This window comes from Halomonas mongoliensis (genome assembly GCF_052496345.1).
Genome location: NZ_CP199288.1, coordinates 1,071,397 through 1,516,882, shown reverse-complemented (window position 1 = coordinate 1,516,882; position 445,486 = coordinate 1,071,397). Strand labels below are relative to the sequence as shown.

General features: G+C 67.7%; 409 protein-coding genes, 20 tRNA genes and 6 rRNA genes (2 of these 435 running past the window's edge). 260 read left to right on the top strand and 175 right to left on the bottom strand.

Going from position 1 to position 445,486, the window contains the following annotated elements; genetic code table 11:
* Positions 1-610, bottom strand: partial view of an anhydro-N-acetylmuramic acid kinase gene (locus ACRYRV_RS07090; protein ID WP_444985541.1) — the 5' portion only. The gene continues 530 nt to the left of window position 1, outside the view; only the first 610 of its 1,140 coding nucleotides appear in the window; the start codon lies at positions 608-610; its stop codon lies beyond the left edge, outside the window.
* 115 nt (positions 611-725) lie between these two features.
* Between ACRYRV_RS07090 and tyrS the strand changes: the two genes are divergently transcribed.
* The 6 genes from tyrS to rrf (ACRYRV_RS07060) all read left to right on the top strand — a co-directional run bounded on the left by tyrS (position 726) and on the right by rrf (ACRYRV_RS07060) (position 8,010).
* Positions 726-1,925, top strand: coding sequence for a tyrosine--tRNA ligase (tyrS, locus tag ACRYRV_RS07085; RefSeq protein WP_444985542.1), 1,200 nt, complete (start codon positions 726-728; stop codon positions 1,923-1,925).
* A 778-nt stretch (positions 1,926-2,703) separates the two neighbouring features.
* Positions 2,704-4,242 (top strand): 16S ribosomal RNA (locus ACRYRV_RS07080).
* A 95-nt stretch (positions 4,243-4,337) separates the two neighbouring features.
* A tRNA-Ile gene (locus tag ACRYRV_RS07075) sits at positions 4,338-4,414 on the top strand.
* Positions 4,415-4,625: 211 nt separating this feature from the next.
* A tRNA-Ala gene (locus tag ACRYRV_RS07070) sits at positions 4,626-4,701 on the top strand.
* A 225-nt stretch (positions 4,702-4,926) separates the two neighbouring features.
* A 23S ribosomal RNA gene (locus tag ACRYRV_RS07065) occupies positions 4,927-7,815 on the top strand.
* Positions 7,816-7,894: 79 nt separating this feature from the next.
* Positions 7,895-8,010 (top strand): 5S ribosomal RNA (gene rrf / locus ACRYRV_RS07060).
* Together the 16S, 23S and 5S rRNA genes with 2 tRNA genes alongside form the textbook arrangement of a ribosomal RNA operon.
* Before the next feature lie 138 nt (positions 8,011-8,148).
* Here the strand turns inward: rrf (ACRYRV_RS07060) and hisC are convergent.
* Entirely contained in the window at positions 8,149-9,204 is a 1,056-nt protein-coding gene (gene hisC, locus ACRYRV_RS07055; RefSeq protein WP_444985543.1) for a histidinol-phosphate transaminase, read from the bottom strand.
* A 125-nt stretch (positions 9,205-9,329) separates the two neighbouring features.
* Between hisC and ACRYRV_RS07050 the strand changes: the two genes are divergently transcribed.
* The 5 genes from ACRYRV_RS07050 (at position 9,330) to mnmH (ending at position 14,515) form a co-directional block, all read left to right on the top strand.
* Positions 9,330-10,226 (top strand): AEC family transporter, encoded by an 897-nt coding sequence (locus tag ACRYRV_RS07050; RefSeq protein ID WP_444985544.1) that lies wholly within the window; start codon positions 9,330-9,332, stop codon positions 10,224-10,226.
* 98 nt (positions 10,227-10,324) lie between these two features.
* Positions 10,325-10,774 carry a copper resistance protein NlpE N-terminal domain-containing protein gene (locus ACRYRV_RS07045; protein ID WP_444985545.1) on the top strand — a complete coding sequence of 150 codons (450 nt, stop codon included), beginning with the start codon at positions 10,325-10,327 and terminating at the stop codon, positions 10,772-10,774.
* A 105-nt stretch (positions 10,775-10,879) separates the two neighbouring features.
* The gene (gene radA / locus ACRYRV_RS07040) at positions 10,880-12,259 is read left to right on the top strand and encodes a DNA repair protein RadA (RefSeq protein ID WP_444985546.1); all 1,380 of its coding nucleotides are present in this window, start codon (positions 10,880-10,882) and stop codon (positions 12,257-12,259) included.
* An 85-nt stretch (positions 12,260-12,344) separates the two neighbouring features.
* On the top strand, positions 12,345-13,382 hold the full coding sequence (gene selD, locus ACRYRV_RS07035; RefSeq protein WP_444985547.1) for a selenide, water dikinase SelD: 1,038 nt from the start codon (positions 12,345-12,347) through the stop codon (positions 13,380-13,382).
* A complete protein-coding gene (gene mnmH / locus ACRYRV_RS07030) occupies positions 13,379-14,515 on the top strand; it encodes a tRNA 2-selenouridine(34) synthase MnmH (RefSeq protein ID WP_309636739.1) in 1,137 nt (378 codons plus the stop codon). Before selD ends, mnmH begins: the two co-directional genes overlap by 4 nt.
* A 13-nt stretch (positions 14,516-14,528) precedes the next feature.
* On the opposite strand, the gene ACRYRV_RS07025 is transcribed toward mnmH, so the two are convergent.
* Positions 14,529-15,224 carry a type 1 glutamine amidotransferase gene (locus ACRYRV_RS07025; RefSeq protein ID WP_444985548.1) on the bottom strand — a complete coding sequence of 232 codons (696 nt, stop codon included), beginning with the start codon at positions 15,222-15,224 and terminating at the stop codon, positions 14,529-14,531.
* 45 nt (positions 15,225-15,269) lie between these two features.
* Here ACRYRV_RS07025 and ACRYRV_RS07020 point away from each other — a divergent pair, with 45 nt between their 5' ends.
* Complete coding sequence (locus ACRYRV_RS07020) at positions 15,270-15,563, top strand: MGMT family protein (protein ID WP_253447899.1); 294 nt, start codon at positions 15,270-15,272, stop codon at positions 15,561-15,563.
* Positions 15,564-15,588: 25 nt separating this feature from the next.
* Positions 15,589-16,167, top strand: coding sequence for a YjaG family protein (locus ACRYRV_RS07015; RefSeq protein WP_253447902.1), 579 nt, complete (start codon positions 15,589-15,591; stop codon positions 16,165-16,167).
* A gap of 6 nt (positions 16,168-16,173) precedes the next feature.
* On the opposite strand, the gene ACRYRV_RS07010 is transcribed toward ACRYRV_RS07015, so the two are convergent.
* The 5 genes from ACRYRV_RS07010 to hisB form a co-directional block, all read right to left on the bottom strand.
* On the bottom strand, positions 16,174-16,701 hold the full coding sequence (locus ACRYRV_RS07010; protein WP_444985549.1) for a hypothetical protein: 528 nt from the start codon (positions 16,699-16,701) through the stop codon (positions 16,174-16,176).
* Between the two features lie 20 nt (positions 16,702-16,721).
* Complete coding sequence (gene hisF, locus ACRYRV_RS07005; protein ID WP_309636743.1) at positions 16,722-17,495, bottom strand: imidazole glycerol phosphate synthase subunit HisF; 774 nt, start codon at positions 17,493-17,495, stop codon at positions 16,722-16,724.
* Between the two features lies 1 nt (position 17,496).
* Complete coding sequence (hisA, locus tag ACRYRV_RS07000; protein ID WP_444985550.1) at positions 17,497-18,246, bottom strand: 1-(5-phosphoribosyl)-5-[(5-phosphoribosylamino)methylideneamino]imidazole-4-carboxamide isomerase; 750 nt, start codon at positions 18,244-18,246, stop codon at positions 17,497-17,499.
* A gap of 82 nt (positions 18,247-18,328) precedes the next feature.
* A complete protein-coding gene (hisH, locus tag ACRYRV_RS06995; protein WP_444985551.1) occupies positions 18,329-18,970 on the bottom strand; it encodes an imidazole glycerol phosphate synthase subunit HisH in 642 nt (213 codons plus the stop codon).
* Positions 18,971-19,010: 40 nt separating this feature from the next.
* Positions 19,011-19,604, bottom strand: coding sequence for an imidazoleglycerol-phosphate dehydratase HisB (hisB, locus tag ACRYRV_RS06990; protein ID WP_253447917.1), 594 nt, complete (start codon positions 19,602-19,604; stop codon positions 19,011-19,013).
* A gap of 191 nt (positions 19,605-19,795) precedes the next feature.
* On the opposite strand from hisB, the gene ACRYRV_RS06985 reads away from it, so the two are divergent.
* The 9 genes from ACRYRV_RS06985 to ACRYRV_RS06945 all read left to right on the top strand — a co-directional run bounded on the left by ACRYRV_RS06985 (position 19,796) and on the right by ACRYRV_RS06945 (position 26,478).
* The gene (locus ACRYRV_RS06985) at positions 19,796-20,245 is read left to right on the top strand and encodes an acetyl-CoA sensor PanZ family protein (protein WP_444985552.1); all 450 of its coding nucleotides are present in this window, start codon (positions 19,796-19,798) and stop codon (positions 20,243-20,245) included.
* On the top strand, positions 20,242-22,593 hold the full coding sequence (locus ACRYRV_RS06980) for an AsmA family protein (RefSeq protein WP_444985553.1): 2,352 nt from the start codon (positions 20,242-20,244) through the stop codon (positions 22,591-22,593). The genes ACRYRV_RS06985 and ACRYRV_RS06980 overlap by 4 nt, the downstream gene beginning before the upstream one ends.
* A 79-nt stretch (positions 22,594-22,672) precedes the next feature.
* On the top strand, positions 22,673-23,761 hold the full coding sequence (mutY, locus tag ACRYRV_RS06975; RefSeq protein ID WP_444985554.1) for an A/G-specific adenine glycosylase: 1,089 nt from the start codon (positions 22,673-22,675) through the stop codon (positions 23,759-23,761).
* A 50-nt stretch (positions 23,762-23,811) separates the two neighbouring features.
* Positions 23,812-24,087: an oxidative damage protection protein gene (locus ACRYRV_RS06970; RefSeq protein ID WP_299312393.1), complete on the top strand. Its 276-nt coding sequence runs from the start codon at positions 23,812-23,814 to the stop codon at positions 24,085-24,087.
* A gap of 87 nt (positions 24,088-24,174) precedes the next feature.
* Positions 24,175-24,250, top strand: a tRNA-Phe gene (locus tag ACRYRV_RS06965).
* Positions 24,251-24,256: 6 nt separating this feature from the next.
* Positions 24,257-24,331, top strand: a tRNA-Gln gene (locus tag ACRYRV_RS06960).
* Between the two features lie 89 nt (positions 24,332-24,420).
* Positions 24,421-24,496: transfer RNA gene (locus ACRYRV_RS06955), tRNA-Thr, on the top strand.
* A 212-nt stretch (positions 24,497-24,708) separates the two neighbouring features.
* Positions 24,709-25,707: an ectoine hydroxylase gene (gene thpD, locus ACRYRV_RS06950; RefSeq protein ID WP_309636824.1), complete on the top strand. Its 999-nt coding sequence runs from the start codon at positions 24,709-24,711 to the stop codon at positions 25,705-25,707.
* A gap of 105 nt (positions 25,708-25,812) precedes the next feature.
* On the top strand, positions 25,813-26,478 hold the full coding sequence (locus ACRYRV_RS06945; RefSeq protein ID WP_309636825.1) for a fumarylacetoacetate hydrolase family protein: 666 nt from the start codon (positions 25,813-25,815) through the stop codon (positions 26,476-26,478).
* 68 nt (positions 26,479-26,546) lie between these two features.
* Here the strand turns inward: ACRYRV_RS06945 and speA are convergent, their stop codons facing one another.
* From speA to ACRYRV_RS06930, 3 genes are all read right to left on the bottom strand, one after another.
* Entirely contained in the window at positions 26,547-28,457 is a 1,911-nt protein-coding gene (speA, locus tag ACRYRV_RS06940; RefSeq protein ID WP_374711058.1) for a biosynthetic arginine decarboxylase, read from the bottom strand.
* An 8-nt stretch (positions 28,458-28,465) separates the two neighbouring features.
* A complete protein-coding gene (locus tag ACRYRV_RS06935) occupies positions 28,466-29,425 on the bottom strand; it encodes a homoserine kinase (RefSeq protein WP_444985555.1) in 960 nt (319 codons plus the stop codon).
* 114 nt (positions 29,426-29,539) lie between these two features.
* A complete protein-coding gene (locus tag ACRYRV_RS06930) occupies positions 29,540-29,824 on the bottom strand; it encodes a DUF2782 domain-containing protein (RefSeq protein ID WP_253448134.1) in 285 nt (94 codons plus the stop codon).
* A 170-nt stretch (positions 29,825-29,994) separates the two neighbouring features.
* Between ACRYRV_RS06930 and polA the strand changes: the two genes are divergently transcribed.
* A complete protein-coding gene (gene polA / locus ACRYRV_RS06925; protein ID WP_253448137.1) occupies positions 29,995-32,760 on the top strand; it encodes a DNA polymerase I in 2,766 nt (921 codons plus the stop codon).
* Positions 32,761-32,911: 151 nt separating this feature from the next.
* On the opposite strand, the gene ACRYRV_RS06920 is transcribed toward polA, so the two are convergent.
* The 6 genes from ACRYRV_RS06920 to dctP (ACRYRV_RS06895) form a co-directional block, all read right to left on the bottom strand.
* Positions 32,912-33,982, bottom strand: a complete 1,071-nt coding sequence (locus ACRYRV_RS06920; protein WP_253448140.1) for an ABC transporter ATP-binding protein — start codon at positions 33,980-33,982, stop codon at positions 32,912-32,914.
* Positions 33,982-35,589 (bottom strand): ABC transporter permease, encoded by a 1,608-nt coding sequence (locus tag ACRYRV_RS06915; RefSeq protein WP_253448143.1) that lies wholly within the window; start codon positions 35,587-35,589, stop codon positions 33,982-33,984. The genes ACRYRV_RS06920 and ACRYRV_RS06915 overlap by 1 nt, the downstream gene beginning before the upstream one ends.
* Positions 35,590-35,642: 53 nt before the next feature.
* Positions 35,643-36,641 (bottom strand): iron ABC transporter substrate-binding protein, encoded by a 999-nt coding sequence (locus ACRYRV_RS06910; protein ID WP_253448146.1) that lies wholly within the window; start codon positions 36,639-36,641, stop codon positions 35,643-35,645.
* Between the two features lie 238 nt (positions 36,642-36,879).
* The gene (locus tag ACRYRV_RS06905) at positions 36,880-38,214 is read right to left on the bottom strand and encodes a TRAP transporter large permease (protein WP_444985557.1); all 1,335 of its coding nucleotides are present in this window, start codon (positions 38,212-38,214) and stop codon (positions 36,880-36,882) included.
* Entirely contained in the window at positions 38,211-38,711 is a 501-nt protein-coding gene (locus tag ACRYRV_RS06900) for a TRAP transporter small permease subunit (RefSeq protein WP_444985558.1), read from the bottom strand. The genes ACRYRV_RS06905 and ACRYRV_RS06900 overlap by 4 nt, the downstream gene beginning before the upstream one ends.
* Before the next feature lie 64 nt (positions 38,712-38,775).
* Positions 38,776-39,879 carry a TRAP transporter substrate-binding protein DctP gene (gene dctP, locus ACRYRV_RS06895; RefSeq protein WP_444985559.1) on the bottom strand — a complete coding sequence of 368 codons (1,104 nt, stop codon included), beginning with the start codon at positions 39,877-39,879 and terminating at the stop codon, positions 38,776-38,778.
* Positions 39,880-40,227: 348 nt separating this feature from the next.
* Here dctP (ACRYRV_RS06895) and ACRYRV_RS06890 point away from each other — a divergent pair, with 348 nt between their 5' ends.
* Both ACRYRV_RS06890 and ACRYRV_RS06885 read left to right on the top strand, forming a co-directional pair.
* Positions 40,228-42,420 (top strand): tRNA(Met) cytidine acetyltransferase TmcA, encoded by a 2,193-nt coding sequence (locus ACRYRV_RS06890; protein WP_444985560.1) that lies wholly within the window; start codon positions 40,228-40,230, stop codon positions 42,418-42,420.
* 35 nt (positions 42,421-42,455) lie between these two features.
* Positions 42,456-43,925 carry an aminoacyl-histidine dipeptidase gene (locus ACRYRV_RS06885; protein WP_444985561.1) on the top strand — a complete coding sequence of 490 codons (1,470 nt, stop codon included), beginning with the start codon at positions 42,456-42,458 and terminating at the stop codon, positions 43,923-43,925.
* A gap of 4 nt (positions 43,926-43,929) precedes the next feature.
* On the opposite strand, the gene ACRYRV_RS06880 is transcribed toward ACRYRV_RS06885, so the two are convergent.
* From ACRYRV_RS06880 to ACRYRV_RS06870, 3 genes are all read right to left on the bottom strand, one after another.
* A complete protein-coding gene (locus ACRYRV_RS06880) occupies positions 43,930-44,289 on the bottom strand; it encodes a hypothetical protein (protein ID WP_309636831.1) in 360 nt (119 codons plus the stop codon).
* Between the two features lie 188 nt (positions 44,290-44,477).
* On the bottom strand, positions 44,478-44,951 hold the full coding sequence (locus ACRYRV_RS06875; RefSeq protein WP_253448165.1) for a Dps family protein: 474 nt from the start codon (positions 44,949-44,951) through the stop codon (positions 44,478-44,480).
* Between the two features lie 135 nt (positions 44,952-45,086).
* Entirely contained in the window at positions 45,087-46,223 is a 1,137-nt protein-coding gene (locus ACRYRV_RS06870; protein WP_444985562.1) for a glycerate kinase, read from the bottom strand.
* Between the two features lie 125 nt (positions 46,224-46,348).
* Here ACRYRV_RS06870 and ACRYRV_RS06865 point away from each other — a divergent pair, with 125 nt between their 5' ends.
* Genes ACRYRV_RS06865 through ACRYRV_RS06850 form a run of 4 tightly spaced genes read left to right on the top strand, consistent with a single transcriptional unit; the run spans position 46,349 to position 49,082 of the window.
* A complete protein-coding gene (locus tag ACRYRV_RS06865; RefSeq protein WP_253448171.1) occupies positions 46,349-46,933 on the top strand; it encodes a hypothetical protein in 585 nt (194 codons plus the stop codon).
* Positions 46,930-47,289: a hypothetical protein gene (locus tag ACRYRV_RS06860; RefSeq protein WP_253448173.1), complete on the top strand. Its 360-nt coding sequence runs from the start codon at positions 46,930-46,932 to the stop codon at positions 47,287-47,289. Before ACRYRV_RS06865 ends, ACRYRV_RS06860 begins: the two co-directional genes overlap by 4 nt.
* Before the next feature lie 30 nt (positions 47,290-47,319).
* A complete protein-coding gene (locus ACRYRV_RS06855) occupies positions 47,320-48,003 on the top strand; it encodes a DUF1007 family protein (protein WP_253448175.1) in 684 nt (227 codons plus the stop codon).
* Positions 47,994-49,082, top strand: coding sequence for a nickel/cobalt transporter (locus ACRYRV_RS06850; protein WP_444985563.1), 1,089 nt, complete (start codon positions 47,994-47,996; stop codon positions 49,080-49,082). Before ACRYRV_RS06855 ends, ACRYRV_RS06850 begins: the two co-directional genes overlap by 10 nt.
* On the opposite strand, the gene ACRYRV_RS06845 is transcribed toward ACRYRV_RS06850, so the two are convergent.
* The gene (locus ACRYRV_RS06845) at positions 49,079-49,501 is read right to left on the bottom strand and encodes an HIT domain-containing protein (RefSeq protein ID WP_444985564.1); all 423 of its coding nucleotides are present in this window, start codon (positions 49,499-49,501) and stop codon (positions 49,079-49,081) included. The genes ACRYRV_RS06850 and ACRYRV_RS06845 overlap by 4 nt on opposite strands.
* A gap of 117 nt (positions 49,502-49,618) precedes the next feature.
* Between ACRYRV_RS06845 and ACRYRV_RS06840 the strand changes: the two genes are divergently transcribed.
* The 3 genes from ACRYRV_RS06840 (at position 49,619) to ACRYRV_RS06830 (ending at position 50,972) form a co-directional block, all read left to right on the top strand.
* Complete coding sequence (locus ACRYRV_RS06840; RefSeq protein ID WP_444985565.1) at positions 49,619-50,365, top strand: sulfite exporter TauE/SafE family protein; 747 nt, start codon at positions 49,619-49,621, stop codon at positions 50,363-50,365.
* Positions 50,366-50,437: 72 nt separating this feature from the next.
* Positions 50,438-50,569 carry an entericidin A/B family lipoprotein gene (locus ACRYRV_RS06835; protein WP_309636834.1) on the top strand — a complete coding sequence of 44 codons (132 nt, stop codon included), beginning with the start codon at positions 50,438-50,440 and terminating at the stop codon, positions 50,567-50,569.
* Between the two features lie 82 nt (positions 50,570-50,651).
* Entirely contained in the window at positions 50,652-50,972 is a 321-nt protein-coding gene (locus ACRYRV_RS06830) for an I78 family peptidase inhibitor (RefSeq protein WP_444985566.1), read from the top strand.
* 5 nt (positions 50,973-50,977) lie between these two features.
* On the opposite strand, the gene ACRYRV_RS06825 is transcribed toward ACRYRV_RS06830, so the two are convergent.
* The 5 genes from ACRYRV_RS06825 to ACRYRV_RS06805 form a co-directional block, all read right to left on the bottom strand.
* Complete coding sequence (locus ACRYRV_RS06825) at positions 50,978-51,478, bottom strand: acyl-CoA thioesterase (RefSeq protein WP_253448240.1); 501 nt, start codon at positions 51,476-51,478, stop codon at positions 50,978-50,980.
* 1 nt (position 51,479) lies between these two features.
* Positions 51,480-51,890, bottom strand: coding sequence for a DUF1622 domain-containing protein (locus tag ACRYRV_RS06820; protein WP_444985567.1), 411 nt, complete (start codon positions 51,888-51,890; stop codon positions 51,480-51,482).
* Between the two features lie 67 nt (positions 51,891-51,957).
* Positions 51,958-53,268, bottom strand: coding sequence for a short-chain fatty acid transporter (locus tag ACRYRV_RS06815; protein WP_444985568.1), 1,311 nt, complete (start codon positions 53,266-53,268; stop codon positions 51,958-51,960).
* 104 nt (positions 53,269-53,372) lie between these two features.
* Entirely contained in the window at positions 53,373-54,746 is a 1,374-nt protein-coding gene (locus ACRYRV_RS06810) for an MATE family efflux transporter (RefSeq protein ID WP_309636839.1), read from the bottom strand.
* Positions 54,747-54,849: 103 nt separating this feature from the next.
* A complete protein-coding gene (locus tag ACRYRV_RS06805; protein WP_444985569.1) occupies positions 54,850-55,452 on the bottom strand; it encodes an outer membrane beta-barrel protein in 603 nt (200 codons plus the stop codon).
* Positions 55,453-55,663: 211 nt separating this feature from the next.
* On the opposite strand from ACRYRV_RS06805, the gene ACRYRV_RS06800 reads away from it, so the two are divergent.
* Positions 55,664-55,978 carry a hypothetical protein gene (locus tag ACRYRV_RS06800; RefSeq protein ID WP_444985570.1) on the top strand — a complete coding sequence of 105 codons (315 nt, stop codon included), beginning with the start codon at positions 55,664-55,666 and terminating at the stop codon, positions 55,976-55,978.
* 79 nt (positions 55,979-56,057) lie between these two features.
* Here ACRYRV_RS06800 and ACRYRV_RS06795 read toward each other — a convergent pair whose 3' ends face one another.
* The 3 genes from ACRYRV_RS06795 to ACRYRV_RS06785 all read right to left on the bottom strand — a co-directional run bounded on the left by ACRYRV_RS06795 (position 56,058) and on the right by ACRYRV_RS06785 (position 58,741).
* Positions 56,058-56,306, bottom strand: coding sequence for a YfhL family 4Fe-4S dicluster ferredoxin (locus ACRYRV_RS06795; protein ID WP_309636842.1), 249 nt, complete (start codon positions 56,304-56,306; stop codon positions 56,058-56,060).
* 69 nt (positions 56,307-56,375) lie between these two features.
* Complete coding sequence (gene coaD / locus ACRYRV_RS06790; protein ID WP_309636843.1) at positions 56,376-56,855, bottom strand: pantetheine-phosphate adenylyltransferase; 480 nt, start codon at positions 56,853-56,855, stop codon at positions 56,376-56,378.
* Positions 56,855-58,741, bottom strand: a complete 1,887-nt coding sequence (locus ACRYRV_RS06785; protein WP_444986198.1) for a beta-ketoacyl synthase — start codon at positions 58,739-58,741, stop codon at positions 56,855-56,857. The genes coaD and ACRYRV_RS06785 overlap by 1 nt, the downstream gene beginning before the upstream one ends.
* A 397-nt stretch (positions 58,742-59,138) precedes the next feature.
* Here ACRYRV_RS06785 and ACRYRV_RS06780 point away from each other — a divergent pair, with 397 nt between their 5' ends.
* Positions 59,139-59,333, top strand: coding sequence for a hypothetical protein (locus ACRYRV_RS06780; protein ID WP_444985571.1), 195 nt, complete (start codon positions 59,139-59,141; stop codon positions 59,331-59,333).
* A 66-nt stretch (positions 59,334-59,399) separates the two neighbouring features.
* Here ACRYRV_RS06780 and ACRYRV_RS06775 read toward each other — a convergent pair whose 3' ends face one another.
* Positions 59,400-60,263: a Tim44 domain-containing protein gene (locus ACRYRV_RS06775; protein WP_444985572.1), complete on the bottom strand. Its 864-nt coding sequence runs from the start codon at positions 60,261-60,263 to the stop codon at positions 59,400-59,402.
* A gap of 145 nt (positions 60,264-60,408) precedes the next feature.
* Here ACRYRV_RS06775 and ACRYRV_RS06770 point away from each other — a divergent pair, with 145 nt between their 5' ends.
* Complete coding sequence (locus tag ACRYRV_RS06770) at positions 60,409-60,984, top strand: isochorismatase family protein (protein ID WP_444985573.1); 576 nt, start codon at positions 60,409-60,411, stop codon at positions 60,982-60,984.
* 121 nt (positions 60,985-61,105) lie between these two features.
* On the opposite strand, the gene yaaA is transcribed toward ACRYRV_RS06770, so the two are convergent.
* Positions 61,106-61,885 carry a peroxide stress protein YaaA gene (yaaA, locus tag ACRYRV_RS06765; protein ID WP_309636846.1) on the bottom strand — a complete coding sequence of 260 codons (780 nt, stop codon included), beginning with the start codon at positions 61,883-61,885 and terminating at the stop codon, positions 61,106-61,108.
* Between the two features lie 100 nt (positions 61,886-61,985).
* Positions 61,986-63,017 (bottom strand): NADP(H)-dependent aldo-keto reductase, encoded by a 1,032-nt coding sequence (locus ACRYRV_RS06760; protein ID WP_444985574.1) that lies wholly within the window; start codon positions 63,015-63,017, stop codon positions 61,986-61,988.
* A gap of 253 nt (positions 63,018-63,270) precedes the next feature.
* On the opposite strand from ACRYRV_RS06760, the gene ACRYRV_RS06755 reads away from it, so the two are divergent.
* Both ACRYRV_RS06755 and ACRYRV_RS06750 read left to right on the top strand, forming a co-directional pair.
* Complete coding sequence (locus ACRYRV_RS06755) at positions 63,271-63,786, top strand: tetratricopeptide repeat protein (protein ID WP_309636848.1); 516 nt, start codon at positions 63,271-63,273, stop codon at positions 63,784-63,786.
* A 62-nt stretch (positions 63,787-63,848) separates the two neighbouring features.
* Positions 63,849-64,349 (top strand): hypothetical protein, encoded by a 501-nt coding sequence (locus ACRYRV_RS06750; RefSeq protein ID WP_309636849.1) that lies wholly within the window; start codon positions 63,849-63,851, stop codon positions 64,347-64,349.
* A 1-nt stretch (position 64,350) separates the two neighbouring features.
* Here the strand turns inward: ACRYRV_RS06750 and ACRYRV_RS06745 are convergent, their stop codons facing one another.
* From ACRYRV_RS06745 to ACRYRV_RS06710, 8 genes are all read right to left on the bottom strand, one after another.
* Positions 64,351-64,899 (bottom strand): LOG family protein, encoded by a 549-nt coding sequence (locus tag ACRYRV_RS06745; protein WP_253448336.1) that lies wholly within the window; start codon positions 64,897-64,899, stop codon positions 64,351-64,353.
* A gap of 124 nt (positions 64,900-65,023) precedes the next feature.
* Positions 65,024-65,146 carry a hypothetical protein gene (locus ACRYRV_RS06740; protein ID WP_301271085.1) on the bottom strand — a complete coding sequence of 41 codons (123 nt, stop codon included), beginning with the start codon at positions 65,144-65,146 and terminating at the stop codon, positions 65,024-65,026.
* 29 nt (positions 65,147-65,175) lie between these two features.
* Positions 65,176-65,724 (bottom strand): DUF501 domain-containing protein, encoded by a 549-nt coding sequence (locus ACRYRV_RS06735; protein WP_444985575.1) that lies wholly within the window; start codon positions 65,722-65,724, stop codon positions 65,176-65,178.
* On the bottom strand, positions 65,696-66,022 hold the full coding sequence (locus ACRYRV_RS06730; RefSeq protein ID WP_444985576.1) for a hypothetical protein: 327 nt from the start codon (positions 66,020-66,022) through the stop codon (positions 65,696-65,698). The genes ACRYRV_RS06735 and ACRYRV_RS06730 overlap by 29 nt, the downstream gene beginning before the upstream one ends.
* An 82-nt stretch (positions 66,023-66,104) precedes the next feature.
* On the bottom strand, positions 66,105-66,575 hold the full coding sequence (gene ybaK, locus ACRYRV_RS06725; RefSeq protein ID WP_444985577.1) for a Cys-tRNA(Pro) deacylase: 471 nt from the start codon (positions 66,573-66,575) through the stop codon (positions 66,105-66,107).
* Positions 66,572-66,979: an acyl-CoA thioesterase gene (locus tag ACRYRV_RS06720; protein WP_444985578.1), complete on the bottom strand. Its 408-nt coding sequence runs from the start codon at positions 66,977-66,979 to the stop codon at positions 66,572-66,574. Before ACRYRV_RS06720 ends, ybaK begins: the two co-directional genes overlap by 4 nt.
* A gap of 89 nt (positions 66,980-67,068) precedes the next feature.
* Positions 67,069-67,881: a hypothetical protein gene (locus ACRYRV_RS06715; RefSeq protein WP_444985579.1), complete on the bottom strand. Its 813-nt coding sequence runs from the start codon at positions 67,879-67,881 to the stop codon at positions 67,069-67,071.
* Between the two features lie 35 nt (positions 67,882-67,916).
* Positions 67,917-68,351 carry a hypothetical protein gene (locus ACRYRV_RS06710; protein WP_253451941.1) on the bottom strand — a complete coding sequence of 145 codons (435 nt, stop codon included), beginning with the start codon at positions 68,349-68,351 and terminating at the stop codon, positions 67,917-67,919.
* A gap of 42 nt (positions 68,352-68,393) precedes the next feature.
* On the opposite strand from ACRYRV_RS06710, the gene ACRYRV_RS06705 reads away from it, so the two are divergent.
* A complete protein-coding gene (locus tag ACRYRV_RS06705) occupies positions 68,394-69,602 on the top strand; it encodes a MalY/PatB family protein (protein ID WP_444985580.1) in 1,209 nt (402 codons plus the stop codon).
* 1 nt (position 69,603) lies between these two features.
* Here the strand turns inward: ACRYRV_RS06705 and ACRYRV_RS06700 are convergent, their stop codons facing one another.
* Together ACRYRV_RS06700 and ACRYRV_RS06695 are read right to left on the bottom strand one after the other, a co-directional pair.
* Positions 69,604-70,536: a tetratricopeptide repeat protein gene (locus ACRYRV_RS06700; protein ID WP_444985581.1), complete on the bottom strand. Its 933-nt coding sequence runs from the start codon at positions 70,534-70,536 to the stop codon at positions 69,604-69,606.
* A 152-nt stretch (positions 70,537-70,688) separates the two neighbouring features.
* Positions 70,689-70,765, bottom strand: a tRNA-Met gene (locus tag ACRYRV_RS06695).
* Positions 70,766-70,951: 186 nt separating this feature from the next.
* On the opposite strand from ACRYRV_RS06695, the gene phbB reads away from it, so the two are divergent.
* Positions 70,952-71,698 carry an acetoacetyl-CoA reductase gene (phbB, locus tag ACRYRV_RS06690; protein WP_253448361.1) on the top strand — a complete coding sequence of 249 codons (747 nt, stop codon included), beginning with the start codon at positions 70,952-70,954 and terminating at the stop codon, positions 71,696-71,698.
* Between the two features lie 111 nt (positions 71,699-71,809).
* On the opposite strand, the gene ACRYRV_RS06685 is transcribed toward phbB, so the two are convergent.
* Positions 71,810-74,590, bottom strand: a complete 2,781-nt coding sequence (locus ACRYRV_RS06685) for a DUF349 domain-containing protein (protein WP_444985582.1) — start codon at positions 74,588-74,590, stop codon at positions 71,810-71,812.
* A gap of 268 nt (positions 74,591-74,858) precedes the next feature.
* Here ACRYRV_RS06685 and minC point away from each other — a divergent pair, with 268 nt between their 5' ends.
* The 4 genes from minC (at position 74,859) to sbcB (ending at position 78,289) form a co-directional block, all read left to right on the top strand.
* The gene (gene minC, locus ACRYRV_RS06680; protein WP_444985583.1) at positions 74,859-75,605 is read left to right on the top strand and encodes a septum site-determining protein MinC; all 747 of its coding nucleotides are present in this window, start codon (positions 74,859-74,861) and stop codon (positions 75,603-75,605) included.
* 58 nt (positions 75,606-75,663) lie between these two features.
* Complete coding sequence (gene minD / locus ACRYRV_RS06675) at positions 75,664-76,482, top strand: septum site-determining protein MinD (protein WP_309636859.1); 819 nt, start codon at positions 75,664-75,666, stop codon at positions 76,480-76,482.
* On the top strand, positions 76,479-76,739 hold the full coding sequence (gene minE / locus ACRYRV_RS06670; protein ID WP_253448374.1) for a cell division topological specificity factor MinE: 261 nt from the start codon (positions 76,479-76,481) through the stop codon (positions 76,737-76,739). The genes minD and minE overlap by 4 nt, the downstream gene beginning before the upstream one ends.
* 62 nt (positions 76,740-76,801) lie before the next feature.
* On the top strand, positions 76,802-78,289 hold the full coding sequence (gene sbcB / locus ACRYRV_RS06665) for an exodeoxyribonuclease I (RefSeq protein WP_444985584.1): 1,488 nt from the start codon (positions 76,802-76,804) through the stop codon (positions 78,287-78,289).
* 100 nt (positions 78,290-78,389) lie between these two features.
* On the opposite strand, the gene ACRYRV_RS06660 is transcribed toward sbcB, so the two are convergent.
* On the bottom strand, positions 78,390-81,242 hold the full coding sequence (locus ACRYRV_RS06660) for an insulinase family protein (protein WP_444989315.1): 2,853 nt from the start codon (positions 81,240-81,242) through the stop codon (positions 78,390-78,392).
* Positions 81,243-81,285: 43 nt separating this feature from the next.
* On the bottom strand, positions 81,286-81,960 hold the full coding sequence (locus ACRYRV_RS06655; protein ID WP_253448380.1) for an SOS response-associated peptidase: 675 nt from the start codon (positions 81,958-81,960) through the stop codon (positions 81,286-81,288).
* Between the two features lie 171 nt (positions 81,961-82,131).
* Between ACRYRV_RS06655 and ACRYRV_RS06650 the strand changes: the two genes are divergently transcribed.
* On the top strand, positions 82,132-82,749 hold the full coding sequence (locus tag ACRYRV_RS06650; RefSeq protein ID WP_253448383.1) for a TetR/AcrR family transcriptional regulator: 618 nt from the start codon (positions 82,132-82,134) through the stop codon (positions 82,747-82,749).
* Positions 82,746-83,468 (top strand): 1-acyl-sn-glycerol-3-phosphate acyltransferase, encoded by a 723-nt coding sequence (locus ACRYRV_RS06645; protein WP_444985586.1) that lies wholly within the window; start codon positions 82,746-82,748, stop codon positions 83,466-83,468. The genes ACRYRV_RS06650 and ACRYRV_RS06645 overlap by 4 nt, the downstream gene beginning before the upstream one ends.
* Positions 83,469-83,471: 3 nt before the next feature.
* On the opposite strand, the gene ACRYRV_RS06640 is transcribed toward ACRYRV_RS06645, so the two are convergent.
* Together ACRYRV_RS06640 and ACRYRV_RS06635 are read right to left on the bottom strand one after the other, a co-directional pair.
* Positions 83,472-84,743 (bottom strand): HlyC/CorC family transporter, encoded by a 1,272-nt coding sequence (locus tag ACRYRV_RS06640; protein ID WP_253448388.1) that lies wholly within the window; start codon positions 84,741-84,743, stop codon positions 83,472-83,474.
* An 80-nt stretch (positions 84,744-84,823) separates the two neighbouring features.
* Positions 84,824-85,624: a cytochrome C assembly family protein gene (locus tag ACRYRV_RS06635; protein ID WP_444985587.1), complete on the bottom strand. Its 801-nt coding sequence runs from the start codon at positions 85,622-85,624 to the stop codon at positions 84,824-84,826.
* Between the two features lie 178 nt (positions 85,625-85,802).
* Here ACRYRV_RS06635 and ffh point away from each other — a divergent pair, with 178 nt between their 5' ends.
* From ffh to thiO, 12 genes are all read left to right on the top strand, one after another.
* Positions 85,803-87,203: a signal recognition particle protein gene (gene ffh / locus ACRYRV_RS06630; RefSeq protein ID WP_299316618.1), complete on the top strand. Its 1,401-nt coding sequence runs from the start codon at positions 85,803-85,805 to the stop codon at positions 87,201-87,203.
* 123 nt (positions 87,204-87,326) lie between these two features.
* A complete protein-coding gene (rpsP, locus tag ACRYRV_RS06625; RefSeq protein WP_253448397.1) occupies positions 87,327-87,575 on the top strand; it encodes a 30S ribosomal protein S16 in 249 nt (82 codons plus the stop codon).
* A 39-nt stretch (positions 87,576-87,614) separates the two neighbouring features.
* Positions 87,615-88,166, top strand: a complete 552-nt coding sequence (rimM, locus tag ACRYRV_RS06620; protein ID WP_253448400.1) for a ribosome maturation factor RimM — start codon at positions 87,615-87,617, stop codon at positions 88,164-88,166.
* Between the two features lie 50 nt (positions 88,167-88,216).
* Positions 88,217-88,978, top strand: coding sequence for a tRNA (guanosine(37)-N1)-methyltransferase TrmD (gene trmD, locus ACRYRV_RS06615; protein ID WP_309636882.1), 762 nt, complete (start codon positions 88,217-88,219; stop codon positions 88,976-88,978).
* Positions 88,979-89,123: 145 nt separating this feature from the next.
* Positions 89,124-89,480, top strand: a complete 357-nt coding sequence (rplS, locus tag ACRYRV_RS06610; protein ID WP_253448403.1) for a 50S ribosomal protein L19 — start codon at positions 89,124-89,126, stop codon at positions 89,478-89,480.
* 115 nt (positions 89,481-89,595) lie between these two features.
* On the top strand, positions 89,596-90,495 hold the full coding sequence (xerD, locus tag ACRYRV_RS06605; RefSeq protein ID WP_253448408.1) for a site-specific tyrosine recombinase XerD: 900 nt from the start codon (positions 89,596-89,598) through the stop codon (positions 90,493-90,495).
* A gap of 8 nt (positions 90,496-90,503) precedes the next feature.
* Positions 90,504-91,256, top strand: a complete 753-nt coding sequence (locus ACRYRV_RS06600) for a DsbC family protein (protein ID WP_444985588.1) — start codon at positions 90,504-90,506, stop codon at positions 91,254-91,256.
* A 130-nt stretch (positions 91,257-91,386) separates the two neighbouring features.
* On the top strand, positions 91,387-92,703 hold the full coding sequence (locus tag ACRYRV_RS06595) for a homoserine dehydrogenase (RefSeq protein ID WP_444985589.1): 1,317 nt from the start codon (positions 91,387-91,389) through the stop codon (positions 92,701-92,703).
* A gap of 3 nt (positions 92,704-92,706) precedes the next feature.
* A complete protein-coding gene (thrC, locus tag ACRYRV_RS06590; RefSeq protein WP_444985590.1) occupies positions 92,707-94,095 on the top strand; it encodes a threonine synthase in 1,389 nt (462 codons plus the stop codon).
* An 11-nt stretch (positions 94,096-94,106) separates the two neighbouring features.
* Positions 94,107-95,918 carry a single-stranded-DNA-specific exonuclease RecJ gene (locus ACRYRV_RS06585; RefSeq protein WP_444985591.1) on the top strand — a complete coding sequence of 604 codons (1,812 nt, stop codon included), beginning with the start codon at positions 94,107-94,109 and terminating at the stop codon, positions 95,916-95,918.
* A 4-nt stretch (positions 95,919-95,922) separates the two neighbouring features.
* Positions 95,923-96,540: a YitT family protein gene (locus ACRYRV_RS06580; RefSeq protein WP_253448422.1), complete on the top strand. Its 618-nt coding sequence runs from the start codon at positions 95,923-95,925 to the stop codon at positions 96,538-96,540.
* 54 nt (positions 96,541-96,594) lie between these two features.
* A complete protein-coding gene (gene thiO / locus ACRYRV_RS06575) occupies positions 96,595-97,692 on the top strand; it encodes a glycine oxidase ThiO (RefSeq protein WP_444985592.1) in 1,098 nt (365 codons plus the stop codon).
* Positions 97,693-97,698: 6 nt separating this feature from the next.
* On the opposite strand, the gene ACRYRV_RS06570 is transcribed toward thiO, so the two are convergent.
* Positions 97,699-97,980, bottom strand: a complete 282-nt coding sequence (locus ACRYRV_RS06570) for a PP0621 family protein (RefSeq protein WP_253448426.1) — start codon at positions 97,978-97,980, stop codon at positions 97,699-97,701.
* Between the two features lie 101 nt (positions 97,981-98,081).
* Between ACRYRV_RS06570 and ACRYRV_RS06565 the strand changes: the two genes are divergently transcribed.
* Positions 98,082-99,713, top strand: a complete 1,632-nt coding sequence (locus ACRYRV_RS06565; protein WP_444985593.1) for an NAD+ synthase — start codon at positions 98,082-98,084, stop codon at positions 99,711-99,713.
* A 113-nt stretch (positions 99,714-99,826) separates the two neighbouring features.
* On the opposite strand, the gene ACRYRV_RS06560 is transcribed toward ACRYRV_RS06565, so the two are convergent.
* Entirely contained in the window at positions 99,827-101,689 is a 1,863-nt protein-coding gene (locus tag ACRYRV_RS06560) for a sensor domain-containing diguanylate cyclase (protein ID WP_309636871.1), read from the bottom strand.
* A 52-nt stretch (positions 101,690-101,741) separates the two neighbouring features.
* A complete protein-coding gene (locus ACRYRV_RS06555; protein WP_309636872.1) occupies positions 101,742-102,566 on the bottom strand; it encodes an outer membrane protein assembly factor BamD in 825 nt (274 codons plus the stop codon).
* A gap of 139 nt (positions 102,567-102,705) precedes the next feature.
* Here ACRYRV_RS06555 and rluD point away from each other — a divergent pair, with 139 nt between their 5' ends.
* The 5 genes from rluD to ilvN all read left to right on the top strand — a co-directional run bounded on the left by rluD (position 102,706) and on the right by ilvN (position 109,949).
* Entirely contained in the window at positions 102,706-103,665 is a 960-nt protein-coding gene (gene rluD / locus ACRYRV_RS06550; protein ID WP_444985594.1) for a 23S rRNA pseudouridine(1911/1915/1917) synthase RluD, read from the top strand.
* 24 nt (positions 103,666-103,689) lie between these two features.
* A complete protein-coding gene (gene pgeF, locus ACRYRV_RS06545; RefSeq protein WP_253448438.1) occupies positions 103,690-104,445 on the top strand; it encodes a peptidoglycan editing factor PgeF in 756 nt (251 codons plus the stop codon).
* Positions 104,446-104,597: 152 nt separating this feature from the next.
* The gene (clpB, locus tag ACRYRV_RS06540; protein WP_444985595.1) at positions 104,598-107,180 is read left to right on the top strand and encodes an ATP-dependent chaperone ClpB; all 2,583 of its coding nucleotides are present in this window, start codon (positions 104,598-104,600) and stop codon (positions 107,178-107,180) included.
* A 553-nt stretch (positions 107,181-107,733) separates the two neighbouring features.
* Positions 107,734-109,458 (top strand): acetolactate synthase 3 large subunit, encoded by a 1,725-nt coding sequence (locus ACRYRV_RS06535; RefSeq protein WP_309636876.1) that lies wholly within the window; start codon positions 107,734-107,736, stop codon positions 109,456-109,458.
* Positions 109,458-109,949 (top strand): acetolactate synthase small subunit, encoded by a 492-nt coding sequence (gene ilvN, locus ACRYRV_RS06530; RefSeq protein WP_253448446.1) that lies wholly within the window; start codon positions 109,458-109,460, stop codon positions 109,947-109,949. Before ACRYRV_RS06535 ends, ilvN begins: the two co-directional genes overlap by 1 nt.
* Before the next feature lie 91 nt (positions 109,950-110,040).
* Here ilvN and ilvY read toward each other — a convergent pair whose 3' ends face one another.
* Positions 110,041-110,928: an HTH-type transcriptional activator IlvY gene (gene ilvY / locus ACRYRV_RS06525; RefSeq protein WP_444985596.1), complete on the bottom strand. Its 888-nt coding sequence runs from the start codon at positions 110,926-110,928 to the stop codon at positions 110,041-110,043.
* A gap of 174 nt (positions 110,929-111,102) precedes the next feature.
* On the opposite strand from ilvY, the gene ilvC reads away from it, so the two are divergent.
* The 12 genes from ilvC (at position 111,103) to aroQ (ending at position 125,692) form a co-directional block, all read left to right on the top strand.
* Positions 111,103-112,119, top strand: coding sequence for a ketol-acid reductoisomerase (gene ilvC, locus ACRYRV_RS06520; RefSeq protein WP_253448452.1), 1,017 nt, complete (start codon positions 111,103-111,105; stop codon positions 112,117-112,119).
* A gap of 161 nt (positions 112,120-112,280) precedes the next feature.
* Positions 112,281-113,162, top strand: coding sequence for a CDP-diacylglycerol--serine O-phosphatidyltransferase (gene pssA, locus ACRYRV_RS06515; RefSeq protein WP_444985597.1), 882 nt, complete (start codon positions 112,281-112,283; stop codon positions 113,160-113,162).
* A 698-nt stretch (positions 113,163-113,860) separates the two neighbouring features.
* Positions 113,861-115,399, top strand: a 16S ribosomal RNA gene (locus tag ACRYRV_RS06510).
* Positions 115,400-115,494: 95 nt separating this feature from the next.
* Positions 115,495-115,571, top strand: a tRNA-Ile gene (locus ACRYRV_RS06505).
* Between the two features lie 211 nt (positions 115,572-115,782).
* Positions 115,783-115,858: transfer RNA gene (locus tag ACRYRV_RS06500), tRNA-Ala, on the top strand.
* 225 nt (positions 115,859-116,083) lie between these two features.
* A 23S ribosomal RNA gene (locus ACRYRV_RS06495) occupies positions 116,084-119,072 on the top strand.
* Positions 119,073-119,151: 79 nt separating this feature from the next.
* A 5S ribosomal RNA gene (gene rrf / locus ACRYRV_RS06490) occupies positions 119,152-119,267 on the top strand.
* A 311-nt stretch (positions 119,268-119,578) separates the two neighbouring features.
* On the top strand, positions 119,579-120,286 hold the full coding sequence (trmB, locus tag ACRYRV_RS06485) for a tRNA (guanine(46)-N(7))-methyltransferase TrmB (RefSeq protein ID WP_444985598.1): 708 nt from the start codon (positions 119,579-119,581) through the stop codon (positions 120,284-120,286).
* A 35-nt stretch (positions 120,287-120,321) separates the two neighbouring features.
* A complete protein-coding gene (gene dacB / locus ACRYRV_RS06480) occupies positions 120,322-121,761 on the top strand; it encodes a D-alanyl-D-alanine carboxypeptidase/D-alanyl-D-alanine endopeptidase (RefSeq protein WP_444985599.1) in 1,440 nt (479 codons plus the stop codon).
* 28 nt (positions 121,762-121,789) lie between these two features.
* Positions 121,790-122,161, top strand: coding sequence for a diacylglycerol kinase (locus ACRYRV_RS06475; protein ID WP_380957353.1), 372 nt, complete (start codon positions 121,790-121,792; stop codon positions 122,159-122,161).
* Between the two features lie 79 nt (positions 122,162-122,240).
* A complete protein-coding gene (gene glnE / locus ACRYRV_RS06470; RefSeq protein ID WP_444985600.1) occupies positions 122,241-125,237 on the top strand; it encodes a bifunctional [glutamate--ammonia ligase]-adenylyl-L-tyrosine phosphorylase/[glutamate--ammonia-ligase] adenylyltransferase in 2,997 nt (998 codons plus the stop codon).
* Positions 125,238-125,254: 17 nt separating this feature from the next.
* Positions 125,255-125,692 carry a type II 3-dehydroquinate dehydratase gene (aroQ, locus tag ACRYRV_RS06465; RefSeq protein ID WP_444985601.1) on the top strand — a complete coding sequence of 146 codons (438 nt, stop codon included), beginning with the start codon at positions 125,255-125,257 and terminating at the stop codon, positions 125,690-125,692.
* 16 nt (positions 125,693-125,708) lie between these two features.
* Here aroQ and ACRYRV_RS06460 read toward each other — a convergent pair whose 3' ends face one another.
* Positions 125,709-126,656 carry an AEC family transporter gene (locus tag ACRYRV_RS06460; protein ID WP_444985602.1) on the bottom strand — a complete coding sequence of 316 codons (948 nt, stop codon included), beginning with the start codon at positions 126,654-126,656 and terminating at the stop codon, positions 125,709-125,711.
* 31 nt (positions 126,657-126,687) lie between these two features.
* The gene (locus ACRYRV_RS06455) at positions 126,688-127,479 is read right to left on the bottom strand and encodes an IclR family transcriptional regulator domain-containing protein (RefSeq protein ID WP_444985603.1); all 792 of its coding nucleotides are present in this window, start codon (positions 127,477-127,479) and stop codon (positions 126,688-126,690) included.
* A 143-nt stretch (positions 127,480-127,622) separates the two neighbouring features.
* On the opposite strand from ACRYRV_RS06455, the gene ACRYRV_RS06450 reads away from it, so the two are divergent.
* The 10 genes from ACRYRV_RS06450 (at position 127,623) to ACRYRV_RS06405 (ending at position 137,144) form a co-directional block, all read left to right on the top strand.
* Positions 127,623-128,966, top strand: a complete 1,344-nt coding sequence (locus ACRYRV_RS06450; RefSeq protein ID WP_444985604.1) for a class-II fumarase/aspartase family protein — start codon at positions 127,623-127,625, stop codon at positions 128,964-128,966.
* 173 nt (positions 128,967-129,139) lie between these two features.
* Positions 129,140-129,970 (top strand): CoA transferase subunit A, encoded by an 831-nt coding sequence (locus ACRYRV_RS06445; RefSeq protein WP_309637616.1) that lies wholly within the window; start codon positions 129,140-129,142, stop codon positions 129,968-129,970.
* Positions 129,970-130,743 (top strand): CoA-transferase subunit beta, encoded by a 774-nt coding sequence (locus ACRYRV_RS06440; RefSeq protein WP_253448483.1) that lies wholly within the window; start codon positions 129,970-129,972, stop codon positions 130,741-130,743. Before ACRYRV_RS06445 ends, ACRYRV_RS06440 begins: the two co-directional genes overlap by 1 nt.
* Positions 130,744-130,778: 35 nt before the next feature.
* Positions 130,779-131,981 (top strand): 3-oxoadipyl-CoA thiolase, encoded by a 1,203-nt coding sequence (gene pcaF, locus ACRYRV_RS06435; RefSeq protein ID WP_444985605.1) that lies wholly within the window; start codon positions 130,779-130,781, stop codon positions 131,979-131,981.
* Between the two features lie 13 nt (positions 131,982-131,994).
* Positions 131,995-133,173: a bifunctional 3-oxoadipate enol-lactonase/4-carboxymuconolactone decarboxylase PcaDC gene (gene pcaDC / locus ACRYRV_RS06430; RefSeq protein ID WP_444985606.1), complete on the top strand. Its 1,179-nt coding sequence runs from the start codon at positions 131,995-131,997 to the stop codon at positions 133,171-133,173.
* A gap of 68 nt (positions 133,174-133,241) precedes the next feature.
* Positions 133,242-134,180: a pca operon transcription factor PcaQ gene (gene pcaQ / locus ACRYRV_RS06425; RefSeq protein ID WP_444985607.1), complete on the top strand. Its 939-nt coding sequence runs from the start codon at positions 133,242-133,244 to the stop codon at positions 134,178-134,180.
* A gap of 100 nt (positions 134,181-134,280) precedes the next feature.
* Positions 134,281-135,003, top strand: a complete 723-nt coding sequence (gene pcaH, locus ACRYRV_RS06420) for a protocatechuate 3,4-dioxygenase subunit beta (RefSeq protein WP_253448494.1) — start codon at positions 134,281-134,283, stop codon at positions 135,001-135,003.
* A gap of 39 nt (positions 135,004-135,042) precedes the next feature.
* Positions 135,043-135,675: a protocatechuate 3,4-dioxygenase subunit alpha gene (gene pcaG, locus ACRYRV_RS06415; protein ID WP_253448496.1), complete on the top strand. Its 633-nt coding sequence runs from the start codon at positions 135,043-135,045 to the stop codon at positions 135,673-135,675.
* A gap of 146 nt (positions 135,676-135,821) precedes the next feature.
* Positions 135,822-136,655, top strand: coding sequence for a 3-keto-5-aminohexanoate cleavage protein (locus ACRYRV_RS06410; protein WP_444985608.1), 834 nt, complete (start codon positions 135,822-135,824; stop codon positions 136,653-136,655).
* Positions 136,656-136,736: 81 nt separating this feature from the next.
* Positions 136,737-137,144: a nuclear transport factor 2 family protein gene (locus ACRYRV_RS06405; protein ID WP_444985609.1), complete on the top strand. Its 408-nt coding sequence runs from the start codon at positions 136,737-136,739 to the stop codon at positions 137,142-137,144.
* Between the two features lie 38 nt (positions 137,145-137,182).
* Here ACRYRV_RS06405 and ACRYRV_RS06400 read toward each other — a convergent pair whose 3' ends face one another.
* Positions 137,183-138,889 (bottom strand): sigma 54-interacting transcriptional regulator, encoded by a 1,707-nt coding sequence (locus ACRYRV_RS06400; protein WP_444989313.1) that lies wholly within the window; start codon positions 138,887-138,889, stop codon positions 137,183-137,185.
* Between the two features lie 410 nt (positions 138,890-139,299).
* Here ACRYRV_RS06400 and ACRYRV_RS06395 point away from each other — a divergent pair, with 410 nt between their 5' ends.
* The 6 genes from ACRYRV_RS06395 (at position 139,300) to ACRYRV_RS06370 (ending at position 145,420) form a co-directional block, all read left to right on the top strand.
* Positions 139,300-139,614, top strand: coding sequence for a c-type cytochrome (locus tag ACRYRV_RS06395; protein ID WP_444985611.1), 315 nt, complete (start codon positions 139,300-139,302; stop codon positions 139,612-139,614).
* Between the two features lie 4 nt (positions 139,615-139,618).
* Positions 139,619-140,158, top strand: a complete 540-nt coding sequence (locus ACRYRV_RS06390) for a hypothetical protein (RefSeq protein WP_444985612.1) — start codon at positions 139,619-139,621, stop codon at positions 140,156-140,158.
* A 31-nt stretch (positions 140,159-140,189) separates the two neighbouring features.
* The gene (locus tag ACRYRV_RS06385) at positions 140,190-141,740 is read left to right on the top strand and encodes an FAD-binding oxidoreductase (RefSeq protein ID WP_444985613.1); all 1,551 of its coding nucleotides are present in this window, start codon (positions 140,190-140,192) and stop codon (positions 141,738-141,740) included.
* 37 nt (positions 141,741-141,777) lie between these two features.
* Positions 141,778-143,244 carry an aldehyde dehydrogenase family protein gene (locus ACRYRV_RS06380; RefSeq protein ID WP_444985614.1) on the top strand — a complete coding sequence of 489 codons (1,467 nt, stop codon included), beginning with the start codon at positions 141,778-141,780 and terminating at the stop codon, positions 143,242-143,244.
* Between the two features lie 69 nt (positions 143,245-143,313).
* The gene (locus ACRYRV_RS06375; RefSeq protein WP_309637604.1) at positions 143,314-144,225 is read left to right on the top strand and encodes a SphA family protein; all 912 of its coding nucleotides are present in this window, start codon (positions 143,314-143,316) and stop codon (positions 144,223-144,225) included.
* A 103-nt stretch (positions 144,226-144,328) separates the two neighbouring features.
* Positions 144,329-145,420, top strand: a complete 1,092-nt coding sequence (locus ACRYRV_RS06370; protein WP_444985615.1) for an NAD(P)-dependent alcohol dehydrogenase — start codon at positions 144,329-144,331, stop codon at positions 145,418-145,420.
* Between the two features lie 56 nt (positions 145,421-145,476).
* Here the strand turns inward: ACRYRV_RS06370 and ACRYRV_RS06365 are convergent, their stop codons facing one another.
* A complete protein-coding gene (locus tag ACRYRV_RS06365; RefSeq protein WP_444985616.1) occupies positions 145,477-146,382 on the bottom strand; it encodes a LysR family transcriptional regulator in 906 nt (301 codons plus the stop codon).
* A 174-nt stretch (positions 146,383-146,556) separates the two neighbouring features.
* Here ACRYRV_RS06365 and salA point away from each other — a divergent pair, with 174 nt between their 5' ends.
* On the top strand, positions 146,557-147,861 hold the full coding sequence (gene salA, locus ACRYRV_RS06360; protein WP_444985617.1) for a salicylate 1-monooxygenase: 1,305 nt from the start codon (positions 146,557-146,559) through the stop codon (positions 147,859-147,861).
* A gap of 139 nt (positions 147,862-148,000) precedes the next feature.
* Here salA and ACRYRV_RS06355 read toward each other — a convergent pair whose 3' ends face one another.
* A complete protein-coding gene (locus tag ACRYRV_RS06355) occupies positions 148,001-148,759 on the bottom strand; it encodes a sulfite exporter TauE/SafE family protein (protein WP_444985618.1) in 759 nt (252 codons plus the stop codon).
* 168 nt (positions 148,760-148,927) lie between these two features.
* Here ACRYRV_RS06355 and ACRYRV_RS06350 point away from each other — a divergent pair, with 168 nt between their 5' ends.
* Positions 148,928-149,845, top strand: a complete 918-nt coding sequence (locus ACRYRV_RS06350; protein ID WP_444985619.1) for a LysR substrate-binding domain-containing protein — start codon at positions 148,928-148,930, stop codon at positions 149,843-149,845.
* Positions 149,846-149,912: 67 nt separating this feature from the next.
* Here the strand turns inward: ACRYRV_RS06350 and ACRYRV_RS06345 are convergent, their stop codons facing one another.
* Both ACRYRV_RS06345 and ACRYRV_RS06340 read right to left on the bottom strand, forming a co-directional pair.
* Positions 149,913-150,911, bottom strand: a complete 999-nt coding sequence (locus tag ACRYRV_RS06345) for a porin (protein WP_444985620.1) — start codon at positions 150,909-150,911, stop codon at positions 149,913-149,915.
* Positions 150,912-151,156: 245 nt separating this feature from the next.
* Positions 151,157-151,951, bottom strand: a complete 795-nt coding sequence (locus ACRYRV_RS06340; protein WP_444985621.1) for a helix-turn-helix domain-containing protein — start codon at positions 151,949-151,951, stop codon at positions 151,157-151,159.
* A 142-nt stretch (positions 151,952-152,093) separates the two neighbouring features.
* Here ACRYRV_RS06340 and ACRYRV_RS06335 point away from each other — a divergent pair, with 142 nt between their 5' ends.
* On the top strand, positions 152,094-153,674 hold the full coding sequence (locus tag ACRYRV_RS06335; protein WP_444989311.1) for a sulfatase-like hydrolase/transferase: 1,581 nt from the start codon (positions 152,094-152,096) through the stop codon (positions 153,672-153,674).
* A 55-nt stretch (positions 153,675-153,729) separates the two neighbouring features.
* Here ACRYRV_RS06335 and ACRYRV_RS06330 read toward each other — a convergent pair whose 3' ends face one another.
* A complete protein-coding gene (locus ACRYRV_RS06330) occupies positions 153,730-154,617 on the bottom strand; it encodes a LysR substrate-binding domain-containing protein (protein ID WP_444989310.1) in 888 nt (295 codons plus the stop codon).
* Positions 154,618-154,757: 140 nt separating this feature from the next.
* Between ACRYRV_RS06330 and dctP (ACRYRV_RS06325) the strand changes: the two genes are divergently transcribed.
* From dctP (ACRYRV_RS06325) to ACRYRV_RS06290, 8 genes are all read left to right on the top strand, one after another.
* Positions 154,758-155,804, top strand: coding sequence for a TRAP transporter substrate-binding protein DctP (gene dctP / locus ACRYRV_RS06325; protein WP_444985626.1), 1,047 nt, complete (start codon positions 154,758-154,760; stop codon positions 155,802-155,804).
* A 94-nt stretch (positions 155,805-155,898) separates the two neighbouring features.
* On the top strand, positions 155,899-156,360 hold the full coding sequence (locus ACRYRV_RS06320; RefSeq protein WP_444985627.1) for a TRAP transporter small permease: 462 nt from the start codon (positions 155,899-155,901) through the stop codon (positions 156,358-156,360).
* Entirely contained in the window at positions 156,353-157,660 is a 1,308-nt protein-coding gene (locus ACRYRV_RS06315; RefSeq protein ID WP_444985628.1) for a TRAP transporter large permease, read from the top strand. Before ACRYRV_RS06320 ends, ACRYRV_RS06315 begins: the two co-directional genes overlap by 8 nt.
* 153 nt (positions 157,661-157,813) lie before the next feature.
* Entirely contained in the window at positions 157,814-158,587 is a 774-nt protein-coding gene (locus ACRYRV_RS06310) for an SDR family oxidoreductase (RefSeq protein ID WP_444985629.1), read from the top strand.
* A 56-nt stretch (positions 158,588-158,643) separates the two neighbouring features.
* The gene (locus ACRYRV_RS06305) at positions 158,644-160,818 is read left to right on the top strand and encodes a cytochrome P450/oxidoreductase (protein ID WP_444985630.1); all 2,175 of its coding nucleotides are present in this window, start codon (positions 158,644-158,646) and stop codon (positions 160,816-160,818) included.
* Between the two features lie 56 nt (positions 160,819-160,874).
* On the top strand, positions 160,875-162,371 hold the full coding sequence (locus ACRYRV_RS06300) for an aldehyde dehydrogenase family protein (RefSeq protein ID WP_444985631.1): 1,497 nt from the start codon (positions 160,875-160,877) through the stop codon (positions 162,369-162,371).
* Between the two features lie 113 nt (positions 162,372-162,484).
* The gene (locus ACRYRV_RS06295) at positions 162,485-163,723 is read left to right on the top strand and encodes an MFS transporter (RefSeq protein WP_444985632.1); all 1,239 of its coding nucleotides are present in this window, start codon (positions 162,485-162,487) and stop codon (positions 163,721-163,723) included.
* 84 nt (positions 163,724-163,807) lie between these two features.
* On the top strand, positions 163,808-165,226 hold the full coding sequence (locus tag ACRYRV_RS06290) for an IS1380 family transposase (protein ID WP_444986195.1): 1,419 nt from the start codon (positions 163,808-163,810) through the stop codon (positions 165,224-165,226).
* Positions 165,227-165,559: 333 nt separating this feature from the next.
* On the opposite strand, the gene ACRYRV_RS06285 is transcribed toward ACRYRV_RS06290, so the two are convergent.
* The 4 genes from ACRYRV_RS06285 to ACRYRV_RS06270 form a co-directional block, all read right to left on the bottom strand.
* Positions 165,560-166,030: a MarR family winged helix-turn-helix transcriptional regulator gene (locus tag ACRYRV_RS06285; protein ID WP_444985633.1), complete on the bottom strand. Its 471-nt coding sequence runs from the start codon at positions 166,028-166,030 to the stop codon at positions 165,560-165,562.
* An 88-nt stretch (positions 166,031-166,118) separates the two neighbouring features.
* Positions 166,119-167,378 carry a TRAP transporter large permease gene (locus ACRYRV_RS06280; protein WP_227407229.1) on the bottom strand — a complete coding sequence of 420 codons (1,260 nt, stop codon included), beginning with the start codon at positions 167,376-167,378 and terminating at the stop codon, positions 166,119-166,121.
* 4 nt (positions 167,379-167,382) lie between these two features.
* The gene (locus ACRYRV_RS06275) at positions 167,383-167,901 is read right to left on the bottom strand and encodes a TRAP transporter small permease (RefSeq protein ID WP_444985634.1); all 519 of its coding nucleotides are present in this window, start codon (positions 167,899-167,901) and stop codon (positions 167,383-167,385) included.
* Positions 167,902-167,959: 58 nt separating this feature from the next.
* Complete coding sequence (locus ACRYRV_RS06270; protein WP_444985635.1) at positions 167,960-168,967, bottom strand: TRAP transporter substrate-binding protein; 1,008 nt, start codon at positions 168,965-168,967, stop codon at positions 167,960-167,962.
* 239 nt (positions 168,968-169,206) lie between these two features.
* Between ACRYRV_RS06270 and ACRYRV_RS06265 the strand changes: the two genes are divergently transcribed.
* The 5 genes from ACRYRV_RS06265 (at position 169,207) to ACRYRV_RS06245 (ending at position 174,898) form a co-directional block, all read left to right on the top strand.
* The gene (locus ACRYRV_RS06265) at positions 169,207-171,096 is read left to right on the top strand and encodes an FAD-dependent monooxygenase (RefSeq protein ID WP_444985636.1); all 1,890 of its coding nucleotides are present in this window, start codon (positions 169,207-169,209) and stop codon (positions 171,094-171,096) included.
* A 299-nt stretch (positions 171,097-171,395) separates the two neighbouring features.
* Entirely contained in the window at positions 171,396-172,430 is a 1,035-nt protein-coding gene (locus tag ACRYRV_RS06260) for a TRAP transporter substrate-binding protein (RefSeq protein WP_444985637.1), read from the top strand.
* 14 nt (positions 172,431-172,444) lie between these two features.
* Positions 172,445-172,969: a TRAP transporter small permease gene (locus ACRYRV_RS06255; protein WP_253448698.1), complete on the top strand. Its 525-nt coding sequence runs from the start codon at positions 172,445-172,447 to the stop codon at positions 172,967-172,969.
* The gene (locus tag ACRYRV_RS06250) at positions 172,962-174,248 is read left to right on the top strand and encodes a TRAP transporter large permease (RefSeq protein WP_444985638.1); all 1,287 of its coding nucleotides are present in this window, start codon (positions 172,962-172,964) and stop codon (positions 174,246-174,248) included. Before ACRYRV_RS06255 ends, ACRYRV_RS06250 begins: the two co-directional genes overlap by 8 nt.
* A gap of 200 nt (positions 174,249-174,448) precedes the next feature.
* On the top strand, positions 174,449-174,898 hold the full coding sequence (locus tag ACRYRV_RS06245) for a hypothetical protein (RefSeq protein WP_444985639.1): 450 nt from the start codon (positions 174,449-174,451) through the stop codon (positions 174,896-174,898).
* Between the two features lie 29 nt (positions 174,899-174,927).
* Here ACRYRV_RS06245 and ACRYRV_RS06240 read toward each other — a convergent pair whose 3' ends face one another.
* On the bottom strand, positions 174,928-175,851 hold the full coding sequence (locus tag ACRYRV_RS06240) for a helix-turn-helix domain-containing protein (protein ID WP_253448701.1): 924 nt from the start codon (positions 175,849-175,851) through the stop codon (positions 174,928-174,930).
* A gap of 159 nt (positions 175,852-176,010) precedes the next feature.
* Here ACRYRV_RS06240 and pobA point away from each other — a divergent pair, with 159 nt between their 5' ends.
* Positions 176,011-177,195, top strand: a complete 1,185-nt coding sequence (gene pobA, locus ACRYRV_RS06235) for a 4-hydroxybenzoate 3-monooxygenase (RefSeq protein WP_444985640.1) — start codon at positions 176,011-176,013, stop codon at positions 177,193-177,195.
* Between the two features lie 111 nt (positions 177,196-177,306).
* On the opposite strand, the gene ACRYRV_RS06230 is transcribed toward pobA, so the two are convergent.
* Positions 177,307-178,209: a LysR family transcriptional regulator gene (locus tag ACRYRV_RS06230; RefSeq protein WP_253448705.1), complete on the bottom strand. Its 903-nt coding sequence runs from the start codon at positions 178,207-178,209 to the stop codon at positions 177,307-177,309.
* A 104-nt stretch (positions 178,210-178,313) separates the two neighbouring features.
* On the opposite strand from ACRYRV_RS06230, the gene ACRYRV_RS06225 reads away from it, so the two are divergent.
* The 10 genes from ACRYRV_RS06225 to ACRYRV_RS06180 all read left to right on the top strand — a co-directional run bounded on the left by ACRYRV_RS06225 (position 178,314) and on the right by ACRYRV_RS06180 (position 187,100).
* On the top strand, positions 178,314-179,432 hold the full coding sequence (locus ACRYRV_RS06225) for a muconate/chloromuconate family cycloisomerase (protein WP_444985641.1): 1,119 nt from the start codon (positions 178,314-178,316) through the stop codon (positions 179,430-179,432).
* Positions 179,433-179,462: 30 nt separating this feature from the next.
* The gene (gene catC / locus ACRYRV_RS06220) at positions 179,463-179,753 is read left to right on the top strand and encodes a muconolactone Delta-isomerase (RefSeq protein WP_119023067.1); all 291 of its coding nucleotides are present in this window, start codon (positions 179,463-179,465) and stop codon (positions 179,751-179,753) included.
* 63 nt (positions 179,754-179,816) lie between these two features.
* Positions 179,817-180,791: a catechol 1,2-dioxygenase gene (gene catA / locus ACRYRV_RS06215; RefSeq protein ID WP_253448709.1), complete on the top strand. Its 975-nt coding sequence runs from the start codon at positions 179,817-179,819 to the stop codon at positions 180,789-180,791.
* 97 nt (positions 180,792-180,888) lie between these two features.
* Entirely contained in the window at positions 180,889-182,256 is a 1,368-nt protein-coding gene (locus ACRYRV_RS06210) for a Rieske 2Fe-2S domain-containing protein (protein WP_444985642.1), read from the top strand.
* Positions 182,257-182,288: 32 nt separating this feature from the next.
* On the top strand, positions 182,289-182,777 hold the full coding sequence (gene benB, locus ACRYRV_RS06205) for a benzoate 1,2-dioxygenase small subunit (RefSeq protein ID WP_444985643.1): 489 nt from the start codon (positions 182,289-182,291) through the stop codon (positions 182,775-182,777).
* Positions 182,778-182,800: 23 nt separating this feature from the next.
* Positions 182,801-183,826, top strand: coding sequence for a benzoate 1,2-dioxygenase electron transfer component BenC (gene benC / locus ACRYRV_RS06200; RefSeq protein WP_301271087.1), 1,026 nt, complete (start codon positions 182,801-182,803; stop codon positions 183,824-183,826).
* Entirely contained in the window at positions 183,823-184,605 is a 783-nt protein-coding gene (gene benD, locus ACRYRV_RS06195) for a benzoate diol dehydrogenase BenD (RefSeq protein ID WP_444985644.1), read from the top strand. Before benC ends, benD begins: the two co-directional genes overlap by 4 nt.
* Positions 184,606-184,700: 95 nt before the next feature.
* Positions 184,701-185,951: a benzoate/H(+) symporter BenE family transporter gene (locus ACRYRV_RS06190; protein WP_253448719.1), complete on the top strand. Its 1,251-nt coding sequence runs from the start codon at positions 184,701-184,703 to the stop codon at positions 185,949-185,951.
* A 259-nt stretch (positions 185,952-186,210) separates the two neighbouring features.
* On the top strand, positions 186,211-186,660 hold the full coding sequence (locus ACRYRV_RS06185; protein WP_444985645.1) for an Hsp20/alpha crystallin family protein: 450 nt from the start codon (positions 186,211-186,213) through the stop codon (positions 186,658-186,660).
* A 47-nt stretch (positions 186,661-186,707) separates the two neighbouring features.
* The gene (locus ACRYRV_RS06180; RefSeq protein ID WP_444985646.1) at positions 186,708-187,100 is read left to right on the top strand and encodes an Hsp20/alpha crystallin family protein; all 393 of its coding nucleotides are present in this window, start codon (positions 186,708-186,710) and stop codon (positions 187,098-187,100) included.
* A gap of 66 nt (positions 187,101-187,166) precedes the next feature.
* Here ACRYRV_RS06180 and ACRYRV_RS06175 read toward each other — a convergent pair whose 3' ends face one another.
* From ACRYRV_RS06175 to ACRYRV_RS06150, 6 genes are all read right to left on the bottom strand, one after another.
* Entirely contained in the window at positions 187,167-188,396 is a 1,230-nt protein-coding gene (locus ACRYRV_RS06175; RefSeq protein ID WP_444985647.1) for an ABC transporter substrate-binding protein, read from the bottom strand.
* Positions 188,397-188,487: 91 nt separating this feature from the next.
* Positions 188,488-188,985, bottom strand: coding sequence for a MarR family winged helix-turn-helix transcriptional regulator (locus ACRYRV_RS06170; protein WP_444985648.1), 498 nt, complete (start codon positions 188,983-188,985; stop codon positions 188,488-188,490).
* Positions 188,986-189,056: 71 nt separating this feature from the next.
* Positions 189,057-190,196 (bottom strand): cyclohexanecarboxyl-CoA dehydrogenase, encoded by a 1,140-nt coding sequence (gene aliB, locus ACRYRV_RS06165; RefSeq protein WP_444985649.1) that lies wholly within the window; start codon positions 190,194-190,196, stop codon positions 189,057-189,059.
* Positions 190,197-190,301: 105 nt separating this feature from the next.
* Positions 190,302-191,084, bottom strand: coding sequence for a 2-ketocyclohexanecarboxyl-CoA hydrolase (badI, locus tag ACRYRV_RS06160; RefSeq protein WP_299313399.1), 783 nt, complete (start codon positions 191,082-191,084; stop codon positions 190,302-190,304).
* A gap of 46 nt (positions 191,085-191,130) precedes the next feature.
* Complete coding sequence (locus tag ACRYRV_RS06155; RefSeq protein WP_444985650.1) at positions 191,131-191,898, bottom strand: SDR family NAD(P)-dependent oxidoreductase; 768 nt, start codon at positions 191,896-191,898, stop codon at positions 191,131-191,133.
* A gap of 42 nt (positions 191,899-191,940) precedes the next feature.
* A complete protein-coding gene (locus tag ACRYRV_RS06150; protein ID WP_444985651.1) occupies positions 191,941-193,584 on the bottom strand; it encodes a cyclohexanecarboxylate-CoA ligase in 1,644 nt (547 codons plus the stop codon).
* A 240-nt stretch (positions 193,585-193,824) separates the two neighbouring features.
* Here ACRYRV_RS06150 and ACRYRV_RS06145 point away from each other — a divergent pair, with 240 nt between their 5' ends.
* The 25 genes from ACRYRV_RS06145 to ACRYRV_RS06025 all read left to right on the top strand — a co-directional run bounded on the left by ACRYRV_RS06145 (position 193,825) and on the right by ACRYRV_RS06025 (position 219,199).
* The gene (locus tag ACRYRV_RS06145; RefSeq protein ID WP_444985652.1) at positions 193,825-194,598 is read left to right on the top strand and encodes an enoyl-CoA hydratase; all 774 of its coding nucleotides are present in this window, start codon (positions 193,825-193,827) and stop codon (positions 194,596-194,598) included.
* A gap of 44 nt (positions 194,599-194,642) precedes the next feature.
* Positions 194,643-195,533, top strand: a complete 891-nt coding sequence (locus ACRYRV_RS06140; protein ID WP_253448739.1) for an enoyl-CoA hydratase/isomerase family protein — start codon at positions 194,643-194,645, stop codon at positions 195,531-195,533.
* Positions 195,530-196,726 carry an acyl-CoA dehydrogenase family protein gene (locus ACRYRV_RS06135; RefSeq protein ID WP_253448741.1) on the top strand — a complete coding sequence of 399 codons (1,197 nt, stop codon included), beginning with the start codon at positions 195,530-195,532 and terminating at the stop codon, positions 196,724-196,726. Before ACRYRV_RS06140 ends, ACRYRV_RS06135 begins: the two co-directional genes overlap by 4 nt.
* A gap of 9 nt (positions 196,727-196,735) precedes the next feature.
* A complete protein-coding gene (locus tag ACRYRV_RS06130; protein ID WP_444985653.1) occupies positions 196,736-197,878 on the top strand; it encodes an acyl-CoA dehydrogenase family protein in 1,143 nt (380 codons plus the stop codon).
* Between the two features lie 42 nt (positions 197,879-197,920).
* A complete protein-coding gene (locus tag ACRYRV_RS06125) occupies positions 197,921-199,102 on the top strand; it encodes an acyl-CoA dehydrogenase (RefSeq protein ID WP_444985654.1) in 1,182 nt (393 codons plus the stop codon).
* 44 nt (positions 199,103-199,146) lie between these two features.
* Entirely contained in the window at positions 199,147-199,896 is a 750-nt protein-coding gene (locus ACRYRV_RS06120) for an electron transfer flavoprotein subunit beta/FixA family protein (RefSeq protein WP_444985655.1), read from the top strand.
* A 14-nt stretch (positions 199,897-199,910) separates the two neighbouring features.
* Positions 199,911-200,873 (top strand): electron transfer flavoprotein subunit alpha/FixB family protein, encoded by a 963-nt coding sequence (locus ACRYRV_RS06115; protein WP_253448748.1) that lies wholly within the window; start codon positions 199,911-199,913, stop codon positions 200,871-200,873.
* 11 nt (positions 200,874-200,884) lie between these two features.
* Positions 200,885-202,402 (top strand): 3-hydroxyacyl-CoA dehydrogenase, encoded by a 1,518-nt coding sequence (locus ACRYRV_RS06110; protein ID WP_301271088.1) that lies wholly within the window; start codon positions 200,885-200,887, stop codon positions 202,400-202,402.
* Between the two features lie 67 nt (positions 202,403-202,469).
* Positions 202,470-203,243, top strand: coding sequence for an ABC transporter ATP-binding protein (locus tag ACRYRV_RS06105; RefSeq protein ID WP_253448750.1), 774 nt, complete (start codon positions 202,470-202,472; stop codon positions 203,241-203,243).
* A 17-nt stretch (positions 203,244-203,260) separates the two neighbouring features.
* A complete protein-coding gene (locus tag ACRYRV_RS06100) occupies positions 203,261-203,998 on the top strand; it encodes an ABC transporter ATP-binding protein (RefSeq protein WP_444986203.1) in 738 nt (245 codons plus the stop codon).
* 26 nt (positions 203,999-204,024) lie between these two features.
* Complete coding sequence (locus ACRYRV_RS06095; protein WP_253448753.1) at positions 204,025-204,912, top strand: branched-chain amino acid ABC transporter permease; 888 nt, start codon at positions 204,025-204,027, stop codon at positions 204,910-204,912.
* 2 nt (positions 204,913-204,914) lie between these two features.
* Positions 204,915-205,904 (top strand): branched-chain amino acid ABC transporter permease, encoded by a 990-nt coding sequence (locus tag ACRYRV_RS06090; protein WP_253448755.1) that lies wholly within the window; start codon positions 204,915-204,917, stop codon positions 205,902-205,904.
* A 27-nt stretch (positions 205,905-205,931) separates the two neighbouring features.
* A complete protein-coding gene (gene pcaF / locus ACRYRV_RS06085; RefSeq protein WP_253448758.1) occupies positions 205,932-207,134 on the top strand; it encodes a 3-oxoadipyl-CoA thiolase in 1,203 nt (400 codons plus the stop codon).
* A gap of 2 nt (positions 207,135-207,136) precedes the next feature.
* Complete coding sequence (locus ACRYRV_RS06080) at positions 207,137-208,189, top strand: zinc-binding dehydrogenase (RefSeq protein WP_253448761.1); 1,053 nt, start codon at positions 207,137-207,139, stop codon at positions 208,187-208,189.
* A 534-nt stretch (positions 208,190-208,723) separates the two neighbouring features.
* Positions 208,724-209,698, top strand: coding sequence for a catechol 1,2-dioxygenase (catA, locus tag ACRYRV_RS06075; protein WP_444985656.1), 975 nt, complete (start codon positions 208,724-208,726; stop codon positions 209,696-209,698).
* 173 nt (positions 209,699-209,871) lie between these two features.
* On the top strand, positions 209,872-211,239 hold the full coding sequence (locus ACRYRV_RS06070; RefSeq protein ID WP_444985657.1) for a Rieske 2Fe-2S domain-containing protein: 1,368 nt from the start codon (positions 209,872-209,874) through the stop codon (positions 211,237-211,239).
* Between the two features lie 32 nt (positions 211,240-211,271).
* Positions 211,272-211,760 (top strand): benzoate 1,2-dioxygenase small subunit, encoded by a 489-nt coding sequence (gene benB, locus ACRYRV_RS06065; protein WP_444985658.1) that lies wholly within the window; start codon positions 211,272-211,274, stop codon positions 211,758-211,760.
* Positions 211,761-211,880: 120 nt separating this feature from the next.
* Positions 211,881-213,056, top strand: a complete 1,176-nt coding sequence (locus ACRYRV_RS06060) for an ABC transporter substrate-binding protein (RefSeq protein WP_309637042.1) — start codon at positions 211,881-211,883, stop codon at positions 213,054-213,056.
* 66 nt (positions 213,057-213,122) lie between these two features.
* Complete coding sequence (locus ACRYRV_RS06055) at positions 213,123-213,983, top strand: branched-chain amino acid ABC transporter permease (protein ID WP_086511520.1); 861 nt, start codon at positions 213,123-213,125, stop codon at positions 213,981-213,983.
* A 12-nt stretch (positions 213,984-213,995) separates the two neighbouring features.
* Complete coding sequence (locus ACRYRV_RS06050; protein WP_444985659.1) at positions 213,996-215,075, top strand: branched-chain amino acid ABC transporter permease; 1,080 nt, start codon at positions 213,996-213,998, stop codon at positions 215,073-215,075.
* A 3-nt stretch (positions 215,076-215,078) separates the two neighbouring features.
* On the top strand, positions 215,079-215,858 hold the full coding sequence (locus ACRYRV_RS06045; RefSeq protein WP_444985660.1) for an ABC transporter ATP-binding protein: 780 nt from the start codon (positions 215,079-215,081) through the stop codon (positions 215,856-215,858).
* Positions 215,855-216,616 (top strand): ABC transporter ATP-binding protein, encoded by a 762-nt coding sequence (locus ACRYRV_RS06040; protein WP_444985661.1) that lies wholly within the window; start codon positions 215,855-215,857, stop codon positions 216,614-216,616. The genes ACRYRV_RS06045 and ACRYRV_RS06040 overlap by 4 nt, the downstream gene beginning before the upstream one ends.
* 32 nt (positions 216,617-216,648) lie before the next feature.
* The gene (locus tag ACRYRV_RS06035) at positions 216,649-217,860 is read left to right on the top strand and encodes a benzoate/H(+) symporter BenE family transporter (RefSeq protein ID WP_309637046.1); all 1,212 of its coding nucleotides are present in this window, start codon (positions 216,649-216,651) and stop codon (positions 217,858-217,860) included.
* Positions 217,861-217,926: 66 nt separating this feature from the next.
* Positions 217,927-218,748 carry a universal stress protein gene (locus ACRYRV_RS06030; protein WP_444985662.1) on the top strand — a complete coding sequence of 274 codons (822 nt, stop codon included), beginning with the start codon at positions 217,927-217,929 and terminating at the stop codon, positions 218,746-218,748.
* Between the two features lie 70 nt (positions 218,749-218,818).
* Positions 218,819-219,199 carry a DUF6455 family protein gene (locus ACRYRV_RS06025; RefSeq protein WP_444985663.1) on the top strand — a complete coding sequence of 127 codons (381 nt, stop codon included), beginning with the start codon at positions 218,819-218,821 and terminating at the stop codon, positions 219,197-219,199.
* A gap of 82 nt (positions 219,200-219,281) precedes the next feature.
* On the opposite strand, the gene ACRYRV_RS06020 is transcribed toward ACRYRV_RS06025, so the two are convergent.
* A complete protein-coding gene (locus tag ACRYRV_RS06020) occupies positions 219,282-219,701 on the bottom strand; it encodes a hypothetical protein (RefSeq protein WP_444985664.1) in 420 nt (139 codons plus the stop codon).
* 96 nt (positions 219,702-219,797) lie between these two features.
* Positions 219,798-220,793 carry an LLM class flavin-dependent oxidoreductase gene (locus ACRYRV_RS06015; RefSeq protein WP_444985665.1) on the bottom strand — a complete coding sequence of 332 codons (996 nt, stop codon included), beginning with the start codon at positions 220,791-220,793 and terminating at the stop codon, positions 219,798-219,800.
* Between the two features lie 186 nt (positions 220,794-220,979).
* Here ACRYRV_RS06015 and ACRYRV_RS06010 point away from each other — a divergent pair, with 186 nt between their 5' ends.
* From ACRYRV_RS06010 to ACRYRV_RS06000, 3 genes are all read left to right on the top strand, one after another.
* Entirely contained in the window at positions 220,980-222,614 is a 1,635-nt protein-coding gene (locus ACRYRV_RS06010; RefSeq protein WP_309637051.1) for a BCCT family transporter, read from the top strand.
* A gap of 105 nt (positions 222,615-222,719) precedes the next feature.
* A complete protein-coding gene (locus tag ACRYRV_RS06005) occupies positions 222,720-222,908 on the top strand; it encodes a hypothetical protein (protein WP_253448803.1) in 189 nt (62 codons plus the stop codon).
* Between the two features lie 24 nt (positions 222,909-222,932).
* Positions 222,933-224,288 carry an MFS transporter gene (locus ACRYRV_RS06000; protein WP_444985666.1) on the top strand — a complete coding sequence of 452 codons (1,356 nt, stop codon included), beginning with the start codon at positions 222,933-222,935 and terminating at the stop codon, positions 224,286-224,288.
* Between the two features lie 45 nt (positions 224,289-224,333).
* Here the strand turns inward: ACRYRV_RS06000 and ACRYRV_RS05995 are convergent, their stop codons facing one another.
* Positions 224,334-225,497 carry an E22 family MetX-like putative esterase gene (locus tag ACRYRV_RS05995; protein WP_444985667.1) on the bottom strand — a complete coding sequence of 388 codons (1,164 nt, stop codon included), beginning with the start codon at positions 225,495-225,497 and terminating at the stop codon, positions 224,334-224,336.
* A gap of 247 nt (positions 225,498-225,744) precedes the next feature.
* Here ACRYRV_RS05995 and ACRYRV_RS05990 point away from each other — a divergent pair, with 247 nt between their 5' ends.
* The 7 genes from ACRYRV_RS05990 (at position 225,745) to ACRYRV_RS05960 (ending at position 233,459) form a co-directional block, all read left to right on the top strand.
* Positions 225,745-226,272 carry a retropepsin-like aspartic protease family protein gene (locus ACRYRV_RS05990; protein ID WP_444985668.1) on the top strand — a complete coding sequence of 176 codons (528 nt, stop codon included), beginning with the start codon at positions 225,745-225,747 and terminating at the stop codon, positions 226,270-226,272.
* 7 nt (positions 226,273-226,279) lie between these two features.
* Positions 226,280-227,296, top strand: coding sequence for a YihY/virulence factor BrkB family protein (locus ACRYRV_RS05985; RefSeq protein WP_253448815.1), 1,017 nt, complete (start codon positions 226,280-226,282; stop codon positions 227,294-227,296).
* A complete protein-coding gene (locus ACRYRV_RS05980) occupies positions 227,293-228,330 on the top strand; it encodes an NAD(P)H-dependent flavin oxidoreductase (RefSeq protein WP_444985669.1) in 1,038 nt (345 codons plus the stop codon). Before ACRYRV_RS05985 ends, ACRYRV_RS05980 begins: the two co-directional genes overlap by 4 nt.
* Positions 228,331-228,334: 4 nt before the next feature.
* Complete coding sequence (locus ACRYRV_RS05975) at positions 228,335-230,095, top strand: VRR-NUC domain-containing protein (RefSeq protein WP_444985670.1); 1,761 nt, start codon at positions 228,335-228,337, stop codon at positions 230,093-230,095.
* Positions 230,092-232,494 carry an ATP-dependent DNA helicase gene (locus tag ACRYRV_RS05970; RefSeq protein WP_444985671.1) on the top strand — a complete coding sequence of 801 codons (2,403 nt, stop codon included), beginning with the start codon at positions 230,092-230,094 and terminating at the stop codon, positions 232,492-232,494. The genes ACRYRV_RS05975 and ACRYRV_RS05970 overlap by 4 nt, the downstream gene beginning before the upstream one ends.
* A gap of 10 nt (positions 232,495-232,504) precedes the next feature.
* Positions 232,505-233,170 (top strand): cupin domain-containing protein, encoded by a 666-nt coding sequence (locus tag ACRYRV_RS05965; protein WP_253448826.1) that lies wholly within the window; start codon positions 232,505-232,507, stop codon positions 233,168-233,170.
* A gap of 109 nt (positions 233,171-233,279) precedes the next feature.
* Positions 233,280-233,459, top strand: coding sequence for a PLDc N-terminal domain-containing protein (locus tag ACRYRV_RS05960; RefSeq protein WP_444985672.1), 180 nt, complete (start codon positions 233,280-233,282; stop codon positions 233,457-233,459).
* 73 nt (positions 233,460-233,532) lie between these two features.
* Here ACRYRV_RS05960 and ACRYRV_RS05955 read toward each other — a convergent pair whose 3' ends face one another.
* The 3 genes from ACRYRV_RS05955 to ACRYRV_RS05945 form a co-directional block, all read right to left on the bottom strand.
* Positions 233,533-234,870 carry a TIGR04086 family membrane protein gene (locus ACRYRV_RS05955; RefSeq protein WP_444985673.1) on the bottom strand — a complete coding sequence of 446 codons (1,338 nt, stop codon included), beginning with the start codon at positions 234,868-234,870 and terminating at the stop codon, positions 233,533-233,535.
* Positions 234,871-235,191: 321 nt separating this feature from the next.
* Positions 235,192-236,451 (bottom strand): ribonucleotide-diphosphate reductase subunit beta, encoded by a 1,260-nt coding sequence (locus ACRYRV_RS05950; protein WP_309637059.1) that lies wholly within the window; start codon positions 236,449-236,451, stop codon positions 235,192-235,194.
* Positions 236,452-236,606: 155 nt separating this feature from the next.
* Positions 236,607-239,492 carry a ribonucleoside-diphosphate reductase subunit alpha gene (locus ACRYRV_RS05945; RefSeq protein WP_444985674.1) on the bottom strand — a complete coding sequence of 962 codons (2,886 nt, stop codon included), beginning with the start codon at positions 239,490-239,492 and terminating at the stop codon, positions 236,607-236,609.
* A 314-nt stretch (positions 239,493-239,806) separates the two neighbouring features.
* Here ACRYRV_RS05945 and ACRYRV_RS05940 point away from each other — a divergent pair, with 314 nt between their 5' ends.
* Together ACRYRV_RS05940 and ACRYRV_RS05935 are read left to right on the top strand one after the other, a co-directional pair.
* Positions 239,807-240,520: a winged helix-turn-helix domain-containing protein gene (locus tag ACRYRV_RS05940; protein WP_309637061.1), complete on the top strand. Its 714-nt coding sequence runs from the start codon at positions 239,807-239,809 to the stop codon at positions 240,518-240,520.
* A 3-nt stretch (positions 240,521-240,523) separates the two neighbouring features.
* A complete protein-coding gene (locus ACRYRV_RS05935) occupies positions 240,524-242,149 on the top strand; it encodes an ATP-binding protein (protein ID WP_309637062.1) in 1,626 nt (541 codons plus the stop codon).
* Here ACRYRV_RS05935 and ACRYRV_RS05930 read toward each other — a convergent pair.
* The gene (locus tag ACRYRV_RS05930) at positions 242,136-243,050 is read right to left on the bottom strand and encodes a LysR family transcriptional regulator (protein ID WP_253451965.1); all 915 of its coding nucleotides are present in this window, start codon (positions 243,048-243,050) and stop codon (positions 242,136-242,138) included. The two genes, ACRYRV_RS05935 and ACRYRV_RS05930, sit on opposite strands and share 14 nt — an antisense overlap.
* Before the next feature lie 102 nt (positions 243,051-243,152).
* Here ACRYRV_RS05930 and metE point away from each other — a divergent pair, with 102 nt between their 5' ends.
* The 3 genes from metE to ACRYRV_RS05915 all read left to right on the top strand — a co-directional run bounded on the left by metE (position 243,153) and on the right by ACRYRV_RS05915 (position 247,080).
* On the top strand, positions 243,153-245,453 hold the full coding sequence (gene metE, locus ACRYRV_RS05925) for a 5-methyltetrahydropteroyltriglutamate--homocysteine S-methyltransferase (protein ID WP_444985675.1): 2,301 nt from the start codon (positions 243,153-243,155) through the stop codon (positions 245,451-245,453).
* Positions 245,454-245,587: 134 nt separating this feature from the next.
* Entirely contained in the window at positions 245,588-246,298 is a 711-nt protein-coding gene (locus tag ACRYRV_RS05920; RefSeq protein ID WP_309637064.1) for a COG3650 family protein, read from the top strand.
* Positions 246,299-246,471: 173 nt separating this feature from the next.
* On the top strand, positions 246,472-247,080 hold the full coding sequence (locus tag ACRYRV_RS05915) for an FMN-dependent NADH-azoreductase (RefSeq protein ID WP_444985676.1): 609 nt from the start codon (positions 246,472-246,474) through the stop codon (positions 247,078-247,080).
* A 96-nt stretch (positions 247,081-247,176) separates the two neighbouring features.
* Here ACRYRV_RS05915 and ACRYRV_RS05910 read toward each other — a convergent pair whose 3' ends face one another.
* Together ACRYRV_RS05910 and ACRYRV_RS05905 are read right to left on the bottom strand one after the other, a co-directional pair.
* Positions 247,177-248,244 (bottom strand): metal-dependent hydrolase, encoded by a 1,068-nt coding sequence (locus ACRYRV_RS05910; RefSeq protein WP_309637066.1) that lies wholly within the window; start codon positions 248,242-248,244, stop codon positions 247,177-247,179.
* A gap of 61 nt (positions 248,245-248,305) precedes the next feature.
* The gene (locus ACRYRV_RS05905; RefSeq protein ID WP_444985677.1) at positions 248,306-248,842 is read right to left on the bottom strand and encodes a DNA-3-methyladenine glycosylase I; all 537 of its coding nucleotides are present in this window, start codon (positions 248,840-248,842) and stop codon (positions 248,306-248,308) included.
* A 101-nt stretch (positions 248,843-248,943) separates the two neighbouring features.
* Between ACRYRV_RS05905 and ACRYRV_RS05900 the strand changes: the two genes are divergently transcribed.
* From ACRYRV_RS05900 to ACRYRV_RS05890, 3 genes are all read left to right on the top strand, one after another.
* Entirely contained in the window at positions 248,944-249,420 is a 477-nt protein-coding gene (locus ACRYRV_RS05900) for a DUF411 domain-containing protein (RefSeq protein ID WP_309637068.1), read from the top strand.
* A gap of 75 nt (positions 249,421-249,495) precedes the next feature.
* Entirely contained in the window at positions 249,496-249,936 is a 441-nt protein-coding gene (gene gloA / locus ACRYRV_RS05895) for a lactoylglutathione lyase (protein ID WP_253448853.1), read from the top strand.
* Between the two features lie 34 nt (positions 249,937-249,970).
* Positions 249,971-250,417 (top strand): META domain-containing protein, encoded by a 447-nt coding sequence (locus tag ACRYRV_RS05890; RefSeq protein WP_309637070.1) that lies wholly within the window; start codon positions 249,971-249,973, stop codon positions 250,415-250,417.
* On the opposite strand, the gene ACRYRV_RS05885 is transcribed toward ACRYRV_RS05890, so the two are convergent.
* The 5 genes from ACRYRV_RS05885 to ACRYRV_RS05865 all read right to left on the bottom strand — a co-directional run bounded on the left by ACRYRV_RS05885 (position 250,414) and on the right by ACRYRV_RS05865 (position 257,779).
* A complete protein-coding gene (locus ACRYRV_RS05885; RefSeq protein ID WP_309637071.1) occupies positions 250,414-251,148 on the bottom strand; it encodes a phosphatase PAP2 family protein in 735 nt (244 codons plus the stop codon). The two genes, ACRYRV_RS05890 and ACRYRV_RS05885, sit on opposite strands and share 4 nt — an antisense overlap.
* A 179-nt stretch (positions 251,149-251,327) precedes the next feature.
* Positions 251,328-254,300, bottom strand: coding sequence for a valine--tRNA ligase (locus ACRYRV_RS05880; RefSeq protein ID WP_444985678.1), 2,973 nt, complete (start codon positions 254,298-254,300; stop codon positions 251,328-251,330).
* 102 nt (positions 254,301-254,402) lie between these two features.
* The gene (locus ACRYRV_RS05875) at positions 254,403-254,870 is read right to left on the bottom strand and encodes a DNA polymerase III subunit chi (protein ID WP_444985679.1); all 468 of its coding nucleotides are present in this window, start codon (positions 254,868-254,870) and stop codon (positions 254,403-254,405) included.
* A gap of 131 nt (positions 254,871-255,001) precedes the next feature.
* Positions 255,002-256,102: a branched-chain amino acid aminotransferase gene (locus ACRYRV_RS05870; RefSeq protein ID WP_253448865.1), complete on the bottom strand. Its 1,101-nt coding sequence runs from the start codon at positions 256,100-256,102 to the stop codon at positions 255,002-255,004.
* Positions 256,103-256,246: 144 nt separating this feature from the next.
* Positions 256,247-257,779: a leucyl aminopeptidase gene (locus ACRYRV_RS05865; RefSeq protein ID WP_444985680.1), complete on the bottom strand. Its 1,533-nt coding sequence runs from the start codon at positions 257,777-257,779 to the stop codon at positions 256,247-256,249.
* Positions 257,780-257,929: 150 nt separating this feature from the next.
* On the opposite strand from ACRYRV_RS05865, the gene lptF reads away from it, so the two are divergent.
* From lptF to bfr, 5 genes are all read left to right on the top strand, one after another.
* The gene (gene lptF, locus ACRYRV_RS05860; protein ID WP_309637075.1) at positions 257,930-259,012 is read left to right on the top strand and encodes an LPS export ABC transporter permease LptF; all 1,083 of its coding nucleotides are present in this window, start codon (positions 257,930-257,932) and stop codon (positions 259,010-259,012) included.
* Positions 259,009-260,073: an LPS export ABC transporter permease LptG gene (gene lptG / locus ACRYRV_RS05855; RefSeq protein ID WP_444985681.1), complete on the top strand. Its 1,065-nt coding sequence runs from the start codon at positions 259,009-259,011 to the stop codon at positions 260,071-260,073. Before lptF ends, lptG begins: the two co-directional genes overlap by 4 nt.
* Positions 260,074-260,087: 14 nt before the next feature.
* On the top strand, positions 260,088-260,564 hold the full coding sequence (locus ACRYRV_RS05850) for an RDD family protein (protein ID WP_253448878.1): 477 nt from the start codon (positions 260,088-260,090) through the stop codon (positions 260,562-260,564).
* A gap of 136 nt (positions 260,565-260,700) precedes the next feature.
* Positions 260,701-260,907 (top strand): (2Fe-2S)-binding protein, encoded by a 207-nt coding sequence (locus ACRYRV_RS05845; protein ID WP_253448881.1) that lies wholly within the window; start codon positions 260,701-260,703, stop codon positions 260,905-260,907.
* Positions 260,908-261,058: 151 nt separating this feature from the next.
* Entirely contained in the window at positions 261,059-261,541 is a 483-nt protein-coding gene (gene bfr / locus ACRYRV_RS05840; protein WP_253448884.1) for a bacterioferritin, read from the top strand.
* Between the two features lie 76 nt (positions 261,542-261,617).
* On the opposite strand, the gene ACRYRV_RS05835 is transcribed toward bfr, so the two are convergent.
* From ACRYRV_RS05835 to ACRYRV_RS05820, 4 genes are all read right to left on the bottom strand, one after another.
* A complete protein-coding gene (locus tag ACRYRV_RS05835) occupies positions 261,618-261,845 on the bottom strand; it encodes a DUF1653 domain-containing protein (protein ID WP_253448887.1) in 228 nt (75 codons plus the stop codon).
* 25 nt (positions 261,846-261,870) lie between these two features.
* Positions 261,871-262,716 carry a tRNA cyclic N6-threonylcarbamoyladenosine(37) synthase TcdA gene (gene tcdA / locus ACRYRV_RS05830; protein ID WP_444985682.1) on the bottom strand — a complete coding sequence of 282 codons (846 nt, stop codon included), beginning with the start codon at positions 262,714-262,716 and terminating at the stop codon, positions 261,871-261,873.
* Positions 262,717-262,728: 12 nt separating this feature from the next.
* Positions 262,729-263,502 (bottom strand): pseudouridine synthase, encoded by a 774-nt coding sequence (locus ACRYRV_RS05825; RefSeq protein ID WP_253448893.1) that lies wholly within the window; start codon positions 263,500-263,502, stop codon positions 262,729-262,731.
* Between the two features lie 78 nt (positions 263,503-263,580).
* Complete coding sequence (locus tag ACRYRV_RS05820) at positions 263,581-264,735, bottom strand: cation diffusion facilitator family transporter (RefSeq protein WP_444985683.1); 1,155 nt, start codon at positions 264,733-264,735, stop codon at positions 263,581-263,583.
* A 158-nt stretch (positions 264,736-264,893) separates the two neighbouring features.
* Here ACRYRV_RS05820 and ACRYRV_RS05815 point away from each other — a divergent pair, with 158 nt between their 5' ends.
* The 4 genes from ACRYRV_RS05815 (at position 264,894) to ACRYRV_RS05800 (ending at position 268,262) form a co-directional block, all read left to right on the top strand.
* On the top strand, positions 264,894-265,568 hold the full coding sequence (locus ACRYRV_RS05815) for an SDR family oxidoreductase (RefSeq protein ID WP_444985684.1): 675 nt from the start codon (positions 264,894-264,896) through the stop codon (positions 265,566-265,568).
* Between the two features lie 207 nt (positions 265,569-265,775).
* A complete protein-coding gene (locus tag ACRYRV_RS05810) occupies positions 265,776-267,374 on the top strand; it encodes a flavin monoamine oxidase family protein (RefSeq protein WP_110070179.1) in 1,599 nt (532 codons plus the stop codon).
* The gene (locus ACRYRV_RS05805; protein WP_110070178.1) at positions 267,371-267,787 is read left to right on the top strand and encodes a c-type cytochrome; all 417 of its coding nucleotides are present in this window, start codon (positions 267,371-267,373) and stop codon (positions 267,785-267,787) included. Before ACRYRV_RS05810 ends, ACRYRV_RS05805 begins: the two co-directional genes overlap by 4 nt.
* 1 nt (position 267,788) lies before the next feature.
* The gene (locus ACRYRV_RS05800; protein ID WP_110070177.1) at positions 267,789-268,262 is read left to right on the top strand and encodes a Rid family hydrolase; all 474 of its coding nucleotides are present in this window, start codon (positions 267,789-267,791) and stop codon (positions 268,260-268,262) included.
* A 42-nt stretch (positions 268,263-268,304) separates the two neighbouring features.
* On the opposite strand, the gene ACRYRV_RS05795 is transcribed toward ACRYRV_RS05800, so the two are convergent.
* Complete coding sequence (locus ACRYRV_RS05795; protein WP_444985685.1) at positions 268,305-269,624, bottom strand: glycosyltransferase; 1,320 nt, start codon at positions 269,622-269,624, stop codon at positions 268,305-268,307.
* A gap of 155 nt (positions 269,625-269,779) precedes the next feature.
* On the opposite strand from ACRYRV_RS05795, the gene ACRYRV_RS05790 reads away from it, so the two are divergent.
* Complete coding sequence (locus tag ACRYRV_RS05790) at positions 269,780-270,199, top strand: STAS/SEC14 domain-containing protein (RefSeq protein ID WP_444985686.1); 420 nt, start codon at positions 269,780-269,782, stop codon at positions 270,197-270,199.
* Between the two features lie 180 nt (positions 270,200-270,379).
* The gene (locus tag ACRYRV_RS05785) at positions 270,380-271,387 is read left to right on the top strand and encodes an OmpA family protein (RefSeq protein WP_444985687.1); all 1,008 of its coding nucleotides are present in this window, start codon (positions 270,380-270,382) and stop codon (positions 271,385-271,387) included.
* Between the two features lie 269 nt (positions 271,388-271,656).
* Here ACRYRV_RS05785 and ACRYRV_RS05780 read toward each other — a convergent pair whose 3' ends face one another.
* The 5 genes from ACRYRV_RS05780 to ugpB form a co-directional block, all read right to left on the bottom strand.
* The gene (locus ACRYRV_RS05780; protein ID WP_444985688.1) at positions 271,657-272,457 is read right to left on the bottom strand and encodes an inositol monophosphatase family protein; all 801 of its coding nucleotides are present in this window, start codon (positions 272,455-272,457) and stop codon (positions 271,657-271,659) included.
* Complete coding sequence (locus ACRYRV_RS05775) at positions 272,454-273,548, bottom strand: sn-glycerol-3-phosphate import ATP-binding protein UgpC (RefSeq protein ID WP_444986205.1); 1,095 nt, start codon at positions 273,546-273,548, stop codon at positions 272,454-272,456. Before ACRYRV_RS05775 ends, ACRYRV_RS05780 begins: the two co-directional genes overlap by 4 nt.
* Positions 273,549-273,550: 2 nt before the next feature.
* A complete protein-coding gene (gene ugpE / locus ACRYRV_RS05770) occupies positions 273,551-274,399 on the bottom strand; it encodes a sn-glycerol-3-phosphate ABC transporter permease UgpE (RefSeq protein ID WP_444985689.1) in 849 nt (282 codons plus the stop codon).
* A 15-nt stretch (positions 274,400-274,414) separates the two neighbouring features.
* Positions 274,415-275,299, bottom strand: coding sequence for a sn-glycerol-3-phosphate ABC transporter permease UgpA (gene ugpA, locus ACRYRV_RS05765; protein ID WP_444985690.1), 885 nt, complete (start codon positions 275,297-275,299; stop codon positions 274,415-274,417).
* Positions 275,300-275,362: 63 nt separating this feature from the next.
* Entirely contained in the window at positions 275,363-276,682 is a 1,320-nt protein-coding gene (ugpB, locus tag ACRYRV_RS05760; RefSeq protein WP_444985691.1) for a sn-glycerol-3-phosphate ABC transporter substrate-binding protein UgpB, read from the bottom strand.
* 238 nt (positions 276,683-276,920) lie between these two features.
* Between ugpB and ACRYRV_RS05755 the strand changes: the two genes are divergently transcribed.
* Positions 276,921-277,631 (top strand): HAD family hydrolase, encoded by a 711-nt coding sequence (locus tag ACRYRV_RS05755; RefSeq protein ID WP_444985692.1) that lies wholly within the window; start codon positions 276,921-276,923, stop codon positions 277,629-277,631.
* Here the strand turns inward: ACRYRV_RS05755 and ACRYRV_RS05750 are convergent.
* From ACRYRV_RS05750 to ACRYRV_RS05740, 3 genes are read right to left on the bottom strand one after another with little or no spacing between them, the layout of a single operon-like run.
* Complete coding sequence (locus ACRYRV_RS05750; protein ID WP_444985693.1) at positions 277,600-279,297, bottom strand: ABC transporter permease; 1,698 nt, start codon at positions 279,295-279,297, stop codon at positions 277,600-277,602. The genes ACRYRV_RS05755 and ACRYRV_RS05750 overlap by 32 nt on opposite strands.
* Positions 279,297-280,262 (bottom strand): ABC transporter substrate-binding protein, encoded by a 966-nt coding sequence (locus ACRYRV_RS05745; protein WP_444985694.1) that lies wholly within the window; start codon positions 280,260-280,262, stop codon positions 279,297-279,299. The genes ACRYRV_RS05750 and ACRYRV_RS05745 overlap by 1 nt, the downstream gene beginning before the upstream one ends.
* 40 nt (positions 280,263-280,302) lie before the next feature.
* Positions 280,303-281,400: an ABC transporter ATP-binding protein gene (locus ACRYRV_RS05740; protein WP_444985695.1), complete on the bottom strand. Its 1,098-nt coding sequence runs from the start codon at positions 281,398-281,400 to the stop codon at positions 280,303-280,305.
* 235 nt (positions 281,401-281,635) lie between these two features.
* Between ACRYRV_RS05740 and ACRYRV_RS05735 the strand changes: the two genes are divergently transcribed.
* Positions 281,636-282,688 carry a porin gene (locus ACRYRV_RS05735; RefSeq protein ID WP_444985696.1) on the top strand — a complete coding sequence of 351 codons (1,053 nt, stop codon included), beginning with the start codon at positions 281,636-281,638 and terminating at the stop codon, positions 282,686-282,688.
* A gap of 254 nt (positions 282,689-282,942) precedes the next feature.
* Here the strand turns inward: ACRYRV_RS05735 and phnE are convergent, their stop codons facing one another.
* From phnE to phnD, 3 genes are read right to left on the bottom strand one after another with little or no spacing between them, the layout of a single operon-like run.
* Positions 282,943-283,743: a phosphonate ABC transporter, permease protein PhnE gene (phnE, locus tag ACRYRV_RS05730; RefSeq protein WP_444985697.1), complete on the bottom strand. Its 801-nt coding sequence runs from the start codon at positions 283,741-283,743 to the stop codon at positions 282,943-282,945.
* Positions 283,700-284,503, bottom strand: a complete 804-nt coding sequence (gene phnC / locus ACRYRV_RS05725; RefSeq protein WP_299314427.1) for a phosphonate ABC transporter ATP-binding protein — start codon at positions 284,501-284,503, stop codon at positions 283,700-283,702. The genes phnE and phnC overlap by 44 nt, the downstream gene beginning before the upstream one ends.
* 10 nt (positions 284,504-284,513) lie before the next feature.
* Positions 284,514-285,368 carry a phosphate/phosphite/phosphonate ABC transporter substrate-binding protein gene (gene phnD / locus ACRYRV_RS05720; RefSeq protein WP_309637103.1) on the bottom strand — a complete coding sequence of 285 codons (855 nt, stop codon included), beginning with the start codon at positions 285,366-285,368 and terminating at the stop codon, positions 284,514-284,516.
* Between the two features lie 205 nt (positions 285,369-285,573).
* On the opposite strand from phnD, the gene ACRYRV_RS05715 reads away from it, so the two are divergent.
* A complete protein-coding gene (locus ACRYRV_RS05715; RefSeq protein WP_309637104.1) occupies positions 285,574-286,311 on the top strand; it encodes an SIR2 family NAD-dependent protein deacylase in 738 nt (245 codons plus the stop codon).
* A 54-nt stretch (positions 286,312-286,365) separates the two neighbouring features.
* The gene (locus ACRYRV_RS05710; RefSeq protein ID WP_444985698.1) at positions 286,366-287,142 is read left to right on the top strand and encodes a tRNA-uridine aminocarboxypropyltransferase; all 777 of its coding nucleotides are present in this window, start codon (positions 286,366-286,368) and stop codon (positions 287,140-287,142) included.
* Here the strand turns inward: ACRYRV_RS05710 and ACRYRV_RS05705 are convergent, their stop codons facing one another.
* From ACRYRV_RS05705 to def, 7 genes are all read right to left on the bottom strand, one after another.
* The gene (locus tag ACRYRV_RS05705) at positions 287,143-288,390 is read right to left on the bottom strand and encodes a TraB/GumN family protein (protein ID WP_444985699.1); all 1,248 of its coding nucleotides are present in this window, start codon (positions 288,388-288,390) and stop codon (positions 287,143-287,145) included.
* 65 nt (positions 288,391-288,455) lie between these two features.
* A complete protein-coding gene (locus ACRYRV_RS05700; RefSeq protein WP_444985700.1) occupies positions 288,456-289,904 on the bottom strand; it encodes a TrkH family potassium uptake protein in 1,449 nt (482 codons plus the stop codon).
* A gap of 40 nt (positions 289,905-289,944) precedes the next feature.
* A complete protein-coding gene (gene trkA / locus ACRYRV_RS05695) occupies positions 289,945-291,318 on the bottom strand; it encodes a Trk system potassium transporter TrkA (RefSeq protein WP_253449015.1) in 1,374 nt (457 codons plus the stop codon).
* A 100-nt stretch (positions 291,319-291,418) separates the two neighbouring features.
* A complete protein-coding gene (locus ACRYRV_RS05690; protein WP_253449018.1) occupies positions 291,419-291,625 on the bottom strand; it encodes a dodecin in 207 nt (68 codons plus the stop codon).
* 29 nt (positions 291,626-291,654) lie between these two features.
* Positions 291,655-293,040: a 16S rRNA (cytosine(967)-C(5))-methyltransferase RsmB gene (rsmB, locus tag ACRYRV_RS05685; RefSeq protein WP_444985701.1), complete on the bottom strand. Its 1,386-nt coding sequence runs from the start codon at positions 293,038-293,040 to the stop codon at positions 291,655-291,657.
* On the bottom strand, positions 293,037-294,026 hold the full coding sequence (gene fmt / locus ACRYRV_RS05680) for a methionyl-tRNA formyltransferase (protein ID WP_444985702.1): 990 nt from the start codon (positions 294,024-294,026) through the stop codon (positions 293,037-293,039). The genes rsmB and fmt overlap by 4 nt, the downstream gene beginning before the upstream one ends.
* Positions 294,027-294,136: 110 nt before the next feature.
* The gene (def, locus tag ACRYRV_RS05675; RefSeq protein ID WP_253449027.1) at positions 294,137-294,649 is read right to left on the bottom strand and encodes a peptide deformylase; all 513 of its coding nucleotides are present in this window, start codon (positions 294,647-294,649) and stop codon (positions 294,137-294,139) included.
* Positions 294,650-294,896: 247 nt separating this feature from the next.
* On the opposite strand from def, the gene ACRYRV_RS05670 reads away from it, so the two are divergent.
* Genes ACRYRV_RS05670 through aroE form a run of 5 tightly spaced genes read left to right on the top strand, consistent with a single transcriptional unit; the run spans position 294,897 to position 299,460 of the window.
* Complete coding sequence (locus tag ACRYRV_RS05670; protein ID WP_444986207.1) at positions 294,897-295,952, top strand: LysM peptidoglycan-binding domain-containing protein; 1,056 nt, start codon at positions 294,897-294,899, stop codon at positions 295,950-295,952.
* Between the two features lie 7 nt (positions 295,953-295,959).
* Positions 295,960-297,072, top strand: coding sequence for a DNA-processing protein DprA (gene dprA, locus ACRYRV_RS05665; RefSeq protein WP_374711064.1), 1,113 nt, complete (start codon positions 295,960-295,962; stop codon positions 297,070-297,072).
* Between the two features lie 45 nt (positions 297,073-297,117).
* Positions 297,118-297,675 (top strand): L-threonylcarbamoyladenylate synthase, encoded by a 558-nt coding sequence (locus ACRYRV_RS05660; RefSeq protein ID WP_253449034.1) that lies wholly within the window; start codon positions 297,118-297,120, stop codon positions 297,673-297,675.
* Positions 297,676-297,704: 29 nt separating this feature from the next.
* Positions 297,705-298,634, top strand: a complete 930-nt coding sequence (gene hemF, locus ACRYRV_RS05655) for an oxygen-dependent coproporphyrinogen oxidase (RefSeq protein WP_444985703.1) — start codon at positions 297,705-297,707, stop codon at positions 298,632-298,634.
* A gap of 13 nt (positions 298,635-298,647) precedes the next feature.
* Complete coding sequence (gene aroE, locus ACRYRV_RS05650) at positions 298,648-299,460, top strand: shikimate dehydrogenase (RefSeq protein WP_444985704.1); 813 nt, start codon at positions 298,648-298,650, stop codon at positions 299,458-299,460.
* 14 nt (positions 299,461-299,474) lie between these two features.
* Here aroE and ACRYRV_RS05645 read toward each other — a convergent pair whose 3' ends face one another.
* Together ACRYRV_RS05645 and ACRYRV_RS05640 are read right to left on the bottom strand one after the other, a co-directional pair.
* Complete coding sequence (locus ACRYRV_RS05645; protein WP_253449038.1) at positions 299,475-299,732, bottom strand: hypothetical protein; 258 nt, start codon at positions 299,730-299,732, stop codon at positions 299,475-299,477.
* Positions 299,733-299,768: 36 nt separating this feature from the next.
* A complete protein-coding gene (locus ACRYRV_RS05640; RefSeq protein WP_299310900.1) occupies positions 299,769-300,575 on the bottom strand; it encodes a M48 family metallopeptidase in 807 nt (268 codons plus the stop codon).
* Between the two features lie 126 nt (positions 300,576-300,701).
* On the opposite strand from ACRYRV_RS05640, the gene ACRYRV_RS05635 reads away from it, so the two are divergent.
* Positions 300,702-301,568 carry an ATP-binding protein gene (locus tag ACRYRV_RS05635; RefSeq protein WP_444985705.1) on the top strand — a complete coding sequence of 289 codons (867 nt, stop codon included), beginning with the start codon at positions 300,702-300,704 and terminating at the stop codon, positions 301,566-301,568.
* A gap of 149 nt (positions 301,569-301,717) precedes the next feature.
* Here the strand turns inward: ACRYRV_RS05635 and ACRYRV_RS05630 are convergent, their stop codons facing one another.
* From ACRYRV_RS05630 to trmJ, 15 genes are all read right to left on the bottom strand, one after another.
* Positions 301,718-302,344 (bottom strand): hypothetical protein, encoded by a 627-nt coding sequence (locus ACRYRV_RS05630; protein WP_444985706.1) that lies wholly within the window; start codon positions 302,342-302,344, stop codon positions 301,718-301,720.
* A 261-nt stretch (positions 302,345-302,605) separates the two neighbouring features.
* Positions 302,606-304,012 (bottom strand): ribosome biogenesis GTPase Der, encoded by a 1,407-nt coding sequence (gene der, locus ACRYRV_RS05625; RefSeq protein WP_309637116.1) that lies wholly within the window; start codon positions 304,010-304,012, stop codon positions 302,606-302,608.
* Positions 304,009-305,160, bottom strand: a complete 1,152-nt coding sequence (bamB, locus tag ACRYRV_RS05620) for an outer membrane protein assembly factor BamB (RefSeq protein WP_444985707.1) — start codon at positions 305,158-305,160, stop codon at positions 304,009-304,011. Before bamB ends, der begins: the two co-directional genes overlap by 4 nt.
* Positions 305,157-305,813 carry a YfgM family protein gene (locus ACRYRV_RS05615; protein ID WP_253449085.1) on the bottom strand — a complete coding sequence of 219 codons (657 nt, stop codon included), beginning with the start codon at positions 305,811-305,813 and terminating at the stop codon, positions 305,157-305,159. Before ACRYRV_RS05615 ends, bamB begins: the two co-directional genes overlap by 4 nt.
* Positions 305,814-305,870: 57 nt before the next feature.
* The gene (gene hisS / locus ACRYRV_RS05610; protein WP_444985708.1) at positions 305,871-307,181 is read right to left on the bottom strand and encodes a histidine--tRNA ligase; all 1,311 of its coding nucleotides are present in this window, start codon (positions 307,179-307,181) and stop codon (positions 305,871-305,873) included.
* Between the two features lie 44 nt (positions 307,182-307,225).
* On the bottom strand, positions 307,226-308,338 hold the full coding sequence (ispG, locus tag ACRYRV_RS05605; protein ID WP_309637119.1) for a flavodoxin-dependent (E)-4-hydroxy-3-methylbut-2-enyl-diphosphate synthase: 1,113 nt from the start codon (positions 308,336-308,338) through the stop codon (positions 307,226-307,228).
* A 9-nt stretch (positions 308,339-308,347) separates the two neighbouring features.
* Positions 308,348-309,313 carry a RodZ domain-containing protein gene (locus tag ACRYRV_RS05600; protein WP_309637120.1) on the bottom strand — a complete coding sequence of 322 codons (966 nt, stop codon included), beginning with the start codon at positions 309,311-309,313 and terminating at the stop codon, positions 308,348-308,350.
* Between the two features lie 30 nt (positions 309,314-309,343).
* The gene (gene pilW / locus ACRYRV_RS05595; RefSeq protein WP_444985709.1) at positions 309,344-310,096 is read right to left on the bottom strand and encodes a type IV pilus biogenesis/stability protein PilW; all 753 of its coding nucleotides are present in this window, start codon (positions 310,094-310,096) and stop codon (positions 309,344-309,346) included.
* 124 nt (positions 310,097-310,220) lie between these two features.
* Positions 310,221-311,348 carry a 23S rRNA (adenine(2503)-C(2))-methyltransferase RlmN gene (gene rlmN / locus ACRYRV_RS05590; RefSeq protein ID WP_299310890.1) on the bottom strand — a complete coding sequence of 376 codons (1,128 nt, stop codon included), beginning with the start codon at positions 311,346-311,348 and terminating at the stop codon, positions 310,221-310,223.
* 69 nt (positions 311,349-311,417) lie between these two features.
* Positions 311,418-311,843: a nucleoside-diphosphate kinase gene (gene ndk / locus ACRYRV_RS05585; RefSeq protein ID WP_253449099.1), complete on the bottom strand. Its 426-nt coding sequence runs from the start codon at positions 311,841-311,843 to the stop codon at positions 311,418-311,420.
* Positions 311,844-312,028: 185 nt separating this feature from the next.
* The gene (locus ACRYRV_RS05580; RefSeq protein ID WP_444985710.1) at positions 312,029-312,355 is read right to left on the bottom strand and encodes a HesB/IscA family protein; all 327 of its coding nucleotides are present in this window, start codon (positions 312,353-312,355) and stop codon (positions 312,029-312,031) included.
* Between the two features lie 46 nt (positions 312,356-312,401).
* Complete coding sequence (locus ACRYRV_RS05575) at positions 312,402-313,571, bottom strand: aminotransferase class V-fold PLP-dependent enzyme (protein WP_444985711.1); 1,170 nt, start codon at positions 313,569-313,571, stop codon at positions 312,402-312,404.
* A 42-nt stretch (positions 313,572-313,613) separates the two neighbouring features.
* Entirely contained in the window at positions 313,614-314,087 is a 474-nt protein-coding gene (iscR, locus tag ACRYRV_RS05570) for a Fe-S cluster assembly transcriptional regulator IscR (protein WP_253449108.1), read from the bottom strand.
* Between the two features lie 97 nt (positions 314,088-314,184).
* Entirely contained in the window at positions 314,185-315,045 is an 861-nt protein-coding gene (gene cysE / locus ACRYRV_RS05565) for a serine O-acetyltransferase (protein WP_309637123.1), read from the bottom strand.
* 121 nt (positions 315,046-315,166) lie between these two features.
* Positions 315,167-315,910 carry a tRNA (cytosine(32)/uridine(32)-2'-O)-methyltransferase TrmJ gene (trmJ, locus tag ACRYRV_RS05560; protein WP_253449114.1) on the bottom strand — a complete coding sequence of 248 codons (744 nt, stop codon included), beginning with the start codon at positions 315,908-315,910 and terminating at the stop codon, positions 315,167-315,169.
* A 209-nt stretch (positions 315,911-316,119) separates the two neighbouring features.
* Here trmJ and ACRYRV_RS05555 point away from each other — a divergent pair, with 209 nt between their 5' ends.
* Positions 316,120-316,914, top strand: coding sequence for an inositol monophosphatase family protein (locus ACRYRV_RS05555; protein WP_253449117.1), 795 nt, complete (start codon positions 316,120-316,122; stop codon positions 316,912-316,914).
* A 97-nt stretch (positions 316,915-317,011) separates the two neighbouring features.
* On the opposite strand, the gene secF is transcribed toward ACRYRV_RS05555, so the two are convergent.
* The 5 genes from secF to queA all read right to left on the bottom strand — a co-directional run bounded on the left by secF (position 317,012) and on the right by queA (position 322,560).
* On the bottom strand, positions 317,012-317,938 hold the full coding sequence (gene secF, locus ACRYRV_RS05550; RefSeq protein ID WP_253449120.1) for a protein translocase subunit SecF: 927 nt from the start codon (positions 317,936-317,938) through the stop codon (positions 317,012-317,014).
* Between the two features lie 9 nt (positions 317,939-317,947).
* Entirely contained in the window at positions 317,948-319,798 is a 1,851-nt protein-coding gene (gene secD / locus ACRYRV_RS05545) for a protein translocase subunit SecD (RefSeq protein ID WP_253449123.1), read from the bottom strand.
* A gap of 119 nt (positions 319,799-319,917) precedes the next feature.
* Positions 319,918-320,250, bottom strand: coding sequence for a preprotein translocase subunit YajC (yajC, locus tag ACRYRV_RS05540; protein ID WP_253449126.1), 333 nt, complete (start codon positions 320,248-320,250; stop codon positions 319,918-319,920).
* Positions 320,251-320,370: 120 nt separating this feature from the next.
* Positions 320,371-321,489, bottom strand: coding sequence for a tRNA guanosine(34) transglycosylase Tgt (gene tgt, locus ACRYRV_RS05535; RefSeq protein WP_253451982.1), 1,119 nt, complete (start codon positions 321,487-321,489; stop codon positions 320,371-320,373).
* Between the two features lie 30 nt (positions 321,490-321,519).
* Positions 321,520-322,560 (bottom strand): tRNA preQ1(34) S-adenosylmethionine ribosyltransferase-isomerase QueA, encoded by a 1,041-nt coding sequence (gene queA / locus ACRYRV_RS05530; protein WP_444985712.1) that lies wholly within the window; start codon positions 322,558-322,560, stop codon positions 321,520-321,522.
* Positions 322,561-322,674: 114 nt separating this feature from the next.
* On the opposite strand from queA, the gene ACRYRV_RS05525 reads away from it, so the two are divergent.
* The 3 genes from ACRYRV_RS05525 (at position 322,675) to ACRYRV_RS05515 (ending at position 324,549) form a co-directional block, all read left to right on the top strand.
* A tRNA-Leu gene (locus tag ACRYRV_RS05525) sits at positions 322,675-322,761 on the top strand.
* A gap of 142 nt (positions 322,762-322,903) precedes the next feature.
* Positions 322,904-323,776 (top strand): glutathione-dependent disulfide-bond oxidoreductase, encoded by an 873-nt coding sequence (gene yghU, locus ACRYRV_RS05520; RefSeq protein ID WP_444985713.1) that lies wholly within the window; start codon positions 322,904-322,906, stop codon positions 323,774-323,776.
* A 128-nt stretch (positions 323,777-323,904) separates the two neighbouring features.
* Positions 323,905-324,549, top strand: coding sequence for an alternative oxidase (locus ACRYRV_RS05515; RefSeq protein WP_110068414.1), 645 nt, complete (start codon positions 323,905-323,907; stop codon positions 324,547-324,549).
* A gap of 22 nt (positions 324,550-324,571) precedes the next feature.
* Here the strand turns inward: ACRYRV_RS05515 and ACRYRV_RS05510 are convergent, their stop codons facing one another.
* The 3 genes from ACRYRV_RS05510 to ACRYRV_RS05500 all read right to left on the bottom strand — a co-directional run bounded on the left by ACRYRV_RS05510 (position 324,572) and on the right by ACRYRV_RS05500 (position 326,486).
* On the bottom strand, positions 324,572-324,955 hold the full coding sequence (locus ACRYRV_RS05510) for a septal ring lytic transglycosylase RlpA family protein (RefSeq protein ID WP_253449134.1): 384 nt from the start codon (positions 324,953-324,955) through the stop codon (positions 324,572-324,574).
* 200 nt (positions 324,956-325,155) lie between these two features.
* Positions 325,156-326,043, bottom strand: coding sequence for a S66 peptidase family protein (locus ACRYRV_RS05505; protein ID WP_110068416.1), 888 nt, complete (start codon positions 326,041-326,043; stop codon positions 325,156-325,158).
* A 125-nt stretch (positions 326,044-326,168) separates the two neighbouring features.
* Positions 326,169-326,486 carry a hypothetical protein gene (locus tag ACRYRV_RS05500; protein WP_110068417.1) on the bottom strand — a complete coding sequence of 106 codons (318 nt, stop codon included), beginning with the start codon at positions 326,484-326,486 and terminating at the stop codon, positions 326,169-326,171.
* Between the two features lie 144 nt (positions 326,487-326,630).
* Between ACRYRV_RS05500 and ACRYRV_RS05495 the strand changes: the two genes are divergently transcribed.
* Positions 326,631-327,026: an HIT family protein gene (locus ACRYRV_RS05495; protein WP_110068418.1), complete on the top strand. Its 396-nt coding sequence runs from the start codon at positions 326,631-326,633 to the stop codon at positions 327,024-327,026.
* A gap of 22 nt (positions 327,027-327,048) precedes the next feature.
* Entirely contained in the window at positions 327,049-327,672 is a 624-nt protein-coding gene (locus tag ACRYRV_RS05490; RefSeq protein ID WP_253451985.1) for a transglycosylase SLT domain-containing protein, read from the top strand.
* Positions 327,673-327,684: 12 nt separating this feature from the next.
* Here the strand turns inward: ACRYRV_RS05490 and ACRYRV_RS05485 are convergent, their stop codons facing one another.
* Both ACRYRV_RS05485 and ACRYRV_RS05480 read right to left on the bottom strand, forming a co-directional pair.
* Positions 327,685-328,017 (bottom strand): hypothetical protein, encoded by a 333-nt coding sequence (locus ACRYRV_RS05485; RefSeq protein WP_253449137.1) that lies wholly within the window; start codon positions 328,015-328,017, stop codon positions 327,685-327,687.
* 74 nt (positions 328,018-328,091) lie between these two features.
* Positions 328,092-329,036, bottom strand: coding sequence for a patatin-like phospholipase family protein (locus tag ACRYRV_RS05480; protein ID WP_444985714.1), 945 nt, complete (start codon positions 329,034-329,036; stop codon positions 328,092-328,094).
* A gap of 160 nt (positions 329,037-329,196) precedes the next feature.
* On the opposite strand from ACRYRV_RS05480, the gene ftsH reads away from it, so the two are divergent.
* Positions 329,197-331,161, top strand: coding sequence for an ATP-dependent zinc metalloprotease FtsH (gene ftsH, locus ACRYRV_RS05475; protein WP_444985715.1), 1,965 nt, complete (start codon positions 329,197-329,199; stop codon positions 331,159-331,161).
* A gap of 75 nt (positions 331,162-331,236) precedes the next feature.
* Here the strand turns inward: ftsH and ACRYRV_RS05470 are convergent, their stop codons facing one another.
* Positions 331,237-332,703, bottom strand: a complete 1,467-nt coding sequence (locus tag ACRYRV_RS05470; protein ID WP_444985716.1) for a dihydrolipoyl dehydrogenase — start codon at positions 332,701-332,703, stop codon at positions 331,237-331,239.
* Between the two features lie 107 nt (positions 332,704-332,810).
* A complete protein-coding gene (locus tag ACRYRV_RS05465; RefSeq protein WP_444985717.1) occupies positions 332,811-333,965 on the bottom strand; it encodes a diguanylate cyclase in 1,155 nt (384 codons plus the stop codon).
* Positions 333,966-334,304: 339 nt separating this feature from the next.
* Here ACRYRV_RS05465 and dbpA point away from each other — a divergent pair, with 339 nt between their 5' ends.
* The 6 genes from dbpA (at position 334,305) to ACRYRV_RS05435 (ending at position 338,575) form a co-directional block, all read left to right on the top strand.
* On the top strand, positions 334,305-335,708 hold the full coding sequence (gene dbpA / locus ACRYRV_RS05460; RefSeq protein ID WP_444985718.1) for an ATP-dependent RNA helicase DbpA: 1,404 nt from the start codon (positions 334,305-334,307) through the stop codon (positions 335,706-335,708).
* A 28-nt stretch (positions 335,709-335,736) separates the two neighbouring features.
* On the top strand, positions 335,737-336,639 hold the full coding sequence (locus ACRYRV_RS05455) for a PA4780 family RIO1-like protein kinase (RefSeq protein ID WP_253449156.1): 903 nt from the start codon (positions 335,737-335,739) through the stop codon (positions 336,637-336,639).
* 63 nt (positions 336,640-336,702) lie between these two features.
* A complete protein-coding gene (locus ACRYRV_RS05450) occupies positions 336,703-337,449 on the top strand; it encodes a creatininase family protein (RefSeq protein WP_444985719.1) in 747 nt (248 codons plus the stop codon).
* 87 nt (positions 337,450-337,536) lie between these two features.
* Positions 337,537-337,728, top strand: coding sequence for a tautomerase family protein (locus ACRYRV_RS05445; RefSeq protein ID WP_253449162.1), 192 nt, complete (start codon positions 337,537-337,539; stop codon positions 337,726-337,728).
* Between the two features lie 49 nt (positions 337,729-337,777).
* The gene (locus ACRYRV_RS05440; protein WP_253449165.1) at positions 337,778-338,017 is read left to right on the top strand and encodes a hypothetical protein; all 240 of its coding nucleotides are present in this window, start codon (positions 337,778-337,780) and stop codon (positions 338,015-338,017) included.
* A 117-nt stretch (positions 338,018-338,134) separates the two neighbouring features.
* Positions 338,135-338,575: a DUF4399 domain-containing protein gene (locus ACRYRV_RS05435; RefSeq protein ID WP_444985720.1), complete on the top strand. Its 441-nt coding sequence runs from the start codon at positions 338,135-338,137 to the stop codon at positions 338,573-338,575.
* A gap of 12 nt (positions 338,576-338,587) precedes the next feature.
* Here ACRYRV_RS05435 and ACRYRV_RS05430 read toward each other — a convergent pair whose 3' ends face one another.
* On the bottom strand, positions 338,588-339,835 hold the full coding sequence (locus ACRYRV_RS05430) for a hypothetical protein (protein ID WP_444985721.1): 1,248 nt from the start codon (positions 339,833-339,835) through the stop codon (positions 338,588-338,590).
* Between the two features lie 86 nt (positions 339,836-339,921).
* Here ACRYRV_RS05430 and ACRYRV_RS05425 point away from each other — a divergent pair, with 86 nt between their 5' ends.
* Both ACRYRV_RS05425 and ACRYRV_RS05420 read left to right on the top strand, forming a co-directional pair.
* The gene (locus tag ACRYRV_RS05425; protein ID WP_444985722.1) at positions 339,922-340,770 is read left to right on the top strand and encodes an alpha/beta hydrolase; all 849 of its coding nucleotides are present in this window, start codon (positions 339,922-339,924) and stop codon (positions 340,768-340,770) included.
* Between the two features lie 11 nt (positions 340,771-340,781).
* Positions 340,782-341,630 (top strand): DUF2279 domain-containing protein, encoded by an 849-nt coding sequence (locus tag ACRYRV_RS05420; protein WP_444985723.1) that lies wholly within the window; start codon positions 340,782-340,784, stop codon positions 341,628-341,630.
* 21 nt (positions 341,631-341,651) lie between these two features.
* Here the strand turns inward: ACRYRV_RS05420 and ACRYRV_RS05415 are convergent, their stop codons facing one another.
* Positions 341,652-342,374, bottom strand: coding sequence for a YebC/PmpR family DNA-binding transcriptional regulator (locus tag ACRYRV_RS05415; RefSeq protein WP_253449175.1), 723 nt, complete (start codon positions 342,372-342,374; stop codon positions 341,652-341,654).
* Positions 342,375-342,552: 178 nt separating this feature from the next.
* On the opposite strand from ACRYRV_RS05415, the gene ACRYRV_RS05410 reads away from it, so the two are divergent.
* From ACRYRV_RS05410 to ACRYRV_RS05400, 3 genes are all read left to right on the top strand, one after another.
* Entirely contained in the window at positions 342,553-343,743 is a 1,191-nt protein-coding gene (locus ACRYRV_RS05410) for a M24 family metallopeptidase (protein ID WP_444985724.1), read from the top strand.
* 116 nt (positions 343,744-343,859) lie between these two features.
* Positions 343,860-345,257 carry a uracil-xanthine permease family protein gene (locus tag ACRYRV_RS05405; protein ID WP_253449181.1) on the top strand — a complete coding sequence of 466 codons (1,398 nt, stop codon included), beginning with the start codon at positions 343,860-343,862 and terminating at the stop codon, positions 345,255-345,257.
* Between the two features lie 138 nt (positions 345,258-345,395).
* On the top strand, positions 345,396-346,016 hold the full coding sequence (locus tag ACRYRV_RS05400; protein ID WP_253449184.1) for a rhomboid family intramembrane serine protease: 621 nt from the start codon (positions 345,396-345,398) through the stop codon (positions 346,014-346,016).
* Here ACRYRV_RS05400 and ACRYRV_RS05395 read toward each other — a convergent pair.
* A complete protein-coding gene (locus ACRYRV_RS05395; protein WP_444985725.1) occupies positions 346,013-347,386 on the bottom strand; it encodes a PhoPQ-activated pathogenicity-related family protein in 1,374 nt (457 codons plus the stop codon). The genes ACRYRV_RS05400 and ACRYRV_RS05395 overlap by 4 nt on opposite strands.
* A 671-nt stretch (positions 347,387-348,057) precedes the next feature.
* Between ACRYRV_RS05395 and ACRYRV_RS05390 the strand changes: the two genes are divergently transcribed.
* The 6 genes from ACRYRV_RS05390 to ACRYRV_RS05365 all read left to right on the top strand — a co-directional run bounded on the left by ACRYRV_RS05390 (position 348,058) and on the right by ACRYRV_RS05365 (position 355,208).
* Positions 348,058-351,144, top strand: a complete 3,087-nt coding sequence (locus ACRYRV_RS05390) for an EAL domain-containing protein (RefSeq protein WP_444985726.1) — start codon at positions 348,058-348,060, stop codon at positions 351,142-351,144.
* Between the two features lie 87 nt (positions 351,145-351,231).
* Positions 351,232-351,690, top strand: a complete 459-nt coding sequence (locus tag ACRYRV_RS05385; protein ID WP_309637145.1) for a LexA family protein — start codon at positions 351,232-351,234, stop codon at positions 351,688-351,690.
* Positions 351,687-352,964, top strand: coding sequence for a Y-family DNA polymerase (locus tag ACRYRV_RS05380; RefSeq protein WP_444985727.1), 1,278 nt, complete (start codon positions 351,687-351,689; stop codon positions 352,962-352,964). Before ACRYRV_RS05385 ends, ACRYRV_RS05380 begins: the two co-directional genes overlap by 4 nt.
* Before the next feature lie 112 nt (positions 352,965-353,076).
* Positions 353,077-353,829, top strand: a complete 753-nt coding sequence (locus tag ACRYRV_RS05375) for an SDR family NAD(P)-dependent oxidoreductase (protein ID WP_444985728.1) — start codon at positions 353,077-353,079, stop codon at positions 353,827-353,829.
* Positions 353,830-353,913: 84 nt separating this feature from the next.
* Positions 353,914-354,765 (top strand): bifunctional nuclease domain-containing protein, encoded by an 852-nt coding sequence (locus tag ACRYRV_RS05370; RefSeq protein ID WP_444985729.1) that lies wholly within the window; start codon positions 353,914-353,916, stop codon positions 354,763-354,765.
* Positions 354,766-354,821: 56 nt separating this feature from the next.
* Positions 354,822-355,208, top strand: coding sequence for a hypothetical protein (locus tag ACRYRV_RS05365; protein WP_253449199.1), 387 nt, complete (start codon positions 354,822-354,824; stop codon positions 355,206-355,208).
* Positions 355,209-355,293: 85 nt separating this feature from the next.
* Here the strand turns inward: ACRYRV_RS05365 and ACRYRV_RS05360 are convergent.
* Positions 355,294-355,369: transfer RNA gene (locus tag ACRYRV_RS05360), tRNA-Thr, on the bottom strand.
* A gap of 37 nt (positions 355,370-355,406) precedes the next feature.
* Positions 355,407-356,231, bottom strand: coding sequence for an acyl-CoA thioesterase (locus tag ACRYRV_RS05355; protein WP_444985730.1), 825 nt, complete (start codon positions 356,229-356,231; stop codon positions 355,407-355,409).
* 82 nt (positions 356,232-356,313) lie between these two features.
* On the opposite strand from ACRYRV_RS05355, the gene tadA reads away from it, so the two are divergent.
* A complete protein-coding gene (tadA, locus tag ACRYRV_RS05350; protein ID WP_444985731.1) occupies positions 356,314-356,793 on the top strand; it encodes a tRNA adenosine(34) deaminase TadA in 480 nt (159 codons plus the stop codon).
* On the opposite strand, the gene mltF is transcribed toward tadA, so the two are convergent.
* Positions 356,769-358,229: a membrane-bound lytic murein transglycosylase MltF gene (mltF, locus tag ACRYRV_RS05345; RefSeq protein WP_444985732.1), complete on the bottom strand. Its 1,461-nt coding sequence runs from the start codon at positions 358,227-358,229 to the stop codon at positions 356,769-356,771. The two genes, tadA and mltF, sit on opposite strands and share 25 nt — an antisense overlap.
* A gap of 169 nt (positions 358,230-358,398) precedes the next feature.
* On the opposite strand from mltF, the gene purL reads away from it, so the two are divergent.
* From purL to nadA, 10 genes are all read left to right on the top strand, one after another.
* The gene (purL, locus tag ACRYRV_RS05340; RefSeq protein ID WP_444985733.1) at positions 358,399-362,373 is read left to right on the top strand and encodes a phosphoribosylformylglycinamidine synthase; all 3,975 of its coding nucleotides are present in this window, start codon (positions 358,399-358,401) and stop codon (positions 362,371-362,373) included.
* A 190-nt stretch (positions 362,374-362,563) separates the two neighbouring features.
* Positions 362,564-363,379 carry an enoyl-CoA hydratase-related protein gene (locus tag ACRYRV_RS05335; RefSeq protein WP_444985734.1) on the top strand — a complete coding sequence of 272 codons (816 nt, stop codon included), beginning with the start codon at positions 362,564-362,566 and terminating at the stop codon, positions 363,377-363,379.
* Between the two features lie 27 nt (positions 363,380-363,406).
* Positions 363,407-365,209 carry a DEAD/DEAH box helicase gene (locus ACRYRV_RS05330; RefSeq protein WP_444985735.1) on the top strand — a complete coding sequence of 601 codons (1,803 nt, stop codon included), beginning with the start codon at positions 363,407-363,409 and terminating at the stop codon, positions 365,207-365,209.
* A gap of 94 nt (positions 365,210-365,303) precedes the next feature.
* Complete coding sequence (locus ACRYRV_RS05325) at positions 365,304-367,001, top strand: sensor domain-containing diguanylate cyclase (RefSeq protein ID WP_444985736.1); 1,698 nt, start codon at positions 365,304-365,306, stop codon at positions 366,999-367,001.
* Between the two features lie 73 nt (positions 367,002-367,074).
* Complete coding sequence (locus tag ACRYRV_RS05320) at positions 367,075-367,989, top strand: segregation and condensation protein A (protein WP_444985737.1); 915 nt, start codon at positions 367,075-367,077, stop codon at positions 367,987-367,989.
* On the top strand, positions 367,986-368,852 hold the full coding sequence (scpB, locus tag ACRYRV_RS05315) for an SMC-Scp complex subunit ScpB (protein ID WP_444985738.1): 867 nt from the start codon (positions 367,986-367,988) through the stop codon (positions 368,850-368,852). The genes ACRYRV_RS05320 and scpB overlap by 4 nt, the downstream gene beginning before the upstream one ends.
* Positions 368,849-369,706 (top strand): 23S rRNA pseudouridine(2605) synthase RluB, encoded by an 858-nt coding sequence (gene rluB / locus ACRYRV_RS05310; RefSeq protein WP_253449229.1) that lies wholly within the window; start codon positions 368,849-368,851, stop codon positions 369,704-369,706. Before scpB ends, rluB begins: the two co-directional genes overlap by 4 nt.
* 75 nt (positions 369,707-369,781) lie before the next feature.
* Positions 369,782-369,857, top strand: a tRNA-Lys gene (locus ACRYRV_RS05305).
* 30 nt (positions 369,858-369,887) lie between these two features.
* Positions 369,888-369,963, top strand: a tRNA-Lys gene (locus tag ACRYRV_RS05300).
* 280 nt (positions 369,964-370,243) lie between these two features.
* On the top strand, positions 370,244-371,272 hold the full coding sequence (nadA, locus tag ACRYRV_RS05295) for a quinolinate synthase NadA (RefSeq protein WP_444985739.1): 1,029 nt from the start codon (positions 370,244-370,246) through the stop codon (positions 371,270-371,272).
* Between the two features lie 33 nt (positions 371,273-371,305).
* Here nadA and ACRYRV_RS05290 read toward each other — a convergent pair whose 3' ends face one another.
* On the bottom strand, positions 371,306-372,769 hold the full coding sequence (locus ACRYRV_RS05290; protein WP_444985740.1) for a M48 family metalloprotease: 1,464 nt from the start codon (positions 372,767-372,769) through the stop codon (positions 371,306-371,308).
* Positions 372,770-372,910: 141 nt separating this feature from the next.
* On the opposite strand from ACRYRV_RS05290, the gene ACRYRV_RS05285 reads away from it, so the two are divergent.
* Together ACRYRV_RS05285 and ACRYRV_RS05280 are read left to right on the top strand one after the other, a co-directional pair.
* Positions 372,911-373,159, top strand: a complete 249-nt coding sequence (locus ACRYRV_RS05285) for a sulfurtransferase TusA family protein (protein WP_253449271.1) — start codon at positions 372,911-372,913, stop codon at positions 373,157-373,159.
* A complete protein-coding gene (locus ACRYRV_RS05280; RefSeq protein ID WP_253449274.1) occupies positions 373,156-374,256 on the top strand; it encodes an AI-2E family transporter in 1,101 nt (366 codons plus the stop codon). The genes ACRYRV_RS05285 and ACRYRV_RS05280 overlap by 4 nt, the downstream gene beginning before the upstream one ends.
* Before the next feature lie 48 nt (positions 374,257-374,304).
* On the opposite strand, the gene ACRYRV_RS05275 is transcribed toward ACRYRV_RS05280, so the two are convergent.
* Entirely contained in the window at positions 374,305-374,793 is a 489-nt protein-coding gene (locus tag ACRYRV_RS05275) for a peroxiredoxin (RefSeq protein ID WP_444985741.1), read from the bottom strand.
* A 196-nt stretch (positions 374,794-374,989) separates the two neighbouring features.
* Here ACRYRV_RS05275 and dapA point away from each other — a divergent pair, with 196 nt between their 5' ends.
* The 4 genes from dapA (at position 374,990) to purC (ending at position 378,444) form a co-directional block, all read left to right on the top strand.
* Entirely contained in the window at positions 374,990-375,874 is an 885-nt protein-coding gene (gene dapA, locus ACRYRV_RS05270) for a 4-hydroxy-tetrahydrodipicolinate synthase (protein ID WP_253449280.1), read from the top strand.
* Positions 375,875-375,935: 61 nt separating this feature from the next.
* The gene (locus ACRYRV_RS05265; protein ID WP_444985742.1) at positions 375,936-376,901 is read left to right on the top strand and encodes a lipoprotein, NlpB; all 966 of its coding nucleotides are present in this window, start codon (positions 375,936-375,938) and stop codon (positions 376,899-376,901) included.
* A complete protein-coding gene (locus tag ACRYRV_RS05260) occupies positions 376,901-377,689 on the top strand; it encodes an MBL fold metallo-hydrolase (RefSeq protein WP_253449286.1) in 789 nt (262 codons plus the stop codon). The genes ACRYRV_RS05265 and ACRYRV_RS05260 overlap by 1 nt, the downstream gene beginning before the upstream one ends.
* A gap of 41 nt (positions 377,690-377,730) precedes the next feature.
* Positions 377,731-378,444, top strand: a complete 714-nt coding sequence (gene purC / locus ACRYRV_RS05255; protein ID WP_253449289.1) for a phosphoribosylaminoimidazolesuccinocarboxamide synthase — start codon at positions 377,731-377,733, stop codon at positions 378,442-378,444.
* Positions 378,445-378,517: 73 nt separating this feature from the next.
* On the opposite strand, the gene tsaA is transcribed toward purC, so the two are convergent.
* A complete protein-coding gene (gene tsaA, locus ACRYRV_RS05250; RefSeq protein WP_444985743.1) occupies positions 378,518-379,240 on the bottom strand; it encodes a tRNA (N6-threonylcarbamoyladenosine(37)-N6)-methyltransferase TrmO in 723 nt (240 codons plus the stop codon).
* A gap of 101 nt (positions 379,241-379,341) precedes the next feature.
* On the opposite strand from tsaA, the gene ACRYRV_RS05245 reads away from it, so the two are divergent.
* Positions 379,342-379,881, top strand: coding sequence for a GNAT family N-acetyltransferase (locus tag ACRYRV_RS05245; RefSeq protein WP_253449295.1), 540 nt, complete (start codon positions 379,342-379,344; stop codon positions 379,879-379,881).
* An 18-nt stretch (positions 379,882-379,899) separates the two neighbouring features.
* Here ACRYRV_RS05245 and nadC read toward each other — a convergent pair whose 3' ends face one another.
* Positions 379,900-380,769, bottom strand: a complete 870-nt coding sequence (nadC, locus tag ACRYRV_RS05240) for a carboxylating nicotinate-nucleotide diphosphorylase (RefSeq protein ID WP_444985744.1) — start codon at positions 380,767-380,769, stop codon at positions 379,900-379,902.
* A 97-nt stretch (positions 380,770-380,866) separates the two neighbouring features.
* On the opposite strand from nadC, the gene ampD reads away from it, so the two are divergent.
* The 6 genes from ampD to ACRYRV_RS05210 all read left to right on the top strand — a co-directional run bounded on the left by ampD (position 380,867) and on the right by ACRYRV_RS05210 (position 389,043).
* The gene (ampD, locus tag ACRYRV_RS05235; RefSeq protein WP_309637506.1) at positions 380,867-381,421 is read left to right on the top strand and encodes a 1,6-anhydro-N-acetylmuramyl-L-alanine amidase AmpD; all 555 of its coding nucleotides are present in this window, start codon (positions 380,867-380,869) and stop codon (positions 381,419-381,421) included.
* 374 nt (positions 381,422-381,795) lie between these two features.
* Complete coding sequence (aceE, locus tag ACRYRV_RS05230; protein WP_253449301.1) at positions 381,796-384,468, top strand: pyruvate dehydrogenase (acetyl-transferring), homodimeric type; 2,673 nt, start codon at positions 381,796-381,798, stop codon at positions 384,466-384,468.
* A gap of 60 nt (positions 384,469-384,528) precedes the next feature.
* Positions 384,529-386,517, top strand: a complete 1,989-nt coding sequence (aceF, locus tag ACRYRV_RS05225) for a pyruvate dehydrogenase complex dihydrolipoyllysine-residue acetyltransferase (protein WP_444985745.1) — start codon at positions 384,529-384,531, stop codon at positions 386,515-386,517.
* A gap of 246 nt (positions 386,518-386,763) precedes the next feature.
* Positions 386,764-387,420: an adenylate kinase gene (gene adk, locus ACRYRV_RS05220; RefSeq protein WP_253449307.1), complete on the top strand. Its 657-nt coding sequence runs from the start codon at positions 386,764-386,766 to the stop codon at positions 387,418-387,420.
* 163 nt (positions 387,421-387,583) lie between these two features.
* Entirely contained in the window at positions 387,584-388,288 is a 705-nt protein-coding gene (gene tsaB, locus ACRYRV_RS05215; RefSeq protein ID WP_253449310.1) for a tRNA (adenosine(37)-N6)-threonylcarbamoyltransferase complex dimerization subunit type 1 TsaB, read from the top strand.
* Complete coding sequence (locus ACRYRV_RS05210; RefSeq protein ID WP_444985746.1) at positions 388,285-389,043, top strand: class I SAM-dependent methyltransferase; 759 nt, start codon at positions 388,285-388,287, stop codon at positions 389,041-389,043. The genes tsaB and ACRYRV_RS05210 overlap by 4 nt, the downstream gene beginning before the upstream one ends.
* Here ACRYRV_RS05210 and plsB read toward each other — a convergent pair whose 3' ends face one another.
* On the bottom strand, positions 389,044-391,500 hold the full coding sequence (gene plsB / locus ACRYRV_RS05205) for a glycerol-3-phosphate 1-O-acyltransferase PlsB (protein ID WP_444985747.1): 2,457 nt from the start codon (positions 391,498-391,500) through the stop codon (positions 389,044-389,046). It lies immediately after the preceding gene.
* Between the two features lie 95 nt (positions 391,501-391,595).
* Here plsB and ACRYRV_RS05200 point away from each other — a divergent pair, with 95 nt between their 5' ends.
* Complete coding sequence (locus tag ACRYRV_RS05200; protein ID WP_444985748.1) at positions 391,596-392,717, top strand: phospholipase D-like domain-containing protein; 1,122 nt, start codon at positions 391,596-391,598, stop codon at positions 392,715-392,717.
* 110 nt (positions 392,718-392,827) lie between these two features.
* Here the strand turns inward: ACRYRV_RS05200 and ACRYRV_RS05195 are convergent, their stop codons facing one another.
* Positions 392,828-393,466, bottom strand: a complete 639-nt coding sequence (locus ACRYRV_RS05195; protein ID WP_309637512.1) for a YecA/YgfB family protein — start codon at positions 393,464-393,466, stop codon at positions 392,828-392,830.
* 60 nt (positions 393,467-393,526) lie between these two features.
* On the opposite strand from ACRYRV_RS05195, the gene ACRYRV_RS05190 reads away from it, so the two are divergent.
* The 3 genes from ACRYRV_RS05190 to ACRYRV_RS05180 all read left to right on the top strand — a co-directional run bounded on the left by ACRYRV_RS05190 (position 393,527) and on the right by ACRYRV_RS05180 (position 397,065).
* Complete coding sequence (locus tag ACRYRV_RS05190; RefSeq protein ID WP_444985749.1) at positions 393,527-394,087, top strand: SprT family zinc-dependent metalloprotease; 561 nt, start codon at positions 393,527-393,529, stop codon at positions 394,085-394,087.
* A gap of 175 nt (positions 394,088-394,262) precedes the next feature.
* Positions 394,263-396,212 carry an acetate--CoA ligase gene (gene acs, locus ACRYRV_RS05185; RefSeq protein ID WP_253449325.1) on the top strand — a complete coding sequence of 650 codons (1,950 nt, stop codon included), beginning with the start codon at positions 394,263-394,265 and terminating at the stop codon, positions 396,210-396,212.
* A 190-nt stretch (positions 396,213-396,402) separates the two neighbouring features.
* On the top strand, positions 396,403-397,065 hold the full coding sequence (locus ACRYRV_RS05180; protein ID WP_253449327.1) for a LuxR C-terminal-related transcriptional regulator: 663 nt from the start codon (positions 396,403-396,405) through the stop codon (positions 397,063-397,065).
* 180 nt (positions 397,066-397,245) lie between these two features.
* On the opposite strand, the gene ACRYRV_RS05175 is transcribed toward ACRYRV_RS05180, so the two are convergent.
* The 4 genes from ACRYRV_RS05175 to ACRYRV_RS05160 form a co-directional block, all read right to left on the bottom strand.
* Entirely contained in the window at positions 397,246-401,190 is a 3,945-nt protein-coding gene (locus ACRYRV_RS05175; RefSeq protein ID WP_309637514.1) for a hybrid sensor histidine kinase/response regulator, read from the bottom strand.
* Between the two features lie 67 nt (positions 401,191-401,257).
* Positions 401,258-401,773 (bottom strand): hypothetical protein, encoded by a 516-nt coding sequence (locus tag ACRYRV_RS05170; RefSeq protein WP_253449329.1) that lies wholly within the window; start codon positions 401,771-401,773, stop codon positions 401,258-401,260.
* Between the two features lie 114 nt (positions 401,774-401,887).
* Positions 401,888-403,729, bottom strand: coding sequence for a sodium:solute symporter family protein (locus ACRYRV_RS05165; protein ID WP_309637515.1), 1,842 nt, complete (start codon positions 403,727-403,729; stop codon positions 401,888-401,890).
* Between the two features lie 6 nt (positions 403,730-403,735).
* Entirely contained in the window at positions 403,736-403,996 is a 261-nt protein-coding gene (locus tag ACRYRV_RS05160; RefSeq protein WP_253449332.1) for a DUF4212 domain-containing protein, read from the bottom strand.
* A 655-nt stretch (positions 403,997-404,651) separates the two neighbouring features.
* On the opposite strand from ACRYRV_RS05160, the gene ACRYRV_RS05155 reads away from it, so the two are divergent.
* From ACRYRV_RS05155 to ttcA, 3 genes are all read left to right on the top strand, one after another.
* Positions 404,652-406,472, top strand: a complete 1,821-nt coding sequence (locus ACRYRV_RS05155; RefSeq protein ID WP_444986210.1) for a putative nucleotidyltransferase substrate binding domain-containing protein — start codon at positions 404,652-404,654, stop codon at positions 406,470-406,472.
* A gap of 38 nt (positions 406,473-406,510) precedes the next feature.
* Positions 406,511-407,137, top strand: coding sequence for a 3'-5' exonuclease (locus ACRYRV_RS05150; RefSeq protein ID WP_309637517.1), 627 nt, complete (start codon positions 406,511-406,513; stop codon positions 407,135-407,137).
* Between the two features lie 92 nt (positions 407,138-407,229).
* Complete coding sequence (gene ttcA / locus ACRYRV_RS05145; RefSeq protein WP_444985750.1) at positions 407,230-408,159, top strand: tRNA 2-thiocytidine(32) synthetase TtcA; 930 nt, start codon at positions 407,230-407,232, stop codon at positions 408,157-408,159.
* A 114-nt stretch (positions 408,160-408,273) separates the two neighbouring features.
* On the opposite strand, the gene fnr is transcribed toward ttcA, so the two are convergent.
* From fnr to ccoN, 11 genes are all read right to left on the bottom strand, one after another.
* Positions 408,274-409,017: a fumarate/nitrate reduction transcriptional regulator Fnr gene (gene fnr / locus ACRYRV_RS05140; protein ID WP_253449340.1), complete on the bottom strand. Its 744-nt coding sequence runs from the start codon at positions 409,015-409,017 to the stop codon at positions 408,274-408,276.
* Positions 409,018-409,113: 96 nt separating this feature from the next.
* A complete protein-coding gene (gene hemN, locus ACRYRV_RS05135) occupies positions 409,114-410,439 on the bottom strand; it encodes an oxygen-independent coproporphyrinogen III oxidase (protein WP_444985751.1) in 1,326 nt (441 codons plus the stop codon).
* Between the two features lie 158 nt (positions 410,440-410,597).
* A complete protein-coding gene (locus ACRYRV_RS05130) occupies positions 410,598-411,296 on the bottom strand; it encodes a sulfite exporter TauE/SafE family protein (protein WP_444985752.1) in 699 nt (232 codons plus the stop codon).
* Positions 411,296-411,544: a cbb3-type cytochrome oxidase assembly protein CcoS gene (gene ccoS, locus ACRYRV_RS05125; RefSeq protein ID WP_444985753.1), complete on the bottom strand. Its 249-nt coding sequence runs from the start codon at positions 411,542-411,544 to the stop codon at positions 411,296-411,298. Before ccoS ends, ACRYRV_RS05130 begins: the two co-directional genes overlap by 1 nt.
* Positions 411,541-414,027 carry a heavy metal translocating P-type ATPase gene (locus ACRYRV_RS05120; protein WP_444985754.1) on the bottom strand — a complete coding sequence of 829 codons (2,487 nt, stop codon included), beginning with the start codon at positions 414,025-414,027 and terminating at the stop codon, positions 411,541-411,543. Before ACRYRV_RS05120 ends, ccoS begins: the two co-directional genes overlap by 4 nt.
* A 31-nt stretch (positions 414,028-414,058) precedes the next feature.
* Positions 414,059-414,583: a FixH family protein gene (locus ACRYRV_RS05115; RefSeq protein ID WP_309637522.1), complete on the bottom strand. Its 525-nt coding sequence runs from the start codon at positions 414,581-414,583 to the stop codon at positions 414,059-414,061.
* A 1-nt stretch (position 414,584) separates the two neighbouring features.
* Positions 414,585-416,039, bottom strand: coding sequence for a cytochrome c oxidase accessory protein CcoG (ccoG, locus tag ACRYRV_RS05110; protein ID WP_253449352.1), 1,455 nt, complete (start codon positions 416,037-416,039; stop codon positions 414,585-414,587).
* A 132-nt stretch (positions 416,040-416,171) separates the two neighbouring features.
* Positions 416,172-417,101: a cytochrome-c oxidase, cbb3-type subunit III gene (ccoP, locus tag ACRYRV_RS05105; RefSeq protein WP_299311720.1), complete on the bottom strand. Its 930-nt coding sequence runs from the start codon at positions 417,099-417,101 to the stop codon at positions 416,172-416,174.
* Positions 417,098-417,316 (bottom strand): cbb3-type cytochrome oxidase subunit 3, encoded by a 219-nt coding sequence (locus ACRYRV_RS05100; protein ID WP_309637523.1) that lies wholly within the window; start codon positions 417,314-417,316, stop codon positions 417,098-417,100. The genes ccoP and ACRYRV_RS05100 overlap by 4 nt, the downstream gene beginning before the upstream one ends.
* A gap of 2 nt (positions 417,317-417,318) precedes the next feature.
* Complete coding sequence (gene ccoO, locus ACRYRV_RS05095) at positions 417,319-417,927, bottom strand: cytochrome-c oxidase, cbb3-type subunit II (protein ID WP_309637524.1); 609 nt, start codon at positions 417,925-417,927, stop codon at positions 417,319-417,321.
* Between the two features lie 23 nt (positions 417,928-417,950).
* Positions 417,951-419,375 carry a cytochrome-c oxidase, cbb3-type subunit I gene (ccoN, locus tag ACRYRV_RS05090; RefSeq protein ID WP_299311726.1) on the bottom strand — a complete coding sequence of 475 codons (1,425 nt, stop codon included), beginning with the start codon at positions 419,373-419,375 and terminating at the stop codon, positions 417,951-417,953.
* Positions 419,376-419,542: 167 nt separating this feature from the next.
* On the opposite strand from ccoN, the gene ACRYRV_RS05085 reads away from it, so the two are divergent.
* From ACRYRV_RS05085 to ACRYRV_RS05040, 10 genes are all read left to right on the top strand, one after another.
* Positions 419,543-420,259, top strand: a complete 717-nt coding sequence (locus tag ACRYRV_RS05085; protein ID WP_445005983.1) for an alpha/beta family hydrolase — start codon at positions 419,543-419,545, stop codon at positions 420,257-420,259.
* Positions 420,260-420,375: 116 nt separating this feature from the next.
* Positions 420,376-420,451 (top strand) — tRNA-Val (locus ACRYRV_RS05080).
* A 41-nt stretch (positions 420,452-420,492) separates the two neighbouring features.
* Positions 420,493-420,569: transfer RNA gene (locus ACRYRV_RS05075), tRNA-Asp, on the top strand.
* 27 nt (positions 420,570-420,596) lie between these two features.
* A tRNA-Asp gene (locus ACRYRV_RS05070) sits at positions 420,597-420,673 on the top strand.
* A gap of 75 nt (positions 420,674-420,748) precedes the next feature.
* Positions 420,749-420,825 (top strand) — tRNA-Val (locus tag ACRYRV_RS05065).
* A gap of 3 nt (positions 420,826-420,828) precedes the next feature.
* A tRNA-Asp gene (locus ACRYRV_RS05060) sits at positions 420,829-420,905 on the top strand.
* A 261-nt stretch (positions 420,906-421,166) separates the two neighbouring features.
* Positions 421,167-423,179 carry an FAD-dependent oxidoreductase gene (locus ACRYRV_RS05055; protein ID WP_444985755.1) on the top strand — a complete coding sequence of 671 codons (2,013 nt, stop codon included), beginning with the start codon at positions 421,167-421,169 and terminating at the stop codon, positions 423,177-423,179.
* Positions 423,180-423,431: 252 nt separating this feature from the next.
* On the top strand, positions 423,432-425,354 hold the full coding sequence (locus tag ACRYRV_RS05050) for a PrkA family serine protein kinase (protein WP_253449364.1): 1,923 nt from the start codon (positions 423,432-423,434) through the stop codon (positions 425,352-425,354).
* A gap of 15 nt (positions 425,355-425,369) precedes the next feature.
* On the top strand, positions 425,370-426,650 hold the full coding sequence (locus ACRYRV_RS05045; protein ID WP_309637527.1) for a YeaH/YhbH family protein: 1,281 nt from the start codon (positions 425,370-425,372) through the stop codon (positions 426,648-426,650).
* A gap of 29 nt (positions 426,651-426,679) precedes the next feature.
* A complete protein-coding gene (locus ACRYRV_RS05040; RefSeq protein ID WP_299316746.1) occupies positions 426,680-428,233 on the top strand; it encodes a SpoVR family protein in 1,554 nt (517 codons plus the stop codon).
* A 105-nt stretch (positions 428,234-428,338) separates the two neighbouring features.
* Here the strand turns inward: ACRYRV_RS05040 and ACRYRV_RS05035 are convergent, their stop codons facing one another.
* Complete coding sequence (locus ACRYRV_RS05035; protein WP_253449370.1) at positions 428,339-428,653, bottom strand: high-potential iron-sulfur protein; 315 nt, start codon at positions 428,651-428,653, stop codon at positions 428,339-428,341.
* A gap of 193 nt (positions 428,654-428,846) precedes the next feature.
* On the opposite strand from ACRYRV_RS05035, the gene ACRYRV_RS05030 reads away from it, so the two are divergent.
* The 3 genes from ACRYRV_RS05030 (at position 428,847) to ACRYRV_RS05020 (ending at position 430,640) form a co-directional block, all read left to right on the top strand.
* Positions 428,847-429,314 carry a methylated-DNA--[protein]-cysteine S-methyltransferase gene (locus ACRYRV_RS05030; RefSeq protein WP_253449372.1) on the top strand — a complete coding sequence of 156 codons (468 nt, stop codon included), beginning with the start codon at positions 428,847-428,849 and terminating at the stop codon, positions 429,312-429,314.
* Between the two features lie 107 nt (positions 429,315-429,421).
* Positions 429,422-429,697, top strand: coding sequence for an Lrp/AsnC family transcriptional regulator (locus tag ACRYRV_RS05025; protein ID WP_253449375.1), 276 nt, complete (start codon positions 429,422-429,424; stop codon positions 429,695-429,697).
* A gap of 79 nt (positions 429,698-429,776) precedes the next feature.
* Positions 429,777-430,640 carry a DNA/RNA non-specific endonuclease gene (locus tag ACRYRV_RS05020; RefSeq protein WP_444985756.1) on the top strand — a complete coding sequence of 288 codons (864 nt, stop codon included), beginning with the start codon at positions 429,777-429,779 and terminating at the stop codon, positions 430,638-430,640.
* Between the two features lie 109 nt (positions 430,641-430,749).
* Here the strand turns inward: ACRYRV_RS05020 and ACRYRV_RS05015 are convergent.
* The 3 genes from ACRYRV_RS05015 to ACRYRV_RS05005 all read right to left on the bottom strand — a co-directional run bounded on the left by ACRYRV_RS05015 (position 430,750) and on the right by ACRYRV_RS05005 (position 431,082).
* A tRNA-Leu gene (locus ACRYRV_RS05015) sits at positions 430,750-430,836 on the bottom strand.
* 39 nt (positions 430,837-430,875) lie between these two features.
* Positions 430,876-430,962 (bottom strand) — tRNA-Leu (locus ACRYRV_RS05010).
* Positions 430,963-430,995: 33 nt separating this feature from the next.
* Positions 430,996-431,082, bottom strand: a tRNA-Leu gene (locus ACRYRV_RS05005).
* Between the two features lie 233 nt (positions 431,083-431,315).
* Between ACRYRV_RS05005 and rnr the strand changes: the two genes are divergently transcribed.
* Both rnr and rlmB read left to right on the top strand, forming a co-directional pair.
* Positions 431,316-433,718, top strand: a complete 2,403-nt coding sequence (gene rnr, locus ACRYRV_RS05000) for a ribonuclease R (RefSeq protein WP_444985757.1) — start codon at positions 431,316-431,318, stop codon at positions 433,716-433,718.
* Between the two features lie 79 nt (positions 433,719-433,797).
* A complete protein-coding gene (gene rlmB / locus ACRYRV_RS04995; RefSeq protein WP_253449382.1) occupies positions 433,798-434,607 on the top strand; it encodes a 23S rRNA (guanosine(2251)-2'-O)-methyltransferase RlmB in 810 nt (269 codons plus the stop codon).
* Positions 434,608-434,682: 75 nt separating this feature from the next.
* On the opposite strand, the gene ACRYRV_RS04990 is transcribed toward rlmB, so the two are convergent.
* A complete protein-coding gene (locus ACRYRV_RS04990) occupies positions 434,683-436,080 on the bottom strand; it encodes an NAD(P)-binding domain-containing protein (protein WP_444985758.1) in 1,398 nt (465 codons plus the stop codon).
* 495 nt (positions 436,081-436,575) lie between these two features.
* Here ACRYRV_RS04990 and rpsF point away from each other — a divergent pair, with 495 nt between their 5' ends.
* The 7 genes from rpsF (at position 436,576) to ACRYRV_RS04955 (ending at position 440,913) form a co-directional block, all read left to right on the top strand.
* Positions 436,576-436,944 (top strand): 30S ribosomal protein S6, encoded by a 369-nt coding sequence (rpsF, locus tag ACRYRV_RS04985; RefSeq protein WP_253449386.1) that lies wholly within the window; start codon positions 436,576-436,578, stop codon positions 436,942-436,944.
* Between the two features lie 33 nt (positions 436,945-436,977).
* On the top strand, positions 436,978-437,205 hold the full coding sequence (rpsR, locus tag ACRYRV_RS04980; RefSeq protein ID WP_023004506.1) for a 30S ribosomal protein S18: 228 nt from the start codon (positions 436,978-436,980) through the stop codon (positions 437,203-437,205).
* A gap of 12 nt (positions 437,206-437,217) precedes the next feature.
* Entirely contained in the window at positions 437,218-438,069 is an 852-nt protein-coding gene (locus ACRYRV_RS04975) for a hypothetical protein (protein WP_253449388.1), read from the top strand.
* 15 nt (positions 438,070-438,084) lie between these two features.
* Entirely contained in the window at positions 438,085-438,531 is a 447-nt protein-coding gene (gene rplI, locus ACRYRV_RS04970; protein ID WP_253449390.1) for a 50S ribosomal protein L9, read from the top strand.
* A gap of 167 nt (positions 438,532-438,698) precedes the next feature.
* The gene (dnaB, locus tag ACRYRV_RS04965) at positions 438,699-440,087 is read left to right on the top strand and encodes a replicative DNA helicase (RefSeq protein WP_444985759.1); all 1,389 of its coding nucleotides are present in this window, start codon (positions 438,699-438,701) and stop codon (positions 440,085-440,087) included.
* Between the two features lie 110 nt (positions 440,088-440,197).
* Complete coding sequence (locus tag ACRYRV_RS04960; RefSeq protein WP_253449393.1) at positions 440,198-440,491, top strand: hypothetical protein; 294 nt, start codon at positions 440,198-440,200, stop codon at positions 440,489-440,491.
* Positions 440,492-440,610: 119 nt separating this feature from the next.
* Entirely contained in the window at positions 440,611-440,913 is a 303-nt protein-coding gene (locus ACRYRV_RS04955; protein WP_253449395.1) for a DUF6482 family protein, read from the top strand.
* 41 nt (positions 440,914-440,954) lie between these two features.
* On the opposite strand, the gene ACRYRV_RS04950 is transcribed toward ACRYRV_RS04955, so the two are convergent.
* Together ACRYRV_RS04950 and ACRYRV_RS04945 are read right to left on the bottom strand one after the other, a co-directional pair.
* Positions 440,955-441,353, bottom strand: a complete 399-nt coding sequence (locus tag ACRYRV_RS04950; protein WP_309637535.1) for a thiol-disulfide oxidoreductase DCC family protein — start codon at positions 441,351-441,353, stop codon at positions 440,955-440,957.
* A complete protein-coding gene (locus tag ACRYRV_RS04945; RefSeq protein ID WP_444985760.1) occupies positions 441,350-442,978 on the bottom strand; it encodes a cryptochrome/photolyase family protein in 1,629 nt (542 codons plus the stop codon). Before ACRYRV_RS04945 ends, ACRYRV_RS04950 begins: the two co-directional genes overlap by 4 nt.
* Positions 442,979-443,100: 122 nt before the next feature.
* Here ACRYRV_RS04945 and hemH point away from each other — a divergent pair, with 122 nt between their 5' ends.
* A complete protein-coding gene (gene hemH, locus ACRYRV_RS04940) occupies positions 443,101-444,201 on the top strand; it encodes a ferrochelatase (RefSeq protein WP_444985761.1) in 1,101 nt (366 codons plus the stop codon).
* A gap of 18 nt (positions 444,202-444,219) precedes the next feature.
* Here hemH and ACRYRV_RS04935 read toward each other — a convergent pair whose 3' ends face one another.
* The 4 genes in view from ACRYRV_RS04935 to ACRYRV_RS04920 are tightly spaced (at most 10 nt apart) and all read right to left on the bottom strand, a layout consistent with a single transcriptional unit that may run on beyond the window.
* Entirely contained in the window at positions 444,220-444,657 is a 438-nt protein-coding gene (locus ACRYRV_RS04935) for a Na+/H+ antiporter subunit G (protein WP_299316557.1), read from the bottom strand.
* Positions 444,658-444,667: 10 nt separating this feature from the next.
* Positions 444,668-444,937 (bottom strand): K+/H+ antiporter subunit F, encoded by a 270-nt coding sequence (locus tag ACRYRV_RS04930; RefSeq protein ID WP_299316558.1) that lies wholly within the window; start codon positions 444,935-444,937, stop codon positions 444,668-444,670.
* Positions 444,931-445,428, bottom strand: a complete 498-nt coding sequence (locus tag ACRYRV_RS04925; protein ID WP_444985762.1) for a Na+/H+ antiporter subunit E — start codon at positions 445,426-445,428, stop codon at positions 444,931-444,933. Before ACRYRV_RS04925 ends, ACRYRV_RS04930 begins: the two co-directional genes overlap by 7 nt.
* Positions 445,425-445,486, bottom strand: the 3' portion of a protein-coding gene (locus tag ACRYRV_RS04920) for a monovalent cation/H+ antiporter subunit D (RefSeq protein WP_444985763.1). Its footprint extends 1,477 nt past the window's final position; only the last 62 of its 1,539 coding nucleotides appear in the window; the start codon falls outside the window, past its right edge; its stop codon occupies positions 445,425-445,427. Before ACRYRV_RS04920 ends, ACRYRV_RS04925 begins: the two co-directional genes overlap by 4 nt.

Here is a 445,486-nt window from a genome sequence, read left to right as displayed (position 1 = left end):
CCAGCAGGGCGTTGGCGGGTCCGGAGTCGAAACCCAGCGGTGGCCGCGGGTCCTCGCACGGCGGCAGCAGGGTCAGGTTGGCGAAGCCGCCCAGGTTGAGCACCAGCTGCCACTCTCCCTCCGCGCGGAAGAGCGCCTGGTGGAAGGCCGGCGCCAGGGGTGCCGCCTGCCCCCCCGCGGCCAGGTCCCGTCGCCGGAAGTCGGCCACCACGCAGAGCCCGGTGAGCTCGGCCAGCAGGCTGGGGTTGTCCAGCTGCAGGGTGTAGGCGGGGCCGCCGGCGTGCCCCAGCGGGGCGTGTTCGATGGTCTGGCCGTGGCTGGCGATGGCCTCCACCGTCTCCCGGGGCGTGCCGCTGACTTCCAGCAGGGCCGCCACGGCATCTGCCTGCAGACGGCAGAAGAGATCCTCGGCGGCGGCGAGCTCCGCAAAGCTCGGACGCTCGGTGTGGCACAGCGCCCAAAGGGAATCGCGCAGGGCGGCGGGCATGGGTTCTGCGTGGGAGGCGAGCAGACGCGGGCGGCCGCTCTCCGAGGTGTCGTCCATTTCCACCAGGGCTGCGTCGATACCGTCCAGGCTGGTGCCGGACATCAGGCCGATATAAAGGGGCATGGCACTCTCTCGGGTCGTTGGGGCGTCACTGCAAGGCGTCGACTCATGCTACCATTCCGCCCCATTCGATGGTCCCGGCCGGGGCCCGGCAACCGTACACGTGGAGTAGGAGACGATGAGCGACGTGGCTAGCGCACTGGCGCTGCTCAAGCGAGGCACCCAGGAGATCCTGCTGGAAGAGGAGCTGATCAAGAAGCTGGAGTCCGGGCGCAAGCTGCGGATCAAGGCGGGTTTCGACCCCACCGCCCCCGACCTGCACCTGGGCCACAGCGTGCTGCTGACCAAGATGCGTCAGTTCCAGGACCTCGGCCACCAGATCATCTTCCTGATCGGCGACTTCACCGGGCGCATCGGTGACCCCACCGGCAAGAACGTCACCCGCAAGCCGCTCACCGAGGAGGAGGTCCGTGCCAACGCCCAGACCTACAAGGAGCAGGTGTTCAAGATCCTGGACCCCGAGAAGACCGAGGTGCGCTTCAACTCCGAGTGGTTCGGCGAGCTCAACGCCGCCCGCATGATCGAACTGGCCGCCCAGAGCACGGTGGCGCGCATGCTCGAGCGGGACGACTTCGACAAGCGCTACAAGTCCGGGCAGCCGATCTCCATCCACGAGTTCCTCTATCCGCTGGTGCAGGGGTACGACTCCGTAGCGCTTGAAGCCGACATCGAGATGGGCGGCACCGACCAGAAGTTCAACCTGCTGATGGGGCGCGAAATCCAGAAGCATTACGGCATGGAGCCCCAGGTAGTCATTACCATGCCGCTGCTCGAGGGGCTGGACGGCGTGCAGAAGATGTCCAAGTCGCTGGGCAACTATGTGGGAGTGGATGAGGCCCCGGGCGCCATGTTCAACAAGCTGGTCTCCATGCCTGACAGCCTGATGTGGCGCTACTTCGAGCTGCTCTCGCTGAAGTCCAACGAGGAGATCGAGTCGCTCAAGCGCGACGTTGAGACCGGCGCCAACCCCCGCGACATCAAGATGGTCCTGGCTCGCGAGCTGATCGGCCGCTACCACGGCGAGGAGGCCGCGGCCAATGCGCATCGCTCTGCGGGCAACCAGCTGGCCGAGGGTGAGCTCCCCGAGGACCTGCCCGAGGTGGAAGTGGACTTCGAAGGCAGCGAGCAGGTGCCCATCGCCGCGGTGCTCAACCGCTCCGGCCTGGCCAACAACAGCGCCCAGGCCAAGGACATGCTGGGCAACGGCCGGGTCAAGGTAGACGGCGAGGTGGTCGAGCGGGACCATATGTTGGCGACCGGCAAGAGCTACGTGATCCAGGCGGGCAAGAAGCGCTACGCCCGGGTGACCCTCAAGTAGCGAGCCGCCGGCCGCCCGGCTCAGGTTGGCAGATGCTGCGCCCGCTACGTGCGGGCGCAGCCGTTTCCGGGCTCCGCGTTTATTGCCTGGTGCTAATCGGCGCTGGCTGTCACTTATCTCTTGCCAGGCTATCCACAGCCCGGGGCGCCAAGGCGCTGTGGATAGCCGGGGCTGGCGCGCCGGATTCGCCCTTCGATCACCCTCCTGAAACTTTTTTACCGGAAGGGCTTGCAGGGCCCCGGGGAAAACCGTAAAGTACACATCCGCTGCCGGTGACCAGCAAGGTTGCAGGCGGTAATAAGTGGCAGAAGTGATTGATCTGTCTGAGTTTTTTGAAACGCTTCGAAAAACTTTCAGTTGACAATCACCGCAGATTCGCTAGAATGTGCGCCACTGGGTTCGCAGTCGCCTCGGCAGGATGAGGCGGGCAGTCAGCGGAAATCGGTCGGGATGCAGCGCGTCGCCAACCGCCGCTTGACACGCTGAAGCGAATCGGTAGAATACGCCTTCCTCGCAGGGCGCTGACGACAGGCGGAGAGCTCAAGAGAGCCTGCTCCGGTCGACAGTACAGCGAGACGCTTCACTCCACAGGGTTCGCCCGAGAGTTCGAAGCCGCTCTTTAACAATCGATCAGGTAATTCATGTGGGCGCTTGTCGATGAGTTCGGTGACCAGTCACAGAACCATCAAGGCAAGCGACTCGTCTAGACCTTCGGGTCTTTTGAGAAACGTTTGAACCTTGAGCCAAGTTTGGTGCACTTAATGCACTATATGATCTTAAACTGAAGAGTTTGATCATGGCTCAGATTGAACGCTGGCGGCAGGCCTAACACATGCAAGTCGAGCGGAAACGATGGAAGCTTGCTTCCAGGCGTCGAGCGGCGGACGGGTGAGTAATGCATGGGAATCTGCCCGATAGTGGGGGATAACCTGGGGAAACCCAGGCTAATACCGCATACGTCCTACGGGAGAAAGCAGGGGATCTTCGGACCTTGCGCTATCGGATGAGCCCATGTCGGATTAGCTTGTTGGTGAGGTAATGGCTCACCAAGGCGACGATCCGTAGCTGGTCTGAGAGGATGATCAGCCACATCGGGACTGAGACACGGCCCGAACTCCTACGGGAGGCAGCAGTGGGGAATATTGGACAATGGGCGAAAGCCTGATCCAGCCATGCCGCGTGTGTGAAGAAGGCCCTCGGGTTGTAAAGCACTTTCAGTGGGGAAGAAAGCCTTGGGATTAATACTCCCGAGGAAGGACATCACCCACAGAAGAAGCACCGGCTAACTCCGTGCCAGCAGCCGCGGTAATACGGAGGGTGCGAGCGTTAATCGGAATTACTGGGCGTAAAGCGCGCGTAGGCGGTCTGATAAGCCGGTTGTGAAAGCCCCGGGCTCAACCTGGGAACGGCATCCGGAACTGTCAGGCTAGAGTGCAGGAGAGGAAGGTAGAATTCCCGGTGTAGCGGTGAAATGCGTAGAGATCGGGAGGAATACCAGTGGCGAAGGCGGCCTTCTGGACTGACACTGACGCTGAGGTGCGAAAGCGTGGGTAGCAAACAGGATTAGATACCCTGGTAGTCCACGCCGTAAACGATGTCGACTAGCCGTTGGGGTCCTTGAGACCTTTGTGGCGCAGTTAACGCGATAAGTCGACCGCCTGGGGAGTACGGCCGCAAGGTTAAAACTCAAATGAATTGACGGGGGCCCGCACAAGCGGTGGAGCATGTGGTTTAATTCGATGCAACGCGAAGAACCTTACCTACCCTTGACATCGAGAGAACTTGGCAGAGATGCCTTGGTGCCTTCGGGAACTCTCAGACAGGTGCTGCATGGCTGTCGTCAGCTCGTGTTGTGAAATGTTGGGTTAAGTCCCGTAACGAGCGCAACCCTTGTCCTTATTTGCCAGCGCGTAATGGCGGGAACTCTAAGGAGACTGCCGGTGACAAACCGGAGGAAGGTGGGGACGACGTCAAGTCATCATGGCCCTTACGGGTAGGGCTACACACGTGCTACAATGGACGGTACAAAGGGTTGCAAAGCCGCGAGGTGGAGCTAATCCCATAAAGCTGTTCTCAGTCCGGATCGGAGTCTGCAACTCGACTCCGTGAAGTCGGAATCGCTAGTAATCGTGAATCAGAATGTCACGGTGAATACGTTCCCGGGCCTTGTACACACCGCCCGTCACACCATGGGAGTGGACTGCACCAGAAGTGGTTAGCCTAACTTCGGAGGGCGATCACCACGGTGTGGTTCATGACTGGGGTGAAGTCGTAACAAGGTAGCCGTAGGGGAACCTGCGGCTGGATCACCTCCTTATCGACGACGTCACCGACTCGCGACAAGTGCTCACAATGAATTACCTGATCGACCAGAGCAAAAGACTGTTTGGGTATAGGCCCAGCGTGACCAATGGGTCTGTAGCTCAGTTGGTTAGAGCGCACCCCTGATAAGGGTGAGGTCGGCAGTTCAAATCTGCCCAGACCCACCATTCTCTGAACGGCCGGGTAGCTCAGTTGGTTAGAGCACACCCCCAGAAGTTCTGTAAAGAGAAGGGTGAGGTCGCGGGGTTTATTCAAATCTGCCCAGACCCACCAAATTTTATCCAGTCCTGCGTTATTTTGTGACTCGCATAGCAGGCTATGCGTCGCCACAAAATGCCTTGGCCTGAATAAAATTACCCAGAAGTATCGGGTATCAGTGGGGCCATAGCTCAGCTGGGAGAGCGCCTGCCTTGCACGCAGGAGGTCAGCGGTTCGATCCCGCTTGGCTCCACCATCGTCTCCTCTGCAACAGTCTTACCTGATCGGATCCGCAGTCATAAGCCAGCATCGCAGCAAAAGATGTCAGGTTTATGACTGTCGATTGACAGTCGCTCTTTAACAATGTGAATCATGCTGACAAACGTTCCTTCTGGAGTGATCCAGAAGAAACAAGTGATACGTCTCAAGCGTATCCGGCAATGTCGTACGTTATCGCAGACCAGACCCTTTGGGGTTATATGGTCAAGCGATTAAGCGCACACGGTGGATGCCTAGGCAGCCAGAGGCGATGAAAGACGTGGAAGCCTGCGATAAGGCTCGGCGAGGTGGCAAACAACCTGTGACCCGGGCATCTCTGAATGGGGAAACCCACCCAGCATAAGCTGGGTATCCCGCACTGAATACATAGGTGTCGGGAGGCGAACCAGGGGAACTGAAACATCTAAGTACCCTGAGGAAAAGAAATCAACCGAGATTCCCCCAGTAGCGGCGAGCGAACGGGGACCAGCCCTTAAGCATGTGACTGATTAGGCGAACGCGCTGGGAAGCGCGGCCATAGTGGGTGATAGCCCCGTAGTCGAAAATCTGATCATGTGAAATCGAGTAGGTCGGGGCACGTGAAACCTTGACTGAACATGGGGGGACCATCCTCCAAGGCTAAATACTCCTGGCTGACCGATAGTGAACCAGTACCGTGAGGGAAAGGCGAAAAGAACCCCGGAGAGGGGAGTGAAATAGATCCTGAAACCGTGTGCGTACAAGCAGTGGGAGCAGACTCGTTCTGTGACCGCGTACCTTTTGTATAATGGGTCAGCGACTTATTTTCAGTGGCGAGCTTAACCGTATAGGGGAGGCGTAGGGAAACCGAGTCTTAACTGGGCGACCAGTCGCTGGGAATAGACCCGAAACCGGGCGATCTATCCATGAGCAGGTTGAAGGTTGAGTAACATCAACTGGAGGACCGAACCAGGATCTGTTGAAAAAGATTTGGATGACTTGTGGATCGGAGTGAAAGGCTAATCAAGCCCGGAGATAGCTGGTTCTCCTCGAAAGCTATTTAGGTAGCGCCTCACGTATCACCGCCGGGGGTAGAGCACTGTTTCGGCTAGGGGGTCATCCCGACTTACCAACCCGAGGCAAACTCCGAATACCGGTGAGTGCAAGCGTGGGAGACACACAGCGGGTGCTAACGTCCGTTGTGAAAAGGGAAACAACCCAGACCGTCAGCTAAGGTCCCCAAATCCTGGTTAAGTGGGAAACGATGTGGGAAGGCTCAGACAGCTAGGAGGTTGGCTTAGAAGCAGCCATCCTTTAAAGAAAGCGTAATAGCTCACTAGTCGAGTCGGCCTGCGCGGAAGATGTAACGGGGCTCAAACCAGGTACCGAAGCTACGGGTTCGTCGAATGACGAGCGGTAGAGGAGCGTCGTGTAAGCCGATGAAGGTGAGTCGAGAGGCTTGCTGGAGGTATCACGAGTGCGAATGCTGACATGAGTAACGACAAGGGGAGTGAAAAACTCCCCCGCCGGAAGACCAAGGGTTTCTGTTCGACGCTAATCGGAGCAGAGTGAGTCGGCCCCTAAGGCGAGGCCGAAAGGCGTAGTCGATGGGAAACGGGTCAATATTCCCGTACCTCACTGTATTGCGATGGGGGGACGAAGAAGGCTAGGTGAGCCAGGCGTTGGTTGTCCTGGTGAAAGCCAGTAGGCTGGGATCTCAGGCAAATCCGGGATCCTAAGGCCGAGAGGCGAGACGAACTGACTACGGTCAGGAAGTCATCGATGCCACGCTTCCAGGAAAAGCCTCTAAGCTTCAGATACAGTGAGACCGTACCCCAAACCGACACAGGTGGTCAGGTAGAGAATACCAAGGCGCTTGAGAGAACTCGGGTGAAGGAACTAGGCAAAATGGTGCCGTAACTTCGGGAGAAGGCACGCCGCACTAGTGTGAAGGCCCTTGCGGCCGGAGCACGAAGCGGTCGAAGATACCAGGTGGCTGCAACTGTTTATTAAAAACACAGCACTCTGCAAACGCGTAAGCGGACGTATAGGGTGTGACGCCTGCCCGGTGCCGGAAGGTTAATTGATGGTGTTAGCGCAAGCGAAGCTCCTGATCGAAGCCCCGGTAAACGGCGGCCGTAACTATAACGGTCCTAAGGTAGCGAAATTCCTTGTCGGGTAAGTTCCGACCTGCACGAATGGCGTAATGATGGCCACGCTGTCTCCACCCGAGACTCAGTGAAATTGAAATCGCAGTGAAGATGCTGTGTACCCGCGGCTAGACGGAAAGACCCCGTGAACCTTTACTATAGCTTCACACTGGACGCTGATGTTGCTTGTGTAGGATAGCTGGGAGGCTTTGAAACCCGGACGCCAGTTCGGGTGGAGCCAACCTTGAAATACCAGCCTGGCATCATTGGCGTTCTAACTCAGGTCCGTTATCCGGATCGAGGACCGTGTGTGGTGGGTAGTTTGACTGGGGCGGTCTCCTCCCAAAGCGTAACGGAGGAGCACGAAGGTACCCTCAGCACGGTTGGAAATCGTGCATTGAGTGCAAGAGCATAAGGGTGCTTGACTGCGAGACAGACACGTCGAGCAGGTACGAAAGTAGGTTCTAGTGATCCGGTGGTTCTGTATGGAAGGGCCATCGCTCAACGGATAAAAGGTACTCCGGGGATAACAGGCTGATACCGCCCAAGAGTTCACATCGACGGCGGTGTTTGGCACCTCGATGTCGGCTCATCACATCCTGGGGCTGAAGTCGGTCCCAAGGGTATGGCTGTTCGCCATTTAAAGTGGTACGCGAGCTGGGTTTAGAACGTCGTGAGACAGTTCGGTCCCTATCTGCCGTGGGCGTTGGAAGTTTGAGAAGAGCTGCTCCTAGTACGAGAGGACCGGAGTGGACGCACCTCTGGTGTTCCGGTTGTCACGCCAGTGGCATTGCCGGGTAGCTATGTGCGGACAGGATAACCGCTGAAAGCATCTAAGCGGGAAGCCCCCTTCAAGATGAGACTTCCCTGAGGCCTCGAGCCTCCTGAAGGGCCCAGCGAGACCAGCTGGTTGATAGGTCGGATGTGGAAGCGCTGCAAGGCGTTGAGCTAACCGATACTAATGGCCCGTGAGGCTTGACCATATAACACCCAAGGGGTCTGTCGATAACAGACGACGCCGGGTACGCGAGACGTATCGCAGCATGATTCACACCCTTTTCGCCTGACGACCATAGCGTGCGTGAACCACCTGATCCCATGCCGAACTCAGCAGTGAAACCGCTCAGCGCCGATGGTAGTGTGGGGTCTCCCCATGTGAGAGTAGGTCATCGTCAGGCACTTATACAGAAAAGCCCCGATCATCGTGAGATGGTCGGGGTTTTTTCATGGCCATTCGGCGGGTACCTATTCAGAAAAGCCCCGATCATCGTGAGGTGGTCGGGGCTTTTTGCGTCTGGCGACGCGGTCGCTGTCGGTCAGCGGCAGATTGCCTCCAGGGCCTCCATCAGGCTGTCCATCTCATCCTCGGTGCCGATCGTGATGCGCAGGTAGTCGCGCAGGGCCTCGGTGTTGAAGTGGCGTACCAGGATGCCGCGCTCGCGCAGGCCGACAAACAGCTGGGCCGCATCGTGTTCCGGGTGGCTGACCAGCACGAAATTGGTCCGAGAGGGCAGTACCTTAAAGCCCAGCTTCTCAAGCCTGCCGCGGGTGCGTTCGCGGGTGGTGATCACTTTCTCGCGACACGCCTCGAAGTGCTCCCTGTCCTCCAGGGCGGCGATGGCCACGGCGCTGGCCAGGCTGTCGATAGGGTAGGAGTTGAAGGAGTCCTTGACCCGGTTCAGCCCCTCGATCAGCTCCCGGGAGCCCACTGCATAGCCCAGTCGCAGGCCGGCCAGGCTGCGGGACTTGGAGAAGGTGCCGGTCACCAGAAGGTTGGGGAAGCGAGCCACCAGGGGAGTGGCGCTTTCACCGCCGAAGTCCACGTAGGCCTCGTCCACCAGCACCACGGACTCCGTGACGCGACCCAGCAGCGCCTCGATGGCGTCGCGGCCATGGCCGTGCCCGGTGGGGGCGTTGGGGTTAGCGAAGATCGCCCCGCCGCTGCCGGCCGAGAAGGCGTTCAGGTCCACCTCATGGCTAGCCGTGAGGGGGAGGGCGCGGCGCTCGATGCCATAGAGCCGGCAGTAGACGGGATAGAAGCTGTAGGTGATCTCGGGCATCTCCAGCGGCTTCTCCTGACAGAAGAAGGCCTGGAAGGCCAGCGCCAGCACCTCGTCGGAGCCGTTGCCGACGAATACCTGCTCGGCCTCGACGCCGAACTCCAGGGCCAGGGCCTCGCGCAGGGCGCGGGATTCCGGGTCCGGATAGAGGCGCAGGTGGTCGGTGCGGAATTCGCGCAGTACGGCACCCACGCCGGGGGCCGGCGGGTAGGGGTTCTCGTTGGTATTCAGCTTGATCAGGCGCTCGCGGGGCTGCTCACCGGGGACATAGGGCGTCAGCTCGCGCACCCTGGGGCTCCAGAACTTGCTCATGTTGGCTCGCTTCGTTGGCAAGGGACAGGACTCGGCTCATGTTGACCTGCCCGCGGCAGCCGTGCAAGCCGGCACCGTGCTAGTCTGTGGAGCGCTTGCATAGATTCGAATCCACTGGAATCCCCATGACCGCCCAGATTCTTGCCACCCTGCTGCCGGTATTCCTGATCGCCGGCTGCGGCACCCTCTACGGCCGCTTCCGGACGCCGGATATTCGCAGCATCAATACGCTCAATATGGAGCTGTTCGTGCCGATGCTGGTGTTTGCCGTGCTGGCCGACGGCGAGGCGCCCCTGGAGGAGTATGTGGGCCTGGCGCTCGGCGGCGCGGTGATCGTGGTGGGCTCCGGCGTGCTGCTCTGGCCGCTGGTGAAGTGGCTGAAGCTCAACCCGAAGACCTTCCTGCCGCCGATGATGTTCAACAACTCCGGCAACATGGGGATACCGCTGCTGCTGCTGGCCTTCGGCGAGGCCGCGCTGCCCGCCGCTGTGGTCCTCTTCATCGTCGAGATGCTGCTGCACTTCTCGCTGGGGCTCTGGATGCTCAGTCCTGGCACGCCGCTGTGGCGCATCCTGCGCATGCCCATCGTGCTGGCCAGCATCGCCGGCCTGGCCGTCAACCTGGCCGGTGTCGGCCTGCCGGGCTGGCTGCTGGAGGCGCTGCATATGCTGGGCGGCGTCTGTATCCCGCTGCTGCTCTTTGCTCTCGGGGTGCGGATGCTTGACATCGACTTCGGCGACTGGAAGACCGGGGTACTGGGGGCGCTGCTCTGCCCGCTCTCGGGGCTGGTGCTGGCCGTCCCGCTGATCTGGCTGCTGGGCCTTTCCGGCCTCCAGGCGGCGGCGCTGTGGGTCTTTGCCGCCCTGCCGCCGGCGGTACTCAACTACCTGGTGGCCGAACAGTACCGCCAGGAGCCCCACAAGGTGGCCTCCCTGGTGCTGATCGGCAACCTGGGGGCGCTGGTGGTGATGCCGGTGGTGCTGGCCCTGGTCTTCGGCTACGTCCATCCGGCGGCGGGCTGAAGGACGGGCGGACTGTCCGCCGCTGGCATGAGAGGTTATGCTGTCAGACAGGCCGCCGTGAATGACGGTGTCATTGCCCACTGCTCAGGAGGACACATATGCAAATCAGGACCTTGCTCGCGGGATCGGCCATGCTGGCACTGCTGGCCGGCTGTGCCGCCGGACCGGCTCCCGGGCCCGATGCCCCTGGCGTCGAGGTGGCAGAAGAGCGCTATCAGGGTACCCTGCCGTGCCGCAACTGTGACGGCATCGATCTGGACGTCGTGCTGCAGGGGGCCGAGCAGAGCCAGCCGGAGGAGCGGACCTTTACCCTTCAGGCCTCCTATCGTGCCCATCCCCAGAACCCGCCCGATGAGAACTACGCCGGCAACTGGGAGGTGCTCAGCGGCACCGCGACCGACCCGGATGCCACCGTCTACGAGCTGACGCCGGACGGCGAGGGGCAGATCTACTACTTCCTGCGCCTGGACGAGCAGACCCTGGAGCTGATCGACCCCCAGCGTCGTCGCTTCCAGAACAGCGAGATGCTTCAGCTGCAGCGCCGCTGATCCACTGCGGTCAGGGACGAACCCCCGGGGCGGCCATGGTGCCGCCCCGGGCGTTTGCGGGCTGCTAGAATGCCCCTCCAGCCAGGATCCGGGAGTCGAAACACCATGGCCAAGGCAAAGAGCGCCTTCGTCTGCACCGAGTGCGGTGCCGAGTACCGCAAGTGGCAGGGGCAGTGCACCAGCTGCCAGGAGTGGAACACCCTGAGCGAGGTTCGACTGGCCGCCGCGCGGCCCGGTGCCGGGAGCACAGGCGCCGGCGGTGGGCGCAGCGGCTATGCCGGGGCCCTGACGCGGGAGGTGGTGGACCTCGCCAATGTGGATCTCACCGAGGTGCCGAGGCTCTCCTCCACCTTCGGCGAGTTCGACCGGGTGCTGGGGGGCGGGCTGGTGCCGGGGTCGGCGGTGCTGCTGGGGGGGCACCCCGGCGCTGGCAAATCGACCCTGCTGCTGCAGACCGCCTGCAAGCTGGCCCAGTCCCGCCGGGTGCTCTATGTCACCGGTGAGGAGTCGCTCTCCCAGGTGGCGATGCGCGCCCACCGCCTGCAGCTGCCGGTCCAGGGGCTCAAGATGCTGGCCGAGACCAGCGTCGAGACCGTGCTCGCCGTGGCCGAGCGGGAGCGCCCCGAGATACTGGTGATCGACTCCATCCAGACCATGCACCTGGAGGATATCGCCTCGGCGCCGGGGGGCGTGGCTCAGGTCCGCGAGTCCGCCGCGGCCCTGACCCGCTTCGCCAAGCAGAGCAACACCGTGCTGCTGCTGGTGGGCCATGTGACCAAGGATGGCACCCTGGCCGGCCCCAAGGTGCTCGAGCACATGATCGACGCCTCCCTGCTGCTGGAGGGAGGGGCCGACTCGCGCTTTCGCACCCTGCGTGGGCAGAAGAACCGCTTCGGCGCGGTCAATGAGCTGGGGGTCTTCGCCATGCTCGAGCACGGTCTCAAGGAGGTGAAGAACCCCAGCGCCATCTTCCTCTCCCGGGCCGAGGAGCAGTCGCCGGGCAGCCTGGTGATGGTGGTCTGGGAGGGCACACGGCCGATTCTCGTCGAGGTGCAGGCGCTGCTCGACGACTCGGCGCTGGGCAACCCCCGGCGGGTCGCCGTGGGTCTCGATCCCAATCGCCTGGCCATGCTGCTGGCGGTGCTGCACCGCCACGGTGGGCTCTTCACCGGCGACCAGGATGTCTTCCTCAACGTGGTGGGCGGGGTCAAGGTGCTGGAGACCAGTGCCGACCTGGCCGTGCTGCTGGCGGTGGTCTCCAGCCTGCAGAGCCGGCCGCTGCCCCGGGAGCTGGTGGTGTTCGGCGAGGTGGGGCTTTCCGGCGAGATCCGCCCGGTGCCCAGCGGCCAGGAGCGCATCGTCGAGGCGGCCAAGCACGGCTTTACCCGCGCCATCGTGCCTCGCGGAAATGCACCCAAGTCATCGCCTCCCGGCATGGAGGTGGTCGCCGTGGACAAGCTCGCCGATGCGCTGGAGGCACTCTAGCTGCCGGGCCGAGCCCTTAACCAGCGGTCGTGTCCTGGCCGATGTGCAGAGTAGAATAGTCCCACCGTTTGCCAAGGAGATCCCGATGAGTGCCATTCGCCTGACCCAGTACAGCCACGGCGCCGGCTGTGGCTGCAAGATCGCCCCCGACGTGCTCGACGGCATCCTGGCCAAGGCCGGCCCGGGCGCCTCCCTCTCGCGGCTGATCGTCGGCAACCAGGGGCGCGAGGACGCCGCCGTCTACGACCTGGGCGACGGTCGCGGCATGATCGCCACCACCGACTTCTTCATGCCCATCGTCGACGACCCCTTCGACTTCGGGCGCATCGCCGCCACCAATGCCATCAGCGACGTCTTCGCCATGGGCGGCACCCCGGTGATGGCGCTGGGGATTCTTGGCTGGCCCCTGGACAAGCTGCCCGCGGAGGTGGCCGGGGACGTCCTGGCCGGAGCCCAGGCGGTATGCCGTGAACTCGGCCTGGCCCTGGCCGGTGGCCACTCCATCGACGCTCCGGAGCCGATCTTCGGCCTGGCGGTCAACGGCCTGGTGGAACTCGACCACCTCAAGCTCAACAAGGGGGCGAAGCCGGGGGACCTGCTGTTCCTGACCAAGCCGCTGGGGGTGGGCATGCTCACCACCGCCGAGAAGAAGGGGCTGCTGGCGGCGGGCCACCAGAGCCTGGCCCGGGAGACCATGCTCAAGTCCAACCGCATCGGCGTGGACCTGGCCAGGGTGGCCGGCGTTCACGCCATGACCGATGTGACCGGCTTCGGCCTGGCCGGGCACCTGGCCGAGGTGTGTGCGGCCAGCGGCGTGGCGGCCCGCATCGACTTTCGACGTCTGCCGCGGCTGGCCGAGGCCGAGGCCTACCGCCGCCAGGGCGCGGTGCCAGGCGGTACCCTGCGTAACCGTCAGGCCCTGGGCGAGAGCCTGCCCGAGATGGACGAGGTCCACTGGCAGTGGCTCTGTGACCCTCAGACCTCCGGCGGCCTGCTGCTCTCGGTGGACCCGGCCTGGGAAGATGACGTGGAGCGCATCGGCCGTGAGCACGGTATCGAGCTGGTTCCCTTCGGTGAAGTGGTCAAGGCCGAGGGGCCGGCGCTGATCGAGGTCATCGGATGAGCGAACTGCCGCTGGTGGCCCCCGACCTCGGCCTGCTGAGTGAGCGTCGGGTGCTGATCGATGTCCGCGCGCCGGTGGAGTTTGCCCAGGGCGCGCTGCCCGGTGCGGTGAATCTGCCGCTGATGGAGGACGAGGAGCGCCGCCTGGTCGGCATCGAGTACAAGCAGCGCGGCCAGCAGGCCGCCATCGAGCTCGGCCAGCGGCTGGTCAGCGGCGACATCAAGGCGGCCCGGGTGAACGCCTGGCTGGAGGCCCTGGAAGCGCACCCCGAGGCCATCGTCTACTGCTTTCGCGGCGGCCTGCGCTCGCAGATCGCCCAGCAGTGGATCCAGGAAGCCGGCGTTACCCGGCCGCGCATTCGCGGCGGCTGGAAGGCGATGCGCCAGGCACTGTGCGCGCGCATCGACGCCGCCGCCGACCAGCCCCTGCTGGTGGTAGGGGGGCTGACCGGCTGTGCCAAGACCGCGCTGATACAGACCCTGGACAACGGCCTGGACCTGGAGGGCTGTGCCCGGCACAAGGGCTCGGCCTTCGGCCGTCATCCGCTGCCGGCCCCCAGCCAGATCGACTTCGAGCACGCCATGGGACTGCGCTTGCTGTCACTGCCTGGCCCCGTCGTGGTGGAGGACGAGTCCCGCCATATCGGCGCCGCCAACCTGCCCCTCAGCTTCTGGCGCGCCATGGAAAAGGCGCCGCGGCTGCGCGTGGAGATGCCCCTGGACTGGCGCCTGGCGCAGATCCACAAGGACTACATCGACGATCTCTGGGAAGTCTATCGCCACCAGTGCGGCGAGTGGCTGGGCTGGGCGCTGATGCGCAAGCAGCTGGCCGGCGCCCTGGGGCGGCTGCGCAAGCGCCTGGGCAGCGCCCGGCTGGCGCGGCTGCAGCGCCTGCAGCAGCTCGCCTTCCGCGAGCACGAGCGCGGCAACCGCCAGGCCCACGAGGCGTGGCTGGCACCGCTGCTTACCGAGTACTACGACCCCATGTACCGCTACCAGCTCGAACGCCACCCGGAGCAGCACTTCCTCCACGTGGGTGACTGGGAGAGCTGCCTGGCCGCTGCCCGGGAGTGGAGTGCTGCCCAGGCGGCAGAAGGTTCGGCGGCGGGCGCCCGGGTCGGTGCCGCCGGGTGAACCCGGGCCTCGCTCAGGCCGCCAGGGGACGCAGCCACTGGCTGAGCAGGCGGTCGAGCAGCGGCGCCAGCTTCACGAAGCGCTGAGGGTCGGCCAGCAGGGCCTCGTCCGGTTGAGCGTGGGGGCTGTCGGCATGGCCATCGGGCCTGGGGCCGTGCTCGAGCAGGGCGGCCACGCTCTCCGGCGTGGCCTCCAGGTGGCAGAGCAGGCCGATCACGCGGCCACCATCCCAGCTGAAGCCCTGCAGCGGGCTCGCCTCGCTGCCACCCAGCGTCACGGCATCCTCGGGCAGGGCAAAGACATCCCGGTGCCACATGAAGGCCTCGAACTGCTCGGGCAGATCCAGGGGGCTCTCCGCCGCCAGGGTCACCCGGTGCCAGCCGACTTCGGCGCAGCGCCCACGAGCCACCACGGCCCCCAGCGCCTCGGCGATCAGGCGAGCCCCGTAGCCGATGCCCAGCAGCGGCTTGTGGCTGTCCAGGGCGCGCTCCACCAGCCGGCGCTCCCGCTTCAGCCAGGGCTGATCGGCAGGATCGAGGGGGCCGGCCGGGCCGTCGAGCAGCACCAGGGCGTCGCAGTCGGCGAGCCGGGGGGGAAGCTCTCCCGCCGCCAGATGGAACACCGTATGGCTATGGCCCATGCTGGAGAGCCAGTCGGCCAGGCGCGCCGGGCCCTGGTGGGGGCTGTGCTGGAGCAGGTGGAGATGCATGGGGAACCTCACCGTCGAAGGAAGTGCCAGGGGGCGCAAGGGTACATGAAGCCGACATGGCGAGAACAGGTGTTCAGCGTAATGGCCGCGATCCCGGCCGGGCGGGTGACCACCTACGGGCGCATCGCCGCCATGGCCGATGGGGTCACCCCGCGGATGGTGGCTCGCGCCCTGCGCGAGCTGCCCGCGGGGCACGGGCTGCCCTGGTATCGGGTGGTGACCGCCTCGCGGAAGCTGGCCGACCACCCCGGCGCGGCGGAGCAGCGAGAACGACTGGCGGCGGAGGGCGTGGTGCTGGATGACCGCGGCCGCGTGCCGGTAGAGCGGCTATGGCCGTAAGACAGCGTTATTCAAAGGAGAATCCATGAGCGGTTTCTACCAGCGCCTGCAGGCCCTCGAGCCGCGTCGCCAGCAGGCCTTCATGGCGGCGCTCTGCGAGCGCCTGCTGCCAAACTATGCCCTATACGCCCAGACCGCCGATCAGGGCAACCCTCGGGCGCTGCGTGCGATCCTCGACCTGGTGTGGGAGCGACTCTCGGTGAAGGAGGCGAAGATCGATTTTGCCCTCCAGGCCGAGAAGCTGGCCGAGCTGGCGCCAGGCGAGGAGGACGACAGCTTCGGCGCGCGCCGCGCCTCGGAGGCGGTGGCGGCGCTCTCGGCCCTGCTGGATACCCTGCAGGGGGAGGCGCCGGAAGCGGTGCTGGAGGTGAGCCGCGCGTCGCGAGGGGGTGTCAGGGCCTTTATCGAGCTGACCGAGGGCGAGGAGGACGGCGAGCGGCTGGCCGCCCTGGTGCGCGACCACCCGCTGATGGCGGACGAGAACGACTTCCAGGATGCAGTGCTCGAGGCCGTCGAGGGCCCGCTGGGTCGGGATGAGCTCAAGGCGCTGCGCCGCCTGGGGCGCAACGACGGGTTCAGCAACCTCGGGCTCTCCCCTGACTAGCCGGGTTCAGAAGCGCCAGCCGGCGGTCACCATCAGGCCGGCGGCACCGAAGATGATCAGGTCCGTCTCCAGGCGCCTCCAGCTGACGCCCACCGTGGGCAGGATGCCCGGGGCCACCTCGTAGCGGTTGAAGGGGATCTTGTCACGGTACTCGCCGCGATAGCCGTGCAGGATGCCGGCGGAGAGCTTGGCGCGGATGCGGGTGTCGCCGGACGCCCACATGGTGAGCTCGCGGCCCACGTAGAGGTAGTGGGAGTCCTGGTTGAAGGAGTTCTTGAAGCGCGCGAAGCCGGCGAACCAGAGCTCGGGGTTGTGGAGTTCCACCCCGATCAGCCGCTGGTTGTTGGTGTGCTCCGGGTCAGGGCTGAAGTGGTCGGTATAGAGGCTGGTCTGCACCAGCACGCTGTCGAGCTCCATCACCGGCGGCCAGTCGATTCGCTCGCGCCAGCCCTCTGCCGGCTCCTCCGCCAGGGCGGGGAGGGCCGGCAGCAGGAGACCGAGCAGCAGGGCGGCCAGGGCGTTGCGTAGCGGCATCCGGTCGTCTCCCGAGGCGCTCAGAGGCGCATCTCGATGCCGCGCTCGGCCATATAGCGCTTGGCCTCGGGGATGGTGTACTCGCCGAAGTGGAAGATGCTGGCGGCCAGCACCGCATCGGCGCCGCCCTCGAGCACACCCTCCACCAGGTGGTCGAGGTTGCCGACCCCGCCGGAGGCGATCACCGGCACGCCCACCGCATCGGTGATGGCGCGGGTCACGCCCAGGTCGAAGCCGGCCTTGGTGCCGTCGCGGTCCATGCTGGTAAGCAGCAGCTCACCGGCGCCGTACGCCACCATCTTCTTCGCCCACTCCACGGCGTCAAGCCCCGTGGGGCGGCGCCCGCCGTGGGTGAAGATCTCCCAGCGCGGCGCCTCGCCCTCGGCGGAGACCCGCTTGGCGTCGATGGCCACCACGATGCACTGGCTGCCGAAGCGTTCGGCGGCCTCGCGCACGAACTCGGGGTTGGTCACCGCGGCGGTGTTGATGGAGACCTTGTCGGCGCCGGCGTTGAGCATGGTGCGGATGTCATCGCAGGTGCGGATGCCGCCGCCCACGGTGAGGGGAATGAAGACCTCGCCGGCGATGCGCTCCACCATCTCCACGGTGGTGTCACGGTCCTCGTGGCTCGCCGTGATGTCGAGGAAGGTGATCTCGTCGGCGCCCTGCTGGTTGTAGCGCTGGGCGATCTCCACCGGGTCACCGGCGTCGCGGATGCCGATGAAGTTGACGCCCTTGACCACGCGGCCGGCGTCGACGTCGAGGCAGGGGATGATGCGCTTGGCGAGTCCCATCTCAGGCTCCTTTCGCGGCGGTGAGTTCATCGCAGAGCCGCTGCCCTTCGGCGACATCCAGGCTGCCCTCATAGATGGCTCGGCCGGTGATGGCGCCCAGGATGCCGGGCTCGCCGGCGGCCACCAGGGCGCGCAGGTCGTCGAGGTTGGTGACGCCGCCGGAGGCGATCACCGGCAGGCCGCCGTCCCGGGCCAGGGCCGCGGTGGCCTCCACGTTGACGCCGTTCATCATGCCGTCTCGGGCGATATCGGTGTAGACGATGCTGGAGACGCCGTCGTCGGCGAAGCGCTTGGCGAGAGCCACGGCCTTCACCTGGGAGACCTCGGCCCAGCCGTCGGTGGCCACGAAGCCGTCATGGGCATCCAGGCCGACGATCACATGGCCCGGGAAGGCGCGGCACATCTCGCCGACGAAGGCGGGCTCCTTGACCGCCTTGGTGCCGATGATCACATAGGAGACGCCGGCGGCCAGGTAGTGCTCGATGGTCTCGGCGGAGCGGATGCCACCGCCGATCTGGATCGGCAGCTCGGGAAAGCGGCGGGCGATGGCGGTGACCGCCTCGCCGTTGACCGGCTTGCCCTCGAAGGCGCCGTTGAGATCCACCAGATGCAGGCGGCGGGCGCCGGCCTTCACCCAGCGCTCGGCCATGGCCACGGGGTCGTCGCCGTAGGTGGTGGCCTCGTCCATGCGGCCCTGCTTCAGGCGCACGCACTGGCCGTCCTTGAGATCGATGGCGGGAATCACCAGCATGTCCAGCTCCTCTTGGGTGCCTCAGCGGGCCCCGGTTGAAAATTGTGGTCGGGCTCAGGGCGCCCAGGTGACCCGGCGCGGCTCAGGGCGCCCAGGTGACAAAGTTCTCGAGCAGCTTGAGGCCGGCCCGGGAGCTCTTCTCCGGGTGGAACTGCACGGCGAAGGTGGCGTCGCGGCCGATGGCCACGTGGGCCTGCACCCGACCATAGTCGGTGGTGCCGAAGACGGTGGCGTCCTCGGCCGCCTCGACGTAGTAGCTGTGTACGAAGTAGAAGTGCTCATCCTGGTCGATATCGGCCCACAGCGGGTGGTCGCGGTGCTGGTGCACCAGATTCCAGCCCATGTGCGGCACCTTGAGCCGCTGGTCGTGGTCGTCGCGCATCTCGGCGGGGAAACGTTTCACCTGGCCGCCGATGAAGCCCAGGCAGTCGATGCCGCCGTTCTCCTCGCTGCGGTCGAGCAGCATCTGCTGGCCCACGCAGATGCCCAGCAGCGGCTTCTCCTGGCGAGCCAGCAGCTCCTCCACCAGGCCGCGCAGCTCGGTCTTCTCGAGCTCGCCCATGCAGTCCCGGATCGCCCCCTGGCCGGGCAGCACCAGGCGGGTGGCGCCCAGGATGCGGCGGGGGTCGCGGGTCACCACCACGTTCTCGTGGGTGACGTGCTCCAGGGCCTTGGCAACCGAATGCAGGTTGCCCATTCCGTAGTCGATGACGGCGATGGTCATGGGGCGCTTCTCCTGGCGGCGTGGGGCTTGGGGTTCAGGTTCACAGGCAGCCCTTGGTGGAGGGCATCTGGCCGGCCATGCGGGGGTCCTCTTCCAGGGCCATGCGCAGGGCGCGGCCGAAGGCCTTGAAGATGGTTTCCGCCTGGTGGTGGGCATTGAAGCCCTTCAGGTTGTCGATATGCAGGGTGACCATGCCGTGGTTGACGAAGCCCTGGAAGAACTCCCAGAAGAGCTGGGTGTCCAGGCGGCCGATGGCGGCACGGGTGAACTCCACGTCCATGAACAGGCCGGGGCGGCCGGAGAAGTCCACCACCACTCGGGAGAGCGCCTCGTCCAGGGGCACATAGGCGTGGCCGTAGCGGCGGATGCCGCGCTTGTCGCCCACCGCCCGGGCGAAGGCCTGCCCCAGGGTGATGCCGAGGTCTTCGACGGTGTGGTGGTCGTCGATATGCAGGTCGCCCTCGGCCTTGATGTCGAGGTCGATCAGACCGTGGCGGGCCACCTGGTCGAGCATATGATCGAGGAAGGGCACGCCGGTCTCGCAGGCCAGCTTGCCGGTGCCATCGAGGTTGACGGTGACGGTGATCCGGGTCTCCTGGGTGTCACGGCTGACCGTGGCGATACGCTCGGACATTGAGGCTTCTCCAGCGCCTGGGCGCGTGTCGAGGCGGGCCGCTGGAGCAGCGACCCGCAGAAACGGGGGTGGCGGCGGGCCTCACCCGCGGCCGCAAAACCGCCATTATAGAGAATCGCCGACCCCATCCGCTACAATGCACCCAATGCGCGGTGGCGACCCTCGCCGCCCCGGCCCAGGGAGACCCATCTATGCCGGTGACTCTTCACCCCGTCGACCGAGCCGCCTGGGAAGCGGACGCCCAGGCGCGGCTCGACCTGTCCCGCATCTATGCCGATGCCCCCCCCGAGCGTCTGCCCGCCTCCGCGGACGCCTTTATCGAGGAGCATCTGGGGGAGGGCGGCTGTTTCCTCTGCGCGCGCTTCAACGACCGCCTGATCGGCGCCGTGGCCCAGCGGGATGACGGTGAGGCCTGGTGGCTATCGCACTTCTGCATTCGCAAGCCGACCCGGCGCCGCGGCGTTGGCACCCGGCTGCTGACCCTGGTGGGGCAGTCGGCCCATGGGGCGGGCAGGCCGCTGCGTGCCGAGCTGGATCAGCTGCGTATGGCCGACCAGGTGCTGCTGGTGCGCCTGGGCTACCGGCTCGAGCAGCGCGATGGCTTCCATGAGCTGCACTTGCCCGAGGGGTGTCAGCGATGAAGCGTGTGCTGAGTACCCTGCTGGCCGCCATCGGCATCCTTGCCGTGCTGGCCGTGGCCGCCGTGGTCTATGTCACCACCTTCTTCGACCCCGAGGATCTCAAGCCGCGACTGATCGAGGTGGTGCGCGAGCAGAGCGGCCTGGAGCTGGTGCTGGAGGGCCCCCTGACCTGGTCCTTCTACCCGCGGCTAGGCGTCGGGGTCGAGAAGGCCGATGCCTGGCTGCCCGACCAGGCGGTGAGCGAAGAGGCCTCTTTCGTGGCCTTTCGCCGTGCCGAGGTGAGCCTGGCCTTCGCCCCCCTGCTGCGGGGTGAGGTCGCCATCGATGGCATGACCCTGGAGGGCATGCGCCTGAACCTCGAGCGCGACGAGACGGGCCGTGGCAACTGGGAAACCCTGATGGAGCGCCTGGCCGAGCGCAGCGAGGCCGCCGAGGAGGTGCTGGCCCCGGCCAGCGCCACGACCGGGCCGGTGCCGGATGTCCAGAGTGGCCTGCGGGTGGCGCTCAATATCGCCAGCGTACAGGTGCGCGATGGGGAGGTGAGCTATCGGGACCTGGGGGCAGACCAGGAGCTGCGCCTGGAGAACCTGGCGGTGACCGGCAGCAACGTCAATCCGCGTAACGCCTTCCCGCTGCGCGCCAGCTTCCGCCTGGTCCGCTACGACGACCTGGAGTGGCAGGCCGAGGAGTTGCCCCCGCGCCTGGCCAGCGATGTCACCCTCGAGGGGCGGGCCACCCTGGGCCTGGCAGAGCGCCGCTACCTGCTCGACGGGCTCTCCCTGACCACGGCCAGCCGGCTGGCGGCAGTGGAGGGGGAGCAGAAGCTGAACCTGCAGGGCAGCCAGCTGCGCCTGGACGCTCTGGAGCGCCGCCTGCACCTCGAGGACGGTCGCCTGGAGTCCACGCTGCGCCATCCGGCGCTGGGCAGCGCGCCGCTGCCGCTCTCCATGACCTTCGCCCTGGAGGCCGACCTTCAGGAAGAGACCGCTCGCCTGCGCGACCTCGAGCTGAGCGGCGAACATGGCCTGAGGCTGAGCGGCAACCTCAATGTCAGTCAGCTGCTGGAGGCCCCCGCCTATGATGGTCAGGTGCGCCTGGCCCCCTTCTCGCTGCGCCCCTGGCTCGACCGGTTCGACAGTCTGCCGACGACCGCCGACGCCGAGGCGCTCACCGACGTGGCGCTGACCAGCTCCCTGCAGGGTGATCTGTCGCGGCTCGAGCTGCCTGGCCTGACCCTGATCCTGGACGGCAGCACCTTTACCGGGCGCCTGGCGGCGGGTCTGGACGGCCATGCCCTCGACTTCGACCTGCAGGGGGACCGCCTGGACCTGGACGCCTACCTGCCGTCGACACCGCCCGCCGACGCGCGCGCCTCCACCGGCCTGCCCACCATTGCCAGGGCCCATGCCCAGGAGCCGGGCAACCTGGTGCCGGCGGAGTGGCTCGCCGAGCTGGCGCTGAGGGGCGAGTTGCGGCTGGGCTTGCTGGGGCTCGGAGGGCTCGAGTTCCGCGACGTCGACCTGGCCCTGGAGGGGGGCGACGGCCGCCAGCGCCTCAGTCGCTTCGAGGCCGGCTTCTACGAGGGCAGCCTGGCCGCCAGCGGCGAGCTTGACCTGACCCGCGACCCGATCCGCTGGCAGCTCGAGCCGCGCATCGAGCGGGTGCGTGCCGATGAGCTGCTCGAGGCGCTGGGCGACGAGAAGGCCCCGCTGCGCGGGCGCTTCTCCGCCGAGGGTGAGCTGACCTCCCGGGGTAATACCTGGCCCGCGCTCAAGCGCCATCTAGATGGCCGCGTCGAGTCTCGTATCGACGACGGCGCCATTTTTGACGTCAACGTCTCCCGGGAGCTGTGCACCGCGGTGGCGGCCCTGGAGGGGCGCGAGACCACCCGCGACTGGCATCCGGATACCCGCTTCGATGAGGCCGGCGCCACCTTCGTCATCCGCGACGGCACCCTCAACAGCGATGATCTGCTGGTGCGCATTCCGGGTATCGAGCTGGGGGGCGAGGGCTGGCTGGATCTCACCAGCGAACGCTTCGAGCTGCTGGCTGCGGCACGCATCGTCGACACCGCCGATGCGGCCTGCCGGGTCAACCCGCGGCTCGAGCGGCTTCCCTTCCCGGTGCGCTGCGAGGGGAGCCTCTCCGGCGAGCGCAGCGAGTGGTGCCGCTTCGACCGCGCGGCCTTCCAGTCCGCCATCGGCGAGGCGCTGCGCGACGAGCTGGGAAGCCGGGCCGGCGAGGAGCTGGAGCGTCGCCTCGAGGGCACCCTTGAGCGCCTCGATGAGCGGGTCGGCGAGGGTGCCGGCCGGGAACTCCGCGACGCCCTGCGCGGTCTCTTGAATTGAGCAACGTCAGTCCCTGCGCCGGCATCCCTGTCGGCGCTTTTTTATGCCCGTCCGCTTTTCCACACAGGAGGGAGCCCCGATGACGGAAGCACCAGCCCCGGTGCTGCCCGCCGCCGCTTTCCAGCGGCGCCTGCTGGAGTGGTTCGACGACCACGGCCGCCACGACCTGCCCTGGCAGCAGGCGCGCACCCCCTATCGGGTGTGGGTCTCGGAGATCATGCTGCAACAGACCCAGGTCACCACCGTGATCCCCTACTTCGAGCGCTTTATGGCTCGGTTTCCTGATGTTGCCGCTCTGGCAGAAGCAGAGCAGGACGAGGTGCTGCACCTCTGGACGGGGCTCGGCTACTACGCCCGGGGGCGCAATCTGCACAAGGCGGCCCGGGCCATCGTCGCCGAGCACGGCGGCGAACTGCCCGTCGAGGTCGAGGCCCTGGCGGCGCTGCCCGGGATCGGGCGCTCCACCGCCGGGGCCATCGTGGCCCAGAGCAGTGGGGAGCGGGCGGTGATCCTCGATGGCAACGTCAAGCGCAGTCTCTCCCGGCTGCATGCCGTGGCAGGGTGGCCGGGTCGCCCGGCGGTGGAGCGCCGGCTCTGGGCCCTGGCCGAGCACTATACGCCCCATGAGCGGCTCCCCGACTACACCCAGGCGATGATGGACCTGGGCGCCACCCTCTGCCGGCGGGGTACGCCGGAGTGTCGCCGCTGCCCCTTCGCCGATGTCTGCGTGGCCCATGCCCGGGGCGAGGAGCGCCGTTTTCCCGAGTCGAAGCCGAAGAAGGCGCTGCCGACCCGCGTCACGCGGATGCTGATGCTGCGCGACGGCCAGGGCCGCGTGCTGCTGGAGCAGCGACCGGCCAGCGGCCTGTGGGGCGGGCTCTGGAGCCTGCCGCAGTTTGACGACGAGGCGGCGCTGCAGGCCTGGCTCGACGTGCATGCGCCGGCCAGCCGCCTGGAGGCCCCGCGGCCCGCCTTTACCCACGTCTTCAGTCACTTCCGGCTGGAGATCACCCCCCAGCTGGCCCGGATCGAGCGACTCGATGCGGTGGGCGAGGCGCGCCGCTGGTACGATCCGGAGAGTCCCGATGCCATCGGCCTGGCGGCGCCCGTCAAGGCGCTGCTGTCCGAGCTGCGCACCTTCTCCCTGAGCGCCCCGCCGGGGCCCTGATACCCGCACGCCACAGCGTATGCCACTGCAGACCACAAGGAGACCTTCCCATGAGTCAGACCGTCCACTGCCGCAAGTACCAGCGCGAGCTCGAGGCGCTGCCGTTTCCGCCCCTGCCCGGCAAGAAGGGCCAGGAGATCCAGGCCAGCGTGTCGAAGCAGGCCTGGGAGGAGTGGCAGGCCCTGCAGACCCGCCTGATCAACGAGAAGCACCTCAACATGCTCGACCCCGCCTCCCGGGAGTATCTGATGGACCAGATGGAGCGCTTCCTCGACAACCGCGAGACCGACCAGGCCGAAGGCTATGTGCCTCGGGAGGAGGGCTGAATCACCGCCGTTGGCCCGGCCATCTTTTTGAAAGCCAAGGGGTTGACGCGGAACGCCAGCTGAGGTTTAATACGCACCGTTGGCAGCGGCCAGATAGCTCAGTTGGTAGAGCAGGGGATTGAAAATCCCCGTGTCGGGGGTTCGATTCCCTCTCTGGCCACCACACTGCTGGGGTATCGCCAAGTGGTAAGGCACCGGTTTTTGGTATCGGCATTCCCAGGTTCGAATCCTGGTACCCCAGCCATCGCCAACCTTGATTCTGAAAGGCCGTGGACTCGAGTTCACGGTCTTTCTCGCTGAAGAAGATTGTGCTGTGTTGCAGGTCGTGCCTTTGCCGGCATAGCTCAGTTGGTAGAGCAACTGACTTGTAATCAGTAGGTCCCGGGTTCGACTCCTGGTGCCGGCACCATTGCAAACAGTATGATACAGCGATATTTCAGCCGCCCTCGAGGCGGTTTTTTGTGCTTGTCTTGTGCTTGCCGGACGGCAGTCGGCGAGCCTTGAAAAGTGCCAGGCCCATCCCGATATGACTTTCGCGGCTCCTTGCCTGGGGTCGCCCGCGGCTGTCTCGCCGTCGGAATGCTTGCTGAAACTGATCACGGACACACAGGAGGTGATTGGATGTCAGTCAAGACGTCTGACCGTATGCTGCATGAAACCGTTTCCCATCAGGCCGTTGTCGACTCGCCCGACCCCCAGAGCCGGGTCCGGAGCGCGCCTCGCCCCGGCCAGGACCCCTATCCTACTCGTCTGAGCGAGCCCCTGGACATGCCCTGGCTCAGCCGCCGCGAGGCGGTGGTCAAGGGGGGCGCCGACGACGGTCCCCTGAGCCAGGCGCAGCTCGACGAGTTCGATCGCAAGGGCTTTCTCTTCGAGCCCGACTTCATCAGCGGAGAGGAGCTCGACGAGCTGCGCCAGGAGCTTGCCGCGCTGCTGGAGCGCGATGACTTCCGGGGGCGTGACTTCGCCATTACCGAACCCTCGGGCAGCGAGATTCGCTCGCTCTTCGCGGTCCACTGCCTCTCCGAGCGGCTCGGTAAGCTGGCCCGGGATGCGCGGCTGGTGGGGCGTGCCCGTCAGATCCTCGGCGGCGAGCCCTATGTGCACCAGTCGCGCATCAACTACAAGCCCGGCTTCGAGGGCAAGGGCTTCAACTGGCACTCCGACTTCGAGACCTGGCACGCCGAGGACGGCATGCCCGCCATGCATGCGGTGAGCGCCTCCATCGTGCTCACCGACAACCACCACTTCAACGGCCCCCTGATGCTGATTCCCGGTTCCCACCGGGTCTTCGTGCCCTGCCTGGGCGAGACGCCGGATGGCAACCATCGCCAGTCGCTGAAGCAGCAGGAGCTCGGCGTGCCGAGCCGAGAGGCGCTCAGTGCCCTGGTGGAGCGCCACGGCATCGAGGCGCCCACCGGGGCCGCCGGCGGCCTGCTGCTGTTCGACTGCAACGTGCTGCACGGCTCCAATGCCAACATGTCCCCGGATCCGCGCAGCAACGTCTTCTTCGTCTACAACCGGCGTGACAACCGCTGCGTGGCGCCCTTCGCGGCGCGTCGGCGGCGCCCGGAGTTCCTGGCCCATGAGCCTGACGAGGCCTGGGCGCCGGCGGGCTGAGGCAATCTGCCCGGCCGCCGGAGGTGGTACGGGGCGCACGGTGCGGTAGACTGTGTGGCTTGTCGCCGAGATGCGGCACGCAAAACGAGAAGGAGAAGACCCGCCATGCGCTTTGTTCCACGTTTTACCGATGGCCAGGAGTTTCCCCACGCGCTCGGCAAGATAGTCTGCATTGGCCGCAACTATGCCGATCATGCCAGGGAGCTCGACAACCCGGTGCCCAGCGAGCCGCTGCTCTTCATCAAGCCGGCCACCTGTGCCGTGCCGCTGGAGGAGCCCATCGATGCGCCTTTCTCCCGGGGCGAGGTGCACTACGAGACCGAGCTGGCACTGCTGATCGGCGAGGAACTCTCCCACGCCACCGCGGATGAGGCCGAGCGTGCCATCGTGGGCATCGGCCTGGGGCTTGACCTGACCCTGCGGGACCTCCAGACCCGCCTCAAGGAGAAGGGCTACCCCTGGGAGACAGCCAAGGCCTTCGATGGCGCCTGCCCGCTGTCGGTCTTCCTGCCGCTCTCCCAGGTGCCCAACTGGAGCGCGCTCTCCTTTGCCCTGGAGATCGACGGTGAGCCGCGCCAGCGCGGCGAGGGCGCCGACATGCTCTTTCCGGTGCCGACCCTGGTGGCGGAGATGAGCCGCCACTTCACCCTGCAGCCGGGGGACGTGGTGCTGACCGGCACGCCGGCGGGAGTGGGGCCGCTGCCCCGCGGTGCCGAGCTGCACTTTACCCTGACCGGCGGCCTGGAGGTCACCACCCGCGTGGTGGAGTAGCGCGCAGGTCCCGAATGCAAGACGCCCCGCATCAAGCGGGGCGTCTTGCGTTCAGGATGCCGGGCAGGCTACTCCAGATAGGTGTAGCCGGAGAGCCCCTCCGAAAGGTCGTCGAGGAAGCGCTGCTGTTCGGCTTCCTCCAGGCCGCTGGCGGCCAGCTGCTCGGCCAGGTTGTTGCGCAGCACCTCGGCATCGAAGTTGACGTAGCTCAGCACGTCGGCCACCCGGTCGCCCTGCTGGATATGGCTGAAGGTCCAGTTGCCCTGCTCGTCGAGCATTGCATCCACCGAGTCGGTGTCACCGAAGAGGTTGTGCAGGTCGCCGAGGATCTCCTGGTAGGCGCCCACCAGGAAGAAGCCCAGCAGCTGCTCGTCGCCCTCCTGCCACTCCGGCAGCGGGAGGGTGGTCTCCACCCCCTGGCCGTCCACGTAGCCGTCGATGCGTCCGTCACTGTCGCAGGTGATGTCCTGGATCACCCCGCGGCGTACCGGCTCCTGGTCGAGGCCGGTCAGGGGCAGCACCGGGAAGATCTGCTGGATGCCCCAGACGTCGGGTACCGACTGGAACAGCGAGAAGTTGACGAACAGCTTGTCGGCGAGCTTCTCGGCCAGCTCGTCATCGATCTCCCGATGGACCCGGTTGCGGGTGTCCAGGCGCGCGCGCAGCCGAGCGCAAGCGGCGAAGTAGACCGCCTCGCCCTCGGCTCGGGCGGTGATGTTGGTGAGTCCCATCACGAAGCGCTCATGGAGGTCGCCCATGGCCTGCACCAGGTCGTGCCACGCCTCCACCAGGCCGCGCTGGTCGGGGGAGTTGCCCAGCAGCTCGTGGACACGCCACAGCTCGTCCACCTGGGGGTCGCCCTCGACCCGCCGCTCAGGGGCGGCGTCGCTGACTCGCTCCTCGCCGATCACGTTGGTGATCAACACCGCATGGTGGGCGGTCAGGGCCCGGCCGGACTCGCTGATCAGGTGGGGCTCCGGCAGGTCCTGCTCCCGACAGGCCAGGCGGAAGGCGTAGACCACGTTGCGGGCATACTCGAGCATGGAGTAGTTGGCCGAACAGAAGCTGCGCGAACGGGTGCCCTCGTAGTCGACCCCCAGGCCGCCGCCCACGTCCACGGTATCCACCGGCGCCCCCAGCTCCACCAGGCTCTGGTAGAAGCGGGCGCACTCGCGCAGGCCGCGCTGGATATCGCGGATATTGGCGATCTGGGAGCCCAGGTGAAAGTGCACCAGCTGCAGGCTGCCCAGGGCGTCGGCCTCGCGCAGCTGCTCCACCACGGCCAGGATCTGGCTGGCGGTGAGGCCGAACTTGGACTTCTCGCCGCCGGTGTTCTGCCAGCGCCCGCGGCCCACGCTGGCCAGGCGGGCGCGCAGGCCGATGCGCGGCTTGACGCCGAGCTCGGCGGCCTCCTCGAGGATCAGCGGCAGCTCCGAGAGCTTCTCCACCACCAGGTAGACCCGGTGGCCGAGCTTCTCGCCCATCAGCGCCAGGCGCACGTACTCGCGGTCCTTGTAGCCGTTGCAGACGATCAGCGAGGGGCCGTCGCCGGAGAGCGCCAGCACGGCGAGCAGCTCCGGCTTGCTGCCGGCCTCCAGGCCCACCCGGTCGCGGCCGCGCTCGGGGGTGGCCAGGATCTCCTCCACCACGCGGCGCTGCTGGTTGACCTTGATGGGGTAGACCGCCGTATAGCCGCCGCCGAACTCCTCTTCCGCCATGGCGGTGTCGAAGGCGGCGCAGAGCTGCTCGACCCGGTCGTGGAGAATGTCGATGAAGCGCACCAGCACCGGCAGGCGCAGGCCGGCACGCTTGAGGTCGGCCACCAGGTCGTCCAGCGGCAGGGCGGGGCCCTCGATCTCGCTGCCCAGGGGGCGCACCAGGGCGTGCCCGGAGTCGTCCACGTCGTAGTAGCCGCTGCCCCACTGGTCGATGTTCCAGATGCGCCGCGCGCGCTTGGCGGGGCTGCCGGCACTGGCCATGGAGAGACTCATGCATTCACCTCCGGAAGGGGTAGGGCGCCGTGTTCGAGGCGTGCCCTGAGAATGGTGCGGAACTGCTCGGGATCATGGGGCGTGAGGTCGTGGGCCGGCGGGTCCACGTAGACCACCAGAAGCCGCGAGAGCCAGTAGCGCAGGGCGGTCATGCGCAGCATCATCGGCCATACCTGGCGCTCGGTGTCGGTCAGGGGGCGGCGCGCCTGGTAGGCGGTGAGGATGGCGTCGTGGCGCTCGGCGTTCAGGCGGCCGTCGGGTTCGGTGGCCCAGTCGTTGATGACGATGGCCAGGTCGAACAGCAGATCACCGGTGCAGCCGTTGTAGAAGTCGATGATACCGCCGAGCCGGTCACCCTCGTAGAGGGTGTTGTCGCGGAAGAGGTCGCCGTGCAGGGTGCCCTGGGGCAGCTCGAGGCTGCCGCCGAAGACCTCCTGGTAGATCTCCACCTCGTCCTTCATCAGGGTCTGGTCCTGCGGTGAGAGGTAGACCAGCACCTTGTGGTGCATCGGCAGCAGCCAGTTGATATCCCGGGGGTTGGGGCGGTGTCCGGGGAAGTGCTTCGAGACCTTGTGCATATGGCCCAGGGCGTCGCCCAGGGCGCGACACTGGGCCAGGTTGGGATCCCTGGGGTGCCGGCCCGGCAGGCGCGGGAAGAGCAGCGCCGGCTTGCCCGCCAGGCGGTGCAGCGCCACGCCTTCACGGTCGTGCAGCGGCCCGGGCACCGGCAGGCGGTGCTCCTCGAGGTAGTCGAGCAGGTCGACGAAGAAGGGCAGCTCGCCGAACTCGCCCTGCTCGAACAGCGTCAGCACCAGGGCGCGCTGGTCGGTGGTGACGAAGAAGGTGCTGTTCTCGGTGCCGGCGGGCACCCCTTCCAGGGAGACCAGCGAGCCAGCGTCGAAGCGTGCCAGAAAGTCCGCGACCTGGGTCTCGGTAAGCGGTGTGAATACGGCCATGTGTCTCTCACCCGGGAATGCCAAGCCGCCTATTGTAGCGACTTGACAGTGCGATGCACGCGTCCGGATTCGGGGCAGGGCGATTGATGAGGATCGAGGGCCCGGGGTGCTGGCTCAGAAGGTCCGCAGGATCCACTGGGGCACGGCGATACGGTCGCCTTCCTGGCGCTCGAAGTTGCCGTCGCCGTCGTGGTCGACCAGGTAGTAGGCGGGGCCACGGGAGGGGCGGATCTCGATGGCATAGAGCTCGCCGTTGATGCGGTACTCGCGGATGGTGCGATCCTCCTCCTGGCGGATGGTGATATCCGGTTCCAGGTCGGCGGAGGACTGGGCCAGGGCGGGGCCAGTGGCGACCAGGGCAAGCCCCAGCAGCAGGGCGGTCAGGGTGCGGCGTGGCATGATGGCCTCCAGGCTGCCTATGGCAGGGTCGATGGGGATATCCGCAGTGTAAGGCGGCGGGCCGCTCCTTGCCCACTGCCGCGGCAAAACCCGTCGGCAATGCGTATCATGGATGACCAGAATCACGCTTCCCCGCACCTTCCGGGTGCCCAGACCCAATGGATGCCCCCATGGCCGATACTCCCATCGTACTCGTCGACGGTTCCTCCTATCTCTACCGCGCCTTCCATGCCCTCCCGCCGCTGACCACCTCCAAGGGCCAGCCTACCGGGGCCATCAAGGGTGTGCTCAACATGCTCAAGCGGCTGATCAAGGACTATCCGGACAGCCCCATGGCGGTGGTCTTCGACGCGCCGGGCAAGACCTTCCGCGACGAGCTTTTCGAGGAGTACAAGTCCCACCGGCCCCCCATGCCCGACGACCTGCGCTCCCAGGTGGCGCCGCTGCACGCCTGCGTGAAGGCGCTGGGCCTGCCGCTGCTCTGCATCGAGGGGGTGGAGGCCGACGACGTCATCGGCACCCTGGCCCGCCAGGCCACCGAGGCGGGGCGTGACGCCGTGATCTCCACCGGCGACAAGGACATGGCCCAGCTGGTCAACGAGCACATCACCCTAGTCAACACCATGAAGGACGAGACCCTGGACGTCGAGGGCGTGAAGGGGAAGTTCGGGCTGCCGCCCGAGCTGATCATCGACTTCCTGGCGCTGATGGGCGACAAGGTGGATAACATTCCCGGTGTGCCCGGCGTCGGGGAGAAGACGGCGCTTGGCCTGCTGCAGGGCATGGGGGGCGGCCTCGAGGCGATCTACGCCGATCTGGAGCGGGTCAAGACGCTGGAGTTCCGCGGTGCCAAGACGCTGCCGAAGAAGCTCGAGGCGCATCGCGACCAGGCGTTTCTCTCCTATCGGCTGGCCACCATCAAGACCGACTGCGAGCTGCCGGTGGGCCTCGACGACCTCGATATCGCTCACCCGGATCGCGAGGCGCTCCTCGAGCTCTACCGCGAGTTCGAGTTCAAGGCCTGGCTTGCCGAACTCCTGGAGGGCAGGGACGAAGGGGTGGATGACGTGGCCGGGGGCAGTGCGGCCACGGAGGCCGTCGAGGAGGCACCAGGCGCCGGCAGCCCTCCCCGCGAGGACCAGGTGATCCTCGACCAGGAGGCGCTGGATGCCTGGCTCGAACGCCTTCAGGCGGCCGAGGCCTTCTGCTTCGATCTGGAGACCACCAGCCTCGACTACATGGAGGCCCGGATCGTCGGCGTGGGGCTTTCCCTCGAGCCGGGGGAGGCGGCCTATATCCCGCTCGCCCACGACTACCTGGACGCTCCCGATCAGCTCGACCGCGACACCGTGCTGGCTGCCCTCAAGCCGCTGCTGGAGGATGCCGACAAGACCAAGATCGGCCAGAACCTCAAGTACGACATCTCGGTGCTGGCGAGCCACGGCATCGCGGTGGCCGGCCCCCTGGAGGACACCATGCTGGAGTCCTATGTGCTGGACTCCACCGCCACCCGCCACGACATGGACTCCCTGGCGCTCAAGTACCTGGGCGAGAAGACCGTCTCCTTCGAGGAGATCGCCGGCAAGGGGGCCAAGCGGCTCACCTTCAACCAGATCGCACTCGAGCAGGCGGCCCCCTACGCCTGTGAGGACGTCGACATCACCCTGCGCCTGCACGGCGAGCTGCGCCCGCGGTTGGCCAAGGAGGGGCGCCTGGTCGAGGTGCTGGAAGAGATCGAGCTGCCCCTGGTGCCGGTGCTGTCGCGCATGGAGCGCACCGGCGTGGCCCTGGACCCGGCTCGCCTCCACGACCAGAGCCGGGAGCTGGAGGTAAGGATCGGCGAGCTGGAGGCCCGCGCCCATGAGCTTGCCGGGCGCGAGTTCAACCTGGGCTCCCCCAAGCAGCTCGGCCAGATCCTCTTCGAGGAGCAGGGCATTCCGGTGCTCAAGAAGACCCCCAAGGGGGCCCCCTCCACCGCGGAGGCCGTGCTCGAGGAGCTGGCGCTGGACTACCCCCTGCCCAAGGTGATCATGGAGCACCGGGGGCTCGCCAAGCTCAAGTCCACCTACACCGACAAGCTGCCGCGGCTGGTCAACAAGGCCACCGGCAGGCTGCACACCAGCTACCACCAGGCGGTCACCGCCACAGGACGCCTCTCCTCCTCCGATCCCAACCTGCAGAACATCCCGATCCGCACCGAGGAGGGGCGCAAGATCCGCCAGGCCTTTATTGCCCGGCCGGGCTACCGCATCGTCGCCGCCGACTACTCCCAGATCGAGCTGCGCATCATGGCGCACCTCTCCGAGGACAGGGGGCTGCTCGACGCCTTCGCCGAGAGACAGGACATCCACGCCGCTACCGCGGCGGAGGTGTTCGGCGTGCCCCTGGAGAAGGTGTCCCCTGACCAGCGGCGCAGCGCCAAGGCGATCAACTTCGGGCTGATCTACGGCATGAGCGCCTGGGGCCTGGGCCGCCAGCTGCATATCGAGCGCAACCAGGCCCAGACCTGGATCGAGCGCTACTTCGACCGCTACCCCGGGGTGGCCCGCTACATGGAGCGCATCCGCGCCCAGGCCGCCGAGGATGGCTTCGTCGAGACGGTGTTCGGCCGGCGTCTCTACCTGCCGGAGATCCACTCCCAGAACCGCGCCCGCCGCCAGGGGGCCGAGCGCACGGCGATCAATGCCCCCATGCAGGGCACCGCGGCGGACATCATCAAGCGGGCCATGATCGACGTCGACGCCTGGCTGCAGGCCGGCGAGATGGACGCCTGGATGGTGATGCAGGTCCACGACGAACTGGTCTTCGAGGTGGCGGAAGCCCAGGTGGAGGCCTTCATCGAGCAGGTGAAGGAGCGCATGCAGGGCGCCGCCGAGCTCAGCGTGCCGCTGATCGTCGAGGCGGAGAGTGGGGCGAACTGGGACGAGGCCCACTGACTCTCCCTCATAACACAAATCTCTCCTTTTCCTATCTACTGAGTGGAATCCATAGTAAGAACGCCACCGTCCTGTCTACTGGCTGAAAGCCGAAACAGGAACGCCACCGCAGCTGCGGTGGCGTTCCTGTTTGCGCGGTAGGTGCCGCTGGCTAGTCCCTGAGCACCGTGGCGGTGCGCTGGGGCTCCAGGCTGACCTGCTCGCCCACCTTCCACAGGCTGTGGCTGGGGGTGATGGCGCAGAACTGCTGGCCGTGCTGCTCCAGCAGGTAGAAGCAGTCGTGGCCGCGGAACTCGCGCTCCACGATGGTGGCGCCCTGGCCCTCGGGGGCCGAGGAGAGGGAGAGGTATTCCGGGCGCAGCGAGAGGCGTACCGGGCCGCGGCGGTGGCTGTCGATGGCCACCGGGCCGAGGGCGGTGCGGGCGATCTCGCCGTCGGCCTCGCCCTCCAGCAGGTTGGTGTGGCCCAGGAACTCCGCCACGAAGGAGGTGGCCGGTGCCTGATAGATACGCTCGGGGCGGTCCACCTGGATCAGCTGGCCATAGTGCATCACCCCCACCTTGTCGGCGAAGGAGAGCGCCTCTGCCTGGTCATGGGTGACCAGGATCACCGAGGTGCCGGCGGCCTTGAAGAGGCGGCGCACCTCCTTGCGGGTCGACTCGCGCAGGGCGGCGTCCAGGTTGGAGAAGGGCTCGTCGAGCAGCACCAGCTCGGGCTCAGCGGCGAGCGTGCGGGCCAGGGCCACGCGCTGCTGCTGGCCGCCGGAGAGCTGATCGGGCATGCGGGCGGCAAGGTCCGCCAGCCCCACCAGGTCGAGCCACTCCCGGGCGCGGGCCGCGCGCTTGGCCTTGGGCACATGGCGCATGGCGAAGGCGACGTTCTCGCCCAGGCTCATGTGCGGGAAGAGGGCGTAGTCCTGGAAGACGATGCCGATGCGGCGCTGCTGGGGCGGCAGGCGGGTGACGTCCTGGCCGCGCAGCATGATCTCGCCCGCATCGGGGCGCTCGAAGCCGGCGATCATGCGCAGGGTAGTGGTCTTGCCGCAGCCGCTGGGCCCGAGCAGGGCGAGGATCTCGCCGTTGTCCAGGGAGAAGCTCACGTCCTCCACCGCCAGCGGATCCTGGTGGCGATAGCGCTTGTGCAGCCCGCCCACCGAGAGCAGGGGTTCCGGCAGTCGGGTCGGCACGCCCTGGGGGGCGGCCTTGAGGTTGAGGTTGGACATCATTTGCCCTCCTTGGTGAGCAAGAGGCCCACGGACAGGCTGGAGAACACCACGATGGCGGCGGCAAAGGGAGCCGCTTCGGCCAGCATGCCTTCCGAGGTACGAGTGAAGACGGTCACGGCCAGGGTCGTGTAGCCGGTGGGGGCCAGCAGGAAGGTGATCGGCAGCTCCTTCATGCACAGCACGAAGACCAGCACCACGCCGGCCAGGATGCCGCGGCGCAGGCGCGGGAAGATCACGTGGGTGAAGGTGCTGATGGGGCCGTGGCCCAGGGAGTGGGCGGCCTCCTCCATGCTCGGCCGGGTCTGCAGCAGGGCGCTGCGGATCGGGCCCAGCGCCAGCGCCAGGGAGGCCATGGCCCAGGCGATGATCAGCATCGCCAGGGTCTGGTAGAGGAAGGGCGCGGTACGCAGGGAGAAGAACACCATGGCCAGCGCCAGGGCCAGCGGCGGAATCGCATAGCCGATATAGGCGGAGCGCTCCACCAGGGTGGCAAAGGGTGAACGGTAGCGCACTGTCAGGAAGGCGATGGGCAGGGCAAAGGCCGCAGCCAGCAGGGCCGCCGGCAGGGCCGCGCCGGCGGAGCGCAGCAGGGTGCCGGGCACCCTGGCGAAGAAGCTGAGGTCAGGCGGTGCCAGCAGCAGCCAGTAGGCCAGGATCATCACCGGCAGGCCGATGGAGGCGGTAAACAGCGCCACCAGGTAGGGCCAGGCCAGGAAGCGTGCCCGGCCGAGCGGCTGGGGCGTCAGCGGGCGGGCCACGCCGGTGCCGATGCGCGCCAGCTTGCGCTTCACCACCAGGCTGTCGAGCATCACGAAGCAGGTGGCCAGCGCCAGCAGCATCAGCGCCAGCCAGGCGGCGTAGACGCGGTCGAAGGCGCCGGAGTACTGGGTGTAGATGGCGTAGCTGAAGGCCTCGTAGCGCATCAGCGCCACGGCGCCGAAGTCGCCCAGCACGTAGAGGGTGATCACCAGCCAGCCGGCCATCAGCGCCGGCATCAGGTGGGGCAGGGTCACCCGGCGGAAGATCTCGCCGCGGGAGTAGCCCAGGCTCCGCGCGCTCTCCTCGAGGTTGCCGTCCAGGCCGCCCAGGGCAGCGCGCAGGTTCAGAAACAGGTAGGGGAAGGTATAGAGGGCCAGGGCCAGGGTGGCGCCCCAGTAGCCCTGGAGGCGTGGCAGCTGGAAGCCGGTCAGCTGGGCCAGCACTCCGTAGTTGCCGCCCAGCCCGATCAGCGCATAGGCCATCACATAGCCGGGCACCGCCAGAGGCATCACCCCCAGCACGGTCAGGGTCCTCTTGAAGCGGATATCGGTGCGGGTGACCAGCCAGGCCAGCGGAAAGGCCATCAGGGTGGTCAGCGCCACCACCCCGGCGGCCAGGGCCAGGGTGTTGATCAGCAGCTGCAGGTTGCGGGGGCGGAAGACCAGGTCGACCAGGGTGGCGCTGTCGGCCTCGAAGGCCCGCAGTCCCAGATAGACCAGAGGCACCAGCATGGCCCCTGCCGCGATCAGCGAGGGCAGCAGGATATGCAGCGGAACGCCGCGCGGCAGCAGCCGGGGAAAGCCCGGTGCGCGGCGCGGCGAAGTGGTCGGGTGCGTCTGGTTCATGATGTCTCGTCAGTCAGGACCTGCCGCTCATGGGCGGCAGGTCGCGGCAGGGCTTACAGCAGGCCGGCCTCGCGCAGCAGGTTGAGGGTGCCCTCGAGGTCCTCGAGGTCGTCCAGGTCGATCTGCGGGGAGACCTCCAGCAGGCGGTCGAAGTCCTCGAGCACCGGGTTCTGAATCACGTCGCGGGTGACCGGGTACTCATAGACGTTGCCGGTGAAGTACTGCTGGGCGGCGGGGGAGAGCAGGAAGCGCACGAACTCCACGGCGGCCTCCTGGTTGCTGCTGCTCTCCAGCACCGCGATGCCGGCCACGTTCACCAGGTTGCCGATGTCGCCGTCGGCGAAGAAGGCCTGTTCCACCGGGAACTCGGCGTCGGAGCCCAGGAAGCGGGGCAGGTAGTAGCTGTTGACCAGGGCGAAGTCCACTTCACCGTCGGCGATGCCCTGGACCTGGGTGGTGTTGTTGCGGAAGGTCACGGCGCCGTTGTCCTTCATGCCCTCGAGCCATTCGAGGGTGCGCTCGTCACCGTGCTCCACGCGCATGGCGGTGATAAAGGACTGGAAAGAGCCGTTGGTGGGCGCCCAGCCCACGCGGCCCTCAAAGCGCTCGTCGGTGAGGTCGAAGACGCTCTCGGGCAGCTCATCCTCGCTGGTCCGCTCCGGGGAGTAGGCGACTACCCGGGCGCGGCCGCTGGCGGCGACCCAGTTGCCGGTTTCGCTGGTATAGATGCCGGGCAGGCCTTCGTAGATGTCCTCGGGCAGCGCGGCCAGCAGGCCGGCCTTGCTCAGGGCCCCCATGGCGCCGGCGTCCTGGCCCCAGTAGAGGTCGGCGGGAGAGCGGCTGCCCTCCTCCTGCAGCAGCACCGCCAGCTGGGCGGTGTCGCCGTAGCGCACGGCGACGCTGATGCCGGTGTTCTTCTCGAACTGGGAGATGATCGGTTCGACCATGGACTCGCCGCGGCCGGAGTAGAGGGTCAGGTCGGCGGCGGATGCCAGGGGCGCGGCCAGCAGTGTGGCGGCAACGGCGGCGGAGGCGAACAGAGACTTCTGCATGTCTGGATGATCCTGTCGTTGGCGATTTTGGATCCGCTCTGCGGCGGTTAAGGTTCCACTGCCAGTCTTGGTCTATCGGCACGATAGCAAAATTCTTGTCTGCTGCAAATGATAATGATACGCAAAAGGGTTTTCATGACATGCGTCAACACTTCTTTCTGCCGGCTCGTTCCCTGCAACGAAGGGTGCCCGCCGTGCATGGCACGGCGGGCACCCTTATCGACGGCAGTGAGCGGCCTCAATAGCCGAGCAGCGCCGAGGGCAGGCCGGTGATCAGCACCGGGAAGAAGGCCATCAGCACGCAGGCGAGCACGATCAGCGCCACGAAGGGCAGCACCGCCTTGTAGAGATCGACGATCTCCACCCCCTTGGGCGAGACCCCCTTCATGTAGAAGAGCGCATAGCCGAACGGCGGCGTCAGGAAGGAGGTCTGCAGCACCACTGCCACCATCACCACGAACCACAGCACGTCGACGCCCAGCTGCTGGACGATCGGCAGCATGATCGGGAAGCTCAGCAGCACGATGCCGGTCCAGTCCAGGAACATGCCCAGCAGGAACACCAGGAACAGCATGAAGATCATCGCGCCCACGGTGCCGCCGGGCATCGCCAGCACCAGGTCGCTGATCACCGTCATGCCGCCGCCCCGGGAGAAGACCCCGGTGAAGGCGGTGGCCCCCACCAGCACCAGCATCACCATGGTGGTGGTCTTGCCGGACTCCAGCAGTGTCTTGAAGCAGGTGCTGGGCTTGCGGTCACCGAAGATCAGGAACAGCAGGAAGGCGATACCGACGCCGATGGCCGAGGCCTCGGTGGCGGTGGCGATACCGGTGAACAATGCCCCCAGCACGCCGAGGATCAGCGCCATGGGGGGCAGCACGTACTTGGCCAGCATCACCAGCAGCTGCCCGGTGGAGACCTCGGCGCGCTCCGCGGGGGGCACCGGGGGGCCATAGCTCGGCTTGACGAAGCAGATCACCAGTACGTAGAGGGCATACATGGCGCCCAGCATCACGCCCGGCACCAGGGCGCCGGCGAACAGCGCGCCCACCGAGACCGGCGAGTAGCTGGCCATCAGGATCAGCATGATGCTCGGCGGGATCAGGATGCCCAGGCAGCCGCTGGCCATGATCACCCCGGTGCTGAGCTCCTTGTTGTAGCCGTGCTTGAGCATCGGGGCCAGCGCGATCATGCCCATCACCGCGATGGAGGCGCCGACGATGCCGGTGGTGGCGGCCAGCAGTACCGAGACGATGACCACGGTGAGCGCCAGGCCGCCGCGCAGGTTGGCCAGCAGCAGGCGCATCACCGCGAACATCTTCTCGGTGACCCCGGAGTCGTTGAGGAAGCGCGCCATCAGCACGAAGAGGGGAATGGCCACCAGGACATAGTTGTCCATGGCGTTGCCGTAGATGTTGTTGATGATGGTGCCGAGCACGCGCTCGCCGGGGCCCAGGTAGGCGCCGATGACGGCGACGCCGCCCAGCACGAAGGCCAGCGGGTGGCCCATGAACAGGCCGATCAGCAGCCCGCCGAACATCACCAGGGTGAGCAGTTCGGGACTCAGGTTCATGCGCTCTCCTCCCGCAGCTGCTGGATGGCACGGATGACGATGGCAATGGCCTGCAGGCCGATCAGGAAGGCCGCCACCACGATGACGCCCTTGATCGGGTAGACCGGAATCGACACCACCCCGTAGGTGGTCTCCAGACGGCTGTAGGAACGCATGAAGAAGCTCCAGCCGAGCGTCAGCAGCATATAGATGAAGGGCACGAAGAAGATCAGGTAGCCGAGGATCTCGACGACGGCCTGCTTCTTGCGCGAGAGCAGGCGCTTGAGCACGTCGACCTCGACGTGGGCGTGATGGCGCAGGCCGTAGGCGGCCATCAGCATGAAGTGGGCGCCGAACAGCATCTTGGTGATGTCGAAGGCCCAGTCGCTGGGCCGCCCGGTGAAGAAACGCAGGGCGATATCGTAGAGCACCACCAGGGTGATGACGGCGATCAGCGGCGCGATGAGTCGCCCAAGCACCTCGTTGAGCGTATCGATCGCCTTGGCAATCGCATTCATGAATCGGTCTCCGCAGTCGGGACGCAGGCCGCCCCGGGCGTGGCCGGGGCGGCGGGCAGGGGCCTTACAGGCAGGCTTCGATCTCTTCCAGGGACGGCAGGTTGTCCATGACGCGGCTCATGTTGAAGGGCGCGGAGATATCACGCCAGGTCGCGTAGTGCTCCAGGTAGCTGATCATGGAGTGGTAGACCTTTGCGTGGTCCGGGTGCTCACAGGCGCCGCGCACGATCACCTCGTTGGTGATCTCCTGGATGCGATCCAGCTCCTCCTCGGAGAGCTGGTTGATGGTCACGCCGGCCTCGATGAAGTTCTCGGTGCCCTCGGTGGAGCCGCGCTCGGACCAGGCCAGCGACCAGGCCATGGTGGCGTCGGCGGCGATCTTCAGCTTCTCCTGGGTCTCCTCGGAGAGGGCGTCCCAGGCGTCCTTGTTGATCATCACGCCGAAGACGCTGGCGGACTGGTGCCAGCCGGGCACCGACCAGTATTCGACCACCTCGGCGAAGCCGGCGTTGTAGTCCACGCCCGGCGTAGAGAACTCGGCGGCGTCGACCACGCCGCGCTCCACCGCCTGGTAGATCTCGCCCCCGGCCAGGTTGACCTGGGAGCCGCCGAGCTGCTCGAGCACGCGACCCTGGTCGCGGCCGGAGAGGCGCAGACGCTTGCCGTCCAGGTCGGCCAGGCTCTCGATGGGGGTGCGGCCCATGAAGCCGGATTCGTTGTTGGTGATGCCGTAGGGCAGGTAGACCATGTCGTACTGACCGTAGATCTCCTGATAGATCTCGAAGCCGCCCCACTGCTGGATCCAGTTCAGGTAGTCCACGCCGTTGAAGAGCATGGTGGTGGTCGCCAGCGGCGAGAAGGCCGGGTTGCGGCCGGCCCAGTAGCCTGGCCAGTCGCCAGCGGCCTCGATGCTGCCGGTTTCGGTGGCGTCGAACACCTCGGTGCCGGGCATCAGGGTGCCGCCGGCGCGGAATTCGATCTGCAGCTCGTCGCCGGCGATCTTGTTGACGAGATTCACCCAATGGCGGTCGACCTCGATCAGGTCGATGCTGTCTGGCCAGGTGGAGGTCATGGTCCAGCGTTCCTGGGCCTGGGCGGTGGTGGAGAGGGCGGCCAGGGCCACGCCGGCGGCCAGGCCGGTGAGGGCGAACTGGGTCATCTTCTTCATGTGGTGCTCCCTGTGCGGGTTATTGGTGTTGGTCGAGAAGACGTTGCGAGTGCCGGGCCACCCCCTGTTGTGTCACCTTGGTGGGGCGGCGGCGCCTGCGTTCGGCAGTTGACCGGTCGTGCAGGCGTGGCAGCCTAGCCAAGCTAGCACGCTGCCACTGTCATAATCGATAGCCTGCTGGAGACGCCTCCTGGGGGGCCAATACGGCGGGGGCGATGGTCTGGGGAGTGCTAATTATCATTTTTTATCAGTGTGTTAAGAGCTTTCTGGGGTGCCGGAGATGAGGCCGGCAGCGTTGAATGAGGCGAGCATTGCGACCATGGTCGTAGATGCTGTCGGGAGGAGTGCATGGGTAAAGCCGCTGGGGGTGAGCCTCTCCTGAGGGAGCGGGTAGCAGCGCTCTTGGACCGGGCCGGCGCGCTGGCGCGTCGGCGCTGGCGCGGCCTGATATGGCTGACCGGCGAGGCCCCGGCCTGCCGCGCCGCTGCCCTGGCGCTGTGGCAGGCCGGGGGCTGGCGAGCTCCGCTCTGGGTGGCCCCCGAGGCGCCGCCGGGGCTAGCCGACGGGGAGCGCCTGGCACCGGGCAGGGCTCGCACTCGCCTGGGCGGCGAGCAGGACCTGCTGGTGGTGGATGCGGTGTCCGAGGGGGCCGGCTTCGACCCCGACGCCTTCGGTGCCCTGGCCGGCACCCTGCGCGCCGGCGGGCTGCTGGTGCTGATGACCCCGCCGGACTGGGGCGCACGGCCCGACGCCGACTACGCCCGCCTGGCCGAGCATCCGTTCCTGCCGGAGCGGCTCAGTGCCCGCTACCTGGCACGCCTGGCGCGCCTGCTGGGCGATGCCCCCGAGGTGATCCGCTGGCGGGCGGGGGAGGCACCTCTCCTGCCGCCCCTGTGCGAGGCGGCCCCGGCGGTGCTGGCCCCCGCTGGGGATCCCGACTGCCTGACCGCCGACCAGGCCGAGGCGGTGGCGCGGCTGGTGGGGCAGCGTCGGCGGCGCCCGTTGGTTATTACCGCCGACCGCGGTCGCGGCAAGAGCGCGGCCCTGGGCATCGCCTGTGCCCGCCTGCTGGCCGCCGGCGAGCGCGAGGTGCTGGTCACCGCCCCGCGCCCCTCGGCGGTGGAGAGCCTGTTCGAGCGCCTGGCGGCGCTCTGCCCCGAAGGGCAGCGCCAGGGCACCCAGTTCTGCCTGGCAGAGCGGCGGGTGCGCTTCGTGGCGCCTGATGAGCTCACCCGCCGGGCTCGCCTGGGCGAGGTCGGCGGTGCCGGCGCCCGGCTGCTGGTGGACGAGGCGGCGGCGATCCCTGCCGCCCTGCTCGGCGAGTGGCTGGGAGCCTTCCCGCGCATCGCCTTCGCCACCACGCTGCACGGCTATGAGGGCTCCGGGCGCGGCTTCGCGGTGCGCTTTCTACCGCGGCTTACGCGGGAGGCGCCCGGCTGGCAGGGCGTGCATCTGGGCGAACCGATCCGCTGGGCGGCGGATGATCCCCTGGAGAGGCTGATCAACCGGCTGCTGCTGCTGGACGCCGAGCCGGTGGCGCCGGCGCCGGAGGCTGAGGCGGTCTGGCAGCGGGTGACGCCCGCCGAGCTGGCGGAAGATGAACCCCTGCTGCGCTCGCTCTTCGGCCTGCTGGTGCAGGCCCACTACCGCACCACGCCTTCGGACCTGCGCCGCTTGCTGGATGGCCCCGGCGCCGGCATCGGGGCGCTGATGGCCGACCGCTCCCCGCTGGGCGTGGTGCTCACCGGCGACGAGGGGGGCTTCGATGCCGAGCTGGCCGAACGGGTGGCCCGCGGCGAGCGCCGCCCCCGCGGGCACCTGATGGCCCAGTCGTTGGCCGCCCACGCCGGCAGCCGGGAGGCGCTGACGGCCAGGCTGCGTCGCGTGGTGCGTATCGCCGTGGCGGAGCCCCAACGACGCGCCGGGCTTGGCTGGCGGCTGATCGAGGCGGAGGCGGAGCGGTCTGGCCGGGAGGGCATCGACCTGCTGGGCTCGAGCTTCGGCGCCGAACCCGGGCTGCTCGCCTTCTGGCGCTCCCTGGGATTTGTCACCCTGCGCCTGGGGCTGACCCGGGAGACCGCCACCGGAGAGCATGCGGTGATGGTGGCGCGCCCGCTGACCGAGCGGGGCGAGGCGCTGGTGGCAGGGCTCGCCGCACGCTTCCAGCGAGCCCTGCCGGGGCTCTTGGCCTTCGAGCTGTGCGAGCTGGAACCTGAGGTTGCTGCCGCCCTGCTGGCGGAAGGGGCGGGCTCGGCGCCGGGCGCCGATGACCGCCGCGACGCCGAGGATGTGGCCTTCGCGCAGCGAGAGCCGGCCCTGGCCCGTCCGGCACTGCAGGCGCTGGTGCGCCACGCTCTGGCCCGCGGCGTGCCGGCAAGCGATGCCTCGCTCTGCCTGCTGGTGGCCTGGGGGTTCCAGGGCGCGAGCGCCGAGCGGCTGGCCGCCCGGCTCGGCGTCTCCGGGCGCCGGGAGGTCACCGCCCGGCTGCGCCAGGCCGTGGCGGCGCTGCTTGCTGCCACTTCCCCTGCCAGCATGGGCTGAGTAAGGTAGGCCGGTTATCGTGGAGCAGACATCTCATGAACGAACATCTCGAACGGCTCGAGCCGCAGCCACTGTGGCGTCACTTCCGCACCCTTTGCAACACGCCGCGCCCCTCCGGGCACGAGGCGGCGCTGGTGGCGATTCTCGAGCAGTGGGCCGACGAACAGGGGCTCACCCACGACCGTGACGCCTTCGGTAACCTGCGCCTGTGCAAGCCGGCCACGCCGGGGTGCGAGGGCGCCCCCGGGGTGATCCTCCAGGCCCACCTGGACATGGTGCCCCAGGCCAATGCCGGCTCCAGCCACGACTTCACCCGGGACCCGATCCGCACCCGCATCGGCGACGACGGCTGGCTGCGTGGCACCGACACCACCCTGGGCGCCGACAACGGCCTGGGTGTGGCCGCGGCGCTGGCCATCCTCGAGGATGACACCCTGACCCACGGCCCGTTGGAGGCGCTCTTCACCCTGGAGGAGGAGACCTCCATGGGCGGGGCCCTGAATCTGGCCGAGGGGTGGCTTGCGGGACAGTTGCTGCTCAACCTGGACTCCGAGGACCGCGGCGAGGTCTATATCGGCTGCGCCGGCGGGGCCGATGTGGTGGTGGAGGCCCAGCTGCCTACCGCTCCTGTCGCCGAGGAGGAGGTCGTGATGCGGCTCGCTCTGACCGGACTGAAGGGCGGTCATTCGGGCATGGATATCCACAAGGGACTGGGCAGCGCCAACCGCCTGCTGGTGCGGGTGCTGCGCGCCCTGGAGGGCTGCGAGGTGCGCCTAGTGGACTATCATGGCGGTACCCTGCGTAACGCCCTGCCCCGGGAGGCCTTCGCCGTGCTGGCCCTGCCCGTCGACCAGCGCGAGGCGGCGTTGGCGCGGGTGGCGGCCCTGGAGGCGGAGCTGCGCGCCGAGCTGGCCGGGGTCGACGAGGGCCTGACGCTGGCGCTCGAGCCGTCGGAGCAGGCCGCCGAGGAGGCGCTTACCGCCCAGGCGAGCCACCTGCTGGTGGCGGCGCTGCACGCCGCGCCCTGCGGGGTGGAGCGCATGAGCAGCGAGGTCCCTGGGGTGGTGGAGACCTCCAACAACCTCGGGGTGGTCAACCTGGAGGCGGGCCGTTTCTACCTCTGTGCCCTGGTGCGCTCCCTGCGCGACAGCGCCACCGCCGACCTGGCCGAGCGCTTCAAGGCGCTTTTCGAGCTGATCGGCGCCCGGGTGCGGGTGGAGAACGCCTACCCGGGCTGGACGCCCCAGCCGGACAGCGAGCTGCTGGGGCGCTTCTGTCGCCTGCACCGCGAGCGGCTGGGCAGTGACCCGGCGGTCAAGGTGATCCACGCGGGTCTCGAGTGCGGCATCCTCGGCGGCAAGTACCCGCACCTGGAGATGGTCTCCTTCGGCCCGCTGATCCGCGGCGCCCACTCCCCCGACGAGCGTGTCGAGATCGCCTCGGTGGCGGAGTTCTGGGGCCTGCTGCGGGCCCTGGTCGGGGACCTGGCCCGCAGGGAGGCATGAAGGGTCAGTGATTGACCTGGATACGCACCGCCGGGTAGCCGCCCACGGTCACCAGCGGGATGTCGGTGCTGCCGCGATGGTGGCGGCGATGGTCCCGGCGGGGCTCGCGATAGCGGGGCGGCGAGGCGTAGTAGTGGTGTTCCACGACGCGGCTCGGCGTGCGGTGGCGATGCTTGGCCCGCTTGGGGGCCTTGTGGCGCTTCTGGTAGTGATGCCGGCCGCGGTCGGCGCGGCGGTCATGATGGTGGTAGTGGTGGTGCACCTGGGGGTGATAGCCGCCGTGGCGGTGGCGGTCTGCCATGGCGGGCAGGCTCATGGCCAGTGCCAGGGCGGCCATCAGGGTAGCCAGCAATAGTCGGTTCATGGTCTCTCCTCCATGTCGGGCCAAGGTGGGGCTCGTTCCAGTGCCCATGGAGGCAGTATATCGCCGTGTTCATGGGCGGCCGCTCGCCCGGCGGGGGTTGCCCAATCTCTTCATATTCGCGGCGGGGTGACCGAAAACGGCGACACCGCCCGAAGGCGGTGTCACGCGGTGCCGGCTGCTGCGGTGGCTCAGCCGAGATAGGCGTTGAGCATCCAGACGGTCTTCTCCTGCTCGCGGATATAGTCCCCGGCCTGGGCGGCGGTGCCCTCGTCGTCGGCGTCGGAGGCCAGCGAGAGCAGCTCGCGCTGCAGTTCGATCAGGGTCTGGAAACCCTGCAGGGTGCCGCGCACGCAGGCCTCGCCGTCGGTGACATTCTTCTCCTCGGCGATGCGTGACATGGTCACGTAGTCGCTGTAGGCGTGCACCGGCTGATGGCCCAGGGTCAGGATGCGCTCGGCCACCTCGTCCACCTTGGTCAGCAGGTCGGTGTAGAGCTCCTCGAACTTGGCGTGCAGCTCGAAGAACTGCGGGCCCTTCACGTTCCAGTGGTAGCCGCGCACGTTCATGTAGAAGATCTGGTAGTTGGCCAGCAGCTCGTTGAGCTTCTCGGCCAGCTGGCTGGCGCTGCCTTCGTGCAGGCCGATGGTATTGGTGTTGCTCATGCGGATACCTCCTTGATCGCGATGGGAAAAGTGTACTCCGGCGCCCATACTTCGGTGGAGTCACTGGTGAACATGACCACCATAGCCGATTTTGATGAGATGCAGGTGAGCGAGGCGGATTTCAAGTGAGCTGGGTCAGGGCTTGCCCGCGGTGAAGAGTCGCACCGTGCTCTCGGCTCTGTCGGCGAGCAGCTCGGCGCAGCGCGCAAGCGCCTCCTCCAGTGGCATGGGGCCGTCGGCCAGGGCGAAGGCGGCGGTGATGCCTTCCTCGTAGGCCGCCTGCCAGCCCGGCGCCAGGCGGCCGGCCAGCACCGCCACGGGTACGCCCTGGGCGCGGGCCGCCCGCGCGACCCCGATCGGCGTCTTGCCGGCCAGGCTCTGGCCGTCCAGCTGTCCTTCGCCGGTGATCACCAGGTCGGCATTGGCCAGCAGCGCCTCGAAGCCCGCCTGAGCCATGATCAGCTCGATGCCGGGAGTGAGCTCGGCGCCCAGGAAGGCCCGAGCAGCAAAGCCCATGCCGCCGGCGGCGCCCGCGCCGGGAAGGTCGCGATGGTCCTGGCCCAGGGCGGCGGCGCTGACGTCGGCGTAGCGTGCCAGGGCGGCGTCCAGTCGTCGGACATCCTCGGGGCCGGCGCCCTTCTGGGGGCCGAACACCGCGCTGGCGCCGCGCTCCCCCAGCAGGGGATTGTCCACGTCCACGGCGGCCTCCACCCGAAGATGGGACAGTCGCGGGTCCAGCCCCGAGAGGTCGAGCTCGGCCAGCTCGACCAGTGCCGCCCCGCCGGGGGGCAGGTCGCGGCCGGCGCCGTCACGCAGCCGGGCGCCCAGGGCCACCAGCATGCCGGCGCCGCCGTCATTGGTGGCGCTGCCGCCCAGGGTCAGCAGCAGCCGCTCGGCGCCGGCGTCCAGCGCCGCGCGGATCAGCTCGCCCACGCCATGGGTCGTGCTGTGCAGGGCGGTGCGCTCCTCCGGGGCCAGGGCCTGGATGCCGCTGGCCTCGGCCAGCTCCACGAAGGCGATGCGCCGCTTGGGCAGCCAGCCCCAGTCGGCGCGAGTGGGGCGGCCCAGGGCGTCCTGTACGGTGATGCTGCGGCGTTCGGCGCCGGTGGCGGCCAGCAGGGCGTCCAGGCTGCCTTCGCCGCCGTCGGCCAGAGGGCACTCGATGAGCTGGAGGCCGTCTCCCAGGCGGCGAATGCCGCAGGCGATGGCGCAAGCGGCGGCGGCGGCGGGAAGGGCGTCCTTGAAACTATCCGGGCAGATGAGAATCTTCATGGAAGGCTCGCGGCAGGGGGTTGCCCCCAGCTTAGCGCCGAGGTGCGACGAGCTGAAGCAGCGGCGTTCCCAGCGGCGGGTCGTCTGCGTACACTGCACGCCAGTGCACCCACAGGAGAGAGACCATGCGCCTCAGGCTGTGGCCCCCCGTATGGAACAAGGTGAGGGGCAAGGCCCTGGTCGGCGGCCTCGCAGCGCTGCTGCTGGCCGGTTGCCAGACCACCCCCTCCACGCTGCCGGTGGCGGAGCCCCGGCCCGCGGCGGCGTGCACCTGGCCGCTCGGTGACCAGGAGCCCAGGGCGCTGTTGCGTGCCTCCGTGGATGCGCTGGAGGCCGAGGGCTTCCTGATCCGCCATACCGACCTGGCCCTGGGCCTGGTGAGCGCCGAGCGCACTCGCATCCTGCCGGGCTACGGCGACCGCCATGATCGCTGGGACAGGGGCGGGATGTTCGGCGGCATCGGCATCGGCGGTGGCCGCGGCGGGGTGAGCAGCGGCGTGATGATCGGCTTCGGCGGCGTGGGCAGCCTGACCCGGGATGCCACCCAGCTGGAGCGCGTCTCGCTGCTGGCCGGTGACGGCGAGGTGCGGATCAGCCGCGATATCCAGGTGATCGACTGGCGCGGCGAGCTCGCCGAGGCGCGCAGCGCCAGCAGCGCCGACTTCTGTCAGCGGCTGCGCGATGCCATCGAGGCCGGAGGTCGGCCATGAGTCGCTGGCTTGCCATGTCGCTGCTGGCTCTGCTGCTGACCGGCTGTGCGGCGCCTGCGGTGCAGGAGCCCCCTCGGGAGCTGGACTTCGCCTATGCCCCGGAGGCGACGCTGCGGGCGTCGGCCCAGGTGCTGATGGCCAACGGCTATGTGGTGCGCCACGCCGACGCCGAGCTGGGCCGCCTCGAGGCGGTATTCTCCCGCTGGCCCGGCTACCGGGTGCTGGTGGAGGTCTCCGGTGAGGGTGAGCAGAGCCGGGTGAGCCTGACGGCCAGTCGCGGCGGGAGGCCCCTGCCCCCCCAGACCCTGGACCTGCTGCTGGTGGAGATGCAGGAGCAGCTGGGCATGTGGCGCTGATGCCGTCAGCACATCCTGATGAGAAGAACCTTGAGAGATGCTGAAATGATGGACGACCTGCGACGCTATTGCCGCACGGCCGCCTTGGCCCTGCTCTGCCTGACCGCCAGCGGCCTGGCCCAGGCGCACCCCCACGGCTGGATCGATCTGCGCATGCGCCTGGTGGTGGACGACGAAGGGCAGCTGACCGGGCTGCATCAGTCCTGGCTGATGGACCCTTTCTACAGCCTGGTGGTCATGGAGGAGCTGGGCCGAGCGGGGGGAGAGGGCGGGCTGGACGCCGCCCTGGATCAGCTCGGCAGCGAGATCCGCGACAACCTGGTGCCCTACGGCTACTACACCGAGCTGCGCCTGGGCGATGACAAGCTGACCTTTGACCCGGTCAACGACTATACCGTGCTGGAGCGCGGCGGCCGGGTGGAGTTCATCTTCCTGCTGCCGCTGGCGGAACCCCAGCCGCTGGCCGGCCAGGCGCTGAGCTACCAGGTCTTCGACCCCACCTACTACATCGAGATGGTGCACGAGGACGAGAACGGCGTACCGGCCGAGGACTCGCTGCGGGTGGGCGGCGAACTCGACTGCGAGACCCGCATCCATCAGGCCGACCCCGACCCCGAGATGGTGATGCGCGCCGCCATGCTCGACGTCACCGACGAGGCCGAGCCGGGGCTGGGCCGCCACTTTGCAGAGACCGGGGAGGTGGTATGCCGGTAACGTTCAAGCGGCTGCTATGGCTGGCAGGCGCCCTGCTGCTCACCCTGCTGGCCTGGCAGCTAGTGCTCCAGGAGGCGCTGCAGAGCCTCAGCTTCCAGCTGGTGGCCTGGCAGCGGGACTTTCACCGCGCCCTGACCCTAGCCATCAGCGAGTTCTCGGGCACGCCCTCCTCCACCGCCTGGTGGGGGCTGCTCGGTATCAGCTTCGGCTACGGGGTCTTTCACGCCGCGGGGCCCGGCCACGGCAAGGCAGTGCTCGCTACCTACCTGGTCACCCAGGGCGGTGCGCGGCGCCGGGCGCTGGGGCTCTCCTTCGCGGCGTCGCTGCTGCAGGGGCTGGTCGCCATCGCCCTGGTGGTGGTGCTGGTGCACGGCCTGGGCTGGCTGACCCGCCAGGCCATGGGCAGCGTGGTATGGGTGGAGCAGGCCAGCTTCATCATGGTGGCGCTGCTGGGGCTGTGGCTCTGCCTGCGGGCGGTTCGGCAGCTGCGGCGGCGGCCGGCGCTTGCCGGGCATGCCCACGCCAGCGCCGTTCAGGGTCGGGACCCTGGTCACGCTCACGGTGAGGGGCACCAGCATCACGATCATCACCATGGCCATCAACACGGCCATGACTGCTGTGGCGGTCAGCACCATGTGGACCCGGCGCAGGCCGCCGACTGGCGCACCGCCCTGGCCACGGTGGTGGCCATCGGCATCCGCCCCTGCAGCGGCGCGGTGCTGCTGCTGGGAGCGGCGACCCTGCTCGGCCACTTCCTGGTGGGTGTCGCCGCGGTGCTGGTGATGTCCCTGGGCACGGCGCTCACCGTCTCGGCGCTGGCGCTGGCCAGCGTCTATGCCAGGGATTGGGCGGAGCGCCGCCTGGCCCGCCAGGAGCGGGCGGCACGGGCCGGACGGCTGCTGCACTGGGCGTCGCTTGCCGGCGGTATTGCCATCCTGGCGCTGGGGGTGTCGCTCAGCGTGACCGGCGCAAGCCAGCCGTCCGGGGTGCCCCTGCTGGGGGACCCCGCGTCGCGCGGCGCCCCGGTGGCAAGCCCTTCCAGCGAGGGAGCGCCTCCTCGCCACCCCCTGGGCGGCTAGTCGAGGTCGAGCCCCTCCACCATGGCCAGCACCCGGTCACGCATGGCGGCCAGGGAGTCGAGATCGTGGCGGCGGGGCTCTCCCTGGCCCCATACCGGCCCGGGCCAGGCTTCGTCGTCCTGGTGACGCAGCACCAGGTGAACATGGAGCTGGGGCACCACATTGCCAAGGCTCGCCACGTTGAGCTTGTCGGCACCCAGCATCGCCTTGAAGGCGCATCCGATGCGGCTCGCCTCGCGCCACAGCTGCTGCTGGTCGGCCTCGTCGAGGTCGAAGACCTCGCTGACGCCCGGGCGCCGTGGAATCAGCAGCAGCCAAGGATAGCGGGTATCGTCCATCAGGCGCAGCTGACACAGAGGCAGCTCGGTGACCGGGTAGCTGTCGTTTTCCAGGCGTTCATCGAGTCTGAGCTCGGCCATGTCCTTTCCTCATGCCGGGTCGTGGCCCTCCATCATGACACAGCGGCGCGGCTCGAGTTCTGCCCTGGCACCGGCTATGCTGGCGCTTCTGCCCGGGCATCGTGACAAGGAGGTCCCATGACCCTGCTCGAAGCGCTGGCCCTGCTCGCCATCGGCGTGGTGGCCGGCTTCATCAATGTGCTCTCGGCGGGGGGCTCGATGCTGACCCTGCCGCTGCTGATGTTTCTGGGCCTCTCCCCCCAGGCGGCCAACGGCACCAACCGGGTCTCCATCGTGCTGCAGAGCGTCGCCGCGGTGGCCAGCTTTTTCCGCGCCGGTGCCCGCCATGTGGGGCTCTCGCTGCGTCTTGCGGCGCCGGCGGTGGTGGGCTCGCTGATTGGCGCCTGGCTGTCGCTGCAGGTCAGCGATGCGCTCTTCGAGGCGATCCTGATCAGCGTCATGGCGGGGTCGGCGGTGCTGATGCTGCTGCCCCAGCCCCGGCTCGATACCCGGCCGCTCACCGCGGAGCGCCTGACGCCGGCGATCTATCTGGCGATGTTTGTCATCGGGCTCTACGGCGGCTTTATCCAGGTCGGGGTGGGGATCCTCTTTATCGTGGTGCTCTACCGCATGCTGAAGATCGACCTGGGCCAGGTGAACGCCTTCAAGGTGTTGATCGTGCTGCTCTACACCCTGCCGGCACTGCTGGTCTTCGTCTTCAACGACCAGGTGCGCTGGGGCTATGGCCTAGTGCTTGCGGCGGGCAGCATGCTGGGGGCCTGGCTTGGGGTAAAGGTCAACGTGAGCCCGCGGGGGGCGCTCTGGGTCAAGTGGCTGACCATCGGGGTGATCGGCGCCATCATCTTGCGGCTGCTGCTGGGGTAGCGCGGCAGATCGCCGCCGGCAGTGCTAGATTGGGTGAGGGTACTCAAGATCCACGGGCAAGGAGGCAATCCGATGAAACGCACCATGGCCATCGTGCTGCTGTCGCTCTTCTCCCTCTCGCTGCTCTCCGGCTGCAACACCATTCGCGGTGCCGGCGAGGATATCGAAGCGGGCGGCGAGGCGATCCAGCGCTCCACCCAGTGAGTGTTTGATTTGAAAGGTCCCGCCACAGGCCGGAGCGAGTCGACTCGCTCCGGCTCTTTTCATCACGGAAGAGGAGAAAGCCATGCCCTTCAAGGTACTTCCCCCCGTCATCGCGGGCCTGCTGCTGGCCGGCTGTGCCGGAATGACCGCCCCGCCGGCCCATGAGTCGGCGCCGCCTCCGCCCAGGGTGGAGAGCCGCGCCGAGTGCGGCGCCGCCCAGGTCCAGGACCGCGTGGGACGCGAGTACAGCGAGGCGCTGGGGGAGTCCATTCGCGCCGAGAGCGGTGCGGCCGCCATGCGGGTGATCCGCCCCGGCGACGCCGTCACCCTCGACTACCGCCCCGACCGCCTCAACGTGCGCCTGGATGACGACGACGTCATCAGCGAGATCGGCTGCGGCTAATCCTCCTAGGCGCCGTGCTCGTCCTGAGTGCGGCGCTCCTCTTCCTCGGCCTGCTTGCGCAGCTTCTTGCGCAGCGCCGCCTTCTCGAAGCGCAGCCGCTGCAGCCTGGTGTCAAGTTTCAGCGGTGGCACCCGGGCGGGCTGCCCCGCGTCGTCCACCGCCACCATGGTCAGGTAGCAGCTGTTGGTGTGGCGGATCAGCTTCTTGCGGATATCCTCCGCCACCACCTTGATGCCGATCTCCATGGAGGAGCGGCCCACGTGGTTGACGCTGGCCAGGAAGGTGACCAGCTCGCCCACGTGGATCGGCTGCTTGAACAGCACCTGATCCACCGAGAGGGTCACCACGTAGTGACCGGAGTAGCGGCTGGCGCAGGCGTAGGCCACCTCGTCGAGCTTCTTGAGGATGGCGCCACCATGCACCTTGCCGCTGAAGTTGGCCATGTCGGGGGTCATCAGCACGGTCATGGAGAGCTCGTGCTGACCGGGCAGGTCGGTATGTTCCATATCAGTCTCCGTGGCGGTGGGCCGGGTCCGGTTCGCCGTTCTTCATGTGGTGGTCGCGACGCTGGGGCGGGTGGGGCGGCTGCCAGGGCCAGTGACCCTCCACCTCCACGTGCAGGGTGAAGCCCAGGAAGGCGCGAATCAGCACCACGGCGGCCAGGGTCACCACGCTCTCGCCGCTGTTGAGCACGATCACCGTCTTGATCAGGTCGCCGGCGATCAGGAAGTCGAGCCCCAGCAGGATGGAGCGCCCGATGCCGTGGCGGTACTCCAGATAGGCGTGGCGGCTGTCGTAGAAGTTGCGATGCTGCAGGAAGCGCCGGGTCGCCATGGCGAAGCCGGCGACGATGATCATCACGCCCAGGCCCTCGATGATCAAGGCGACGATGTCGATCAGCTGCAGGAACCAGTTCACTCGCTTCGCTCCATGAAGGCAACAGCATGAAAGAAAGAGCGCCCCCGAGTCCGGGGGCGCAGGTGGTTCAGAACCAGGTCAGGCCGATGGCGATGACCGCCCCGGTGATGAACAGCTGGATCAGGCAGAAGCCCATGATGTCCTTGGCCTTGAGGCCGGCGATGGCGAGCACCGGCAGGGCCCAGAAGGGCTGCAGCAGGTTGGTCCAGGCGTCGCCCCAGGCCACGGCCATGGCCACCCGTGACACGTCCACGCCCAGCGCCTCGGCGGCGGGCAGCATCACCGGCGCCTGCACGGCCCACTGGCCGCCGCCGGAGGGCACGAAGAGGTTGACGATGCCGGCGCTGATAAAGGACCAGAAGGGCAGCGAGGTCTCGGTGGCGAACGACACCAGCGCCTCGGACATGCTGGCGGCCAGTCCCGACTGCACCATGATCGCCATGATGCCGGCATAGAAGGGGAACTGAATGACGATGCCGGCGCCGCCCTTGATCGCCTCGTTGAGGCTGGTCAGCAGGCTGCGCGGGGTGCGATGCAGCACGATGGCCAGGAACAGGAACAGGAAGTTGACGATGTTCAGGTTCAGGCCGCCGCCGCGCAGCAGGAAATGGTCGAGCAGGAAGAGCAGACCGGGGATGCCCACCAGCCAGGCCAGAGTCGTGCTGTTCTCCAGGCGGTCGGCGGGGCGGTGGATGCGCACCCGGGTCTCCTCGTCATCGGCCAGCAGCTTGGGGTCCACGTAGACGCTCTCCTTGTCGTCGGGAAGCATCAGGCGGTTGACCAGCGGGATGACGATGAACAGGCAGATCACGATGGCCAGGTTGAAGAAGGCGAAGATGGTGGAGCCGGTACCCACCACGCCGATCTGGTCGGCGCTGAAGTGGCCGTCGGTGGCGATGGTCAGGGGGATGGAGCCGGCCAGGCCGCCGTGCCACACCACGAAGCCGGAGTAGGCGCTGGCCACCAGCAGGCGGTAGTCCACCTTCACCAGTCGGGCGAGCTCCTTGGCGAACAGGGCCCCCACCACCAGGCCGAAGCCCCAGTTGATCCAGCTGGCCGCCAGCGACACATAGGTGACCAGCAGGATGGCCCCACCGGGTCCCTTGGCCAGGGCGGCGAGGCGCTGCAGCAGCTTCTTCACCGGTGGGGAGCTTGCCAGCATGAAGCCGGTGACCAGCACCAGCAGCATCTGCATGGAGAAGGTCAGCAGTCCCCAGAAGCCATCGCCCCACATGCGCATCACCGCCAGCGGCGTCTGGCGCTCCACGGCGATGGCCGCCACGGCGGCGATCACCGTCAGCAGCAGCACGAAGATATAGGGGTCGGGCAGGTAGCGTTCGACCAGCTTGACGGCCGGTCTCGAGAGGGCCTTGAGCATGGGAGTTCCCTTCTTCTGTTGTCGATCTTCTTATGGATGGCGTGTCTCACAGAAAGTAGCGCAGCTTCAGGGGCTTGCGCTAGCCGGCTCGCCAACGCACCGGTTCAGGCCGCCTGTCCGGCCGGGTCGCACCAGCGGGTGCGGCGATAGCGCAGGTAGTAGGCGGCCAGCACGCCGGAGCGTACCGCGGCGAAGAGGGTGAAGGCGAACCACAGGCCGTGGTTGGTCAGCGCCTCGGGGAGCAGCGCCTGGGTGAGCCACCAGGCGGGCAGGTAGGCCGCCAGGGCGATGAAGATGCTGTTGCGCATCTCGCGAATCGCCGTGGCGCCGATAAAGACGCCGTCCAGCAGGTAGCTCCACACCGCGATCAGCGGCATGGCGACCATCCAGGGCAGGTAGGCGCCCGCCGTGGCGCGCACCTCCGGCAGGCCGGTGAGCAGGGCGATCAGCCAGGGGCCGCCGAGTGCGAAGGCCAGGGACGCCGCCCCGGCGGTGGCAAGCGAGAACCAGGCGGCGCTCTTCACCGCCTGGCCGAACTCGTCCCAGCGCCGGCGGCCCACGGCGCGGCCGGTGATCGCCTCGGCGGCGTGGGCGAAGCCGTCCAGGGCGTAGCTGGTCAGCAGGATGAACTGCAGCAGCACGGCGTTGGCGGCCAGTACGGTGTCGCCCTGCACGGCGCCCCGGGAGGTGAAGAAGGCCATGGCGAAGAGCAGCCCCAGGGTGCGCACGAAGAGGTTGGCGTTGACAGCGAAGAGCTCGCCGTAGGCGGCAAGGGCCAGCAGCCGTTGGCGCAGGAAGCGCCCCTCAAGCAGCTTGAGCTGGCGCGAGACCAGCCAGAGCCCGAAGGCCAGCGCCGTGTAGTCGGCGATCACCGTGGCCCAGGCCACTCCGTCGCTGGTCATGCCGAGCCCCACCACGAAGAGCAGGTCGAGGGCGATATTGACGCTGTTGGTCAGTACCAGGATGGCGAGCGTCACCCGGGAGTTCTGCTGGCCCAGGAACCACCCCAGGATGGCGTAGTTGGCCAGCACCGCCGGGGCGGAGAGGATGCGGATGGCAGCGTACTCGGCGGCCAGCGCCGTGGCCGCCGCGCTGCCGTCCAGCAGCCAGAGGCCGAGAGTGATCAGCGGTCCCGAGAAGAGGATCAGCAGGGTGCCGATCACGCCTGCCAGCAGCAGCGACTGGCCGAGCAGGTTGCGCACGTCGCCGTCGTTCTCCCGCCCCACCGCCTGGGAGGTGAGCCCGGTGGTCCCCATGCGCAGGAAGCCGAAGCCCCAGTAGAGGAAGCTGAAGAGGGTGGCGCCCAGGGTCACGCCGGCCAGGTAGCGGGAGTCCGGCAGGTGGCCCATCACGGCGGTATCCACCAGCCCCAGCAGCGGTACGGTGATGTTGGAGAGGATGATCGGCCAGGCCAGGGTCCAGATGCGACGGCGGGAGGCGTCGGGGGCTGAGGCCAGGGCGGGGGAGGAGCGGTTCACGGCAAGCCTGCTGAGGATCCAAACGGGCCATCCTCGCCCTGCCGCGCCCATAACGCAACCGCCCTGCATGGAGGCGGGGCGGTTCAGGAACAGCGGCGCCGGCTCAGAAGCGGTAGCCGATGCTGGCGGAGATCAGGTCGATGTTGAGGTCCTCGCCGCCTTCGCTGATGTCATAGCGTTCGAACTCGAGGCGCATCATGACCTGGTTGACCACATACTCGGCTCCAATACCGTAGAAGGGGTCGGTACCGTCTTCACCAAAGCTCTGAGAGCCAGTATTGTCACTTTCATTCAAGTCAGCATCCCAGGCGATCAGGCCCAATTTACCGTAGACGCTGAATCCATCTTGGATGGGAAGCTTGCCGACCAGTGCCGCAGTGAAGCCGTCCACGCTTAGCTTCGCCCGGCCACTTCCATCATTGTCACTGGCAGTGAAATCACCGAAGTCCACATAGCTGGCTTCCACGGCAAAGTTCGGATTGAACTGGTAGCCGACAAACAGTTTGAACGCGGTGTCGGTGTCGTCAGAGCTAACATTCGGGTAGCCCTGGTCCCGGTAAAAACCGGCTATATCATATTTCAGCTTGGATTGGCCGAGAGCGGTGCCAACATAGACACCCTCATCGGGCACGCCGGGGTAGCTCTGGGCGAAAGCGGGGACGGCGACCAGGGTGGTCAGGGCGGCAGTGGCGATCAGACGCTTCATCATGCGCTCCATTGCATGCTGGGGCAGGCGTTGCCTGCGGGCTTGGGCAAGCGGCCAAAGCCGTCTACCCTGATGTAAGATCCTGTGAAAGGATGTAATCTTGACGATTCTAGAACCTAATCATCATGAGTGCCATGCTTCTCATGCCATCAGCGGCTATCGGGCAGCATGACAGACGCCGCCAGGGCGGCAGGGAGCAGGGGAGAGCACGATGGGCAAGCGTACCTTTATCTTCGTATTACTGGCGCTGGTGGCGATGCTGGGCACGTCCCCGGCCATGGCCCAGCAGCAGCGCATGGAGGCCCAGCCCAGCGGTGGGGCCATGGTGGCCGATGCGCTGATCGCCCGGCCGCTGCTGGCGGTGGCTACCGTAGCCGGCACGGCGGTATTCCTGGTGTCGCTGCCCTTCACCGCCCTGGGCGGCGGGGTGGACACCGCCGCCGAGGCGCTGATCAAGACGCCGGCCGAGGCGACCTTCCGCCGCTGCCTGGGGTGTACGGTCAGCCGCCGCGCCGACGAGATGTAGGCGCCGCTCGAAAACGCAGAACGCCCCGCCATGAGCGGGGCGTTCTGCATTGGCGCGGGTGCAGGAGTGCGCCGGGCCTTCAGGCCGCGGTGATGACGTGATACTTCGCCATCAGCTCCTCGCGGCTCTCCTCGTGCTCCGGATCCAGGGGGATGCAGTCCACCGGACAGACCTGCTGGCACTGGGGCTCGTCATAGTGGCCGACGCACTCGGTGCAGAGGTTGGGGTCGATGACATAGATCTCCTCGCCGGGGGAGATGGCGCCGTTGGGGCACTCGGGCTCGCATACGTCGCAGTTGATGCACTCATCGGTGATCATCAGGGCCATGGGGATACCTCGCACAGGTCGCTGGCCGTGGCCCCGGGTCGGCGCCTGGCGCAAACCCGAGACGGCGGGTCAAGTATTGTAATGGCTCTTCAGCGCCGCGGCGACCCCGGGATGTACGTGCTGCGACACGTCGCCGCCCAGCTTGGCGATCTCGCGGATCAGGGTGGAGGAGATGTAGGAGTTCTCCACCGCAGGCGTCAGGAAGACGGTCTCGAGCTCGGGCATCTGGGCGCGGTTCATGTTGGCCAGCTGCAGCTCGTACTCGAAGTCCGAGACCGCCCGCAGGCCGCGCAGCAGGATACGTGCCTCCTGCTGCTTCATGAACTCGGTCATCAGCCCCGAGAAGCCGACGACCTCCACATTGTCCAGGCCGGCGACCACTTCCCTGGCCAGGGCGATCCGCGCTCCGAGCTCGAAGGCGGGCCCCTTGCCGGGGCTCGAGGCGATAGCGACCACCACCTTGTCGAAGAGCCGGGCGGCTCGCTCGATGAGGTCGAAGTGACCGTTGGTGATGGGGTCGAAGGTGCCGGGGTATACCGCGATGTTCATCAGTCTGCGTCCGAGAGTCGTCCGTAGGGGTTGTTCACCGCCAGCGAGACGGGGCGTGCGTAGCCGGGGATCTGCAGCTCGGTATCGCTCATGGTGAGCTCGGGGCCTTCCAGCACGCCTTCGCCGAAGCGGTAGCGCGCATCGAACTGGCCGCGATCTGCCTGACGGTGATAGCCGGCGGCGGCCTCGCGGGTCGCCTCCCGGCGGGCCTGCCAGGCGGCCACCGCCGTTTCACCGTGGCGAGCCGTCAGCAGCCGTTCGGTAACGGCGGGGGAGAGCACGACCCCGGTGGCGTTGTTGCCGCCGAAGCCCTTGGCGTTGATAAAGGCGGCATCCGCGTCGAAGGGCTGCGCCTCCCGGGAGAGCCGCAGGCGCTCGCCGTGGACGTCGTCGGCCACGGCGTCCAGGGTGCTGATGCCGGGCAGCAGGCCGTGGGCGAAGCTGCCCAGGGCGCTGGCGATCTGGTCGCCGGCGGCGCTGCCCTGGGAGTGGCCGACGAAGGCCTTCACCGCGACCACCGGCCAGGCGGTGATGCCGTAGGCGCGCGCCACCAGGTCGAAGACGTGGGATTCGGTGGTGCGGTTCTTGGGGGTGCTGGTGCCGTGGGCATGCAGGAAGGTGCGCTGGCGCAGCGCTTCCGCGCCCAGCATCTCCCGCACCAGGGAAGCAGCCTTGCCCAGGGTGATGTAGTTGCCGATGCCGGGGGCGGAGATGGAGCGTTTCCAGCCGTCGGCGTTGACGAAGACGCCGGGCACGCTGCCGAGTATCTCGGCGCCCACTTCCATGGCCAGGCTGTCGTCCATCAGCATCACGAACTGGCTGGATTCGGCGATGGTGAAGCCGCAGTTGCGGGCGAAGGGGCGGCAGGCGCGCTGATAGTCGGCGTCGGTGAGCAGGCTGAGGGCGTCCAGGGCCTTGAGGCTGTCGTCGTCGGCGAGCGCCCCCATGGCGCGGAAGCCCTCGATGATTTCCGGGGTGACCGGCGCATCCGCGGTGCCCACCATGACCACCCGGCGGCGACCGGCCTGGATGTCGTCGACTCCCAGGCGCAGGTTGTAGAGGAAGCTGGCGCAGGCGCCCAGCGCTGCGCCGGTGCCGCCCACGCTGCCCAGCACATAGGCGTTGAGGAAGTCGGCGGGCATCTGGCCGTAGCCCAGCGGCATCTGCTTGGAGGTGGCGCGGTTGCCGGAGACGAAGCTCTTGAGCAGGCCGCCCCAGCCCTCGTCGTCGAGCTGGCCGATGGAGTTGCCGGCATAGACGGCTACCTCGTCGGGGTCGAGGCGGTCGCGGAGGCTATCCCACTCCAGGCCGCTGTCGCCCAGGCAGTCGCTGGCGGCGAAGATCGCCATGGAGAGCCCGCGGGGGTGGTGCACGCTGCGGTAGAGCTGGCTCGGCTCGAAGCCCGTGGGCAGCTGGCCTGCGGCACGCACCTGGGCCGGGCGGCGTTCCGGTAGCATCACCTCCATCTCGCCGGCCGGTACCGTGACCTCCAGGGTCTGGCGATCGAGTTCGCTTACCTGCCAGGTGGGCGGCAGCGCTTCCGGCAGCTGGCGGCGGCGAATGCGGAAGGTCAGGGGAGCGTCCAGGGCCAGGTTGGCCCGACGGTTAGCGGGCAGGCCAGCCTCGTTGAAGCGCGGGTCCTCGATACGCCGGACCAGGGTGTGGTCGAGCACCTGCTGGCGGGTCAGGGCAACGATCTCGGTGGCGTCCAGGGCGTTGCCCTCGGCGTCGTGCCAGCTGCCGTCGTTGCCGACGCTGGCCAGGCGCATCATGGCCGCCAGCCCGAGCAGGGTGCGGGCCTGATCGTCGTCGGGCAGGGTGTCGAGCACGGTGCGTCGAAACGCCTGGTGGCCCGAGGTTCTGCCGGCAGGGTTCACGCCGCCCATGCCGACGATCACCGGTAAATGTGACAAGCCGGGTTCCTCGTTGTGCTGTTGGTGTCTACGAGTGGTGTCGAGTCGTTATAGGTATCAGGGCATGGATCATAGCACCCGCCCTGCGGCGGCGTCATGCGGCCGCCGCGGCTTGTCGAACGAGCCGGAATAAAACATTTGTTTGAATGTGCCGTCTGGCTATGCCAGGATAAAACGGCTGTTTGAGTCATACGAGTGGTCATGGGCGTGCCTCGCTGGGGGCGCGCCCTTTTTTTCGAGTCTGCTTCGAGTTTCCGGACGTTACATGGGGTTTCAGCTTCCAGTGGCGGACGGCCGGCGTCGCGGCTAGGGTAAGGAGTGGGTCGCCCCTGGCGGCTATTGATCGGAACCTTTCTCAGGAGGAGAAGAGATGACCCATGACGTGCTGAAGAAACTCGGACTGGCGCTGCTGGTGGGGCTGCTGACGGCGGGACTGGTGGGCTGCCAGGATGATCCTGGTCCCGCCGAAGAGGCCGGCCAGGAGATCGACGAGGCCATGGAAGACGCCGGCGAGGGCGTGGAGGAGATGGGCGAGTCGATCCAGGAGGCCGCCGAAGGCGACTGATCCTCGGTGTTTGCTCAAGGACCCATGACGAGAGAGGCCGGGCGCCAGCGCCCGGCCTCTCTGCGTTCACCCGTTCTGCTCGATGCCCTGGACGTACCAGGGGGCGTCGTCGCGCAGGTCCCGCACCAGGTGCCAGGTCTCGTTGAACTCGTTGTGCTCGCCGTTCTCGTCGAGGATGCCGTGGAAGATCACGGTGGCCTCGGCCTGCTTGCCGACCTCCTGCACCATGCCCAGCTCGGCAAACAGGCGCACCACTTCGGTGCGGTTGTTGGCCGGGTGCTTGTCACGCTCGGCGCGCAGCAGGTTGTAGAGCTCCGGCGTCACGTACTCCTGGATGCCGGAGAAGTCGTTGTTGTCCCAGGCCCGCTGCAGGGTCATGAAGTGCTCCTTGGCACCGCCCAGGAAGCGCTCACGGTCGAACCACTCCGGTTCGCTGGCGAAGGCGGCACCGCCTCCGACGGGAGCGTCGGCCTGGAAGGCCTGGGCGGTGGCGGCGGTCTCATGCCGGGGAGACGGCTCGGTGCGCGCCTGGGGCGCCGCGCCACCGGCGCCTGCGCCAGCACCGGCCATGGCGGCGCGGCGGCGCAGGAACCAGATCACCGCAAAGGCCAAGCCGGCGATCAGCAGGATATCCATCATGCGCAGCTCGTCGAAGGCGCCGCCGAAGAAGAGCGCGGCGAGCAGGCCGCCGGCGAGCAGGCCGCCCATCATACCGCCCATGCCGCCGCGGCGGGCGCCGGCGGCAGCGCCCTGCTGCTGGCCCTGGCTGGGGGTGGCCTGCTGCTGGCTGGGTGAAGAGGAGGGCCGGTCGGCGGAGCGGGAGAAGCTGCCGACGTTACCGCCGCCGCCCATGCGGCGGGCTTCGGCGAATTCGAGGGCCGGGCCGAGGGTAAAGAGGCCGACGACCAGCATGACCAGGAGGTGTCGCATCAGAGGGTCTCCAATGGTGAGTGATTCATTGTGATTGAGTGGTGAGGAGTCGAGTCGGTTCATTCTACCGGCTATGCTGGTGGCCACCACTACAAACCGACGTTGATAGCCGAAAACCGACAACGATAACGAAAGGAGTAACGCCATGCGCCTGACGCGAGAAGAGAGTCTGCTGCTGATCGTCGACCTGCAGGCGGGGCTGCTGCCGCTGATCGAACACGGCGACCAGGCGGTGACCGAGGCGGCCTGGCTGGGCGGCCTGGCCGAGTTCCTCGAGGTGCCGGTCTGGCTCACCGAGCAGTACCCGGAAGGGCTCGGCGGCAGCGAGCCGCGCCTGCTGGAGGCGCTGCCCGGCCACCGGCTGTGGCAGAAGCTGACCTTCGACGCCTGCGCCAACCCCGAGTTTTCGGCCGCCCTGGCCGAGAGCGGCCGGCGCCAGGTGGTGCTGTGCGGCACCGAGGCGCATATCTGCGTGATGCAGACGGGGCTCGGGCTGCTGGCAGCGGGCTATGAGGTCTACTGGCTGGTCGAGGCCTGCGCCAGCCGCCGCGCCGGCGAGGCGCGCCTGGCCCGGGAGCGCATGGTGCAGGCGGGAGCCGTGCCGGTCAGCGCCGACATGGTGGCCTACGAATGGCTGCACCGCTGCGACGACGAGCGCTTCAAGCAGGCCCACCGCCGCTTCCTCAAGGGGCGCTCGGCGCGGCCGCTGGTGTTTGCCTAGCGTGGTGGCCATTCCCCGGGGCCTACGCCCTCCATATCGCGCAGAATCTGCGCTCCTACGCCTCGGTGTGGGAGCCCGAGTGGTCGGCGATGGAGGGCGCGCTCTGTGCTCCTGAAGCGAGTCAGGCGGCGCCTTCCGGGCGGGTAAAGACCAGGGTGTCGCCCTCGCTCATGGCCGGGCTGTAGGCGTAGCCGGCGACGTTGAAGTCCTTGAGGTCCTCCGGGTCGTCCAGGCGCTCGCGGATCATCCAGGCCGCCATCAGGCCCCGGGCCTTCTTGGCGTAGAAGCTGATGATCTTGAGCTTGCCGTTCTTCTCGTCCTTGAAGACCGGAGTGATCACCCTGGCCTTGAGTGCCTTGGCGTCGATGGCCTTGAAGTACTCGTTGGAGGCGAGGTTGACCAGCACCGGGCTGCCGCTCTCGGCCACGGCGTCGTCGAGAGCCTGGGTCAGGGTGCCCTTCCAGAAGGCGTAGAGGTCCTTGCCCGCAGGGTTCTCGAGTCGGGTGCCCATCTCCAGGCGATAGGGCTGGATCAGGTCCAGGGGGCGCAGCAGGCCGTAGAGGCCGGAGAGGATGCGCAGGTGCGCCTGGGCGAAGGCGTTGTCGTCGTCGCCGAAGGTCTCGGCGGCGAGCCCCACATAGACGTCGCCCTGGAAGGCCTGGACGGCGGGCTTGGCGTTGTCGGCGGTGAAGGGCGTCTGCCACTCGCCGAAGCGGGCGGCGTTGAGGGCGGCCAGCTTGTCGCTGATGCCCATCAGCTCGCCGAGCCGCTGCGGCGAGTAGTCGCGCAGGATCTCGATCAGCTCGCGGCTGCGGTCGAGGTAGTCCGGCTGGGTATGGATGGCGGTGGTGGCCGGGGTCTCGAAGTCCAGCGACTTGGCGGGCGAGATCACGCTCAGCATGGGGGCGCTCCTGATCCGGTGGAAGTGCTATCGAGTATATCAAGAGCGCGGTACTCCCGGGGCTATGGCGTCGATAGCCCCGGGGCGAGGGGGCCGGACCTCAGGGGGCCGGGTTGGGCTGGCGCCGATGCACCGCCTCGATGGCCTCGAGCACCTCGCTGTCGAGCCGGAGCCCCTCGCTCTCCAGGTTGCTCTCGAGCTGCTCCATGCTGGTGGCGCCGATGATGTTGCTGGTCAGGAAGGGGCGCGAGTTGACGTAGGCGAGTGCCATCTGGGCCGGGTCCAGGCCGGCATCCCGGGCGATCTGCACGTACTCGGCGGCGGCGGCCTCGGCCTCGGGGTTGGTGTAGCGCTGGAAGCGCTCGTAGAGGGTCAGGCGCGCCCCCTCGGGGCGGGCGCCGCCCAGGTACTTGCCGGAGAGCACCCCGAAGGCCAGCGGCGAGTAGGCAAGCAGGCCCACCTGCTCGCGGTGGGCGATCTCGGCCAGCCCCACCTCGAAGGTGCGGTTGAGCAGGTTGTAGGGGTTCTGCACCGAGGCGACCCGGGGCAGACCCAGGGTCTCGGCCAGCTGCAGGGCGCGCATCACCCCCCAGGGGGTCTCGTTGGAGAGCCCGATGGCGCGCACCTTGCCGGCGTCCACCAGCTCCTTGAGGGCGGAGAGGCTCTCCTCCAGGTCGGTGCTCTGCTCCTCCTCGTCATGCTCGTAGCCGAGGCGGCCGAAGAAGTTGGTCTTCCGGTCCGGCCAGTGCAGCTGATAGAGGTCGACGTAGTCGGTCTGCAGGCGCTCGAGGCTCGCGTCGACGGCCCGGTGGAGCTGCTCGCGGCTCAGTCGTGGACCGCCGCGGATATGGTCGAGGCCCGGCCCCGCCGCCTTGGTGGCTATGATCACGTCGTCGCGGCTGCCGCGCTGCTTCAGCCAGCTGCCGATATAGGCCTCGGTGCGGCCCTGGGTCTCCGCCTTCGGCGGGACCGGATACATCTCGGCGGTATCGATGAAGTTGATGCCGAAGGCCACGGCGCGGTCGAGCTGCTCATGGGCCTCGGCCTCGCTGTTCTGTTCGCCGAAGGTCATGGTGCCGAGGCACAGGCGGCTGACCTCGATGCCGGTGGTGCCCAGCGGACGCGTCTGCATTCTCTCTTTCCTCTTGCCGGGGCCCTGAAGGGTAGGGGCATGGGGTAAATGCATGGAGTAAAGGCATGGTAGGGGAGGCCGGCGGGGGCGGCAAATCCCCCCGGGGTTGAGTCCCGGGCGGGGCGGGCGTATGCTGGCCGCCGCTTGCGCGCCCCAGGATTCCGGGGCGTTTTGCTTTCGCAGATGACAGACGCCGTGCACAGGGTGGTGCCGGGTGTCTCCACCTTGCGTCAACAGGACTCGGTTACTGGCCATGACACAGGCATCATCACTGTTCACCCGGCTCGAATACCGCCTGGCGGAGCAGCTCTTCCATACCCGCTGGCTGCCGCGCTCCCCGCGCACCCAGCGGCTGACCATGCACCTCTTCCAGCGCTGCGCCGAGGCCGGCCATCCGGCGGCGCTCTCGGTCTATGGCCATATGCTCTTCCACCGCGGCCTGACCCCCCAGGACAAGGCCCGCGGCGCCCGCTACGTGCTGGAGGCGGCCCAGGCCGGCGACCTGCGCGCCCAGTACCAGGCGGGCCAGATCCACGAGCACGGCTGCGCCCTCTATCCGCGTCGCGACGACCATGCGGTGACCTGGTATGCCCGGGCCGGGGAGGCGGGACACCCCCTGGCGGCCCAGCGCCTGGCCCGCGCCTACCGCGAGGGGCAGCTGGGGCTGCCGGTGGACGCCGAGCGCGCCGCCCACTGGCAGCGCCAGGCCGACCAGGCCTTCGATCTCGGCGAGGCGCTGGACAGCGGCGAAGCCGAGACGCGACACTAGCCCCTGGCCGCCGGCTGGCGGCGTCCCCTTTTCCCGTAACGGCCTCGAGGAGCCGCGCTTTCGTGACGCTACCGACACTGCTCGACATCGAGGCGTCCGGATTCGGGCGTGGCAGCTACCCCATCGAGGTCGGCCTGGCCCGGCCCGACGGCAGCCATTGCGCCTTCCTGATCCAGCCCCTGCCCGAGTGGACCCACTGGGATCCCAAGGCGGAGCTGCTGCACGGCATCAGTCGCGCGCGGCTTCGGCGCGAGGGGCATCCGGTGGTTCAGGTGGCGCGCTGGCTCAACGATGAGCTGGGCGAGATCGGCATCTGCTACAGCGACAGCTGGGGCTACGACAACACCTGGCTGTCGCTGCTCTTCCATCACGCCGGCATGCTGCCGGCCTTTCGGCTCGAGGCGCTGCGCCTGCTGCTCAGCGAGAGCCAGCTGGCGCTCTGGAAGCAGACCAAGGAGGCGCTGATCGAGGAGCTGGGCATCTGCCGGCATCGCGCCGGGGAGGATGCCCGGCTGCTGCAGCTCACCTATCAGCGTACCCGGGAGCTGACCGGCCAGGCGTGACTCATCGGCCCAGCCGGGCCTCCAGCAGGTCCAGCAGCTCCGCCGGCTCGGCGGCATCCAGCAGCTCGTCGCGGGTATGGGCGTTGAGGAAGCCGTGTTCCACGGTGCTGTCGAGGAACTCCAGCAGCGGGCGGTAGAAGCCGTCACAGTCGAGCACGCCGATGGGCTTGTCGTGCAGCCCCAGGTAGTGCCAGGTCCAGGCCTCGAAGAACTCCTCCAGGGTGCCGATGCCGCCCGGCAGCACGATAAAGGCGTCGGCGTGGGCGGCCAGGCTGGACTTGCGCTCGTGCATGTTACGCACCCGAATCAGCTCGGTCAGCCCGTGGTGGGCCTGCTCCCTTGCCACCAGGTGGTCCGGCATCACGCCGATCACCTCGCCCCCCGCGGCCATGGCGGCATCCGCCATGGCCCCCATCAGGCCGATACGGGCGCCACCGTAGACCAGGGTATGGCCGCGGCCGGCCAGCTCGCGGCCCAGGCAACGGGCCGTTTCGATGAAGCGCGGGTCGTTGCCTTCCCTCGCCCCCAGATAGACACAGAATCTCGGCATGCTCTTCTCCTTGGCGGGTGCCCTATCCTCGCCTCGCGAGGGGGTGGTCGCAAGTCCTGCGGGGCGCTCCAGAACGCCGAAGGGCGCCATGATGGCGCCCTTCGTGGCGGTCTGCCGCGGCGGCTCAGCGTGCGCCTTCGGCGTCGCGCTTGATGGCCTGGCGCAGCAGCTTGATGCCGACGCCGGTGATCACGATCATGCTGGCGATCAGGACGAGACTGGCAACCACATGGGTATCAAGGTACATCGGGGGCTCCTTGGTCGGTGCACTGTGGGTCAGGGGGGGGAAAGGGGGCGAGCACCGCCGGGCAGGCAGTCGGCCACGCCGTACTCGGCGTCCATCCACCGGCCGATGACGTTGTCACCGCACAGGTGGTGGGCGTACTGGGTGTGCAGGCAGCGGACCTGATCCCAGTTGGCGATACCGCCGATGCCGCGCTCGGTCAGCACGCCATCATAGCCCAGCCGCATTACCTCAGCCTTTTGTGCCTCGCTCATATGGCGCCAGCGGGCGGCCACATAGTCGCGGTGGCTGGCATGGTAGGCGGCGAGAAACTCGGGCTCCTCCTGCAGGCGGGCCTCGAGCCGCTTGATCACGCCGACCGCCTCTATGCGCGAGATCTCCACCTTGAGCCGCTCCGAGCAGAGCCAGTAGAGGGTCGGAAAGGGCCTGCCGTCGACGATGGGCGCCATGCGCAGCACCAGCGGGGTGCCCTCGTGGTCGGTAGCCGCCACGGCCTCGAGGCCGCGGGGCGCGCGGCCCAGCTGGGCGGTGATGATCGCCAGCTGGCGCTCGTCAGGGGTCTGATCGGTGCGGATCACCATCGTCTGGGTCCCGTAGAAACTTGTTGGACTGGCCGACGGCCAGGAAGAAGGCGCGATTGAGCTGCTCGGGGGTGGCCACATAGCGCCACTTCCGCTCGCAGTACTCCGCCGCCCGGGCCATCAGCACGTCATAGAGTCGATTGAACGGGGCATCATAATCGTAGGGGTCGGCGCCGAACAAGCGGATGTGGGGATAGTCGGCGAAGCGCTCGACGAAGTAGCGGATCAGGTCTGCCTCCACGGCGCGGTGGCGGGCGACGTTGTCGGGATCCAGCCAGAGGGTGTAGCGGATGGCCATGCCGGGCTCCTTCAGGGTGGGTGGCCGGCGCTGCCGGAAACGGGGGTGTCTGGGGGTGAGACAGGCGCCGCGGCCATTCGGCTCAGCGCCGGGCCAGCGGCGTCAGTCGGGCGCCGGTGAGGCGCATCAGGTCGGCGGGAGCCAGACGGATCTCCAGGCCGCGGCGACCGCCGCTGACGTTGAGGGCCGGCAGCGCCTCGGCGCTTTCGTCCAGGAAGGTCGGCAGCCGACGCTTCTGGCCCAGGGGGCTGATGCCCCCCACCAGGTAGCCGGTGGCGCGCTGGGCCTCCGCGGACTCGGCCATGACGGCTCGTCGGGCCCCGGCAGCGCGGGCCAGGGCCTTGAGGTCAAGCTGGCCCGATACCGGCACGATGGCCACCGCCAGGCGGCCGTCATCGAGCTTGGCGAGCAGGGTCTTGAACACCTCGTCGGGGGAGAGACCCAGGGCGCGAGCGGCCTCCTCGCCGTAGGCGGGGCTGCGCGGGTCATGGGCGTACTCGGCCAGGGTGAAGGCGATGCCGGCCTTCTCCAGCTGCTTGATGGCAGGGGTCATGCGGCGACCGGCTCCTCCCGGAGGTGGGCCTCCAGGGCCTCGCGCAGCTCGCCCTCGATGGGGACGGCCTTCTTGGCCTCATGGTCGAAGTGGACCATCACGGTGCGTCCCAGGTTGGTCATCTGTCCCTCCTGATGGGCCTCCTGGGTCACCGTGAAGGAGCTGTTGCCGAGCCGCGAGACATAGGTGCGGATTTCGATATTGCTGCCGTACTGCAGCTCGGCGCGGTACTCCACCTCCATCCGGGCCATGATCAGGCGCCACCGGCGAGGGTCCAGGTCCGGGGTGAAGAGCCGGAAGAGGTCGTTGCGGGCCAGCTCGAACCAGGCCGGCAGGCGAGTGTTGTTGATATGGCCCAGGGCGTCGGTGTCGTAGAAGGCGGGCTCGACGGTGCGGGTGAACATGGCGGGGCGCTCCTCGTTGTTGTCGTCCGGGTTGTCGTTCCGGCTGCAGTGATCCGGGCAGGTTAGCTTTGCCCCAAGCAAGCGCTCGGTCAAGCTTCGGCGGTGCGCCGCCCCTGTCGCCACGCCTGCAGCCGGGTCCAGCCCAGCAGCCAGAGGGTGGCCACGGCGAAGCCGGCCAGGGTGCCGAGGCCAAGCCCGAGCACGGGGTAGGCCAGCGATACGCAGAGGGTGTAGCTGAGCAGGGAGCCGAGCCCCGCCGGGTAGTGCTTGATCACGGTAGCCACCGGGCCGGGGCCGTGGGTCAGGTGCAGGATCACCAGGAAGGGGTACATGGTGACCGGGAAGGCAGCCATCACGCCGGCCCAGGCCGCCGGCAGGACGTGGGCGAGGCCGGTGATCACGAAGATGATGGCGGCGGCGAGCAGGGCGCGCACGCCCAGCGCTGCCCAGGAGAAGCGTCCCCCGGGGCGAGCCTGGCTCTCAGGCACCCGCCGGTAGAGCCAGGTGAAGAGCAGGATGGCGGCCAGGGTCGTCAGGGTGCCGGTCAGGCGGTCAAACTCCACCCGGGTGAGCAGCAGGCTCACCGCCAGGAAGGCGGCCAGGCCCGCCGCGGTGCCGGCCAGCACCCCGGGCAGGCCCGGGCGGCGCCCCGCCAGCAGGTAGCCGCCGCCCAGCGCCAGGGTGGCGGTGAAGCCGGCCAGGGTATGCACGGCGCTCTCGGCGGCAAACCCGGTGGAGAGCTCCAGGCCGATGAAGAAGAGCGCGATGGCGGTGCCCAGGGGATAGCCGGCCAGCAGGCCGGCGACGCGGGGGCTGACGCGCACGGCGATGGCGCCGAGGCCCAGCACCATGCCGATCGATACCGCCAGCTTGGCCAGCTGCCAGCTCAGGGGAACGTCCATCCTGTCTTCCTTGTGTGGTCGTGTAGGGCCGGGAGTCAGATCAGCCGCAGGCCCTGGCGGTCGTGCCAGGCGGCCTTGAGAGCGGCGGCCAGGGGCTCGCGCAGGTGGTCCGGCAGAGCGGCGTGTGCGCTCTGGTGGTCGGCGAAGTCGCGGTTGCGCAGCCAGCAGTAGGCCCAGGCGCAGGCCTCGTCGTCGCCTCGGGGCTTGGGCCGTGCCGGCATCTGGATCAGCAGGAAGGCGGCGGTGCGGGCCGCCCAGAGCGGCACGTCGTCGCCGGCCTCCGGGGCGCTCCAGGCGTCAAGGGTCGCCCCCTCCGGGGTCGCCGCCGGTTGCCCCAGGCCGGCCACGCGGGCGGTCTCGGCCAGGATCAGCGCCAGGCGGTCGGGCTCGCCCTGGCCCAGGGCGAGCCACTGGCCGATCAGGGCGGGCAGGCCGCGGCGTACCTTGGCATAGAAGTCATCCTGGGGCATCGTCTTGGTCATCAGTGATCCCGATCATCGAGGAGTAAGCGCATGGCCTTCGATTTTGCCACGCCCGTGGAGCGGCGGCACCCCGGCGCTGGCCTGCAACACGGTGGGCCGTCCAACTGGCCGTCCAACTGGCCGTCCCAGAAGTGGCACCGCTACGGCGAGGAGGTGCTGCCGCTGTGGGTCGCCGACATGGACTTCATCTCGCCCCCGGCGGTGCTCGAGGCGCTGCGCGCCCGGGTCGATCACGGGGTGTTCGGCTACGGCCTGGTGCCGGACTCCCTGCGCGAGACCCTCTGCGCCTGGAGCGAGCGCCACTACGGCTGGCCCATCGAGCCTGACTGGCAGCTGTGGCTCCCCGGGGTGGTGCCGGCCCTGCATCTGGCCAGCCTGGCGCTGACCGAGCCGGGGGATGGCGTGCTGACGGTGACGCCCATCTATCCGCCCTTCCTGCGGGTAGCCGAGCGCACCGGGCGCACGCCCCAGCAGGCCGCCATGGCCGAGCCCGAGGCGCCCGGCGAGCCCTGGCGGCTCGACCTCGAGGCGCTGGAGGCGGCGATCACCCCGCGCACCCGGCTGCTGCTCTGGTGCCACCCCCACAACCCCACCGGGCGGGTCTGGCGTCGCGACGAGCTGGCCGGCCTGGCCGAGCTGGTCGAGCGCCACGGCCTGTACGTGGCCTCCGATGAGCTGCACTGCGACCTGCTGCTGGAGGAGGGGGCGCGCCATGTGCCGCTGGCGGTGGCCTTTCCGGAGCTTGCCGCGCGCACCCTGACCCTCTGGGCCCCCTCCAAGACCTTCAACCTGGCCGGGCTCACCACCGCCTGCGCGGTGATTCCCGACGCGACCCTGCGGCGGCGCTTTGCCGCCGCGATCAAGGGGCTGGTGCCGGACGGCAACGTGCTGGGGCTGGTGGCGGCCGAGGCGGCCTACGGCCAGGGAGACCCCTGGCGCCAGGCGCTGCTCGAGGTGCTGCGCAACCATCGCCGGGCCCTGGCGGAGCGGGTGGCCCGCTGGCCGGGCGTCACGATGAGCGCGCCCGAGTCCACCTACCTGGCCTGGCTGGACCTGCGGCGGGCGCCGGCGCTGGCCGGTGCGGCCTCGCCCCAGCGGGCGCTGTTGGAGCGCGCCGGGGTGGCGCTCTCCGACGGTGCCGACTTCGGCTGGCCTGGGTTCGCCCGGCTCAACTTCGGCACCACGGCGACCCAGCTGGAGGCCGCCCTGGCGAGGCTGGATGGCGTGCTGGGCGGGTAGCTCAGTAGAGCAGGGCGAACAGCCTGCGGCGGTAGGTGACCGTCAGCGGGTGGTCGGCGCCCAGGGCGTCGAAGACCCGCAGCAGGGTCTTGCGGGCGGCATCGTCGCCCCAGGCGCGGTCGGCCTTCATCAGCGCCAGCAGGGCCTCGAGGCCCGTCTCGTAGTCGCCGTCGGCGACGCTGCGCAGGGCGCGCAGGTACTGAGCCTCGCTGTCGTCGCGATCGCCCAGGGCGGCCAGCGCCTCGGCGTCGGGGGCCTCCTCGCCGAACTCGATGCTGGCGCGCACCCCGCGGGCCGGCGCGGCGTCGCGCTCCTCCGGGGGTAGATTGTCGAGCAGGGCGCGGGCGTCGGCGGCGCGACCCTCGGCCACCAGGGCCCGGGCCAGCTCCACCTGGTAGGGGTAGTGCTGGGGGTTCTGCTGCGCGAGCTCTTCGTAGAGGGCCCGGGCCGTGGCGGCATCGCCGGCGGCCAGCGCCTCGGCGGCCTGCTCCTCGGGGCTGGCCGGGGCATCTTCGGGAGCCGGGAAGTAGCGGCCCAGCCATTCGCGGATCTGCTTCTCGGGCAGGGCGCCCTGGAAGTGGTCGACCAGCCCGCCCTGGCTGATCAGCTTGACGTCCGGGACCGAGCGCACGCCGAGCTGGGCGGCGATCTCCTGATTCTCGTCGATGTTGAGCTTGGCCAGCAGGAAGGTCCCGCGATATTCACGGGCCAGCTTCTCCAGCACCGGCATCAGGTTCTTGCAGGGCTCGCACCAGGGCGCCCAGCAGTCGAGCAGCACCGGCACCTGCATGGAGAGCTCCAGCACCTGCTGGATATTGCCGGCGTCGACGTCGAAGATCACCTCGGGCATCGAGGCGTCGGCGGCCTGGGCGGCTTCGCTGGTGGGGGTGTCGGCGGCGAGAGGTTCGCCGGTGCGCGGATCGACGATGGGCATGTTCGGGGTTCCCGGGATCGAGTGGATTTGTCCACGAGATGCGGGTGACGAGGGCGGGATTCAAGGGGGCGTGTGGAAATCGGGAGGGAGTCGACGAGGAAAAACGCCAACGAAAAAGCCGGCTCCCTGAGGAACCGGCTTCTTGCGATATTTGGTAGCGGGGACCGGATTTGAACCGATGACCTTCGGGTTATGAGCCCGACGAGCTACCAGACTGCTCCACCCCGCATCAATGTGAAGCATATGATACAGGACTTACCCCTTTAGTCAAGAGGCGTGTTCAAGCGCTCGTCCCGGCAGCGGTTCCTGGTCCATACTGGGTTGGGTTGTCATCAAACTGGCAACGTTCCACAGTACAATTGGTGACCCGGCCCAGCCGGTCGGGCACAGCGTCATGACAATCAGGGAGGTTACAATGGCCAACAACGCAATCGTTGCTTGGGTGACCGGGGGAACCGGCGGGATCGGCAGTGCAATCTGCCGCTCACTGGCCGATGAGGGCTATCAGGTGGTCGCCGGCTACCATAACCCCGAGAAGGCCAAGAGCTGGCTCGAAGCCCAGAAGGCGGATGGCTACAGCAACATCGATATCGCCGGCGTCGACCTGGTGGACTACGAGGCCTGCGTCAGCGGTGTCAAGGAGATCGAGGCCAAGCACGGCCCAATCGGGGTGCTGGTCAACTGTGCGGGCATCACCCGCGACGGCACCATGAAGAAGATGACGCCCGAGCAGTGGCACGAGGTCATCGACACCAACCTCAACAGCGTCTTCAACACCTGCCGCAGCGTGCTCGATTCCATGCTGGAGAAGCAGTACGGCCGGATCATCAACATCTCCTCCATCAACGGCCGCAAGGGCCAGTTCGGCCAGGTGAACTACTCGGCCGCCAAGGCGGGCATGCACGGCCTGACCATGGCGCTGGCCCAGGAGACCGCCACCAAGGGCATCACCGTGAACACCGTGTCACCGGGCTACATTGCCACCGATATGATCATGAAGATCCCCGAGAAGGTGCGCGAGTCCATCCGCGAGACCATCCCGGTCAAGCGCTACGGCAAGCCGGAGGAGATCGGTCGCCTGGTGGCCTACCTGGCCCACGAGGAGTCCGGTTTCATCACCGGTGCCAACATCGACATCAACGGCGGCCAGTTCATGGGCTGATCGTCCGGCTCTCTGCCTCCCTGGCCACCGATCGGCCAGGGAGCAGCCGCCATCCCGGAAGCGCGAGGTGACCCCTCGCGCTTCTGTTGTTCTGGCCTAAGGGTTCTGGCCTCAGGGCGGCGGCAGGCGGGTCAGGCGCTCCAGCATGCGGTCGAGCTCGCCCACCTCACGGCTCCACAGTTCGGGGGGCACCGGCCCCGTGGCCAGCAGGTCACGCAGTACGCCATGCACCTCCTCGGCCCGGGAGAGCTCGCGGCCGAGGTTCTCGTTGAGGCGCTCTACCTGGATCGCCAGGCGAAGCGGCTCGTCTCGATGGCTGACGCTGCCCACCGCCAGCAGCGAGAGGTGCACGCGTACCCGGGCCAGGCGCTCTTCCACCTCATCAACGCCCGGTGGATCCTGGCGGGCCGCATTGCGCCTCCGGTGGGCGCTACGCATGTCGTCGTCCAGGGTGAGGCCTTCCGGCAGCGGTACCTCGCCCGGGGGGCCTCCACCCAGTCGCTCGGCATCGGCCTTCAGGTGGGCGAGCAGCAGCGGCTGGGTATCGCGCCAGGCCCGGACCTCCTCGATCACGGCGAGGCGCTCCAGGCGTTCGCGACGCGCACGAATGATGCCCGACCAGCGGCGCCGCATGCCCTCGGTGCGGCGGCCGCCGGGGAGTGGCTCCAGCGAGGCCGCTTCGGCGATGGCGGCGCCGAGCGTCGCTTCGTCGCCGCTGCCGGCCGGCTGCCAGGCATCCAGGCGGTCGATCAGCGCCTGCATGGCATCGAGGCGCTCCCGAGCCTGTCGGGCACGGCTGTCTCGCTCGGCCTCGCGGGAGGCGAAGACCTGGTCGCACAGGTGGCGAAACTCTCGCCATAGCGCCTGCTCCTCCCCCCTGGGTGCCCGGCCCAGCTCGCGCCATTGGCGCTGCAGGGCCTTGACCTGCTCGGCGCGGCGCGCCGGTGGCCCCTCCCGGGCGAGCAGGCCGCGGGCCTGCTCGATAAGCTCGCGTTTGGCTTCGGCGATCTCCCGGGCGCGGCCGTCGATCAGCGCCTGGAGGGCGTGGCGGATGCGCCCGAAGCGGCGGCCGATGGCCTCGGCCCGGTCACGGGGTACCGGTGAGGCGCGTCGCCACTGGTCCCGGGCACGGTCGCGGATCTCGCGCAGGGCATCGGGGTCGGCGCTTTCCGCCGGCTGGGCAAGCAGGGTCTCGAGCTGCTCGCAGAGGGCTTCTCGGGTGGCCAGGTTGGCCTGGCGCTCCTCGTCGAGCCGGGTGCGCCAGGGGGTCAGCCGCTCATGAATACGGTCGGAGGCGGCGCGGAAGCGGGTCGCCAGCTCGCGGTTGGCGGCGGCGTCGCCCAGTGCCTTCCACTCCTTGATCAGCTGGCGGTGGCGGCGGTCCAGCGGCGCATCGGCCACGCTCTGGTCGTCGGCGAGGGCCTCGATGGCCTGAAGCAGCTGGTCGCGCTTGGGGCCGGCGACAAAGCTGCGCCAGTCGCGCAGCTCGGCCAGCCTGGCGCCGAGCTGCCTGAGGCGCGCTTCATGGGGGCGGCGGCTGGCGGGGGCGAGCGACTCGGCGGCCTGGCGCAGGCGCTGATGGAGACGGCTGGCGCCCTTGAAGGCGCCTCGCTCCAGCAGCTGCTCCAGTTCATCCAGTTCCTTGCCCAGGCGAGCGGCCTGCTCGTCCTCGTCCTCATGGCGGGTCTCGGGTCGCGCCAGCTGCCGGCGTGCCCGCTGCAGCAGCGGAGTCGGGGGGAGGTCCTCGGGCCACTCCAGGGCCTCCACCAGGGCGGTGAGGCGTTCGTCGTCGCCGTCGGTCAGGGCGCGCTGAAGCTCCGTGCTGCGCTCATCGAAACGTACCCAGCTCTGGCTGACCCGGTCGAAGCGTTGGCGAGCCGCATCGTAGCGATGGCGCAGCTGCTCATCGGCCAGGTGGTGGTCGGAGAAGGCCTGCCAGCGGTGCGCCAGCAGCTGCTTCTGGGCGCGCAGGCTGGCGATATCCTGGGCGGTGACCACGTCGCTGCGGGCCAGGGCGTCGAGACCCTCCTCGAGGGCCTCGACCAGGGCCTCGCGGGCCTGGTCGGCGCTCTCGCGGCGTGCCTCGGCGGCCTCGCTGGCACGCTGCTGGGCCTCATGGTCGCCGACCACCTTGCGACAGCGCAGGCAGGCGTCCTGGTAGCGCCGCTCCTGGGTGGCGTCGGGCTGGTCCTTGAGGGAGGCCCACTCCCGCATCAGGTGGCGAAAGCGGCCGGCATAGAGGGGCTCCCAGGGGGCGGCAGCATGCCGTTCCAGGTCGCTCAGCAGCGCCTCGCGCTGCTCTCGGGCGGCGGCCAGCTCCGCGGCATCGGCGCGCAGCCGGTTCAGGCGCTCCCGGGCCTGGCGCATCACCTGGCGGTCGCGGCGGGCCTCCTGGGCCAGCCGGGCCAGCCCCTCCTCACTCTCTACCCTGGCAGCGGCGGCATGGCGCACCGCGGCGATGCCGTTGTCGCAGGCCTGGCGGATCAGCGCCTGTTCGTCCTGGAGCCTGGCCAGGGCGGCCAGGCGCAGCTGCTGGTTGTCGCCGTTCAGGCAGAGCTCGGCCAGCAGGGCGGGGGCCTCGATTCGCTCGACCAGGGCGATTCGCTGGTCCAGCTCCGTGCTTCCCTCCCGTCCGGCCAGCAGGGCCACCAGGCGCTGGGTGAGCTCACGGGAGGCGCCGCCGTCCTGGTAGAGCCCCAGCAGGGTTTCGGGGCTATCCAGATGGCTCAGGGCGGCGGCGCGCACCTCGGGGGCCTCGTCATGGACGAGCCGCTCCAGGGCCTGGCGGTGGTCGTCACGGCTGGCGTCGAGGCGCGCAGCGGCCTGGCAGCGTACTCGAGGGTCGGGGTGCTGCCAGCGGGGAGCGAAGAGGCGACGAAAGAGTCCGGACATGGGCGATCCTGATAAAGGGCGCATCACGCACCGGGACGCGCCGGCCTGTTGTTGTCGTGCAGTCTAGCCTGGCAAGGGCCTTGGACGAAGGTCGTGCCGAGGCTCAACCGGTATCTAAGCATGCGCTGCCGCTGGGGAAAAGGCCGGACTGTGACCATCTGGAGACACTGACAGGGGCGTGCCGCTGGGCGTATCATCAGTTGCAGGGGGAGTGGGACTCGCTTAGCTTTGATTCCTACCCCGACCAACACCGATGTGGAGTTCGGCAATGAGCCTCAACGTGGACAGGGACAGCCTGGCCTTCACCTTCAAGGGCGGCATGCTGCCGATGACGGTCATGGAACTGGCCAGCGCCGACCCGGAGCAGATTCGCGACCAGCTCGCCGGCAAGCTCAGCCAGTCGCCGGCCTTCTTCCAGCACACGCCGGTGGTGCTCAGCGTCGAGAGGCTCGATGAGCCCCACCTGGCCCTGGAGCGGATCTGCGCGGTATGTCGCGCCCACAAGCTGCTGCCCGTCGCGGTGCGCGGCGGGGCCGACCCGGTCAAGCAGTCCGCCTGGGCGCTGGGGCTGGGCTGGTTCCCGCCTCTCGATGCGGGCCGTCCTCGCTCCCTGGAGAGCGTGGCCCCGGTGGAGCCCGACGCCTCGATCGAGGAGGGGCCGCTGGCCTCCCCCCCCGGGGTCGGCAGCGGCGGCAGGATCTTCCGCGGCACGGTGCGTTCCGGCCAGCAGGTGACCGCCCCCGAGGGCGACCTGGTGGTGGTAGGGGCCGTCAATGCCGGCGCCGAGGTGCTGGCCGCGGGCAGCGTGCACGTCTACGGCGCCCTGCGCGGCCGCGCCCTGGCCGGTATCCACGGCGATCCCCTGGCGAGCATCTTCTGCCGTGAGCTCCACGCCGAACTGCTCTCGGTGGCCGGCAACTACAAGCGTCTCGAGGATGTCGACCCCTGCCTGCTGGGCAGTGCGGTGCAGGTACGCCTCGACGGGGATCAGCTCGGCATCACCGCGCTCTCCTGAGTCCTCGGCGGACCGGGCGCTACCCCAATACCATTCAACGACAGACAGGAAGCGACTCTTGGCCAAGATCATCGTTGTGACCTCCGGGAAGGGAGGCGTCGGCAAGACAACCAGCGCGGCAGCCATCGCCACCGGTCTGGCGCTGCGCGGCAACAAGACCGCGGTCATCGACTTCGACGTGGGGCTGCGCAACCTCGACCTGATCATGGGCTGCGAGCGCCGCGTGGTCTATGACCTGGTCAACGTGATCCAGGGCGAGGCGGGGCTCAGCCAGGCGCTGATCCGCGACAAGCGGGTCGACAACCTGCATATCCTTCCGGCTTCCCAGACCCGCGACAAGGATGCCCTGACCCTGGAGGGCGTGGAGAAGGTGCTCGAGACCCTGGCCAAGGATTTCGACTTCATCCTCTGCGACTCCCCGGCGGGGATCGAGCGCGGCGCCCAGCTGGCCATGTACTTCGCCGACGAGGCGATCGTGGTCACCAATCCCGAGGTCTCCTCGGTGCGGGACTCCGACCGTATCCTCGGCCTGCTCGCCTCCAAGACCCGGCGCGCCGAGCGCGGCGAGGAACCGATCAAGGAGCACCTGCTGATTACCCGCTACAACGCCTCGCGGGTCGACAGCGGCGATATGCTCAACCTCGAGGATATTCGCGAGATCCTGGCCATCGATCTGATCGGCCTGATCCCCGAATCCGAGGCGGTGCTGCGTGCTTCCAACCAGGGGGTGCCCGTGACCCATGACGCCGACAGCGATGCCGGCCAGGCCTATTCGGACACCGTGGCACGCCTGCTGGGTGAGGAGGTGCCGCTGCGCTTCCATGAATACCAGAAGAAGAGCCTGCTGAGCCGCATGTTCGGAGGAGGTCGTCGGTGAAACTGCTTGAATTCCTGAAGCGAGAGCGCAAGAAATCCGCGTCGGTCGCCAAGGAGCGGCTGCAGATCATCGTGGCTCACCAGCGCAGCCAGCGCGGGCAGCCCGACTACATGCCCCTGCTCGAGAAGGAGCTGCTGGAGGTGATCCGCCGCTACGTTCAGGTGGATGATGATGCCATCAACATCAGCCTGGACAGCGAGGACAACTGCTCGGTGCTGGAGCTCAACGTGACCCTGCCCAAGGGGTCGCCCGGCTGAGTGCAGCGCGGGGCTGTGCTAGGCTGTGGCCTCCATGCTGATTCGCCGGAGAGACCTTGCCCATGGCGCCGCCTGACGCCCCGCAGACCTTCCTGTGGCACGACTACGAGACCTTCGGTGCCGACCCGCGCCGGGACCGCCCGGCCCAGTTCGCCGCGATTCGCACCGACGCCGACTTCAACGAGGTGGGCGAGCCGGTGGAGTGGTTCTGCAAGCCCGCCGATGACTTTCTGCCCCATCCCCAGGCCTGTCTGATCACCGGCATCACGCCCCAGCAGGCCCGCCGTCGCGGCCTGCCCGAGGCGGAGTTCGCCGGCCAGATCGAGTCGCTGATGAGCGTGCCCGGCACCTGCGTGGTGGGCTACAACAGCCTGCGCTTCGATGACGAGGTGACGCGTCACCTCTTCTATCGCAACCTTATCGATCCCTACGCCCGGGAGTGGCAGAACGGCAACTCCCGCTGGGACCTGATCGACGTGGTGCGCGCCTTCCACGCCCTGCGCCCCGCCGGCATCGAGTGGCCGACCCGCGAGGACGGCGCCCCCAGCTTTCGCCTCGAGGACCTGACCGCGGCCAACGGGATCGCCCACCAGGGCGCCCATGACGCCCTGGCCGACGTGCGCGCCACCATCGCCCTGGCCAGGCGCCTGCGCGAGGCCAACCCGAGGCTCTTCGACTACCTGCTGGGTCTGCGCGGCAAGCGCGCGGTCGGCAAGCTGATCGACGTGGCGGGGCGCAAGCCGCTGCTGCATATCTCGCGGCGCTATCCGGCCAGCCGCGGCTGCGCCGCCCTGGTGGTGCCCCTGGCCGAGCACCCCACCAATCCCAACGGGGTGATCGTCTACGACCTCTCCGTGGATCCGACACCGCTGTTCGACCTCTCCGCCGAGCAGATCCGTCAGCGGGTCTTCGTCAGCAATGATGACCTGGCCGAGGGGGAGGCCCGCATCCCCCTCAAGGTCGTGCATGTCAACAAGTGCCCGGCCCTCTTCCCGGCCTCGGCGCTCAAGGACGTGGAGGGGCCCCACCGGGGCGAGCATGGCGAGATCGTGGCGCGGCTGGGGCTCGATATGGCCGCCTGCCGCGAGCACTGGAAGCGGCTGCGGGAGCATCCGGAGGTGGCGGCCCGGGTGGCGGAGGTGTTCGCCGCCCCGCCGCCGGCCGGGCCCGAGGACCCGGATCTGATGCTCTACGCCGGCGGCTTCTTCTCGCCGGCGGACCGCCAGCAGATGCAGCGGGTGCGCGACAGCGACCCCTGGGATCTGGTGGGCGCGCGCTTCGCCTTTCAGGATCCACGCCTGGAGGAGATGCTCTACCGCTATCGGGCGCGCAGCTATCCGGAGACCCTGGAGGGCGAGGAGCGTGCCCAGTGGGAGGCCTATCGCTGGGCGCGCATGAACGACGGTGCCGTGGCCGGCCTGACCCTCAAGGGGTTCGCCCGGGAGATCGAGCGGCTCAACCAGGTGGCGCTCGGCGATCGTGAGCGCCAGATCCTCGAGGAGCTGGTGATGCATGTGGAAGCGATCATGCCCGCCCAGGCCTTCGATTGATCCCCGTCCGCCGCCCCCGAGATGAAAGCGCCCGGCCATAGGCCAGGCCGGGCGCTTTCGCTGTGGCGCTGTCTCGAGGGCTGTGGCACTGCCTCGAGGGCTACTCCTCGGCTTCCGGCATCGGCTCCAGGTGCTGGGCGAGGGCCAGGACGTCGTCCGGCTCGGCGCCCGGGTCGAAGGCGACCCTGGCCACCGCCGCCCGACGCAGCTCGGGCCACAGCGCACGCAGCTCGTCGGCGCCGACCGCCAGGGCCCGTTCGGCGAGCCGCTCGCGACGGTCGAACTCCACGTCACCGAAGGACATCGCCTGCCACAGTCGGCCGGCGCGGCCGGACAGGCTGGTGTCGCGCCGGGTCAGGCGGTCGTGGACCGCCTGGCGATAGGGCGCCAGGGCCTCGTCCTCCAGGCCGGCCAGGGTGGCCTCGAAGTCGTCGAGGAAGGCGTCGATGCGCGCCTCGATGGCGTCGCTTTCGGTGTCCGGTGACTGCACCAGCAGGGCCAGCCCCGGCGCGTCGAGCATCGGCGAATAGCCGGCGTGGACCACGTAGCCGAGCTGCTCCTCGGTGCGCAGGCGCTGATAGAAGGGGGTGTCGATCAGCTGGCCGAGCACCGCCAGCCGTGCCTGGCTCTCCAGCGTCCGGTCGGGCCCCTGCAGGTAGCGCAGCACCACCGACTCCTCGCGGCTGGTGTGGGGGGTCAGGCTCGGCAGGTCGGCGTCGGCGCGCAGCGGGGTGAGGTCGGGAATGGCCGCTGCCGCAAGGCTCGGCGCCAGGCGGTCGGCCACCTGCCTGCCCAGCGTCTCGGCCTGCTCGGCCGCGAGGTTGCCCACCGCCATGGCCTCCAGGCGCAGCTCGGCCAGCAGGGTGTCGCGGAAGTCGCGCAGATCCTCCAGGGTCAGCTCGCGACTGGCGTCCAGCAGGGCGGCGCTGGGCCACTGGGGACGCACCAGGGCCTCGGCAAGGGTCCTGCCGGCCTGGCGGTGCAGGGCGGCCTGGGGGGCGTTGCGCCACTCTCGTTGCAGGCGATAGCGCACCCGCTCGAAGCTGGCGGGCTCGATCTCGCCGCTCTGCAGCTGCTCCAGCACCCGCTCCACCATGCGCTCCTGGCGGTCCCGCCAGCCGGAAAAGGAGAGCGTGATGCCCCGGGCGTGGGCGTAGGCCTCGAAGTGCTGGCCGGCCAGGCGCGCGGGGTAGAAGGCCTCGTTGAGGCTGTCATCCAGCCAGCCGGCGAGCAGGCGGGCCAGGGCGGCGTCCCGGGCGGAGCTGGCCGCGCCCGGGTTCTGCAGGCTGAAGCGCCACTCCACCTTGGGGGTGCTGAAGCTGGCGTCTGCCATGTGCCAGAGGTCGAAGGCGGACTCCTCCACCAGCCGCCGCGGGCGCTCGTCCTGGGCGTCGAGCAGCTCGAGGTCCTCGGCGATATAGGGGTTGGCCGGCGGCAGGGCCAGGCCGGCGAGCGCGGGGGCCTCGCCGCCGTGGTGATCTTCCCGCTTCCCAGCCTTGTCTTCAGCCCAGGGGGCGTGGAACCAGGGGGAGCTCTCTTCGCCCTCCACGTCCGGTGCGCTGTAGAGACGGATCAGGTTGTCGGGGACGAGGGCGTCGAGGTAGGCCTCGCTGCGCTCGCGGTCGAAGCCCTCCATGCGGTAGGCGGCGTACTGGACGTCCTCCACCGGGAAGCGCGAGAGGTTCATGGCGAGCCGCATGGCGCCCTGCAGCGGGGAGCCGTGCTGCTGGAAGCGGAACTCCTGCTCGGCGAGGCTCGCCTTCTCGTCGTAGCGCCACGCCTCCAGCCCTGCGTCGCGGATCAGCTCGATGGCGGCGAAGAGGGTCGCCTCGATGGCATCGCGGGCCTCGGCGCCATCCGGCGTCAGGCTGACGTTCACGCTGAACAGGGCGTGCTGGCCGTCGCCCCGGGAGACGCCGGCGGAGAGGCCGTCGGCCCAGCCCGCCTCGCGCAGCAGCGCCAGCAGGCTGCCGTCCCCCTCGTGGCCCAGCAGGTGGGCGATCAGGTCCGCGGGCTTGTGGCGATACTCGGCGATGGGGTCGGGGATCGGGAAGAGGAAACGCAGCTGGCGGCTGTCGCGCACGGACTGCAGGGCGACCCGCCGGGGCAGCGTCTCGGACCGCGCCAGGGGCGCGGAGATCTCCGGTATTGTCAGTCCGCGGTCGGGGATGGCGGCGAAGCGCTCGGCCACCAGCGCCTCCAGTTCGTCCAGGTCCTGCGGGCCGATCAGCGCCAGGTGCATGACGTTGGCGTCGTAGTGGCGCTCATAGAAATCGATCACCCGCTCGCGCAGGCTGGGTTCGCCCTCCGGGCGGTCGGCCAGGGTCTCGCGGCTGCCCACCGAAAAGCCGGTGGTGGGGTTCTCGGGGTTGAGCAGCAGGTTGAGCACGTCGTTCTCGCGGCGGGCGTCGTCGCGGATACGCGCCATGTACTCGGAGTGGACGATATTGCGCTCGCTCTCCAGCTGGTCGGCGTTGAACAGCGGCGAGATGAAGAACTGGCTGAAGCGGTCCAGGGCCCCTTCCAGGGCGGCCGGGTCGATATCGAAGAAGTAGTTGGTGTCCTGGGGGGCGGTGAAGGCGTTGTGGCTGCCCCCGTGGCGCGAGATGTAGCCCTGGTAGGCGTCGGCCTCCGGGAAGGGCTCGGTGCCAAGGAACAGCATATGCTCCAGGAAGTGGGCCAGGCCGGCGAGGTCCTCCGGGTCCTGGGCGCTGCCCACCGAGACGTTCATGGAGGCGGCCGCCTTGTCGGCCTCGGGGTCGCTGACCAGCAGGACGGTGAGGCCGTTCTCCAGGCCCAGCACCCGATAGTCTCGAGTGTCGTGGGGGCTGACCAGCGGCGTGGTCACCTCGGCGACGGGGTCGGGGCGTGCCTCGGCCAGGGCGGGGCCGGCCATCAGCAGGCCGGCGGCCGCGACCAGGCCGCAGCGGTGTGTGATCGGGGTGCGGGACATCCTTTCTCCTGATGGGGCTGGGCCCAGGTCAGGCGCATCGGCGTCACTCCGGCTGACGCAGCATGGGGCCGACCGGATGGGCGCAGGTGGCGTCCTGATGCGCGGGGTTGTTCACTCGTCTTGATACCGGGAAAGCGCCCAACAGTTCCCCGGGTGCCGGTTTCAGCAGGGCACGTACCTCTGTCAGGGGCGTCTGAGGGTCGAGCCAGCGGCGTGCCTGGTCCGGGGCGATCACCGCCGGCAGGCGGTCGGTCAGCGGCGCCAGCAGGGCGCTGGTGGGCACCGTGATCAGCGCCAGGGAGTCGGTGTGTTGCGCCAGGGTGGTATGGAAGCGGCACCAGAGGCCGGCCAGCAGCAGCGGGCCACGATCGACCCGGGTGATCAGGAAGGGCTGCTTGAAGCGCGGCTGTGCCTTCCAAGCGTAGATGCCGCTGGCGGGGACCAGGCAGCGCCGCGCCTGGAAGGCCTCCCGGAACATCGGGCGCTCCTCAAGGGATTCGGCCCGTGCGCAGTGGGGGGCGTGGTCGAGCACCTCCAGCCAGGGCGGCGTCAGCCCCCAGAACAGCCGGCCCAGCCGTGGCCTGCCCGCCTCCAGACGGATCGCCGAGAGCATCTGCCGCGGTGCCAGGTTGGGGCTGGTCAGCAGGGGGGCGTCGATGGCCAGCTCCGGCAGCAGGTGCGGCAGGTCGATGGGGGCGATATGGAGTCGTCCGGCCATGGGGGCTCCGCAGGCGCAGGCAGTGGGTCGCTCAGGGTACCCAAGGGGAGCGGGCGAGGAAAGGGGTATCGAAAACAGTGTTCGATCTGCGCTATCCTAGTGCATCAGATTGGCGCCACTCTGCGCCGACCCTGCCTTTGCAACCGCCCGCTCGAGGCTCGTGAGGAATCGATGGCCCGTCCCAGACAGCATGCCCCCGAGGCGCTCCATGCCCAGGTGATGGCCGCCTGCGATGCCTGGCTGCAGGACAATCCGGTGCATACCCTCTCCCTGCGCGCCTTGGCTCGGGAGGTGGGCTGTGCCCCAAGCACCCTGCTCAAGCTCTACGGCAGCTTCAACAATCTGCTTCAGCACGTCAATATCGAGACCCTGGCGCGACTGCGCGAGGTGATCGAGCCGTTGACCAGCCAGGCCACGCCGAAGGAGCGGCTGCGCGCCCTGGCCCGGGCCTACTGGCAGTTTGCACAGCGCGACGCCTACCGCTGGCAGCTGCTGTTCGACTACCCCCTGGCCCAGGAGGGTGAGCTGGACCAGCGCCAGACGGATATGATCGAAGGGCTCTTCCTGCGGGTGGAGGCGACGCTCAAGGAGTACCAGCCGGCGCTGGGGGATCTCGAGGCGCGCCGCCTGGGGCGCACCCTCTGGGGCAGCGTCCATGGCCTGGTGCTGCTGGGGCTCAACGAGCGCCTGGGCTACTGGCAGGGCCAGCAGCTGGAGGTGGGCGAGCTCCTCGACCAGCTGCTCTGCACCATCCTGGCCGGGCTCGAAGCGAGGCCTGACGCCACGTGAGCGCGCTGCTGTGGGGGGCGCTGGCCGGCCTGGGGCTGGCGCTGATCGGGTCGGTGGCTCGCCGTCCGCGTCCGGTGGTGCGCTGCCTGGTGCACCTGCTGGTGCGGCTGCTCTACCGGCTGCGCCTCAGCGGCACCGAGCATCTGCCCCCTCGGGGAGCCGCCCTGGTGGTCTGCAATCATGTCAGCTTCATGGATGCCCTGGTGATCGGCGGCGCCAGCCGCCGCCCGCTGCGCTTCCTGATGGACAAGCCCATCTACGATTCGCCCTGGCTCAACTGGCTGTTTCGGCTGGTGGGTGCCATTCCGGTGGAGTCGGAGCGCCGTGATCCGGCCAGCGTGCGCCGAGCCCTGAACGAGGTAAGCCGTGCCCTGCGCGAGGGGGAGGTGGTGATGCTCTTCCCCGAGGGGCGCCTGACGCCGGATGGCGATATCCATGCCTTCCGCCGGGGCATCGAGTCGATCCTGGCCCGGGACCCGGTGCCGGTGATCCCGGCCGGGCTCTCGGGGCTCTGGGGCTCCTGGACCTCGCACAGTCACGGACCGGCGCTCAGCCGTCCGCCGCGGCGCTTCCGGGCGCGGGTGGCGCTCTACTTCGGTGAGCCGCTTGCCCCGCAGCAGGCTCGTCGTCAGGTGCTGGAGTCTCGCGTCAGGGAGCTCAAGGCCGACGCCGACCGCTTTGCCGAGCCGGCGGTGGCCACGGCGCTGCCGCGGCGCTGAGGGTCAGCGCCGCCGCGACACCTGCCAGCAGCGCGCGGCGGTGATCAGGTTGTCACGCACCTCGAGGATCTCCATGCGCACGCTGCCTACCTGCAGGCAGGCGGGGCCGTCGGGGAAGGCCTCCAGGTGCTCCAGGATCAGCCCGTTGAGGGTCTTGGGGCCGTCGGTGGGCAGCTGCCAGCCCAGCGTCTTGTTGATGTCGCGGATATTGGCGGTCCCGTCGATGAGGTGGCTGCCGTCCTCCTGGCGGTGGATCTCCTGCTCCATGCCCGCCACGTCGGTGGTGAACTCGCCGACGATCTCCTCGAGGATATCCTCCAGGGTCACCAGGCCCTCCACGTCGCCGTACTCGTCCACCACGATGCCGATGCGCCGCTTCTGCTTCTGGAAGTTGAGCAGCTGGGTGTGTAGCGGGGTCGACTCGGGAATGAAGTAGGGCTCCCTCGCCTCCTGGACGATGGCGGCCTTGGTCACCTCGCTGCGGGAGAGGAAACGCGCCGCATTGCGCAGGTGCAGCATGCCGATGATGTTGTTGATGTCGCCCTTGTAGACCGGCAGCCGGGTGTGCTGGCTGGTGCGGATCTGGGTCAGGATCTCTTCCAGGCTGTCGTCTAGGTCGATGCCCACCACCTCGTGGCGGGGCACCATGATGTCGTTCACGGTGACGTTCTCCAGGTCGAGGATCGACAGCAGCATCGCCTGGTGGCGCTGGGGAATCAGGGTGCCCGCCTCGTGCACCACGGTGCGCAGCTCGTCCCGGGTCAGGTGGTCGCCGCTGCCGTCGATGCTCTTCACGCCGAGCAGCCTGAGCAGGCCGTTGGAGATGACGTTGACCAGCCACACCAGCGGGTAGAGCAGCTTGAGCAGCGGCTCCAGCACCCGGGAGGCGGGGTAGGCGATGCGCTCGGGCGTTACCGCGGCATAGGTCTTGGGCGTGACCTCGGCGAAGATCAGGATGGTGATGGTCAGCAGTGCCGTGGCCACCGCGGGGCCGGTCACCTCGCCGAAGTAGTGGATGGCGATGATGGTGGCGATGGAGGCGGCCAGGTTGTTGATGAAGTTGTTGCCGATCAGGATCACGCCGATCAGGCGGTCCGGGCGGGCAAGCAGGCGTACGACGCGCTGGGCGCGGCGCTCTCCGCTGTTGGCCTGATGGCTCAACCGGTAGCGGTTGATCGACATCATGCCGGTCTCGGAACTGGAGAAGAAGGCGGAAAGGCAGATGAGCAGGAAGAGCAGGCTGAACAGCAATCCCAGCGGGAAGTCGTCGCTCAAGTCGAAGGGTCCTCGTTGCGTGTCAGGCCCGATTTGACGGGAGAGGCGCGCGCGCTGTCAAGGCGCCGGGGATGGCGGCCTCAGCCGCGGGCCAGCAGGACCTCCAGCACGAACTTGCTGCCGAAGTAGGCGATCAGCAGCACGGCGCAGCCGCCCAGGGTCCAGCGTACGGCGCGCATCCCCCGCCAGCCCAGCCGGTGGTGGCTGAAGAGCAGGACCGAGAAGATCACCCAGGCCGCCAGGGAGAGGATGGTCTTGTGGGCCAGATGCTGGGCGAACATGCTGTCGAGGAACAGGAAGCCGCTGAGGATCGACAGGGTGAGGAGCCCTACGCCTGCCCAGATCAGTTCGAAGAGCACGCGCTCCATGGTGGTCAAGGGCGGCAGCGCCTGGACCAGGCCGCGGATATGGTGCTGGCGAAGGGCGCGGTTCTGCAGGCCCAGCAGCACCGCCTGCATCGCGGCGATGGCCAGCACGGCGAAGGCCAGCAGCGAGCTCAGGGCGTGCACGGCGATGCCGGGCGTCAGGCCGTCGACCCGCTCCGGGCTCGGCAGTCCGGCGGCCAGCACCAGGGCCAGGCCGGCCAGCGGCAGGATGCCCACGGCGGCGTTGAGGATCGGTTTGAACAGGCTGACCAGCAGCAGGACCGCCACCGCGGCGGCGCTGATCAGGATGATGCTGGTGGAAAGCCCCGGCAGGACCGGTTCGCCGTGGCCGAACAGGCCGATGGCCAGGGGAAGCTGGCAGAGCAGGCCGAGGGTGGCCATGCCGCGGACCAGCAGCGGCTGCGGAGAGGCCCGGCGCAGCAGCACCAGTACCTGCCAGGAAGCGGCGGCCAGATAGAGAACGAAGGCCAGAGTGGCCAGAGCGAGCGCCTGCATCGATTGCGTTCCGTGCGCCGGTTGGAAATGACGGACCTACTATACCCAATCCCCCCGGCCGCGCACAGCGGTGCGCCTCGGGTGCGGCAGCGTGCCGCCGGGGCGGGTCGCATGGAGACTGCCGGCCACAGCGCGTATAATCGTTTCCACTTTCGGGCCGTCGTCACTGGAGAGGCCAATGTTTCAGAATCTCAGCGAGCGTCTGTCGCAGACGCTCAAGTCCATCAAGGGTCAGGCGCGCCTGACCGAGGACAACATCAAGGACACCCTGCGCGAGGTGCGCCGGGCGCTGCTCGAGGCGGACGTCGCCCTGCCGGTGGTCAAGGACTTCATCGAGCGGGTGCGCGAGCGTGCGGTGGGCCAGGAGGTCTCCAAGAGCCTCTCGCCGGGCCAGCAGTTCGTCAAGATCGTCCAGCAGGAGCTCGAGGCGACCATGGGCGAGGCCAACGAGGGCCTCTCCCTCAAGGGTTCGCCGGCGGTGGTGCTGATGGCGGGCCTGCAGGGGGCGGGCAAGACCACCTCCCTGGCCAAGCTGGCGCGCTACCTGCGTGAGCGCGAGAAGAAGAAGGTGCTGGTGGTCTCCGCCGACGTCTACCGTCCGGCGGCCATCGACCAGCTCGAGACCCTGGCGAAGGAGGTCGGCGTCGACTTCTTTCCGTCGCGCTCCGACCAGCAGCCGGTGGCCATCGCCGAGGCGGCGATCAAGCACGCCAAGATCCAGTTTCACGACGTGGTGCTGGTGGATACCGCCGGCCGCCTGGCCATCGACGAGGCGATGATGGCCGAGATCCAGGCGCTGCATCAGGCCGTCTCGCCCCAGGAGACCCTGTTCGTCGTCGACGCCATGACCGGCCAGGACGCCGCCAATACCGCCAAGGCCTTCCACGAGGCGCTGCCGCTGACCGGGGTGATCCTCACCAAGGCCGACGGTGACGCCCGCGGCGGCGCGGCGCTGTCGGTGCGCCATATCACCGGCAAGCCGATCAAGTTCATGGGCGTGGGCGAGAAGGTCGACGCCCTGGAGCCCTTCCACCCTGACCGCATCGCCTCGCGGATCCTCGGCATGGGCGACATGCTGTCGCTGATCGAGGAGGCCGAGCGCACCGTCGACAAGAAGAAGGCGGAGCAGCTGGCCAAGAAGGTCAAGAAGGGGGAGGGCTTCGACCTCGAGGACTTCCGCGACCAGCTCCAGCAGCTCAAGAAGATGGGCGGCATGGGGGGCCTGCTCGGCAAGCTGCCCGGCATGGGGCAGATGGCCGAGATGGCCCAAGGCCCCGGCCCGGAGAAGGAGCTGGGCAAGCTCGAGGCGCTGATCAACTCCATGACCCCCCAGGAGCGCCGGCGCCCCGAGATCATCAACGGCTCGCGCAAGCGGCGCATCGCCGCCGGTGCCGGCCTGCAGGTGCCGGACCTCAACCGTCTGCTCAAGCAGCACAAGCAGATGCAGAAGATGATGAAGAAGGCCGGCAAGAAAGGCGGCATGCAGAAGATGATGCGCGGCATGTCCGGCATGATGGGCGGCGGCGGGCCGGGCGGCCCCGGCGGCATGGGTGGTCCCGGGGGCATGCCCTGGCGCTAGGCCCGAAAAAAGGTTCCAAAGCGGGGCTGTTTTCCGTAGAATGCTGCCTCTTCACTGGCAGGACCGCGCTTTCGCGGCGCCTGTCGTGACCGAATCCAACTCAACCGAAGGACTGACTAGGCCATGGTTACCATTCGTCTGGCTCGTGGTGGCGCCAAGAAGCGTCCCTTCTACCACCTGACCGTTTCCGATTCCCGCAACTCCCGCGACGGCCGCTTCATCGAGCGCCTGGGCTTCTTCAACCCGATCGCTCGCGGTCAGGAAGAGCGCCTGCGCGTCGACCTCGAGCGCGTTGCCCACTGGCAGAGCCAGGGCGCCCAGCTCTCCGACCGCGTTGCCGAGCTGGTCAAGGAAGCCCGCAAGCAGGCCTGAGCCTGACTTGCCGTACCATCAGCGATCATGAGGTCGTCAATGAGCGAACGCGCCAACGTGCAGCCTGCTGACGATCATGTGGTGCTGGGCAAGCTGACCAGCCCCTACGGTGTCAAGGGCTGGCTCAAGGTGTATTCGTACACCGGCCCCATGGAGGGCATCCTCGACTACCCCGAGTGGGTGCTGCGCCGTGGCGAAAGCCTCGAGCGTCGGCGTCTGCTGCAGGGGCGTCGTCATGGCAAGGGCCTGGTGGCGCAGCTCGAGGGATGCACCAGCCGCGAGACGGCCGAAGCGCTGGCCGGGGCGGAGATCCTGCTGCCCAAGGTCGAGCTGCCGGCCCTCGAGGCCGACGAGCTCTACTGGCACCAGCTGGAAGGCCTGCGCGTGGTAACGCGCGAAGGCAGCGTGCTGGGTCGCGTCGACCACCTCTTCGAGACCGGCGCCAACGACGTCATGGTGGTCAAAGGGAGCCTCGAGGCCGACGCCATCGACGCCCGGGAGCGTCTGCTGCCCTTCCTCCCCGAGGAGGTGATCCTCGAGGTGGATCTCGAGGGGGGCGTGATGACCGTCGACTGGGATCCGGACTTCTGATGGAGCCCGACGCGCTGGAGCAGGCTGCGGCGGAAGCGCCCGCGGCCGATATGTGGATCGGGGTCGTGTCGCTGTTCCCGGAGATGTTCGAGGCGATCACCCGTCACGGCGTTACCGGCAGGGCGGTGGAGCGAGGCCGTATCGCGCTGGAGTTCTGGAACCCCCGCGACTACGCCACCGACCGGCACCGCACCGTGGACGACCGCCCCTATGGCGGCGGCCCCGGGATGCTGATGAAGGTCGACACCCTGCGTGCCGCGATCCATGCCGCCCGGGAGCGGGCCGAGCAGGCCACCGGGCAGCGCCCGAAGGTGGTCTACCTCTCGCCCCAGGGGCGACGGCTCGACCAGGACGGCGCGCAGGAGCTGGCGTCGGGACCGCCGCTGGTGGTGGTGGCCGGACGCTATGAAGGTATCGATGAGCGGGTCGTGGAGACCGACATCGATGAGGAGTGGTCGATCGGCGACTATGTGCTGAGCGGCGGCGAGCTGCCGGCCATGGTGCTGATCGACGCCGCGGCAAGGCTGGTGCCCGGGGTGCTGGGTCATCAGGACTCCGCGGTCGAGGACTCCTTCAACGACGGGCTGCTGGACTGCCCGCACTATACGCGCCCGGAAGAGATCGACGGGCGGCGAGTGCCGGATGTCCTGCTCAGCGGCAATCACGGCGCCATCCGGCGCTGGCGGCTGAAGCAGTCCCTGGGGCGCACCTGGCAGCGGCGTCCCGACCTGCTGGAAGGCAGGACGTTGAGCAAGGAGCAGCGCAAGCTGCTCGAGGAGTACCTCGAGGAACACGCCCTGACGGCCCGGTAGGCAGGGCGGAGGTGCGGAGGCGTCGAGACGCCGGCCCGCGTCACCCATCATCTCCCGCGCTCTCGAGCTCGCTCGGGCGCCGGGATCACGATTCATCGGCATCCCAAGCCGACCGGTGGATCAACATTTTGAGGAGTTATCCGTCATGAGCAGCAAGAACAAGGTGATCCAGGCGCTCGAAGCCGAGCAGATGAGCAAGGAAGTCCCGGCCTTCGCCCCCGGCGATACCGTGGTCGTCCAGGTCAAGGTCAAGGAAGGCACCCGCGAGCGTCTGCAGGCCTTCGAAGGCGTGGTGATCGGCAAGCGCAACCGCGGCCTGAACTCCGCCTTCACCGTGCGCAAGATCTCCCACGGCGTCGGCGTCGAGCGTACCTTCCAGACCTACAGCCCGCTGGTCGACTCCATCAGCGTCAAGCGTCGCGGTGACGTGCGCCAGGCCAAGCTTTACTACCTCCGCGAGCGCAGCGGCAAGTCTGCCCGCATCAAGGAAAAGCTGGCCTGAGGCTGACGCCTCGGTCGCTTTCGGGTCGGGCCTCGGCCCGGCCCACCGGGACCCCGTCACCGCTTGCGCGGGGCGGGGTCCCGGCGCATCTGGGGCCTGCTGCCTGGCGTCTACCATGAACCAGACCGACGACGGTGCCCGCATCGACGCCTTCCTCGATGCCCTCTGGCTGGAGCAGGGGGTAAGCGAGCACACCCTGGCCGCCTATCGTCGCGACCTCACCGCCTGGTCGGCGCGGCTGGCCGAGCGTGGGGAGGCGCTGCTGACGCCTGCGCCGGACGCCCTGCCGGCCTGGCTCGACGAGCGCCGCGAGGCGGGGTACCGGTTGACCAGCAACGCTCGGCTGCTCGCCGCTCTTCGACGCTTCTATCGCTGGTGCCTGGAGTCCGGGACTCTCGCTCGGGACCCCCTGGCCGAGGTGCGGCTGCCGCGGGTGCGGCCGAGCCTGCCCAACACCCTGGAGGAGCACGAGGTGGAGCGGCTGATCGTCGCCCCCGACGTGACCACGGCACTGGGGCTGCGCGACCGGGCCATGCTGGAGCTGCTCTACGCCACGGGGCTGCGGGTCTCGGAGCTGGTGGGGCTGAGCGTGGAGGCGGTCAACCTGCGCCAGGGGGTGGTGCGGGTGCGCGGCAAGGGCGACAAGGATCGCCTGGTGCCCCTGGGGGAGGAGGCGGTAGAGTGGCTGACACGCTACCTGGGTGGCGCTCGGGGCGGCCTGATGCGCGATGCGACGCGACCGGCGTTGTTTCCGGGCCGCCACGACCGGGCCATGACGCGCCAGACCTTCTGGTATCGCATCAAGGCCCATGCGCGCACGGCGGGTATCGAGCGGCCGCTGTCGCCCCATACGCTGCGCCACGCCTTTGCCACCCATCTGTTGAATCATGGGGCCAACCTGCGTGTCGTACAGCTGCTGCTGGGCCACAGTGACCTGTCGACCACGCAGATCTATACCCATGTGGCGCAGGCGCGACTGGAGCGTCTGCACGCCGACCATCACCCGCGAGGTTGAAGAGACACATGAAGAATTCGTTTGGGATGCTGCTGAGCGGCCTGCTGGCTGTGACCCTTGCCACTCCCCTGCTGGCCCAGGCCGACTCCCGGGAGGCGACGGCCGAGCGCCTGGCCGAGCGCCTGGCGGTGAACGGGCAGCCGATGCCGGTGGAGGGCGTGCGCGCCACGCCGCTGGAGGGCTTCTTCGAGGTGCGCCTGGCCACCGGCGAGCGCTTCTACAGCGATGCCGAGGGTGAATATTTTCTGGTGGGGGACCTCTACGAGAATGCCTCCGGCGGGCTGGTGAATCTCACCGAGCAGGGGCGCAACGGCGAGCGGGCCGAGCGCCTGGCCGAGGTTCCCGAGAGCGAGCGGGTGATCTTCCGCGGCGCCGGCGAGAGCCGCGCCGAGGTGCTGGTCTTCACCGACCCCACCTGCCCCTACTGCCGCCAGCTCCACGAGGAGGTGCCTCGCCTCAACGAGCTGGGCATCGAGGTGCACTACCTGGCCTTCCCGCGCACCGGCATGAACGCCCAGGGCGCGCGCAGCATGCAGCAGATCTGGTGCGCCGACAATGCCGCCGAGGCGATGAGCGCCGCCAAGCGGCAGGAGACGCTTTCCGGCAGCGCCAACTGCGACAATCCGGTCGAGTCACAGTATCATCTGGGGCTGGAGCTCGGGGTGCAGGGTACGCCGGCCATCGTGCTGCCCGATGGCCGCCTGGTGCCTGGCTACGTGCCGGCCGAGCGCCTGGCCGCCATGCTCGGCCTCGACGGCTGAGCTCGGCCTCGATGGCTGACGGCTCCCGAGCCACGACATCATAGCCCCGGCCGACGAGCCGGGGCCTGGCCTGCCCGCAGGCAGGCCGCCACGCTGAGACACAACCCGACACGCGAGCAGGAGCGAGACATTGAAACCGGTGAGAGTAGGAATCTGTGGGCTGGGTACCGTCGGCGGCGGTACCTTCAACGTGCTGACGCGTAACGCCGATGATATTGCGCGGCGTGCGGGCCGGCCCATCGTCATCGAGCAGGTCGCCTATCGCACTCCCAACCCCGAGTGCGACCTCACCGGCCTCAAGACCACCGCCGATGTCTTCGAGGTGGCCACCAACCCCGACGTGGACGTGCTGGTGGAGCTGATCGGCGGCTATGACGTGGCCCGGGAGCTGGTGCTGACCGCCATCGAGCACGGCAAACACGTGGTCACCGCCAACAAGGCGCTGATCGCGGTGCACGGCAACGAGATCTTCGAGGCGGCCCACGCCAAGGGCGTGATCGTCGCCTTCGAGGCCGCCGTGGCCGGCGGCATCCCGGTGATCAAGTCCCTGCGCGAGGGCCTCGGCGCCAACCGCATCGAGTGGGTGGCCGGCATCATCAACGGCACCGGCAACTACATCCTGACCCATATGCGGGATGAGGGGCGCGCCTTCGAGGACGTGCTGGCCGAGGCCCAGGCGCTGGGCTACGCCGAGGCCGACCCCACCTTCGACGTCGAGGGCATCGACGCCGCCCACAAGCTCACCATCCTGGCCTCCATCGCCTACGGGGTGCCGCTGCAGTTCGAGAAGGCCTACACCGAGGGCATCTCCCGGGTCACCGCCGAGGACGTGGAGCAGGCCGACAACCTGGGCTATGTGATCAAGCACCTGGGGATCTCCAAGCGCACCGATCTCGGCCTCGAGCTGCGGGTGCACCCGACGCTGATTCCCAAGGAGCGGCTGCTGGCCAATGTGCACGGCGTCAAGAACGCCATCGCCGTGATGGGCGACGCCGTGGGCCCGACCCTCTACTACGGCGCCGGCGCCGGTGCCGAGCCCACCGCCTCCTCGGTGGTGGCCGATATCCTCGACGTGGCCCGCGATATCGCCACCGACCACCACTACCGGGTGCCCTACCTGGCTTTCAGCGGCATCAGCGAGGACGTCAGCCAGCTGCCGATCATGCCCATGGAGGAGATTCACTCCGCCTACTACCTGCGGCTGCTGGCGGTGGACCGCCCCGGCGTGCTGGCCCGGGTGGCCACCATCCTCTCCGAGCAGGGCATCTCCATCGAGGCGCTGATCCAGAAGGAGGCCACCGAGGGCGAGCTGGTGCCGATCATCCTGATGACCCACCGCACCATCGAGAAGCAGATGAACGAGGCGATCCGTCAGATCGAGGCCATGGCCGACATCGCCGGGCCGGTGACCCGGATTCGCGTGGAATCACTGGACGAGCAGGAGTAAGCCATGCGCTACATCAGCACCCGCGGGCAGGCGCCCGCGCTCTCCTTCGAGGAGGTCGTGCTCACCGGCATGGCCAGCGACGGCGGTCTCTATGTGCCGGAGACCATTCCCCAGCTCTCGGCCGACGACCTGACCGAGATGGCGGGTCTCTCCTATGCCGAGATCGCCTTTCGGGTGATGCGGCCCTTCGTCAACGGCGAGATCGATGACGACACCTTCCGTCGTCTGGTGACAGAAGCCTATGCCACCTTCAGCCATGACGCCGTGGTGCCGCTCAACCAGCTCGACGCCAACCACTTCCTGCTCGAGCTCTTCCACGGCCCCACGCTCGCCTTCAAGGACGTGGCCCTGCAGCTGCTGGGGCGCCTGCTCGACCACTTCCTGAAGAAGCGCGGCGAGCGGGCGGTGATCATGGGGGCTACCTCCGGGGACACCGGTTCCGCGGCCATCGAGGGGTGCCGCCACTGCGACAACCTCGATATCTTCATCCTCCACCCCTACCAGCGGGTGTCGGAGGTGCAGCGTCGCCAGATGACCTCGGTGCTGGCCGACAACGTCTTCAATGTCGCCATCGAGGGCAACTTCGACGACGCCCAGGCCATGGTCAAGGCGAGCTTCGCCGACCAGTCCTTCCTGAACGGCACCCGGCTGGTGGCGGTGAACTCCATCAACTGGGCGCGCATCATGGCCCAGATCGTCTACTACGTGGCCTCCGCCGTGGCCCTGGGTGCGCCGCACCGCAAGGTGAGCTTCTGCGTCCCCTCGGCCAACTTCGGCAACGTCTTCGCCGGCTACATGGCCTACCGCATGGGGCTGCCGGTGGAGCGCTTCGTGATCGCCACCAACGCCAACGACATCCTGCACCGCACCCTGGCCGCCAACGACTTCTCCAAGCAGGAGCTCAAGGCGACCCTGGCGCCCTCCATGGATATCGTGGTCTCCTCCAACTTCGAGCGGCTGCTGTTCGAGGCCTACGACCGCGACGGCGCCGCCGTGGCGGCGCTGCTGGAGCGCTTCCAGGCCGAGCCCACCGCCCTGGCGGATGCGCCCCTGGCCCAGCTGCGCGAGCGCTTCGCCAGCCACAGCGTGGATGACGCCACCATCCTGGAGGTGATTCGCGAGGCGCATCACCGCACCCAGGAGATCCTCGACCCCCACACCGCCACCGGCTACCGCGCCGCCGAGCGCGAGCGGGGCGAGGCGAGCGTGCCGATGGTGACGCTTGCCACCGCCCACCCGGCCAAGTTCGCCGAGGCGGTGGTCAAGGCGGGCTTCCCGGGCGTGCCGCTGCCGCCGCACATGGACGACCTGCTGGAGCGCGAGGAGCGCTACACCGTGCTGCCCGCCGAGCTCGCTGCGGTGCAGCAGTTCGTGGTCGAGAATCGCCGCTAGTGGAGGGCGTCTTGAACGCCGCAAGCGACCCCATCGACCTGAATGAGCGCCTGAGGCCGCGCATCCTGCCGCGGCCTCGGGACGCTGCCCTCTACGCCCGCGCCCAGCGCGAGGGGCTCTCCGAGCTCCAGGCGCGGGTGCTGGCCGGGCGCCTGAAAGGCTTCACGGGCGAGCTCGCTCCCCTGGTGAGGCCCAGCCTGCGCCATCTGGCCCATCCCGAGCGGCTCGCCGACGGCCGCCGCGCCGCGGAGCGCATCGCCCAGGCGGTGGTCGACGGCGAGCATATCGGCATCCTCACCGACTACGATGTGGACGGCATCACTTCCCACGTGGTGATTCGGCGCACCCTGGTGGAGCTCTTCGGCGTGCCGGAGGCGAAGCTCCACAGCCTGATCGGCCACCGCATCCACGACGGCTACGGCATCAGCCTGCCGCTGGTGGAGCGCACCCTGGCGCTGTCGCCGCGCCCGACCCTGGTGATCACCGCCGACTGCGGAAGCAGCGATGAGCCGCGCATCGCGCGGCTGGCCGCAGAGGGCATCGAGGTGGTGGTCAGCGACCACCACGCCCTGCCGGTGGAGGGGCCGCCGCCCTCGGCCCTCGCCGTGGTGAACCCCACCCGGGAGGACTGCGACTACCCCGACCCCACCATCGCCGGCTGCATGGTGGCCTGGCTGGTCATGTCCCTGAGTCGTTCGGTGCTGATCGAGTGGGGCGCGCTGCCCGAGGCGACGCCCAAGCTCTCGCCCTGGCTCTCCTATGTGGCCCTGGGCACGGTGGCGGACTGCGTCTCCCTGGGCGGCAGCCCCGCCAACCGCGCCGTGGTCACCCACGGCCTGGCGCTGATCAACCGCATGGAGGCCGCCTGCTGGCGGGCCATGGCCGAGCGCCTGGGCGCCGACAGCGTGCCCTTCGACGCCGAGACCCTGGGCTTCCAGATGGGGCCGCGGATCAACGCCCGCTCGCGCCTCGACGACCCCTATGCGGCGCTGCACTTTATGCTCGCGGCGGATGACGCCACGGCGGCGCGGCACCTGGAGACGCTCGATCAGGACAATCAGTCCCGCAAGGCGATCGAGGCCGACATGGCCGAGGAGGCGAGGGCGCTGGCGCTGCCGTCCCTGGCCGCCGACGCGCCCGCCGTGGTGGTCTTTCTGGAGAGCGGCCACCCCGGCGTGCAGGGCATCGTGGCCTCGCGGCTGGTGCAGGCCTTCGGCCGGCCGGCCCTGGTGCTGACTCCGGCGCCAGCCCCCGGCATGCTCACCGGCTCCGGACGCTCCATCGAGGGGCTGCATCTGCGTGACGCCCTGCAGCGCACCTTCGATCTGGCCCCCGAGGCGCTGCCTCGCTTCGGGGGGCATCGCGGTGCCGCCGGCGTCGGCGTGCCCGCCGAGCGGCTCGACGCCTTCAAGGCGGCCTTCCTGCAGGCGGTGGGCGAGCAGCTGGGCGGGGCCGAACTCTATCCGAAGATCCTGACCGACGGCGACCTGGCCCCCGAGGCGCTCAGCCTGGAGACGCTGGCGAGTCTGGAGACCCTGGGTCCCTACGGCCGCGAGTTCGAGGCGCCGCTCTTTCAGGGGGAGTTCATCGTCGAGCGGCTGCGGCCGGTGGGCGCCGACGGTACCCACCTGATGCTGGAGCTCTCCCTGGGAGCGGCAAGCCACCGGGCGATCTGGTTCCGGGCGCTGACCCCCGGCGAGGTGCCGGCCTTCGGGGTGGGCGACCGGCTGCGCTGCGCCTACCGTCTCAACCGCAATCGCTGGCGGGGGCGCGAGAGCCTCCAGCTGATGGTCGAACACGCGGAGCCTCAGGCGCAAGGATAGCCCCATGGACCCTCAGGAACTGCCCACCGACCCCCACCGCCTTCACGAGGATGCGATGGCGATGCTGGTCGGGACCCTCTTCGTCGCCCTCGGCGTCACCTTCTACACCCAGGCCACGCTGCTCACCGGCAGCACCGCGGGCCTGGCCTTCCTGCTGCAGTACGCCACCGGCTGGGCCTTCGGCGTCTGGTTCTTCCTGATCAACCTGCCCTTCTACTGGCTGGCGATCCGCCGCATGGGCTGGAGCTTCACCCTGCGCACCTTCGTCACCATCGCCCTGGTGTCGCTCTTCTCGGAGCTGACCGGGCGCTGGGTCACCCTCGAGGGGCTCAACCCCCTCTATGCGGCACTGATGGGCGGCTCCCTCATCGGTATCGGCATGCTGATCCTGTTTCGCCACCGCTCCAGCCTCGGCGGGGTCAATATCCTGGTGCTCTACCTCCAGGACCGCTACGGCTGGCGCGCCGGCTACGTGCAGCTCGGCATCGATGGCGTCATCATGCTGGTGGCGCTGATGACGCTGCCCGTGGAGCGTGTGGGGCTCTCGGTGCTGGGGGCCGTGGCCCTCAACCTGATCATCGCGCTCAACCACAAGCCCGGGCGCTATATGGGGGTCAGCTGAGTGGTGGACGGACGAGAGGGTCGGCAATCACGCATGGGGGAGGGCGTTCAGCGCATGGCAGGAACCGAGTTCGTGGTGGTAGGGGGCGGCGTCATCGGCATGATGACGACGCTGCAGCTGGCCGAGGCCGGCCATACGGTAACCCTGGTGGAGCGCGGCCTGTGCGGCCGGGAGTCCTCCTGGGCCGGCGGCGGCATCGTCTCGCCGCTCTATCCCTGGCGCTACGGGCCGGCGGTGTCGCAGCTGTCGCGCTGGTCGGAGGGGTTCTACCCGGAGCTGGCCCGGCGTCTGAAGGAGGAGAGCGGCATCGACCCGGAGTATCGCCAGGAGGGGCTGCTCTACCTCAGGGTCGACGACGCCGATGCGGCGCTGGCATGGGCGGACGAGCTGGGCAAGCCCCTGGAACGGGTCGGCGGCGACTTCCTCTATGCCCGGGAACCCGAGGCGGCGCCGGGCTTCGAGGAGGCGCTGTGGATGCCGACGCTAGGCAGCATCCGCAACCCGCGCCTGGTGCGGGCGCTGCAGGCCAGGCTGGCGGCGATGCCCGAGGTGACCCTGAGGGAGGGGACCGAGGTGACCGGCTTCGAGGTGGCCGGCGGACGAGCGCTGGCGGTAAAGACGGACGCCGGGCCGATCGCCGCTGGCCAGGTGGTCGTCTGCGGCGGGGCCTGGGCGGCGGGGCTGCTCGAGACGCTGGGCGTTGCCCTGCCGGTGCGTCCGGTCAAGGGGCAGATGATCCTGTTCAAGGCGCCGCCGGGGCTGGTGCAGCGGGTGGTGCTGATGGACGGCCGCTACGTGATTCCCCGCGCCGACGGGCGCGTGCTGGCCGGCTCGACCCTGGAGGAGTGTGGCTTCGACAAGGCGACCGATGCCCGGGCGCGTGAGTCGCTCTGGGCCAGCGCCACGGCGATCATCCCGGCCCTGGCCGACTGCGAGGTGGAGCACCACTGGGCCGGGCTGCGGCCGGGCTCGCCGGACGGCGTACCCTTTATCGGTGGGGTGCCGGGCATCGACAACCTGCACGTCAATGCCGGCCACTACCGCAACGGCCTGGTGCTGGCGCCGGCCTCGACGCGACTGCTGGTGGACCGACTGCTGGGCCGCGAGCCGATCCTCGACCCGGCCCCCTACTCCCTGGCGGGGCGCTTGTAGAAGGCGCTACTCCTTCTCCTCCGGCCCCTGCTCCTTCTGCTCCTGAAGGTAGCGGTCGAGGTGGGCGCTGGAGCAGAACCACTCGCCCTGGTCGCGCAGGGCGTCGCTTTCGGGCACGTGCACCTTGCACCAGCTGCAGCGCACCATCTGGCCGCCTTCCTGGCGGGTGTCGTCACTTTCCAGCAGTTCCTCGCGGTCAAGCTTCCACTCTCGGTACATGCGGTAGAGCTTGAGGCCGGCGAAGAAGAGCACGGCGAAGATGATCAGGCGGATGATCAAGAGGTTCATTCCGGTAGGGACTCCCAGGTGAGGGCGGGTCGGCTTTGCCAGTCGGCGGCCCTTGCGGGACAATGGGTGTATTCATCGATTCTCGAGAGATTTCCAAGCCCATGCAAGACCTGACGCTGGTGATGGCTCAGCTGGACCCCCTGGTGGGGGATATTCCCGGCAATACCGAACGCGCCATCGAGTCGGTGCGCGAGGCGCGCATCGAGCATGGCGCCGACATCGTGGTGCTGCCCGAACTCTTCCTAACCGGCTATCCACCGGAAGACCTGCTGCTGCGCCCCTCCATGGAGAGCCGACTACGCGCGGCGCGCACCCGCATGGCCGAGAAGGTGGTCCGCGACGTGCTGGTGATCGTCGGCTACCCAGGCCGCCGCGAGGGGCAGCTCTGGAACCTGGCCGGCGCCCTCTACAACGGCGAGTGGCTGGGTGAGTATGCCAAGCAGGCGCTGCCCAACTACGAGGTGTTCGACGAGCAGCGCTATTTCGCCGCCGGCAGCGAGCCGCTGGTGCTGACGCACAAGGGCCTGAAGCTGGGCCTGCTGATCTGCGAAGACCTCTGGGACGAGGCGCCGGCGCGCCAGGCCAGGGAGGCCGGCGCCCAGCTGCTGGTCAGCCTCAACGCCTCCCCCTTCCACCAGGACAAGCCCGTCGAACGGCTGCGCCTGCTCGAGCAGCGGGCCGCCGAGGTGGCGCTGCCCATCGTCTACGTCAATATGATCGGCGGCCAGGACGAGCTGGTCTTCGACGGCGGCTCCGCCTGCGTGGATGCCGAAGGAAAGCTGATGCTCCAGGCGCCCCACTGGCAGGTGGGGCTGATGCCGGTGGCGCTGGTCCAGGAGAAGGGGAGATGGATCCCCCGCCCCGGCGAGACTGAACCCGACGTCGAGCCCGAGGAGAACCTCTACTGCGCGCTGGTCACGGGGCTTCGCGACTACGTCAACAAGAGCGGCTTCGAGGGCGTGGTGCTGGGGCTCTCCGGCGGGATCGACTCGGCGCTGTCGCTGGCCATCGCCGTGGATGCCCTGGGCCCCCAGCGGGTGCAGGCGGTGATGATGCCCTATCACTACACCGCGGATATCTCGAAGCAGGACGCCGCCGAGCAGGCCGACCTGCTCGGCGTCCACTATGAGGTGCTGCCCATCGAGCCCATGGTGGAGGCCTTCATGGGGACCCTCTCCGGGGTCTTCGAGGGCACCGAGCGCGATACCACCGAGGAGAACCTGCAGTCGCGCTGTCGCGGCGTGCTGCTGATGGCGATCTCCAACAAGAAGGGCCTGATGGTGCTGACCACCGGCAACAAGAGCGAGATGGCGGTGGGCTACGCCACCCTCTACGGCGACATGGTGGGCGGCTACAACGCCCTGAAGGACGTCTACAAGACCTGGGTCTACCGCCTGGCCCGCTGGCGCAACACCCAGTCGCCGGCGATCCCCGAGCGGGTCATCGAGCGCCCGCCCACCGCGGAGCTCGCCCCCGGCCAGCAGGACAGCGACTCCCTGCCCGACTACGACGTGCTCGATGCCATCCTGGTGCGCTATATCGAGGGGGACATGAGCGCCGAGGCGATCATCGAGGCCGGTTTCGACCGCGACGACGTCTACCGGGTGGTGCGGCTGGTGGACCGCTGCGAGTACAAGCGCCGCCAGGCGCCGGTGGGGGTCAGGGTGACCCGCCGCGGCTTCGGCCGCGACCGCCGCTACCCCATCGTCAACGGCTGGCAGCCCGGCGAGTAGGTCCACGAAGGCAAGATGGCTCGGAGCGCCACCTCCCGTCGGGGAGGTGGCGCTCTGCCCTCAGGGGCCCGGTGGGAGATGGCGCTCTGCCCCAGTGAGCGAAGAGGAGGCGCTCAGCGGGGAGCGCTGCCGCTCAGGGCCTCGTCCAGGGCTCGGTCGTAGAGTCGCCAGGTATTGCGCCCGGCATCCTTGGCGCGATACATGGCCGCATCGGCGGCCTTGAGCAGATCGTCGGCGCTGCCTCCGTCGGCGGGATAGAGGGCCACCCCCACCGATACGCCGATGGTGACCTCCGTGCCGTCGATGGTGAAGGGGGTCGTCAGTGCGTCAATGATCTTGCGGGCCACTCGGATGGCGCTTTCGGCATCCTGCAAGGGGGCAGCGGCGACCACGAATTCATCACCCCCCAGGCGGGCCAGGAGGTCATTGCTGCGCAGGTTGGCCTTGAGCCGTCGGGTCACGCTCTGCAACAGCAGGTCGCCTGCCTGGTGGCCGAGGGTGTCATTGACCTCCTTGAAGTGGTCCAGGTCCAGAAACAGAACGGCCAGCTGCCCCTTCGTCGAGCCGGCCTGATGCAGGGCCCGTTGCAAATGCCGCTCCAGCTGGGTGCGGTTGGGTAGCCCGGTCAACTTGTCATGCAGTGCCTGGTGGCGCACGGCCTCCTCGGCGGCCTTCTGCTCGGTGACGTCGTTGAAAATATGGATATAGCGCAGCAGCTTGCCGCTGTCGCTGCGCACGGTGCTGATGGTCTGCAGGGCCACCAGGGTATCGCCATCGGCGCGCCGGTAGTGGACGTCGCCCTGCCAGGTATCCTGTTGCTCCAGGTGTTTCTCGCCTTCTTGCAGCCGCTCCGCGCTGTCGGCCTGCCAGGCGAGCAGCCGTGACATCGGCCCGCCAAGCAGGGTTTGGCGGGAGTAGCCCAGATGGTCGGTGAAGGCGGGGTTGACGTCGATGATCCTGTGTTCGGGGTCGGTGATGGCGATGGCCTCCTGGGCGCTGCGAAAGACGCTGGCGGCCAGCAGAAGCTCTTCCCGTGAGCGCTCCAGCTGACGAGTCTGCTGGTCCACTCGGATGAGCAGCGGGTGCAGGGCCCGGCTGATGATCCAGGTGCCGCCCAGGGCGAGCAGCAGCATGGCGAGAGCCGGCCACGCCAGCAGCTTGATGGCCTCGTCGTGGAAGTGGTGGGTAGGGACTTCGACCAGCAGCTGCCAGCCGTGATCACCCAGGTCGGCGGCGAGGGGAACGCGAGTGATATCGTCCTCCGCGGTCGGCGACGCGATGTCGGTCAGCGCCAGGGTGCCGGCGTCGAGCATCAGCTCCTGGCCGCTGCTGAGGTTGCGCAGCCGTATCGGAGTGTCATCGCCAAAGCGGCGCCTGCCGCTCAGCAGCTCCCGCAGGGCGTCGGCGTGGAAAAAGACCAGGTCGCGGCCGATGACTGCGCCCGACGCGTCGAGAATGGGTGCGCATCCCTGAATCAGCACCTTGCCCTGGGGCATCTGATGAAAGCGGCAGGGGTAACCCTCCGGCGACGCGAGGGCGGGCTCGGGGTTCGGCGGCACCTGGCCCAGCCGGGCGATGGTCTCGTGACCGGGTCCCTGGCGGAGCAGGCCGGCTATCTGGGACGCCTGTGCCATGGAGTCGGCCAGCCGCGGGGTGCTGTAGGCGGAGACGGTCTCCAGGGATATCTCGCCGCGAGCGTATTCCTCCAGCCGCCGGCGAATCTCGGTGCGGCCGGCAAGCTGCCGGGTGACCTCCTGGTAGTGCCTGAACTGGTGGTGAAGCGACTCCGCGTGCGCCTCCAGGCTGAGCTGGTAGATGTGCTCGATGCTGCTGCGGGCCGAATGATAGAAGGGCAGGGCGGTGGCAAGGCCGGCCAGCAGGGCGGTGGTCAGGATGCCCAGTGCCGCCAGGGTACGCACGCGCCGATGCATGCGTCGGATGAAGTGCGCCGATCGGGAGGGGGAGGCTGATGACATGATGGGGACTAATGCCCCGCCCGTGGCGGGGCATGCTGTCTCTGTAGAGGGGTCAGGTCGAGAGCGACTGGGCGCGCACGTGCTTGGGCTCGAAGGTGCGGCCGCGCAGCTGCTCGTGGCGCGGGTCGTTCTCGATCAGTACTTCCAGCACCTCACGGGCGCGATCACGCATCTCCAGGCCCAGGTAGCCCTCGACCATCACCGCCAGGGCATCCCGGGTCGCCTCGCTCTCCGGGTAGTTCTCGATCACCCAGCGGCCGCGCTCAACGGCGGCCAGGTAGGCCCCGCGGCGCAGATAGTAGTCGGCCACGTGCAGCTCGTGGCGGGACATCAGGTTGCGCAGGTAGACGATGCGCTGCTGGGCGTCCGGAGCGTACTGGCTGTTGGGATAGAGGCGGACCAGCTCGCTGAAGTCGGTATAGGCGTCCCGGGAGGCGCCCAGGTCCCGCCGGGAGATATCGATCAGCTTCAGGCGCTCGAGGCTGAAGCGTCCGGCCTGCCAGGAGGCCAGGCCACGCATGTAGAGCGCATAGTCGGCCTGGGGGTGGCTCGGGTGGAGGCGGATGAAGCGGCTGGCGGCGGCGCGGGTGGCCTCCCAGTCGCCGAGTTCGTAGTGGGCATAGATCAGCTCCAGCTGCACCTGCTCGGCGTGGCTGCCGAAGGGGTAGCGAGTGTCCAGCGCCTCCAGTCGAGTGATGGCCGCGGTAAAGTTGCGGCGTTCCAGGGAGCCGCGCGCCTCTTCATAGAGCTCGCGTTCGGCAACGCCGGCGAACTCGTCCTGTTCTTCTTCGCTGGAGCCGCTGCTGGCACAGCCCACCAGCAGGCTGGAGGCCACCAGCAGGGCCGCAAGTCGGGCGGTAGGGCGGAATACGCGCATCGTGATCCTCGTGGCAAACAACGCGGACAGGCCGTGATAGAATCGACCGAAACCCGCTCACTATAAAGCACTGCGCGGCAAAACGCAGTCACCGCGCGCTGCTCTGATCCACTCCCTGCTGACAGGCAGCCTCTCGCCCATGCCCCAGATTCTGGAAGCCCAGCAACGCGTTCCCGACGCCATGGCCGGCCTGCGTCTCGACCAGGCCGCCGCCGAGCTCTTCGCCGACCACTCCCGCGAGCGCCTCAAGGCCTGGATCAAGGCCGGCGACCTGACCCTGGACGGCCGGCCCGCCAAGCCGAAAGAGAAGGTCTACGGGGGCGAGTGGCTGCGCCTCAACGCCGAGGTGGCGGAGGATACCCGCTTCGAGCCGGAGGACATTCCCCTGGCCGTGGTGTATGAGGATGACCAGGTGCTGGTGATCGACAAGCCCGCGGGGCTGGTGGTGCATCCGGCGGCGGGCAATCCCGACGGCACCCTCCTCAATGCGCTGCTGCACCACTGCCCGGCCCTTGCCGGGGTGCCCCGGGCGGGCATCGTCCACCGCCTCGACAAGGAGACCACCGGCCTGATGGTGGTGGCCAAGACCCTGGCCGCCCAGACCTCCCTGGTCGAGCAGCTTCAGGCGCGTACGGTCTCCCGGGAGTACGATGCGATCTGCGTGGGGGTGATGACGGCCGGCGGCAGCGTGAATGCCCCCATCGGTCGGCACCCCAAGGACCGCAAGCGCCAGGCGGTGACCGCCTCCGGCAAGCCGGCGGTGACCCACTATCGGGTGGTGGAGCGCTTTCGTGCCCATACCCATGTGCGCTGCCGCCTGGAGACCGGGCGTACCCACCAGATCCGTGTGCACCTGGCCCACCTGCGCTATCCCCTGATCGGCGATCCGGTCTATGGCGGTCGACTCAAGCTGCCGCCGGGTGCCGCCGAGCCCCTCAAGGAGATCCTGCGCGAGTTTCCCCGCCAGGCGTTGCACGCCCGCAAGCTGGCCTTCGTGCATCCCGGCAGTGGCGAGACGGTGACCTTTCGCGCGTCGCTGCCGGATGACCTGCTGATGCTGCTGGACTACCTGCGCGACGATCACGAAACCATGCGTTGAAGCGACTGCGCCGAGGACCCTGACATGAGCGACGCTCCCGACCTGCGCCCGACCCTGATCCTGCCCGACTGGCCGGCGCCCACCTCCGTGGGGGCCTTCGTGACCACCCGCGAGACCGGCCCCAGCCAGGGGGAGTTCGCCTGCTTCAACCCGGCGGAGCACGTGGGCGACAACCCCGATCACGTGGCGCTCTGTCGGCGGCTGCTGGAAAAGCAGGTCGACGGCGAGCGACCGCTGCTGTGGCTCAACCAGGTGCACGGGGCGCGGGTGCAGCAGCACTTCGAGGCCACGCCACCGGAGGCCGACGCGGCGGTGGCGCTGAATCACGACTATGCCTGCGTGGTGATGACCGCCGACTGCCTGCCGGTCTTCTTCAGCGACCTTCGCGGGACCCGGGTGGCGGTGGCCCATGCCGGCTGGCGCGGCCTGGCCGGCGGCGTGCTCGAGGCGACCGTGGCGGCGCTGGGCGTGCCGCCGGAGGAGCAGCTCGCCTGGCTCGGGCCGGCGATCTCCAACGCCCAGTTCGAGGTGGGACCCGAGGTGCAGCAGGCCTTCGTCGGCGTCCACCCCGAGGCGGCCGACGCCTTCGACCCCAGCCCCTATCGCCTCGGCCACTATATGGCCGACCTCTATCGCCTGGCGCGCCTGCGCCTGGAGCGGCTCGGCGTCGCCCATATCAGCGGCGGCCACTTCTGCACCGCCTGCGAGCCGCGCTTCTACTCCCACCGCCGCGACAGCGGCCGCACCGGACGCATGGCCAGCGTGATCTGGCTGCGCTAGAGGGGCCTTGACCGGCGTCAACTGGCTCGTACCTTCCCCTGGCGGCCGACTTGAAACCGGGCCAGCCTGACTCCATTGAGTGTGTCAAGACGAATTGACAGGGCCGAGCGGGGCGTCCGAACGCCTCGCTACCCCGATGGAGGAAGTGTTTCATGCGTTTCGACAAGTTCACTGCCAAGCTGCAGAACGCCGTGGCCGACGCCCAGTCCCTGGCCGTGGGCCGCGGCCACAATCAGCTGGAGCCCGGCCACCTGCTGCTGGCGCTGCTCGAGGCCACCGATACCGGCGTCAAGGCGCTGGTGCAGAAGGCCGGCGGCGACGCCGCCCGGCTGCGCGACGGCCTGGCGGGGCATCTCGATGACCTGCCGAAGGTGGCCCACTTCGACGGCGAGGTGCAGCCCTCCCGCGACCTCATCAAGCTCTTCAACCTGACGGACCGTGAGGCCCAGAAGCGCGGCGATCAGTTCATCGCCAGCGAGCTGGTGCTGCTGGCCGCGCTGGAGATGGGCCATGCGGTGAGCAAGCTGATGACCCAGGCCGGGCTCTCCCGCCAGACCCTGGAGAGCGCCATTGCCGGCGTGCGCGGCGGGGCGAGGGTCGATGACCCCAACGCCGAGGATCAGCGCGAGGCCCTGGAGAAGTACACCCTGGATCTCACCGAGCGGGCCGCCAGCGGCAAGCTCGACCCGGTGATCGGCCGCGATGACGAGATTCGCCGCACCATCCAGGTGCTGCAGCGGCGCACCAAGAACAACCCGGTGCTGATCGGCGAGCCCGGCGTGGGCAAGACCGCCATCGTCGAGGGGCTGGCCCAGCGCATCATCAACGGCGAGGTGCCCGAAGGCCTCAAGGAGAAGCGCGTGCTCTCCCTGGACATGGGCGCCCTGCTGGCCGGCGCCAAGTTTCGCGGCGAGTTCGAGGAGCGCCTGAAGTCGGTGCTCAAGGAGCTGGCCCAGGAGGAGGGCCGGGTGATCCTCTTCATCGACGAGCTGCATACCATGGTCGGCGCCGGCAAGGCCGAGGGCGCCATGGACGCCGGCAACATGCTCAAGCCGGCCCTGGCCCGGGGGGAGCTGCACTGCGTGGGCGCCACCACCCTGGACGAGTATCGCCAGTACATCGAGAAGGACGCCGCGCTCGAGCGCCGCTTCCAGAAGGTGCTGGTGGATGAGCCCAGCGAGGAGGACACCGTGGCGATCCTGCGCGGCCTCAAGGAGCGCTACGAGGTGCACCACAAGGTGGATATCACCGACGGCGCCATCATCGCCGCGGCCAAGCTCTCCACTCGCTATATCACCGACCGCCAGCTGCCCGACAAGGCCATTGACCTGATCGACGAGGCCTCCTCGCGGATCCGCATGGAGCTCGACTCCAAGCCGGAGGAGATGGACCGCCTGGACCGCCGCCTGATCCAGCTGAAGATGGAGCGCGAGCACCTCAAGAAGGAGACCGACGAGGCCTCGAAGAAGCGCCTGGAGAGCCTCGAGGAGCAGATCCACGAGCTGGAGCGCGAGTATGCCGACCTGGACGAGATCTGGAAGGCCGAGAAGGCCAGCATCCAGGGGGCGGGGCAGTTCAAGGAGGAGCTCGAGCGCGCCCGCATCGATCTGGAACAGGCGCGCCGCCAGGGCGACCTCGCCCGCATGTCGGAGCTGCAGTACGGCGTGATCCCGGCGCTGGAGAAGAAGATCGCCGAATCCAGCGAGGCGGAAGCCGATACCTCCGGACACAAGCTGCTGCGCTCCAACGTCACCGAGGAGGAGATCGCCGAGGTGGTCTCCCGCTGGACCGGGATCCCGGTGGCCAAGATGCTCGAGGGCGAGCGCGACAAGCTGCTGCGCATGGAGGAGGCGCTGCACCAGCGGGTGATCGGCCAGGAGGAGGCGGTGGCCGCGGTGGCCAACGCCGTGCGTCGCTCCCGGGCCGGACTCGCCGACCCCAATCGTCCCAACGGCTCCTTCCTGTTCCTCGGCCCCACCGGCGTGGGCAAGACCGAACTGTGCAAGGCGCTGGCCCATTTCCTCTTCGATACTGAGGAGGCCATGGTACGCATCGACATGTCGGAGTTCATGGAGAAGCACTCGGTGGCGCGGCTGATCGGGGCGCCCCCCGGCTATGTGGGCTACGAGGAGGGCGGCTACCTGACCGAGGCGGTGCGCCGCAAGCCCTACTCGGTGCTGCTGCTCGACGAGGTGGAGAAGGCCCACCCGGATGTCTTCAATATCCTGCTGCAGGTGCTGGAGGATGGCCGCCTCACCGACGGCCAGGGCCGCACCGTGGACTTCCGCAACACCGTCATCGTGATGACCTCCAACCTGGGCTCCGAGATCATCCAGCGCCTGGGCGGCGATGACGCCGACTATGCGCAGATGAAGGAGATGGTGATGGAGGTGGTAGGCAGCCATTTCCGCCCCGAGCTGATCAACCGCATCGACGAGGTGGTGGTCTTCCATGCCCTCGGCCAGGCGCAGATCCAGTCCATCGCCGAGATCCAGCTCGACCGCCTGAGGGCGCGGCTCGCCGAGCACGATCTCGCCCTTGAGGTCAGCGACGCGGCGCTGGCGCAGCTGGCCGTGGTCGGCTTCGACCCGGTCTACGGCGCCCGTCCTCTCAAGCGGGCGATCCAGGCCCGACTCGAGAATCCGCTGGCCCAGGACCTGCTGGCCGGGCGCTTCGCGCCGGGCGATGTCATCCACGTGGAGGCGGAGGGCGACCAGCTGGTGTTCCAGAGCTGAGGCCAACAAAGCGTTACGCACTCGGCCAGGCGCCGGGTCGATAGCCGACTACACTAGTATCAGGTTGCGTCCTGTAACCCCCCTTGCCCGCCTGGCGCCCGCCCGGCGGGCTCTTTTACACCACACCCCGCCGAGGGCCCTTGCATGTCCCGCTGAGGGCTCTTTTACACCCCGCTGAGGGCTCTTTTACACCCCGCGGCGGCTCTCACACTTTTTATGCGGTTGACACCATTGCGCCGCTAATGGAATCTTGGGCCTTCCTGATTTGCGGGCGCGGAACTCTGCGGGTAACCCCCCATCCCCGCGCGAAGGGTAGGCCAGAGGGCCTCTACCCGCCGAAGGACTTCCGAGTGCGGGTCAACCGCCCGGCTCGGCCAACGCCCCGACGCGGCGATCCGCCGCGATGAGAGTGCAGGCCCCATCCGGGTCTATCAACGCCAGGGTTTGGCATCAGGTGCCGGCGCGTCCGGCAGCGGCATACCGCCGCACTCGACCCCGCGTGCCCCATTTGGCACGCGGATCGCACTCGAGACCTCCAGGGGAGAGACATCAAGTGGAACTGCTTTCCGGCGCAGACATGATCGCCCGCTTCCTTCAGGATGAGGGCGTCGAATACATCTATGGTTATCCGGGCGGTGCGGCGCTGCACATCTACGACGCCCTCTTCCGTCAGGACAAGGTCAAGCACATCCTGGTGCGCCACGAACAGGCCGCCACCCATGCCGCCGACGGCTATGCGCGCGCCTCGGGCAAGCCCGGCGTGGTGCTGGTCACGTCCGGCCCCGGCGCCACCAACGCCGTGACCGGCATCGCCACCGCCTACATGGACTCCATTCCCATGGTGGTGCTGTGCGGCCAGGTGATGAGCCACCTGATCGGCGATGACGCCTTTCAGGAGACCGACATCATCGGCGTGACTCGGCCCATCGTGAAGCACAGCTTTACCATCAAGCACCCGACCGAGATTCCCGAAGTCCTCAAGAAGGCCTTCTATCTGGCCTCCACCGGCCGCCCCGGCCCGGTGGTGGTGGACATTCCCAAGGACATGACGGCGCCCACCGAGCGCTACGAGTACGTCTACCCGAAGAAGGTCAAGCTGCGCTCCTACAACCCGGTCACTCGCGGCCATACCGGCCAGATCAAGAAGGCCGTGGAGATGATGCTCAAGGCCAAGCGGCCGGTCTTCTATACCGGTGGCGGCGTGGTCACCGGCCGTGCCAGCGAGGGGCTGACCGATCTGGTCAAGCGCCTGGGCTATCCCATCACTACCACCCTGATGGGTATCGGCGCCTACCCGCAGAGCGACCGCCAGTGCCTCGGCTGGCTGGGCATGCACGGCTCCTATGAGTCCAACATGGCCATGCATCACGCGGACCTGATCATCGCCATCGGGGCGCGCTTCGACGACCGGGTCACCAACAACACCTCCAAGTTCTGCCCCACCGCCAAGATCATCCACGTGGACGTCGACCCGAGTTCCGTCTCCAAGACGGTGCGCGCCGACGTGCCGATCGTCGGGCCGGCGGGCAGCGTGATCAGCGAGATGATCAGCCTGGTGCAGGGCAAGGAGATCGCCCATCCCGAGGCCCTGGCCGAGTGGTGGCAGAAGATCGACGGCTGGCGCGAGGAGCGCGTGGGCAAGCTCTACGAGCCCTCCAAGGCCGGTGAGACGATCAAGCCCCAGGAGGTGATCGAGGCGCTCTGCCGGGTGACTCGCGGTGAGGCCTATGTGACCACCGACGTGGGCCAGCACCAGATGTTCGCGGCCCAGTACTACAAGTTCGACAAGCCCAACCGCTTCATCACCTCGGGCGGCCTTGGCACCATGGGCTTCGGCTTCCCGGCCGCGATGGGCATCAAGCAGAACTTCCCGGAGGAGCAGGTGGTCTGCGTCACCGGCGAGGGTAGCTTCCAGATGATGATGCAGGAGCTCTCCACCTGTAAGCAGTTCGGGGGCGGTGTGAAGATCGTCAACCTGAACAACGCCTCGCTGGGCATGGTTCGCCAGTGGCAGGACCTCAACTACAAGTCCCGCCACGCCCACTCCTACATGGAGTCGCTGCCCGACTTCCAGAAGTTGATCGAGTCCTATGGCTTCACCGCCCTGAAGGTCGAGACCCTCGACGAGCTTGAGCCGGCGCTGGAACGTGTCTTTGCCGACAAGCACGAGCTGGTGTTCCTCGACGTTGCGGTCGACCCGCACGAGCACGTCTATCCGATGCAGGTGCCCCTGGGCTCCATGCGTGACATGCTGCTTTCCAAGACGGAGCGGACCTGATGCGCCATATCATCTCGATTCTGATGGAAAACGAACCGGGCGCCCTGTCTCGCGTGGTGGGGCTCTTTTCTCAGCGCAATTTCAACATCGAGACGCTGAACGTGGCGCCCACCGAGGACGAGACCCTGTCGCGCCTCACCGTCACCACCGTGGGTGATGACCGGGTGATCGAGCAGATCACCAAGCACCTCAACAAGCTGATCGACGTGGTCAAGCTGGTGGACCTCACCGAGGGCAACCACATCGAGCGCGAGCTGATGCTGGTGAAGGTCAAGGCGCTCGGCGCGGCTCGCGACGAGGTCAAGCGCACCGTGGATATCTTCCGTGCGCAGATCGTCGATGTGACGCCGAGCCTCTACACCGTGCAGATCACCGGCGACGCCGGCAAGCTGGATGCCTTCCTTCAGGCCATGGCGCCGGTGGGGATCCTGGAGGTGGCGCGCACCGGGGTGTCGGGCATTGCCCGCGGCGACAAGGTGCTCGCACTCTGATCGATGGCTGCGCTCGCGCTGCATCACAGGGCCGCCCTTCGGGGCGGCCTTCTCGATGTTGGGGAGGCCGTTCGGTAGCGGGCGTCCGCGGTCAGCGCGCCTGCACCTCGTCCCAGAGGGCGCGGATCAGCGGGCTCTTCAGGCGGCGCTCCAGCACGCAGAGCCCGACATCGTAGTGGGGCAGCTCCGGTTTCACCGCGAGCACCCGCACGCGCTCCTGCAGGGGGCTGTTGTCGAGCACGATCTTCGGCACCACGCCGATGCCGAACCCCAGTCCCACCATGCTGACGATGGCCTCGTGGCCGGCCACCTGGGCGTAGATCTGCGGCGTGACTCCCAGCGCCCTGAACCAGGTGTCGGCAAACTCCCGGGAGAGGCCCGCCTCGGAGAGGATCATCGGCACTTCGCGCCACTGGTCGGCGCTGGGGGACTCCGGCGTGGCGGGAATCCAGGCGGCGGATGCCTGGGGGGCGATGAACACCAGGGGGGCGCGGGTCAGCGACTTGAAGGCCAGGGCCTCCGGCGTGCGCCGCGGCCGCGGGGTGATCGCCATGTCCTCCTCACCGGCCAGCACCCGGGCCATGGCCTCGGCGGGGTCGCCGGTGTGCAGCTTGAGTTCGATGCCGGGGTGGTGGGTGCGAAACTTGCTGAGCAGGGCGTAGAGAAAGCTGTAGCTGGCGGTGACCGAGCAGTAGACGCTGATCTCGCCGGTAAGGCGCTGGGCCTCGCTCTGCAGCGACAGGCGCAGCTGCTCCCACTGCTCCAGCGCCTCCCGGGCGTAGGCGAGAAAGGTGATGCCGTGGGGTGTCATCACCACATGGCGGTTGTCGCGTTCGAAGAGCACCACGCCCAGGGTCTCCTCCAGCTGACGGATGGAGCGAGAGAGCGTCGAGGGGCTGACGTGGCAGGCGTTGCTGGCGCGGCCGAAGTGCAGGGACTCGGCGAGAGCCAGAAAGTGCTTGAGGGGTCGCATGTCCATGGGTGTCATTATTTCATATCCCGGCACGTCACGTTGCAAATATCGCGTTTTACGCAATGGTGGGGCTGGCGTATGGTGAGTCCATCGGATGCCGCGAGCCCAGTCCCGCGTCAGACGGGGCGGGTGGCCATCAGCGCTGACACCCTCTTTCATCGACGTTCCAGGAGTAGGACCATGCACGTGTATTACGACAAGGATTGCGACCTCTCCCTCATCCAGGGCAAGAAGGTCACCATCGTGGGTTACGGCTCCCAGGGCCATGCCCATGCCAATAACCTGAAGGAGTCCGGCGTCGACGTCACCGTCGCCCTGCGTGAAGGTTCCTCCTCCGCCGCCAAGGCCGAGGCTGCCGGCCTCAAGGTTGCCAGCGTGCCCGAGGCGTGCAAGAACGCCGACGTGGTCATGATCCTGGCCCCGGACGAGAACCAGAAGGCGATCTACGAGAACGAGGTCGAGCCGAACCTGAAGCAGGGCGCTACCCTGGCCTTCGCTCACGGCTTCAACATCCACTATAACCAGATCGAGCCGCGCAAGGACCTGGACGTGATCATGATCGCGCCCAAGGCCCCGGGCCACACCGTGCGCTCCGAGTTCGTCAAGGGCGGCGGCATCCCCGATCTGATCGCCATCCATCAGGATGCGTCCGGTACCGCCAAGGAGCTGGCGCTCTCCTACGCCGCCGGCGTCGGCGGTGGCCGTAGCGGCATCATCGAGACCACCTTCAAGGACGAGACCGAGACCGATCTGTTCGGCGAGCAGGCCGTGCTGTGCGGCGGCGCCGTGGAGCTGGTCAAGGCCGGCTTCGAGACCCTGACCGAGGCGGGCTATGCTCCCGAGATGGCCTACTTCGAGTGTCTGCACGAACTCAAGCTGATCGTCGACCTGATGTACGAGGGCGGCATTGCCAACATGAACTACTCCATCTCCAACAACGCGGAGTATGGCGAGTATGTCACCGGCCCCGAGGTGATCAACGACGAGTCTCGTGCCGCCATGCGCAACGCTCTCAAGCGCATCCAGACCGGCGAGTACGCCAAGATGTTCATTCAGGAAGGCAACACCAACTACCCCTCCATGACCGCGCGTCGTCGCCTGAACGCCGAGCATGAGATCGAGGTCGTGGGTGCCAAGCTGCGCGGCATGATGCCGTGGATCGCTGCCAACCAGCTGGTGGACAAGTCCAAGAACTGATCGCTATCGGTTCACGGGACCTTCAGGGGCGCGGATATCCGCGCCCCCTGCGCGTTTATGGGGTGGTCGGACGAGGCGGGGCGGCGTTGTGAGAGCGCAGCGGGCGTGTAGAATGAAGCCAGTGCCTGCGGGCACCCTCATTTCGGCAATGGACGAAACGCATGAGTCAGGACTCCCGCAATACCGAACACCCTCCTTCCCGCCCCGGTGCCGAGCCCGTCGACAAGCTCGCGCCCGACGCCGAGTCGCCGGCCGAGGAGGATCTGGCCGCGGCCTTCGTGCGCGAGACCGAGGTGATCGAGGAGGCCGTCGAGAACGGCAAGAAGGTGCGCCGCAAGGGGATCTACCTGCTGCCCAACCTCTTCACGACCTCGGCGCTGTTCGCGGGGTTCTTCTCGGTGGTGGCCGGCATCAACGGCGACTTCACCGCGGCGGCGGTGGCCATCTTCATCGCCATGGTGCTCGACGGCCTGGATGGCCGGGTGGCCCGCATGACCAATACCCAGAGCGCCTTCGGCGCCGAGTACGACAGCCTCTCGGACATGCTCTCCTTCGGGGTGGCGCCGGCGCTGGTGGCCTTCACCTGGATCCTCCAGGATATCGGCAAGACCGGCTGGGTGGTGGCCTTTCTCTATGTGGCCTGTGCCGCCCTGCGCCTGGCGCGCTTCAACGTGCAGATCGGCAGCGTCGACAAGAAGTGGTTCATCGGCCTGCCGAGCCCCTCCGCGGCGGCCCTGGTGGCGGCCAGCGTCTGGACCTTCCACAGCTTCGATGCCGAGGCCTTCGGCTTCAAGCTGCTGATGCTGGTGATCGTCGGCGCTGCCGGCGTCCTGATGGTCAGCAATATCCGCTACTACAGCTTCAAGGATATCGACCTCAAGGGGCCGGTGCCATTCGTGGTGCTGCTGGCCATCGTGCTGGGCTTCGTGGTGATCTCGGTACAGCCCTCGGTGATGCTGCTGCTGCTGTTCGGTGCCTATGTGGCTTCCGGGCCCGTCATGGCAGCGATGCGCAAGGTGAAGCATGCGCCTCCCGGGGCCTGATGCTCGCCCGGTGGACCGCCTTCGGATGAACCAGGATCAGCAGCGCCCGCCCCGTGCGGGCGCTGTCGCGTCTGCCCTCTGAGATATCCACAAGGGGGCCGGCCTGCACGCCTGTGGGCAAGGTCTGAAACTTTTTTACCGGAAGGGCTTGCAGGGCCCCGGGGAAAACCGTAAAGTACGCATCCGCTGCCGGTGACCAGCAAGGTTGCAGGCGGTAATAAGTGGCAGAAGTGATTGATCTGTCTGAGTTTTTTGAAACGCTTCGAAAAACTTTCAGTTGACAATCACCGCAGATTCGCTAGAATGTGCGCCACTGGATTCGCAGTCGCCTCGGCAGGATGAGGCGGGCAGTCAGCGGAAATCGGTCGGGATGCAGCGCATCGCCAACCACCGCTTGACACGCTGAAGCGAATCGGTAGAATACGCCTTCCTAGCAGGGCGCTGACGACAGGCGGAGAGCTCAAGAGAGCCTTCTCCGGTCGACAGCACAGCGAGACGCTTCACTCCACAGGGTTCGCCCGAGAGTTCGAAGCCGCTCTTTAACAATCGATCAGGTAATTCATGTGGGCGCTTGTCGATGAGTTCGGTGACCAGTCACAGAACCATCAAGGCAAGCGACTCGTCAAGACCTTCGGGTCTTTTGAGAAACGTTTGAACCTTGAGCCAAGTTTGGTGCACTTAATGCACTATATGATCTTAAACTGAAGAGTTTGATCATGGCTCAGATTGAACGCTGGCGGCAGGCCTAACACATGCAAGTCGAGCGGAAACGATGGAAGCTTGCTTCCAGGCGTCGAGCGGCGGACGGGTGAGTAATGCATGGGAATCTGCCCGATAGTGGGGGATAACCTGGGGAAACCCAGGCTAATACCGCATACGTCCTACGGGAGAAAGCAGGGGATCTTCGGACCTTGCGCTATCGGATGAGCCCATGTCGGATTAGCTTGTTGGTGAGGTAATGGCTCACCAAGGCGACGATCCGTAGCTGGTCTGAGAGGATGATCAGCCACATCGGGACTGAGACACGGCCCGAACTCCTACGGGAGGCAGCAGTGGGGAATATTGGACAATGGGCGAAAGCCTGATCCAGCCATGCCGCGTGTGTGAAGAAGGCCCTCGGGTTGTAAAGCACTTTCAGTGGGGAAGAAAGCCTTGGGATTAATACTCCCGAGGAAGGACATCACCCACAGAAGAAGCACCGGCTAACTCCGTGCCAGCAGCCGCGGTAATACGGAGGGTGCGAGCGTTAATCGGAATTACTGGGCGTAAAGCGCGCGTAGGCGGTCTGATAAGCCGGTTGTGAAAGCCCCGGGCTCAACCTGGGAACGGCATCCGGAACTGTCAGGCTAGAGTGCAGGAGAGGAAGGTAGAATTCCCGGTGTAGCGGTGAAATGCGTAGAGATCGGGAGGAATACCAGTGGCGAAGGCGGCCTTCTGGACTGACACTGACGCTGAGGTGCGAAAGCGTGGGTAGCAAACAGGATTAGATACCCTGGTAGTCCACGCCGTAAACGATGTCGACTAGCCGTTGGGGTCCTTGAGACCTTTGTGGCGCAGTTAACGCGATAAGTCGACCGCCTGGGGAGTACGGCCGCAAGGTTAAAACTCAAATGAATTGACGGGGGCCCGCACAAGCGGTGGAGCATGTGGTTTAATTCGATGCAACGCGAAGAACCTTACCTACCCTTGACATCGAGAGAACTTGGCAGAGATGCCTTGGTGCCTTCGGGAACTCTCAGACAGGTGCTGCATGGCTGTCGTCAGCTCGTGTTGTGAAATGTTGGGTTAAGTCCCGTAACGAGCGCAACCCTTGTCCTTATTTGCCAGCGCGTAATGGCGGGAACTCTAAGGAGACTGCCGGTGACAAACCGGAGGAAGGTGGGGACGACGTCAAGTCATCATGGCCCTTACGGGTAGGGCTACACACGTGCTACAATGGACGGTACAAAGGGTTGCAAAGCCGCGAGGTGGAGCTAATCCCATAAAGCTGTTCTCAGTCCGGATCGGAGTCTGCAACTCGACTCCGTGAAGTCGGAATCGCTAGTAATCGTGAATCAGAATGTCACGGTGAATACGTTCCCGGGCCTTGTACACACCGCCCGTCACACCATGGGAGTGGACTGCACCAGAAGTGGTTAGCCTAACTTCGGAGGGCGATCACCACGGTGTGGTTCATGACTGGGGTGAAGTCGTAACAAGGTAGCCGTAGGGGAACCTGCGGCTGGATCACCTCCTTATCGACGACGTCACCGACTCGCGACAAGTGCTCACAATGAATTACCTGATCGACCAGAGCAAAAGACTGTTTGGGTATAGGCCCAGCGTGACCAATGGGTCTGTAGCTCAGTTGGTTAGAGCGCACCCCTGATAAGGGTGAGGTCGGCAGTTCAAATCTGCCCAGACCCACCATTCTCTGAACGGCCGGGTAGCTCAGTTGGTTAGAGCACACCCCCAGAAGTTCTGTAAAGAGAAGGGTGAGGTCGCGGGGTTTATTCAAATCTGCCCAGACCCACCAAATTTTATCCAGTCCTGCGTTATTTTGTGACTCGCATAGCAGGCTATGCGTCGCCACAAAATGCCTTGGCCTGAATAAAATTACCCAGAAGTATCGGGTATCAGTGGGGCCATAGCTCAGCTGGGAGAGCGCCTGCCTTGCACGCAGGAGGTCAGCGGTTCGATCCCGCTTGGCTCCACCATCGTCTCCTCTGCAACAGTCTTACCTGATCGGATCCGCAGTCATAAGCCAGCATCGCGGCAAAAGATGTCAGGTTTATGACTGTCGATTGACAGTCGCTCTTTAACAATGTGAATCATGCTGACAAACGTTCCTTCTGGAGTGATCCAGAAGAAACAAGTGATACGTCTCAAGCGTATCCGGCAATGTCGTACGTTATCGCAGACCAGACCCTTTGGGGTTATATGGTCAAGCGATTAAGCGCACACGGTGGATGCCTAGGCAGCCAGAGGCGATGAAAGACGTGGAAGCCTGCGATAAGGCTCGGCGAGGTGGCAAACAACCTGTGACCCGGGCATCTCTGAATGGGGAAACCCACCCAGCACAAGCTGGGTATCCCGCACTGAATACATAGGTGTCGGGAGGCGAACCAGGGGAACTGAAACATCTAAGTACCCTGAGGAAAAGAAATCAACCGAGATTCCCCCAGTAGCGGCGAGCGAACGGGGACCAGCCCTTAAGCATGTGACTGATTAGGCGAACGCGCTGGGAAGCGCGGCCATAGTGGGTGATAGCCCCGTAGTCGAAAATCTGATCATGTGAAATCGAGTAGGTCGGGGCACGTGAAACCTTGACTGAACATGGGGGGACCATCCTCCAAGGCTAAATACTCCTGGCTGACCGATAGTGAACCAGTACCGTGAGGGAAAGGCGAAAAGAACCCCGGAGAGGGGAGTGAAATAGATCCTGAAACCGTGTGCGTACAAGCAGTGGGAGCAGACTCGTTCTGTGACCGCGTACCTTTTGTATAATGGGTCAGCGACTTATTTTCAGTGGCGAGCTTAACCGTATAGGGGAGGCGTAGGGAAACCGAGTCTTAACTGGGCGACCAGTCGCTGGGAATAGACCCGAAACCGGGCGATCTATCCATGAGCAGGTTGAAGGTTGAGTAACATCAACTGGAGGACCGAACCAGGATCTGTTGAAAAAGATTTGGATGACTTGTGGATCGGAGTGAAAGGCTAATCAAGCCCGGAGATAGCTGGTTCTCCTCGAAAGCTATTTAGGTAGCGCCTCACGTATCACCGCCGGGGGTAGAGCACTGTTTCGGCTAGGGGGTCATCCCGACTTACCAACCCGAGGCAAACTCCGAATACCGGTGAGTGCAAGCGTGGGAGACACACAGCGGGTGCTAACGTCCGTTGTGAAAAGGGAAACAACCCAGACCGTCAGCTAAGGTCCCCAAATCCTGGTTAAGTGGGAAACGATGTGAGAAGGCTCAGACAGCTAGGAGGTTGGCTTAGAAGCAGCCATCCTTTAAAGAAAGCGTAATAGCTCACTAGTCGAGTCGGCCTGCGCGGAAGATGTAACGGGGCTCAAACCAGGTACCGAAGCTACGGGTGTGCCTGCATCACTTAAGGCTATTCGATTAACGTCGCGAAGCGACGTTCAAGCGCTCCCCGAACGTTGAGTTGGGTGGGCGGATCATGATGAGTAGGCTTAAGGATGCAGGCACGCGGTAGAGGAGCGTCGTGTAAGCCGATGAAGGTGAGTCGAGAGGCTTGCTGGAGGTATCACGAGTGCGAATGCTGACATGAGTAACGACAAGGGGAGTGAAAAACTCCCCCGCCGGAAGACCAAGGGTTTCTGTTCGACGCTAATCGGAGCAGAGTGAGTCGGCCCCTAAGGCGAGGCCGAAAGGCGTAGTCGATGGGAAACGGGTCAATATTCCCGTACCTCACTGTATTGCGATGGGGGGACGAAGAAGGCTAGGTGAGCCAGGCGTTGGTTGTCCTGGTGAAAGCCAGTAGGCTGGGATCTCAGGCAAATCCGGGATCCTAAGGCCGAGAGGCGAGACGAACTGACTACGGTCAGGAAGTCATCGATGCCACGCTTCCAGGAAAAGCCTCTAAGCTTCAGATACAGTGAGACCGTACCCCAAACCGACACAGGTGGTCAGGTAGAGAATACCAAGGCGCTTGAGAGAACTCGGGTGAAGGAACTAGGCAAAATGGTGCCGTAACTTCGGGAGAAGGCACGCCGCATTAGTGTGAAGGCCCTTGCGGCCGGAGCACGAAGCGGTCGAAGATACCAGGTGGCTGCAACTGTTTATTAAAAACACAGCACTCTGCAAACGCGTAAGCGGACGTATAGGGTGTGACGCCTGCCCGGTGCCGGAAGGTTAATTGATGGTGTTAGCGCAAGCGAAGCTCCTGATCGAAGCCCCGGTAAACGGCGGCCGTAACTATAACGGTCCTAAGGTAGCGAAATTCCTTGTCGGGTAAGTTCCGACCTGCACGAATGGCGTAATGATGGCCACGCTGTCTCCACCCGAGACTCAGTGAAATTGAAATCGCAGTGAAGATGCTGTGTACCCGCGGCTAGACGGAAAGACCCCGTGAACCTTTACTATAGCTTCACACTGGACGCTGATGTTGCTTGTGTAGGATAGCTGGGAGGCTTTGAAACCCGGACGCCAGTTCGGGTGGAGCCAACCTTGAAATACCAGCCTGGCATCATTGGCGTTCTAACTCAGGTCCGTTATCCGGATCGAGGACCGTGTGTGGTGGGTAGTTTGACTGGGGCGGTCTCCTCCCAAAGCGTAACGGAGGAGCACGAAGGTACCCTCAGCACGGTTGGAAATCGTGCATTGAGTGCAAGAGCATAAGGGTGCTTGACTGCGAGACAGACACGTCGAGCAGGTACGAAAGTAGGTTCTAGTGATCCGGTGGTTCTGTATGGAAGGGCCATCGCTCAACGGATAAAAGGTACTCCGGGGATAACAGGCTGATACCGCCCAAGAGTTCACATCGACGGCGGTGTTTGGCACCTCGATGTCGGCTCATCACATCCTGGGGCTGAAGTCGGTCCCAAGGGTATGGCTGTTCGCCATTTAAAGTGGTACGCGAGCTGGGTTTAGAACGTCGTGAGACAGTTCGGTCCCTATCTGCCGTGGGCGTTGGAAGTTTGAGAAGAGCTGCTCCTAGTACGAGAGGACCGGAGTGGACGCACCTCTGGTGTTCCGGTTGTCACGCCAGTGGCATTGCCGGGTAGCTATGTGCGGACAGGATAACCGCTGAAAGCATCTAAGCGGGAAGCCCCCTTCAAGATGAGACTTCCCTGAGGCCTCGAGCCTCCTGAAGGGCCCAGCGAGACCAGCTGGTTGATAGGTCGGATGTGGAAGCGCTGCAAGGCGTTGAGCTAACCGATACTAATGGCCCGTGAGGCTTGACCATATAACACCCAAGGGGTCTGTCGATAACAGACGACGCCGGGTACGCGAGACGTATCTCAGCATGATTCACACCCTTTTCGCCTGACGACCATAGCGTGCGTGAACCACCTGATCCCATGCCGAACTCAGCAGTGAAACCGCTCAGCGCCGATGGTAGTGTGGGGTCTCCCCATGTGAGAGTAGGTCATCGTCAGGCACCTTTTCAGAAACCCCAGCCCTATGGCTGGGGTTTCGTCGTTCTGGGGGTCTCCCCATGGACCCGTTTGTCGGGAACAAACGGGAACCGCGTCAGCGGGCCCGTAGGGCGAGTCTCAGGATGAGACGAGTAGAGTCCCGGAGTGCCGGCCCCCGGAGCCCGGCGCGATCATCGTCAGGCACTTATATAGAAAAGCCCCGATCATCGTGAGATGGTCGGGGTTTTTCGCTTTTCGGGCATCCTGTTCGCCCGCCATGCGGTGGAGCGGTGGGGCTGCTAGAATCGTCGCTCCTTCGCTTTTCGGTATCGCCATGCATGCCAGCTCTCGCTCCATCGTTACCAATCAGTCCGGCCCCCACGAGGATCTGAGCCGGCGAGTGGCCCGTGCCCTGGCGAACCCCCTGCGCAAGCCGGTGGCGGAACATACCCGCACGGCCTTCGAGGCGGCCAGTGAATGGCTCGAGGCGCGTTCTCATATGCCTCTGGTGCTGGACGCCGGCTGCGGGGTGGGGCTCTCCACTCGCCGCCTGGCGGCGCGCTTTCCCGATAGCGCGGTGATCGGCGTGGACCGCAGCGAGAGCCGTCTGAACCGGGAGCACGGGACCCTGCCCGACAACGCCCTGCTGGTCCGCGCCGATCTGGTCGACTTCTGGCGCCTGGCACTGGCCGATGGCTGGAAGCCGGCACGGCACTACCTGCTTTACCCCAACCCCTATCCCAAGGCGTCCCATCTCAAGATGCGCTGGCAGGGGCATCCGGTCCTCCCGGTGATCCTGGCCCTGGGCGGGCGCCTGGAGCTGCGCTCCAACTGGAAGCTCTATGTGGAGGAGTTCGCCCTGGCCGTGACCCAGGCCACCGGCCGTGAGGCCGAGGTGCTGCGCCATGAGCCTGGAGACGACTTCCTGACCCCCTTCGAGCAGAAGTACCATGAGAGCGGTCAGCCGCTGTGGAAGCTGGTGGTAGAGCTGCCCCATGCCCCCGGCCTTGTGCGGCTTGCCGCTTCGATCGCCAGCCGCTGACCCTTCTTCGTCCTGACCCAACCCCTGGTGTTGCCATGCGTCGTCCTCTGTCGAGACTCTGCCTCTTCCTGTTCTGCCTGCTGCCGGTGATCGCCCTGGCCTCGGGTTTTCCCCAGCTGGGCCGCCTGGCCGACAAGGGTTTTCTGATCAGCGCCGAGGCGCGGCTGATCGATGAGAGCAAGGTGCTGGGGGCCATCGAGCCCGATCGCCAGCTCTCGCCGGCCTCGGTGACCAAGAGTTACCTGGCGGCGGCGGCGCTGGATCGCTGGGGACCCCAGCATCGCTTCGCCACCCGGCTGGTCAGCGAGGTGCGTCCGACCAGTAACGGCCTGCTCTCCGGCGATCTGATCCTCGACGGCGGAGGAGATCCGGCCCTGACCACCGAGGACCTCTGGCGACTGGCCCAGCGCCTGCACCAGGCCGGGGTGCGCGAGGTGGAGGGGCGGCTCCTGATCAGCCAGTGGCGATTCGGCCCGGTGGAGTGCATTACCACCGATCGCTGCCAGGCCCGGGAGCGCTCGGCCAACGCCTACAGCGCGCTGCTCTCCTCGGCAGGGGTCAACTACGGCAGCTGGTGCGTCAGCGTGGCACCGGGTGACGCGCCGGGGCAGCCGGCCCGGGTGGCCGGCTGTGACAGCCAGGCGGCGGTTCTCGAGATCGATAACCGAGTGGAAACGCGCCCGGACAACAGCGGCACCGAGCTGCGCGCCGAGCGGGTCACCCGGGACGACCGGGACATCATGGTGCTGAGCGGCCAGATCTCCACCAATGCGCGGCCCCGCGACATCTATCGGGCGAGCTCCGACCCCGCCGAGCAGATGGCCGTCACCCTGCTGGCGATGCTCGAGCAGGCCGGTATCCAGGTGCGGGGTGGCGCCGAGACCACCCTGGCCGAGCCGCCGGCCGTTTCCCGGACTCTCGCGGAGGTGGAGAGCAAGCCGCTGCAGGAGCTGCTGCTGCGAGTGATGAACTACTCCAACAACTTCATGGCCGACGTGCTGGCCCTGAACCTGGTGGAGACGCCCCGGGCGGACCTGCGCCAGGGCGGCGCGGCCATCGAGACCTTCGTGGCTGGGATCCCCGACCATGGCCCGTTGACGCTGTTCAGCGGCAGCGGCCTGACCACCGAGAATCGCACCTCCGCCCGGGGGGCCAATGCGCTGCTGGAGAGCATCTACTATCGTCCGTCGCTCTTTCCGAGCTTCGTAGCGACCCTGCAGTCCCCCGGCAACGGCGTGATGCGCTTTATCCGCCGCGGTTCGCCCACCTTCCAGCATCATGTGATGCTCAAGACCGGCACCCTCAACCAGCCGGTGGCGGTGAGGGCGGTCAGCGGCTATTTCCGTACCCGCAGCGGCCGCTGGGGCGTGTTCACGGTGCTGGTCAACGGCACCGGCAGCACGCCCTATCTCAGCTGGCCCGAGGTGCTGGACCCGCTGTCGGTGGACCTGGAGCGGATCATCGACACTCACTGAGCCGCCTGGCATTCAAGGAAACCCTGCGATGAAACCCGGACATACCGGCTGGCGCCACCTGGTGCACTCTACCCGCTACTCCCTCAAGGGTCTCAAGGCCGCCTGGCGCCACGAGTCGGCCTTTCGCCAGGAGCTGGCCCTCTGCGTGCTGCTGCTGCCCCTGGCCTGGTGGCTCGGCCAGGGCCCGGTGGAGTGGATCCTGCTGGTGGGCAGCTGCCTGCTGGTGCTGGTGGTGGAGCTGGTCAATAGCGCCATCGAGAGCGTGGTGGACCGCATCGGCCCCGAGCACCATGAACTTTCCGGACGCGCCAAGGATCTGGGCTCCGCCGCCGTCATGGTGGCGCTCTTTCTGGCCGGGCTGACCTGGCTGCTGCTGGCCGGCCAGAAGCTGTTCGGCTGAGCGAGCCATTGCAGTGGGTGCCCCTGGCGGCCGGGCTTCGCTATGCTGGGGGCATTCGCCACACGGATGCGAGACGCCGATGCCTTTGCCCGATGACTTCCTGCCGCTGATCGATATTCCCGAGCCCCTCAAGGCGCCCCTGGGACGTACCCACGAGCGCCTGGCCGAGGCGCTGGCCCGGGCCGATAATCTGGCCGGCATGACGGGCCGGGAATCCCCCCTCGAGGATTGGCTGGGACTCTCGCCAGGGCGCCGTGAGCAGCTGGCCCGGGTGCTGGCGATCTCCGAGTTCGTGGCCGAGACCCTGGTGCGCTACCCCGAGTGGCTGCTGCATCTGGATGCCAGCGGCGAGCTGGATGAGGCTCCCTCGGCCGAGGCGCTGGGCAGCTGGCTCGAGGAGCGCCTGGAGGCGGCCGAGGACGAGGCCGCCATGCAGGCCGCCATCCGCCGCTTCCGCCGGGCGCGGATGACCGGCATCGTCTGGCGCGACCTGACCCGCCCCGAGGGTAGCGACATGTGGTCGACCGCGGCGGCGGTATCGCACCTGGCCGAGGTGTGCCTGGAGGGAGCGCTCGGCTGGCTCGAGGGGTTTCTCGCGCCGCGCTGGGGGCGGCCGGCACCGCGTCGCGACGGCAGCGAGCAGCGCCTGGTGGTGCTGGGCATGGGCAAGCTCGGGGCCGGCGAGCTCAACCTCTCCTCCGATATCGACCTGATCTTCGCCTTCCCCGAGGGAGGCGAGACGGAGGGGGGCCGCAAGGCCCTGGCGCATCAGGAGTACTTTACCAAGCTTGGGCAGCGGCTGATCGGCGCCCTGGATGCGGTGACCGCCGACGGCTTCGCCTTTCGGGTCGACATGCGCCTGCGCCCCCTGGGCGACGGCGGGCCCCTGGTGGGCAGCTTCAACTCCCTCTCCAGCTACTACCAGGACCAGGGGCGTGAGTGGGAGCGCTATGCCATGCTCAAGGCGCGCCCGGTGGCCGGCGACCTGGACGCCGGGGACGAGCTGCTGGCCGGGCTGCGCCCCTTCGTCTACCGCCGCTACCTGGATTTCGGCGCCATCGAGTCGCTGCGCGAGCTCAAGGGGATGATCAATCGCGAGGTGCGCCGCAAGGGCATGGAGGGCAACATCAAGCTCGGCCCCGGCGGTATCCGCGAGGTGGAGTTCGTGGTCCAGGCCTTCCAGCTGATTCGCGGCGGGCGGGATACCGAGCTCCAGGTCACCTCCCTGAAGAGCGCCCTGGAGCGGCTGCCGGCGCTGGGGCTGCTGCCCGCTGAGGTGGTGGAGGAGCTCACCCCCGACTACGTCTTCCTGCGCGACCTCGAACACGCCCTGCAGGCGCTGGAGGATCGCCAGACCCAGAGCCTGCCCGTGGACGACCTGGATCGTGAGCGGGTCGCCCTGGCCCTGGACATGGAGGACTGGCCGGCCTTGATGGCGCGCCTCGACGAGGTACGGGCCCGGGTTCGCCAGCATTTCGACGCGGTGATCGCCGACCCCGAGGAGGAGGTCCAGGAGAGCGAGGAGAGCGCCGCTGGGGGGATCTCCCTGGAGCAGTGGCGGGCCCTGTGGCGCGGTGAGCTCGAGGAGGAGGAGGGCGCGCAGCTGCTGGACGACGCCGGCTTCGAGGAGAGCGCCACCGCGGCACGGCGGATCGCCTCTCTCTACCACTCCCGTGCGGTGCAGGGCATGCAGCGCATCGGCTTCGAGCGCCTCGAGGCGCTGATGCCGCTGCTGCTCGATGCCGTGGCCCAGAGCGAGGCGCCCGACACGGCCCTGGAGCGGGTGCTGCCGCTGATCGAGGCGGTGCTGCGGCGCACCGCCTACCTGGCGCTGCTGCGCGAGAACCCCGAGGCGCTGAGCCACCTGATGACCCTCTGCGCGGCGAGTCCCTGGATCGCCGAGCAGCTGGCCCGCTACCCCATCCTGCTCGACGAGCTGCTGACTCCCGAGACTCTCTACACCCCCGCCGACAAGGCGCGCCTGGCCGATGAGCTGCGCCAGGCCCTGGCGCGGATTCCCGAGGAGGACGAGGAGGCCCAGCTCGAGGCGCTGCGGGTCTTCAAGCACGCCCAGATCCTGCACGTGGCGGCCTCGGACATCGCCGGCACCCGGCACCTGATGAAGGTGAGCGACTACCTGACCTATATCGCCGAGGTGATCCTCGAGGCGGTGCTGGCCATGGCCTGGAAGCACCTGACCCGCAAGCACGGCGTCCCGGAGCTGGCCGACGGCAGCCGTGCAGGAGCCGAGCCCGCCTTCCTGATCGTCGGCTACGGCAAGCTGGGCGGCATCGAGCTGGGCTACGGCTCGGACCTGGACCTGGTGTTCATCCACGACGGCGCCACCCAGGGCAGCACCGACGGCGCTCGCCCCCTGGACAACGCCGTCTTCTACACTCGCCTTGGGCAGCGCATCATCCACTTGCTTACCGCGGTGACGCCGGCGGGGACCCTCTATGAGGTGGACATGCGCCTGCGCCCCTCGGGGAACTCGGGGCTGCTGGTCACGTCGCTTGCCGCCTTCGGCGACTACCAGCGCCGCGACGCCTGGACCTGGGAGCATCAGGCCCTGGTGCGGGCTCGGGTGGTGGCCGGCCATGAGCGGCTGGGTGAGGCCTTCGATGCGGTGCGTGCCGAGATCCTCGGCCGTGAACGCGACGCCGAGGCGCTGCGCGAGGAGGTGGTCAAGATGCGCCACAAGATGCGCGACCACCTGGGTGGCAGGAGCGGAGAGGGAGAGTTCGACCTCAAGCACGACCCCGGTGGCATGGTGGATATCGAGTTCCTCTGCCAGTATGCGGTGCTGGCCATGGGCCACGAGACCCCTGAGCTGCTGCGCTGGAGCGACAACATGCGCCTCCTCGAGACCCTGGAGGCCACCGAGCGGCTTCCGGCGCGGGAGTGCCAGCGCCTTCGCGAGGCCTACCTGGCCCTGCGCAGCGCCGCCCACCGCGCCTCCCTGACCCGGGAGCCCGCCCGGGGGCGCAGCGACGCCTTCCAGGACCACCGCCGGGTGGTGATCGAGGCCTGGCAGCGGCTGCTGGAGCCCGACGAGAGCGGTATCGACAAGGACTGATGGAGCATGGATTCCCGATGAAGAAGATACTGGTACTGCACGGCCCCAACCTCAACCTGCTGGGTACCCGCCAGCCGGAGATCTACGGCCATGAGACCCTGGAGGACATCAACCACGGCCTCTTCGAACAGGCCGCCCTGGCGGGCTGGGAGATCACCTGCCGGCAGAGCAATCACGAGGGAGAGCTGATCGACTGGATCCAGGGGGCGCGCCTGGATGGCACCGCCGCCATCATCATCAACCCCGCCGCCTATACCCACACCTCGGTGGCGATCCTCGACGCCTTGAACGCTTTCGAGGGGCGCGTGATCGAGGTGCACCTCTCCAACGTTCACCAGCGCGAGAGCTTCCGCCACCGCTCCTATGTCTCGCTGCGTGCCGACGGCGTGATCGCGGGGCTCGGCAGCCAGGGCTACCGTGCCGCCCTGGACGCGGTGATGGTCGCGGAGCGCTGAGGGCGGGCCGGCAAGGTCAGGCCGGCAGCAGGCCGAAGAGGGTCAGCGCCCAGAGCATCAGGCTCAGGGTCACGAAGGCGCAGAGGGTGCCCACCATAAGGGCCGCCGCGCTGGTCTCGCCCTGGCCGTAGGTCTGCCCGAAGAGCGGATAGAGGCTGATCATGGGGGCGCTGGCAAACAGCAGGCCGCCGGCGATCATCAGCGGGCTGGGGTCGGACAGCAGGAGCAGGAACAGCAGCACGGCCAGGGGGTGAAGGACCAGCTTGCCGAGCACCACCTGGCCCATGCTGGCCGCCATGCCCTGGACCCGAATGCCGTGCAGCATGGCGCCGATGGTGAACAGCGCCGCGGGCCCCGCCGCATCCGCCAGCATCTCGATGACCTGCTGAAGCGGGCCCGGCAGACGCAGGCCGCTCAGCGCCAGCGAAAGACCGATGAGCAGTCCGATCAGCACCGGGTTGCGGGAGAGCCTGGCGAAGGTCTGGCGCGCCACCTGGCCCAGGTTGCCGCCGTTCTGGCGGCTGGCCTCGGCGAGGATCAGGGCGGCGGGAATGATCAGCAGCGTCTCGATCACCATATTCAGGGCCATGAAGATCGCCGCCGGGGGGCCGATGGCCATCAGGGCCACCGGATAGCCGATGAAGCCGCTGTTGGCGGCCGACATGCCCAGCGCCTCGATGGCGCTGGCGTCCAGGCGCTGTCCCCGGGCGCGGGAGAGGGCGATGCCGATGATAAAGACCAGCGCCGACCCCAGGCCGTAGGCCACCAGGTAGCCGACGTTGAGCACCTCGGCCAGGGGATAGTCGCTCAGGGCGCGGATGATCAGCGAGGGCAGCGCCAGGTACATCACGAAGGTGGCGACGCCCTGCATGTTGTCGCGGCTGATCAGGCCGCTGCGGGCGGCGACGAAGCCGGTGCCGATCAGCAGGAAGATCGGCAGGGTGATGGCCAGTATCTCGAGCATGGGGGCCTTCCTTCCTTGGTGCGGTGGGCGCTCAGCTGACGAGGGAGCGGATCAGTCGCGCCTTGGCCTGCAGCAGCGGGAGATACTCCTCAAGCAGGGTGTCATGGTCGATGCGGGCGGCGTTGGTGCTGATGTTGAGGGCGCCCAGCAGCTTGCCGTTGGCGTCGAAGGCCGGCACGGCGATGGAGCGCAGCCCGGAGTCGAGCTCCTGGTCGGCGATGGCGTAGCCCTGCTGGCGCACCGCCATGATGCACCTGCGAAGCTCGGCCTTGTCGGTGATGGACTTTTCGGTATACCGCTCCAGCACGGCACGCTCGAGCCAGGCGTCGAGCTCCCTGTCGGGCAGCTGGGCCAGCAGCACGCGGCCCATGGAGGTGTAGGCGGCCGGCAGGCGCGTACCCACCGAGAGGGTGATCGCCATCAGGCGGTGACGAGAGGAGGAGCGGGCCACATAGGTGACCTCCTCGCCGTCCAGCACGCCCAGCGACGAGGACTCGCCGCAGGCGGCGGTGATATCCTCCAGCACCTGCTGGATCACGCTGCGGTAGTTGTTGGCCGACAGGAAGGAGTAGCCGAGCTTCAGCACCTTGGGCGCCAGCTCGAAGACGCGCTGCTCCTTGCGCACATAGCCCAGGGCGTGCAGGGTCAGCAGGAAGCGCCTGGCCCGGGCGCGGTTCATGCCGGTGCGCGCCGCCACCTCGCTGAGGGTCATGCGCGGGTGCTCCTCGTCGAAGGCCAGTATCACCTCCAGGCCGCTCGCCAGGGCGGTCACGAAGTCGCGATCCTCGGGGCTCAGTACCTCATCCTGCTCTGCGCTTGCCATCCTTACATGTCCTTGGTCGTGTTGCTCGAATCCACGCATCAATCTAGCATAGTGTTCGAATTGCGAACACTTGTACGGGCTTGGGCTTTAGTCGGTCCGTCAGGCCCTTTCAGCCCCTGGTTTCAGCCCCTGGAGAGATCATCATGCCTGCCCTCCTGCTGCAGCACCCCTTCATGAGCGCATCGGCCCTGGCCGAGTGCAACGGTCAGGCCATGGTCGCCGCCATGCTGGCCTTCGAGCTGGCCCTGGCCGACGTCCAGGAGGCCCGTGGCGCGCTGCCGGAGGGCGCCAGCGGGCAGATGCGTCGCCTGCTTGAGGCCCATGCGTTCGACCTGGAGGCCATCGCCGCGGGGATCGCCAGCGGCGGCAACGCGGCGATTCCCTTCGTCAAGCAGGCCAGGGCGGCCCTGCCCGCCGAGCTCAAGCGCTACTTCCATCAGGGGGCCACCAGCCAGGACGTGGTGGACTCGGCCCTGATGCTGTTGCTCAGGCCGCGCCTGGCGGCCCTGGATGCCCTGCTGCAGCGCTGTCGCGCCGCCGCGCTGCCCCTGATGCGGGCCCATGGCGAGACGGTCATGGTGGGGCGCACCCTGATGCAGCAGGCGCTGCCGATCACCTTCGGGGTCAAGGTGGCCCACTGGGCCATCGGCCTTGAGCAGGCGCGCCGTCGCCTGGCCGGGGTCGAGCTGCCGGTGCAGTTCGGCGGTGCCGTGGGCGTGCACTCGGGTCTAGAAGAGCCGGGCGGGGACAACCGTGGGCTCGACTTCATGGACGCCATCGCCCAGCGGCTTGGCCTGGCGGCGCCTGTGCTGCCCTGGCATACCGACCGCCAGCCGATTCACGCCCTGGGCACGGCCCTGGACGCGGCGGCCGGTGCCGCCGAGAAGCTGGCCCTGGATGTGGCGCTGCTGACCCAGACCGAGGTGGGCGAGGTCGCCGAGCCTTCGGCTCCCGGCATGGGCGAGTCCTCCTCCATGCCCCACAAGCGCAACCCGGTGCGCTGCGCGCTGATCCGCGGCGCGGCCCGCCAGGTGCACGGCCACACCACGGTACTGCTCAACGCCGCTGCCCAGCCCCTGGAGCGGGGGCTTGGGGAGTGGCACGCCGAGTGGGCGCCGCTGATCGACAGCGCCCTGCTGCTGGAGGGGGCCCTGGAGCAGGCCGCGGTGCTGCTGGAGGGGCTGGAGGTGAACCCCGAGGCGATGAAGCGGAACCTGGCGGTGACCGGCGGCGGCATCATGGCCGAGCCGGTAGCGAAGCTGCTGGCGCCGACCCTGGGGCCGGACGCCGCCAAGCGCATCAGCGCCGAGGCGGCCGAGACGGCTCGCCTTCAAGGGGTGCCCTATGCGGAGGCCCTCGCGGCCCATGCCGAGGTGCAGGGCAACCTGACGGACGACGCCCTGGCCCGCGTCACGGATCCGTCATTATACCTTGGTAGCGGTCGGGCCCAGGTGGCGCGCGCCGCTGACTGGCTGATGGCGATATAACCAATTGTTAAGCAAAGTGTTGTGATGCCCACGAGGGGAAGGCCTGGCCTTCCCCTCGGCGTTTCCGGGCGCCGGAAAGTTGACGCTGGCCGACGGCGGGAGTAGTTTGTTCGCATCACAAAACAAAGTTCGCTATTCGAACTTTGCGAGAGTCACCGCCAGGAGGAGATCCCATGGCCGAGTTCCTTAGCCTGCATGACGCGGTTGCGCGCTACGTTGAAGATGGCGCCACCGTGGCCATGGAGGGCTTCACCCATCTGATTCCCTTCGCCGCGGGTCACGAGGTGATTCGCCAGAAGAAGCGCGACCTGACCCTGATCCGCATGACCCCCGACCTGGTCTATGACCAGCTGATCGGCGCCGGCTGCGCGAAGAAGGTCATCTTCTCCTGGGGCGGCAACCCCGGCGTGGGCTCGCTGCACCGCCTGCGCGACGCCGTGGAGAAGGGCTGGCCCCACAGGGTCGAGATCCTCGAGCACAGCCATGCCGCCATGGCCTGCGCCTTCGAGGCCGGCGCGGCGGGCCTGCCCCTGGCGGTGCTGCGCGGCTATGTGGGCAGCGAGCTGCCTAGCGTCAACGACCAGATCAAGTTCATCGAGTGCCCCTTCACCGGCGAGCGCCTGGCCGCCGTGCCCTCGGTGCGCCCGGACGTCTCCATCGTCCACGCCCAGAAGGCCGACCGCGCCGGCAATGTGCTGGTGGAAGGCATCGTCGGCGTGCAGAAGGAGGCGGTGCTGGCGGCCAAGCAGAGCATCGTCACCGTCGAGGAGATCGTCGAGGACCTGCGCAGCGAACCGGACTACCACCCCAACGCCTGCATCATCCCGGGCTGGGCCATCAGCGCCATCGCCGTGGCCGAGAAGGGCTCGCTGCCCTCCTATGCCCACGGCTACTACCCGCGCAACAACGCCTTCTACAAGGAGTGGGATGCCATCGCGCGGGATCGCGACACCTTCACGGCCTGGATCGAAGAGAACGTCATGAACGCAGGGGGGAACGCCTGATGAGCCTCGAATACACTTCCTCGGAAATGATGACCGTCACCGCGGCCCGCGCCCTGGAGAACGGCACCACCTGCTTCGTCGGCATCGGCCTGCCCTCCGAGGCGGCCAACCTGGCGCGCCTGACCCACGCCCCCGACGTGGTGCTGATCTACGAATCCGGCACCCTGCAGACCAAGCCCGACGTGCTGCCGCTCTCCATCGGCGATGGCGAGCTGGCCGAGACGGCGCTCACCACCGTGGCGGTGCCGGAGATGTTCCGCTACTGGCTGCAGGGCGGAAAGATCGACGTGGGCTTTCTGGGCACCGCCCAGATCGACCGCTACTGCAACCTCAATACCACCCTGATCGGCGACTACCGCGAGCCCAAGGTGCGCCTGCCGGGCGGTGGCGGGGCTCCCGAGATCGCGACGAATGCGGGTGAGGTCTTCATCACCCTGAAGCACTCCAAGCGCGCCTTCGTCGACCGGGTCGACTTCGTCACCACCCTGGGCTTCGGCCGAGACGGCAAGGGGCGCGACGGCGTGCCTAATATCGGCAAGGGTCCGACCCGCGTCATCACCGACCTCTGCGTGATGAAGCCGGACCCCGAGACCAAGGAGCTCGTCGTGGTGTCGCTGCATCCGGGCGTGACCCGCGAGGACGTGATCGAGGCCACCGGCTGGGAGATCCGCTTCGCCGAGCGGCTTGAGACCACCCCCGAGCCCAGCGGGCAGGAGCTCGAGATCCTGAGGGATCTCAAGGACCGCACCGCCCGTGCCCACGCCGGCGAGTGACGCCGCGATCGCAGCGACTTTCAGGAGATAAGGCAATGACCGACGTATTCCTCTGCCATCCGCGGCGCAGCGCCGTGGGCCGCTTCGGCGGCACGCTGGCCAGCGTGCGCCCCGACGACCTGGCGGCCGCCATCTTCAAGGCGGTGCTCAATGATGCGCCGGATCTCGACCCGGCCGCCATCGAGGATGTGTTCATGGGCTGTGCCAACCAGGCCGGCGAGGACAACCGCAGCGTGGCGCGCATGTCCGCGCTGCTGGCCGGCCTGCCGACCTCGGTGCCTGGCACCACCCTGAACCGCCTGTGCGGCTCCGGCATGGACGCGGTGGGCACCGCCTTCCGCGCCATCAAGGCCGGCGAGATGGACCTGGCGCTGGCTGGCGGCGTGGAGTCCATGTCCCGGGCCCCCTATGTGCTGGGCAAGGCCGACAGCGCCTTCTCCCGGGGCCAGCAGATCGAGGACACCACCATCGGCTGGCGTTTCATCAACCCGCTGATGAAGAAGGCTTACGGCGTCGACTCGATGCCGGAGACCGCCGAGAACGTGGCCGAGCAGTTCAAGATCTCCCGGGAGGACCAGGACGCCTTCGCCCTGCGCTCCCAGCAGAAGGCCGCCGCCGCACAAGAAGCCGGCCGCTTCGCGCTGGAGATCACCGCCATCGAGATCCCGCGGCGCAAGCAGGAGCCGCTGATCTTCGACCAGGACGAGCACCTGCGCGCGACCACCCTCGAGAAGCTTGCCGGCCTGCCGACGCCCTTCCGCGAGGGCGGCAGCGTCACCGCCGGCAACGCCTCCGGGGTCAATGACGGCGCCGCCGCCATGCTGGTGGCAAGCGCCGCCGCGGTGGAGCAGCACGGTCTCGTCCCCATGGCGAAGATCCTCGGCATGGCCACCGCCGGCGTCGAGCCGCGTATCATGGGCATCGGCCCGGTGCCCGCGGTGCAGAAGCTGCTCAAGCGTACCGGCGTGTCGCTGGACGAGATCGAGGTGATCGAGCTCAACGAGGCCTTCGCCGCCCAGGCGCTCGCCTGCATGCGCGAGCTGGGGATCGCCGACGACGACCCGCGGGTCAACCCCAACGGCGGCGCCATCGCGCTGGGCCACCCGCTGGGCATGTCCGGCGCCCGCCTGCTGCTGACCGCGGCTCATGAGCTGCAGAAGAGCGGCAAGCGCTACGCCCTGTGCACCATGTGCGTGGGCGTGGGGCAGGGCATTGCGACCCTGATCGAGCGGGTTTAACAGGAGAGTTTCCATGGCATTTCTGAACATCAAGGGGCGCAGCGTCGCCTATCGTCTGCTCGGCGCCGAGGCCAACCCCCTGGTGGTGCTGGCGCACCCCCTGGGGATGAGCCAGGCGGTATGGGACGACGTCCTGCCGGCGCTGCTGCCGCGCTACCGGGTGCTGACCTGGGACCTGCCCGGCCACGGCGCCAGCCAGGCCTGGGGCGAGGCGCCCATCGCCCCGTCCGACCTGGCCGCGGAGGCCCTGGCCCTGGCCGATCACGCCGGCGCCGAGCGCTTCCATTTCGCCGGCACCTCCATCGGCGGCGTGGTGGGCCAGCAGCTGATTGCCGAGCACGCCGAGCGCCTGCTCTCCGCCACCCTGACCAACACCGGGGCGGTGATCGGCACTGCCGAGCTGTGGAGCACCCGCGCCGGCTGCATCCGCGAGGAGGGCCTGGCGGCGATGGCCGAAGAGATCGTGCCGCGCTGGTTCGCCCCGGCCTGCTTCGAGGCCGAGCCGGCTCTCAAGGCGGGCTGGTGCACCCAGATGGGCCGCGGTGACGATGACTCCTACGCCAGGCTCTGCGAGATGCTGGGCAGCCACGCCTTTACCGGCAAGCTCAGCGGCAAGCCGGTGAAGGTGCAGCTGCTGGGCGGCAGCGAGGACCTGGCTACCCCGCCGGCGACTCTCGAGGCCCTGGCCGCCGAGCTCGACGGCGCCCCCCTGGAGATCCTCGAGGGCGTGGGCCACGTGCCCTCCGTGGAGGTGCCCGGCCGCTTCGCCGAGACGCTGCTGGCGGTGATGGCGGTGGACCTGGGCGATGTCGGCAACCAGGGCGTCGACTACGCCACCGGCCTTGAGACCCGCAAGCAGGTGCTGGGCGAGGCCCACGTGGCGCGCTCCACCGAGAACGCCACCAGCCTGGACGCCCCCTTCCAGCAGATGATCACCCGCCTGGCCTGGGGCGAGCTGTGGAGCAACGAGGATCTGACCCGTCGCGAGCGCAGCATGATCACCACCGGCATCCTGGCCGCCCTGGGCCGCGAGGAGCTCACGCTCCACCTCAAGACGGCGAAACGCATCGGCCTGACCGAGGCGGAGCTTCGCCAGGTGCTGATGCACGTGGCCATCTACGCCGGCGTGCCGGCGGCCAACCACGCCTTCGCCCTGGCCAAGGAGCTGGGTTGGGGAGAGGCTGCCCGCTAAGTGACGGTCCGCCCCGCGCTCGGCGGGGCGGCTTCGGTGCCCCTTGCGGGCACCGGCAGGAGGTGGACATGCTCAATGCCCGGATCAAGCTGCGTCACCTGCAGGCCTTTCTCGAGGTGGCGCGACAGCGCAGCTTTGCCCGTGCCGCGGAGCGCCTGGCGATTACTCAGCCGGGGATCTCCAAGACCATCCGCGAGCTCGAGGAGACGCTGGGGACCAGCCTCTTCGATCGCACGCCCAAGGGGGTGGCCCTGAACCAGGCCGGGCTGACGCTGCTGCGCCATGCCGGGCCGGCGCTGCGGGCCCTGGAGGAGGGCGTCCAGGCCATCGGCGATACCGATGGCGTTCGCCAGCTGCGGGTGGGGGCGCTCTCCACCGTGGAGAGCCGCCTGCTCCCCGACGCGCTGCGGGGCTGGCACGCCGAGGGGACCCCCCATGCCGACGTTGGCGTCAGCGTGGTGACAGGCCCCAGCGCCTTCCTGCTCTCGCGGCTGAGGCGGGGCGAGCTGGACCTGGTGGTGGGGCGCATGACCGAGGCGCGCGAGATCCAGGACCTGGCCTTCGAGCATCTCTACTACGAGCGGCTGCTGCTGGTGGTGCGTGCCGGCCACCCCCTGGCCGGCATGAGCCCGCTGCCTCCGGAGGCGCTGAGTGCCTACCCCTGGGTGCTGCCGCCGCCCCGGACCACCCTGCGCCAGCAGGTGGACAGCTTCTGTGTGCGCCACTCCCTGGCCCTGCCGGCACGGCGCCTGGAGACGCTGTCGCTGCCGCTGAGCCGGGGCTACACCCTGGGCAGCGAGGCGATCTGGGTAGCGCCCGAGGAGGCCGTGGTCGAGAGCCTGGCGGCGGGAGAGCTCTGCGAGCTGGCCCTGCCGCTGGAGCAGCAGGGCGGCTCGGTGGGGCTCTGCACCAATGCCACGCTGCGGCCCTCGCTGGCCCTGGAGGCCTTCTGCGAGCGCCTCCGCGAGGTGGCGTCCCGGCTGGGACGCGGCGCGCCCTCGCCATAACCCCTGGGTTATGGGGGCGGGGCGAGACGTCAATAGGCAAGCGGCCCTTAGGCAGCGACACTGCCCCAGGTCAATAACATCCACCCCGGAGACGATCGTCATGCCGCAAGACAACAAGCGCTTCGTCGAGCGCGACCGCAACTGGCATCCGCCGGCCTATGCGCCCGGCTACAAGACCTCCGTGGCCCGCTCCCCGCAGCAGGCCCTGGTCAGCATGCAGAAGCCCACCGTGTCGGAGCTCTCCGGCCCCGATTTCCGGCATCTGCGCATGGGGCCCCATGACAACGACCTGCTGCTCAACTTCAGCCAGGGCCAGGGCCTTCCCCAGGGCGAGCGCATCATCATGTTCGGCCGCGTGGTCGACCAGTTCGGCAAGCCGGTGCCCCACACCCTGGTGGAGATGTGGCAGGCCAACGCCGGTGGCCGCTATCGCCACAAGAACGATCGCTACCTGGCGCCCCTGGATCCCAACTTCGGTGGCGTAGGCCGCTGCCTGACCGATGACCAGGGCTGGTACCGCTTCCGCACCATCAAGCCGGGCCCCTACCCCTGGCCCAACGATATGAACAGCTGGCGTCCGTCCCACATCCACGTCTCGGTGATGGGCCCGTCGATCTCCACCCGCCTGATCACCCAGATGTACTTCGAGGGCGATCCGCTGATTCCGCTGTGCCCCATCGTCAATACCATCAAGGATCGCGACGCCGTCGAGACCATGATCGGTCGCCTGGACATGGCCCGCAGCAATCCCATGGACTGCCTGGCCTATCGCTTCGACCTGGTGGTACGCGGCGAGCTGCAGACCTATTTCGAAAACCAGTAATCGGTTCGAGAACCAGTGACAGGATGGGGTAACCAGACAATGAACCAGCCGAATTCCCGACCCAGCAGCGAACTGATGCTGCGCGAGACCGCCTCCCAGACCGCCGGGCCCTACGTGCATATCGGCCTGGCCCTGGCCGCCGCCGGCAACCCGACCCGGGACGAGGAGATCTGGAACGAGATGGCCCGTGAAGGGGCAGAGGGCGAGCAGATCGAGGTCGTCGGCACCGTCATCGACGGCAACGGCGACCTGGTGCGCGACGCCTTTATTGAGGCCTGGCAGGCCGATGCCAAGGGCGAGTACCAGCGCGAGTTCGACCTGAAGAAGCCGTTCAACAGCTTCGGTCGCACCGCCACCACCTTCGACCACGGCAGCGAATGGTCGCTCAAGACCATCAAGCCGGGCCCGGTGGCCCACGCCAGCGGCCAGCCCCAGGCGCCGCACATCAACCTGTCGATCTTCGCCCGCGGGGTCAATATCCACCTGCAGACGCGCCTCTACTTCGAGGACGAGGCCGAGGCCAACGCGGCCTGCCCGGTGCTGACCCGCATCGAGTCGCCGACCCGCCGCCAGACCCTGATCGCCCGCCGCGAGGAGGTCGACGGCAAGGTGCGCTATCGCCTCGATATTCGCCTGCAGGGCGAAGGCGAGACGGTCTTCTTCGATTTCTGACGGACGCCCTGGCCTCCAGGGCTCCTGTCAGCTGCGCCGCCCTTCGGGGCGGCGTTCGGCGTTTGATGCCGAACCACAGCCGTAGGGGGCACTCCCCCAATGATAACGAGCCAGGGCGCCCCCGCGGCGCCCAGAGAGAGGTCACGATGTCCAACCCCTGCATCATCTGTGTCGCCATTACCGGCAGCCTGCCGCGCAAGGAGAACAACCCGGCCGTTCCCATCACCGTGGAGGAGCAGGTCGAGAGCACCCAGGCGGCCTTCGAGGCCGGCGCCACCATCGCCCACTGCCACGTGCGCAACGATGACCAGACCCCCAGCTCAGACCCGGAGAAGTTCGCGCGCCTGGTGGAAGGCCTGAAGAAGCACTGCCCGGGCATGATCATCCAGCTCTCCACCGGCGGCCGCTCCGGGGCCGGCGAGGAGCGCGGCGGCATGCTGCCGCTCAGGCCCGATATGGCGAGCCTCTCGGTGGGCTCCAACAACTTCCCCAACCGCGTCTATGAGAACTCCCCTCAGCTGGTGGACTGGCTGGCCGAGGAGATGCTCAAGTACGACGTCAAGCCCGAGATCGAGGCCTTCGACCTGTCGCATATCCACCAGGCGGTGAACCTGTCGAAGCAGGGCAAGCTCAAGGCGCCGCTCTACGTGCAGTTCGTGATGGGCGTGAAGAACGCCATGCCGGCCGACAGGCCGACCTTCGACTTCTATATCGAGACCCTCAAGCGCCTGGCGCCGGATGCCCAGTGGTGCGGCGCCGGCGTCGGTTCCAACCAGCTCCAGCTCAACGAGTGGTCCATCGCCGCCGGCGGTCATACCCGCACCGGCCTCGAGGACAACGTGCGCCTCGACCGCGACACCTTGGCCCCCTCCAACGCCGCTCTGGTAGAGCGCGCCGTGGCGCTGTGCGAGAAGTACGAGCGCCCGGTGGCCAGCTGGCAGCAGGCCCGCGAGATCCTCGGCCTCGGCCAGCCCGCCTGAGCCATCCGCTCGGGTGACATGCCGCCTGCCGTCTCTCGACAGGCGGCGTTCATGTTGTGGCGATACCAGAAGGAGAAGTGCATGAACACGACAGTCGACGAACGCACGCCCGATCATGACGAGATCGTCCGCGTGGTGCAGTGCTATGTGGAGGGCTTTCAGGGCCGTCTGGACAAGCTCCAGCAGGCCTTCCACGAGGACGCCTGGATTCTGGCGGTGGACGCCGAGGGCGGCTTCAGCAAGGACCTGATCAGCGATCGCTTCGAGCGCTGGGCGGCGAGCCATCGTCCGGTAAAGAGCCGCTTCATCTCGGTGACCCAGGCCGGCGAGGTGGCCAGCGTGCTGCTGGGCTTCGACAACACCGAGACCCCGGCGGACTCCTGGGTGGACGTGCTGGCGCTGCTCAAGCTCGACGGCCGCTGGCAGATCACCCACAAGAGCGCCGTGCACAGCACCCGGGCGGCCTGGGCCAGCCCGGTCGCGTCCTGAGTCAGGCCTGAGGGCGGGCGCCGAGCGCGCGCCCGCCCTCAGCGCAGCCCGTACTTCTTGAGCCGATAGGCGTAGGCGGGGCGGGTCATCCCCAGGCGGCGGGCGGCGGCGGCGATATTGCCCTCGTTCGCCGCCTGGGACGCAATCAGCATCTCCCTCTCGATATCCTCCAGCGTCAGGCCGGCCTCGAACAGCGCCTGGATCTGCTGCTGCGCCGAGCCGACGGCATCGGACTCCCGAGGAGCGGTCAGCCGACCCCGCTCATCCAGCCCCTGACTCTTCTCCCGCTTGAGCGTCGGCACCTGGTAGTCGCCGAACAGTGCCCGCTCGGTGATGTGCTTGTGATCCGTGGTCAGGATCACGCCGCGCTCGATGGTGTTCTTGAGCTCGCGAACGTTGCCGGGCCAGGCGTACTGGGTCAGGGCCGAGCGCGCCTGGTCGGAGAAGCCGAGGGTGCGGCGCTGGTAGTGGTGCTCGCAGCGCGCGAGGAAGTGCTCGGCCAGGGCGTGAATATCCTCGTGCCTCTCACGCAGGGGCGGCACGGTGAGGGTGAAGGCGTTGAGGCGAAAGAAGAGGTCGCGGCGAAAGCGGCCCTCCTCGACGCGCTGGTGAAGATCGGTGTGGGTGGCCGCCACCACCCGCACGTCCACCTCCCTGACCGCCTGGCCGCCGACGCGCTCGATCTGCTGCTCCTGCAGGGCGCGCAGCAGGGCCGCCTGGGCGCGGGGCGAGAGCTCGGAAAGCTCGTCAAGGAAGAGGGTGCCCCCGTGGGCGCGTTCGAAGCGCCCCAGGCGGGACTGGGTGGCGCCGGTGTAGGCGCCCTTCTCCACGCCGAACAGCTCCGACTCGATCAGCTCCGGCGGAATGGCGGCACAGTTGACGGCGATAAAGGGGCCGCCGGCCCGCTGGCTCTGTTCGTGAAGCCGCCGGGCCAGGATCTCCTTGCCGGTGCCGGTCTCGCCCAGCAGCAGCACCGGCACCTCGGCGGCCGCGGCGCTGTCGAGCATGGCGAGCATCTCGCGAAAGGCCGGGGCCGAGCCGATGGGGCTCCAGTCCTCGTCCCGGGAGCGCCGGGCGAGGTCCCCTTCCAGGGTGGCCACCCGGGCCTGGAGGTCATAGAGCTCGTCGATCAGCGGCGCTTCGCGCAGCAGGGCGGAGAAGGCCTCATGGTCCGGCCACTCCTCGGCAAACCTGCCCACGATGCGGCACTGGGCGTCTCCGCAGCCCATGCACTCCACCTCACGATACTGCACCTCGCGCTCCAGCAGCTGGGTCGCATAGCCGGAGGCGTAGCCCAGCAGGGTCCAGCAGACCGGATCCTCCTGTACGCCCCGGGAGCGCCACACCTCCACCTCGAAGGAGCCCTTCCAGATGAACTCGCTGTAGAAGCGGTTGCGCTCGGGGTCGATATCGACGCTGACCGGGATCGCCTGCACGTGCCCCTGCAGGGCATGCAGCTGGGGGCCGGCCAGAAAGCTGTCGCGCAGCCCGAGCTGCTTGCCCCGCAGGGCCTCGCCCAGCTCGGCATCCTGCAGCCCCGAGTAGTAGCCCAGGCGGATAAACACGCCCCGGGCGCGCTCGATGCCCAGGGTGGTCACCAGCTCGTTGCGGAAGAAGGCCGAGGCCTGCAGCGACATCAGCAGCATGCGCTGCTCTCCCAGCCAGATCTGCCCCTCTTCCGGCAGGAAGCGCAGGGCATCCATCAGGTCGCGGGCACTGGGATAGTCATTGGGCGTGGCAGGCATGGCGATCTCGCTGAACACCGGGAAGTAAGCCGGCACAGGATAGCATCCCGGCCCGCCTCCCGGTGCGCCGCGGGTTGGGAGAGGCGCTGCGGACGGGGTGCTGATTTGCTCACGGGGTTACCAAATGGTTAAGCGAAAATGTCGAACAGATGTCCGCATACCGCACGAGAGGCGGGGAAAAGCCTCCGCAGGTCGTTGATGTCGCGCATTTTTTCGAATCCGGCACGGTTCTTGAGAGGTAATTGGGGCGGAGCTTGACGCTAACCTCTTGATTTATACGAAAGTCTAAGGGTGGCGTCGGCCCGATCGACAGGCGTAATGCCCTTGACGACGAAGCGAGTGAGATGGATATGCAGAACACAACAACGCTGCCCAAGCGGCGCTTTTCATCACTCGGGTTGGGAACCCTGATGCTGAGCGGGATCCTGGTGCTGCCGACCCAGGCCGCTGCCGACGAGGCGGCCGCCCGCGAGCCCGCCGAGGTCTATCGGCAGGTCTGCGCGCACTGCCATGCCCCGGACAAGGCGGTCGGCCCCGAGATCACCATGGCCTTTCCCGAGGCGGCTCATGAGAGCTGGCGGGCCTATATCGAGACGACGGTACGCCATGGGCGCGCCGCCATGCCCTCCTTCCGTCCGGCCAAGATCAGCGACGCCGAGCTGAAGGCACTGAGTGCGGCCCTGGCCCGGGGTGAGCTGGCCGAGGACGACGGCGGTGAGGAGTGATGCCATGAAACTGACACGTCGACAGCTGCTCCGGAACGGTCTGCTGCTGGGCTCGGCGGCGCCGCTGACCATGGCCGCCGCCTGGGCCGGCCAGGCGACCCCGAGCGGGTCGCCCGTCCATGGCGCTATCTCCCTCTATGGCGTGGACCGCTCCACCACCGAGCTGGGTCTGGGGCTGCGCCAGCAGGGCTGGGAGCCCCGCTACGAGGGGCGCCTTGATCCCCTGGCGCTCAATGCGCTGCCGGCGGGAACGCTGGCGGCCGGCTTTACCGACGAGGCGGGGCTGGTGCTGCTGACCAGCCTGCTGGCCGGCCGGGGGCAGATCCTGGCCCTGGGGCGCCATGACGAGGGTCGCCACCACCTGCTGAGCCACCGCGGCCCGGTTGCCGAGCCGCTGGCGCTCTCCGGCGGCAGCTGGCAGTCCGCCCTGGGGCGCGAGTACGCCCGCCTGGCGCTGGCCGGCGCTGCCGGTCGCGAGGCGCGCCAGTTCCGCCGCCCTGCCGATGCCGGCGGTCGCGAGCTGAGCTTCCTGGTCCGGGTCTGAGCCCCGCACACAACAATCGAGAGAACACCCCATGAGCACGACACAGCGCATTCTTCCCAAGGGCGTCAGCGAGGCGGACTTCGATGCCGCCCTCGGCCGCTTTCGCGAGATCATCGGGGCCGACAGTGTCCTGACCGAAGGGAGCCAGCTGGCGCCCTACACCAAGATCATGATGGCCGGCGACGACCGTGACTACATCCCCTCGGTGGCGGTGATGCCGACCAGCGCCGAGCAGGTCCAGGAGATCGTGCGCACCTGCAACGAGTTCAAGGTGCCGATCTGGACCATCTCCACCGGCAAGAACCTGGGCTACGGCTCGGCGGCGCCGGGGGAGACCGGCCAGGTGATCCTCGACCTGCACCGCATGAACCGCATCCTCGAGGTGGACCCGGACTCCTGCACGGCGCTGGTGGAGCCCGGCGTCACCTATCAGCAGCTCTACGACTATATCCAGGAGAAAGGCTACAAGCTGTGGCTCTCGGTGCCGGCGCCCTCGGCCATCGCCGGCCCGGTGGGCAACACCCTGGACCGCGGCGTGGGCTACACCCCCTATGGCGAGCACTTCATGTTCCAGTGTGGCATGGAGGTGGTGCTGGCCAACGGCGAGATGATCCGCACCGGCATGGGCGGCATCGAGAACTCCACCTCCTGGCAGGTCTTCAAGTGGGGCTATGGTCCCTACCTGGACGGCATCTTCTCCCAGTCCAACTACGGCGTCGTGACCAAGATGGGCCTCTGGCTGATGCCGGAACCGCCGGCCTATCGCCCCTTCCTGATCCAGTATCCGGACCCGGAGGATATCGAGGAGATCGTCGAGATCATGCGCCCGCTGCGCATCGCGCAGATCATCCCCAATGCCGTGGTGATCGTGCACACCCTGTGGGATGCCGGTACCCACGTGGAGCGCAAGGAGTACTACGACGGCACCGAGTCCATCCCGCGGGAGGCCATCGAGCGCATCAAGCAGGACGAGGGGATCGGCGAGTGGAACATCTACGCCGCCCTCTACGGCACCCCGGAGCAGATCGAGGTCAACTGGAACATCATCGAGCAGGCCTTCAGCAAGAGCGGCAAGGCCCAGATCATGTACGGCGAGGAGGCCGAGAAGCGCGGCGGCGGCTTCTCCTACCGCTCGGCGCTGATGAAGGGCGAGATGAACCTGCAGGAGTTCGGCCTCTATAACTGGCGCGGGGGCGGCGGCTCCATGTGGTTCGCCCCGGTCTCCCAGGCCAAGGGCAGCGAGACCCGCGACCAGACCGAGCTGGCTCAGCAGATCCTCGGCAAGTACGGCTTCGACTACGTGGCCGAGTACATCGTCGGCTGGCGCGATATGCACCACGTCATCGACCTGCTCTACAACCGCCAGGACCCGGAGGAGACCCAGCGCGCCCACGACTGTTTCGCCGAGCTGATCGACGAGTTCGCCAAGCGAGGCTATGGCCTCTACCGTACCAACAACGAGTTCATGGAGCAGGTAGCCGGCACCTTCGGCGAGCCGCTGCGCGAGGTACACACCACCCTGAAGCGTGCCCTGGACCCCAACGGGATTCTCTCCCCGGGCAAGTCCGGCATTCGCCTGTAACCGTCCGTCGATGAACCGACCGTAAGGAAGAGATCAGATGAGCACTGCATACAGCGACTTTCAGCTTCAGCCCATCGCCGGCGAGTGGCGCAAGGGCAGCGGCGAGCGCACCGCCCGGGTGACCAACCCCTACGACGGCAGCGAGCTGCTCGAGATCCAGCTGGCCACCCGGGATGACCTCGACGCCGCCTTTCTGGCCGCCGAGAAGGCCCAGGCCGCCTGGGCGGCGACCCCGCCGGCCCAGCGCAGCGCCCTGCTGCAGCGCGTCGTGGCGATCTTCGATGCCCGCAAGGAGGAGATCATCGACTGGCTGATCCGCGAGTCGGGCAGCACCCGACTCAAGGCCAACGTCGAGTGGGGTGCGGCCCGCGGGATCACCCTGGAGGCCGCCAGCATGCCGGGCCGGGTCCACGGCATGACCCTGGCCTCCAACGTGCCGGGCAAGGAGAACCGCGTCTATCGCAAGCCCCTGGGCGTGGTCGGCGTGATCAGCCCCTGGAACTTCCCACTGCACCTCTCCCAGCGCTCCATCGCCCCGGCGCTGGCCCTGGGCAATGCCGTGGTGGTCAAGCCGGCCAGCGACACGCCGGTCACCGGCGGCCTGCTGCTGGCGAAGATCTTCGAGGAGGCCGGCCTGCCCGAGGGGCTGCTCAGCGTGGTGGTGGGTGCCGGCAGCGAGATCGGCGACGCCTTCGTCGAGCACCGCGTGCCGCGCCTGATCTCCTTCACCGGCTCCACCCAGGTGGGCCGCGGCATCGGCCGCATCGCCAGCGGCGGCGAGCATATCAAGAAGGTCTCCCTGGAGCTGGGCGGCAATAGCCCCTTCGTGGTGCTGGACGACGCCGATATCGAGCAGGCGGTGAATGCCGCGGCCATGGGCAAGTTCCTGCACCAGGGCCAGATCTGCATGGCGGTCAACCGCATCATCGTGGACGAGAGCCGCTATGACGCCTTCGTCGAGCGCTTCGTCGAGAAGGTCAAGGGACTCCAGGTGGGCGACCCCGACGACATGGCCACCGTGGTGGGCCCGGTGATCAACGCCAAGCAGCGCGAGGGGCTGGAGGAGAAGATCGCCACCGCCAAGCGCGAGGGCGCGACCGTGCTGCTGGAGGGCGAGATCCAGGGCCAGCTGGTGCCGCCCCATGTGTTCGGCGACGTCACCGCGGAGATGGAGATCAGCCGCGAGGAGATCTTCGGTCCGCTGGTGGGCATCCAGAAGGCCCGCGACGAGGCCCACGCCCTGGAACTCGCCAACGGCACCGAGTACGGCCTCTCCAGCGCCGTGTTCAGCGGCGACCTGGCCCGCGGCCTGCGCTTCGCCCAGGGCATCAAGGCGGGCATGACCCACGTCAACGACATGCCGGTCAACGACGAGGCCCACGTGCCCTTCGGCGGCGAGAAGAACTCCGGCCTCGGCCGCTTCAACGGCGACTGGGCCATCGAGGAGTTCACCACCGACCACTGGATCAGCGTGCAGCACGCGCCGCGTGGCTATCCCTTCTGAGCCAGATGGCCAGCGCCCCTGCCGCCCCGAGGGTGGCAGGGGCGGGCCACAACAAGAATAGAGACCGAGATGACGACGTATCACAAGAGAGCCGCCCTGGCGGCGCTGCTGGCCGGCCTGGCCTCCGCGCCGGCGCTGGCGGTGAATGGCCACTACCCCCCGGGGATCGAGGGACTGGGGGCGGCGACGGCGCCGCCAGAAGGGGTCTACTACCGCGGCTACCTGCTGCACTACGACGTGGATCGCTTCAATGACGCCGGCGGCGATGCCGCGCCGGGGCGCAACAGCGGTTCCGTGACCGCCCTGGCCCATCGCTTCATCTGGATGACCGGGCAGCAGTTCCTCGGCGCCGACTACGGCGTGGAGGCGATCATCCCGACCCTTGATCTGCGCTTCGACCTGGATGTCGCCGGGGGCGACCGCTTCAGCGACAAGGGCGTCGGCGACCTGTTTGTGGGCCCGGTGATCCTGGGGTGGCACGGCGAGCGCTGGGACGCCACCTTCGCCGCCGGCCACTGGTTCGATACCGCCAGCTTCGATGCCGACAACCCGGCCTCGGTGGGCAAGGGCTACGGCACCACCATGCTGACCCTGGGCGGCGTCTGGCACCTGGATGCCGACAGGACCTGGAGCCTGTCGGCCCTGTCGCGCTACGAGATCAAGGGCAAGCAGGACGACACCGGGATCACGCCGGGCGACAGCTGGCTGCTGGAGTGGGGCATCGGTCACCGCCTGGCCAACGGCCTGGAGCTTGGCCTGGTGGGCTACGACGCCTGGCAGCTGGAGGCCGACAGGGGGGCGCCGACCAGCGACAAGGCCGAGCGTCATGCCGTCGGCGCCGAGGCCGGCTACTTCTGGCCCGCGGCCGGCATCATGCTCAAGGGGGCCTATTACCATGAGTACGACACCCGAGCCGGTGGCCTGAAGGGGCTCGAGAGCGAGGGCGATGCCTTTCGCCTGCAGCTGACCAAGTTCCTGTAGGCCCCCGCAGGCTCGCCCTGCGGGTCCGCGAGGATGAGCCATTCTATCGCCCCTGTCCGGCCACCGGTCGGCCAGGGGCCATGTTCAACTGAGGAGAAGATCCATGCAGATCAAGGCGGCTGTGACCCTGGAGCAGGGGCGTGATTTCGAATGGCAGGCGGTGGAGCTGGCCGAGCCTGGCCTGGGCGAGGTGCGGGTGCGCATCGTGGCCACCGGCGTCTGCCACACCGATGCGGTGGCCCGGGACCTCGGCATCGCGCCCTTTCCCATCGTGCTGGGCCACGAGGGCGCCGGCGTGGTGGAGGCCCTCGGCGAGGGGGTGAGCGGGCTCGAGGTGGGCGACCACGTGGTGCTCTCCTTTGCCCACTGCGGCGGCTGCGGCCACTGCCTGACCGGTCACCCCACCGTCTGCGATACCTTCAACGAGCTCAACTTCGGCGGCGCCATGGATGACGGCAGCCACCGCCTGGCGCTTGGCGACGACTCCCTGGCCACCTTCTTCGGCCAGTCCTCCTTTGCCACCCACGCCGTGGTCAACGCCCGCAACGCGGTCAAGGTGGACCCCGAGGTGGACCTGGCGCTGCTGGGCCCGCTGGGCTGCGGCATCCAGACCGGTGCCGGCACCGTGCTCAACCGCCTCAAGCCCGAGTTCGGGTCGAGCCTGGTGGTCTATGGCTGCGGGGCGGTGGGGCTCTCCGCCATCATGGCGGCGCGCATTGCCGGCTGCCAGCAGATCATCGCGGTGGATGTCCACGACAGTCGCCTCGAGCTGGCCCTCGAGCTGGGTGCGACCCATGCGATCAACGGCCAGCAGGAAGACACCGTCGAGCGGGTGCGCGAAATCACCGGCGGCGGCAGCCAGTTCGCCGTGGAGACCACCGGGGTGCCCGTCGTGGTGCGCCAGTCGCTGCAGGCCCTCAAGCCGCTGGGCGTCTCGGCCATCGTCGGCGTCACCCCCGAGGTGACCCTGGACGTGCACCACGACCTGATGGCCGAGGGCAAGTCGATGATCGGCGTGATCGAGGGCGACTCCGTGCCGCGGGTCTTCATCCCGCAGCTGGTGGCCTACTACAAGGAGGGCCGCTTCCCCTTCGACCGGCTGGTGAAGTTCTACGCCCCCGAGCAGATCAACGAGGCCTTCGAGGACTCGAAGAACGGCACCACCGTCAAGCCGGTGCTGAAGATCGCCGACTGACCCCGCACCTTCGGCCATCGCGAGGCGGCGCCTGCCCTGGCAGGTGCCGCCTCTTTCTATTCCGCAAACATCGCGAAGAGCAGGCCGCGCAGCCAGCGGTTACCGGCGTCGCGGTGGTAGCGGCGGTGCCAGAAGAGGTTGATGGGGATCTCGGGAAAGGGCAGGGGGTGCTCGCGCACCGCCAGGCCGAAGCGTTTCCGGGTCGCCTCGGCGAACTTGTCGGTCACCGTCACCACCAGGTCGCTCTCGCTGATGATGTAGGGCACGGCGGCGAAGTGGGGCAGCTGCAGCCGGACCGGGCGGTCGATGCCCGCCCGGGCGAGCTGCTCCTCGACGATGCCGTGCCCGGTGCCCTTCGCCACCACCACCGCGTGGGTGGACGCCGTGAAGGCCTCCATGCTGAAGTCGCCCGCTGCCAGTGGGTGGCCCGCCCGCATCAGGCAGACATAGCGCTGCACGAAGAGCCGCTGCTGGTAGAAGCCGGCCCCCAACTGGGGGATCAGGCCAGCGGCCAGGTCGATCCGTCCCTCCTCCATCTCCCGTTTCAGGTCCTCACGATGGCTGCGCACCGTGCTGAGCCGGATGCCGGGCGCCTCCCTGGCCAGGTGCTCCAGCAGCCGCGGCAGGAAGACGATCTCGCCGATATCGGTCATGGCCAGCTGGAAGGTACGCTTGCTGCTGGCCGGGTCGAAGTCATCGCCCAGGTTGAGGGTCTCATGCAGCCGGGCCAGCGCCTCGGCGATGCCGGGGTGCAGCTGGTCCGCCCGCGGCGTCGGCGAAAGCCCCCTGGAGGTTCGTTCGAAGAGCTCATCGCCGAGCAGCCGGCGCAGGCGCTTGAGTGCGTGGCTGACGGCGGGCTGGGTCACGCCGAGCCGTTCGGCCACCCGCTGGGTGTTGCCCTCGCGGTAGAGCAGGTCGAAGACCACCAGCAGGTTCACATCGATATCCGCCAGCCGCAGCATGCCCAGCCTCGCCTAGTTGACTGTATTAGATAGAATATTACTGCTGTTTATTAATAATATGAAAGAGGCTGTGTTGTGTGAATATCGAGGGGGCTCTAGCCTGCGCGTCATCAGCTGACGCCATGCCAATAACGGCGTCATTCCAACAACAACCTCCCTGATGGAACGCGCACCATGCCCAATCACAATACCGCGTCCCCCTCTGCTTCTCGCCTGTCCGTCGCCATCATCGGCGGCGGCATCGGCGGCGTGGCCTTCGCCGTGGCCCTCTCCCGCCATGCCGATCTCGACGTGCAGCTCTTTGAGGCGGCGCCGCAGTTCTCCGAGATCGGCGCCGGGGTCTCCTTCGGTCCCAACGCCGTGCGCGCCATCCAGCGCCTCGGCCTCGAGGCGGCCTACCGTCGCATCGCCGATTCCTCGCCGGCACCCTTCGAGGATGTCTGGTTCGAGTGGCGGCGCGGCAGCGACGACGGCTACCTGACCGCCACCCTGGCCCCCGGCTGCGGGCAGTCCTCGGTGCACCGGGCGGACTTCCTGGACGCCATCGTGGCCCAGCTGCCCGCCGGCATTGCCCATTTCGGCAAGCGCTGCGTCGAGGTCACCCAGAAGGGTGATAGCGCCACCGCCCACTTCGCCGACGGCACCTCCTTCACCGCGGATATCCTGATCGGCTTCGACGGCATCAAGTCGGCGGTGCGCGCCAACGTGCTGCCCGCCGAGGAGCATGGCGAGATCGCACCCGTCTGGAGCGGCACCTACGCCTATCGCGGCATGATTCCCACCGCCCAGTTGGAGGAAACGCTGGAAGCCAGGGGCGCCGACCGGCGCCTGGCCCTGGTGCCCCAGATGTATCTGGGCCACGACCGCCATATCCTCACCTTCCCGGTCAAGCAGTCGGAGCTGATCAACGTGGTGGCCTTCATCACCGACCGCTCCACCCCCGAGCCAAAGCTGCCCGAGGGGGAGGAGTGGGTCCAGGAGGTGAGCCAGCAGGAGATGCTGGAGGTCTTCGCCGGTTGGGGCGCGGCCTCCAAGGCGATCCTCGAGTGCATTCCCGAGCCGACCCGCTGGGCGCTTCACGAGCTGCCCGAACTGCCCTGCTACCACCGGGGTCGCGTGCTGCTGGTGGGCGATGCCGCCCATGCGCTGGTGCCCCACCAGGGTGCCGGTGCCGGCCAGGCCCTGGAAGACGCCTACGTGCTGGCCAGCCTGCTGGGCGACGATGCCTGCACCCGAAACAGCGTGGAGCAGGTGCTGGCGGCCTTCGAGGCGGTCCGTCACGCGCGCACCTGCCGGGTGCAGCGCACCTCCCATGAGGCGGGTAACGTCTACGAGTACGCCGGTGAGGGGATCGGCGACGATGAGGCGAAGCTGATCGAGAACCTCGAGACCCGCTTCGACTGGCTCTGGAACCACGATCCCGAGGAGGATGTGGTGGCGGCGCGGCGGGTCCTGGAGCGGGAAGGCGCCGTGCCTTAGGCGTCCCTGGAAACGGATCTATAGCTGGCCCCGGGAGTTGCGCTCTCGGGGCCTTGCTGTGGAAGTGGAAGCTTGTTGGGCTTAATGCTGCTCTACGGCGAGATCGATCAAACCCGACAGTCGCCTGGAGTGGCCTTGGTCACCACACCAGAATAAGGTCGTAGGTCATGTTGAGCAGCGAGACGCCGATCAGGGTATAGACCAGGGTGCTGACGGCACGGCTCGACAGCCGGACGACCAGGGGACGACCCAGCATCACCCCCACGGCCCCGCCCAGAGTTACCAGGAGGGCGAGAAGCGGCTCGAGGTGCCCGCCGCCGCCGAACACCAGGCCGGTGCAGGCCGACAGCAGCAGGCCGATGACCGTCGAGGTGCCCACCACCACCTTGATATCGGCGCCGCTCATGGCCCGCAGGGTCGGCACGATAAGTACCCCCCCGCCGACCCCCGTGGCGCCCACCATCGCCCCGCAGGCCGAGGGCATCAGTCCGCCCAGCCACTGTCCCACATGCTGCAGGACCTGGGGCCGGAAGCTGACCAGCACCGCGAAACCCGCTGCAGCCAGCACGGCCAGCTTGAGACCATGCTGCACGCCCGCCCCCCAGGGGGTGTTCAGCAGCAGAGTGATGACCAGGGCCAGCAGCAGGCAGCTGGGCAGCGCCCAGCGCGAGAAGCGCCTGAAAAGCGCCCAGTCGATACGGCTGTCGCGGCCGTGGGCATAGGTGGCCACCAGCTTGATCAGCACCGAAACCAGGCTGGCGGTCCCCACGGCCGTGGCCGGTGCCACGCCGAACAGCAACATCAAGCCCGGCACCATGATCACCCCGGCACCGACCCCGGAGAGCAGGATAAGCAGGCCGCAGAGGAGACCGAACAGCAGGGCTGTGACTTCGAACATCGGCTGACTCCATGGCAAGGGCGGGGGAGGGGGGAATACGAAGCGGCATGGCCGCCTCGTCCTGCGATTCAGCATCGTAATCATGCCCTGGTCATTGCGATTCCAAAAATTCATTTTTAATATTATAGAATAAAGTTTTTGAATGCCTGAGACGATGAGGGCGCCTCCATGGAAGCCAAGCACCTGATGCAGCTGGCCATCATTCTCGACTGCGGTTCCATCAGTCAGGCCGCCAGTAAATTACATATCAGCCAGCCGACCCTGACCAAGAACATGCAGACGCTGGAAATGCAGGCCGGCGGTACCCTTTTCACCCGCAGCCGTCACGGGGTGCGCCAGACGGCGCTCGGCGGCGTGCTGGCCCGGGAAGGCCGCGCCATTGCCAAGTCGGTCTGGGCGGCCGAGCAGTCGGCCACCCGCTTCGGTCTGGGCATGCAGACCGAACTGCGCATCGGGGTCGGCCCCCTGGTGGCCAGCCTGCTGATGCACACCGTCACGGAAGCCTTGCTACGTCACTCTCCAGGCCTCTCACTGGTAATCCAGGTGGACACTCCTTATCGGCTCTTCGAGAAGATCAATGATGATGAGTTGGATATCGCCGTGGCGCCCACGGTGATCTCGGCAAGCCAGGAGCTTGACCAAATCACCCTCTTCGAGGATCGACTGGCCATCTTTGCCTCTCGCCATCACCCTCTTACTCAGCAAGAGCGCATCGAAATCAATGATTTGATTCACTACCCCTGGGTCAATATCGCCACCTACGCTAAGTTCGAGGAGTCGCCGGTGGAGCGCCTGCAGAAGGCCGGCCTCAAGCAGGTGAACACTCATATCGCACTGGCCGGTGATGCCACTATCTGCCTGAATATCCTGCCCACCGGCGACTACCTGAGCATCATGCCCGAGCGCCTCACCAACATCGCCGCCCCGCGCTTCGGTCTGCAGAGCCTGTCCGTTGAGGCCGACTTCGGCGAGCGAAACATGCATCTTTGGCACCCCCCCGCCCTGGCCGGCGATGCCATGCTGGATACCGTGGCCCGCGTTTTCATGGAAACGCTGGAGGCGGCCACTACGGGCGAGTCGGCATAAAAAGGCTCGGCAGGCGCTATGCCTGCCGAGCCAAGTCAGCTAGTCAATCATACTGCGATCACCGACCTTAGAAGCTGACGCTGATGCCCGCTGCCACGTTGTTGTCGGTACTGTCGTAGCGCCCTGCCTCGAGGAAGGCGTAGACATTTTGGTTGAAGTGGTGGCGCACGATGCCTATCAGGGCGTCATTGTCGAGATCTAGGTTCTTGTCGTTCTCGGCATAGCCCAACGAGACCGACCAGTTATCGTTTAGGTTGGCCGAGACATTGACGCCCCAAGCATCGAAGTCGGCTGGTCCCTCGCTATTCTCGCGGTCGTCATTGTGCTCGTAGACGCCAGCCAGTGTGACCATGCCCCAATCATAGCCCGCACTTAATACGGTACGGCCCAAGTTGCTTATTCCGGGTCGCTGAGCTTCAAGATGGCCAATTGCAAATTCTAGGGGGCCTTCACTGTAAACCAGTCGAGCCCCATAGATATCGAAGTCGTTTCCACTAGAAGAGTTGGATGTTATCCCGAAGCCGATGAATTGGAAGCCACCGAAGTGAGGGGAGCCGTAGGAGAGCACATCCGAGGCCTGCTCCGCCTGGCCGAAAATGGCATTCTGTCCGGTTTGGGCATGTAGGCGGTTGTATTCGAAGGTGTCGATGTTGTTGTAGATCTGAGCCCATTGGCCAGAAGGCACCCGCGGCTGCAGGCCAAAGGCGCCATAGTCTGTCAACAGCAGGACTCGCGCAGTGCGGATATAGATCTCGCTGTCATCCTGGCGGTGGGCACCGGGTGTCCATGTCTGGTTGTCCACGGAATTGATGGCGTTTGCGAAGTCGGCCACCAGGTCATAGCGGATGCGCAGACCGTCATTCACGGTATAGAGCCCGCCTAGGCCGGCCTCGGCCTTGAAGGCCCAGAGGTCCAGGTCTCGGTCGCTGACGTCCAATACGCCACCGGTGAGGTTGCCCGAGAAGCGGGGCCCGGCATGGTGCGTATCGGCATACGTCATGCCGGAAAAGGCGGCTGCCAGGGATAGGGTCAGGGGCGCAAGTGCCCGTCGTGTCGCTATTGTCATTGGGCGTTCCCATTATTGTTTCGTTGCGATCAACATGCTCGGATGCTGGGGGCACAAGCTTTTAGGAACGGCGTACTGTTTGCAATAATGTTTTTTCACCCAGTGAAATTAATGGATTCTCTGACCTGTTTGATACAAGCCCATGAAGGAAGGCCAGGCAAGGTAAAGGCGGCGAAGGGGAGGGAACGCTCCTGGCACAGCCGCTGCGACGTCCTGTCAGCTGAGAAAGGAGCGAAGGGCTTCCGTCAATAGAGCTCCTGAGTGGCAAAAATCTGTCCCAGTTCATCGGCCGCTAGCTTCAGGCGTGAATAGTAATATTGCTCCATTTCTTGATTGTCATAAGCCTCCTGGAACCACACTACATTGATGGCTGCCTGGATATCGCCCATGACCATGACCGGCACCGCGATGGCCCGAAATTCCTCAGCCCGGTAGGTGGGCAGCACCCAGCTGCCAGGCTCCCGTCGGCCGTAGCCGCAGCCCTGTACCTCGGCGACCAGTGCTTTCACATAGTCTCTATTGGCTGCCAGTTTCCCCTCCTCACCGGGCAATTGTTTAAGCTGTTCAAGGATAGTGTTGCGACGTCGGTCATCGCTAAAGGCCAGGAAGCAGCGCCCCATGGCGGACTTCAGCATGCTGGGGCGGTAACCGACTACCTCGCGGTTGACGGTGATGGGACTATGGCGCCGGGACGTCTCGATGATGGCTACGCTCTCGCCGTCATAGACGGCGATATCGGAGGGCCAGCGGAGGTCTTTCTGCAAGTTGTCGAGAACAGGGCCTGACGCCTGAGCAATGACGTCATGAACGCTGACACCATAACCGATCTCCTGGAGGGCATAGGCGAGCCGATAGCGCTTGTCTCCCATGCCCCGGTATACCCAGTGGGCCTCCTCCAGGGTAGCGAGGATACGCAGGATGGTGGCCCTGTCGAGTCCAGTAACCTCGTGCAGCTCTCCCAGGGTCGGCGGCTGCGGCGCCTGCTGGATCGCTTCAACCACCTCTAGCCCTCGGGCGAGGGCTTGAATCTGCTTGACCATGACAACGCTCTCTCTCTCACTTTTCACTTTGTGAAAATACTGGGTTGCCGGGTTGGTGGCGTCAAGAGAGAGTGGCGGGTATGCCGTGCCACCCATAACAGTGGCCAGACTACGAATGAAATCCTGACGATAGGACCATCTCATGACCCGACCGCCTAACCTGCTGTTTATCATGGCCGACCAGCTGCGCGCCGATTACCTCGGCTGCAATGGCCATCCGACCATCCGCACGCCGCATATCGATGCCTTGGCGGCACGTGGCGTCAACTTCAGCCGTGCCTATTGCCAGGCCCCGGTGTGCGGTCCCTCGCGGATGTCTTTCTACACCGGGCGCTACGCCACCAGCCACGGCGCCAGCTACAACGGCGTGCCGCTGCGGGTGGACGAACGCACCCTGGGCGACCACCTGCGCCCGCTGGGCTACCGGGTCGGCCTGGTCGGCAAGACCCATATGAAGCGCGATAACGAGGGAATGGCCCGTCTGGGGATCGACCCCGACTCCTCGCGTGGCGTGCTGGTCAGCCAGTGCGGCTTCGAGCCCTTCGAGCGTGACGATGGCCTGCACCCTGACGAGACGGCCGACCCCGACCTGCCCTACAACCGCTACTTGCGTGACCGGGGCTACGCCGGCGTTAACCCCTGGCACAGCGCCGCCAACTCGGCGGAAGGGGAAAGCGGCGAGCCGCTCAGCGGCTGGTATATGCGCTACGCCCACCTGCCGGCACGGGTCAAGGAGGAGCATTCAGAGACCGCTTACACCACCAATCGCGCCATGGACTTCATCACGGAGGCCGGCGATCAGCCCTGGTGCCTGCACCTCAGCTACATCAAGCCTCACTGGCCCTATATGGCGCCGGCGCCCTACCACGCCCTGTATGGACCCGAGGATATCCTCCCCGCGGTGCGCAGTGACGCCGAGCGCGAGCGCCCCCATCCGGTGGTCGAAGCCTTCATGGGCCACGGCGAGTCGAGCGAGTTCGCCCGCGACGAAGTGCGCGAGCGCGTGATTCCCGCCTACATGGGGCTGATCACCCAGCTCGACGACCATCTCGGCCGGCTGGTCGACTTCCTCGAGGCCAAGGGGCTGCGCGAGAACACCGTGATCGTGGTGACCTCCGACCACGGTGACTACCTGGGAGATCACTGGCTGGGCGAGAAGGAGTTGTTCCACGAGCCCAGCGCGCGTATTCCGCTGATCGTAGTCGACCCGCGCCGCGACGCCGATGCCACCCGCGGCAGCCGCAACGACCAGCTGGTGGAGGCCATCGACCTGGTGCCTACCTTTGTCGACTATGCCGGCGGCAACAGCCAAGCCCTGAACCATGTGCTGGAAGGGCGCTCACTGCACGGCCTGGTCACCCGGGGCCCGGCCGAGACTTGGCGGCGCTACGCCTTTAGTGAAGCGGACTACGCCTGGCGCCCGGCAAGAAAGGAGTTGGGATTGGCGCCAGACGAAGCGCGTGCCTTTATGGTTACGGACGGGCGCTGGAAATATGTGCACTACGCCAACCATCCGCCTCAGTTGTTCGACCTGGCGACGGATCCCGGCGAGCTAGAGGACCTGGCCCACCGCGATGGTTGCCGGACGGTACGCGGCGAGCTGGAGGCGGCGCTTAACGATTGGTTCAAGGCGCGGCGGCTGCGAACCACCATTGGCAACGACGAGGTGGAACGGCGGACCGGAACCGCGCGAAAACGCGGCATTCTGTACGGCATCTGGTAAGGGGCCATGGAAGCCCCCGGGTGCACAACGACCAGACACTCCGGTTGGCGAAAGGCTACAGTTCGGCAAGCCGAAGGATCAGCGTCGCCATATGCTGTGCGATGGGGGTTAAGGGTTGATCACGCCGATAAATCAAGTTCAGTCGATTGACGGGCAGGTCATCGATGGAGAGTATCGAGAGATCGGCCGATATTCCCGGGACACTCACCCACTCGTCGGGAAACAGCCCAAGCATATCCGACTTCAGCACGAGTGGGAGTGCGCTGGAGAAGGAGTAGCATTCAACAACCTTTTTCGGTGCCGGCAGCCCTTTCGATAGATAAGCTTCATTGATTAAAGGGCTGACACTGGCGCCGGAAACAATATTGACCCACCTGGCTTCTTGCAGCTCCTCAAGCGAGGACACCTGATCGTAGGGACTGTCCTTCCTTGCCACAACCTTGAGTGAAGTGTCGAAAAGAGGTGTGACTACAAACTCACGTTCCGAGATAGGGGAAAAGACTGGGCAGATAGCCAGATCCAGCATGCCTGTCCGGAGATTATCCACTGCGAAAGTCTGTAAGCCCTCGTAAAAATGCAGCCTCGTGCCGGGCATCGACTTGAAGAAGTCGGTGAGCACCAAGGGCGCAACCTTCAACGCAGCGGCTGGCGCCATGGCAATCGACACGCTGCCTCCCGCATGACCCAAAAGCTGCTGAATCTCCTCCCTGGCCTTCAGGCTTTCATTCTGTATGGCAGCGGCGCGGTGGTAAAAAAGACGGCCAAACTCGGTCAGCTCGACCCCCTTGACACCGCGCGTCAGCAAGCCCACACCCAGCTCCTCTTCAAGGGCACGAAGCACTTTGGACATTGCCGGCTGAGACAACCCTATTTTACGGGCTCCTGACCGAATACTCCCGGTTTCGACAATTGCGAGAAATGCTTCTATGGCCTGCAGCTTCATGCCAACCCCTCCGCTTAGACTTTAGGATTATTCTTGCACGTTATCATAGCTGAAAAATGCACATCTGATAAGCAGGTTGGAGAGCTGATAGATTAAAAATCGTACCCCCTTTTACAACCATCAGCCTCGGAGCCGATCCAATGAACAAACATAAGGTACTGAGCAGCACTTTCGCGGGCCTGATCCTCGCGGGTTTTATATCCCAGTCGGCATATGCTAATACCTCTTTGGTGATGAACACGTTCTTCCCGCCGGGCCACTTTTTTACGCAGACCATGCACGAGTGGGCAGGCCAGGTTGAAGAGAAAACACAGGGTAGGGTGACCATTGACATCCCGGCGGGTGGGCTGACCAATGCCTCGCAGCAGCTCAGCTCCGTCAGAAGCGGCATCGCGGATATTTCTGTGACTGCCAACGTACATATTCACAGCCAAGCTCCTCTGATGAGCTTCTCCTCACTACCGTTCCAGATTCAGGATGCGGAAGCTGCCTCAATTGCCTCATGGTTGACCTACCAGGAATTTCTTGCCGACTCCTCTCCTCTAGAGAGCATGGGTGTTCACACCCTTAGTGTGTTCAACTTGTCGGGCGGTTATCTCTATGGCGTGCAGGAGAAGCCAATCGAGACAGTGGAAGAACTTCGCAGGGCACGGCTCTGGACACTGCCAGGGTTTACAACGGAAACCCTTGTCAATGCAAATGTCAGCCCTGTCACAAGCCCTGCCGTCGAGGTGGGTGAATATGTAGCAAGAAGCGTTGTAGATGCCGTGTATGGAATCACTCATGAAAGCATGACCGACTTCAAGGCTTCTGCATATCTGAAGAACATTGTAGAGTTTCCACTAGCTGCCACCTCTACAAGCTTCTCCATGGTCATCAATCCTCGTGTATGGTCAAGAATTGATGAGGCAGACCGTAAGATTCTTGAAGAGCTTACCGGTGAGCATCTCGCCAGAATGGTGGGCGCTGCGGCACAAGAGGCAGCAGATAATGCGCTAAAGCAAATGACGGAAATTGATGGTATTCCAGTTTACGCGGCGACAGATGAGCTCTATGAAGCACTGAAGAAGGCCTCGGAGCCTCTTTATGAAAACTTCTTCCAGCAAGCCGAGGGTGCTGGTATCGATGGCGAGGCACTTCTTGAAAGCTTTAGGCAAGAGTATAGGGGTGCAAAGGGAGAGTTGTAATAAGGTATTCGCAAGCCATTGTTATGTACTCATGGGGCTGCGGTAGCATCCTGCCGCAGTCCTGCCCCATCTCATCAGCGGTGTAGGTTTTTGAATGCTTAGAATTATATATGGGATAAATCAGTGGGTGTGTACGCTTATATTATGCTCTATTGTGGTTATAACGGTTGTTGATATAGTGATGCGCAAGCTGTTAAATTCGCCAATCTTCGGTTCTGGCGAGATGATTACCTACCTGCTTGCCTTGTCAGTAGGCAGTGGGATGGTTATTGCTTCTGCCAGGAGTTCACACATCAAGGTAGACCTTCTGGAAGGTGTGCTTTACCGACTTTTGGGAAACTTGCAAGTAAGGTTGTCAAAAGTGATTGAGGCGGTTGGTACATTCTTTCTGACTGCATTGATTGCTGTCTTCGCTTATGATGCATGGCGCTATGGGGATACCTCCTCGGTGCTTAAGATTCCGACAGGGTATGTGTTCTTTGCAGTCGCTGGCCTCATGACCATATCTCTGGTTTATATATTCACCAGTAGGCATGGAGATACTAACAATGACTGAAGCCATGATAGGTTTTGCGGCGCTAATTGCGATCAGCTTGGTCGGCGTCCCTCTTGCATTTTCAACTCTCATAGTTGGAATTGTTGGGTTTGCTTACTTTAGGGGGTACGAGGCTGCTGTCTATATGGCTGGCCAGCAGGTTGCCGACATGATAACCAGCTCAAGCCTGGTAGTAGTGCCTATTTTCATTCTTATGGGGGAGTTGATTCGCCGCTGTGGCATCACGGATGAACTTTATGAGTTTTCCCAGTCTGTTGTGGGCAGGTTCCGAGGCGGCCTGGCGATGTCAACCGTAGTGTCAAGTGGCGCATTTTCAGCTGTATGTGGCAGTTCTATTGCGACTGCAGCTACGATGACAAAAGTTGCAATGCCCCCCATGAGGCGTTATGGATATCATGACGCCCTATCCAGCTCTACCGTTGCGGCGGGGGGGACGCTAGGCATGCTGATACCTCCCAGCGTCCCTATGGTAATATATGCTATATTTGCACAGGAAGATATTGGAAGATTGTGGATTGCAGGTGTTCTCCCCGGGATGCTGATGATGGGACTGTTTGTCCTGGCAATCATGATAATGGTCAGAGTTGTTCCGTCCTTGTTAGGCAACGTCCCGGCCGAAAATTCCGAAAATAGTGTGCCGGCTAGAAAAGGGTCAGCTTTCCGTGCTCAAGGGTTCCTTGTCCTGTTTTTGGTAATCATTGGCGGTATTTATCTCGGTATTTTTACGCCAACTGAAGCAGCCAGTGTTGGTGCTTTCGGTGCTTTCCTTTTTGCTCTACAGCGAGGGAAGATGAGACGCCTTGTCGAATACCGTGAGGTAATCAGCTCCGCGGCAGGGATCTCCGCAGCAATTTTCGCTATTGCAGGCTGCGCCCTTATCTTTGGTCAGTTTGTCAATATCAGTGGTCTCCCCTATGACCTTCTGGCACTGACAAGGGAGTGGGAACTGACAGGGCTACAGCTCATTCTGGCCATTAGTGTCTTGTGCATACTCCTGGGTATGGTGTTCGAGTCACTTGGAATCCTGGTCTTGGTGATTCCAATTTTCTTGCCATCTTTGTCGGCACATGGGGTGGATCTCATATGGTTCGGTGTCATCGCCATTATACTCATCGAGATCGGCCTTATTACACCGCCGTTAGGGATCAATGTTTTTACTGTGAAGGCGGCGCAGAGGGATATCAATATTCTTGATACATTCAAAGGGATAATCCCCTTCGTCTTTGCCATGATCGTCACGGTAGGCCTGGTGATAGCCTTCCCGACCATCGCTCTATGGATGCCCGACCTGATGAGATAGTCGGCCAGGCATAGACACGAGACATGAGAATTTTCGACTGACAGCACTGTCCGGCTCAATGCGAACCGGGAAGTGGAATGGACTATTCCCTCCGAGCGGGCGGATGGCAGTGGTCCTGAGAAAAACTTTATCACTTCCTAAATGGAGGCTCATATGTATAAAGTGGCTATTACTGGTGGAACTTCCGGCATAGGTCGCGAGACGGTTAGAATATTGAAGAAACGTGGCTGTCATATCACGGTTTTTGATATCGCTGAGCCGGAATTCGAGGTTGACGATTTCATCTACCTGGATATTGCCTCCGATGCCTCTATTGATGCAGCCTTGTCTAAGTCCTCGGGCCCTTTCGATGCGCTATGCAATATCGCAGGCGTTCCGCCCAGGGATGGGAACCAGGAAAAGGTACTTGCGATAAACTGGATAGGCTTGAAACTCTTCACCAACGGATTCCTGGATAAGCTCAACGAAGGTGGAGCCATCGTCAATATGGCTTCTCGAGCTGGAGCGATGTGGAGAGAAAACCTCGAGCAGGTCGAACGACTTCTTCGAGTAGAGGGGAGAAATCAGCTTGCTGATTTCTGTCATCAGGAATCGCTGGATTCCGTACGGGCCTATGCACTATCAAAGGAGGCTGTTGTCGTCTGGACCATGATGGAGTGCGAGCGAATGCTGAATCGGGGGCTACGTATCAACTCGATAAGCCCCGGGGCTATCGAGACGAGTATAAAACAGGACTTCCTTAATGCCTTCGGCGATGGCATGGTCAAGAATATCGAGCGCGTCGGTCGGGCTGGGTTGCCCTCCGAGGTTGCAGAAGTTACCGCTTTCCTCGCCCTCCCGGCGAGCAACTGGCTGAAGGGTATTGACATCACCGTCGATGGTGGGATGAGCGCCTGTGGCTTTGCCGATAGCCGAAGTTTTGCCTAGCTGCTTGGAATAGATACATCCTTATCACGACCACTAATGACAACAGGAAATCAGACATGCACAACTCCAACATCCCTGTCTACTCGGAAGATGTTTACAGCGATGAATTTATTCTCGATCCTTATCCTCGCTATCGTGAGATGCGAGAACTTGGTCCGGTGATCTGGCTGGAGCAGCACGGCGTTTACGCGGTCGCCCGCTATAACGAAGTCACCCAGGTGCTGCGCGACCATGAGACCTTCGTCTCGGGAAAGGGGCTGTCACTCAACCAAAAAACTAACGACAAGCTCGTCGGCAGCACTCTTAATTCTGACTCGCCGGCCCACGAGAGAACCCGTGCCATAACAGGTGCTCCTCTGCTGCCGGGCGCCCTGACCGAGATCGAGCCGCGTATCCGCCAGGCCGCCGAGAACCTGATCGACGAACTGTCGGCCCGCGGCTCCTTCGATGCCGTGGCTGATCTTGCACAGTACCTGCCACTGACTATCGTCGCCGAAATGGTGGGGCTGCCCAGCGGCGGGCGCGACAACATGCTCAGGTGGGCCTCGGCCACCTTCAACCTCTTCGGGCCGGAAAACCAGCGGGCACTGGAGTGTCAGGAGGATCTCAAGGATCTCTTCGCCTTCCTCGATGAGAATGGCAGGCCCGAGAAGCTCAAGGAGGGCGGCTGGGCCAAACGAATCTTCGAAGTGGGAGAGAAAGAGGGGATTCCCTTCGAGACCTGTGCTCAACTGATGCGTGACTACATCAACCCCAGCCTCGACACCACCATCTCGGCCACCGCCCAGGCGATCAAGTTCCTGGCCGACGCGCCGGAGCAGTGGGAGATCCTGCGCCGCGAGCCGGATCTGATCCCCAATGCCGTGGAGGAGAGTGTGCGTCTCGCCTCTCCGATTCGCGCCTTCTCCCGCTATATCGCCAAAGATACCGAACTGGCTGGTACGACCCTTGGGGCCGGTTCGCGCATCTTGGTGTTCTACGCCTCGGCCAACCGCGACGAACGCAAGTACCCCGAGCCGGATCGCTTCGATGTACGCCGAGACGTCCACAATCACGTGGGCTTCGGTCACGGCATTCATATGTGCATGGGCATGCATCTGGCCCGCCTGGAAATGGTCTCTTTGCTGCAGTCTCTGGCACGACGCGTCTCGCGTTTCGAGCTCACCGGTACGCCCAGCGTTGCTATGAACAACTCCATCCGGGCCTATGCGAGCCTGCCGGTCAGAGTGGAAGTCGATCATCTCGATGATGACGAGATCACCCATGCATTGCACAACGGAGACCACTACTGGCAGGAGGTGACCATCGCAAGGCGGTACCAGGAAGCCGAGGATATCCTCTCTTTCGAACTGATACCGCATCAGGGGCAATACCTGCCATGTTTTGCGCCAGGCGCCCATGTGGATGTCAACGTTGCCGACGGTATCATTCGTCAGTACTCGCTTGCCAACGACCCGCGTGAAAGCAGCCACTACCGGATCGGCGTGCTCCGGGAGACTGCATCGCGAGGAGGTTCGGAGCGCATTCACGCCAACTGGCAGGAGGGTGACACCGTACGCATCAGCCGGCCACGCAACCATTTCCCCCTGGAGTCCGGGGCGCCCCACTATGTGCTGTTGGCCGGCGGGATCGGCATCACCCCTCTGCTTGCCATGGCCCACCAGCTGCAGTTTGAAGGTGCTTCCTTTGAACTCCACTACTGCGCGCGCAGCCTGGTGCGGATGGGCTTTCGTGACGAGTTGGCGGCTTTTGGCGAGCGCGTCCACTGGCACGCCGATGACGGTCCGGCGGAGAGTCGATTCGACATCCAGTCCGTCCTCGACGCTGCCCCCGACGGCACACGTTTCTACACCTGTGGCCCGAGCGGTTTCATCGACTTCGTCGAGGAGCGTGCCATGGCTGCAGGAAAACCGCGCGACCATGTGCATTTCGAGCGCTTTGGTGCCGAGATCGATACCGACGGCGAGAGCTTCGAGGTCACGGCCAGGCAGAGCGGTGTCACGGTGGTGGTCGAGCCGGGAGAGACCATTGCAGAGAAGCTTATCGAGCAAGGCGTCCCCATCAACATGTCTTGCCAGTCAGGGGTCTGCGGCACATGCCTGACCCGGATCCTGGAAGGTACTCCGGACCATCGTGATCTCTTCCTGACCGACAAGGAGAAGTCTCGCAACGAATCGATGACGATCTGTTGCTCGCGCTCCCAGACACGCACCCTCGTGCTCGATATCTGATCATCACACCGCCACGTAGCGTGGCGCTGTCATCCCATTTACCGAGGTTTCAGCCAATGACCGAGCAACAGCTGACCGAAACGGAACTCTTTATTGACGGTGTGGCTCGCCCAGCCAGTTCCGGCAATCGCTATGAGCTCTATAATCCCGCACGTCCCGAGGAGCTGGTAGGGCATGCGGCTTCCGCTGACCCTGAGGATGTCGAGCTGGCAGTCGACGCTGCCCACAAGGCCTTCCCCGCCTGGGCGGCCTTGAGCTATCGGGAGCGAGGAGAGCAACTGAGGGAGGTGGCTATCGCCCTCACCGAGGATCCCGTCGATGTGGATTTCCGCTCCCGCCTATTCTGCCGGGAGCACGGTAAGATTCTGCGCGAGACCCACCTGGAGATATCAAGGCTGGGAGAGCGATTCTCCCAGTGCGCCGACTATGCGCTTCGGCTGGCACGAGATGAGCTGGTATCAGGCCCCCCCTTTGACACCTTGATCAGCCGTCAACCCCGAGGGGTGGCGGCCCTGATCGTGCCCTGGAACTGGCCTCTGGCGATCCTCGGCGCCAAGCTGCCTCAGGCACTGATCGCTGGTAACACCGTGGTCGTCAAGCCGGCCAACAACTCATCCCTGGCCACGACCCTGACACTGCACAGGATTGCTGCGCTGCTCCCCCCGGGGGTGGTCAATGTTCTGACCGGAAGCTCCGGTCGGATCGGGGACCCTCTCGTCGGCCACCCTCTGGTGCGAAAGGTCAACTTCACCGGCTCAGTCGAAGTCGGTCGGCATGTCATGAAAATCGCGGCAGAGAACATCACCCCGGTCACGCTCGAGCTAGGCGGCAATGATGCCGGCATTATCCTGGATGATGCCAAGCTGGACCCTGAGGCCTTTCGTCGGCTTTACCTGGGCGCCTTCATGTCCAGTGGGCAGGTCTGTATGGCCCTCAAGCGACTCTATGTCCATCGCTCACGCTATGAAGAGGTGGTCGCCGGGCTCACGGCGGAGTGCGAGCGCCAGGTGATCGGTGATGGCCTGCTCCCCGAGACCACCATGGGGCCGATGAACAATGCCAAGCAGCTTGGTGTCATTCGCCAGATGTTGAAAGAGGCTGAAGAGGCTGGCGCCGATCTGCGTGAGCTGGGACAGGTCCCGGACCCCGAGCTCTATGACAAGGGTTACTTTCAGCGACCTGTTCTGGTCCTCGACCCCGACCCCTACCTTTCGGTCGTCAAGGACGAGCAGTTCGGCCCATTGCTTCCCATCATTCCGTTCGATACGGAAGAGGAGGCTGTAGCAATGGCAAATGACAGCATCTTTGGTCTCTGCTCATCCGTCTGGACTGAAGATCGCGATCGTGCCGTCAGCCTGGCCCGCAAGCTGGAAGCTGGTTACACCTACATCAATGCCCATGGCCCCAGCGCTCAGGATGGCAGAGGGCCCTTCGGCGGTTTCAAGCAATCCGGCATCGGTCGCAACATGGGGTACGAGGGAATTGTTGCCTTCCAGGGGTATCACTGCATATCCGCACCTGCGGCGCCAAGTGGCTGGCTGGATACTGAGTAGTTGAACGTGATAAATATGCGCACAGCCGGACCAACTGTCAGGGCTGTGCGCTGTTTTTTGTAAGGTGATTTATAAAAAGTAAATCCAAAAACCTCATCCCTTGGTCCTGTGATATGAGCCTTTTCAGAGCCCCTCCCAGTGTAATAATTGTTTTGGCTGGAATTGCTTCAGCACTCCATATGGGTAAGGTTCCACCAGCCCTGCATGTGCTGGGGGGTGACTTCTCCCTTTCCCTTTTTCAGTCAGGGCTGCTACTTTCTCTGATCCAGCTGGCCGGGATGTGTGGTTCAATATTCATTGGGCTATATGCCGATATTACCGGGCTAAAAAGAAACATCATGGCTGGGCTTTTTGTCTTGTCATCAGCCTCCTTGCTTGGAGCCCAGTCTGGAAGTGGAGTTCTTCTCCTGTTTTTCAGGGCCTTGGAAGGAGTTGGATTTCTTTTGGTTGTATTGCCTGCCCCAGCAATGATAAGGCATGTTGTAAAAGAGGAGAATTTGAACTTTTCCCTAGGTGCCTGGGGGTGCTTTATGGGGGCTGGAATGGGAATGGCCTTGTTGATAGGTCCCTTTGCCATCCAGCTCGTAGGCTGGGAAGGATGGTGGCTGGCCATTTCAGGCTGGACACTTATCATTCTTGCCTTGGTGTACCTTCGGGTCCCTAGCGATACTTCAAAGACCAGAGAAAGAAAGGAAACCCATCCTAAGCAGTGGGCGAGTGAAATAAAAGTGACGCTCTCTCATCCTGGGCCATGGTTAATAGCGGGTTGCTTTGGCCTGTATGCTGGTCAGTGGCTCGCTATTATAGGGTTTCTTCCGTCAATATATATTCAAGCAGGCCTTGGGGGAACCTCTGTAGCATATCTGACTGCATTGGTTGCCAGTAGCAATGTGCTGGGGAATCTTTCCTCTGCGTATATGATGCACCGGGGTGTGGCGCCTCACAAAATCCTCTATACGGGATTCGTGTTGATAATAATATTTTCGATAACAACCTTTAGCGGCGCCGATGGTCAGCACTTCTTTTTGGGTTTCCTTTCTGTGCTGGCATTTTCAACCCTGAGTGGCTTGATTCCGGGGGCGCTGTTTTCTCAGGCAGTCAAGCTCTCTCCGAAGAAAAACAATGTTTCTACTACCGTTGGGTGGATGCAACAGGTATCTGCGTTCGGGCAGTTCGCCTTTCCTCCTGTAACTGCCATGCTGGCATCCTGGGTTGGTGGTTGGCAATGGACCTGGGTCTTGACAACTACCGCTTCGCTTATGGCCCTTTTGTTGGTTTTCCAGCTGGGGCGCCTATCCGACGGTCAGGTCGGTGACGCAGCTAAAGAGCAACTGCTTCCTGCGAAGAGGTAGGTCGGCTGAGTCAGTAACCCCGCCTTATTCATGAGGCCGGCCTGAAAACGAAGATAGCGGATGGCATTCTCTTGTAAAATCAGTGTGTTCCGCCAAGAACCTGATCCAAGAGAGCCATCCGCTATGGGTGAAAGCGTATCTCCCTGGATTCCGTCCTGCAACGGGTCCATCCGCGTTGAGCTCGACGGCCAACGCACCACCAGCGACAGCGGCGCGCTGCTGCTGCGGGAAGCCCTCGACAGCAGCGGCGTGATCGAGGCGCTCGACGACAACCTGGTCGATCCGCGCCATCCGCTGCGCATTCGCCACTCGCTGGCCAGCCAGATACGCACCTTGGTGCTACAGCGGGCGATGGGCTGGATCGATCTCAGCGATACCGACACGCTGCGACGTGATCCGCTCTGGCAGCTGGCCTGCAGTGATGCGCGTGGGCTGACGCCCCTGGCCCAAGACCGGCCCTCTCAAGCCACGCTGTCCAGGCTGCTCACCTGCCTGGGCCGCAACGACAACATCGATGCCGTGCACGAGGGCCTGCTGCGGCTGGTGGTCTGGCGCCTGACCGCGCTGAAGAACGGCGAGCGTCCCAAGCAGCTGACGCTGGACATCGACGGCCTGCCGATCGAGGTTCACGGCCACCAGGGCGGTTCGGCCTATCATGGCCTGTACGGCACCCGGATCTATTCGCCGCTGGTGGCCTCGCTGGCCGAGACCGGTGATATGGTGGGCGGCCTGCTGCGAGAGGGCAACGCCGGTCCGGCCGAGAACGCCGACACCTGGATCCCCCATCTGGTGAAGCGGCTCAACGAGAGCACCGGCGCCCAGGTTCGGGTGCGCACCGATGCCGGATTTACCGACAATGACACCTTGGAGGCCCTGGAAACGCGCGACATCGAGTATCTGGGCCGGTTGCGCAGCCACAAGGGCCTGCAGACACTGGCGGCGCCCTACCTGAAGCGGCCCCGCGGCCGACCGCCCGAACAGCCTCGCGAATGGTGCTATGACCTTGAATACCAAGCCGGTTCCTGGCCAGCGCCACGACGCGTGGTGTTGGTGGTGCAGGAGCGCCCCGATGACTTGCTGCTGCATGCCTTCTTCCTGGTCACCAACCTCGGCAAGTTCGACTGGCCGCCGGAAAAGGTCTTGGCGCTCTATCGCAAGCGCGGCAGCGCCGAGGCCCACATGGGCGAGGTGAAATCGGCGCTGGACGTGCACCTGTCGTCGACGGATCGCGGTGCCTCCACGGTCCAGGACGTCATGGCCCGCAACGAGGTGAGCCTGCTACTGAGCCTCTACGCCTATCAGGTCCTGCATGGCCTGCGCTGCTTGCTGGTGCGTCAGACCCGGCAGGGCTGGAGTCTGAGCCGGATGCGCGAGCAGGTGCTCAAGGTAGCGGCGACGCTCTCGCTTCACGCTCGGCGCATCACCATTCACCTCGGTGATGCGGCTGACAAATGGTGGCCTGCCTTGCTGAAGGGGCTGCCAAAGCTGACCGCGCTGGACTGACTCGTCGGCGATACCACCACCGATCCATGCGTACAGCAGCCCCACCTCGGCTGATGATGACGGCTGCATGAATGACGGCAGTCCATTCCTGTAGGCTATAAACATAACGGAAAGATGCGCTGTTTTTGCATATGGCAGCGGATTCTCATGCTGCCAACGCAGTGCCGATGGTTCGGTATTGGCAGCGAGGGCTGATAATCCACTCAGCCCGCGCTCTCATGAATAAGGCGGGGTAACGCTCTGTCGCTTGGCGAAGTAGCCGCGTCCTCTGGGCCTCCTGGCGAGTCAGCCGGGCCCGTGGCAGGGCCCGGCGGCGGGCAGGCTCTCCATCGCTCAGCCCGCCTGGCGCACCGGCACTCGGCTCAGGTGGTTGTTCTCGTCGGCCAGGGTCTGCAGCAGCCGGCACAGGGTTTCGCGCTCATCCGTCTCCAGAGGGGCAAGGATCTCTTCCTGCACCTCGGCGACGGAGGGTTCGGCGGCGTGGCGCAGGCGCTCCCCTTCCCCGGTCAGGGTCACCAGCATGGCGCGGCGATCCTCGGGGTTGCGCTGGCGAGTCACCAGGCCACGCTCCTCCAGCTTGCGGACCACCACGGCCACGGTATTGCGGTCCAGGGCCGTATGGCCGCCCAGAGTGATCTGGTCGATGGAGCCATGCTCCTCCAGCGCACAGAGGATGATGTACTGCAGCTGAGTCAGCTGATGGATCTCGCACTTGCGCAGGAAGATCGCCACGCTGATCTGATGGCAGCGCCGGAGCAGGTTGCCGGGAAACTGGCTGGCTTCCGAGAAGGGGGCTGCGGTCATGGTCAGGTTCTACTCGAGGGTGGACTGGGCGCTAACTTAGCAGAGTCAGGGAGTTCGGGCACCCGCCGGGCCAGGCCGGCGGGTGGCATCAGCGGAAGACGCTGACCAGCCAGGGGTTGAAGATGGTCACCAGGATCACCAGGCAGGCCGCCAGCACGAAGGGCATGATCCACCTGGTGATGCGCGGCAGACTGACGTCGCTGATCGCCGAGGCGACGTAGAGGCCGGCGCCCACCGGCGGCGTCAGCAGCCCCAGGCTCAGGGTCATGCAGGTGACGATGCCGAAGTGGATGGGGTCGATGCCGTAGCTCTGCTGGGCCACCGGCAGCAGGATCGGTACCAGGATGATCAGGGCGGCGATGCCGTCGAGCACCATGCCCACCACGATCAGCATCACGAAGACCAGCAGCATGAAGACCAGCGGGCTCTCGGTGGCACCCTGCATCAGCCCCGCCACCTGCTGGGGAATCTGGTTGTAGACCAGCACCCAGCCGAAGGCCTTGGCCGCGGCGATCAGGAACAGCACGATGGCGGTGTTGCGCGCCGTCCGCTGGAGCACCCCGGGGAGCTGCCCCCACTTCAGCTCGCGGAACACCAGGCCGCCGATGATCAGCGCCATCAGGGTCGCCGCCGCCGCCGACTCGGTGGGAGTGACGACGCCGAAGGCGATGCCGCCGACGATGACCACGGGGATGGCCAGGGTCAGCAGGGCGCCCCGGGTGGCACCCCACAGCGGGATCCGCTGCTTGTTGCCGGTGTCCCGCCTCTTCGCCCGCCCGGCCATCAGCGCGATCAGGCCGCTGATCAGCAGGAAGAGCACCAGGCCGGGAAGGATACCGCCCAGGAACATTGCCCCGATCGAGACCTGGGCGATCACGCCGTAGATGATGAAGACCATGGAGGGCGGGATGATCGGTCCCAGCAGGCCGCTGCCCGCGGTGAGGGCGGCGGCGAAGCCCTTGTCGTAGCCGTCGCGCTCCATCTCCGGGGTCATGACCCGGCTCATGATGGCGATCTGCGCCGTGGCCGAGCCCATGATGGAGGCCAGCATCAGGTTCGAGGTGAGGGAGACATAGGCGATGCTGTGGGGGATCCAGGCGAACCAGGCGCGGGCCGCGAGGATGATCCGGCGGGTAATGCCCCCCTCGTTCATGATCTCCCCCAGCAGGATGAAGAGCGGGATCGCCAGCAGGTCGAACACCTCCAGGGAGCCGAAGATCACCTGGGGCAGGTTGTCGAGCAGGCGGTAGTTGCCGGAGGTGAAGATGAAGGTGAAGGTCGAGGCCAGCAGCACGAAGGCGATGGGCATGCCGAGCAGCATGAAGAGCAGGAAGGCGGCCAGGGTCACGGGGTCACTCCTCGTCGCTGGCCAGGGTGAAGACCGTGCGTGAGCGGTCCGGCAGCCTGGCGATGAGGTGGAAAATGGAGGTGGCACAGAAGATCGGCACTATCAGGTAGAAGTGCCACTTGGGCCAGTCGAGGGTGATGGCGATATCGAAGGCGACCGAGGGCGAGCGCAGCCAGCCGATGGAGTACCAGAGCATCACCGCCAGGATCGCCAGGCAGACCAGTTCGGTCAGCCAGTAGCAGACCCGCTGGGCCGGTGCGGGCAGCAGGCCCACCAGCATGGTCAGGCGCACGTGCTGGTCGTGATGGATCGCGATGGAGATGGCCAGAAAGGCCATCCAGATCAGGATGTAGACCGCCAGCTCGTTGGCGAAGTAGAGCGGGCTGTTGAGCACGTAGCGAGCGAAGACATTGGCGATCAGCACCGCGCCGAAGGCGGCAATCAGCAGGCTGCAGAGAAACTGCTCGACCCGGGCCAGCCCGTGGCTGGCCCGGGTCAGCCAGGTGTCGTGTCGGGTGTTCATGGGGAGTCTCTTCCGGTACGGGCTTCCGGTACGGGGCGCCTGGGCGCCCCGACAGGCCTTATTCGGCGTCAAGCAGCTCGGCGGACTGCTGCTGGAAGGCCTGGATCAGCGGATGATCGCCGAAGCGCTCCGCGAAGGCCTGGTTGGCCGGGGCGAAGACGCTCTCGGCATCCTCGAGAATGAAGACATCGATGGCTTCCTGGAGAGTGGCGAGGTTGCGCTGCTCGGCCTCGATCTGCGCCTCGATGCCCCAGGCCAGGGCCTCTTCCATGGCCTCGTCGATGATCTGACGCTGCTCGTCGGAGAGGGAGGCTCGCGTCGCCTGGCTCATCACCGAGACGGCGGGGAAGGCCATATGGCTGGTCAGTGTCAGGTGCTCGGCGACCTCGTAGAAGCCGGAGCCCACCAGGGCGTCCAGGTCGATATCCACGCCGTCGAGCATGCGGTTCTGCAGCGCCTGGTAGACGTCCGGCAGGCTGATGGGGGTAGGGCGGGCATCCATGGCGCGCCACCAGGCGTTCATGGCGGCGAAGGGGATGATGCGCATGTTCTTGCGGGCGACATCGTCCACGCCTTCGGCGCGGGTGTCGCGCATCAGGATGTGGCGCATGCCGGCGAAGGTGTAGCCGAAGGCGTGCAGCCCCTTGCTCTCCAGGTTGGCCAGCATCTGCCGGGCGGCCTCGGTCTCGGTGGCCTTGGCCGCCTCTTCCACGCTGCTGAACAGGAAGGGGGTGAACCAGCCGACCATGGAGGGTTCGCGCTGGCTGGTCAGCGCCGCGGTCATGATGCCCATGTCGAGCAGGCCGGTCTCCATCTGGGAGAACATGGCGGACTCGTCACCCAGCTGGCCGGCGGGGAAGAGGGCGATGGTCAGCTCGCCGTCGCTGCGCTCGGCCACGGCCTCGGCAAACTGCTCGGCGCTCTGGCTCCAGATGTGCTGGGGCGGGGTGATCATCCCCAGGCGCAGCTCCTTGGCCAGGGCTGGCGCGCTGGCGGCCAGCAGGGAGGCCGAGAGCAGCGTCAGGGCCAGGGGGCGACGGGTGGCTTGGCGTGCGGTGGTTGTCATTGTCGGCTCGCTTGTCGGTGGTCAGGGATCGGTTGACAGAGGGGTGGTCACTTTTTGATCTGCGTCAGTATTGTGATCATCACACAGATGATCAATTATCCGAAAGTCGGGTTGTTCGCCGCGAAACCAATCACAATACTGACGAATGTCGCAATGGCAGATGGCTGCCGCCGAAAGTCTCGACCCCCTGATCGACCCCCAACAACGATGACCCGTAGCGCACGGGATGGAGCGAAACGATGCAGTACTTCCTCGACGGTTACCGCAGCGGCGACCCGCGAATTCAACCCCTGGCCGAAGGGCGCAGCGAGGAGCAGGGTCCGCTGCCGGAAGAGGTGGATGTGCTCATCGTCGGTACCGGCCCCGCCGGGCTGCTGCTGGCTGCCCAGCTCTCGACCTTCCCCGGGATCGTTACCCGCGTCGTGGAGAAGGCCGACGGGCCCCTCGAGGTCGGGCGCGCCGACGGGATCGCCTGCCGCACGGTGGAGATGTTCGAGGCCTTCGGCCTGGCCGAGCGGATGACCACCGAGGCCTACTGGGTCAACGAGACCCATTTCTGGGGCCCGGCCCCCGGCGACAAGTCGCGGATCACCCGGCTCGGCCGCGTGCAGGACGTGCGCGACGGCCTCTCCGAGTTCCCCCATGTGATCGTCAACCAGGCCCGCCTGCTCGACTTCCTGCTGGAGTACATGCACAACTCCCCGAGCCGCCTGAAGGTCGACTACGGCCACGAGACCCTCAGCGTGGAGGTGCCCGAGGCCCCCGGCGAGCGCGTCGCGGTGACCCTCAGGACGGCGGAGGGCGAGAAGACCGTGCGCGCCCGCTACGTGGTCGGCTGCGACGGCGCCCATAGCGTGGTGCGCGACTCCATCGGCCGCGTGCCCCAGGGCCACGGCGAGGACAAGGCCTGGGGCGTGATGGACGTGCTGGCGGTGACCGACTTCCCGGACATCCGCTTCAAGTGCACCATCCAGTCCGCCGAGGCGGGCAATATCCTGCTGATCCCCCGCGAGGGCGGCTACATGGTCCGGCTCTACGTCGACATGGGCAACATCGCCCCTGACGCCTGGCTGACCGAGCAGGAGGTGCTGGCCAAGGCCCAGGCGGTGCTGGCGCCCTACACCTTCGAGGCGAAGGAGGTCGCCTGGTTCTCCGTCTACCGCGTCGGCCACCGGGTCACCGACAAATTCGACGACGTCGACGACGACCAGATGGCGAGCCGTACCCCGCGGGTCTTCATCGCCGGCGACGCCTGCCACACCCACACCGCCAAGGCCGGCCAGGGCATGAACGTGTCGATGCAGGACACCTTCAACCTGGGCTGGAAGCTGATCTCGGTGCTCGAGGGGCGCAGCCCGGCCAGCCTCTTGCACACCTACAACGCCGAGCGCCATGTCATTGCGGAAAACCTGATCGAGATGGATACCCGCTGGTCCCGGGCGATCGGTGCCGCCCAGGACGCCGACGATCCCGAGGCCGCCATGAAGGGGCTGGCCGAGGTGCAGCGACAGTTCGTCACCAACAGCGAGTTCACCGCCGGCTTCGCCACCCACTACGCGCCGGCCCTGCTCACCGGTGATGATACCCACCTGGGGCTGGCCACCGGCTTCCCGCCCGGGCGCCGCTTCCATTCGGCCGAGGTCATCCGGCTCGGCGATGCCAAGCAGATCCACCTGGGCCACGTCCATCGCGCCGACGGCCGCTGGCGGCTCTACGCCTTCGCGGACATGGTCGACCCGAGAAGCCCGGGCTCGCGCTTCAAGGCGCTGATGGACTTCCTGGCCAGCGACGCCTCGCCGATCCGCCGCTTCACCCCGCAGGGAGCCGATCCGGACGCCATCTTCGACGTTCACGGCATCATCCAGCAGTCCCACCTCGAGGTGGACTGGGCCGACATGCACGACGTCCTCAAGCCCCACAAGGGCCCCCTCGGGCTCCAGGACTACCAGAAGGTCCATGCGCCGGTGCTGGGCACCGACCGGGACATCTTCGACCTGCGCGGCATCGACCGCGGGGCCGGCGCCCTGGTGGTGGTGCGGCCCGACCAGTACGTCTCCCTGGTGCTGCCGCTGGACGGCGTCGAGGCGCTGACCGAGTTCTTCTCCCGCTTCATGGTCGAAGCCGACTGAGCCGCGGGGCGGCATCGCCGCCTGGTGGTCTGCCTGTCAGCCCGGAGCACGCCCCGCATGCTCCGGGCTTTTTCATGTCATCAGTGGAAAAAGATGCGAATAGTCCAGTTTTTTGATCGCTTTGTCCTGGTCGGCGGCGGCGGAGTGCCGCTGCGGTCAGGCACGCAACAACCTTCGCTATAGACGAATGTCGATTGTTAAGGCCTGCGGGAGTGGGGTAGCTTTGCGGCATATCCGAACTGATATTCGGATGCCGAACATATGATAAGTCCATTATAACGACACCCCGGAGGCACCCCATGAACCGCACCCTGACTCGCTGCCTGCTCGCCGCTTCCATTGCGGGCCTCGCCGCGGCCTCTACCGCCCAGGCGTCCACCACCCTGCGCATGTCCCACTTCTGGCCCGACGGCTCCGGCATCAACCAGGAGATCTTCCAGGCCTGGGCCGAGACCATCGAGGAGCAGTCCGGTGGCGAGCTGCGCGTCGAGAACTTCCCCTCCCAGACCCTGACCCGCGCCGATCAGGCCTATCAGGGCGCGGTCAACGGCATCTCCGACATCGCCATCACCGCCCAGGGCTATACCGCCGGGCGCTTCCCGCTCTCCCAGATAGTCGAGCTGCCCGGAGTTGCCGATACCGCCAGCCAGGGCGCCTGCATCCTCCAGAGCCTCTATGACGACGGCCATATCGCCGGCGAGTACGACGATACCCGGGTGCTGTTCATGTTCACCACCGGCCCCGGCTACCTGCACACCGCGGATCACGACATCCAGTCGCCGGACGACCTTGCGGGCCTGCGCATCCGTCGCCCCACCGCGGTGGCCGGCGAGATGCTCGAGCGTCTCGGCGCCCAGCCGGTGGGCATGCCGGCCCCGGACATCTACACCTCCCTGCAGCGCGGCGTGATCGACGGCCTGAGCTTTCCCTGGGAGGGCATGAAGGTCTTCCGCTTGAACGAGCTGGCCAACTACCACACCCAGGTGCCCTTCTACTCGCTGATCTTCGTGGCCACCATGAGCCAGCGCAGCTTCGACCGCCTGAGCCCCGAGCAGCAGGCGGTGATCGAGGCCAACAGCGGCATGGCCTGGAGCGAGGTGGCGGGTCGGGTCTTCGATGGCCTGGACGAGGCCGGCAAGCAGGAGGCCGAGGAGGCGGGGCACCACATCCGCGTGATCGACAGCCCCCTGGAGCACGATGACTGGGCCGGCCCCCTCAAGGAGGGCATCGAGAACTACCTGAGCGAGCTCGAGGGGCGCGGCCTGGATAACGCCCGCGAGGTCTACGAGGCGGCCATGGCGGCGCGCGACGCCTGCCCGGTCGACCAGAGCTGAGCGAGAGCGATTCCATGCAAGCCTTGTCGTTCGTGAGCCGCCAGCTGGCACGCCTGTGCCTGCTGGTGGCGGGGCTGGCGCTGCTGGCCATGATGGGCGTGACCATCGCCGATGTGCTGCTGCGCCTGACCTTCCGCCTCTCCGGGGGCGCCCTCAACTGGAGCGTGGTGGGCAGCGTCGAGCTGGTGCGCTATCTGCTGATGTTCTCCCTGCTGGCGGCCATGGCCGCCAGCGTCGAGCGTTCCCAGGTGGTGGTGGAGGCCTTCAGCCACGGCCTCTCCCCGGTGCTCAAGGAGCGCCTGGGCGGCCTCTTCCTGCTCGGGTTCGTGGTGCTGGGGGCGGTGATGGCCGTCGGTCTCTGGCAGGAGGCGGGCGTGGCTGCCATGCGCGGCCAGGTCACCCAGGACCTGCGCCTGCCCATGGCTCCCATCTATCAGTTCGGGGCCCTGCTCTGCGCTCTGCTGGCGCTGCGCAGCCTGCTGCACGCCCTGCTGGGCACTTTCTTCGCCACCGATGGGGGAGGTGTCCATCATGAGTAGTGAGATGATTGGCGGCATCGGCCTGATCGGGCTGCTGCTGCTGCTGGTGCTGCGCGTGCCGGTGGCCCTGGCCATGCTGATCGTCGGGGTGGTGGGCTTCGCCCAGGTGATCTCCTGGGGTGCTGCCCTCTCCATGGTCAAGTCGGTGCCGGTGGACGTGCTCTCCAGCTACAGCTTCAGTGCCATTCCCATGTTCATCTTCATGGGGGTGCTGGCGGCCCACTCCGGCATGGCCGGCATGCTGTTCAACTCCACCCGCACCATCTGTGGCGGCTGGAAGGGGGGCATGGCCATCGCCACCGTGGGCTCCTGCGGCGTCTTCTCGGCGATCTCCGGCTCGTCGCTGGCCACCGCCAGCACCATGACCCGGGTGGCACTGCCCGAGATGGAGAAGCACGGCTACAAGCGCTCCCTGGCCACCGGCACCCTGGCCGCCGGCGGCACCCTGGGGATCATGATCCCGCCCAGCATCGCCCTGCTGATCTATGCGGTGATCACCGAGCAGTCGGTGGGTGACATGTTCGCGGCGGGGATCATTCCCGGCCTGATGGGGCTGCTCTTCTATGCCCTGACGGTAAGCGTGGTGATGCGGATCTGGCCCGACATGGCGGTGCCGGGGGAGCCCACTTCTCTGGGCGAGAAGCTGCGCTCCCTGTCGGGGCTGCTGCCCTTCTTCACGGTCTTCGTGATCATCATCGCCGGGATCTACCAGGGGATGTTTACCCCCACCGAGGGGGCCAGCGTAGGGGCCTTTGCCACCCTGCTCTATGCCCTCTACAAGGGCATGCGCCTGAAGGGGCTGTGGCAGAGCGTCCAGGAGACCCTGGCGCTCTCGGCGGTGGTCTTCTTCATGCTGGTGGGGGCCGAGACCCTGGGCTACTTCATCTCGGTGTCCCGGATCTCCTTCACCATCAGTGCCTTCCTGGGCGGCCTGGATGTGCCGACCATGGTGATCCTGCTGCTGATCCTGCTGATGTACTTCGTGCTCGGCATGTTCATGGACTCCATCGCCATGCTGGTGATCACGGTGCCGGTGGTCTTTCCCATCATCACCATGCTGGGCATCGATCCGATCTGGTTCGGCATCCTCACCGTGCTGACCGTGGAGCTGGGGCTGGTGACGCCACCGGTGGGGATGAACGTCTTCGTGATCAAGGCCATGGCGCCCCATGTGACGCTGGGCGAGATCTACCGGGGGGTGACGCCCTTCATCGTCGCCGACCTGCTGAGGCTGGTGCTGCTGATCGCCTTCCCCGTCCTGACCCTCTGGATGCTCTAGCCGCGGGGCGCTCCACCAGCAGAAGGTCCTGCCCTGTGCAGGGCCTTCTGCTTCCTGAACTTGACCTGTCTCAACTGCTGCGCACTTCGCTTCTTGGGCGCCTTGCCCAGCGAGCCGGTTAGGGTCTAGGCTGGCTCTATCACAGTAATGATCAATTTTAGCGTCGAGGGTGCTGCAATGGCACCGATCAGGAGGCCGCCATGACCCGTACCACATCTGACCACGCTGCCGAGTCCACTTCCTGGATGGCCAGGTTTGCTGACTACATGTTTGAGGCGTCGATGCCGAGAGTGGTGCGAGAGGTGCGCACGGAGGCCTCTTCGACGTTTCGGGAGGTCATTACCGACCTGGAGTCACCGATGCCCGCCGCCTTCGAGCGCGAGATCGCACGCACGCTGAACGGTGTGGGAAGCGAGCTGATCCCCGCCGAGACGCTGATGCCGGCGATGATGAAGCGTTTCGGGCTCGCCGAGGAGGCCTTTGTTGATGACGGGGACAAGGCCGTCCGCCAGCTGCAGGCTACCTGCAACCACTGCCCGGAGGTGGGCCGCTGCTGGCGGGCCATGCGCTCGGATACCAGTCGGGAGAGCTGTCGGGCCTTCTGCCCCAACGCCGACGCCTTCGAGGAGAAGGCCGGCACCGCCGCCTGAGCCAGGCGCTCGCCTGGAGACGCCCCCGGTCAGCCCGTCTGGCCGGGGGCGTCCTGTTTGTGGGGCTCCCCCGACTGCTGGCGCAGCCGAAATTCCCGCGGCGAGAGCCCGGTATGGCGCTTGAAGAAGCGGGTGAAGTAGGCGGGCTCCGAGAAGCCCAGGGAGTCGGAGACCTGGCTGACGGTCATGTTGGTATAGGTGAGCTGGCGCTTGGCCTCCAGCAGCAGGCGTTCGTGCAGCAGCTGCAGGGCGCTGCGATCGGCCAGGCGGCGGCACAGGGTGTTGAGGTGGGCGCTGCTCATGCCCAGCTGGGCGGCAAACTGCTCGACGCTGGGCTGGCGGCGAAACTGGGCCTCGATCAGCGCCTGGTAGTTGACCAGGTGCTGATGCCCTCGCTCCTGAGGGCGGTGGCTGCCTCGGGCGCCACGCCCGGCGCTCTCCTGGAGGCGTGACAGTGCTACCACCAGCGCCTGGATCAGCGCCTCCAGCATCCGCGCCCGCCCGGGAGCCGGATGGCGATACTCCTCATCGATCTGTGCCACCAGGGTGGCGATGCGCCGCGCGCTGTCGGGCTGCGTCAGCCGGTGGGAGGCGGCCTGCTGCAGCAGGCCGCCCGAGGAGGCCTGGGCCAGGTGCTCAACCAGGGGCAGCGCCAGAGTGATGATGTGCCCCTCTACGGTCGGCGAGAAGCGGAAGCCGTGGATACTCATGCTCGGCACCACGATGACCAGAGGGCCCTGCAGCGGCTGATGGCTCCCCTCCAGCTCGAGCTCCACCTGGCCTCGGGCAATGTGCAGCAGGTGGACCAGGTCGGCATGGCGATGGGGGCGGATGTGCCAGTCGTGCAGCGCGCTGCGCTCCGGGATCGACTCGCAGTGGAGCAGGTCGGGAGTGGGCCAGTGGTGAGTTTCACCGTAGAGCTTGAAGACCGGAATGGTGGGTGCCGTGCTCATGGATCCTCCCTTGCGCTACGACCAAGGTCGAACGGTAATGTGTCAAAAGTCCAGGTGATGAATCGAATCATGCCTTATTTTGCCGGATGATTCAGTGAAAAATACAATTCACATAGCGAACACTTGTACACCTGGCTGGATAACAACGGAGTATTCCCCATGAAGACACAGGTCGCCATCATCGGCGCAGGCCCCTCCGGCCTGCTGCTCGGTCAGCTGCTGAGCCGCCAGGGCATCGATAACGTCATCCTCGAACGCAAGAGCGGCGAGTACGTGCTGAGCCGCATTCGGGCCGGCGTGCTGGAGCAGGGCATGGTCGACCTGCTGTGCGAGGCCGGCGTCGATGCGCGCATGAACGAGGAGGGCCTGCCCCATGACGGCTTCGAGCTGGCCTTCGACAATCGCCGGGTGCGCGTGGACCTGGCGGCGCTGACCGGCGGCAGCAAGGTGATGGTCTACGGCCAGACCGAGGTCACCCGCGACCTGATGGAGGCTCGCGAGGCTACGGGCGGCACCACCATCTACGAGGCGGACAACGTCCAGCTTCACGACCTGGAGAGCGAAGCGCCCTGGGTCACCTTCGAGAAGGACGGCGAGACGCACCGCCTCGACTGCGACTACGTGGCCGGCTGTGACGGCTTCCACGGCGTCTCGCGCAAGTCGATTCCCGAAGGCCGTATCAAGGAGTTCGAGAAGGTCTATCCCTTCGGCTGGCTGGGGATCCTCTCCGACACCCCGCCGGTCTCCGACGAGCTGATCTATGCCAGCCACGAGCGCGGCTTCAGCCTCTGCAGCATGCGCTCCGAGACCCGCAGCCGCTACTACATCCAGGTGGCTCTGGACGAGAAGGTGGAAGACTGGTCCGACGAGCGCTTCTGGGAGGAGCTCAAGCGCCGCCTGCCCGATGACGTGGCCGAGAAGCTGGTCACCGGCCCCTCCATCGAGAAGAGCATCGCGCCGCTGCGCAGCTTCGTGGTCGAGCCGATGCAGTACGGTCGTCTCTTCCTGGTGGGCGACTCCGCCCATATCGTGCCGCCCACCGGCGCCAAGGGGCTCAACCTCGCCGCCAGCGACGTCAACACCCTCTACCGCCTGATGGTGAAGGTCTATCAGGAGGGGCGTACCGACCTGATCCCCAACTACTCTGCGACCTGCCTCAAGCGGATCTGGAAGGCCGAGCGCTTCTCCTGGTGGATGACCTCCATGCTGCACAAGTTCTCCGAGGAGGAGGACTTCAATACCCGCATGCAGCAGGCCGAGCTGGACTACGCGACCAGCTCCGAGGCGGGGCTGACCACCATCGCCGAGAACTACGTGGGCCTGCCCTACGAGTCCCTCGAGTAGGTTTCGCCTGCCTCGATCTCGATAGCCCGGGCCCGCCGACAGGCGGGCCCGGGTTTCGGCGTGTCCGGCGTTGCGCCAGTCAGCCGCCGTGGCGCTGTGATGGCACCGGCGTCAGGGGTAGCGTCCGCTGCGGCGGTTCTCCACCAGCACCTCGAGGATGGCGTTGGCCTCCTGCATGATCGGGGAGGGCTTCTCGCCGCGGCGGCGGCTGCAGATCACCGGGGAGGTGAGCGAGCGGTCCGCCAGGTAGATGTAGCTGATGCCGTCGCGGCGCAGCCGGCGCACCTGCTCGGGTACCAGGGTGATGCCGATCTCCGAGGCCACCAGGCTCAGCGCCGTCTGCAGCTCGTTGGCCTCCTGCACCACCTCCACCTTTAGCCCCTGGCGGCGGAACATGCCCAGCATGATATCGGCCATGCTGGGGCGCGGCTTGGCGGGAAAGAGGATCAGCGGATAGCGGGCCAGCTCGGCCAGGGTCGGCGTGGTGCCCTCCAGGGGGTGGCCCGCGGGCACCGCGGCCATGATCGGCTCGTCGAACAGCACCTCCTGCTCCACCTCCGGGTCGTCGATTCTCAGCCGCCCGAAGCCCATGTCGATGCGCCCCGCCTTGAGGGCCTGCACCTGCTGCACCGTGGTCAGCTCGGCCAGGGCCAGCTCGACATTATCCTTTTGTCGTAAATCGCGCACCAGCAGCGGCAGCTGCCCGTAGAACACCGATGCCACGAAGCCGATGCCGAACATGACGCGCTTGCTGCGGGCCATGCGGCGGGTGGACTCCAGGGTGGCATCCACCTTCTCCAGTATCTGCAGGGCATGCTGCTGGAAGAACTTGCCGGTGGCCGTCAGCCGCAGGCCGCGCGGTCCCCGCGCGAACAGCTCGGCCCCCACTTCCTGTTCCAACTGCTTGATCTGCCGGGATAAAGGCGGCTGAGACATGTGCAGCCGCTCGGCCGCACTGGTGAAGTTGAGCTCCTCCGCGACCACACAGAAGTACCTCAGATGGCGCAGTTCCATGATACCTCCTGGGTATGGAAGGGCACCCAAACAATATTGGTTCCGCCTTCCCGCTGCAATCAGACTGCCATGCAATCACCACACTGCCCGCATCGGGAGCCCCCATGAGCGCCACTATCCAGTCCATCGAGACGCTGCTGGTCGACCTGCCGACCATCCGTCCCCACAAGCTCTCCATGACCACCATGGCCTGCCAGACCCTGGTGATCGTGCGGATGCGCCACAGCGATGGCATCGAGGGCCTGGGGGAGGGCACCACCATCGGTGGATTGGCCTACGGCCCCGAGAGCCCCGAGAGCATCAAGTGCAACATCGACGCCTACCTGGCGCCGCTGCTGATCGGCCAGCCCTCCGGCAACGTCAACGCCCTGCGCGCCCTGCTCAACCGCCACGCCCGCGGCAACATGATCGCCAAGTCGGCGCTGGAGACCGCGCTGCTCGACGCCCAGGGCAAGCGCCTGGGCCTCTCCGTGGCCGAGCTTTTGGGCGGCGCCCGCCAGGCCCACCTGCCGGTGCTCTGGACCCTGGCCAGCGGCGATACCGCCAAGGATATCGAGGAGGCGCAGCTGCGCCTCGAGCAGCGCCGCCACTGCGACTTCAAGCTGAAGATCGGCGCCAACCCGGTGAAGCAGGACGTGCGCCACGTGGCCGCCATCAAGGAGGCCCTGGGCGATCGCGCCAGCGTGCGCGTCGACGTCAACCAGGCCTGGGACGAGTCCACCGCCGTCTACGGCATCCAGGCCCTGCAGGACGCCGGCATCGAGCTGATCGAGCAGGCGGTTCCGGCCCGCGAGCACGCCGGCCTGATCCGCCTGGCCGACCGCTTCAACGTGCCGATGCTGGCCGACGAAGCGGTGCAGGACGCCCGCGACGGCCTCGACCTGGTCCGTGGCGGCTTCAGCGGCGCCTTCGCCCTCAAGATCGCCAAGTCCGGCGGCCTGCAGGGGGTGCTGGAGCTGGCCCACGTGGCCCAGGCCGCGGGCATCGGCCTCTACGGCGGCACCTTGCTGGAGGGCACCATCGGCACCGCCGCCTCCCTGCACGCCTGGGCGACCCTGCCCGAGATGGCCTGGGGCACCGAGATGTTCGGCCCGCTGCTGCTCAAGGACGACATCGTCGTCGAGCCGCTGCGCTACCGCGAGTTCGGCGTGGACCTGCCGGCCGGCCCGGGTCTCGGCATCACCCTCGACGAAGACAAGCTGGCGCACTACGCGCGCAAGTAAGAAACGACACGACAACCGGAGGATCGAGCCATGCTGTTTCAGGTGGAAATGACCGTCAAGCTGCCCCCGTCCATGCCGGCCGAGCAGGCCGCCGAGATCAAGGCCACCGAGAAGGCCTACGCCCAGGAGCTGCAGCGCTCCGGCAAGTGGCGCCACCTGTGGCGCGTGGCCGGCAGCTACGCCAACGTCAGCATCTTCGACGTCGAGGACAACGCCGAGCTGCAGGAGATCATCTCCAACCTGCCCCTCTTCCCCTACATGGAGATCAGCGTCAAGCCGCTGTGTCGCCACCCGTCCTCCATCCGCGAGGACGACTCCTGAGTCACGGATGAATCACGCCAGCCCCGCCCCGGCGGGAGCAAAGATAACGCAGAGGATATTCCCATGACCGTGAAGATTTTCGACACCCCCGAAGTTCAGGACTTCCTGAAGACCATCGCCGGCTTCGACCAGGAGGGCGGCAACGACCGCGCCAAGCAGATCGTCCATCGCCTGATCTCCGACCTCTTCAAGCTGATCGACGACTTCGACGTTACCGAGGAGGAGTACTGGTCCGCGGTCAACCTGCTCAACGCCCTGGGCAGCCAGACCCAGTTCGGCCTGCTCTCGCCGGGCCTGGGCTTCGACCACTACCTGGACATGCGCCGGGACGCCATCGACGCCGAGGCCAAGCGCACCGGTGGCACCCCGCGCACCATCGAGGGTCCGCTGTATGTCGCCGGCGCCCCGGAGGCCGAAGGCTTCGCGCGCATGGATGACGGCAGCGACCCGGATGCCGAGGTGATGTGGCTGACCGGCCAGGTGCGCGACGTGGACGGCAACCCGATCCCCGGCGCCAAGGTCGAGATCTGGCACTGCAACTCCAAGGGCGGCTACTCCTTCTTCGACAAGACCCAGAGCGAGTACAACATGCGCCGCACCATCTACGCGGACAGTGAAGGCCGCTACACCGCGCGCAGCATCATCCCGTCCGGCTACGGCGTGCCGGAAGGCGCCCCCACCGACGTGGTGCTGAAGTCCCTGGGCCGTCACGGCGAGCGTCCGGCGCATATCCACTACTTCATCTCCGCGCCGGGCCACCAGCACCTGACCACCCAGATCAACCTGGCGGGCGACCCCTACACCTTCGACGACTTCGCCTTCGCCACTCGCGAGGAGCTGGTAGTGCCGGCCAGCCGCATCGAGGACGCGGGCGAGATCGCCAAGCGCGAGCTGGACGGTCCCTTCTCCGAGGTGGTGTTCGACATCGAGCTGGCCAAGACCGACGTGGCCGAGCTGCAGACCCGCCACGCCCGTCCGCGTGCCAAGGAAGACGAGCAGGACCAGGCCAGCCAGCTGGCCGGTACCGCCAAGGTCTGAGGCTGCTCCCTGCCCCTATCCCCTGACGCCAGCGGGCTCTCCACGAGAGCCCGCTGGGCCGAAACGACAGCTTAATAAGACATCGAGGACCTGGACCATGACCAGCAAACTTGACCAGCTCGAGGAGCGCGTCCGCGGCGCCGTCGTCGACGACGCCGAGCAGGGCATCTTCCGCTGCCACCGCAGCATGTTCACCGACCCGGCCTTCTTCGAGCTCGAGATGAAGCACGTCTTCGAAGGCAACTGGCTATTTCTGGCCCACGAGAGCCAGATCAGTGAGCCGGGCGACTACATGACCGTGACCATGGGCCGTCAGCCGGTGGTCATCACCCGCGACAAGGCAGGCGAGCTGCACGCCCTGATCAACGCCTGTGCCCACCGCGGCGCCACCCTGTGCCGCCGCAAGCGCGGCAACAAGGGCACCTTCACCTGCCCCTTCCACGGCTGGACCTTCAAGAACGACGGCAAGCTGCTCAAGGCCAAGAACGAGAAGAATGGCGCCTACCCGGACGGCTTCAAGCAGGAGGGCTCCCATGACCTCAAGCGCGTGCCGCGCTTCGAGAGCTACAAGGGCTTCCTGTTCGGCAGCCTGAGCGAGGACGTTCAGCCCCTCGACGACTATCTCGGGGAAACGAAGAAGATTATCGACAATATCGTCGACCAGGCGCCGGAAGGCCTGGAAGTGCTGCGCGGCACCTCCTCCTACACCTTCAAGGGCAACTGGAAGCTGCAGGCCGAGAACGGCGCCGACGGCTACCACGTCAGCACCGTGCACTGGAACTACGCCTCCACCATGGATCGCCGCAACTACGACGCCGGCGGCACCAAGGCGGTGGACGCCGACGGCTGGTCCAAGAGCCAGGGCGGCTTCTACTCCTATGAAAACGGCCACATGCTGCTGTGGACCCGCCTGCTCAACCCCGAGGTGCGTCCGGTCTACCAGAACCGCGAGTGGATCCAGGAGCAGTTCGGCGAGGCGCGGGCCGACTCCATCGTCAACCAGACCCGCAATCTCTGCCTCTACCCCAACGTCTATCTGATGGATCAGTTCTCCACGCAGATCCGCGTACTGCGCCCGATCAGCGTCGACGAGACCGAGGTGACCATCTACTGCTTCGCGCCCAAGGGCGAGTCCGCCGAGAACCGTCGCGTGCGCATCCGCCAGTACGAGGACTTCTTCAACGTCTCCGGCATGGGCACCCCGGACGACCTCGAGGAGTTCCGCGGCTGTCAGGACGGCTACCACGGCGCCCTGGCCGAGTGGAACGACCTCTCCCGCGGGGCCAAGCAGTGGATCGAAGGCGCCGACGACAATGCCAAGGCAATCGGCATGCAGCCGCTGCTCAGCGGCGCCTCGCCGGAAGATGAAGGCCTCTACGTGCTGCATCACAAGCACTGGGTCGAGGAGATGCTGCGCGCCATCGAGAAAGAGCGCAGCCAGTTTATCGCCACCCAGACCGCCTGAGTCCGGCCCGTACCGAGAAGGGGAGAAGAGAGATGAGCCTTAGCTACCAAGAGATCCAGGCCTTCCTGTACCGCGAGGCGCGCCTGCTCGACGACCGTGAGTGGGACGAGTGGCTGACCTGCTACAGCAAGGACGTCGAGTTTTGGATGCCGGCGTGGGACGACGACGACCAGCTGACCCGGGACCCGCACAGCGAGATCTCGCTGATCTACTACCCGAGCCGCGAGGGTCTCGAGGACCGGGTCTACCGGATCAAGACCGAGCGCTCGGGGGCGAGCACGCCGGAGCCGCGCACCACCCACCAGATCACCAATATCGAGGTGCTCAAGGAGGAGGACGGCAAGCTGGAGCTGCGCTTCAACTGGCAGACCCTGAACCACCGCTACAAGGAGACCCAGACCTTCTTCGGGGCCTCCTTCTACACCCTGGACGTATCGGGCGAGTCACCGCTGATCACCCGCAAGGTAGTGCAACTCAATAACGACTATATCCACCAGGTCATCGATATCTATCACATCTGATCTGGTGTCGGAGGAGAACGATCATGAGCTACACCATTGCCCTCAACTTCGAGGATGGCGTCACCCGCTTCATCGGCTGCAAGGAAGGTGAAACGGTTCTCGATGCCGCCTACCGCCAGAAGGTCAACCTGCCGATGGACTGCTCCGACGGCGTCTGTGGCACCTGCAAGGGACACTGCGAGCAGGGCGAGTTCGACATGGGCGACGAGTACATCGAAGAGGCGCTCTCCGACGAGGAGGCCGCCGAGGGCATGGTGCTGACCTGCCAGATGGTGCCCTCTTCCGACTGCGTCATCCAGGTCCCCGTGGCCTCCAGCCTGTGCAAGACCGAGGTGGGCAAGGTCGAGGGCACGGTCGCCGCGGTCGAGCAGCTCTCCGAAGACAGCATCGAGCTGGTAGTGGATCTGGACGAAGGCGCCGAGATCGCCTTCCTACCCGGCCAGTACGTGCATATCGACGTGCCGGGCACCGAGGTGCATCGCTCCTACTCGTTCAGCTCCCTGCCGGGCGAGCAGCGCGCCACCTTCCTGATCCGCAATATCCCCAACGGGGTGATGAGCGGCTATCTCGGCGAGCGGGCCGCGGCGGGCGATCGCCTGACCCTGACCGGCCCGCTGGGCAGCTTCTACCTCCGCGAGGTGACTCGCCCGGTGCTGATGCTGGCCGGCGGCACGGGCCTCGCGCCCTTCCTCTCCATGCTCTCCCAGCTGGTGGAGAAGGGCTGCGAGGCGCCGATCCACCTGATCTACGGCGTCAACAAGGATGATCATCTGGTCAAGGTGGACGCTCTGGACGAGTTCGCCGCCAAGCTGCCCAGCTTCACCTACGCCACCGTGGTGGTGGACGAGGCCAGCGAGCATCCGCGCAAGGGCTACGTGACCCATCATATGGACGCCGAGGTGATGCACGACGGCGACGTCGACGTCTACCTGTGCGGGCCGCCTCCCATGGTCGACGCCGTGCTCAAGCACTTCGACGCCCAGGGCATCGTGCCGCAGAGCTTCCACTACGAGAAGTTCACCCCCAACGAGGCGGGGAGCAAGTCATGAGCCTGCGCTTCAAGGACAATGTGATGGTCATCACCGGGGCCGCCCAGGGCATCGGCAAGCGGGTCGCCGAGCGCGCGGGCGCCGAGGGTGCCCGCCTGGCCTTGGTGGACCGTGCCGACCTGATCCATGAGGTGGTGGCCGAGCTGACCGAGCAGGGCGTCGAGGCGATCGCGCTGCAGGCCGACCTGGAGACCTGGGCAGGCGCCGCCGAGGTGATGGCGAAGAGCGTGGAGCGCTTCGGCCGCATCGATATCCTGATCAACAACGTGGGCGGGGCGATCAACTTCAAGCCGTTCACCGAGTTCAGCGAGAGCGAGATCGCCGCCGAGGTGACCCGCTCGCTGATGCCGACCCTGTGGTGCTGTCGCGCCGTGCTGCCCACCCTGGTGGAGCAGGGCGGTGGCGTCATCGTCAACGTCTCCTCGGTGGCGACTCGCGGCATCCACCGGATCCCCTACTCGGCGGCCAAGGGCGGCGTCAATGCGCTGACCGAGTCCCTGGCCTTCGAGTATGCTGAGCACGGCATCCGCGTTGCGGCCGCCGGGATCGGGGGCACCGAGGCGCCGCCGCGGAAGATCTCCCGCGGCACTCCGGAGCCCCGCAACGAGACCGAGAAGGCCTGGTTCCAGGCGCACATCGACCAGACCAAGCAGAGCTGTCTGATGAAGCGCTACGGCACCCTGGATGAGATGGCGGCTCCGATCCTGTTCCTTGCCTCGGACGAGGCCAGCTACATCACCGGCAGCGTGCTGCCGGTGGGTGGCGGCGATCAGGGCTAGCCAGCATCGCGCCGATTCGGGAATATCCGGATCGGCGCGTTTCGTTCCATGCCTCTAGCCATACCAACGATAACAACCCTCCCCTGGAGCTCACCGTGAAGCATATCGAGAAGGGCGTGAGCCTGCGGCACGCGCCAAAAGACTTCCTCCGCGACCTCAACGTCGACAACGCCAGCACCGGCCTGGTCGCGGGTATTCTGGGGCTCAGCGTCGGTGTCGTGCACATCAGTGCCGGCACCGCCGCCGGGCTCGACTCCTCCTTCATCATGATCTGGGTCATCAGCTACCTGATGATCAACGGCCTCTTCGGCATCCTGATGCCGGCCTACTACCGGCTGCCGATGCCCATGGCCAACTCCATTCCCGGGGCGCTGATGTTCGCCGCGGTGATTCCCGTGGTGGGCCTGGAGGCCGCGCTTGGGGCGACCCTGATCGCCGGAGCCATCTCCCTGGTGGCGGGCCTCTCCGGCGTCATGGGCATCGTCATGCGCCTGATGCCCATGCCCATCGTCATGGGCATGGTAGCCGGCATGCTGCTCAGCTTCGGTCTCAACATGGTGCGTCCGCTGGAGAGTGCCATCGTGCCGGCGAGCATCATGATCCTGGCCTTCTTTCTCTCGGCGCGTCTGCTGCGCAAGGTGCCGCCGCTGATCGTCTCCATGCTGGCGGGGATCGCCTACCTGATGGCCACCGGCGTTGACCTCTCGGGCGTCCAGGCGACCATCCGCTTCCCCGAGTTCATCATGCCGGAGTTCACCCTGAACGCCTTCCTGGCCTACGGCCTGCCGCTGGCGATCATCCTGGTGGGCATGGAGACGCCGGCCGGCGTCGGCCTGATCAAGGGCATGGGGTACAAGGAGGTGCCGGCCAACGGCATCACCGCCGTGGGGGGCGTGGGCACCATGGTCTCGGCCTTCTTCAACCTGCACAGCACCTGTATCGCCGCCCCCATGACCGGCATCTGCTCCTCGCCGGAGGCGGGCACCCATGAGAAGCGCTGGGTCGCCGCGGTGGTGGCCGGTGCCATCTTCGTGGTGGCCGCCCCCTTCTACGGCTATGTGGTGAGCCTGCTGGAGGCCACGCCGCGCTACTTCATCGCCATCATCGCGGGTCTGGCGCTGATGCGCGTCATCACCTCGGCCATGGCGATCGCCTTCTCCGGCAGGAAGCACGAGATGGGGGCGCTGTTCGCCTTCCTGATCGCCGCCTCGGGCATTCAGATCCTGGATATCGGTGCCACCTTCTGGGCCCTGGTGCTGGGCGTGGTGGTGTCGCTGATCTTCGAGACCAAGGACTTCGAGTTCGCCAGCAACGCCCATCCCCTGAAGAAGCAGCCGACCGACTGAGCCGGCCCGGCGCCGGTGACCTCACCGGCGCCCGACACCCTATCCTCCTTGGCCCGTATCCGCTTCGGCGATACGGGCCCTTTTTTCGGTGCCTGGTGGGTGGGCCACGCATCACCGCCGGCGCCGCTCGAGACAGCGTTCAAGACACCTTGAAACCGGTCCGACCGCACCTATCTTGCAGAGCATGGGGCCCTGTCAGCCTCGCGCCGCTCGGCCCCGTTCCGTCATCTGGCTGTTGAAAGAGAAGGAGGTGTTCGACATGTTCGGAGATCTCAGGGGCCTGGATCCGGCCCGCGCCCAGGGCATGGAGTGGGTTCGCCAGCTGTTCGACGAGATGTTCCCCGGCGGCGGAGCGGCCGATATCCGCTCGGTGCCGTCTGGCAGCTTCCCGCCGATCAACGTCGGACGCACCGACGAGGCGGTGCGCGTCTACGTCTTCGCGCCGGGGCTCGGCGCCGAGGACCTGGAGGTGAGCCTGCAGGACAACGTGCTCACCGTGGCCGGTCGCCGTGAGGCGCCCGCGGGCGATGAGGCGCGCACGCGCTTCCGCCAGGAGCGCTTCCATGGCGACTTTCGGCGAGCGGTGGCGCTGCCCGAGGGGCTCTACATCGATCGGGCCGAGGCGCGTTTCCGGGACGGCGTGTGTGAGATCGTGCTGCCCAAGCGCGATGAGCTCAAGCCGCGGCGCATCGAGGTGCAGGCGGCCTGAGGCCGCCGCACGAGACTCGCATTTCGAGACCGAAGGAGGTGAGAGAGATGAACGAGATCACCCGTCGCGACGCCGACGCCCCCCGCCCCGCTGGGGAGGAGCGCCGGCAGGATACGCTGCTGCCGGCGGTGGATATCCACGAGGAGAATGACGCCGTGCATATCATCGCCGACATGCCCGGCGTGACCCGCGACTCGCTGGTCATCGAGGTAGATAATGGCGTGCTCAGCCTGGAGGGGGAAGTGACGATCCCGATGCCCGAGGGGCTGAGCCCGCTGTACGCCGAGGTGCGCGCCCAGCGCTACGCAAGGCGCTTCACCCTCAGCCACGAGATCGACAGCGAGGCGATCAGCGCACGGATCGACAGCGGCGTCGTCCACCTGACGCTGCCGCGGCGCGACACGCACCGCCGGCGGCGCATCGAGGTCCAGGCGGCCTGAGCAGTGCTCGGGCCACAACGCAAGGGGGCGCGGCCGGCTGGCCGCGCCCCGTCTTGCCTGCTTGCCTCAGGGGTTGATCAGCGGGCAGCGGCTCTTCTCCAGGGACTGGAAGGCCAGCTCCCCGGGAATGGTGCGCAGCATGCGGTAGAGGTCCCACTCGCCCTCGGATTCCTCGGGCGACTTCACCTCCACCAGGTACATGTCGTGCACCATGCGGCCATCCTCGCGGATCACGCCGTTGGTGGTGAAGATGTCGTTGACCGGGTTCTCGCCCATCCAGGCACGCACGGTGCCGGCGTCATCGCTGCCGGTGGCCTCGATGGCGTTGAGGTAGTGCAGGGTGCTGGAGTAGACGCCTGCCTGCACCATGGTGGGCATGCTGCCCATACGCTCGTAGTAGCGCTGGGCCCACTCCCGCGCCTCGTCGTTCATGTCCCAGTACCAGCCGGTGGTCAGCTGCATGCCCTGGGTAGTCTCGAGCCCCAGGGCATGGATGTCGTTGAGGAACACCATCAGCCCCGCCAGGGTCTGGCCGGACTCCGCCAGCCCGAACTGCCCCGCGGTGCTGATGGCATTAACGGTGTCCGCACCGGCGTTGGCCAGGCCGACGATCTGCGCCCCGGAGCCCTGGGCCTGCAGGATGAACGAGGAGAAGTCGTTGCTGTTGAGCGGGTGGCGCACCGTGCCGACCACCTCGCCACCCATCTCGGTGACCACATTGGAGACTTCCTCCTCCAGGGAGTGGCCGAAGGCGTAGTCGGCGGAGATGATGAACCAGCGCTCGCCCCCCTCCTCGACGATGGCTCGCGCCGTGCCATTGGACATGGCGTGGGTGTCATAGACCCACTGGATATGGTTGGGGCTGCAGTGCTCGTTGGTGATGCCGAGCGCGGCGGCGCCGGAGACCATGGCGATGCGGTCGTGCTCGGCCAGCAGCCGGGTGGCGGCGATGGTCACCGAGGAGGCGACCAGGCCGCCGACCATATCGACGTTGCGCTGGTCGATCCACTCGCGCACCGTGTTGGCGCCCACGTCGGCGCTGTTGCGGTCGTCGGCGCTGAACACCTCGATGGGGGCGCCGTGGATCGAGCCGCCGTGCTCCTCGATGGCCATGCGCATCGCTTCGAGGCCGCCGGGGCCGGCCAGGTCGCGATAGGGGCCCGACATGTCGGCCAGGTAGCCGAGGCGAATGGCGCCGTCGGAGATCTCGGCATGGGCACTGCCGGCGACGGCCAGCAGGGCGGCGCCGAGGGTCAGGACGGTGGTCTTGAGCAGGGGGGGATGTTTTCTGGACATGAGTTCTCCCTTACCTCACCGGAAGCGGCGAGGCCGTTGTTGTTGTGACTCAGGCTGTTGGGGAAGTGGCCGGCAGGCGCCGGCGGAGCGATCAGGTGTCGATGGTGCCCTCGGTTGAGGGGGGAGCCTCCCGGGTTGTGATGGATTGGATGGCCTCCAGGTCCTTCTGGAGCTTGTTGAGGTAGTGCAGCAGGCTGACCGTCTCGTCGAAGCCCAGGCTCTTGAGGCCCTGAGCATAGAAGTCATGGATCTGCGGCTGCAGGCTCTCCCAGTAGGCGCGCCCCTGGTCGGTAAGCAGGATCAGCCGGGCGCGGCCATCGTCGGGGTGGGGGATGCGCCGCACGTGGCCTTCCCGCTCGAGCCGCTTGAGCACGCCGTCCAGGCTCTGGCGGCTGACGATCAGGTACTCGACGAGATCGTTGAAGGCGATACCGCCCTCGTAGCCGCGGCGGGAGAGCGCCCCCAGCACCGCCCATTGCACCGTGGTCAGTCCCACGGCGCTCACCGTCTGCTTCTGCAGGATGTTGCTGGCCTGGAAGAGGCGGAAGAACAGGCGGTTGGCGACGCTTCTGTCGTCCTGGGCAGCCATGGGTAGCACTCCTTTGTCGGAAAGCGGCGGCGCCAGGTGGTGGGCGAAGTCCCGGGCCCCGACGATGGCATTCACCGGGGTACCGACTGGCGCGTGATGATGTTCTTCATGATCTGGGCGGTGCCGTCGCCGATCTGCAGCCCCAGCACGTCGCGCATGCGCTGCGAGAAGGGCAGGTCCTCGCCCCAGCCGGTGTGGCCGTGGGCCAGCATGCACTGCTTGATCACGTCGAAGGCGAGCTTGGGGCCCCACCACTTGTTCATGGCCGCCTCGGCCGTGTGGGACAGGTCGTTGTCCTTCAGCCACAGGGCGTAGTAGCACTGCAGGCGGGCGGCCTGGACGTAGGTCTGGTATTCGGCCAGCGGGTGGGTCAGTCCCTGGAAGGCCGCCAGCGGCTGGCCGAAGGCCTCGCGCTCGGTGAGCCACTGCCAGGTCTCGTCCAGCGACTGCTGGGCCACTGCCAGGCACTGCAGGCCGATTAGCGCGCGGCTGTAGTCGAAGCCCTGCATCACCTGCTTGAAGCCCTGGCCCTCCTCGCCAAGCATGTGATCGGCGGGCACGGCCACATTGTCGAAGAAAATCGAGCCGCGGCCAATGGCGCGCTGGCCGGAATCCTCGAAACGGCTGGTGGTGATGCCGGGGAGGTCCATGGGCACCAGGAAGGCGCTGATGCCGCTGGCGCGCTGCTCCTGGGTGCCGGTGCGGGCGAAGACCACTGCCACGTCGGCCTGGTCGGCCATGGAGATGGAGGTCTTCTCGCCGTTGAGCACGAAGTGGTCGCCCTCGCGGGTGGCCTTCAGCTTCAGGTTGGCGGCGTCACTGCCGCCGTGGGGCTCGGTCAGGGCGATGCAGCAGATCTTCTTGCCGGAGGTGATGCCGGCGAGCCACTCCCGGGCCAGCTCGGGGCGCGCATGCTGGGCGATGATCTGGCCGTTCAGCGAGGCGAGCAGCGGCAGGTAGCCGACGTTGAAGTCGCCGCGGGCGATCTCCTCGATGATCACGCCGCTGGTCACGCAGTCCAGGCCGCTGCCGCCGTACTCCTCGGGCAGCTCGCCGCCCAGGCAGCCCATCTCCCCGAGCATCTCGACGATCTCGCGCTCGATGAGCGCCTCTTCCTCGCGCTTGCGATAGCGGGGGGCCAGCATGTCGGCGGACAGCTTGGCGACGCTCTCGCGAATGGCGTCCTGTTGTTCGGTAAAGGCAAAGTTCATGGCCGTATCCATCCTTTCTGGGGAGGCCGCCGACCCGCTGGGCCGGCGGCACCTTCCCTTATCGCCTCTGGGGTATCGCTTCTTGGGTCATCACTTCGTGGGGCATTACTTGTAGTACTTTCGGAACTCTGGCTTGCGCTTCTCCTTGAAGGCCGCGACCCCTTCCTTGGACTCCTCGGTGTCGTAGTAGAGGCTCAGCGCCTGCATGCCCAGGCCGCCGATGCCGGCGATGTTCTCGCTGTCGGCATTGAAGGAGCGCTTGGCAATGGAGAGGGCGGTGGGGCTCTTCTCGAGGATCTCGTCGCACCACTTGCGCACCTCCTCGTCGAGCTGCTCGGGCGGCACCACGGCGTTGACCAGGCCCCACTCCAGCGCCTGCTGGGCGGTGTACTTGCGGCACAGGTACCAGATCTCGCGGGCGCGCTTTTCGCCGATCACGCGGGAGAGATAGGCGGTGCCGAAGCCCGGGTCCACGGAGCCCACCTTGGGGCCCACCTGGCCGAAGATGGCGGTCTCGGAGGCGATGGAGAGGTCGCACACCACATGCAGCACATGGCCACCGCCGATGGCGAAGCCGTTGACCCGGGCGATGACCGGCTTGGGCACCTGGCGGATCAGGGTCTGCAGCTCTTCCACCGGCAGGCCGATGATGCCGCGGCCGTCGTACTGCCCCTCGTGGGCGCCCTGGTCGCCGCCGGTACAGAATGCCTTGTCGCCGGCGCCGGTCAGCACGATCACGCCGATGGACTTGTCCCAGCCGGCGCGGTTGAAGGCGTCGAGCAGTTCCATGCAGGTCTGGCCGCGGAAGGCGTTGTAGCGGTCGGCGCGGTTGATGGTGATGGTGGCCACCCCATCGGTGACGTCGTAGAGGATATCTTCGTAGTTCATTGTCGAGTTCCTGGAATTCGCTGCGGGTAAAGGACGTGGGAGGCGCTTAGCCGGCCATGGTCAGGCCGCCGGACACACTGATCACCTGGCCGGTGATGAAGCTGGCCTCGTCGCTGGCGAGCAGGGTGATGATGCCGGGGTAGTCCTCGGGCTGGCCGATGCGGCGCATGGGAACGGCATTGCGGAAGGCCTCGAGGAGCTTTTCCGGATCGCGGGCGGTATCGGCCACGTCCTTGAGCAGGGCGGTGTCGGTGGGGCCGGGGCAGACCACGTTGAGGGTGACGTTCTTGCTGGCCAGTTCGCGGGCCAGGGTCTTGCTCAGGCCCAGCATGCCGGCCTTGCAGGCGGCGTAGACGGCCTCGCCGGAGGAGCCGACCCGAGCCGCGTCGGAGGCGATGTTGATCACCCGGCCGCCGCCGGCCTCGACCATCTTCGGCAGCACCACGTGGTGCATGTTGAGCGCGCCGGTCAGGTTGACGGCGATCAGCGACTCCCACATGGCCGGCTCGGTCTTGAGGAACGGCATGAAGCGGTCGAAGCCGGCGTTGTTGACCAGCACGGTGGGAGTGCCGAGATCCTGCTCGATGCTCGCCACGGTGGTGGCGATGGCGGCGTAGTCGGTGATGTCGGCGGCGTAGGCCTGTGCCTTGCCGCCGGCCTCGGTGATCAGCTCGACGGTGGCCTGGGCGGCGGCCTCGTCGCGGTCGAGCACCGCCACCTTGGCGCCATGCTCGGCGAAGCGCTTGCACACGGCCTGGCCGATGCCGCCGCCGCCGCCGGTCACGATCACGGTTCTGTTCTCAAGTCCTTTCATGTTGTCTCTCCGCTCGGGTAGTGGGGAATAGGGATGGTTGCTTCAGGCGCCCTGGAGGGGCTGCTCGCGAAGCTTGAATTTCTGGATCTTGCCGGAGGGGGTGCGCGGCAGTTCGTCGAGCACCTCCAGGAATTCCGGCTGGTACTGGCGGGTCACCTTGCGCTCGGTCAGGAAGGCGCAGATCTCCTCGAGGGTCAGCGACTCCTCACCCTCCTTGAGGGTCACGTAGGCGCACAGCCGCTCGCCGAGGCGCTCGTCGGGCTTGCCCACCAGGGCCAGGGTCTGGATCTTCGGGTGCTGATAGAGGGTGTTCTCGATATCGACGATGGGAATGTTCTCGCCGCCGCGGATCACCACGTCCTTGGAGCGCCCGGTGATGCGCACATAGCCCTGCTCGTCGAGGCGCGCCAGGTCGCCGGTGGGGAACCAGCCCTCGTCATCCACCCCGTAGAGCTCCGGCTGCTTGAAGTAGCCGACGAAGAGGCTGGCGCCGCGCATGTAGAGCGGGCCCTCCTGGCCGGCGGGCAGGGGGTTGCCCTCCATGTCGGTGACCTTGAGCTCGATGTAGGGCAGCGGCACGCCGTCGGTATGCACGGCACGCTCCGGGTCGTCCTCGGGCAGGGTGGTGGTCACCGCGCCGTTCTCGGTCATGCCCCAGGCGGAGAGGATGCGCGTCGGCAGGTTCTGGGCGGCTTTCTCCACCAGGGGGCTGGGAATCGGGGCGCCGGCGCACAGGAAGAGCGTCAGCGACTGCAGGTCCGGGCCGTGCGCGATGGCCTGCTCGGCAATATCGGCCAGGAATGGGGTCGAGCCGAGCATCAGGCTGGGCCGTTCGGCGCGAATGATGGCCACAGCCTCTTCCGGCAGCCAGGTGTCCTGTAGCACCACGCTGGCCTTGAGATAGACGGGCAGCATCAGGCCATAGAGGAAGCCCAGCTGGTGGGCCAGCGGGGAGGGCATGAAGACGGTGTCCGCCGCGCCGAGTGCCAGGCGCTCGGCGAAGGGGCGGATATGGCTGAACAGGGTGTTGGAGGTGTGCATCACCCCCTTGGGCTTCCCGGTGGTGCCGGAGGTATAGAGGATCTGCACCACATCGTCTCCCGAGGGGCGGCGCTCCCGGAACAGGGCGGCGGTATCGACCTCGTCCTCCCAGGCGCGTTCCAGCAGCACCCGCTCGAAGCTGTCCTCCCCCTCGCTGCCGATCACCAGCACATGCGCCAGCTTGGGCAGCGAGCGCTTCAGCTCATGGGCCATGGCGCCGTGGTCGAACTTGCGGAAGGTCTGGGGGACCACCAGCACCTTGCTCTCGGCCATGCCCAGCATGAACTCGAGCTCATGCTCGCGGAAGATCGGCATCAGCGGGTTGAGCACGGCGCCGATGCGCACGCAGGCCAGATGCAGCACGGTCATCTGCCACCAGTTGGGCAGCTGGCAGGAGACGATATCGCCCTTTCTTACCCCCAGCTCCGCCAGCCCCGCCGCGATGCGAGTGACCTTCTCGTTCAGCTCACGGTAGCTCAGTTCGACGCGGCTGCCGTCTGCCATGCGGTAGGTGATGATGGCGGCCTTGTCCCCGGCGGAGGCCACCGCCTCGTCCAGATAGTCTGTAATGATCTTGTCATTCCAGGCACCTAGCTCGACCATGGATTGTCTGCGCTCGGGCGTCAGATTCGTATGGATTGGCATGCAAGCTCCTGAAAGTGGTTTGTTTTTGGTCAAATGCTTGTTTGATAACTGGCGCCGCCATCGCCGTGCGCCTTGGAGAAAGCTAGGCCACGATAAAAATTATGTCAATACATTGTCTTTTATTTTGGGGCTGGCTAGACTCGGCTGTAGATCGGGCCCGGTTCGGCCCGAGCGATGCGACAACACACTGTCATGAATCGGCCGGGGAGCCCTTCCGGCCACGGCACTCCGGAGGCATCCATGTACGAGAATCTGCGGGTCGAGTGCACGGGCGCCGTCGGTGTGATCACCCTTCACCGCCCCGAGGCCCACAACGCCCTGAGCGGGGCGCTGATGCGCGAGCTGGGCGGCGCACTGCACGCCTTCGAGCGGGACGACTCCATCGGCGCCATGGTCATCACCGGCGGTGAGCGGGTCTTCGCCGCCGGGGCCGACATCAAGGAGATCCAGTCGCTGACCTTCTCCGAGGCCTATCTCGGCGACTTCGTCACCGACGCCTGGGAAGAGGTGACCCGTTGCCGCAAGCCGGTGATCGCCGCGGTGGCCGGGATGGCCCTGGGCGGCGGCTGCGAGCTGGCCATGATGTGCGACCTGATCATCGCCGCCGACACGGCCCGCTTCGGCCAGCCCGAGATCAAGGTGGGCACCCTGCCCGGCGCCGGCGGCACCCAGCGGCTGACCCGCGCCGTCGGCAAGGCCAAGGCGATGGACCTGTGCCTGACCGGCCGCCTGATGGCGGCCGATGAGGCCGAGCGCAGCGGTCTGGTGAGCCGGGTGGTACCGGCGGAGAGGCTGATGGACGAGGCGATGACCGCGGCGGCCCAGATCGCCTCGATGTCGGCGGTGGCGGTGCGTCTCAACAAGGAGGCCGTCGAGCGGGCCCAGGAGACCACCCTGGCCGAGGGCGTGCGCTTCGAGCGCCGGCTGCTGCACGCCAGCTTCGCCACCGAGGACCATAAGGAGGGCATGCAGGCCTTCATCGAGAAACGCCCGCCGGTCTGGCGGCATCGTTGAGCCCCCTGGCTCGGCCGACAACAACAACCGGGAGAGAACGCGCCATGTGCAACCCCGTCACCCTGACCCGACATGAGAGCTGCGGCCTGGTCACGCTCTTCAGCCCGCCGGTGAATGCCCTGAGCCAGACCGTGCGCTCTGGCCTGGTGGAGGCCCTGGACGCCGCCCTGGAGGATGCCCGGGTGGAGTGGGTCCTGCTGCAGTCCGGCGGGCGCTGCTTCTCCGCCGGCGCCGATATCAAGGAGTTCGGCAAGCCGCCTCAGGCGCCGGTGCTGCCCGAGGTGATCGCTGCCATCGAAGACTCGCCCAAGCCGGTGGTGGCCTGGCTCCACGGCGTCGCCCTGGGCGGCGGCCTGGAGCTGGCCATGGCCTGCCACTATCGGCTCGCCGCGCCCGATGCGCGCTTCGGGCTGCCGGAGGTCAAGCTGGGGCTGATTCCCGGCGCCGGCGGCACCCAGCGGCTGCCGCGGCTCGTCGGGCTCGAGGCCGCCCTGGAACTGATCCTCTCCGGCGAGCCCATCGGCGCCGACAAGGCCCTCGAGCTGGGGCTGGTGGATGGCGTGGCCGACCAGGGGCATACCCCCGAGGAGGCGCGCATCGCCATGGCGGCGGAGCTGGCCCGGCAGGGCGTGCGCCCCACGCGGGAGCGTACGCTCGCCGCCGCCAGCGAGGCGCCGCTCGAGTGGCTGGCCGCCCAGCGCGAGTCGCTGGCGCTGCCCGCCTCGGGCGACCTGTCGCCCCTCAAGGCCGTCGAGGCCCTGGAGGCTGCCATGACCCATCCCTTCACCACGGCGCTCGCCCGCGAGCGGGAGCTCTTCCTGGAGTGCCTGGCCTCGCCCCAGCGCCAGGCCAAGGTCGAGGCCTTCCTGGCTCGCGGCCGCGACAGCCGCTCGCTCAACGCCGGCGGAGACAACACAAGAGGGACCACCCCATGAATATCCATTTCAGCGAACAGGAGCTGGCCTTCCGCGATGAGGTGCGGGCCTTCCTCGAGGCCGAGCTGCCCGCCGATATCGCCGCCAAGGTGCGGCTCGGCAAGAAGCTCGCCAAGGGGGATCACCAGCGCTGGCAGGCGATCCTCTTCCGCCGCGGCTGGTATGCCGCCAACTGGCCGGTGGAGCACGGCGGCACCGGCTGGAGCGTGGTGGAGAAGCACATCTTCGAGGAGGAGTGCGCGGCGGCGGGTGCACCGCGGCTGATCTCCTTCGGCGTCAACATGGTGGCGCCGGTGATCATCAAGTTCGGCACCCCCGAGCAGAAGGCCCACTACCTGCCGCGCATCCTCGACGGCACGGACTGGTGGTGCCAGGGCTACTCCGAGCCCGGCGCCGGCTCCGACCTGGCCGCGGTGAAGACCCGGGCGGTGCGCGAGGGCGACCACTACATCGTCAACGGACAGAAGACCTGGACCACCCTGGGCCAGCACGCCAACTGGATCTTCTGCCTGGTGCGCACCGACCCCGAGGCCAAGCCCCAGGCCGGCATCTCCTTCCTGCTGATCGACATGGAGAGCCCAGGCATCTCGGTGCGGCCGATCATCACCCTGGACGGCGCCCATGAGGTCAACGAGGTGTTCTTCGACAACGTCCGGGTACCGGTGGACAACCTGGTGGGCGAGGAGAACGACGGCTGGACCTGCGCCAAGTACCTGCTGACCCACGAGCGCACCGGCCAGGCCGGCATCGGCATCTCCAAGGCGGCCCTGGCCCACCTCAAGGAGATCGCCCGCCACGAGGTGATCGAGGGCCGTCCGGCGCTGGAGGACCCGCTGCTGCGGCAGCGCATCGCCGAGGTGGAGATGCGCCTGATGGCGGTGGAGATGAGCACCCTGCGCATCCTCGCTCGTGCCCAGGCCGGCGGGGTGCCGGGGGCGGAGAGCTCGATCCTCAAGATCACCGGCTCCGAGATTCGCCAGGCGATCAGCGACCTAGTCCGCCGGGTGCTGGGCCCCCACGCCCTGCCGGTCCTGGCCGAAGAGATGCAGCTCGAGCACGACGGCGAGCCGCTGCACGCTGACTACAGCGTGGCGCCGGCCGCCCAGTACTTGAACCTGCGCAAGCTGTCGATCTACGGCGGCTCCAACGAGATCCAGAAGAACATCCTGGCGAAGGCCCAACTGGGCTTATAGGAGGCCACCATGGACTTTTCCTTCAGTGACGAGCAGCAGATGCTGCAGGACATGCTGGCCCGACTGGTCAGGGAGCACTACGGTTTCGAACAGCGCGACCAGGTGCAGCGCAGCGCGCCGGGCTTCAGCGAGGCCTTCCAGGCCCAGCTGGCCGAACTCGGCGTGCTGGCGGTGCCCATCGACGAGGCCCATGGCGGCATGGGCGGCAGCGGGGTCGAGAACCTGGTGGTGATGCAGGAGCTCGGCCGCGGCCTCTGCCTGGAGCCCTACCTGGAGTCGCAGATCCTCGGCGGCGGCCTGGTGCAGGCGCTGGGCAGCGAGGCCCAGCGCGAGGCGCTGCTGCCGGCCCTGGCCGCGGGCGAGCTCTTGCTCGCGGTGGCCAGCGAGGAGCCGCGCACCCACTATCGGCCCGAGTGGACCGAGACCCGGGCCGAGCGCGCCGCCGACGGCTGGCGGCTGACCGGCCGCAAGTCGGTGGTGATCGGCGGTCAGGCCGCCCACCGGATCCTGGTGGTGGCGCGCACGGCGGGCGAGCCCGACGAGCGTGATGGCCTCTCGCTGTTCCTGGTCGACCCGGCTGCGGAGGGCGTGCAGCGCCGCGCCTATCCCACCATGGCGGGCCCCTGGGCCTGCGACCTCACCCTCGAGGGCGTGGCCCTGGCCGATGACGCCCTACTGGGCGGTGCCGGAGAGGCCTTCGCGGCCCTGGACCACCAGCTGGGGCGCGCCATGGCGGCCCAGTGCGCCGAGGCGGTGGGCAGCATGCAGCAGGCCTGCGAGCTGACCCTGGACTACCTCAAGACCCGCCAGCAGTTCGGCCACCCCATCGGCCGCTTCCAGGTGCTCCAGCACCGCATGGTGGACATGACCACCGAGCTGGAGCTGGCCACCTCCATGGCGATCCTCGCCGCCTGCGTGGCCGACGAGCCGGCAAGCCTCGAGCGCAGCCGCCAGCTGATTGCTGCCCAGCACGTGGTCAAGCGCGCGGCCCGTTTCATCGCCGAAGAGGCGATCCAGCTCCACGGCGGTATCGGCATGACCTGGGAGTACAGCCTCGCCCACCATGCCCGCCACCTGGTGATGCTTGGCCATCGCTTCGGCGATGACGATCGCCACCTCAAGGCCTATGCCGACCTTATCGAGGCCAGCTGACCTCCGTCAGTGCCCCCAACGACAACGACAGGAACCTTCGCCATGTCCCAGATGCCCGCCTTCCACTGGCAGGACCCGCTGCTCCTCGACCAGCAGCTCAGCGACGAAGAGCGCCTGGTGCAGCAGAGTGCCGCCCAGTTCGCCGCCGACAAGCTCGCTCCCCGCGTGCTGGAAGCCTTCCGCCACGAGCAGACCGACCCGGCCATCTTCCGCGAGATGGGCGAGACCGGCCTGCTCGGCGCCACCATCCCCGAGCAGTATGGCGGTAGCGGCCTCAACTACGTCTGCTACGGGCTGATCGCCCGGGAGATCGAGCGCGTCGACTCCGGCTACCGCTCCATGATGAGCGTGCAGTCCTCTCTGGTGATGGTGCCGATCAACGAGTTCGGCAACGAGGCCACCAAGCAGAAGTACCTGCCCAAGCTCGCCAGCGGCGAGTGGATCGGCTGCTTCGGCCTGACCGAACCCAACCACGGCTCCGACCCCGGTTCCATGGTGTCCCGCGCGCGCAAGGTCGAGGGTGGCTACCGCCTGACCGGTAACAAGACCTGGATCACCAATAGCCCCATCGCCGACGTCTTCGTGGTGTGGGCCAAGGATGACGAGGGCGATATTCGCGGCTTCGTGCTGGAGAAGGGTTGGGAGGGCCTCTCCGCCCCGGCGATCCACGGCAAGGTGGGCCTGCGCGCCTCGATCACCGGCGAGATCGTCATGGACAGCGTCTTCGTGCCCGAGGAGAACATGTTTCCCGAGGTGCGCGGCCTCAAGGGTCCCTTCACTTGTCTCAACTCGGCCCGTTACGGCATCAGCTGGGGCGCGCTCGGCGCCGCCGAGGACTGCTGGCGCACCGCACGCCAGTACACCCTGGACCGCCAGCAGTTCGGTCGCCCGCTGGCCGCCAACCAGCTGATCCAGAAGAAGCTGGCCGACATGCAGACCGATATCTGCCTGGCCCTGCAGGGCTGCCTGCGGCTGGGGCGCATGAAGGACGAGGGCACCGCCGCGGTGGAGATCACCTCGATCATGAAGCGCAACAGCTGCGGCAAGGCGCTGGATATCGCCCGCCTGGCCCGCGACATGCTGGGGGGCAACGGGATCAGCGACGAGTTCGGGGTGGCGCGCCACCTGGTCAACCTCGAGGTGGTGAATACCTACGAGGGCACCCACGACGTTCACGCGCTGATTCTGGGTCGGGCGCAGACCGGCCTCCAGGCCTTCTGCTGAGCCCCGGCTCGGCGCACCCAACAACAAGCTACGGGAGATACGCCATGAAAGTCCTCGTCGCGGTCAAACGCGTCATCGACTACAACGTCAAGATCCGGGTCAAGCCGGACAATTCCGACGTCGACCTCACCAACGTCAAGATGGCCATGAATCCCTTCTGCGAGATCGCCGTGGAAGAGGCGGTGCGCCTGAAGGAGCGCGGGGTGGCCACCGAGATCGTCGCCGTGACGGTGGGCCCCAAGGCCGCCCAGGAGCAGCTGCGCACCGCCCTGGCGCTGGGTGCCGACAGCGCCATCCACGTCGAGACCGACGAGCGCGTCGAGTCGCTGGGCGCCGCCAAGGCGCTGGCCAAGCTGGTGGAAGAGGAGCAGCCGGGCCTGGTGATCCTCGGCAAGCAGGCCATCGACACCGACAACAACCAGACCGGCCAGATGCTGGCGGCCCTGACCGGCCTGCCCCAGGGCACCTTCGCCTCCGAGGTGGCCGTGGACGGTGAGAAGGTGCAGGTGACCCGCGAGATAGACGGCGGCCTGCAGACCATCGAGCTGACCCTGCCCGCCATCGTCACCACCGACCTGCGCCTCAACGAGCCGCGCTACGCCAAGCTGCCGGACATCATGAAGGCCAAGAAGAAGCCGCTGGACGTCAAGAGCCCGGCGGATCTCGGCGTCGAGGTGGCCTCGAAGGTCAAGCTGCTCAAGGTCGAGCCGCCGGCCGAGCGCCAGGGCGGCGTCAAGGTGGGCTCCGTGGATGAGCTGGTCGACAAACTGAAGAACGAAGCCAAAGTGCTTTGAAAGGAGCGGATCTCATGAGCATTCTGGTACTCGCTGAACATCACGACGGCGCCCTGGCCGGCGCCATCGCCCATGTGGTCGCCGCTGCCAAGCAGATTGTCAAAGAGAGTGGTGGCGATATCGATGTGCTGGTGGCCGGCGAAGGCGTCGCCGCCATCGCCGAGGCCGCCGCCAAGCTCGACGGCGTCTCCCGCGTTCGCGTGGCCGACCACGCCGCCTACGCCCACCTGCTGGCCGAGCCCACCGCGGCGCTGATCGCGGAGCTTGCCGCGGACTACAGCCACGTGCTGGCCTGTGCCTCCACCACCGGCAAGAACGTGCTGCCCCGGGTCGCCGCACTCAAGGACGTGGCGCAGATCTCCGAGATCATCGCGGTGGCGTCCCCGGACACCTTCAAGCGCCCGATCTACGCCGGCAACGCCATCGCCACCGTGCAGAGCGAGGACGCCCTCAAGGTGATCACCGTGCGCACCACCGGCTTCGATGCCTGCCCTGATAGAGGGACCGAGGGTGGCAGCGCCGCCGTCGAGGCGGTGGACCTGTCCTTCACGAAAGGGGCCGACAACGCCCAGTCCACCTTCCTCAAGGAGGAGCTGGCCCAGTCCGACCGCCCCGAGCTGGGGGCGGCCAAGGTGGTGATCTCCGGCGGCCGTGGCATGGGCAACGGCGAGAACTTCATGCTGCTCGACGGCATCGCCGACAAGCTGGGGGCGGCTATCGGTGCCTCGCGCGCCGCGGTGGACGCGGGCTTCGTGCCCAACGACATGCAGGTGGGCCAGACCGGCAAGATCGTCGCCCCGGACCTCTACATCGCCGTGGGCATCTCGGGTGCCATCCAGCACCTGGCCGGCATGAAGGACTCCAAGGTGATCGTCGCCATCAACAAGGACGAGGAGGCGCCGATCTTCCAGGTCGCGGACTATGGATTAGTGGCCGATCTCTTCCAGGCGCTGCCGGAACTCGAGAGCAAGCTCTAAGGAGGTGAGGCGTGTCGCAGTCAGCGAAAGAGAGGATCGGCGTCGTCGGCAGCGGCGTGATGGGGCGGGGTATCGTCCAGCTGTTCGCCGTGGCGGGCCACGAGGTGTGGCTGCATGACAGCCGTGAAGGGGCCATCGAGGAGGCACTGGGGTTCATCGGCGAGCTGCTGGAGCGCTCGGTGGCCAAGGGGCGCCTCTCGGCGGAAGAGCGTGAGGCGACGCTGGCCCGCATCCACCAAAGCGATGGCCTGGCCGGGCTTGCCGAGTGCGACCTGGTGATCGAGGCGATCGTCGAGAACCTGGAGGCCAAGCAGGCGCTGCTGCGTCAGCTGGAGGAGGTGGTCTCCCATGAGGCGATACTGGCCAGCAACACCTCGTCGCTGTCGGTGACGCGCCTCGCCAGCGCCTGCCGTCACCCCGAGCGGGTGGCAGGCTACCACTTCTTCAACCCCGTGCCGCTGATGAAGATCGTCGAGGTGGTGCGCGGCGAGCTGACCCGCCCCGAGGTGATCGCGCGGCTCGAGCGGCTGGCCCGGCAGGCCGGCCACTTCCCGGCGCTGACCCCGGACACCCCCGGGTTCCTGGTCAACCACGCCGGGCGCGCCTACGTCCCCGAGGCCCTGCGCCTGGTGGACGAGGGGATCGCCACGCCGGCGCAGATCGACCGGATCCTGACATTGAGCCTCGGCTTTCGCATGGGCCCCTTCGAGCTGCTGGACCTGATCGGCCTCGATGTGACCCATGCGGTGATGGAGTCGGTCTACCGCCAGTTCTATGACGACCCCTACTACACGCCCTCCTGGCAGGTGCCGCGTCGCATTGCCGCCGGCCTGCTGGGGCGCAAGAGCGGCGAGGGGTTCTACCGCTACGCGCAGGGCAAACGGCTCGAGCCGGACGTCGTGCCGCCGCCGGCGGTCCCCGTCACGCGCCCCTTCTGGCTGGATCGCCGGGAGCCCGAGTGGCGTGAGCGCATCGCCCGCCTGGCCGAGGCGGCCGGCTCGCGTCTGGAGGAGGGGGCGGGACCCTCGGAGGAGGCCATCTGCCTGGTGACACTCCAGGGGGAGACGGTCAGCGAGACCATCGCCGAGCGGGGCCTGCCGGCGGAGCGCACCCTGGCGCTTGAGACCCTGGCTGGCTTCGATGCCTGCCGGGTGCTGATGCGCCACCCCGCCATCGACGAGGCGGTGCTGGCCGAGGCGAGCGCGGCCCTCGGCGCCGATGGGGTGCCGGTGGAGGTGATTCACGACTCGCCGGGCTTCGTGGCCCAGCGCATCCTCGCCTTCATGGTCAATATCGGCAGCGAGATCGTGCGCCGCGGCGTGGCCGAGCCGGCCACCCTCGACCGTGCCGTCAAGCTGGCGCTGGGCTACCCGCAGGGTCCGCTGGCCTTCGGCGAGCGCTTCGGGCCCCAGACCTTCGCCCGGGTGCTCGGCTGCCTCCACGACCACTATGGCGAGCCACGCTATCGCGTCAGCCCCTGGCTGAAGCAGCGCATCGCGCTGGGACTTCCTTTATGCGAGTCACTATGACACCGGGTGCCCGGTGGCGCCCCTTTGCATCCGCTGCCTGATTATCAACAACGACAAGGGAATCAATATGGCAGATGAGTACATACTGGAAACTCGCGGGTTGACCAAGGAGTTTCGCGGCTTCACCGCCGTGGACGATGTCAACCTGCAGGTCCAGGAGGGGCATATCCATGCCCTGATCGGCCCCAACGGGGCGGGCAAGACCACGGTCTTCAACCTGCTCACCAAGTTCCTGCCGCCCACTCGCGGCGAGATCCTCTATCGCGGCAAGCCGATCACCGGCATGAAGGCCAACGAGATCGCCCGCCTGGGCCTCGTGCGCTCCTTCCAGATCTCCGCGGTGTTCGGCCACATGACCGCCATGGAGAACGTGCGCGTGGCGCTGCAGCGTCCCATGGGCACCTCCTTCCACTTCTGGAAGTCCGAACGCACCCTCGACCACCTCAACGACCGCGCCATCGAGCTGCTCGAGGAGGTGGGCCTGCGCGAGTACGCCGACGTGCTCACCGTGGAGATGCCCTACGGGCGCAAGCGGGCCCTGGAGGTCGCCACCACCCTGGCCATGGACCCCACCATGATGCTGCTCGACGAGCCGACCCAGGGCATGGGCGCCGAGGACGTCGACCGCATCGTCGAGCTGATCCGCCGGGTGGCCCGCGGGCGCACCGTGCTGATGGTGGAGCACAACCTCAGCGTGGTGAGCCGGCTGTGCGATCGCATCACCGTGCTGGCCCGCGGCGCGGTGCTGGCCGAGGGCGACTACGCCACCGTCTCCGCCGACCCGCGGGTCAAGGAGGCCTACATGGGCAGCGAAGCGGCGGAAGAGGAGGCCACGGCATGAACCAGGCAGCCCAGACGATGCAGGACCCGGCGCTCCAGTACCAGGACAACGACGGCGCCGAGATGCTCCGGGTCAGCGACCTGCACGCCTTCTACGGCGAGTCCCACATCCTTCACGGTGTCGATTTCAATGTGAAGCGCGGGGAGCTGGTGACCCTGCTCGGGCGCAACGGCGCCGGGCGCAGCACCACCCTCAAGTCGATCATGAACATGGTCGGCCGGCGCACCGGCTCGATCATGATCAACGGCAACGAGACCCTGGGCATGAAGGCCCACCGCATCCCGCGGCTGGGCATCGGCTACTGCCCCGAGGAGCGCGGCATCTTCGCCAGCCTCGACGTCGAGGAGAACCTGCTGCTGCCGCCCACGGTGCGCTCCGGCGGGATGTCGATCGACGAGATCTACGAGATGTTCCCCAACCTCTACGAGCGGCGGCGCAGCCAGGGCACCCGGCTCTCCGGGGGCGAGCAGCAGATGCTGGCCATGGCGCGGATCCTGCGCACCGGGGCGCGGCTGCTGCTGCTCGACGAGATCACCGAGGGGCTGGCGCCGGTCATTGTCCAGAAGCTCGGTGAGGTGCTGGTCAAGCTCAAGGAGCGCGGCATGACCATCGTGCTGGTGGAGCAGAACTTCCGCTTTGCCGCCCCCCTGGCCGACCGCCACTTCGTGATGGATCACGGCCTGATCGTCGAGGAGATCTCGGCGGCCGAGCTGCCGAGCAAGCGCGAGCATCTGCACACCCTGCTGGGCGTGTGAGCCGGCTCTAATAGGAGACTTTCGACATGACGATGATATTCGGGGTGCCGCTGGCGGTGTTCCTCGGCCAGCTCCTGCTCGGCCTGATCAACGGTGCCTTCTACGCCCTGCTCAGCCTGGGCCTCGCGGTGATCTTCGGCCTGCTGAAGATCGTCAACTTCGCCCACGGCGCCATGTACATGCTGGGGGCCTTCGCCACCCTGCTGGGCATGCGCTACCTGGGCATCAACTACTGGACGGCGTTGCTGCTGGCGCCGCTGATCGTCGGCCTGTTCGGCATGCTGCTCGAGCGCACCATGCTGCGCCGCATCGCCCATCTGGACCACCTCTACGGCCTGCTGCTGACCTTCGGCCTGGCGCTGATCTTCGAGGGGACCCTGGTCAACTTCTTCGGCGTCTCGGGCGCTCGCTACCCGACCCCCGAGCTGCTGCAGGGCGGCTTCCAGACCGGCTTCATGTTCCTGCCCAAGTACCGCGCCTTCGTGCTGGTGGCGGCCATCGCGGTCTGCCTCTTCACCTGGTACATGATCGAGCGCACGCGCCTCGGCGCCTATCTGCGCGCCGGCACCGAGAACCCGGCGCTGATGCAGGCCTTCGGCGTCAACGTGCCGCTCCTGATCACCCTCACCTATGGCTTCGGCGTGGCCCTGGCCGCCTTCGCCGGGGTGCTGGCCGCACCGCTCTACCCGGTGTCGCCCACCATGGGCTCGAACCTCTTGATCGTGGTCTTCGCGGTAGTGGTGATCGGCGGCATGGGCTCGATCCTCGGCGCCGTGCTCACTGGCCTCGGCATGGGGCTGATCGAGGGCCTGACCAAGGTGTACTACCCCGAGGCGGCCAACACCGTGATCTTCCTGGTGATGATCCTGGTGCTGCTGCTGCGACCCGCCGGCCTGTTCGGCAAGGAGGCATGACCATGTCCGCGACCCAGACTCAGACGCTGACCCCCTCCATGAAGCGCCAGCGGCGCGCCGATATGCGCCGCAACGTTTTCTACCTGGTGCTGATCGGCATCGGCCTGGTGGCGCCCTTCGTCGCCTACCCGGTGTTCCTGATGAAGGTGCTCTGCTTCGCGCTCTTCGCCTGCGCCTTCAACCTGCTGCTCGGCTATGCGGGGCTGCTCTCCTTCGGGCATGCCGCCTTCCTGGCCACCGGCGGCTATATCACCGGCTACCTGCTGGCCAGCTACCCGGGGCTGACCCCGGAGCTTGGCATCATCGCAGGCACCCTGGTCGCCGTGGCCCTGGGGGCGGTGTTCGGTGCCCTGTCGATCCGTCGCCAGGGCATCTACTTCGCCATGGTGACCCTGGCGCTGGCCCAGCTGGTGTTCTTCGTCTACGTCCAGTCGCCCTTCACCGGCGGTGAGGACGGCCTGCACGGGGTGCCGCGGGGCGAGCTGTTCGGCATCATCAGCCTGCGCAGCAACCTGGCGATGTACTACTTCGTGTTCGCCATCTTCCTGTTCGGCTTCGCTCTGATCCAGCGTGCGGTGCACTCGCCCTATGGCCAGGTGCTCAAGGCGATTCGCGAGAACGAGCCGCGGGCGATCTCGCTGGGCTACAACGTCGACGCCTACAAGCTGGTGGCCTTCGTCCTCTCCGCGGGCCTCGCCGGCCTGGCCGGCTCCACCAAGACGGTGGTCTTCCAGCTCGCTTCCCTGACCGATGCCCACTGGCACATGTCCGGCGAGGTGATCCTGATGACCCTGCTCGGCGGGGTGGGTACCCTGTTCGGCCCGGTGGTCGGCGCCGGCATCGTGGTCAGCCTGCAGCACATGCTGGCCCAGTCGCCCCTGGGCAACTGGGTGGGACCGATCCTCGGGGTGATCTTCGTGATCTGCGTGCTGAGCTTCCGCAGCGGCATCGTCGGCGAGATCCTCAAGTCCTACCGCAAGAACTTTAAATAAATCGCCGTGAATCACTTGGTGCTAGTTATGAATAGTGTCTACCTCTGTCACCCACGCCGCAGCGCCGTGGGGCGTTTCGGCGGCACCCTTTCCAGCGTGCGCCCCGACGACCTGGCGGCCGCCATCTTCAAGGCGGTGCTGGCCGAGACGCCGGATCTCGACCCTGCCGCCATCGAAGAGGTCTTCATGGGCTGCGCCAACCAGGCCGGCGAGGACAACCGCAATGTGGCGCGCATGGCGTCGCTGCTGGCGGGCCTGCCGGTATCCATCCCCGGCACCACCCTGAACCGCCTATGCGGCTCCGGCATGGACGCGGTGGGCACCGCCTTTCGCGCCATCAAGGCCGGCGAGATGGACCTGGCGCTGGCCGGCGGCGTGGAGTCGATGTCCCGGGCCCCCTACGTGATGGGCAAGGCCGACAGCGCCTTCTCCCGGGGCCAGCAGATCGAGGACACCACCATCGGCTGGCGCTTCATCAACCCGCTGATGCAGAAGGCCTACGGCGTCGACTCGATGCCGGAGACCGCCGAGAACGTCGCCGAGCAGTTCAAGATCTCCCGCGAGGACCAGGACGCCTTCGCCCTGCGCTCCCAGCAGAAGGCCGCCGCCGCCCAGGCCGCCGGCCGCTTCGCGCTGGAGATCACTGCCATCGAGATTCCGCGTCGCAAGCAGGAACCGCTGCGCTTCGACCAGGACGAGCACCTGCGCGCGACGACGCTCGAGAAGCTCGCCGCCCTGCCCGCCCCCTTCCGCGAGGGCGGCAGCGTCACCGCCGGCAACGCCTCCGGGGTCAACGACGGCGCCGCCGCCATGCTGGTGGCAAGCGCCGCCGCGGTGGAGAAGCACGGCCTCACCCCCATGGCGAAGATCCTCGGCATGGCCACTGCCGGCGTCGAGCCGCGCATCATGGGCATCGGCCCGGTGCCCGCGGTGCAGAAGCTACTCGCGCGCACCGGCGTGTCGCTGGACGAGATCGACGTGATCGAGCTCAACGAGGCCTTCGCCGCCCAGGCGCTCGCCTGCATGCGCGAGCTGGGGATCGCCGACGACGACCCCCGGGTCAACCCCAACGGCGGCGCCATTGCGCTGGGTCACCCGCTGGGCATGTCCGGCGCCCGCTTGCTGCTGACCGCGGCCCATGAGCTGCAGAAGAGCGGCAAGCGCTACGCCCTGTGCACCATGTGCGTAGGCGTGGGGCAGGGTATCGCCACGCTGCTGGAGAGGACCTGACCATGACCAACATCATGCAGAGCGTCGTGATCACCGGCCACGGCGGCAACGAGGTGGTCGAGGTCAGGCAGGGGGAGCGGCCTCGGCGACGGCCGGGCGAGGCGCTGGTGCGCCTCGAGGCGGGCACCCTCAATCAGGTCGATCTCTACATGCGCAACAGCGGTGCGGGCATCACCCACGAGCTGCCGCTGGTGATGGGGCTGGACGGCGCCGGCATGGTGGAGGCCATCGAGGAGGGCGAGACGCGCCTGACGGTGGGCCAGCAGGTGGTGGTCTTTCCCAACCTGACCTGCGGGCGGTGCGAGTTCTGCCAGCGGGGCGACGACGTGCTCTGCACCCGCATGAAGCTCATGGGCGAGCATGTGGACGGCACCTTCGCCCAGTGGCTCAGCGTGCCGGTGGAGAACCTCTTCCCCATGCCCGCGCACCTGGACTTCGTGCAGGCCGCGGCCCTGGGGGTCAACTACCTCACCGCCTGGCGGATGCTCTTCACCCGGGCGCAGCTGAAGCCCTGGGAGACCGTGCTGGTGTTCGGCGTCGGCGGCGGCGTGTCGCTCGCCGCCATGCAGCTCGCCGCCAGCATCGGCGCCCGGGTGATCGTCACTTCCCGGGAGGATGACAAGCTCCAGCGGGCCCTGGCGCTGGGCGCACACGAGGCGATCAACGGCAGGACCGAGGAGGTGGCCCGGCGCGTGATGGCGCTGACCGATGGCCGCGGCGTGGATGTGGTGGTCGAGAACGTCGGCGAGGCCGTCTGGGCCTCGGCCATGAAGTCGCTGGTGCGCGGTGGGCGCCTGGTGACCTGCGGGGCAACTTCGGGGGACCAGCCGCCGGCGGACCTTAAGCGGATCTTTATCCGCCAGCTGCAGATCATCGGCTCCACCAGCGGCAACGCCGCGGAGTTCCGGGAGCTGCTCGCCTACGTGGAGCGCCACGGGATCACCCCCGTCATCGACAGCGTCTATCCGCTGGCGGCCATTCACGAGGCGCTGGATCGCCTCGTGTCGGGGAGCCGAATGGGCAAGGTGGGGCTGGCCCTGCAGCCGAGTGGCTAAGAGGGAGCATCAGGCTCCTGACAAGGCGTGAAGTGTTTTCTCTCGGCCGGGGACGACCGGCGGCTTGGCGACGGACAACCCCGTCGCCTTTTTTGTCGGCGTCATCGCCCATTATGCTTTTGTCGCAGGCTTGGCGCCCCGCAGGGTTGACGGAGCGTGACTTCGCCCCAGGCCGGTGCTGCCGGAGCGCCGCCAATCCCGCTATTTGATGCCGTCTCGCCACCGGGCGTGCCCGCCTCGTTGTCGTGCGGCGGCGTCCCGGCGCCGTCGAGCCTGCGGCTCCCCTGGATAATTCACTGGGAAATCATGGATTTTTCCTCGTCGGCCCGGGCGGGGAGGAGGGGAGTGTGGCAGGGCAGGTCGATACCTCAGGGGTATGGCGGGGTACCCATTCGATATTGGTTGGGACTTGCGGCGAGCGCCAGAATCTCCTCGACACCCAGCAAAGCGGACATCAGAGCCGCCCGATTGATGGCCTTGCACTCCCCCTGACGCAGCGCAGGGCACAATGACAATGACGAGGAGATGACCACCATGACCGTAAAGATTTTCGACACCCCCGAAGTTCAGGACTTCCTGAAGACCATCGCCGGCTTCGACCAGAAGGGCGGCAACGACCGCGCCAAGCAGATCGTCCATCGCCTGATCTCCGACCTCTTCAAGCTGATCGACGACTTCGACGTCACCGAGGAGGAGTACTGGTCCGCGGTCAACCTGCTCAACGCCCTGGGCGGCCAGACCCAGTTCGGCCTGCTCTCGCCGGGCCTGGGCTTCGACCACTATCTGGACATGCGCCGGGACGCCATCGACGCCGAGGCCAAGCGCACCGGTGGCACCCCGCGCACCATCGAGGGTCCGCTGTATGTGGCCGGCGCCCCGGAGGCCGAAGGCTTCGCGCGCATGGATGACGGCAGCGACCCGGATGCCGAGGTGATGTGGCTGACCGGCCAGGTGCGCGACGTGGACGGCAACCCGATCCCCGGCGCCAAGGTCGAGATCTGGCACTGCAACTCCAAGGGCGGCTACTCCTTCTTCGACAAGACCCAGAGCGAGTACAACATGCGCCGCACCATCTACGCGGACAGTGAAGGCCGCTACACCGCGCGCAGCATCATCCCGTCCGGCTACGGCGTGCCGGAAGGCGCCCCCACCGACGTGGTGCTGAAGTCCCTGGGCCGTCACGGCGAGCGTCCGGCGCATATCCACTACTTCATCTCCGCGCCGGGCCACCAGCACCTGACCACCCAGATCAACCTGGCGGGCGACCCCTACACCTTCGACGACTTCGCCTTCGCCACCCGCGAGGAGCTGGTGGTACCGGCCGAGCGCATCGAGGACGCGGGCGAGATCGCCAAGCGCGAGCTGGACGGTCCCTTCTCCGAGGTGGTGTTCGACATCGAGCTGGCCAAGACCGACAAGCCCGAGCTGCAGACCCGTCACGCCCGTCCCCGCGCCAAGGAAGACGAGCAGGACCAGGCCAGCCAGCTGGCCGGCACCGCCAAGGTCTGAGCCCCAGCCCCTGACCCCCGCGTCGGCCCCGGCCGACGCAACCCCCCAGATTCGCAGAATGCATGTCTCGCCATGGCGGCTCGCCGCCATGGGTTGGGGGAGCCTTGGCTTCCGCCAGCACGAGACATGCCTGACACAGACAGCGTCTCCCACGAGACCCAGGAGTTCCGATCATGACCAGCAAGCTTGATCAACTCGAAGCGCGCGTCCGCGGCGCCGTCGTCGACGACGCCGAGCAGGGCATCTTCCGCTGCCACCGCAGCATGTTCACCGACTCGGCCTTCTTCGAGCTCGAGATGAAGCACGTCTTCGAAGGCAACTGGCTGTTTCTGGCCCACGAGAGCCAGATCAGTGAGCCGGGCGACTACATGACCGTGACCATGGGCCGTCAGCCGGTGGTCATCACCCGCGACAAGGCAGGCGAGCTGCACGCCCTGATCAACGCCTGTGCCCACCGCGGCGCCACCCTGTGCCGCCGCAAGCGCGGCAACAAGGGCACCTTCACCTGCCCCTTCCACGGCTGGACCTTCAAGAACGACGGCAAGCTGCTCAAGGCCAAGAACGAGAAGGTGGGCGCCTACCCGGACGGCTTCAAGCAGGAGGGCTCCCACGACCTCAAGCGCGTGCCGCGCTTCGAGAGCTACAAGGGCTTCCTGTTCGGCAGCCTGAGCGAGGACGTTCAGCCCCTCGACGACTATCTCGGGGAAACGAAGAAGATTATCGACAATATCGTCGACCAGGCGCCGGAAGGCCTGGAAGTGCTGCGCGGCACCTCCTCCTACACCTTCAAGGGCAACTGGAAGCTGCAGGCCGAGAACGGCGCCGACGGCTACCACGTCAGCACCGTGCACTGGAACTACGCCTCCACCATGGATCGTCGCAACTACGACGCCGGCGGCACCAAGGCGGTGGACGCCGACGGCTGGTCCAAGAGCCAGGGCGGCTTCTACTCCTACGAGAACGGCCACATGCTGCTGTGGACCCGCCTGCTCAACCCCGAGGTGCGCCCGGTCTACCAGCAGAAGGAGTGGATCCAGGAGCAGTTCGGCGAGGCGCGTGCCGATTCCATCGTCAACCAGACCCGCAATCTCTGCCTCTACCCCAACGTCTACCTGATGGACCAGTTCTCCACGCAGATCCGCGTACTGCGCCCGATCAGCGTCGACGAGACCGAGGTGACCATCTACTGCTTCGCGCCCAAGGGCGAGTCCGCCGAGAACCGTCGCGTGCGCATCCGCCAGTACGAGGACTTCTTCAACGTCTCCGGCATGGGCACCCCGGACGACCTCGAGGAGTTCCGCGGCTGTCAGGACGGCTACCACGGCGCCCTGGCCGAGTGGAACGACCTCTCCCGCGGGGCCAAGCAGTGGATCGAAGGCGCCGACGACAACGCCCGCGCCATCGACATGCAGCCGCTGCTCAGCGGCGCCTCGCCGGAAGATGAAGGCCTCTACGTGCTGCACCACAAGCACTGGGTCGAGGAGATGCTGCGCGCCATCGAGAAGGAGCGCAGCCAGTTTATCGCCACCCAGACCGCCTGAGTCCGGCCCGTACCGAGAAGGGGAGAAGAGAGATGAGCCTTAGCTACCAAGAGATCCAGGCCTTCCTGTACCGCGAGGCGCGCCTGCTCGACGACCGTGAGTGGGACGAGTGGCTGACCTGCTACAGCAAGGACGTCGAGTTCTGGATGCCGGCGTGGGACGACGACGACCAGCTGACCCGGGACCCGCACAGCGAGATCTCGCTGATCTACTACCCGAGCCGCGAGGGTCTCGAGGACCGGGTCTACCGGATCAAGACCGAGCGCAGCGGGGCGAGCACGCCGGAGCCGCGCACCACCCACCAGATCACCAACATCGAGGTGCTCAAGGAGGTGGACGGCAAGGTGGAGCTGCGCTTCAACTGGCAGACCCTGAATCACCGCTACAAGGAGACCCAGACCTTCTTCGGGGCCTCCTTCTACACCCTGGACGTGTCGGGCGAGTCACCGCTGATCACCCGCAAGGTAGTGCAACTCAATAACGACTATATCCACCAGGTCATCGATATCTATCACGTCTGAGATATCTATCACGTCTGAGATGGACGATGGCAGTGCGGCAGGGACGCCGCCTCGATAACAAGCGACTCAATAACAAGCAAAGGCCCCAAGCCTTCACCTCTGATCATCCGGTAAAACACAATGAAAACCACCTTCAAGAAGTGCGCCCTGACCTCCCTGATCGCCGCCGGCATGGCCGTGGGCAGCGCCGCCCACGCCAGCGACAACGGTGCCGTCAAGCTCGGCCTGATGCTGCCCTATACCGGCACCTACACCGCCCTGGGCGAGGCGATCACCAACGGCCTGGAACTGGCCATTGCCCAGCATGGCGACCGGCTCGGAGGCCGCGATGTCCAGACCATCAAGCTCGACTCCGAGGCCAACCCCTCGCGGGCCCCCCAGAACATGAGCCGCCTGGTACGCGGCGACAACGTCGACTTCGTGATCGGCCCGGTGCACTCCGGCGTGGCCATGGGCATGCTGCGGGTGGCTCAGCAGACCGGCGCCATCACCATCATTCCCAATGCCGGACTGGGGGCGGCCACCAACGAGCTGTGCATGCCCAACGTCTTCCGCACCTCCTTCAGCATGTGGCAGGACAGCTACCCCATGGGCAAGGTGGCCTACGAGATGGGCCACCGCCGCGTTGTCACCATCACCTGGGACTATGCCGGCGGCAAGGAGGACATTGCCGGCTTCGAGGAGGCCTTCACCGAGGCCGGCGGCGAGATCGTGCGCCAGATCCTGGTGCCCTTCCCGAGCACCGAGTTCCAGAGCTACCTGGCCCAGATCGCAAGCGACAGGCCCGATGCTGTCTACACCTTCTTCGCCGGGGGCGGCGGCGTGAGCTTCGTGCGCGACTACGACGCGGCCGGGCTCAAGGACTCCATTCCGCTGCTCGGCTCCGGCTTTCTCACCGACGGCAACCTGGCCGCCATCGGCGAGGCGGGGGAGGGCGTCATGACCACCCTGCACTACGCCGAGACCCTGGATACCCCCCAGAACCGCGCCTTCGTCGAGGCCTATCAGGAGGCCTACGGCCAGATGCCCGACACCTATGCGGTGCAGGGCTACGACACCGGCATGATGCTGGTCCAGGCCATGGAGGCCGTGGGGGGTGACACCTCCGACCGCGAGCGGCTGATCCAGGCGCTGGCCAATGTCCAGCTGGACAGCCCGCGGGGGCCGATGAGCTTCTCCGCCTCCCACCACCCCATCCAGAACGTCTACCTGCGCGAGATCCGCAATGGCAAGCATGAGGTCGTCGGCATCGCCCACGAGAACCTCGAGGTGCCGGACGAAGCCTGCCGCATGTAACGGCTGCCTCTTGGATAACGGGGCGGGCGTCGCTCGCCCCTTCATCGCGACTCTTGGAGGGGTCTCATGGATCTCGCATTCTTCGGCGTGCAGCTGCTCAACGGGCTTCAGTACGGCCTGCTGCTGTTCCTGATCGCCAGCGGTCTCACGCTCATCTTCGGCATCATGGGCATCATCAACCTGGCCCATGGCGCCATGTACATGATCGGCGCCTACCTGGTCTACGACCTGACCTTTCGCCTCGGCAACTTCTGGCTGGCGATCCTGGTGGCGATCCCCATCGCCATCGCGCTCGGCCTGATCATCGAGCGGCTCTTTCTCGATACGCTCTACAAGCGTGACCACCTCTACCAGGTGCTGCTGACCTTCGGCCTGATCCTGGTGCTCAACGAGATGCAGCGCATCATCTGGGGGGGCGACGTGCACAGCGTGCCGATCCCGGAGCTCTTCAGCGGGCGCATCCAGCTCACCGACAACCTGCAGTACTCCCACTACCGGCTGTTCGTGATGGGCGTCTGCCTGGCGCTGGCCGGGGTGATCTACTGGGTCATCCGCCATACCCGGCTCGGCATCATCATCCGCGCCGGCGCGGTCAATCGCGACATGGTGGAGGGGCTCGGCATCAATGTGCGCACCCTCTTCACCCTGATCTTCAGCGTAGGGGTGGCGCTTACCGCCTTCGCCGGGATGATCGCCGCGCCGCTCACCTCCATCGCCCCGGGCATGGGGGACAGCATCCTGATCACCTGCTTCGTGGTCGTCGTCATCGGGGGCATCGGCTCGATCAAGGGCGCCTTCTGGGGCGCGATCCTGATCGGCATGGCCGAGACCTTCGGCTCGGTCCTGATTCCCAGTCTGGCCAGCATGGTCATCTACCTGATCATGGCCGCCGTGCTGCTGGTCAAGCCACGCGGGCTGTTTGCCTGAGGGAGAATTGACATGTTGCATCGCTATCCCAAGCGCGTCGTCATCATCATGCTGGTGCTGACCGCCTTCGTTGCCATCTTTCCGCTGTGGGGGCCGCTCGTGTTCGGCGCCCAGAGCGACTTCATGATGGAAAAGATGACCCTGATGCTGATCCTGGCGCTGTTCGCCATGAGCCTGGATCTGCTGGTGGGGATCGTCGGCCTGGTCAGCCTCGGCCACGCCCTCTTCTTCGGCCTCGGTGCCTACACCCTGGCGCTGGCCAGTCCCGCCTTCAGCCCTGCCGCCATCTGGTGGATGATGCCGCTGGTGATGCTGATCTCGGCCCTGGCCGCGCTGGTGGTGGGCTTCCTGGTCATCCGCACCAAGGGCATCTTCTTCATCATGACCACCCTGGCCTTCGGCCAGATGCTCTACTACTTCGTCAACACCTCGCGACATACCGGGGGCACCGACGGAGTCTTCATCATGTTCCGGCCCAGCGTGGAGATCGGCGGCACCGTGCTGCTCGACCTCGACAACCCGCTGACCTTCTTCTATGTCTGCCTGGCCATGGTGGTGGTGGGCTACCTCTTCCTGCGCTGGCTGACGCGCTCCTTCTATGGCCAGGTGCTCGACGGCATCCATGACAACGAGCACCGCATGGAGGCGCTGGGCTATGCCACCAGCCACTACAAGCTGGTCGCCTTCGTGATCTCCGGGGTGATGGCCTCCATCGCCGGCATGCTGGCGGCCATGCAGTACGGCTTCGCCAACCCGGCGCAGCTCGGCTGGCACACCTCAGGCGAGGTGCTGATGATGCTGATCCTGGGCGGCATGGGCACCATCTTCGGCCCCATCCTCGGCGCCTTCGTCTACGAGATCCTGCAGCACACCTTCGAGCACATGACCACCCACTGGCCGATTCTGATGGGCATCACCATCATCCTCGCCGTGCTGGTGCTGCCCCGCGGCATCGCCGGGCTGATCATCGACCCGCCGAATCGCGAGTCGCTGGCCAAGTCGCCGCTGCTGAAGTGGCTGAAGCGTGAGCCGACCGCCACGCCACCCGAGGCGGCCAAGCCTGCCGTATCTACCACCAGCAAGGAGGGCTGAGCCATGAGTTCCACCCCACAGCACGGTGCACTGCTGGAGACCCGCGGCCTGACCCGCCGCTTCGGCGGCCTGGTGGCGGTCAACGACGTCGACTTCACGCTCCGCCAGGGCGAGATCCACGCCATTCTCGGCCCCAACGGGGCGGGCAAGAGCACCCTGATCAACCTGCTCTCAGGGGAGTTCCCGCCCTCCGAAGGCGAGATCCTCTTCCAGGGGCAGCCGATCCAGGGCAGGAAGGCGCGCCAGATCGCCCGGATGGGCATCGGCCGCAGCCACCAGAAGACCAACATCTTCCCGCGCCTCACCTGCCTGCAGAACTGCCAGCTGGCGGCGCGCATCCACCTGGGCGGCGTCTTCGGCAGCTGGCGTTCGCGCCACCGGGCCCTCGAGGTGGACCAGCGCGCCCTGGAGGTGTTGGAGACCTGCCAACTGGTGCATCGCGCCCATACCCCGGCCTCGGCGATGAGCTACGGCGAGCAGCGCCAGCTGCAGATCGCCATGGTGCTAGCCACCGCGCCCAAGCTGATGCTGCTCGACGAGCCCATGGCCGGCATGGGCCGCGAGGAGACCGCCCAGGTCACCGAGCTGCTCAAGGGGCTCTCGGACCGCTATCCGCTGGTGCTGATCGAGCACGACATGGACTCGGTGTTCCGCCTGGCCGATCGCATCACCGTGATGGTCGACGGCTGCGTGCTGGAGACCGGTCCCACCGCCCAGATCCGGGCAAGCGAACGGGTTCGGGATGTCTACCTTGGCCGTCACCATGAGGAGTCCGCCGCATGAGCGCTCTATCCATAACCAATCCGCGGGCTTCCGCCTCGGGGGCTTCGGCCCCGCTGATCGATGCGCGGGGCCTGCACACCTACTACGGCGAGAGCCATGTCCTGCATGGCGTCGACCTGCGCCTGATGCCCGGCGAGACCCTGAGCCTGATGGGACGCAACGGCATGGGCAAGACCACCACCCTGAAGTCGATCCTCGGCTTCGTGCCGCCGCGGGAGGGCGAGGTCAGCATCAAGGGCAAGCCCACCGCCAGGCGGCGCCCGTGGCAGCTGATCCGCCAGGGCATCGGCTACGTGCCCGAGGGGCGCGGCATCTTCCCCGGCATCAGCGTGCGCGAGCACCTGATCATGGCGGCGCGCCCCAACGAGCGCGGCGAATCGCCGTGGACCCTCGAGCGGGTGCTGGACACCTTCCCGCGGCTCGGCCAGCGCATCAATCACGACGGCTCCTTCCTCTCCGGGGGCGAGCAGCAGATGCTCTCCATCGGCCGGGCGCTGACCACCAACCCCGACATGGTCATCCTGGACGAGGCCACCGAGGGCCTGGCGCCGCTGATCCGTGACGAGATCTGGAAGATCATCCGCGAAATCAAGGCCTCCGGCATCGCCAGCATCATCGTCGACAAGAACATCGACAACCTGCTGGAGGTGGCCGACAAGCACCTGCTGCTGGTCAAGGGCGAGGTGGTCTACAGCGGTGACTCCCAGGGGCTCAGGGAGGATCCGTCGATACTCGACACTCATCTTGGCGTCGCCTGACGCCCAGCCTGCTACACAACACGGAGCCAATGATGCAATTACACAAGGACTGGTCGATCCCCGCCGTCACGGCGGGCTTCGTGGCGGTGCTGATCTCCTACGCGGGGCCCCTGGCGATCTTCTTCCAGGCCGCCCAGAGCGCGGAGATCTCCACGGCCATGATGACCTCCTGGGTCTGGGCGATCTCCATCGGCGCCGCCGCCTCCGGCATCCTGCTCAGCCTGTGGCTGAAGGTGCCGGTGGTGACGGCCTGGTCGGCACCGGGAACGGCGCTGCTGGTCACCCTGTTCCCGGGCCTGTCGCTCAATGAGGCGGTGGGGGCCTACCTCACCGCCGCGGCGATTATCTTTGTGGTGGGCATCACCGGCTCCTTCGACCGCATCGTCCAGGCGATCCCGCCGGGCATCGCCAGCGCCATGATGGCGGGCATCCTGTTCCAGTTCGGCGTGGGGGTCTTCGTCTCTCTGGAGTCGGTGCCGGCGCTCGCCATCGGCATGGTGATCGCCTACCTGGCCTTCAAGCGGCTCACACCGCGCTACAGCCTGATCCTGCTGCTGATCGTCGGCGTGGCGCTGGCCGTGGTGCTGGAGGGCGCGAGCCTGCAGGGCGTGTCGGTGAGGATGGCCGAGCCGCAGTTCATCCGCCCCGAATGGACCTGGAACGCGACGCTCAGCCTGGCGATCCCGCTGGTGCTGGTCAGTCTCACCGGGCAGTTCCTGCCGGGCATGGCGATCCTGCGCACCTCCGGCTACAGCACGCCGGCCAAGCCCATCGTCACCGTGACCAGCCTGACCTCCTTTGCCACCGCCTTCTTCGGCGGCATCACCACGGTGGTGGCGGCCATCACCGCGGCGATCTGTACCAGCAAGGAGGCCCACGAGGATCCCGACAAGCGCTACGTGGCCGGGGTGGCCAACGGCCTCTTCTACCTGGTGGGCGGCACCTTCGCCGGCACCATCGTGCTGCTCTTTACCTCCCTGCCCGGCGAGTTCGTGGCGATCCTGGCGGGGCTGGCGCTGATCGGCGCCATCACCAGCAACGTTAGCGCTTTCTCCGCCCACAGGGACCACCTGGAGGCCTCGGTGATCACCTTTATCGCCACCGCCTCCGGGATCAGCTTCCTGGGGCTTGGCTCCGCCTTCTGGGGCGTGGTGGTGGGGGCCCTGGCCTACCAGCTGCTGCATCGCCCCTTCACGCTGTCGCGGCGGGATGCCACTGCGGCGGCTTCCGAGAAGCAACAATAGGCGCCAGGCGCCACGTACAGACGGTTCGGGGCACTCCGCTGCCCCGTACCCATGAGGAGAGTCCAGATGCAGACGTTCTATGTAGCCATGGATGAGACCGATGATTCGCTGAGGGGCCTGGCCCTGGGGCGACGCCTGGCGGCCCAGCGGGGGACCCCCCTGGAGATAGTCTCCGTGGTGGCCGACGGGGCTCAGGCCGATCGGCGCCGGGAGGCCCTGACGTCACGCCTCGGCCGCGAGCTGGGGGCAGAGGCCGACAATATCGCCATCGGCGTGGTGGTCGATGACAGTGCCAAGGATGCCCTGGCCAGGCTGGCGGACCGTGAGGAGGTGGGGCTGTGCATGGGGGCCCACGGCCGTCGCCCTGTCCCCGAGATGCTGATCGGCAGCGTCACCGCCGGGGTGGTGCGCCGCGCCAGTCGCCCGGTCCTGCTGTGCGGGCCCCGCTACGCGCCCGAGCGTCACGCCCGAGTGGAGGTGGTCATGGCCTGCGTGGATGGCTCTGCGCTCTCCGAGGCGATACTGCCCCATGCGGTGGCGCTGGCCGAGGGTTTCGGGGCGCGCCTGCAGCTGCTGCAGGTGATCGACGCCAGCGCCATGGCCGCCGCCGCGGGGGAGGGCGGCTCGGGGGACGTGATGGAGTCCGGCTATGTACACGGCCTGGCGCGGCGGCTGGAGAGAGAACATCATATCGAGGCGGACTGGGAGGTGCTTCACGGTGATCCGGCCGATGCCATCGTCAGCTACCTGGCCGACAGTCGCGATGTCCTGCTGGCGATGACCACTCACGGGCGCAGCGGCCTCTCCCAAGTGGTGGCCGGCAGCGTCAGCCACGAGGTGCTCCACGAGGCGTGCTGCCCGGTGGCGGTGCTCAGGCCAAAGGGCTGATGCGGATCAATTTCTGGCCTTCTGAGGTGGGCTAGGCTGGGAGGATCGAATCACCAACGAGGGGTTCCCCATGCTCGCTATCACCTCTGCCATGCGCCGCGTGGCCCACGCCTGGCGCTGCCGCCAGCAGCGCCAGGCCTGGAACGCCCTGGACGCTGACCAGCAGGAGCTGCGGCTGCGCGACCTGGGGCTGGCACGCCTCGACGAATCGCTCTTCTGGTCCGGGGAGCGCTCGCCCCTGGAGCAGCTGCCGCGCATGATGGACGTGTACGGCGTCGAGCATGCCGACACCATCCTGGCCGGCCCCGGCGTGCGCCGCGACCTGGAGCGGGTCTGCTCGCGCTGCCCGGAGAAGGCCCGCTGCAAGCGGGTGCTGGCCAGCGAGCCGGCCGCCGAGGCGTGCGGCTTCTGCCCCAACGCGGCGACGCTGGAGGCGCTGCGGCGTCACTGAGTCGTCGACGCTCCCTTGCCATCATCACGAACGAAATGACCCGCCGAGGCGGGTCATCTTCGTTCTGGCGTCGGCGGAGCCGCTAGCGGGGGGCGTCCCGCTCGCTTCCAGGGCGCTCGTCTTCTCTTACCTCGTAGTCCCCCTCCAGCACCTGCTGTTCGCGGTAGCTGCCGTCTGCGCCCTGGGTCTCGCGATAGCGAGTCTCACGGTAGTGGAAGCCGCCGCCCGCATCCTCGGCCTGGTCGGCGCGCATCTGCTCCATGCGCTTCTTTAGCCGGTAGCGCAGCAGAGGCATCAGCGCCCACCCCAGCAGCAGGAAGAAGAGCCCCAGCACCAGGGCGACGATCATCATGGCGCCGAACAGCAGCCAGGCCAGCAGCATCTTGAGGCTGTCGAGCAGGCCGCCGCCCCGGCTCTGGCGGGCGCGCTGCTGCCACTGCTGGGCGGTGCGCCAGGCGATATTGCGGCGCGGATCCTGGTGGGGCCCCTGGGAGTCACTCATCAACGTCTCCGGTAGAGCGGCGTCTGGCGCCGCGTAAGTGGCTGCCTCTTGGAGAAGCCGTGCCCCGTTTTGTTCCCGGCCGGCGGGATGGCCGCGTCATCCCCGCCACACCTCGGCGACGATCTCGTAGCTTCTCAGGCGATCCTCCAGGGTATAGACGTCGGTATTGAGCATCAGCTCGTCGGCGCCGGTCTGCTCGAGAAAGGCCTCCAGGCCATCGTGCACCGTCTCGGGGCCGCCGACGATGGCGGCGCCCAGGAACTGCTGCAGCTGGTTCTCCTCCATGGGCGTCATCTCCAGGTGCTCCACCGGCGGCTTCGCACAGGTACGCTGGCCGCGAATCATGCCCAGGAACTTCTGGCGGGCGGTGGTCGCCAGATACTCGGCGTGGGCGTCGTTCTCGGCGGCGATCACCGGCAGGCCGACCATGGCGTGGGGCCGCTCCAGCACCTCCGAGGGGCGGAAGTTGTCGCGATAGAGGCGCAGCGCCTCGAAGAGATAACCCGGGGCGAACTGGGCGGCGAAGGCAAACGGCAGGCCCAGGCGGGCCGCCAGCTGGGCGCTGTAGCCGCTGGAGCCGAGCAGCCAGATCGGCACCCTGGTGCCCTGGCCGGGCACCGCCCGTACGCGCTGGCCGGGCTGCTCGTCGCCGAGAAAGCCCTGCAGCTCCTCCAGGCGCTGGGGGAAGTCCTCCACGCCGGCGTAGGGGTCCCGGCGCATGGCGGCCATGGTGGCGCCGTCCGAGCCCGGGGCGCGGCCCAGCCCCAGATCGATGCGCCCGGGGTAGAGGGTCTCCAGGGTGCCGAACTGCTCGGCGATCACCAGCGGGGGGTGGTTGGGCAGCATGATGCCGCCGCTGCCCACCCGAATGCGCTGGGTGGCGCCGGCCACATGCCCGATCAGCACTGCGGTGGCGGCGCTGGCGATGCCTTCGATGCTGTGGTGCTCGGCGAGCCAGAAGCGGGTGTAGCCCAGCCGCTCGGTGAGCCGGGCCAGGGCGACGCTCTCACGGAAGCTGTCCGCCGCGCTGCCACCCTCGCGGATCGGTGCCAGGTCGAGAACGGAGAGGGGGGTATCGGCGAGGCGGGGCATGAGTCCTCCAGAAAGTTGGCCTGCTTACTATCGCCAGGATGGGGGCGGCAGGCGCATCATGCAATCCTGACGCAAGGGCTATGCCATAGCGCTCGCGGAGGCGGGTAAGCGGTTGGATCGTCATGGCAATGCCGAGATGAGCTGATACCATGATCTTGTACAACACCTTCACAAAGGGACTCTTGCATGGCAGACCATGGAGGAAAGACGGTCTTTACCGTCTCTGCACTCATCATCCTGGCGCTGGTCGCGGTCGGGGCGGCCTTCCCGGAGGGCTTTGGCAACACGGCCAGTGCCGCCCTGGGGGCCGTTACCCAGCTGTTCGGCTGGTTCTATCTCTTCTCCGTCTTCGGCTTCGTCATCTTCCTGCTGGGCCTGGCCTTCAGCAAGTACGGCAAGATCCGCCTGGGCCCCCAGGACAGCACCCCGAGCTTCAGCTTCTTTTCCTGGGTGAGCATGCTGCTGGCCGCGGGCTTCGGCGTGGGCCTGGTCTTCTACGGGATGGCCGAGCCGATGTTCCACTATATCGATCCGCCCTACGGCGACGTGCCGGCCGAGACCACCGAGTCCGCCCGCTATGCCATCCAGTACGCCTACTTCAACTGGGGCATCCACCAGTGGGCGGCCTTCTCGGTGGTGGGGCTGATCATCGCCTACTTCCAGTTCCGCAAGGGCCAGGCGGGCCTGGTCTCCTCGGTGCTTTCCTCGGTGACCGCCAAGCATCCCGGTGCGCGTCGCTATGCGCCGGCGCTGGATATCTTCGCGGTGGTGGCCACGGTGATGGGGGTGGCGACCTCTCTGGGCCTCGGCGTGCTGCAGATGAACGGTGGACTCAATGCCGTCTTCGGCCTGCCGGAGTCGGTGCTCTGGCAGTTCCTGATCCTGCTGGTGATGTTTCTCGCCTACATGGCCTCCACCTGGTCGGGTCTGGACAAGGGGATCAAGCGCCTCTCCAACCTCAACATGGTCCTGTGCATCGGCCTGATGCTCTACGTGCTGATCACCGGCCCCACGGTGGCGATCCTCGAGACCATCACCCTGGGGCTTGGCGACTACCTGCAGAACTTCATCGGCATGAGCCTGCGCATCTCGCCCTACAGCGACAACACCTGGGCGAGCAGCTGGACCATCTTCTACTGGGCCTGGGTCATCGCCTGGTCGCCCTTCGTGGGCACCTTCGTGGCGCGGGTCTCCCGGGGGCGCACCATCAAGGAGTATGTGTTCGGCGTGCTGGTGGTGCCGCCGCTGCTGGCCTGCCTGTGGATCGGTGTCTTCGGTGGTGCGGCGCTCAACATGGAGCTCAACGGCGACGTGGGGCTGGCCGCGGCCACCCAGGCCAACATCACCGTGGCGCTGTTCGAGATGTTCGCCCTGATGCCCTTCAGCGGCCTGCTCTCGGTGGTGGCCATGATGCTGATCTTCATCTTCCTGGTCACCTCGGCGGACTCCGCCTCCTACATCGTTGCCCAGATGACCGACAACGGCTCCATCAACCCGCCCCTCTACAAGCGGGTGATCTGGGGCGTGCTGATCGCCGCCATCTGCCTGACGCTGATCGCCGCCGGCGGCCTGACCGGCCTGCAGTCGGCCTCGGTTCTCGCGGCGCTGCCCTTCACCTTTATCCTCTACGGCATGGTGATCGTGCTGGTGCGCGAGCTTCGCGCCGACCGCAAGGCGATGCTGACCCAGCTCTATCGCCGCCACGGCGAGACCCCGGTGGGGGCAGACGCCTTCGAGGCCGAGCAGCTCGGGGAGGAGGAGCGTCTGCGTCGGGCCCCCAACGTGGTCAACCGCCGCATCAACCGTCGCGAAGGCATCTAGCCGCTCGCGAAGGCTGACGTAGCGCCATCGACCTGGGCCGTCGCCACTGGCCTGGCGGCGGCCCAGGCCGTAAGCTCAGGGAAATGGTGAAAACGGATTTCGACCATGTCGATGATGCCCACTGCCCGCGGCCCCCGCCGCGGGGCTACTCGGCGCCGCCAGCCGCGGCGTGGCCCAGGCCTGCCCGGCGGGGCCGGATTTGATCGCTGGCTCGACCGTCTGGTGGATATCGCCGTGATCGTGGCGCTCCTGGTGGGCGGCATGGCCCTGCTCATGACCCTGCTGGCACGCTGAGCCTCTCCCTGCAAGGAACCCCCGATGAGTACCCTGACCAGCGCCGCCCCGCCGCGGACCCGCGCCTCGCGCAAGGAGATCCTCGGCTGGGCGATGTTCGACTTTGCCAACCAGGCCTACACCCTGCTGATCATCACCGTGGTGTTCGGCGAGCTCTTCACCACGGTGATCGTCGGCGACCGCGGCGACGGCTACCGGCTGGCCAACTTCCTGTGGAGCCTGGCGCTGGCGACCAGCTACCTGCTGGTGGTGATCACCGGCCCCCTGTGCGGGGCGGTGATGGACTACCAGGCCTCCAAAAAGCGCTTCCTGTTCGCCAGCTACCTGGCTACCGTGGCGACCACCGCCATGCTCTACTTCGTGGCGCCGGGCTACGTGGTGCTGGGGCTGCTGCTGATCGTGGTCTCCAACTACGCCTACTCCATGGGGGAGTCCTTCATCGCCGCCTTCCTGCCCGACCTGGGGCCGCCGCAGGATCTCGGCAAGATCTCCGGCTTCGGCTGGGCCCTGGGCTACGTGGGCGGGCTCTTCGCCGCGGGCTTCACCCTGGTGGCCCTGGGCGAGGCCACCGCCGAGAACTTCGAGCGCATCCGCTGGGTGGGGCCCTTCGCGGCGGCCTTCTTCCTGGTCACCGCCATCCCCACCTTCCTGTGGGTGAAGGAGCGCGGCACCCCTCAGCCGCCGGGCAAGCCCTACCGGGAGATCGCCTGGGAGCGGGTCTCCACCACCCTGCATGAGCTCCGGCGCTTTCGGGACCTGGGTATCTTCCTGGTCTCGCTGCTCTTCTCCATGGCCGGGGTCTACATCATCATCGCCTTCGCCTTCATCTACGGCGCCCAGGTGATCGGCTGGGACGAGTCGATTCGCAACCTGATGTTCATCATCGTGCAGATCACCGCGGCGGCAGGGGCCCTGGGCTTCGGCTTCATCCAGGACCGCATCGGCACCAAGGTCACCTACCTCTTCACCCTGGGACTCTGGGTGGCGGCGATCGTCGCCATCTGGGCGACCCCTGAGGTTACCGCCTTCCTCAATGCGCGCTTCGAGCTCGGCTGGGAGGCCCAGCACCTCTTTCTGTTCGTCGGCTGCCTGGCGGGGCTCTCGCTGGGCTCCAGCCAGTCGGCCAGCCGCGCCCTGGTGGGGCTCTTCTCACCGACCCGCAAGGCCGCCGAGTTCTTCGGCTTCTGGGGCCTGGCCAACAAGCTGGCCGGGGTCTTCGGCATCGTGGCCCTCGGCCTGCTGCAGTCGGTGGTGGGGCTGCAGGCCTCGATCCTGCTCTGCGCCGCGCTCTTCCTCGTCGCCATCCTGATCTGCCTGTTCGTCGACCAGGCCCGGGGCCAGCGGGCGGCGGCGGAGTGGGAGGCGCGCAATGGCCGCTGAGGCGGCCACTGCGCGCCGGTTCGGCGCTTTCGGAGTGTGGTGAGGTCAGTGCGCCAGGAAGGCGCGCAGGCGATCCCCGGCCTGGTCGATGGCCACCACGCCATCCAGGTGGCCGCGGGTGCCCGTGAGGGGAACCAGCTCCACCGGGGTGCCGTCGGCGGCGATCAGCTCGGCGGTGCGCCGCACGCTCTGGGGGGCGAAGACCAGGTCATCCTCGCTGTAGAGCATCAGGGTCGGCGCCTCGATGGCGGCCAGGCCTGCCTCCAGGCTCTCGCCGTAGCCGGCCATGAAGGTCTGGTTGGCGCGCACCAGGTAGAGGAGGTGATTGGCGTCGGCCACCTCGGCGCGAGCCGCGGCGATATCGTCCAGGGTCTGCTCGATGGCGTAGCGGGCGTCGAGGTCCCGGGCGGGATCGGCCTCCTCGTCGGCCCAGCTGCGGTCGAAGGTCTCGTTGGCCCACTGCCAGTGGTTGGCGTTGAGGGTGACCAGCTTGAGCGCCTCGCGCAGGCCGTCCAGGGGCGGTTCGCCGTCGTAGTAGTCCCCGCCGTTCCAGTTGGCATCCATGCGGATCGGCGCGGCCCAGGCGGCGAGGGTGGCCAGCAGCCAGGGGTCGGCTTCGCCGGCGCCGATCACCGGAATCAGCCGCTCGACCCGCTCCGGGTAGGTGCTGGCCCACTCGTAGGCCTGCAGCGCCCCCATGGAAGCGCCCATCACGGCGTGCAGCCGCTCGATGCCCTGGCTCTCCAGCAGCGCCTTCTGGACGTCGACGAAGTCGCCGATGGTCACTACCGGGAAGTCCAGGCCCCAGGGCTCTCCGGTCTCGGGGTGGGTCGAGGCCGGACCGGTGGTGGTTACCTTGGGGGCATGGGCGTTGAGGTTGACCAGGGTGTCCGAGGCGATGATGTAGTACTCGTCGGTATCCAGCGGCTTGCCGGGGCCGATGATGCTGTCCCAGTAGCCGGCGGGCCCCTCCTCCTCGTAGCGGCCGGCGGCGTGGCTGGTGCCCGAGAAGAAGTGGGTAATCAGGATGGCGTTGTCCCGGGCCTCGTTGAGGGTGCCGTAGGCCTCCCAACCCACCGCCAGGTCCGCGATGGTCTCGCCGCCGCGGGTGGTGTATTCCTCCATCTCGAAGACCTGCTTCTCGACAAGGCCATCCCAGGCGTGGGCCGCGCCCGCCATCAGCAGTGCCGCTCCCAGGCAGAGGCCCAAGGCCAGGGCCCGTCCGGGCGAAGCGCGCAAGGAGGCGTGGACGTCAAGGGGTGTTCGAGCAGGAACGTGAGGCGTGGTGAGGGAATGATGGTGGCTGGCGAGAGTCGAAAGCTGAGTGCTGTCCGGCATGGGGCGTTATCCTTGTGATTGAACGGGTGTCCGGCTGGACGGCATTCAGTACAGTCAGGGGGGAGTGAGGTGTCAACGCGGGCGTGTCAAAGGCCACCAACGCCCCGGGAGGCGTGCCATGAGCGATGACAATAGAGCAGTGCGGCGCACCGGGCTCGGCATGATGCTGCTGTTCTGGATGCTGTTTATCGGCGCCGGAACCTGGTGGTTTCACGGCTACCTGGAGGAGCAGCGCAACCCCAACGCCCACCTGGTCAATGCGGTGACCAGCGACGGCGAGCCGCTGGTGCTGGAGCGCAACCGCGGCGGCCACTTCGTGGCGACCGGGCGCATCAACGGCGAGCCGGTGGAGTTTCTGCTCGATACCGGGGCCACCTATGTGGCCGTCTCCTCGGGGCTGGCCGAGCGCCTGGGCCTGGAGGCCACCGGCAGCGCCTGGTTCAACACCGCCAATGGCCGGGTGCGGGGCGATCTGACTACCCTTGACGAGGTGAGCCTTGGGGGCTTTTCGGCTCGGGAGGTGCGCGGCTCCATCAGCCCCGGCATGGAGGGCGAGGTGGCCCTGCTCGGCATGAGCTTCCTCAATCGTTTCGATATCCAGATCCGCGATGCGCGGATGGTGCTGCACCCCGCCGGCTCGAACTGAGGTGTCCATGGCTTCACCCCATCGCGGACGTCGCGCCATTCGCCCCGTGCAGATTCCCGGCGGCGGCTGGCTCGATATCCTGTGGCGCGTCAAGGAGCAGCTGACCGATGATCGGGTCAATCTCCTGGCCGCCGGCATCGCCTTCCATGCGCTGCTCTCGGTGTTTCCCGCCATCGCGGCGGTCATCTCCCTGTGGGCCCTGGTGTTCGATCCCCAGGACATGGCGCGCCAGATCAGCGAGCTGGCGCGCTACCTGCCTCCCGAGGCGGCGGGCCTGATCGAGCACCAGGCCCGGGAGATCGGCGACAATACCCCCACCGGCCTCAGCCTCACCGCCCTGGGTAGCCTGGCGGTGGCCCTGTTCGTGGCCTCCAAGGGGGTGCGCGGCCTGATCATCGCCCTCAATCTGGTCTATGGCGAGGAGGAGCGGCGCGGCCTGCTGGGGCGCCTGCTGGTGGTCACCGCCCTGACCCTGGGGCTGATCGTGCTGACCCTGGTGACCGTTGTCGTGGTGGCGCTCTTTCCCCTGGCCAGCGGTGCGCTTGGCCTGGCGGGCACGCCGGCCCTGCTGGTGGGGCTGGCGCGCTGGTCGGCGCTGCTGCTGTTGATGATGCTGGTGATCGCGGTGCTCTACCGTTTCGCCCCCTACCGACGCTCGCCGCGCTGGGAGTGGGTCAGCGTCGGTACCGTCACCGCCACCCTGCTGTGGCTGGCCGGCTCCGCCGGGCTCTCCTTCTACGTCGGGCGCATGGCCACCCTGAGCGAGCTCTACGGGTCGCTCGGCGCCGTGGTGGTGCTGATGCTCTGGTTCTGGCTATCGGCCTTCGTCGTCTTGCTGGGGGCTGAGATCAACGGTGAAATGGAGCGCCAGACCCGTCGCGATACCACCGTCGGCGAGCCGCGTCCCCGCGGGGAGCGTGGCGCCTTCGTGGCCGATACCCTGGGGCCCCGACGGCCCTGGCGTCGTGACGCAGAGCCCGACGTTCCACACGACGTTCCACAAGATCCGGGAGAACCCCGATGAGCCTGATCCAGACCCTCGGCATCGCGCTGCCCATCCTCCAGGCCCCCATGGCGGGCGCCCAGGGCAGTGCGCTCGCCATCGCCGTGGCCAGAGCCGGCGGCCTCGGTGCGCTGCCCTGCGCCATGCTCTCGCCCGAGGCCATGGCCGAGGAGCTGGCCGCCTTTCGCGCCGCCACCGACGCCCCCGTCAACGTCAACTTCTTCTGCCATGCTCCGCCCGCGCCGGATGCCGACGCCCAGACGCGCTGGCAGGCGGCGCTGGCTCCCTACTACGCCGAGTTCGGCCTCGATATCGGCGCGGTGCCGGCAGGGCCGGGGCGGCGTCCCTTCGATGCGGCGGCCTGCGATGCCATCGCGCCCTTCCGCCCCGAGGTGGTGAGCTTTCACTTCGGGCTGCCCGAGGCCGCGCTGCTCGAGCGGGTCAAGGCCTGGGGCGCCAGGGTGCTCGCTTCGGCCACCACGGTGGCGGAGGCCGAGTGGCTCGCGGCCCACGATGCCGATGCCATCATCGTCCAGGGGCTGGAGGCGGGCGGCCACCGCGGCATGTTCCTGGCCGAGGCGATCACCACCCAGGTGGGCACCTTCGCGCTGCTGCCCCAGGTGCGCGAGGCCGTGGACCTGCCGCTGATCGCCGCCGGCGGCATCGCCGATGCCCGCGGCGTGGCGGCGGCCCGGGCCCTGGGGGCCGAGGCGGTGCAGGTGGGCACGGCCCTGCTCTGCTGCCCCGAGTCCACCATCTCGGCGCTCCACCGCCGGGCGCTGATGAGCGACGCCGCCCGCCATACGGCGCTGACCAACCTCTACAGCGGGCGTCCGGCGCGGGGCATCGTCACTCGGCTGATGCGCGAGCTGGGGCCGATGAGCGATGCCGCTCCGGCCTTCCCCCTGGCCACCGCCGCCATCGCCCCGCTGCGCGCCGCCGCCGAGGCCCGGGGCAGCGGCGACTTCTCCCCGCTCTGGGCCGGCCAGAACGCCAGCCGCTGCCGCGAGGTGCCCGCCGCCGAGGTGATCGCCAGGCTCGCCGAGGGGCTCTAGCCGGGTGAGCGTCGCGGCCCCTCTCGAGGATCCCTTCTACTACCTGACGAACTTCGAGTTCGTGCTGGGCTGGGTGACCGAGCGCCATGGCGACCTCTTGAGCGACGAGGAGCTGGCCTTCCTGGCCGAGTTCGCGGCGCTGCCCCGGGCCTCCCGGGCGCTTCTGGTGCGCATGGTGATGCGCCGCGGCGAGCACTTTCGCACCTCGAAGCTCGTCTATCCCGAGATCAGCGCCGAGGTCAGCGCCGATACCGCAGACAGAGCCGAGACCGGCGACAGCGCCGCGAGCGACCCTGGCGAGGCGGCCCTGGCGCCTCTGGTGGCCGCCGGCCTGGTCGAGTCGGCTCCCGCCCTCTCTCTGGAGGTCCTCTTCGCCCAGCTGCGCCTGCCGGAGCTGCGCGCCGCCCTGGCCGAGGAGGTTTGCGCCGCTGGCCTGCCGGCCAGGCTCAGCAAGGGGGCGCTCTTCGATGCCCTGGCCCCGCGGCGCCTCGAGGCGCGACCGTTGAGTACCTGGTGGCCCGCGGCGCCGGATCGGGTGGTGCGTCTCACCGTGATGGCCACCTGCGACCGCCTTCGGCTGATGTTCTTCGGCAACCTGCGCCAGGACTGGTCCGACTTCGTGCTCGCCGAGCTCGGGGTGCAGCGCTTCGAGCGGGTGCCCTTCGGTGCCGAGTCCCGGGCCTTCCAGCGCCGTGAGGAGGTGGACGCCTACCTGGCGCTGCATCGGCTGCGCGAGCGGCTCGACGCCGGCGAGCCCGCGTCGATGCTGGCGGCCGAACTGCCTCCGGTGCCGGCGGACAACCCCTGGCTTGCGGCGCGGCGTCGGCGCCTGGAGCTGGCCCTGGGCCGTCAGGCGGAGCGGGACGGGGAGGGCGAGCGGGCCCTTGGGCTCTACCGCTTGGCGGGCTGGCCGGCGGAGACCGGCAGCGTCGAGGCGCGCATCCGCCACCTGCGCCTGCTGGAGCGCCGGGGCGAGCACGCCGAGGCCCATGAACTGGCCGAGGCCCTCGCCGGCGGGTCACCGGGGGAGGCGGAGGCCCAGGCCCTCGCGCGGCTTCGCCCCCGGCTGCGGCGCCGGTTGGGGCTCACACCGCTGCCCCGGGAGGCAGCGCCTGATCCCGAGCGCTTCGAGTGCTGTCTGCCGCGCTCTTCCAGCGTCGAGCGTGCGGCGGGTGAGCACCTGGCCCGGGACGACGCCCCGGTGGCCTACGTGGAGAACACCCTGCTCACCGGGCTCTTCGGCCTGCTCTGCTGGGAGGCGCTCTTCGCGCCCCTGCCCGGCGCCTTCTTCCACCCCTTCCACAGCGGCCCGGCGGACCTCTACCGGGAGGGGTTCGTGGCCCGCCGCCGCGACCGCTTCGAGGCGTGCCTGGCGCGCCTCGACGACGGCCGCCATCGCCCGGCGATCCTCGCCACCTGGCGGGAGAAGCAGGGGCTCGCCAACCCCTTCGTGCACTGGGGGGCGCTGGACGAGGCGCTGCTGTCGCTCTCGCTCGACTGCCTGCCCGCCGAGCACCTGCGCGCCTGCTTCGAACGGCTGCTGGGGGACCTCAAGGCCAATCGCGCCGGCCTGCCGGACCTGATCCAGTTCTTCCCCGAGGCGCCCGCCGGGGAGCCCCGCTACCGGCTGATCGAGGTGAAGGGCCCCGGCGACCGCCTCCAGGACAACCAGCGCCGCTGGCTCGCCTTCTTCCGGGAGCAGGGCATCCCCGTCGCGGTCTGCCAGGTGCACTGGGCGGACCCCGCATGGGCGGACCCCGCATGAGCGAGGCGCGACGCCTGCGGGTGGCGGTGCGCACCCTGTGCGACGTCACCGCCCGGGAGGGGGATCTCGACCACCGCTTCACCCCGGCGCCCAGCGCCGAGGAGGGCATCGCCGGCCACGCCGAGATCGCCCGCCGCCGCGGCGAGGGTTACCAGCGCGAGGTGGCGCTCTCGGGCGTGGTCGAGGGGCTCGAGGTGCGCGGGCGGGCCGATGGCTATGATCCGGGCGCCCGCTGCCTGGAGGAGGTAAAGACCCACCGCGGCGACCTCTCGCGCATGGCGGAAAACCAGCGCGCCCTGCACTGGGCCCAGGCGAAGGCCTACGGGGCGCTGCTCTGCGCCGAGCGGGGCCTGGCCGAGACCACCCTGGCGCTGATCTACCTGGAGGTGGGCAGCGGCCGGGAGACCCGCCTCGAGCAGCGCCTTGATGCCGCGGAGCTTACCGCCTTCCTCGCCGCGCTGTGCCGGCGCTACCGCGCCTGGGCCGAGCGGGAGGCGGCGCACCGCGCGCGGCGGGATGCCGCCCTTCTGGGGCTCGCCTTTCCCCATGCCGACTTCCGCCCCGGGCAGCGGGCGCTGGCCGAGGGCGCCTACAAGGCCGCGGCCACCGGCCGCTGCCTGCTGGCCCAGGCCCCCACCGGCATCGGCAAGACCCTCGGCACCCTCTTTCCCCTGCTCAAGGCGATGCCTCGCCACGACCTCGACCGAGTGCTGTTTCTGACCATGAAGACCCCGGGGCGGGCCCTGGCACTATCGGCGCTTCGCCAGCTGGGGGCCAGGCCTGCGACCGGTGCGGAGGGCGAGCCGGGCGGCGGACCCTCGGAAGCGGTGTCCGAGCGACTGCTGCTGCGGGTGCTGGAGCTCACCGCCCGGGAGAAGGCCTGCGAATATCCCGGCCGAGCCTGCCACGGCGAGGCCTGTCCCCTGGCGGCGGGCTTCTACGACCGCCTGCCGGCGGCGCGCCAGGCGGCAGTGGAGCGTGGCTGGCTGGATCGCGAGGCGCTGCGCGAGGTGGCCCGCCAGCACGGCGTCTGCCCCTACTACCTGGGCCAGGAGCTGGCGCGCTGGTGCGATGTGGTGGTGGGGGACGTCAACCACTGGTTCGACGCCAACGCGCAGCTCCACGGCCTGGCGGTGGCCCACCGCTGGCGGGTGGGGCTGCTGGTAGACGAGGCCCACAACCTGGTGGAGCGGGCCCGGGGCATGTACAGCGCCGAGCTCGACCAGCGCCGGCTCGCCCGCCTGCGCCGCAGTGCGCCGGCGGCGCTCTCCCTGCCACTGGCGCGCCTGGCCCGCCGGTGGCAGGGCCTGGTGAAGGAGGCGGGGCTCGCCGAGGCCGGCGAGACGGGGCGGCCGGCCTACCGGGTGCTCGATGCCCTGCCGTCTGCCATGGTGGGCGCCCTGCAGGGGGCGGCCAGCGCCATCACCGACTACCTGGGCGAGCACCCCGAGGGGGCGAGCCTCGAGCTTCAGGAGCTGCTCTTCGAGGCGCTGGCCTTCACCCGCCTGGCGGAGGCCTTCGGCGACCACTCGCTCTGCGACCTGGCCCGCCACGGCCGCGGCCGGGCCGTGCTGGGCCTGCGCAACCTGGTGCCGGCGGACTTCCTCGCCCCGCGCTTCGCGGCGGCCCACGCTGCGGTGCTCTTCTCGGCGACCCTGGCCCCGCCCGGCTACCACCGCGACCTGCTGGGCCTGCCGGCGGGAACGGTCTGGCAGTCGGTGGCCTCGCCCTTCGCCGCCGACCAGCTGGAGGTACGCATCCGCGCCGATATCTCCACCCGGCTGCGGGATCGCGAGGCCTCGGTGGCGCCCATCGTCGCCGAGCTGGCCGGCCAGTACCGCCGTCGCCCCGGCAACTACCTGGCCTTCTTCAGCAGCTTCGCCTACCTGGAGCAGGCGCGGGCGGCCTTCGCCGAAGCGCATCCGACTATTCCGACCTGGGCGCAGCGCCGCGGCATGGCCGAGGCCGAGCGCGACGCCTTCCTGGCCCGCTTCACGCCGGCGGGGCAGGGCATCGGCTTCGCGGTGTTGGGCGGCGCCTTCGCCGAGGGGGTCGACCTGCCGGGAGAGCGGCTGATCGGCGCCTTCGTCGCCACCCTCGGCCTGCCCCCCTTCGACGACTTCAACGAGGCCCTGAAGGCACGGCTTCAGGCGCGCTTCGGCCGCGGCGACGACTACGCCTACCGGGTGCCGGGGCTGATCAAGGTGGTGCAGGCCGCCGGCCGGGTGATCCGCGGCCTCGAGGACAGAGGCGTGGTGGTGCTGATGGACGACCGCTTCGCTCGGCCCGAGGTGCGCGCCCGGCTGCCGGCGTGGTGGCGGCTGCCGGGAACGCCGGGCGATGCCGGCGGTCCGACCCACACGGCGGGGCCCTCGTCCGGCCCTGCAAGCCAACACTGAGGAGAGTGCCATGCGACTCAATGCCGACTTCGACCAGCGGGTGGTGGTCACCCCCGAGGCCTACCGCTGGGTCGACTCGCCCATGGCGGGGGTCGAGCGGATGATGCTCGATCGCATCGGCGAGGAGGTGGCCCGGGCCACCTCCCTGGTGCGCTATGCGCCCAACAGCACCTTCCCGTCCCATGAGCATGGCGGCGGCGAGGAGATCCTGGTGCTGGAGGGGGAGTTCGCCGACGAGCACGGCCGCTACCCGGCGGGCAGCTACCTGCGCAACCCCATCGGCACCGCCCACGCCCCCCGGGTGGGGGAGCAGGGCGCGACGATCTTCGTCAAGCTGCACCAGTTCTCCCCCGAGGATACCGAGCAGAAGGTGATCGATACCCGCTCGGCCGGATGGCGCCCGGGGCTGGTGGAGGGGCTCGAGGTGATGCCCCTGCACGACTTCGAGGGCGAGCACGTGGCGCTGGTGCGCTGGGCGCCCAACACTCGCTTCCAGACCCACGCCCACTGGGGCGGCGAGGAGATCCTGGTGCTGGAGGGCGTCTTCCACGACGAGCACGGGGCCTACCCGGCCGGCAGCTGGCTGCGCAGCCCCCATGGCAGCCAGCACACGCCCTTCACGGGCGAGGAGGGAGCGCTGATCTATGTGAAGGTGGGCCACCTGCCGCCCGACTGAGCGCGCGAACACCCCGTCACATTTCGCTACCCGGCTTCCTTTGTCTCCCGGTGGTGCGCTGTGCTACCCATGAAAGGGGCAATCCGCCGAATGGACAAGGAGAGGTCGAATGGGTATCGAGGTAGGAGGCCTGCTGGGCCTGATCTGGCTGATCATCGTCATCTTGGCCATCGTCAAGGTGGCCAAGAGTTCCGCGGGGCCCGTGGCCAAGCTGCTGTGGATCCTGATCCTGCTGTTCTTCCCGCTGCTGGGGCTGATCATCTGGCTGCTGCTGGGGCCCAAGGGATAGCGGGGCCACCATCCAGACCAGTCACCTAGCGGGCCGCCCTCGGGCGGCCCGCTCGCGTCAGCCAGGCCGGCAGCTAGCCGGCCTGCGCCGACGCCTTGCCCTGGAGGCGTTCCAGCACGTTCACGCCGATTAAGCCGCTCAGGGCGCCGGTCAGGAAGGCGCCGGCCTCGGTGGCGACCACCGCCGCCGGCAAGGCCAGATAGCCGACGCCGAGCACCCCGGCGACGTAGGCGACGAGGGCCACCATGCCCCCCTCGAGCAGGCGCAGCGGTGTCGATGTCTTGCCGGCTCCCTTGATGAAGCGACGGCCGAACCCGCCCAGGGCGCCCCCGAACAGGGCGGCGAAGATCGGCCCCCAGGGTGCGCGCTGCTGGATGGTCGCCTCACCCCTCAGGCTGCCGGCGACGGCCGTGACGGTCAGTGGTGCCAGGCCGGAGGAGCGCAGGTCGAATGCGGCCGTGGACTCCTCCGGTTCGAGGTGCAGCTCGCTGGGATCGGGCGTTGCGGGTCCGTCGACCGTCAGGGCGATGCGGGTGGGGTGCGTGACCCTTAGCGGTTCGCCGTGGGGTGCCACCTGCTCGACATTGACGACCATCCGGGACAGCCCGAGCCCCACCATGCTGGTCGACTCCGGGCGCACCTCCAGCCGGGGCAAGGCCTCGAGCTCCAGGTTGACGTCCGATAGGGTGGACCTGACCTCCAGAGTGGGTCTCGCGGTCGAGGGCAGGAAGTCGAGCACCAGGGACTGCTCGTTGGCCAGCCCGGGCGCCTCGATCAGCAGAGGAGAGAGCGCCTCACGGGTGGTGAGGCCCCGTAGGCCTATCCTCACCTCGATGGGCTGTTCGAGCGTCTGGCCCGGGGAGAAGCGATCCTCGTCGGAGGGGTGAACGCCGAAGCTGAGCTCGATGTGGTAGGTTCCGGTCAAGGGGTTCCAGGTGGCGGGCACCGGGCTCGCCACGGCGGTGAGGCGCAGCCAGGTGGCCAGCCTAGGTGGCAGTGGCGGCAGCGGCGTGATGCCGAGCCCCGGTGGCACCATGACCTCGGCGGGCTCGTCGGTGGGTGGCAGGAAGAGCCCTCCCGGCAGCACCTGGCGCTCTTCCGAGGTGAGGCGACGAGTCTCCATCGCGTCGCCCTTGACCACGAAGGGGCCCAGGGTCGGCACTCTGAGGCTGACGCGCCCCGGCTCCTGAGGTAGCGGTTCGACCTCGGCGTCGAGTTCACGGCCTTCGAGATCCCGGACTCTCAGGCTCTCCACACCGTGTTCCCAGGCGAAGGTGACCTCCTCGACGGGGGAGAGAGGCGGCGTCGCCTCCTCGTCAAGGGGTGGCGCCTGAGCCCAGGTCACCGCCGCGGCGGCAAGGCCGAAGGCCAGCAGCAGGGTGGGCCAGAGGTGGTGGGCTGACGAAGACATGACGGCTCTCCCCGGTCGGGGCAGACTGTCCGCCAGTATAGCCGAGCTTCGCCGCGGACTGCGGCGCTGGTCACCGGCAGGTCGGCGGGGCCTTGTAGTGGCCCGGGACCCGGACACGCTCCCCGCTGGGCAGCTGGCGGACATGGGCGGGGACATAGATGCGCTTGATGATGCTTCTGGCCATGGCAGGACGCCCTCCGAACGGGGAACTTATCGCCTGCCGGGGCGGCAGGTCCACTCATGGGTTCAGTCTGGGCCCGCGGTGGGCGCTTCGGCAATACTCCCTCCGGGATAGTCGCCCGGAGGGAGTCGTGAGGGGGCTCAGTCCCAGCTCAGCGCGCCGCCCACCTGGTACTCGGTGACCCGGGTCTCGAAGAAGTTCTTCTCCTTGCGCAGGTCGATGATCTCGCTCATCCAGGGGAAGGGGTTCTGGGCGCCAGGGAACTGCTCCTTCAGGCCGATCTGGGCCAGGCGGCGGTTGCAGATGAAGTGCAGGTACTCCTCCATGATCGCCGCGTTCATGCCCAGCACGCCGCGGGGCATGGTGTCCCGGGCGTAGGCGATCTCGAGCTCGGTGCCCTCGAGGATCATCTGGGTCACCTCGTCCTGGAACTCCGGGGTCCAGAGGTGCGGGTTCTCGATCTTGATCTGGTTGATCATGTCCACGCCGAAGTTCAGGTGCATGGACTCGTCGCGCAGGATGTACTGGAACTGCTCGGCCACGCCGGTCATCTTGTTGCGGCGCCCCATGGAGAGGATCTGGCTGAAGCCGCAGTAGAAGAAGATCCCCTCGGTCACGCAGTAGAAGGCCACCAGGTTGCGCAGCAGCTCCTGGTCGGTCTCCGGCGTGCCGGTCTGGAAGTCGGGGCGCGCCAGGGACTGGGTGTGCTTGAGGCTCCAGGCGGACTTGGCGGCCACCGAAGGCACCTCCCGGTACATGTTGAAGACCTCGCCCTCGTCCATGCCCAGCGACTCCACGCAGTACTGGTAGGCGTGGGTATGGATCGCCTCCTCGAAGGCCTGGCGCAGCAGGTACTGGCGGCACTCGGGGTTGGTGATCAGCCGGTAGAGGGCCAGCACCAGGTTGTTGGCGACCAGCGAATCGGCGGTGGAGAAATAGCCCAGGCTGCGCTCCACGATGCGCCGCTCGTCCGCGGTCAGGCCGTCCTGGCTCTTCCACAGGGCGATGTCGGCGGTCATGTTCACTTCCTGGGGCATCCAGTGGTTGGCGCTGCCGTCCAGGTACTTCTGCCAGGCCCACTCGTACTTGAAGGGCACCAGCTGGTTGAGGTCGGCGCGGGCGTTGATCATCTGCTTGTCGTCGACCTGAATACGCGCCGCGCCCATCTCCAGCTCTTCCAGGCCGGCGGCCACGTCGAGCTCCTCCAGGGACTTGCGGGCCCGCGCCAGGCGGTCGCCCTCGGCCACCTGATAGCTGCCATGGCGCTCGGCAACGGCGGCGGGCTGGGCGTCGTCTTGCGGGGCTTCCGGCTGCGGCTTGGCGGCGGGGGCCGGTGCCGCCTTGGCGGCTGGCTCGGTAACGCTCTGTTCGTCTTCGTGAAATTCGTCCCAGTTCAGCATCTTTGTCTCTCCCGGTATGTGGTCCGGATGTCTGTAGGAGCCCGGCTTGCCGGGCGATGGCCGGGCCGCTGGCCACAGCGTCCCCGGGGCGCCTGTCGGCGCCAATCGCGCAGTGAACTGCGCTCCTACAGACTTACAGTTTCCGGCTTAACGCTTTATTGGCAGGCTTCGCAGCCCAGCTCGTCGAGGTCGCCCGCGCTCGGCGCCCTGGAGCCGCTTCCCGCCTTGCCGGTCAGGAAGTCCTCCACGCCCCTTGGTTCACTGGCCGGCGGCTGGGGGGCCGGGGCGTTGGCGCCCGGCGCCTGATTGCTCACCGCATTGAGGGTGCCGCGCTCCACGGTGGACTTCTCCACCGAGGTGGCACCCAGGGCGCGCAGGTAGTAGGTGGTCTTGAGGCCGCGCAGCCAGGCCATGCGGTAGGTCACGTCGAGCTTCTTGCCGGAGACCCCCTTGATGTAGAGGTTCAGGGACTGGGCCTGGTCGAGCCACTTCTGGCGCCGCGCCGCGGCCTCCACCAGCCACTTCGGTTCCACCTCGAAGGCGGTGGCGTATTTGGTCTTGAGCTCGTCGGGGATGCGCTCGATGGGCTGTACCGAACCGTCGTAGTACTTGAGGTCGTTGATCATCACCTCGTCCCACAGGCCGCGGGCCTTGAGGTCGTGGACCAGGTGGGCGTTGACCACGGTGAACTCGCCGGAGAGGTTCGACTTCACGTAGAGGTTCTGGTAGGTCGGCTCGATGGACTGGGAGACGCCGCAGATATTGGAGATGGTCGCCGTGGGGGCGATGGCCATCACGTTGGAGTTGCGCATGCCCTGGTCGGCGATCTTGTCGCGCAGCGCGGCCCAGTCCAGTGTCGCGGAGGTGTCCACGTCGAGGTAGCTCTCGCCCCGCTCCAGGCGCAGCTTCTCCAGGGAGTCGATGGGCAGGATGCCCTGGCTCCACAGCGAGCCGTCGAAGCTCTCGTAGCGGCCGCGCTCGGCGGCGAGGTCCGAGGAGGCTTCGATGGCGTGATAGCTGACCTGCTCCATGGAGCGGTCGGCGAAGGCGACGGCGGCATCACTGGCGTAGGCGATATCCTGAGCGTAGAGAGCGTCCTGGAAGCCCATGATGCCGAGCCCCACCGGACGATGCCGGAAGTTGGCGCGCCTGGCCTGGGGCACCGCGTAGTAGTTGATGTCGATGACGTTGTCGAGCATGCGTACCGCGGTGCGCACGGTGCGCTTGAGCTTGGCGTCGTCGAGCTCGCCGTCGATGACATGGGCGGCCAGGTTGATCGAGCCCAGGTTGCATACCGCCACCTCGTCGGCGCTGGTGTTCAGCGTGATCTCGGTGCAGAGGTTGGAGGAGTGCACCACGCCGGCATGCTGCTGGGGGCTACGCAGGTTGCAGGGATCCTTGAAGGTGATCCAGGGGTGGCCGGTCTCGAACAGCATGGAGAGCATTCGGCGCCACAGGTCCTTGGCGGGCATCCGCTTGAAGAGGGTGATCTCTCCGGTGCGGGTCATCGCCTCGTACTCCTCGTAGCGCCTCTCGAAGGCGGCGCCGTAGAGGTCGTGGAGATCGGGGCAGGTAGAGGGGGAGAAGAGCGTCCACTCGGCGTCCTCGAAGACCCGCTTCATGAAGAGGTCGGGCACCCAGTTGGCGGTGTTCATGTCGTGGGTGCGGCGGCGGTCGTCGCCGGTGTTCTTGCGCAGCTCCAGGAACTCCTCGATATCCAGGTGCCAGGTCTCCAGGTAGGCGCACACCGCGCCCTTGCGCTTGCCGCCCTGGTTTACCGCCACAGCGGTATCGTTGACCACCTTGAGGAAGGGGACCACGCCCTGGCTCCTGCCGTTGGTGCCCTTGATCCAGGCACCCAGGGCGCGCACCGGCGTCCAGTCGTTGCCTAGCCCGCCGGCCCACTTGGAGAGCAGGGCATTGTCGCGAATGGCACTGTAGATGCCGTCGAGGTCGTCCGGCACCGTGGTCAGGTAGCAGCTGGAGAGCTGGCTTCTGACGGTGCCCGCATTGAACAGGGTCGGGGTGGAGGCCATGTAGTCGAAGCGTGAGAGCAGGTCGTAGAATTCGATGGCCCGCGCCTCGCGGTCGTCCTCGTTCAGCGCTAGGCCCATGGCCACGCGCATGAACATCACCTGGGGCAGCTCGAAGCGCACCTCGTCCCGGTGCAGGAAGTAACGGTCGTAGAGGGTCTGCAGCCCCAGGTAGGTGAAGGCGCTGTCCCGGGTATGGTCCAGGGCGGCGCCCAGCCGCTCCAGGTCGAACTCGGCAAGGGCGGGGTCGAGCTGTTCGAAGGCGATGCCGCGTTCGATATAGGCCAGGAAAGCGGGCCGGTAGAGCTCGGCCATCTCCTGGTAGGTAGCCTCCTCGGCGATGCCCAGGAAGGAGAGAGCCTCGCGACGCAGGTTGTCCTGCAGCAGGCGGGCGGTGACATAGGTATAGTTGGGCTCCTTCTCCACCAGGGTGCGGGCAGTCATCATCAGCGCCTGGGAGACGCCGTCGACGGTCACGCCGTCGTAGAGGTTCTTCAGCGACTCCTCGACGATGCGCTGCGGATCGACGTTCTCCAGGCCCGCGCAGGCATCCTGGACCAGGGTGTCGATGCGGCCCAGATCCAGGGGACGGGTGGAGCCGTCGGCCAGGGTTACGTTGAGGCTCGGATGGGGCCTGGCGATGTCGCCGGCCTCGGCGCGGGCCCGGGCATGGGCCTCCCGGTAGAGCACGTAGGCGCGGGCGACCTTCTGCTCGCCGGCGCGCATCAGCGCCAGCTCTACCTGGTCCTGGATATCCTCGATATGCACGGTGCCGCCGTCGGGCAGGCGACGCAGGAAGGCCTGCTCGATAGCGGCGGAGGCCTGCTCGGCTAAGTCGCGCACCCGGGAGGAGGCGTCGGCGTTATCGCCCTCGACGGCCAGGAAGGCCTTGCGCATGGCCACGGCGATCTTGCCGGCATCGAAGGGCACCAGGTCGCCGGTGCGCTTGATGACGCGCAGGCGCTGCGGGGCGGTGACGGTAACGGAGGGCGTATCGGAGGTATCCATGGTGCCGGAAATCCCTGTCTGGTGGTGAAGATAAGGTGGAGGCGCTATCCGCCGGTGACGGCTCGATATACAGCATGTAGTGTCTTTTAGGTTTCGCGGCACAAGATAGTGTGTTGATGCGCCGCCTGCAAGTCGTCGATTCGGGCGCGGCCATACCCGCCTGCGGGGAGGGCCGGGGGCGAGCGCGCCTCCGGGCTGTCGTCATGTGGCAACAGGCAGGCGCATGCGACGATTTCGGGTATCCTTTAGCTATTGGCGGTATGCCATGCGGCGCCGCCCGACCGATCACCTGCCAGTCAGGATGGACCTTTAGGATGGATGAGACCCTGGAACCACGGGAACAGGATCACGTGCTGATCATCGAGGATGATGAGCGCCTGGCCGACCTGACCCGCGACTACCTGGAAGCCAACGGCTTCCGCGTCACGCTGGAGCCCGACGGTGCCCGTGGCGTTGACCAGATTCTGGCGCTGAGGCCGGATCTGGTGATTCTTGACCTGATGCTGCCCGGCGAGGATGGCCTCTCGATCTGTCGCCGGGTGCGCGGTGACTATCCCGGGCCGATCCTGATGCTGACGGCTCGCACCGACGATATGGATCAGGTGCTGGGTCTGGAGATGGGCGCCGATGACTATGTGCCCAAGCCGGTGCAGCCCCGGGTGCTGTTGGCGCGCATGCGCGCCCTGCTGCGCCGCGCCGAGAGCGCCGAGGGGGGCGACGAGCCCCGCCTCAGCTTCGGCAACCTGGAGATCGACAGCGCGACCCGCGAGGCGTGGCTGGAGGGCGAGCGGATCGACCTCACCAGCGCCGAGTTCGACCTGCTCTGGCTGCTGGCCAGCAATGCCGGCCGGGTGCTGACCCGGGAGGAGATCTTTGCCCAGCTGCGCGGCATCAAGTACGACGGCCAGGATCGCTCCATCGATGTGCGAGTGTCGCGCATTCGCCCCAAGATCGGCGACGATCCCAACCAGCCGCACCGCATCAAGACGGTGCGCAGCAAGGGCTACCTCTTCGTCAGGGAGAGCTGAGCCATGCGGCGGGTGCTGGCCGACAGTGCCTTCCTGCGCGTCTATGTGCTGCTGGCGCTGGCCCTGCTGCTGACCTTCGGCCTTGCCCTGCTGGGCGTGGCGATGGTGGATCAGGTGCGTCGCGAGCACCATCGCGAGCAGCTCGCCGAGGTGCCCATGCGCCTGCTCGCCCAGCGCCTGGAGGTGCTGCCCGCCGGCACCCATGCCGATTGGCTCGAGGCCCAGGCCCGGCGCCTCGACCTGACCCCCAGCGTGCTGCCCCTGGAGACCCTGACGCTGGGGTACTTCTCAAGGCTGCGCCTGGAGCGCGGCAAGGTGCTGGTCCAGGAGCGCAGGGAGCAGGGCTGGCGCCTGCAGAAGCTGCTGCCCGACGGCGAGCGTCTGCTGCAGGTGGACCTCGCCAGCCTGAGCGAGCAGCAGCTGCGCGGGCTGACCGAGCTGCTCGGCGAGTGGCTGGCCGAGGCCGAGTCGGGAGAGCGGCGGTCGCGCCTCGACCAGGTGGCCGGCAGCGGTGTGCCGATGACGCTGGGTGATGCCCCGCCGGAGGGGCTGGATGCCTACCAGCTGGGCCGGCTGGTCGACGGCGAGGTGGTCATCCGACTGTTTCCCGGACGCTGGTCCATGGCCATGTACCTGGCGCTGCCCGGCGGGGGCGAGGCGAGCTGGCTGACCATCGGGCCGGTGGAGGCCTTCGACCCGGTGCCGGGGTCGCTGCAGCTGCTGGTGGCGCTGATCCTGCTGGCCGTGCTGGGGGCGACCATCTACCTGCTGATCCGTGGGATAGAGGCGCGCATGGCGCGCCTGGAGCTCGCTGCCACGCGTATCGCCGCCGGCCGACTCGATACCCGGGTCAAGGTGGAGAGCGGCGACTTCCTGGGACGCCTGGGCATGGCCTTCAACGGCATGGCCGCCCAGGTGCAGCAGCTGCTGCGCGCCCAGCAGGACATGATCCGTGCGGTCTCCCACGAGCTGCGGACCCCGGTGGCCCGCATCCGCTTTGCCGTGCAGATGGTCGAGGACATGACCGATGACCCGGCCGTACGCCGTCAGCTGGAGGGCATCGACGGCGACATCGAGGAGCTGGACGGCCTGGTCGACGAGATCCTGACCTATGCGCGGCTGGGCAGCGATGCGGTCAACGGCCGCGAGATGGAGGCCGGTCTGGTGGAGTGCCGTGCCATGGCCGAGCGGGTGATCGCGGCCCTGGCGCCGCTGCACGGCCAGCTCGCCATCACGCTGGCCGACGGGCCCGAGGTGGAGGCGCTGGCCGAGCCGCGCTATCTGCAGCGGGCGCTGCAGAACCTGGTCGCCAACGCCTGCCGCCACGCTCGCTCTCGGGTGGTGATTCGACTCGGCAGCGAGCCGCGCCTGGTGCGTATCGACGTGGAGGATGACGGCCCGGGCGTCCCCGCCGGCGAGCGACAGGCGATCTTCAAGCCCTTCGCCAGGCTCGATGACAGCCGCACGCGCCGCTCCGGCGGTTACGGGCTGGGGCTCTCCATCGTCCAGAAGGTGATGAGCTGGCACGGCGGCAGCGTCGGGGTGGATGATAGCCCCGAACTTGGCGGCGCACGCTTCACCCTGCTGCTGCCCCAGCGGCCCGAGGGCACGGCCACTACGCCGGCTTGATGCCCTCCAGCACCGCGAAGGAGGTTTCCCGGGCGGTGCGCAGGAAGTCCTCCATCCAGGGCGCCTGGCGTGTCTCTTCGCGAATCGCCGCGAAGAGCGTGCTCCAGACTCCCTTCTCACCCAGGGCGACCGCCTTGACGTAGTCCCGCTCCAGGTACTCGGTCAGCGCCCAGTTGGGCAGCGCACAGACGCCGCGGCCGCTGGCCACCAGCTGCATCATCATGATGGTCAGTTCGGCGGTGCGTACCTCTCTGGGGCGTACCCCGGCGGGCTCCAGGAACTGGGTGAAGACGTCCAGGCGCGAGTGCTCTACCGGGTAGGTGATCAGGGTCTCCTCGGCCAGGGCCTCGGGGGTGACGAAGGCCTTGCCGGCCAGCCGGTGCTGGCGTGCCACCGCCAGCAGCCCCTCGTAGCGGAACAGCGGCTCGTAGTGGATGCCGGGCAGCGGCTGGGGGTCGGCGGTGATCACCAGGTCGAGCTGCTCTCGGGCCAGGGCCGGCAGCGGATCGAAGTGATGCCCCCCCGGGATATCGATCTCCACCTCGGGCCAGTGGTCGCGGAAGTGGTCGATGGTGGGCATCAGCCACTGGAAGCAGCTGTGGCATTCGATGGCCATGTGCAGGCGACCCTGCTCGTTGCCGGCCAGGCGCGCCAGGTCCCGCTCTGCCATGCGCACCAGCGGCAGCACCTGCTCGGCCAGGGTCAGCAGCCGCTGGCCGGCGCGGGTGAACTCCACCGGCCGGGTCTTGCGCACGAACAGCGGGTTGCCCAGGCGCTCCTCCAGGTCCTTGATCTGGTGGGAGAGGGCAGACTGGGTGAGGTGAACCCGCTCGGCGGCCTCGACGAGGGAGCCGGCATCGCGCAGGGCGATCAGGGTGCGTAGGTGGCGAAGTTCCAGCATCATTGTGAGCCGCTTTCATTTTAAAGATTAGAAAGTTTAGTTTGATTCACTCCTTGTGGCCAGCCAGACTCTGTTGAATTATTCATGCCAAAGGAGTTTTTCATGACTTTATCTCATGTTTTGGGCTATCCGCGTATCGGCGCCGACCGCGAGCTCAAGCGGGCCGTCGAGGCCTACTGGCAGGGGAGCCTCGATCGTGACGGGCTGGAAAGCGCCGGCCGTGAGCTGCGTGCCCGCCACTGGGCGGCCCAGCGCGAGGCGGGGCTGGACCTGGTCACCGTGGGGGACTTCGCCTTCTACGATCAGGTGCTGGACCTCTCCGTGACCCTGGGGGCCGTCCCGGCGCGCTTCCGGGCCGAGGAGGAGATCGCCGCCGGCGAAGTGGGGCTGGATACCGCCTTTCGCATGGCTCGGGGCCGGGCGCCCAGCGGTGAGCCTACCGCCGCCTGCGAGATGACCAAGTATTTCGATACCAACTACCACTACCTGGTGCCCGAGCTGCACGCCGGGCAGCGCTTCCGCCTGGCCTCCTCGCGCCTCTTCGATCAGGTGGCCGAGGCCCAGGCCCTGGGGCATCCGGTGAAGGTGAGCCTGCTCGGGCCGCTCACCTGGCTCTGGCTGGGCAAGGAGAAGGGCGAGCAGTCCTTCGATCGCCTGGCGCTGCTCGAGGAGCTGCTGCCGGTCTATGCCGAGCTGTTGGCCCGCCTCGGCGAACAGGGCGTGGAGTGGGTCCAGCTCGATGAGCCGGCGCTGGTGCAGGAGCTGCCGACGGCCTGGCAGCAGGCCTATGAGGCCGCCTACAGCGTGCTCGGCCGCGCCCCGGTCAAGCTGCTGCTGGCCAGCTACTTCGGCGGCCTGGGAGACAACCTGAATCTGGCGGTGGGCCTGCCGGTGGACGGTCTGCATATCGATGCGGTGCGGGCGCCGGAGCAGCTCGACGCCGTGCTCGATCGCCTGCCCGGCTACAAGGTGCTCTCGGTAGGCGCCATCGACGGGCGCAACGTCTGGCGGGCCGACCTGGCCCTGCTGCGCGAGCGCCTCGCCTCGGCGCGCATGCGCCTGGGCAGGCGCCTCTGGATCGCGCCCTCCTGCTCGCTGCTTCACGTGCCGGTGGACCTCACGCGCGAGCGCGACCTCGACCCGGAGCTCGCAAGCTGGCTCGCCTTTGCCCGCCAGAAGCTCGACGAGACGGTGACCCTGGCCCGCCTGCTCGATGGTCGCGCCACCGAGGTCGATCGTCGGCGCCTGGAGGCGGCCACCGAGGCGCTGCAGGCGCGGCGCGACTCGCCGCGAATTCACCGCCCCGAGGTGGCCGACCGCCTGGCAGGCGTCGAGCCGGCGGACCATGAGCGTCGCAGCCCCTATGGGGTGCGCGCCGAGGCCCAGCGTCGGGCTCTCAAGCTGCCGCTCCTTCCCACCACCACCATTGGCTCCTTTCCCCAGACCGGTGCCATCCGCGCCGCCCGCCGAGCCCTCAAGGCCGGTGAGCTCTCCCGGGACGAGTACGAGGCGCGCATGGAGGAGGAGATCGCCTACGCCGTGGCGCGCCAGGAGGCGCTCGGCATCGACATGCCGGTGCACGGTGAACCGGAGCGCAACGACATGGTGGAGTACTTCGGCGAGCAGCTCGACGGCTACGCCTTCACCCGCTTCGGCTGGGTGCAAAGCTACGGCTCACGCTGCGTCAAGCCGCCGGTGATCTATGGTGACGTCAGCCGTCCCGGGCCCATGACGGTGCGCTGGAGCCGGTACGCTCAGTCGCTGACCGACAGGCCCATGAAGGGCATGCTGACCGGCCCGGTCACCATGCTGCAGTGGGCCTTCGTGCGCGATGATCAGCCCCGGGAGACCACCTGCCGCCAGATCGCCCTGGCCCTGCGCGACGAGGTGTGCGATCTGGAAGCGGCGGGCATTCGTGCCATCCAGATCGACGAGCCGGCGCTTCGCGAGGGGCTGCCGCTGCGCCAGGGGGAGTGGCCGGCCTACCTGGCCTGGGCGGTGGAGTGTTTCCGGCTCAGCGCCGCCGGCGTGGGCGACGAGACCCAGATCCATACCCACATGTGCTACTCGGAGTTCAACGACATCATCGAGTCCATCGCCGCCCTGGATGCCGATGTGATCACCATCGAGACTTCCCGCTCGGACATGGAACTGCTCGATGCCTTCCGGGAGTTCGCCTACCCCAACGAGATCGGCCCCGGGGTCTACGACATCCACTCGCCCAATGTGCCGGACGTGGCCTGGATGGTGGCGCTGATGGAGAAGGCTGCCGAGCGCATCCCGGTGGAGAGACTCTGGGTCAACCCGGACTGCGGCCTCAAGACCCGTCGCTGGGAGGAGGTGGAACCGGCCCTGGCCAATATGGTGGAGGCGGCACGGCAGCTGCGCCGGCGCTTCGGCTGATTCGGAACGAGGCGCCGCCGTGGGTCGGCCCGAGTGCCCGGGGGCGCAGCGTTGAGCCAGCGCGAGCAGCCGCCGATAGCGGCGGCTGCTATGCTCGGCGGGTCAAGGAATCGCGACCCTCGCAAGGAGATGCCATGTCCCGCCTTATCGCTCCCGCCGTCCTCGGGGCGGCCCTGCTGCTGGGTGGCTGCGCCACCGCCACTTCGCCCGCGCCGATCACCTCGGGCGACCATGCGCCGCTGCTGCCCTCGGTGCTCTTCCCCGGTGGTGCCGAGAGCTTTACCGCCTGGCGCTGCACCCCGGATCAGGCGCTGGTCACGGCCGACCCCCAGGGGCCGGACGGTGAGCTCCGGCTCTGGTCGTCCCACGGCGCCTGGCGGCTTGCGCCCGCCGTGGTGGCCAGTGGCGCCCGCTATGAGCAGGGTGAGGTCAGCTTCTGGAACAAGGGCTCCGAGGCCGTGGTGGAGACGCCGCGGGGCCGGCTGGAGTGTCAGGCCTATGTGCGGCGCCAGGCCCTGACCCGGCAGCAGCGCCCCGGCGTGATGTTCCAGGGGCGCGGTAATGAGCCGGGCTGGATGGTGCACCTGGCTCACGACCGTCCCGAAGCGACCCTCAGCCTGGACTACGGCACCCGGGAGCAGACCCTGCCCTACCGGGTGACCACCATGGACAACGCGGCGGGGCGGGTGATCCTGCAGAGCGGCCGGGGGGATACGCCCTTCGAGCTGCGCATCGAGGCCGGCGCCTGCCTGGACGACATGAGCGGTGAGCCCTTCCCGGCGCGGGTCACCCTGACCGTGGACGGGGAGCAGTATCGGGGCTGCGGCCAGGGCATCGCCCCCTGACCGGGGCTGGCGAAAACTGTCTGCGCTCGATGCCTTTTCGCCAAGCCCCGGCGATTCGATCTTGGTTTCATCGATTTTATCGAACGCGGGGTGCGGATTTTTGCGCTTTTTATGTCAAAAAATGCATCTATCATGGTGACCATCATCCTGATGCCTGACTTCTGGAGGTCACCATGACCACTCGCACTCTCGTGATTACCGCTTCCATCCTCGGTGAGAACGGCCAGTCCAAGGCCCTGGCCGAGCACTTCATCGCCCGGGCCCAGGGCCGCGACGGCGTCGAGGTGACCCATCGCGACCTGGTGGCCAGTGAACTGCCCCACCTCGGACTGGCCGAGCTCGGCAGCTGGCAGGTGAGTGAGGAGGAGCGCACGCCTGAGCAGCGCGAGCTGGCTGCCCGCTCCGACGAGCTGATCGCCGAGCTGCGCGATCACGATGTGGTGGTGCTGGCGGTGCCCATGTACAACTTCGGCATTCCCAGCCAGCTCAAGGCCTGGTTCGACCGCGTGATGCGCGCCGGCGTGACCTTCCGCTACACCGAGAATGGCCCCCAGGGGCTGGTGGAGGGCAAGCGTGCCGTGATCCTGGCCGCTCGCGGGGGGCAGTACGCGGGCACCGAGATGGATACCCAGACCCCGCACCTCAAGCTGATGCTGGGCATGATCGGCATCAAGGAGGTGGAGACCGTCTTCGCCGAGGGCCTCAACATGGGCGAAGGCCAGCGCGATGCGGCGCTCAAGGAGGCTCGTCAGGCCATCGACGGCCTGGCAGAGCGTCTGTAAGGCGGCGCTCTCCCGGTTCGGCGCCCGAGAGCGCAAGTACCGAAACGCAGCGAGGCGGCCATCTGGCCGCCTCGCTGCGTTCCTGTGCCCGCGGGTTCAGCAGTCCTCCGGTGCCTTTTGAACCCAGCCGGCGGCGACGAAGTCGCTGGTGCACAGCGCCGGCTCCGGGGCCAGGGCGCGACCGGCCAGCCGGGCGAGCGCCTCCCGGTTGCCGCGGGAGGGGGCGGCAGGCTGCTTGGAGACCGCCACCGGCTGCCAGTCGCCCCCCTCGCGGGTGGCCAGGGTGAAGGCGAAGGGGTGAAAGCCGGGGAAACCCAGACGCAGGTCGGTGGCCACCAGGGTCTCTTGGCCGTCGAGCTCCCGGGTCTCGTAGCGCAGGAAGGGGCCGGCGAACCAGTCGAGCCGTGCGCCGCGCTCGCTCGCCAGGGCCGCGGCCTCCAGCTCGGCGCCGCGCCGGTAGGTCTCCACCAGGGGCGGGGTATCCCCGTCCAGCACGCCCAGGAGCAGCTCGTGATGGTCGTCGCCGTCCACCACCGTGACCCGCCACAGCAGGGTGTTGAAGGGGGTAGGCTGGACCAGCCGCGGTGCGTCTGTGAGGCCCCGTTCGGCCAGCACCGGCTCCAGGCGATGCTCCACCAGCTGCTTGGCGCCGAAGGCAAACACCAGATAGGCGCTGGAGAGGGCGAGCCCCCAGGCCGGCCCGCGCCGGCCGTTGCCGGTGGCCAGGGCCACGCCGATGCCCACCAGCAGCGGCAGGGTATAGAGCGGGTCGATGATGAAGACGATGGGGTAGGCCACGGGCGGCAGGTTCAGCGGCCACCAGAGCTGGGTCCCGTAGGTGGTCAGGGCGTCGAGCAGCGGGTGGGTGGTCAGGCAGAGCACGTAGAAGAGCCACCAGTGGCCGAGGGGAATCTCCCTGGCCGCTCTCAGTCGCGAGGTGAGCAGGGCCAGCAGGGTGCCGAGCCCGGTGAGCACGAAGAGCGAGTGGGAGAAGCCGCGGTGCTCGGTGACGTTGGCCACGGCATCGCCGTAGTCGATGACCACATCGAGGTCGGGGAGGGTGCCGAGCACGGCGCCGATCAGCACCGCCTTGCGGCCCAGCCGTCGGCCGAGCACGGCACCGCCCACGGCGGCGCCCAGGGCGGCCTGGGTAATCGAATCCATCGGGAGGCGTTCCTCGCTGAGAGTGCCCGGCTATGATGCCACGGGCGGGGGCGGGGTTCCCTTACGCCTCCGCCCAGCGCGGCCCGGCGGCGAGGATGCGTGCCTGCACCGGGCAGTCGTCGCGGTGGGCACCGGGCAGATAGCCGGTGCTCATCAGGAACTCCCCGGTGATCTCCGGCCCGGTGAAGCGGAAGGTGCCCTTGAAGAGTCGGACCCACTCCGCATGGGAGAGCGGGTGGTGGTGGTCGAGCCAGGCGGCGAAGCTGCCGTGCTCATCGCGCAGGGCCTGGAGCACGCCGGCATTATGGATCACCGCCTCGACCTTGAGGCGGTTGCGGATGATGCCGGCGTTCGCCAGCAGCCGGGCCCGCTCGGCCTCGCCGTAGGCGGCCACCCGGTCGATGGCGAAGCCCTCGAAGGCCGCCCGGAAGGCGGTGCGCTTCTTCAGCACCGTGAGCCAGGAGAGCCCCGCCTGGTTGATCTCCAGGGCCAGGCGCTCGAAGAGGGCCTCGTCGTCGGCCACCGGGAAACCGTACTCGCGGTCGTGGTAGGGGCCGTGAAACGGATGGCCCGGGGCCAGGTCACAGTAGTGGCTCATGCTGAAGTTCCCCGTGGCGAGCAGACTTGATCCAGGCCCTTGGCAAGGGCCCCGCCGATGCCGACAATCGTCCCATCACCCTACACCGCGGAGATCCTGCGATGAAGAAGACCCTTCGCCCTCTGGCTGCCGGCGGCCTGCTGGCCGGTGGCGCCCTGGCTGCCTTTCTTGCCTTCATGCCGGGTCCCGGCCCCCAGGCGGGCACCGTGGTCGAGATGTACCAGGACCCCGGCTGCGGCTGCTGCGGCGCCTGGGCCGACCACCTGGAGGCCGAGGGCTTCACGGTGGAGCGCCACAAGACCCGCGAGATGCGTGACATCAAGATCGAGCAGGGCCTCTCGCCTGAGCTCGCCTCCTGCCACACCGCCATGGTGGACGGCTACGTGATCGAGGGCCACGTGCCGGCGGCGGACATCCGCCGCCTGCTGGAGGAGCGCCCCGACGTGGCGGGCCTGGCGGTGCCGGGCATGCCCCACGGCTCGCCGGGCATGGAGACCGGCCGCTATGACGACTACCAGGTGCTGGGCTGGCACCGTGACGACCGTACGCCTGAGATCTTCAGCGAGTACACTCACTGAGCCCCCAAGGGTATTTCGAGTTGTCGATACCGCCATCTGCGATAGCCCCGTGATTCCCCCGACAAGGAGTTGAACATGCAGTACCTGCATACCATGGTGCGCGTCAGCGACCTCGACGCCTCGCTGCACTTCTACTGCGACCTGCTGGGCCTCAAGGAGGTGCGCCGCAAGGAGAACGACAAGGGTCGCTTCACCCTGGTCTTCCTGGCCGCCCCCGAGGACGAGGCGCGCTCCGCCGAGCTCAAGGCGCCGGAGCTGGAGCTCACCTACAACTGGGACCCAGAGGAGTACAGTGGCGGGCGCAACTTCGGCCACCTGGCCTATCGGGTCGACGATATCTACGCCCTGTGCGAGAAGCTCCAGGCCAACGGCGTGACCATCAACCGCCCGCCCCGGGACGGCCATATGGCCTTCGTCAGGAGCCCCGACGGCATCTCGGTGGAGCTGCTGCAGAAGGGTGACGCCCTGCCCCCGCAGGAGCCCTGGGCCTCCATGGAAAACACCGGCAGCTGGTAGGCGGCCGGCCACGCGACAAGGAAGAACGACACCCATGAAGATGACAGTTGCGGCCCGCCTGGGCCTGGTGATGGCGGCCGTTGCCCTGCTGGCGGCCTGTGGCAGCCGCCCCGAGGCGCCGCCGGAGCGCGAGGTGAGCCTCTCGGGGCCGGTGGTGGAACAGCGCTGGAACCTGCTGCTGGTGGGCACCGACGAGCGGCTCTCCCTGCCCGAGCCCGCTTGGTTTCGCATCGCGGCGGACGGGAGTGTGACCGGCAGCGACGGCTGCAACCAGCTGATGGGACGCGCCAATCTCGGCGAGAACCAGCGCATCGAGTTCTCGCAGCTGGCCACGACCCGGCGCGCCTGCCCTCAGGGCGAGGACGCGGCGCGGGTGAAGGGGATGCTGGAGACCGCCTACCGCTATCTGATCGACCACGACCGGCTGGTCTTCTTCGGCCCCGATCAGCGAGTGCTGGGCGGCTGGCGCAAGGCGAATTAGCGCCCCGGCAGCAGCGCCTGAATCCTGGCCATGCCCGCGGTGATGCCGCGGGCCATGGCCGGCCCCACCGGGGTGAGCAGGAACCAGGGGGCAATGATCAGGTTGATGGCGATGGCGCCAAAGTAGACGTCGCTGAACCAGTGGGCTCCGCTCAGGATGCGGGGTGCGCTGAGAATCACCGCGGCCACCAGGCTCACCAGCATCACCTTCAGCCCGGCGAAGCGCCACATGAAGGCGGCGAAGAGGAAGAGGTTGACCCCGTGGTCGCCGGGAAAGCTCGAGCCCGAGCTGTCCTTGGTGGAGAAGTCGACCATCTCGGTGATCAGGTTGACCTCCTGGTAGACCAGGGTGGGGCTGGGGTGAGAGTAGTCGATCACCATGCGTACGCCCTGGGCCATGAACACCGCCACCAGCAGCATGGTGACGCCGATACCGCCCCAGCGCAGCATGCGCTGCTCGCGCAGCGGATCCCGGGAGATGGCCCACAGGTAGATCACCAGCAGGATCAGCAGGCTTACCACGTCGAAGAGTCGCGCGTTGGTGGCCGCTACCAGCCACACCCAGGCGTCGTTCTCCTCGGTAAGCCAGCCGTTGGTGGTAAAGAAGACGGCGTCGTCGATCTCCGTCCAGAACAGCAGGTCCGGCGAGAGCCAGGAGAAGATCAGCAGCGCACCCAGCAGGTTGAACAGCAGCAGGCGCCCGATGGCGAGGGAGGGGTGGGTCTGAGGCATGGCAGCGTCGCGAGTCGGTAAGTGTCCCGGCCCATTCTAGGCGATGAGGTTTTGGTAGAACAGTGTTCCTTAACAGGGGCGTCACACCGATGGGGCAGGGGTGGCCCTAGGTGCCGCCGCTGACCCTACGCAAGCGGCCCGCCGATGGCGGGCCGCTTGCGTGAGGTGACGCAGCCGATTCAGAGCGCGGCGATCTTGTCGCGCTGCTCCACCAGCAGGCGGTGAGCGGACTGGAACTCGGCTAGCTTGGCGCGCTCCTTCTCCACCACCGCTTCCGGGGCCTTGGCCACGAAGCTCTCGTTGGAGAGTTTCTTCTCGATGCCGCCGATCAGCTTCTCCTGCTTCTCGATCTCCTTGGCGAGGCGCGCGAGCTCCGCGTCCTTGTCGATCAGGTCGGCCATGGGCACCAGCACCTCCATCTCACCCACCAGCTGGGTGGCCGAGAGCGGTGCCGCGCTCGGGTCGTCGAGCCAGGCGATGCTCTCCAGCTTGGCCAGCTTGGCCAGGAAGCGGCGGTTGGCCTCCAGGCGCTCGCGGTCGGCGTCGCTGCCCTTGGTGAGCAGCACCTCCAGTGGCTTGCCCGGGGCGATATTCATCTCGGCGCGGATATTGCGCACCGCCACGATTACCCCCTTGAGCCACTCGATGTCGCGGGTCGCCTGGTCATCGAGCAGCGCCTCGTCGGCGGCGGGCCAGGGCTGGGCCATGATGGAGTCGTCCTCGCCCTGGCGGGTGCCGGCGAGCGGCGCCACGCGCTGCCAGATCTCCTCGGAGATGTAGGGCATCATCGGATGGGCCAGGCGCAGGATCGACTCCAGCACCCGCACCAGGGTGCGGCGGGTGCCGCGCTTGGCCGCAGGGCTTGCGTCCTCGTCCCACAGCACCGGCTTGGAGAGCTCCAGGTACCAGTCGCAGTACTCGTTCCAGACGAACTCATAGAGCGCCTGCGACGCGTGGTCGAAGCGGAACTCCTCCATCGCCTTCGTCACCTGGGCCGCGGTCTGCTGCAGCCGCGAGAGGATCCAGCGGTCGGCCAGGGAGAGCTCGACGTCGCCGCCGGCCGCCCCGCAATCCTCGCCCTCGGCGTTCATCAGCACGTAGCGCGAGGCGTTCCACAGCTTGTTGCAGAAGTTGCGGTAGCCGTCCAGGCGGCCCATGTCGAACTTGATATCGCGCCCGGTGGTGGCCTGGGAGAGGAAGGTGAAACGCAGGGCATCGGTGCCGTGGGGCTCGATGCCCTCCGGGAACTCGCCGCGGGTGGCCTTCTCGATCGCCCTGGCCTTCTGGGGCTGCATCATGTTGCCGGTGCGCTTCTCGACCAGCGTATCCAGTTCGATCCCGTCGATCAGGTCGATGGGGTCGAGGACATTGCCCTTCGACTTGGACATCTTCTGGCCCTGGCCGTCGCGCACCAGGCCGTGCACGTAGACCTGCTTGAAGGGCACCTCGCCGGTGAACTTCAGGGTCAGCATGATCATCCGGGCGACCCAGAAGAAGATGATGTCGAAGCCGGTGACCAGGACGCTGGAGGGGTGGAAGGTGCGCAGCTCCGCTGTGCGCTCCGGCCAGCCCAGGGTGCCGAAGGTCCAGAGGCCCGAGCTGAACCAGGTGTCGAGCACGTCCTCGTCCTGGGTCAGGCGCGGCACGCCCAGCTTCTCCATGGTCTTGAGGGCGTCGGGGGTCAGTTCGGTGGTGCCACCCAGCAGCTGGTTGAAGCCGCGCAGGCGCATGGCGGTGTCGAAGTCGCCCTGCTCATGTTCGATGAAGCCGGCCAGCTCGACCAGGTAGTCGCGGGTCGCCTCCACCTCGTTGCGGGCCACGAAGACGTTGCCGTCCGCGTCGTACCAGGCAGGAATGCGGTGGCCCCACCACAGCTGGCGGGAGATGCACCAGTCCTGCAGGTCGCGCATCCAGGCGAAGTACATGTTCTCGTAGTTCTTCGGCACGAACTGGATATCGCCCTTCTCGACGGCCTCGATGGCGGGCTTGGCGAGGCTCTCCACGGCGACGAACCACTGATCCGTGAGCAGCGGCTCGATGACATCGCCGCTGCGGTCGCCGTAGGGGAGGGTGTTGCTGACGGTCTCGATCTGCTCGAGCAGCCCCGCGGCCTCCATGTCGGCGACGATCCGCTTGCGCGCCTCGAAGCGGTCCAGGCCGGCGTAGGCCTCGGGCAGGCTCGGGTCGATATCGGGCAGCGGCCGGCCCTGAATGTCGAAGGCCTCGGCCTCGGGCAGGATGGCGGCGTCCTGGGTAAAGACATTGATCAGCGGCAGCCCCTGGCGCTTGCCCACCTCGTAGTCGTTGAAGTCGTGGGCCGGGGTGATCTTCACGCAGCCGGAGCCCTTCTCCATGTCGGCGTGCTCGTCGGCAACGATGGGGATGCGACGGCCGACCAGCGGAAGCGTAACGAACTTGCCCACCAGGGAGGCGTAGCGAGGATCCTCGGGGTTCACCGCCACGCCGGTATCGCCCAGCAGGGTCTCCGGACGGGTGGTGGCGACCACCAGGTGGTCGAGGCCCGCGTCGGTGGTAACGCCGTCGGCGAGCGGATAGCGGAAGTGCCAGAACTGGCCCTGCTGGTCGCGGTTCTCCACCTCGAGATCGGAGATGGCGGTGTGCAGGGTGGGGTCCCAGTTGACCAGACGCTTGCCGCGGTAGATCAGCCCTTCCTTGTGGAGGCGCACGAAGACCTCCTGGACCGCCTTGTAGAAGCCGTCGTCCATGGTGAAGCGCTCGCGGGACCAGTCGACGCTGGCCCCCATGCGACGCAGCTGGCGGGTGATATGGCCGCCGGACTCCTGCTTCCACTCCCACACCTTGTCGATGAAGGCGTCGCGGCCGAGGTCGTGGCGGCTCTTGCCCTCCTCGGCGGCGACCTTGCGCTCCACCAGCATCTGCGTCGCGATGCCGGCGTGGTCGGTGCCCACCTGCCACAGGGTGTTGCGCCCCTGCATCCGCCGCCAGCGGATCAGGGTGTCCATGATGGTGTCCTGGAAGGCGTGGCCCATGTGCAGGCTGCCGGTGACGTTGGGCGGCGGGATCATGATGGAGTAGGGCTCGCCCTCACCGGAGGGGGCGAAGCGGCCATCGGCCTCCCAGCGCTCGTACCAGCGGGATTCGATCTGCTCGGGTTGGTAGGTCTTGTCCATGGGCGTTCCGGGTCCAGAAATGGGTACCGCCGACCCGGGGGTCGGACGGCAGGAGAGGGCGATGAAAATGGGGCCGATTATAGCCCGGCGAGGTGCCCGGCGTCAGCCGGACTGGCCGCGCAGCTGGTGGGCCTTGACCGGATAGCCGCGCCTTTTATAGGTCTGCCAGCAGGCGCGCTTGGCCACCAGCACCTCCTGGTGCTGGTTAATGATCTCGGCGACCCGTTCGAAGCGCGAGAACCACTCCGGGATGTCCGGTGCCAGGTTGAGCAGCGCCTGCACGGCCTGGTCGGGGGAGGGGGGCGCACCCCAGCCGATGGTAACCGGGATGCGCGGATCGGGGGCGGCCCCGGCCTCTCCTTCCCCCTCGCCCAGCAGGGCGTGAGGCACATAGGCGTCGGGGCGGAAGGTCCAGAGCCGCTCGTCCAGCGCCCGGGCCATGGCCTCGTCCTCGGCGTGCAGGTGCAGCCGATAGCCCTTGCGCTGGATGGTCTCGGCCAGCCGGCAGGCGAAGTCGAGACGCGCCTCCAGGGTGGTATCGGGGAGGACGTAGAAATCGATCTGGGTCATGAATATCCCCTTCGGGGAGCCATAAGCTGAAAGCTTGAAGAGAAACCTCGATCCCAGGGTGCGGGATCATGCTGACTTCCAGCTTCCAGCTTCCAGCTTCCAGCTTCCAGCTTCCAGCTTCCAGCTCGGGGTCAGACCAGGCGCGTCAGCCAGCCGTGAGTGTCTTCCGCGCGGCCATACTGCAGGTCGAGCAGCTTGGTGCGCAGGCGCTTGGCCACGGGGTTGCCGTTGTCCTCCTTCAGGCGAATGGCCCCCTCCTCGGTGACCAGCTCGCCTACCGGGGTGATCACCGCGGCGGTGCCACAGGCGAACACCTCGGTCAGCTCCCCGGAGGCGGCCGCCTCGCGCCACTCGTCGATGCTGATCGGGCGCTCCTCGGGGGTGAAGCCCTCGTCCTTGGCCAGGGCCAGCACCGAGTCCCGGGTCACCCCCTCGAGGATGGTGTCGGTCAGGCGCGGGGTGGCGATGCGGCCATCCTTGAACACGAAGAAGAGGTTCATGCCGCCCAGCTCCTCGATCCACTTGTTCTCGGCGGCGTCCAGGAAGGCCACCTGGCCGCAGCCGTGGTCGCTGGCCTCCTTCTGGGCGGCCAGGGAGGCAGCATAGTTGCCGCCGCACTTGGCGAAGCCGGTGCCGCCGGGTGCGGCGCGCTTGTAGTGGCTGGAGAGCCAGATGGAGACCGGCTCGATGCCGCCCTTGAAGTAGGCCGCCGCCGGGGAGGCGATCACGTAGTAGTCCACCTCCCGGGCCGGGCGCACGCCGAGGAACTTCTCGCTGGCGATCATGAAGGGGCGCAGGTAGAGGCTGCACTCGTCGGCCTCGCTCTTCGGCGTCGGCACCCAGGCGTGGTCCTGGGCCAGCAGCGCCTTGAGGGAGCCGATGAAGTCCTCGTCGGAGAGCTCCGGCAGGGCCAGACGGCGGGCGCTGCGGCGGAAGCGCTCGGCGTTCTTCTCGGGGCGGAAGGTCCACACCGAGCCGTCGGCGTGGCGATAGGCCTTGATGCCCTCGAAGATCTCCTGGGCGTAGTGCAGCACGGCGGCGGCGGGATCCAGGGTCAGGGGCCCGTAGGGGCGTACCTCGTGGCCGTGCCAGCCGGCGTCCAGGGTCCAGCGTACGTGGGCCATATGGTCGGTGAAGTGCTGGCCGAAGCCGGGGCTGGCGAGGATGTCCTCACGGATCGAGTCGGCCGTGGGGGTGGAGTTGGGCAGGAGTTCGAAGCTGGCATTCGACACGGCAAGGGGTCTCCGCTACGCCCGGGGCGTGCCGGCCCCGGGGTGATACAGGAAGCTCGGGCAGGCGAGAGCCTGCCCGGGTCGTGGATTCATCGTCAGTCTCACATGAGAAAGGCGACGCGGGAAAAACGCAAGAGCGAGGCGTTATTCCGCCTCGGTTTCCGCTCCGGTTTCCACTACGGCATCGGCCTCGCGATCCAGCAGGTACTGGGTCAGCAGGCCGACGGGCCGGCCGCTGGCGCCCTTCTGCTTGCCGGAGGTCCAGGCGGTGCCGGCGATGTCCAGGTGCGCCCAGGGGAAGGTGTCGGCGAAGCGCGAGAGGAAGCAGGCGGCGGTGATGGTGCCCGCCGGGCGGCCGCCGATATTGGCCAGGTCGGCGAAGTTGGAGTCGAGCTGCTCCTGGTACTCGTCCCACAGCGGCAGGTGCCAGGCGCGGTCCCAGGCCGCCTCGCCGGCGTCGAGCAGGTCGAGGGCCAGGTCGTCGTCGTTGGCGAGCAGGCCGGTGGCGTGGTGGCCGAGAGCGATGATGCAGGCCCCGGTGAGGGTGGCGATGTCGACGACGCTGGCCGGCTCGAAGCGCTCGGCGTAGGTGAGGGCGTCGCACAGCACCAGGCGGCCCTCGGCGTCGGTGTTGAGCACCTCCACGGAGAGGCCCTTCAGGGTCCTGATGATGTCGCCGGGCTTGGTGGCGCGGCCGTCGGGCATGTTCTCGGCGGCGGCGACGATGGCTACCAGGTTGACCTTCGGGCGAATGGCGAGGATCGCCTCGACGGTGCCGAAGACGCTGGCCGCGCCGCACATGTCGAACTTCATCTCGTCCATGGCCTCGCCGGGCTTGAGCGAGATGCCGCCGGTATCGAAGGTGATGCCCTTGCCCACCAGCACGTGGGGCGCCTCCTCGGGATTCTCGGCGCCCTGGTATTGCATGACGATCAGCCGCGAGGGCTGCTCGCTGCCGCGGCCCACCGAGAGCAGGCTGTGGGCGCCCAGCGCCTCCAGGGCCTCCTCGTCGAGGATCTCCACTTGGAGTGCTCCGCCGGAGGCCTTGCCCAGGGCCTCGGCCCGCTCGGCCAGGTAGCTCGGGGTGCAGACGTTGCCCGGCAGGTTGCCCAGGGTGCGGGCGGCGTTGATGCCCTGGCCCACGGCGTCGCCGATGCGCGCACCCTCCCGGGCGTCGGCGGCGTCGCCATCGTCGCTGACCAGCAGGGTCACCTGGGCGAGGCGCGGGGCGGGGACCTTCTCGGACTTGAAGTCATTGAAGCGGTAGAGGGCGCGGTGGGTGGCCTCGGCGACCATGCGCGCCTTCCAGGCGGCGTCGCGCTCGTCCAGCGGCACATCGGTGAAGGCCACGGCGCAGTCGTCTAGCGGCAGGTCGGCCAGGGCCGTGAAGGCGGCGTCCAGGGCCTTGCGGAAGGCGGCTTCCTGGCACTTGTCGCGCTTGCCCAGGCCCACCAGCAGCAGCCGCTCGGCGCCGAGGCCCGGGGCGAAGGGCACCATCTGCACCTTGCCCAGCCTGGCGTCGAAGTCGCCGCGTTCGAGGAGCTGGCCGATCAGCCTCTCGCTGGCGTCGTCGAGGCGCGCGGCGGCGGGCAGCAGCTCGCCTTCCTGGTACACCGGGATGACGAGGCAGGCGGTCTCGACCTTGGCGGGGTTACCCGTCTTTACTGGGAATTCCATGGCGTCTCCACAGACAAGCGAAATGGGTGACTGTCGCTGGTTTTATCAGCGCCAGGGTTACAAGAGCAGGGGGATTCTGGATAATGCCGGCACGTCGCCGTGTCGCATCAGTGTACCCAAGGCATGGCCCCATTGCATGGCAGACGCCGCATGATCATCTTTCGCTACCTGACCCGTGAAATCCTGCTGACCATGGCCGCCGTTGCCGGCGTGCTGCTGCTGGTGATCATGGGCAGTCGCTTCATACGCTACTTCGCCGACGCCGCCGAAGGCGACATCCCGGCCAGTATCCTCGGCACCCTGATGCTCTTTCATCTGCCGGGGTTCCTCGAGCTGATCCTGCCGCTGGCCTTCTTCCTCGGCATCCTGCTCGCCTATGGCCAGCTCTACCTCAACAGCGAGATCACCGTCCTGGTCGCCTGCGGCACCAGTCCCAACCGGCTGCTCCAGGTGAGCCTGGTGCCGGCCACCCTGGTGGCCCTCCTGGTGGCGCTGTGCAGCCTCTGGCTGACCCCGGCCGGGGCCCTGCACAATGCCGTGATGCTCGAGGATCAGCGCAGCCGCATCGACTTCTCGGCCCTGGCGCCGGGGCGCTTCCAGGAGTTCGGCAGCGGCCGCACCGCCTATATGGAGGGTCTCAGCGACGACGGCAGCGAGATGCGCGGCGTCTTCATCAGCGAGCGCCAGCGACGCAGCGATGGCACCCCGGAGACCGCGGTAACCCGCGCCGAGGGGGGCTACCAGACCCTCGACCCCGACACCGGCAGCCGCTTCCTGGTGCTGGCCGACGGCGAGCGCTATAGCGTCGACCCGGGCCGTCACGAGGCCGAACGGCTGGAGTTCGATACCTATGCGGTGCGCCTCTCCCAGGCCGAGGAGCGCCGCGAGCTCGACTCGCCGGAGTATGCCACCACGGCGGCGCTGTTCGGCGACGACTCGCCCCGCGCCCAGGCCCAGCTGCAGTGGCGGCTTGGCCTGCCGCTGATGGTCTTCATCCTGACCCTGCTGGCGATGCCGCTCTCCCGGGTCAACCCCCGTCAGGGGCGCTTCGCCAAGCTCCTGCCGGCGATCTTTCTGCATGTCTCCTACCTCAGCCTGCTGCTGGCCGCCCTGGACGCCATCGGGCGGGGCAGCCTGCCGGCGGTGATCGGCATGTGGCCGATCCACGGGGCCTTCCTGGCCCTCGGCCTCGCGATGATGGCGCGGGCCCAGCGCAAGGGGATGAGCGGATGATTGCCGATCGCTTCGACCGCTACCTGGCGCGCAACGTGCTGGGGGCCATCATCGTGGTGCAGGTGGTGCTGCTGGGCCTGGACCTGGTGATCACCTACATCAACGACCTGGACGACGTGGAGGGTGGCTACGGTGCCTTCCAGGTGCTGCTCTACCTGATGATGCGCCTCCCCTGGCGCTTCTACCAGTATGCCCCGGTGGGGGTGCTGATCGGCGCGCTGATTGGCCTCGGCAGCATGGCGTCGAGCAATGAGCTCACCGTGATGCGTGCCGCCGGGCGCTCGCTGACGCGGATTCTCTGGGGGGCGATGAAACCGATCATCCTGGTCATCGTGGTGGTGCTGCTGGTGGCCGAGTACGTGGCGCCGCGCACTGAGCAGTTCGCCAATGCCTGGCGCCTGGAGCGCATCCAGGGCGCGGGGGCCGTGGTCACCGAGCGCGGCGGCTGGCAGCGCGAGGGGGACAGCTTCTACCGCTTCGGTGCCATCCGCGCCGATGACACCGTGCTAGACCTGACCCGCTACCGCTTCGAGGGGCAGCGTCTGGTGGAGGCCGCCAGCGCCGAGCGCGCCGCCTGGCGCGACGGCAGCTGGCGCCTGGAGGGCGTCGAGATCACCCGCTTCCATGACGAGCACACCGAAGCCGAGCGGCACGAGACCCAGCCCTGGGAGACCAGCCTGACGCCGGAGCAGCTCAATCGCCTGCTGCGCCCCATCAACAGCCAGGCCCCCAGCGAGCTCTGGGCCTATGCCCGCTACCTGCAGGAGCAGGGGCAGTCGGCCACCCAGCCGCTGCTGCACTTCTGGCAGAAGATGCTGATGCCCCTGACCATGGGGTCCCTGGTGCTGGTGGCCGCCTCCTTCGTCTTCGGCCCGCTGCGCACCGTGGCCGCCGGGACCCGAGTCTTCTACGGCGTGGTGACCGGTCTGGTCTTCAAGTACCTCCAGGACCTGCTGGCGCCGGCCTCGACGGTGTTCGGCTTCTCGCCCGCCTGGGCGGTGCTGGCGCCCACCCTGATCTGTGCCGCCGTGGGGCTCTACCTGCTGCGGCGAACCGCCTGAGCCAAGGAGCCCCCATGCAGCGACGCTTCAGCAACCTCGACGACGTCTGGCCGGCCGGCCTTGCCCGCCGGCTGGGTGCCATGATCTATGACGGCTTCCTAGTGGCGGCCATCTGGATACTCATCACCGGCCTGCACGTGACGCTGATGCGCCATGTGGTGGGGATTCCGGTGGAGGAAGTCGGCACCGGGCTGGTGCAGGTGCTTTCGCTGCGGTTTGCGCTGCTGCTGGGGGCCTTTCTCTTCTTTGCCTTCTTCTGGGTGCGCGGCGGCATGACCCTGGGCATGCAGGCCTGGCGGCTGCGGGTGCAGACCCTGGATGGCTGCTCCATCACCCTGCCTCAGGCGATGCTGCGCTTCGCAGTGGCCTGCCTCTCCTTTGCCGCCTTCGGCCTCGGCTACCTCTGGATCCTCTTCGACCGCGAGCGGCGCAGCTGGCCGGATATCGCCTCCGGCACCCGGGTGGTGGTGCTGCCCAAGCAGGCGAAATGAAATAGAGCGACAGGCAGGGAGCAAAGCAGGCGAGAGGGCAAAAGTGACCGGGATCAGACCTTGGTCGCTTTCTGCTTGCAAGAGTCTATGCGAATCATTTACATTTACTATCGCAGTCGTCAGCGAGGTGATGCCAATGTACGTATGTCTCTGCAAGGGGGTCTCCGACCACCGGATTCGTCAGACCGTCGAGGACGGGGCGCGCAGCTGGCGCGACGTCCAGCGCGAGACCGGCTGTGGCACCCAGTGCGGCAAGTGCGCCGTCCAGGGCAAGGGCATCACCCGGGAGGCGGTGAAGGCCGAGCTGATGGTGGGCGCCGAGGATCTGGCCTACGCCGTATAGGCGAATCGGGATTGTTCTCGATGCCTTTATCATGTAATTGATTTTGTTGGATATTTTCTGATTTGTCGCTAGACTGGTCGTCAGCGCTTGGCAGTGCCCATGCCTGCATGCCAAGCTGCATCCCTACCTGACGACATCCAGAGGTGAGTCCATGAAAGGCGACAGCAAGGTCATCGAGTATCTCAACAAGGCCCTGGGCAACGAGCTGGTGGCGATCAACCAGTACTTCCTGCACGCCAAGATGTACAAGGATTGGGGCCTGCAGAAGCTGGCCAAGTGGGAGTACGACGAGTCCATCGAGGAGATGCAGCACGCCGACAAGATCATCGATCGCATCCTCTTCCTCGAGGGCATGCCCAACCTGCAGGACCTGGGCAAGCTGCACATCGGCGAAAACGTTCGCGAGATGCTGGAGTGCGACCTCAAGATCGAACACGACGGCCGCCGCGACTACATCGAGGCCATCGACTACTGCGAGCAGGTCAAGGACTACGTGACCCGGGACCTGCTGCGCGAGCTGCTGGCCGACGAGGAGAGCCATATCGATCATATCGAGACCGAGCTCGGCCTGATCGACAAGGTCGGCATCGAGAACTATATGCTTAAGCAGATGCAGGTGGCCGGCGAGGAGTAAGCTCTCCCTCCTGCCCCCTTGCTTCGCATCCAGACCGGCGCCCCAGTGGCGCCGGTCTGCGTTTCGGGGACGGCGGCTACTGGAACGCCTTCTCCAGCTCGAAGCGCGGCACCGGTTCGCCCTGGACCTCCACCGTTTCGGTGAACATCGCCAGGGGCCTCACCCAGAGGCCGTAGTCGCCGTAGAGGGCGCGATAGACCACCAGGGGCTCCTCGGTCTCGCTGTGATGGGCAAGGCCCAGAACCTCATAGCGGTTGCCCTTGTAGTGGGCATAGATGCCGGGGACGGGAAGCGGGCGTGACATGGCGAAGACTCCTGGAGGGGGTGGGTCAGGGAGAGGCCTGGGCGCTGCGGGCCAGGCGGGCGAGCACTCGGGAGGCGGCCACGAAGCCGAAGCTGCCGGTGACGAAGGTGGCGGCGCCGAAGCCCGAGGCGCAGTCGAGCCGGGTGGACTCACCGCTGCCCGGCTTCTGCAGGCACACCTCGCCGTCGGCGCTCGGGTAGACCAGCTGCTCGTCGGAGTAGACGCACTCCACCGAGAAGCGCCGCTTGGGGTTGCGCGAGAAGCCGAAGTCGCGGCGCAGGCGCGCGCGCACCTTGGCCAGCAGGGGGTCGTGCTCGGTACGGGCCAGATCCGCCACCCGGATGCGGGTGGGGTCGGTCTGGCCCCCGGCGGCGCCGGTCACGGTGATCGGCAGCTTGCGCCGCTTGCACCAGCTGATCAGCGCCGCCTTGGCCACCACGCTGTCGATGGCGTCCACCAGGTGGTCGGCGTCCTCGGGAATACGCTCGGCCAGGTTGGTGGGGGTGACGAAGGCGATCTCCTCCACCACCTCGATGCCGGGCTGGATGGCGCGGCAGCGCTCGGCCAGCACCTCCACCTTGGGGCGGCCCACGGTGCCGTCCAGGGCGTGGAGCTGGCGGTTGACGTTGGAGACACAGACGTCGTCCAGGTCGATCAGGGTCAGCTTGCCGATGCCGGAGCGCGCCAGCGCCTCCACCGTCCAGCTGCCCACGCCGCCGACGCCCACCACCACCACATGGGCGCTGCGGAAGCGCTCGACGGCGCGGCTGCCGTAGAGGCGACGAATGCCGCCGAAGCGCAGGTCGTGGTCGTCGGTATCGACGCTCTCCTGGGGAACGACGGCGGGGGAAGAGAAGGGAAGGTCGGTCATGGCGGGTGTCGGTCAGTCGATGGCAGCGGGGTGGGGATGCGGCTGGCTCTGGTCCACGGCGTCCACCGGCAGGTGGCCGGCCCAGCCGAAGCGTCGGAACAGCGCGCTCATGGTGGCATCCAGGGCGCCGCTCAGCCTGAGCGGCTGCCCGGTCGCCGGGTGTACGAGGGCGAGCTCGGTGGCGGCCAGCAGCAGGCGCGGGGCGTCGAGGTGCTCGGCGAAGAAGCGGTTGTGGTTGCCCTTGCCGTGCTTGGCGTCGCCGATGATCGGATAGCCCCGCTGCGACAGGTGGCGGCGAATCTGGTGGCGGCGTCCGGTCAAGGGCCGCGCCTCCATCAGCGAGTAGCGGCTGCTCGGGTAGCGGTCCACCTGCACCGGCAGCTCCACGCTGTCCAGGCGGCGGATGTCCGTGATCGCCTCCATGGCGGGCATCTCGGCCTTGGGGCGGCTGCCATCCTCCTCGCGCAGCGGATACTCCAGCCGCTCGGCCTCGGGGCCGATGCCGCGCACCACGGCCAGGTAGCGCTTGGCCACCCGGCGCTCGGCGAAGGCCTCGGTGAGCCGGGTGGCGACGCCTGGGGAGAGGGCCAGCACCATCACGCCGGAGGTGGGGCGGTCGAGGCGGTGTACCGGGTAGACCCGCTGGCCAAGCTGGTCGCGCAGCCGCTGCATCAGGAACTCTCGCTCGCCACGGGCCAGGGCGGTGCGATGGACCAGCAGGCCGGCCGGCTTGTGCACGGCCACCAGGTGCTCGTCTTGGTGCAGGATGCGCAGGGGATCACTCATGCCGATGGAGTCGCCGGAGGGGTCGCCGAAGGGGCGGCCATTGTCGCCGCCGGGGGCGAGGATGTCACCCTCGAGCGCTCACTGAAGAACAGGGGCCAGGCGACGGATCTCCACGTGGGAGAACCAGTCGAGGTCGGCGGCGGCCTCTGCCAGGCGTCGCGCGGCGCTCTGGCTCTCCAGGGGCGAGTCCTCGTCGATGCAGGCCACCACGGTCACGGCTCCCTCCAGGTAGTGGAGCTCCAGGTCGAGGAGCCAGTGCCACTCAGGCAGGCCGGCCCAGCGCTCGGCCAGCGCCGCTTCCACCTCGGGCCGCAGCGGCAGGCCGGGGAGCTGGCTGGGGTCGCCTTCGCCGGCATCATCTTCCGGGTCGACGTGGAAGGTGAGGTCGGTGAGTGCCGGGAAAGATTGTCGCAGGCGGCGGCTCACCTCGTTGCCGATCTCGTGGCCCTCGGAGACGCTGATGCGCGGCGAGACCACCACGTGGAGGTCGAGCATGGTGCGCCCGGCAGACTGGCGGGTGCGCAGGTCGTGGATGCCCTCCACCCCGGGCACGCCGAGCGCCACGTCTCGCATCGCCTCCTGCTGGGCCACCGGCAGAGCGGTGTCCACCAGCTCGCGGCCGGACTCCCACAGCAGGTCCCAGCCCACCTTGCCCACCAGCAGGCCGACGATCACGGCCGCCAGGGTGTCGATCCAGGTGGCGCCGAACTGGCTGCCGAGCAGCGCGATCAGCACCACGCCGGTGGAGAAGACGTCGCTGCGATGGTGCCAGGCGTTGGCCTCCAGCATCTTGGAGCCGATGCGCTGGGCCACGCGCCGGGTGAGATGGAACAGCCACTCCTTGGCCAGCAGCGCCAGGACGGTCAGCAGGATCGCCCAGTAACCCGGCGGCGGGATCTCGGCGGCGGAGATCAGGCGCTCGGTGCTCGACCAGACGATGGCGCCGGCCACGAAGATCAGCACGCTGCCCAGGAACAGGGTAGCGAGGGTCTCGATACGGCCATGGCCGTAGTGGTGGTCGTGGTCGGGCCCCTGGTGGCCATAGTGGGATGCCGCCAGCACGAAGCCGTCGGTGACCAGGTCGGAGAAGGAGTGCACGCCGTCTGCTACCAGGGCGGCCGACCCGACCAGCCAGCCCACGATGATCTTGGCGACCCCCAGGATGCAGTTCACCGCGACGGACAGAAGGGTGACTCGGCGGGTTGCCTGATGCTTCTCTGAATTGGTCTGCATGGCGATTCCTGTGCACTGCTCCTGCTGGGACATGCTGCACTGGCGAAACGACCTAAATAGTACCGAAAAGGTCCTCTTTGATGCAATGGGACCTCTTGCAGCCGCTGGCCGAGTGCGACAGTGTCTTCTTCAGTAAACCGCAAAGGAGAGAGAGTGTCATGGCTTCCACCGTACTGATCACCGGCGCCAACCGCGGCGTCGGCCTGGCCCTGGCCCGCCACTATCGGGAGGCTGGCTGGAGGGTCATCGGGGTCTGCCGCAGCAGCGGCGAGGAGACCGCCGAGCTGCACCAGGTGGCCGAGCGGGTCATCGAGGGCATCGACGTGACCCGGCCGGAAGACGTGGCGCGGCTTGCCGTGGAGCTGGAAGGGCAGCGCCTCGCGCTGCTGATCAATAATGCGGGGCTGCTCAAGGACGAGCGCCTGGGCGAGCTCGACTTCGACTCCATCCGGGAGCAGATGGAGATCAACGCCTATGCGCCGCTGCGGGTCACCGAGGCGCTGCTCGACAACCTCGACGAGGGCTGCAAGGTGGCCAATATCACCAGCCGCATGGGCTCCATCGCCGACAACGACTCCGGCGGCCGCTATGGCTATCGCGCCTCCAAGGCGGCGCTCAACGCCTTCGGCAAGTCGCTGGCCATGGATCTCAAGCCCCGCGGCATCGCCGTGGTCCAGCTCCACCCCGGCTATGTGCAGACCCGCATGGTCAACTTCGGTGGGCTGATCTCCCCGGAGGAGGCCGCCGCCGGCATCGCCGAGCGCATCGAGGCGCTGACCCTCGCGACCACCGGCACCTTCTGGCACAGCAACGGCGAGCCGCTGCCCTGGTAGTCGATCAGCGTTGCACCGACCGGGCGCCTGGGCCGGGATGAGTCGGCCTGCGCTGCACCGTAGGCGGGCGTGATCCGATGCCGGCTGCCGCTGAGGCCTCGAGGCCATGGGTAGCTGGTGGGGCCAACTCTCTGGTTTATCTGGGAATAGTCTGAATTAGGCATGGTGAATGCAGTGTCTCTCCCGTCAACCACGGGAGAGACATTCATGGATGTGCACGATTCGGGTTCCTCGCTACCATTGACGCGGCGCCACTTCCTGCAGGCGCTAGGTGCAGTCGGAGGTGCTGGCATGATGATGTCGGGTCTTTCGGCATTCGGCATTGGTATCGCCTCTGCCCAGGATGTGCCGCCCACCTTGAGAGGAGAGGGCAATGGTAAAAGCGTGATCATTCTCGGCGCAGGGCTGGCCGGACTGGTCGCGGCCTATGAGCTGGGCAAGAAGGGGTATCGGTGTCAGGTTCTCGAGGCGAGAAGTCATGCTGGGGGACGGGTGCAGACTGCGCGTTCCGGGTTTGTGTTGCCGCAGCTGGGCCAGGAAGATGAGGTCTGTGACTTCGACGAGGGCGAATATTTCAACCATGGCCCTTGGCGCATCCCCTACCACCATCGCTCCACCCTGCACTACACCCGAGAGTTCGGGATTCCCCTGGAAATCTTCGTCAACCACAACGAGGCGGCGTTCGTCTATCGGGAGGCGGCCGGGCCGCTGAGCGGGAAGGCCGTGCGGCAGAAGGAGATCATTGCCGACATGCGCGGGCATGCGGCGGAAATCCTGGCCAAGCACGTCGACCAGGATGCCCTGGAACTGCCCCTGACCCAGGAGGAACGCGAGAAGTTTCTCGAGTTTCTCGTGGGGGAGGGGCAGTTGGAGCGCAGCAGCCTGGACTATCTTGGCACGGGGGGAAGGGGCTACCTTCGGGAGCCCGGCGCAGGGCTCAACCCCGGTGAGGCCTCCCTCCCTCATGGCCTGTCGGCACTCCTGCAGTCCGATCTTCATGGCATCGTAAGCTCCGTCAGTGGCTTCACCCAGCAGAAGACCATGTTCCAGCCCATTGGAGGGATGGACAGGATTCCCAAAGCCTTCGAGAAGGTGCTGGGGGAGGTCATCACCTATGGGGCCCAGGTCACCCGCCTGCAGCAGAACGAGGAGCGGGTTCTGGTCGACTACCGCAGCCGGACGACCGGTGAAAGCCACCAGGTGGAGGCCGACTACTGCCTCTGTACTATTCCGCTGTCGGTGCTGCGTGGCATCGAGAATGACTTTACGCCCGAGTTCAAGGGGGCCATGGAGGCTGTCAGCTACACACCGACCTGCAAGTTGGCACTGCAGATGAGAAGCCGCTTCTGGGAAGTCGAGGACCATGTCTTCGGCGGCCACTCCTTCACCCATAACAGCGAGACCGGCAACATTAGCTACCCCTCCACCGGATGGCAGGGGCAGAAGGGCATACTTCAGGGTGTCTACAACTTCGGCTCCAATGCCGCCCAGTTCAGCGCCCTCGATAAGGCACAGCGTATCGAGAAGGCCCTGAGCGTGGGTGAGAGGATCCATGCCGGCTATCGCCGGGACTTCGAGACCGCCTTCAGCACGGCCTGGCATCTAGTGCCGGAAAACCTGGGCGGCTGGGCCAGCTGGTCCAGCGAGGCGCGGGAGGAAAGCTATCCGCTCCTCAATCAGCCCCAGGGGCGCGTGCTGCTGGCCGGCGAGCATCTCAGCTACATGACGGGCTGGATGGCGGGCGCCATCGAATCTTCCTGGCTGCAGATCGAGAAGCTCCACGAGTTGGCGATGGAGGCCGCATGATTCGTGAATCTCTTGGCATCTGCCCGCGGGCAGCACTGAGAGCGGTGCTGCTCACCGCCGGACTCATGGCGGCCGGTACTGCCGCCACCGCCCTGGCCGATATCTCCGGGGAAGCCGGCTATCAGCAGAACTGTTCGGCTTGCCACATGGCCAACGGCCAGGGAATTCCCGGTGCTTTTCCCGCCTTGGCTGGTAACGGCCTTGTGGCAGGAGATGCCGCTGAGGTACTGCGAATCGTGGTCTATGGTCGGGCCGGCATGCCGGCCTTTGGCGACGAGCTATCTCCAGATGCCCTGGCTGCCATCGTTACCTACATACGCGAGCACTTCAACGCGACACCCACCCGGCTGACGGCCGATGACATTGCCGCCGTCAAGGTGGCATCTACCGCCAGAATGGCACGAGAGGACTGACATGAAAATTCGTTACCTTGCGGGCGCTGCCCTGATGATGACTGCGCTGAGTAGCATGGCTCACGACAGCAATATCGAGCGTCACCCAATTCCCGATTCTGACTTTCCCATCCTGCAGGCGGTTACCCTGGAAAATGTCGAGTTGACCTACTTCAGTGGGACTGTGCCGCGGGCCGGTGAGGATGGCGAGTTCGGCGATACCGAGGCCCAGACCGTTTCCGTGCTGGAGCGTATCAAGGCCACCGTGGAGAGCCGGGGACTTGACCTCGGTGACGTGGTCAAGATGACAGTCTTCCTGGTGCCGACCGAGGAGACGGGCCGCATCGATTTTTCGGGGTTCATGGATGGCTACACCCAGTATTTCGGCACGGATGAGCAGCCTAACTTGCCGACTCGCTCCGTGGTGGGGGTGGCCGACTTGGCCAACCCCGAATGGCTGGTCGAAATCGAAGTGGTAGCCGCCCGCGCTCGCTGAGGCCAGGGGCAGTGGGGCCTGGTAGGGAGCCGCCTTGCCCCGCTATTCCGGTACAGAAAGGCTCTGCCTCCGGTAGAGCATGACGAGTTCTGCCGCCTTAGCATCCTCGTGCCAGCCCGCCGCATGGACGCGGCCCCGCTCGGCCAGTCGGCGGCGCAGGGTGTCGTCGGCCAGCACCCGATTCACCTTGGCGGCGAAGTCGGGGTGGCTCTCCTCGGCGATCAGGCAGCCTTCGCCCTCGACGAGCACCTCCCGGGTGCCCATCACCGCGGTCGAGACCACCGGCGTGCCCAGGGCCATGGCCTCCAGCAGCACCAGCCCCTGGGTCTCGGTGCGCGAGGCGAAGACAAACAGGTCCGCGGCGCGGTAAGCCGCCTGCAGGGGGCCGTCGCGGCCCAGGTAGCCGAGGAAGATCACGGCATCGGCCAGTCCGGCCTCCCGGGCCTGGCGGGCCAGGGCCTCCCGTGCCGGGCCTTCGCCGGTAATGACCAGGCGAGCCTCCGGGTGCCTTGCCAGCACCCGGGGCAGCATCTCGATCAGAAAGCCGATGTTCTTCTCGAAGGCCGTACGGCCCACGTAGAGCAGCAGGCGAGCGTTGGCGGGCAGGTCGTAGCGGCTGCGAAAGTCGCACGCCTCCGCCGGTTGAGCGAAGGACTCCAGGGCCAGGCCGGTGGGGATGACCGTCATCGGCGCGGTGACGCCGTAGCGGAGAAGCGCCTCGCGCATGGCGTGGGACGGTGTCACCAGGGCATCGAGCTGGCGGCACTGGTGAACCGCCAGGCGCCGGGCGAGAAAGCGCAGCCAGCGCCGCGGCAGCCAGCGCACGTAGTGGTGCAGGTACTCCTCGAAGAGGGTGTGGTAGCTGGCCACCACCGGAATGCCCAGGCGCCGCCCCAGCCGAATGCCTGCCACATGAGCCACGAAGGGTGTCTGCACGTGAATGAGGTCGAATCCCGCCTCTTCCAGCTCCGGCCCCAGGGCGAGCAGCTCCCCGAGGCGCATCATGCGATCCTCGGGATCTCCCGGCACGCCCCGGGACGCGATCCGCAGCACGCCCGGCTCCTCCACCTGGCCTACCGGATAGTCCGGACAGAGCACCACCACCGCATGGCCCAGGCGCTCCAGGGCATCCCGAAAGCTGGCGACGGAGGTGGAGACACCGTTGACCCGAGGGAAGTAGACGTCCGATATCATCAGTATCTTCAGGGTGGCGTCGCCCGCTCGGTGGCAGGCCAGGTGGCGCGACGTGGGCGCCGCGGCACGCTCGGCACGGAGCTGGCGGGCCATGGCGTTGCCGCGAGCCAGCAACATCAGCTGATCGATCTCCGCTTCGCTGAGCGGCTTGCGCGCTTTTCGAGGCATGCGGTGGGACTCTCCTGAGCATTTCACCCATGCTGGCGTGCCATTGTGACGATCCCATGATGCCTGCCTCGCGTTAAAGCATCGGCGGGAAGAGAGGCACGCTATGCTGAAGGCGAACGAGCCGTTGTGGCTCCACGGACCCAAGGAGAGTGCCCATGCTGGATCTGATCCCTCACTCGGCGGAGCACGTCGTGGCGATGAAGGTGGGGGGCGTGGTGACAGGCCCCGAGCTGCAGCGCGCCATCGATGCCATCGAGGTCGCCAAACGCGACCATCCGGTGATCAGCCTGGTGGTCGAGATCGACAACCTGCGCTTCCTGACCCTTACCGCCCTGCTCAAGGACGTCGGCTACGGCCTGACCCAGCTAGGCGACCTCGAGCGCTACCACCGCGCTGCCGTGGTCACCGACCAGGAGTGGGTCGAGCATATTGCCCATCTCGAGGAGCGTCTCTTCAAGGCGGTGGAGATCCGCACCTTTCCCCTGCGCGACCACGCCGCCGCCATGGCCTGGGCCGCTGAGCTGCCCACCGGCGCCCACGAGAACCCCGAAGAGGATGGCTACCACGGCGCCTGACCCCTCTGCTGCCGACTAGTCCAGGCGCTGGCGGTTGCTGGGGCTTTATGAATGGCTAAGCCAACGCCAGTGACCTAGGGTGAAAGCATTGCCCCGGGTTGGCAGGGGCTCAGGTCTGCTTGTTATGCGATCCCTCCAAGCGCCTATCCCGTTGAGAGCCCGCCTGAAGGAGGCTTTGTCATGTCTGATGTTCTGTCTGGCGCTTCGGCCCGAATCCGTCTTGTCTCGCTGCTGTTCCTGACGATGCTGTTCTCACTAGCGGGGCAGGCGAACGAGGACATCGAAGGCGCTGGCGATCATCCGCTGGTCGAACGCATTGCCGGCTCCTTTATTACCGACAATTTTCGCGATGAGTTCAAACGCGTCGTGCTGCCTGCGGGTCCCTTCGATCGATCGGAGCGGGCGCATACCGAGCAGCTTGCCCTGGAGGGTGAGTGGCTCAAGATGATCTACCGCTTCGATGATCCCGATATCAGCGATCTTCGCGTTCACCGCACCTTTGTGCAGACTTTGCCAGAGGCCGGTTTCGAACTGATCTTCGAGGGAAGTGACCTGGATCTGATCGAGCAGAACACGGGCCGCTCGGCGGATTTCCTGACCAATACCAGTGAGTCCTACCTGCTGACTAACCGAGGGCCTCTCCTGAATCGTCAGCCAGTGCACTATCTGCTGGCGCGCTCGCAGGATGCGCCCGTGCACGTGGCGATCGCCACGTATCAGGCTCCCGGTCCCGGCGGCGGCACCCAGTATGCCATCACCGTGGTAACCGAAGAGGAGATGGAGGTTGCCACGGAGCACCGCCCGCTGTCGGTCAGTGAAATGGAGCAGGGCCTGATGGAATCGGGGCGTGTCGCCATTCAGGATATCCTGTTCGCCTTCGATTCCGATGAAATCCTGGCTGAGTCCAGCTCGTCACTGGCGACCATCGCTGAATTGATGCAGGAGCACCAGGAGCTGGGCCTGCTCGTGGTGGGTCATACCGACGATGTCGGCAACTACGACTACAACCTGCGCCTGTCCATGGAGCGGTCAACGGCAGTGGTTCGCTATCTTGAGCAGCGGCACGGGATTGCCGGGTCGCGGTTGAGATCGGCGGGTGCCGGCATGATGGCGCCGATTGCGTCCAATCGGACCGAGGCCGGGCGGGCACAGAATCGCCGGGTGGAGCTGGTCGAGATGCGCGACTGAGCAGCCGCATCGTTCGGCGCTTGCTCCTTGCTTGCACCCTCCTGTCATGCATCTTGCGAAACCACTCGTTGCGCTTCTGGGAGAGGGAGCCGTCGCGGTAGTGGTCGCCAGGGCATGATAGAGATGCTGGGGGCCATCGTTGGCGATGTCATCGGCTCTATGCGTCGCGACCCCGGCTGCCCGATGACCTGTGCCGCGTGGTGGCGGCCTTTGAGGCGTGCTTTGCCGCGGCCTAGTCGCCTGTCATCTTGCCTGGCGGCTTGGCTCGCTCAGCGTGCCGTCAGGATCTCCCTGAGCTCGGCGTGGCGCTCCGGATGGGCCACCAGCAGGCTGTTCCACTCGGCGGGGTCCAAGTCGCCGGCAAGGTCGGTCACCGTGCAGCCCGCCTCCCGAGCGATGACGATGCCGGCGGCGACGTCCCAGAGGTCGAGCCGGGCGCCCTGGGACCAGAAGGCGTCGAAGCGGCCGAGGCCCGCATGGGCGACCTCGAGCGCCGCCGAGCCGGGCACGCGAATGCCGGCCACGCGAGACATCAGCCGGGTGAGCTGGTCCAGGCTGGTCGCGCAGTCGCCCTTGGCGTGATAGGGCAGGCAGGTGGCGATCAGCATCTCGTGCAGGGCCCTGGCTGGGGAGGCGGTGATGCGGCCGGCGTTGCGGTGGGCGCCCTGGCCTCGCACCGCCCACAGCATCTCGTCCAGCAGCGGCTGGTAGACCACCCCGTGGGTGAGGGTGTCGCCTTCGCGTGCGGCGATGGAGACCGAGAAGTGAGGCACCCGGTGCAGGAAGTTGTTGGTGCCATCTAGAGGGTCGATGATCACCGTGAGTCTCCCGCCCTCGGCGGGGGTTTCGCCCGTCTCCTCGCCAATGAAACCCGCCTCGGGATGGGCCCGCCGCACCGTCTCGATGATGGCGTGCTCTGCTGCCCTGTCGTAGTGGGTCACGAAGTCCGAGGCACCCTTGGCCTCGAAGTCGATGGCGCCGGCGGCGTGGTAGCCCTCGCGCAGCAGCTGGCCGGCGGTGCGGGCGGCCTGCTGGAGGGTCTCGATCAGCGTGGAGGCGAGAAGTGTCATGCGGCTTGCTCCTTGGTCTTGAGCGTATCGTCGAGGCGCCGGCCTGTCTCCCGATGAAAGGGGTGCAGGGCGTCTCGGGTGATATGGAAGTGCAGGCGCTGGCCCTCCGCCACCGCCGGCTGGCCGGCGGTGCGGATCACCAGGGGCTGACCGCTGCCGGCCAGGCGCACATGGAGGTGGCTCTCGGCGCCGGCGGCCTCGAAGAGCTCCAGGGTGGCCGAGAGGGTCAGGTGGGGCCCGTGAGGCGCCTTGAGGCGCAGCGCGTCGGGGCGGATGCCCAGGATGCCGGTGCCCGGCGGCAGATCTCCTAGCAGGGAGCCATGGGACGCCGCGCCCGGGCCGCTCAGCAGAGCGCCCAGGGGCAGCAGGTTCATGGCCGGCGACCCGATGAAGGTGGCCACGAAGAGCGAAGCGGGCCGGGCATAGATCTCCATGGGCGTGCCCACCTGCTCGATGCGCCCGCCGTTGAGCACCACCAGGCGGTCGCCCAGGGTCATCGCCTCGAGCTGGTCGTGGGTGACATAGAGGCTGGTGGTCTTCAGGCGGCGCTGCAGCCGCTTGATCTCCACCCGCATCTGCACCCGCAGCTTGGCGTCCAGGTTGGAGAGCGGCTCGTCGAAGAGAAAGACCGCGGGCTCGCGCACCAGGGCCCGGCCCATGGCCACCCGCTGGCGCTGGCCGCCGGAAAGCTGGCGCGGCTTGCGGGGCAGGAAGGCCTCGATCTCCAGCATCCTGGCGGCCTCCTCCACTCGGCGACGGATCTCGTCGCGCTTGAAGCCGCGGTTTTTCAAGCCGTAGGCCAGGTTGTCGAACACCGTCATGTGCGGGTAGAGCGCATAGTTCTGGAACACCATGGCGATATCGCGCTGGGCGGGCTCCAGCTCATTGACCCGGCGCTCGCCGATATAAAGCGCTCCGGCGCTGATGGTCTCGAGCCCTGCCACCATGCGCAGCAGGGTCGACTTGCCGCAGCCCGAGGGGCCCACCAGCACCACGAATTCGCCGTCGGCCACCTCCAGGTCGACGCCCTTCACCGCCTGCACGCCGCCGGGATAGGTCTTCTCGAGACCCTCGAGCTTGATACTTGCCATCATTACTTCTCCGTCTCGGTCAGGCCCTTTACGAACAGGCGCTGCATGAACAGAATCACCAGCACCGGGGGCAGGGCGGCCATCACCACCGCGGCCATCACCAGGTGCCATTGGGGGTCGCCGTCGGCGGCGGTGGTCATGCGCTGGATGCCCATCACCACGGTGTAATAGTCGCTGTCGGTGGTGATCAGCAGGGGCCAGAGGTACTGGTTCCAGCCGTAGATGAACAGGATCACGAAGAGGGCCGCGATATTGGTGACCGAGAGCGGCAGCAGGATATCCTTGAAGAACCGGAGGGGGCCGGCGCCATCCACGCGGGCGGCCTCCAGCAGCTCTTCCGGCCCCGTCATGAAGAACTGGCGAAAGAGGAAGGTGGCGGTGGCCGAGGCGATCAGCGGGATGGAGAGCCCGGCGAAGCTGTTGAGCATGCCGAGGTCGGCCACCACCTGGAAGGTGGGGATAATGCGCACCTCCACCGGCAGCATCAGGGTGACGAAGATCAGCCAGAAGAAGAACAGCCGGAAGGGGAAACGGAAGTAGACGATGGCAAAGGCCGAGAGCAGCGAGATGACAAGCTTCCCCACGGTGATCGCCAGCGCCATCACCAGGCTGTTGAAGAGCATCTGGCCCACGGGCGGCGCCCCGGCCCTCGAGAGGCCGCTCTCCCACATGGTGCGGTAGTTCTCCAGGGCGTGGCCGCCGGGCATCAGAGGCAGGGTGCCGCGCAGGAACTCTCCCGGGGCCTGGGTGGAGGCGACGATGGCGATGTAGACGGGAAATAGCACCAGGGCCACGCCGGCGATCAGAATCAGGTGCGCGGCCAGCTGGCTCAGGGGGCGGTGTTCGACCATGGGGGCTCCTCCGGGTCAGTAGTTGACGCGCCGTTCGATGAAGCGGAACTGCACCACGGTGAGGAGCACCACGATGGCCATCAGGATCACAGACTGGGCGGCGGAGCTGCCCAGGTTGAGCCCCACGAAGCCGTCGGCGTAGACCTTGTAGACCAGGGTATTCGTCGCCTGGGAGGGGCCGCCCTGGGTAGTGGCGTGAATCACACCGAAGGTGTCGAACATGGCGTAGACCACGTTGACCACCATCAGGAAGAAGGTGGTGGGCGAGAGGAGTGGAAAGACGATGGTCCAGAAACGCTTCACGGGGCCGGCGCCATCGATGGCCGCCGCCTCGATCAGCGACTGGGGGATCGACTGCAGCCCGGCCAGGAAGAAGAGGAAGTTGTAGGCGATCTGCTTCCAGGCGGCGGCGATGATCACCAGCATCATGGCATCGTTCCCTGAGGTGCGGTGGTTCCAGCGGTAGCCCAGCATCTCGAGCGCATAGGGCACGATGCCGATGGAGGGGTTGAAGAGGAACCACCAGAGCACCCCGGCGATGGCCGGGGCGATGGCGTAGGGCCACATCAGCAGGGTGGTGTAGGCGTTGCGCGAGCGCAGCATGCGGTTGACGGTGGCCGCCAGCAGCAGGGCGGCCGACATCGACAGCAGTGTGGTGCCGATGGCGAATACCGCGGTCACCGAGAGCGAGTCGAGGTAGGTGTCGTCGGCGAAGAGCCGTGCGAAGTTGGCCAGGCCCACAAAGGTGCTGTTGAGGCCAAAGGCGTCCTCGCGCAGCAGCGACATGTATAGCGCCTGCAGCGAGGGCCAGATGAAGAAGATCAGGGTCACGATCACCTGGGGGGCCAGCAGGGCATAGGGCAGCCAGCGCCCGGGAAAGGTCATGTGTTTGGTCTGCATCGGAAGGCTCGAAGCGACGATAAACAGGCGCCCCCTCCGCGGGAGGGAGCGCAAAGGCAGGGCTCAGCGGTTGGCGGCCTCGAAGTCGCGCAGCAGGGCGTTGCCGCGGCGGGCGGCGTCGGCGCTGGCCTGCTCGCCGTTCTTCTGGCCGCTCATCACCGCCTCCATCTCCTCGGAGATGATGTCGCGGATCTGCACGAAGTTGCCGAAGCGTAGCCCCTTGGAGTTTTCCGTGGGCGGGTTGAGGTTCATCTGGCGAATGGAGATGTCGGCGCCCGGGTTCTCGGCGTAGAAGCCCTGCGTCTCGCTCAGCTCCCAGGCGGCCTGGGTGATCGGCAGGTAGCCGGTGCGCTGGTGCCAGTCGGCCTGCACCTCGGGCCGGGAGAGGTACTCGAAGAAGGCGGCCACGGCCTCGTACTCCTCGTCGCTGTGGCCCTGCAGCGCCCAGAGGGTGGCGCCGCCGATGATGGAGTTCTGGGGTGCGCCCTCCACCTCCGCGTAGTAGGGCTGCATGGCGAAGCCCACTTCAAAATCGGCGTTGGCCAGCACCCCGGCCCGTGAGGCGGAGGAGCCGAAGAACATGGCGCACTCTCCCGAGTAGAACATCGGCGCGGCATCATCCCCCGGCCCCGGGCCGCCCCAGCGGAAGACCCCTTCGTCCTGCCACGCCTTGAGGTTGTCCCAGTGACTCGCCACCAGGTCATTGTCGAAGACGAACTCCGTATCCAGGCCGCCGAAACCGTTCTCCCGGGTGCCCAGGGGCGAGTTGTGCATGGCGGAGAAGTTCTCCAGCATCACCCAGCTCGGCCAGGAGGTGGTGAAGCCGCAGCGGGCCGCGCCGCTCTCGCGCAGCTGGCGGGAGGCCGCGACGATCTCCTCCCAGGTCTCGGGCGTGCCGCTCAGGCCCGCGGTCTCGAAGGCGTCACGGTTGAGATAGAGGATCGGCGTGGAGGAGTTGAAGGGGAAGGAGAGCATGTTGCCGCGAGTATCGGTGTAGTAGCCCAGCACCGCCGGCAGGAAGGCCTCGCGCTCGAAGGCGCGGCCGTGGTCTTCCATCAGCTCGTGGATGGGGTAGATGGCCCCCTCGGCGGCCATCATGGTGCCGGTGCCCACCTCGAAGACCTGCAGGATATGCGGCTGCTGGCGGGCACGGAAGGCGGCGATGGCGCCGGTCATGGTCTCGGTGTAGTTGCCGCGGTAGCTGGGGGTCACCCGGTAGTCGTCCTGGGAGGCGTTGAACTCCTCGGTGATGCCTTCAAGGATCTCGCCGAGCTCACCTCCCATGGCGTGCCACCACTGGACCTCCACGGCGGCGTGAGCGGACAGCGACAGGGTAGCGGCGGCGATGCCGGCGGCCAGGCCTTTCAGTGTGGGTACGAACATGGGGCTCTCCTTGCGGTGTGATTCACGGCGATGACGTGGGCGGCGGTAAGCCGTTCTGCTCCGTCGCCCGACGTTATCCGCACAAGGTGACGACGGCATGGCGGGGTGGTGTCAGTCGGTTGGCGACGGCGTGACGGCGAGATGGCAGTGCCGTGACAGGTCGCGCCGGTCATGCCTTTGTCACCCGGATGGCCCAGGCTATGGGCCTTCTCGAGCTACCGGGCCACTGGAGGCCGTCATGCGCCTTGCTCTCTTTGACCTCGACGATACGCTGCTGGACGGCGACTGCAGCGCGCTATGGAACGACTGGATGGTGGAGTGCGGCTGGGTCGACTCTCCCGGGGACTATCTCGCCCGTACCCAGGCCATGAACGCGGCCTATCACGCCGGGCGGCTCAAGCTGGAGCAGTATCTGGCCGTGACGCTGTCGCCGCTGGCGGGGCGCCACGAGGCGGAGGTCGCCGCCGAGGTCGAGACCTTCGTTACCGAACGAATCGCGCCGCGCTTCTTTCCCCAGGGGCGTGCGCTGATCACGCGCCACCGGGAGCAGGGCGATCTGCCGCTGCTGATCTCCGCTTCCTCGCGACATCTGGTGGGGCCGGTGGCCAGGCGGCTGGGCATCGAGGAGGTGATCGCCGTGGAGCCGGAGCTTGCCGCCGGCTACTTCACCGGCGCCACCACCGGGGTGCTCTCCTACCGCGGCGGCAAGGTCACGCGCCTGGAAAGCTGGCTGGCTGAGCGCAATGCCACCGCCAGCCACCTCTGCTTCTACTCCGACTCCCAGAACGATCTGCCGCTGCTCAACCGGGTGAATCGCCCCGTGGCGGTCAACCCCGACCCGGTGCTGGCCGAAGTGGCCCGGGTCGAGGGGTGGGAGAGGCTGGAGTGGCGCCAGAATCCTCAACCGGGCGCTTCATCTAGCCCGCGATCGGCAGTCGCTTGCGGCTGAACACCGTCAGTGCCACCAGCAGCGCCGTGGTGGTGAAGATCGCCACGGCGCTCATGGCCATGCCGACGCCGGGGGAGCCCTGCTCGAACTGGCCGAAGACGAAGGTCGAGACCGTGCGCATGCCGGCGGGCGCCACCATCAGCGAGGCGACGAGCTCCCGGGAGGCGATGGCGAAGACCAGCAGCATGGAGACGATCAGGCTGGGCGCCAGGGCCGGGAGCAGGATGCGCCGGAAGGCGGTGAAGAAGCCGGCCCCGCACACCCGGGCCGCGGCTTCCAGGCTCTCGCCCATCTGGCGGAAGGCCGCCGAGGCGTAGCGCACCGGATAGGGCAGCAGCAGGCAGGCGTAGGCGAGCAGCAGCATGGCGCCGGTGTTGTAGACCTGGATCGGCCACCAGCTCTGGTTCCAGGCCAGGATCAGCCCCACCGCCACCACGATGCCGGGCATGGTATTGGGCAGCAGCGAGAGCAGGTCGAGCAGCCCCTTGCCGCGCAGCTGGGCGCGCACCACCAGGTAGCCTACCAGGGCCCCCAGCACCCCGGTGAGCAGCGCCGCACCGATGGCGAGACCCAGGCTGGTGGAGAGCGCCTGCAGGGCGCCGCCGCGGTTGGCGAACAGCGCCTCGAAGTGGCGCAGCGAGAGGTTTTCCGGGGCCAGGCCGCCGGAGAGAGTGCCGGTGAAGGCGGTGGCCAGTACGGCCATGATCGGCACGCCAACCGACACCACCCCCACCAGAGCGAAGAGCGCCATCACCGGCCATCGCCAGAGGCCGAGCTCGATGGGCTCCACCGCCGCCGGCTTACCGGTCTGGCTGACGAAGGAGCGCCGCGTCACCAGCCAGTGCTGCAGATAGAAGGCGGCCATGGCCAGCATCACCAGCAGCAGCGAGAGCACCGCCGCCCCCGGGATGTCGATGGGCCAGTCGGCGAAGCGCTCGTGGATGCCGGTGACCAGCACCTTGTAGCCCGCCTGGGCACCCAGGGTGGCCGGCGTGCCGAACTCCTCGATGGTGAGCGCGAACACCAGCAGCAGGCTGGCGGCGATGCCCGGCGTGGAGAGCGGTAGAGTGATGCGCCAGAAGGCGCGCCAGGCGCCGGCACCGCTGACTCGGGCGGCCGAGGCGTAGCGACCGCCGACGCTCATCATGGTGCGCGACACCGCGAAATAGACCACCGGGAAGACGTTGAGCACCATCACGAAGACGATGCCCGAGAAGGAGAAGAGAAAGCCGCTGGCCGAGAGCCCGGTCAGCTGCTCGGCGTAGCCACGCGGCTGCAGGGTCAGCATCCAGGAGAGGGCGGCGATATAGGGCGGGATCATGAAGGGGATCAGGAAGATCAGGTCCCAGGCGCCGCCGCCGGGTACCCGGGCCAGGGCGCGAAGTGCCCCCAGGGGGATGGCCAGCAGGGCGCAGACTACCACCACGGCGACGCCCAGGCGCAGGGTATTGCCGAGGAGTCCCAGCAGCGCCGGGTCGGAGAGCAGCGGCACGAAGAGGCCGAAGGCGCCGGCGAGTTCCCCTCGGGACCAGCCGGGGAAGATCGCCTGCAGCACCACGTAGAGCAGCGGCAGCCCCACCAGTATCAGCAGTGCCGCCGCCGTCAGCAGCATGACGACGCCTGCCCCGGTGATCCGGGGCAGACGAGACGCGATGGCGGCCGGCATCAGCTACCCGTGGCCTCGCGGAAGCGGGTGAGGATCTCCTCGCGCTGGGCGTTCATCGCCTCGCTGTCCACCTCGATCAGGGTCAGCTCCTCGAGGGTCGGGCGCAGCGCCTCGATGTCGGTGCGGGCCGGCATCAGGTAGCGCTCGGCGACTCTCGCCTGGCCCTGCTCGGAGAGCACGAAGTCGACGAACCGCTCGGCCGCGTCGGGCATGGCGGTGGAGGCGAGGATCATCATCGGTCGCGGGGCGATCACGGTGCCGCTCTCGGGAAAGATCACCTCGATGGCCTCGCCCTCGGCCTGCTGGCCCAAGGAGATATAGTCCACCGCGCCGAACACCACGGATTTCGCCCCCTGCAGCACCGGGTTCAGGGCGCGGGCGTTGGGGCCGGGCACGATCATGCCGTTGTCGGCGAGCGCCTCCATCAGCGACCAGGTAGCGTCTTCACCCTTGGCGGTCAGCAGGCCGGTGATCAGTTCGAAGGCGGCGCCGGACTGGGCCGGGTCGGGCATGGTCACCTGGTCGCGGTAGGCGGCATCGGTGAGGTCGCTCCAGTCGGCCGGCTGCGGCACGCTGCTGTCCCGGTTCCACACCAGCGCCAGGGCCGACACCCCCTGGGCCACATAGTGCTCGGTCTTGAGGAAGTCGGGAACGGTGTCGGCATTGGGAGAAAGGTACTCGTGCAGAAGGCCCTCCTGATGCAGAGACTCGGCGCTGTCCCAGGAGGCGGAGATCACGACATCGGCCAGCGGATTGGCCTGCTCGGATTCCAGGCGCGCCATCACCTGGCCGGTGGTGCTCTGGAAGACGTTGACCTCGATGCCGGTCTGGTCGGTGAAGTCGGCGGCGAGGTTCTCGATCAGGGCGCCGGGGCCGGCGGAGTAGACGGTCAGGGCACCGGCGGCGGCAAGGCCCGGCAGGGCGAGCAGGCCGGCGCCGAAGGCGAGAGCTTTCAAGGGGAACATGTGGGTCTCCTGAATCACGGTGTGAGTGGATAGGCCGGGGTCAGCCGGTGGCGGTGGCCGCCACGTCGGCGTAGGGCATCAGGTCGAGCAGGCGCGCATCGGTGTCCCAGGCGCGCAGGTCGCTGACATCGATGTCGATCCCCACCTGGCAGCCGCGCTCCGGCGCGTGGGGGGCGTGCAGCTTGAGGGAGCGGCCGTCGGCGAGGCCGAGCTGCAGTGACAGATGCTCGCCCTGAAAGAGGCGGCCGGTGATGCGCGCCCGCAGCAGGCCGTCGTCGGGGGCGCAGAGGCGCAGGGCGCGGCGCGGCAGCAGCAGGCGGACTTCGCCTCGATAGCCGCAGGCCGCGGTCATCGGCAGCCGGGTGTCGGCGATAGCCAGGCCGTGAGCATCAAGCCGGGCGTCGAGCAGGGTGCCGGCGTCCACGAAATCGGCGATGGCCGGCGTAGCCGGGGTGTGGAAGAGTGCCTCCGGCGAATCGACCTGCTGCAGGCGGCCCTGCTGCAGCACGGCGACCCGGTCGGCCAGGGCGAAGGCCTCGTGCTGGTCGTGGGTGACGAACACCGCCGTCAGGCTGAGCTCCTCGATCAGGCTGCGGATCTCCAGTGCCAGGCTTTCCCGCAGGCCCTTGTCGAGGTTCGAGAGGGGCTCGTCCATCAGCAGCAGGCGCGGTTTGGCGACGATGGCCCGAGCCAGCGCCACCCGCTGCTGCTGGCCACCGGAGAGCTCACCCGGGGCGCGCTCGGCGTAGTCGGCAAGCCCCACCAGCGAAAGCGCCCACTCCACCTGGGGGCGTCGGGCGTTGGCCTTCACCCCCTGCATTTCCAGCGGGAAGGCCACGTTGTGATAGACGCTCATATGGGGCCAGAGGGCATAGTCCTGGAAGACCATGCCCAGGCGGCGGTCGTCGGGGCTCAGGTGGCGGCCCGGCGCGGCGACGCACTGGCCGTCGAGGTGAATCTCGCCGTCATCGGCGTCGGCCAGGCCGGCGATGCAGCGCAGCAGGGTGGTCTTGCCGCAGCCTGAGGGACCCAGCAGGGCCAGCACCTGGCCCCGGGGCAGGGCGAGGTCGATGCCGTCCAGGGCCAGGGTGTCGCCGAAGCGCTTGTGGAGTCGCGAGATATGCAGTGCGTCTTTCATGGCGGACTCGATCGCTGTTTCCCCTATAGCCTGGGGGTTAACCGTTGCAGTTAGATGAAATTCGACGGTACCTCGCATCGTGAATAAAAGCGTCACCTTCCTGACATGATCCCGGGATATCGTCCTCGGCCATACAACAAGAAGCCACCAATGGCTCGTCTCCAAGTCGGCGCTGTCCGCCGAGACAGGAGGCATCCCTTTGCATATCCCAAGAGATCATTCAAGGAATCCTCTCATGTTCAAGAAGTCACTCATCGCCACCGCCGTGGTTGGCGCGCTGTCCGCTTCTGCTGTCGCCCAGGCGGCCACCGTCTACGATCAGGACGGCACCAAGGTCGATATCTACGGCCGCATCAACTATATGATCACCTCGGGCGGTACCCAGGACTTGACGCCGGGTGCGGACAAGACCAGCGGCAGCGAGTTCCAGAACAACGGCTCGCGCTTCGGCTTCCGTGCCAGCCATGAGCTCAACAGCGACCTGAGCGCCTTCGCCCGCATGGAGTTCCGCTTCAACGCCGACGAGGTCAACCGCGATGCCATGCAGGTACGTAACAGCTTCCTGGGCCTGAAGAGCCAGCAGCTGGGCACTCTGACCATCGGTAACTTCGACAGCGTCTACAAGGAGGCCGTGACAGGCGTCTTCGACAACTACGAGAACGAGGGCTGGGTGACCCATGATGGCGGCTCCACCAGCTCCCGCGGCGATACCGTGGCCTACGCCACGCCGGTCTTCAACGGCCTGCAGGGCCATGTGCAGGTCAAGCACATCAGCGGCAATGACGCTACGGTGGGCGCTCAGGACAACAGCTCCACTACCTCCACGGCGGCAGCGGTCACCTACAGCTGGGAGAATCTCTACCTGGCGGCGGGCTATAACCAGTCCAAGGATGTCTCCGATCGCGGCGCGACCTATGGCGGCGGCAGCAACAACGCTGCCGGCGAGGATATCTGGGGCATCTCCGCCCAGTACAAGTTCCTGCCGAACTTCTCCGCCCGGGTCATGTACGAGGAGCTGGGCTCCGTTAACGAGGGGGCTTCGGCCAGCGCCAAGAAGGAGATCTTTGGCCTGGGTGCCACCTTCAACTACGGCCAGGGCAACCTCTACGCCGACGTCTACGATGTCAGCTACGTGGGCGATATCAGCAGCAGCAACCCCTGGGCCATCGGCGTCGACTATCGCTTCAGCCCGATGCGGGTCTATGCCGAGATCTTCGATGAGGATGCCAGCGGCGAGAATATCGACGATAGCCTGCTCTACACCGTCGGCATCCGCTACGACTTCTAAGCGCTCCCTTCACGTTTGATCCTGCATGACCCTGCCGATCTTCGCCGCCATCAGGCGGTGAGGGTCGGCAGGAGAGTTGCCGAAGACTCTCTTTCATCACCGTATGTCTCGCACTGATTCGATGCTTGCCGGCCGGGATATCCCGCCGGCCTTTTTGTTTGCCTCCACCGAGTAACCAGGCCGGAAGGTCCGGGAATCGGCCATGAAAAAGACCGCCCGAAGGCGGCCTGAGGAGGTGGGCTTGGCGAGCGGCGTCAGATCACCCGCTTGCGGATCCAGGCGCTGACCTGCTCCACGCCGATCACCACCACCAGGATGGCGAGGATCACGGTGAGGGCCTGGTCGTAGCGGAACAGGCTCATGGCGGCGGAGAGCTCCACGCCGATGCCGCCGGCGCCGACGAGGCCCAGCACCACGGCGCTACGCACCGCCTTCTCCACCGAGAAGAGGCTGGTGGCCACGAACGACGGCGTGCACTCGGGCAGGATGGCGCCGCAGACCACGCCGCTGCGCGAGGCGCCGGTGGCGGCCAGGGCCTGGCCGGGGCCGGGATCCACCTCCTCGATGCGCTCCGAGAAGAAGCGCGCGCAGAAGCCGATGGTATCCATGACGATGGCCAGGATGCCGGCCAGCGGGCCCAGCCCCACGGCGACCACGAAGATCAGCGCCCACACCAGGTCCGGGACGGTGCGCAGGGTGGCGACGACATTGCGGGCGATCACCCTGACCACCGGGTGCGGGCTGGTGTTGCGGGCGCAGAGCAGCGCCATGGGCAGGCTCAGGATCACCCCGAACACCACCCCGACGATGGCCATCTGGAAGGTCTCCAGCATGGCCATGGCGATCACGTCCCAGCGGGCGAAGTCCGGCGGCAGGGCCTCGCCGAAGAAGGTGCCGAGGTTCGCAACCCCGCGCAGCAGGCGCTCCGAGTGGATGTTGGCGCTGGAGAAGCCGCTGATGAAGAAGGCGGCGAAGGCCAGCAGCAGGATGAAGGCGATGGGAGAGGGGCGCTCAAGCCTGGGCGGCGCGGCGTGGCGCGGCGATGAATCGCTCATCGGTAGCGGCCTCCTGTGGTGTGACGGTCTGGTAGAGGGCCGTGATGTCGGCGTCGCTGACCTCGGCGGTGGGGCGGTCGAAGGCCAGCTGGCCGCCGTGCAGGCCGATCAGCCGCTCGCCGTACTCCCGGGCGAGTTCGATCTGGTGCAGCACGCAGAGCACGGTCATCTTCCGTTCGCGCACCACCGACCAGAGCAGCTCCATCACCTCGCGGCCCGCGCGGGGGTCGAGGCTGGCCACCGGCTCGTCGGCCAGCACGATCTCGGCGTCCTGCATCAGCATGCGGGCGATGGCCACGCGCTGCTGCTGGCCGCCGGAGAGCGTATCGGTGCGGCGCGGAGCCAGGTGGGCGAGGCCGACCCGCTCCAGGGCCTCCATGGCCGCCTGGCGCGACTGCCGGCTGGCGGTCAGGGCGTGGCTGGCCAGGATGCCGCGCCGTCCCATCAGGCCGAACAGCACGTTCTGCAGCACCGAGAGGTTGCCGACCATGTTGAACTTCTGGAAGACGCAGCCGATGCGTTGGCGCAGGGGCCTGAGCTCGCGACGCGATGCCGAGGCGAGGTCGAGGCCGGCCAGGCTGAGGCGCCCCGAGGTGGGGCGCTCCAGTCCGGTCAGGCACTTCATCAGCGTCGACTTGCCGCAGCCGTTGTGGCCGAGGATGACCACGCCTTCCCCGGGGCTGACGTCGAACGACAGCCCGTCGAGGGCGCGGGTCCCGTCAGGATAGACCTTGGTAATATTGTCGATGCTTAGCTGCATGGAAGCTCCATCAGTCGGAGAGGCCGAGCAGCGCGTAGGACTCGCGCACCATGTCGTACTCGCTGTCGTCCACCAGCACCATCTCGGCGCCGATGTACTTGTCGCGCTCGCCCGGGGCGAGGATCGCCTGCAGCAGGCCGTCGGGGTCGTTCATGAAGGCCTCCTGCATCTCGCTGACGCACTCGGCGGAGATGTGCGGGCCGGCCACCATGGGGTCGCCCGGCATGTCCTGACCACGCTCGATGATGCGGTAGTTCTCCTCGCCGTGCTGGGCGACGAAGGGGGCGAAGTCGCGCACGCCGGTGCCCACGGCATCCACCTCGCCGGAGGCCAGGGCCTGCATGCGGGCGCCGTCCAGCAGCGAGATCCGCAGGTCGCGGTCGATGTCCAGGCCGGCCTGGCTCAGCATGTAGCTCGGCATGATGTGGCCGGTGGTGGAGCCGTGGTCCTTCATGGCCACGTGCTTGCCCTTGAGGTCCTCCAGGGTCTCGATGTCGCTGTCGGTGGGAGCGATGAACACCGAGTAGTACTCGGGGCGCACGATGGCGGTGATCGGCTTGGTGCCCTCGACTCGTTCGGCCATCAGCACGTACTCGGAGGGGCCGGCCAGCACGATGTCGACCTGTTCGAAGCGCAGGGCGTTGATCGCGGTGGTGCGGTTGCCCACCGGGAAGAACTCTACCGTCACGCCCAGGCGTGATTCGACCTCCTCGACGAAATCACTGAAGGCGCGCTGCAGCTCCTCGCTGCCCTCGATGCCGGTATCGGCGAAGCGCAGGGTAGTGGGGCAGGACTCGGCGGCCTGGGCCTGGGTAGCGGCGGCCAGGGCGATGGCGGTAGCCAGGGGGAGCAGGGACTTTTTCACGGTGTCACCTCGGTAGGGTTGCGGGATACGGGTTGGGATGAAGCGCCTCCACCCTGCCGGTGGGGGATGACGATGAGGTGACCCTGAAGTGACGGTCCTGTTACGTCGCGGCCGTTGGGGCTGGCGCCCTCTTGTGGCCCCGGGCCGGCCGCAGGTGGTACTTTCAGGCCAGATAGTTCAGATGCCCCGAGCGGAGAGAGAGTCGATGGCAGAACAGCGCGCGCCGCACCTGGTGGTGTTTACCGGAGCGGGGATCAGTGCCGAGAGCGGTATCCAGACCTTCCGCGCCGAGGATGGTCTCTGGGCGGATCATCCGGTGGAGGAGGTGGCCACGCCCGGCGCCTGGCGGCGGGACCCGGCCCGGGTGCTGGCCTTCTACAATGCGCGCCGCGACCAGGTGCGCCAGGCGCGCCCCAATGCCGCCCACAAGGCGCTGGCGGCGCTGGAGAAGCAGGGCTTTCGGGTCAGCATCATCACCCAGAATATCGACGACCTGCACGAGCGGGCCGGCTCCCGCCACGTGCTCCACCTGCACGGGGAGATCCTCAAGGCGCGCTCCAGCGTGGACCGGCGCATGCACTATCCGCTGCCTCGCGGGGGGATCGAACTGGGCGACATCTGCGACAAGGGCAGCCAGCTGCGGCCCGACGTGGTCTGGTTCGGCGAGGAGGTGCCCCATTTCGGGGAGGCCTGCGAGCTGGTCAGCGAGGCGGACCTGCTGCTGGTGGTGGGCACCTCGCTTGCCGTGATGCCGGCGGCCTCGCTGCTGCAGTACGCGCCCTTCGGCGCCCCCTGCGTGCTGGTGGACCCCGAGGCCGAGGCGCTGTCGCCGCCGGGCGTCAGCCGGCTCAGCCAGCCCGCCGGCAAGGGAGTGCCGGCGCTGGTGCGCCACTGGAAGCGCGAGGGGCGGCTCTGGGTGCCGGAGATCCTGCTGGCCTCCTGAAGGGCGCCGGCGGAGGTGCTAGAATGCCGCGCCTTCTTCTTTGCGGTAGCCGCCATGCAGCACGACAGCCCTGACATCTGTGCCGAGCGTCCTCTGGACGGGGCGCTTTCCCATGACCCCGCCACCGGCCATCCGCGGCCACCGCGGCGTGAGTTCAAGGCCCGGGGCAGCTTCGTCGTGCGCTGCCCGGGCTGCCAACTGCCGGAGCTCAACTGCCTCTGCCCCTATGCGGTGAGGGCCGAGAGCGAGGCGCGGGTGTGGCTGCTCACCCATCCCATGGAGCACCACAAGCCCACCAACACCGGGCGGTTGATCCGCGACGTGCTGCCCGAGACGGAGGTCTTTACCTGGTATCGCACCGCACCGGACGAGCGGCTGCTGGCGCTGTTGGACGATCCCCGCTACGCCCCCTTCGTGATCTTCCCCGACGACCAGCCCGACTACGCCGAGCGGGTGGTGGGGGTCGACGCCGTGGCCGAGGCCAAGGCCGCCGGGCGCACGCCGGTCTATGTGCTGCTGGACGGCACCTGGCGCCAGGCGCGGCGCATCTTCCGCAAGAGCCCCTACCTCGACCGACTGCCGGTACTGCCACTGCACAGCGAGCGGCTGACCCGCTACCGCCTGCGCAAGCCGGCCTCGGCGGCCCACCTGTGCACCGCCGAGGTGGCCGCCGAGCTGCTGCGCCAGGGGGGCGACGGCTCGGCCGCCCAGGCTCTGGACGACTACTTCGACGCCTTCAACGAGAGCTACGCCGCCAGCCGGCGCTTCGAGAAGATCGAAGCGCCGACGGCGGCGATGCGGCGCCTGCTGGCGCGGAAGTGGGAGGGGTGATCAGGCCGTGCCGCTGCCGAAGAGGGCACCGGCGATGCGGAAGCCCGCGACCCAGGTGCCGGCGGCGGAGCCCAGGGTGGCCAGCATGAAGACCAGCAGGGTGCGGGAGACCCGGTTGCGCCACCAGCCCTTCAGTTCGGTGACGTCGTGGCGCAGGGTGGAGAAGTCGCGCACCTTGGGCTTGCGCAGCCAGAGCTCCACCCCGGCGGCCACGAAGCCGGCGCCGATGGTGGGGTTGAGCGAGGTGAGCGGGGCGGCGAAGAAGGTGGCCGCCACGGTCAGCGGATGCGCCAGGGCCACCAGGGTGGCCGCCGCCGAGAGCACGCCGTTGATCAGGAACCACTCGCCCACCAGCTGCCAGCCCAGCTCGGTGTTGCGCGAGAAGCCGATGGCGAAGCCGGTCAGCACCAGGACGGTGACCAGCCAGGGTAGCGCTCGCCACAGCTTCGAAGGCGGCGGGGTCTCCTCCAGCGCCTCGCGCTCCGCCGTGGGCGCCTCGGGCAGCGGCGTCTCGAACTCCTCGGCCATTCCTTTCAGATGCCCCGCGCCGATCACCACCAGAACATGGCGGTAGCGCCCCGGCGGGGCCTCTTCCGCCAGGCGCAGCACCATGTAGCGGTCGCGCTCGCTGATCAGCGGTGTGTAGAGGGTCTCGGACTCGGCGGCGAACTCGCTGAAGGTGGACTCCAGGACATCGCCCTCCTTGAGCCGCTCGATCTCCTCGGCGGAGACGTCCTGGCGCGACAGCACGCTGCCCAGCAGCCCCGAGAACAGCGAGAAGCGCTGCCACCAGGGGACGTTGTGGTAGATGCGCTTGAGAGTGACGCCCACGTCGCGGTCGATCAGCAGCAGCGGCAGTTCGGCCTGGCGGCTCTCTTCCAGGGCGGCGCGCATCTCGGCACCGGGTTCGATGCCCGACTGTTCGGCCACGCGCTGCTGGAAGGCGCCCAGCGCCAGGCTCGCCGCGACCATGCCTGCCTTGCCCTGGCGGAAGATCTCGAACAGGTCCTGGTTGTTCAGGGCGTCGGGATTGTCGAGGCTGTGGTGGCGAGAGTCGCACAGCTCGATGGCCACGGCGTCGAATTCGCCGGAGCGGATCAGGGCGCGCACGTCATCGGCGCTCTCGGCGGAGACGTGGGCGGTGCCCAGCAGGGTGTAGCGGGTCTCGCCGAGCTGGATGACGCGGCGGGGCCCGCTGGTGGCGAGGTCCGCGCCGGGCTGGATCGCAGTGTCCTGAGGGTCGGTCATGGAGGCTCGATCTGAAAGGGTGAGGCAACGATTATCCATGATGCGCCCGGGCGGGCCAAATTCCCTCAGCGCCGCCAGAAGGCGGGGGTGAACAGCACCAGCACGGTGAAGATCTCCAGGCGGCCGAGCAGCATGGCCACCACCAGGATCCACTTGGCCAGGGTCGGCAGGTCGCCGTAGTGGCCGGAGGCCTCGCCGAGTGCCGGGCCCAGGTTGTTGAGGGCCGAGGCGACGGTGGACCAGGCGGTGACCTGGTCGACGCCGGTGGCCATCACCCCCACCAGCATCAGGAAGAAGAGCATCACGTAGACCGAGAAGAAGCCCCATACCGCCTGGGCGATGCCGTCCGGCACGCTCACCTTGCCCACCTTGACCGCGATCACCGCGTTGGGGTGGATCAGACGCATCACCTCGCGCATGCCCTGCTTGAGGATCAGGATGATGCGGATCACCTTCATGCCGCCGCCGGTGGAGCCGGAGCAGCCGCCCACGAAGGCGGCCATGAACAGCAGGAAGGGCAGGGCGCCCGGCCAGAGTGAGAAGTCGGCCACGCCGAAGCCGGCGGTGGTCGCCACCGAGACCACCTGGAAGAGGCCGTGGCGCAGGCCACGCTCGGTGCCATAGGTCTCGGTGAGCCACAGGGAAACCACGGTGATCACCGCCAGGCCCAGCAGGAAGAGCAGCAGGAAGCGCGCCTCGGGGTCCTGGAAGTAGTGGGTCACGCTGCGCTGGCGCCAGGCGACGAAGTGCAGGCTGAAGCTTACCGCGGAGACGATCAGGAAGAAGACGCAGATCATCTCGATCAGGGCGCTGTCGAAGTGGCCGATGCTGGCGTCATAGGTGGAGAAGCCGCCGATGGCCACCGTGGAGAAGCTGTGGCCCAGGGCGTCGAACCAGTTCATGCCGGCGGCCATGTAGGCCAGCATGCAGGTGATGGTCAGGGCGGCGTAGATGTACCAGAGCGCCTTGGCGGTCTCGGTGATGCGGGGGGTGAGCTTGGAGTCCTTGAGCGGGCCCGGGATCTCGGTGCGGTAGAGGGCCATGCCGCCGACGCCGAGCGTCGGCAGGATGGCGACGGCGAGTACCACGATGCCCATGCCGCCCAGCCACTGCAGCTGCTGGCGATAGTAGAGGATCGACTCCGGCAGGTGCTCGATGCCGGTGATCACCGTGGCGCCGGTGGTGGTGAGGCCCGAGAAGGACTCGAAGACGGCGTCGGTCAGGGAGAGCGGGGCCACGTCGGTGAGCATCAGCGGCAGCGAGCCGAACAGCGCCAGCACGCTCCAGAACAGCGCGGCGATCAGGAAGCCGTCCCGGGTGCGCAGCTCCTTGCGGGCGCGGCGGTTGGGCAGGAACATCGCCAGGCCGGTCAGAACGGTGATGCCGATGGCCGCCGTGAAGGCGTGCCACTGGCCGTCGCCGAACAGCAGCGAGATCAGGATCGGCGGCATCATGGTCAGGCTGAACAGTATCAGCAGCAGCCCCAGGATGCGCAGGATCATGCGCAGGCTCATCGAGCGGTGCTCCCCGTCGTTGTGTGGTCCGATTGTCCGGCTAGAAGAAGGTGAGGCCGACCTGGAACAGCCGCTCTACCTCGCGGATGCGGCGCTTGTCGATCACGAACAGGATCACATGGTCGCCGGACTCCACCACCACGTCGTCGTGGGCGATCAGCACCTCCTTGCCGCGCACGATGGCGCCGATGGTGGTGCCGCGGGGCAGGTCGATCTCGCCGATGGCGCGCCCCACCACTTTCGAGGACTGGGTATCGCCGTGGGCGATCGCCTCGATGGCCTCGGCGGCGCCGCGGCGCAGGGAGTGGACGTTGACGATATCGCCGCGCCGCACGTGGGTCAGCAGGCTGCCGATGGTGGCCTGCTGGGGCGAGATGGCGATATCGATCTCGCCGCCCTGCACCAGGTCCACGTAGGCGGCGTTGTTGATCAGCGTCAGCACCTTCTTGGCCCCCATGCGCTTGGCCAGCATCGACGACATGATGTTGACCTCGTCGTCGTTGGTCAGGGCGCAGAAGATGTCGCACTCCTCGATGTTCTCCTCCTCCAGCAGCCGCTTGCTGGTGGCGCTGCCGTGCAGCACCACGGTGCGGTCCAGCCGCTCGGAGAGCACCGTGCAGCGCTCAAGGCTGTGCTCGATGATCTTCACCTGGTGGCTGTGCTCCAGGTGCTCGGCCAGGCGCTCACCGATATTGCCGCCGCCGGCGATGATGATCCGGCGAAAGTCGCGGTCGAGGCGGCGCAGCTCGCTCATCACCGCCCGGATATCGCGGCGGGCGGCGATGAAGAAGACCTCGTCGTCGGCCTCGATGACGGTGTCGCCCCGGGGGATGATCGGCCGGTTGCGGCGATAGATGGCGGCGACGCGGGTGTCCACGCTGGGCATGTGGCGGCGCAGGAAGGCCAGGTCCTGGCCCACCAGGGGCCCGCCATAGATCGCCTTGACGGCCACCAGCTGTACCAGGCCGCTGGCGAACTCCAGCACCTGCAGGGCACCGGGATGCTCGATTAGCCGGCGGATATGGTCGGTGACCACCTGCTCGGGGCTGATCAGCACGTCGATGGGCACCGCCTCGTGGGCGAAGAGCCCCTTGCGGGTCAGGTAGGCGGTGGCGCGGACCCGGGCGATCTTGGTGGGGGTGCGAAACAGGGTATGGGCGACCTGGCAGGCGATCATGTTGACCTCGTCCTGGCTGGTCACCGCGATCAGCATGTCGGCGTCCTCGCAGCCCGCCTGGCGCAGCACCATGGGGTAGGAGCCGGGCCCCACCACGGTGCGAATGTCGAGCTTGGTATGCAGTTCGCGCAGCTTGTCACCGTCGGTGTCGATGACGGTGATGTCGTTCTCCTCCCGGGCCAGGTGTTCGGCCAGGGTGCCGCCGACCTGGCCGGCGCCGAGGATGATGATCTTCATGGAGTCTGAGGTCCGCTTCCAGCGAGTGCGGCGCACCTTGTGCGCCGCAACATGGTAGCGGCAAGCCTAAACCAGCCGCCGGGAGAAGAACAGCTCGCCATCAGTCGAGGGTGAAGCCCACCTTGATGGTGACCTGCCAGTGGGCCACGCGGCCGTGCTCGATATGGCCGCGGGTATCGATGACCTCGAACCAGCGCATGCCGTGCAGGCTCTCGCTCGCCTTGGCAAGGGCGCTCTCGATGGCCTGCTGGATGCCCTCCTCGGAGGAGCCGGTCAGCTCGATATGCTTGTAGATGTGGTTGCTCATCATGCCTCCTGGGTTCAGGTGACTCGGGTTCATGCCTTACGCTTTCTCAGTCTGGCATAGAAGAAGCCGTCATGGCCGTCGAGCTCGGGGAGCAGCTGGCGGCCGGCGCCGGCGGGCCGCCCCCAGGCCACGTCTTCGGGGGTGGTGGCCTCGGCATCCGGGGTGCGCGCGAGGAAGGCGTCGATCTGCTCGCTGTTCTCCTCGGGGAACACCGAGCAGGTGGCGTAGAGCAGGGTGCCCCCTTCGCGCAGCAGCGGCCAGAGGTTATCGAGCATCTTCCCCTGCAGGACGGCCAGGGCCTTGATGTCCGAGGGACGGCGCAGCCGCTTGATATCGGGGTGGCGGCGGATGACCCCGCTGCCGGAGCAGGGCGCATCGAGGAGGATCGCCTCGAAGGGCTCGCCGTCCCACCAGTCGCGCCCGGTGGCGTCGCCGTGGGTCAGGCGAGCCTGGAGGTGCAGGCGGGCCAGGGCATCTTCGACCCGGGCCAGGCGCTCGGCGTCGCTGTCCACCGCCTGCATGTCGATGTCGAAGAGCTCCAGCAGGTGGCTGGTCTTGCCCCCGGGGGCGCAGCAGGCGTCCAGTACCCGGGCGCCGGGGCGGGGTGCCAGGATGGGGCCGAGCAGCACGCTGGTGAGCTGAGCGGCCTCGTCCTGGACGCTGACGTGGCCCTCCTCGAAGCCCGGCAGCAGCTGGACATCACAGGGGGTCTTCAGGGTGATGCCGTCCGGGGCATGGAGGCAGAGGTGAGCCGTGATGCCGGCGGCGGCCAGGCGCTCCAGGTAGGCCTCGCGGTCGCCATGGCGGCGGTTGACCCGCAGCGTCATGGGGCCCGGTGCGTTGTTGGCCTGGGCGATGGCGCGCCAGTCGTCGGGCCAGGCCTGGCGCAGTGCCTTGAGCAGCCACTTCGGGTGCAGCAGCGCCACCGCCGGGTCGCGGTCTACCTCGGCCTGGAGCTCCGCGGCTTCCCGCTGCAGGCGGCGCAGGCAGCCGTTGAGCACCCGGGTGGCCCACTCCTTGCCGAGCAGCCGGGCGGCGCCGGCGGTCTCGCCCACCGCGGCGTGGGCCGGAATGCGCAGGTAGAGCAGCTGGTGGATGCCGAGCAGCAGTAGCGCCTGGACGTCGGCATCCCGGGCCTTGAAGGGCTTCACCAGCAGCCTTGCCGCCAGCGCCTCGAGGCGGGGCAGGGTACGGCAGGTGCCGTAGCAGAGCGCCTTGAACAGGCTGCGGTCCCTGGCGACCACCTGGTGGTCGTCGAGGCCGGTGAGCGACCCCTTGCCGGTGATCACCGGGACCAGGGCGCGGGCGGCGGCGGCGCGTACCGCCAGGCCGCCGTCGTTTTCCAGGCCACGTGCCTCCTGGCGGCCCCTGCGCTGGCGGGAGGGGCGGGGGGCTTGCTCGGAAGGCTGGCTCATGGGAAGGCCTCCTCGGTGCGCTGGCCGAGTCGCTGGCCGGGGGTGAAGCGCTCGGCCCGAGCGCGCAGCAGCTCACTCACCGGCAGCGCCTTGCCGCCGGGCAGCTGGGCCAGGGTCACCCTCAGCACCTCGCTGCCGTCGGGGCCGCAGGCGATGCGCAGGGCCTCGCCGTCGTGGTCGAGCAGGGTGCCGGGGCCGGCGGGTGATTCGTCGGCTCCGAGCCCGCCCGGCTCGGCCATCAGCAGCCGCAGGCGGTCGCCGTCGAAGGCGCACCAGGTCACCGGCCAGGGGTTGAAGGCGCGCACCCGGGCCGCCAGCCGGGCGGCGGGCTCGCGGAAGTCCAGCTCCGCCTCGGCCTTGGAGAGCTTGGCGGCGTAGGTGACGCCGGCCTCCGGCTGGGGCGTGGCGGGAAGCCCCTCGCCCGCCAGGGCGTCCAGGGCCTCGACGATGGCCTTGCCGCCGAGCCCGGCCAGGGTGTCGTGGAGCTCGCCGCCGGTGGTGGTGGCGGTGATCGGAGTGCGCCGGATCAGCAGCATATCGCCGGTATCGAGCCCTTCGTCCATCTGCATGATGGTCACGCCGCTCTCGGCATCCCCGGCCTCGATGGCGCGCTGGATGGGCGCGGCGCCGCGCCAGCGGGGCAGCAGCGAGGCGTGGACGTTGAGGCAGCCGAGCCGCGGAGTCTCCAGCACCGCCTTGGGCAGGATCAGGCCGTAGGCCACCACCACCATGAGGTCGGCGCCGAGTGTGGCCAGTTCGGCCTGGGCCTCCGGCGACTTTAGCGTTTCGGGCTGGAAGACCGGGAGGTCGTGCTCGAGGGCGAGCCGCTTGACCGGGCTCGGCGTCAGCTTGCGGCCACGGCCTGAGGGGCGGTCCGGCTGGGTGTAGACGGCGATGACGCGGTGGCGGCTGGCGAGCAGCGCCTGGAGGCTCTCGGCGGCGAAGTCGGGGGTGCCGGCGAAGATGATGCTGAGGGGTCGAGACATGAATCCGGGCCTTGCCAGTGGGCGATGTCTCCATGATAACGGAGCCGGACGCAAACGACGAAGGCCGGCGCATGGCGCCGGCCTTCCGGAGGAGGAGAGACGCAGCGGAGTCAGGCGCCCTGCATCAGCTTGTGGCGCTTCTGCATCTTCTTCATCACGCGGTCGCGCTTGAGCGGCGAGAGGTAGTCCACGAAGAGCACGCCCTCGAGGTGGTCATGCTCGTGCTGGATGCAGTGGGCCAGCAGGCCCTCGGCCTCGAGCTCGAAGGGCTTGCCGTCGCGATCCAGGGCCTTGAGGTGAACCTTGAGGGCGCGCGGTACCTCGGCATAGTACTCGGGGATCGACAGGCAGCCCTCGGAGAGGAGGTCGCGCTCCTCGCCGATAGGCGTATATTCCGGATTGATCATCACCAGCGGCGCGTTCTGAGCATCGCTGACGTCCATCACGATCACCCGGCGATGCACGTCGACCTGGGTGGCTGCCAGCCCGATGCCGCGGGCGTCGTACATGGTCTCGAGCATATCGTCGACCAGCCGGCGCACCTCGTCGTCGACCGACTCGACCGGCGCTGCCGTGGTGCGCAGGCGCTCGTCAGGGAATTCGAGGATCGGTAATTTGGCCATGGCGTTGGTTTCACCGTTATGCTGTCATTTACAGAATGACACTATTCTAGAGGGGAGCGCTCGGGGCAGAAACCGCCGAATGCGCATCACGTCGATAACCTCAGACTATACCACGCCGGCCAGGTTCACCTAGAGCCACCAGGTTCACCCAGGGTGACAGAGGGCCGGTGCCGAGACGCGGGGGAGAGCAGGGATGAAGCAGAGCAGAGAGGGCAGGCAGCGGCGGTGCTGGCCGACCCGGGCAGCGATGCTGCTGGGCGTGGCGATGGCGCTGGGGGGGCTGGGGCTGGGCGCCCAGGCTCAGGGGCTCAGCTGGGACGATGGCCTGAGAGGCGACGCCCCGGAGCGCTATACGGTAGTGCGCGGCGATACCCTGTGGGATATCTCCGGCCGCTTCCTGCGCCACCCCTGGCAGTGGCCGGAGGTGTGGCAGGTCAACCCGCAGATCCGCAACCCGCATCTGATCTATCCCGGCGACGTCATCTACCTCTACGACTGCAACGGGCGCCCCTGCCTGGGGCTCGAGCGCGGCCAGGGGCAGGTACGGCTTTCACCGGAGATGCGCACCATTCCCCATCGCGAGGCGATCGAGCCGATTCCCCTCGAGGCGGTGCGCCAATTCCTGCGCGACCATCGCATCGCCGATGACCCGGAAAGCCTCGACGAGCTGGCCTATGTGGTGGGCGGGGACGACCGTCGCCTGATGAGTGGCGTGGGGGACCGCCTCTACGCCCGCGGAGAGGTGGAGGGGAGCGGCCGGGTCGGCTTCTATCGCGTGGGCGAGCGCTTCATGGATCCCGCCACCGGCGAGCTCTTGGGGCTGGAGCTCGAGAGCGTCGGCCAGGCGCGCCGTGAGCGTCAGGAAGACGAGATCGTGGTGCTGGAGGTGACCTCGTCCCGCCAGGAAGTGCGCAACAACGATATCGTGCTGCCCCTGGAGGTTCGTGACCTGGTGACCGAGTTCACTCCGCGCGCCCCGGAGCAGGAGGTGGAGGGCACCATCCTGGCGGTGCCGGGTGGCGTGCAGTTCATCGGTCGCCTGCAGGTGGTAGCCCTTGACCGCGGCCGCCGAGATGGCCTCGAGCCCGGCCACGTGCTGATGGTCGAGCAGCGCGGCGAGCTGGTCAGCGACCCTCGCACCGGTGAGTCCCTGCGCCTGCCCGGAGAGGATGCCGGCCTGGTGATGGTGTTCCAGCCCTACGAGAAGATGAGCTATGGCCTGGTGATGAAGGCCAGCCGGACCCTCTCCATCGGGGATCGCGTTCACACTCCGCAGAGCGGCCTGGACGCCGCCCTGCGCTGAGGCTGAGGTGAGCACGGTGCGGCCCGGGGCCCGGGAGTGGCTGGTGCTGAGTCAGCTGCCGGGCATCGGCCCGGCGCGGCTGGCCGAGGTGGCCTCACGTGCCTCGGCCTGGCCGGACGGCTGGCTGGCGCTGCTGCCGAAGGAGGCCGCCACGGCGCTGCGCCTGTGGCTGGACCACCCTGCCCGCAGCCCCCTGAGGGGCGAAATCGCCCGGGCTGAGGCGTGGCTCGCTGCCGCGCCCGCCCGCCACCTGCTCCATCCTGACCACCCCGCCTGGCCGCGCCTGCTGGAGGAAACCGCCGACCCGCCGCCCGTGCTGTGGGCCTGGGGAGACCTCGGTGCGCTCTCGCCACCGCGGTTGGCCATGGTGGGCGCCCGCCGCGCGACCCGGGAAGGGCTGACCAATGCGGCGCGCTTCGCCCGGGACCTGGCGGGGCGCGGCTGGTGCGTGGTCAGCGGCATGGCGCTGGGCATCGATGCCGCCGCCCAGCAGGCGGCGCTGGCGGCCGGTGGGGCCAGCGTTGCCGTGCTTGGCTGCGGCGTCGACGTGGTCTACCCCGCACGCCACCATCGGCTGCATGAGCGGCTCCGTGAGCCCGGCGGCCTGCTGCTCTCCGAGCATCCGCCCGGCACGCCGGCGCGGCCAGCCTATTTCCCGCGTCGCAATCGCATCGTCACCGGCCTCTCCTATGGGGTGCTGGTGGTGGAGGCCGCCGAGCGCAGCGGTTCCCTGGTCAGCGCCCGGCTGGCCGCCGAGCAGGGGCGCGAGGTGTTCGCGCTGCCGGGCTCCATCCACAACCCCCAGGCCAGGGGCTGCCTGCGGCTGATCCGTGACGGCGCGGCGCTGGTCTGCGAGGTGGACGATATCATCGCCGAGCTGAGCCAGTGGCAGCCCGTCCAGGCCGCCGCCGCGCCGCTGGCGGAGGCGGCCGCGGCCAGTAACCCGCGGCTCGGCGACCCCCTGCTGCGCTGGCTGAGCGGCACGCCGACGCCGGTGGATGCGCTGGTGGGGCTCTCCGGGCTTGGCGTCATCGAGTGTCAGCGTCGCCTGCTTGAGCTTGAGCTGGAGGGACGCGTTGCCCATGCCGCCGGCGGCTGGGTACGGCTCTCGGGAGCGTGATAGAATCCGCGCCCGTTCCCGCCTCTTTGCCGCCCAGGAGTCCCCATGAGCCAGGCCAGCCAGATCGCCCATGCCGTTGCCGCCCTGCGTCGGGGCGGTGTCATCGCCTACCCCACCGAGGCCGTGTGGGGGCTGGGCTGCGACCCGGATAACGACGAGGCGCTGGCGCACCTGCTGCGCCTCAAGCAGCGCGACCCCGCCAAGGGGGTGATCCTGGTGGCGGGGCGCATCGAGCAGTTCGCCGCCTGGCTCGAAGGGTTACCCCTCGAGCTTCACGCGCCTCTGGCGGCCAGCTGGCCGGGGCCCAATACCTGGCTGGTGCCCGACAACGGCCGCAGCCATGGCCTGGTGCGAGGCTGTCATGACAGGGTGGCGCTGCGGGTCAGCGCCCATCCCCTGGTCGCCCAGCTCTGCGAGGCCTTCGGAGGCCCCATCGTCTCCACCTCGGCCAATATCGCCAGCGAACCGCCGGCCATGAGCGCCAACGAGGTGCGCGCCATCTTCGCCGACGGCCTGGATGCCGTGGTCGAGGGCGAGCTGGGCGGTCTCGAGCGGCCCAGCACCATCCGCGACCTGGCCACCGGCCAGGTGCTGCGTTCCTGATTTCCCCTGCGCTTTCCGAGGAGACCCCCTTGACCCACGCCCGACTCGACCACGTCAAGACCTACCTGCTCGACCTCCAGGAGCGGCTCTGTGCGGCCCTGGCCGCCGAGGACGGCGGCCGGGGCTTTCGGGAGGACGCCTGGGAGCGCCCCGAAGGCGGCGGCGGGCGCTCCCGGGTGATCGAGGGCGGCCGGGTCTTCGAGAAGGGTGGGGTCAACTTCTCCCACGTCTTCGGCGAGCGCCTGCCCCCCTCGGCCACCGCGGCGCGCCCGGAGCTGGCCGGGCGCAGCTTCCATGCGGTGGGTGTCTCCTGGGTGCTGCACCCCGAGAACCCCCACGTGCCCACCAGCCACGGCAACGTGCGCTTCTTTATCGCCGAGAAGCCCGGCGAGGCGCCGGTGTGGTGGTTTGGCGGCGGCTTCGACCTCACCCCCTACTACCCGGTGCTCGAGGACGTGGTGCACTGGCACCGGGTGGCCCGGGACGCCTGTGCCCCCTTCGGCGAGGGGGTCTATCCGCGCTACAAGGCGTGGTGCGACGACTACTTCTACCTGAAGCACCGCGACGAGACCCGCGGCGTCGGTGGGCTCTTCTTCGACGACCTCAACGAAGGGGGCTTCGAGCCGTGCTTCGCCTTCCAGCGCGCCGTGGGCGACGCCTTCCTCGATGCCTATCTGCCCATCGTGCGCCGCCGCCGCGAGACGCCCTGGAGCGAGCGCGAGCGCGACTTCCAGCTCTACCGCCGCGGCCGCTACGTGGAGTTCAACCTGGTCTGGGACCGCGGCACCCTCTTCGGGCTGCAGAGCGGTGGGCGCACCGAGTCGATCCTGATGTCGATGCCGCCCCTGGCACGCTGGGAGTACGCCTGGGAGCCCGAGCCCCGCAGCCCCGAGGCGGAGCTCTATGCGAACTACCTGCGCCCCCGGGACTGGCTGGGCGAGGCGAACCTCGATGAGTGATCAAGGAGTGACCATGACCGACCGCTACTGTGTCTTCGGCCATCCGGTGGCCCACTCGAAGTCGCCGGCCATCCATGCCGCCTTCGCCGCCCAGACCGGCCAGACCATGGAGTACAGCGCCATCGAGGCGCCCCTGGACGACTTTGCCGGTGCCTGGCGGCGCTTCGTGGCCGAGGGCGGGCGCGGCGCCAACGTCACCGTGCCCTTCAAGGAGGAGGCCTTCCGCCTCTGCGACACCCTGAGCCAGCGCGCCCGGCGGGCCGGGGCGGTGAATACCCTGATCCTGGGCGGCAACGGGGCGACGTATGGCGATACCACCGACGGGGTGGGGCTGGTGCGCGACCTTAAGCGCGCCGGGGTGGACCTGGCCGGCGCCCGGCTCCTGGTGCTGGGAGCCGGCGGGGCGGTGCGCGGCGTGCTGGAGCCGCTGCTGGCCGAGGCGCCGGCGAACCTGGTCGTGGCCAACCGCACCGCCGAAAAGGCCGAGCGGCTAGCCGCCGACTTCCGGGACCTGGGAGAGATCGCCGGTGGCGGCTTCGACGCCGCGGCCGGTCCCTTCGACCTGGTGATCAACGGCACCAGCGCGAGCCTCGCCGGCGACCTGCCGCCGCTGCCCGACGACCTCTTCTCGGAGGGTGCCACCGCCTACGACATGATGTATGGCGCCGAGCCCACGGTCTTCCTGCGCTGGGCCGCCGAGCGCGGTGCCCACGCCGTGGATGGCCTTGGCATGCTGGTGGAGCAGGCGGCGGAGTCCTTCTTCCAGTGGCGCGGCAAGCGCCCCGACACTGCCCCGGTGCTGGAGGCGCTCAGGGCGTCGCTATGATCTCGGCGCCGCTCTCAGCGTCTTTTGACATAGAGCCCGACCATGCAGAGCCCCACCCCGATCACCGACAGCAGCATGCCGCCGTTGACCAGCCAGGGGTAGCGCTGCAGCCAGGAGACGAAGGGCTGCGGGGTGTCACGGCACACCCTCTCCAGATAGTCCCAGTGGCCACCCGAGAGCGTGCACTCCCGTACGCTCGAGTATTCCCAGAAGTAGACCCCCATCAACAGCAGGATGGGGGCGATCAGCAGCAGTAGTCCGAGTCTCAGCATTCGCTTTCCAAAAATGAGTTGGGTCTCAGTGTTTTCCTAGGGGCGCGGGCAGTTGGGCGTCCGCCCCGCCTGACGGGCGCGCTCGTAGCGAGCCAGGGCGTCATCCATGTTGGCCTGAAGGCCGGCCATGCGCTGGCCCTGGCTCGGGTGGGTGGACATCCAGGCCGGGGGCCGGGCGCCGCCGCCGGCGGCCTCCATGTTCTGCCACAGGGTAACGCTTTCTCGCGGATCGAAGCCGGCCTCGGCCATCAGGCGCAGCCCGATGATGTCCGCCTCGCTCTCATGGCGGCGGGAGAAGGGCAGCAGCACGCCGTACTGGGCGCCCAGCCCCAGCGCGCCCATCATCTGCTCGCCGGCCGGCCCCTGCATGCCGGAGACCGAGGAGAGCACCGAGAGTCCGAGCTGGGTGGCGGTCTGGGTGGAGACCCGCTCGTTGGCGTGGCGGGCCAGCACGTGGCCCACCTCGTGGCCGATCACCGTGGCCAGCTGGTCCTGGGTTTCGGCGATGCGCAACAGACCGGTGTTGACCCCCATGTAGCCGCCGGGCAGGGCGAAGGCGTTGGCCTGATCCGACTCGAAGACGCGGATCTGCCAGTCCTGGGCGCGCTGCTGCTCCGGCGGCAGGGCGCCCACGATGGCATCGGCCACGCACTGCACATAGCGGTGGGTGGCGCCGCCCACGGTGGGCAGGTCCTGCTGGTACTGCTCGAAGGCCTGGGCGCCCATCTGATTGAGCTGGGCATCGGACACCAGAGTCAGCTGCTGTCGACCCGTGGGTGAGGTGGCGCAGGCGGTGAGAGTCAGGCAGAGGGCACCGATGGCGAGGGGCTTGATCCAGCGCATTGGGGGTCTCCTTGGCGGGCAAGCGGGAATCCAGACGCATGAGAAGCTGGACGAGGCGTCGAAGTTCGCCACAAGATACCGGGAACGACCTCGAGGTCAACCGCACAATACGGAGAAGGAGCCTTCATGGACGCCGAGCTGACCCGCCGCCTGATGAATCTGCTGGATCATGTGGAGCACTGGTTGCCGCCGCCTCCCCAGGAGGTGGACTGGACCCGGGACGTGGCGGCCCTGTGGCAGCGCCACAGCCTGGGCGGCCGGCTGCTGCCGGTGCCGCCGCGCGATGCCCTGAGCCTGGATGACCTGCTGGGCATCGAGCGCCAGAAGCTGGCGCTGGTGGACAACACCCGGGCCTTTCTCCAGGGCCTGCCGGCCAACCATGCGCTGCTGTGGGGCTCCCGGGGCAGCGGCAAGTCGTCGCTGATCCGGGCGCTGCTCAACTCCCTGGCCGATGAGGGGTTGAGGCTGGTGCAGGTGGATCGCCACGATCTCGCCGGCCTTCCCATGCTGGTCGCCCAGCTGCGCGACCAGCCGCACCGCTTCGTGGTCTACTGCGACGACCTCTCCTTCGAGGGGCACGACGACGCCTACAAGGCGCTGAAGAGCGTGCTGGACGGTGCCCTGACCGGCCCGCCCCCCAACGTGCTGCTCTACGCCACCTCCAACCGCCGCCACCTGCTGCCGGAATCCATGAGCGACAATGAGGGCTCACGGCTGGTGGGCGACGAGCTCCACCACGGCGACGCCGTGGAGGAGAAGATCTCGCTCTCCGATCGTTTCGGCCTGTGGCTGGGCTTCCACCCCTTCAATCAGGATGTCTACCTGGAGGCGTGCTGTCACTGGGTCACCCAGCTGGGCAGCCGCGAGGACTGGAGCGCCGAGGCCCGCGCCGAGGCGATCCGCTTCGCCACCCTGCGCGGCGGGCGCAGCGGTCGCGGCGCCTGGCAGTTCGCCACCCAGTGGGTGGGCCGCCGGCGCCTGCACGGGCAGTAGCCGCCAGCGGGGCCACAGGCGAGGGGCGCCGGGGGCAGGCCTGGAGGGGGTCCTATGCCAGGGATGGCATCGGTAGCGCCCAGGGAGGGGTTCACAGCGCCCCCGATCAGGCCTGTCGCCGGAACAGCCCCGAGCGCATGGCGTAGGACCTACCCCCGCGGAATCAGCCTGCCGTCCTCGCCCACGCCCAGGCGGATGGTGGGGGTGAGCAGGCCGGCGGGCAGGGTCATGCCCAGGCCGCGCAGGTCCCCGGGGGTGATGGCCAGCTCGCTGCCGGCGGGCAGCTCGCCCTGGCGTGCCAGCTGGCTGGCCAGCTCCACCATGGGGCCGAGCCCCTCGCGGCCGCCGGCCAGCAGGTCGAAGGCCACCGGCAGGCGCAGGTTGGCGTCGTCACTCGAGGTCAGGGTCACGTCCTGCTCATACTGGCCGCTGACCGGGTCGACGCCCGGCATGTCCAGGCTCCAGCGGAAGCCCGACATCTCCACCGGCGGCATGCCGGTGGGCAGCCCCAGGCCCATGGCCAGGGTCGCCTGCACCGGCAGGCTGCCGGCGCCCAGGCTCGAGAGCGCCAGGGACATGATATCGCTGGTATCGAGGCGGGCATCCACGGCGTAGGGGCCGATGCGCACCTCCTCCACCCCCAGCGAGGTCACCGCCAGGCGGAAGGCGAAGAGCCCGGTCTGGGGCAGCGCCAGGCAGCCGGCGAGCAGGGCGGAGAGGCACAGCGGGGCAAGCAGCCGCCAGCGCCGGAAACGGGCAGGAACGAGACGAAACATGGGCGGAGATGCCTCCTGTCGGAATGGGGGGTAACGATGGGCGGGGCCCGCGGCGCACTATGCTGCGCTGCAAAATCGGCGCATTAGAGGGCCGGCGGGCCCGGCTGTCAAGCGGATTGTGTCAAGGGGTCGTGCCATGCGGATTCTGCGGGATTCGGCGAGGCGCGGGAAGTGGCCGAAAAGCGACAGCGCCCGGCCGCTCCTCTGTCGTTGCAGGGGCGGGCCGGGCGCTGCCAGGCGGGCTGGACGCGGCGGATTGATTCAGCGGCGGCGGCTGTTGCGTGCCTCCTTGGTGCGGCCCAGTTCGCGCTTCTTGGCCTTCTCGCGGTCGCTGGCATCGGCCATGGGGTCGAAGGGGTTCTTGCCCGAGCGGAATTCGAAGCGCATCGGCGTGCCGCGGACCTTGAGCACCTTGCGGAAGGTGTTGGTCAGGTAGCGGCGGTAGGCCTCGGGCAGCGACTCGGTCTGGTTGCCGTGGACCACGATGATCGGCGGATTGGCGCCGCCCTGGTGGGCCATGCGCAGCTTGATCCGTCGGCCATGCACCATGGGCGGCTGGTGGGACTCCACCGCGTCCTGGAGGATGGTGGTCAGGCGGTTGGTGGACCAGTGGGCGTTGGCCGAGGCGAAGGCGCGCTCGATGGAGGGGTAGAGGTCGCCCACCCCGGTGCCGTGCAGCGCCGAGATGTAGTGCAGGTCGGCGTAGTCGGCGAAGCCCAGGCGGCGCTTGATCTCGGCGCGCATCTTCTCCTTGGCCTCGCTCTCCAGGCCGTCCCACTTGTTGACCACCAGCACCAGGGCGCGGCCGCTGGTCAGCACATAGTCGAGCAGGTGCAGGTCCTGCTCCACCAGGCCGGTGCGGCCATCCAGCACCATGATGGCGACATGGCACTCCTTGATCGCATCCAGGGTCTTGATGATCGAGAACTTCTCGGCGATCTCATGGACGTTCTTGCGCCGCCGGACCCCGGCGGTATCCACCAGCACATAGGGCTTGCCGCGGCGTTCGAAGGGGATCTCGATGGCGTCGCGGGTGGTGCCCGCCTCGTCGAAGACCACCACCCGCTCCTCGCCGAGCAGGCGGTTGACCAGGGTCGACTTGCCCACGTTGGGGCGGCCGATCACGCCGATACGGATGCCCTTGGTGCCGGTGTCCACCGGGATGCTCTCGTCGCGCTCGGGGAAGGGCGAGAGCACTTCGTCGATCAGGGCGGTCACGTTGCGGCCGTGGGCGGCGGCGATGGGGCGCGGCTCGCCGAGGCCCAGCTCCCAGAACTCCGCCACGGCGCTCGGCTCGTCGAGGCCATCGGTCTTGTTGACCACCAGCCAGGTCTTCTTCTGGTTGACCCTCAGGTGGTTGGCGATGGCCTGGTCGGCCACGTTGAGGCCGGCTCGGGCGTCCACCAGGAAGAGCACGATGTCCGCCTCGTCGATGGCGACGAGGGACTGCTCGGCCATGGCGGCATCGATGCCCTCCTCGTCGCCGCTGATGCCGCCGGTATCGATCACCGTATAGGCCTTGCCGCCGAGCACGCCGTTACCGTACTTGCGGTCGCGGGTCAGGCCCGGGAAGTCAGCCACCAGGGCGTCCCGGGAGCGGGTCAGGCGGTTGAACAGGGTCGACTTGCCCACATTGGGGCGGCCGACCAGGGCGATCACTGGGGTCATTGGCGAATATCCAGGGCCTTGAGGGTGCCGTCATTGGCCAGCACGTGGATGCGGCGGCCGTCGGTGATGGGGCGCACGCTGATACCGGAGCGGTCGACCCGGTCGCGGCCCACCAGCTCACCGCTGCGGGCGTCGATCAGGTGCAGATAGCCTTCGAAGTCGCCGAATACCAGGCGGCCGTCGGCGAAGGCCGGGGCGGTGATGCTGCGGCCCTCCAGGGCGGTGTTGCGCCAGATCTCCTCGCCGCTGTTGGCGTCCAGGGCATGGATATGGCCCGCCTCGTCCACGGCGAACAGGAAGTCACCCACCAGGACCGGCGTATGGTAGCTGGAGAAGTCGATGGCCCACAGCGGCTCGCCGCGGGTGGCCTCCAGGGCGACCAGACGGCCGTTGAAGCTGGTGACGAAGAGGCGGCCGTCCGGGGTCAGCACCGGCTGGGCGGCCAGGTCCACCAGGCGCTCGATATCGCTGCGGCCCTGGGCCACGGCGATGCGGCGCTCCCACAGCGGCTGGCCGCTGCGGTTGTCCAGGGTCACCAGGCGGCCGTTGGCGAAGCCGGCGAAGGTCACGGGGTCGATCACCGTGGGGGTGCCGGTGCCGCGCAGGGTGAGCGCCGGGCGACTGGCGCTGTAGCGCCAGCGCTCCTCGCCGCTGGCGCGGTCCAGGGCGGTGACCGAGCCGTCGACGCTCTGCACCACCAGCAGCTGCTGGTTGGGCTGCGGGGCGGCCAGCACCTCGCTGGGGACCCGGGCGCGCCAGCGCACGCTGCCATCGCGCTGGCTCAGGGCCAGCACCTCGCCGTTGCGGGTGCCCAGGTAGACGTCGCCGGCCACGGCAGTCAGGGCGCTGGAGACCGGCACCTCGAGGTCCACCTGCCACTGGCGGTCGCCGTCGTCGGCGGCAAAGGCCGAGAGCCGGCCGCGCTCATCGGCGGCGAAGAGGGTGTCGCCATCCCGGGAGGGGGCGATGGGGTAGCCGGCGCGGCCCAGGCCGCGGCCTGCCCGCTGGCTCCAGGCCGTGGAGAGGGTATCGCGCTCCTCGAAGCTTGAGAGCTCCTTGGGCGGATACTGAGGTTCTACCTGGTTGCCGGCGCAGCCGGCCAGCAGGGCGAGCCCGGCCAGGGCGGCGATCAGAAAGGTCGGTTTCATGAGTCGACTCCAAGACCCAGGTTGTCGAGCTTGAGCTGCACGCCGTAGAGCGGCTGGTCGCGGGCTTCGGCCAGGTCCAGCGCCTCGCGCCAGGCCTCGCCGGCATCGCCTTCGCGCCCCAGGGCGTGGTAGGCGTCGCCGCGCACCTCGGCGCGCTGTGCCGCCAGCGCCTCGGGCACGCCGGCGTCCAGGGTGGAGAGCGCCGCCTCGGCGTCGCCCTGGGCGACCTGCAGGCGCGCCAGGCGCAGGCGTGCCAGGCCCTTGACGTAGTCGCGGCCGCTGGCATCGATCACCGCCTCCAGGGCGGCGCGGGCGCCGGGGAGGTCCTCGTCGGCCACTGCCAGGCGGGCATCGATCAGCCGCGCCAGGTCGGCGTAGAGGGTCTTGCCGTGGTTGTCGGTGATCTCCACCACCAGCTCCCGGGCCTCGGCCAGGGTGGCGTCATCGAGCTGGCTGCCGGCGGTCAGGTTGATCAGGTACTGGTAGCGGGCCGAGGCGGCGCTGGCCTGGTTCTCCTGATAGCTCTGCCAGGCGTTCCAGCCGATCACGCCGGCGGCGGCGATGGCCACCCCGGCGATCAGCGATACGCCGTTCTCCTTCCACCAGCGTTTGAGCGCTTCGAGCTGCTCTTCTTCGGTTCTCAGCTCCGCCACGGGCGGCCTCCTTGTAGGGTTCCGATGGGCGCAGGCGACAGGCCGGCGCCGGAATGATCAGGTGTTACGGGAGGTCAGCAGGCCGCTCAGCACCTCGGCCAGCGCTTCCTGGCGCAGGCTCTGCTGCTCGCGCTCCTCGCGCAGGAACTTGAGCGTGACGGTGCCCTGGGCCAGCTCGTCCTCGCCCAGCAGCAGCGCCAGTCGCGCGCCGCTCCTGTCGGCCTTCTTCATGCGGCTCTTGAAGCTGCCGCCGCCGCAGTGCAGCTGGGCACGCAGCTTGGGAAGCTCGCCGCGCAGTCGCTCGCCCAGCAGCAGGGCAGGGCCGGTGGCCTCATCGCTCATGGGCAGCACATAGAGGTCGAGCTCGCCGAGGGCGGCCTCGGGGACCAGGTCGAGGGTTTCGAGCAGCAGGATCAGGCGCTCGATGCCCATGGCGAAGCCTACCGCCGGGGTCGGCTTGCCGCCGAGCTGCTCCACCAGGCCGTCGTAGCGCCCGCCGGCACACACCGTGCCCTGGCTGCCCAGCGCCGTGGTGGTCCACTCGAAGACGGTGCGGCCGTAGTAGTCCAGGCCGCGCACCAGCCGCGGATTGACCACATAGGCGATGCCGGCGGCGTCGAGCATGGCGCAGAGCGCCTCGAAGTGCGTCCGGGAGTCCTCGTCCAGGTGGTCGATCAGCTTGGGCGCGCCGGCCAGCATGTCGGCCATCTCCGGATTCTTGGAGTCCAGGATGCGCAGCGGGTTGCTTCCCAGGCGGCGGCGGGAGTCCTCGTCGAGCCGGTCATGATGCGCCTCGAAGTAGGCCACCAGGGTGTCGCGATAGGCGGCACGCGCCTCCGAGGAGCCCAGGGAGTTGAGCTCCAGGGTGACGTGCTCCATCAGGCCCAGCTCGCGCCACAGGCGGGCCGAGAGCAGGATCACCTCTGCGTCGATGTCCGGCCCCTCCAGGCCGAAGGTCTCCACGCCCACCTGGTGGAACTGGCGGTAGCGGCCCTTCTGGGGGCGCTCGTGGCGGAACATCGGCCCCTGGTACCAGAGCCGCTGGGTCTGGTTGTGCAGCAGGCCGTGCTCCATGGCGGCGCGCACGCAGCTCGCCGTGCCCTCGGGGCGCAGGGTCAGGCTGTCACCGTTGCGGTCCTCGAAGGTGTACATCTCCTTCTCGACGATGTCGGTGACCTCGCCGATGGAGCGGGCGAACAGGGCGGTCTGCTCGACGATGGGGGTGCGGATCTCGGCATAGCCGTAGCGGGCCAGCAGCGCCCGTACCTTGCCCTCGAAGTACTGCCACAGCGGCGACTGCTCCGGCAGCAGGTCGTTCATGCCGCGGATGGCCTGGATCTTCTTCTTGCTACTGTCAGACTTGCTCAACGCTTGCTCCTTGATGGGTCGCCGCGGCGATCTGGTGCTGAGATTCAGCCGCGGGCGATCATGTCCTTCTCGGCCTGCTCCTTCTCGCGCACCTTGTCGCGGATCAGCCGCTCGAGGTCGTCGACCAGGTGGTCGTTGCGCAGCTTGGAGGCCGGCTTGCCGTCGATATAGACGAGGTTGGCCGGCGAGCCGCCGGTGAGCCCGATATCGCTCTCCTTGGCCTCGCCGGGGCCGTTGACCACGCAGCCGATCACCGAGACATCCAGCGGGGTCATGATGTCCTCGAGGCGCTCCTCCAGGGCGTTCATGGTGCCGATGACGTCGAAGTTCTGGCGCGAGCAGCTGGGGCAGGCGATGAAGTTGATGCCCTTGGCGCGCAGGCGCAGGCTCTTGAGCATGTCGAAGCCGACCTTGATCTCCTCGACGGGGTCCGCGGCCAGGGAGACCCGGATGGTGTCGCCGATGCCGTCCATCAGCAGGAGCCCGAGTCCGATGGAGGACTTGACGGTGCCCGAGCGCAGCCCGCCCGCCTCGGTGATCCCGAGGTGCAGGGGCTGTTCGATCAGGCCGGCCAGCTTGCGGTAGGCGGCCACCGCCATGAACACATCGGAGGCCTTGACGCTGACCTTGTACTCCTGGAAGTCGAGGCGGTCGAGGTGGTCGATATGGCGCATGGCGGACTCGACCAGGGCGTCCGGGGTGGGCTCGCCGTACTTCTTCTGCAGGTCCTTCTCGAGCGAACCCGCGTTGACGCCGATGCGGATGGGGATGCCGTTGTCCCGGGCGGCGCTGACCACGGCGCGTACGCGATCCTCGCGGCCGATATTGCCGGGGTTGATGCGCAGGCAGTCGACGCCGAGCTCGGCGACGCGCAGGGCGATTTTGTAGTCGAAGTGGATGTCGGCCACCAGGGGGACCTCCACCTCACGCTTGATCTTGCCGAAGGCCTCGGCGGCGTCCATGTCGGGGACGGAGACGCGCACGATGTCGGCGCCGGCCTCTTCGAGGCGGCGAATCTGCGCCACGGTGGCGGCCACGTCCAGGGTGTCGGTGTTGGTCATGCTCTGCACCGAGATGGGGGCGTCGCCCCCGACCGGTACCTTACCGACGTGGATCTGGCGGGACTTGCGGCGAACGATGGGGGATGGGGCGTGCATGGTGGCGGATCAATCTCCCAGAGTGAAGCGGGCGACATTGTTGGCGCCGGCGCGGGCGCCGAGGTCAACGGCCTCGCCGGCCCAGGTCAGTTCGACGCCGGTGGCGTTGCCCACGGTGAGGCGGAAAGGCGGCTCCCCTTCGACGCTGGCCGAGGTGCCGGGTTCCTGCAGGCCGACGAAGATGCGCTGGTTGTTGGCATCGAAGATCTCGGTCCAGGACTGCTCATTGAAGGTCAGCTCCAGCCGGCGCGGGTCGGCGGCGGCCTCCTCCACGACGGCTTCCTCGATGGCGGCTTCGTCGGCCATCTCGGGCTCGGCATCGGCCAGGGCCAGGGCGCCATCGGCGTCGACGCTCGCCGCGGCGGCCTCGTCGGCCATGGCGTCAGGGTCCTCCACCAGGCCCAGCCCCTCGTCCTCTTCGGGAAGGGGGGGCAGGCTCTCGGCGGGGGGCGCTTCGCTCACCGCCGGGGCTTCGGGTTCGCTGATGGTGGTGGTGGTGCCGTCAAGCCCATCCACGGCCACCGGGCCACTGTCGCTGATGCCGGGCGGCTCGTTCCCGCCGCGGCTCTGCCACCACATCAGGGTCAGCCCGATCAGGCCGGCGATCACCAGCAGGGTCACCAGCCGGAACAGCCAGGCACCGATTCGCGAGGGGGGGCGCGTCACCTGTACCGGGGTGACCTTGCGCTCGCTCTCCTCGCTGCCGAAGCGGCTGCGGTAGGCGTCGAGTACCGGCCTGTCCTCGATGCCCAGCAGGTGGGCATAGGCGCGCAGGTAGCCCCGCCGATAGGTGGGGATCGGCACCTCCTCGTAGTCGTCCTCCTCCAGGCCGCGGATCACCGCCGGGCGCAGGTTGAGGGCACCGGCCACCTCGCCGATCGAGAGGCCCTGGGACTCCCGCTCACGCCTGAGCTGCTCGCCCGGCGAAGCCGAGATGGCGCTGTCGGCGGGGTCTGGTGTCTGGGTATCGCTCATGGCTGAGCATCCTTCGTCAAGAGTCGTGATTCAGGGCGTGCCGGAGAGGCCGTCCAGTTGTTCGCTGTAGAAGGCCGCGGTGGTCCGGTCGCCTCGGGCCTCGGCAACCTGCCGGGCCAGCCTCAGGGCGTCGGGGCTCGGGCCGGCCAGGCGGATGAAGGTGCCGATCTGCTGCTGGGCGCGATCGAGGTTGCCCGCGGAGTACTCCAGCTCGGCCAGGGTGTAGTAGCTGCGCGGGCTGCGGGGGTCGATGTTCTGGGCCCGCTCCAGGCTCTGGCGGGCGGCGCCGATATCGCCCAGCTCGCGCTGGCACTGCCCCAGGTTGGCGAACAGCTGTGCCCGCTGGGGGTACTGGGCGTCGCTGGAGGCCAGCTCGAGCTGCTCGCAGGCCTCGCGAATGCGGCCCTGATCATAGAGGAAGGCCGCATAGTTGTTGCGCCCGCGGGTAAAGTTGCGGTTCGCCGAGAGGGCGCGGCGGAAGGTCTCATCGGCCAGCTGCCGCTCGCCCTGGCGCTGGTAGATCATGGCCATGGCCTGCAGCGCCTCGGGAGCGTTGGGGTCGATGGCGAGCGCGCGCTCCAGGGCGCCCATGGCGCGCTGCAGGTTGTCACGCTCCAGGTAGGCGATGCCCAGCTGGGTATGGGCATCCGCGGGGCTGGTGTCCCGATCGCTGCCGGCCAGGCCCTGGGACTGGGTGGCGCAGCCGGCCAGCCACAGGCTGCCCAGCAGGATGGCCAGGGCGGGCAGGCGCGAGGCTCCCGATACACTGAGGCGGCGCGTCATGGCGTTCTCCCGACGGTCGACAGGTAACTCCCCGGGTCGAGCCGGTCGCGGCACCTCGCCGGGGGGATGAAAGGCCTGACCATCAAAGCGTCGCGCCCGGTTGAAGTCAAGGTGACCCACCCGCTCAGTCGGCGTCGATCTGGATCGACTGGATATAGCGCTCGTGGCGCTTGGTACGATCCTTGACCCTTCCCACCAGCTGGCCGCAGGCGGCGTCGATATCGTCGCCGCGGGTGGTGCGGATCGGCGCCGTATAGCCAAGCTCATAGAGCCACTGCTGGAAGCGCACCACCTGGTTGCGGGACGGCTTCTCGTAGCCCGAGTGGGGGAAGGGATTGAAGGGAATCAGGTTGATCTTGCAGGGCAGCTCGCGCAGCAACTCGGCGAGCTCCCGGGCGTGCTCCTGCTGGTCGTTGACGTCCTTGATCACCGTGTACTCGATGGTGACCATGCGGGTGTCGTCGCACTTGGCCAGGTAGCGGTGGCAGGCGTCCAGCAGGGTGCGGATATTGTACTTGCGGTTGAGCGGCACCAGTTCGTTGCGCAGCGCGTCGTTGGCGGCATGCAGCGAGATGGCCAGGCTCACGTCGAGCTCGTCGCCGAGCCTGTCGAGCATCGGCACCACCCCGGAGGTGGAGAGGGTGACCCGGCGCTTGGAGAGGCCGTAGCCGTTGTCGTCGAGCATCAGCTTCATGGCCGGCACGACGTTGTCGTAATTGAGCAGCGGTTCCCCCATGCCCATCATCACCACGTTGGTGACCGGGCGGTTGGCGGTGTCCTTGCGCGGGCCCACGCTGCGCTGGGCGACCCACACCTGGCCGATGATCTCGGCGGCGGTGAGGTTGCGCTGGAAGCCCTGCTTGCCGGTGGAGCAGAAGCTGCAGTCCAGGGAGCAGCCCACCTGGGAGGAGACGCAGAGGGTGCGGCGCTTGCCGTTGTCGGCGGGAATCAGCACCGTTTCAACGTAGCTGCCGTCCTCGACCTCCAGCACCCACTTGCGGGTGCCGTCGCTGGAGGTGCCCTCGTAGACCACGCCGGGGCCGCGGATCTCGGCCACGTCCGCGAGCTTGGCGCGCAGCGCCTTGGAGAGGTTGGTCATGGCCGCGAAGTCGTCACAGCCCTCGTGGTGGATCCACTTCATCACCTGGGCGGCACGGAACTTCTTCTCGCCGATGGAGAGGAAGAAGGCTTCCATCTCCTCGCGGGACATGCCGAGCAGGTTGGTCTTCTGGGGTGCGGTATCAGCGGTCATGGCGGTCAGCGGGTCGGGAAAGGGAGAAGCAGGGGAGGCGGGGGCAGGGCCCCCGCCCGGGAGACGCGATCAGCGCGGGCAGATCTCGTCGGCGCCGAAGAAGTAGGCGATCTCGCGCTCGGCGGACTCGGGGGAGTCGGAGCCATGCACGGCGTTGGCGTCGATGGTCTCGGCGAAGTCGGCGCGGATGGTGCCCGGCGCGGCTTCCTTGGGGTTGGTGGCGCCCATCAGCTCACGGTTCTTGGCGATGGCGTCCTCGCCCTCGAGCACCTGGACCACCACCGGGCCGGAGGTCATGAAGCCGACCAGATCCTTGAAGAAGGGGCGCTCCTTGTGCTCGGCGTAGAAGCCGCCGGCCTTGTCGTCGTCCAGGTGCAGCATCTTGGCGGCGACGACCTGGAGGCCGGCCTTCTCGAAGCGAGCGATGATCTCGCCGATGGCGTTCTTGGCAACGGCGTCGGGCTTGATGATGGACAGGGTGCGCTGGGTAGCCATGGGCATGTCTCCAGTAGGGGGTGATGGACAGGGGTGTCGATGAATAGCGCCGCGCCGCCCCTGGGCTCTTGTGCTGGAGCCTGGGCGGCGCGGTGAAACTGATGAAGCTCGGCAGCGGACGCCGATTGGGCGCGGATTATACCGCCCCGGGGCGGCGTTGAACAATCGTCGCTACTGGGGGCGCGTCAGACCGTAAAGCTCTCGCCGCAGCCGCACTGGTCCTTGACGTTGGGGTTGTTGAAGCGGAAGAAGCGGTTGAGCCCTTCGTTGACGTAGTCCACTTCGCTGCCGTCAAGCACCTCCAACGCCTCCGGGGCGACGAAGACCTTGACGCCATGCTCCTCGAAACAGGTGTCGTCGCCCTCGGCCTCGTCGGCGAAGTCGAGTACGTAGCTGTAGCCGGAGCAGCCGCTGGGCTTGACCGAGACGCGCAGGCCGAGGCCCGCGCCGCGCTCCTCGAGCACCCGGCGAATCTGGTCGGCGGCGGCGGCGGTAATGGTCAAATGCGCCATGGGTCTCTCTCCTGAAGTCGATGGGTTGGCCCGAGGCCGATGGGTGTCACTGGGCGCTGCGGACGGCCTGGCGACGCAGCCCGGTCAGGGCGTGGCGCAGGGCGGCCAGGGCCATGTCGATGTCGGCCTCGGTGGTGAAGCGGCCGAAGCTGAAGCGCAGCGAAGCCAGCGCCAGGGCGCGGGGCAGGCCGATGCCCTTCAATACATAGGATGGCTCGACGCTGGCCGAGTTGCACGCCGAGCCGGTGGAGAGCGCCACGTCGCGCAGCGCCATCAGCAGCGACTCGCCGTCGACGCCCTCGAAGGCCAGGTTGAGGATATTGGGCACCGACACTTCCACCGCGGTATTGCGGTAGATGCCACCCAGGTCGGCCAGGCCGGCCAGCAGGCGGTCGCGAAGGGTGGTGATGCGGGCCTGGTCGGCCTCGCCCTCGGCCCCTGCCAGGGCGAAGGCCTCGCCCATCCCCACGATCTGGTGGGTGGGAAGGGTGCCGGAGCGCATGCCGCGCTCGTGGCCGCCGCCGTGGATCAGCGCCTCCAGGCGAATATCCGGGTCGCGCTTCACATAGAGGGCGCCGATGCCCTTGGGGCCGTAGGCCTTGTGGCCGGAGAGCGACATCAGGTCGATCCCCAGGCGCTTCACGTCCAGGTCCAAACGACCCACCGCCTGGGCGGCATCGGTATGGAAGAGGGCGCCCCCAGCGTGGGCCACCTCGGCCAGCGCCGCCAGGTCGTGGATGACGCCCAGCTCGTTGTTCACTGCCATCAGCGAGACCAGCACGGTGTCCTGGCGCATGGCGTCGCGTAGCTGCTCGGGCGTGATGCGGCCGTCGCGCCCCGGGGTCAGCCAGGTCACCTCGAAGCCTTCGGCTTCGAGGGCCAGGGCGGTGTCTACCACCGCCTTGTGCTCGACGGTGGAGGTCACCAGGTGGCGCCCCCGGGCGCGGTTGGCGCGCAGGTAGCCGGTCAGCGCCAGGTTGTCCGCCTCGGTGGCGCCGCTGGTCCAGACGATCTCGCGGGGGTCGGCGTTGATCAGGTCGGCCACCTGGCGGCGGGCATTCTCCACCGCCTGCTCCGCCTGCCAGCCCAGCATGTGGCTGCGCGAGGCGGGGTTGGCGAAGATGCCGTCGAGGGTCAGGTGGCGCGCCATCAGTTCGGCGACGCGGGGGTCGACGGGGGTGGTGGCGGCGTAGTCGAGATAGGCGGGTGTGGTCATGGCCTCGGAATCTGGTTGGGTGCGGTCCGGCGGTCCGGTGGCTCAGGGCGCCGAGGCGAGAATATCGCCGCTGTTGGCCTGGCGGTCGCGCTGGCGTCCGGCGATCTGCTGTACCTCCATGCGGGAGGCGAGCTGGCCCAGGGTGACGCCCTCCAGGAAGCCGTGGATGCGCTCGGAGAGCTCACACCACAGGTGGTGGGTCAGGCAGGTGTCGCCCTGTTGGCAGTCGGAGAGCCCGCCGCAGCGGGTGGCGTCCACCGACTCGTCCACGGCGTCGATCACCCGGGCCACCGAGATCGACTCGGGCGGCTGGGCCAGCAGGTAGCCACCGCCGGGGCCGCGTACGCTCTCCACCAGCTTCGCCCGGCGCAGCCGTGCGAAGAGCTGCTCCAGGTAGGAGAGCGATATCTCCTGGCGCCTGGAGATATCGGCCAGGCAGATGGGGCCCTGCTGGGCATTCATCGCCAGGTCGAGCATGGCGGTGACGGCGTAGCGTCCCTTGGTGGTCAGGCGCATGGCGTCCTCGGCGCCGAAGGAGTCGGCGGTCGGTGAGCGGGCACTCCCCGGGGGAGCACGGTCGATCGTGCATTATGGTAAAGACCAAGCGCTTTGGTCAACCATTGGCCCCGCGGTCGCCGTCGCCCCCGGCGTCGGTGTGCCGGGCAGGCGCCTTTTCCGGCATGGCGCAGGCGTCGGCATCGTCGAGCACGTCGGCGAAATCCTCGTCGCGCAGTTCCGGCAGGCGGCCGTCGCGATAGCTGGCGTCCACCTTGCGCAGGGTCTGGCACATGCGCTCGATGCGCTCGTCCACGGCGTGCATATGGTCGAGCATGGCCTGGATGGAGCGCGCTACCGGGTCCGGCATGTCCTCGCTGATGCCGTAGGCGTCGAAGCCGAACTTGCGACGCATCGCCTCGCGACGCTCTGGATCCACCTCGAGAATCTCGGCGGCATCGGGGTCGGCGCGCTTGACGATCTTGCCGGGAATGCCCACCACGGTGGCGCCGGCGGGCACCTCCTTGGTGACCACGGCGTTGGAGCCGATCTTGGCGCCGGCGCCCACGGTAAAGGGACCGAGGATCTTGGCCCCGGCGCCGACGATCACGCCGTTCTCCAGGGTGGGGTGACGCTTGCCCTTGTTCCAGCTGGTGCCGCCCAGGGTCACGCCGTGGTAGAGAGTCACGTCGTCATGGATCTCGGCGGTCTCGCCGATCACCACGCCCATGCCGTGGTCGATGAAGAAGCGTCGGCCGATCTTCGCCCCGGGGTGGATCTCGACGCCGGTGAGCCAGCGCGAGAAGGTGGAGAGGCTGCGCGCCAGCCACTTGAGATTCTTCTTCCACAGCCAGTGGCTGAGGCGATGGATCAGCAGGGCGTGGAGGCCCGGATAGTTGGTCAGCACCTCGAAGGCGTTGCGGGCCGCCGGGTCGCGGTCGAAAACGCTGTTGATGTCCTCACGCAGGCGTTGAAACATGCGGCGGTCCTTGGGCTGGAAGGGGGCAGGGCGGCATCTGCCGCAGAGGATGATATTTTCAGTGTGGGGGCGCGGTAGGCCCCCTTCAAGGCACGGCCTCGGGCGCCGCTCCAGAATAGCCTCAGGCGTCGTCCCGGGGCGGGGCCAGCTTCTCGGTGTCCGAGAGGATGCCGCGCAGGATGTTGAGCTCCATGCGCTCCGGGCGGGCCCGGAGAGTGAAGCGGCGCAGGCGAGCCATCAGCTGGCGCGGCATGGCCGGGTCGTGGAAGCCGATGGCGATGAGAGTGCGCTCCAGATGAGCGAAGTAGTGCTCAAGCTCCTCGTGGGTGGCCAGCGCCTGGGCGGGCTCCTCGGTGGGCGCTGGCTCCTCTTCCAGCCAGGCCAGGCGGCACTCGTAGGCGAGTACCTGCACCGCGGCGGCCAGGTTCAGGGAGCTGAAGTCGGGGTTGGTGGGGATATGCACATGGGCGTGGCAGCGCTGCAGTTCGGCGTTGGTCAGGCCGCTGTCCTCCCGGCCGAAGACCAGGGCGACCCGGGCGCCGTCGCCGGCCAGCTCCTGGGGCAGGCGCGCGCCCAGCGCCCGGGGGGCGATCATCGGCCAGGGCAGGGTGCGCGAGCGGGCGCTGGCCCCTACCACCAGGGTGCAGTCGGCCACCGCCTGCTCCAGGGTCTCTACCACTCGGGCGCCATGCACCAGGTGGTCGGCGCCGGAGGCCCGCGATACGCTGTCGGCGGTGACCGGCTCGCAGCGGGGTGCCACCAGGGCCAGGTCGGCGAGGCCCATGTTGTGCATGGCGCGGGCGACGCCGCCGATGTTGCCGGGGTGGCTGGTGCCGATCAGGACGATACGGATGCGGTCGAGCATGGTGGGCTTCCCTGGGATGACATGAATCGGGGCGATACCTCGGGGCGGCAGAGTCTAGCATGTTGTGCGGGCCGAGCGCCGCGGGGGCCATCGCCGATGGTCGTGGCGCAACGGGCCGGGGTCTGCTAGGATTCGCGCCGTCCGTTCCAACCGAACGCTTCCACGAACACCCCCGTTCTTTAACACCACCGACTCCCCAAGGCCCGATCATGCATCCGATGGTCCAATATGCGCTGCGTGCGGCACGCAGCGCCGGCGAACAGTTCCTGCGTATCCGTGAGCGTATCGAGAACGCCCACGAAGAGAGCAACCTCGATCGCCTGCTGGAAGACGCCGCCCGCAACGCCGAGGCGCTGATCGTCCGTCAGCTCTCCCGCGGTTACCCCCAGCACGGCGTCGTCGGCCGCTTTACCCCCCACCGCTCCGGTGAGGGTGAAGGTGCCGACACCCTGTGGAAGATCGAACCCTTCCACGGCTACTCCAACCTCGGCGTGGCCGCCTCCGGCTTCGCGCTGTCGGTGGTCTGCATGGTCAAGGGCCGCCCGGAGCATGCGGTGGTGATCTGTCCCTTCAGCGATGACGAGTACCTGGTCAGCCGCGGCCGCGGTGCCCAGCATAACGGCAAGCGCATTCGCGTGCCCAAGACCCACGCCGTGGGCGGTGCCCGCATCGCCATGGGTCTGCCCGAGACCTGGCTGCGCCCCCGCAACCTGCCCGCCTACCTGACCCTGGTCCAGCAGCTGGGCCCGGTCATCGAGGTGCAGCGCGCCTCCGGCAGCGGCCTGCTGGACCTGGCCGAGCTGGCCGCCGGCCGTGCCGACGCCGCCTTCGTGCTGGGCCTGGAGGAGCAGGACATGCAGGTCGGCACCCTGCTGCTCAAGGAGACCGGCGCCCTGATGGGGACCCCGGACGGCCAGCCGAAGGTCGAGGTGGAGGGCCAGCTGATGGCGGCGGGCCCGCGCCTCTACAAGGCCCTGGTCCAGCAGCTCAAGCCGCACTTCTAAGCGGCAAGCGAAAAGCCTGAAGCTGGAAGAAAAACCGCCCCCGCAGCAAAGCTGCGGGGGCGGTTTCGTTTGCAGGCTGCTCTCCAGCTTCCCGCTGTCAGGGCAGCTCCTCCTCGGCCTCGGCGTCCTCCTTCCTGGCGGGAATCAGATCCTCGCGCTGGAGGTGCACGGCGAGCAGCAGGGCCGCGGCTACGTAGATGGAGGAGAAGGTCCCCACCACCACGCCGATGATCAGGGCGATCGAGAAGTGGTGGATCATGTCGCCGCCCAGCATCAGCAGCGCCATCAGCACCAGCAGGGTGGTACCGGACGTCGCCAGGGTGCGCGACAGGGTCATGTTGATCGCTTCGTTGAAGATCGCCGGCATGTCGTCGATGCGTGACTTGCGGATCGTCTCGCGGATGCGGTCATAGACCACGATGGTGTCGTTGAGCGAATAGCCGATCACCGCCAGCAGCGCCGCCAGCACGGTGAGGTCGAAGTCGAGCTGGAACAGCGAGAAGATGCCGACCACGATGATCACGTCGTGCATCAGCGCCAGCAGGGCGCCGATGGCGAACTTGTACTGGAAGCGGAAGGCCACGTAGATCATCACGATGCCCAGCGCCACCAGCAGGCCGAGGCCCGACTGGTCGCGCAGCTGCTCGCCCACCTGGGCGCCGACGAACTCGGCGCGCACCAGCTCCACGCTGTCGCCGCCGGAGCGCAGCAGCTGCACCACGCGGTCGCCCACCTCGGGGTCGAAGGCCTGCTGCAGACGGATCAGCACCTCGGTAGAGGCGCCGAAGGTCTGCACCGAGACGTCGCGGAACTCGGCGGCCTCCAGGGTCTGGCGCACGGCCTCCAGCGAAGGCGCCACGGCGTAGCGCACCTCCACCAGGGTGCCGCCGGTGAAATCCAGCCCCAGGTTGAGCTGCTGGAAGAGCAGCGAAATGATCGACGCCAGGATCAGGGCCGCCGAGATCGCGAAGGCGACCTTGCGCTTGCCCATGAAGTCGAACTGTCGATTGATCAGGGTTTTCATGAGCACCTCTTAAATCCAGAGCTTCTTGACCGGCTTGCCGCCGTAGACGAGGTTCACCATGGCGCGGGTCACCAGCAGGGCGGTGAACAGCGAGGTGATGATCCCCAGCGACAGGGTCACGGCGAAGCCCTTGACCGGGCCGGTGCCGATCGAGAACAGGATCACCGCCACCAGCAGGGTGGTGATATTGGCATCGACGATGGAGGTGAAGGCGCGCTCATAGCCGGCGTGGATCGCCTGCTGTATCGAGAGCCCGCCGCGCAGCTCCTCGCGTATGCGTTCGAAGATCAGCACGTTGGCGTCCACCGCCATCCCCAGGGTCAGCACGATGCCGGCGATGCCGGGCAGGGTGAGGGTGGCGCCGAGCAGCGACATGGCCGCCATCAGCAGGGTCAGGTTCAGCGCCAGCGCGACGTTGGCGATGATGCCGAACACCTTGTAGCGGATCAGCATGAAGAGCACCACCAGCAGCAGGCCGATCTGCACTGACATCACGCCGCGCTTGATGTTCTCGGCCCCCAGGCTCGGGCCGATGGTGCGCTCCTGCACGAAGTAGATCGGTGCTGCCAGCGAGCCGGAGCGCAGCAGCAGGGCGAGCTCGGCGGCCTCGGTGGGCGAGTCGAGCCCGGTGATGCGGAAGCTGTTGCCCAGGGCGCTCTGGATGGTGGCCAGGCTGATGATGCCGCGCTCGGTGTAGGGCTCGCGGACGATCACCTCCTCGCCGTCGACCACCTCGACGCTGTCGCGGGTCTTGTGCTCGATGAAGATCACCGCCATGTTGCGACCGATATTGGTGCGGGTGGCGCGGTTCATCAGGGTGCCGCCGGTGCCGTCCAGGTTGATGTTGACCTGGGGGCGGCCGTTCTCGTCGAAGCTGCGGCTGGCGCTGGAGACGCTGTCGCCGGTGATGATGACGTCGCGCATCAGCTCGGCGGTGCGCGACTCGTCGTTGCGAAAGCCCAGGCGCTCGGTCTCGTTGTCCGGCGTATCCGGACGCGCCTCGAGGCGGAACTCCAGGTTGGCGGTGGCGCCCACTACCCGCTTGGCAGCCACGGTGTCCTGGACCCCGGGCAGCTCCACCACGATGCGGTCGGGGCCCTGGCGCTGCACCATGGGCTCGGCCACGCCCAGCTCGTCCACCCGGTTGCGCAGGGTGGTGAGGTTCTGGTTGACCGCGTAGTCCTGGATCTCGTTGACCGCCTGGTCGGTAAGCGTCATGGCCAGCGCCGCGCCGCGGCCGTCGCCCACGTTCTGGTAGTCGAAGTCGCGGAACTCGCGGCTGATCAGGCGGCGGGCCGCATCGCGGTCCTCCTCGGTGGTGAAGGTCAGCGTCAGGGTGCGCCCCTCGATCTCGGTGCCGCGGTAGCGGATGCGCTCGCTGCGCAGCTGCTCGCGCATGGCGCTGGCATTGACCTCGAGGCGCTGGGTCACCGCGGCGTCCATGTCCACCTCCAGCAGGAAGTGCACGCCGCCGCGCAGGTCGAGGCCGAGCGTCATGGGCGAGGCGGAGAGCGCCTGCAGCCAGGCCGGGGTGGATTCGGCCAGGTTCAGGGCCACCACGAAGTCGTCGCCGAGCATGGCGGCGATGCGGTCGCGGGCCTGGAGCTGTTCATCGGCGTCGTCGAGGCGGATCAGCACGCTGCTCTCGTCGCGTTCGACGGCCTTGATGGTGATACCGGCGTCGCGCAGGGCGCTCTGGATGCGCTCCAGTTCGCCTTCGTCGACGGTGGCGTCGCCGCTGGCGCTGCTGATCTGCACCGCCGGATCTTCGGGGTAGAGGTTGGGCAGCGAATAGACCAGGCCGGCGGCGAGGATGACCAGTATCAGCAGATACTTCCACAGTGGGTAACGGTTGAGCATGGGAGCCCTGCCCTCAGGTTGCGGACATCAGGGTGGTGACGTGAAGACGTCACGATCGCCGCAGGGTTCCTGCGACGATCGAAAGCGGCCCCGCAGGGGCGGGGCCGGAAGGACACGACTCAGATGGACTTGATGGTGCCCTTGGGCAGCACCGCCGCGACGGCGTTCTTCTGCACGTTGATCTGGGTGCCTTCGGCGACTTCCATGGTCAGGAATTCGCTTTCGTCGCTCACCTTGGTGATGCGGCCCAGCACGCCGCCGCCGATGACGATCTCGTCACCCTTGGCGAGGCTGCCGATCAGCTGCTTGTGCTGCTTGGCCCGCTTGGCCTGGGGGCGCCACAGCAGGAAGTAGAAGATCAGCACGAAGCCGAGCAGCATGACGATCTGGGCCATGCCGCTGCCGGCGGCGGCGTCCTGGGCATAGGCCGGAGCGATGAGGAAATCCAGCATGGGTGGGTGTCTCCTGGTTGGTATGAAAAGTTGGTATGAAAGGTCGAGATGGGTAAGGGGTGCTGCCCGCCTGGGCGGGCCAGCGCTCCCCGGCGCGCCCGTCAGGGGCGCCGGGGGCGATCAATTCGGAGCGGGAGGCACCGGCAGGCCGCGCCGTGCATAGAAGCCTTCCACGAAGTTCGCCAATGTACCCGCTTCGATGGCACCGCGCAAACCGGCCATCAGGCGCTGATAGTGGCGCAGATTGTGGATGGTGTTGAGCATGGAGCCAAGCATCTCGCCGCAGCGATCCAGGTGGTGCAGATAGGCTCGGGAGAAGTGCTGGCAGGTGTAGCAGTCGCAGTCGTCTTCCAGCGGGCGGGTATCATGGCGGTGCTTGGCGTTGCGGATCTTGACCGTGCCCTCGGCGGTGAAGAGGTGGCCGTTCCGGGCATTGCGAGTCGGCATCACGCAGTCGAACATGTCGACCCCGCGGCGCACCCCCTCCACCAGATCCTCGGGCTTGCCCACGCCCATCAGGTAGCGGGGTTTCTCCTCGGGCATCCAGGCGGGCAGGTAGTCCAGGGTCCGGATCATCTCCTCCTTGGGCTCGCCCACCGAGAGGCCGCCGATGGCCAGGCCGTCGAAGCCGATGTCGAGCAGCCCCTTGAGCGACTGCTCGCGCAGCTCGGGGTACATGCCGCCCTGGATGATGCCGAAGAGCGCCGAGGGCGACTCGCCGTGGGCCTCCCGGGAGCGCTTGGCCCAGCGCAGGGAGCGCTCCATGGAGAGCGCGGCCTCCTTCTCGGTGGCCGGGTAGGGGGTGCACTCATCGAAGATCATCACCACGTCGGAGCCCAGCGAGCGCTGCACCGCCATGGACTCCTCGGGGCCCATGAACACCTTGGCGCCGTCCACCGGCGAGCGGAAGTGCACGCCCTGCTCGGTGATCTTGCGCATGGCGCCGAGCGAGAAGACCTGGAAACCGCCGGAGTCGGTGAGGATCGGCTTGTGCCACTGGGCGAAGTCGTGCAGGTCGCCGTGGCCCTCGATCACCTCCATGCCCGGGCGCAGCCAGAGGTGGAAGGTGTTGCCGAGGATGATCTCGGCGCCGATCTCCTCCACGGAGGCCGGGGTCATTCCCTTGACGGTGCCGTAGGTGCCCACCGGCATGAAGGCCGGCGTTTCGACCGTTCCCCGGGGAAAGGTCAGTCTGCCGCGGCGGGCCCGGCCGTCGGTGGCCAGGCGCTCGAAGGACATGAAGCATTCGTTACGCATGAGGGTCTCGGATCAGGAAGGCTGGCGGGTCAGGAACATCGCATCGCCATAGCTGAAGAAGGCGTAGCGCTGGGCCACCGCCTCGGCGTAGGCCGCCATGGTGGTGTCGTAGCCGGCGAAGGAGGAGACCAGCATCAGCAGGGTGGACTCCGGCAGGTGGAAGTTGGTGATCAGGGCGTCCACGCAGCGCCACTCGTAGCCGGGGTAGATGAAGATATCGGTCTCGCCGCGATAGGGGGCGATCTCGCCGCTGCCGCTCTTCAGGCAGGCGCTCTCCAGGCAGCGCACGCTGGTGGTGCCCACGGCGATCACCCGGCGGCCGGCGGCGCGGGCGGTGCGCACCTTGGCGCAGACCTCCTCGTCCACCTCCAGCCACTCGCTATGCATGGCGTGCTCGCGGATATCGTCCACGCGCACCGGCTGGAAGGTGCCGGCACCCACGTGCAGGGTGACGAAGGCGCGCTCCACCCCCTTTGCGGCAAGCGCCTCGAGCAGCGGCTCGTCGAAGTGCAGCCCTGCGGTGGGCGCGGCCACCGCGCCGGCGCGGCGGGCATAGACGGTCTGGTAGCGCTCGCGGTCGGTACTCTCGTCCTCGCGGTCGATATAGGGCGGCAGCGGCATATGGCCGTGCGCCTCGAGCAGCGCGATCAGCGGCGTCTCACCCAGGAAGCGCAGCTCGAAGAGGGCGTCCCGGCGCCCCTCCACCACGGCGCGGATGCCGCCCTCGAACTCAAGCTCGGTGCCCGGTTTCGGCGACTTGCTCGAGCGCAGGTGGGCCAGGCCGCGGTGGGCGTCCAGGGGGCGCTCCAGCAGCATCTCCACCTTGCCACCGCTGGCCTTGTGGCCGTGCAGGCGGGCGGGGATCACCCGGGTATCGTTGAAGACCAGCAGATCGCCGGGCTCGAGCAGCTCGAGGAGGTCCGGGAAGCGGCGGTGGGCCAGCTCGCCGCTGGCGCCGTCGACGCACAGCAGCCGGCAGTCGCTGCGCTGCTCGGAGGGATAGCGGGCGATCAGCTCGTCGGGGAGCTCGAAATGGAAGTCGGCGCGCTGCATGGGCGGTATCGGAATCCGGTGTCTTGGCAAGCCGCCTAGGATACCGGCTCGATCGGGGGAAGTCAGGACCCAGATTGACCCGCCGCCGGGCCCACGTATAATGCCTCTCGCGTTGCCGGCGTGGCGAAATTGGTAGACGCAGGAGATTCAAAATCTCCCGGGGGCAACCTCTTGTCGGTTCGAGTCCGACCGCCGGTACCAGTGTTTTGCAGACCCTCTTCCAGAACGGCCGCCCCAGGGCGGTCGTTCGCGTTTGTGCAACGCTCTGGTGTTTGGCTCGCCGCGCCGAGCGCTGCGGGGTATCGTGGTTGCCGAACATCATGTCCCTGCTAATGGAGTCAGCATGAGCGATCACGTCTACGTTCCGTCCCGGGTCTGGAAGTGGGAGCAGCCCAGCGGCGGCACCTTCGCCAGCATCAACCGCCCCGTGGCCGGCCCCACCCACGACAAGGCGCTGCCGGTGGGCAAGCACCCGCTGCAGCTCTACTCCATGGGCACGCCCAACGGGGTCAAGGTCACGGTGATGCTGGAGGAGCTGCTGGCGCTGGGGCATGCCGGCGCCGAGTATGACGCCTGGCTGATCCGCATCGGCGATGGCGACCAGTTCGGCAGCGGCTTCGTCGAGGTGAACCCCAACTCCAAGATCCCGGCGCTGATGGACCGCTCCGCCAGCCCGCCCCAGCGGGTCTTCGAGTCCGGCGCCATCCTGCTCTATCTGGCCGAAAAATTCGGCGAGTTCCTGCCCGACGGTCACGCCGAGCGCACCGAGACCCTCAGCTGGCTCTTCTGGCAGATGGGCAGCGCCCCCTACCTGGGCGGCGGCTTCGGCCACTTCTACGCCTATGCGCCTGAGAAGCTCGAGTACCCCATCAACCGCTTCGCCATGGAGGCCAAGCGCCAGCTCGACGTGCTGGACCGCCGCCTGGCGGAGTCGCGCTACCTGGGGGGCGATATCTACACCATCGCCGATATCGCCAACTGGCCCTGGTACGGTCAGCTGGTGCTGGGGCGGCTCTATGACGCGGGGGAGTTCCTGCAGGTGCAGGAGTACCGGCACGTGCTGCGCTGGGCGCAGGAGATCGATAGCCGGCCGGCGGTGCAGCGCGGGCGCATGGTCAACCGCACCTTCGGCGAGCCCGAGATGCAGCTGCACGAGCGGCACGACGCCGGCGACTTCGAGACCCGTACCCAGGACCGGCTCGGCTCCGAGGGCTGAGGAGCACCACTGCCGGGGCGAGGCGCGACTCGTCCCGGCCTGGGGAACCCCCCGGCGGCCCGCAAGTCTCTGAAGTGGGTACGTTCCATCACTGGAGCGTTCAGCTACCGAGACAAGGAGAGTGTTGCATGAGCTCCCAAGAAGCGTCTTCGCCTTCCGACCCGCCCCTTCGCCGCCACCACCGCCCCAGCGGATTCTCCGACTGGTTTGCCTACCGGCTGGTGCGCTTCATGCGCTTCTTCGCCGACCTGTTTTTCGCCGGGCGCTACGGCCACCGCGCCGTGGTGCTGGAGACGGTGGCCGCCGTGCCGGGCATGGTGGGTGGAACGCTGCAGCACCTGCGCTCCCTGCGGCGCCTGAAGGGCGACGATGGCTGGATTCGTACCCTGCTCGACGAGGCCGAAAACGAACGCATGCACCTGATGACCTTCATCGAGGTGGCGCGGCCCACCCGGTTGGAGCGGGCTCTGATCGTGCTGGCCCAGGGGGCGTTCTACAACCTCTTCTTTCTGCTCTATCTCTGTTCGAGCAGGACGGCCCACCGGGTGGTGGGCTATCTCGAGGAGGAGGCGGTGATCAGCTATACCGAGTATCTCGAGGGCATCGACAGCGGGAAGTACGAGAACATTCCGGCGCCGCAGATCGCCATCGACTACTGGAAGCTTCCCGCCGATGCGCGCCTGCGCGAGGTGGTCGAGGCGGTGAGGGCCGACGAGGCCGACCATCGCGACGTCAACCACGATTTTGCCGACCAGATCGCCGGCGGCCGCTGAGCGCCGGGCGATGGCGCTCGCCTCAGTTGATGGCGGTGATGATCACCGGAGCCACGCCGCGGTTGAGCATGCCGAGCTCCCGGGCGGCGCGCTTGGAGAGGTCGATGATGCGTCCTTTCACGAAGGGGCCGCGGTCGTTGATCACCACGGTGACCTCGCGGCCGGTGTCCGGTCGGGTCACGACGACTTCGGTGCCGAAGGGTAGGTCGGGGTGGGCGGCGGTCAGCTGGTTCTGGTCGAATCGCTCACCGCTGGCGGTGGCTCGGCCGTGGAACTTGTCGTGATAGAAGGAGGCGTAGCCTTCCTGAATCTCCGCCTCGGCCTCATGGGCCAGGGCCGCCTGGGTACCGAGGGTCAACGCGCCTGTCAGGCAGCAGGCGAGGAACAGTCTCGATCGGGTTCCCATCTGGGTTTCCTCAGGGTCTCTCGTAGTGCGGGTCGCGTATGCTGCGATGCAGCGAGTTGCCAAAGGGCGAGTCGATAGTAGCCGCCTTTCCCGGAGGCCACAACCCTTTCTCGGAGATCGGCGAAGATGGCCGCAGAATAGCGACAATCTCCTAATGCAGTGTTCGCTATGAGCCGGGCCCATGACGGCAGGGGCCGCGCCTACCCGGCCATGATCAGCTCCCCCCCTTCGATAAGACCCGGTGCGCCCACCCGCCAGGGGCGATTGTCCAGGCCGTGGCCGACGGGCAGCCCGTGGTAGAGCGGCACGTCCAGCGGGGCCAGGGTCTCGGCGATGATGGCCTCCAGCGGGGTCGCGTCGAAGGCGCTGCACCCCTCGAAGGTGCCCAGGCAGATCGCGCCGGCGGCGTCGAGGGCGCCGCCGTGAACCAGCTGCCAGAGGGCCCGCTCCAGGCGGTAGTAGGGCTCGCCCACGTCCTCGAGTACCACCAGGGCCCCGGCAGGCGCATGAAAGGCCGCCGGTGTCCCCGCCAGGCTCGCCAGGGTGATGAGGTTGCCGCCCACCACCGGGCCCGCCAGGCGTGCGGGGGCCTCGCCCCAGGGGCGGAGGGGCAGGCGCTGTTCGGCAGGGCCGCCTATCAGCGTCAGGGTCTCCTCGAACTGTCGGCGGACAAGGGCGCGGGCCTGCGCGTCGTCCTCCAGGAGTCTGCCCGCCGCCTTGACCACCGGGCCGTGGATGGCCGGCAGCTCCTGGCGGCGCCAGTGATCGAGCAGCACGGTGACGTCGGAGAAGCCCACCAGCGGCTTGGGGTGCGCCTTGAGGTGCGCCCAGTCGATGCCGTCCAGCAGCTGGGCGGCGCCATAGCCGCCGCGGATGGCCCAGACCGCCCGGGTATCGGGGTCGGCGTAGGCGGCATGCAGCTGATCCAGGCGCCACTGGCGCTCGCCCGCCAGGTAGCGGGTCGGACGCTGCAGCGGTTCGGGGCAGTGCACCCGGACGTCCAGGGACTCGAGCCCGCGAATGCCGGCCGCCACGGCGGCGGCATCGGTGACCGAGGAGAGGGCGACGAGGCTGATGGCAAGCGGCATGGTCGGGTTCCGGCAGTGGCGAGGGCTCCAAGGATGGCATGGCCTGGCGCCGCCTGCATCCGGCCTCGGAAACGAAAACGCCCCATCCGAAGATGGGGCGTGGGAGCTGTCGACGAGGGCGTGCGTCAGTGTCGCGGCGCCGTCTCCTCCTCGAACAGTTCTGCCTTGGCCTCGCGCATCACGTCCTCGCAGGCGGCCTGGTGGGCCAGCTGGGTGAGCAGGCTCTGGGTCACGGCGAAGCCCTTGCCCAGGCAGGTGTCGATCTCGTCCCGACTCACCGTCGGGGTCACGTCGCAGTCGATCTTCAGGGTTCTGCTGCCGCCGTCCAGCCGGTCGGCAAAGTCACGCAGCTGCCAGGCGATTCGTTCCTTCCAGCTAGCTGATTCATCCGCGCTCTCGTTTACGCTAAACGTGCACCGCCATTCAGGTTTGTAGACCTTCATGTGAACCTCCGTGCTGGCTTGGAATGAATGATCGATCGTGTATTCTGCTCCGTACAGGGATGTTGCACCCTCCAGCATACCGATTTCGCACCGCTGTTGCAGGCATCAATGCAGCGGCACGACCAATGAGTCAGGAGAGCACCGATGGCGAGCGTCTTTACCCGTATCATCCAGGGAGAGATCCCGGGGCATTTCGTCCACGAGGACGACCAGTGCGTGGTCATCATGACCATCCAGCCGATGAAGCCCGGCCATGTGCTGGTGATCCCCCGGGAGGAGGTGGACCACTGGGATGATCTCTCTGAGCCCCTCTACCAGCACCTGATGAGCGTCTCGCGGCGCCTGGCCAAGGCGATCAAGCGGGCCTTTCCCTGCAAGCGGGTCGGCATGCTGGTGGTGGGACTGGAGGTGCCCCACGTGCATATTCATCTCACCCCCCTGGACGAGATGAGCGATATCCAGGTGGTGGATCTGCCCATGGCCGACCAGGCGGATCTGGCGGCCGCTGCCGAGAAGCTGCGTGCGGCCCTGGCGGCGTAGCGGTAGCGGCCGCCTCTTCGGCCTGCGTGCCGGGCTGCTGGCCGCCGGCCTGGCCCTGCTCTCCGGCTGCGCAGCCCTGGCGCCGTCGCCGCCGCAGGATCAGAGCAACCTCTGTGAGATCTTCCGCGAGCAGCCCCGCTGGTACGACTATGCGCGGGCGTCCGAGGAGCGCTGGGGCACGCCCATCGCCACCCAGATGGCCTTTATCCAGCAGGAGTCCTCCTTCCAGAGCCATGTGCGCCCGCCCCGCAAGCGCTACCTGGGGTTCATTCCCGGCCCCAGGCCCTCCTCGGCCCGGGGCTATGCCCAGGCCCTGGACCCGGTGTGGGGCGAGTATCGCGAGGCGCAGGGTGGCACCCTGGCCCGGCGCAGCCATATGAAGCACGCCACCGACTTCATCGGCTGGTACAACGCGCGCAGCCAGCGGCAGGCCGGCATCTCGCTGCGCAACCCCGAGCACCTCTACCTGGCCTACCACGAGGGGGCGGGGGGCTATCAGCGCGGCACCTGGCGTGGCAAGCCCGCCGTGCAGCGCGCCGCCCGCCAGGTCTCGGCGCGCGCCGGCCGCTATCAGGCGCAGCTGGCGAGCTGCGAGGCGGAGTTCCAGTGCCGGCGCTTCTATCAGGTCGGACCCTTCTGCCGCTGAGCCCGTGGTGGTTCAGGCGAGCGCCTGCCACCCCTCGTGGGCGCAGCTGCCGCAGCGGTAGAAGGCTTCGAAGCCGCCATACTCGCTCTCGCGAATGGTGCCCCGCTGGAAGCGGTAGCTGCGCAGGCTGCACACCGGGCAGCGCTCCACCTCGTCGCGGGGCGCCCTGGGGGGCGGCACGGTCGACGTCGGCGCCGCGGGGGGCTCCTCGCCCAGGCGCTCAAGCTCCTCAGCCAGCGAGCCTGCCAGGGAGCTGGCTCGCTCGCGGTGCTCGCTGGCAGCCAGGCTGGCCAGTTCATCAATCCTGGCCTTGAGGTCGGCCATCCGTGCGGTGATATCGGCCATCGCGCGTCTCCTGCGGGGGCGGTGGGGGCTCTCCTGAGCATAACCTCCCGGCGTCGGTCGGGCACGGGGATCCGTCAGGGTCGGGCCGCATCGGCCTGGATGGCGAGCCAGATGGTGAGCTGGTCACGCAGCTCATCGGCCACCGCCTCGCTCTGGGCCAGGATCTCGTGGATGCGATTGAAGTGCAGCAGGCGCACGCCGGCGGCTTCGGGCTTCAGGTAGAGGTGCGGCGGCTGGCGCTCCAGGGCCTGCCGGATCAGCGACTGCTGCATGATGCTGAAGGTCTTGAACAGCAGGTCGGTGATGCCGGGCTGGGGCTCGCTCGCCGGGTTGCGGCTGCCGGAGACGTCCACGGCGATCACCAGGTCCATCTCCTCCATCAGCAGGTCGTAGGGCAGCGGGTTGGAGGTGCCGCCGTCGATCAGCAGCTGGTCGCCGCGGTGCACCGGCTTGAACAGCCCCGGCACCGCCATGCTCGCCTCGATGGCGGCGAACAGCGGCCCCTCCTCGATGACCACGCTCTCGCCGCTCCAGTAGTCGGTGGCCACCACCGCGAGCGGAATGCGCAGATCGTCGAAGCGCCGCGCCTCGGTGTGACCGGCCAGAAAACGGAGAAAACCGCCGGAGTCGAAGAGGCCGCCGTCGCTGAGGCCCAGCTGCAGCAGGTCCATCAGGTCCAGCTCCGAGCCCGCCAGGCCCGAGAGAGCGTCCAGGGGGGAGCCCGCCACATCGTCGAAGATGTCGAGGATCTCCTCGGCGGAAAGCCCCGCCGCATAGAGCCCGCCGATCACCGCGCCGATGCTGGTGCCGGTGATGCGGTCGGGAAGGATCTCCAGCTCGTCGAGCACCTGCAGCACGGCGATATGGGCCAGCCCGTTGGCGCCCCCGGAGCCCAGTGCCAGGCCCAGGGTGGGGCGCTCCGAGGCGCCGGCCTGGCCGCAGAGCAGCCCCAGGGTCAGGGCAGCGGCCAGCAGATGGCGGACGAGGCGGGGCAGGGGACGAGTGGTCGATTGTCGCACGCTGGGCTCCAGGCGATGTCGGCGGGAAGCGCCCCGAGGGGCCTTGCGCCACTATGCCACAGCCGGGCTCGGCGGGCGTGGTGGGAGGTGAGGTTCGAACGGGTTGCCAGGCGGGAGGCAAAGGGCCATGTTGAAGGCTGTGAGTGCGACGGAGAGTGACATGGCCGAGCCCAGGGGCCCCGCCCCTCGCCCCGACCCTTCCGGCCCCAGGCCGCCCGCTCCCGATGGCGGCGGTGGCGATGACCGTCAGGATGGCGGCCCCCCTGGCGGGAACGGACTGCCGCGCCAGCAGTGGCTGCTGTTCGTCTGGATGGCGGTGGCGATCCTGCTGATGTTTCACTACCTGGAGGGTGCCGACCGCCAGGCCCGGGTGGAGCTGACCTATTCCGACTTCCTCGAGGCGGTGGACGCCGGCCACGTGGGGGAGGTAACGCTGCGCGGCCAGGCCCTGGAGGGCGTCTTCAGCGACTCCGGCCGCCTCGATCTGGACCTGGGCGAGACCCGCGCCTTTACCACCACCCGCCCGGACGTGGAGAGCGAGCGCCTGCTGGAGCGCCTCGAGGCACAGCAGGTACGCATCGCCGCGCGCCCGGCGGAGCCCGCGGGGTGGCAGCGCCTGCTGATGGGGGTGGTGCCCTGGCTGCTGATGCTGGCGCTGCTGTTCTGGTTCTGGAATCGCATGCAGGAGCGCATGACCGGCGGCAGCGGCACCTTCGGCATGGGCAGGTCCCGGGCGCGCCTGGTGGAGCCCCAGCAGAGCAAGGTGACGCTGGAGGACGTGGCGGGCTCCGAGAACGCCAAGCGCGATATCTTCGAGGTGATCGAGTTCCTCCGGGAGCCCGAGCGCTTCAAGGCGCTGGGCGCGCGGATGCCTCGAGGTATCCTGATGATGGGACCGCCCGGCACCGGCAAGACGTTGATGGCCAAGGCGGTAGCGGGCGAGGCCGGGGTGCCCTTCTTCAGCATCAGCGGTTCGGAGTTCATCGAGATGTTCGTTGGGGTGGGAGCCTCCCGGGTCCGCGACCTCTTCCGCCAGGCCAAGGAGAAGGCCCCCTCCGTGGTCTTTATCGACGAAATCGACTCCATCGGCCGCACCCGGGGGACCGGGGTGGGCGGCGGCCATGATGAACGCGAGCAGACCCTCAACCAGATCCTGGCCGAGCTGGACGGCTTCGAGGGCCACGAGGCGGTGGTGGTGCTGGCCGCCACCAACCGCCCCGATGTGCTGGACCCGGCGCTGCTGCGCCCCGGTCGCTTCGACCGCAAGGTGACCCTGGAGAACCCCCATCGCGAGGCCCGGGAGGCGATTCTCGGGGTCCACACCCGGCGCATGCCGCTGGCGGGTGACGTGGACCTGGCGCGGCTGGCCGAGATCACCATCGGCTTCTCGGGGGCGGATCTTGCCAACCTGGCCAACGAAGCCGCCCTGCTGGCCGGGCGGCGCGGCTGCAGCAAGGTGGACTGGGCCTGCTTCCTGGATGCTCGGGACCGGCTGATGCTGGGAGAGGAGCGCGAGATGGGGCTCTCCGAGGCCCAGCGCCGCCTGGTGGCCTACCACGAGGCGGGCCATGCGCTGCTCGCCCATCTGCTGCCCCACGCCGACCGCCTGGAGAAAGTCACGGTGCTGCCCCGGGGGCGCACCCTGGGCGTTACCGCTCAGGTGCCCGACGAGGAGCGAGTCAACTACGGCGAGTCCTGGCTGCGCGACCGCATCACGGTGCTCTTCGGTGGGCGCCTGGCCGAGTCCATCGTCTATGGCGAGGTGAGCAGCGGCGCGGAGAACGACCTGGAGCAGGCGACCCGCCTGGCGCGGCGCATGGTGGCGCGCTGGGGCATGAGCGAGCGGGTGGGGCCCATGGCCCTTTCCCAGGGGCAGGAGCACGCCTTCCTGGGGCGCGAGATGACCCAGCTGCGCGAGCATAGCGAGGCCTCGGCGGGCCTGCTGGACGACGAGATCCGCCGGCTGCTGACGGAGCTGGAGGTGCGAGGACGTCGGCTGCTGGAGCAGCACCGCGGCGAGCTGGATCGCCTGGCCGAGGCCCTGGCGGCTCGGGAGACCCTGGAGGGCGAGGAGATCCGCGAGGTGCTGGAAGGGGGCGCCTCGCGGCTGCCGGTGCGGGCCTGACCACGGTAGCGCCCGGGGGGCCGTTCAGGCACCCCGGGCGCTGCTTCCCTGGTGGGACCTGCCCGGCGGAGTGGCTCAGTCGCCCGGGCCGCACTCCATGCAGCGTTCGGTGATCGCCGGCCCCAGCTTGAGGTTGGCGTTGAGGTCGCGCAGGGCGCCGCGCAGCCCCTCCTCGACCACCGGGTGATACCAGGGCATGGCCAGCATCTGGCCGACGCTGAGCTTCTGCTCCAGGGCCCAGGCCAGCAGGTGTGCCATATGCTCCACCCGGGGACCGAAGAGCTCGGCGCCGAGGAACTGCCCGGAGCCCTGCTCGGCATAGACGCGCATCAGGCCCCGGTTCTCCCGCATCACCAGGGCGCGCCCCTGGTCCTCGAAGGAGGCCTCGCCCACGGCCAGGCAGTCGCAGCCGCCCAGGCGCTTCTCCAGCGTTGCGTAGCCCTCGCCCACGGTGGCCATCTGCGGCTCGGTGAAGACGATGGCGAGCGGCACGTTGCGTCGGCCGGCGCGCAGCTCGGGGAAGCGCCCGGCGTTGTCGCCGGCGATGCGCCCCTCGCTGTTGGCCTCATGGAGCAGCGGCAGCTCCTGGTTGGCGTCGCCGGCGATAAAGAGATGGCTGGGGCTCTCGTCGGCGTTGCAGCACTGCAGGGTGAAGCGGTTGAAGCGCGGCACGCCGCGCTCGTCCAGGGCCAGGCCGGCCTTCTCCAGGTCCAGCCGGTCGACGTTGGGGCGCCGCCCGGTGGCAGCCAGCAGGTGGTCGAAGCGTTCGGTGAGGGTCTCGCCGCTGTCGCGCTCGACGAAGGTGATCACCACGGCGTCGCCGTCGCGCTCGATCTTCTCGACCCGGGCGTCGGGGTCGACGTAGAACTCCTCGTTGAAGGCGGCCTCGGCGCTGGCACGCACCTTCTCGTCCCGGAAGGGGCCCAGGGCGCCGCCCACGCCGAACACCCGCAGTCGCACCCCCAGGCGGTGCAGCGCCTGGCCCAGCTCCAGGCCGATCACCCCCGGCCCGAACACCGCCACGGACTCCGGCAGGTCGTCCCATGCGAAGACGTCATCGTTGATGATCAGCCGGTCGCCGGCGGCGTCGAACATCCCGGGCCAGGTGGGGCGCGAGCCGGTGGCGATGATGATGTTGCGGGCGGTCACCCGAGTGTGGTCACCGACGCTCAGGGTGTGGGGATCCTCGAAGCGGGCATGGCCCTCCAGGCGGTCCTGGTCGGGGATGCGCCGCATCGACTTGAAGACCCGCCCTACGAAGCCGTCGCGCTCCTCCCTGACCCTAGTCATGACGGCGGTGCCATCCACCTCGACCCCGCTCACCCGGATGCCGAAGCCCCCGGCATCCCGGGCCCGATGGGCGGCCTCGGCGGCGGCGATCAGCAGCTTCGACGGCATGCAGCCCACCCGAGCGCAGGTAGTGCCGAAGGCACCCCCCTCGATCAGTACCACGCTGTCGCTGTGCCGGCGGGCGGCGTGCCAGGCGCTCAGGCCGGCGCTGCCGGCGCCGATGATGGCGATATCGACCTCACGTTGCTGCATCGGGCTCTCCTTCCCTCGAGAATCGTTCATCCACTATGGCACAGAGGTGTCTCGCGGGGCCGGCATGCCGGGGCGGCGTCTTGACGCAGGAGCCGCGAGGCCTGTGTTCAGGTCGCCGCCATGACCCGGTTGCGACCCGCTTCCTTGGCGCCATAGAGGGCGGCGTCGGCCCGCTCCAGGGCCTGCTCCGGCGCTTCGTCCCCTTGCAGGCTGGCCACGCCGATGCTGGCGGTGACGGGCACCCGCAGGTGGTTGTGGTCCGGAAAGTGGTGCGTTTCCACGGCCCGGCGAATGCGTTCGGCCACCTCGGCCGCCCTGTCGCCAGGGGTGTTGAGCAGCAGGATGACGAACTCCTCGCCGCCGTAGCGGGCCACGCAGTCGTCGTTGCGCGTCTGGGCCAGCAGCACCCGGGCGAACTCTGCCAGGATCAGGTCGCCGACGGAGTGGCCGTGGGTATCGTTGATCTTCTTGAAGTGGTCGATATCCATCATCAGCACCGCGCAGGGGGTCAGGCTGCCGCTGGACTGCTCCTCGCGGCGCCAGGCCTGGAGCTTCTCCAGATGCAGCGACAGGGCGCCGCGGTTGAGCAGGCCGGTGAGGGGGTCATGGGTGGCCTGGCGGTAGACCCGCATCAGCAGGCTGAGCTGGAAGTGGTTGGCGGCCAGGGAGACCACCAGCAGGCTGGTCAGCAGCCAGAGCCCCTCGAACCCCGCCGGCGTCAGCCAGCTGCCGTCGACCATCTGGGCGAAGGCCAGCAGCCAGAGCAGGGCGAGTCCCGCGGCCAGGGACTCCAGGATGGTAAAGGGGAAGACGCTCAGGGCGGCGACCAGCAGGAAGGGAATAAAGGCATAGCCCGCCAGCCGGGAGGCATCTCCATTGGGCAGTAGTATCAGCACCAGGGCATAGAAGGCCGCCGGCAGCGCGAGCAGGAAGCCGGCGCTGAGGCGAATGCGTCCGATATGCTCGCGGCTGGCCCTGGCCAGCAGCAGAACACCGAGCAGGCCTGCCAGCAGGAGCCCGCGGCCGATCAGAGTGGTGCCCCACAGCTCGCGAGGCAGCATCATGGCGTCCACCAGCGCCCATAGCGGGGTGAGCAGCAGGAAGATGACCCCGACGGCCAGTACCCGATTGCGCAGGTAGTGGGCGTGGGAGTAGGCGAAGTCCAGCGAGTGGTGGCGGTTGCTGAAGGTGTCCCGAATCGACGTCAGGCTGGCTCTCAGCTCACCGCTGCTGCGCGGTGACCCGAAGGGAGGGCCTGGCACATGGCGCCTGCGCTGCTCGGGCCTCGGGGGGCTCCCTCTTTCGGTTGGGCTCGACATGGATAGGCAGCTCGTCTTGACCCCACCTTTCTCGGGGTGTGATGAAGTAGGAATGCAGGCCATCATAGCAGAGAGCCCGGACCGGCTTCGCGGTGAACGGTTTCAGCAGCGAACCGGGTGCCATTCTGCTATCCTGCAGGCCTTCAATTCTCTCGCTTCCCCGGGCTTGCCCGGTCAGCGCCGCTCGGCCTTCGCCGCTTCATAGACTGTCGACTCCGGCCGCTACCGGCCCCGGTCGGCTTGCTGTCGCCGGCGCTCCCTATTTGTCTGCAGGATCTTCCCTTGTCTGATGCCTCCCCCGATACCGCTTTCGCCACGCTGCCGCTGGCCCCGGCGCTGATCGATAATCTCGCCTCCCTGGGCTTTGCCGCCATGACGCCGATCCAGGCCGAGGGCCTGCCGCCGATCCTGGCCGGTCGCGACGTGATCGCCCGCGCCAAGACCGGCTCCGGCAAGACCGCGGCCTTTGGCCTGGGGCTGCTGTCGCGGCTCGCCCCGGCGAGCTTCCGGGTGCAGGGGCTGATCCTCTGCCCGACCCGTGAGCTCGCCGACCAGGTGGCCGGCGAGCTGCGCCGCCTGGCGCGCACCCTGCCCAACGTCAAGGTGCTGACCCTGTGCGGCGGCGCCCCCTTCGGCCCCCAGCTCGCCTCCCTGGCCCACGGCGCCCACCTGGTGGTGGGCACCCCGGGCCGCATCGAGGAGCACCTGCGCAAGGGCTCGCTGGTCCTCGACGGGCTGGCGACCCTGGTGCTGGACGAGGCGGATCGCATGCTCGACATGGGCTTCCAGGCGAGCCTCGAGGCGATCGTCGCCGAGACCCCGGCGTCGCGCCAGACGCTGCTGTTCAGCGCCACCTTCTCCGACGCCGTGCGCCCCGTGGCCGCGGCGCTGATGCGCGACCCGGTGACGGTGGAGGTGGCCGAGACCCACGACGCCGGCAGCATCCATGAGCGGGTCTACCGGGTCGCCGACGGCGACGAGGCGCGCCTGGAGGCGCTCTGCCGGCTGCTGCTGCACTTCCGCCCGGGTAGCAGCGTGGTGTTCTGCAACACCAAGCGCGAGACCGACGAGGTGGCCCAGGCGCTCGGGGCGGCGGGCTTCAGCGCTCTGGCGCTGCACGGCGACCTGGAGCAGGCCGACCGCGACCGGCTGCTGGTGCTCTTCGCCAATCGCAGCGCCTCCATCCTGGTGGCCACCGACGTGGCGGCCCGGGGGCTCGACATCGCCGAGCTGGATGCGGTGTTCAACTACCGGATCGCTCGGGAGCTCGAGGTGCACGTGCACCGGGTCGGGCGTACCGGCCGGGCCGGCAGCGCCGGCATCGCCTGCACCCTGGTCGGCGAGGGCGAGGCCTACCGGCTGGCGCGCCTCAACGACTTCCTCGGCGAGCTACTGGAGGAGGCCCCGCTGCCGCCCCGTGCGGTGCTCGCCCGGGAGCCGCTGGTACCGCCCATGGCGACCCTGCAGCTGGGGTCCGGCAAGAAACAGAAGGTGCGCCCCGGCGATATCCTCGGCGCCCTGACCGGCGAGGCGGGGCTGGCCGGCGACCAGGTGGGCAAGATCAAGGTGCTGGCCAACAGCGCCTATGTGGCCGTGCGGCGCGAGGTGGCCGACGCGGCCCTGGCGCGGCTGCTCGACGGTAGAATCAAGGGGCGCAGCGTGCGCGCCCGGCGGGTCGGCCGGTGAGGCGCCTCGGCGAATTTCGGGAGATGAGATGAAGATACCCAAGCGACTGCAGCCGCTGGTGGACGACGGCCTGATCGAGGCGGTCGAGAGCCAGCTGATGAGCGGCAAGGAGGCCCAGGTCTACGTGGTGCGCTCCCACGGCGAGCGGCGCTGCGCCAAGGTCTTCAAGGAGGCCAAGCAGCGCAGCTTCAAGCAGGCCGTGCAGTACCAGGAGGGGCGCCGCGAGCGTAACAGCCGCCGCTCCCGGGCCATGGCCAAGAAGACCCGCTACGGCCAGAAGGAGCAGGAGCAGGCCTGGCTCAACGCCGAGGTCGACGCCCTCTATCGCCTGGCCGCGGCGGACGTGCGGGTGCCCAAGCCCTATGGCTTTATCGATGGCGTGCTGCTGATGGAGATGATCTCCGACGCCGAGGGCTTCACCGCCCCGCGCCTGGACGACGTCACCCTGAGCGCCGAGCAGGCCCGCGAGTCCTACGCCAAGATCATCCGTGACGTGGTGAAGATGCTGTGTGCCGGCCTGGTGCACGGGGATCTCTCCGAGTTCAACGTGCTGATGGCCGCCGACGGCCCGGTGATCATCGACCTGCCCCAGGCGGTGGACGCCGCCGGCAACAACAGCGCCGAGATGATGTTCGAGCGCGACGTGGACAACATGCGCCGCTACTTCGGCCGCTTCGCTCCGGAGCTTCTGGCCACCGACTACGGCAAGGAGATCTGGGCGCTCTATGAGGCGGGCGAGCTGCATCCGGAGAGCGAACTCACCGGCTGTTTCGTCCACGACACCGCGCCGGTGGATGTGGGCGACCTGATGACGGTGATCGAGGACGTGCGCGACGAGGAGGCCTATCGCCGAGCGGCCCTCAACCGCGGCGACGAGCCCGGGGTGGAGGAGGCCGCCGAGGAGTGGCAGGCGGCCCAGAAGGAGCGCTGAGGCAGCGGTGGTGCCGTGTATCTGCCATCATGGTCCCATCGACCACGGCATGGGAGCGCAGCGATGCGACTGCAGCACGCCACCTGGCAGGAGGTGGAAGCCTATCTGGAGCGCGCCAGGGGCATCATCCTGCCCATCGGCTCCACCGAGCAGCACGGCCCCAACGGCCCGATGGGCACCGACGCCCTCTGCCCCGAGACGATCGCCTGGACCCTGGGCGAGCGTCACGGGGTGCTGGTCGGCCCGACCCAGGCGATCGGCGTGGCGCAGCACCACCTGGCCTTTCCCGGCAGCCTGACCCTGCGGCCGAGCACCCTGGTCGCGGTGCTGCGCGACACCATCGAGTCGCTGGCGCACCACGGCTTTACCCACGTCTTCTTCCTTAACGGCCACGGCGGCAATATCGCCACCGTCAATGCCGCCTTCGCCGAGGTGCTCGGCGAGCGCAGCCTGCGGCGCGAAGTGGCCGGCGAGCTGCAGCTGCGGCTGTTCAACTGGTTCGCCGGTCGCCGCGGCCGCGAGCTGGCCGAGTCGCTCTACGGTGATGCCGAGGGCAGCCACGCCACCGCCTCCGAGGTGTCGCTGGCCTGGCATGCCGCCCCGGCGACGCTGCGCGACGTAGCCATGTCGCCGCGCCGTGCGCCCGCCGGCAGCGCCCAGTGCGACGCCCACACCTTCCGCCGGCGCTTCCCCGATGGCCGCATGGGCTCCGACCCCTCCCTGGCCAGCGCCGAGCACGGTGCGCGCTTCCTCGAGGCGGGGGTCGAGGACGCCTGGGAGGCCTATCGGGCCTTCGTGGAGGGCGCCTGAGGGCGCGCGTGCCGGACGCTTTATGAAACCCGCCGCTGGCGGGTTTCTGCTATCGTGACCTGCCCATTTTCCGTTGCAGGAGGCGTCATGCCCATCGTCACCGTTCAGCAGTTTCCCCGCGACCTGGAGCAGAAGCGCGAGCTGGCGCGGCGCATCACCGAGGCCTTCGAGGAGGTCTACGGCGCCCGGGCCGACTCCGTGCAGGTGTTCTTCCAGGAGGTAGACGGCGAGCACTGGGCCCGGGGCGGCGTGATGGGCTGCGATGCCGAGCCGGGCTGAGCGCCTGCTGACTACACGACCCTGCTGAGACACCACAAGGAGTGACACCATGAAGCCGAGCCACAAGGCCTGGATCCAGGGACACCTGGAAGAGATCTTCACCGCTGTCCTGACCGCCTTCTTTACCGCCCTGATGTTCCGGGTGGGGCAGGGCATGCTCTTCTCCATCGTCAGCGGCCTGGCGCTCGCCTACCTGGTGCGCCTGGTGGCGGTGCCCAGAGCGGTGCGTGCCATCAAGCGTCGCCTGCCCTGGTTCGATGATGCCCGGAGCGACGAGGCCTCTCGCTGACAGGCCATCGCGCTACCCCGCCGGGGCGCCCTCCTGGCGCATTTCGTCTAGGCTTGTTCAGGCGGCGCAGGCCGTCTGCCTGCCGCTGCGGGATGTCAAACCAAGGAGGCGATAACAATGTACAAGTGGAACTGTTCCCTGGCAGTGGGGCTGTTTGCCAGCGCCCTGCTCGCAGCGCCGGCGATGGCGGACCTGGAGCGGGTCTCGGCCCCTGAAGGCGCCGAGGTCTACTTCATCTCGCCCGAGGACGGGGCGACTCTCTCGGGCCCGGTGACCGTGCGCATGGGGCTCAAGGGGATGGGGGTGGCCCCGGCGGGCGCCGACTTCCCCGACACCGGCCATCACCACCTGCTGGTGAACATGCCGCTGGAAGATGTGGACCTGGACGCGCCGCTGCCCTTCACCGACCATACTCGCCACTTCGGCGGTGGCCAGACCGAGGGCAGCCTGGAGCTCGAACCGGGCGAGTACCGCCTGCAGCTGCTGTTCATGGACTACCGCCATGTCAGCTTCGATCCGCCGCTGGTCTCCGACGTCATCACCGTGACCGTGGAGTAATGCGGCCTGCCGTCAGGCGCCGCCGAGGCGACTGACGGCCATTATCCCCAGGGCGCCGGCCAGGGCGAGCCCGATTACCGCCAGCGAGCCGGTCAGGCTCTCCATCAGCTCCGGCGCCACCAGCATGACGCCGCCCAACGCCAGCATCACCATCCCCCCGATCAGCTTCAGGGTGCGGCCGTGGGTCTCCTGCATGCGGCCGATGCTGAGCGTCGCAATGGCGACCGCCAGGATGGCGATCTCGATCGCCAGGTAGACCAGCAGATAGACGGCCAGCAGCCCGGCGAAGGCGATCCCCTCGACCCCGGCCTCGGCCAGCAGCGAGGTCCAGACCACCGGAAAGCCGGCGGTGCAGGGCAGCTCCACCAGGGCCACGCCGCCGGCCAGCACCACGGTGACCAGCAGGGTCACGGGAAGCGGGCGCTCCCGGCGCACCTCGCGGCTGCCGCGATAGATATGGGGCTTGAAGCGTTCGGGAATGCTGAAGGAAAAGCCCTGCCTGAAGGCAAAGTAGTCCTTGACGTTGACCGCGCCGAACACCAGGGCGAACAGCGCCACCACCAGCTGGATACCGGCCAGGTGACGGGCCACGGAGAGGGCGGCGAAGAGCCCGGCGATGAAGAGGCCGTAGAGGCTGGCGGTGACCAGTAGAAAGGTGCCGCCCACCGCGGCGGTGCGGGCCCGGGAGCCGCTGCCCAGGATCATCGCCAGCAGCACGCTGAGGACCCAGATCGAGCAGGGATTGAAGCCGTCCACGAAGGCGATCAGCAGGGTGGCGAAGAGCATCGACTCCCCGGCCAGATCGATGCGCCCCAGGGGGCCCAGGTCGAGCCGCCAGCGGGAGGCGTCGGCCGCCGCTGGCTCCGAGGAGAGCCGCGCCTCCAGCCCCTCCACGATGGCCGGCGAGAAGCCCACCCACACCTGGTCGCCCAGGATGAAGGTGGGCACGGCATTGGGCGTCCTGCCGAGCTCGGCCATCATGGCGAGAAAGCGGGCGCGCCCGTCCGGGTCCTGCACCACCTCGATGCGCCGCACCTCGAGGTCGGGCCGCTCCGTTTCCAGACGATCCAGCCAGGCGGCGGCCTCCTGGCAGAAGGGGCAGTGGTCGCGCCAGAAGTACCAGAGCACCTCGGCCTCGCCGCGCGCCTCCACCGGGGGCGTTGCCGCCTGGGCCTGGGGCGCCAGCGCCAGGAGCAGGGCCAGCAGGGTGCCGAGCAGCAGCCGGGATAGCGTGGTCAGGGAGAGGACGGGAGTGATCATCCGATTTCCTTGCGGGACGCGTCGAGACTCGACAGAGTATGCCGCAGGGAGTCCCCGCAGACGATTGGCAGAGAGGGAGGGTCAGGATGCTGCTGCGCTGGCTTGTCGGGATCGCACTGGTCTATCTGCTGGTGGTGGCGCTGGCCTGGGCCTTCCAGGAGCGGCTGCTCTACCTGCCGCATATGGGCCGCGAGCCCATCGGCACTCCGGCGGATCGCGGCCTGGCCTGGGAGCCGGTGCTCCTCGAGACCGAGGATGGCCTGGCCCTGGACGCCTGGTGGCTGCCCCACGAGCGGCCTCGGGCCAGCCTGCTCTTCCTGCACGGCAATGCCGGCAATATCTCCCACCGCCTCGACTCCCTGGTGCAGTTCCACCGCCTGGGGTTCGCGGTGCTGATCCTCGACTACCGCGGCTATGGCCGCAGCGAGGGGCGTCCCTCCGAGGCGGGGCTGGCGCTGGACGCCATGGCCGGCTGGCGCTGGCTGCGGGAGGAGGCCGGCCAGGCCCCGGAGGAGGTCGTGCTGTTCGGGCGCTCCCTGGGGGCCGCCGTGGCCGCCGAGCTGGCCGAGGAGCGGGAGGCGCAGGGCGAACGGCCGGCGGCGGTGATCCTGGAGTCGCCCTTCCGCTCGGTTCCCGAGCTGGCCCAGCGCGTCTACCCCTTCCTGCCGGCGCGCTGGCTGGCGCGCTTTTCCCACGATACCGAGAGCCACGTCGGGGGCATCACGGCGCCGCTGTTGGTGATCCATAGCCGCGACGACGAGATCATCCCCTTCGCCGAGGGCGAGGCCGTCTACCGGGCGGCGCGTGACCCGAAGCGCCTGCTCGAGATCCGCGGCGGCCACAACACCGGCTTCCTGGAGAGCGAGCCGGACTACTCTGAAGGGATCGACGGCTTCCTGGTCGAGGTCGGCGGGCTCGACCGGCCCGGCGAGTGAGGAGGTGATCCATGGGGGCATGGCAAGCGTGCCGGCGTGGCGGATCGGCCCTGGCGGCGGCACTGCTGCTGGCGCTGCCTGCGGGCGGCTGGGCCGGCGATGACGCGGACGGCTGGAGCCACGAGCGCAAGGCCTTCTGGCTCAACGGGGCCATCGTCGGCGGCGTCACCGCCTACGGCTTCGGCGTCTGGAACTGGGGGGAGTCGAGCTTTCGCACCGAGAGCGAGGGCTGGTTCGGCCGCGACACCGCCTCGGGGGGCGCCGACAAGCTGGGCCACGCCTATGCCGGCGCGGTCTCCACGGCGATCGCCGCGAGCCTCTACCGGCGCTGGGGCTATGCGGAGCGTGAGGCCGCGCGGCTGGGGGCCTTCAGCGGCCTGCTGTTGACCACCACGGTGGAGGTGGGCGATGGCTTCTCGCCGGACCATGGCTTCAGCTGGGAGGACCAGGTGGCCAATATGGCCGGGGTGGGGCTCGAGTACCTGCGCCTGCGCTACCCCGAATGGGGGGAGCGGGTGCAGTTCCGCTGGGAGTACTTCCCCTCGCCGGCCATGCGCGACGGCCGTGAGTATGACATCACCACCGACTATTCGGGCTCTCGCTGGCTGCTGGCCTTCCCGCTGCAGGCCTGGGGCGCCGGGGAGACGCCGCTGCGCTGGGTGGAGCTGCAGGCCGGCTACGGCACCCGCGGCTACTCCTCCACCGATCGCGACTATTTCGATGCGCCCTCGCGGCACCCCTTCATCGGCGTGGGGATCCATGTGCCGCTGGTGCTGGGGCGCATGGGCGCCCCGGCAGGGGTGCAGCGCGTCTTCGAGTACGTGCAGGTGCCGGGTACCGCCTGGCCGCTGCCGCCCTGAGCGGGCGGCAGCAAGAGAGCGTTACTCGGGCAGCTCGGCGTTGTGGAAGACGTTCTGGACGTCGTCCAGCTCGTTGAGCATATCGAGGAATTTCTCGAACATCGCCACGTCGTCGCCTTCGATGGGGGTGGTGGTCTGGGGCACGAACTGGATCTCGTCCACCTCGAAGTCGAGCTCGCCGAAGGCGTCGAGCAGCGCCTGCTTGGCCTTGGCATATTCGGTATGCGGGGCGAAGACGGTGATCTGGCCCGCCTCGTTCTCGATGTCGGTGACGTCGACATCGGCCTCCATCAGCGCCTCCAGGGTGGCCTCCTCGTCGTCGCCCTTGAAGGCGAGGATGGCGCAGTGGTCGAACATGTGGCTGACGGTGCCCGGGGTGCCGATCTTGCTCTTGGTCTTGGTGAAGCAGGCGCGCACGTCGCCGAAGGTGCGGTTGGGGTTGTCGGTCAGGCAGTCGACGATGACCATCACATTGCCCGGCGCGAAACCCTCATAGCGGGCCGGGGAGAAGTCCTCGCCGCCCACGCCACTGGCCTTGTCCAGGGCCTTCTCGATGACGTGGCTGGGTACCTGGTCCTTCTTGGCGCGCTCGATCAGCCCGCGCAGGCTGAGGTTGCCGGCGGGATCGGTGCCGCCCTGCTTGGCGACCACATAGATCTCGCGGCCGTACTTGCTGTAGACCTTGGTCTTGGCAGCGGCCGTCTTGGCCATGGATTCCTTGCGGTTCTGAAAGGCCCGTCCCATATCGTTGTCCTGTAGCGTTCAACACGAGGCTGGATTCTACGAAACCGGGCCGGAGGCGAACAGGGATATTTTCGCTTCCTTCCGCTGGTCTGCGTCGGGTCCGGGGCTACACTGCCGATAGCCCGAGCGCCCCGCTCAGGCTGGCGCTCAAGCGCCCCGCCTTCGCCGGAGAGCCTTCATGGATCACCACGCCTATCGCCACGCCCTGGCCGTTCACCTTGCCGGTGCCGAGCTGCCCTTCGCTCCCGCCGAGTTCGCGGCCCGCCTGGCCCGGGTTCGCGCCGCCATGGGCAGGTCGGGCCTGGAGGCGCTGCTGCTCACCGACCCCGCCGATATCTTCTACCTGACCGGCTATCACACCTTCGAGGTCTCGGTGCACACCGCCCTGGTGGTCTCGGCCGACCGGCGGGTGCTGCAGGTGCCCTCCATCGAGACCGGCCCGGCGGTGGTCACCGCCGAGGTGGACGAGATCCTCGGCTACTGCTGGGAGGGGATCGAGGAGGTGATCGCCCCGCTGGCCGAGACGCTCTCGCCCTTCCGGCGCATCGGGCTGGATGCCTTCGGGGCCGGGCTGCGCTTCGGGGTGATCCGCGAGCTGCAGGCGCGGCTCGGTGCCGAGCGCTTCTCCGACGACGGCGGGGCCCTGCTCGATGCCATCCGCCTGGTCAAGACGCCGGCGGAGCTCGACTGCCTGCGCGAGAGCGCGCGGATCACCGCCGCCGGCCTCGCCGCCGCCGAGGCGGTGATCGCCCCGGGCGTCACCGACAACGAGGTGGCCGCCGAGGGCGCCCGGGCCATGCTGGCCGCCGGCGGGGAGTTCATGAGCCTGCAGCCCATCGTCACCAGCGGGCGGCGCATCAGCGTGATCCACGTCAACCACAAGCGCACCGTCATCGAGGCGGGGGATCCGGTGTTCCTGGAGTTCGGCTCGGCCTTCCAGCGCTACACGGCCCCCATGATGCGCACCGCCGTGGCGGGCCGGGCGCCCCCCGAGATGCAGGCGGTCCGCGACCTCTGCCGGGCGCTGTTCGAAACGCTCACTGCCGAGATGCGCCCCGGCAACACCTTCGATGCGGCGGCCCGGGCCGCCGAGGCGGTGCTCGCCCCCCACGCCGAGCGGCTCTTCTTCTCGTGGGTGTTCGGCTATGCGGTGGGCGCCCAGTTTCCGCCCAGCTGGGTAGAGGGCACCGGCTACATCGCTCGCGGCCAGCCGCGCGAGTTCGCCGAGGACATGGTCTTCCACCTGCCGCTCTGCCTGCGCCTGCCAGGGCAGTGGGGGGTCGGCCTAAGCGATACCGTCAGGGTCACCTTCCGCGGCGCAGTCCCCATTACCGACAATGACTGGCGGCTGGCAGAGGCCTTCGGTTGAGACATTGGTCTACATTGGCGTATTTTTAGTATACAAAAGTTGTGTACACCCTGGCTCTTGGCTAGGCTCAGTCATCGCGACCCCAACCAACGACAAGAATCGCGATGAGCCCCCCGATGAGCACACCACATCCTAGTCAGTCCGTCTTCGACTTCCATGGCCGGCCGCCCCTGGCCAGGGCCCTGCCGCTCTCCTTCCAGCACATCCTGGCGATGATCATGGGCACGGTGACCGTGCCGATCATCGTGGTCGGTGCCGCCGGCGGCAGCCTGGCCGAGCAGATGCTGCTGATCCAGATCTCGCTGATCGCCTCGGCGCTGGCTACCCTGATCCAGCTCTACGGCGTGGGGCGCTTCGGCGCCCGGCTGCCGACCATCTTCGGCGTGGGCTTCGCCTATGTGCCCACTCTGGTCGCCGTGGGTGCCCAGTACGGCATCGGCGGGATCCTCGGTGCCCAGGTGGTGGGCGGCCTGGCGATGATTCTGGTGGGGCTCTTCATTACCCGCATCCGCCACCTCTTTCCCCCCATCGTGGCGGGGGTGGTGGTGCTGGTGATCGGCCTCTCGCTGTATGACATCGCCATCCACTACATGTCCGGCGGGGTGGGCGCCAGCGACTATGGCGACCCGCAGAACTGGCTGGTTGCACTGGTGACCCTGGGGGTGGTGCTGGGGGTCTCCCAGTTCGCCCGGGGCTTCATGAAGCTGGCGGCGATCATCTGCGGCATCGGGGTGGGCTATGCGCTGTCCCTGGCGCTGGGCATGGTGGACTTCACTCCGGTGCGCGAGGCGGGCTGGTTCAGCGCCCCGCGGCTGATGCCCTTTGAGCTCGAGTTTCACGCCGCCGCCATCCTCTCGGTGGTGATCATCTGCGTGGTCAACTCGGTGCAGACCATCGGCGACCTCTCCGCCACCTCGGTGGGGGGCATGAACCGCGAGCCCACCACCCGGGAGCTGTTCGGCGGGCTGCTGGGCAACGGCGCCACCACCGCGGTCGGCTCCTTCTTCGGCGCCATGCCCACCTCCTCCTACAGCCAGAACGTGGGCATCGTGGCGATGACCAAGGTGGTCAGCCGCTTCGTGCTGGCGCTGGCCGCGCTCTTCCTGCTGGTGGCGGGCCTGGTGCCCAAGTTCGGTGCCGTGATGACCACCATTCCCTATCCGGTGCTGGGCGGGGCCACCATCACGGTGTTCGGCATGATCACCATGACCGGTATCCAGCTGATCACCCGGGACGAGCTGTCGGCGCGCAACATGACCATCGCCAGTCTCGCCCTGGCGCTGAGCATGGGGGTCTATGCGGTACCCGAGGCGATCGGCCAGCTCCCGGCGATGCTGCAGCTGGTGGTGGGCGGCTCGCCCATCGTGGTCGCCGCCCTGGTGGCCTTCACCCTCAACCTGGTGCTGCCGAAGCGCAGCCTGGCCGACGAGGCCGCCGAGCGTGAGGCCCTGGCCAGGGCGATGGCCGAGGAGGAAACGGCCGCTCGGCCGGCACGCCGCGCCGAGGCCTCCTGAGGGTGTGCCCCGGGTTGGTCCGGGGCACCAATGGCGGCTCGCCGCGGTCTGAGCCGAGAACCCTGACGATGCTGCCGAGCCTGGCTCGCCGGCTTTCCGCGCCGGCAAGGCAGCGCGTCCTTCTCGGGAGGTCCGTGCATGAGCATGACGCTGCTGCTGGTTCTCGTGACCACGGCGGTGACCCTGGCGGCCTGGGTCTGGCCCCGGCTGCACGCGGCGCTGGTCTACTGGCCGCCCGGCGTGGCACGGGGGCAGTGGTGGCGGCTGCTGGGCCACGGCTTCATCCACGCCGACGGCACCCATCTGCTGTTCAACATGATCACCCTCTACTTCTTCGGCACGGTGATGGAGCTGGTGCTGACGCCGCGCATCGGGCCCTTTGGCTTTCTGCTCTTCTACCTGTCGGGGCTGCTGGTGGCGATCCTGCCCACCCATCTGCGCCACCGTCACGATATGCGTTTTCTCAGCCTGGGCGCCTCCGGAGCCGTGGCGGCGCTGCTGTTTGCCTATATCCTGCTGCGGCCCTGGTCGCTGCTCTTCGTGCTCTTCGTGCCGGTGCCGGCGATCCTCTTCGCGGCGGCCTATGTGGTCTACTCCCTGCGTGCCCAGCGGCGCGGAGGCGATCGCATCAACCACAGTGCGCACCTGTGGGGCGGCGTCTGGGGCGTTGCCTTCATGCTTGCCCTGGAGCCGGCGCTGGCCCTGCGCTTTCTCGATGCGGTCACGTCGCCTGCCAGCGGCAGCCTCTGGCAGGGTTAGCTGCCCCGAGGTTCGGGGCAGCGGTCACTATCGGAGGCGCCCGCCTCATGGCCGATTACCTGCACGGTGGTGGAGAGGGTCAGCCGTTCCCCGGGCGTCTCGGTGAACAGCAGTTCGCCGAACAGCGCCAGGTAGCCGCTCTCGGGGTAGGGCAGTGCGAGGGCTAGCTCCCCGTCGCTGGCCTCAAGGGGGTGGGGGGCCCAGCGGGCCTCGCGGAAGTCGCGTGTCGGCGCCTGTGCCACCCAGGCCCGGGCCTCGCTGACGGATTCCGTGGCGCTCACCCGCAGCGTCACCCTCTCCTCCTTGCAGTGGTACGTCCAGGCCAGCGCCGGCAGCGGCTCGCCACGGCTAACGCGGCGGTGGAAGGCCACCAGGCTCGGCAGCAGGCGGGCATAGTCGCGCAGCCGGTGGCCCTGGTTGGGCAGGTAGAGCAGATGGCGGGGCTCGGGCAGGGCATCCCAGTAGAGGTTGAGGGCGTCCACCGGCCAGTAGGCGTCGTTGCTGGCCAGCACCAGCAGCTTGGGCTGGGTCAGGCGCTCCCGGTAGCGGTAGGGGTCGACCATGGCCTGCAGGGCGCGGCCCGCCTCGCTGTCGAGCCGGGCATCGATACCGCGCTGGGTATAGTCCGCGATCTGCGGTGAAGGAGCCCCCCACACCCGGCGCTGGTGGGCCAGCTGCGGCTCCATGTCGAGGATATCGAACACCATGGGGGCCTGGGCCGCCACCCGCGGGTCCACCGCGGCGGTGAGCCAGGTGGTCCAGCCGCGCTTGGAGGCGCCGGTCAGGGTGAAGGTCTCGAGAGGGGCCTCCCAGTCGGCGGTCAGCGCCTGCAGGGCATCCATGGCGCGCACCGCGCTGTTGACCATGGGCAGCAGCAGCGGCCAGTCGGCCTCTTCGGGGGCGTCGAGAAAGCGCAGGAAGGTCTCGGCGATCAGGGCATCCTCGGTCAGCCCGCCCAGCAGCGGCTGGAAGGGCACCTGGCGCAGCACCGCCACCGGCGTCTCCAACGCCCGGGCCAGGGCCACGAAGCGTGCGGCGTCCCGCGGCGGCTCCCGGGAGGGCTCGCCCACGGTCGGCCAGGTGCCGCTGCCGATGAACAGCAGGGCGTGGCGGTCGCCCTGCCCCTCTGTGGGGTCGATCAGCCAAAGCTGATGGTGCCAGAGGGTGTCGCGCCAGCGCTGGGAAGTCAGTTCGATCAGCCGGGTCTCGGTGCCGAGGAGGCGCTGCCGAGCGACCTCCTCCCAGTGAAAGGCCGCATCCGGCCTTGCCACATAGGCCTCGAGTGGCGTGTCCGGTGAGCGGGCGGGCGTGTCGTCCGCTTCAGCGGCGAGGGGCAGCAGGCAGGCGAGGAGCAGGGTCGCGAGTCGCATGGGCGAGGGCCTCCGCAGGGAGTCTCCTGCAGCATAGCGAACCCGCCAGGCCTCGCGGTATCGTGGCGAGGACTATTGCCCCTACCGATGCGGTGTCGGCGAAAGGCGCAGGAGCAGCCGGGGGTGATGTCGCCATCTGCGACACTCCTGGCCCGCATTCGGCGAGCCGCTATGACTACACTGTGGCCAGGGAGTGACTCCCTGCCCCGACCCCGGTGCCTGACGGTGCCGGTGCTTCTTCATCTCCATCCAGGAGGGTGTCTCATGACACAGACAGTAACGGCGGCCTATGGCAGCGCCGACAAGGCGGTCAATGCCTATGACGAGCTGGTCTCCGAGGGCTATCCCCGGGAGAAGCTCTAGACAGCAATGAGGTCAAGGTGATCGTGCCCGATGCCTCAAGGCCCGAGATCGAGGAGATCCTCGCCCGCCATGAGCCTGACGAGATCCGGGCGCGCCCCTACGAAGACTGAGTAGAGGCGCGGGGAGGGGAGGGGAGCGCGGAAGCCTTTCGGACAGCCGAGTGCCGGGCTGTACAACGGCCTCTCGGCCGCAGGCTGGTGTCTCCCGGCAGCTTAAGCGGCACCCTCCCGTCTGCCGAAGCGGCACAATGCCGCCGCGACCGTTACACTGCTGGTGAGTCCACCTTGATATGCAGGGAACGCTGATAGATGACCGTGACCGCCGCTTTGGATGACGACTCGGTCGAGCGCCGCAACCGCAAGGATCGCCGTATCGCCATTGCCCTCTATGTGGTGGGCATGCTCGTCCTCTTCGCTACCCTGGCCGGCTTCCTGTTCGACCAGTACCAGCGCGACATGCAGGCGGCTCGGGAGCGCACGGCGGCCCGTGCCGACCTGGTGGCGGAGTGGGTGGCCGGCATCTTCTCGGTCAGTGAGGCCGCGCTGACGGGCATGACAGAGGTGCTGGAGCCACCGCAACGCCAGCGCCTGTTCGGGGAGCCGCTGGTAGTCGAGCAGGCCGAGGAGTTTCTGGCCCGGCGGCGCGAGAGCCTGGGGCTCATCGACAAGGTGAGCCTCATCGATGAGGGCGGCCGGGTGGTCGCCTCCTCCAGCCCCCTGCATCCGCCCGGATTCGACATGTCGGGCCTGTCCTTCTTCCGCCTGATGCAGGCGCAGCCGCCCCGAGAGGCCCTGGTGACGCCGCTGCTCTGGTCGGCGCTGGAGCGTCGCCAGGTGGTGGTGCTGCTGCGCCGCCTCGCCGGCGGTGGAACGGTGATGATTCAGCTGGACCCCGCCGTCTTCGGTCAGACCCTCGATGACCTGAGCCTGACGAGGGGCGAGAGCATCGCCATCATCGATACCGGGATGCGACTGGTGGCACGCCGCCCCGGGGTGGGCGAAGCAGGGGCAGAAGAGGAGGCGGGCGGGGTGCTGGGGCGGCGGATCGAGGAGCCCCTGACCCAGGCGTTCATCCAGAGCGGAGAGGCGAGAACCCACTTGCGTACCGCCTCCCCCCTGGACGGCAGCGATCGGCTCTACACCATGCGACGCCTCGATGACCTGCCCTTCGTGGTGGTGGTGGGGGAGGGGCTGGACGTGCTGCTCAGCGACTGGTCCTACCGGCTGTGGGTGCGGGTGATGGTCGGCCTGCTGGTCATGGGGCTGGGGGGGCTGGTGCTGCGGCACTACCTCAATCGACTGCGCCTGGAGGAGGAGATGCGCCGGCAGGCCCGGGAGCGCGAGCTGGCGCGTCGCGATGCTCGCAGCCGGGAGGCGCGCCTGCAGGCCCTGGTGAGCTCGATCCAGGACATTATCTTCGTGTTCGACGCCGAGGGGCGCTTCACCTATGTGCACGCCGCTGATCCCGCTGAGCTGATGGCCGATGCCGCCTCCTTCCTGCAGCGTCACTACCGCGAGGTGCTGCCGGCCCCCATGGCCCGTCAGCTCGACGAGGCCTTCGAGACGCTGCGGCGAGGCGACGGGCCGGTAGAGTACGACTACACCCTGCACCTGCACGGTGAGCCGCGCCAGTTTCACTCGGTGCTTAGCCCGCTGCGGGAGCCTGGAGAGGGAGCGGGCGGTGCCCTGGCGCTGGTGCGAGACGTGACCGATGAGCGCGCCACCGAGGCGCAGCTGCGCATCGCCGCCACCGCCTTCGAGACCCACCTGGGCATGCTGATCACCGATGGCAACAGCCGCATCCTGAAGGTCAACGAGACTTTCACCCGTATCACCGGCTATAGCGAGGCGGAGGTGCTGGGCAGGAACCCGCGCCTGCTGTCGTCGGGCCTCCACGACGAGGCCTTCTACCGGCGGCTGTGGCGCAGCGTGCTGAGCAGCGGCAGCTGGCAGGGGGAGGTCTGGAACCGCCGCAAGAACGGCGAGGTGTTCCCCGAGTGGCTGACCCTCTCCGCGGTGCGTGATACCGAGGGGAAGCCGACCCATTTCGTGGCGACCTTCAGCGACCTTACCGAGCGCAAGGCCGCCGAGGAGGAGATCCACCAGCTGGCCTTCTTCGACCCCTTGACCGGTCTGCCGAACCGCCGGCTGATGCTCGACCGCCTGGAGATGACCCTCAAGGACAGCTATCGCAGCGGCCAGATCGGGGCGCTGATCTTCGTTGACCTGGACCACTTCAAGCAGGTCAACGATACGCTTGGCCACCACGCCGGCGACCAGCTGCTGAGGGAGGTGGCCCATCGCTATGAGGAGGCGCTGCGGGAGACGGATACCCTGGCTCGGCTGGGCGGTGACGAGTTTGCCGTGCTGCTTCACGACCTGGGGCATGAGCCGGATGCCGTGGCGGTGATCGCCGAACGAGTCGCCAACAAGCTGCTGGCGGTGATGCAGACGCCGATACGCCTGGGGGAGGAGTGGGTCAATGTGTCGGCAAGCCTGGGCATCACCCTGTTCCGCGACCATGAGATGACCCTCGACGAGATCATGCAGCAGGCCGATATGGCGCTGTTCCAGGCCAAGGCGGCAGGTCGCAATACCCTGGCCTTCTTCGACCCCGACATGCAGGTGCGGCTGCAGGCCCGCGCTCGCCTGGAGGCGGACCTGAGGCAGGCGCTGCCCAAGGGTGAGCTGCGCCTGTACTACCAGCCCCAGGTGGATGCTCGGGGCCGGCCCGTGGGGGTCGAGGCGCTGTTGCGCTGGATGCACCCGGTGCGCGGGCAGGTCTCTCCCGGCGAGTTCATTCCCCTGGCCGAGGAGAACCGGCTGATCGTGGCGATCGGCTACTGGGTGCTGGAACAGGCCTGTCGCCAGCTGGCGGCCTGGGCGGCCGACCCGGCACGCTCGGCGCTGAGCCTCTCCGTCAACGTCAGTCCGCGCCAGTTCCGCGAGCCGGACTTCGTGGAACGCGTGCTGGAATGCCTCGAGACGACAGGCGCCCCGGCTAACCGCCTCAAGCTCGAGGTGACCGAAAGCCTCTTTCTCGAGGGGCGGGAGGAGGCCCGCGAACGCATGCTGCGCCTGCGCGAGTACGGCGTGCGCTTCTCGCTGGATGATTTCGGCACCGGCTACTCCTCCCTGGCCTATCTCAAGCGCTTGCCCCTGGACCAGCTCAAGATCGACCAGTCCTTCGTGTGCGACCTGCTGGAGGATGAGGCCAGTGGGGCGATCGTCGCCAGTACCATCGCCCTGGCGCAGCGCCTGAGGCTGGAGGTGGTGGCAGAGGGAGTGGAGAACGAGGCTCAGCGCGACTGGCTGCTGGCACACGGCTGCCGCACCTTCCAAGGCTACCTGTTTGCCCGACCTGCGCCTCTGGAGGCCCTCGAGCTGGACGCTTGATCACGCCTCGGCCGGGCTCGAGGAGTTGCCAGTTGCGCCCTCCTGCCTGATACTGTCTATAAATACAGTATCAGGCAGGAGGGCAGCATGCTGCAGAGGCATCAGATGCAGATGGCGCTTGTGGGGTGCGCCGCCGCCGAGGGTGCAGGACCGCCGCGGCCGCTGATGGGCTGCCGGGTACGGGCGGGCTTCCCCAGCCCCGCCGACGACCACCTGGACACCGAGATCGATCTGCACGCCCACGTGGTGAAGCGCCCGGCGGCCACCTACTTCGTGCGCGCCGAAGGCGACTCCATGCTGGGTGACGGCATCCATGACGGTGACCTGCTGGTGGTGGATCGCAGCCTGGAGCCCCTTCCCGGGCGGGTGGTGGTCATCTCCCTGGAGGGCGAGCCCACCGTCAAGCGCCTGGAGCGGCGGGGTAGCGGGGTATGGCTGGTGGCCAGCAATCCACGCTTCGCATCGATTCCGCTGGCCGGGCGCGAATGCGAGGTATGGGGGGTGGTCACCCACGTGCTCCACGACCTGCTGAGTCGCTCGCCGTGATCGCCCTGGTCGATGGCAACAACTTCTACGTCAGCTGCGAGCGGGTCTTCGACCCGCGCCTGGCGGGGCGGCCTGTGGGCGTGCTCTCCAACAACGACGGCTGCGTGGTGGCGCGCTCCGAGGAGCTCAAGGCGCTGGGCGTGGCCATGGGCGCGCCGCGGCACCTGCTGCCTCCCGAGGTGCGCCGCCGGACGGTGCTGCTCTCCAGCAACTACGCGCTCTACGGCGACATGTCGCGGCGGGTCAACCAGGTGCTGGCGGCGTTCTCCCCGGACGTGGAGCCCTACTCCATCGACGAGAGCTTCGTGGGCTTCACCGGCTTTCCCCTGGCGGGCCTGGAGGCCCGTTGCCATGAGCTGCGCGAGACCGTTCGGCGCTGGACCGGTATCCCGGTGGGCGTCGGAGTGGCGCCGACCCGGGTGCTGGCCAAGCTGGCCAATCGGCTGGCCAAGCGTGAGCCGGCCTGCGAAGGGGTCTGCCTGCTCGAGGCCGACAGCGAGGCGACCCGCCGTGTGCTCGAGGCGTGCCCGGTCACCGAGCTGTGGGGCGTGGCACGGCGCAGCGCCGAGCGGCTGGCGCTGATGGGGATCGACACCGCCTGGCAGCTGCGCCGGGCCGACCCGCGCTGGGTGCGCAGCCGCTTCTCGGTGGTGATGGAGCGCCTGGTCTGGGAGCTGCGCGGGCGCCCGGCCATCGCCCTCGAGGAGATGAGCGAGCCGCGCCGACGCCTGCTGGTGTCGCGCTCCTTCGGCCGGCTCACCGGCGAGCGCCACGAGCTGGAGGCGGCGCTGCGCCAGCACGCTGCCCGGGCCGGCGAGAAGCTGCGCCGCCAGGGCAGCCAGGCGCGAGCGGTGCAGGTCTTCCTGCGCACCTCTCCCTTCCTGGCCGGTGAGCCCCAGTACCGCAATGCGGCCCTGGTGGCGCTGCCCGCGCCCAGCGGCGACAGCCGGGAGCTGCTGGCGGCGGCCCGCCGGGCCCTGGACGCCATCTTTCTCGAGGGTTACCGCTACCAAAAGTGCGGGGTGATGCTGCTCGACCTGGTGGACGCCGAGTCGGCCCAGCCCTCGCTGCTGGAGAGCCCGGATGACGACGCGCGCCGTGTCCGCAGCCAGCGTCTGATGGCCACCCTGGACCGGCTCAATCGCGAGATGGGGCGCGACACCGTCCGTTTCGGCCTGCCCCGGGAGGGCAACGCCTGGGCGCTGCGCTGCGCGCATCGCTCGCCGCGCTACACCACCCGCTGGAACGAGTTGATGCGTGTCAAGACAGGCTAGAGATCCCGCTGTCCCGCTGATGAACCGTTAGGGGGTCGCTATCGGCCCCGGCTACACTGGGTCGGCGGGGCATGCTGTCCCGCTCTGTTCATCATCAACAGGGAGTGACCCCATGCGCATGCAGGGAAAGAACGTGATCGTGACCGGCGGTGCCAGCGGCATCGGGCTTGCCAGCATCGAGCGCTGTCTGGAGGAGGGCGCCAGCGCGGTGATCGCCGACCTCGAGGGCAGCGAGGGCGCCGCCCGGGCAGCCGAACTCGACGGCAAGCACGGCGGGCGCTGCCTCTTCAAGGTGTGCGACGTGACCGATACCGCTCAGGTGGACCGGCTCTTCGAGGAGAGCGTGGCGGAGCTCGGCAGCGTGGATGCGGTGTTCAACAACGCCGGCATCGGCGGCATCACCCCCTCCGACGAGGTCACCGACGAGGAGTTTTTGCGCATCATCGACATCAACCTGAACGGCGTCTTCCGGGTCGCCCGGGCCGCGCTGCGGGTGATGTATCGCCAGGGCAGCGGCAGCATCGTCAACTGCGCCTCCATCCTCGGCATGGTCGGCCAGTCCCAGACCGCCGCCTACACCGCCGCCAAGGGCGGCGTGGTCAACATGACGCGCACCCTGGGCATCGAGGCGGCGCCGAAGGGCGTACGAGTCAACGGCATCGGCCCGGGCTATATCGACACGCCGCTGCTTGCGGCGCTGGACGAGGAGCTGCTGCAGGGGCTGATCCGCATGCACCCCATCGGCCGCCTGGGGCGCTCCGAGGAGGTGGCCAACGCCTTCCTGTTCCTGGCCAGCGACGAGGCGAGCTTCATCACCGGTACCACCCTGATGGTCGACGGGGGCTTTACCGCCGGCAAGTCCTGAGCCGGATACGGGAAGACAGGATGGCGGTCGGTTCGCGGGGCTGCCATGCTGCAGGGCAACCATCCAATGTCTCAGGAGGTGACCATGTCACCGCTCCGCTCGTCTTTGCTCTACCTGCTGCTGTCGCTGCTGCTGACCCTGGGCAGTGCTGCCCAGGCCCGGGAGCTGGCCGCACCCCAGGACACGATGGTCGAGGTGGAGGTGGCCACGGTGGGCATGTCGGGGGTGGCCGGAGTGCCGGTGGTGCTGCTGCGCGAGCCGGGGGCCCGGGAGGTGATCCCGATCTATATCGGCGTGACCGAGGCGCGCGCCATCCTGCGCGCCCTGGCCGGCGAGCGCGGCCCGCGGCCGATGACTCACGAGCTGCTGGGTGATGTGCTGGAGGGTGTCGAGGTAACGCTGACGCGGGTCTATGTGGATGCCCTCACCGAGAGTACCTTCCTGGGCATGCTGGAGCTGACGCTGCCCGGCCGTGAGGCGCCGGTGCATATCGATAGCCGCCCCAGCGATGCCATCGCCCTGGCGCTGAAGGCCGGGGCCAGCATCCATGTGGCGCCGGAGGTGCTGGAGGCGGCCCGGCAGATCGAGTTTCAGGGCTTGGACGATCAGGTGGTGGTGGCGCTGGGCATCACGGTGACGCCGCTGGACGAGGACCTGCGCGAGGCCCTGGGCCTGCCGGACCGGGCCGGGGTGCTGGTCAGCGACGTCAGCGGTGAGGCCGCGGCGGCGGGGCTTGCCCCCGGGGACCTGTTGCTGGAGGTCAACGGCGAGACGCCCGAGACGCCGATGCACTTCCTGGAGCTGGTGCGCGACACGCCCCGGGAGTCGCCGGCCCGGCTGCGGGTCTGGCAGCAGGGCGAGATCCTCGAGGTGGAGCTCTCCACCGAGGTGCCGACACCCGCTCCGCGGCGTCGCGCCCCAGGGCTTGAGGCCTGAGTCGAACTTGGCAGCCGGCGCCGGGCGGGCAAGAATGGGCGCCAGGAGGATTGCCCATGCTTGTTTCATTGATTGCTGCCGGCCTGCTCGGCGCCCCCGCCCTTGCCGCCGACGCGCCTGACAAGGTCGATCTGACCGCCCTGGAAGCCCATCACCGGGAGCTGCTCTCCTGCGACCGCCTGACCGGCCACTGGCTCCAGGAGGATGAGTACATGGCGATGCACACCGCCATCGGCGACTCCCGGCAGCGCCTGGAGGCGCTGCGCCCCATGCCCTTCAGCGAAGAGGAGTTCCCGGCGGGCGCGGCCGACCTGACCATCGGCGAGACTCGCTACACCGGTGATGACGTCGCGCGGATGAAGGAGACGCCCGGCGAGGCCGACGTGCGCGAGGCCTACCTCACCATCCGCCCGCACTGCATGCGGCTGATCGGCTACTTCTGACGCGCCTTGGGCTCGACAAGATGGCCACCGCGGTAAGCCGCGGTGGCCATCTTGTCGGAAGGGGAGGTGCCGCAAAAGAAAGGGGTGGTGCCGCAAAGAGGAGTCGAACCTCCGACCTACGCATTACGAGTGCGTTGCTCTACCAGCTGAGCTATTGCGGCGCCTGTCGTGATGGTAGCGCCGCCGAGGGCGCTTCGGCTAGCCCTCGGCGGGCCTGCGCAGCCGAGTCAGTCCCTCCTGGGCGGCGGAGGCCACCAGACGGCCCTGGCGGTCGTAGATGGCGCCGCGGGTGAAGCCGCGGGCGCCGCCGGCCCAGGGGCTGTCCATGTCGTAGAGCAGCCAGTCGTTGACGCGCACGTCGTGGTGGCACCAGAGCGCATGGTCGAGGCTGGCGATCTGCAGCCCGGGGTCGCGATAGTCGAGCCCGTGGGGCACCAGGGCGGTGGTCAGCAGGTTGAAGTCGGAGCTGTAGGCCAGCAGGGAGCGGTGCAGGGCGGGGTCGTCGGGGAGCTCGCCGGCCAGGCGGAACCACACCCGCTTGTGCGCCGGCTCGCCCGCCTGGTGCTCCTCGCCGGCCAGCAGGAACTCGATGGGGTGGTCGTCGAAGCGCACCAGGCGGTGCCCCGTATCGGCCAGCTGCTCCGGCGGCGCCACCTCGGGCATGGTGGGCTGGTGGTCCAGGCCCGCCTCCTCGCCGTGGAAGGAGGCGCTGCAGAAGAAGATCGGCCGGCCCTTCTGGATGGCGGTGACCCGGCGGGTGGTAAAGCTGCCGCCGTCGCGCACGGCGTCGACCTGATAGACTACCGGGCGGCGCGCATCCCCCGGGCGCAGGAAGTAGCCGTGCAGGGAGTGGGCGCGCCGGGAGGCGTCGACGGTCTGGGTGGCCGCCGAGAGCGCCTGGCCCAGTACCTGGCCGCCGAACAGCTGGGGCAGGCCAAGATCCTGGCTGGCGCCGCGGAACAGGTTCTCCTCCAGGGGCTCGAGGGCCAGCAGGCCCACCAGGGCGTCGAGAGCGTTGGACATGCGCGAAATCTCCAGGGGCAGTCGGGGCCTGCGGGCCCTCTCATACGGACGTTTCAGATCAGTCTACATGGAGTCGAGGCCGTTGCGCAGCGATGAGTTCTACATGCACCGGGCGCTGGACCAGGCCCGCCAGGGGCTGGCCGCCGGTGAAGTGCCGGTGGGTGCCGTGGTGGTGAATGCCGAAGGCGAGATCGTCGGCGCCGGCTACAATGCGCCGGTGGCGGGGTGCGACCCCAGCGCCCATGCCGAGATTCGCGCCCTGCGCGATGCCGGTGTGCGGCTCGGCAACTATCGCCTCGACGGCTGCACCCTCTATGTGACCCTGGAGCCCTGTCTGATGTGCACCGGGGCGATCATCCATGCCCGGCTGGCCCGGGTGGTCTACGGCGCGGCGGAGCCGCGAACCGGCATGGTGGAGTCCAGGGCCAACCTCTTTGCCCAGCCCTGGTACAACCACCGAGTGGTCGTGGAGGGTGGGGTGCTGGCCACCCGCGCTTCCCGGCTGCTCAAGGCGTTCTTCGCCGCCCGGCGGGAAGATCAGGGCGGCGCTCCCACCAGCTGAAGCAGTTTCTCCTCTTCGTCATCCGGCAGCCTGGCATTGAGCAGGTAGAACTGCTGCTGGTTGCGGTCCACATAGCTGAGTATCTCGTGGTAGCGGCGAATATTGCGCACATAGATCACCGGCTCGCCGCCCCGGGCGTAGCCGTGGCGGGTCTGGCGGTACCATTCGCGCTCCTGCAGCAGCGGCAGCGACTCGCGTACGTCGGCCCAGCGGTTCGGGTCACCGCCGCGCTGCTCGGTGATGCGCCGAGCGTCGTAGAGATGGCCCAGCCCCACGTTGTAGGCGGCCATGGCCATGAAGAGGCGGTCCTCTCCCCGTATCGACTCCGGCAGGCGATCCTTTAGCTCGCGCAGATAGCGGGCGCCGCCCTGGATGCTCTGGGCGGGGTCGAGGCGGTCGGAAACGCCAAGATCCCCGGCGGTGGGCAGAGTCAGCATCATCAGCCCGCGAACGCCGGTAGGGGAGGTGGCCTTGGGGTCCCAGTGGGACTCCTGGTAGCCCAGGGCGGCCAGCAGTTTCCAGTCGAATCCGGCCTGGCGGGCCGCCTCCTGGAACAGCTCGGTGTAGGCGGGCAGGCGGGCGTGGGCGTGCTGGATGAAGGTGCGTGCGCCGACGTACTCCAGGTAGTCATCGTGGCCGAAGTAGCGTGCCACCAGGGCGTCGAGTTCGCCCTCCTCGTGAAGCGCCTGGAGAAAGCCGTTGGCCGCCTCCGCCAGTGCCAGTCCTCCGTCTGCCGGGAAGGCCCAGGCCAGGGAGAGCGGGTCACCCAGCGAGAAGCCGCGCTCCACGCCGGGAAAGAAGAGCCGGTTGAGGCGAAACTGATGCTCGAAGATCACCGCCGCATCGAGGCGCTCATCCTCGATCAGGCGCAGCAGCTCGGCCACTTCGAGCTCCTGGGAGGCCAGCCAGTTGAGCCCCGGGTGCTCGGCCTCGAGTTCGCCAAGGACCAGGTCGGTACCGGCGCCGGCCAGGGTGCCAAGAGTCAGGCCCGCCAGCCGCTCCGGGCCGTTCACCGGGGGCAGGCCGCGCCGGTAGACCACCACCGGCTGCAGCTCGAGGATCGGGCGGCTGAAGATCACGCCCTCGGCTGTCGGCGTCAGCGGCAGGGCGGCGGCGCCCAGGTCCCCCTCGGTGCGGACCGCCTCGAGGACGCTGGCGATCTGGTGGTCCGAGCGCAGCGAGAGGCTGATACCCAGATGGGCGGCAAAGCGTCGCGCCAGCTCATACTCGAAGCCGGTGGGCCCCTCGCGCCCTTCGTAGTAGGTGGTGGGGGTGTTGCGGGTATGCACCTGCAGGAACTCCCGCGCCAGGGCTTCATCGAGGCGGCGCCCATCCGGCGTGCCGGAGGGGGAGGGCCAGAGGCCGAGTGCCAGGACGGCGAGCAGGGCAAGATAGCCGCGCCGGCGGCGCAGGGGGGGAATCAGGGTCGGAAGCATGCGGGTGACGGCTGGCGGAGACGACCCCTCACCATAACCAGCCCCGGCGCCGCTGTCATCCGTGCGATTTCTCGCCTCGATTTCTTCCGCCCCGAGCTTTCCAGTATCATAGGCGCTCTTTGCCGCTGGCTGCGGCCCCGACCCTGATGATTTCCAGAGGCTCCAGGATATGCTCGAACTGCGCGGCGCCCCCGCCCTCTCCGCCTTCCGTCACGCCAAGCTGCTGGCCGCCCTGCGCGAGGTGGCGGCCGACGTCGAGTCGCTCACCGCGGAGTACGTGCACTTCGTCGATCACGAAGGCGAGCTCAGCGCCGAGGCGCTGGCGGTGCTGGAGCAGCTGCTCGACTATGGTTCTCAACTTCAGGGTTCTCAACTTCAGGGCTCTGACGTCGAGGGCGCCCGAGCAGAGGGCCAGCTGTTCCTGGTGGTGCCGCGTATCGGCACCCAGTCGCCCTGGTCCTCCAAGGCCACTGATATCGCCCACAGCTGTGGCCTCAAGGGCGTGCGGCGCCTGGAGCGTGGCATCGCCTACCGGGTCAAGCTCAAGGGCATGCTCTCGGAGAAGGTCTTCGAGGCCATTCGCGCCACCCTCCACGACCGCATGACCGAGACCGTGCTGGCCGACGCCTCGGACGCGGCCAAGCTCTTCGCCCACCACGAGCCGGCCCCCCTGGGCAGCGTGGACGTGCTGGAGGGCGGCCGTGAGGCGCTGGTCGATGCCAACGTCGCCCTCGGCCTGGCCCTGGCCGAGGATGAGATCGACTATCTGGTGGAGGCCTTCGGCGACCTGGGCCGCAACCCCACCGACGTCGAGCTGATGATGTTTGCTCAGGCGAACTCCGAGCACTGCCGCCACAAGATCTTCAACGCCGACTGGGTGGTCGACGGCGAGGCCCAGAGCCATTCGCTGTTCAAGATGATCAAGAACACCTACCAGGCCTCCCCGGAGAATATCCTCTCCGCCTACAGCGACAACGCCGCGGTGATCAAGGGCACCACGGCGCCGCGCTTCTTCCCGGCGCCGCTGATCGGCCAGGCAGGCGAGCGCGCCGTCTACGGCAGCACCGAGGAGCCGATCCAGATCCTGATGAAGGTGGAGACCCATAACCACCCCACGGCCATCGCCCCGCACCCGGGGGCGGCCACCGGCGCCGGCGGCGAGATCCGTGACGAGGGCGCCACCGGCATCGGCGGCAAGCCCAAGGCGGGGCTGACCGGCTTCACCGTCTCCAACCTGCGCATCCCCGAGTTCGTTCAGCCCTGGGAGGCCTTCGACTACGGCAAGCCCGAGCGCATCGTCTCGGCCCTCGAGATCATGCTGGAGGGCCCCATCGGCGGGGCGGCCTTCAACAACGAGTTCGGCCGGCCCAACCTCGCCGGCTACTTCCGCACCTTCGAGCAGGACGCCCTGGGGGCGGGCGGCATCGAGCGCCGCGGCTACCATAAGCCGATCATGATCGCCGGCGGCTACGGCAATATCCGCGATGGCCATGTCCAGAAGGGTGAGATCCCGGTGGGCGGCAAGCTGATCGTGATGGGCGGCCCCGCCATGCTGATCGGCCTGGGGGGCGGTGCGGCCTCCTCCATGGCCTCCGGCGCCTCCAGCGCCGATCTGGACTTCGCCTCGGTGCAGCGCGGCAACCCCGAGATCGAGCGCCGCGTCCAGGAGGTGATCGACCGCTGCTGGGCCCTGGGCGAGGGCAACCCCATCCGCTTCTTCCACGACGTGGGGGCGGGTGGGCTCTCCAATGCCCTGCCGGAGCTGGTCAAGGATGGCGAACGCGGCGGGCTCTTCGACCTGCGCGCGGTGCCCAACGCCGAGCCCGGCATGAGCCCGCTGGAGATCTGGTGCAACGAGGCCCAGGAGCGCTATGTGCTGGCGGTGGCCCCGGAGGATCTCGACACCTTCGACGCCCTCTGCCAGCGGGAGCGCTGCCCCTACGCCGTGGTAGGAGAGGCCACCGAGGCGCACCACCTGGAGGTGCGCGACGGCCACTTCGACACCAAGCCCGTGGACCTGCCCATGAGCGTGCTCTTCGGCAAGCCGCCGAAGATGACCCGGGAGTTCACGCGCCAGGGCATCGAGCTGCCCGGTGTGATGCTCGACAACCTGGATCTGCGCGAGGCGATGGATCGGGTGCTGCGCCTGCCCACCGTGGCCTCCAAGAGCTTTTTGATCACCATCGGTGACCGCTCCATCACCGGCCAGGTGGCCCGAGACCAGATGGTCGGCCCCTGGCAGGTGCCGGTGGCCGACGTGGCCGTGACCACGGCCAGCTTCGACACCCACACGGGCGAGGCCATGGCCATGGGCGAGCGTCCCCCGGTGGCGCTGATCGACCCCGCCGCCAGCGCCCGCCTGGCGGTGGCCGAGGCGATCACCAACCTGGCCGCGGCCCCCATCGAGAAGCTCGGCGACATCAAGCTCTCCGCCAACTGGATGAGCGCCGCCGACCACCCCGGCGAGAACCAGGCCCTTTACGACGCCGTTCACGCCGTGGGCATGGAGCTCTGCCCTCAGCTCGGCATCGCCATCCCGGTGGGCAAGGACTCCATGTCCATGCGCACCGCCTGGCAGGAGTCGAACGGCTCTGATGACGGGCACGGCGAGGCCGAGGAGAAGAGCGTCACCTCGCCGCTGTCGCTGGTGATCACCGGCTTTGCGCCGGTCACCGATGCCATGCAGACCCTGACGCCCCAGATCAATCTGGAGCAGGACGAGTCCGATCTGCTGCTGATCGACCTGGGCGGCGGCCGGAATCGCCTGGGCGGCTCGGCACTCGCCCAGGTCTACGGCCAGGTGGGCGACGAGTGCCCGGACCTGGACGATCCCGAGGACCTCAAGGCCTTCTTCGCGGTGATCCAGGGGCTCAACGCCGAGGGCAAGCTGCTCGCCTACCACGACCGCAGCGACGGTGGCCTGCTGGTGACCCTGCTGGAGATGGCCTTTGCCGCCCACGCCGGCCTGGAGATCAAGCTCGACTGGCTGGTGGATGAGCCCGTGGAGGCCTTCAATGCGCTGTTTGCCGAGGAGCTCGGCGCGGTGATCCAGGTGAATCGCGAGCACACCGAGGAGGTGCTGGCCCAGTTCGCCGCTGCCGGCATCGAGACCTGCGGCGTCATCGCCCGGCCCCGCTACGATGACCAGGTGCGGGTGACCCTCTTCGAGGAGCCGCTGCTGGAGACCACTCGGCTGCTGGCCCAGCGCACCTGGTCCGAGACCAGCTACCGCCTGCAGGCCCTGCGCGACAACCCTGAGTGCGCCAAGAGCGAATTTGACGGCCTGCTCGACGACCGCGACCCGGGCCTCTCCGCGACCCCGAGCTTCGACGTGAACGAGGATATTGCCGCACCCTACCTCAACCTGGCCCGCCCCTCGGTGGCGGTGCTGCGCGAGCAGGGCGTCAACGGCCAGGTGGAGATGGCCTGGGCCTTCGATCGCGCCGGCTTCGAGGCGGTGGACGTGCATATGAGCGATATCCTCGAGGGGCGCGTCGATCTCGATGCCTTCAAGGGGCTGGTGGCCTGCGGCGGCTTCTCATACGGCGACGTGCTCGGCGCCGGCGGCGGCTGGGCCAAGTCGGTGCTCTTCAACGCGCGCGCCCGGGAGCAGTTCGCGGCCTTCTTCCAGCGCGACGACAGCTTCTCCCTGGGGGTCTGCAACGGCTGTCAGATGCTCGCCCAGCTCAAGGAGCTGATCCCCGGCGCCGAGGCCTGGCCGCGCTTCATGCGCAATGAGTCGGAGCAGTTCGAGGCCCGGGTGGCCATGGTCCAGGTGGAGAAGAGTCCCTCCATTCTGCTGGCCGGTATGGAGGGCTCGCGTCTGCCCATCGCCGTGGCTCACGGCGAGGGTCGCGCCGAGTTCCGCGACAGCGCCCATCTGCGCACCATGCAGGGCAGCGGCCAGGTGGCCCTGCGCTACGTGGACAACTACGGCCAGGTGACCACCCGCTATCCGGCCAATCCCAACGGCTCTCCCTCCGGGATCACCGGCCTGACCACCCCGGATGGCCGCGCCACCATCATGATGCCCCACCCGGAGCGGGTGGTGCGGGCGGTCACCAACTCCTGGCGTCCGGCGGAGTGGAACCGGGACGGCGCCTGGCTGCGCCTCTTCCGCAACGCCCGGGTCTGGGTGGGCTGATTCACCGACTTCGCGTAGCAGCACTCCTCCAGCAGGAGATCAGGGGCGGCCTTCGGGCCGCCCTTGTCGTCTTCGCCCTCTTATGCGATGAAACGGGTGTTTGAATGCGCGGCCCGGTCGCGGCACACTCGAGGCCACGGCCTTCGGATGGAGGGCCGAACGAAGAGCCGAACCAACCGGAGGAGCGAGCATGGAGGAGCAGTTCGAGGGGCGCGTGCGCCTGGTCGTTGCATCGGGGGTGGCCGAGGTCACCCTGGCCCGCCCCGAGGCCCACAACGGCCTGGACTGGGCGATGATCGACGGCCTGCTGGCGGCCCAGCGTCGCCTGGCCGAGCTCGAGGACCTGCGCGCCGTGGTGCTGGCCGGAGAGGGGGAGAGCTTCTGTGCCGGCCTCGACATGGCGGCGATCATGGCCGAGACGGCGAGGGTGCCGGCCCTGCTGGAGGCCGGTGCCGATGGCGCCAACCCGGTGCAGCGCCTGGTGCTGGGCTGGCGTGAGGCCGGGGTGCCGGTGATCGCCGCCCTGCAGGGGCACGTCTACGGTGGCGGGCTGCAGATCGCCCTGGGAGCGGATATTCGCGTGGTGCATCCGCGGGCGCGCCTGGCGCTGCTGGAGATCGCCTGGGGGATTATTCCCGACATGGCGATCAGCGTGACCGGCGCCGGCCTGCGCGGCGATGTGCTGCGGGAGCTGGGCTGGACGGGGCGCAAGGTGGAGGGAGAGGAAGCCGTGGGGCTGGGGCTGGCCACCCGGCTTGGCGAGGCGCCGCTGGTCGTGGCGCGGGAGATCGCCGCTGCCATCGCCGGCCATTCCCCGACGGCAGTGGCCGCCTGGAGCGAGCTGCTCGAGCGGGCGCCGGGGCTGAACACGCGGGAACGCCTGGCCCTGGAGGCGCGCCTGCAGGGCGGGCTCCTCGGCGGGGCCGAGCAGCAGGAGGCCATGGCGGCGCGCCTGGCCGGGCGTGCGGCTCGCTTCCCCCCTGACGAGGGCGCCTGCGGCGGTTAGGATGGGACGCCTGTCAAGGAGTCACCCATGCATGCACCTGCCACCGCCCCGCCCACGCTGCGCCCCTATCAGCAGGAGGCGGTGCGCCGCGTGGTCGCGCACTTTCGCGGCTCGGACGACCCCGCCGTGGTGGTGCTGCCCACCGGCAGTGGCAAGTCCCTGGTAATTGCCGAGCTGGCGCGCCTGGCCCGGGGCCGGGTGCTGGTGCTGGCCCACGTGCGTGAGCTGGTGGAGCAGAATCACGCCAAGTACCAGGCCTACGGGCTTGCGGCGGACATCTTCAGCGCCGGCCTGGGTCGCAAGGAAGCGAGCCGCCAGGTGGTGTTCGGCTCGGTGCAGTCGGTGGTGCGGGGCCTCGGGCGCTTCGCCTCCCCGGTCGATGGCCAGGGAGCCTTTACCCTGCTGGTGATCGACGAGTGCCACCGGGTCTCACCGGCCGAAGATGCCAGCTATCGCCGGGTCATCGAGGCGCTGCGTCGTGCCAACCCGCGCCTCAAGGTGCTGGGGCTCACCGCCACCCCCTATCGGCTCGGCCAGGGCTTCATCTACCACCGCCACCACCACGGCATGGTGCGCGGCGACGAGTCCTGCTTCTTTCGGGACTGCGTCTTCGAACAGCCCCTGCGGCTGATGGTGAAGCAGGGCTATCTGGCCGAACCGCGGCGCATCGATGCGGCGGTGGAGCGCTACGACTTCTCGGCGCTATTCTCCACTTCAGGGCCGGGGTCGAGCGGCCTCTTCCGGGAGGAGGAGCTCAATCGGGTGGCGGCGGGCAACCGCGCCACGCCGGGCATCATCGCCGAGGTGGTGGAGCGCGCCCGGGACCGCCAGGGGGTGATGCTCTTCGCGGCAAGCGTGGCCCACGCCGAGGAGATCCTCGGCTACCTGCCCGCCGCCGAGGCGGCGCTGGTCACCGGTGAGACCCCCTCCGTCGAGCGCGAGCGACTCATCGCCGCCTTCAAGGCCCGCGAGCTCAAGTATCTGGTCAACGTGGCGGTGCTGACCACCGGCTTCGACGCCCCTCATGTGGACCTGATCGCCATCCTGCGTCCCACCGAGTCGGTGAGTCTCTACCAGCAGATCGTCGGCCGCGGCCTGCGCCTCTCGCCGGGCAAGCGCGACTGCCTGGTCCTCGACTACGCCGGCAACCCCTGGGACCTCTATGCGCCGGAGGTGGGCTCCCCCAAGCCCGACGCCGACAGCGAGCCGGTGCAGGTCCCGTGCCCCGCCTGCGGCCACGCCAACCTCTTCTGGGGCAAGCGCGACGGCGAGCTGATGATCGAGCACTTCGGCCGCCGCTGTCAGGGGTTGGTCGAGGACGAGTCAGGCAAGCGCCAGCAGTGCGACTTTCGCTTTCGTTTTAAGACGTGCGGCGACTGCGGTGCCGAGAACGATATCGCCGCCCGGCGCTGTCACGGCTGCCAGACCCTGCTGGTGGATGCCGACGACAAGCTCAAGGCGGCGCTGCGCCTGCGCGACGCTCGGGTGCTGCGGGTGGCAGGCATGCAGCTTGCGGCCACCGTCAACGGCCGCGGGCTACCGAGGCTCAAGGTCACCTACCACGACGAGGATGGCACGACGCTGGCCGAGTGGTTCGCCCTGGAGACTCCGGCCCAGCGGGGCGCCTTCGCCGCGGCCTTCCTGCGCGACCATCTGCGGGCTCCGGGCGTGCCGTGGCGGCCCACCACGCCGGAGGAGGTGGTGGCCGAACGCCGCCGCCTGCGCCATCCGGATTTCGTGGTGGGGCGCAAGGTGGGCCGCCACTGGCAGGTGCGCGAGAAGCTCTTCGACTATGTCGGGCGCTATCGCAAGGCAGAGACGGCGGGGTAGGCGCAGCGGGGCGCCGTCCGGGAGCGGTGGGCCATAAAGGCTGCTAAGGTGGGGACGTAAGCGGCTTGCCTACGACGCTGTGCACGAGGGACTGATGCTGCCGGAGAGCTTCTTTTCAAGCCTGTTGGAGCGCGTTGACGATGTGGTCTGGGCCGTTGGCTGTCCCGATCTTCAGCTCGAGTACCTCAACCCGGCGGCCGCGGTGATTTTCGGGCGCCCGGTTCGGGCCTTCGAGGAGGACCCTGACCTGTGGCTGACCATCGTGCACCCGGATGACCGCGAGGCTGTTGCCGCCTCCCATGATCACCTGCTGCAGGAGGGCGAGGTCGAGCGCCGCTACCGCATCCTGAGGCCCGGCGGCGAAACGGTCTGGATATATGATCGCGCCTGGCTGATGCGGGACTCGGATGGCCAGCCGCTGCGCCTGTTCGGTATTGCCCGGGAGGTGACGTCGGAGATGCTCGAGCGTCAGCGTCTGAACAGCACGCTGCAGCTGCATCGGCGCTTTCTCGAGAGCGCCCTGGATCCGATCTTCGTGGTCAAGGTCGAGTCGGACGATACCTTTGTGTTTCGCTACAACAACCCGGCTCATCGTCAGCAGACCGGCATCTCACTCGAGATGATACGCCACCAGACGCCCGATGCTCTGCTGGATAAGGCCCAGGCGGCGGCGGTCAAGGCGCACTACCGCGAGTGTGTTCAGCTTAAGCGACCCATTCAGTACGAGGAGCGCCTGGCGCTGCCGGCCGGCGAACGTGACTGGCAGACCCAGCTGGTGCCGGTGGAGGACAGCGCCGGCAGGGTGGTCGAGCTGGTGGGCGTCGCCCGCGATATTACCCCCCTGAAGCAGGCCGAGCGACAAAGTCGCGATGCCTTCGAAGCGCTGGACCAGCTGGGGCAGCAGCTGCCCGGTTTCATCTACCAGTATCTGCTTTCGCCCAGCGGAGAGGGGCGGTTCCTCTACGCGAGCCGCCGCAGTATCGCGATCTACGGGGCGACCCCCGACGAACTGGCGCGAAGCGATACGGCGGCCTTCAACGTGATTCACCCCGACGACCGGGAGAGTGTAAGGGCCGCGGTCGAGGTGTCGGCCGCCACCCTGAGTCACTGGCACTGTGAATACCGGGTGCGCCATCCTCGCGGACACGAACTCTGGGCCGAGGGGCTGGCCACGCCGGAGCGTCTCGAAGGCGGCAGCGTTCTGTGGCACGGCTATATCGCCGACGTGTCGGAGCGCAAGCGTCTGCAGCTGGAGCTCGAGGCCAGCGAGGCGCGCTTTCGGCGACTGGCAACCGTGGATATGCTGACGGGGGCGCCGAATCGGCGCTACTTTATCGACTGCCTGGAAGATGAGCTGGCGCGCATGAAGCGCCACGGTGGCAAGGCCTGCCTGGTGATGTTCGATGCCGACCACTTCAAGCGCATCAACGACACTTTTGGCCATGCTGCCGGTGACCAGGTGCTCAAGGCGCTAGTGCATGTCGGCGAGCAGTGGCTTCGTGGCTCTGATGTGCTGGGGCGGCTGGGTGGGGAAGAGTTCGCTATCCTGATGCCCGAGACCGACTATCAGGGGGCTCTGGCGCTTTCCGAGCGCTTTCGGCGCGCCGTGGCGGATCTGCTGGTTGATGCTGGGGAGAGGGTAGTCCAGGTGACCGTCAGTCTGGGGGTCGTGGCCCTGCGGGCACAGGACTCCCCCGACAGCGCCCTGGAGCGTGCCGATCGAATGCTCTACCGCGCCAAGGCGCTCGGTCGCAACCGCACCTGTGGTGAGCGTGACAGGGCGTCCGAGTAACGGGGCCTGTCTGAGTCGCTGTCAACTTGCTAGACTGGCCCGTTGATCCTGCGTCCCCAGAGAGGCACGCCGCGTGAGCGTCACCCCCGATACCGCCAGCCCCGAGCAGACCGCCGTTGCGGCCCAGCAGGCCGCGGTGCTCGGAAGACTGTTCGACGAGCCGATCACCGAGCTGCCGGAGGATCTCTATATCCCGCCGGAGGCGCTGCGGGTCTTCCTGGAGGCCTTCGAGGGGCCCCTGGACCTCCTGCTCTACCTGATCCGCCGCCAGAACCTGGATATCCTGGCCATCGACGTGGCCGCCATCACCCACCAGTACATCGAGTATGTGGAGCTGATGAAGGCCATGGAGATCGAGCTGGCCGGCGAGTACCTGCTGATGGCGGCGATGCTGGCCGAGATCAAGTCGCGGACCCTGCTGCCGCGGCCGCCTAAGGAGGGGGGCGATGATGAGGAAGAGGACCCGCGAGCCGAGCTGATCCGCCGCCTGCAGGAGTACGAGCGCCTCAAGCGCGCGGCCGAGTCCCTGGGTGAGCTGCCGCGGCTGGGGCGTGACTGGTTCCCCGCCCGGGCCGCCCTGCCGCCCCTGGAGACCCGGGTGGTTCATCCCGAGGTGGAGCTCGATGAGCTCCTCGGCGCCCTGGCCGGCATCCTGCGCCGCGCCGAACTGGCCCAGTCCCACCAGATCAGCCGCGAGGTGCTCTCGACCCGGGAGCGCATGCTGGCGATCATGGAGCGACTCACCCATGAGGGGTTCACCCCCTTCGAGGCGCTCTTCACGCTGGAGGAGGGGCGGGCGGGGGTGATCGTCACCTTCATGGCGATCCTCGAGCTCGCCAAGGAGGCGATGATCGAGATCGTGCAGAACGCCCCTCTGTCGCCGATCCACGTGCGCGCCCGGGCGCCGGTGGAGGCGGGCGCGCGGGATGACCTGGAGGTGGAAGGCGAGAGCGCCTTCGCGGACGATGACGAGGGAGGGCGGCCATGACCGCCATGGAGTACCCCGAGGCCCTGGACGAGATCCTCGAGGCGGCGCTGCTGGCCGCCGGCGAGCCGCTCTCCCTGGAGCGCCTGGAGGGGCTGTTCGACGACCATGAGCGGCCGCCCAGGCGGGCCCTGCGCGAGGCCCTGGAGCGCCTCGGCATCCGCCACGAGCGCGGCGCCATGGAGCTGCTGGAGACCGCCTCGGGCTACCAGCTGCGCATTCGCCCGCGGCTCTCGCCCTGGGTCTCGCGGCTGTGGGACGAGCGCCCCCAGCGCTACTCCCGGGCGCTGCTCGAGACCCTGGCGCTGATCGCCTACCGTCAGCCGGTGACCCGGGGCGATATCGAGGAGGTGCGCGGCGTCACGGTGAGCGGCTCGATCATGCGGACCCTGCTGGAGCGTGGCTGGGTCCGCGTGGTGGGCCATCGCGACGTGCCGGGGCGCCCGGCGGTCTATGCCACCACCCGCGGCTTCCTCGACGACTTCGGCCTGAAGACCCTGGACGAGCTGCCGCCGATGCACGAGCTCAAGGCCTTCGAGGAGCCGGGGCTGAGGGGAGGGCTCGAGGAAGAGGGCCCGCCGCCGGCCCAGCATGACCTGCTGGCCCAGGCCGATGCGCCCCTCGACGAGGAGCGGATGGCGCCGGAGGAGGACGAGCAGAGAGATCAGGAGGCACCGGCTGTGGCCGATGCCGCCGACACGACGGCCGGGAGGGCCGACGATGACCACGCCGGGACGGCGTCAGAGCGGTCAGGGCTGAGCTTCGCCGAACTGGAGGCTCGCCTGGCCGAACGTGCCCGGAGCCGCGTCGACGATGACGCTGCCCCGGGGGCGGAATCCACACCCCATGAGAATGATGACCGATGAGCACGACCAGCGAAAAACTGCAGAAGGTCCTGGCCCGCGCCGGGCTGGGCTCCCGCCGCGAGATGGAGGCCGCCATCGCCGATGGGCGGGTCCGGGTCAACGGCGAGGTGGCGACCCTGGGCGACCGCATCGAGATGCGCGACAAGGTGACCTTCGACAACCGTCCGGTGACCCTGCGCGGCGCCGAGGAGGTGCCCCGGCGGGTGATCATGTACAACAAGCCCGAGGGCGAGCTGTGCACCCGCAAGGACCCCGAGGGGCGGCGCACCGTCTTCGAACGCCTGCCGCGGCTCAAGGGCGAGCGCTGGATCGCCATCGGCCGCCTCGATATCAACACCAGCGGCCTCTTGCTGTTTACCACCGACGGTGAGCTGGCCAACCGCCTGATGCACCCCTCCACCGAGGTGGAGCGCGAATACGCGGTGCGGGTGATGGGCGAAGTGACCCGCGAGAACATCGTGGCCATGGTCGAGGGGGTGATGCTCGATGATGGCCCGGCGCGCTTTACCGACGTCCAGGAGTTCGGCGGGGAGGGGATCAACACCTGGTTCCACGTGGTCATCATGGAGGGGCGTAACCGCGAGGTGCGCCGCCTGTGGGAGTCCCAGGGGCTTACCGTCAGCCGCCTCAAGCGGGTGCGCTACGGCAATATCTTCCTCGACAAGCGGGCCAGGGCGGGGGAGTGGACCGAGCTGACCCAGGACGAGGTCGACGACCTCGCCGAGCTGGCCGGGCTACCGGCCCGCAAGGTGCCGGACCTGACCCCGGACGAGAAGAACCGCTGGAGCCGCGACAAGCACAAGCGCAAGCCGGTGCAGGCCATGCGCAAGCCCAAGCCCAGGGGCCGCGGCTGAGAGGCGCTGCGACAAAAGGCAAAAAAGTGCTTGCCAGGCGAGGGGTAGATCAGTAATATCTGCCCCCGTTCGGAAGGGTCGTTAGCTCAGTTGGTAGAGCAGTTGGCTTTTAACCAATTGGTCGTAGGTTCGAATCCTACACGACCCACCATCCGGGCCTGCAAGGCTTGTTCGCAAGCTCGGGTCGTTAGCTCAGTTGGTAGAGCAGTTGGCTTTTAACCAATTGGTCGTAGGTTCGAATCCTACACGACCCACCAGATTCCGCGCCCCGGCCTCCCAGAGGTCGGGGCGTTCTGCTTTATGGCCATGAGTCGGCCGGTGCCAGAACGAGCCGGCAGGGTGAGTGTCCAAGGGTCTGTGCGACCGATTTCTCGGCCGGCGCTGGTCAAGGCACCGGCATTCTGGTCTAGAATGGTAGCCTGCCGACGGAGGCGAGAGACGCCTCGGGCACCAGGCGCATCGTCCGCGCGGAGCGCGCGAGCCGCGATGCACCCGATCATGCAGGGGGAGCCCCTGCCAGTCACAGTGGTAGACACGATGACGATCATGACTTCCCGTGCCGAGGTGCGCAGTCACCTGGCCCGTACCTACTGCCCCACCCGGATTCCCGCCGAGGACGAGGCGCGCGTCGAGGAGATCAAGCGGCTCCTCGAGGCCAACAACGCCGTCCTGGTGGCCCACTACTACACCGACGATGCCATCCAGCAGCTCGCCGAAGAGAGCGGCGGCTGCGTGGCCGACTCCCTGGAGATGGCCCGCTTCGGCGCCCGCCATCCGGCCGAGACCCTGGTGGTGGCCGGGGTGCGCTTCATGGGCGAGACCGCCAAGATCCTCTCCCCGGAGAAGCGCGTGCTGATGCCCACCCTGGAAGCGACCTGCTCCCTGGACCTGGGCTGCCCGGCCGATGAGTTCGCCGCCTTCTGCGACCAGCATCCGGACCGCACCGTGGTGGTCTACGCCAATACCTCGGCGGCGGTGAAGGCCCGCGCCGACTGGGTGGTGACCTCCTCCATCGCCGTCGAGGTGATCGAGCACCTCCAGGCCCGCGGCGAGAAGATCCTCTGGGCCCCGGACAAGCACCTGGGCGGCTATATCCAGAAGAAGACCGGTGCCGACATGCTGCTCTGGGACGGCGCCTGCATCGTTCACGAGGAGTTCAAGGCCAAGGGGGTCGAGGAGCTCAAGGCGCTCTATCCGGAGGCTGCGGTGCTGGTGCATCCGGAGTCGCCGGCCTCGGTGGTGGAGCTGGCCGACGTGGCGGGCTCTACCTCCCAGCTGATCAAGGCCGCCCAGACGCTGCCCAATGACAAGCTGATCGTGGCCACCGACCGCGGCATCTTCTTCAAGATGCAGCAGGTGGTCCCCGAGAAGACCCTCTTCGAGGCCCCCACCGCCGGCAATGGCGCCACCTGCAGGAGCTGCGCCCACTGCCCCTGGATGGCCATGAATGCCCTGGACAACCTGGCCGATGCCCTGCGCCAAGGCAGCGGCGAGATCCATGTCGATGATGCCCTGCGTCAGGCCGCCCTCAAGCCCTTGGAGCGGATGCTCAATTTCCAGGCATAAGGTTCGAGGGGCGAGGTTCGAGGAGCGTTCTGATCAGAACTTCTCCAGCGTCTCCCGATAGCCGATAAACGCCTCGCGGCGCTGCTCGATGCGAGCGGTGGCCGAGGCGTCCCCCTCCTGCTCGGCGACCCGTCGTGCCACCTCCAGCTGTCGAATCCCCTCGCTGACCCGGCCGCTGAGCTGCAGCTGCTCGGCCCGGGCCAGATGCCCCCAGGCCTCGCGTCCGCTGCGTCCGGCGGCCTGGGCCAGCAGGGTGAAGACCTGAGGGTCCTCGGGGCGCCGCTCGGCGAGCTCCCGAAGCACCCGCCACGCCTCGTCGGGATCGCGCTGCAGCAGCGCCTCGCCCAGCGTCAGGGTAGCCGGCAGATAGCCCGGCATCAGCCGCAGCAGCCGCCGGCTGCGTTCGATGGCGTCGTCATAGCGGCCGGCGTCATAGGCCATCTGGGCGGCGGAGGCGGGCAGCAGCCCCAGGTCGGGCTCCTGGCGCGCCAGGGCATCGAGGGCCGAGAGGGCGGCGTCGGTATTGCCCCGGCGCGCCTCCACCAGGGCGTCCAGGTAGCGCCTGGCGGCCTCGGGGACGTCATCCTGGGCGAGGCGGGTGACCGCCTGCTGGGGGTCGCGCTCGTGGATGGTCAGCAGGGCCCGGGCGCGCACCAGATGGTACTGGAGCGCATCGCGGCGGATGCTGCTCGTCGACAGCTGGCCGGCGCGGTCCTCGGCGTCGCTGATGCGCGATTCGGTCAGCGGGTGGGTGAGCAGGAACTCCGGTGGGTTGCCGCCCTGCAGGCTGGCCATGCGCTGCATGGCCCGGAACATGCGCACCATGGCCTCGGGGTCGTAGCCCGCCTGGGCCATGGCCTGGAGGCCGATACGGTCGGCCTCCTGCTCGAAGCGCCGCGAGTAGGCCAGCCGATCCTGGATGAAGGCCGCCTGGGAGCCCATGGCCACGCCGATGCCGGCGTCACCGCCGCCGGCGGCGGCGATCAGCATGCCGGCCAGCATGGCGGCCATGGCCGGCACCTGGGTCTGCTCGGCGCGGGCCTGGCCCCGGGCGTAGTGGCGCTGGGAGAGGTGGCCGAGCTCGTGGGCCAGCACCGAGACCAGGGCGGCCTCCTCCTCGGCGAAGGCAAACAGGCCGGCGTTCACCCCGATGATGCCCCCCGGCACGGCAAAGGCGTTGAGCTGACGGCTGTCGACCAGGGTGACCAGCGTCTGGCTGCCGCCCAGGCCGCTGTGGGGCAGCAGGCCGGCGATCAGCGACTCCACATAGTACTGGGCGATGGGGTCCTGCCACTGAGGCGCCCGGGCCCGGAACTGCCGCAGCCAGGCGCGCCCCAGGCGGAACTCCTCGCCGCTGGCGGCCTGGCTGTCGCTGCTGGCGAGACTCGGCAGGCCGGCGGCGCTGTCCCACTGGGGCTGGGTCCACTGGGCGCCGGCGGGCAGCGCCAGCGCCAGGCACAGGATGCCGACGGCGAGTCGGAAAGGGCGGCGCGGCATGCTCGGTTCTCCTGTGGCGGGGCGGGGTGGCCACGCTCTGACATTGATTCGCTCGGGAAAGTGCCTTTAAATCCCAAGGACCTTCTTGCCGCAGCGCAGTGCGCGCCGGCGGCCACACGCCCTATTCTTCCGGGAGATTACATGGCTCTGCAACCCGACGACCGGCTGGATGTGCGCGGCCTGCCCTGTCCGCTGCCGCTGCTCAAGGCCAAGCAGGCGCTGGCGCGGCTGGCACCGGGCCAGCTGCTCGAGGTGATGGCCACCGACGCGGGCTCCTGGCACGACTTCGAGACCTTCATCAGCCAGAGTCCGCACGAGATGCCGGCTCGCGAGGAGCGCGGCGACGTCTACCACTACTGGATCCGCAAGGGCGGGGAGAGCGCGCCATGACCCTGCGCTCCGTCTTCAAGAGCTGGATCGACCACTACTTCTCCGATGAGGAGGCGGTGATCCTGCTGGTGGTGCTGGTGCTCGGCTTCGCCGCGGTCATCCTCTTCGGCCGCATGCTGGCCCCCTTCCTGACCGCCCTGGTCATCGCCTTCCTGCTCCAGGGCGCGGTGAGCTGGCTGGAGCGGCGCCATATGCCGCACCTGCTGGCGGTCACCCTGGTGTTCCTGGGCTTCATCGGCATGCTGCTGACGCTGGCCTTTATCCTGATGCCGCTGATCTGGAACCAGCTGGTGGGGCTGGTGCAGGAGACGCCGCGGATGTTTGCCAGCGGCCAGCAGCTCCTCGACGATCTCCAGGAGCGCTATCCCCACCTGATCACTCCGGACCAGATCCAGAACTGGATCGCCGTGGCCGGTCGCGAAATGACCCAGTTCGGGCAGCGCGCCCTGACCCTGTCGCTGGCGTCGCTTGGCAATGTGCTGTCGCTGATCATCTACCTGGTGCTGGTGCCGATTCTGGTCTTCTTCCTGCTCAAGGATCGCGAGACCCTGGTGGGCTTCACCCTGTCGCTGCTGCCCCAGAAGCGTACCCTGATGACCCGCATCTGGCACGAGATGGACGATCAGATCGCCAACTATGTGCGCGGCAAGTTTATCGAGATCATTATCGTCGGCACCGTCTCCTTCCTGACCTTCGCCTTCTTCGGCCTGCCCTACTCGGCGCTGCTGGCGGTGCTGGTGGGCTTCTCGGTGCTGGTGCCCTATATCGGCGCGGCGGTGGCGACCCTGCCGGTGGCGGCGGTGGCGGGCTTCCATTTCGGCATGACCAGCGAGTTCGCCTACGTGCTGATCGCCTACGGCATCATCCAGGCACTTGATGGCAACGTGCTGGTGCCGATTCTCTTCTCCGAGGCGGTCAACCTGCATCCGGTGTCGATCATCGTGGCGGTGCTCTTCTTCGGGGGGATCTGGGGCTTCTGGGGGATCTTCTTCGCCATCCCCCTGGCGACCCTGCTCAAGGCGCTGGTCTACGCCTGGCCGCGGGGCATCCAGCAGCACAAGCGCGAGGAGGCCGCCGAGGCCCTGGCCGAGAAGTGAGGTCGGCCGAGCCGACGGGGCCCGCCGGGCCCCGTTCTCCAGCTCCTCTCAGGCGTCGTTCGGGGTGCCGTCATGCAGCGCCTGGGCCGCCTCCAGCACCTCCTGGGCGTGGCCCGGCACCTTGACCCCGCGCCACTCCCGGGCGAGCCTGCCCTCGGCGTCGATCAGGAAGGTGCTGCGCTCGATGCCCAGGTGCTCCTTGCCGTACATCTTCTTGAGCTTGATGACGTCGAAGAGGCCGCACACCGTCTCGTCCTTGTCGGAGATCAGCGCGAAGTTGAAGGCCTGCTTGGCCTTGAAGTTCTCCTGGGCGCGGATGCCGTCCCGGGAGACGCCCAGAATCACGGTGTTGGCGGCATCGAAGGCCGTCTTGAGGTCGCGGAAGTCGCCCCCTTCGGTGGTGCACCCCGGGGTGCTGGCCTTGGGGTAGAAGTAGACCACCACCTGCCGGCCCTTGAGCTCGGAGAGCGTCACGGTGGTGTCGCCGGTAGCGGTAGCGGTGAAGTCGGGAACCGGCTGGCCGATGCTGAGGGTCATGGGAATCTCCTGCGGGTGGGTTGGGGAGTCGATTACACGCAAGCGCCGCGGCGCTGTCAAAGTGGCGCGCCTCGCTGTACAGGCTCCCGCCGCCTGAGTACCATTTGACCCTTGATGCGGGCCGTGGGCCCAGCCCCCTGCCGACCCGGTGGCCACCGGGTCGAGGCGCAGCCGTTGAATCGAGAGGATAGAGAGGATGATCACGGGAAGCATCGTCGCCCTGGCGACGCCGATGAAGACCAATGGCGACATCGACTGGGAGGCGCTGCGTCGGCTGGTGAACTTCCACCTCGACAACGGTACCGATGGCATCGTCGCCGCCGGCACCACCGGCGAGCCCACCACCATGTCCTTTGCCGAGCACTTCGACGTGATTCGCGCCGTGGTGGAAGAGGTAGACGGCCGGATTCCGGTGATCGCCGGTACCGGCGCCAACGCCACCTCCGAGGCGGTGGAGCTGGCGCGCTATGCCAGCGAGGTGGGGGCCGACTACTGCCTGTCGGTCTGCCCCTACTACAACAAGCCGACCCAGGAGGGGCTCTACCGCCACTTCAAGGCGGTGGCCGAGGGCAGCAAGCTGCCGGTGATCCTCTACAACGTGCCCGGCCGGACCTGCTCGGATCTCTACAACGAGACGGTGCTGCGCCTGGCCGAGGTGGACAACATCATCGGCCTCAAGGACGCCACCGGCAACCTGGAGCGCGCCGAAGACCTGATTGCACGGCTCAAGGGCAGCGACTTCATGCTCTACTCCGGCGATGACGGTACCGCCTGCGACTTCATGCTGATGGGCGGCCACGGCGATATCTCGGTGACCGCCAACGTGGCCCCCAGGGCCATGCACGACCTCTGTGCCGCGGCGGTGGCCGGCGATACCGACCGCGCCCATCAGCTCAACACCCGCCTGATGCCGCTGCACACCAACCTGGGGATCGAGTCCAACCCGATTCCGGTCAAGTGGGCGCTCTATCGCATGGGGCTGATCGAGCCGGGCATCCGTTTGCCGCTCACCTGGCTCTCGGAGAAGTACCACTCCACGATCAGCGAGGCCCTGCAGCTGGCCGGCGTGATCGAGGAGTGATCCTCGCCGTGCCGGACCATTGCCGTGGCGGAACCTGGAGAACTGGATGCAAGGTGGACGCATGAACTCTGCGCTGAAATGGCTGCCGCTGGTAGCGGCCCTCGCTCTGGCGGGCTGTGCCCGCGACAGCGGCTACTACCACGACCGCAACGTCGACTACGCCGAGGCGCGTACCGCCCCGGCCCTGACCCTGCCCGAGACCCGGGACCCGCAGCGCTACCGCGATGCCATGCCGGTGCCCCAGGCGGCCGGTGATTTCCAGGCCCCCGACGGTCGCTTCCGGGCACCGAGCCCCCAGGCCCTGGGCGCCGGTCGCGCGGTGGAGCGCGACTTCGTCGAGCGTCGTGCCATCGGCCAGGACGCCTGGCTGGTGGTGGGCGCCGACCCGGGCAGCGTCTGGCCCCAGCTCGAGGATTTCGCCCGCAGCCGCGGCCTTGGCGTCATGGCCAGCGACTCCTCCCGTGGAGTGATCGAGACCCAGCAGGCGCGCTTGAGCGTGCGCCAGGGGTTGCGCGCCGGCGACAGCGAGGTGCGCTGCGACCAGAACGGCAGTCCGGTAGGCGCCTGCCTGGACGCCCTGGAACAGCACTTCGGGGCGCGCAGCGCCACCGCCAGCGCCTCGTCGCTGGCCGCCCAGCGCCTGGCCGGCGAGGCGCGCCTGAGCCTGACCCAGCGCGGCGACGAGTGGCTGGTGGAGATTCCGTTGGACATCGACCGCACCTGGGCCGAGCTCGACCACCAGCTGCGCCAGGACTTCACCGTGGAGGAGCGCCGCGAGCTGCTGGAGAGCGACCCGGCGGGCCGCGCCTTTCTGATCAGCTACATGACGGTGACCGAGCGCAACCGCAATCCGCTGCAGGTCGTCTTCAGCGCCGACGTGCGCCAGATGCATCAGCAGGTCCGCCTGGTACTGGAGTCCGAGGGCCCCCGTCAGACCGTGCTGCGCGCCGAGAACGCCAGCGAGCGCGGCTTCAGCCCCGAGGATCAGCGCGAGCTGCTCGAGCGGGTGGCGGGCCTGCTGCGCTGATGACGGCAGGGCAGGCGGCGGGGAGGCTGCGGTTTGCCTCCCTGGGCAGCGGCAGCAAGGGCAACGCGACCCTGGTCAGCGACGGCGAGACCTGCCTGCTGGTGGACTGCGGCTTCGGCCTGCGCGAGGCGGAGCGTCGCCTGGCCGACCTCGGCCTGCATCCTCGCCAGCTCGACGGCCTGCTGGTGACCCACGAGCACGGCGACCATATTCGCGGGGTGGGTCCCCTGGCGCGCCGCCATGGCATCCCGGTGTGGCTGACCCCCGGCACCTGGGCCTCGGGCCGCCTGGGCGAGCTGCCGGATCGCCGCTGGATCACTCCCCAGCGGCGCTTTGCCGTGAAGGGGCTCACCATCGACCCGGTCACCGTGCCTCACGACGCCCGGGAGCCGGTGCAGTTCCGCGTTCGCGGGGGAGAGCGCAGCCTCGGGATCCTCACCGACCTGGGGCACCCCACCGCGCACGTGGCCGAGGCCTTCGCCGGCTGCGACGCCCTGGTGCTGGAGTGCAACCATGACCTGCAGATGCTCGCCGAGGGCCCCTATCCGCCGCGGCTCAAGCGCCGGGTAGGCGGCGACTGGGGGCACCTGGCCAACGGCCAGGCGGCCGCCCTGCTGCCGCGCCTGGGGCTCGACCGCCTGCAGCGCATCGTCTGTGCCCATCTGTCGGAGCACAACAACCGCCCCGAGCTGGCCCTGGAGACCCTGGTGCCCCTGCTCGACGGCGACGATTCACGGCTCGACGTCTCCTGCCAGGAGGCGGGCCTGGCGTGGCAGGCCATTGCCTGACCCGATCAACCCTTATCTCTCCCAAGCCTCCGGAGGCTTTCATGGAAAAGCGTCAAGAACTCTACGCCGGCAAGGCCAAGTCGGTCTTCGCCACCGACGACCCGGACCTGCTGGTCCTTCACTTTCGCGATGACACCAGCGCCTTCGACGGCGAGCGCATGGAGTCCCTGGCGCGCAAGGGCATGGTCAACAACTGCTTCAACGCCTTCATCATGGAGAAGCTGGCGGCGGCCGGAGTGCCCACCCACTTCGTCAAGCGCCTCTCCGCCGAGGAGAGCCTGGTGAAGCGCCTCGAGATGATCCCGGTGGAGTGCGTGGTACGCAATATCGCCGCCGGCGGCCTGGTCAAGCGCCTGGGCGTCAGCGAGGGGGAGGCCCTGACTCCGCCCACCTTCGAGCTGTTCCTGAAGAACGACGCCCTGCACGACCCCATGATCAACGAGTCCCTGGCCGAGACCTTCGGCTGGGCCACCCCCGAGCAGCTCGCCGAGATGAAGGCGCTCACCTTCAGGGTCAACGAGGTGCTCAAGGCGCTGTTCGCCGACGGCGGCCTGCTGCTGGTGGACTACAAGCTGGAGTTCGGCCTCTTCAAGGGCGAGATCGTGCTGGGCGACGAGTTCTCCCCGGACGGCTGCCGGCTGTGGGACGCCGAGACCCGGGAGAAGCTCGACAAGGACCGCTTCCGCCAGGGGCTGGGCGGCGTCATCGAGGCCTACGAGGAGGTCGGCCGCCGCATCGGCGTCACCTTCGACTGAGGCCGCTGCCTCTGGTGTCTCGGGAAGGGCCCTGCGGGGCCCTTCTTGCGTGGGGCGCTCGTACAGGAGCGGTTCAGGCGGGAACGATATCGACCACGGCCAGGCGTGTGCCGTCCTCGGTTGCCTCGGCGCGAAAGCGCACGTCCACATCGCGCAGGCGCACGCCATAGGTGCGACTCTCGGCGCCTTTCCGGTAGGCGGGGCGGGGGTCCTGGGCCAGCACCTGAACGATCAGCTCGCGCAGGCTGGCACCCTCGGGACGCTTGGCCAGGGCCGCGGCGGCCTCGTCGTTGAACACCACCGCCAGCTGCGGCGGGGCCTCGGGGGCGAAGCCGGCGCGGGCCTCGGGGCGAGACTCCGCCCAGGGCAGGTAGGGTTTGATATCGAGCACCGGGGTGCCACTCACCAGGTCGGCGCCGGCGAGCACCAGGTGCACCCCGCGGCGGGTGTCGATCTCGATGAGCTCCACCAGGGAGAGCCCCAGGCGGTTGGGCCTGTGGGTGCTGCGGCTGGCGAAGACGCCGACCCTGGCGTTGCCGCCCAGCCGCGGCGGGCGCACCAGGGGCGTCCAGCGCTCCGGGCTCTGGTGGAAGACGAAGGTGAGCCAGAGATGGCTGAAGGCCTCCAGGCCGCGCACCGCCAGGGGGTCGTCGTAGGGCGGGGTCAGTACCAGCCGCGCCCGGGCCGCCGGCGCCAGGCCAGGCTGGCGGGGAATGCCGAACTTGTCGGGGTAGTCGCTCTCGATGATGCCGATCGGCGACAGCGTGAAGGCGTCGGGGAGAAGGTGTTCGCTCATGGCCGGATTATGCCCGCCGCAAGACCCGGCGGCGAGGGGATTGGCGCTCGGGGCCGGCTTGTGTAGTCTCCCTGCAACAGTCAGGTTTCGACAGGATTGCCATGAGCCAGATCGCCAGTGCCTCCTCTGCCGCAGCGCCCCCGCCCCGGGGACCGCGCATCTGCTATCGCCAGGCCCTTTCCCGTGACGCGGCCGACCAGGCCGAGGTCTTCCACCATGCGGTGATGCAGGGCGCCAGCGCCCACTACAGCGTCGCCGAGCGCGAGGCCTGGGTGGCGGCGCTGCCCCGAGACGCCAGCGCCTGGGCGGCCCGTCAGGCGCTCTTTACCACCCTGGTGGCCGCCTGCGACGGGCGCTGCGTGGGCTTTCTCGAGCTGGACCTCTCCCGGGGGCGCATCGAGACCCTCTACGTCTGGCCGTCGCTGGCGCGCCGCGGTATCGGCTCGACCCTGCTGGTCCACGCCGAGCGCCTGCTGCTCGAGCAGGGCCAGGCTCGCGTGGATATCGAGGCGAGCCTGGTACTGGCGGAGCACCTGGTCCGGCGGGGCTGGCGCGAGATCGGCGTGGAGTGGGTGGAGCGCGGCGGCGAGCGGCTCTGCCGCAAGCGCCTCGAGAAGCCCCTGGGGCTGGTCGAGACCTGAGCCCGCCGCTCGCCCGGGTCAGCTCCCCTGGGCGACGATGCGCATGGAGAGGTCCACGGCCTTGACGTCCTTGGTCAGGGCGCCGCTGGAGATGCAGTCGACGCCGGTCTCGGCGATGGCGCGCAGGGTGCCCTCGTCGACGTTGCCGGAGGCCTCCAGGGTCGCCCGCCCGGCGGTCCGCCGCACCGCTTCGCGCATCTCCTCGAGGCTGAAGTTGTCGAGCATGATGATATCGGCGCCCGCCGCCAGGGCCTGCTCCAGCTCGTCGAAGGTCTCCACCTCCACCTCCACCGGCGCCTTCGGGGCGATCTGGCGCGCCTCGCCTATCGCTGCCGCGATCCCGCCGCAGGCGGCGATATGATTCTCCTTGATCAGGAAGGCGTCCCACAGGCCGATGCGGTGGTTGTGACCGCCGCCGCAGGTGACCGCGTACTTCTGGGCCAGGCGCATCCCCGGCAGGGTCTTGCGGGTATCCAGCAGGCGCACGCCGGTGCCCGCGATCAGGTCCACGCAGTGGCGGGTGCGGGTCGCGGTGGCGGAGAGGGTCTGCAGCAGGTTGAGCGCCGCACGCTCGCCGGTCAGCAGGCTGCGGGCCGAGCCCTCGAGCTCCAGAAAGGCCTGGCCGGCCTCGAGGCGGTCGCCGTCGGCGGCGCTCCAGCTCAGGGTCACGCCGGGATCGAGCTGGGCGAAGAGGGCCTCGACCCAGGCCAGGCCGCACAGCACGCAGGCCTCTCGGGTGATCACCCGGGCCCGGGCCCGGGCGTCGGCCGGAATCAGTCGGGCGGTGATGTCGCCGTCGCCGATATCTTCCGCCAGCAGGCGGGCCGCGGCGCTGCGGATCTCTTCGTCGAGCTTCTGGCGGTAGGGCAGGGCGTCCTGATGGTCCATGGGGGCACTCGCGGGGTCGGGCCGGCGCGGGGTGGCCGGGATGATCGGGGCCGTCCATTATAGGGAATCCATCGGGATCACGTCAGGGGAGGGACCCATGCCGATCGAACAGGGGTGGCTCGCGGGTGCGCGCCGCCAGCCGTCGCCCAACTGCGACGAGCGCCCGGCAGGCGAGGTGTCGCTGCTGGTGCTGCACTCCATCAGCCTGCCGCCGGGGCAGTTCGGCGGCGAGCATATCGAGCGGCTCTTTACCAACTGCCTGGACCCCGATGCCCACCCCTTCTTCGCCGAGATCGCCCATCTGCGGGTCTCGGCCCATCTGCTGATTCGTCGCGACGGCGAGTGCGTGCAGTTCGTGCCCTTCCAGCGCCGCGCCTGGCACGCCGGCCGCTCCCGCTGGCGCGACGGCGAGCGCGAGCGCACGGCCCTCAACGACTTCTCCATCGGCATCGAGCTCGAGGGCGACGAGGTGAGCCCCTACACCCTGGCCCAGTACCGCGCCCTGGCCGAGGTGACCGCCGAGCTGCTGGCCGCCTGGCCGGCGCTGGACGAAAGCCGCATTACCAGCCACGCTCGAGTGGCGCCCCTGCGCAAGAGCGATCCCGGCCCGGCGTTCGACTGGGCCTTCTTTCGTCAGCAGCTGCGGGGGTGACGCATGAAAGGCTACGCACATTGGGAGGCGTTCAGGGTGAGGCGAGACGGCTTTCCAGGGGCGCCGGCATTCATACGGTAGTTTGGCTACAAGGTGCTGTTTCTCCATGCCTCCAGGCCGGCGTATCTGCCGTAATCCCTTGTGTTGCGTTGCAATATTCGTGTAGTGGAAAATATTTCCAATATGTCTTGAATTGGCAGGGAGCGCGCTTTACGGTATCTTCCTGTGAATCAACGGCAGATTGATCGCGTCGTCTTGTAAAACTACTACACAACCCCCGACATGCGGCGTGTATGCCTCTCCACAAGAGAAGGCTCCATGCTCCCTGCACTGCGGGGCACACGACACCCCATCGTCATTCGGAGAGACGTCATATGAGTCTGGATGCAAGAGAAGATCACGATCCGATCGAGACCACAGAGTGGCTGGAATCCCTCGAGTCGGTCCTGGATCGCGAGGGCGAGGAGCGCGCCCGGTTCCTGCTGACCCGCCTGGCGGATCGCCTGCGCCGCGACGGGACCCAGGCGCCCTTCTCGGCGACCACCCCGCACCGCAACACCATTCCGGTGCACCGCGAGGCGCCGATGCCGGGGGATCTCTTCATGGAGCGCAAGATCCGCTCCCTGATCCGCTACAACGCCATCGCCCAGGTCATCCGCAACAACCGCGCCAATCCGGGGCTGGGCGGTCATATCGCCAGCTTCATGTCGGCGGCGACCCTCTATGACGTCGGCTTCAACCACTTCTTCCGCGCCCCCAACGGCGACTTCGAAGGCGACCTGGTCTATATCCAGGGCCACGTGGCCCCGGGCATCTACGCCCGCGCCTACCTGGAGGGCCGTCTCACCGAGGAGCAGATGGACAAGTATCGCCAGGAGGTGGACGGCGACGGCCTGTCGTCCTATCCGCACCCCTGGCTGATGCCGGATTTCTGGCAGTTCCCCACCGTCTCCATGGGTCTCGGCCCCATCCAGGCCATCTACCAGGCCCACGTGATGAAGTACCTGCACTCCCGCGAGATGAAGGACATGCAGGACCGCAAGGTGTGGTGCTTCATGGGCGACGGCGAGTGCGACGAGCCCGAGTCCCTCGGCGCCATCCATCTGGCCAGCCGCGAGAAGCTCGACAACCTGATCTTCGTGGTCAACTGCAACCTGCAGCGCCTCGACGGTCCGGTGCGCGGCAACTCGCGGATCATGGACGAGCTGGAGGGCGTCTTCCGCGGCGCCGGCTGGAACGTCCTCAAGGTGGTCTGGGGTCGCCTCTGGGATCCGCTCTTCGAGAAGGACAAGAAGGGCGTCCTGCAGAAGATCATGGACGAGTCCGTGGATGGCGAGTACCAGAACTACAAGGCCAACGACGGCGGCTATACCCGCAAGCACTTCTTCGGCAAGTACCCCGAGACCGCCGAGATGGTCAAGGACATGTCCGACGAGGATATCTGGCGCCTGAACCGCGGCGGCCACGATCCCTTCAAGGTCTATGCGGCCTACCACCAGGCCACCCAGAACGCCAATGGCCGCCCCACCGTGATCCTGGCGCACACCGTCAAGGGCTACGGCATGGGCAGCGGCGATGGCGAGGCGGCCAACGAGGCGCACCAGGTCAAGAGCATGGAGCTCGAGGCGCTGAAGAAATTCCGCGACCGCTTCGGCATCCCGCTCACCGACGAGCAGCTCAAGGAGGTGCCCTACTACAAGCCGGAGGATGACTCCCCCGAGCTCAGGTACATGCACCTGCAGCGGGAGCGCCTGGGCGGCTACCTGCCCCAGCGGCGCAGCGACTTCCAGTCGCTGACGATTCCCGCCCTAGAGGACAAGACCTTCGCCTCCCAGCTCGGCGGCTCCAAGGGCCGCGAGGTCTCCACCACCATGGCCTTCGTGCGTATCCTCAACGGCCTGGTGAAGGACAAGGAGATCGGCAAGCAGGTGGTGCCCATCGTGCCCGACGAGGCGCGTACCTTCGGCATGGAGGGGATGTTCCGCCAGCTCGGCATCTACACCTCCGAAGGCCAGAAGTACGAGCCCCAGGACAAGGGCCAGATCATGTTCTACCGCGAGGACAAGAAGGGCCAGATCCTCGAGGAGGGCATCACCGAGGCCGGCGCTATGTCCGCCTGGATCGCGGCCGCCACCTCCTACAGCAACCACAATCTGCCGCTGCTGCCCTTCTACATCTACTACTCGATGTTCGGCTTCCAGCGCATCGGCGACCTGGCCTGGGCGGCCGGCGACCTGCAGGCCCGCGGCTTCCTGGTCGGCGGCACCGCCGGGCGCACCACCCTCAACGGCGAGGGCCTGCAGCACCAGGATGGCCACAGCCACCTGCAGGCGGCGATGATCCCCAACTGCCGCACCTACGATCCCACCTATGCCCATGAGGTGGCGGTGATCGTCCAGGACGGCCTGAAGCGCATGTTCGCCGACCGCGAGAACTGCTTCTACTACCTCACGGTCATGAACGAGAACTACGAGCACCCCGAGCTCGAGAGCGTGCCCGCCGAGGAGATCATCAAGGGCATGTACCTGTTGCGGGAGACCGAGGGCAAGAAGGGCCGTGTCCAGCTGCTGGGCTCCGGCACCATCCTGCGCGAGGTCGAGGCGGCCGCCGAGCTGCTGCGCGACGACTGGGGCGTGGGGGCCGACATCTGGAGCGTGACCAGCTTCAACGAGCTGCGCCGCGAGGCCCTGGCCCTGGACCGCGAGGCCTTCCTCGACCCCGAGGCGGAGCCGGGCAAGCCCCACATCACCCGCTGCCTGGAAGGGCGCGAGGGGCCGGCGATTGCTTCTACCGACTACATGCGCCTCTTTGCCGACCAGGTGCGTGCCTGGGTGCCCACCGACTACCACGTGCTCGGCACCGACGGCTACGGCCGCTCCGACACCCGGGAGAAGCTGCGCTACTTCTTCGAGGTGAACCGGCATTTCGTGACCGTGGCCGCACTCAAGGCGCTGGCCGAGCGCGGCGAGCTGGATCGCAAGGTGGTCGGCGAGGCCCTGAAGAAGTACGGCATCGACCCGTCCAAGCCCAACCCGCTGACCGACTGATCCGCCCAGCGGCGGGCCCCCGGGCCCGCCCATCAGGCACGAGTTTGAAGGAGCGCGACCTTGAGTAGCGAAATCATCAAAGTTCCCGACATCGGCGGCAGCGAGGATGTCGAAATCATCGAGATCGCGGTGTCCGAGGGCGACGTCATCGCCGCCGAAGATACCCTGATCACCCTGGAGTCCGACAAGGCCAGCATGGACGTGCCCGCGCCCAAGGGCGGCCGCGTGGTCAAGGTGCTGGTGAAGGAGGGCGACACCGTCTCCGAGGGCGACGACATCGTCGAGCTTGCGGTCGAGGGTGGCGGCGACGCCGAGCCGTCGGCCGACCAGGCCGAGGAAAAGGCCGAGCCGGCCCCCGAGAAGGCGCCCGATCCCGCCGCCGAGAAGCCCGCGGCCAAGGCCTCCGGTGGCGGCAAGCGCAGCGTGGAGATCAAGGTGCCCGACCTGGGTGGCGCCGAGAGCGTGGAGATCATCGAGGTGGTGGTGGCCGAGGGTGACGAGGTCGAGGAGGAGTCGACCCTGATCACCCTGGAGTCCGACAAGGCCTCCATGGACGTGCCCAGCCCCCACGCCGGCAAGCTGCTCTCCCTGACCGTCAAGGAGGGCGACAGCGTCTCCGAGGGCGATGTGATCGGCACCATGGAGATCGCCGGCGACGACGGTGACGAGGCGCCGGCCGAGCCGGCCACCGCCGAGCCCGAGTCCGGTGCCGCCGAGTCCGCGCCCGAAGCCGAGGAAGAGAGCGCCTCCGGCGAGCCGGAGCGTCGCGAGATCCGGGTGCCGGACCTCTCCGGTTCTTCCGACGTGCCGATCATCGAGATCGCCGTGGCCGTGGGCGACGAGGTCGACGAGGAGGATCCGCTGATCACCCTGGAGTCCGACAAGGCCTCCATGGACGTGCCCAGCCCCTTCAAGGGCAAGCTGCTCGAGCTCACCGTCAAGGAGGGCGACAGCGTCTCCGAGGGCGACCTGATCGGCTATATGGAGGTCGCCGGAGCGGCTCCGAAGCCCGCGGCGAAGGCTCCCGAGCAGAAGGCCGAGGCGCCCAGGGCCGAGAAGCCCGCGCCGGCCCCGGCGGGCACGCCGAGCCCCGAGGCCCAGATGGCCGCCCACAAGCCCCGTGACGGCAAGCTGGTCCACGCCGGTCCGGCGGTGCGCATGCTGGCCCGCGAGCTGGGCGTCGACCTCGGCCTGGTCAGGCCCAGTGGGCCGAAGGAGCGGGTGCTCAAGGAGGACGTCCACGCCTACGTCAAGCAGGTGATGGCCAGCCAGGGCAAGGCCCAGGCCGCGGCGCCGGCCGCCCAGGCGGGCTCCGGCATTCCGCCGATTCCGGATCAGGACTTCAGCCAGTTCGGCGAGGTGGAAGAGAAGCCCATGGGGCGCCTGATGAAGATGGGTGCCACCAACCTGCACCGCAGCTGGGTCAACCTGCCCCACGTCACCCAGTTCGATGAGGCGGACATCACCGAGCTGGAGGCCTTCCGCAAGTCCATGAAGGCCGAGGCGGAGGCCCAGGGCGCCAAGCTCACGCCGCTGCCCTTCCTGATCAAGGCGTGCGCCTTCGCCCTGCGCCAGTACCCGCAGTTCAACGTCAGCCTGAAGAGCGACGGCGAGACGCTGGTGCACAAGAAGTACGTGCATATCGGCATCGCCGTGGACACCCCGGACGGCCTGATGGTGCCGGTGATCCGCGATGCGGATAAGAAGTCGCTGATCGATCTGGCCAAGGAGTCCGTGGAGCTGGCCAAGAAGGCGCAGACCAAGAAGCTCAAGCGCGAGGAGATGACCGGCGGCTGCTTCACCATCTCGAGCCTGGGCTCCATCGGTGGCACCGCCTTCACGCCCATCGTCAACGCCCCGGAGGTGGCCATCCTCGGCGTCTCCAAGGCCTCGATGAAGCCGGTGTGGGACGGTGCGACCTTCCAGCCGCGGCTGATGATGCCGCTGTCGCTCTCCTACGACCACCGGGCGGTCAACGGCGCCGACGCGGCGCGCTTCACCGCTCTGCTGGGGCAGCTGCTCTCCGATATCCGTCGTCTGCTGCTGTAGGCGGCGGGCTCGGTTCGCGGTTTTCTCCGCATGCGACGGCGCCCCAGGGCGCCGTCGTCATTTCCTGCCGATCGGGGCGGCAAGACCAAAGTGCTATTCGGGGAAAGCCTGTTGAAATACAAGGTGTTTTTGCTCGAAAGAAGGCCCTCGACCAGGGGGTGTGCTTGTGCTGCCCACGGGCGACGGTTATCGTTCCCCTCCAAGTTTTCTCATTGCTGACAACCACTTGTATATAAGGACACGAACATGCGTTTGATCCTGTTGGGCGCCCCGGGTGCCGGCAAGGGCACCCAGGCCCAGTTCATCTGCGAGCGTTTCAATATTCCGCAGATCTCCACCGGCGACATGCTGCGTGCCGCCGTCAAGGAAGGCAGCGAGCTGGGGGTCAAGGTCAAGGAGATCATGACCAGCGGTGGCCTGGTGTCCGACGACATCATCATCGCCCTGGTGAAGGAGCGCATCGCCCAGCCCGACTGCGAGAACGGCTTCCTCTTCGACGGCTTCCCGCGCACCATCCCCCAGGCCGATGCCATGAAGGAAGCGGGCGTGAAGCTCGACCACGTGCTGGAGATCGCCGTGGAGGACGAGGAGATCGTCAAGCGCCTGGCCGGCCGCCGCGTGCACCCGGGCTCCGGCCGCGTCTACCACGTCGAGTACAATCCGCCCAAAGAAGAGGGCAAGGATGACGTCACCGGCGAGGCGCTGATCCAGCGCGACGACGACCGCGAATCCACCGTGCGCAACCGCCTGGCGGTCTACCACGAGCAGACCGCACCGCTGGTCGACTACTACCAGGCCTGGGCGGAGCAGGACGCCGTCGCCGCGCCGGCCTACCACCGCGTGGAGGGCGTGGGCAGCGTCGACGATATCAAGGCGCAGGTGCTCAAGGCCCTCGAGGGCTAATCGAGCCCGGCCCGTCGGGGCTTACCCGGCGACAGGCCTGTCCCCGGCGCCCCTCGATGTTGTGCCAGCCTCTACCCAGATGGCCCGCTTTGGCGGGCCATCGTCGTTTGGGGCCCCGGCGCGTATAATGGCCGCCACTTTTCTCCCCTGTGATGGTGCTGCCATGTCGATCCTGCTGGCCCTGGATGCCTCCTCGAGCGCCTGCTCCGCCGCCCTGCTGCGCCGCCGGGCGGGCGCCGAGGATGAGCTGCTCTCCCGCTTCGAGATGACGCCCCGCGCCCATACCCGCCGCCTGCTGCCCATGGTCGACGAGGTGCTGGCCGAAGCCGGCGTGGCGCCCGCGGAGCTGGACGCCGTGGCCTATGGCCGCGGCCCCGGCTCCTTTACCGGCCTGCGCATCGCCGCCGGTGCCGCCCAGGGGCTCGCCTACGGCCTCGACCGCCCGCTGGTCGGGGTCTCTACCCTGGCGGCCCTGGCCCTGGGCGCCCACCGTCGCCACCACTTCCGCTGGCTGGTCACCGCCCTGGACGCCCGCATGGGCGAGATCTACGTGGCGGCCTGGCAGTGCCGCGACGGTCTGCCGGAGCCGCTCCTCGAGGAGGCGGTGATGCCGCCCGAGCGCTTGCGCCTGCCCGCCGGCCATGACGACCACGACTGGGTCGGCGTCGGTTCGGGCTGGGGGCTCTGGGAGCAGATGCCCGCCGAGGTGCAGGCGGGGATGAGCCAGCGTCTGCCGGAGGTGGAGGCCGAGGCGGCCGACATGGCCCTGCTGGCCATGGGCGAGCTGGAGGCGGGGGGCGGTGAGCCGGCCCACCTCGTCCAGCCGGTCTACCTGCGCAACGAGGTGGCCTGGAAGAAGGCGCGATGAGCGAGCCGGTGGCGGTGCACGGGGCGGCGCTGGCCGCCCTGGCCGAGCGGCTGGGGCTGCCCTTCGGCGCCGAGGCCGAGCTCCATCTCGAACAGCGCGACGGCCGCCTGGTGCTGGCCGGCGACGCGAAGCGCTATGGCCACCCCCTGGCAGTGGAGTTCGCCTCCGGGAAGGCGGCCCACCGGCGCCGCTTCGGCGGCGGCCGGGGTCAGCTCATCGCCCGGGCCTGCGGCCTCGCCCAGGGAGTGACGCCTTCGGTGGTGGACGCCACGGCGGGGCTCGGGCGCGACGCCTTCGTGCTGGCGAGTCTGGGGGCGCCGGTGCTGCTGGTGGAGCGAGTCGCGGCGATCTTCGCGCTCCTCGAGGATGGCCTGGCCCGGGCCCGGGCGGATGCCGAGACCGCCGAGGTGGCCGCGCGCATGGCCCTGGCACACGGCGATGCGGCCTGCGAGCTGGCGGCCCTGGTGGCGGCCGCCGGCTTCCCGCCCCAGGTGATTCATCTGGATCCGATGTTTCCCCATCGCGACAAGTCGGCGCTGGTCAAGAAGGAGATGCGGCTCTTCCGCACTCTGGCCGGCGATGACGCCGACGCCCCGCGCCTGCTGGGGGCGGCCCTGGACCTGGCCACCCATCGGGTGGTGGTCAAGCGCCCCCGCAAGGCGCCGCCCATCGCGGGGCCGGCCCCGCGTCACGTGATCGAGGGCAAGACCAGCCGCTACGACCTCTATGTGCACCGCTCCCTGAAGCAGAGCTGATCAGGCCTGACGGGTGACCAGCTGCAGGCGATGGCGCAGCGCCGGGTCGAACAGCTGGCGGGAGTGGTGGGCCGCCTCGCAGAGGCGGTCGTCGAACATCAGGCGCTCCTCCTCCCGCCATAGCCAGCCCTCCTCTTCGAGGCTCTCCACCAGGCTCACGAAGAGCCGGGTATCGAAGAACTCCGGCGCGTCCCGCCCCGAGAGCAGCGCCAGCCGCTCGGCCAGCTGGTGCCCCTGGTCGGCCAGGGCCTCGGCGGTGAGGCGGCCGGGCCCGGCATTCAGCAGCACGGCGAGCAGCAGGTAGCCGCGCTCAAGCGACGGCTGCATCAGCTGACCCAGCAGGTCCAGGCACTCGCCGGCCTCCAGCGGCTCCCGGGGGCGCTGCCAGCCGCTCTCGCCGCGGGCCAGCAGTCCCAGCTCGCCGAGCACCGCCAGCATCGCCGAGAGCGCCTCGCGCAGGGAGGCGGGCGGCTCCACCACCAGCTCCCGGGCGAGAATCGGCCAGCCCGGGGCGAGCAGCGCCTCCAGCTCATCCAGGCCGTGGGCCGGCTGGTGGCGGAAGGCGAAGGCGACGAGCCCGGTGAGCGCAAAGAGGTGCAGGACATTGTTGCGGTACCAGCCGAGCAGGGCGGCCTGGCCGGCGTCGGCCAGGATGATATCGCCCAGGGGCTGCTCGCGCTGCTGTACCATGCCCAGCGCCAGGGCCTGCTCGATCCAGTCGGCGGCTGTGCCCGCCGGCAGGCTGGCGTGGGCGGCGCCGGGCAGCCGGCGCTGGAGCTCGGCGAGCAGGTCGAGCTGGCGCTCCAGCAGCCGCAGCTCGATGGCGTGGTGGGGGGTGGCCAGCAGGGCCAGGGCCACCAGGTTCACCGGATTGAGCGCCGCCGCGGCGTTGATGCGCCGGCAGAGGGTCTCGCCCAGCCGGGGCACCAGGCCGGTCAGCCAGGCAGGGCGAGTCTCGCGCTCCCGGCGCCACTCCGGCCCCAGCTCGCCATCCAGGAAGTCGCCCAGCAGCAGCGGCTCGCCGACGCTGACCGAGACCCGGCCGAAGGGCTGGCGCAGCTGGCCCAGCACCCGCAGCAGGGCCAGGGGGCTCTCCTTGCGCTTTTTGCCGCCGCGCAGCTCGCGCTGGTAGCTGGCATTCTCGATGATCCGCTCATAGCCGATATGCACCGGAATGAAGGCCAGCGGCTGATGGTGGCCCCCGGCCATGCTGCGCAGGTAGGAGCGCAGGGTCATGGCCAGCATGCCGGGGCGGGCCGGCAGCATGCGCCCGCTGCGCGAACGGCCCCCCTCGATAAAGTACTCCAGGGGGTGGCCGCGGGCGATCAGGCGGTGGAGGTACTCGTTGAACACCGCGGCGTAGAGGCGGTTGTCGCGAAAGCTGCGCCGCAGGAAGAAGGCGCCGCCGCGGCGCAGCAGCGGGCCGATCAGCGGCATATCGAGGTTGCGCCCGGCGGCGATATGGGGCGGCATCAGGCCATCGTGGTAGAGCACGTAGGAGAGCAGCAGGTAGTCGATATGGCTGCGGTGACAGGGCACATAGACCAGGGTATGGTCGCCGGCCAGCGCCTTGACCCGCTCCAGGCCGCGCACGTCGACCCCGTCGTAGAGGCGGTTCCAGAGCCGGCGCAGCAGGCCATCCATGAAGCGCAGCACCGGATAGGTCATGTTGGAGGCGATCTCGCGGCCGTAGCGCAGGGCGCGTCGCTGCAGGCGCGGTGCCGAAGGACGCCCCTCGGCGGCCAGCGCCTCGACCACTTCGCGCACCTCGGGGCTCCTGGCCACGCCCTCGATCAGGGTGCGGCGGTGGGAGAGGTCGGGGCCCAGCACCCGGGTGCGCACGCGGCGAAAGTGCACCCTGAGCAGCCGCGCCGCCTTGCGGTTGACCAGGGCGGGGTCGGGTGTCGTCTCGTCGAGCAGGTCGCCGAGGCGCAGCGGGGTGCCGAAGTGCACCTCCACGCTGCGGCGGTTGACCAGCACCGAGAGACTCCGGCGCAGCCGGCCGGTGAGCTGCCAGCTGTCGGCGGCCACCAGGTGCCAGAAGCCGAAGCGCTTGCCCGGGGCGCGCCCCCAGAAGACGCTGACCGGCACCAGCTGGACGTCCTGCGCCGGGCTGGCCAGGCGCTGCTCGACCAGCCCCTGGAAGGGGGCCGCGGGGCGGGTGCGGCGGCGCCAGAGTCCGCGGCGCGGTGAGGGGAGGGGGAGGCAGGCGTCCAGGGTCAGTTCGCCCACCCGGCGGCGACCGTCTGCCCGGGGGAGGCCGTGGCGGCGTGCCAGCGCGGCCAGCAGCCAGGCGTCGCTCATGGCCTGGCTCGGCAGCACGTAGAGCACCGGGAGGCTTGGCTCCAGCGCCAGGGCGTCCGGAGCGGGCTCGACCAGGCGCGGTTCGGTCCAGGCGCCGATCATCCGGCTTGTCAGCGCGCGCAGAGGAGAGGTCACAAGGTGCTGCCAGGCCATCCGTTTGCCCCGCTGCAGGAAAGGGAGAGAAAAGGCCAGTATAGTCTCCCGGGAGGCCACGGGTCAGGCCCGCGGACCGGGACAGGGAGTCTGCCATGCGCGGAATCTGGAGAGATGGGAACCACTTCGAGCTGCTGCCCGAGGCCAGCCGCTTCCTGCCGGCCATGTTCGAGGCCCTGGACGGCGCCGAGTCGTCGATCCTGATCGAGCTCTACCTGATGGAGTCGGGGCGGCTGGCGTCGGCGCTGATCACGGCCCTGGAGCGTGCCGCTGCCCGTGGCGTGACGGTGATGCTGCTCCTCGACGGCTATGGCGCCATGGGGCTCGCCGGTGAGGACCGCGAGCGCCTGGAGGCGGGCGGCGTGGCGCTGCGCTTCTTCAACCCGCTGGGCTTTCACTCCCTGGCGCGCAACCTGACGCGGGACCATCGCAAGCTGGTGGTGGTCGACGGACGGGTCGCCTTTACCGGCGGCTTCGGTGCCGTGGACGAGTTCCTGGACGCCTGGTACGAGGTGGCGGTGCGCATCGAGGGGCCGGTGGTGGCCGACTGGGTGCGGCTCTTCTGCCGGCTCTGGGACTCCCCCCTGACCCGCGGCAGCGGCGCGCCCGGGCTGGTGCGCGGCCTGGGCACCGCGACCCGTGAGGCGGAGGGCTACCGGGGGATGAGCGGACGCGTGGTGTGGGGACAGGGCTATCGCTACCAGGCGATCCGCCTCTCCCTGTACGGCCGCGTCTCGGGCGCCCGGCAGCGCATCTGGGTCTGCACCCCCTATTTCGTGCCTACCTTCGGCCTGCGCCTGCGCCTGGCCCGAGCCGCCCGGCGCGGGCTGGATGTGCGCCTGCTGCTGCCCGGCGAGGCTCACGACCATCCCGGGGTGCGCTATGCGGGCCAGCGCTTCTACGGGCGACTGCTCAAGGCCGGCGTGCGTATCTTCGAGTTCCAGCCCACCTTCATCCACGCCAAGTTCTCCCTGGTGGACGACTGGGTGAGCCTGGGCTCCTGCAACTTCGATCACTGGAGCCTGCACTGGAACCTGGAGGCCAACCAGGAGGTGGAGAACCGGCGCTTCGCCGGCGAGGTGGCCGAGCTGTTCGAGCGCCACTTCGCCGCCAGCCAGGAGATCGAGCCGGCGGCCTGGGCGCGGCGGCCGCGCTGGCAGCGCCTCAAGGAGTGGTTGTTCGGCAGCCTGGACGGCATGCTGACGCGCCTGCGTTGACCCGGCTTCGCCGGGAGCTGTAAGCCATAAGCCTTAAGCTGTAAGAAAAACCTTGTTGCGAGGTCTGGCGGCAACATCTGCCTCGCGCCTCGCGCCTCGCGCCTCGCGCCTCACGCCTTGCGGCGTCCGGCCGGCTTCTTGCGCCGCGGGCTGGGCTTGGGGGTCTCCGGTGGCACCCGATAGTGCAGATAGAGATCCAGCACCAGTTCGGGCAGCTGGCGCACCAGGCCTTCCAGGCGTGTGCCGTCGCCGATGAACTCGGCCATGTCGGGCTCGTCGTCGAAGAGCCCCGAGAGCGCCATGAAGGGCAGCAGTAGGGTCGCCGAGGCCTCCTCGTCCTCCTCGAACCAGGCGGGCTCGTCGAGGAAGACGCCCTCCATGAAGCCGGCGCACCAGTCGCCGATGGGGGTCTCCTCCGCGGGCAGGCCGTCCAGGGTGAGCTCGAAGGGCAGCTCCGGCAGCAGGCCCTGCTCCAGGGCGGCGATGGCGTTGCACCGCAGCCGCTCGAGCAGCCCGAGAATCTCCTCTCGTTCGGCGGCATCGCCAAACGCCGGCTCGCCCTGGAAGAGCTCGGCGATCCAGGCCGACGGCTCCGCCTCGCTGGGGGCGACGGCCAGGGCCACCAGGAAGCCGTGGCTGCCGATCAGGTCCAGGGCATCCTCGCCGACGCGTTCGGAGGCCAGGAAGTCATCGAGCCGCTCGAGCTGCTCATCGTCGAGGAGGGGTTCGGGCTGGGGGGTATCGGACATGGTCACTCTCGCAGTTTCGGCGCTTGTCGCCTGCCGGGTGAGGGGGCATTCTAGCACCCCATGACTCGCCCCGCGCTGCCCCATCCCGACCCCGAACGCCTCGCCGCCCTGGACGACGAGGCCCTGCGCGCCGCCCTGTACGAGCGAGTGGCGGCGGCCTGGCGGCTCTGCCGCGAGGTGCACCCGGGCCTGCCGCATCCGGCGGTGTGGTGCGACCTGCGCGGCAAGTGCGCCGGTCAGGCGCACTTCGGCCGCGGCGGCCTGCGCTTCAATCCGGTGCTCTACGCCGAGAACCGCCTCGACTTCCTGGTCGAGGTGGTGCCCCACGAGATGGCCCACTGGCTGGTCCACCACCTCGTGGATGGCCACCTGGCGCGCCCCCACGGCCATGAGTGGCAGACGGTGATGCGGGACCTCTTCGGCCTGGCGCCGCGCACCACTCATCGCTTCGATACCGCCCGGGCCAGCCCGGCCCCCTATCGCTACGCCTGCGACTGTCGTGAGCACGCCTTCAGCGCCCGGCGCCACTCCCTGGTGCGGCAGGGGCAGCGCTACCGTTGCCGTCATTGTGCTCAGACCTTGGTCTATCTTGGCGTGGCTGCGTTTGAAAGTGTCACTTAACCTATTGTCTTTAATAGGAAAATTGTTCATACCAATGTCTAAGGGGAAGTGGGGGCGGGCGGCGGTATGCTGAGTCCACCTTGAATGGCACCGGCTGCCCCACTGAACAATACCAAGGGGTGGCCGGTTGGCTTCACTCACCTGACGGGGCCATCCCAATTACAGAGGCACTTTCATGAGCGATCAGCAGAACGTCTATCCGGTGCGCGACGACATCGCCGCCAAGGCCTGGGCGGACAAGGAAAAGTACCAGGCGATGTATCAGCAGTCCGTGGACGATCCCGACGCTTTCTGGGCCGAGCAGGCCAAGCGCGTCGACTGGTTCAAGGCGCCGACCAAGATCAAGAACACCAGCTTCGATCCGCACAACGTGGATATCCGCTGGTTCGAGGACGGCACCCTCAACGCCAGCGTCAACTGCCTCGATCGCCACCTCGAGACGCGCGGTGACCAGACCGCCATCATCTGGGAAGGTGACAACCCCGACGAGTCGGCCAACATCACCTACCGTGAGCTGCACGCGCGCACCTGCCAGCTGGCCAATGCGCTCAAGGAGCTGGGCATCGGCAAGGGCGACGTGGTCACCCTCTACATGCCGATGATCCCCGAGGCCGCCGTGGCGATGCTGGCCTGTGCCCGCATCGGTGCTGTGCACTCGGTGGTCTTCGGCGGCTTCTCCCCGGACGCCCTGGCTCAGCGCGTGATCGGCGCCAGCTCCAAGCTGGTGATCACCGCCGACGAGTCCGTGCGCGGCGGCAAGCACGTGCCGCTCAAGGATAACGTCGATGCCGCCCTGACCCGCCAGGGCACCGAGGTGTGCCAGAACGTGCTGGTGGTCAAGCGCACCGGCGGCGACGTCGAATGGAAGGAAGGGCGCGACCTCTGGTACGGCGACCTGGTCGACAAGCAGTCCACCGACTGTGCGGCCGAGGAGATGGGCGCCGAGGATCCGCTCTTTATCCTCTACACCTCCGGCTCCACCGGTGCGCCCAAGGGGCTCAAGCACACCACCGGCGGCTACCTGGTCTACGCCAGCCTGACCCACCAGTACGTCTTCGACTACCAGGACGGCGAGGTCTACTGGTGTACCGCCGACGTGGGCTGGGTCACCGGCCATAGCTATATCGTCTACGGCCCGCTGGCCAACGGCGGCACCACCCTGATGTTCGAGGGCGTGCCCAGCTACCCCACCCATGGCCGCATGGGCGAGATCGTCGACAAGCACCAGGTCAACATCCTCTACACCGCCCCCACCGCCATCCGCGCCCTGATGGCCCATGGCGAGAACGTCATGGATTCCAGCCAGCGCGACAGCCTGCGCATCCTCGGTTCGGTGGGCGAGCCCATCAACCCCGAGGCCTGGGAGTGGTTCTACCGGGTGATCGGCAACTCCAAGTGCCCCATCGTGGATACCTGGTGGCAGACCGAGACCGGCGGCATCATGATCGTGCCGCTGCCCGGCGCCACCCCGCTCAAGCCGGGCTCTGCCACCCTGCCGTTCTTCGGCGTGCAGCCGGCGCTCTACGACAGCGAGGGCAATGCTCTCGAGGGTGCCGTTGACGGCAACCTGGTGATCACCGACTCCTGGCCGGGTCAGGCGCGCTCCATCTGGGGCGACCACGAGCGCTTCATCCAGACCTACTTCTCCACCTACCAGGGCGTCTACTTCACCGGCGACGGCTGCCGTCGCGACGAGGATGGCTACTACTGGATCACCGGCCGCGTCGACGACGTGATCAACGTCTCCGGCCACCGCATGGGTACCGCCGAGATCGAGTCGGCGCTGGTGGCCCACGAGGCCGTGGCCGAGGCCGCCGTGGTGGGCTTCCCCCACGATATCAAGGGCCAGGGCATCTATATCTACGTCACCCTGACCGGCGACGTGGAGCCCAGCGACGAGCTGCGCAAGGAGCTGACCCAGTGGGTGCGCAAGGAGATCGGCCCGATCGCCTCGCCCGACGTCATCCAGTGGGCCCCGGGCCTGCCCAAGACCCGCTCCGGCAAGATCATGCGCCGCATCCTGCGCAAGATCGCCGCCAACGAGTGCGACGGCCTGGGCGACACCAGCACCCTCGCCGATCCGAGCGTGGTGGACGACCTGATCGAGAACCGTGCCGTGCGCTGAGGAGCGGCGAGTCTCCCGCCCATGGAACCGGCCCTTCGGGGCCGGTTTTTTCATGCGCATGGAGGCTATTGTCGACAATAGGTCCGGAGCGCTTGGGAATCGGCTCTGGCATGGGGTAACATGCCCCTCATTCACAAAAGAGTTCGAGTGGCGGTCCTCGCCCGCTGCCTGAGGAACCGGAGGAGAATCCATGGCCTTTGCCCAGAAATTCATCGTCGCCGATGACCATCCGCTGTTCCGTGCAGCCCTGACCCAGGCGCTGCGTCAGCTGGCGCCCCAGGCCGAGATCGTCGAGGCCGACACCATGGAGGCCACCGCCGAGGTGGTGACCCGCCACCCCGATGCCGACCTGATCCTGCTCGACCTGCATATGCCGGGGGCCCACGGCTTCTCCGGCCTGATCCAGCTGCGCGGCCAGACGCCGGATATCCCGGTGGCGGTGGTGTCGGGCAGCGACGAGCCCTATGTGGTGCGCCGCGCCATCGACTACGGTGCCTCCGGTTTCATTCCCAAGTCCTCCTCGCTGCAGCTGATCGCCGAGGCGGTGGGGGAGATCCTCGACGGCGAGGTGTGGCTGCCCGCCGAGCTGGCCAATGCCATGGGCGAGACCAACGAGGAGGAGACCAAGTTCGCTGAGGCGATCGCCTCCCTGACCCCCCAGCAGTTCCGGGTGCTCAACATGCTTACCGAGGGCCTGCTCAACAAGCAGATCGCCTACGAGCTCAACGTCAGTGAAGCCACCATCAAGGCTCACGTCACCGCCATTCTGCGCAAGCTGGGCGTGCACTCCCGCACCCAGGCGGTGATCGCCGCCCAGAAGCTCGAGGTGGAGCCGCCGAAGGTTGAATCCTGAGCCGGATTTCGCCCGGAGCTTTAAGCCATAAGCTGGAAGCTTGAAGAAAAACCGCCCCCATGGCATTGCCATGGGGGCGATTCACATTAAGCTGCTTTCCAGCTTCCAGCTTCCAGCTTCCAGCTTCCAGCTTCCAGCTTCCAGCTTCCAGCTTCCAGCTTCCAGCTTGCGCGTTAGCGCCTACTGCGCCGCGCGGCTGGCCTGGAGGGTGCGGGTAAGCAGGGCGCGCAGCGCGGCGGGGCGCACCGGCTTGAGCAGCAGCTGGTAGCCCGAGCGCCTGACCTCCTCGGCCACCTCCTCGGTGCGGTCGGCGGTGATCACGATGCCGGGGACCGCGCCCTCCAGGCGCTCCGAGAGCGCCTCCAGGGCCATCAGGCCGGTGACCTCGTTGTCCAGGTGGTAGTCGGCCAGTATCGCATCCGGGTCGCTGTCCAGGTGGCGCAGCACCGACTTGGCGCCGCCGATGGTGGTGGCGGTGAAGACCTCGCAGCCCCAGCCCGAGAGCATCGCCTTCATGCCCTCGAGGATCAGCGTCTCGTTATCGATGCAGAGGATCCGGGCGCCGGCCAGCTTGTTGCCGGCGCGCTTCGCCGTGACCGCCTCCTCGGCCTGCTGGGCCGGGCTCTGGGCGGCCACCATTGGCACGCTGACCGCGAACATGGTGCCGAAGCCCTCCTTCGAGCGCACCGCGATGGGGTGGTCGAGCACCCGGCTCATGCGGTCGGCGATGGAAAGGCCGAGACCCAGCCCCTTCTCGCTCTCCTTGTGGCGGGAGGCCTGGTCGAGGCGGCGGAACTCCTGGAAGATCTCCGCCTGCTTGGATTCCGGTATCCCCGGGCCCGAGTCCCACACCTGGATGGAGAGGCGTCCCCCCTGGCGGCGACAGCCCAGCAGGACGCGCCCCTCCTGGGTGTAGCGGACGGCGTTGGAGAGGAAGTTCTGGACGATCCGGCGCAGCATCTGGGGGTCGCTGTCGACCCAGGCGGCGGTCGGCACCACCACCAGGTCGAGGCCGCGATCCTCCGCCATCACCTCGAACTCGGCGCGCAGCGGGCGGATGATGTCGGCCAGGGCGAAGTGGTTGCGCCGCGGGGTGAGGGCACCGGCGTCCAGCTTGGAGATGTCGAGCAGGGTGCTGAGCAGTTCCTCGGCGGCCTGCAGCGAGTTGTCGATATGGCCGATGGTGCGCTTCATGTCGGCGGCTTCCATCTCCTGGGAGAGGGCCGAGGTAAAGAGCCGGGCGGCATTGAGCGGCTGCAGCAGGTCGTGGCTGGCCGCGGCCAGGAAGCGGGTCTTGGAGGCGTTGGCATCCTCGGCCAGCTGCTTGGCCTGGCGCAGGGCCTGCTCCGCCTCGGCGCGGACCCGGTTCTCCTGGCGCAGGGCCGCGTTGGCCTCGGAGAGCGCCTGGGTGCGCTCGCGGACCCGCTCCTCCAGGGTCTCGTTGGTCTCCTTGAGGGCGATCTCCGCCAGGCGCCGCTCGGTGATGTCCTGGTAGAGGGAGAAGAAGCCCAGTATCGCCCCGCTGTCGCCGAAGTGGGGGGTGTAGGTGACCAGCATGTAGCGGCGTCCCTCGGGCAGCCGGATCGAGACCTCGAAGCTGACCCGCTCGCCGGCCAGGGCCCGCTCGATCCAGGGGGCCCGCTCCCGAGCCATCTCGTCGCTGACCACGTCCTGCACCCGCTTGCCGATCACCGCGTTGCGGTCGATGCCGAAGGCCTGCTCGTAGGCGCGGTTGGTGAAGAGGTAGCGGCACTCCTTGTCGAAGTAGGCGATCAGCGCCGGCACGTTGTCCGTGTAGATACGGATGTTGTTCTCCGAGCGGATCAGCGCCTCCTCGATGCGCTTCTGCTGGGTGATGTCCTGGTAGGTGTAGACGAAGCCGCCGCCGGGCATGGGGTTACCCTGCACCTCGAGCACGCTGCCGTCCTGGCGATAGCGCACATAGCGGTGGGGCTGGCCGTCGCGGATATTGTCGAGCAGCAGCTGGACATGCTCCTCGGGGTCGCCGGGTCCGTACTCGCCGCCGTGGGCGTTGTAGCGGAAGATCTTGTCGATGGGGGCGCCGACCCGGATCAGGTGGTCGGGGAAGCGGAACAGCTCCAGATAGCGCTGGTTCCACACCACCAGGCGCAGGTTCTGGTCCACCACGCTGATGCCCTGGTTGATGTTCTCGATGGTGGCCTGGAGCAGGGCGCGGTTGAACTCCAGCACCTGGGAGGCCTCGTCGACGATGGAGATCACGTCGGAGATGCCGATGCCGCGCCCCTGCAGGGCCGAGTTGACCACGATGCGCGCCGAGGAGGCGCCGAGCACCGAGGCCAGGAAGCGCTCGGTGAACTGGATCACGTCGATGGAGGCGCGGGTGCCGTCCTCCAGGGGCTTGCCGCCGCGCCGCGCATAGTCGTCGAAGGCGCGGCTCACCTGGTTGGCGCCGAGGAAGCGTTCGCAGAGCACCTTGAGGTCGCCCACGGTGGTGGCACCGGTCCAGGGGCGGTTCACCGAGGTCTGGCGGGTCTCCACGCTGTCCACGAACAGCGAGGCCTGGATGCGTTCCACCACCCGCTGGGAGGTGATCTGGGAGACGAAGATGTAGCAGAAGAGGTTCAGGCCCAGGGAGAGCATCACGCCGTGGGTGAAGCTGTCGCCCACGTTGAGCCCGAACAGCGAGGTGGGGGCGAGCCAGGCGACGCCCAGGGGGCCACCGTCGAGCCAGTGAGCGGGCAGGACGCCGGCGCCGATCATCGCCGGCATCAGCAGGCTGTAGGCCCAGATCAAAAAGCCGGCGTTCATGCCGACGATGACGCCCAGGCGGTTGCCGCGCTTCCAGTAGAGGCCGCCGATCAGCGCCGGGGCGAACTGGGCGGCGGCGGCAAAGGAGAGCATGCCGATGGAGGCCAGGGAGGAGAATTCGCCGATCAGGTGATAGAAGCCATAGGCCATGGCCAGCACCGCGGCGATGGTCATGCGGCGAGCGCGCAGCACCAGGCGGCCGTAGTCGCGGGCCTTGGTATCGAACCAGCGCAGCCGGAACAGCGCCGGGATGACGATCTCGTTGGAGATCATGATCGAGACCGCCACGGCGGCCACGATCACCATGCCGGTGGCCGCGGAGAAGCCGCCGATAAAGGTGAGCAGGGTAAGCCAGGTGCTCTCGGCGGCCATGGGCAGCGCCAGCACATAGGTGTCGGGTTCGACGTCGCTGCCCGCGAAGAGGGTCAGGCCGGCGGCGGCCAGCGGCAGGATGAAGAAGGCGAAGGCCAGCAGGTAGAGCGGGAAGAGCCAGCGCGCCTTGGCGGCGTCATCGCGGTGGGTGTTCTCCACCACCGCCACGTGGAACTGCCGCGGCAGGCAGAGTACCGCCAGCATCGCCAGCAGGGTCTGGGCCCAGAAGCTCTGGCCGAAGTTCTGCTGGGCCAGCTGGCGCTGCAGCTCCAGCTGCACCTCGGCGTGGGCCATCAGCTCGCCCAGCCCGTCGAACATCCACCAGGTGACGTAGACGCCGAGGACCAGGAAGGCGAGCAGCTTGACCAGGGATTCGAAGGCCACCGCGTGGATCAGCCCCTCGTGATGCTCGGTGGCGTCGGTGTGGCGAGTGCCGAAGAGGATGGCGAAGGCGGCCATCACCACCGCCACGTAGAAGGCGGTGTCGGCGAATAGCGGGGTATGGGTCGGGTCGCCGTCCACGGTCAGCACGCTGAAGGAGGTGGAGACCGCCTTGAGCTGCAGCGCGATGTAGGGCAGGGCGCCGATCAGGGCCACCAGGCTGGCGAAGGCGGCCAGAGACTGGGTCTTGCCGTAGCGGGAGGCGATGAAGTCGGCGATGGAGGTGACGTTTTGGTGCTTGGCGACGCGGATCATCTTGGCCAGCACCGGCCAGAAGAGCAGGAAGGTCAGGATCGGTCCGACGTAGATGCTGGCGAAGGACCAGCCCCCGGTGGCGGCCTGGCCGACGGCGCCGTAGAAGCTCCAGGAGGTGCAGTAGATGGCCAGCGCCAGGCTGTAGATGATGGGACGGCGCTGGCTGGCGCCGTGCTCCCTGGCACGGCGGTCGCCTCGCCAGGCGATGCCGAACAGCACGGCAATATAGAGCAGCGATACGGCAACCAGCAGCCAGCCTGAAAACATGGGCTTCCTCCCTCGAGTCTGGCGCCCATTCTAGGGCAATGTGACCCGGGAAGGCAGACGACCTGCGTCAGCCTCGACAGACCGCCAGGTAGACGGGGTCCTCGGCGTCCAGCTCGCGCATGGCCTCGAGGCGCGGCCGGCGCTCTTCGCCCACCAGCGGCAGGGTCTCGCGGCTCTCGCAGTTCATCAGCCAGGCCTGGTGGGTGACCAGGTCCACATGCTGCTTCTCGAAGCGGTAGCGGATGTACTCCACCAGGCGTTCGCCGTCGGCGGTCTCGCGTGCCCGCATGCTGTCGCTGTCCACGGCGCTGAAGGCGTTGGCCATGGGGAAGGCGTAGGTCCAGGGTCGCCAGAACATGGAAGCGTGCTCCACCTCGACGACGCTGGCGGTGGCGGGCAGCTGGGCCTGCTTGTGAGTGAGCCAGGAGTACTCGTAGTGAACCTGGTAGCCCAGCATGCCGAGGCCGGCAAAGACGGGAATGATCCAGGTGGGCAGGCGCTTGCCGCTGGCTAGCCGCAGCAGCAGGCCGATGCCGGCGGCGCCGAGGCCGGCGAAGATCGCCGCGATCAGATGCCAAATCATGAAGGGTCCTTTCTGAAAGCGCTCGGGCTTCCCTTGGGAAGCCCGAGCGGTGAGAGTTGACTGGCCCGGCGAGCCGGGCCAGGGGGCCATTATGGCCCAGAATGCCCTGAGGGGTTAGTGGTCCACGGCACCACCGGCACCCTTGGGATAGCGGACGCTCTCCACCAGGTCCTGGATCTCCTGCGGGGGCTCTTCGGTCATGCTGGAGACGGTGAAGGCCACAGCGAAGTTGAAGATCGCACCCACCGCGCCGAAGGAGAGCGGCGAGATGCCCAGGATCCAGTTGTCCGGGGTGTTGGGCAGCATGTTGGTGCCCGGAATGAAGAACCAGCCCAGGTAGGTGAAGATGTAGAGCAGGGTCAGGATCAGACCGGTCAGCATGCCGGCAACCGCGCCCTTGTTGTTCACCCGCTTGGAGAAGATCCCCATCATCAGCGCCGGGAACAGGGAGGCGCCGGCGATGCCGAAGGCGAGGGCCACCGTCTGGGCGGCGAAGCCCGGCGGGTTGAGGCCCAGGTAGGTCGCCAGCAGGATGGCGCCCGCCATGGAGATCCGTGCCGCCAGCATCTCGCCCTTCTCGGAGATGTTGGGGTTGATCATGGTCTTGATCAGGTCGTGGCTGATGGCCGAGGAGATGGCCAGCAGCAGGCCCGCGGCGGTGGAGAGCGCAGCCGCGATACCTCCGGCGGCGATCAGGCCGATGACCCAGGCGGGCAGGTTGGCGATCTCGGGATTCGCCAGCACCATGATGTCGTTATTGACCTCCAGCTCGCTGCCTTCCCAGCCCAGGTGCGAGAAGTCGGCGCTGTCATTGTACATCTGGATGCGGCCGTCGTTGTTCAGGTCGCGGAACTTGATCAGGCCGGTCTCTGCCCAGGTGACCATCCACTCCGGAACGTCCGGATGGTCGGTCCACTCGGAGGCCAGGGCATAGCCGGCTGCATCGGTGGTGGTGATCTCGCCGTGCTGGATGGATGACTGCAGCGCCGACTCGACGTCTTCTACCTGACCGGCCATTTCCGGGTAGATGGTGGTGCTCAGGTTGAGGCGCGCCATGGAGCCCACGGCCGGTGCGGTGAGGTAGAGCAGGGCGATGAAGACCAGGGCCCAGCCGGCAGACCAGCGAGCGTCGGCCACCTTGGGCACGGTGAAGAAGCGGATGATGACGTGGGGCAGACCCGCGGTACCCACCATCAGCGACAGGGTGAACAGCACCATGTTGAGCTTGTTGTCCACGTCCGCCGTGTAGTCCTGGAAGCCCAGGGCGACCACGACCTCGTTGAGCTTCTGCAGCAGCGGCACGCCGGATTCGCTATGGGTGCTGAACATGCCGAACATCGGAATGGGGTTGCCGGTCAGCTGGAAGGCGATGAAGACCGCCGGAATGGTGTAGGCGATGATCAGTACGATGTACTGGGCCACCTGGGTGTAGGTGATGCCCTTCATGCCGCCGAATACCGCATAGAGGAAGACGATGGCCGCGGCGATCCAGATGCCCCAGGTGTTGGAGACCTCGAGGAAGCGCGAGAAGGCGACGCCGGCACCGGTCATCTGGCCGATGACGTAGGTCACGGAGGCCACGATCAGGCAGATGACGGCCACCAGGCGTGCCGCCTTGCTGTAGAAACGGTCACCGATGAAGTCCGGCACGGTGAACTTGCCGAACTTGCGCAGGTAGGGCGCCAGCAGCATGGCAAGGATCACGTAGCCGCCGGTCCAGCCCATCAGGAACGAGGAGTTGGCGTAGCCGCCGGAGGCGAGCAGGCCGGCCATGGAGATGAACGACGCCGCGGACATCCAGTCGGCGGCGGTGGCCATGCCGTTGGTCACCGGGTGGACGCCGCCGCCCGCCACGTAGAAGTCCTTGGTGGAACCCGCACGGGCCCAGATCGCGATGCCGATGTAGAGGGCGAAGGAGGCCCCTACGAACAGCAGGTTGATGGCAAATTGGCTCATGCTGGATTACTCCCCCAGACCGAATTTCTGATCGAGCTTGTTCATCTTCCAGGCGTAGAAGAAGATCAGCGCGATAAAGGTAAGGATGGAGCCCTGCTGGGCGAACCAGAAGCCCAGGTCGGTGCCGCCGACGGGAATACCGGAAAGCAGGGGACGGAACAGGATCGCCATGCCGTAGGAAACGAAGGCCCAGACGATCAGGCACCCCGTGATCAGGCGCACGTTCGCCTTCCAGTAGCCTGAGGAGTCGATTTTCTCTTCAGCCATTGTCGTGTTCTCCACTTGTTATTGGTGGGGTTGGGAACTTGAGAGGTGTTGCTTGCGGGTCACCAGGGCAATCGTACGTCTTCTGTCTTGCCGCGCTGGTGGCCGGCGGCCGGCTTCGCGGTGAAGTGCCGGTGAGTCGGGGCTCGGCTCGGCACCAGGGGAATTGTTGTCGTGCGATTGCCCTGCATGATGCCTGTTGGATAGTGGGCAATGAGTGGCGAAAATGAATCCCAGACTTTCGTATCATGAGCTAAATGCGATAAATAGGATTTGTAGAAAACTCTTTTTTATCAGTAGCTTGTTGGTGTGTTTTTGCCGGTTTACAGGGAGGGAATGGTCGCGGCTAGGACGATGGTATAGGGGGGGAGGTGGCCCTCTTGCGCTGCGTCAACGCGGCCCTTTGACGATGGTCTAAGGAGGCCGGAGGAAGACCAACGTCTAGCTTATAAGGGGAAAGGAGAGGTTGCTATGCTGCTTCCAGCCCGCCGGCCACGAGGATGCCCTTCGTTACCGGACGGGCGCTGCTACCCAACAACAACTCAACAACCAGATGGCGGCCATGAAGCCGTGCCCCTTTCCCGCCCCAGCTGCCTACCCGCCTCGGACGCCGCTGCTGCAGGGCGCCCCGGGGCAAGCCGCCTGCGAGGTCTGCGCCATGGTCGAGGTCGATCTGTCCCAACCGCCGTTCACCCTGCTCGACGAAGCCGGTCGCGAGCGGGTTCGCCAGGGCGTGGACCTGGCCTACTTCGATCGCGATGAGATCATCCTCGAGACGGGGCAGGCCGGCGAGAACCTGTTTCTTATCCACAAGGGCGAAGTGGCGGAGGTGGATACCACCCTTCCGGCGGCCCGGGCGCGTATCGGCCACTACACCCGCGGCGACCTGTTCGGCGCCATCAGCATCCTCAACGGCAAGAGCCGCTACCGCTTTCGCGCCGAGCAGGAGAGCCTCTGCTACCTGCTCCCGCGGGCGCTGTTCCTCGAGCTCTGCGAGGACTTCCCTCCCTTTGCCGAATTCTTTCGCCAGACCCTGGCCCACAAGGCACACCTGCTCACCGAGCAGCGTGCCGAAGGGGGCGTCACCATGGCGGGCTTCATGCTGGCCCGGGTCGACGAGTGCATGCGCGAGCCGCTGCTGGTGAAGGCGAGCACCACCATCGCCGAGGCGGTCGCCACCATCAATGAGCGCCACGCTGACAGCCTGCTGGTGGAGGGCGACGCCGGCCCCGGCATGGTGACCAAGACCGACCTGCTCAACGCCCTGGTAGTGGAGGGGCGCGACCGGGAGAGCGCCCTGGACGGCATCGGCAGCGCCGAGCTGATCACCGTGACCCGCGCCCAGTACCTCTTCGAGGCCCTGGTGGTGATGACCCGGCACAAGGTGGAGCGGGTGGTGGTGGTGGAGAAGGAGGCAGCGGTCGGCGTGGTGGAGCTTACCGATGTGCTGAGCTACTTCTCGAGCCGCAGCTATGTGGTCAGCCTGCAGGTGGAGCAGGCGGAGAGCCTGGAGGCGCTGGCCGCCGCCAGTCGCCGTACCCCCGAGCTGGTCAAGGCGCTGATGGCCCAGGGGGTCAAGCTGCGTTTCGCCATGGGCCTGCTGGCCGCCCTCAACGGGCGGATCATGAACAAGGCCTGGGGCTTCCTGGTCGACGAGCGCTACCACCGGGACAGCTGCCTGATGGTGATGGGCAGCGAGGGGCGCGGCGAACAGATTCTCAAGACCGACCAGGACAACGGCCTGATCCTGGCCGACGGCCTGGAGTGGCCCGACTGCGCCGAGCAGATGCAGCGGCTGACCGAGACCCTGATCGAGCTGGGCTACCCGCCCTGTCCCGGCAATATCATGGTCTCCAACCCCGAGTGGGTGGGCACGGTGAAGCAGTGGCACGCGCGCATCGCCCGCTGGGCCGAGAAGCGCGATGGCGACAGCCTGATGAAGCTGGCGATCATGCTCGACTCCCACGCCGTGGCCGGCAACCCGGCGCTGCTCGACCGGGTCCGCGATGAGCTCTTCGCGCGCTGCGCCGGCGATGAGCTGCTGCTCTCCTATTTCGCCCGCACCATCCTGCGCTTCTCCACGCCGCTGACCCTCTTCGGCTCCCTCAAGCGCCCCCAGCACGGTATCGACATCAAGAAGGGCGGCATCTTCCCCATCGTCCACGGGGTGCGGGTCATGGCCCTGGAGCGGCGGATCCGGCCCACCTCCACCCTGGAGCGGCTGGACGCCCTGGCGGCTGACGGACGCCTGGAGCCGCGCTTTGCCGAGGATCTCGGCGAGGCGCTGTCGCTGTTTACCGAGCTGCGGCTCAAGCAGCAGCTGGCCCGGCTGGAGGGTGGCGATGAGGAGCGCAGCCCCGATCGCGTGGTCGTCCAGGAGCTCTCCTCCCTGGAGCGCGACCTGCTGCGCGAGGCGCTGCATATCGTCAAGGACTTCAAGCAGCGCCTCTCGCATCGCTTTCATCTCGAGTATTCATGAGACCGACGGAACGACAACCACAACAAGGAGAATCCGTGATGTTCAAGACACTGAGGCGCGCCGCCGATCGGCGGCGGCATGCCAACGGCGACTACGCCTGGCTCTTTCACCCCTATACCGGGGACGAGATGGTGGTGATCGATACCGAGACCACCGGCCTGGATACCCGCAGCGCCGAGCTGGTCTCCATCGCTGCGGTCAAGGTGCGCGGTGATCGGGTGCTGACCAGTGAATCCCTGGACCTGCGCCTGGCGCGGCCGGCGTCGCTGTGTGGCGACTCGATCCGCATCCACGGCCTGCGTGGCATCGACCTGGACGGAGGGCTGAGCGTCGATCAGGCCCTGGAGCGGCTTATCGACTTCGTCGGCAATCGCCCCCTGGTGGGCTGGCACCTGGAGTATGACCTGGCGATCCTCAACCGCGAGCTGCGTCCGCGTTTCGGCTTCGAGCTGCCCAACGCCACCATCGACGTGGCCCAGAGCTACCTGCGCCGGCTGCGGCGTCTCCATCCGGAGGTGGAGAGCACGCCGCGCTTCGAGAAGGTGGCGGCGCTGCTGGACGTCCCGGTGATGGGGCGCCATACCGCCCTGGGCGATGCGGTGACCACGGCGCTGATGTTCCTGCGGCTGGACCGCGAGGCCAGCGCCGCCCGGCTCTTTTCCTGACCCAGCGCAGGGGGCGCGGCGTCGCCTCGCGGCCCCCGGAGTGGTAGGATGGCGCCCGTCATTTTCCGCCCGCACTGGCAGCGCCAAGACCCATGCAAGACGCCGTGATCTTTGACCCTCGTGAGCGTGACGAGGCCGCCTCCCAGGCCGTGCCCGCCGATCACGAGGCCCCCTCGCCGACCCTCGATGCCCTGGATGCCAGGGGCAAAAGGGAGTTCAACAAGCTCCAGAAGCGCCTGCGCCGCCAGGCCGGCAATGCCATCATCGACTACGGGATGATCCATGAAGGGGATCGGGTCATGGTGTGCCTCTCCGGCGGCAAGGACAGCTATGCCATGCTCTCCATCCTGCGCAGCCTGCAGCGCAATGCACCGGTGAACTTCTCCCTGGTGGCGGTCAACCTCGACCAGAAGCAGCCCGGCTTCCCCGAGCAGGTGCTGCCCGACTACCTCGAGTCGCTCGGCGTCGAGTACCACATCCTGGAGCGCGATACCTACTCGGTGGTCAAGGAGAAGACCCCGGAGGGCAAGACCACCTGTGCGCTCTGTTCGCGGCTGCGCCGCGGCTCCCTCTACGGTTTCGCCGAGGAGATCGGCGCCACCAAGATTGCCCTGGGCCACCACCGGGAGGATATCCTCGAGACGCTGTTCCTCAACCTCTTCTTCGGCGGCAGCCTCAAGGCGATGCCGCCCAAGCTGCTCTCCGATGACGGCAATAACATCGTGATCCGCCCCCTGGCCTACTGCCGTGAGGCGGATATCGCCGAGTATGCGCGGCTGATGGAGTTCCCGATCATTCCCTGCAACCTGTGCGGCTCCCAGCCCAACCTGCAGCGCCAGGTGGTCAAGGAGATGCTGGCCGAGTGGGAGAGGAAACACCCCGGGCGCCTGGAGAGCATGTTCAAGGCGGTCACCAATGTGGCACCGTCCCAGCTGGCCGACCGCGAGCTGTTCGACTTCGTCGGGCTCGAGGAGGCGCAGGCGCGGCGGCAGGCCAGCCGCATCGAACTGCTGAACGAGTAGCCCTGACGCCGGCGCCAGGGCTCGGGAACTCATGACTCGAAAACCAGAACCCCCCATCGGGCACTCGCCCGATGGGGGGTTCTGCGTGAGGGGTTAAGGCCAGGCGGCCCGGGGCTACTTGGCCCCTTCCTCCTCGGCGACCTGGATCAGGGAGTCGAGGTCGAGGATATGCACCTCGCGGCCCGAGACCTCCACCAGGCCCTGGCTCTGGAAGCGGCCCAGGATGCGGCTGACCGTCTCCACGGCCAGGCCCAGGTAGTTGCCGATATCGGCCCGGGACATGGAGAGGCGGAAGCTGTAGGGCGAGTAGCCGCGCCGCCGGAAGCGGTCGGAGAGGCTGGTGAAGAAGCTGGCCAGGCGCTGGTCGGCGGTCTTGCGCGACAGCAGCCGCATCATGCGGCGGTCATCGCGCAGCTCCTTGCTCATGCTGCGGTAGAGCTGGCCGCGCAGCTCCGGCAGCGACTCCGACAGCTGATCCAGGCGGTCGAAGGGGATCTCGCAGACGGTGGTGGTCTCCAGCGCCACCGCGGTGCCCGGGTAGCGCTCCTCGTCGATGCCGTCGAGCCCAACCAGCTCGCTGGGCAGGTAGAAGTTGGTGAGCTGGTCCTCGCCGCTCCCCTCGGTGGTCACCTGCTTGAGGCTGCCGGAGCGCACCGCAAAGACGCTGGTGAAGGGGTTGTCCTGACGGAACAGGGTCTCGCCCTTCTTGAGCGGTGCCCGGCGGCGGATGATGGCGTCGAACTGGTCCATGTCCTGCACCTCGAGGGCCAGAGGCAGGCAGAGCGAACTCAGGCTGCAGGTCTGGCAGCGAGTTTCGTGCAGGACAGAGCGCCGCCGTCCGGTCAGACTGTCAGGCATGGCCGCCTTCTCCTTGATCGTGATCATGGAAGGCATTATGGAGGATAAAGCAGGCGGGGCAAACCACCTCCAAGGAGGTAGCCCCCGGCGGCCGACTCAGGGCGTCGGGTCGGCGCCGGGGTCGAAGGCGGCCAGCAGGCGGGTCAGCCCCCATGCGCCGTCCGGCGTCAGGCGCAGCCGCTCGCCCTGGCGCTCGAGGAGCCCCGCCTCGCAGAAGGGGGCCAGACGCTGCAGATCGTCGGCGAGGAGGACGCCGGCATTGCAGCCATACTCCCTGGAAAGGGCGGTGAGATCCAGCTCCCGGCGGCAGGCCAGCGCCTCCATGGCGGCGGCGCGCAGCCGCTGTTCGGGGCCTGGGCGAAGGCCGCCGGCCACGGGCAGCCGGCTGGCATCCAGGGCGGCCTCGTACTCCTCCAGCTGCCGGGCGTTGCGGGTCAGGGTGGCGCCGACCCGGCTGATGGCGGCAACCCCCAGGCCCAGCTGGTCGCCTGGCGGGTGGGAGGTATAGCCCTGCAGGTCCCGGGCCAGCCGGCCTTCGCTCAGGGCCAGGGCCAGGCTGTCATCGCGGCGGGCAAAGTGACCGAGTCCGATATGCACATAGCCGGCCGCCTGGAGGCGGCCCCGAGCTTCGCCAAGGATCGCCAGGCGCGTCGCCGCGTCGGGCAGCTCCTCGACGCGGATCTCCTGCTGGGGGCGATAGCGCTGGGGCAGGTGCGCATAGCGGTGCAGGGTGATGCGCGCCGGGGCCATGGCGATCACCTGCTCCAGGGTATCTCCGAAGCCCCGGGGCGTCTGCAGGGGCAGGCCCACGATCAGGTCGAGGTTGAGGGAGCGGAAGCCGAGCCGCTCGGCCTCGTCCACCAGGGACTCCGTCAGCACCCGGGGCTGCACGCGGTTGACGGCGCGCTGCACGCGCAGGTCGAACTCCTGGACGCCGAGGCTCAGGCGGTTGAAGCCCAGGGCCTGGAGGTGGCGCAGGGTGAAGACATCCGCCTCGCGGGGGTCGATCTCGATGCTGAAGTCGCGTCCCCGGGCCCCCGAGAGCCCGAAACGGGCGTCGAGGCGGTCGAAGAGGTCGCCCATCTGGTCCAGGGAGAGAAAGGCCGGCGCCCCACCGCCCCAGTGCAGCCGCTCCACGGGCGGACTCTCGCTCAGCAGGCGGCTGACCAGCACCATCTCGCGGTCGAGCCTCGACAGGTAGGGTTCGGCCTGGCGGCTATCCCGGGAGGGCACGCGCTGGCTGGCGCAGAAGCGGCACGCCTGGCGGCAGAAGGGAAGATGGACGTGGAGTGCCAGCGGCCGTGCGCCGCCGCGCTCGCGCAGGGCCTGCTCCAGCGCTTCGGGGCCGACCTCGGCGCTATACCGCTCGGGAGGCGGGTAGGTCAGGTAGTGCGACCCATCGTGGTCATGGAGCTGCAACATGGGGCTGTCTCCGGTGACCCATGATGGCCCGGCGCGATCGGTGAGTTTCGCAGGGACAGACATCGAGGCGCTCCCGGGAGTGGATGTGTTCTCCATGCTAGGGCGACTCGAGGAGTGGGGCGTTGAGCTGTGTCAATCCGGCGTGGAATAGTCGTCGATCAGCCGTGAGCCCCGGCGGGCAGCAGGCTCCAGAGCTGCCAGAGGGCGAAGGCGATGATGGAGAGGGCCGCGATGCTGCGCGTGGCCCGATGGCGGATCAGGCCGCCCAGCTGGCGTGCCGCCAGGCCGGTGGCTAGCAGGGCCGGCAGGGTGCCGAGGCCGAAGGCGCCCATCAGGGCGGCGCCCATCATCGGGTCGGCCATGGCCAGGCTCCAGGCCAGCATGGAGTAGACCAGCCCGCAGGGCAGCCAGCCCCAGATGGCGCCGAGCGCCACGGCCTGGGGTACCTTCACCACCGGCATCAGGCGGCGACCCACCGGCTCCAGGTGGCGCCACAGGCGCCTGCCCAGGGCCTCGACCCGCAGCAGCCCCTTCCACCAGTCGGCGATATAGAGCGCCATCAGGATCAGCATGACCGCGGCAAAGAGCTGCAGCGCGACCCGGGTGGTCGGGGTCAGGGTCAGCAGGGTACCCAGGGCGGCGACCAGGGCGCCGGCGACCATGTAGCTGCCGATGCGCCCCAGATTGTAGCCCAGCAGCAGGCCGGAGAGGCGGGCAGGAGAGCGCATGCTGGGAGGGACGGCGAAGGTCAGGGCGCTCATGATGCCGCCGCACATGCCGATGCAGTGGGCGCCGCCGAGCAGACCGAAGACGAAGGCCGCGATCAGCGGCGGCAGGCCGAGTCCGGTGGGATCCATCAGCGCTCCTCGTCGCCGCTGTCCTGGCGCTCTCGAGAGGCGCGCTCGCGGGCGGCACGTTCGCGCGCCTCGCGGCGACGCTGGCGCTCCTCCGGCGGCAGGTCGTTCTCGTCCTCGTCGAAGAGGATGCGGTGGGCGGGGCCCTCGAGGTCCTCGAACTGGTCGTGCTTGACCGCCCAGAAGAAGGCCCAGACGGCAAGGCCCAGCAGAATCAGCGACAGCGGAATCAGCAGGTAGAGGATGCTCATGCGTTCACCCGATACGGTTCAGGGGAGGGGGCGGGCGGCGGTGTCTGCTCCGGCAGCGCTCGGCTGCGGAAGCGGTTGAGGCGCAGGGCGTTGCCCACCACCACCAGGGAGCTGGCCGACATGCCCATGGCGGCCAGCCAGGGAGGCACCAGCCCCACGGCGGCCAGCGGCATGGCCGAGAAGTTGTAGCAGACCGACCAGACCATGTTCTGGCGCATCACCCGGCGGGTGGCGCGACTGATCTCGACGGCTTCGACGATGCGCGACAGGCGCGGGCTGAGCAGGATGGCGTCCGCGCTGGTGCGGGCCAGGTCGGTGGCGCCGTTCATGGCGATGGCCACATCGGCACCGGCCAGCACCGGCACGTCGTTGATGCCGTCGCCCACCATGGCCACCTTCTCGCCGGCCGCCTGGCACTCGCGGATGCGCTCGAGCTTGTCCTCGGGGGTGGCACCGCCACGCCAGGTGGTGATGCCCAGCCGCCCGGCGAGCTCACCGGCGGCTTCCGGGGTATCACCGGAGAGCAGCTCCACCTCCAGCCCCAGCGCCCGGAGGGCGGCCACGGTAGCGGCGGCGTCATCGCGAACGCGGTCCTGCAGGGCGAACCAGGCCCGCGGCTCGCCCTCCTCGGCGAGCAGCAGCCAGGGCCCCTCGCCGGGTGCCTCGAGGCTGGCCCCGGGAGCGGCGAAGTCAGGCTTGCCGAGCCGCCAGCGGCGCCCCTCCAGGGTGCCCTCTAGCCCCTGGCCGGTGCGGCTGACCACGTCGCTGGCCTGCACGGTGGCGAGGCGGAAGGGCTGAAAGGCCCGGGCGATGGGGTGTTCCGAGCGCGCCTCCAGGGCGGCGGCCAGGGTGCGCGCCCGCTCGGCACCCAGCTCGCCCAGCGCGCGGGTCTCCACCAGGGCCATGCGGCCGGTGGTCAGGGTGCCGGTCTTGTCGAGGATCACCCTATCCACCTGGGAGAGCGCCTCGATGGCGTCGGCACGGGTCACCAGCACGCCGCGACGACGCAGCTGGCCGTGGCCGGCGGTGAGGGCCGTCGGCGTGGCGAGCGCCAGGGCGCAGGGACAGGTCACCACCAGCACCGAGAGCATGATCCAGGGCATCCGCGCCGGGTCGATGAACCACCAGGTGATGGTGACCACGGCGGTGACCAGCAGCAGGCGCAGCACGAAGAGGTGGGCCATGCGCGCCGCCATCTGGGCCAGGCGCGGGCGGCTGGCGAAGGCGCGGTCGGTGAGGTCGACGATGCCGGCCACTCGCGCCTCGCGGCCGGCGTGGGTGACCCTGACCACCAGCGGGCTCTCGATGTTCTGGCTGCCGCCGGTGACGACGTCGCCCTGGCGGCGGGTGACCGGCAGGTACTCGCCGGTGAGCATGGACTCGTCGAGGCTCGACTCGCCATCCTCGATGACGCCGTCGGCGGGCACGCCGTGGCCGGGCTTGACCAGCACCCGGTCGCCGGCGGCGAGCTCGCTGGCCGGCAGGATGCGCTCCTCCCCCTCGTCGGTGAGGCGAATGGCGGAGAGGGGCAGGGCGCCCGCCATGGCGTTGCCGCTGTGGCCGCTGCGCCGCCGGGCCCGGGCCTCCACGTAGCGTCCGAAGAGCAGGAAGAAGGTGAACATGGCCGCCGAGTCGAAGTAGACCTCGCCCTTGCCGGTGATCACCGCATAGCCGCTGGCGGTATAGGCGAAGCCGATGGCCAGGGAGACCGGGACGTCCATGCCCAGCACCCGGGTGCGCAGGTCGCGCACGGCGTTGCGAAAGAAGGGGGCCGCCGAGAAGAAGACCACCGGGGTGGTCAGGGCGAAGGAGAGCCAGTGGAAGAGGGCGTGGAAGTCCTCGCTGATGCCCTCGGGGCCGGCCACGTAGATGGGGATGGAGAACATCATCACCTGCATCATGCCCACCGCGGCGATGATCAGCCGGCGCACGTTCATGCGCTCCTCGTGCTGCAGGCGCGCCTGGGCCTCGTCCGGCTCGTAGGGCTGGGCCTGATAGCCGATGGCCGCCATCTCGGCCAGCAGCTGGGAGAGCCTGACCGCCTCGGGGTCCCAGCTCACCCGCACCCGGTGATGGCTGAGGTTGACGGCGCTGGAGTCGACGCCCTCGATGGCATTGAGCCGGTGCTCGATCAGCCAGGCGCAGGCCGCACAGGTGATGCCGTCCACCGCCAGGGTGGCGTGCACCCGGCCGCTGTCGTCGCCCTCGGGGTGAACGAACTGGCGCTGCAGGCCCGGATCGTCGAAGACCGCCCAGGTCTCGGCGCGGGCGGCTTCGCGTTCGTCGGGGCGCTCGGGCAGCTCGGTGCGGAAGCGATAGTAGCTCTCGAGGCCGCCGTCGACGATGGCGTGGGCCACCGCCTCGCAGCCGGGACAGCAGAGGGAGTGGCGCGTCTCGTCGAGGGTGATCGACCAGGGCGCGTTCTCGGGCACCGGGCTGCCGCAGTGGTAGCAGCCCGCTGCCGCCGTGACCGCGTTACTCATGAGCAGGTGGCTCCTCGCCGGTCACGGCGTCTCAGCTGTCGTCTCCGGGGGCGGCGCGTCCGGGAGTCAGGCGCACGGCCTCTTCGTCGGGGAAGCGGGCCTCGCCCACCAGGCGCCACTCGGGCTCGTCGACGCTGGGCTGCAGCTGCAGGTACCAGCGGTAGCGCAGGTTGTCCGGCGCCTGACCCAGGTAGCGGCCGTCGCGCACGTGCTCGAGCACAAGCTCGATATCCCGGTCGTCCTGGGTGGGGAAGATCAGCTCGAAGTCGAGCTTCTCGGGGAAGCTCTCTCCCCCTTCCAGGTCGAGCACCACGTCGCTGGTCAGCGGGTCGATGCGCAGGCTGGCGGTCAGGCCCAGTTCGGCGGCGCGCTCCTGCTTGGCCAGCACCATGTTGATGGCGCGGCCGTGCTCGTAGTAGTCCTCCTGCACCATGCCGTCGGCGGTGCGCACGGCCATGACGGCAAGGGTGCTGCTGGCCGTGATGGAGGTGAACAGAAGGCCCAGCAGCAGCCAGGGCCAGAATTGCTTGTACCAGGGGGTCACGGGGTGGGACATGTTATCTCCGGATCTCGCCGAGGAAGCGGGTCTCGCGCTCCAGGGTGATGTTGGGGTGGTTATCGGCCTCGAGGCGCAGTGTAATGGGGTGGCTGGGGCTGTCGATCACCGCGGGGTCGGCGGTTATCGAGACCACGGCGCGGCGGGACTCGCCGGCGGGCACCTCGATGCGGTCGGTGTCCAGGCGCAGCTCCGGCAGGCCCGAGGCCTCCAGGCGGTAGCTGTGGTCCTGGCCGTCCAGGTTGCGCACCGTCAGCACATAGACGTTGCTCAGGCGCCCCTCGCGGGTCATCTGGTAGAGCTGGGTGCGCTCGCGCTCCACCTCGAAGCCCAGGGGCATGCGGTCCGCCACCGCCCAGGCGAAGACGCCGATCATTACCAGCAGGGCGGCCAGATACCCCATCAGGCGCGGGCGCAGGATATGGGTGGGCTTGCCCTCCAGGGCGTTTTCGGTGGTGTAGCGGATCAGGCCGCGGGGGTAGCCCATGCGGTCCATGACGCTATCGCAGGCGTCGATGCAGGCCGCGCAGGTGATGCACTCGTACTGCAGGCCGTTGCGGATGTCGATGCCGGTGGGGCAGACCTGGACGCAGAGGTCGCAGTCGATGCAGTCGCCGTGACCGGCCGCCCTCGCCTCGGCGTGACTCAGGTTCTTCTTGCGGGCGCCCCGGGGCTCGCCGCGCCCGGTGTCGTAGGAGACGATCAGGGTGTCGCGGTCGAACATCACCGACTGGAAGCGGGCGTAGGGGCACATGTAGATGCACACCTGCTCGCGCAGCCAGCCGGCGTTGAGGTAGGTAAAGACCAGGAAGAAACCGACCCAGAAGTAGGACCAGCCGTGGGCCTGGAGGGTGGGCAGGTCGATGACCAGCTGGCGAATCGGTGTGAAATAGCCGACGAAGGTCACGCCGGTGGCCAGGGCGATGGCCAGCCAGATGGCATGCTTGGTGCCCTTGCGCCACAGCTTGTCGGCGCTCATGGGCTGGCCGTCGAGCTTGATGCGCCGGTTGCGGCTGCCTTCCAGGCGATGCTCGAACCAGATGAACAGGAAGGTCCAGACGCTCTGGGGGCAGGTATAGCCGCACCAGACGCGGCCGGCGAACACCGTGATGAAGAAGAGCCCGAAGGCGCAGATGATCAGGAGCCAGGAGAGCAGCATGAACTCCTGAGGATAGAAGGTGGCGGCGAAGATGTGGAACTCGCGTCCGGGCAGGTCGAACCAGATCGCCGGACGGTCGCCCCAGGGTACCCAGGGCAGCAGGAAGAAGGCCAGCATCAGCAGCCAGTTGGAGCCGCGCCGGATACGCTGGAAGAGACCCTTGATCTCCCGGACATAGATGTGACGCCGGCTGGCGTACATCTCCTGCTGGACGGGCTCGCCGGGCGGATGCTGGCCTACCGCAGGGTGCTGATCCGGTTCAGGGGTGATATCACGGGTAGGGATCTTGTCGCTCATGGCAGGCTCACGGCAGGAGGAGAGGGGGCCGGCGCGATGGTGCTGCAGCGCAGCCATTGTAGCGAGAGGGCGGCCCAACAAGAAAGGGTGCGACATGGCGCCGCACCCCTTGGGATCGCTCCTGGGCCGGTATCAGTCCCGGAAGCGCAGGCTGTAGACGTAGGCGGCGACCAGGTGGACGCGCTCCTCGCCGATATAGGCGGCCTGTGCCGGCATATGGCCGTTGCGGCCGTTGCGCAGGCTCTGACGCACGGAGTCGGCCACGCTCTGGCCCGGTGCCTGGTAGAGCCAGATATCGTTGGTCAGGTTGGGCGCGCCCAGGGCCTGGTTGCCGGTGCCGTCGGGCATGTGGCAGGCCGCGCAGACCGAGGCGTAGGTGGCGGCACCGCGTTCGGCGCGCTCCTCGTCATGCTCCAGCCCGGAGAGGGCGAGGACATGCTGGGTGACGTTCTCGATGTTGGTCTCGCCCAGCTGCTGCCAGGAGGGCATCAGGCCGTTACGCCCCCGCACCAGGGTCTGCATGATCTGCTCCGGCTCGCCGCCGTAGAGCCAGTCGTCGTTGGTCAGGTTGGGGAAGCCGTAGCCGCCCTGGGCGTTGGAGCCGTGACACACCGCGCAGTTGTTCAGGTAGATGCGCTCGGCCACCTGCATCGCCTCGGCGTCCCGGGCCAGCTCCGGAATCGGGATCTCCTGGTACTGGGCGAAGATCGGCGTGAAGCGCTCCTCGGCGCGGGCGACCTCTTCCTCCCACTGCCCCTCCTGGGTCCAGCCCAGCAGGCCGGCGAAGTTGCCGAGCCCCGGGTAGAGCAGCAGATAGCCCAGCGAGAAGACCACGGTGCCCACGTAGAGCTGGAACCACCAGCGCGGCAGCGGGTTGTCGTACTCCTCGATGCCGTCGGCGGCATGCCCGGTGGTCTCGACGTTGCCATCGGCGTCCGGGGTCTTGTCGGTCTTGCGGTTGGCGTAGAGCAGCCAGAAGGCAAGGCCGATGGAGCCCAGCGTGATGACGATGATCCAGGCGCTCCAGAACCCGGAAAGGGAGTCACCCCAGAGATTGTTCATGTGTTCCTGTCTCCCTTGCTCTTGCGGGAATCGGCCCCGTTCTGCGAGGCGCTCTTGTCACGGTTCGCGAATTCATCATCGTCTTCGGCGAAGGGCAGGTGGGCCGCCTCGTCGAAGTCCGGCTTGCGCCGCTTCGAGTAGGCCCACCAGGTGATCCCGGCGAAGGCCAGGATCAGAAGGCCGGTGATGATGCCGCGGAAGGTCCCGGTATCCATGATCAGCGAGTGCCCTCGAGCACCGTGCCGAGCTGCTGCAGGTAGGCGATCAGCGCGGTGATCTCCTGCTGGCCGCGCACCTCGCGGGTGGCGTTCTCGATGTCCTCATCGGTGTAGGGCACGCCCAGGGTGCGCAGCGCCTGCATCTTGCGCGGCGTGTCGTTGCCATCCAGGGTGCGCTCGAAGAGCCACGGGTAGGAGGGCATGATCGACTCGGGCACCACGTCGCGGGGGTTGTACATATGGGCGCGGTGCCAGTCGTCGCTGTAACGGCCGCCGACACGGGCCAGGTCCGGGCCGGTGCGCTTGGAGCCCCACAGGAAATTGTGGTCGTAGACCGACTCGCCGGCCACGCTGTAGTGGCCGTAGCGCTCGGTCTCGGCGCGGAAGGGGCGAATCATCTGGGAGTGGCAGCCGACGCAGCCCTCGCGGCGATAGATGTCGCGACCTTCCAGCTCCAGTGCGGTGAGCGGGCGCAGTCCGTCCACCGGCTCCGTGGTCTGCTTCTGGAAGAACAGCGGCACGACCTCGGCCAGGCCGCCGAAGCTGATGACCACCAGGATCAGCACGGCGAGCAGGCCAACGTTCTTTTCGACAATCTCGTGTTTCATTGGTGTCGGTATCCCCGGTTGGCTCAGGCAGTCTGCGGAAGCGGCTGGCGAGCCCCTTCACCGCGCTTGACGGTCATGGTGACGTTGTAGGCCATGATCAGCATGCCCACGACCCAGCACAGGCCGCCGATCAGGCGCACGATGTAGCCGGGGCCGCTGGCCTCGACGGACTCGATGAAGGTATACATCAGGGTGCCGTCGGGGTTGATGGCGCGCCACATCAGGCCCTGCAGGATGCCGTTGACCCACATGGAGGCGATGTAGAGCACGGTGCCGATGGTCGCCAGCCAGAAGTGCACGGCGATCAGGCCCACGGAGTGCATCTCGGTGCGGCCGAACAGACGCGGGATCAGGTGGTACATGGAACCGATGGTGATCATCGCCACCCAGCCGAGTGCCCCGGCGTGTACGTGACCGATGGTCCAGTCGGTGTAGTGGGAGAGGGCGTTGACGGTCTTGACCGCCATCATCGGGCCTTCGAAGGTGGACATGCCGTAGAAGGAGAGGGCCACCACCAGGAAGCGCAGGGTCGGGTCGGTGCGCAGCTTATGCCAGGCGCCGGAGAGGGTCATCATGCCGTTGATCATGCCGCCCCAGGAGGGTGCGAGCAGGATGATCGACATGATCATGCCCAGGGACTGCGCCCAGTTGGGCAGGGCGGTGTAGTGCAGGTGGTGCGGGCCGGCCCACATGTAGACCATGATCAGCGCCCAGAAGTGGACGATGGAGAGCCGGTAGGAGTAGACCGGACGCTCGGCCTGCTTGGGTACGAAGTAGTACATCATCCCCAGGAAACCGGCGGTCAGGAAGAAGCCTACCGCGTTGTGGCCGTACCACCACTGCACCATGGCGTCGATGGCGCCGGAGTAGATGGAGATGGAGTACATGGCGGTGACCGGAATGGCGGCATTGTTGACGATATGCAGCACCGCGACGGTCAGGATGAAGGCGGCGAAGAACCAGTTGGCCACGTAGATGTGGGAGGTCTTGCGCTGCTTGATGGTCATCAGGAAGACCAGGGCGTAGGTCACCCACACCACCGCGATCAGGATATTGATCGGCCACTCCAGCTCGGCGTACTCCTTGGTGGTGGTGTAGCCCAGCGGCAGGGTGATCACCGCCGACAGGATCACGGCTTGCCAACCCCAGAAAGTGAAGGCGGCGAGCTTGTCGGACCACAGCCGGGTCTGACAGGTCCGCTGCACCACGTAGTAGGAGGTGGCGAACAGCGCCGAGCCGCCGAAGGCGAAGATCACGGCGTTGGTGTGAAGCGGACGCAGACGGCCGAAGCTCGTCCAAGGCAGGTCCAGGTTGAGTTGCGGCCATACCAGCTGTGCGGCGAGGATGACACCAAGGGTCATGCCCACGATGCCCCACACGACTGTCATGATCGCGAACTGCCGAACTACCTTGTAGTTGTAGGTCGGGTGTTCCAGTGCTGTGCTCATGTCAGGTTCCCATCGAACGCGGTAGCGGGGGTTGAAGCTGCGTCAGTTTGTCACGGACCCAGCTGCCCCAGGATGATGCAGGTCAAGACGGTCGGGATTCTAGCGCAGCCCGCCTCAATCCTGAACACGCCAATCGGTGTAGGCGCCGAACTCGTCAAGGAGTCGCAATGTCGCATTATGCTTATCCGGATTATGCCCCCATTACCTCCGAGGAGTGCGGGGAGCGTCTGGCACAGGGTGAACAGGGGCGCTGGTGGCTGCCTGAAGGTCCCCTGGAGGTGCGCGGCGAGGCGCGTATCGGTCGCCTGCTGATGGCCCACGGGGCGGGCGCCGGCCAGGATTCCACGTTCCTGGAACGCAGCCGCGATGCCCTGGCCGAACGCGGTGTCCAGACCCTGGCTATCGAGTTTGCCTACCTGCAGCAGATGCGTCGTGAGGCGCGCCGACGTCCCCCTCCTAAAGTCGATCGCCTGGTGGAGGAGTTGTCTCGCTGGTGCGACATTCTGACACACCCTGGGCTCCCTCCGCTCTGGCTAGGTGGAAAATCCCTGGGCGGTCGCGTGGCCAGCCTGGTGGCGGCGCGCGACGGCGCCGCTGGCCTGGTGCTGTGCGGCTACCCCTTCCATCCGCCGCGCCGGCCTGAGACTCTGCGCCTTGCCCACTGGCCGCTGATCGGCTGTCCGACCCTGGTGGTCCAGGGAAGCCGCGACCCCTTCGGCAGCCGCGACGAGATCGCCGGCTATGATCTGGGAGCGGCACGGGTCCCCGTCCTCGAGGACGGGGACCATGACTGGCAGCCGCGCCGTGCCAGCGGTTTGACCCAGGGGGGGCTGATCGAGGAGGGGGCTGCGGCGATCGCCGACTTCCTGGCGCGCCAGGCCTGATCCTCCGGCCTCGGGCAAGCCGATGAAAAGCCACCGGAATGCGGATGTGCCCCACCCGTAGCAAAAAGCGTTGACATTGGGTCCGGCCCCTGTAGAATGCAGCGCCACGTGACCAGGGGTGGTTAGCTCAGCTGGGAGAGCACCAGCCTTACAAGCTGGGGGTCACAGGTTCGAACCCTGTACCACCCACCATTGCCCTCGGGCAGTCGTGGATCACGTAGAAAGCACGCAGCGGACCGGTAGTTCAGTTGGTTAGAATGCCGGCCTGTCACGCCGGAGGTCGCGGGTTCGAGTCCCGTCCGGTCCGCCAACGTGTTTTTGCCAGGTGTCATCTTGTGGACCGGTAGTTCAGTTGGTTAGAATGCCGGCCTGTCACGCCGGAGGTCGCGGGTTCGAGTCCCGTCCGGTCCGCCATGATGATGGCCTGACAGCAGTAGCAAAAACGGCAGTAGCAGTAGTAGAAAACGCAGCACGCTTTGCAGTCCTCGTGGGTGATTAGCTCAGTTGGTTAGAGCACCAGCCTCACATGCTGGGGGTCACTGGTTCGAATCCGGTATCACCCACCACGCGGACCGGTAGTTCAGTTGGTTAGAATGCCGGCCTGTCACGCCGGAGGTCGCGGGTTCGAGTCCCGTCCGGTCCGCCATCTGCTGCAAGTGTCGTCTGTCTGTGCATCTGGATGCACACGAATTCCTGAAGCCTCGAGCCTTTCCGCTCGGGGCTTTTTCGTTTTTGCCTTTCCCTTCCCTTCCCTTCCCTTCCCTTCTCCTTCCGGCTCCCTGGTCGTTTCTTTCTTTAGGCTTTGCGCCCTTGCGTCCACTGTCATACAGTTGTTTGAATTTGGACCCGCAGCTGTGGATCAACAGCCGTAGATCAACAGTCCTATATCAACAACAAGGAGCATGCCGTGACTGCCTACCCCCATCTCTTGAGCCCCCTGTCGCTGGGCCACCTGACGCTGCCCAACCGGGTGCTGATGGGCTCCATGCACACCAATCTGGAGGAGGCGCCCGGCGGCTTCGAGCGTCTGGCCGCCTTCTATGCCGAGCGTGCCCGGGAGGGGGTGGCGCTGATCGTCACCGGCGGCATCGCCCCCAACCCGGAGGGCGCCGTCTTCCAGGGCGCCGCCACCCTGGAGGGAGAGGCGCAGCTGCCCGATCATCGCCGCCTGGTAGAGGCGGTTCACGCCGAGGGTGGGCGCCTCTGCCTGCAGATCCTTCACGCCGGCCGCTACGCCTATTCGCCGGAGCTGGTCGCCCCCTCGGCGATCCAGGCGCCGATCAATCCCTTCACGCCTCGGGAGCTCTCCGCCGAGGACGTCGAGAAGCAGATCGCTGACTATGTGCGCTGCGCGACCCTGGCGCAGCAGGCGGGCTATGACGGGGTGGAGGTGATGGGCTCCGAGGGTTACCTGATCAACCAGTTCGTCTGCCGGCGCACCAACCATCGGGACGACGCCTGGGGCGGCAGCTTCGAGAAGCGTATGCGGTTTCCCGTGGAGATCGTGCGGCGCATCCGCGAGGCGGTGGGTGAGACGTTCCTGGTCATCTTCCGCCTCTCCATGATCGACCTGGTGGAGGAGGGCAGCACCCATGACGAGGTGGTGGCCCTGGGGCGCGCCATCGAAGCGGCCGGCGCCAGCCTCATCAATACCGGGATCGGCTGGCACGAGGCGCGGGTGCCGACCATCGTCACCAGCGTGCCGCGGGCGGCCTTCACCGAGGTGACGCGGCGGCTCAAGGCCGAGCTCGCGGTGCCGCTGATCACCACCAACCGCATCAACATGCCGGAGGTGGCGGAGCGGGTGCTGGCCGAGGGCCATGCGGACATGGTCTCCATGGCGCGCCCCTTCCTGGCCGACCCGGCCTGGGTGACCAAGGCCGCCGAGGGCAGGAGCGAGGAGATCAACACCTGCATCGCCTGCAACCAGGCCTGCCTCGACCACACCTTCGCGGGCAAGGCGACCTCCTGCCTGGTCAACCCGCGCGCCGGCCACGAGACCGAACTGGTGATCGAGCCCGCCCATGCGCCGCGGCGCATCGCCGTGGTGGGCGGCGGGCCCGCGGGCCTGGCCGCGGCGGTGACCGCCGCCCGCCGCGGCCATGCGGTGACCCTCTTCGAGCGAAGTGCCGAGCTGGGCGGGCAGTTCAACTATGCCCGGCGCATTCCCGGCAAGGAGGAGTTCGACGAGACCCTGCGCTACTTCCGGGTGATGCTCGACAAGCATGGCGTACGGGTGCGGCTCGGCTGCGAGGCGGATGCCCAGGCGCTGGCGGCCTTCGACGGGGTGGTGCTGGCCAGCGGCGTGCGGCCGCGCCGGCTCGAACTGCCCGGCAGCGACCACCCCAAGGTGATCGGCTACCCCACGGCGATCCTGCATCCGGAGCGGGTCGGCAGGCGGGTGGCGATCATCGGTGCCGGCGGCATCGGCTTCGATGTGGCCGAGCTGCTGACCCAGGTGGGGCGGCCCGCCCTGGACGCCGAGGCCTGGTGCGAGGAGTGGGGGGTGGATCTCGCGGTTGCGACCCCGGGTGGCCTCAAGGCGCCGCGGCGCCCCGAGGTGCCGCGCCGGGTCTTCCTGCTCCAGCGCAAGGCCTCCAAGCCCGGCAAGGGGCTCGGCAAGACCACCGGCTGGGTGCACCGCGCCTCGCTCAAGCAGCGCGGCGTTGAAACGCTGGCCGGCTGCGAGTACCTGGGCGTCGACGATGCCGGCCTGCATCTGCGAGTGGGGGGAGAGCCGCGTCTGCTCGAGGTCGACAGCGTGGTGGTCTGTGCCGGCCAGGAGCCGGTACGCGACCTGCTGGCGCCGCTCCAGGCGGCGGGCGTCGAGGTGCACCTGATCGGCGGCGCCGATGAGGCCGCCGAACTCGATGCCAAGCGCGCCATCGACCAGGGGACCCGGGTCGCCGCGACGCTCTGACCCCGCTCCGCCCTCCCGCCGCAGCCTCTCCGAGCCCCGCTCGGAGAGGCTGCGTCCTTTCAACGTTTAACGGCCGCGGCCTTCGCCTCGAACCTCCTCGTCTCCCCGGGCTCTCAGGGGTAAATGGCTCAAGCGTTGATTCGATGTCCGCTGATATTGTGCAGGCCTGACCTACGCTGAGGTTACCCCGTCCCGGGCGCCCCCCCCCTTGATGAAACGGGCGTCGACTCTTCGGGTTTCAAGGAGGCAGTGATGAGCATCTTCGACCATGTACAGAACCGCTACGCTCGGGTCCAGCAGGAGGAGCTGAGCCTCGAGGAGTATCTGGAGCTGTGTCGCCGGGAGCCCGTGGCCTACGCCTCGGCCGCCGAGCGCATGCTCGAGGCCATCGGTGAGCCCGAGGTGATCGATACGGCCAAGGATCCACGCCTTTCGCGCATCTTCTCCAACAAGGTGATTCGCCGCTACCCGGCGTTCTCGGAGTTCTACGGCATGGAGGAGGCGATCGAGCAGATCGTTGCCTACTTCCGGCACGCCGCCCAGGGCCTCGAGGAGCGCAAGCAGATTCTCTATCTGCTGGGGCCGGTGGGGGGCGGCAAGTCGTCCCTGGCCGAGCGGCTCAAGCTGCTGATGGAGCGGGTGCCCTTCTATGCGATCAAGGGCTCCCCGGTCTATGAGTCGCCGCTGGGCCTCTTCTCGCCCGAGGAGGATGGCGAGCTGCTCGAGAAGGAGTACGGCATCCCGCGGCGCTACCTCAAGAGCGTGATGTCGCCCTGGGCGGCCAAGCGGCTCAAGGAGTATGGCGGCGATATCTCCCAGTTCCGGGTGGTGCGGCTCTACCCCTCGCGCCTCAATCAGATCGCCATCTCCAAGACCGAGCCCGGCGACGAGAACAACCAGGACATCTCGTCGCTGGTGGGCAAGGTGGATATCCGTCAGCTGGAGATGTACTCCCAGGATGACCCCGACGCCTACAGCTTCTCCGGCGGCCTGTGCCGGGCCAACCAGGGGCTAATGGAGTTCGTGGAGATGTTCAAGGCGCCGATCAAGGTGCTGCATCCGCTGCTCACCGCGACCCAGGAGGGCAACTACAACCCCACCGAGGGGATGGGGGCCATTCCCTTCGAGGGGGTCGTCCTAGCCCACTCCAACGAGAGCGAGTGGCAGGCGTTTCGCAACAACCGCAACAACGAGGCCTTCCTCGACCGGGTCTACATCGTCAAGGTGCCCTACTGCCTGCGGGTCTCCGAGGAGGTGAAGATCTACCAGAAGCTGCTCGAGCACTCCTCCCTCAATGAGGCGCCCTGCGCTCCGGACACCCTGCGCATGCTGGCCCAGTTCTCGGTGCTCTCGCGGCTCAAGGAGACCGAAAACTCCAGCATCTACTCCAAGATGCGGGTCTACGACGGCGAGAACCTCAAGGATACCGACCCCAAGGCCAAGTCGATTCAGGAGTATCGCGACTCTGCCGGGGTCGACGAGGGGATGGATGGCCTCTCCACCCGCTTCGCCTTCAAGATCCTCTCCAAGGTGTTCAACTTCGACAGTCACGAGGTGGCCGCCAACCCGGTGCACCTGCTCTATGTGCTGGAGCAGCGCCTGGAGCAGGAGCAGCTTCCCCGGGAGACCTTCGAGCGCTACCTGCGCTTCATCAAGGAGTACCTGGCACCGCGCTACGTCGACTTCATCGGCAAGGAGATCCAGACCGCCTACCTGGAGTCCTACTCCGAATATGGCCAGAACATCTTCGACCGCTACGTCACCTATGCCGACTTCTGGATCCAGGATCAGGAGTATCGCGACCCCGAGACCGGCGAGCTCTTCAACCGCCAGGCCCTCAACGAGGAGCTGGAGAAGATCGAGAAGCCGGCGGGGATCTCCAATCCCAAGGACTTCCGCCACGAGGTGGTCAACTTCGTGCTGCGGGCCCGGGCCCAGAACAACGGCATGAACCCCAGCTGGCAGTCCTACGAGAAGCTGCGCGGGGTGATCGAGCACAAGATGTTCGCCAACACCGAGGAGCTCTTGCCGGTGATCTCCTTCAACGCCAAGGCCTCTCAGTCGGACCAGAAGAAGCACGAGGACTTCGTGGCCAGGATGGTCGATCGGGGCTACACCGAGAAGCAGGTGCGCCTGCTCTCCGAGTGGTACCTGCGGGTGCGCAAGTCGCAGTAGTGCGAGGAGGTCGGCATGACCTATTTCATCGATCGTCGCCCCAACGCTCGGCACAAGAGCGCCGTCAACCGGCAGCGCTTCCTGGACCGCTACCGCACCCATATCAAGCGCTCGGTGGAGGAGGCGGTCAATCGCCGCTCCATCACCGACATGGAGCGTGGCGAGAAGGTGTCGATTCCCGCTCGGGATATCTCGGAGCCGGTCTTTCAGCACGGCACCGGCGGGCGGCGGACCATTGTTGCCCCGGGCAACAAGGAGTTCGTGGAGGGAGATCGCCTGCGCCGCCCGGGCGGCGGTGGGGGCGGGGGCGCCGGCGAGGGCAGCGCCTCGAACCAGGGCGAGGGCATGGACGAGTTCGCCTTTACCCTCTCCCGGGAGGAGTTCCTCGACTTCGTCTTCGACGGCCTGGAGCTTCCCCATCTGGAGCGCAAGTCGCTGGTGGACCTCGACGAGGTGCGCCCGGTGCGCGCCGGGGTGTCCCGGGACGGCGTGCCGGCGCGGATCAACATCGTGCGCTCCATGCGCGAGGCCCAGGCCCGGCGCATCGCCATGCGGGCGCCGATCCGCCGAGCCCTGCGCGAGGCCCGTGAGGCCCTGGAGGTCGAGGAGAGCAAGGATCCGGTGCTGCGCAACCCGGCGCGCATCGCTGAGCTCAGGGTCGAGATCGAGCGCCTGGAGAAGCGCCTCGAGGCGGTGCCCTTCATCGACACCTTCGACCTGCGCTACAACCATCTCGTCAACCAGCCGATGCCGTCGAGCAAGGCGGTGATGTTCTGCATCATGGACGTTTCCGGCTCCATGACCCAGGCCCACAAGGACATCGCCAAGCGCTTCTTCCTGCTGCTCTACCTCTTCCTGGAGCGCAGCTACGAGAAGGTCGAGCTGGTCTTCGTGCGCCACCACACCGCGGCCAAGGAGGTGGACGAGGAGGAGTTCTTCTACTCCCGGGAGACCGGCGGCACCATCGTCTCCAGCGCGCTTGCCCTGGTCGACGAGATCATCGATGACCGCTACCCGCCGGGGCAGTGGAACCTCTATGTGGCCCAGGCCTCGGACGGCGACAACTGGGACGATGACTCCGTGACCTGCCGCGATCTGCTGATCAAGAAGCTGATGCCGCGCCTTCAGTACTACACCTACGTGGAGATCACGCCCCATGCGCACCAGGCGCTGTGGGAGGAGTACGAGAGCGTGGCCGCGGAGTTTCCTGCGCGCTTTGCCATGCGTCAGATCGTCGAGGCCGGCGATATCTATCCGGTGTTCCGCGAGCTTTTCAAGCGGCGCGTCGCCGGCTGAAGGGGCAGCGACTCGCCGAGGAGGCATCCATGACACGACGCAAGCCCATTGCCACCGGTTCCGACTGGAACTTCGAGACCCTGGCCGAGTTCGAGCGCGAGATCGCCCGGCTGGCCGACGAGTACCGGCTCGACACCTACCCCAACCAGATCGAGGTGATCACCACCGAGCAGATGATGGACGCCTATGCCAGCGTCGGCATGCCGGTGGGCTACCACCACTGGTCCTTCGGCAAGCAGTTCCTCGCCGTGGAGCAGGCCTACCGGCGCGGTCAGATGGGGCTGGCCTACGAGCTGGTGATCAACTCCGACCCCTGCATCGCCTACCTGATGGAGGAGAACTCCTTGATGATGCAGGTGCTGGTGATGGCCCACGCCTGCTACGGCCACAACTCCTTCTTCAAGGGTAACTACCTGTTTCGTGCCTGGACCGACGCCGGCTCCATCGTCGACTACCTGGTGTTCGCTCGGAAGTACATCGCCCAGTGCGAGGAGCGTCACGGGGTGCGGGCGGTGGAGCAGCTGCTCGACGCCTGCCATGCCCTGCAGAACTACGGCGTCGACCGCTACAAGCGCCCCTCGCCGATCTCCGCCGAGGAGGAGGCGCGTCGCCAGAAGGAGCGCGAGGAGTACCTGCAGGCCCAGGTCAATACCCTGTGGCGCACCATTCCCGGGCGCCCCTCGGCGGAGGCGCTGGGGGATGGCCATGACGAGGAGGATCCCCTGGGGCTGCACGGCGGCGGCCGCTACCCCGCCGAGCCCCAGGAGAACCTGCTCTACTTCATCGAGAAGAACGCGCCGCTGCTGGCGCCCTGGCAGCGCGAGGTGGTGCGCATCGTGCGCAAGCTGGCCCAGTACTTCTATCCCCAGCGCCAGACCCAGGTGATGAACGAGGGGTGGGCCACCTTCTGGCACTACACCCTGATGAATCGTCTCTATGAGGAGGGGCTGGTGGACGAGGGGCTGATGCTGGAGTTCCTGCAGTCCCATACCGCCGTGGTCAACCAGCCCGACTTCGACAGCCCCTGGTTCAGCGGGATCAACCCCTATGCCCTTGGCTTTGCCATCTTCAGCGATCTCAAGCGCCTCTGCGAGGCCCCCACCGAGGAGGATCGCCGCTGGTTTCCGGACAGTGCCGGCAGCGACTGGCGGGAGACCCTGGAGTTCGCCATGAAGAACTTCAAGGACGAGTCCTTCATCCAGCAGTTCCTCTCACCCAAGGTGATTCGCGACCTCAAGCTCTTCATGGTGGTGGATGACGACCAGGAGGAGATGCTGGAGGTGAAGGCGATTCATGACGAGCGCGGCTACCGGCGCATCCGGGAGGCCCTGGCCACCCAGTACGCGCTCTCGGTGCGCGAGCCCAACATCCAGATCTACTCGGCGGATATCCGCGGCGACCGCTCGCTCACCCTGCGCCACGTCCAGGACAGCCGCCGCCCCCTGGCGCGCAGCGTCTATCCGGTGATTCGTCACCTGCACCAGCTGTGGGGCTTCCCCGTCCATCTCGAGTCGATGGAGGGCGACGAGGTGGTGAGGCGCTATCAGTGGCCGCTGCCCGAGGAGGCTGCCGCTCAGGCCTGAGGGGGCGGCCCTCCCTTGAGCGTCAGGGCCTGAAACGACGAAACCCGCGCCAAGGCGCGGGTTTCGCAATGATCGCAGCGGCGTTATGCTACTGCCGGGAGGGGATCAGGCCTGGGCGGTCCAGGACTGACACCAGCCCTTGGGCTCGACGCTGTTCTGCGGGAACAGGGTGCAGCCTTCGGTGCCTGCCTGGAAGAACATGCAGTTGTCGCAGTACTCGCCTTCCTCATAGGCCGGGTGGTCGGCAGCGTCGGCGGCGACTTCGACATAGTTCAGCGCCTGAGCCTGGTCGGCGCCCGGGTCGAGGCGCGGCAGGGTGTCGGCGAAGGCGCTCTTGGAGAGGATGCCGGCGCCCAGCGGCAGGGCGGCGAGGCCCATGAGGCTGTTGCGCATAAAGTCACGACGGCTCTGATTGGCCATGGGGTCTCCTTGTTCATCACGGTATCAGGCGGCTGCCTGGTCTGCTAATGGGTGGTTGGCCACCTCTTGCTCCGACAGGGCTGGCCCTGCGGAGTTCGCCAGACCATATTAGTAGAGAGAGGGTGGCGATGCGAATGGCACCTTGGGGGTGCGGCAAACTGACGCGCACCCCGTCATGCAACAGGGAGACCCGATGATCTTTAGCCGTTTTGCCTCGCCCCTGGGCGAGATCCTGCTCTGCGCTAGGCCCGAGGGCCTGTGCCAGCTGACCCTGGCCGCCGAGGGCCAGCCCGACCCTGAGGGGGCGGGGCGTGACGACGCCGCCCTGGTGGAGGCTCGCGACCAGCTGCTCGCCTACCTGGCCGGCCGGCGGCGCAGCTTCAGCCTGCCGCTGGCGCCGAGGGGCAGCGACTTCCAGCGCGAGGTCTGGTCGGCGCTGCTGCGGATTCCCTGGGGGGAGACCCGCACCTACGGTGAGCTGGCGCGTCGGCTGGGGCGCGAGGGGGCGGCCCGAGCCATCGGCACCGCCAACGGTGCCAATCCGCTGCCGATCCTGATCCCCTGCCATCGCGTGGTGGCCGCCGGCGGCCTGGGCGGATACAGCGGAGGCGTCGAGCGGAAGCGTCTCCTGCTGGCCCTGGAGGGGAGCCTGCCCGGCTGAGCGGCGATTCAGCCCGGCCCGGTGCGCTGCTATACTCGCGCCACTGCCGGCGGTTGCCGGCCTGTCGTTCACAGCGCCCTAGCGGGCCGCAGCAGGGAGAGTGCCCGATGCAGAATGCCGTCATCCTGATCAACGCCGAGAAGGGGCAGGTAAAGGCGGTGGCCGAGCGCCTTGCCGACGTCGAGGGGATCAGCGAGGTCTACTCCACCTGTGGCCGCTACGATCTGGTGGCCATCGCCCGTACCCGGGACTTCGAGAGCCTCGCCGAGTTGGTCACCGAGCGGCTCAATGTCGTGGAGGGCATTCGCGACACCGAGACCCTCAACGCCATGCAGGTGCACTCCCGCCACGATCTCGAGACCATGTTCTCCCTGGGCTGGTAGCCCCGGCGCCTAGCCGGGTGCCCCCGGGCGCCCGGCAGCCCCGCGCTGATTCCCTGCCCTCACTGGAAGCCGTTCAAGGATGAGTCGTCGTCGTTCCCCCATGACGCGCTGGCGCCGCCAGACGCGCCGCTTCGGCATTACCCTGCTCTTCGTGGTGGTCACCTCCGGCCTCTGGTATGGCCAGGAGCGCCAGGTGCGCGATCAGCTGGTCTGGATGGGGGTGCCGGAGTGGCAGAGCCTGTCGCCGACCAGCTTCCACCGGGTGCTGCGCAACGAGGGCTTTCTGGTGGGCTGGTCCGACGTGCGGGTCAATCCGCTCTGGGTCAGCTATCGCCTGCATGCCGTGGAGGAGCCGAGTGCCGGGCCGCGACCCGCCTTCCAGCGCGACTGGCGCACCCTCTGGCCGGTCGGGGCCGACCACTACGCCGGCAGCGGCTATGACCGCGGACATCTGGCGCCCAACTACGCCATCGCCGTGGTGCACGGCCCCCAGGCCCAGCGCGACACCTTCTACATGAGCAATATGAGTCCGCAGCGCCCCGATCTCAATCGGCGGCTGTGGCAGCGCCTGGAGGAGGTGGTGATCGACCACTTCGTGCCGCGCTTCGGCGAGGTGCAGGTGATTACCGGGCCGGTCTTCCCGGAGCGCTTCCTCGACAACGTGCTCAACCGGGTGGGGCTGGTGGAGATTCCCGAGGCCTTCTACAAGATCATCGCGGTGCCGGGCGAGGAGTCGCGGGTGCTGGCCTTCATCATGCCCCAGGAGGTGCGGGGGGATGAGCCGCTGGATGACTACCTGGTCAGCGTGGCCGAGGTGGAGGCGCGCACCGGCCTGAACTTCTTCCCCAACCTGCCCGAACCGGTCGCCGAGGTCCTGGAGGGGGAGGTGGTGACCCGCGGCTGGGCCCTGGAGGAGGTGGCGAGACGCCCCGGTCGCTTCTGAGGTCGTGGGGCCGAAAGGCGGGCACAAAAAAACCGCGATCGTGTCGCGGTTTCCTTTATGTCACTCTGTTACTGCCGTTTCTGGCTCAGCGGCATGATGCGATATGAAGTGGTGCCCAGGAGAGGACTTGAACCTCCACATCCGTAAGGATACTAGCACCTGAAGCTAGCGCGTCTACCAATTCCGCCACCTGGGCGCATCATGCATCTCGTCGTGTTCGCGGCTCCCGAAGGAGTGGTGCCCAGGAGAGGACTTGAACCTCCACGTCCGTAAGGACACTAGCACCTGAAGCTAGCGCGTCTACCAATTCCGCCACCTGGGCGAAGCACGAGCGAGTCAAACTGTAAAAGAGCGATGGTGCCCAGAAGAGGACTTGAACCTCCACGTCCGTAAGGACACTAGCACCTGAAGCTAGCGCGTCTACCAATTCCGCCATCTGGGCAAGCGACGCGTATGTTACCCGTTTCCGGCGCCAATGCAAGGGGGAAGGGGCGGTCCAGAGGGATTTTTTTGCCAGTCTTCGCCGTCGCCGAGGCATGCCGAGGTTGGGTGGTGGCGTCCGCGGCGCTATACTGCGCCCATGACAATAGACCTTATCAGCAAGACCCCATGCCCGCGGCGCCCGTGCGCCACCTCCCTCCTGCCGTCCCCGACCCTGCCAAGGATGCTTACCGCATGACTCACTGGACGCTCAGCGACGACCCGCACGCCAGCCGCGAGGCCCACAAGTACGATAACCCTGCCCCCAGCCGCGAATATCTGCTCGCCCGGCTCGAAGAGTATGGCAAGCCGATCACTCACGAGAAGATGAGCCGGCTGCTGGGCCTGGATGACGATGAGCTGCAGGAGGCGGTGCGTCGTCGCCTGGCGGCCATGGAGCGGGATGGCCAGGTGCTGCGCAACCGCGCCGGCGCCTATGCGCTGATCGACAAGCTCGATCTGATCCGCGGCAAGGTGCTCGGCCACCGCGACGGTTTCGGCTTCCTGATCCGCGAGGATGGCAAGAAGCCCGACCTGGTGCTGCCACCGCGGCAGATGCGTCGGGTCTTCCACGGCGACTACGTGCTGGCGCGGGTCAGCGGACGCGATCGCCGCGGTCGCGACGAGGCGACCATCGCCGAGGTGCTCTCCCACAACACCCAGACCATCGTCGGCGTCTATCGCGAGAATACCCCCGAGTTCGGGGTGCTGATCCCGGAGAACCCCCGTATCACCCAGGAGGTGATCATTCCGCACAGCGCCTGCGGCGGGGCGAAGGATGGCCAGGTGATCTCGGCGAAGATCGTCCAGCAGCCGGCCACCCGGGTGCAGCCGGTGGGCGAGGTGGTCGAGGTGCTCGGCGAGCGCATGGACCCGGGGATGGAGATCGATATCGCCATCCGCAGCTATGAGATCCCCGCCGAGTTCCCGCCGGAGGTCCACGACCAGATCGCCAGCATGTCCGCCGAGGTGGCCGAGGAGGACAAGGCTCACCGTGTCGACCTGCGCGACGTGCCGCTGGTCACCATCGATGACGAGAGCGCCAAGGACTTCGACGACGCCGTCTGCGCCTGGAAGACCAAGTCCGGCAGCTGGAAGCTGCTGGTGGCCATCGCCGACGTCTCCCACTACGTCCGCCCGGGCAGCGCCCTGGACCAGGAGGCGATCCGCCGCGGCAACTCGGTCTACTTCCCGGGGCAGGTGGTGCCGATGCTGCCGGAGCTGCTCTCCAACGGCCTCTGCTCCCTCAATCCCGACGTCGACCGCCTGGCCCTGGTCTGCGAGATGAACATCTCCCAGAGCGGCGCCATCAGCCGCTATCGCTTCTACGAGGGGGTGTTCCGCTCCCACGCCCGTCTCACCTACAACAAGGTGGCGGCGATCCTCGATGAGGACGACGCGAGCGGCGATGCCCTGCGCGAGGAGTATCGCGAGCTGGTGCCCACCCTGAAGAACCTGCACTCGCTCTACCGGGTGCTGCGGGAGGCTCGGGAGGCCCGCGGGGCCATCGACTTCGAGACCACCGAGACGGCGATCCTCTTCAACGAGGAGCGCAAGATCGAGAAGATCGTCCCGCGCAGCCGCAATGACGCCCACAAGCTGATCGAGGAGTGCATGCTGGCGGCCAACGTGGCCACGGCGCGCTTCCTCGACAAGCACGACCTGCCGGCGCTCTACCGCATCCACGAGCGCCCCTCCCCGGAGCGCCTCGACAAGCTGCGCCTCTTCCTCTCGGAGCTCGGGCTCTCGGTGGGCGGCGGCGACGAGCCGACCCCCCAGCACTACCAGGAGCTGGCCGAGGTGATCAAGGATCGCCCCGATGCCGACGTTATCCAGACGGTGATGCTGCGCTCCATGAGCCAGGCGGTCTATTCGCCCCATAACGAGGGGCACTTCGGCCTGGCCTATCCCGCCTACGCCCACTTCACCTCGCCGATCCGCCGCTATCCGGACCTGCTGGTGCATCGCGCCATCCGCTCGGTGATCCGCGGTCCGCGCCAGACCAATACGGTGCTGCGTGCCGAGGGGGCGCCGGTGGAGCCGCCCAGCAAGTGGTGCCCCTACACCTTCGAGCAGATGCTCGAGCTGGGTGAGCACTGCTCCATGACCGAGCGGCGCGCCGACGACGCCACCCGCGACGTGGAGGACTGGCTCAAGTGCGAGTTCATGTCCGACAAGCTCGGCGAGGTGTTCGACGGCACCATCGCCTCGGTGACCGGCTTCGGCATCTTCGTGCGCCTCGACGATGTCTTCGTGGAAGGCCTGGTGCACGTCACCTCGCTGCCCTCCGACTACTACCACTACGAGCCGGAGAAGCACCGTCTCAAGGGGGAGCGCAGCGGCATGAGCTACCGGCTGGGCGACGGCGTCAGCGTGCAGGTGGCCCGGGTCGACCTCGACGATCGCAAGATCGATTTTGCCCTGGCCGACGACAAGCCCCGCCCCAAGCGTGCGCCGCGCCGCCGCCGCGCGGTGGACGACGCTCCCGACATGGGGCGCGCCCGTGCCGGCGGCAAGGCACCCAAGGGCGAAGCCGACAAGACGGTAGAGAGCGACGGTAAGAAGCGCGGTGGTCGCCGGCGCCGCTCGCGCCGCTGAGCTGGTTTCGATTCGACTGCCAGGGGCGCCGCGGCCTGCCGCCGGCGCCCCTCCTTGTGCCACCGCCAGGATGAATGAGATGAAACAGAAGCGACCCCGCCGCGCCTCCGGCGCGGCTCCGGCCACTCCCGGCGGCCTCGAGGCCGTGTTCGGCGTGCATGCGGTGCGCGCCCTGCTCGAGCGGGGCGAGGCGCCTCGGGAGCTCTGGGTGCAGGAGGGCAGTGCCGGTGCCCGCCTGGCCGAGCTGGTGGAGGAGGCGCGCCGGCGCGGCGCCCGGGTGCAGAGCCGGCCTCGGGACGAGCTCGAGCGTCTGGCTCAGGGGGCGGCCCACCAGGGGATCGTTGCCTTCGCCGCGCCGCTCGCCTTTGCCGACGAGGCGACGCTGTGGTTCCAGCTGGAGGCCTGGCCCCGGGCCGAGCCGCCGCTGCTGCTGGTGCTCGACGGCATCACCGACGTGCACAATTTCGGCGCCTGCCTGCGCAGCGCCGATGCCGCCGGCGCCCACGGCGTGATCGTGGCAAAGGACAAGGCCGCGCCGCTCAATGCCACGGTGCGCAAGGTGGCCTGCGGGGCCGCGGAGAGCGTGCCGGTCTACCAGGTCACCAACCTGGCCCGGGCCCTGGAGCGGCTCAAGGCGCTTGGCGTCTGGATCACCGGTACCGCCGGTGAGGCCGAGGGACTGCTCTACCAGGCCGACCTCACCGGCCCCACCGCCCTGGTGATGGGTGCCGAGGGCAAGGGGATGCGACGCCTCACCCGGGAGGCCTGCGACCTGCTGGTCAAGCTGCCCATGGCCGGTAGCGTCTCGAGCCTCAACGTCTCGGTGGCCACCGGTATCTGTCTCTTCGAGGCGGTGCGCCAGCGTGGTGCACGGTCGCCCGCGGCGTAGCGGGCGTGCCCTGGGAGCATCAACGACAGCGCCTGCCGGATGGCAGGCGCTGTCGTATCGGTGGCAGTGCTGGGCTCAGCCTTCCGAGGTCTCCGCCGCTGCGGCTTTCGCCCGGGCGCTGCGGGGCGCTTCGGGGGCATTGAGGAAGGCCTCCAGGGAGTCATCCATGGCGTCCAGCCAGCGGGTATGGTGGGGTGGCGCCTGGGTGCCGGTCATCAGCGAGCGGTAGGACTTGTCGCGGAAGGTCATGATCCCTTCGTGCTTGTCCTTCTCCCACTCCAGGAAGGTCTGGTTGACCCCCTCGATATCGAAGCTAGGGTAGTCGGTGGCCTCGATCAGTCCCGCCACATAGTCACCCTGGAAGCGGATCATCGCCTCGTCGTCCTCCAGCGCTTCCTCGCGCTCGCGCCAGGCGCGGCTGTCGGCCGCCATGGCGTCGCGGTCGGGCAGGGCGATGCGCCCAAGAATCACGTCGCGCACGTACCAGGCCTGGGCGTCGAACATGTTGAAGGTGTACCACTGATCCTGCATGCCCAGGTAGAAGAGCTTGGGGTTGGCCTCCCAGACCACGCCCCGGTAGAGGTCCAGCGGCCACAGGCGGTTGCTGGTCTGCAGGCGCAGTGACTCCGGCAGGAAGGGGAAGTGGTGCAGATAGCCGGTGCAGAGAATGATGGCGTCCACCTGCTTGCTGCTGCCGTCGGCGAAGTAGGCGGTGTTGCCGTCGACCCGCTGCAGCAGCGGCTTCTCTTCCCAGTTCTCGGGCCAGTCGAAGCCCATGGGGCGGGTGCGATAGCAGCTGGTAATGCTGCGCACGCCGTACTTGTAGCACTGGGAGCCGATATCCTCGGCGGAGTAGCTGCTGCCCACCAGCAGCACGCTCTTGCCTTGAAACTCCAGGGCGTCGCGGAAATCGTGGGCGTGGAGGATGCGGCCGTTGAAGGTGTCGAAGCCCTCGAACTCCGGCACGTTGGGCGTGGAGAAGTGGCCTGAGGCCACCACCACATGGTCGAACACCTCGCTTTCGACCACGTCGCGATCATGGTCATGCACGGTGACCAGGAAGGTGCCGTCCGCCTCGCGGTACTCCACGTGGCGGACCGGGCAGTTGAAGCGGATGAAGCGGCGCACGCCGGCCTTCTCGACGCGACCCTTGATGTAGTCCCAGAGCACGGCGCGGGGCGGATAGGAGGCGATCGGCTTGCCGAAGTGCTCCTCGAAGGTGTAGTCGGCAAACTCCAGGCACTCCTTGGGGCCGTTGGACCACAGGTAGCGGTACATGCTGCTGTGAACGGGTTCGCCGTTGGCATCGAGGCCGGTACGCCAGGTGTAGTTCCACTGGCCGCCCCAGTCGCTCTGCTTCTCGAAGCAGACCAGGTCGACCGGCTCGGCGCCCTGGTCGAAGGCGGACTGGAAGGCTCGCAGCTGGGCCAGGCCGCTGGGGCCGGCGCCGATGATGGCAACGCGTTTGGTCATTCGCTACTCCGTGACGGATGCCGCCGTGGCGCGCTTGGCAGGCGCCCCGGCGGTATCGGGTGAACAAGAGATCCCCCTCCTGCGCCGCTGGTGGGGCGAGGAGAGCATGGATGAGGCTCGATGCGGCCTTTCCCCTGGGGCGGGGCCTGGTCCGGGGCGAGAGGGCGGTGCGGTGCGCCGGGCGCAAGGCGAGCGGGGTGGCGTGCCCGCTTCCAGGCAGGGCCTGTGAAGCGGATCGAGGCAATCCATAATTTTTCGTTATCAAATTATGGGTGTTTGATTATTATTGTCAACACTCCGGCGGCTGTCCCGGTCTCCTGCCCAGGCGCCTTCGGGCGATGGGGCGGGGCCTTGGCTTGCCATCCCCGTCGGTACTCTCTAGAATACCTGCGCCCGTTCGTCCATCGAGCGGGCATTCGTGTTTTTCCGAATCACCTCCTTGCTTCCCTGGAGTCAAGACCTCCCGAGGAAGCTGCCAAACCGCAAGGAGATCCCATGCGTCACTACGAAATCGTGTTCATGGTCCACCCGGACCAGAGCGAGCAGGTTCCGGCCATGGTCGAGCGCTACACCAGCCTCGTCACCGAGAACGGCGGTACCGTGCATCGCCTCGAGGATTGGGGCCGTCGTCACCTGGCCTACCCGATCAACAAGATACACAAGGCTCACTACGTGCTGATGAACGTGGAGTGCGAAGGCGAGACCCTCGACGAGATCGAGAACATCTTCCGCTTCAACGACGCCATCATTCGCAGCCTGGTCGTGCGCTGCAAGGAAGCGATCACCGAAGCTTCCCCGATGATGAAGCCGGTGGAAGAGAAGCGCGCCCGTCGCGAAGACAAGCCCCGCGCCGAAACTGCCTGATCTCACCCATCGCACGTCTGAAGGAGTCTTCACATGGCACGCTTTTTCCGCCGCCGCAAGTTCTGCCGTTTCACCGCCGAGGGCGTGAAGCAGATCGACTACAAGGATCTGGACACCCTCAAGGCCTACATCACCGAGACCGGCAAGATCGTTCCCAGCCGCATCACCGGTACCAAGGCCCGTTATCAGCGCCAGCTGGCCACCGCTGTCAAGCGCGCCCGCTACCTGGCCCTGCTGCCCTACACCGATAGCCACCAGTAAGCGCCTGGCGTGATGCTCGCAATCGCCCGCTGGATGATGCGGGGCACGCCCTACGCCGTCGGCGGGGCCGCCCTCTCCACGCTGATCCCCTGGCTGTTCTGGCTGGGGGCCGCCATCGCGGCCCTGGTCACCCTGCGTCGTGGGCTGTCACCGGCGCTGCCGGTGATCGTCGCGGCCGGGGTGCCGGCCGGCTGGTGGTGGGCCCAGGGCGACGTCATTCCGCTGACCAGTGTGCTGCTGGTGACGCTGATGGCCGTCGTGCTGCGCTCCCGCATGCGCTGGAGCGAGGCGCTGATCGCCGGCGCCCTGGTCGGCGCCGGGATGATCCAGTTCGGCGTCTTCCTGCCGCCGGGCGGGGCGGGGCCCATGCTGGAGCAGCTGCGCCAGGGGTCTCCCGAGGTGGAGCGCCTGCTCAGCGAGCTGGCCAGCCAGGGGCTCGATACCGAGCAGCTGGCCGGAATGCTGATCGGCGGTATCACGGGGCTGGTGGTGCTGATTGCCGCCGTGGCCTGCCTGGCCCTGGCGCGCAGCTGGCAGGCGGGGCTCTACAACCCCGGGGGCTTCCGCGAGGAGTTCCACGCCATGCGCCTCACCTCCCGGGAGCTCGCCGTGCTGGTGGTCCTCGGGGTCGTGGGCGCCGTGCTCGGGCTGCCGGCACTCGGCATGCTGCTGTGGATACCGCTGCTGGTCGCCGGCATCGCGCTGGTACACGGTTATATCGGACTGAAAGGGATGAACGGGCTGTGGCTGATCCTCTTCTATGTGCTGTTGATCACCACCTGGCCCATGATTCTGATCGTGCTGCTGCTGGCCTTCATCGACGTCTTCGCGGATTTCCGCGGGCGCATCGCCAGCCGCAACTGACAAGAGGTTAACGAGATGGAAGTCATTCTGCTCGACAATATTGGCAAGCTCGGCGGCCTGGGTGACCAGGTGACCGTCAAGCCCGGCTACGGCCGCAACTACCTGGTGCCCTACGGCCTCGCCGTGCCGGCCTCCAAGGAGAACATCGAGGCCTTCCAGGCCCAGCGCGCCGAGCTCGAGGCCCAGGCCGCCGAGCGCAAGGCCGAGGCCGAGGCTCGCGCTGAGCAGCTCAACGAGATCGAACTCTCCCTGGTCGCCAAGGCCGGCGACGAGGGCAAGCTGTTCGGCTCCATCGGTCCCCGCGACCTGGCTGAGGCCATCGCCTCTGCCGGCTTCGACGTGGCCAAGAGCGAAGTGAAGATGCCGGAAGGCCCGATTCGTGCCACCGGCGAGTACGACATCCACCTGCAGCTGCATGCGGAAGTCGACGCCACCGTGCGCGTGGTGGTCGTGGCCGAATAAGCCGCGTCCGCAGCGCCAGATGAGGGGCGCGGGGAGAGATCCCCGCGCCCCTCGTCGTTTCGCTACCCCCGGCCAGGCCCTGGCCGCAGACGTTGGGCTCGCCCATGCGGCCTGCCGCTCGTCTGGGGTAGAATAGCCTCCCCGCAACGCCCAGGTTGAGTCACGCCATGTCTGAGATCCTCGAGCAGGACAAGGAAACCGCCGCCCTCAAGGTGCCGCCCCACTCGCTCGAGGCGGAGCAGTCGGTGCTGGGCGGGCTGATGCTCGACAACCAGGCCTGGGATAACGTCGCCGACCGCCTGGTGGCCGACGACTTCTACCGCTACGAGCACCGCCTGATCTTCAACGTCATGGCGGAGCTGGCCGAGGCGGCCCGCCCCCTGGACGTGGTGACCCTCTCCGAGGCGCTGGAAGGGCGCGACCAGCTCGATACCGTGGGCGGTCTCGCCTACCTGGCGGAGCTGGCCCGCAATACCCCCTCGGCGAGCAATATCCGCGCCTATGCCGATATCGTTCGCGAGCGGGCCACCCTGCGCAAGCTGATCCGCGCCGCCAGCCAGATCGCCGACGGCGCCTTCAGCCCCCAGGGGCGGCCGGCGGACGAGCTGGTCGATGAGGCGGAACGCCTGGTCTTCCAGATCAGCGAGGAGCGCCCCAAGTCGGGCGGGCCCATCGGCATGAGCGAGTTGCTCGCCAAGGCGGTGGACCGCATCGACGAACTCTTCAACATGAAGGGGGAGATGACCGGTATCTCCACCGGCTTCCGTGACCTGGACGAGATGACCTCGGGCCTGCAGCCCTCTGACCTGGTGATCATCGCGGGCAGACCCTCCATGGGCAAGACCACCTTCGCCATGAACCTGGTGGAGCATGCGGTGATCGCCAGCGACCGGCCGGTGATGGTGTTCTCCATGGAGATGCCCGCCGAGTCGCTGATGTTGCGCATGCTTTCGTCGCTGGGGCGCATCGACCAGACCCGGGTGCGTACCGGGCAGCTGGAGGACGAGGACTGGCCGCGGCTCACCTCGGCGGTCAATCTGCTCAAGGACAAGCAGCTGTTCATCGATGACACCGCGGCGCTCTCGCCCAACGAGATGCGCTCGCGCATCCGCCGGGTGGTGCGAGAGCACGGCAACCTGGCGCTGGTGATGATCGACTACCTGCAGCTGATGCAGATTCCCGGTTTCTCCGAGAATCGCACCGGCGAGATCTCCGAGATCTCCCGCTCGCTCAAGGGCATGGCCAAGGAGTTCGGCTGTCCGGTGGTGGCGCTCTCCCAGCTCAACCGCTCCCTCGAGCAGCGGCCCAACAAGCGCCCGGTGATGTCGGACCTGCGCGAGTCGGGCGCCATCGAGCAGGACGCCGACGTGATCGCCTTCGTCTATCGCGATGAGGTCTACAATCCGGATAACCCCGACAATCAGGGGCTCGCCGAGCTGATCATCGGCAAGCAGCGTAACGGCCCCATCGGCACGGTGCACATGGCCTTCATCGGCAAGTACACCCGCTTCGAGGACCTGGCGCCGGACAGCTACGGCGACACCTTCGGCGAGTGAGTCGGGCGGACGGGTTGAGCCGGGCCGCTGGGCCCGTATAATGCCCAGCCCCTGGAGCCGAGCGGCACCCCGTGCCGCCGGCCGAACAGCATCGAGCGAAAGGAGAGAACATGGCAGGCGGATTCCGGCGCGGTAATCGGCAGCGCACCCCCAAGCTGGAGGCGCGCGGTGAACTCCAGTCCCTGGAGCGCGAGGGCCCCTTCAAGGAGTGGCTGGGCATGCCCGACCTCTACCGCTATCAGCTGGTGGTGGAGGGGGAGAGCTACAGCTACCAGACCGAAGACGCCGAGCTGCCGGTGCAGGTCGGCGACCGCGTGGTGTTCCGCTACAAGGAGACCAAGGCGGGCAAGTGGATCGACCGCAACTCCCTGGGCAAGGCGATCGATCCCTCCAGCTATCAGTAACTTGCGGAACCCTCCCGGGCATCGATGGTCATAGCGTCCACATGCAGCCGTCATCCAGATGTCATCTCATGGCGTCAGGCTGTGCGGAGCAGCAATCACAAGATTCCCAGGAGGGAAGCATGGAATTCAAGGACCTCAAGGCCTTCGCGGCCCAGCATGACAACTACGAGATCCGCGTCATCGGCCATGCCGGCAGCCGCTTCTATCAGGTGGAGCTGGAGGACATCGAGGGCCAGCGCCATATGCTGACCCACCGGGGCAAGCCGGTGCTCTACCGCGCCCTGGACGACGTCTATCTGGAGCTCAAGCGCGCCGGCATCCATCGTGCCTATCTGGTGCAGTACGTGCCCCACGATGAGGTGATCGGCCGCGACGCTCACTACCAGGATCCGCTCACCTCGCGGATGCCGCTGGTGTTCTAGAGCCCCCACGCCGCCCGGAGCAACAGCGCTCCCTTTCCCGCCTACCGCTTCCGCCGCCGTCCCTCAAGCCAGCGCCCCAGGCGCACCCGGCGGCGGGCAAACCAGAGATACCCAGCGTCCAGCGCGGCCGCCACCCCCGGCAGGCTGCTTAGCCACACCAGCCTTCGATACCCCAGCACGGCGTAGAGCGCCCGGCTGGCGTCCATGCCGATGAACCAGCGCCCCTCGGCGTCCTGCAGGTGCAGTCGTCCCATCATCGCCTCGAAGCGCTTCCCCAGGGCCTCGGCATCGAACTCCGGCGCCTGGATATCCACCAGGGCCACGCGTTCCCGACGCGGGTGGCGCGAGAGCCAGGCCACCTCTCGCTGGCAGAGCGGGCAGTGGCCGTCGTGATAGAGGGTGACCGGGGGGGTGGCGGAGAGGGCGGCGCGTCGACTCATGGGGTGTCCTCAGGATGCGTGGGCTCGTGGGGAACCGGCTCGGAGGCGTAGCCGGCCAGGTGGTGGCGGCGCTGCTCGTGTGCGGCGTCGCGCCAGGCGCTCGAGCGGGGCAGCGCGTCCAGGAAGGCCTGGGCCTGTTCCCGCATGGCCGAGCGCTTCGCGTCGCTCATCCTCGTCAGCGAGCCGTAGATCAGCTTCATGCGCGGGTTGGCGGAGAGGGTCTCGGCGTGGCGCTCGAGGAAGCGCCAGTAGAGGCTGTTGAGGGGGCAGGCGCCCTCGCCGGTGACCTTCTTCGGGTCGAAGCGGCAGTGGCGGCAGTGGTCCGACATGCGGTCGATATACTTGCCCGAAGCGCAGTAGGGCTTGGAGCCCATCAGGCCGCCGTCGGCGTGCAGCACCATGCCCAGCACGTTGGGCAGCTCCACCCATTCGCAGGCGTCGGCGTAGACCGCCAGGTACCAGTCACAGAGCGCCTCGGGGGAGACGTCGCAGAGCAGGGCGATGTTGCCGGTGACCATCAGCCGCTGGATATGGTGGGCGTAGGCATTGTCGCGGGTCATCTCGATGGCCCGGCGCAGGCAGCGCAGCTCGGTGTCGCCGCTCCAGTAGCAGGCGGGCAGCTCGCCGTTTGCTCCCAGGGCGTTGCCGCGCTTGTAGTCGGGCATGCGAGTCCAGTAGAGGCCGCGCACATACTCCCGCCAGCCCAGAATCTGGCGGATGAAGCCCTCCACCGAGTTGAGGGGCGCGCGCCCCTCGAGGTACTCCCGCTCGGCGGCTTCGCACACCTCCCGGGGGGAGAGCAGGCCGATATTGAGCGCCGCCGAGAGCCGGGAGTGGAAGAGGAAGGGCTCGCTGTCGCTGATGGCGTCCTGGTAGCGGCCAAAGTCGGGCAGCAGGTGAGCCAGGAAGTGGCGCAGGTCGACCAGCGCCTGGCGCCGCGTCACCGGCCACTGAAAGCCCGCCAGGCTGCCGAAGTGATCGCCGAAATGCTCCTCGACCAGGGCCATCACCGCCTCGGTGGTGGCGTCCAGGCCGTGGCGGGGCGCGGCGGGTATCTCGAGGGCATCGGGCAGCGGCTCACGGTTGTCCTGATCGTAGTTCCACTTGCCGCCGGCGGCGGCGCCGCCCTCCATCAGCAGGCCTGTACGGCGACGTAGTTCGCGATAGAAGTACTCCAGGCGCAGCGCCTTGCGGCCGTCTGCCCAGGCGGCGAATGCCTCCGGCGTGGTGTAGAAGCGGTCGTCCTCGATCAGGCGCCAGGGGAGGGGGGCGCCCGCACGCGCCGTCATTGCCTGCCACAGTCGCCACTCGCCGGGGCGCACCGCACGGATCTCGTCGCAGCCGTAGAGGGCCGCCAGGCGCTCGGCCTCCGGGATCAGCGACTGCAGGTTGTCGGGATCGTCCAGTGCGCTGTAGTGCACCCGCAGGCCGCGCCGGCGCAGCGCCTCGGCGAAGTGGCGCATGGCGGAGAGGATCAGGGCGACCTTCTGAGGATGATGGGGCACGTAGCGCCCTTCACCGGCCACTTCGCACAGCGCCACCACGGCGTCGTCGGGCAGGTCGCCCAGGCTGGCAAGGTCGGTGCTCAGCTGGTCGCCGAGGATCAGCACCAGGGGGCGGGGCATGTTGTTTACCTCAAGCTGTACAAATAAATTTGATAGTACAACTCGATCACCCCTCAGGGCGAGGGGCCTGATACACTAGCCGCATCACACCATCCAGCGCGCATCGATCAAGGAGCCCAGCCATGACCACCTCGACCAAGGAACCGGCCAACGCTGCCATGGACCGCCCCGGCGAGGGTCGCCTGGCCCACGCCCCCGCCGACCATCCGCCCGTTCGGCGCGCCCGAGTCGGCGTGGTGCTGGCCAACCTGGGCACCCCGGACGCCACCGACTACTGGTCCATGCGCCGCTACCTCAGCGAGTTTCTCTCCGACAAGCGGGTGGTGGACTACCCGAGCTGGAAGTGGCAGCCGCTGCTGCAGCTGATCATCCTGTCGCGGCGCCCCTTCAAGTCCGGGGAGGCCTATCGCAGCATCTGGAACACCGAGAAGGACGAAAGCCCGCTCTTGACCATTACCCGGGAGCAGACCCGCAAGGTGGCCGAGGGGCTCGAGGGGCTGTTCGGCGACGGAGTGATGGTCGACTTCTGCATGCGCTACGGCAACCCCTCCACCGACAGTGTGCTCAAGCGCATGCAGGCGGCGGGCTGCGAGAAGATCCTCTTCTTCCCGCTCTACCCCCAGTACGCCTCGCCGACCACGGCCACCGCCAATGACCACGCCTTCCGCACCCTGATGCAGCTCAAGTGGCAGCCCGCCCTGCGCACCGTGCCCGCCTACTTCGAACACCCGCGCTATATCGAGGCGCTGGCCAATACGGTGCGCGAGGGCTATGCCGCCGCCGAGACCCCGCCGGAGGTGCTGGTGGCCTCCTACCACGGGGTGCCCAAGCGCTTCCTGATGGAGGGCGACCCCTACCACTGCCAGTGCCAGAAGACCACGCGGCTGCTGCGCGAGGCGCTGGGCTGGGAGGCGGACGCCGTCCAGACCGCCTTCCAGTCCCAGTTCGGTCCCGAGGAGTGGGTGGGGCCCCAGACGGTGGAGCACGTCGCCGAGCTGGCCCGCCAGGGGAAGAAGCATATCGCGGTGATCTCGCCGGCCTTCGCCTCGGACTGCGTGGAGACCCTGGAGGAGATCGAGGAGGAGATCCGCGAGGCCTTTATCGAGGCGGGGGGCGAGACCTTCACCTACATTCCCTGCCTCAACGACCGCGACGACCATATCGCCGCGCTGCTGGCGGTGATCGAGAACGAACTCGCCGGCTGGGTCAGCCGCCAGGCCTGAGGCGTGATGCCCGCCCCGTCAGCGGGGCAGGCGTCCCTTGCGCTTCTGGCGGCGGGAGCGCCAGGGGTGGCGCGCCTTGGCCGGGCGCGCCACCCGGCTCTGGCCCACGTCCTCGTCGCGGAACTCCGGCACCGAGCCCCGGGTGCCGGTGGTGAAGCGCAGGTGCATGTGCAGGCCGGTCTTGGCCAGCATATGGCCGGTCACCGGGGCGGTGATGAACAGGAACAGGGTGATCAGCAGCTCCTGGACGTGAAACTCGCCCTGGGTCACCGTGAAGTAGAGCATGGAGGCGATCAGGGTGCAGCCGATCCCCAGGGTGGTGCCCTTGGTGGGGCCGTGCAGGCGCATGAAGAAGTCCTTGAACTGCAGCATGCCCAAGGAGCCGGTAAAGGCGAAGATGCCGCCCGCCACGAGCAGGAAGGCGACCACGGCTTCGGCCAGCAGGTAGAGGTTCATGGTCGGCTCCTTACTCGATGATGTCGCCGCGCAGCAGGTAGCGGCAGATGGCCATGGTGCCCACGAAGCCAAGCATGGCGATCAGGATCGCGGCCTCGAAGTAGGTCTTGGTGTTGAGCCAGAGCCCGAGCAGCACGATCAGCGCGATGGAGTTGACGTAGAGGGTGTCCAGGGCCAGCAGGCGGTCCGGGACATCGGGCCCCTTGGCCAGGCGAAAGACATTCATGGCCATGGCCATCACGATCAGCGTCAGGCTGATCATCAGCGCGATGTCTAGCATTCGAAGATCTCCTTGAGCGGGCGCTCGTAGCGCTCCTGTATCTCGCGCACCAGCGCCTGCTCGTCGTGCATATCCAGCACGTGGATCAGCAGTGAGGAGCGGTCCAGGCGAACGTTGGTGGAGACGGTGCCCGGCGTCATGGTGATGGTGTTGGCCAGCAGGGTGATGGTCAGCGGATCCTTGACCGAGAGCGGGTACTCCACGAATCCGGGGTGGGGCTCACGCTTCGGCGAGAGGATCAGCAGGCTGACCTGAACGTTGGCCTTGACGATATCGTAGAGCACCACCAGCACGAACCTGGCGAGCTTGATGGGGTGCTTGACCTGGGGCAGGGGCTGCCAGAAGCCCCGGGTGAGCAGCGGGATCCCCACGGCCAGGACGGCGCCGAGGATCAGCTGGCCCGGTTCGATGCTGCGCACCAGCAGAAGCCAGGTGATCAGCAGCACCAGCGACAGGGTAGGAGTGGGCAGCAGGCGACCCATGGCTTTCATGGTGACTCTCCCTCGATGGTGAGCCGTCCGAACTGGAGGGCGGGGGATTCGCCGAGCA

Coding starts and splice junctions, on each gene's coding strand:
- tyrS (WP_444985542.1), top strand. CDS start 726: ATGAGCGACGTGGCTAGCGCACTGGCGCTGCTCAAGCGAGGCACCCAG.
- hisC (WP_444985543.1), bottom strand. CDS start 9,204: ATGAGCAAGTTCTGGAGCCCCAGGGTGCGCGAGCTGACGCCCTATGTC.
- ACRYRV_RS07050 (WP_444985544.1), top strand. CDS start 9,330: ATGACCGCCCAGATTCTTGCCACCCTGCTGCCGGTATTCCTGATCGCC.
- ACRYRV_RS07045 (WP_444985545.1), top strand. CDS start 10,325: ATGCAAATCAGGACCTTGCTCGCGGGATCGGCCATGCTGGCACTGCTG.
- radA (WP_444985546.1), top strand. CDS start 10,880: ATGGCCAAGGCAAAGAGCGCCTTCGTCTGCACCGAGTGCGGTGCCGAG.
- selD (WP_444985547.1), top strand. CDS start 12,345: ATGAGTGCCATTCGCCTGACCCAGTACAGCCACGGCGCCGGCTGTGGC.
- mnmH (WP_309636739.1), top strand. CDS start 13,379: ATGAGCGAACTGCCGCTGGTGGCCCCCGACCTCGGCCTGCTGAGTGAG.
- ACRYRV_RS07025 (WP_444985548.1), bottom strand. CDS start 15,224: ATGCATCTCCACCTGCTCCAGCACAGCCCCCACCAGGGCCCGGCGCGC.
- ACRYRV_RS07020 (WP_253447899.1), top strand. CDS start 15,270: ATGAAGCCGACATGGCGAGAACAGGTGTTCAGCGTAATGGCCGCGATC.
- ACRYRV_RS07015 (WP_253447902.1), top strand. CDS start 15,589: ATGAGCGGTTTCTACCAGCGCCTGCAGGCCCTCGAGCCGCGTCGCCAG.
- ACRYRV_RS07010 (WP_444985549.1), bottom strand. CDS start 16,701: ATGCCGCTACGCAACGCCCTGGCCGCCCTGCTGCTCGGTCTCCTGCTG.
- hisF (WP_309636743.1), bottom strand. CDS start 17,495: ATGGGACTCGCCAAGCGCATCATCCCCTGCCTCGACGTCGACGCCGGC.
- hisA (WP_444985550.1), bottom strand. CDS start 18,246: ATGCTGGTGATTCCCGCCATCGATCTCAAGGACGGCCAGTGCGTGCGC.
- hisH (WP_444985551.1), bottom strand. CDS start 18,970: ATGACCATCGCCGTCATCGACTACGGAATGGGCAACCTGCATTCGGTT.
- hisB (WP_253447917.1), bottom strand. CDS start 19,604: ATGTCCGAGCGTATCGCCACGGTCAGCCGTGACACCCAGGAGACCCGG.
- ACRYRV_RS06985 (WP_444985552.1), top strand. CDS start 19,796: ATGCCGGTGACTCTTCACCCCGTCGACCGAGCCGCCTGGGAAGCGGAC.
- ACRYRV_RS06980 (WP_444985553.1), top strand. CDS start 20,242: ATGAAGCGTGTGCTGAGTACCCTGCTGGCCGCCATCGGCATCCTTGCC.
- mutY (WP_444985554.1), top strand. CDS start 22,673: ATGACGGAAGCACCAGCCCCGGTGCTGCCCGCCGCCGCTTTCCAGCGG.
- ACRYRV_RS06970 (WP_299312393.1), top strand. CDS start 23,812: ATGAGTCAGACCGTCCACTGCCGCAAGTACCAGCGCGAGCTCGAGGCG.
- thpD (WP_309636824.1), top strand. CDS start 24,709: ATGTCAGTCAAGACGTCTGACCGTATGCTGCATGAAACCGTTTCCCAT.
- ACRYRV_RS06945 (WP_309636825.1), top strand. CDS start 25,813: ATGCGCTTTGTTCCACGTTTTACCGATGGCCAGGAGTTTCCCCACGCG.
- speA (WP_374711058.1), bottom strand. CDS start 28,457: ATGGCCAGTGCCGGCAGCCCCGCCAAGCGCGCGCGGCGCATCTGGAAC.
- ACRYRV_RS06935 (WP_444985555.1), bottom strand. CDS start 29,425: ATGGCCGTATTCACACCGCTTACCGAGACCCAGGTCGCGGACTTTCTG.
- ACRYRV_RS06930 (WP_253448134.1), bottom strand. CDS start 29,824: ATGCCACGCCGCACCCTGACCGCCCTGCTGCTGGGGCTTGCCCTGGTC.
- polA (WP_253448137.1), top strand. CDS start 29,995: ATGGCCGATACTCCCATCGTACTCGTCGACGGTTCCTCCTATCTCTAC.
- ACRYRV_RS06920 (WP_253448140.1), bottom strand. CDS start 33,982: ATGTCCAACCTCAACCTCAAGGCCGCCCCCCAGGGCGTGCCGACCCGA.
- ACRYRV_RS06915 (WP_253448143.1), bottom strand. CDS start 35,589: ATGAACCAGACGCACCCGACCACTTCGCCGCGCCGCGCACCGGGCTTT.
- ACRYRV_RS06910 (WP_253448146.1), bottom strand. CDS start 36,641: ATGCAGAAGTCTCTGTTCGCCTCCGCCGCCGTTGCCGCCACACTGCTG.
- ACRYRV_RS06905 (WP_444985557.1), bottom strand. CDS start 38,214: ATGAACCTGAGTCCCGAACTGCTCACCCTGGTGATGTTCGGCGGGCTG.
- ACRYRV_RS06900 (WP_444985558.1), bottom strand. CDS start 38,711: ATGAATGCGATTGCCAAGGCGATCGATACGCTCAACGAGGTGCTTGGG.
- dctP (WP_444985559.1), bottom strand. CDS start 39,879: ATGAAGAAGATGACCCAGTTCGCCCTCACCGGCCTGGCCGCCGGCGTG.
- ACRYRV_RS06890 (WP_444985560.1), top strand. CDS start 40,228: ATGGGTAAAGCCGCTGGGGGTGAGCCTCTCCTGAGGGAGCGGGTAGCA.
- ACRYRV_RS06885 (WP_444985561.1), top strand. CDS start 42,456: ATGAACGAACATCTCGAACGGCTCGAGCCGCAGCCACTGTGGCGTCAC.
- ACRYRV_RS06880 (WP_309636831.1), bottom strand. CDS start 44,289: ATGAACCGACTATTGCTGGCTACCCTGATGGCCGCCCTGGCACTGGCC.
- ACRYRV_RS06875 (WP_253448165.1), bottom strand. CDS start 44,951: ATGAGCAACACCAATACCATCGGCCTGCACGAAGGCAGCGCCAGCCAG.
- ACRYRV_RS06870 (WP_444985562.1), bottom strand. CDS start 46,223: ATGAAGATTCTCATCTGCCCGGATAGTTTCAAGGACGCCCTTCCCGCC.
- ACRYRV_RS06865 (WP_253448171.1), top strand. CDS start 46,349: ATGCGCCTCAGGCTGTGGCCCCCCGTATGGAACAAGGTGAGGGGCAAG.
- ACRYRV_RS06860 (WP_253448173.1), top strand. CDS start 46,930: ATGAGTCGCTGGCTTGCCATGTCGCTGCTGGCTCTGCTGCTGACCGGC.
- ACRYRV_RS06850 (WP_444985563.1), top strand. CDS start 47,994: ATGCCGGTAACGTTCAAGCGGCTGCTATGGCTGGCAGGCGCCCTGCTG.
- ACRYRV_RS06845 (WP_444985564.1), bottom strand. CDS start 49,501: ATGGCCGAGCTCAGACTCGATGAACGCCTGGAAAACGACAGCTACCCG.
- ACRYRV_RS06840 (WP_444985565.1), top strand. CDS start 49,619: ATGACCCTGCTCGAAGCGCTGGCCCTGCTCGCCATCGGCGTGGTGGCC.
- ACRYRV_RS06835 (WP_309636834.1), top strand. CDS start 50,438: ATGAAACGCACCATGGCCATCGTGCTGCTGTCGCTCTTCTCCCTCTCG.
- ACRYRV_RS06830 (WP_444985566.1), top strand. CDS start 50,652: ATGCCCTTCAAGGTACTTCCCCCCGTCATCGCGGGCCTGCTGCTGGCC.
- ACRYRV_RS06825 (WP_253448240.1), bottom strand. CDS start 51,478: ATGGAACATACCGACCTGCCCGGTCAGCACGAGCTCTCCATGACCGTG.
- ACRYRV_RS06815 (WP_444985568.1), bottom strand. CDS start 53,268: ATGCTCAAGGCCCTCTCGAGACCGGCCGTCAAGCTGGTCGAACGCTAC.
- ACRYRV_RS06805 (WP_444985569.1), bottom strand. CDS start 55,452: ATGAAGCGTCTGATCGCCACTGCCGCCCTGACCACCCTGGTCGCCGTC.
- ACRYRV_RS06800 (WP_444985570.1), top strand. CDS start 55,664: ATGGGCAAGCGTACCTTTATCTTCGTATTACTGGCGCTGGTGGCGATG.
- ACRYRV_RS06795 (WP_309636842.1), bottom strand. CDS start 56,306: ATGGCCCTGATGATCACCGATGAGTGCATCAACTGCGACGTATGCGAG.
- coaD (WP_309636843.1), bottom strand. CDS start 56,855: ATGAACATCGCGGTATACCCCGGCACCTTCGACCCCATCACCAACGGT.
- ACRYRV_RS06785 (WP_444986198.1), bottom strand. CDS start 58,741: ATGGGCGGCGTGAACCCTGCCGGCAGAACCTCGGGCCACCAGGCGTTT.
- ACRYRV_RS06780 (WP_444985571.1), top strand. CDS start 59,139: ATGACCCATGACGTGCTGAAGAAACTCGGACTGGCGCTGCTGGTGGGG.
- ACRYRV_RS06775 (WP_444985572.1), bottom strand. CDS start 60,263: ATGCGACACCTCCTGGTCATGCTGGTCGTCGGCCTCTTTACCCTCGGC.
- ACRYRV_RS06770 (WP_444985573.1), top strand. CDS start 60,409: ATGCGCCTGACGCGAGAAGAGAGTCTGCTGCTGATCGTCGACCTGCAG.
- yaaA (WP_309636846.1), bottom strand. CDS start 61,885: ATGCTGAGCGTGATCTCGCCCGCCAAGTCGCTGGACTTCGAGACCCCG.
- ACRYRV_RS06760 (WP_444985574.1), bottom strand. CDS start 63,017: ATGCAGACGCGTCCGCTGGGCACCACCGGCATCGAGGTCAGCCGCCTG.
- ACRYRV_RS06755 (WP_309636848.1), top strand. CDS start 63,271: ATGACACAGGCATCATCACTGTTCACCCGGCTCGAATACCGCCTGGCG.
- ACRYRV_RS06745 (WP_253448336.1), bottom strand. CDS start 64,899: ATGCCGAGATTCTGTGTCTATCTGGGGGCGAGGGAAGGCAACGACCCG.
- ACRYRV_RS06740 (WP_301271085.1), bottom strand. CDS start 65,146: ATGTACCTTGATACCCATGTGGTTGCCAGTCTCGTCCTGATCGCCAGC.
- ACRYRV_RS06735 (WP_444985575.1), bottom strand. CDS start 65,724: ATGGTGATCCGCACCGATCAGACCCCTGACGAGCGCCAGCTGGCGATC.
- ACRYRV_RS06730 (WP_444985576.1), bottom strand. CDS start 66,022: ATGGCCATCCGCTACACCCTCTGGCTGGATCCCGACAACGTCGCCCGC.
- ybaK (WP_444985577.1), bottom strand. CDS start 66,575: ATGACCCCTGCCATCAAGCAGCTGGAGAAGGCCGGCATCGCCTTCACC.
- ACRYRV_RS06720 (WP_444985578.1), bottom strand. CDS start 66,979: ATGTTCACCCGCACCGTCGAGCCCGCCTTCTACGACACCGACGCCCTG.
- ACRYRV_RS06715 (WP_444985579.1), bottom strand. CDS start 67,881: ATGGACGTTCCCCTGAGCTGGCAGCTGGCCAAGCTGGCGGTATCGATC.
- ACRYRV_RS06710 (WP_253451941.1), bottom strand. CDS start 68,351: ATGCCCCAGGATGACTTCTATGCCAAGGTACGCCGCGGCCTGCCCGCC.
- ACRYRV_RS06705 (WP_444985580.1), top strand. CDS start 68,394: ATGGCCTTCGATTTTGCCACGCCCGTGGAGCGGCGGCACCCCGGCGCT.
- ACRYRV_RS06700 (WP_444985581.1), bottom strand. CDS start 70,536: ATGCCCATCGTCGATCCGCGCACCGGCGAACCTCTCGCCGCCGACACC.
- phbB (WP_253448361.1), top strand. CDS start 70,952: ATGGCCAACAACGCAATCGTTGCTTGGGTGACCGGGGGAACCGGCGGG.
- ACRYRV_RS06685 (WP_444985582.1), bottom strand. CDS start 74,590: ATGTCCGGACTCTTTCGTCGCCTCTTCGCTCCCCGCTGGCAGCACCCC.
- minC (WP_444985583.1), top strand. CDS start 74,859: ATGAGCCTCAACGTGGACAGGGACAGCCTGGCCTTCACCTTCAAGGGC.
- sbcB (WP_444985584.1), top strand. CDS start 76,802: ATGGCGCCGCCTGACGCCCCGCAGACCTTCCTGTGGCACGACTACGAG.
- ACRYRV_RS06660 (WP_444989315.1), bottom strand. CDS start 81,242: ATGTCCCGCACCCCGATCACACACCGCTGCGGCCTGGTCGCGGCCGCC.
- ACRYRV_RS06655 (WP_253448380.1), bottom strand. CDS start 81,960: ATGGCCGGACGACTCCATATCGCCCCCATCGACCTGCCGCACCTGCTG.
- ACRYRV_RS06650 (WP_253448383.1), top strand. CDS start 82,132: ATGGCCCGTCCCAGACAGCATGCCCCCGAGGCGCTCCATGCCCAGGTG.
- ACRYRV_RS06635 (WP_444985587.1), bottom strand. CDS start 85,624: ATGCAGGCGCTCGCTCTGGCCACTCTGGCCTTCGTTCTCTATCTGGCC.
- ffh (WP_299316618.1), top strand. CDS start 85,803: ATGTTTCAGAATCTCAGCGAGCGTCTGTCGCAGACGCTCAAGTCCATC.
- rpsP (WP_253448397.1), top strand. CDS start 87,327: ATGGTTACCATTCGTCTGGCTCGTGGTGGCGCCAAGAAGCGTCCCTTC.
- rimM (WP_253448400.1), top strand. CDS start 87,615: ATGAGCGAACGCGCCAACGTGCAGCCTGCTGACGATCATGTGGTGCTG.
- trmD (WP_309636882.1), top strand. CDS start 88,217: ATGTGGATCGGGGTCGTGTCGCTGTTCCCGGAGATGTTCGAGGCGATC.
- rplS (WP_253448403.1), top strand. CDS start 89,124: ATGAGCAGCAAGAACAAGGTGATCCAGGCGCTCGAAGCCGAGCAGATG.
- xerD (WP_253448408.1), top strand. CDS start 89,596: ATGAACCAGACCGACGACGGTGCCCGCATCGACGCCTTCCTCGATGCC.
- ACRYRV_RS06600 (WP_444985588.1), top strand. CDS start 90,504: ATGAAGAATTCGTTTGGGATGCTGCTGAGCGGCCTGCTGGCTGTGACC.
- thrC (WP_444985590.1), top strand. CDS start 92,707: ATGCGCTACATCAGCACCCGCGGGCAGGCGCCCGCGCTCTCCTTCGAG.
- ACRYRV_RS06580 (WP_253448422.1), top strand. CDS start 95,923: ATGGACCCTCAGGAACTGCCCACCGACCCCCACCGCCTTCACGAGGAT.
- thiO (WP_444985592.1), top strand. CDS start 96,595: ATGGCAGGAACCGAGTTCGTGGTGGTAGGGGGCGGCGTCATCGGCATG.
- ACRYRV_RS06570 (WP_253448426.1), bottom strand. CDS start 97,980: ATGAACCTCTTGATCATCCGCCTGATCATCTTCGCCGTGCTCTTCTTC.
- ACRYRV_RS06565 (WP_444985593.1), top strand. CDS start 98,082: ATGCAAGACCTGACGCTGGTGATGGCTCAGCTGGACCCCCTGGTGGGG.
- ACRYRV_RS06560 (WP_309636871.1), bottom strand. CDS start 101,689: ATGTCATCAGCCTCCCCCTCCCGATCGGCGCACTTCATCCGACGCATG.
- ACRYRV_RS06555 (WP_309636872.1), bottom strand. CDS start 102,566: ATGCGCGTATTCCGCCCTACCGCCCGACTTGCGGCCCTGCTGGTGGCC.
- rluD (WP_444985594.1), top strand. CDS start 102,706: ATGCCCCAGATTCTGGAAGCCCAGCAACGCGTTCCCGACGCCATGGCC.
- pgeF (WP_253448438.1), top strand. CDS start 103,690: ATGAGCGACGCTCCCGACCTGCGCCCGACCCTGATCCTGCCCGACTGG.
- clpB (WP_444985595.1), top strand. CDS start 104,598: ATGCGTTTCGACAAGTTCACTGCCAAGCTGCAGAACGCCGTGGCCGAC.
- ilvN (WP_253448446.1), top strand. CDS start 109,458: ATGCGCCATATCATCTCGATTCTGATGGAAAACGAACCGGGCGCCCTG.
- ilvY (WP_444985596.1), bottom strand. CDS start 110,928: ATGGACATGCGACCCCTCAAGCACTTTCTGGCTCTCGCCGAGTCCCTG.
- ilvC (WP_253448452.1), top strand. CDS start 111,103: ATGCACGTGTATTACGACAAGGATTGCGACCTCTCCCTCATCCAGGGC.
- pssA (WP_444985597.1), top strand. CDS start 112,281: ATGAGTCAGGACTCCCGCAATACCGAACACCCTCCTTCCCGCCCCGGT.
- trmB (WP_444985598.1), top strand. CDS start 119,579: ATGCATGCCAGCTCTCGCTCCATCGTTACCAATCAGTCCGGCCCCCAC.
- dacB (WP_444985599.1), top strand. CDS start 120,322: ATGCGTCGTCCTCTGTCGAGACTCTGCCTCTTCCTGTTCTGCCTGCTG.
- ACRYRV_RS06475 (WP_380957353.1), top strand. CDS start 121,790: ATGAAACCCGGACATACCGGCTGGCGCCACCTGGTGCACTCTACCCGC.
- glnE (WP_444985600.1), top strand. CDS start 122,241: ATGCCTTTGCCCGATGACTTCCTGCCGCTGATCGATATTCCCGAGCCC.
- aroQ (WP_444985601.1), top strand. CDS start 125,255: ATGAAGAAGATACTGGTACTGCACGGCCCCAACCTCAACCTGCTGGGT.
- ACRYRV_RS06460 (WP_444985602.1), bottom strand. CDS start 126,656: ATGCTCGAGATACTGGCCATCACCCTGCCGATCTTCCTGCTGATCGGC.
- ACRYRV_RS06455 (WP_444985603.1), bottom strand. CDS start 127,479: ATGGCAAGCGCAGAGCAGGATGAGGTACTGAGCCCCGAGGATCGCGAC.
- ACRYRV_RS06450 (WP_444985604.1), top strand. CDS start 127,623: ATGCCTGCCCTCCTGCTGCAGCACCCCTTCATGAGCGCATCGGCCCTG.
- ACRYRV_RS06445 (WP_309637616.1), top strand. CDS start 129,140: ATGGCCGAGTTCCTTAGCCTGCATGACGCGGTTGCGCGCTACGTTGAA.
- ACRYRV_RS06440 (WP_253448483.1), top strand. CDS start 129,970: ATGAGCCTCGAATACACTTCCTCGGAAATGATGACCGTCACCGCGGCC.
- pcaF (WP_444985605.1), top strand. CDS start 130,779: ATGACCGACGTATTCCTCTGCCATCCGCGGCGCAGCGCCGTGGGCCGC.
- pcaDC (WP_444985606.1), top strand. CDS start 131,995: ATGGCATTTCTGAACATCAAGGGGCGCAGCGTCGCCTATCGTCTGCTC.
- pcaQ (WP_444985607.1), top strand. CDS start 133,242: ATGCTCAATGCCCGGATCAAGCTGCGTCACCTGCAGGCCTTTCTCGAG.
- pcaH (WP_253448494.1), top strand. CDS start 134,281: ATGCCGCAAGACAACAAGCGCTTCGTCGAGCGCGACCGCAACTGGCAT.
- pcaG (WP_253448496.1), top strand. CDS start 135,043: ATGAACCAGCCGAATTCCCGACCCAGCAGCGAACTGATGCTGCGCGAG.
- ACRYRV_RS06410 (WP_444985608.1), top strand. CDS start 135,822: ATGTCCAACCCCTGCATCATCTGTGTCGCCATTACCGGCAGCCTGCCG.
- ACRYRV_RS06405 (WP_444985609.1), top strand. CDS start 136,737: ATGAACACGACAGTCGACGAACGCACGCCCGATCATGACGAGATCGTC.
- ACRYRV_RS06400 (WP_444989313.1), bottom strand. CDS start 138,889: ATGCCTGCCACGCCCAATGACTATCCCAGTGCCCGCGACCTGATGGAT.
- ACRYRV_RS06395 (WP_444985611.1), top strand. CDS start 139,300: ATGCTGAGCGGGATCCTGGTGCTGCCGACCCAGGCCGCTGCCGACGAG.
- ACRYRV_RS06390 (WP_444985612.1), top strand. CDS start 139,619: ATGAAACTGACACGTCGACAGCTGCTCCGGAACGGTCTGCTGCTGGGC.
- ACRYRV_RS06385 (WP_444985613.1), top strand. CDS start 140,190: ATGAGCACGACACAGCGCATTCTTCCCAAGGGCGTCAGCGAGGCGGAC.
- ACRYRV_RS06380 (WP_444985614.1), top strand. CDS start 141,778: ATGAGCACTGCATACAGCGACTTTCAGCTTCAGCCCATCGCCGGCGAG.
- ACRYRV_RS06375 (WP_309637604.1), top strand. CDS start 143,314: ATGACGACGTATCACAAGAGAGCCGCCCTGGCGGCGCTGCTGGCCGGC.
- ACRYRV_RS06370 (WP_444985615.1), top strand. CDS start 144,329: ATGCAGATCAAGGCGGCTGTGACCCTGGAGCAGGGGCGTGATTTCGAA.
- ACRYRV_RS06365 (WP_444985616.1), bottom strand. CDS start 146,382: ATGCTGCGGCTGGCGGATATCGATGTGAACCTGCTGGTGGTCTTCGAC.
- salA (WP_444985617.1), top strand. CDS start 146,557: ATGCCCAATCACAATACCGCGTCCCCCTCTGCTTCTCGCCTGTCCGTC.
- ACRYRV_RS06355 (WP_444985618.1), bottom strand. CDS start 148,759: ATGTTCGAAGTCACAGCCCTGCTGTTCGGTCTCCTCTGCGGCCTGCTT.
- ACRYRV_RS06350 (WP_444985619.1), top strand. CDS start 148,928: ATGGAAGCCAAGCACCTGATGCAGCTGGCCATCATTCTCGACTGCGGT.
- ACRYRV_RS06345 (WP_444985620.1), bottom strand. CDS start 150,911: ATGACAATAGCGACACGACGGGCACTTGCGCCCCTGACCCTATCCCTG.
- ACRYRV_RS06340 (WP_444985621.1), bottom strand. CDS start 151,951: ATGGTCAAGCAGATTCAAGCCCTCGCCCGAGGGCTAGAGGTGGTTGAA.
- ACRYRV_RS06335 (WP_444989311.1), top strand. CDS start 152,094: ATGACCCGACCGCCTAACCTGCTGTTTATCATGGCCGACCAGCTGCGC.
- ACRYRV_RS06330 (WP_444989310.1), bottom strand. CDS start 154,617: ATGAAGCTGCAGGCCATAGAAGCATTTCTCGCAATTGTCGAAACCGGG.
- dctP (WP_444985626.1), top strand. CDS start 154,758: ATGAACAAACATAAGGTACTGAGCAGCACTTTCGCGGGCCTGATCCTC.
- ACRYRV_RS06320 (WP_444985627.1), top strand. CDS start 155,899: ATGCTTAGAATTATATATGGGATAAATCAGTGGGTGTGTACGCTTATA.
- ACRYRV_RS06315 (WP_444985628.1), top strand. CDS start 156,353: ATGACTGAAGCCATGATAGGTTTTGCGGCGCTAATTGCGATCAGCTTG.
- ACRYRV_RS06310 (WP_444985629.1), top strand. CDS start 157,814: ATGTATAAAGTGGCTATTACTGGTGGAACTTCCGGCATAGGTCGCGAG.
- ACRYRV_RS06305 (WP_444985630.1), top strand. CDS start 158,644: ATGCACAACTCCAACATCCCTGTCTACTCGGAAGATGTTTACAGCGAT.
- ACRYRV_RS06300 (WP_444985631.1), top strand. CDS start 160,875: ATGACCGAGCAACAGCTGACCGAAACGGAACTCTTTATTGACGGTGTG.
- ACRYRV_RS06295 (WP_444985632.1), top strand. CDS start 162,485: ATGAGCCTTTTCAGAGCCCCTCCCAGTGTAATAATTGTTTTGGCTGGA.
- ACRYRV_RS06285 (WP_444985633.1), bottom strand. CDS start 166,030: ATGACCGCAGCCCCCTTCTCGGAAGCCAGCCAGTTTCCCGGCAACCTG.
- ACRYRV_RS06275 (WP_444985634.1), bottom strand. CDS start 167,901: ATGAACACCCGACACGACACCTGGCTGACCCGGGCCAGCCACGGGCTG.
- ACRYRV_RS06270 (WP_444985635.1), bottom strand. CDS start 168,967: ATGACAACCACCGCACGCCAAGCCACCCGTCGCCCCCTGGCCCTGACG.
- ACRYRV_RS06265 (WP_444985636.1), top strand. CDS start 169,207: ATGCAGTACTTCCTCGACGGTTACCGCAGCGGCGACCCGCGAATTCAA.
- ACRYRV_RS06260 (WP_444985637.1), top strand. CDS start 171,396: ATGAACCGCACCCTGACTCGCTGCCTGCTCGCCGCTTCCATTGCGGGC.
- ACRYRV_RS06255 (WP_253448698.1), top strand. CDS start 172,445: ATGCAAGCCTTGTCGTTCGTGAGCCGCCAGCTGGCACGCCTGTGCCTG.
- ACRYRV_RS06250 (WP_444985638.1), top strand. CDS start 172,962: ATGAGTAGTGAGATGATTGGCGGCATCGGCCTGATCGGGCTGCTGCTG.
- ACRYRV_RS06245 (WP_444985639.1), top strand. CDS start 174,449: ATGACCCGTACCACATCTGACCACGCTGCCGAGTCCACTTCCTGGATG.
- ACRYRV_RS06240 (WP_253448701.1), bottom strand. CDS start 175,851: ATGAGCACGGCACCCACCATTCCGGTCTTCAAGCTCTACGGTGAAACT.
- pobA (WP_444985640.1), top strand. CDS start 176,011: ATGAAGACACAGGTCGCCATCATCGGCGCAGGCCCCTCCGGCCTGCTG.
- ACRYRV_RS06230 (WP_253448705.1), bottom strand. CDS start 178,209: ATGGAACTGCGCCATCTGAGGTACTTCTGTGTGGTCGCGGAGGAGCTC.
- ACRYRV_RS06225 (WP_444985641.1), top strand. CDS start 178,314: ATGAGCGCCACTATCCAGTCCATCGAGACGCTGCTGGTCGACCTGCCG.
- catC (WP_119023067.1), top strand. CDS start 179,463: ATGCTGTTTCAGGTGGAAATGACCGTCAAGCTGCCCCCGTCCATGCCG.
- catA (WP_253448709.1), top strand. CDS start 179,817: ATGACCGTGAAGATTTTCGACACCCCCGAAGTTCAGGACTTCCTGAAG.
- ACRYRV_RS06210 (WP_444985642.1), top strand. CDS start 180,889: ATGACCAGCAAACTTGACCAGCTCGAGGAGCGCGTCCGCGGCGCCGTC.
- benB (WP_444985643.1), top strand. CDS start 182,289: ATGAGCCTTAGCTACCAAGAGATCCAGGCCTTCCTGTACCGCGAGGCG.
- benC (WP_301271087.1), top strand. CDS start 182,801: ATGAGCTACACCATTGCCCTCAACTTCGAGGATGGCGTCACCCGCTTC.
- benD (WP_444985644.1), top strand. CDS start 183,823: ATGAGCCTGCGCTTCAAGGACAATGTGATGGTCATCACCGGGGCCGCC.
- ACRYRV_RS06185 (WP_444985645.1), top strand. CDS start 186,211: ATGTTCGGAGATCTCAGGGGCCTGGATCCGGCCCGCGCCCAGGGCATG.
- ACRYRV_RS06180 (WP_444985646.1), top strand. CDS start 186,708: ATGAACGAGATCACCCGTCGCGACGCCGACGCCCCCCGCCCCGCTGGG.
- ACRYRV_RS06175 (WP_444985647.1), bottom strand. CDS start 188,396: ATGTCCAGAAAACATCCCCCCCTGCTCAAGACCACCGTCCTGACCCTC.
- ACRYRV_RS06170 (WP_444985648.1), bottom strand. CDS start 188,985: ATGGCTGCCCAGGACGACAGAAGCGTCGCCAACCGCCTGTTCTTCCGC.
- aliB (WP_444985649.1), bottom strand. CDS start 190,196: ATGAACTTTGCCTTTACCGAACAACAGGACGCCATTCGCGAGAGCGTC.
- badI (WP_299313399.1), bottom strand. CDS start 191,084: ATGAACTACGAAGATATCCTCTACGACGTCACCGATGGGGTGGCCACC.
- ACRYRV_RS06155 (WP_444985650.1), bottom strand. CDS start 191,898: ATGAAAGGACTTGAGAACAGAACCGTGATCGTGACCGGCGGCGGCGGC.
- ACRYRV_RS06150 (WP_444985651.1), bottom strand. CDS start 193,584: ATGCCAATCCATACGAATCTGACGCCCGAGCGCAGACAATCCATGGTC.
- ACRYRV_RS06145 (WP_444985652.1), top strand. CDS start 193,825: ATGTACGAGAATCTGCGGGTCGAGTGCACGGGCGCCGTCGGTGTGATC.
- ACRYRV_RS06140 (WP_253448739.1), top strand. CDS start 194,643: ATGTGCAACCCCGTCACCCTGACCCGACATGAGAGCTGCGGCCTGGTC.
- ACRYRV_RS06135 (WP_253448741.1), top strand. CDS start 195,530: ATGAATATCCATTTCAGCGAACAGGAGCTGGCCTTCCGCGATGAGGTG.
- ACRYRV_RS06130 (WP_444985653.1), top strand. CDS start 196,736: ATGGACTTTTCCTTCAGTGACGAGCAGCAGATGCTGCAGGACATGCTG.
- ACRYRV_RS06125 (WP_444985654.1), top strand. CDS start 197,921: ATGTCCCAGATGCCCGCCTTCCACTGGCAGGACCCGCTGCTCCTCGAC.
- ACRYRV_RS06120 (WP_444985655.1), top strand. CDS start 199,147: ATGAAAGTCCTCGTCGCGGTCAAACGCGTCATCGACTACAACGTCAAG.
- ACRYRV_RS06115 (WP_253448748.1), top strand. CDS start 199,911: ATGAGCATTCTGGTACTCGCTGAACATCACGACGGCGCCCTGGCCGGC.
- ACRYRV_RS06105 (WP_253448750.1), top strand. CDS start 202,470: ATGGCAGATGAGTACATACTGGAAACTCGCGGGTTGACCAAGGAGTTT.
- ACRYRV_RS06100 (WP_444986203.1), top strand. CDS start 203,261: ATGCAGGACCCGGCGCTCCAGTACCAGGACAACGACGGCGCCGAGATG.
- ACRYRV_RS06095 (WP_253448753.1), top strand. CDS start 204,025: ATGACGATGATATTCGGGGTGCCGCTGGCGGTGTTCCTCGGCCAGCTC.
- ACRYRV_RS06090 (WP_253448755.1), top strand. CDS start 204,915: ATGTCCGCGACCCAGACTCAGACGCTGACCCCCTCCATGAAGCGCCAG.
- pcaF (WP_253448758.1), top strand. CDS start 205,932: ATGAATAGTGTCTACCTCTGTCACCCACGCCGCAGCGCCGTGGGGCGT.
- ACRYRV_RS06080 (WP_253448761.1), top strand. CDS start 207,137: ATGACCAACATCATGCAGAGCGTCGTGATCACCGGCCACGGCGGCAAC.
- catA (WP_444985656.1), top strand. CDS start 208,724: ATGACCGTAAAGATTTTCGACACCCCCGAAGTTCAGGACTTCCTGAAG.
- ACRYRV_RS06070 (WP_444985657.1), top strand. CDS start 209,872: ATGACCAGCAAGCTTGATCAACTCGAAGCGCGCGTCCGCGGCGCCGTC.
- benB (WP_444985658.1), top strand. CDS start 211,272: ATGAGCCTTAGCTACCAAGAGATCCAGGCCTTCCTGTACCGCGAGGCG.
- ACRYRV_RS06060 (WP_309637042.1), top strand. CDS start 211,881: ATGAAAACCACCTTCAAGAAGTGCGCCCTGACCTCCCTGATCGCCGCC.
- ACRYRV_RS06055 (WP_086511520.1), top strand. CDS start 213,123: ATGGATCTCGCATTCTTCGGCGTGCAGCTGCTCAACGGGCTTCAGTAC.
- ACRYRV_RS06050 (WP_444985659.1), top strand. CDS start 213,996: ATGTTGCATCGCTATCCCAAGCGCGTCGTCATCATCATGCTGGTGCTG.
- ACRYRV_RS06045 (WP_444985660.1), top strand. CDS start 215,079: ATGAGTTCCACCCCACAGCACGGTGCACTGCTGGAGACCCGCGGCCTG.
- ACRYRV_RS06040 (WP_444985661.1), top strand. CDS start 215,855: ATGAGCGCTCTATCCATAACCAATCCGCGGGCTTCCGCCTCGGGGGCT.
- ACRYRV_RS06035 (WP_309637046.1), top strand. CDS start 216,649: ATGCAATTACACAAGGACTGGTCGATCCCCGCCGTCACGGCGGGCTTC.
- ACRYRV_RS06030 (WP_444985662.1), top strand. CDS start 217,927: ATGCAGACGTTCTATGTAGCCATGGATGAGACCGATGATTCGCTGAGG.
- ACRYRV_RS06025 (WP_444985663.1), top strand. CDS start 218,819: ATGCTCGCTATCACCTCTGCCATGCGCCGCGTGGCCCACGCCTGGCGC.
- ACRYRV_RS06020 (WP_444985664.1), bottom strand. CDS start 219,701: ATGAGTGACTCCCAGGGGCCCCACCAGGATCCGCGCCGCAATATCGCC.
- ACRYRV_RS06015 (WP_444985665.1), bottom strand. CDS start 220,793: ATGCCCCGCCTCGCCGATACCCCCCTCTCCGTTCTCGACCTGGCACCG.
- ACRYRV_RS06010 (WP_309637051.1), top strand. CDS start 220,980: ATGGCAGACCATGGAGGAAAGACGGTCTTTACCGTCTCTGCACTCATC.
- ACRYRV_RS06005 (WP_253448803.1), top strand. CDS start 222,720: ATGTCGATGATGCCCACTGCCCGCGGCCCCCGCCGCGGGGCTACTCGG.
- ACRYRV_RS06000 (WP_444985666.1), top strand. CDS start 222,933: ATGAGTACCCTGACCAGCGCCGCCCCGCCGCGGACCCGCGCCTCGCGC.
- ACRYRV_RS05990 (WP_444985668.1), top strand. CDS start 225,745: ATGAGCGATGACAATAGAGCAGTGCGGCGCACCGGGCTCGGCATGATG.
- ACRYRV_RS05985 (WP_253448815.1), top strand. CDS start 226,280: ATGGCTTCACCCCATCGCGGACGTCGCGCCATTCGCCCCGTGCAGATT.
- ACRYRV_RS05980 (WP_444985669.1), top strand. CDS start 227,293: ATGAGCCTGATCCAGACCCTCGGCATCGCGCTGCCCATCCTCCAGGCC.
- ACRYRV_RS05970 (WP_444985671.1), top strand. CDS start 230,092: ATGAGCGAGGCGCGACGCCTGCGGGTGGCGGTGCGCACCCTGTGCGAC.
- ACRYRV_RS05965 (WP_253448826.1), top strand. CDS start 232,505: ATGCGACTCAATGCCGACTTCGACCAGCGGGTGGTGGTCACCCCCGAG.
- ACRYRV_RS05960 (WP_444985672.1), top strand. CDS start 233,280: ATGGGTATCGAGGTAGGAGGCCTGCTGGGCCTGATCTGGCTGATCATC.
- ACRYRV_RS05955 (WP_444985673.1), bottom strand. CDS start 234,870: ATGTCTTCGTCAGCCCACCACCTCTGGCCCACCCTGCTGCTGGCCTTC.
- ACRYRV_RS05950 (WP_309637059.1), bottom strand. CDS start 236,451: ATGCTGAACTGGGACGAATTTCACGAAGACGAACAGAGCGTTACCGAG.
- ACRYRV_RS05945 (WP_444985674.1), bottom strand. CDS start 239,492: ATGGATACCTCCGATACGCCCTCCGTTACCGTCACCGCCCCGCAGCGC.
- ACRYRV_RS05940 (WP_309637061.1), top strand. CDS start 239,807: ATGGATGAGACCCTGGAACCACGGGAACAGGATCACGTGCTGATCATC.
- ACRYRV_RS05935 (WP_309637062.1), top strand. CDS start 240,524: ATGCGGCGGGTGCTGGCCGACAGTGCCTTCCTGCGCGTCTATGTGCTG.
- ACRYRV_RS05930 (WP_253451965.1), bottom strand. CDS start 243,050: ATGCTGGAACTTCGCCACCTACGCACCCTGATCGCCCTGCGCGATGCC.
- metE (WP_444985675.1), top strand. CDS start 243,153: ATGACTTTATCTCATGTTTTGGGCTATCCGCGTATCGGCGCCGACCGC.
- ACRYRV_RS05920 (WP_309637064.1), top strand. CDS start 245,588: ATGTCCCGCCTTATCGCTCCCGCCGTCCTCGGGGCGGCCCTGCTGCTG.
- ACRYRV_RS05915 (WP_444985676.1), top strand. CDS start 246,472: ATGACCACTCGCACTCTCGTGATTACCGCTTCCATCCTCGGTGAGAAC.
- ACRYRV_RS05910 (WP_309637066.1), bottom strand. CDS start 248,244: ATGGATTCGATTACCCAGGCCGCCCTGGGCGCCGCCGTGGGCGGTGCC.
- ACRYRV_RS05905 (WP_444985677.1), bottom strand. CDS start 248,842: ATGAGCCACTACTGTGACCTGGCCCCGGGCCATCCGTTTCACGGCCCC.
- ACRYRV_RS05900 (WP_309637068.1), top strand. CDS start 248,944: ATGAAGAAGACCCTTCGCCCTCTGGCTGCCGGCGGCCTGCTGGCCGGT.
- gloA (WP_253448853.1), top strand. CDS start 249,496: ATGCAGTACCTGCATACCATGGTGCGCGTCAGCGACCTCGACGCCTCG.
- ACRYRV_RS05890 (WP_309637070.1), top strand. CDS start 249,971: ATGAAGATGACAGTTGCGGCCCGCCTGGGCCTGGTGATGGCGGCCGTT.
- ACRYRV_RS05885 (WP_309637071.1), bottom strand. CDS start 251,148: ATGCCTCAGACCCACCCCTCCCTCGCCATCGGGCGCCTGCTGCTGTTC.
- ACRYRV_RS05880 (WP_444985678.1), bottom strand. CDS start 254,300: ATGGACAAGACCTACCAACCCGAGCAGATCGAATCCCGCTGGTACGAG.
- ACRYRV_RS05875 (WP_444985679.1), bottom strand. CDS start 254,870: ATGACCCAGATCGATTTCTACGTCCTCCCCGATACCACCCTGGAGGCG.
- ACRYRV_RS05865 (WP_444985680.1), bottom strand. CDS start 257,779: ATGGAATTCCCAGTAAAGACGGGTAACCCCGCCAAGGTCGAGACCGCC.
- lptF (WP_309637075.1), top strand. CDS start 257,930: ATGATCATCTTTCGCTACCTGACCCGTGAAATCCTGCTGACCATGGCC.
- lptG (WP_444985681.1), top strand. CDS start 259,009: ATGATTGCCGATCGCTTCGACCGCTACCTGGCGCGCAACGTGCTGGGG.
- ACRYRV_RS05850 (WP_253448878.1), top strand. CDS start 260,088: ATGCAGCGACGCTTCAGCAACCTCGACGACGTCTGGCCGGCCGGCCTT.
- ACRYRV_RS05845 (WP_253448881.1), top strand. CDS start 260,701: ATGTACGTATGTCTCTGCAAGGGGGTCTCCGACCACCGGATTCGTCAG.
- bfr (WP_253448884.1), top strand. CDS start 261,059: ATGAAAGGCGACAGCAAGGTCATCGAGTATCTCAACAAGGCCCTGGGC.
- ACRYRV_RS05835 (WP_253448887.1), bottom strand. CDS start 261,845: ATGTCACGCCCGCTTCCCGTCCCCGGCATCTATGCCCACTACAAGGGC.
- tcdA (WP_444985682.1), bottom strand. CDS start 262,716: ATGACCGACCTTCCCTTCTCTTCCCCCGCCGTCGTTCCCCAGGAGAGC.
- ACRYRV_RS05825 (WP_253448893.1), bottom strand. CDS start 263,502: ATGAGTGATCCCCTGCGCATCCTGCACCAAGACGAGCACCTGGTGGCC.
- ACRYRV_RS05820 (WP_444985683.1), bottom strand. CDS start 264,735: ATGCAGACCAATTCAGAGAAGCATCAGGCAACCCGCCGAGTCACCCTT.
- ACRYRV_RS05815 (WP_444985684.1), top strand. CDS start 264,894: ATGGCTTCCACCGTACTGATCACCGGCGCCAACCGCGGCGTCGGCCTG.
- ACRYRV_RS05810 (WP_110070179.1), top strand. CDS start 265,776: ATGGATGTGCACGATTCGGGTTCCTCGCTACCATTGACGCGGCGCCAC.
- ACRYRV_RS05805 (WP_110070178.1), top strand. CDS start 267,371: ATGATTCGTGAATCTCTTGGCATCTGCCCGCGGGCAGCACTGAGAGCG.
- ACRYRV_RS05800 (WP_110070177.1), top strand. CDS start 267,789: ATGAAAATTCGTTACCTTGCGGGCGCTGCCCTGATGATGACTGCGCTG.
- ACRYRV_RS05795 (WP_444985685.1), bottom strand. CDS start 269,624: ATGCCTCGAAAAGCGCGCAAGCCGCTCAGCGAAGCGGAGATCGATCAG.
- ACRYRV_RS05790 (WP_444985686.1), top strand. CDS start 269,780: ATGCTGGATCTGATCCCTCACTCGGCGGAGCACGTCGTGGCGATGAAG.
- ACRYRV_RS05785 (WP_444985687.1), top strand. CDS start 270,380: ATGTCTGATGTTCTGTCTGGCGCTTCGGCCCGAATCCGTCTTGTCTCG.
- ACRYRV_RS05780 (WP_444985688.1), bottom strand. CDS start 272,457: ATGACACTTCTCGCCTCCACGCTGATCGAGACCCTCCAGCAGGCCGCC.
- ACRYRV_RS05775 (WP_444986205.1), bottom strand. CDS start 273,548: ATGGCAAGTATCAAGCTCGAGGGTCTCGAGAAGACCTATCCCGGCGGC.
- ugpE (WP_444985689.1), bottom strand. CDS start 274,399: ATGGTCGAACACCGCCCCCTGAGCCAGCTGGCCGCGCACCTGATTCTG.
- ugpA (WP_444985690.1), bottom strand. CDS start 275,299: ATGCAGACCAAACACATGACCTTTCCCGGGCGCTGGCTGCCCTATGCC.
- ugpB (WP_444985691.1), bottom strand. CDS start 276,682: ATGTTCGTACCCACACTGAAAGGCCTGGCCGCCGGCATCGCCGCCGCT.
- ACRYRV_RS05755 (WP_444985692.1), top strand. CDS start 276,921: ATGCGCCTTGCTCTCTTTGACCTCGACGATACGCTGCTGGACGGCGAC.
- ACRYRV_RS05750 (WP_444985693.1), bottom strand. CDS start 279,297: ATGCCGGCCGCCATCGCGTCTCGTCTGCCCCGGATCACCGGGGCAGGC.
- ACRYRV_RS05745 (WP_444985694.1), bottom strand. CDS start 280,262: ATGTTCCCCTTGAAAGCTCTCGCCTTCGGCGCCGGCCTGCTCGCCCTG.
- ACRYRV_RS05740 (WP_444985695.1), bottom strand. CDS start 281,400: ATGAAAGACGCACTGCATATCTCGCGACTCCACAAGCGCTTCGGCGAC.
- ACRYRV_RS05735 (WP_444985696.1), top strand. CDS start 281,636: ATGTTCAAGAAGTCACTCATCGCCACCGCCGTGGTTGGCGCGCTGTCC.
- phnE (WP_444985697.1), bottom strand. CDS start 283,743: ATGAGCGATTCATCGCCGCGCCACGCCGCGCCGCCCAGGCTTGAGCGC.
- phnC (WP_299314427.1), bottom strand. CDS start 284,503: ATGCAGCTAAGCATCGACAATATTACCAAGGTCTATCCTGACGGGACC.
- ACRYRV_RS05715 (WP_309637104.1), top strand. CDS start 285,574: ATGGCAGAACAGCGCGCGCCGCACCTGGTGGTGTTTACCGGAGCGGGG.
- ACRYRV_RS05710 (WP_444985698.1), top strand. CDS start 286,366: ATGCAGCACGACAGCCCTGACATCTGTGCCGAGCGTCCTCTGGACGGG.
- ACRYRV_RS05705 (WP_444985699.1), bottom strand. CDS start 288,390: ATGACCGACCCTCAGGACACTGCGATCCAGCCCGGCGCGGACCTCGCC.
- ACRYRV_RS05700 (WP_444985700.1), bottom strand. CDS start 289,904: ATGAGCCTGCGCATGATCCTGCGCATCCTGGGGCTGCTGCTGATACTG.
- trkA (WP_253449015.1), bottom strand. CDS start 291,318: ATGAAGATCATCATCCTCGGCGCCGGCCAGGTCGGCGGCACCCTGGCC.
- ACRYRV_RS05690 (WP_253449018.1), bottom strand. CDS start 291,625: ATGAGCAACCACATCTACAAGCATATCGAGCTGACCGGCTCCTCCGAG.
- rsmB (WP_444985701.1), bottom strand. CDS start 293,040: ATGAGCCAGCCTTCCGAGCAAGCCCCCCGCCCCTCCCGCCAGCGCAGG.
- fmt (WP_444985702.1), bottom strand. CDS start 294,026: ATGTCTCGACCCCTCAGCATCATCTTCGCCGGCACCCCCGACTTCGCC.
- def (WP_253449027.1), bottom strand. CDS start 294,649: ATGGCCAAATTACCGATCCTCGAATTCCCTGACGAGCGCCTGCGCACC.
- ACRYRV_RS05670 (WP_444986207.1), top strand. CDS start 294,897: ATGCTGCTGGGCGTGGCGATGGCGCTGGGGGGGCTGGGGCTGGGCGCC.
- ACRYRV_RS05660 (WP_253449034.1), top strand. CDS start 297,118: ATGAGCCAGGCCAGCCAGATCGCCCATGCCGTTGCCGCCCTGCGTCGG.
- aroE (WP_444985704.1), top strand. CDS start 298,648: ATGACCGACCGCTACTGTGTCTTCGGCCATCCGGTGGCCCACTCGAAG.
- ACRYRV_RS05645 (WP_253449038.1), bottom strand. CDS start 299,732: ATGCTGAGACTCGGACTACTGCTGCTGATCGCCCCCATCCTGCTGTTG.
- ACRYRV_RS05640 (WP_299310900.1), bottom strand. CDS start 300,575: ATGCGCTGGATCAAGCCCCTCGCCATCGGTGCCCTCTGCCTGACTCTC.
- ACRYRV_RS05635 (WP_444985705.1), top strand. CDS start 300,702: ATGGACGCCGAGCTGACCCGCCGCCTGATGAATCTGCTGGATCATGTG.
- ACRYRV_RS05630 (WP_444985706.1), bottom strand. CDS start 302,344: ATGTTTCGTCTCGTTCCTGCCCGTTTCCGGCGCTGGCGGCTGCTTGCC.
- der (WP_309637116.1), bottom strand. CDS start 304,012: ATGACCCCAGTGATCGCCCTGGTCGGCCGCCCCAATGTGGGCAAGTCG.
- bamB (WP_444985707.1), bottom strand. CDS start 305,160: ATGAAACCGACCTTTCTGATCGCCGCCCTGGCCGGGCTCGCCCTGCTG.
- ispG (WP_309637119.1), bottom strand. CDS start 308,338: ATGCACGCCCCATCCCCCATCGTTCGCCGCAAGTCCCGCCAGATCCAC.
- ACRYRV_RS05600 (WP_309637120.1), bottom strand. CDS start 309,313: ATGAGCGATACCCAGACACCAGACCCCGCCGACAGCGCCATCTCGGCT.
- pilW (WP_444985709.1), bottom strand. CDS start 310,096: ATGACGCGCCGCCTCAGTGTATCGGGAGCCTCGCGCCTGCCCGCCCTG.
- rlmN (WP_299310890.1), bottom strand. CDS start 311,348: ATGACCGCTGATACCGCACCCCAGAAGACCAACCTGCTCGGCATGTCC.
- ndk (WP_253449099.1), bottom strand. CDS start 311,843: ATGGCTACCCAGCGCACCCTGTCCATCATCAAGCCCGACGCCGTTGCC.
- ACRYRV_RS05580 (WP_444985710.1), bottom strand. CDS start 312,355: ATGGCGCATTTGACCATTACCGCCGCCGCCGCCGACCAGATTCGCCGG.
- ACRYRV_RS05575 (WP_444985711.1), bottom strand. CDS start 313,571: ATGACCACACCCGCCTATCTCGACTACGCCGCCACCACCCCCGTCGAC.
- iscR (WP_253449108.1), bottom strand. CDS start 314,087: ATGCGCCTGACCACCAAGGGACGCTACGCCGTCACCGCCATGCTCGAC.
- cysE (WP_309637123.1), bottom strand. CDS start 315,045: ATGTTTCAACGCCTGCGTGAGGACATCAACAGCGTTTTCGACCGCGAC.
- trmJ (WP_253449114.1), bottom strand. CDS start 315,910: ATGCTCGACCGCATCCGTATCGTCCTGATCGGCACCAGCCACCCCGGC.
- ACRYRV_RS05555 (WP_253449117.1), top strand. CDS start 316,120: ATGCATCCGATGGTCCAATATGCGCTGCGTGCGGCACGCAGCGCCGGC.
- secF (WP_253449120.1), bottom strand. CDS start 317,938: ATGAAAACCCTGATCAATCGACAGTTCGACTTCATGGGCAAGCGCAAG.
- secD (WP_253449123.1), bottom strand. CDS start 319,798: ATGCTCAACCGTTACCCACTGTGGAAGTATCTGCTGATACTGGTCATC.
- yajC (WP_253449126.1), bottom strand. CDS start 320,250: ATGCTGGATTTCCTCATCGCTCCGGCCTATGCCCAGGACGCCGCCGCC.
- tgt (WP_253451982.1), bottom strand. CDS start 321,489: ATGTCCTTCGAGCGCCTGGCCACCGACGGCCGGGCCCGCCGCGGCAGA.
- queA (WP_444985712.1), bottom strand. CDS start 322,560: ATGCAGCGCGCCGACTTCCATTTCGAGCTCCCCGACGAGCTGATCGCC.
- yghU (WP_444985713.1), top strand. CDS start 322,904: ATGAGCGATCACGTCTACGTTCCGTCCCGGGTCTGGAAGTGGGAGCAG.
- ACRYRV_RS05515 (WP_110068414.1), top strand. CDS start 323,905: ATGAGCTCCCAAGAAGCGTCTTCGCCTTCCGACCCGCCCCTTCGCCGC.
- ACRYRV_RS05510 (WP_253449134.1), bottom strand. CDS start 324,955: ATGGGAACCCGATCGAGACTGTTCCTCGCCTGCTGCCTGACAGGCGCG.
- ACRYRV_RS05505 (WP_110068416.1), bottom strand. CDS start 326,043: ATGCCGCTTGCCATCAGCCTCGTCGCCCTCTCCTCGGTCACCGATGCC.
- ACRYRV_RS05500 (WP_110068417.1), bottom strand. CDS start 326,486: ATGAAGGTCTACAAACCTGAATGGCGGTGCACGTTTAGCGTAAACGAG.
- ACRYRV_RS05495 (WP_110068418.1), top strand. CDS start 326,631: ATGGCGAGCGTCTTTACCCGTATCATCCAGGGAGAGATCCCGGGGCAT.
- ACRYRV_RS05485 (WP_253449137.1), bottom strand. CDS start 328,017: ATGGCCGATATCACCGCACGGATGGCCGACCTCAAGGCCAGGATTGAT.
- ftsH (WP_444985715.1), top strand. CDS start 329,197: ATGGCCGAGCCCAGGGGCCCCGCCCCTCGCCCCGACCCTTCCGGCCCC.
- ACRYRV_RS05470 (WP_444985716.1), bottom strand. CDS start 332,703: ATGCAGCAACGTGAGGTCGATATCGCCATCATCGGCGCCGGCAGCGCC.
- ACRYRV_RS05455 (WP_253449156.1), top strand. CDS start 335,737: ATGAAGATACCCAAGCGACTGCAGCCGCTGGTGGACGACGGCCTGATC.
- ACRYRV_RS05450 (WP_444985719.1), top strand. CDS start 336,703: ATGCGACTGCAGCACGCCACCTGGCAGGAGGTGGAAGCCTATCTGGAG.
- ACRYRV_RS05445 (WP_253449162.1), top strand. CDS start 337,537: ATGCCCATCGTCACCGTTCAGCAGTTTCCCCGCGACCTGGAGCAGAAG.
- ACRYRV_RS05440 (WP_253449165.1), top strand. CDS start 337,778: ATGAAGCCGAGCCACAAGGCCTGGATCCAGGGACACCTGGAAGAGATC.
- ACRYRV_RS05435 (WP_444985720.1), top strand. CDS start 338,135: ATGTACAAGTGGAACTGTTCCCTGGCAGTGGGGCTGTTTGCCAGCGCC.
- ACRYRV_RS05430 (WP_444985721.1), bottom strand. CDS start 339,835: ATGATCACTCCCGTCCTCTCCCTGACCACGCTATCCCGGCTGCTGCTC.
- ACRYRV_RS05425 (WP_444985722.1), top strand. CDS start 339,922: ATGCTGCTGCGCTGGCTTGTCGGGATCGCACTGGTCTATCTGCTGGTG.
- ACRYRV_RS05420 (WP_444985723.1), top strand. CDS start 340,782: ATGGGGGCATGGCAAGCGTGCCGGCGTGGCGGATCGGCCCTGGCGGCG.
- ACRYRV_RS05415 (WP_253449175.1), bottom strand. CDS start 342,374: ATGGGACGGGCCTTTCAGAACCGCAAGGAATCCATGGCCAAGACGGCC.
- ACRYRV_RS05410 (WP_444985724.1), top strand. CDS start 342,553: ATGGATCACCACGCCTATCGCCACGCCCTGGCCGTTCACCTTGCCGGT.
- ACRYRV_RS05405 (WP_253449181.1), top strand. CDS start 343,860: ATGAGCACACCACATCCTAGTCAGTCCGTCTTCGACTTCCATGGCCGG.
- ACRYRV_RS05400 (WP_253449184.1), top strand. CDS start 345,396: ATGAGCATGACGCTGCTGCTGGTTCTCGTGACCACGGCGGTGACCCTG.
- ACRYRV_RS05395 (WP_444985725.1), bottom strand. CDS start 347,386: ATGCGACTCGCGACCCTGCTCCTCGCCTGCCTGCTGCCCCTCGCCGCT.
- ACRYRV_RS05390 (WP_444985726.1), top strand. CDS start 348,058: ATGACCGTGACCGCCGCTTTGGATGACGACTCGGTCGAGCGCCGCAAC.
- ACRYRV_RS05385 (WP_309637145.1), top strand. CDS start 351,232: ATGCTGCAGAGGCATCAGATGCAGATGGCGCTTGTGGGGTGCGCCGCC.
- ACRYRV_RS05375 (WP_444985728.1), top strand. CDS start 353,077: ATGCGCATGCAGGGAAAGAACGTGATCGTGACCGGCGGTGCCAGCGGC.
- ACRYRV_RS05370 (WP_444985729.1), top strand. CDS start 353,914: ATGTCACCGCTCCGCTCGTCTTTGCTCTACCTGCTGCTGTCGCTGCTG.
- ACRYRV_RS05365 (WP_253449199.1), top strand. CDS start 354,822: ATGCTTGTTTCATTGATTGCTGCCGGCCTGCTCGGCGCCCCCGCCCTT.
- ACRYRV_RS05355 (WP_444985730.1), bottom strand. CDS start 356,231: ATGTCCAACGCTCTCGACGCCCTGGTGGGCCTGCTGGCCCTCGAGCCC.
- mltF (WP_444985732.1), bottom strand. CDS start 358,229: ATGCTTCCGACCCTGATTCCCCCCCTGCGCCGCCGGCGCGGCTATCTT.
- purL (WP_444985733.1), top strand. CDS start 358,399: ATGCTCGAACTGCGCGGCGCCCCCGCCCTCTCCGCCTTCCGTCACGCC.
- ACRYRV_RS05335 (WP_444985734.1), top strand. CDS start 362,564: ATGGAGGAGCAGTTCGAGGGGCGCGTGCGCCTGGTCGTTGCATCGGGG.
- ACRYRV_RS05330 (WP_444985735.1), top strand. CDS start 363,407: ATGCATGCACCTGCCACCGCCCCGCCCACGCTGCGCCCCTATCAGCAG.
- ACRYRV_RS05325 (WP_444985736.1), top strand. CDS start 365,304: ATGCTGCCGGAGAGCTTCTTTTCAAGCCTGTTGGAGCGCGTTGACGAT.
- scpB (WP_444985738.1), top strand. CDS start 367,986: ATGACCGCCATGGAGTACCCCGAGGCCCTGGACGAGATCCTCGAGGCG.
- rluB (WP_253449229.1), top strand. CDS start 368,849: ATGAGCACGACCAGCGAAAAACTGCAGAAGGTCCTGGCCCGCGCCGGG.
- nadA (WP_444985739.1), top strand. CDS start 370,244: ATGACGATCATGACTTCCCGTGCCGAGGTGCGCAGTCACCTGGCCCGT.
- ACRYRV_RS05290 (WP_444985740.1), bottom strand. CDS start 372,769: ATGCCGCGCCGCCCTTTCCGACTCGCCGTCGGCATCCTGTGCCTGGCG.
- ACRYRV_RS05285 (WP_253449271.1), top strand. CDS start 372,911: ATGGCTCTGCAACCCGACGACCGGCTGGATGTGCGCGGCCTGCCCTGT.
- ACRYRV_RS05280 (WP_253449274.1), top strand. CDS start 373,156: ATGACCCTGCGCTCCGTCTTCAAGAGCTGGATCGACCACTACTTCTCC.
- ACRYRV_RS05275 (WP_444985741.1), bottom strand. CDS start 374,793: ATGACCCTCAGCATCGGCCAGCCGGTTCCCGACTTCACCGCTACCGCT.
- dapA (WP_253449280.1), top strand. CDS start 374,990: ATGATCACGGGAAGCATCGTCGCCCTGGCGACGCCGATGAAGACCAAT.
- ACRYRV_RS05265 (WP_444985742.1), top strand. CDS start 375,936: ATGAACTCTGCGCTGAAATGGCTGCCGCTGGTAGCGGCCCTCGCTCTG.
- ACRYRV_RS05260 (WP_253449286.1), top strand. CDS start 376,901: ATGACGGCAGGGCAGGCGGCGGGGAGGCTGCGGTTTGCCTCCCTGGGC.
- purC (WP_253449289.1), top strand. CDS start 377,731: ATGGAAAAGCGTCAAGAACTCTACGCCGGCAAGGCCAAGTCGGTCTTC.
- tsaA (WP_444985743.1), bottom strand. CDS start 379,240: ATGAGCGAACACCTTCTCCCCGACGCCTTCACGCTGTCGCCGATCGGC.
- ACRYRV_RS05245 (WP_253449295.1), top strand. CDS start 379,342: ATGAGCCAGATCGCCAGTGCCTCCTCTGCCGCAGCGCCCCCGCCCCGG.
- nadC (WP_444985744.1), bottom strand. CDS start 380,769: ATGGACCATCAGGACGCCCTGCCCTACCGCCAGAAGCTCGACGAAGAG.
- ampD (WP_309637506.1), top strand. CDS start 380,867: ATGCCGATCGAACAGGGGTGGCTCGCGGGTGCGCGCCGCCAGCCGTCG.
- aceE (WP_253449301.1), top strand. CDS start 381,796: ATGAGTCTGGATGCAAGAGAAGATCACGATCCGATCGAGACCACAGAG.
- adk (WP_253449307.1), top strand. CDS start 386,764: ATGCGTTTGATCCTGTTGGGCGCCCCGGGTGCCGGCAAGGGCACCCAG.
- tsaB (WP_253449310.1), top strand. CDS start 387,584: ATGTCGATCCTGCTGGCCCTGGATGCCTCCTCGAGCGCCTGCTCCGCC.
- ACRYRV_RS05210 (WP_444985746.1), top strand. CDS start 388,285: ATGAGCGAGCCGGTGGCGGTGCACGGGGCGGCGCTGGCCGCCCTGGCC.
- plsB (WP_444985747.1), bottom strand. CDS start 391,500: ATGGCCTGGCAGCACCTTGTGACCTCTCCTCTGCGCGCGCTGACAAGC.
- ACRYRV_RS05200 (WP_444985748.1), top strand. CDS start 391,596: ATGCGCGGAATCTGGAGAGATGGGAACCACTTCGAGCTGCTGCCCGAG.
- ACRYRV_RS05195 (WP_309637512.1), bottom strand. CDS start 393,466: ATGTCCGATACCCCCCAGCCCGAACCCCTCCTCGACGATGAGCAGCTC.
- ACRYRV_RS05190 (WP_444985749.1), top strand. CDS start 393,527: ATGACTCGCCCCGCGCTGCCCCATCCCGACCCCGAACGCCTCGCCGCC.
- acs (WP_253449325.1), top strand. CDS start 394,263: ATGAGCGATCAGCAGAACGTCTATCCGGTGCGCGACGACATCGCCGCC.
- ACRYRV_RS05180 (WP_253449327.1), top strand. CDS start 396,403: ATGGCCTTTGCCCAGAAATTCATCGTCGCCGATGACCATCCGCTGTTC.
- ACRYRV_RS05175 (WP_309637514.1), bottom strand. CDS start 401,190: ATGTTTTCAGGCTGGCTGCTGGTTGCCGTATCGCTGCTCTATATTGCC.
- ACRYRV_RS05170 (WP_253449329.1), bottom strand. CDS start 401,773: ATGATTTGGCATCTGATCGCGGCGATCTTCGCCGGCCTCGGCGCCGCC.
- ACRYRV_RS05165 (WP_309637515.1), bottom strand. CDS start 403,729: ATGAGCCAATTTGCCATCAACCTGCTGTTCGTAGGGGCCTCCTTCGCC.
- ACRYRV_RS05160 (WP_253449332.1), bottom strand. CDS start 403,996: ATGGCTGAAGAGAAAATCGACTCCTCAGGCTACTGGAAGGCGAACGTG.
- ACRYRV_RS05155 (WP_444986210.1), top strand. CDS start 404,652: ATGGTCGAGGTCGATCTGTCCCAACCGCCGTTCACCCTGCTCGACGAA.
- ACRYRV_RS05150 (WP_309637517.1), top strand. CDS start 406,511: ATGTTCAAGACACTGAGGCGCGCCGCCGATCGGCGGCGGCATGCCAAC.
- ttcA (WP_444985750.1), top strand. CDS start 407,230: ATGCAAGACGCCGTGATCTTTGACCCTCGTGAGCGTGACGAGGCCGCC.
- fnr (WP_253449340.1), bottom strand. CDS start 409,017: ATGCCTGACAGTCTGACCGGACGGCGGCGCTCTGTCCTGCACGAAACT.
- hemN (WP_444985751.1), bottom strand. CDS start 410,439: ATGTTGCAGCTCCATGACCACGATGGGTCGCACTACCTGACCTACCCG.
- ACRYRV_RS05130 (WP_444985752.1), bottom strand. CDS start 411,296: ATGGATCCCACCGGACTCGGCCTGCCGCCGCTGATCGCGGCCTTCGTC.
- ccoS (WP_444985753.1), bottom strand. CDS start 411,544: ATGAGCATCCTCTACCTGCTGATTCCGCTGTCGCTGATTCTGCTGGGC.
- ACRYRV_RS05120 (WP_444985754.1), bottom strand. CDS start 414,027: ATGAGTAACGCGGTCACGGCGGCAGCGGGCTGCTACCACTGCGGCAGC.
- ACRYRV_RS05115 (WP_309637522.1), bottom strand. CDS start 414,583: ATGTCCCACCCCGTGACCCCCTGGTACAAGCAATTCTGGCCCTGGCTG.
- ccoG (WP_253449352.1), bottom strand. CDS start 416,039: ATGAGCGACAAGATCCCTACCCGTGATATCACCCCTGAACCGGATCAG.
- ccoP (WP_299311720.1), bottom strand. CDS start 417,101: ATGAACAATCTCTGGGGTGACTCCCTTTCCGGGTTCTGGAGCGCCTGG.
- ACRYRV_RS05100 (WP_309637523.1), bottom strand. CDS start 417,316: ATGGATACCGGGACCTTCCGCGGCATCATCACCGGCCTTCTGATCCTG.
- ccoO (WP_309637524.1), bottom strand. CDS start 417,927: ATGAAACACGAGATTGTCGAAAAGAACGTTGGCCTGCTCGCCGTGCTG.
- ccoN (WP_299311726.1), bottom strand. CDS start 419,375: ATGAGCACAGCACTGGAACACCCGACCTACAACTACAAGGTAGTTCGG.
- ACRYRV_RS05085 (WP_445005983.1), top strand. CDS start 419,543: ATGTCGCATTATGCTTATCCGGATTATGCCCCCATTACCTCCGAGGAG.
- ACRYRV_RS05050 (WP_253449364.1), top strand. CDS start 423,432: ATGAGCATCTTCGACCATGTACAGAACCGCTACGCTCGGGTCCAGCAG.
- ACRYRV_RS05045 (WP_309637527.1), top strand. CDS start 425,370: ATGACCTATTTCATCGATCGTCGCCCCAACGCTCGGCACAAGAGCGCC.
- ACRYRV_RS05040 (WP_299316746.1), top strand. CDS start 426,680: ATGACACGACGCAAGCCCATTGCCACCGGTTCCGACTGGAACTTCGAG.
- ACRYRV_RS05035 (WP_253449370.1), bottom strand. CDS start 428,653: ATGGCCAATCAGAGCCGTCGTGACTTTATGCGCAACAGCCTCATGGGC.
- ACRYRV_RS05030 (WP_253449372.1), top strand. CDS start 428,847: ATGATCTTTAGCCGTTTTGCCTCGCCCCTGGGCGAGATCCTGCTCTGC.
- ACRYRV_RS05025 (WP_253449375.1), top strand. CDS start 429,422: ATGCAGAATGCCGTCATCCTGATCAACGCCGAGAAGGGGCAGGTAAAG.
- ACRYRV_RS05020 (WP_444985756.1), top strand. CDS start 429,777: ATGAGTCGTCGTCGTTCCCCCATGACGCGCTGGCGCCGCCAGACGCGC.
- rnr (WP_444985757.1), top strand. CDS start 431,316: ATGACTCACTGGACGCTCAGCGACGACCCGCACGCCAGCCGCGAGGCC.
- rlmB (WP_253449382.1), top strand. CDS start 433,798: ATGAAACAGAAGCGACCCCGCCGCGCCTCCGGCGCGGCTCCGGCCACT.
- ACRYRV_RS04990 (WP_444985758.1), bottom strand. CDS start 436,080: ATGACCAAACGCGTTGCCATCATCGGCGCCGGCCCCAGCGGCCTGGCC.
- rpsF (WP_253449386.1), top strand. CDS start 436,576: ATGCGTCACTACGAAATCGTGTTCATGGTCCACCCGGACCAGAGCGAG.
- rpsR (WP_023004506.1), top strand. CDS start 436,978: ATGGCACGCTTTTTCCGCCGCCGCAAGTTCTGCCGTTTCACCGCCGAG.
- ACRYRV_RS04975 (WP_253449388.1), top strand. CDS start 437,218: ATGCTCGCAATCGCCCGCTGGATGATGCGGGGCACGCCCTACGCCGTC.
- rplI (WP_253449390.1), top strand. CDS start 438,085: ATGGAAGTCATTCTGCTCGACAATATTGGCAAGCTCGGCGGCCTGGGT.
- dnaB (WP_444985759.1), top strand. CDS start 438,699: ATGTCTGAGATCCTCGAGCAGGACAAGGAAACCGCCGCCCTCAAGGTG.
- ACRYRV_RS04960 (WP_253449393.1), top strand. CDS start 440,198: ATGGCAGGCGGATTCCGGCGCGGTAATCGGCAGCGCACCCCCAAGCTG.
- ACRYRV_RS04955 (WP_253449395.1), top strand. CDS start 440,611: ATGGAATTCAAGGACCTCAAGGCCTTCGCGGCCCAGCATGACAACTAC.
- ACRYRV_RS04950 (WP_309637535.1), bottom strand. CDS start 441,353: ATGAGTCGACGCGCCGCCCTCTCCGCCACCCCCCCGGTCACCCTCTAT.
- ACRYRV_RS04945 (WP_444985760.1), bottom strand. CDS start 442,978: ATGCCCCGCCCCCTGGTGCTGATCCTCGGCGACCAGCTGAGCACCGAC.
- hemH (WP_444985761.1), top strand. CDS start 443,101: ATGACCACCTCGACCAAGGAACCGGCCAACGCTGCCATGGACCGCCCC.
- ACRYRV_RS04935 (WP_299316557.1), bottom strand. CDS start 444,657: ATGAACCTCTACCTGCTGGCCGAAGCCGTGGTCGCCTTCCTGCTCGTG.
- ACRYRV_RS04930 (WP_299316558.1), bottom strand. CDS start 444,937: ATGCTAGACATCGCGCTGATGATCAGCCTGACGCTGATCGTGATGGCC.
- ACRYRV_RS04925 (WP_444985762.1), bottom strand. CDS start 445,428: ATGAAAGCCATGGGTCGCCTGCTGCCCACTCCTACCCTGTCGCTGGTG.